406 protein-coding genes, 4 tRNA genes, 3 rRNA genes and 5 pseudogenes (2 of these 418 cut by a window edge) are annotated in these 456140 nt (G+C 72.3%); 190 read left to right on the forward strand and 228 right to left on the reverse strand.

Annotated elements, in window-relative coordinates; translation table 11 throughout:
- The 3 genes from FHU36_RS06145 to FHU36_RS06155 form a co-directional block, all read right to left on the reverse strand.
- Positions 1–514, reverse strand: partial view of a hypothetical protein gene (locus FHU36_RS06145; protein ID WP_185082814.1) — the 5' portion only. The gene continues 416 nt to the left of window position 1, outside the view; only the first 514 of its 930 coding nucleotides appear in the window; its start codon is at positions 512–514; the stop codon falls past the left edge of the window.
- On the reverse strand, positions 511–1035 hold the full coding sequence (locus FHU36_RS06150; protein ID WP_185082815.1) for an RNA polymerase sigma factor: 525 nt from the start codon (positions 1033–1035) through the stop codon (positions 511–513). The genes FHU36_RS06145 and FHU36_RS06150 overlap by 4 nt, the downstream gene beginning before the upstream one ends.
- A gap of 86 nt (positions 1036–1121) precedes the next feature.
- Positions 1122–2192 carry a thiolase C-terminal domain-containing protein gene (locus FHU36_RS06155; protein WP_185082816.1) on the reverse strand — a complete coding sequence of 357 codons (1071 nt, stop codon included), beginning with the start codon at positions 2190–2192 and terminating at the stop codon, positions 1122–1124.
- 186 nt (positions 2193–2378) lie between these two features.
- On the opposite strand from FHU36_RS06155, the gene FHU36_RS06160 reads away from it, so the two are divergent.
- Together FHU36_RS06160 and FHU36_RS06165 are read left to right on the forward strand one after the other, a co-directional pair.
- Positions 2379–3020, forward strand: coding sequence for a MerR family transcriptional regulator (locus tag FHU36_RS06160; protein WP_185082817.1), 642 nt, complete (start codon positions 2379–2381; stop codon positions 3018–3020).
- Between the two features lie 10 nt (positions 3021–3030).
- Complete coding sequence (locus FHU36_RS06165) at positions 3031–3891, forward strand: alpha/beta fold hydrolase (RefSeq protein ID WP_185082818.1); 861 nt, start codon at positions 3031–3033, stop codon at positions 3889–3891.
- Positions 3892–4010: 119 nt separating this feature from the next.
- Here FHU36_RS06165 and FHU36_RS06170 read toward each other — a convergent pair whose 3' ends face one another.
- Positions 4011–4685, reverse strand: a complete 675-nt coding sequence (locus FHU36_RS06170) for a ThuA domain-containing protein (RefSeq protein WP_185082819.1) — start codon at positions 4683–4685, stop codon at positions 4011–4013.
- 157 nt (positions 4686–4842) lie between these two features.
- On the opposite strand from FHU36_RS06170, the gene FHU36_RS06175 reads away from it, so the two are divergent.
- From FHU36_RS06175 to FHU36_RS06210, 8 genes are all read left to right on the forward strand, one after another.
- Positions 4843–5739: an NAD-dependent epimerase/dehydratase family protein gene (locus FHU36_RS06175; protein WP_185082820.1), complete on the forward strand. Its 897-nt coding sequence runs from the start codon at positions 4843–4845 to the stop codon at positions 5737–5739.
- Positions 5740–5755: 16 nt separating this feature from the next.
- Positions 5756–6613, forward strand: a complete 858-nt coding sequence (locus tag FHU36_RS06180) for an RNA polymerase sigma-70 factor (RefSeq protein WP_185084635.1) — start codon at positions 5756–5758, stop codon at positions 6611–6613.
- Between the two features lie 7 nt (positions 6614–6620).
- Positions 6621–7382 (forward strand): SDR family NAD(P)-dependent oxidoreductase, encoded by a 762-nt coding sequence (locus tag FHU36_RS06185; RefSeq protein ID WP_185082821.1) that lies wholly within the window; start codon positions 6621–6623, stop codon positions 7380–7382.
- Positions 7383–7472: 90 nt separating this feature from the next.
- A complete protein-coding gene (locus FHU36_RS06190) occupies positions 7473–9122 on the forward strand; it encodes an NAD(P)/FAD-dependent oxidoreductase (RefSeq protein WP_185082822.1) in 1650 nt (549 codons plus the stop codon).
- Positions 9119–10582: an ATP-binding protein gene (locus FHU36_RS06195; RefSeq protein ID WP_185082823.1), complete on the forward strand. Its 1464-nt coding sequence runs from the start codon at positions 9119–9121 to the stop codon at positions 10580–10582. Before FHU36_RS06190 ends, FHU36_RS06195 begins: the two co-directional genes overlap by 4 nt.
- Positions 10583–10860: 278 nt before the next feature.
- On the forward strand, positions 10861–11982 hold the full coding sequence (locus FHU36_RS06200) for a M20 family metallopeptidase (RefSeq protein WP_185084636.1): 1122 nt from the start codon (positions 10861–10863) through the stop codon (positions 11980–11982).
- 91 nt (positions 11983–12073) lie between these two features.
- Positions 12074–13129, forward strand: a complete 1056-nt coding sequence (locus tag FHU36_RS06205; RefSeq protein ID WP_185082824.1) for an LLM class flavin-dependent oxidoreductase — start codon at positions 12074–12076, stop codon at positions 13127–13129.
- A gap of 67 nt (positions 13130–13196) precedes the next feature.
- Complete coding sequence (locus tag FHU36_RS06210) at positions 13197–14696, forward strand: AMP-binding protein (protein WP_185082825.1); 1500 nt, start codon at positions 13197–13199, stop codon at positions 14694–14696.
- 15 nt (positions 14697–14711) lie between these two features.
- Here the strand turns inward: FHU36_RS06210 and FHU36_RS06215 are convergent, their stop codons facing one another.
- Positions 14712–15623, reverse strand: coding sequence for a cyclase family protein (locus FHU36_RS06215; RefSeq protein ID WP_185082826.1), 912 nt, complete (start codon positions 15621–15623; stop codon positions 14712–14714).
- Positions 15624–15667: 44 nt separating this feature from the next.
- Between FHU36_RS06215 and FHU36_RS06220 the strand changes: the two genes are divergently transcribed.
- A complete protein-coding gene (locus FHU36_RS06220) occupies positions 15668–16906 on the forward strand; it encodes a serine hydrolase domain-containing protein (RefSeq protein ID WP_185082827.1) in 1239 nt (412 codons plus the stop codon).
- 31 nt (positions 16907–16937) lie between these two features.
- Here FHU36_RS06220 and FHU36_RS06225 read toward each other — a convergent pair whose 3' ends face one another.
- Positions 16938–17684 carry an SDR family NAD(P)-dependent oxidoreductase gene (locus FHU36_RS06225; protein ID WP_185084637.1) on the reverse strand — a complete coding sequence of 249 codons (747 nt, stop codon included), beginning with the start codon at positions 17682–17684 and terminating at the stop codon, positions 16938–16940.
- Complete coding sequence (locus tag FHU36_RS06230) at positions 17684–18289, reverse strand: cysteine hydrolase family protein (protein WP_312891453.1); 606 nt, start codon at positions 18287–18289, stop codon at positions 17684–17686. The genes FHU36_RS06225 and FHU36_RS06230 overlap by 1 nt, the downstream gene beginning before the upstream one ends.
- A 266-nt stretch (positions 18290–18555) precedes the next feature.
- Here FHU36_RS06230 and FHU36_RS06235 point away from each other — a divergent pair, with 266 nt between their 5' ends.
- The 6 genes from FHU36_RS06235 (at position 18556) to FHU36_RS06260 (ending at position 25445) form a co-directional block, all read left to right on the forward strand.
- On the forward strand, positions 18556–20298 hold the full coding sequence (locus FHU36_RS06235) for a serine/threonine-protein kinase (RefSeq protein ID WP_185082828.1): 1743 nt from the start codon (positions 18556–18558) through the stop codon (positions 20296–20298).
- Positions 20299–20365: 67 nt separating this feature from the next.
- Positions 20366–20728, forward strand: a complete 363-nt coding sequence (locus FHU36_RS06240) for a Zn-ribbon domain-containing OB-fold protein (protein WP_185082829.1) — start codon at positions 20366–20368, stop codon at positions 20726–20728.
- Positions 20725–21060: a VOC family protein gene (locus FHU36_RS06245; RefSeq protein WP_312891454.1), complete on the forward strand. Its 336-nt coding sequence runs from the start codon at positions 20725–20727 to the stop codon at positions 21058–21060. The genes FHU36_RS06240 and FHU36_RS06245 overlap by 4 nt, the downstream gene beginning before the upstream one ends.
- A gap of 13 nt (positions 21061–21073) precedes the next feature.
- Complete coding sequence (locus FHU36_RS06250) at positions 21074–22633, forward strand: class I adenylate-forming enzyme family protein (RefSeq protein WP_185082831.1); 1560 nt, start codon at positions 21074–21076, stop codon at positions 22631–22633.
- A gap of 3 nt (positions 22634–22636) precedes the next feature.
- Positions 22637–24709, forward strand: a complete 2073-nt coding sequence (locus FHU36_RS06255) for an acetate--CoA ligase family protein (protein ID WP_185082832.1) — start codon at positions 22637–22639, stop codon at positions 24707–24709.
- The gene (locus FHU36_RS06260; RefSeq protein WP_185082833.1) at positions 24696–25445 is read left to right on the forward strand and encodes a glucose 1-dehydrogenase; all 750 of its coding nucleotides are present in this window, start codon (positions 24696–24698) and stop codon (positions 25443–25445) included. The genes FHU36_RS06255 and FHU36_RS06260 overlap by 14 nt, the downstream gene beginning before the upstream one ends.
- On the opposite strand, the gene FHU36_RS06265 is transcribed toward FHU36_RS06260, so the two are convergent.
- Positions 25439–25699 (reverse strand): PaaI family thioesterase, encoded by a 261-nt coding sequence (locus tag FHU36_RS06265; protein ID WP_185082834.1) that lies wholly within the window; start codon positions 25697–25699, stop codon positions 25439–25441. The genes FHU36_RS06260 and FHU36_RS06265 overlap by 7 nt on opposite strands.
- 15 nt (positions 25700–25714) lie before the next feature.
- On the opposite strand from FHU36_RS06265, the gene FHU36_RS06270 reads away from it, so the two are divergent.
- A complete protein-coding gene (locus FHU36_RS06270; protein ID WP_185082835.1) occupies positions 25715–25921 on the forward strand; it encodes a hypothetical protein in 207 nt (68 codons plus the stop codon).
- A 452-nt stretch (positions 25922–26373) separates the two neighbouring features.
- Positions 26374–28575, forward strand: a complete 2202-nt coding sequence (locus FHU36_RS43415) for a CHAP domain-containing protein (RefSeq protein ID WP_221495787.1) — start codon at positions 26374–26376, stop codon at positions 28573–28575.
- 82 nt (positions 28576–28657) lie between these two features.
- On the opposite strand, the gene FHU36_RS06280 is transcribed toward FHU36_RS43415, so the two are convergent.
- The 5 genes from FHU36_RS06280 to FHU36_RS06300 form a co-directional block, all read right to left on the reverse strand.
- On the reverse strand, positions 28658–29491 hold the full coding sequence (locus FHU36_RS06280) for a TIGR03619 family F420-dependent LLM class oxidoreductase (RefSeq protein ID WP_185082836.1): 834 nt from the start codon (positions 29489–29491) through the stop codon (positions 28658–28660).
- On the reverse strand, positions 29488–30492 hold the full coding sequence (locus tag FHU36_RS06285) for an acyl-CoA dehydrogenase family protein (RefSeq protein WP_185082837.1): 1005 nt from the start codon (positions 30490–30492) through the stop codon (positions 29488–29490). The genes FHU36_RS06280 and FHU36_RS06285 overlap by 4 nt, the downstream gene beginning before the upstream one ends.
- 28 nt (positions 30493–30520) lie before the next feature.
- On the reverse strand, positions 30521–31633 hold the full coding sequence (locus FHU36_RS06290) for an acyl-CoA dehydrogenase family protein (protein WP_185082838.1): 1113 nt from the start codon (positions 31631–31633) through the stop codon (positions 30521–30523).
- A 43-nt stretch (positions 31634–31676) separates the two neighbouring features.
- Positions 31677–32642 carry an alpha/beta hydrolase gene (locus FHU36_RS06295; protein WP_185082839.1) on the reverse strand — a complete coding sequence of 322 codons (966 nt, stop codon included), beginning with the start codon at positions 32640–32642 and terminating at the stop codon, positions 31677–31679.
- A gap of 112 nt (positions 32643–32754) precedes the next feature.
- Positions 32755–33411, reverse strand: a complete 657-nt coding sequence (locus tag FHU36_RS06300) for a type 1 glutamine amidotransferase domain-containing protein (protein ID WP_185082840.1) — start codon at positions 33409–33411, stop codon at positions 32755–32757.
- 72 nt (positions 33412–33483) lie between these two features.
- Between FHU36_RS06300 and FHU36_RS06305 the strand changes: the two genes are divergently transcribed.
- Positions 33484–34347 carry a LysR family transcriptional regulator gene (locus FHU36_RS06305; RefSeq protein WP_185082841.1) on the forward strand — a complete coding sequence of 288 codons (864 nt, stop codon included), beginning with the start codon at positions 33484–33486 and terminating at the stop codon, positions 34345–34347.
- A gap of 30 nt (positions 34348–34377) precedes the next feature.
- Here FHU36_RS06305 and FHU36_RS06310 read toward each other — a convergent pair whose 3' ends face one another.
- From FHU36_RS06310 to FHU36_RS06320, 3 genes are read right to left on the reverse strand one after another with little or no spacing between them, the layout of a single operon-like run.
- A complete protein-coding gene (locus FHU36_RS06310) occupies positions 34378–35118 on the reverse strand; it encodes an ABC transporter ATP-binding protein (RefSeq protein ID WP_312891455.1) in 741 nt (246 codons plus the stop codon).
- Positions 35118–37799 (reverse strand): ABC transporter permease subunit, encoded by a 2682-nt coding sequence (locus FHU36_RS06315; RefSeq protein ID WP_185082842.1) that lies wholly within the window; start codon positions 37797–37799, stop codon positions 35118–35120. The genes FHU36_RS06310 and FHU36_RS06315 overlap by 1 nt, the downstream gene beginning before the upstream one ends.
- A complete protein-coding gene (locus FHU36_RS06320) occupies positions 37796–39070 on the reverse strand; it encodes an ABC transporter substrate-binding protein (RefSeq protein WP_185082843.1) in 1275 nt (424 codons plus the stop codon). Before FHU36_RS06320 ends, FHU36_RS06315 begins: the two co-directional genes overlap by 4 nt.
- Positions 39071–39238: 168 nt before the next feature.
- On the opposite strand from FHU36_RS06320, the gene FHU36_RS06325 reads away from it, so the two are divergent.
- The 3 genes from FHU36_RS06325 to FHU36_RS06335 are packed head-to-tail and all read left to right on the forward strand — an operon-like array spanning position 39239 to position 41576.
- On the forward strand, positions 39239–40327 hold the full coding sequence (locus FHU36_RS06325; RefSeq protein ID WP_185082844.1) for an alcohol dehydrogenase catalytic domain-containing protein: 1089 nt from the start codon (positions 39239–39241) through the stop codon (positions 40325–40327).
- Between the two features lie 53 nt (positions 40328–40380).
- A complete protein-coding gene (locus tag FHU36_RS06330) occupies positions 40381–40899 on the forward strand; it encodes a cupin domain-containing protein (RefSeq protein ID WP_185082845.1) in 519 nt (172 codons plus the stop codon).
- The gene (locus tag FHU36_RS06335) at positions 40896–41576 is read left to right on the forward strand and encodes an ArsR/SmtB family transcription factor (RefSeq protein WP_185082846.1); all 681 of its coding nucleotides are present in this window, start codon (positions 40896–40898) and stop codon (positions 41574–41576) included. The genes FHU36_RS06330 and FHU36_RS06335 overlap by 4 nt, the downstream gene beginning before the upstream one ends.
- 1 nt (position 41577) lies before the next feature.
- On the opposite strand, the gene FHU36_RS06340 is transcribed toward FHU36_RS06335, so the two are convergent.
- Positions 41578–43791 carry an MMPL family transporter gene (locus FHU36_RS06340; RefSeq protein WP_185082847.1) on the reverse strand — a complete coding sequence of 738 codons (2214 nt, stop codon included), beginning with the start codon at positions 43789–43791 and terminating at the stop codon, positions 41578–41580.
- A 99-nt stretch (positions 43792–43890) separates the two neighbouring features.
- On the opposite strand from FHU36_RS06340, the gene FHU36_RS06345 reads away from it, so the two are divergent.
- Positions 43891–44412, forward strand: a complete 522-nt coding sequence (locus tag FHU36_RS06345) for a TetR family transcriptional regulator (protein WP_185082848.1) — start codon at positions 43891–43893, stop codon at positions 44410–44412.
- 311 nt (positions 44413–44723) lie between these two features.
- Here FHU36_RS06345 and FHU36_RS46220 read toward each other — a convergent pair.
- The 6 genes and pseudogenes from FHU36_RS46220 to FHU36_RS06370 form a co-directional block, all read right to left on the reverse strand.
- Positions 44724–44837 (reverse strand): annotated as a pseudogene (locus FHU36_RS46220) (hypothetical protein); the annotation flags it as partial.
- A 2-nt stretch (positions 44838–44839) separates the two neighbouring features.
- Positions 44840–45427 carry an RNA-guided endonuclease InsQ/TnpB family protein gene (locus FHU36_RS44160; RefSeq protein WP_312891456.1) on the reverse strand — a complete coding sequence of 196 codons (588 nt, stop codon included), beginning with the start codon at positions 45425–45427 and terminating at the stop codon, positions 44840–44842.
- A 628-nt stretch (positions 45428–46055) separates the two neighbouring features.
- A pseudogene (locus tag FHU36_RS44165) lies at positions 46056–46130 on the reverse strand (hypothetical protein); the annotation flags it as partial.
- Positions 46131–46136: 6 nt separating this feature from the next.
- Positions 46137–46515, reverse strand: a pseudogene (gene tnpA / locus FHU36_RS06360) (IS200/IS605 family transposase).
- A gap of 222 nt (positions 46516–46737) precedes the next feature.
- The gene (locus FHU36_RS06365; RefSeq protein WP_246502218.1) at positions 46738–49032 is read right to left on the reverse strand and encodes a serine/threonine-protein kinase; all 2295 of its coding nucleotides are present in this window, start codon (positions 49030–49032) and stop codon (positions 46738–46740) included.
- A gap of 244 nt (positions 49033–49276) precedes the next feature.
- The gene (locus FHU36_RS06370) at positions 49277–50098 is read right to left on the reverse strand and encodes an LLM class F420-dependent oxidoreductase (protein ID WP_185082850.1); all 822 of its coding nucleotides are present in this window, start codon (positions 50096–50098) and stop codon (positions 49277–49279) included.
- Positions 50099–50193: 95 nt separating this feature from the next.
- Here FHU36_RS06370 and FHU36_RS06375 point away from each other — a divergent pair, with 95 nt between their 5' ends.
- From FHU36_RS06375 to FHU36_RS06405, 7 genes are all read left to right on the forward strand, one after another.
- Entirely contained in the window at positions 50194–51441 is a 1248-nt protein-coding gene (locus FHU36_RS06375) for an LLM class flavin-dependent oxidoreductase (protein WP_185082851.1), read from the forward strand.
- A complete protein-coding gene (locus FHU36_RS06380) occupies positions 51438–52310 on the forward strand; it encodes a TIGR03619 family F420-dependent LLM class oxidoreductase (protein WP_185082852.1) in 873 nt (290 codons plus the stop codon). Before FHU36_RS06375 ends, FHU36_RS06380 begins: the two co-directional genes overlap by 4 nt.
- A 48-nt stretch (positions 52311–52358) precedes the next feature.
- On the forward strand, positions 52359–53174 hold the full coding sequence (locus tag FHU36_RS06385; RefSeq protein WP_185082853.1) for a HipA family kinase: 816 nt from the start codon (positions 52359–52361) through the stop codon (positions 53172–53174).
- The gene (locus FHU36_RS06390; RefSeq protein WP_312891457.1) at positions 53171–53548 is read left to right on the forward strand and encodes a DUF3037 domain-containing protein; all 378 of its coding nucleotides are present in this window, start codon (positions 53171–53173) and stop codon (positions 53546–53548) included. Before FHU36_RS06385 ends, FHU36_RS06390 begins: the two co-directional genes overlap by 4 nt.
- 62 nt (positions 53549–53610) lie before the next feature.
- Positions 53611–54021, forward strand: a complete 411-nt coding sequence (locus FHU36_RS06395; protein ID WP_185082854.1) for a YbaB/EbfC family nucleoid-associated protein — start codon at positions 53611–53613, stop codon at positions 54019–54021.
- The gene (locus tag FHU36_RS06400; protein WP_185082855.1) at positions 54018–54323 is read left to right on the forward strand and encodes a type VII secretion target; all 306 of its coding nucleotides are present in this window, start codon (positions 54018–54020) and stop codon (positions 54321–54323) included. The genes FHU36_RS06395 and FHU36_RS06400 overlap by 4 nt, the downstream gene beginning before the upstream one ends.
- 38 nt (positions 54324–54361) lie before the next feature.
- Positions 54362–55387, forward strand: coding sequence for a hypothetical protein (locus FHU36_RS06405; protein WP_185082856.1), 1026 nt, complete (start codon positions 54362–54364; stop codon positions 55385–55387).
- A gap of 222 nt (positions 55388–55609) precedes the next feature.
- On the opposite strand, the gene FHU36_RS06410 is transcribed toward FHU36_RS06405, so the two are convergent.
- The 4 genes from FHU36_RS06410 to dxr form a co-directional block, all read right to left on the reverse strand.
- Positions 55610–56452 (reverse strand): GNAT family N-acetyltransferase, encoded by an 843-nt coding sequence (locus tag FHU36_RS06410; RefSeq protein WP_185084641.1) that lies wholly within the window; start codon positions 56450–56452, stop codon positions 55610–55612.
- Between the two features lie 36 nt (positions 56453–56488).
- The gene (locus FHU36_RS06415; protein ID WP_185082857.1) at positions 56489–58102 is read right to left on the reverse strand and encodes an alpha/beta hydrolase; all 1614 of its coding nucleotides are present in this window, start codon (positions 58100–58102) and stop codon (positions 56489–56491) included.
- Between the two features lie 101 nt (positions 58103–58203).
- Positions 58204–59370, reverse strand: coding sequence for a flavodoxin-dependent (E)-4-hydroxy-3-methylbut-2-enyl-diphosphate synthase (gene ispG / locus FHU36_RS06420; RefSeq protein WP_185082858.1), 1167 nt, complete (start codon positions 59368–59370; stop codon positions 58204–58206).
- Positions 59371–59411: 41 nt separating this feature from the next.
- A complete protein-coding gene (gene dxr, locus FHU36_RS06425; RefSeq protein ID WP_312891458.1) occupies positions 59412–60602 on the reverse strand; it encodes a 1-deoxy-D-xylulose-5-phosphate reductoisomerase in 1191 nt (396 codons plus the stop codon).
- A gap of 196 nt (positions 60603–60798) precedes the next feature.
- Here dxr and FHU36_RS06430 point away from each other — a divergent pair, with 196 nt between their 5' ends.
- On the forward strand, positions 60799–61911 hold the full coding sequence (locus tag FHU36_RS06430; RefSeq protein ID WP_185082860.1) for a trypsin-like serine peptidase: 1113 nt from the start codon (positions 60799–60801) through the stop codon (positions 61909–61911).
- A 56-nt stretch (positions 61912–61967) separates the two neighbouring features.
- A complete protein-coding gene (locus tag FHU36_RS06435) occupies positions 61968–63101 on the forward strand; it encodes a trypsin-like serine peptidase (RefSeq protein ID WP_185082861.1) in 1134 nt (377 codons plus the stop codon).
- A gap of 84 nt (positions 63102–63185) precedes the next feature.
- Here FHU36_RS06435 and FHU36_RS06440 read toward each other — a convergent pair whose 3' ends face one another.
- The gene (locus FHU36_RS06440; RefSeq protein WP_185082862.1) at positions 63186–63788 is read right to left on the reverse strand and encodes a response regulator transcription factor; all 603 of its coding nucleotides are present in this window, start codon (positions 63786–63788) and stop codon (positions 63186–63188) included.
- Positions 63785–65083 carry a sensor histidine kinase gene (locus tag FHU36_RS46225; RefSeq protein ID WP_185082863.1) on the reverse strand — a complete coding sequence of 433 codons (1299 nt, stop codon included), beginning with the start codon at positions 65081–65083 and terminating at the stop codon, positions 63785–63787. The genes FHU36_RS06440 and FHU36_RS46225 overlap by 4 nt, the downstream gene beginning before the upstream one ends.
- Positions 65084–65263: 180 nt before the next feature.
- Between FHU36_RS46225 and FHU36_RS06450 the strand changes: the two genes are divergently transcribed.
- Entirely contained in the window at positions 65264–65686 is a 423-nt protein-coding gene (locus tag FHU36_RS06450; protein WP_185082864.1) for a hypothetical protein, read from the forward strand.
- Complete coding sequence (locus FHU36_RS06455) at positions 65679–66245, forward strand: hypothetical protein (protein ID WP_185082865.1); 567 nt, start codon at positions 65679–65681, stop codon at positions 66243–66245. The genes FHU36_RS06450 and FHU36_RS06455 overlap by 8 nt, the downstream gene beginning before the upstream one ends.
- A 49-nt stretch (positions 66246–66294) precedes the next feature.
- On the opposite strand, the gene FHU36_RS06460 is transcribed toward FHU36_RS06455, so the two are convergent.
- A complete protein-coding gene (locus FHU36_RS06460; RefSeq protein ID WP_185082866.1) occupies positions 66295–67722 on the reverse strand; it encodes an aldehyde dehydrogenase family protein in 1428 nt (475 codons plus the stop codon).
- Positions 67723–67965: 243 nt separating this feature from the next.
- Between FHU36_RS06460 and FHU36_RS06465 the strand changes: the two genes are divergently transcribed.
- The gene (locus FHU36_RS06465; RefSeq protein WP_185082867.1) at positions 67966–68589 is read left to right on the forward strand and encodes a TetR/AcrR family transcriptional regulator; all 624 of its coding nucleotides are present in this window, start codon (positions 67966–67968) and stop codon (positions 68587–68589) included.
- 43 nt (positions 68590–68632) lie between these two features.
- Here FHU36_RS06465 and FHU36_RS06470 read toward each other — a convergent pair whose 3' ends face one another.
- Entirely contained in the window at positions 68633–70306 is a 1674-nt protein-coding gene (locus FHU36_RS06470) for a PucR family transcriptional regulator (RefSeq protein WP_312891459.1), read from the reverse strand.
- Between the two features lie 76 nt (positions 70307–70382).
- Between FHU36_RS06470 and gabT the strand changes: the two genes are divergently transcribed.
- Both gabT and FHU36_RS06480 read left to right on the forward strand, forming a co-directional pair.
- A complete protein-coding gene (gene gabT / locus FHU36_RS06475; protein ID WP_185082868.1) occupies positions 70383–71711 on the forward strand; it encodes a 4-aminobutyrate--2-oxoglutarate transaminase in 1329 nt (442 codons plus the stop codon).
- A 175-nt stretch (positions 71712–71886) separates the two neighbouring features.
- Positions 71887–72120 (forward strand): hypothetical protein, encoded by a 234-nt coding sequence (locus FHU36_RS06480; RefSeq protein ID WP_246501971.1) that lies wholly within the window; start codon positions 71887–71889, stop codon positions 72118–72120.
- A gap of 12 nt (positions 72121–72132) precedes the next feature.
- On the opposite strand, the gene FHU36_RS06485 is transcribed toward FHU36_RS06480, so the two are convergent.
- The 4 genes from FHU36_RS06485 to FHU36_RS06500 all read right to left on the reverse strand — a co-directional run bounded on the left by FHU36_RS06485 (position 72133) and on the right by FHU36_RS06500 (position 77404).
- Entirely contained in the window at positions 72133–73350 is a 1218-nt protein-coding gene (locus FHU36_RS06485; RefSeq protein WP_185082869.1) for a saccharopine dehydrogenase family protein, read from the reverse strand.
- 82 nt (positions 73351–73432) lie between these two features.
- The gene (locus tag FHU36_RS06490; protein WP_185082870.1) at positions 73433–74554 is read right to left on the reverse strand and encodes an extracellular solute-binding protein; all 1122 of its coding nucleotides are present in this window, start codon (positions 74552–74554) and stop codon (positions 73433–73435) included.
- A 67-nt stretch (positions 74555–74621) separates the two neighbouring features.
- On the reverse strand, positions 74622–76130 hold the full coding sequence (locus tag FHU36_RS06495; protein WP_185082871.1) for a CoA-acylating methylmalonate-semialdehyde dehydrogenase: 1509 nt from the start codon (positions 76128–76130) through the stop codon (positions 74622–74624).
- Positions 76127–77404 (reverse strand): aspartate aminotransferase family protein, encoded by a 1278-nt coding sequence (locus FHU36_RS06500; protein WP_185082872.1) that lies wholly within the window; start codon positions 77402–77404, stop codon positions 76127–76129. Before FHU36_RS06500 ends, FHU36_RS06495 begins: the two co-directional genes overlap by 4 nt.
- A gap of 250 nt (positions 77405–77654) precedes the next feature.
- Between FHU36_RS06500 and FHU36_RS06505 the strand changes: the two genes are divergently transcribed.
- Positions 77655–78353 carry an alternative oxidase gene (locus FHU36_RS06505; RefSeq protein ID WP_185082873.1) on the forward strand — a complete coding sequence of 233 codons (699 nt, stop codon included), beginning with the start codon at positions 77655–77657 and terminating at the stop codon, positions 78351–78353.
- A 13-nt stretch (positions 78354–78366) separates the two neighbouring features.
- On the opposite strand, the gene FHU36_RS06510 is transcribed toward FHU36_RS06505, so the two are convergent.
- Positions 78367–79836, reverse strand: coding sequence for an MFS transporter (locus tag FHU36_RS06510; protein WP_185082874.1), 1470 nt, complete (start codon positions 79834–79836; stop codon positions 78367–78369).
- A 55-nt stretch (positions 79837–79891) separates the two neighbouring features.
- Here FHU36_RS06510 and FHU36_RS06515 point away from each other — a divergent pair, with 55 nt between their 5' ends.
- On the forward strand, positions 79892–80605 hold the full coding sequence (locus FHU36_RS06515; protein ID WP_185082875.1) for a TetR/AcrR family transcriptional regulator: 714 nt from the start codon (positions 79892–79894) through the stop codon (positions 80603–80605).
- Positions 80606–80667: 62 nt separating this feature from the next.
- Positions 80668–82284 (forward strand): PucR family transcriptional regulator, encoded by a 1617-nt coding sequence (locus FHU36_RS06520; RefSeq protein WP_185082876.1) that lies wholly within the window; start codon positions 80668–80670, stop codon positions 82282–82284.
- Positions 82285–82354: 70 nt separating this feature from the next.
- On the opposite strand, the gene trpS is transcribed toward FHU36_RS06520, so the two are convergent.
- Positions 82355–83317, reverse strand: coding sequence for a tryptophan--tRNA ligase (gene trpS, locus FHU36_RS06525; RefSeq protein ID WP_185082877.1), 963 nt, complete (start codon positions 83315–83317; stop codon positions 82355–82357).
- Between the two features lie 278 nt (positions 83318–83595).
- Here trpS and FHU36_RS06530 point away from each other — a divergent pair, with 278 nt between their 5' ends.
- Positions 83596–85071, forward strand: a complete 1476-nt coding sequence (locus FHU36_RS06530) for a phosphodiester glycosidase family protein (RefSeq protein ID WP_185082878.1) — start codon at positions 83596–83598, stop codon at positions 85069–85071.
- A gap of 462 nt (positions 85072–85533) precedes the next feature.
- Here the strand turns inward: FHU36_RS06530 and FHU36_RS06535 are convergent.
- From FHU36_RS06535 to FHU36_RS06550, 4 genes and pseudogenes are all read right to left on the reverse strand, one after another.
- Positions 85534–85983: pseudogene (locus tag FHU36_RS06535) on the reverse strand (DUF6461 domain-containing protein); the annotation flags it as partial.
- A gap of 546 nt (positions 85984–86529) precedes the next feature.
- A 5S ribosomal RNA gene (gene rrf / locus FHU36_RS06540) occupies positions 86530–86646 on the reverse strand.
- Between the two features lie 145 nt (positions 86647–86791).
- A 23S ribosomal RNA gene (locus tag FHU36_RS06545) occupies positions 86792–89897 on the reverse strand.
- A 367-nt stretch (positions 89898–90264) separates the two neighbouring features.
- Positions 90265–91786, reverse strand: a 16S ribosomal RNA gene (locus tag FHU36_RS06550).
- Together the 16S, 23S and 5S rRNA genes form the textbook arrangement of a ribosomal RNA operon.
- Before the next feature lie 556 nt (positions 91787–92342).
- Between FHU36_RS06550 and FHU36_RS06555 the strand changes: the two genes are divergently transcribed.
- Together FHU36_RS06555 and FHU36_RS06560 are read left to right on the forward strand one after the other, a co-directional pair.
- Positions 92343–92744 (forward strand): hypothetical protein, encoded by a 402-nt coding sequence (locus FHU36_RS06555; RefSeq protein ID WP_185082880.1) that lies wholly within the window; start codon positions 92343–92345, stop codon positions 92742–92744.
- 126 nt (positions 92745–92870) lie between these two features.
- Positions 92871–93020: a hypothetical protein gene (locus tag FHU36_RS06560; RefSeq protein WP_246501972.1), complete on the forward strand. Its 150-nt coding sequence runs from the start codon at positions 92871–92873 to the stop codon at positions 93018–93020.
- Positions 93021–93141: 121 nt separating this feature from the next.
- On the opposite strand, the gene FHU36_RS06565 is transcribed toward FHU36_RS06560, so the two are convergent.
- Positions 93142–93378, reverse strand: coding sequence for a hypothetical protein (locus FHU36_RS06565; protein WP_185082882.1), 237 nt, complete (start codon positions 93376–93378; stop codon positions 93142–93144).
- A 186-nt stretch (positions 93379–93564) separates the two neighbouring features.
- On the opposite strand from FHU36_RS06565, the gene FHU36_RS06570 reads away from it, so the two are divergent.
- Genes FHU36_RS06570 through FHU36_RS06580 form a run of 3 tightly spaced genes read left to right on the forward strand, consistent with a single transcriptional unit; the run spans position 93565 to position 96233 of the window.
- Positions 93565–94173 (forward strand): DUF1989 domain-containing protein, encoded by a 609-nt coding sequence (locus tag FHU36_RS06570; protein ID WP_221495789.1) that lies wholly within the window; start codon positions 93565–93567, stop codon positions 94171–94173.
- Between the two features lie 30 nt (positions 94174–94203).
- The gene (locus FHU36_RS06575) at positions 94204–95331 is read left to right on the forward strand and encodes an oxidoreductase (protein WP_185082884.1); all 1128 of its coding nucleotides are present in this window, start codon (positions 94204–94206) and stop codon (positions 95329–95331) included.
- A 20-nt stretch (positions 95332–95351) separates the two neighbouring features.
- Complete coding sequence (locus tag FHU36_RS06580) at positions 95352–96233, forward strand: polysaccharide deacetylase family protein (RefSeq protein ID WP_312891460.1); 882 nt, start codon at positions 95352–95354, stop codon at positions 96231–96233.
- A gap of 14 nt (positions 96234–96247) precedes the next feature.
- Here the strand turns inward: FHU36_RS06580 and FHU36_RS06585 are convergent, their stop codons facing one another.
- Positions 96248–97798, reverse strand: a complete 1551-nt coding sequence (locus FHU36_RS06585) for a PucR family transcriptional regulator (protein ID WP_185082885.1) — start codon at positions 97796–97798, stop codon at positions 96248–96250.
- A 106-nt stretch (positions 97799–97904) separates the two neighbouring features.
- Here FHU36_RS06585 and FHU36_RS06590 point away from each other — a divergent pair, with 106 nt between their 5' ends.
- Entirely contained in the window at positions 97905–99383 is a 1479-nt protein-coding gene (locus tag FHU36_RS06590) for a purine-cytosine permease family protein (protein WP_185082886.1), read from the forward strand.
- 477 nt (positions 99384–99860) lie between these two features.
- Here the strand turns inward: FHU36_RS06590 and FHU36_RS06595 are convergent, their stop codons facing one another.
- Both FHU36_RS06595 and FHU36_RS06600 read right to left on the reverse strand, forming a co-directional pair.
- Entirely contained in the window at positions 99861–101195 is a 1335-nt protein-coding gene (locus tag FHU36_RS06595; protein ID WP_185082887.1) for an ABC1 kinase family protein, read from the reverse strand.
- Positions 101196–101294: 99 nt separating this feature from the next.
- Entirely contained in the window at positions 101295–102695 is a 1401-nt protein-coding gene (locus tag FHU36_RS06600; protein ID WP_185082888.1) for a thiamine biosynthesis protein ThiF, read from the reverse strand.
- A gap of 397 nt (positions 102696–103092) precedes the next feature.
- On the opposite strand from FHU36_RS06600, the gene FHU36_RS06605 reads away from it, so the two are divergent.
- A complete protein-coding gene (locus tag FHU36_RS06605) occupies positions 103093–103608 on the forward strand; it encodes a M48 metallopeptidase family protein (RefSeq protein WP_185082889.1) in 516 nt (171 codons plus the stop codon).
- Complete coding sequence (locus tag FHU36_RS06610; protein WP_185082890.1) at positions 103605–104183, forward strand: glycosyltransferase family protein; 579 nt, start codon at positions 103605–103607, stop codon at positions 104181–104183. Before FHU36_RS06605 ends, FHU36_RS06610 begins: the two co-directional genes overlap by 4 nt.
- A 33-nt stretch (positions 104184–104216) precedes the next feature.
- Here the strand turns inward: FHU36_RS06610 and FHU36_RS06615 are convergent, their stop codons facing one another.
- Genes FHU36_RS06615 through FHU36_RS06625 form a run of 3 tightly spaced genes read right to left on the reverse strand, consistent with a single transcriptional unit; the run spans position 104217 to position 107087 of the window.
- Positions 104217–105221: an endonuclease/exonuclease/phosphatase family protein gene (locus FHU36_RS06615; protein WP_312891461.1), complete on the reverse strand. Its 1005-nt coding sequence runs from the start codon at positions 105219–105221 to the stop codon at positions 104217–104219.
- A gap of 28 nt (positions 105222–105249) precedes the next feature.
- Positions 105250–105810 carry an NUDIX hydrolase gene (locus FHU36_RS06620; protein ID WP_185082891.1) on the reverse strand — a complete coding sequence of 187 codons (561 nt, stop codon included), beginning with the start codon at positions 105808–105810 and terminating at the stop codon, positions 105250–105252.
- Positions 105807–107087 (reverse strand): zinc-dependent metalloprotease, encoded by a 1281-nt coding sequence (locus FHU36_RS06625; protein WP_185082892.1) that lies wholly within the window; start codon positions 107085–107087, stop codon positions 105807–105809. Before FHU36_RS06625 ends, FHU36_RS06620 begins: the two co-directional genes overlap by 4 nt.
- A 79-nt stretch (positions 107088–107166) precedes the next feature.
- Between FHU36_RS06625 and FHU36_RS06630 the strand changes: the two genes are divergently transcribed.
- The 7 genes from FHU36_RS06630 to FHU36_RS06660 all read left to right on the forward strand — a co-directional run bounded on the left by FHU36_RS06630 (position 107167) and on the right by FHU36_RS06660 (position 113936).
- Positions 107167–108240, forward strand: a complete 1074-nt coding sequence (locus FHU36_RS06630; protein WP_185084646.1) for an NAD-dependent epimerase/dehydratase family protein — start codon at positions 107167–107169, stop codon at positions 108238–108240.
- 23 nt (positions 108241–108263) lie between these two features.
- The gene (locus tag FHU36_RS06635; RefSeq protein ID WP_185082893.1) at positions 108264–108689 is read left to right on the forward strand and encodes a molybdenum cofactor biosynthesis protein MoaE; all 426 of its coding nucleotides are present in this window, start codon (positions 108264–108266) and stop codon (positions 108687–108689) included.
- A gap of 10 nt (positions 108690–108699) precedes the next feature.
- Positions 108700–109743: a YlbL family protein gene (locus tag FHU36_RS06640; RefSeq protein WP_185082894.1), complete on the forward strand. Its 1044-nt coding sequence runs from the start codon at positions 108700–108702 to the stop codon at positions 109741–109743.
- 192 nt (positions 109744–109935) lie between these two features.
- A complete protein-coding gene (locus FHU36_RS06645; protein ID WP_446685840.1) occupies positions 109936–112824 on the forward strand; it encodes a UPF0182 family membrane protein in 2889 nt (962 codons plus the stop codon).
- Positions 112825–112878: 54 nt separating this feature from the next.
- A tRNA-Met gene (locus FHU36_RS06650) sits at positions 112879–112955 on the forward strand.
- Between the two features lie 124 nt (positions 112956–113079).
- Positions 113080–113153 (forward strand) — tRNA-Met (locus tag FHU36_RS06655).
- Between the two features lie 138 nt (positions 113154–113291).
- A complete protein-coding gene (locus FHU36_RS06660; protein WP_312891462.1) occupies positions 113292–113936 on the forward strand; it encodes a TetR/AcrR family transcriptional regulator in 645 nt (214 codons plus the stop codon).
- Between the two features lie 25 nt (positions 113937–113961).
- Here FHU36_RS06660 and FHU36_RS44175 read toward each other — a convergent pair whose 3' ends face one another.
- Positions 113962–114108 (reverse strand): zinc ribbon domain-containing protein, encoded by a 147-nt coding sequence (locus FHU36_RS44175; RefSeq protein ID WP_312891463.1) that lies wholly within the window; start codon positions 114106–114108, stop codon positions 113962–113964.
- 345 nt (positions 114109–114453) lie between these two features.
- Between FHU36_RS44175 and FHU36_RS06670 the strand changes: the two genes are divergently transcribed.
- Complete coding sequence (locus FHU36_RS06670; protein ID WP_246502229.1) at positions 114454–115704, forward strand: serine hydrolase domain-containing protein; 1251 nt, start codon at positions 114454–114456, stop codon at positions 115702–115704.
- A gap of 51 nt (positions 115705–115755) precedes the next feature.
- Here the strand turns inward: FHU36_RS06670 and FHU36_RS06675 are convergent, their stop codons facing one another.
- From FHU36_RS06675 to FHU36_RS06705, 7 genes are all read right to left on the reverse strand, one after another.
- Entirely contained in the window at positions 115756–116256 is a 501-nt protein-coding gene (locus FHU36_RS06675) for a GNAT family N-acetyltransferase (RefSeq protein WP_185082896.1), read from the reverse strand.
- Positions 116257–116302: 46 nt separating this feature from the next.
- Positions 116303–116938: a DUF6461 domain-containing protein gene (locus FHU36_RS06680; protein ID WP_185082897.1), complete on the reverse strand. Its 636-nt coding sequence runs from the start codon at positions 116936–116938 to the stop codon at positions 116303–116305.
- 128 nt (positions 116939–117066) lie between these two features.
- Positions 117067–117261, reverse strand: a complete 195-nt coding sequence (locus tag FHU36_RS06685) for a hypothetical protein (RefSeq protein WP_185084868.1) — start codon at positions 117259–117261, stop codon at positions 117067–117069.
- 44 nt (positions 117262–117305) lie between these two features.
- The gene (locus FHU36_RS06690) at positions 117306–117575 is read right to left on the reverse strand and encodes a WhiB family transcriptional regulator (RefSeq protein WP_185082898.1); all 270 of its coding nucleotides are present in this window, start codon (positions 117573–117575) and stop codon (positions 117306–117308) included.
- 128 nt (positions 117576–117703) lie between these two features.
- Positions 117704–117964, reverse strand: a complete 261-nt coding sequence (locus FHU36_RS06695; protein ID WP_185082899.1) for a hypothetical protein — start codon at positions 117962–117964, stop codon at positions 117704–117706.
- A 108-nt stretch (positions 117965–118072) separates the two neighbouring features.
- On the reverse strand, positions 118073–118945 hold the full coding sequence (gene tesB, locus FHU36_RS06700) for an acyl-CoA thioesterase II (protein WP_185082900.1): 873 nt from the start codon (positions 118943–118945) through the stop codon (positions 118073–118075).
- 182 nt (positions 118946–119127) lie between these two features.
- Positions 119128–121170, reverse strand: a complete 2043-nt coding sequence (locus FHU36_RS06705) for an ATP-dependent DNA helicase UvrD2 (RefSeq protein ID WP_312891628.1) — start codon at positions 121168–121170, stop codon at positions 119128–119130.
- A gap of 154 nt (positions 121171–121324) precedes the next feature.
- Between FHU36_RS06705 and FHU36_RS06710 the strand changes: the two genes are divergently transcribed.
- Both FHU36_RS06710 and FHU36_RS06715 read left to right on the forward strand, forming a co-directional pair.
- Entirely contained in the window at positions 121325–122230 is a 906-nt protein-coding gene (locus FHU36_RS06710; protein ID WP_312891464.1) for an alpha/beta hydrolase, read from the forward strand.
- Positions 122231–122291: 61 nt separating this feature from the next.
- Positions 122292–122537, forward strand: coding sequence for a mycoredoxin (locus FHU36_RS06715; protein ID WP_185082902.1), 246 nt, complete (start codon positions 122292–122294; stop codon positions 122535–122537).
- An 82-nt stretch (positions 122538–122619) separates the two neighbouring features.
- Here the strand turns inward: FHU36_RS06715 and FHU36_RS06720 are convergent, their stop codons facing one another.
- Together FHU36_RS06720 and nudC are read right to left on the reverse strand one after the other, a co-directional pair.
- Positions 122620–122964: a hypothetical protein gene (locus tag FHU36_RS06720; protein ID WP_185082903.1), complete on the reverse strand. Its 345-nt coding sequence runs from the start codon at positions 122962–122964 to the stop codon at positions 122620–122622.
- A gap of 62 nt (positions 122965–123026) precedes the next feature.
- Positions 123027–124073 (reverse strand): NAD(+) diphosphatase, encoded by a 1047-nt coding sequence (gene nudC, locus FHU36_RS06725; protein ID WP_312891465.1) that lies wholly within the window; start codon positions 124071–124073, stop codon positions 123027–123029.
- 161 nt (positions 124074–124234) lie between these two features.
- On the opposite strand from nudC, the gene FHU36_RS06730 reads away from it, so the two are divergent.
- The 4 genes from FHU36_RS06730 to FHU36_RS06745 are packed head-to-tail and all read left to right on the forward strand — an operon-like array spanning position 124235 to position 129551.
- Positions 124235–125371: an ATP-grasp domain-containing protein gene (locus FHU36_RS06730; protein ID WP_185082905.1), complete on the forward strand. Its 1137-nt coding sequence runs from the start codon at positions 124235–124237 to the stop codon at positions 125369–125371.
- Positions 125368–126855, forward strand: coding sequence for an IucA/IucC family protein (locus FHU36_RS06735; protein WP_185082906.1), 1488 nt, complete (start codon positions 125368–125370; stop codon positions 126853–126855). The genes FHU36_RS06730 and FHU36_RS06735 overlap by 4 nt, the downstream gene beginning before the upstream one ends.
- On the forward strand, positions 126856–128400 hold the full coding sequence (locus FHU36_RS06740; RefSeq protein WP_185082907.1) for an IucA/IucC family protein: 1545 nt from the start codon (positions 126856–126858) through the stop codon (positions 128398–128400).
- Entirely contained in the window at positions 128397–129551 is a 1155-nt protein-coding gene (locus FHU36_RS06745) for a type III PLP-dependent enzyme domain-containing protein (protein ID WP_185082908.1), read from the forward strand. The genes FHU36_RS06740 and FHU36_RS06745 overlap by 4 nt, the downstream gene beginning before the upstream one ends.
- Here FHU36_RS06745 and FHU36_RS06750 read toward each other — a convergent pair.
- The 5 genes from FHU36_RS06750 to FHU36_RS06765 all read right to left on the reverse strand — a co-directional run bounded on the left by FHU36_RS06750 (position 129511) and on the right by FHU36_RS06765 (position 141600).
- Positions 129511–132843 (reverse strand): ATP-dependent helicase, encoded by a 3333-nt coding sequence (locus tag FHU36_RS06750; RefSeq protein WP_185082909.1) that lies wholly within the window; start codon positions 132841–132843, stop codon positions 129511–129513. The genes FHU36_RS06745 and FHU36_RS06750 overlap by 41 nt on opposite strands.
- On the reverse strand, positions 132837–136127 hold the full coding sequence (locus FHU36_RS06755) for an ATP-dependent helicase (RefSeq protein WP_185084650.1): 3291 nt from the start codon (positions 136125–136127) through the stop codon (positions 132837–132839). Before FHU36_RS06755 ends, FHU36_RS06750 begins: the two co-directional genes overlap by 7 nt.
- 400 nt (positions 136128–136527) lie before the next feature.
- Positions 136528–137142: a cation transporting ATPase C-terminal domain-containing protein gene (locus tag FHU36_RS44180; protein WP_312891467.1), complete on the reverse strand. Its 615-nt coding sequence runs from the start codon at positions 137140–137142 to the stop codon at positions 136528–136530.
- The gene (locus FHU36_RS06760) at positions 137058–141044 is read right to left on the reverse strand and encodes a cation-translocating P-type ATPase (RefSeq protein ID WP_246501974.1); all 3987 of its coding nucleotides are present in this window, start codon (positions 141042–141044) and stop codon (positions 137058–137060) included. Before FHU36_RS06760 ends, FHU36_RS44180 begins: the two co-directional genes overlap by 85 nt.
- A 70-nt stretch (positions 141045–141114) precedes the next feature.
- Positions 141115–141600, reverse strand: coding sequence for a hypothetical protein (locus FHU36_RS06765; RefSeq protein WP_185082910.1), 486 nt, complete (start codon positions 141598–141600; stop codon positions 141115–141117).
- A 136-nt stretch (positions 141601–141736) separates the two neighbouring features.
- Here FHU36_RS06765 and FHU36_RS06770 point away from each other — a divergent pair, with 136 nt between their 5' ends.
- On the forward strand, positions 141737–142288 hold the full coding sequence (locus FHU36_RS06770) for a Uma2 family endonuclease (RefSeq protein WP_185082911.1): 552 nt from the start codon (positions 141737–141739) through the stop codon (positions 142286–142288).
- A gap of 112 nt (positions 142289–142400) precedes the next feature.
- Here FHU36_RS06770 and FHU36_RS06775 read toward each other — a convergent pair whose 3' ends face one another.
- From FHU36_RS06775 to FHU36_RS06815, 9 genes are all read right to left on the reverse strand, one after another.
- Positions 142401–145253, reverse strand: a complete 2853-nt coding sequence (locus FHU36_RS06775; RefSeq protein ID WP_246501975.1) for a CDP-glycerol glycerophosphotransferase family protein — start codon at positions 145251–145253, stop codon at positions 142401–142403.
- A 91-nt stretch (positions 145254–145344) separates the two neighbouring features.
- Complete coding sequence (locus tag FHU36_RS06780) at positions 145345–145692, reverse strand: MGMT family protein (RefSeq protein WP_185082912.1); 348 nt, start codon at positions 145690–145692, stop codon at positions 145345–145347.
- Positions 145680–146039 (reverse strand): hypothetical protein, encoded by a 360-nt coding sequence (locus FHU36_RS06785; RefSeq protein WP_185082913.1) that lies wholly within the window; start codon positions 146037–146039, stop codon positions 145680–145682. Before FHU36_RS06785 ends, FHU36_RS06780 begins: the two co-directional genes overlap by 13 nt.
- A 23-nt stretch (positions 146040–146062) precedes the next feature.
- Positions 146063–147229, reverse strand: a complete 1167-nt coding sequence (locus FHU36_RS06790; protein WP_185082914.1) for a S8 family serine peptidase — start codon at positions 147227–147229, stop codon at positions 146063–146065.
- On the reverse strand, positions 147223–148122 hold the full coding sequence (locus FHU36_RS06795; RefSeq protein ID WP_312891468.1) for a hypothetical protein: 900 nt from the start codon (positions 148120–148122) through the stop codon (positions 147223–147225). The genes FHU36_RS06790 and FHU36_RS06795 overlap by 7 nt, the downstream gene beginning before the upstream one ends.
- Before the next feature lie 57 nt (positions 148123–148179).
- Positions 148180–149418 (reverse strand): S8 family serine peptidase, encoded by a 1239-nt coding sequence (locus FHU36_RS06800; RefSeq protein ID WP_312891469.1) that lies wholly within the window; start codon positions 149416–149418, stop codon positions 148180–148182.
- The gene (locus tag FHU36_RS06805; RefSeq protein ID WP_246502468.1) at positions 149412–150134 is read right to left on the reverse strand and encodes a hypothetical protein; all 723 of its coding nucleotides are present in this window, start codon (positions 150132–150134) and stop codon (positions 149412–149414) included. Before FHU36_RS06805 ends, FHU36_RS06800 begins: the two co-directional genes overlap by 7 nt.
- A 67-nt stretch (positions 150135–150201) precedes the next feature.
- Complete coding sequence (moeZ, locus tag FHU36_RS06810) at positions 150202–151383, reverse strand: adenylyltransferase/sulfurtransferase MoeZ (protein ID WP_185082915.1); 1182 nt, start codon at positions 151381–151383, stop codon at positions 150202–150204.
- A 43-nt stretch (positions 151384–151426) separates the two neighbouring features.
- Entirely contained in the window at positions 151427–152326 is a 900-nt protein-coding gene (locus tag FHU36_RS06815; RefSeq protein WP_185082916.1) for an alpha/beta fold hydrolase, read from the reverse strand.
- 350 nt (positions 152327–152676) lie between these two features.
- On the opposite strand from FHU36_RS06815, the gene FHU36_RS06820 reads away from it, so the two are divergent.
- The 3 genes from FHU36_RS06820 (at position 152677) to FHU36_RS06830 (ending at position 154206) form a co-directional block, all read left to right on the forward strand.
- Positions 152677–153006 carry a hypothetical protein gene (locus FHU36_RS06820; protein WP_185082917.1) on the forward strand — a complete coding sequence of 110 codons (330 nt, stop codon included), beginning with the start codon at positions 152677–152679 and terminating at the stop codon, positions 153004–153006.
- Positions 153007–153312: 306 nt separating this feature from the next.
- A complete protein-coding gene (locus FHU36_RS06825; protein WP_185082918.1) occupies positions 153313–153636 on the forward strand; it encodes a hypothetical protein in 324 nt (107 codons plus the stop codon).
- A gap of 210 nt (positions 153637–153846) precedes the next feature.
- Positions 153847–154206, forward strand: a complete 360-nt coding sequence (locus FHU36_RS06830) for a hypothetical protein (protein ID WP_185082919.1) — start codon at positions 153847–153849, stop codon at positions 154204–154206.
- A gap of 140 nt (positions 154207–154346) precedes the next feature.
- Here the strand turns inward: FHU36_RS06830 and ku are convergent, their stop codons facing one another.
- Positions 154347–155279 carry a non-homologous end joining protein Ku gene (gene ku / locus FHU36_RS06835; protein ID WP_185082920.1) on the reverse strand — a complete coding sequence of 311 codons (933 nt, stop codon included), beginning with the start codon at positions 155277–155279 and terminating at the stop codon, positions 154347–154349.
- A 355-nt stretch (positions 155280–155634) separates the two neighbouring features.
- On the opposite strand from ku, the gene ligD reads away from it, so the two are divergent.
- From ligD to FHU36_RS06855, 4 genes are all read left to right on the forward strand, one after another.
- Entirely contained in the window at positions 155635–156522 is an 888-nt protein-coding gene (gene ligD, locus FHU36_RS06840) for a non-homologous end-joining DNA ligase (protein ID WP_312891470.1), read from the forward strand.
- 34 nt (positions 156523–156556) lie between these two features.
- Complete coding sequence (locus FHU36_RS06845) at positions 156557–156763, forward strand: hypothetical protein (RefSeq protein ID WP_185082922.1); 207 nt, start codon at positions 156557–156559, stop codon at positions 156761–156763.
- An 81-nt stretch (positions 156764–156844) separates the two neighbouring features.
- A complete protein-coding gene (locus FHU36_RS06850) occupies positions 156845–157465 on the forward strand; it encodes a TetR/AcrR family transcriptional regulator (protein ID WP_185082923.1) in 621 nt (206 codons plus the stop codon).
- A gap of 121 nt (positions 157466–157586) precedes the next feature.
- Positions 157587–157817, forward strand: a complete 231-nt coding sequence (locus tag FHU36_RS06855) for a DUF3107 domain-containing protein (protein WP_185082924.1) — start codon at positions 157587–157589, stop codon at positions 157815–157817.
- A gap of 103 nt (positions 157818–157920) precedes the next feature.
- Here the strand turns inward: FHU36_RS06855 and FHU36_RS06860 are convergent, their stop codons facing one another.
- Positions 157921–158562 carry a ferritin-like fold-containing protein gene (locus tag FHU36_RS06860; RefSeq protein ID WP_185082925.1) on the reverse strand — a complete coding sequence of 214 codons (642 nt, stop codon included), beginning with the start codon at positions 158560–158562 and terminating at the stop codon, positions 157921–157923.
- Between the two features lie 352 nt (positions 158563–158914).
- On the opposite strand from FHU36_RS06860, the gene FHU36_RS06865 reads away from it, so the two are divergent.
- Both FHU36_RS06865 and FHU36_RS06870 read left to right on the forward strand, forming a co-directional pair.
- Positions 158915–160771 carry a DEAD/DEAH box helicase gene (locus tag FHU36_RS06865; RefSeq protein WP_221495791.1) on the forward strand — a complete coding sequence of 619 codons (1857 nt, stop codon included), beginning with the start codon at positions 158915–158917 and terminating at the stop codon, positions 160769–160771.
- 358 nt (positions 160772–161129) lie between these two features.
- The gene (locus FHU36_RS06870) at positions 161130–162020 is read left to right on the forward strand and encodes an alpha/beta fold hydrolase (protein ID WP_185082926.1); all 891 of its coding nucleotides are present in this window, start codon (positions 161130–161132) and stop codon (positions 162018–162020) included.
- A 278-nt stretch (positions 162021–162298) separates the two neighbouring features.
- On the opposite strand, the gene FHU36_RS06875 is transcribed toward FHU36_RS06870, so the two are convergent.
- The 3 genes from FHU36_RS06875 to FHU36_RS06885 form a co-directional block, all read right to left on the reverse strand.
- The gene (locus tag FHU36_RS06875; RefSeq protein WP_185084656.1) at positions 162299–163300 is read right to left on the reverse strand and encodes a RecB family exonuclease; all 1002 of its coding nucleotides are present in this window, start codon (positions 163298–163300) and stop codon (positions 162299–162301) included.
- A 27-nt stretch (positions 163301–163327) separates the two neighbouring features.
- Positions 163328–164050 carry an MBL fold metallo-hydrolase gene (locus FHU36_RS06880; protein WP_185082927.1) on the reverse strand — a complete coding sequence of 241 codons (723 nt, stop codon included), beginning with the start codon at positions 164048–164050 and terminating at the stop codon, positions 163328–163330.
- 94 nt (positions 164051–164144) lie between these two features.
- Complete coding sequence (locus FHU36_RS06885; protein ID WP_185082928.1) at positions 164145–164771, reverse strand: DUF6758 family protein; 627 nt, start codon at positions 164769–164771, stop codon at positions 164145–164147.
- Between the two features lie 74 nt (positions 164772–164845).
- Here FHU36_RS06885 and FHU36_RS06890 point away from each other — a divergent pair, with 74 nt between their 5' ends.
- The gene (locus tag FHU36_RS06890) at positions 164846–165238 is read left to right on the forward strand and encodes an NUDIX hydrolase (protein ID WP_185082929.1); all 393 of its coding nucleotides are present in this window, start codon (positions 164846–164848) and stop codon (positions 165236–165238) included.
- Positions 165239–165242: 4 nt separating this feature from the next.
- On the opposite strand, the gene FHU36_RS06895 is transcribed toward FHU36_RS06890, so the two are convergent.
- Together FHU36_RS06895 and FHU36_RS06900 are read right to left on the reverse strand one after the other, a co-directional pair.
- Complete coding sequence (locus tag FHU36_RS06895) at positions 165243–168068, reverse strand: hypothetical protein (protein WP_185082930.1); 2826 nt, start codon at positions 168066–168068, stop codon at positions 165243–165245.
- Positions 168069–168420: 352 nt separating this feature from the next.
- Complete coding sequence (locus FHU36_RS06900) at positions 168421–169413, reverse strand: CPBP family intramembrane glutamic endopeptidase (RefSeq protein WP_185082931.1); 993 nt, start codon at positions 169411–169413, stop codon at positions 168421–168423.
- Between the two features lie 101 nt (positions 169414–169514).
- Here FHU36_RS06900 and FHU36_RS06905 point away from each other — a divergent pair, with 101 nt between their 5' ends.
- Together FHU36_RS06905 and FHU36_RS06910 are read left to right on the forward strand one after the other, a co-directional pair.
- Positions 169515–170276 (forward strand): hypothetical protein, encoded by a 762-nt coding sequence (locus tag FHU36_RS06905; protein WP_185082932.1) that lies wholly within the window; start codon positions 169515–169517, stop codon positions 170274–170276.
- Positions 170273–170821, forward strand: a complete 549-nt coding sequence (locus tag FHU36_RS06910; protein WP_246501976.1) for a DUF6529 family protein — start codon at positions 170273–170275, stop codon at positions 170819–170821. The genes FHU36_RS06905 and FHU36_RS06910 overlap by 4 nt, the downstream gene beginning before the upstream one ends.
- Here the strand turns inward: FHU36_RS06910 and FHU36_RS06915 are convergent.
- Complete coding sequence (locus FHU36_RS06915; protein WP_185082933.1) at positions 170818–171756, reverse strand: HpcH/HpaI aldolase/citrate lyase family protein; 939 nt, start codon at positions 171754–171756, stop codon at positions 170818–170820. The two genes, FHU36_RS06910 and FHU36_RS06915, sit on opposite strands and share 4 nt — an antisense overlap.
- 85 nt (positions 171757–171841) lie before the next feature.
- On the opposite strand from FHU36_RS06915, the gene FHU36_RS06920 reads away from it, so the two are divergent.
- Positions 171842–173026, forward strand: coding sequence for a cytochrome P450 (locus tag FHU36_RS06920; protein WP_312891471.1), 1185 nt, complete (start codon positions 171842–171844; stop codon positions 173024–173026).
- Between the two features lie 15 nt (positions 173027–173041).
- On the opposite strand, the gene FHU36_RS06925 is transcribed toward FHU36_RS06920, so the two are convergent.
- Positions 173042–173929, reverse strand: a complete 888-nt coding sequence (locus FHU36_RS06925) for an alpha/beta fold hydrolase (protein WP_246501977.1) — start codon at positions 173927–173929, stop codon at positions 173042–173044.
- A 129-nt stretch (positions 173930–174058) separates the two neighbouring features.
- Here FHU36_RS06925 and FHU36_RS06930 point away from each other — a divergent pair, with 129 nt between their 5' ends.
- On the forward strand, positions 174059–174430 hold the full coding sequence (locus FHU36_RS06930; protein ID WP_246501978.1) for a hypothetical protein: 372 nt from the start codon (positions 174059–174061) through the stop codon (positions 174428–174430).
- Between the two features lie 70 nt (positions 174431–174500).
- On the opposite strand, the gene FHU36_RS06935 is transcribed toward FHU36_RS06930, so the two are convergent.
- Positions 174501–175448: an EamA family transporter gene (locus FHU36_RS06935; RefSeq protein ID WP_185082934.1), complete on the reverse strand. Its 948-nt coding sequence runs from the start codon at positions 175446–175448 to the stop codon at positions 174501–174503.
- Positions 175449–175544: 96 nt separating this feature from the next.
- Between FHU36_RS06935 and FHU36_RS06940 the strand changes: the two genes are divergently transcribed.
- On the forward strand, positions 175545–176750 hold the full coding sequence (locus tag FHU36_RS06940; protein ID WP_312891472.1) for a magnesium transporter MgtE N-terminal domain-containing protein: 1206 nt from the start codon (positions 175545–175547) through the stop codon (positions 176748–176750).
- Positions 176747–177214: a DUF1003 domain-containing protein gene (locus tag FHU36_RS06945; protein WP_312891473.1), complete on the forward strand. Its 468-nt coding sequence runs from the start codon at positions 176747–176749 to the stop codon at positions 177212–177214. Before FHU36_RS06940 ends, FHU36_RS06945 begins: the two co-directional genes overlap by 4 nt.
- Here the strand turns inward: FHU36_RS06945 and FHU36_RS06950 are convergent.
- The gene (locus tag FHU36_RS06950; RefSeq protein WP_185082935.1) at positions 177198–177659 is read right to left on the reverse strand and encodes a MarR family winged helix-turn-helix transcriptional regulator; all 462 of its coding nucleotides are present in this window, start codon (positions 177657–177659) and stop codon (positions 177198–177200) included. The two genes, FHU36_RS06945 and FHU36_RS06950, sit on opposite strands and share 17 nt — an antisense overlap.
- Before the next feature lie 157 nt (positions 177660–177816).
- On the opposite strand from FHU36_RS06950, the gene FHU36_RS06955 reads away from it, so the two are divergent.
- On the forward strand, positions 177817–178956 hold the full coding sequence (locus FHU36_RS06955) for an Mrp/NBP35 family ATP-binding protein (RefSeq protein WP_185082936.1): 1140 nt from the start codon (positions 177817–177819) through the stop codon (positions 178954–178956).
- 68 nt (positions 178957–179024) lie between these two features.
- Here FHU36_RS06955 and FHU36_RS06960 read toward each other — a convergent pair whose 3' ends face one another.
- The 4 genes from FHU36_RS06960 to sigE all read right to left on the reverse strand — a co-directional run bounded on the left by FHU36_RS06960 (position 179025) and on the right by sigE (position 182711).
- On the reverse strand, positions 179025–179384 hold the full coding sequence (locus FHU36_RS06960; protein WP_185082937.1) for a sec-independent translocase: 360 nt from the start codon (positions 179382–179384) through the stop codon (positions 179025–179027).
- A gap of 171 nt (positions 179385–179555) precedes the next feature.
- The gene (locus tag FHU36_RS06965; protein ID WP_185082938.1) at positions 179556–181370 is read right to left on the reverse strand and encodes a trypsin-like peptidase domain-containing protein; all 1815 of its coding nucleotides are present in this window, start codon (positions 181368–181370) and stop codon (positions 179556–179558) included.
- 182 nt (positions 181371–181552) lie between these two features.
- Complete coding sequence (locus FHU36_RS06970) at positions 181553–182068, reverse strand: anti-sigma factor family protein (protein ID WP_185082939.1); 516 nt, start codon at positions 182066–182068, stop codon at positions 181553–181555.
- Between the two features lies 1 nt (position 182069).
- Complete coding sequence (gene sigE / locus FHU36_RS06975; RefSeq protein WP_185082940.1) at positions 182070–182711, reverse strand: RNA polymerase sigma factor SigE; 642 nt, start codon at positions 182709–182711, stop codon at positions 182070–182072.
- A 161-nt stretch (positions 182712–182872) separates the two neighbouring features.
- Here sigE and FHU36_RS06980 point away from each other — a divergent pair, with 161 nt between their 5' ends.
- Positions 182873–183511: an O-methyltransferase gene (locus tag FHU36_RS06980; RefSeq protein ID WP_185082941.1), complete on the forward strand. Its 639-nt coding sequence runs from the start codon at positions 182873–182875 to the stop codon at positions 183509–183511.
- 29 nt (positions 183512–183540) lie between these two features.
- Here FHU36_RS06980 and FHU36_RS06985 read toward each other — a convergent pair whose 3' ends face one another.
- Together FHU36_RS06985 and FHU36_RS06990 are read right to left on the reverse strand one after the other, a co-directional pair.
- Positions 183541–184950: a leucyl aminopeptidase gene (locus FHU36_RS06985; protein ID WP_185082942.1), complete on the reverse strand. Its 1410-nt coding sequence runs from the start codon at positions 184948–184950 to the stop codon at positions 183541–183543.
- Between the two features lie 77 nt (positions 184951–185027).
- Positions 185028–185195 (reverse strand): DUF3117 domain-containing protein, encoded by a 168-nt coding sequence (locus FHU36_RS06990; RefSeq protein ID WP_020545024.1) that lies wholly within the window; start codon positions 185193–185195, stop codon positions 185028–185030.
- 713 nt (positions 185196–185908) lie between these two features.
- Here FHU36_RS06990 and FHU36_RS06995 point away from each other — a divergent pair.
- Positions 185909–186685, forward strand: coding sequence for an enoyl-CoA hydratase-related protein (locus FHU36_RS06995; protein ID WP_185082943.1), 777 nt, complete (start codon positions 185909–185911; stop codon positions 186683–186685).
- Positions 186686–186689: 4 nt separating this feature from the next.
- Here FHU36_RS06995 and FHU36_RS07000 read toward each other — a convergent pair whose 3' ends face one another.
- The 6 genes from FHU36_RS07000 to FHU36_RS07025 form a co-directional block, all read right to left on the reverse strand.
- Positions 186690–187214, reverse strand: a complete 525-nt coding sequence (locus tag FHU36_RS07000; RefSeq protein WP_221496119.1) for a DNA-3-methyladenine glycosylase I — start codon at positions 187212–187214, stop codon at positions 186690–186692.
- Positions 187215–187243: 29 nt separating this feature from the next.
- Positions 187244–188098 carry a hypothetical protein gene (locus FHU36_RS07005; protein WP_185082945.1) on the reverse strand — a complete coding sequence of 285 codons (855 nt, stop codon included), beginning with the start codon at positions 188096–188098 and terminating at the stop codon, positions 187244–187246.
- Between the two features lie 105 nt (positions 188099–188203).
- Positions 188204–188788 carry an LOG family protein gene (locus tag FHU36_RS07010; protein WP_185082946.1) on the reverse strand — a complete coding sequence of 195 codons (585 nt, stop codon included), beginning with the start codon at positions 188786–188788 and terminating at the stop codon, positions 188204–188206.
- Between the two features lie 11 nt (positions 188789–188799).
- Entirely contained in the window at positions 188800–189597 is a 798-nt protein-coding gene (locus FHU36_RS07015) for an LOG family protein (protein WP_185082947.1), read from the reverse strand.
- Between the two features lie 271 nt (positions 189598–189868).
- Positions 189869–190924, reverse strand: a complete 1056-nt coding sequence (gene dapE / locus FHU36_RS07020) for a succinyl-diaminopimelate desuccinylase (RefSeq protein ID WP_185082948.1) — start codon at positions 190922–190924, stop codon at positions 189869–189871.
- Positions 190924–191757 carry a 2,3,4,5-tetrahydropyridine-2,6-dicarboxylate N-succinyltransferase gene (locus FHU36_RS07025; RefSeq protein WP_185082949.1) on the reverse strand — a complete coding sequence of 278 codons (834 nt, stop codon included), beginning with the start codon at positions 191755–191757 and terminating at the stop codon, positions 190924–190926. Before FHU36_RS07025 ends, dapE begins: the two co-directional genes overlap by 1 nt.
- A 43-nt stretch (positions 191758–191800) precedes the next feature.
- On the opposite strand from FHU36_RS07025, the gene FHU36_RS07030 reads away from it, so the two are divergent.
- The gene (locus FHU36_RS07030) at positions 191801–192658 is read left to right on the forward strand and encodes a hypothetical protein (protein ID WP_185084663.1); all 858 of its coding nucleotides are present in this window, start codon (positions 191801–191803) and stop codon (positions 192656–192658) included.
- A gap of 58 nt (positions 192659–192716) precedes the next feature.
- Here the strand turns inward: FHU36_RS07030 and FHU36_RS07035 are convergent, their stop codons facing one another.
- The 3 genes from FHU36_RS07035 to fdxA all read right to left on the reverse strand — a co-directional run bounded on the left by FHU36_RS07035 (position 192717) and on the right by fdxA (position 194967).
- Positions 192717–193385 (reverse strand): DUF4178 domain-containing protein, encoded by a 669-nt coding sequence (locus tag FHU36_RS07035; RefSeq protein WP_246501981.1) that lies wholly within the window; start codon positions 193383–193385, stop codon positions 192717–192719.
- A 97-nt stretch (positions 193386–193482) separates the two neighbouring features.
- Positions 193483–194553 carry a succinyldiaminopimelate transaminase gene (gene dapC / locus FHU36_RS07040; protein WP_185082950.1) on the reverse strand — a complete coding sequence of 357 codons (1071 nt, stop codon included), beginning with the start codon at positions 194551–194553 and terminating at the stop codon, positions 193483–193485.
- An 87-nt stretch (positions 194554–194640) separates the two neighbouring features.
- Entirely contained in the window at positions 194641–194967 is a 327-nt protein-coding gene (gene fdxA, locus FHU36_RS07045) for a ferredoxin (RefSeq protein WP_106240826.1), read from the reverse strand.
- 104 nt (positions 194968–195071) lie between these two features.
- On the opposite strand from fdxA, the gene FHU36_RS07050 reads away from it, so the two are divergent.
- The 8 genes from FHU36_RS07050 (at position 195072) to FHU36_RS07085 (ending at position 207554) form a co-directional block, all read left to right on the forward strand.
- On the forward strand, positions 195072–195302 hold the full coding sequence (locus FHU36_RS07050; RefSeq protein WP_185082951.1) for a putative acetyltransferase: 231 nt from the start codon (positions 195072–195074) through the stop codon (positions 195300–195302).
- 17 nt (positions 195303–195319) lie between these two features.
- Positions 195320–196372 (forward strand): ABC transporter substrate-binding protein, encoded by a 1053-nt coding sequence (locus FHU36_RS07055; protein ID WP_185082952.1) that lies wholly within the window; start codon positions 195320–195322, stop codon positions 196370–196372.
- Between the two features lie 77 nt (positions 196373–196449).
- Positions 196450–197253, forward strand: a complete 804-nt coding sequence (locus FHU36_RS07060; RefSeq protein WP_246501982.1) for a class I SAM-dependent methyltransferase — start codon at positions 196450–196452, stop codon at positions 197251–197253.
- A gap of 143 nt (positions 197254–197396) precedes the next feature.
- Positions 197397–199667 carry a hypothetical protein gene (locus FHU36_RS07065; protein WP_185082953.1) on the forward strand — a complete coding sequence of 757 codons (2271 nt, stop codon included), beginning with the start codon at positions 197397–197399 and terminating at the stop codon, positions 199665–199667.
- 3 nt (positions 199668–199670) lie between these two features.
- Positions 199671–201491 (forward strand): UvrD-helicase domain-containing protein, encoded by a 1821-nt coding sequence (locus FHU36_RS07070; protein WP_185082954.1) that lies wholly within the window; start codon positions 199671–199673, stop codon positions 201489–201491.
- 118 nt (positions 201492–201609) lie between these two features.
- Positions 201610–203385, forward strand: a complete 1776-nt coding sequence (locus FHU36_RS07075) for a sigma factor-like helix-turn-helix DNA-binding protein (RefSeq protein WP_312891475.1) — start codon at positions 201610–201612, stop codon at positions 203383–203385.
- Between the two features lie 58 nt (positions 203386–203443).
- A complete protein-coding gene (locus tag FHU36_RS07080; RefSeq protein WP_185082956.1) occupies positions 203444–204505 on the forward strand; it encodes a cysteine--tRNA ligase in 1062 nt (353 codons plus the stop codon).
- Between the two features lie 373 nt (positions 204506–204878).
- Complete coding sequence (locus FHU36_RS07085; protein WP_185084666.1) at positions 204879–207554, forward strand: penicillin acylase family protein; 2676 nt, start codon at positions 204879–204881, stop codon at positions 207552–207554.
- Here the strand turns inward: FHU36_RS07085 and FHU36_RS07090 are convergent.
- A complete protein-coding gene (locus FHU36_RS07090) occupies positions 207446–208564 on the reverse strand; it encodes an MBL fold metallo-hydrolase (RefSeq protein WP_185082957.1) in 1119 nt (372 codons plus the stop codon). The two genes, FHU36_RS07085 and FHU36_RS07090, sit on opposite strands and share 109 nt — an antisense overlap.
- A 47-nt stretch (positions 208565–208611) precedes the next feature.
- The gene (locus FHU36_RS07095) at positions 208612–209025 is read right to left on the reverse strand and encodes a hypothetical protein (RefSeq protein ID WP_185082958.1); all 414 of its coding nucleotides are present in this window, start codon (positions 209023–209025) and stop codon (positions 208612–208614) included.
- A gap of 75 nt (positions 209026–209100) precedes the next feature.
- On the opposite strand from FHU36_RS07095, the gene FHU36_RS07100 reads away from it, so the two are divergent.
- On the forward strand, positions 209101–210189 hold the full coding sequence (locus FHU36_RS07100) for a hypothetical protein (protein WP_185082959.1): 1089 nt from the start codon (positions 209101–209103) through the stop codon (positions 210187–210189).
- A gap of 357 nt (positions 210190–210546) precedes the next feature.
- On the opposite strand, the gene FHU36_RS07105 is transcribed toward FHU36_RS07100, so the two are convergent.
- Genes FHU36_RS07105 through mshB form a run of 3 tightly spaced genes read right to left on the reverse strand, consistent with a single transcriptional unit; the run spans position 210547 to position 212433 of the window.
- Positions 210547–211047 carry a flavin reductase family protein gene (locus FHU36_RS07105; protein WP_312891476.1) on the reverse strand — a complete coding sequence of 167 codons (501 nt, stop codon included), beginning with the start codon at positions 211045–211047 and terminating at the stop codon, positions 210547–210549.
- A gap of 10 nt (positions 211048–211057) precedes the next feature.
- Positions 211058–211516 carry a DUF6113 family protein gene (locus FHU36_RS07110; RefSeq protein WP_185082960.1) on the reverse strand — a complete coding sequence of 153 codons (459 nt, stop codon included), beginning with the start codon at positions 211514–211516 and terminating at the stop codon, positions 211058–211060.
- Between the two features lie 11 nt (positions 211517–211527).
- Positions 211528–212433 carry an N-acetyl-1-D-myo-inositol-2-amino-2-deoxy-alpha-D-glucopyranoside deacetylase gene (gene mshB / locus FHU36_RS07115; RefSeq protein WP_185082961.1) on the reverse strand — a complete coding sequence of 302 codons (906 nt, stop codon included), beginning with the start codon at positions 212431–212433 and terminating at the stop codon, positions 211528–211530.
- A 45-nt stretch (positions 212434–212478) separates the two neighbouring features.
- On the opposite strand from mshB, the gene FHU36_RS07120 reads away from it, so the two are divergent.
- The 3 genes from FHU36_RS07120 to FHU36_RS07130 all read left to right on the forward strand — a co-directional run bounded on the left by FHU36_RS07120 (position 212479) and on the right by FHU36_RS07130 (position 216622).
- Entirely contained in the window at positions 212479–214542 is a 2064-nt protein-coding gene (locus FHU36_RS07120; protein ID WP_185082962.1) for a S9 family peptidase, read from the forward strand.
- Positions 214542–214817 carry a P-loop NTPase family protein gene (locus FHU36_RS07125; protein ID WP_185082963.1) on the forward strand — a complete coding sequence of 92 codons (276 nt, stop codon included), beginning with the start codon at positions 214542–214544 and terminating at the stop codon, positions 214815–214817. Before FHU36_RS07120 ends, FHU36_RS07125 begins: the two co-directional genes overlap by 1 nt.
- A gap of 221 nt (positions 214818–215038) precedes the next feature.
- Positions 215039–216622, forward strand: coding sequence for an alpha/beta fold hydrolase (locus FHU36_RS07130; RefSeq protein WP_185082964.1), 1584 nt, complete (start codon positions 215039–215041; stop codon positions 216620–216622).
- A 101-nt stretch (positions 216623–216723) separates the two neighbouring features.
- Here the strand turns inward: FHU36_RS07130 and FHU36_RS07135 are convergent, their stop codons facing one another.
- Positions 216724–217488 carry an SAM-dependent methyltransferase gene (locus tag FHU36_RS07135; RefSeq protein WP_312891477.1) on the reverse strand — a complete coding sequence of 255 codons (765 nt, stop codon included), beginning with the start codon at positions 217486–217488 and terminating at the stop codon, positions 216724–216726.
- 335 nt (positions 217489–217823) lie between these two features.
- On the opposite strand from FHU36_RS07135, the gene FHU36_RS07140 reads away from it, so the two are divergent.
- Positions 217824–218924, forward strand: coding sequence for an epoxide hydrolase family protein (locus tag FHU36_RS07140; RefSeq protein ID WP_185082965.1), 1101 nt, complete (start codon positions 217824–217826; stop codon positions 218922–218924).
- Positions 218925–219361: 437 nt separating this feature from the next.
- Here FHU36_RS07140 and FHU36_RS07145 read toward each other — a convergent pair whose 3' ends face one another.
- The gene (locus FHU36_RS07145) at positions 219362–220201 is read right to left on the reverse strand and encodes an NmrA family NAD(P)-binding protein (protein WP_185082966.1); all 840 of its coding nucleotides are present in this window, start codon (positions 220199–220201) and stop codon (positions 219362–219364) included.
- Positions 220202–220263: 62 nt separating this feature from the next.
- Here FHU36_RS07145 and FHU36_RS07150 point away from each other — a divergent pair, with 62 nt between their 5' ends.
- Positions 220264–221265, forward strand: coding sequence for a helix-turn-helix transcriptional regulator (locus FHU36_RS07150; RefSeq protein WP_185082967.1), 1002 nt, complete (start codon positions 220264–220266; stop codon positions 221263–221265).
- A gap of 301 nt (positions 221266–221566) precedes the next feature.
- The gene (locus tag FHU36_RS07155; RefSeq protein WP_185082968.1) at positions 221567–222652 is read left to right on the forward strand and encodes a winged helix DNA-binding domain-containing protein; all 1086 of its coding nucleotides are present in this window, start codon (positions 221567–221569) and stop codon (positions 222650–222652) included.
- Positions 222653–222683: 31 nt separating this feature from the next.
- Here FHU36_RS07155 and FHU36_RS07160 read toward each other — a convergent pair whose 3' ends face one another.
- From FHU36_RS07160 to FHU36_RS07180, 5 genes are all read right to left on the reverse strand, one after another.
- The gene (locus tag FHU36_RS07160; protein ID WP_246501986.1) at positions 222684–223748 is read right to left on the reverse strand and encodes a serine hydrolase domain-containing protein; all 1065 of its coding nucleotides are present in this window, start codon (positions 223746–223748) and stop codon (positions 222684–222686) included.
- Positions 223749–223849: 101 nt separating this feature from the next.
- Positions 223850–225142: a cation:proton antiporter gene (locus FHU36_RS07165; RefSeq protein ID WP_185082969.1), complete on the reverse strand. Its 1293-nt coding sequence runs from the start codon at positions 225140–225142 to the stop codon at positions 223850–223852.
- A 236-nt stretch (positions 225143–225378) separates the two neighbouring features.
- Positions 225379–226251, reverse strand: a complete 873-nt coding sequence (locus FHU36_RS07170; protein WP_185082970.1) for an NmrA/HSCARG family protein — start codon at positions 226249–226251, stop codon at positions 225379–225381.
- A 496-nt stretch (positions 226252–226747) separates the two neighbouring features.
- Positions 226748–228517 carry an ABC transporter ATP-binding protein gene (locus FHU36_RS07175; protein ID WP_185082971.1) on the reverse strand — a complete coding sequence of 590 codons (1770 nt, stop codon included), beginning with the start codon at positions 228515–228517 and terminating at the stop codon, positions 226748–226750.
- Positions 228518–228519: 2 nt separating this feature from the next.
- Positions 228520–230208: an ABC transporter ATP-binding protein gene (locus tag FHU36_RS07180; protein WP_185082972.1), complete on the reverse strand. Its 1689-nt coding sequence runs from the start codon at positions 230206–230208 to the stop codon at positions 228520–228522.
- A gap of 137 nt (positions 230209–230345) precedes the next feature.
- On the opposite strand from FHU36_RS07180, the gene FHU36_RS07185 reads away from it, so the two are divergent.
- Positions 230346–230969, forward strand: a complete 624-nt coding sequence (locus tag FHU36_RS07185; protein WP_185082973.1) for a phosphotransferase — start codon at positions 230346–230348, stop codon at positions 230967–230969.
- 111 nt (positions 230970–231080) lie between these two features.
- Here the strand turns inward: FHU36_RS07185 and FHU36_RS07190 are convergent, their stop codons facing one another.
- From FHU36_RS07190 to FHU36_RS07200, 3 genes are read right to left on the reverse strand one after another with little or no spacing between them, the layout of a single operon-like run.
- Positions 231081–231821: a succinate dehydrogenase/fumarate reductase iron-sulfur subunit gene (locus FHU36_RS07190; RefSeq protein WP_185082974.1), complete on the reverse strand. Its 741-nt coding sequence runs from the start codon at positions 231819–231821 to the stop codon at positions 231081–231083.
- Complete coding sequence (locus FHU36_RS07195) at positions 231818–233743, reverse strand: fumarate reductase/succinate dehydrogenase flavoprotein subunit (protein WP_185082975.1); 1926 nt, start codon at positions 233741–233743, stop codon at positions 231818–231820. Before FHU36_RS07195 ends, FHU36_RS07190 begins: the two co-directional genes overlap by 4 nt.
- Positions 233740–234504, reverse strand: coding sequence for a succinate dehydrogenase cytochrome b subunit (locus tag FHU36_RS07200; RefSeq protein ID WP_185082976.1), 765 nt, complete (start codon positions 234502–234504; stop codon positions 233740–233742). Before FHU36_RS07200 ends, FHU36_RS07195 begins: the two co-directional genes overlap by 4 nt.
- 134 nt (positions 234505–234638) lie before the next feature.
- On the opposite strand from FHU36_RS07200, the gene FHU36_RS07205 reads away from it, so the two are divergent.
- The 7 genes from FHU36_RS07205 to FHU36_RS07235 all read left to right on the forward strand — a co-directional run bounded on the left by FHU36_RS07205 (position 234639) and on the right by FHU36_RS07235 (position 242216).
- A complete protein-coding gene (locus FHU36_RS07205) occupies positions 234639–235568 on the forward strand; it encodes a LysR family transcriptional regulator (protein ID WP_185082977.1) in 930 nt (309 codons plus the stop codon).
- 287 nt (positions 235569–235855) lie between these two features.
- Positions 235856–236992, forward strand: coding sequence for a PP2C family protein-serine/threonine phosphatase (locus FHU36_RS07210; RefSeq protein WP_185082978.1), 1137 nt, complete (start codon positions 235856–235858; stop codon positions 236990–236992).
- Complete coding sequence (locus FHU36_RS07215) at positions 236989–238131, forward strand: sensor histidine kinase (protein ID WP_185082979.1); 1143 nt, start codon at positions 236989–236991, stop codon at positions 238129–238131. The genes FHU36_RS07210 and FHU36_RS07215 overlap by 4 nt, the downstream gene beginning before the upstream one ends.
- Positions 238128–238577, forward strand: coding sequence for a response regulator (locus tag FHU36_RS07220; protein WP_185082980.1), 450 nt, complete (start codon positions 238128–238130; stop codon positions 238575–238577). The genes FHU36_RS07215 and FHU36_RS07220 overlap by 4 nt, the downstream gene beginning before the upstream one ends.
- Before the next feature lie 195 nt (positions 238578–238772).
- Positions 238773–239564 carry a succinate dehydrogenase subunit SdhC gene (sdhC, locus tag FHU36_RS07225; RefSeq protein WP_185082981.1) on the forward strand — a complete coding sequence of 264 codons (792 nt, stop codon included), beginning with the start codon at positions 238773–238775 and terminating at the stop codon, positions 239562–239564.
- 10 nt (positions 239565–239574) lie between these two features.
- Positions 239575–241464, forward strand: coding sequence for a fumarate reductase/succinate dehydrogenase flavoprotein subunit (locus FHU36_RS07230; protein WP_185082982.1), 1890 nt, complete (start codon positions 239575–239577; stop codon positions 241462–241464).
- Positions 241461–242216, forward strand: coding sequence for a succinate dehydrogenase/fumarate reductase iron-sulfur subunit (locus FHU36_RS07235; RefSeq protein ID WP_185082983.1), 756 nt, complete (start codon positions 241461–241463; stop codon positions 242214–242216). The genes FHU36_RS07230 and FHU36_RS07235 overlap by 4 nt, the downstream gene beginning before the upstream one ends.
- Before the next feature lie 96 nt (positions 242217–242312).
- On the opposite strand, the gene FHU36_RS07240 is transcribed toward FHU36_RS07235, so the two are convergent.
- From FHU36_RS07240 to FHU36_RS07290, 11 genes are all read right to left on the reverse strand, one after another.
- Positions 242313–243698: a hypothetical protein gene (locus FHU36_RS07240; protein WP_185082984.1), complete on the reverse strand. Its 1386-nt coding sequence runs from the start codon at positions 243696–243698 to the stop codon at positions 242313–242315.
- 73 nt (positions 243699–243771) lie between these two features.
- Positions 243772–245343, reverse strand: coding sequence for a hypothetical protein (locus FHU36_RS07245; protein ID WP_185082985.1), 1572 nt, complete (start codon positions 245341–245343; stop codon positions 243772–243774).
- A 64-nt stretch (positions 245344–245407) separates the two neighbouring features.
- Entirely contained in the window at positions 245408–245800 is a 393-nt protein-coding gene (locus FHU36_RS07250; protein WP_185082986.1) for a (deoxy)nucleoside triphosphate pyrophosphohydrolase, read from the reverse strand.
- The gene (locus tag FHU36_RS07255) at positions 245797–246894 is read right to left on the reverse strand and encodes a C40 family peptidase (protein WP_185082987.1); all 1098 of its coding nucleotides are present in this window, start codon (positions 246892–246894) and stop codon (positions 245797–245799) included. Before FHU36_RS07255 ends, FHU36_RS07250 begins: the two co-directional genes overlap by 4 nt.
- A complete protein-coding gene (locus FHU36_RS07260; RefSeq protein WP_185082988.1) occupies positions 246891–247514 on the reverse strand; it encodes a hypothetical protein in 624 nt (207 codons plus the stop codon). Before FHU36_RS07260 ends, FHU36_RS07255 begins: the two co-directional genes overlap by 4 nt.
- Before the next feature lie 2 nt (positions 247515–247516).
- Positions 247517–249907: a type IV secretion system protein gene (locus FHU36_RS07265; protein ID WP_185082989.1), complete on the reverse strand. Its 2391-nt coding sequence runs from the start codon at positions 249905–249907 to the stop codon at positions 247517–247519.
- Complete coding sequence (locus FHU36_RS07270; RefSeq protein WP_185082990.1) at positions 249904–252378, reverse strand: ATP-binding protein; 2475 nt, start codon at positions 252376–252378, stop codon at positions 249904–249906. The genes FHU36_RS07265 and FHU36_RS07270 overlap by 4 nt, the downstream gene beginning before the upstream one ends.
- Positions 252379–252422: 44 nt before the next feature.
- Positions 252423–255674, reverse strand: a complete 3252-nt coding sequence (locus tag FHU36_RS07275) for a TcpE family conjugal transfer membrane protein (protein WP_185082991.1) — start codon at positions 255672–255674, stop codon at positions 252423–252425.
- A 54-nt stretch (positions 255675–255728) separates the two neighbouring features.
- On the reverse strand, positions 255729–255974 hold the full coding sequence (locus tag FHU36_RS07280) for a hypothetical protein (RefSeq protein ID WP_221496131.1): 246 nt from the start codon (positions 255972–255974) through the stop codon (positions 255729–255731).
- Positions 255975–256055: 81 nt separating this feature from the next.
- A complete protein-coding gene (locus tag FHU36_RS07285) occupies positions 256056–256775 on the reverse strand; it encodes a conjugal transfer protein (protein WP_246501988.1) in 720 nt (239 codons plus the stop codon).
- A 647-nt stretch (positions 256776–257422) separates the two neighbouring features.
- Positions 257423–257737, reverse strand: a complete 315-nt coding sequence (locus FHU36_RS07290; RefSeq protein ID WP_185082994.1) for a hypothetical protein — start codon at positions 257735–257737, stop codon at positions 257423–257425.
- A gap of 240 nt (positions 257738–257977) precedes the next feature.
- Between FHU36_RS07290 and FHU36_RS07295 the strand changes: the two genes are divergently transcribed.
- On the forward strand, positions 257978–258157 hold the full coding sequence (locus FHU36_RS07295; RefSeq protein ID WP_185082995.1) for a hypothetical protein: 180 nt from the start codon (positions 257978–257980) through the stop codon (positions 258155–258157).
- On the opposite strand, the gene ychF is transcribed toward FHU36_RS07295, so the two are convergent.
- On the reverse strand, positions 258109–259185 hold the full coding sequence (gene ychF, locus FHU36_RS07300; protein WP_185082996.1) for a redox-regulated ATPase YchF: 1077 nt from the start codon (positions 259183–259185) through the stop codon (positions 258109–258111). The two genes, FHU36_RS07295 and ychF, sit on opposite strands and share 49 nt — an antisense overlap.
- A 196-nt stretch (positions 259186–259381) precedes the next feature.
- Here ychF and FHU36_RS07305 point away from each other — a divergent pair, with 196 nt between their 5' ends.
- Together FHU36_RS07305 and FHU36_RS07310 are read left to right on the forward strand one after the other, a co-directional pair.
- Positions 259382–260638 (forward strand): DNA recombination protein RmuC, encoded by a 1257-nt coding sequence (locus FHU36_RS07305; RefSeq protein WP_185082997.1) that lies wholly within the window; start codon positions 259382–259384, stop codon positions 260636–260638.
- A 14-nt stretch (positions 260639–260652) separates the two neighbouring features.
- Positions 260653–261162, forward strand: a complete 510-nt coding sequence (locus tag FHU36_RS07310) for a DUF6542 domain-containing protein (RefSeq protein ID WP_185082998.1) — start codon at positions 260653–260655, stop codon at positions 261160–261162.
- Positions 261163–261216: 54 nt separating this feature from the next.
- Here the strand turns inward: FHU36_RS07310 and FHU36_RS07315 are convergent, their stop codons facing one another.
- Positions 261217–262185, reverse strand: a complete 969-nt coding sequence (locus FHU36_RS07315; RefSeq protein WP_185082999.1) for a 4-hydroxy-3-methylbut-2-enyl diphosphate reductase — start codon at positions 262183–262185, stop codon at positions 261217–261219.
- Positions 262186–262285: 100 nt separating this feature from the next.
- Here FHU36_RS07315 and FHU36_RS07320 point away from each other — a divergent pair, with 100 nt between their 5' ends.
- The 3 genes from FHU36_RS07320 (at position 262286) to FHU36_RS07330 (ending at position 265140) form a co-directional block, all read left to right on the forward strand.
- On the forward strand, positions 262286–263311 hold the full coding sequence (locus tag FHU36_RS07320; protein WP_185083000.1) for a DUF8129 domain-containing protein: 1026 nt from the start codon (positions 262286–262288) through the stop codon (positions 263309–263311).
- 26 nt (positions 263312–263337) lie between these two features.
- Entirely contained in the window at positions 263338–264567 is a 1230-nt protein-coding gene (gene xseA, locus FHU36_RS07325) for an exodeoxyribonuclease VII large subunit (protein ID WP_185083001.1), read from the forward strand.
- Positions 264568–264726: 159 nt separating this feature from the next.
- A complete protein-coding gene (locus FHU36_RS07330) occupies positions 264727–265140 on the forward strand; it encodes a nitroreductase family deazaflavin-dependent oxidoreductase (RefSeq protein ID WP_185083002.1) in 414 nt (137 codons plus the stop codon).
- A 70-nt stretch (positions 265141–265210) separates the two neighbouring features.
- On the opposite strand, the gene FHU36_RS07335 is transcribed toward FHU36_RS07330, so the two are convergent.
- The 7 genes from FHU36_RS07335 to FHU36_RS07365 all read right to left on the reverse strand — a co-directional run bounded on the left by FHU36_RS07335 (position 265211) and on the right by FHU36_RS07365 (position 269982).
- Positions 265211–265477, reverse strand: coding sequence for an exodeoxyribonuclease VII small subunit (locus FHU36_RS07335; protein ID WP_376774119.1), 267 nt, complete (start codon positions 265475–265477; stop codon positions 265211–265213).
- 55 nt (positions 265478–265532) lie between these two features.
- Positions 265533–266063, reverse strand: coding sequence for a DUF4245 domain-containing protein (locus FHU36_RS07340; protein WP_185083003.1), 531 nt, complete (start codon positions 266061–266063; stop codon positions 265533–265535).
- Positions 266064–266074: 11 nt separating this feature from the next.
- A complete protein-coding gene (locus FHU36_RS07345; protein WP_185083004.1) occupies positions 266075–266683 on the reverse strand; it encodes a TetR/AcrR family transcriptional regulator in 609 nt (202 codons plus the stop codon).
- A gap of 107 nt (positions 266684–266790) precedes the next feature.
- Entirely contained in the window at positions 266791–267636 is an 846-nt protein-coding gene (locus tag FHU36_RS07350; RefSeq protein WP_185083005.1) for a hypothetical protein, read from the reverse strand.
- Positions 267633–267851 carry a hypothetical protein gene (locus FHU36_RS07355; RefSeq protein WP_185083006.1) on the reverse strand — a complete coding sequence of 73 codons (219 nt, stop codon included), beginning with the start codon at positions 267849–267851 and terminating at the stop codon, positions 267633–267635. The genes FHU36_RS07350 and FHU36_RS07355 overlap by 4 nt, the downstream gene beginning before the upstream one ends.
- Positions 267852–268371: 520 nt before the next feature.
- Entirely contained in the window at positions 268372–268680 is a 309-nt protein-coding gene (locus tag FHU36_RS07360; protein ID WP_185083007.1) for a hypothetical protein, read from the reverse strand.
- A 129-nt stretch (positions 268681–268809) separates the two neighbouring features.
- Entirely contained in the window at positions 268810–269982 is a 1173-nt protein-coding gene (locus tag FHU36_RS07365; protein WP_185083008.1) for a helix-turn-helix domain-containing protein, read from the reverse strand.
- A gap of 365 nt (positions 269983–270347) precedes the next feature.
- On the opposite strand from FHU36_RS07365, the gene glpX reads away from it, so the two are divergent.
- The gene (glpX, locus tag FHU36_RS07370) at positions 270348–271382 is read left to right on the forward strand and encodes a class II fructose-bisphosphatase (protein ID WP_185083009.1); all 1035 of its coding nucleotides are present in this window, start codon (positions 270348–270350) and stop codon (positions 271380–271382) included.
- A 72-nt stretch (positions 271383–271454) separates the two neighbouring features.
- Here glpX and FHU36_RS07375 read toward each other — a convergent pair whose 3' ends face one another.
- A complete protein-coding gene (locus FHU36_RS07375; RefSeq protein ID WP_185083010.1) occupies positions 271455–272099 on the reverse strand; it encodes a DUF1707 SHOCT-like domain-containing protein in 645 nt (214 codons plus the stop codon).
- Positions 272100–272192: 93 nt separating this feature from the next.
- Here FHU36_RS07375 and FHU36_RS07380 point away from each other — a divergent pair, with 93 nt between their 5' ends.
- Together FHU36_RS07380 and FHU36_RS07385 are read left to right on the forward strand one after the other, a co-directional pair.
- On the forward strand, positions 272193–272867 hold the full coding sequence (locus FHU36_RS07380; RefSeq protein ID WP_185083011.1) for a DUF998 domain-containing protein: 675 nt from the start codon (positions 272193–272195) through the stop codon (positions 272865–272867).
- A 79-nt stretch (positions 272868–272946) separates the two neighbouring features.
- Positions 272947–274122, forward strand: coding sequence for an MFS transporter (locus FHU36_RS07385; protein ID WP_185083012.1), 1176 nt, complete (start codon positions 272947–272949; stop codon positions 274120–274122).
- Here FHU36_RS07385 and FHU36_RS07390 read toward each other — a convergent pair.
- Genes FHU36_RS07390 through pdxR form a run of 3 tightly spaced genes read right to left on the reverse strand, consistent with a single transcriptional unit; the run spans position 274101 to position 277276 of the window.
- Positions 274101–274901: a TIM barrel protein gene (locus FHU36_RS07390; RefSeq protein ID WP_185083013.1), complete on the reverse strand. Its 801-nt coding sequence runs from the start codon at positions 274899–274901 to the stop codon at positions 274101–274103. The two genes, FHU36_RS07385 and FHU36_RS07390, sit on opposite strands and share 22 nt — an antisense overlap.
- Positions 274898–275836, reverse strand: coding sequence for a Gfo/Idh/MocA family protein (locus FHU36_RS07395; RefSeq protein WP_185083014.1), 939 nt, complete (start codon positions 275834–275836; stop codon positions 274898–274900). Before FHU36_RS07395 ends, FHU36_RS07390 begins: the two co-directional genes overlap by 4 nt.
- Positions 275837–275884: 48 nt before the next feature.
- Positions 275885–277276 carry a MocR-like pyridoxine biosynthesis transcription factor PdxR gene (pdxR, locus tag FHU36_RS07400; RefSeq protein WP_185083015.1) on the reverse strand — a complete coding sequence of 464 codons (1392 nt, stop codon included), beginning with the start codon at positions 277274–277276 and terminating at the stop codon, positions 275885–275887.
- 69 nt (positions 277277–277345) lie between these two features.
- Here pdxR and FHU36_RS07405 point away from each other — a divergent pair, with 69 nt between their 5' ends.
- Together FHU36_RS07405 and FHU36_RS07410 are read left to right on the forward strand one after the other, a co-directional pair.
- Positions 277346–278224: a DMT family transporter gene (locus tag FHU36_RS07405; protein ID WP_246501991.1), complete on the forward strand. Its 879-nt coding sequence runs from the start codon at positions 277346–277348 to the stop codon at positions 278222–278224.
- Positions 278225–278294: 70 nt separating this feature from the next.
- Complete coding sequence (locus tag FHU36_RS07410; protein ID WP_185083016.1) at positions 278295–279947, forward strand: fumarate hydratase; 1653 nt, start codon at positions 278295–278297, stop codon at positions 279945–279947.
- A 136-nt stretch (positions 279948–280083) separates the two neighbouring features.
- Here the strand turns inward: FHU36_RS07410 and FHU36_RS07415 are convergent, their stop codons facing one another.
- Positions 280084–280272 (reverse strand): DUF5999 family protein, encoded by a 189-nt coding sequence (locus FHU36_RS07415; RefSeq protein ID WP_185083017.1) that lies wholly within the window; start codon positions 280270–280272, stop codon positions 280084–280086.
- 589 nt (positions 280273–280861) lie between these two features.
- Between FHU36_RS07415 and FHU36_RS07420 the strand changes: the two genes are divergently transcribed.
- The 4 genes from FHU36_RS07420 (at position 280862) to FHU36_RS07435 (ending at position 286022) form a co-directional block, all read left to right on the forward strand.
- On the forward strand, positions 280862–281470 hold the full coding sequence (locus tag FHU36_RS07420) for a superoxide dismutase (protein ID WP_185083018.1): 609 nt from the start codon (positions 280862–280864) through the stop codon (positions 281468–281470).
- A 70-nt stretch (positions 281471–281540) separates the two neighbouring features.
- Positions 281541–282698 (forward strand): serine/threonine-protein kinase, encoded by a 1158-nt coding sequence (locus FHU36_RS07425; RefSeq protein ID WP_185083019.1) that lies wholly within the window; start codon positions 281541–281543, stop codon positions 282696–282698.
- A gap of 35 nt (positions 282699–282733) precedes the next feature.
- Positions 282734–284602, forward strand: coding sequence for a serine/threonine-protein kinase (locus tag FHU36_RS07430; protein WP_185083020.1), 1869 nt, complete (start codon positions 282734–282736; stop codon positions 284600–284602).
- A gap of 28 nt (positions 284603–284630) precedes the next feature.
- Positions 284631–286022: a class II fumarate hydratase gene (locus FHU36_RS07435; protein WP_185083021.1), complete on the forward strand. Its 1392-nt coding sequence runs from the start codon at positions 284631–284633 to the stop codon at positions 286020–286022.
- Positions 286023–286039: 17 nt separating this feature from the next.
- Here the strand turns inward: FHU36_RS07435 and FHU36_RS46230 are convergent, their stop codons facing one another.
- Positions 286040–287602, reverse strand: a complete 1563-nt coding sequence (locus FHU36_RS46230; RefSeq protein WP_185083022.1) for an IclR family transcriptional regulator domain-containing protein — start codon at positions 287600–287602, stop codon at positions 286040–286042.
- A gap of 152 nt (positions 287603–287754) precedes the next feature.
- Here FHU36_RS46230 and FHU36_RS07445 point away from each other — a divergent pair, with 152 nt between their 5' ends.
- Genes FHU36_RS07445 through FHU36_RS07455 form a run of 3 tightly spaced genes read left to right on the forward strand, consistent with a single transcriptional unit; the run spans position 287755 to position 290317 of the window.
- Entirely contained in the window at positions 287755–288549 is a 795-nt protein-coding gene (locus FHU36_RS07445) for a CoA transferase subunit A (protein ID WP_185083023.1), read from the forward strand.
- Positions 288546–289175: a CoA transferase subunit B gene (locus FHU36_RS07450; RefSeq protein WP_185083024.1), complete on the forward strand. Its 630-nt coding sequence runs from the start codon at positions 288546–288548 to the stop codon at positions 289173–289175. The genes FHU36_RS07445 and FHU36_RS07450 overlap by 4 nt, the downstream gene beginning before the upstream one ends.
- Complete coding sequence (locus FHU36_RS07455) at positions 289172–290317, forward strand: thiolase family protein (RefSeq protein ID WP_185083025.1); 1146 nt, start codon at positions 289172–289174, stop codon at positions 290315–290317. Before FHU36_RS07450 ends, FHU36_RS07455 begins: the two co-directional genes overlap by 4 nt.
- A 22-nt stretch (positions 290318–290339) precedes the next feature.
- On the opposite strand, the gene trpD is transcribed toward FHU36_RS07455, so the two are convergent.
- Entirely contained in the window at positions 290340–291380 is a 1041-nt protein-coding gene (gene trpD / locus FHU36_RS07460; RefSeq protein WP_185083026.1) for an anthranilate phosphoribosyltransferase, read from the reverse strand.
- A gap of 240 nt (positions 291381–291620) precedes the next feature.
- Between trpD and FHU36_RS07465 the strand changes: the two genes are divergently transcribed.
- The 5 genes from FHU36_RS07465 to FHU36_RS07485 are packed head-to-tail and all read left to right on the forward strand — an operon-like array spanning position 291621 to position 297829.
- Positions 291621–292370 carry a 3-hydroxybutyrate dehydrogenase gene (locus tag FHU36_RS07465; protein ID WP_185083027.1) on the forward strand — a complete coding sequence of 250 codons (750 nt, stop codon included), beginning with the start codon at positions 291621–291623 and terminating at the stop codon, positions 292368–292370.
- A 52-nt stretch (positions 292371–292422) separates the two neighbouring features.
- A complete protein-coding gene (locus FHU36_RS07470) occupies positions 292423–294282 on the forward strand; it encodes a helix-turn-helix domain-containing protein (protein ID WP_185083028.1) in 1860 nt (619 codons plus the stop codon).
- Positions 294283–294336: 54 nt separating this feature from the next.
- Positions 294337–295635 carry an MFS transporter gene (locus tag FHU36_RS07475; protein WP_185083029.1) on the forward strand — a complete coding sequence of 433 codons (1299 nt, stop codon included), beginning with the start codon at positions 294337–294339 and terminating at the stop codon, positions 295633–295635.
- Positions 295632–296630: an alpha/beta fold hydrolase gene (locus FHU36_RS07480; protein WP_185083030.1), complete on the forward strand. Its 999-nt coding sequence runs from the start codon at positions 295632–295634 to the stop codon at positions 296628–296630. The genes FHU36_RS07475 and FHU36_RS07480 overlap by 4 nt, the downstream gene beginning before the upstream one ends.
- A complete protein-coding gene (locus tag FHU36_RS07485; protein WP_185083031.1) occupies positions 296630–297829 on the forward strand; it encodes an alpha/beta hydrolase family protein in 1200 nt (399 codons plus the stop codon). The genes FHU36_RS07480 and FHU36_RS07485 overlap by 1 nt, the downstream gene beginning before the upstream one ends.
- Here FHU36_RS07485 and FHU36_RS07490 read toward each other — a convergent pair.
- Both FHU36_RS07490 and FHU36_RS07495 read right to left on the reverse strand, forming a co-directional pair.
- The gene (locus FHU36_RS07490; protein WP_185083032.1) at positions 297798–299852 is read right to left on the reverse strand and encodes a glycosyltransferase family 2 protein; all 2055 of its coding nucleotides are present in this window, start codon (positions 299850–299852) and stop codon (positions 297798–297800) included. The two genes, FHU36_RS07485 and FHU36_RS07490, sit on opposite strands and share 32 nt — an antisense overlap.
- A 91-nt stretch (positions 299853–299943) precedes the next feature.
- A complete protein-coding gene (locus FHU36_RS07495; RefSeq protein WP_312891479.1) occupies positions 299944–300588 on the reverse strand; it encodes an aggregation-promoting factor C-terminal-like domain-containing protein in 645 nt (214 codons plus the stop codon).
- Between the two features lie 384 nt (positions 300589–300972).
- Between FHU36_RS07495 and FHU36_RS07500 the strand changes: the two genes are divergently transcribed.
- The 3 genes from FHU36_RS07500 (at position 300973) to FHU36_RS07510 (ending at position 303649) form a co-directional block, all read left to right on the forward strand.
- Positions 300973–301647 carry a response regulator gene (locus FHU36_RS07500; protein ID WP_185083034.1) on the forward strand — a complete coding sequence of 225 codons (675 nt, stop codon included), beginning with the start codon at positions 300973–300975 and terminating at the stop codon, positions 301645–301647.
- Complete coding sequence (locus tag FHU36_RS07505; protein ID WP_185083035.1) at positions 301644–303056, forward strand: ATP-binding protein; 1413 nt, start codon at positions 301644–301646, stop codon at positions 303054–303056. Before FHU36_RS07500 ends, FHU36_RS07505 begins: the two co-directional genes overlap by 4 nt.
- 101 nt (positions 303057–303157) lie before the next feature.
- Positions 303158–303649 carry a hypothetical protein gene (locus tag FHU36_RS07510; RefSeq protein ID WP_221495794.1) on the forward strand — a complete coding sequence of 164 codons (492 nt, stop codon included), beginning with the start codon at positions 303158–303160 and terminating at the stop codon, positions 303647–303649.
- A 1-nt stretch (position 303650) separates the two neighbouring features.
- Here FHU36_RS07510 and phoH2 read toward each other — a convergent pair whose 3' ends face one another.
- The 8 genes from phoH2 to FHU36_RS07550 form a co-directional block, all read right to left on the reverse strand.
- The gene (phoH2, locus tag FHU36_RS07515; RefSeq protein ID WP_312891630.1) at positions 303651–304979 is read right to left on the reverse strand and encodes an RNA 5'-3' helicase PhoH2; all 1329 of its coding nucleotides are present in this window, start codon (positions 304977–304979) and stop codon (positions 303651–303653) included.
- A gap of 213 nt (positions 304980–305192) precedes the next feature.
- Positions 305193–305954 carry an isoprenyl transferase gene (locus FHU36_RS07520; protein WP_185083037.1) on the reverse strand — a complete coding sequence of 254 codons (762 nt, stop codon included), beginning with the start codon at positions 305952–305954 and terminating at the stop codon, positions 305193–305195.
- Between the two features lie 55 nt (positions 305955–306009).
- The gene (locus FHU36_RS07525; protein WP_185083038.1) at positions 306010–306591 is read right to left on the reverse strand and encodes a hypothetical protein; all 582 of its coding nucleotides are present in this window, start codon (positions 306589–306591) and stop codon (positions 306010–306012) included.
- 190 nt (positions 306592–306781) lie between these two features.
- Positions 306782–308575, reverse strand: a complete 1794-nt coding sequence (locus FHU36_RS07530) for a phosphoenolpyruvate carboxykinase (GTP) (protein ID WP_185083039.1) — start codon at positions 308573–308575, stop codon at positions 306782–306784.
- Positions 308576–308830: 255 nt separating this feature from the next.
- Positions 308831–309334: an ATP-binding transcription factor AbmR gene (gene abmR, locus FHU36_RS07535; protein WP_185083040.1), complete on the reverse strand. Its 504-nt coding sequence runs from the start codon at positions 309332–309334 to the stop codon at positions 308831–308833.
- Positions 309335–309398: 64 nt separating this feature from the next.
- Positions 309399–310649, reverse strand: coding sequence for a C40 family peptidase (locus FHU36_RS07540; RefSeq protein ID WP_185083041.1), 1251 nt, complete (start codon positions 310647–310649; stop codon positions 309399–309401).
- A 74-nt stretch (positions 310650–310723) separates the two neighbouring features.
- Positions 310724–311224, reverse strand: coding sequence for a transcription elongation factor GreA (greA, locus tag FHU36_RS07545; protein ID WP_185083042.1), 501 nt, complete (start codon positions 311222–311224; stop codon positions 310724–310726).
- A 107-nt stretch (positions 311225–311331) separates the two neighbouring features.
- A complete protein-coding gene (locus FHU36_RS07550) occupies positions 311332–311748 on the reverse strand; it encodes a DUF4307 domain-containing protein (protein WP_185083043.1) in 417 nt (138 codons plus the stop codon).
- Between the two features lie 133 nt (positions 311749–311881).
- Here FHU36_RS07550 and mca point away from each other — a divergent pair, with 133 nt between their 5' ends.
- The 3 genes from mca to FHU36_RS07565 are packed head-to-tail and all read left to right on the forward strand — an operon-like array spanning position 311882 to position 313262.
- Complete coding sequence (gene mca, locus FHU36_RS07555; RefSeq protein WP_185083044.1) at positions 311882–312766, forward strand: mycothiol conjugate amidase Mca; 885 nt, start codon at positions 311882–311884, stop codon at positions 312764–312766.
- A 34-nt stretch (positions 312767–312800) separates the two neighbouring features.
- A complete protein-coding gene (locus FHU36_RS07560) occupies positions 312801–312968 on the forward strand; it encodes a hypothetical protein (protein WP_185083045.1) in 168 nt (55 codons plus the stop codon).
- Positions 312969–313262 (forward strand): GNAT family N-acetyltransferase, encoded by a 294-nt coding sequence (locus FHU36_RS07565; protein WP_185083046.1) that lies wholly within the window; start codon positions 312969–312971, stop codon positions 313260–313262. It abuts the gene before it with no gap.
- 12 nt (positions 313263–313274) lie between these two features.
- On the opposite strand, the gene FHU36_RS07570 is transcribed toward FHU36_RS07565, so the two are convergent.
- A complete protein-coding gene (locus FHU36_RS07570; protein ID WP_185083047.1) occupies positions 313275–314471 on the reverse strand; it encodes a hypothetical protein in 1197 nt (398 codons plus the stop codon).
- A gap of 235 nt (positions 314472–314706) precedes the next feature.
- On the opposite strand from FHU36_RS07570, the gene FHU36_RS07575 reads away from it, so the two are divergent.
- From FHU36_RS07575 to FHU36_RS07585, 3 genes are read left to right on the forward strand one after another with little or no spacing between them, the layout of a single operon-like run.
- The gene (locus FHU36_RS07575) at positions 314707–315000 is read left to right on the forward strand and encodes a hypothetical protein (RefSeq protein ID WP_185083048.1); all 294 of its coding nucleotides are present in this window, start codon (positions 314707–314709) and stop codon (positions 314998–315000) included.
- Positions 314997–315266: a hypothetical protein gene (locus FHU36_RS07580; RefSeq protein WP_185083049.1), complete on the forward strand. Its 270-nt coding sequence runs from the start codon at positions 314997–314999 to the stop codon at positions 315264–315266. Before FHU36_RS07575 ends, FHU36_RS07580 begins: the two co-directional genes overlap by 4 nt.
- Before the next feature lie 32 nt (positions 315267–315298).
- The gene (locus FHU36_RS07585; protein WP_185083050.1) at positions 315299–317332 is read left to right on the forward strand and encodes a thioredoxin domain-containing protein; all 2034 of its coding nucleotides are present in this window, start codon (positions 315299–315301) and stop codon (positions 317330–317332) included.
- Here the strand turns inward: FHU36_RS07585 and FHU36_RS07590 are convergent.
- Both FHU36_RS07590 and FHU36_RS07595 read right to left on the reverse strand, forming a co-directional pair.
- Positions 317318–319432, reverse strand: a complete 2115-nt coding sequence (locus FHU36_RS07590) for a transglycosylase domain-containing protein (RefSeq protein WP_221495795.1) — start codon at positions 319430–319432, stop codon at positions 317318–317320. The genes FHU36_RS07585 and FHU36_RS07590 overlap by 15 nt on opposite strands.
- Positions 319433–319536: 104 nt before the next feature.
- Complete coding sequence (locus FHU36_RS07595; protein WP_185083051.1) at positions 319537–320016, reverse strand: Lrp/AsnC family transcriptional regulator; 480 nt, start codon at positions 320014–320016, stop codon at positions 319537–319539.
- Between the two features lie 103 nt (positions 320017–320119).
- Here FHU36_RS07595 and hppD point away from each other — a divergent pair, with 103 nt between their 5' ends.
- Together hppD and FHU36_RS07605 are read left to right on the forward strand one after the other, a co-directional pair.
- A complete protein-coding gene (gene hppD, locus FHU36_RS07600; protein WP_185083052.1) occupies positions 320120–321229 on the forward strand; it encodes a 4-hydroxyphenylpyruvate dioxygenase in 1110 nt (369 codons plus the stop codon).
- 118 nt (positions 321230–321347) lie between these two features.
- Positions 321348–322754, forward strand: a complete 1407-nt coding sequence (locus FHU36_RS07605) for a M1 family metallopeptidase (protein WP_185083053.1) — start codon at positions 321348–321350, stop codon at positions 322752–322754.
- 45 nt (positions 322755–322799) lie between these two features.
- Here FHU36_RS07605 and FHU36_RS07610 read toward each other — a convergent pair whose 3' ends face one another.
- From FHU36_RS07610 to FHU36_RS07620, 3 genes are all read right to left on the reverse strand, one after another.
- Positions 322800–323417: a hypothetical protein gene (locus FHU36_RS07610; protein ID WP_185083054.1), complete on the reverse strand. Its 618-nt coding sequence runs from the start codon at positions 323415–323417 to the stop codon at positions 322800–322802.
- A complete protein-coding gene (locus FHU36_RS07615; protein WP_185083055.1) occupies positions 323414–323965 on the reverse strand; it encodes an RNA polymerase sigma factor in 552 nt (183 codons plus the stop codon). Before FHU36_RS07615 ends, FHU36_RS07610 begins: the two co-directional genes overlap by 4 nt.
- Positions 323966–324192: 227 nt before the next feature.
- The gene (locus FHU36_RS07620) at positions 324193–325371 is read right to left on the reverse strand and encodes an FIST signal transduction protein (protein WP_185084674.1); all 1179 of its coding nucleotides are present in this window, start codon (positions 325369–325371) and stop codon (positions 324193–324195) included.
- Positions 325372–325542: 171 nt separating this feature from the next.
- Here FHU36_RS07620 and FHU36_RS07625 point away from each other — a divergent pair, with 171 nt between their 5' ends.
- A complete protein-coding gene (locus FHU36_RS07625) occupies positions 325543–326934 on the forward strand; it encodes a sigma 54-interacting transcriptional regulator (RefSeq protein WP_185083056.1) in 1392 nt (463 codons plus the stop codon).
- A gap of 51 nt (positions 326935–326985) precedes the next feature.
- Positions 326986–328995, forward strand: a complete 2010-nt coding sequence (locus FHU36_RS07630) for a vWA domain-containing protein (RefSeq protein WP_185083057.1) — start codon at positions 326986–326988, stop codon at positions 328993–328995.
- 52 nt (positions 328996–329047) lie between these two features.
- On the opposite strand, the gene FHU36_RS07635 is transcribed toward FHU36_RS07630, so the two are convergent.
- Positions 329048–329470 carry a DUF6292 family protein gene (locus tag FHU36_RS07635; RefSeq protein ID WP_312891480.1) on the reverse strand — a complete coding sequence of 141 codons (423 nt, stop codon included), beginning with the start codon at positions 329468–329470 and terminating at the stop codon, positions 329048–329050.
- Positions 329471–329745: 275 nt separating this feature from the next.
- Here FHU36_RS07635 and FHU36_RS07640 point away from each other — a divergent pair, with 275 nt between their 5' ends.
- The gene (locus FHU36_RS07640; RefSeq protein WP_185083059.1) at positions 329746–330174 is read left to right on the forward strand and encodes a DUF2269 family protein; all 429 of its coding nucleotides are present in this window, start codon (positions 329746–329748) and stop codon (positions 330172–330174) included.
- Positions 330175–330183: 9 nt separating this feature from the next.
- On the opposite strand, the gene FHU36_RS07645 is transcribed toward FHU36_RS07640, so the two are convergent.
- Both FHU36_RS07645 and FHU36_RS07650 read right to left on the reverse strand, forming a co-directional pair.
- A complete protein-coding gene (locus tag FHU36_RS07645; RefSeq protein WP_185083060.1) occupies positions 330184–331323 on the reverse strand; it encodes a cystathionine gamma-synthase in 1140 nt (379 codons plus the stop codon).
- Positions 331324–331483: 160 nt separating this feature from the next.
- Complete coding sequence (locus tag FHU36_RS07650; protein ID WP_185083061.1) at positions 331484–331801, reverse strand: hypothetical protein; 318 nt, start codon at positions 331799–331801, stop codon at positions 331484–331486.
- Positions 331802–332389: 588 nt separating this feature from the next.
- Here FHU36_RS07650 and FHU36_RS46770 point away from each other — a divergent pair.
- Positions 332390–333031: pseudogene (locus FHU36_RS46770) on the forward strand (sensor histidine kinase); the annotation flags it as partial.
- Here the strand turns inward: FHU36_RS46770 and FHU36_RS46240 are convergent.
- The gene (locus tag FHU36_RS46240; protein ID WP_312891481.1) at positions 332939–336055 is read right to left on the reverse strand and encodes an AfsR/SARP family transcriptional regulator; all 3117 of its coding nucleotides are present in this window, start codon (positions 336053–336055) and stop codon (positions 332939–332941) included. The pseudogene FHU36_RS46770 and the gene FHU36_RS46240 sit on opposite strands and share 93 nt — an antisense overlap.
- Before the next feature lie 65 nt (positions 336056–336120).
- Between FHU36_RS46240 and FHU36_RS07665 the strand changes: the two genes are divergently transcribed.
- Positions 336121–336981: an NAD(P)-dependent oxidoreductase gene (locus FHU36_RS07665; RefSeq protein WP_185083063.1), complete on the forward strand. Its 861-nt coding sequence runs from the start codon at positions 336121–336123 to the stop codon at positions 336979–336981.
- A 6-nt stretch (positions 336982–336987) separates the two neighbouring features.
- Here FHU36_RS07665 and speB read toward each other — a convergent pair whose 3' ends face one another.
- Together speB and FHU36_RS07675 are read right to left on the reverse strand one after the other, a co-directional pair.
- A complete protein-coding gene (gene speB, locus FHU36_RS07670; RefSeq protein ID WP_185083064.1) occupies positions 336988–337989 on the reverse strand; it encodes an agmatinase in 1002 nt (333 codons plus the stop codon).
- An 18-nt stretch (positions 337990–338007) separates the two neighbouring features.
- On the reverse strand, positions 338008–339378 hold the full coding sequence (locus FHU36_RS07675; RefSeq protein WP_185083065.1) for a cystathionine beta-synthase: 1371 nt from the start codon (positions 339376–339378) through the stop codon (positions 338008–338010).
- Positions 339379–339507: 129 nt separating this feature from the next.
- Between FHU36_RS07675 and FHU36_RS07680 the strand changes: the two genes are divergently transcribed.
- The 3 genes from FHU36_RS07680 to FHU36_RS07690 all read left to right on the forward strand — a co-directional run bounded on the left by FHU36_RS07680 (position 339508) and on the right by FHU36_RS07690 (position 343249).
- Entirely contained in the window at positions 339508–340491 is a 984-nt protein-coding gene (locus FHU36_RS07680) for an SGNH/GDSL hydrolase family protein (protein WP_185083066.1), read from the forward strand.
- Between the two features lie 59 nt (positions 340492–340550).
- Positions 340551–341921, forward strand: coding sequence for an outer membrane protein assembly factor BamB family protein (locus tag FHU36_RS07685; protein ID WP_185083067.1), 1371 nt, complete (start codon positions 340551–340553; stop codon positions 341919–341921).
- Positions 341922–342031: 110 nt separating this feature from the next.
- Positions 342032–343249 carry an acetyl-CoA C-acetyltransferase gene (locus FHU36_RS07690; RefSeq protein ID WP_185083068.1) on the forward strand — a complete coding sequence of 406 codons (1218 nt, stop codon included), beginning with the start codon at positions 342032–342034 and terminating at the stop codon, positions 343247–343249.
- Positions 343250–343563: 314 nt separating this feature from the next.
- Here the strand turns inward: FHU36_RS07690 and FHU36_RS07695 are convergent, their stop codons facing one another.
- The 18 genes from FHU36_RS07695 to FHU36_RS07780 all read right to left on the reverse strand — a co-directional run bounded on the left by FHU36_RS07695 (position 343564) and on the right by FHU36_RS07780 (position 360607).
- Complete coding sequence (locus tag FHU36_RS07695) at positions 343564–343974, reverse strand: PPOX class F420-dependent oxidoreductase (protein ID WP_185083069.1); 411 nt, start codon at positions 343972–343974, stop codon at positions 343564–343566.
- A 54-nt stretch (positions 343975–344028) separates the two neighbouring features.
- Complete coding sequence (locus FHU36_RS07700; protein WP_101788372.1) at positions 344029–344262, reverse strand: DUF4287 domain-containing protein; 234 nt, start codon at positions 344260–344262, stop codon at positions 344029–344031.
- A 164-nt stretch (positions 344263–344426) separates the two neighbouring features.
- Positions 344427–345221, reverse strand: a complete 795-nt coding sequence (locus tag FHU36_RS07705) for a Bax inhibitor-1/YccA family protein (protein ID WP_185083070.1) — start codon at positions 345219–345221, stop codon at positions 344427–344429.
- Between the two features lie 169 nt (positions 345222–345390).
- Positions 345391–345463 (reverse strand) — tRNA-Leu (locus tag FHU36_RS07710).
- Positions 345464–345743: 280 nt separating this feature from the next.
- On the reverse strand, positions 345744–346268 hold the full coding sequence (locus FHU36_RS07715) for a glycine cleavage system transcriptional repressor (RefSeq protein ID WP_185083071.1): 525 nt from the start codon (positions 346266–346268) through the stop codon (positions 345744–345746).
- A gap of 81 nt (positions 346269–346349) precedes the next feature.
- A complete protein-coding gene (locus tag FHU36_RS07720) occupies positions 346350–347666 on the reverse strand; it encodes an NAD(P)/FAD-dependent oxidoreductase (RefSeq protein ID WP_185083072.1) in 1317 nt (438 codons plus the stop codon).
- 85 nt (positions 347667–347751) lie between these two features.
- Positions 347752–348546 (reverse strand): uracil-DNA glycosylase, encoded by a 795-nt coding sequence (locus tag FHU36_RS07725; protein ID WP_185083073.1) that lies wholly within the window; start codon positions 348544–348546, stop codon positions 347752–347754.
- A gap of 46 nt (positions 348547–348592) precedes the next feature.
- Positions 348593–349579: a hypothetical protein gene (locus FHU36_RS07730; protein WP_185083074.1), complete on the reverse strand. Its 987-nt coding sequence runs from the start codon at positions 349577–349579 to the stop codon at positions 348593–348595.
- Positions 349557–349901, reverse strand: coding sequence for a PadR family transcriptional regulator (locus FHU36_RS07735; RefSeq protein WP_101788155.1), 345 nt, complete (start codon positions 349899–349901; stop codon positions 349557–349559). Before FHU36_RS07735 ends, FHU36_RS07730 begins: the two co-directional genes overlap by 23 nt.
- Before the next feature lie 89 nt (positions 349902–349990).
- Positions 349991–351412 carry a hypothetical protein gene (locus tag FHU36_RS07740; protein WP_185083075.1) on the reverse strand — a complete coding sequence of 474 codons (1422 nt, stop codon included), beginning with the start codon at positions 351410–351412 and terminating at the stop codon, positions 349991–349993.
- A gap of 175 nt (positions 351413–351587) precedes the next feature.
- The gene (locus FHU36_RS07745) at positions 351588–352532 is read right to left on the reverse strand and encodes a Ppx/GppA phosphatase family protein (RefSeq protein ID WP_185083076.1); all 945 of its coding nucleotides are present in this window, start codon (positions 352530–352532) and stop codon (positions 351588–351590) included.
- On the reverse strand, positions 352523–353026 hold the full coding sequence (locus tag FHU36_RS07750; RefSeq protein ID WP_312891631.1) for a DUF501 domain-containing protein: 504 nt from the start codon (positions 353024–353026) through the stop codon (positions 352523–352525). Before FHU36_RS07750 ends, FHU36_RS07745 begins: the two co-directional genes overlap by 10 nt.
- A gap of 94 nt (positions 353027–353120) precedes the next feature.
- The gene (locus tag FHU36_RS07755; RefSeq protein WP_185083077.1) at positions 353121–353543 is read right to left on the reverse strand and encodes an FtsB family cell division protein; all 423 of its coding nucleotides are present in this window, start codon (positions 353541–353543) and stop codon (positions 353121–353123) included.
- A gap of 90 nt (positions 353544–353633) precedes the next feature.
- Positions 353634–354911 carry a phosphopyruvate hydratase gene (gene eno, locus FHU36_RS07760; RefSeq protein ID WP_185083078.1) on the reverse strand — a complete coding sequence of 426 codons (1278 nt, stop codon included), beginning with the start codon at positions 354909–354911 and terminating at the stop codon, positions 353634–353636.
- Between the two features lie 108 nt (positions 354912–355019).
- Positions 355020–355964: a nucleoside triphosphate pyrophosphohydrolase gene (locus FHU36_RS07765; protein ID WP_185083079.1), complete on the reverse strand. Its 945-nt coding sequence runs from the start codon at positions 355962–355964 to the stop codon at positions 355020–355022.
- Between the two features lie 4 nt (positions 355965–355968).
- Positions 355969–356568, reverse strand: a complete 600-nt coding sequence (locus FHU36_RS07770) for a SurA N-terminal domain-containing protein (RefSeq protein WP_185083080.1) — start codon at positions 356566–356568, stop codon at positions 355969–355971.
- Positions 356569–356596: 28 nt separating this feature from the next.
- Positions 356597–360085, reverse strand: coding sequence for a transcription-repair coupling factor (gene mfd, locus FHU36_RS07775; RefSeq protein ID WP_185083081.1), 3489 nt, complete (start codon positions 360083–360085; stop codon positions 356597–356599).
- Between the two features lie 66 nt (positions 360086–360151).
- A complete protein-coding gene (locus FHU36_RS07780; RefSeq protein ID WP_312891482.1) occupies positions 360152–360607 on the reverse strand; it encodes a cupin domain-containing protein in 456 nt (151 codons plus the stop codon).
- Positions 360608–360669: 62 nt separating this feature from the next.
- Here FHU36_RS07780 and FHU36_RS07785 point away from each other — a divergent pair, with 62 nt between their 5' ends.
- The 3 genes from FHU36_RS07785 to FHU36_RS07795 all read left to right on the forward strand — a co-directional run bounded on the left by FHU36_RS07785 (position 360670) and on the right by FHU36_RS07795 (position 363549).
- The gene (locus tag FHU36_RS07785; RefSeq protein WP_185083082.1) at positions 360670–361386 is read left to right on the forward strand and encodes a class I SAM-dependent methyltransferase; all 717 of its coding nucleotides are present in this window, start codon (positions 360670–360672) and stop codon (positions 361384–361386) included.
- A gap of 70 nt (positions 361387–361456) precedes the next feature.
- Positions 361457–362671 carry an adenylyl-sulfate kinase gene (cysC, locus tag FHU36_RS07790; protein WP_185083083.1) on the forward strand — a complete coding sequence of 405 codons (1215 nt, stop codon included), beginning with the start codon at positions 361457–361459 and terminating at the stop codon, positions 362669–362671.
- Entirely contained in the window at positions 362668–363549 is an 882-nt protein-coding gene (locus FHU36_RS07795) for a sulfite exporter TauE/SafE family protein (protein ID WP_246501993.1), read from the forward strand. Before cysC ends, FHU36_RS07795 begins: the two co-directional genes overlap by 4 nt.
- On the opposite strand, the gene FHU36_RS07800 is transcribed toward FHU36_RS07795, so the two are convergent.
- Complete coding sequence (locus tag FHU36_RS07800; protein WP_246501994.1) at positions 363494–364573, reverse strand: glycoside hydrolase family 26 protein; 1080 nt, start codon at positions 364571–364573, stop codon at positions 363494–363496. The genes FHU36_RS07795 and FHU36_RS07800 overlap by 56 nt on opposite strands.
- A 329-nt stretch (positions 364574–364902) precedes the next feature.
- On the opposite strand from FHU36_RS07800, the gene FHU36_RS07805 reads away from it, so the two are divergent.
- From FHU36_RS07805 to FHU36_RS07830, 6 genes are read left to right on the forward strand one after another with little or no spacing between them, the layout of a single operon-like run.
- The gene (locus FHU36_RS07805) at positions 364903–366213 is read left to right on the forward strand and encodes a Wzz/FepE/Etk N-terminal domain-containing protein (RefSeq protein ID WP_185083085.1); all 1311 of its coding nucleotides are present in this window, start codon (positions 364903–364905) and stop codon (positions 366211–366213) included.
- Positions 366210–367556, forward strand: a complete 1347-nt coding sequence (locus FHU36_RS07810) for a hypothetical protein (RefSeq protein WP_312891483.1) — start codon at positions 366210–366212, stop codon at positions 367554–367556. Before FHU36_RS07805 ends, FHU36_RS07810 begins: the two co-directional genes overlap by 4 nt.
- A 16-nt stretch (positions 367557–367572) precedes the next feature.
- A complete protein-coding gene (locus tag FHU36_RS07815) occupies positions 367573–368487 on the forward strand; it encodes a hypothetical protein (protein WP_185083087.1) in 915 nt (304 codons plus the stop codon).
- 26 nt (positions 368488–368513) lie between these two features.
- A complete protein-coding gene (locus FHU36_RS07820; protein ID WP_185084677.1) occupies positions 368514–369338 on the forward strand; it encodes a sulfotransferase domain-containing protein in 825 nt (274 codons plus the stop codon).
- Entirely contained in the window at positions 369326–370708 is a 1383-nt protein-coding gene (locus FHU36_RS07825) for a lipopolysaccharide biosynthesis protein (RefSeq protein ID WP_246501995.1), read from the forward strand. Before FHU36_RS07820 ends, FHU36_RS07825 begins: the two co-directional genes overlap by 13 nt.
- Positions 370705–371679 (forward strand): sulfotransferase, encoded by a 975-nt coding sequence (locus FHU36_RS07830; RefSeq protein ID WP_185083088.1) that lies wholly within the window; start codon positions 370705–370707, stop codon positions 371677–371679. The genes FHU36_RS07825 and FHU36_RS07830 overlap by 4 nt, the downstream gene beginning before the upstream one ends.
- On the opposite strand, the gene FHU36_RS07835 is transcribed toward FHU36_RS07830, so the two are convergent.
- On the reverse strand, positions 371642–372364 hold the full coding sequence (locus FHU36_RS07835; RefSeq protein ID WP_312891485.1) for a WecB/TagA/CpsF family glycosyltransferase: 723 nt from the start codon (positions 372362–372364) through the stop codon (positions 371642–371644). The genes FHU36_RS07830 and FHU36_RS07835 overlap by 38 nt on opposite strands.
- 508 nt (positions 372365–372872) lie before the next feature.
- Between FHU36_RS07835 and FHU36_RS07840 the strand changes: the two genes are divergently transcribed.
- On the forward strand, positions 372873–373073 hold the full coding sequence (locus tag FHU36_RS07840) for a hypothetical protein (protein ID WP_185083089.1): 201 nt from the start codon (positions 372873–372875) through the stop codon (positions 373071–373073).
- A gap of 367 nt (positions 373074–373440) precedes the next feature.
- Here FHU36_RS07840 and FHU36_RS07845 read toward each other — a convergent pair whose 3' ends face one another.
- The 11 genes from FHU36_RS07845 to FHU36_RS07895 form a co-directional block, all read right to left on the reverse strand.
- On the reverse strand, positions 373441–374331 hold the full coding sequence (locus tag FHU36_RS07845) for a glycosyltransferase family 2 protein (protein WP_185083090.1): 891 nt from the start codon (positions 374329–374331) through the stop codon (positions 373441–373443).
- Positions 374332–374348: 17 nt separating this feature from the next.
- Entirely contained in the window at positions 374349–375248 is a 900-nt protein-coding gene (locus FHU36_RS07850) for a sulfotransferase (protein ID WP_185083091.1), read from the reverse strand.
- A gap of 148 nt (positions 375249–375396) precedes the next feature.
- On the reverse strand, positions 375397–376659 hold the full coding sequence (gene cysN / locus FHU36_RS07855) for a sulfate adenylyltransferase subunit CysN (RefSeq protein WP_185083092.1): 1263 nt from the start codon (positions 376657–376659) through the stop codon (positions 375397–375399).
- A 4-nt stretch (positions 376660–376663) separates the two neighbouring features.
- Positions 376664–377578 (reverse strand): sulfate adenylyltransferase subunit CysD, encoded by a 915-nt coding sequence (gene cysD / locus FHU36_RS07860; RefSeq protein ID WP_185083093.1) that lies wholly within the window; start codon positions 377576–377578, stop codon positions 376664–376666.
- A gap of 48 nt (positions 377579–377626) precedes the next feature.
- Positions 377627–378391 carry an inositol monophosphatase family protein gene (locus tag FHU36_RS07865; protein ID WP_185083094.1) on the reverse strand — a complete coding sequence of 255 codons (765 nt, stop codon included), beginning with the start codon at positions 378389–378391 and terminating at the stop codon, positions 377627–377629.
- Positions 378391–379830, reverse strand: a complete 1440-nt coding sequence (locus FHU36_RS07870; protein ID WP_185084680.1) for a sugar transferase — start codon at positions 379828–379830, stop codon at positions 378391–378393. Before FHU36_RS07870 ends, FHU36_RS07865 begins: the two co-directional genes overlap by 1 nt.
- Positions 379831–379943: 113 nt before the next feature.
- On the reverse strand, positions 379944–380528 hold the full coding sequence (gene pth / locus FHU36_RS07875) for an aminoacyl-tRNA hydrolase (RefSeq protein WP_185083095.1): 585 nt from the start codon (positions 380526–380528) through the stop codon (positions 379944–379946).
- Positions 380529–380588: 60 nt separating this feature from the next.
- The gene (locus tag FHU36_RS07880) at positions 380589–381212 is read right to left on the reverse strand and encodes a 50S ribosomal protein L25/general stress protein Ctc (protein WP_185083096.1); all 624 of its coding nucleotides are present in this window, start codon (positions 381210–381212) and stop codon (positions 380589–380591) included.
- Positions 381213–381346: 134 nt separating this feature from the next.
- The gene (locus FHU36_RS07885) at positions 381347–382324 is read right to left on the reverse strand and encodes a ribose-phosphate diphosphokinase (RefSeq protein WP_185083097.1); all 978 of its coding nucleotides are present in this window, start codon (positions 382322–382324) and stop codon (positions 381347–381349) included.
- A 3-nt stretch (positions 382325–382327) separates the two neighbouring features.
- Positions 382328–383791: a bifunctional UDP-N-acetylglucosamine diphosphorylase/glucosamine-1-phosphate N-acetyltransferase GlmU gene (gene glmU / locus FHU36_RS07890; protein ID WP_185083098.1), complete on the reverse strand. Its 1464-nt coding sequence runs from the start codon at positions 383789–383791 to the stop codon at positions 382328–382330.
- Between the two features lie 166 nt (positions 383792–383957).
- Positions 383958–384029 (reverse strand) — tRNA-Gln (locus tag FHU36_RS07895).
- Positions 384030–384334: 305 nt separating this feature from the next.
- Between FHU36_RS07895 and FHU36_RS07900 the strand changes: the two genes are divergently transcribed.
- The 4 genes from FHU36_RS07900 to FHU36_RS07915 all read left to right on the forward strand — a co-directional run bounded on the left by FHU36_RS07900 (position 384335) and on the right by FHU36_RS07915 (position 389194).
- On the forward strand, positions 384335–385273 hold the full coding sequence (locus FHU36_RS07900) for an acyl-CoA desaturase (RefSeq protein WP_185083099.1): 939 nt from the start codon (positions 384335–384337) through the stop codon (positions 385271–385273).
- Between the two features lie 79 nt (positions 385274–385352).
- A complete protein-coding gene (locus FHU36_RS07905) occupies positions 385353–386255 on the forward strand; it encodes a TetR/AcrR family transcriptional regulator (RefSeq protein ID WP_246501996.1) in 903 nt (300 codons plus the stop codon).
- A gap of 52 nt (positions 386256–386307) precedes the next feature.
- Positions 386308–388368: an RNA degradosome polyphosphate kinase gene (locus FHU36_RS07910; protein WP_185083100.1), complete on the forward strand. Its 2061-nt coding sequence runs from the start codon at positions 386308–386310 to the stop codon at positions 388366–388368.
- A complete protein-coding gene (locus FHU36_RS07915) occupies positions 388358–389194 on the forward strand; it encodes an NUDIX hydrolase (RefSeq protein ID WP_185083101.1) in 837 nt (278 codons plus the stop codon). The genes FHU36_RS07910 and FHU36_RS07915 overlap by 11 nt, the downstream gene beginning before the upstream one ends.
- Here the strand turns inward: FHU36_RS07915 and FHU36_RS46245 are convergent.
- The 3 genes from FHU36_RS46245 to FHU36_RS07930 are packed head-to-tail and all read right to left on the reverse strand — an operon-like array spanning position 389191 to position 391875.
- Positions 389191–390666, reverse strand: coding sequence for a CYTH and CHAD domain-containing protein (locus tag FHU36_RS46245; RefSeq protein ID WP_185083102.1), 1476 nt, complete (start codon positions 390664–390666; stop codon positions 389191–389193). The genes FHU36_RS07915 and FHU36_RS46245 overlap by 4 nt on opposite strands.
- Before the next feature lie 49 nt (positions 390667–390715).
- On the reverse strand, positions 390716–391063 hold the full coding sequence (locus FHU36_RS07925; RefSeq protein WP_185083103.1) for a VOC family protein: 348 nt from the start codon (positions 391061–391063) through the stop codon (positions 390716–390718).
- A complete protein-coding gene (locus FHU36_RS07930) occupies positions 391060–391875 on the reverse strand; it encodes a trans-aconitate 2-methyltransferase (RefSeq protein ID WP_221495800.1) in 816 nt (271 codons plus the stop codon). The genes FHU36_RS07925 and FHU36_RS07930 overlap by 4 nt, the downstream gene beginning before the upstream one ends.
- 55 nt (positions 391876–391930) lie before the next feature.
- Here FHU36_RS07930 and FHU36_RS07935 point away from each other — a divergent pair, with 55 nt between their 5' ends.
- Positions 391931–392431: a MarR family winged helix-turn-helix transcriptional regulator gene (locus FHU36_RS07935; protein WP_185083104.1), complete on the forward strand. Its 501-nt coding sequence runs from the start codon at positions 391931–391933 to the stop codon at positions 392429–392431.
- Positions 392432–392912: 481 nt separating this feature from the next.
- Here FHU36_RS07935 and FHU36_RS07940 read toward each other — a convergent pair whose 3' ends face one another.
- From FHU36_RS07940 to rsmA, 4 genes are all read right to left on the reverse strand, one after another.
- Entirely contained in the window at positions 392913–394745 is a 1833-nt protein-coding gene (locus FHU36_RS07940) for an ABC-F family ATP-binding cassette domain-containing protein (RefSeq protein ID WP_185083105.1), read from the reverse strand.
- A 242-nt stretch (positions 394746–394987) separates the two neighbouring features.
- Positions 394988–395908 carry a 4-(cytidine 5'-diphospho)-2-C-methyl-D-erythritol kinase gene (locus FHU36_RS07945; RefSeq protein WP_185083106.1) on the reverse strand — a complete coding sequence of 307 codons (921 nt, stop codon included), beginning with the start codon at positions 395906–395908 and terminating at the stop codon, positions 394988–394990.
- Positions 395909–396399: 491 nt separating this feature from the next.
- Positions 396400–396792 (reverse strand): NlpC/P60 family protein, encoded by a 393-nt coding sequence (locus tag FHU36_RS46250; protein ID WP_312891486.1) that lies wholly within the window; start codon positions 396790–396792, stop codon positions 396400–396402.
- A gap of 1416 nt (positions 396793–398208) precedes the next feature.
- Positions 398209–399069 (reverse strand): 16S rRNA (adenine(1518)-N(6)/adenine(1519)-N(6))-dimethyltransferase RsmA, encoded by an 861-nt coding sequence (gene rsmA / locus FHU36_RS07955; RefSeq protein WP_185083107.1) that lies wholly within the window; start codon positions 399067–399069, stop codon positions 398209–398211.
- Positions 399070–399139: 70 nt separating this feature from the next.
- On the opposite strand from rsmA, the gene FHU36_RS44200 reads away from it, so the two are divergent.
- Genes FHU36_RS44200 through FHU36_RS07970 form a run of 3 tightly spaced genes read left to right on the forward strand, consistent with a single transcriptional unit; the run spans position 399140 to position 402933 of the window.
- Positions 399140–401530 carry a serine/threonine-protein kinase gene (locus FHU36_RS44200; protein ID WP_246501997.1) on the forward strand — a complete coding sequence of 797 codons (2391 nt, stop codon included), beginning with the start codon at positions 399140–399142 and terminating at the stop codon, positions 401528–401530.
- Positions 401527–402732, forward strand: a complete 1206-nt coding sequence (locus FHU36_RS07965; RefSeq protein ID WP_185083108.1) for an FG-GAP repeat protein — start codon at positions 401527–401529, stop codon at positions 402730–402732. The genes FHU36_RS44200 and FHU36_RS07965 overlap by 4 nt, the downstream gene beginning before the upstream one ends.
- Before the next feature lie 48 nt (positions 402733–402780).
- Complete coding sequence (locus FHU36_RS07970) at positions 402781–402933, forward strand: hypothetical protein (RefSeq protein ID WP_185083109.1); 153 nt, start codon at positions 402781–402783, stop codon at positions 402931–402933.
- A 66-nt stretch (positions 402934–402999) separates the two neighbouring features.
- Here the strand turns inward: FHU36_RS07970 and FHU36_RS07975 are convergent, their stop codons facing one another.
- The 3 genes from FHU36_RS07975 to FHU36_RS07985 are packed head-to-tail and all read right to left on the reverse strand — an operon-like array spanning position 403000 to position 406928.
- The gene (locus FHU36_RS07975) at positions 403000–403860 is read right to left on the reverse strand and encodes a TatD family hydrolase (protein ID WP_185083110.1); all 861 of its coding nucleotides are present in this window, start codon (positions 403858–403860) and stop codon (positions 403000–403002) included.
- Positions 403853–405634, reverse strand: a complete 1782-nt coding sequence (gene metG / locus FHU36_RS07980; RefSeq protein WP_185083111.1) for a methionine--tRNA ligase — start codon at positions 405632–405634, stop codon at positions 403853–403855. Before metG ends, FHU36_RS07975 begins: the two co-directional genes overlap by 8 nt.
- Before the next feature lie 46 nt (positions 405635–405680).
- Positions 405681–406928, reverse strand: a complete 1248-nt coding sequence (locus FHU36_RS07985; RefSeq protein ID WP_185083112.1) for a glycosyltransferase — start codon at positions 406926–406928, stop codon at positions 405681–405683.
- Positions 406929–407027: 99 nt separating this feature from the next.
- Here FHU36_RS07985 and FHU36_RS07990 point away from each other — a divergent pair, with 99 nt between their 5' ends.
- The gene (locus FHU36_RS07990; RefSeq protein ID WP_185083113.1) at positions 407028–408608 is read left to right on the forward strand and encodes a phospholipid carrier-dependent glycosyltransferase; all 1581 of its coding nucleotides are present in this window, start codon (positions 407028–407030) and stop codon (positions 408606–408608) included.
- On the opposite strand, the gene FHU36_RS07995 is transcribed toward FHU36_RS07990, so the two are convergent.
- A complete protein-coding gene (locus FHU36_RS07995; protein ID WP_312891487.1) occupies positions 408502–410112 on the reverse strand; it encodes a dolichyl-phosphate-mannose--protein mannosyltransferase in 1611 nt (536 codons plus the stop codon). The two genes, FHU36_RS07990 and FHU36_RS07995, sit on opposite strands and share 107 nt — an antisense overlap.
- Positions 410113–410122: 10 nt before the next feature.
- On the reverse strand, positions 410123–410971 hold the full coding sequence (rsmI, locus tag FHU36_RS08000; protein WP_376774121.1) for a 16S rRNA (cytidine(1402)-2'-O)-methyltransferase: 849 nt from the start codon (positions 410969–410971) through the stop codon (positions 410123–410125).
- 77 nt (positions 410972–411048) lie between these two features.
- On the opposite strand from rsmI, the gene FHU36_RS08005 reads away from it, so the two are divergent.
- Complete coding sequence (locus tag FHU36_RS08005) at positions 411049–412668, forward strand: dolichyl-phosphate-mannose--protein mannosyltransferase (RefSeq protein ID WP_185083116.1); 1620 nt, start codon at positions 411049–411051, stop codon at positions 412666–412668.
- A gap of 115 nt (positions 412669–412783) precedes the next feature.
- Positions 412784–413965 (forward strand): hypothetical protein, encoded by a 1182-nt coding sequence (locus FHU36_RS08010; RefSeq protein WP_185083117.1) that lies wholly within the window; start codon positions 412784–412786, stop codon positions 413963–413965.
- Between the two features lie 3 nt (positions 413966–413968).
- Here FHU36_RS08010 and FHU36_RS08015 read toward each other — a convergent pair whose 3' ends face one another.
- Positions 413969–414370: a MerR family transcriptional regulator gene (locus FHU36_RS08015; RefSeq protein ID WP_185083118.1), complete on the reverse strand. Its 402-nt coding sequence runs from the start codon at positions 414368–414370 to the stop codon at positions 413969–413971.
- 47 nt (positions 414371–414417) lie between these two features.
- On the opposite strand from FHU36_RS08015, the gene FHU36_RS08020 reads away from it, so the two are divergent.
- Positions 414418–415203 (forward strand): MBL fold metallo-hydrolase, encoded by a 786-nt coding sequence (locus FHU36_RS08020; protein ID WP_185083119.1) that lies wholly within the window; start codon positions 414418–414420, stop codon positions 415201–415203.
- On the opposite strand, the gene FHU36_RS08025 is transcribed toward FHU36_RS08020, so the two are convergent.
- Together FHU36_RS08025 and FHU36_RS08030 are read right to left on the reverse strand one after the other, a co-directional pair.
- Entirely contained in the window at positions 415197–417971 is a 2775-nt protein-coding gene (locus FHU36_RS08025) for a DUF7824 domain-containing protein (RefSeq protein WP_185083120.1), read from the reverse strand. The two genes, FHU36_RS08020 and FHU36_RS08025, sit on opposite strands and share 7 nt — an antisense overlap.
- 43 nt (positions 417972–418014) lie before the next feature.
- The gene (locus FHU36_RS08030; protein ID WP_185083121.1) at positions 418015–418263 is read right to left on the reverse strand and encodes a hypothetical protein; all 249 of its coding nucleotides are present in this window, start codon (positions 418261–418263) and stop codon (positions 418015–418017) included.
- A 184-nt stretch (positions 418264–418447) separates the two neighbouring features.
- Between FHU36_RS08030 and FHU36_RS08035 the strand changes: the two genes are divergently transcribed.
- Positions 418448–418960: an isochorismatase family protein gene (locus FHU36_RS08035; protein ID WP_221495801.1), complete on the forward strand. Its 513-nt coding sequence runs from the start codon at positions 418448–418450 to the stop codon at positions 418958–418960.
- A gap of 123 nt (positions 418961–419083) precedes the next feature.
- On the opposite strand, the gene FHU36_RS08040 is transcribed toward FHU36_RS08035, so the two are convergent.
- Positions 419084–419890, reverse strand: a complete 807-nt coding sequence (locus tag FHU36_RS08040) for an SAM-dependent methyltransferase (protein WP_185084684.1) — start codon at positions 419888–419890, stop codon at positions 419084–419086.
- A 91-nt stretch (positions 419891–419981) separates the two neighbouring features.
- Positions 419982–420821: an SAM-dependent methyltransferase gene (locus tag FHU36_RS08045; RefSeq protein WP_312891488.1), complete on the reverse strand. Its 840-nt coding sequence runs from the start codon at positions 420819–420821 to the stop codon at positions 419982–419984.
- Positions 420822–420932: 111 nt separating this feature from the next.
- Here FHU36_RS08045 and FHU36_RS08050 point away from each other — a divergent pair, with 111 nt between their 5' ends.
- Both FHU36_RS08050 and FHU36_RS08055 read left to right on the forward strand, forming a co-directional pair.
- The gene (locus FHU36_RS08050) at positions 420933–421748 is read left to right on the forward strand and encodes an AraC family transcriptional regulator (RefSeq protein ID WP_185083124.1); all 816 of its coding nucleotides are present in this window, start codon (positions 420933–420935) and stop codon (positions 421746–421748) included.
- 8 nt (positions 421749–421756) lie between these two features.
- Positions 421757–422434, forward strand: coding sequence for a LysE family transporter (locus FHU36_RS08055; RefSeq protein WP_221495802.1), 678 nt, complete (start codon positions 421757–421759; stop codon positions 422432–422434).
- A 71-nt stretch (positions 422435–422505) separates the two neighbouring features.
- Here the strand turns inward: FHU36_RS08055 and FHU36_RS08060 are convergent, their stop codons facing one another.
- Positions 422506–424566, reverse strand: a complete 2061-nt coding sequence (locus tag FHU36_RS08060; protein WP_185083125.1) for a sensor histidine kinase — start codon at positions 424564–424566, stop codon at positions 422506–422508.
- 252 nt (positions 424567–424818) lie between these two features.
- Here FHU36_RS08060 and FHU36_RS08065 point away from each other — a divergent pair, with 252 nt between their 5' ends.
- The 3 genes from FHU36_RS08065 to FHU36_RS08075 all read left to right on the forward strand — a co-directional run bounded on the left by FHU36_RS08065 (position 424819) and on the right by FHU36_RS08075 (position 427894).
- Complete coding sequence (locus tag FHU36_RS08065) at positions 424819–425007, forward strand: DUF5999 family protein (protein WP_185083126.1); 189 nt, start codon at positions 424819–424821, stop codon at positions 425005–425007.
- A 29-nt stretch (positions 425008–425036) separates the two neighbouring features.
- Positions 425037–425489 (forward strand): ATP-binding protein, encoded by a 453-nt coding sequence (locus FHU36_RS08070; protein ID WP_185083127.1) that lies wholly within the window; start codon positions 425037–425039, stop codon positions 425487–425489.
- A gap of 170 nt (positions 425490–425659) precedes the next feature.
- A complete protein-coding gene (locus FHU36_RS08075; RefSeq protein ID WP_185083128.1) occupies positions 425660–427894 on the forward strand; it encodes a polysaccharide lyase 8 family protein in 2235 nt (744 codons plus the stop codon).
- A 133-nt stretch (positions 427895–428027) separates the two neighbouring features.
- Here FHU36_RS08075 and FHU36_RS08080 read toward each other — a convergent pair whose 3' ends face one another.
- Positions 428028–428414, reverse strand: a complete 387-nt coding sequence (locus FHU36_RS08080) for a MerR family transcriptional regulator (protein WP_185083129.1) — start codon at positions 428412–428414, stop codon at positions 428028–428030.
- A 140-nt stretch (positions 428415–428554) separates the two neighbouring features.
- Between FHU36_RS08080 and FHU36_RS08085 the strand changes: the two genes are divergently transcribed.
- Both FHU36_RS08085 and FHU36_RS08090 read left to right on the forward strand, forming a co-directional pair.
- Positions 428555–429016: a MarR family winged helix-turn-helix transcriptional regulator gene (locus FHU36_RS08085; protein ID WP_185083130.1), complete on the forward strand. Its 462-nt coding sequence runs from the start codon at positions 428555–428557 to the stop codon at positions 429014–429016.
- 48 nt (positions 429017–429064) lie between these two features.
- Positions 429065–429595 (forward strand): hypothetical protein, encoded by a 531-nt coding sequence (locus FHU36_RS08090; RefSeq protein WP_185083131.1) that lies wholly within the window; start codon positions 429065–429067, stop codon positions 429593–429595.
- 7 nt (positions 429596–429602) lie between these two features.
- Here FHU36_RS08090 and FHU36_RS08095 read toward each other — a convergent pair whose 3' ends face one another.
- From FHU36_RS08095 to FHU36_RS08105, 3 genes are all read right to left on the reverse strand, one after another.
- Positions 429603–430550 (reverse strand): YobF C-terminal domain-containing protein, encoded by a 948-nt coding sequence (locus FHU36_RS08095; protein ID WP_312891489.1) that lies wholly within the window; start codon positions 430548–430550, stop codon positions 429603–429605.
- Between the two features lie 67 nt (positions 430551–430617).
- Entirely contained in the window at positions 430618–431625 is a 1008-nt protein-coding gene (locus FHU36_RS08100) for a 1-aminocyclopropane-1-carboxylate deaminase (protein ID WP_185083132.1), read from the reverse strand.
- Between the two features lie 23 nt (positions 431626–431648).
- The gene (locus FHU36_RS08105; protein ID WP_185083133.1) at positions 431649–432347 is read right to left on the reverse strand and encodes a GntR family transcriptional regulator; all 699 of its coding nucleotides are present in this window, start codon (positions 432345–432347) and stop codon (positions 431649–431651) included.
- 89 nt (positions 432348–432436) lie between these two features.
- Between FHU36_RS08105 and FHU36_RS08110 the strand changes: the two genes are divergently transcribed.
- Entirely contained in the window at positions 432437–433573 is a 1137-nt protein-coding gene (locus FHU36_RS08110; protein ID WP_185083134.1) for an ATP-binding protein, read from the forward strand.
- 94 nt (positions 433574–433667) lie between these two features.
- Here the strand turns inward: FHU36_RS08110 and FHU36_RS08115 are convergent, their stop codons facing one another.
- Together FHU36_RS08115 and FHU36_RS08120 are read right to left on the reverse strand one after the other, a co-directional pair.
- Positions 433668–434825 (reverse strand): WD40 repeat domain-containing protein, encoded by a 1158-nt coding sequence (locus FHU36_RS08115; protein WP_185083135.1) that lies wholly within the window; start codon positions 434823–434825, stop codon positions 433668–433670.
- 264 nt (positions 434826–435089) lie between these two features.
- The gene (locus FHU36_RS08120) at positions 435090–435692 is read right to left on the reverse strand and encodes a TetR/AcrR family transcriptional regulator (protein ID WP_185083136.1); all 603 of its coding nucleotides are present in this window, start codon (positions 435690–435692) and stop codon (positions 435090–435092) included.
- A 60-nt stretch (positions 435693–435752) separates the two neighbouring features.
- Here FHU36_RS08120 and FHU36_RS08125 point away from each other — a divergent pair, with 60 nt between their 5' ends.
- Positions 435753–436577: a class I SAM-dependent methyltransferase gene (locus FHU36_RS08125; protein ID WP_376774122.1), complete on the forward strand. Its 825-nt coding sequence runs from the start codon at positions 435753–435755 to the stop codon at positions 436575–436577.
- A gap of 90 nt (positions 436578–436667) precedes the next feature.
- Here the strand turns inward: FHU36_RS08125 and FHU36_RS08130 are convergent, their stop codons facing one another.
- The 3 genes from FHU36_RS08130 to FHU36_RS08140 form a co-directional block, all read right to left on the reverse strand.
- Positions 436668–437459, reverse strand: coding sequence for an aminoglycoside 3'-phosphotransferase (locus tag FHU36_RS08130; protein WP_185083137.1), 792 nt, complete (start codon positions 437457–437459; stop codon positions 436668–436670).
- Between the two features lie 77 nt (positions 437460–437536).
- Entirely contained in the window at positions 437537–439768 is a 2232-nt protein-coding gene (gene katG / locus FHU36_RS08135) for a catalase/peroxidase HPI (protein ID WP_185083138.1), read from the reverse strand.
- A gap of 36 nt (positions 439769–439804) precedes the next feature.
- Complete coding sequence (locus FHU36_RS08140; RefSeq protein WP_185083139.1) at positions 439805–440242, reverse strand: Fur family transcriptional regulator; 438 nt, start codon at positions 440240–440242, stop codon at positions 439805–439807.
- Between the two features lie 151 nt (positions 440243–440393).
- Here FHU36_RS08140 and FHU36_RS08145 point away from each other — a divergent pair, with 151 nt between their 5' ends.
- Both FHU36_RS08145 and FHU36_RS08150 read left to right on the forward strand, forming a co-directional pair.
- Entirely contained in the window at positions 440394–441125 is a 732-nt protein-coding gene (locus tag FHU36_RS08145) for a class I SAM-dependent methyltransferase (RefSeq protein ID WP_185083140.1), read from the forward strand.
- Positions 441126–441284: 159 nt separating this feature from the next.
- Positions 441285–442277 (forward strand): hypothetical protein, encoded by a 993-nt coding sequence (locus FHU36_RS08150; protein WP_185083141.1) that lies wholly within the window; start codon positions 441285–441287, stop codon positions 442275–442277.
- Between the two features lie 39 nt (positions 442278–442316).
- Here the strand turns inward: FHU36_RS08150 and FHU36_RS08155 are convergent, their stop codons facing one another.
- On the reverse strand, positions 442317–442853 hold the full coding sequence (locus tag FHU36_RS08155; RefSeq protein WP_185083142.1) for a hypothetical protein: 537 nt from the start codon (positions 442851–442853) through the stop codon (positions 442317–442319).
- Positions 442854–443113: 260 nt separating this feature from the next.
- The gene (locus FHU36_RS08160) at positions 443114–443686 is read right to left on the reverse strand and encodes a TetR/AcrR family transcriptional regulator (protein ID WP_185083143.1); all 573 of its coding nucleotides are present in this window, start codon (positions 443684–443686) and stop codon (positions 443114–443116) included.
- Between the two features lie 72 nt (positions 443687–443758).
- Here FHU36_RS08160 and FHU36_RS08165 point away from each other — a divergent pair, with 72 nt between their 5' ends.
- On the forward strand, positions 443759–444331 hold the full coding sequence (locus FHU36_RS08165; protein ID WP_185083144.1) for a dihydrofolate reductase family protein: 573 nt from the start codon (positions 443759–443761) through the stop codon (positions 444329–444331).
- A 29-nt stretch (positions 444332–444360) separates the two neighbouring features.
- Positions 444361–444519 carry a hypothetical protein gene (locus tag FHU36_RS08170; protein WP_185083145.1) on the forward strand — a complete coding sequence of 53 codons (159 nt, stop codon included), beginning with the start codon at positions 444361–444363 and terminating at the stop codon, positions 444517–444519.
- A gap of 44 nt (positions 444520–444563) precedes the next feature.
- On the opposite strand, the gene FHU36_RS08175 is transcribed toward FHU36_RS08170, so the two are convergent.
- Genes FHU36_RS08175 through FHU36_RS08195 form a run of 5 tightly spaced genes read right to left on the reverse strand, consistent with a single transcriptional unit; the run spans position 444564 to position 451058 of the window.
- Positions 444564–445520 (reverse strand): dihydrodipicolinate synthase family protein, encoded by a 957-nt coding sequence (locus FHU36_RS08175; RefSeq protein ID WP_185084688.1) that lies wholly within the window; start codon positions 445518–445520, stop codon positions 444564–444566.
- A 2-nt stretch (positions 445521–445522) separates the two neighbouring features.
- On the reverse strand, positions 445523–446524 hold the full coding sequence (locus FHU36_RS08180) for an oligopeptide/dipeptide ABC transporter ATP-binding protein (RefSeq protein ID WP_185083146.1): 1002 nt from the start codon (positions 446522–446524) through the stop codon (positions 445523–445525).
- Entirely contained in the window at positions 446521–448488 is a 1968-nt protein-coding gene (locus FHU36_RS08185) for a dipeptide/oligopeptide/nickel ABC transporter permease/ATP-binding protein (protein WP_185083147.1), read from the reverse strand. Before FHU36_RS08185 ends, FHU36_RS08180 begins: the two co-directional genes overlap by 4 nt.
- The gene (locus tag FHU36_RS08190) at positions 448485–449444 is read right to left on the reverse strand and encodes an ABC transporter permease (protein WP_185083148.1); all 960 of its coding nucleotides are present in this window, start codon (positions 449442–449444) and stop codon (positions 448485–448487) included. The genes FHU36_RS08185 and FHU36_RS08190 overlap by 4 nt, the downstream gene beginning before the upstream one ends.
- 6 nt (positions 449445–449450) lie before the next feature.
- A complete protein-coding gene (locus tag FHU36_RS08195; RefSeq protein ID WP_221495803.1) occupies positions 449451–451058 on the reverse strand; it encodes an ABC transporter substrate-binding protein in 1608 nt (535 codons plus the stop codon).
- A 139-nt stretch (positions 451059–451197) separates the two neighbouring features.
- Between FHU36_RS08195 and FHU36_RS08200 the strand changes: the two genes are divergently transcribed.
- From FHU36_RS08200 to FHU36_RS08215, 4 genes are all read left to right on the forward strand, one after another.
- A complete protein-coding gene (locus FHU36_RS08200; RefSeq protein WP_185083150.1) occupies positions 451198–451914 on the forward strand; it encodes a FadR/GntR family transcriptional regulator in 717 nt (238 codons plus the stop codon).
- A 132-nt stretch (positions 451915–452046) separates the two neighbouring features.
- Complete coding sequence (locus FHU36_RS08205; RefSeq protein WP_221495804.1) at positions 452047–453966, forward strand: sialidase family protein; 1920 nt, start codon at positions 452047–452049, stop codon at positions 453964–453966.
- Between the two features lie 286 nt (positions 453967–454252).
- The gene (locus FHU36_RS08210; RefSeq protein WP_185083151.1) at positions 454253–454942 is read left to right on the forward strand and encodes a FadR/GntR family transcriptional regulator; all 690 of its coding nucleotides are present in this window, start codon (positions 454253–454255) and stop codon (positions 454940–454942) included.
- Between the two features lie 8 nt (positions 454943–454950).
- Positions 454951–455289, forward strand: a complete 339-nt coding sequence (locus tag FHU36_RS08215; protein ID WP_185083152.1) for an FG-GAP repeat domain-containing protein — start codon at positions 454951–454953, stop codon at positions 455287–455289.
- A gap of 645 nt (positions 455290–455934) precedes the next feature.
- Here the strand turns inward: FHU36_RS08215 and FHU36_RS08220 are convergent.
- Positions 455935–456140: the end of a response regulator gene (locus FHU36_RS08220; RefSeq protein WP_185083153.1), read on the reverse strand. Its footprint extends 466 nt past the window's final position; 206 of the gene's 672 nt are visible here — the last part of the coding sequence; its start codon lies off the right edge, out of view; it ends in the stop codon at positions 455935–455937.

Consider the following 456140-nt stretch of genomic DNA (forward strand, 5'->3'; position numbering starts at 1 on the left):
CGAACGTACAGCCCGCCGGCTCCCGGTCGCCGCCGATGCCCTTGCTCGGGCCGGTGGCGCCGCTGAAGCCCATCCGCACGATCTCGCCCACCCGGCTGGGCGAGACCGGCAGCAGTTGCAGGTCGATGTCCAACCCCACCGCCCGGAACGCCTCCGCGTACTCGTGATGGTCGGCGAAAGGGTCGCGAACCCTGGCGACCCAGTAGTCGCCCTGCAGCTCGATCTCCATCGCCGCGTTGGCGTACGAGGTGGCCGTCCCCGCGCGATCGCCCAGCAGGCCGGGGCCGGCCGCGACCGCGGTGACGACCGCTGCGGTGACGACGGCGCCCAGCAGCAGGCGCCTGGCGCGCCGCCGCCGCGCCGCGCCGCGCTCATCGCCGACACCGGGGACGTCGGGGGCGGTGTGGACGTCGGTGGCGGTGACGGTGGCCAGCAGCGTCCGGGCCCCCGCGCCGGAGGCCCGGCCTGCCAGTTCCTCGTCGCGAACCCTGGCGAGCCGCCTCAGCTCGTTCATGTCGACTCCACAGGAATGTGAACGGTGACGCCCGCGCCGGCGAGCGTCCTGGAGAAGCGCCTGCGCGCCCGGTAGAGGCGGATGCGCACGGCGTTGCGCGAGCAGCCGAGGACCTCGGCGATCTGGCCCGCGTCCAGCCCCTCCCAGGCGACCAGCGACAGCAGCTCGCGGTCGGCCTCGGGCAGCCGCCTGAGCGCCTGGACGATGGCGCCCAGTTCGACGCCTTCCTCGGGGGTGCGTCCGTACAGGTCGGCCACGTCGGCGTCGAGTTCGGTCAACCGTCTCCTGGCCACGCCGCGGCGGTGGTTGGCCAGCACGTTGCGGGCCACGCCGTACAGCCAGAGCCGGGCCTGCTCGCCGGGCGGCAACACGTCCACGCGCCGCCAGGCGATGGCGAACGTCTCGGCCACCACGTCGGCGGCGTCCTCCGGCGAGTCACAGCGGCGCACCGCGTAGCCGAGGATCTGCTCATAGGTCTGTGCGTAAACGGCCTCGAACCGGATCTTCCGGTCGTCATCCACGGGCGGTCCCCATGGCCGGCCTCCTTCGTCAAGGGAATCGGAACATCCCCTTCATGTCCGACGACCCGCCAGCATTTCAGGATTTATCAGGACGCCAGGAGTGCGGCGCTGCCGTAGCTGCCGCCGAAGCCGGTCACCAGCGCGACCTCCCGGCCGGCGCGCAGCTCCCGTACGGCCTGGGCCACGTTGTTGAGGCCGTGCACGTACCCCTCCGACAGCAGCCCGCCGTGCGGATTCACCCAGGCGTGCCGCCGCTCCAGCAGGTAGGGCCCCAGCTCGGCCCGCGCGACGAAACCGAAGTCCTCCAGTTGCCTCGGCACCAGCCACGAGTAGGCGTCGTACGGCAGCGCCACGTCCACGTCCGCCGGCCGCATGCCGGAGACCTCCCACAGCCGGGGCGCCACGTACGCGGAGAAGACCGCCGTGACGTCGGGCGCCCGGTCCATCGCCGAGCAGCCCGGTCCTCCCCCGCGCACCACCGCGCGCACGCGCGGCCCGTCCAGCACGCCGCTGACCAGCAGCGCGCACGCCCCGTCGCTCTCCTGGCAGCAGTCGGCGGTGCGCAGCGGCGTGCACACGTACGGCTTGGCCAGGTAGTCGGCCAGGTCCAGCGGCTCGGCGCGCAGGGCGCGCGGGTTGCCGCGGGCGTTGTCGCGCGACTGGGCGACCACGGCGTGCAGGTGCTCGCCGGTGAGCCCGGTGTCGTGCAGGTAGCGGGTGGCGGCCAGGGCGAACAGCGGGATCGGTCCGGCCATCCCGTAGGTGAATCTCTCCTGCTCGCCGGTGGAGACGGTGTTCATCCGCCGGCCGGAGCGGCCGTTCAGGGCCCGGTAGACGAGGACGTGGCGGGCCAGCCCGGCGTGGATCAGCATGGCCGCGTCACCCAGGACGGACGCGGCCTGGGTGCCGCCGCCTGCGATGTCGTTGTGCCAGCCGAGCCGTTCGACCCCCAGCGCGCGCGCCACCCGGGTGACGGGCACGGAGTCGTTCAGGTGGTAGCTGAGCAGCGCGTCCACCTCTCCGGGCGCCAGGCCCGCGTCGGCGCAGGCCGCCCGGCACGCCTCGACGGCGAGTTGCAGCACGGTGCGTCCGGAGGCGCGGCTGAGCGCGGTCATCCCCACGCCGGCCACGGCCGCCCGTCCGGCGAACGTCTGCATGGCGACCTCCCGACCGGCTGCGCTCCTGCCCCGCTGTGCGGTCGCCCGCCGGGACGGGGCGCGATCCATTCCGGCGGACGACGTCTGCGGTGCTCGCCCGCCACGCTAACGCCCGCCGACCTCACAGACAAGCGCTTGCTCGGTGAGGGTGTCCGCGACCCCACTGGATAGCGCTATTATCCGCTGATGCGCATCTCGGAGCTGAGCGACCGTTCGGGCGTCGCCCTCGCGACGGTCAAGTACTACCTGCGCGAGGGCCTGCTCCACCAGGGCGAGCAGGTCGCCGCGACCCGTGCCGTCTACGACGACTCCCACCTGCGCAGACTCCGCCTCATCAGGGCCCTGCTGGAGGTCGGCAGGCTGCCGGTGGCCGCCATCAAGCAGGTCATCGACGCGGTCGAGGACGAGTCGCTCCCCGTTCACCAGATGCTCGGCACCGCCCAGTACGCGCTCGGCCCGGCCGTCGAGCCCGAGCCGTCGGACGACTGGCAGGCCGCCCGCGCCGAGACCGACCGCCTCATCGACGAGCAGGGCTGGACGATCGCCCCCGACGCCCCGACCAGGAACGAGCTGGCCCAGACACTCCTCACCCTGCGCCGGCTCGGCATGTCCACCGACCTGAGCCGCTACGCCGAGACGGCCGGCGGGCTCGCCGCGGCCGAGCTCGACGCCCTCCCGCTCGACGGCTCCCGCGAGAGCGCCGTCGAGGCCGTGGTGCTCGGCACGGTCCTGTACGGCCGCGCCTTCGACGCGCTGCGCCGCCTCGCCCACGAGTCGGAGTCGGCCCGCCGGCTGGCCGGAAAGGATCAAACGCCGCCCGCCGGGTAGGGGCGGGCGGATGTTCGAAGACTTCGCGGAAGACAGGATCGACGTCGGCGAGGCGGAGCTGTACGTCCGGCACGGCGGCACGGGCACACCGGTGCTGCTCCTGCACGGCCACCCGAGGACGCACGCGACCTGGCACCGGGTCGCCGCGCTGCTCGCACCGCACCACACCGTGGTCTGCCCCGACCTGCGGGGCTACGGCCGCTCCAGCAAGCCGCCCACCACCCCCGACCACGCCCCCTACTCCAAGCGGGCCATGGCCCGGGACATGGTCGCCCTCATGCGCGCCCTGGGCCACGACCGCTTCACCGTCGTCGGCCACGACCGCGGCGCCTACGTCGCCCACCGGCTGACGGCCGACCATCCCGGCGCGGTGACCCGCCTGGTGATCGTCGACGCGGTGCCGATCGGTGCGGCGCTGGCCCGCTGCGACGCGGGCTTCGCCGCCGCGTGGTGGCACTGGTTCTTCCTCGGCCAGACCGCCAAGCCCGCCGAACGGGTCATCAACGCCGACCCCGCCGCCTGGTATCAGGTGGACTCCTCCGTCATGGGCGAGGAGGCGTACGCGGACCTGCGCCGGGCCCTGCACGACCCGGAGACCGTGCACGCGATGTGCGAGGACTACCGGGCCGGGCTGGGCGTGGACCGTGCCGCCGACGACGCCGACCGCGCGGCCGGGCGGCGGCTGAGCCGCCCGCTGCTCCTCCTGTGGGGCTCCGAGGACGACATGGAGGACCTGTACGGCGATCCCCGGGAGATCTGGGCCGGCTGGGCGGACGACGTGCGCGGCCACGCGATCGACAGCGGCCACCACATGGCGGAGGAGGCCCCGGCGGAGCTGGCCGCGGCGATCAGGGACTTCACGAGCTCCTGAACCGGACGCGCCGTCCCCGGCGGGCCGGCCCGCTCCGCTCATCCCGGTGATCATGCCGTCACGCTGGACGCATCCTGGCCGGCTCCGCCGTGACCCCTGCCACGGGTGGGCGCCGCGGCTCAGTCCCTGACCGCGACCGGCCGTTTCAGCAGCCAGAGCGCCGCGCGCTGGAGCAGCGTCCGGTGGATCTCGTTGTCGTAGGAGCGCGTGTCGTGGCCGAGCGCGTCGTAGAGGACGCGGCCACGCCGTACCGGACGGGCCCAGACGAGCGGCTGGCCGCCCGAGGAGGCGAGCGGCCGGACGTCGGGCAGCACGTCCAGGTCGCTGTAGACCTCGTCCACCACGTCGAAGTCGCGCAGCCCCTCGACGACCGGGTGGCCGCCGTGCACCCGCACGCCGGTCCAGCCGAGCGGCGGGTGGTGCGACTTCGGCCAGGTCCAGCAGCCGCCCAGCACGCGGGACCAGCCCTGCCAGTCGTCGAAGCAGATGGAGGCGGCGTGCATGGCCAGCAGCCCGCCGCCCCGGTCGAGGTGGTCGAGCAGCGTGGTGCGGGCCTCGGCGGGCAGCTCGAAACGCCACCGCTCACGCAGGTCGGCGAACCGGTCGGACTCCATCCGCCAGCGCAGCGCGTTGACGGTGATGAGCTGCGTCTCCGACGGCTCGCTCAGCGCTCCGGCGATGTCCTCGGTGATCTCCGACTCGATCCCCACCTCCGCGAGCACCTCGGCCAGGGCCGCCGAGGTGGCGTCGAAGTCGTGGAACGGGCCTCCTGACAGGATCAGATTTCTCGCCATCCGCCAAGACCATCACGCCTGCCCCCGGGGCGCCACCCTGTCACAGCACGAACCGTCACATCGGCGACTGTCACATCGGCGACCTACGCAGCGGCACTGTCACATCCGGTGCTGGTGTCCCGTCCATGGTACGGAACGTCCGAACCAAGGAGTGATCATGCGCGTGCTCGTCGCCGGAGCCACCGGAGTCATCGGCCGGCAGCTCGTCCCACTGCTCGCGGCCGTGGGCCACGAGGTGATCGGCCTGTCCCGGGCGCCGGGCACGGCCGTGCCCGGCGCCACGCGGACCGTCGTGGCCGACGCGCTCGACCGTGACGCGACCGTCCGCGCGGTACGGCAGGCCGCCCCCGACGCGGTCGTGCACCTGCTCACCGCCATCCCGAAGGCCATCGACCCGAAACGGATCGACAGGCAGTTCGCGCTCACGAACCGGCTGCGCATCGAGGGCACCCGTACCCTGCTGGAGGCCGCCCCGGGGGCCCGGTTCGTCGCCCAGGGGCTCGCGTACGCCTACCGGCCCGGCGAAGGGCTCGCGGACGAGGACGCGCCGCTGTGGTCGGACCCGCCCCGGCCGTACGGGCCGGTCGTCGCCGCGCTGGCCGAGCTGGAGCGGCAGACCGTCCGGGCCGGCGGGCTGGTGCTGCGCTTCGGCCACCTCACCGGGCCCGGCTCGTTCTACGCGGACGACGGCTCCACGGCCGAGGCCGTCCGCCGGGGCCGGATGCCGGTGGTCGGCGACGGCGGCTCGGTGCTGTCGTTCACCCACGCCCACGACGCCGCCACCGCGATCATCGCCGCCCTCGACAAGGACGTCACCGGCGCGCTCAACGTGGTCGACGACACGCCCGTGCTCATGCGCGACTGGCTGCCCGCCTACGCGCGGCGGCTCGGCGCCCCGGCTCCGCGGCGGGTGCCGGCCCTGCTGGCGCGGCTGGCCGTCGGCCCGTTCGGTGTGGCGTACATGACCAGGCTGCGCGGCGCCGACAACAGCCGGGCGCGGATGCGACTCGACTGGCGGCCCCGCCACGCCGCCATGCTCGACCGGGAGGGATGATCCCAGCGTGGACAGCATGGACAGCGTGGACTTCGAACAGCACCGGCCGACCCTGCTCGGGCTCGCCTACCGGCTGCTGGGCAGCATGTGGGACGCCGAGGACGTCGTCCAGGAGGCCTGGCTGCGCTGGCAGGCCATCGACCACGACGAGATCAGGGACCCGCGGGCGTTCCTCGTGACGGTCGTGTCGCGGCTCGCGCTCGACCAGCTCCGCTCGGCCCGGGTCAGACGCGAGTCCTACACCGGGTCGTGGCTGCCCGAACCCGTCCCCACCGCCGAGGCGGGGCCGCTCGACACGGCCGAGCTGCGCGACACGGTGTCGTACGCGACCCTGCACCTGATGGAACGGCTGTCGCCGCCGGAGCGCGCGGTGTTCGTGCTGCGGGAGGCGTTCGAGTTCCCGTACGACGAGATCGCCCGCGTCGTCGGGGTGTCCGTCGCCAACGCCCGCCAGCTCCACCGGCGCGCCTCGTTGCGGCTGGCCGACGGCCGCGACAGGTTCCAGCCGACGGAGGAGGAGCACACCAGGCTGCTGATGCGGTTCATCGAGGCGGCGGCGGGCGGCGACCTCGGCGCGCTGGCCGAGATCCTGCACGAGGACGTCGTCATCTGGAGCGACGGCGGTGGCAAGGTGCGGGCCGCGCTGCGGCCGATCCTGGGCCGGCGCAAGGCGGTGTCGTTCATCGACGCGGTGGTCTCCCAGCACGGCTCCGAGGGCGTCGTCACGGAGGTCAACGGCCTGCCGGCGGTGTGGAGCGTCAGCGGCGGCCACCCGCAGCTCACCGCCTTCGCGGTCCGCGACGGCCGCATCAGCGAGATCTTCATCGTGCGCAATCCGGACAAGCTGCGGCGGGTGGCGCCGGCGGACCTATAGTCGCCTCATGGATCTCGGCATCACGGGCAAGGTTGCACTCGTCACCGGCGGCAGCGCGGGCATCGGCCTCGCCGCCGCCAAGAGCCTGGCACGGGAGGGGTGCGACGTGTGCGTGAGCGCCCGCGACCCCGAACGGCTGGCCGACGCGGTGGTGGAGCTGCAGGAGTTCGGCGGCGTGGTGCACGCGGTGCTGGCCGACGTGGAGGACCCGGAGGCGGCGGCGCGCGTGGCCGCCGAGACCCGCGAGATCCTGGGGCCCGTCGACATCCTGGTGGCCAACGCGGGCGGGCCGCCCGCCGGCCGTTTCGTCGACATGGGCGCGGCCGAGTGGGACGTGGCCGTCCAGCGCAACCTGCTGGGCACGGTCCGGCTGATCCACGCCGTGCTGCCGGAGATGCGCTCGCGCGGCTGGGGCCGCATCGTCACGATCACCAGCAAGTCGGCCCGCGAGGCGATCGACGGGCTGGCCCTGTCCAACGCGACCCGCCCCGCCGTCGCCGGGATCGTGCGGACGCTGGCCCGCGAGGTGGGCGGCGACGGGGTGCTGGTCACCAACGTGATGCCGGGGCCGATCGACACCGGCCGGCTGCGCGCGCTGTCGGGCGGGGCGGAGGGCCTGGCGGCGCGCGGCGACCGGGTGCCCGTCGGCCGGGTCGGGCGGCCGGAGGAGGTCGGCGACGTGGTCGCGTTCCTGGCCAGCGAGCGGGCCTCGTTCGTCAACGGGGTGTCGCTGCTGGTCGACGGCGGGGAGGCGCACGTCATCGCCTGAGCGGCGGGCCGGAGCCCGCCGCCGGCGGACCGGCAGGGCCCGGACGCATGACATGCTTCCCTTGAGGGACCTCGTGGGGAAGGCAGTGCCATGGAAAAGCCGGTCATCGTGACGGTGGACGACGACCCGGGCGTGTCGCGGGCGGTGGCCCGCGATCTGAGACGTCGTTACGGCCAGCACTACAGGATCGTCCGTGCCGAGGCCGCGGACCAGGGGATCGACGCCGTCAAGGAGATGCGGCTGCGCGGCGACGAGGTGGCCGCGATCCTCGCCGACTACCGCATGCCGCAGATGAACGGCGTGCAGTTCCTCGAAGCCGCGATGGACATGTACCCCTACGCGCGCCGCGTGCTGCTGACCGCCTACGCCGACACCGACGCCGCCATCCAGGCGATCAACGTGGTCGACCTCGACCACTACCTGCTCAAGCCGTGGGACCCGCCGGAGGAGAAGTTCTACCCGGTGATCGACGACCAGCTCGACGCCTGGCAGCGCACCGAGCGGATCGAGGTGGCGGAGCTGCGGGTGGTGGGCGACCGCTGGTCGGCGCCCTCCTACCGGGTGCGCGACTTCCTGGCCCGCAACCACGTGCCCTACCAGTGGATGCTGGCCGAGGACCCGGAGGGCGCCCAGCTCGTCGCTGCCGTGGGAGAGCAGTGCCACCTGCCGCTGGTGATCACCTCCGAAGGGGTGTCGCTGCAGGCGCCCGACCAGTCCACGCTCGCCTCGGCCGTGGGGCTGTCGACCACGCCGGCCACCGACTTCTACGACCTCATCGTGGTCGGCGGGGGGCCGGCCGGGCTGGGCGCGGCGGTCTACGGAGCCTCCGAGGGGCTCAACACGGTGCTGGTCGAGGCGCAGGCCTCCGGCGGGCAGGCGGGCCAGAGCTCCCGGATCGAGAACTACCTGGGCTTCCCCGACGGCGTCTCCGGCCAGCAGCTCGCCGACCGGGCGCGCAGGCAGGCGCTGAAGTTCGGTGCCGAGCTGCTGAGCGCGCGAAAGGTGACCCACCTGGAGCCGCGCGGACAGGCTCGGGTGGTGGGCTTCAAGGACGGGGGCGAGATCGCGGCGCACGCGGTGATCCTGGCGACCGGGGTGACCTACCGCCGTCTGGACGCGCCCGGCCTGGACGACTTCGTCGGCCGGGGCGTCTACTACGGAGCCGCGCTGACCGAGGCGCCGGCCTGTCGCGACGCCGAGGTGTACGTCGTCGGGGCGGCCAACTCGGCGGGCCAGGCGGCGGTTTACCTGGCGGGATTCGCGAGCAAGGTCCATTTGTTGGTCAGAGGTGACGGTTTGGAGAGATCCATGTCGCACTACCTCATCGAGCAGATCCAGGCGATCCCCACCATCGAGGTGCACGTCCAGACGCACGTCTCGGGCGGGGCGGGCGACGGTCACCTGGAGCGGCTCACGCTCAGCACCAAGGGCGAGGAGCGCACGGTCGACGCGCAGTGGCTGTTCGTGTTCATCGGCGCCGAGCCCTACACCTCGTGGCTCGACGAGACGGTCGAGCGCGACGCCAAGGGCTTCGTGCTCACCGGCCCCGACCTGCTGCAGGGCGGCCGGCGGCCGCGCAACTGGCCGCTGCGGCGCGAGCCCTACTACCTGGAGACCAACGTGCCGGGCGTGCTGGCGGCGGGCGACGTGCGGGCGGAGTCGATCAAACGGGTCGCCTCGGCCGTCGGCGAGGGCGCGATGGCCGTCGCGCTCGTGCACCGCTACCTGGAGAAGCAATGAGCGTTCCGACCGACCTGCCCATCGACATCGACGAGCTGCGCAAGCTGTTCCTGTTCGAGCGGCTGACCGACGAGCAGCTCACCAAGCTGGCCGGCAGCGGTGCCGTGCGCTCCTTCGAGCGGGACCAGGACATCCTGCGGCAGGGTGAGCCGGCCGAGTGCTTCGCGGTGCTGATCGAGGGCGAGGTGCAGATGGTCCAGGAGACCGTCAGCGCCGGCACCGTCGCGATGCCGCGCGTCTCCCAGCCCGGCGTGTACGGCGGCGCCACCGCCGCCTACCTCGGCGACCGCGCCCCCGACACCTACCAGCACACGTTGCGGGCCACCGCGCCCTCGCGCGTTTTCATGCTGCCGGCCAAGAAGTTCGCGCACATCGTGACCGAGTGGTTCCCGATGGCGATGCACCTGCTCGACGGCATCTGGTCGGGCGGGCGGATGCAGCGCGAGGTCATCGACCGGCGCCAGCGGCTCACCGCGCTCGGGACGATCACCGCCGGGCTCACCCACGAGCTGAACAACCCGGCCGCCGCGGCGGTCCGGGCGGTCGGGGAGCTGCGCTCGCTGATCCGGACGTCCCGCGTGGAGCTGGCCCGGCTCGCCGAGGACGGCATCCCGCCCGAGCGGCTGCGCGCGCTCATCGAGATGCAGGAGAACTGCACCGAGGCGGTGGGCAAGCTGCCGTCGCGCAGCCCGCTGGAGATCTCCGACGCCGAGGACGAGCTGGCAGAGGCGCTGGAGGCGATGGGCGTGGACGACGCCTGGGACCTGGCGCCGGCGCTGGTGCAGGCCGGGTTCGGCTGCGGGCACCTGGCCAAGGTGTGCGCCAAGGTCGGCGAGGAGCACGCGCCGGCGGCGCTGCGCTGGCTGTCGGAGGCGGTCGAGATCTCACAGATGCTCGGCGAGGTGACCGAGGCGACCGAGCGCATCACGTCGCTGATCCGCTCGGCCAAGCAGTACTCCCAGATGGACCGCGCGCCGTTCCAGATCTGCGACGTGCACGAGCTGCTCGACAGCACGATCGCCATCTTCCGCGGCAAGATCCCGCCGGGCGTCACCGTCGTCACCGACTACGACCGGACGCTGCCGTCGATCCCCGCCTACGGCGGCGAGCTCAACCAGGTGTGGACCAACCTCATCCACAACGCGATCGACGCGATGGGCGAGGAGGGCACGCTGACCGTCCGCACCGCGCACGACGAGGACGAGGCGATCATCGAGATCGGCGACACCGGGCCGGGCGTGCCCGACGCGATCAAGGACCGGATCTTCGAGCCGTTCTTCACCACCAAGACGGTCGGCCAGGGCACGGGTCTCGGGCTCGACATCTCCTACCGCATCGTGGCCGGGCGGCACGGCGGCGAGATCAAGGTCCGCTCGGTGCCCGGCGAGACGTGGTTCGAGGTGCGCCTGCCGCTGCGTGAGCCGGCCGCCGCCGGCCCGGCCCCCGTCCCCACGCCCTGACCCCAGCCGCCCAGATCCCAGCCGCCCTGACTCCAGCCGATCCGACCCCGCCCGACCTGACCCGATCCGACCCTGCCCGACCTGAACCGGCCCTGCCCGACCTGAACCGGCCCGATCCGATCCGGACGGCCTGGCCCACCTGACCCAACCTCTCACACACGCACGCACGTCCCGCGCGCCCCCTTCTCCCCGTACGCACGCCTCCCCCGCGAACGCCGTCCGCCAGAGAGGACTCCCCCGTGCCGATCGCCGACTGGACCCGTCAGGCCCTGCCCGCCATGCTCGACGACATCAGGACCCTGGTCGAGCTGGAGACCCACAGCTACGACAAGACCATGCTCGCCACCGGCCTCGACGGGCTGCGTGCCCTGGTGACCGGGCGGCTCGGCCGGCCCGCCACGGAGGTGGTGCGCGACGGCGGCGGGCACGGCGACACCTGGGAGGCGACCTACCCTGGCACCGCCCCCGGCACCGTGCTCCTGCTGTGCCACTACGACACCGTCTGGCCCACCGGCACGCTGGCCGAGTGGCCGTTCGTCCTCGACGGGGACCGGGCGTCGGGGCCGGGGGTGTTCGACATGAAGACGGGGCTCGTGCAGGCGGTCTGGGCGGTTCGCGGGCTGCGCGAGCTGGGGCTGCCGCATCCTTCGGTGCGGATGCTGTTCAACGGCGACGAGGAGCTCGGCAGCCCGTTCTCGCGCCCGTACATCGAGGCGGCGAGCGACGGCGCGCTGGCGACACTGGTCTTCGAGGCGTCGGCCGACGGCGGCAGGCTCAAGACGGCGCGCAAGGGCGTCGGCGTGTTCGACGTGACCGTCACCGGCGTCGAGGCGCACGCGGGGCTCGACCCGGACGCGGGGGCGAGCGCGATCCACGCGATGGCCGAGGTGATCACGCGGATCGCCGCCTCCGGCGCCCCCGAGCGCGGCACCACGGTCAACGTCGGGCTGGTCAACGGCGGCACCGGGCGCAACGTGGCCGCCGGGCGGGCCCGGGCCTGCATCGACGTGCGCGTGGGCGAGCCGGCGGAGATGGCGCGCATCGACGCGGTGTTCGCGGCGTTGCGGGCCGCCGATCCGCGGGTCACGGTCTCGGTCTCCGGCGGGTGGAACCGGCCGCCCATGGCGCCCACACCGGGGTCGCGGCGGCTGTTCGAGGCGGCGACGGAGGTGGCGGCCCGCCTCGGCCTGCGTCTGGAGGAGGTCGCGGTCGGCGGCGCCAGCGACGGCAACTTCGTCTCGGCGCTGGACCGTCCGGTGCTCGACGGGCTGGGCGCGGTGGGCGGCGGCGCGCACGCGCGGCACGAGCACGTGCTGGTCGAGCACATCCCGGTACGCACCGCACTGACGGCGGGGCTGGTGACGGGGCTGGTCACCGGGCCGGCGACAGGGCTCGGGTAGGAATCCTCGGCCCGGCAGGGGTCTCAACCGCGGGCGGACCTGATACGCTCCCAAGCGAGCGCTTGGTTTACACCCTGCGAGAGGCCGCCGCATGAAGTTCTCAACCTTCCACCTCTTCCACCGGTTCGACGGGCAGAGCTTCAAGGACGTCTACGACTACCATCTGGAGCTCATCGAGCTGGCCGAGGAGCTGGGTTTCGACGGGGTACGGCTGGCCGAGCACCACTTCCGCGACTACGGCGTGGCACCCAACCTCTTCACCGTGCTCGCGCACGTCGCCGCCCGGACCTCGCGGATCCGCCTGGGCACCGGCATCGTGGTGCTGCCCCTGCACAACCCCGTCCACGTGGCCGAGGAGGCCGCCCAGGTCGACGTGCTGTCCGACGGGCGGCTGGACCTGGGGATCGGGCGGGGCTACCAGAGCTTCGAGTTCGAGGGGTTCGGCATCGACCTGGCCGAGGCGCGCGACCGGTTCAACGAGGCGCTGGAGGTGATCCTCGGGCTGTGGACGCGGGAGACGTTCGGGCACGAGGGCAAGTTCTACCGGACCGGGACCGAGGTGGCGCTCGCCCCGCGCCCGCTCCAGACGCCGCACCCCCCGCTGCACGTGGCCGCCGTGTCGCCGGAGACCGTCACCATGTACGCCGAGCGCGGGCTGCCGATCCTCGCCGACCCGGCGGCGCCGTTCCGCAAGGTCGTCAAGGCGGCCGAGACCTGGCGCGAGACCGCGGCCCGGGCCGGGCACCCGGCCGAGGCCGAGCTGGTGGTCGCGCGCAGCGTGTACGTGGCGCCGACGGCCGAACAGGCCCGGCGGGACCAGGAGAGGTTCGAGGCGGCCTTCGACCGCTCGCGCATCTTCAACGAGCGCAGCGCGCCCATCGATCCGAGGACCGGCCGGGCCGCGCAGGGCTTCGAGTACTACCAGGACCGCTACCTGAAGGGCGGCAGCGTCTCGGCCGACTTCCGGTGGGAGCAACTGGAGGTGATCGGTGATCCGGAGCGGGTGGTCGAGCAGATCACGCTGCTGCGCGACGCCGGTTTCGCCAACCTGCTGTGCGACTTCGGCAGCACCCGGCCGATGCCGCTGGAGGAGATGAAGAAGGTCATGCGCTTCTTCGCCGCCGAGGTCATGCCCGCTTTCTCGTGATCCGTACGCCCGGCCGGGCCATGACTCCGTGCCGGGCCCCGGCCGCTCACCCCCCGCAGGAGGCGCGATGATCCACAGCCTGACCCTCTCGGACGTCCTCGCCGAGCACGCCCGCAGCCGCCCGCTGGGGACGGCGGTCGTGGACGGGGACGTCCGCCTCACCTATCCGGAGCTCGACGCCCGCGTCAGCCGCCTGGCGGACGCCCTGTCGGCGCGCGGGGTCGCGCCCGGCGAGCGGGTGCTGTGGCTGGGCCAGAACTCCCACGCCGTCCTGGAGCTGCTGCTGGCCTGCTCGCGGCTGGGCGCCGTCTTCTGCCCGGCCAACTGGCGGCAGTCGGCGGACGAGCTGAGGTTCGTGGTGGACGACCTGACGCCGCGGGTGGTGGTCTGGGAGCCGTCGGAGGCGACCACGGCCACGCGCGAGGCGGGCGCCGCGACGGGCGCGTGGGTGCGGGCGGGCGACGGGTACGAGGAGCTGGTGGCGGGCGGGTCGGTGCGGGACTTCCCGCAGGTGTCCGACACCGAGCCGGTGCTGGCGCTCTACACCGCCGCCTTCGACGGGCGGCCCGGCGCCGCGCTGCTGAGCAGCGCCGCCCTGGTGGCCCACAGCACGTCCCTGCTGGTGGTGCGCCAGATGGAGCCGGACTTCACCTTCCTCAACAGCGGGCCGCTGTTCCACGTGGGGACGATGATGTTCTGCCTGGCCACCCTCCAGATCGGCGGCGTGAACGTCTTCACGCCCGCCTTCGACGCCGAGGAGGTCTGCCGTCTGATCGACGCCGAGCGGGTGACGCAGGCGTTCCTGTTCGGACCGATGATCGACGCCGTGGTGGCGGTGCGGCCGCAGGGCAAGTACGACCTGTCGTCGCTCAGGTTCGTCTCGCACTCGGCGGAGTGGGACGAGCTGATCACCGTGGACGACTCACCGTGGTGCCGGTCGAAGATGGGCGGCTACGGACAGACCGAGGTGAGCGGGATGCTCACGTTCCTGGGGCTGGCTCCGGGGGCGGCGGGCTTCGCCGGGCGGCCGTCGCCGCTGGTACAGGTGCGCATCCTCGGGCCGGAGGGGGACGAGCTTCCGGTGGGCGAGGTGGGCGAGATCTGCGCACGCGGCAAGTCCCTCTTTTCCGGATATTTCGCCCGGCCCGACTTAAATGCTGCGAAGTTCGCGTACGGCTGGCAGCACACCGGCGACCTCGGCCGCCGCGAGCCGGACGGCAGCATCACCTTCATCGGGCCCAAGCTGCGCGTGATCAAGTCCGGTGCCGAGAACGTCTACCCGGCCGAGGTCGAGCGCGCGCTGCGCGGTCATCCGGCCGTCGCCGACGCCGCCGTGATCGGCGTGCCCGACGAGCGCTGGCACCAGGCGGTGAAGGCCGTGGTCGTCCTCGAAGGCGGCGCCTCGGTCCCGGCCGAGGAACTGATCGGCCACGTCAAGGGGTTGCTGGCCGCGTACAAGAAGCCCCGGGAGGTGGTGTTCGTGGACGCGATACCCAAGCGCGGCTTCACCCCCGACTACGACGCCCTCGACCGCGCCCACGGCGGCGGCAACTACCCCGGCGCCTGACCGGCGGCACCGCCATTACAGGATCGCGAGCGGGTTGATCGGGCTGCCCGTGCCGCCCTCGATCCTCAGCGGCGCCGCGACGAGCACGAACTCCGTGCGTCCCGTCTCGCTCAGTTCCTCCAGCCACAGCATCTCCATCAGGTGGATGCCGTGCCGGTGGAGCAGGACGAGGTGCAGGTCGTCGGCCAGGCCCTCCGCGGCGGACTGGCGGGAGTCCAGCCCGCCGATGGCGGCGTTGTCGCAGGCCACGGCGGACACGTCACGGGCGGCCAGCCACCGCCCCGCCTCGGGCGACAGTCCCGGCTGGCCGGACCAGTACTCCTCGGGCGAGCGCCGCCAGACGGCGGGCCAGCCGGTGCGGACCACCGCGACGTCGCCGGCGCGCAACCCCGGGTCCAGGTCCTCCAGTTCGGCGGGGGTGACGCGGTGGCCGGCGGGCAGGTGGTCGAGGCCGAGGCCGCGTGGCACGTCGAACAGCACGCCCCTGGCGACCACGCCGCCCACCCGCTCGATGCCGCACCTGGTGGCGCCGTAGGAGCGCACCCGGGCGGCGGGGTGGCCGTTGTACAACTCGTCGCCGGACCACATGTGGCACAGCGCGTCCATGTGCGTGGTGGTGCCGTGCGGGGAGACGACCAGCGCGTCGTCGGCGACCCGCAGGCCCGCGCCGATCGGGCGCGCCCCCGCCGCGTAGTCGCCGCCGTCGACCGACATGAAGTGCTGCGGCAGCGGCCTGCCCTTCAGGTGCGGCACGGTCGCGGGCGCGGCAGAGGACGTGGCGCCCCTGATCGGCAGGGCCAGGCTGAGCACCCGGCCCGTGGCGGCCGCGCCGAGGGCCTGGAGCACCACCTCCGGGGTGAGCAGGTTGAGGGTGCCGCGTTGGTCGTCTGGGCCGAATCGGCCCCAGTTGTTAGGCTCGGCAACCAAGTAAGCGCTTCCTTTCCGAACGGTCCGGCAGTCAGGGAGGTCCGATGCACTGCGATCCCCGGTTCTCGCGCGTGCGCGAGGTGTTCGAGCAGCACTTCGCCGACGGGGAGGAGCTGGGCGCCGCGTTCGCGGTGTACCTGGACGGCGAGCTGGTGGTGGACCTGTGGGGCGGTGTGGCCGACCGGCACACCGGACGGCCGTGGCGGCAGGACACGCCCGCCTTCGCCTACTCCTGCACCAAGGCGATCACCGCGACGGTGCTGCTGCAGCTCGCCGAGCGGGGGCTGGTGGACGTGGGCGCGCCGGTGGCCGAGGTGTGGCCGGAGTTCGCCGCCGAGGGCAAGGCGGCGATCACCGTCGCGCAGTTGCTCACGCACGAGGCGGGGCTGCCGGTGGTGGAGGAGCCGGTGCCGGTGGAGGAGTTCGGCGACCATCCGGCCATCGCGGCGCGGCTGGCGGGGCAGCGGCCGCTGTGGGAGCCGGGGTCGGCCCACGGGTACCACGCGCTGACGTACGGGTTCCTGGTGGGCGAGGTGGTGCGGCGGGTGACCGGCAAGTCGGTGGGCGAGCTGGTCGCGGCGGAGATCGCCGGGCCGCTCGGCCTGGACCTGTGGATCGGCGCGCCCGACCCGGTGATCGCCCGCGCCGCCCGCATCACGGCCGGCGACCGCCGCGCCCCCGCGGAGGCGGGCGCCGGCCCCGCCCCCGCGACCGCCGAGGACAGCGCCGTGACAGCCAAGGCACGAGCGGACGGAGCGGGAGCGGACGAGAAGCGGGCGGACGGGGCCGGGAAGGAGGACGCGTTCGCGCGGATGGCGCGGGACGCCCGGGATCCCGGCAGTCTGATGAACCGGGCCCTCGGCAACCCCGGCATGCAGCGGCTCAAGGGGGGCGCCAACCACCCCGTGATCCTGCGCGCCGGCTGGCCGGGGGCCGGGGTCGTCACCACGGCCGGCGCCCTGGCCGGCTTCTACCGGTCGCTGATCGCGGGCGAGATCCTGCGCCCCGAGACGCTGGCCGACGCCGTCCGCGCCCGGGTGTCGGGCCCCGACCGGGTGCTGCACGTGGACAGCTCGTTCGGGCTCGGCTACATGCGCCCGTCGATGACCTTCTTCGTCCCGTCGCGGACCGCGTTCGGCCACACGGGGCTGGGCGGTTTCCTGGGCCTGGCCGATCCCGGGCACGGCCTGGCCGTCGGCTACGTGATGAACAGGATGGCCGACACCGTCTCGGGCAGCCTGCGCGCCTACCGCCTGACCGAGGCGGTCTACCGGTCGCTCTGAGCGCGGGATACGCATGGGTCGGCCGTCGCGGTCAGTGCATGGTCACCCCGCCGCTGACGGACAGGGTCTGCCCTGTCACGTAGGCGGCGCGGTCCGTGCACAGGTAGGCGACGAGGCCGGCCACGTCGGCGGGCGTGCCGAGGCGGCGCAGCGGGATGGTCCTGGCGATGCGGTCGACCAGGCCGGGCTCGGCGGCCGACACCCGGCGCAGCATCGGGGTGTCGGTGGGGCCGGGGCAGACGACGTTGGAGGTGACGTTCGCCCGGGCGGCCTCCCTGGCGAGCGTCTTGGCCAGCCCGAACAGCCCGGCCTTGGTCGCCGCGTACGCGCCCTCGCCGCCCGACCCGGCCCGGGCCCCGTCGGAGGAGACGAACACCAGCCGTCCCCATCCCCTGCGCAGCATGCCGGGCAGGAGCAGCTTGGTCATCAGCATCGGGCCCCGCAGGTTCACCTGCCACATCAGGTCCCAGCCGGCGGGGTCGCTCTCGGTGAACGGCTCGACGATCGAGACGCCCGCGTTGTGCACCAGCACGTCCACGTCGCGTCCGGCGACGACCTCCCGGCAGAAGCGTTCGACCGACTCCGGCGAGGCGAGGTCGAGGGCCAGCGGGACGCCGCCGGCCAGACCGGCGGCGACCCGCTCCGCACCGCGCAGGTCCACGTCGGCGACCACCACGCGGGCGCCCAGGGCCGTCAGGTCGGCGGCGACGGCCGCGCCGATGGCGCCCGCGCCGCCGGTGACCACGGCCACCCGCCCGTCCAGCCGCATCCCGTCCATCACCGGTCCGCTCCCTCCGTCCACCGTTCCACGAGGCGGGCCGCCGTGGTGCGGGTGGCGAGCAGGCTGATCGTGTGTCTCAGCACGGCGCGCGCGTACTCCTCCGGCACTCCGGCCACGGCGTCGGTGACGACGGTGACGCGGTAGCCGAGGTTCACGGCCTCCAGGGCGAGCCCGGGGATGCCGAGGTTGAGCGAGACCCCCACGGCGACGACGGACGAGACCCCCAGCGAGCGCAGGGTCATGTCGAGGGAGGTGCCGGTGAACGGCGAGAAGCCGTGCAGCCGCCTGCTCTCCAGGTCGCCGGGGTGGCGCAGCTCGGGCAGCACCTCCACGGCCGGCGTGCCGTCGAGCATGTGGGCGGGGTCGTCGAGCAGCGAGACGATGAACGGGCAGTTGCCGGTGTGCGATCCGGCCCGGTCGGCGCGGAAGGCGGCGGTGCAGTGGACGACCGGGACGCCCGCCGCGCGGGCCGCCTCCAGGACGGCGGCGGTGTTGGGCACCACGTCGCGCGACCGGCAGGCGGTGACCAGGTCCGGGAACTTGGTGAGGTCGCCGACGACCCCTCTCTGCATCTCCATGACGAGCACGGCCGTCCGGTCCACCGGCGCACCCTCTCCTAGCCGAGCGCTTGCTTGGTCACATCGCAGCGTACACGGCGACCCGCCCGCTGACGACCGCCGGCAGGCCGAGACGTACGTCGCCAGAGCAGCGCGCCGGCGGTCATGGCCAGCTGATCACACGGGCCCGGACGGAAGGGCCACCAGGCGTGGCACGGCCGGGACGTACGGTGATATTTCGGCAGACGTGACAACCGGCACCCCGGGTGAGACCGTCGAATCCACGAGGAACGGCGTGATGGGGGTGGGACGTGGTCCCGGGGTACCACGAAGTTCGCCAGCTCGGCGCGGGCCGCACCGGCCGGGTGTTCCTCGCCACCTATGAGGCGACCGGCGCGTACGTCGCCATCAAGTACCTGAACGCCACGCTGCGCCGGGACGCCGCGTTCATGGAGCGCTTCCGGTCCGACGTCCGCGCGCTCGTCGAGCTCGACGACCCGGCCGTGGTCAGGACGTACGAGTACGTGGAGACGCCGGAGCGGGCGGCCGTGGTGATGGAGTGCGTCGACGGGGTGTCGCTGCGCACGCTGCTCGCCGAGCACGGGCGGACCAGCCCGGAGGCGGCCCTCGCCCTGCTCAAGAGCACGCTGCTGGCCCTGGCCGCCGCGCACGGCGCGGGAGTGCCGCACCGGGACGTCACGCCGGGCAACGTGCTGGTCCAGGCCGACGGCACGGTCAGGCTGGGCGACTTCGGAGTGGTGGTGCACGCCGAGGAGCCGGGGGTGCCGGCGGGCAGCCCGCCGTACATGTCGCCGGAGCTGTGGACCGGAGAGCCGGCGGGCCCGGCCGCCGACCTGTACGCGGCGGCGTGCCTGCTGTTCGAGGCCGTCATGGGGCGGCCGCCGTACCTGGCGGCGGACGTGGTGTCGCTGCGCGAGAAGCACCTGTCGGAGGCGGTGCCGCTGGAGGTGGTCCCCGACACGCTGCGCGACCTGCTCCGGCGCGGAATGGCGAAGAACACCGACTTCAGGTACGCCTCGGCCCCGCAGTTCGCGGCCGAGTTGGAGGAGGACGCGGTCGCGGGGTACGGCCCCGAGTGGGAACAGCGCGGCCGCCGCCACCTCGCCGAGCGGGCCACGGCGCTCGCGCTCGGCTTCCCGCTGGCCCGGAGCGAGCAGGGGTCCGCCAAGGGGACGCGCGGCAGGCCGCGTGGGGTGCCGAAGCCGCCGCCGCACCTGTGGATCACGGGGGCGGCGGTCGCCGCGGTCATGATCGGCATCCTGCTGGCCGGCGGGGGGTCGTCCGGGCCGGGCACGGTGCTGATGCCGCCACCCACCACGCCCGGTGGGGAGGAGGCGGCACCGGGCGACGCGACGGCGCCCGCCCGCCGCACCCCGACCGGCTCGCGCCCCTCCGCCACCCCGGCCCGCACCCCGCCCGACGCGGCGCCGGGCACCCCGCGAGGCACCCCGCCAGGCACCCCGCCGGGCACCGCTCCCGGCACCGTGACCCGCACCGCACCGCCCGTGCCCACGGGCACGCGCCGGCCCTCGCGGCCCACCTCCTCCCCCGGCACGGCCGTGCCCACCCCGACGCGGAGCGCGGTCGCGCGGCCGTCGGTGCGCTCGGCGGACATCGTGCGGTGGAGCGGTTCGGCGGGCGCGGTGCGGGTGGCCGCCGACGGCACCGGGCCGGTCCGATTACGGATCACCTACACCCGGCGCGAGGGCGACGGCCCGGCCCGTACGGTCGCCGAGGAGACGCGCACGCTCACCGGCCACGACGTCTACACCAGCACCGTGCTGCGCGACCTGGGGGACGTGCCGTGCGGCACCCGCGTGCACTTCGGGCTGGTCGTGCTGACGGAGCCCGTCGCGGGCAACGGCCCGCAGGTGAGCGAGGCGGCCGTGGACGGCGCCCCGTGCCCCTCCCCCTCCGCCTCCATCTCTCCCTCCGACCTGCCCGGCCCGAGCCCCGGCCGGGACGGCGCCCTGCCGTCCCCGGAGACCTGGTCGCCGCCCGGCGGCCCGGCGGGCCCCGGCGAAGGCGGGTGATGCGGGTGCTCCCGCCGTCCGCACCGGCTCTTGTCCGCCAACCAAGCGTGCGCTAGCTTGGCAAGCGATGTCCGGTGACACCTCCGCCTACTGGGCGGCCTGCAGGCGCGGCGAGCTGGTCGTCCAGCTCTGTACGGCCTGTGCCCGGCGCGTCCACCTGCCCGAGACGGACTGCCCCTGGTGCGCAGGCGGCCCGCTCGTCTTCGAGCCGGTGTCGGGCGAGGGCGTGGTGCACACCTTCACCGTGGTGCACCGGTCGTTCGCGCCCGGCTACCAGGGGCGCGAACCGTACGTGCTGGCCTGGGTGGATCTGCCCGAGGGGGCCCGCGCCTTCGGGCAGGTCGTGGGATGCGCGCCGGACGAGGTACGCATCGGCATGCCGGTGCGGGTGACGTTCGTGGACGATCTACCGCATTGGAGGCCCCGGTGAGCGTGCTCGGCAAGGTGGGCAACGTCCTGATCCCCGTCGCCGACCTGGACCAGGCGATCGCCTTCTACGGGCTGCCGGTCAAGTTCCGCGACGGCGACAGGTTCGCCGCGCTGGACGGGGGCGGCGTCACCGTGGCGCTGGCCGGGCCGGCCGAACACGTCACCGACGCGACCGCGCCCTCGTACCGGGTGGCCGACGTGGCGCTGGCCGTACGGGAGCTGTCGGCGCGGGGCGGCGAGGTCGTGCGCCCGCCCGAGGACGGACCGCACGAGACGCGGGCCGTGCTGCGCGACCCCTCGGGAAACGTGTTCGTGCTCTATTCGCCCCGCTGACCGGGAGGCCACCATGGCGCGATCCCCCTACGGCAACTACGGCCACGCGATCCTGACCGCCGGCGCGCTGCGCGCCCCCGAGCAGGTGGCGCTCACCTACTGCGGCGAGCGACGTTTCACCTACGACGAGCTCAACCGGATCGTCAACCGGCGCGCCCACGCCCTGCTGTCCGCCGGGATCACCCCCGGACAGCGGGTCGCGGCGCTGCTCAACGAGACGCTGCACGTGGCCGAGATCTACCTGGCGCAGGCCAAGCTGGGCGCGGTCACCGCCGCCCTGAACCCCTACTGGCCGCTCGACACGCTGCGGGCCGTCGTGGCCCACTCGCGGTGCACGGCCTTCGTGTACGACGCGACGGTCGAGCAGGCGGTCGCCGAGATCAGGCCGTCGCTGCCGGAGGTCACCACCTGGATCAAGGTCGGCGGCCCCGGCCCGGGCGCCGTGGACCTGGACGCGCGGGCCGCGTCCGCCCCCGAGGAGGAGCCGCCGATCGGGGGCGGCCACGACGACCCGCTGGCCCTCTACTACACCTCGGGCACGACCGGGTTGCCGAAGGCCGTGGTGCACACGCACGCCTCGTCGCTGGCGACCGCCCAGATCTGGCTGGACGTGCCACGCGGGCCGGACGCGGTGTTCGGCACCGGCGCGATCATCTGGGGCATCGGCTTCCCGGCCATCGTCGGGCCCGCCCTGTACGCCGGGATGCGCCTGGTGCTGGAGCAGGACTGGGGCCCGGCGAACTTCCTGCGCGTGGTCCCGCGCGAGCGCGTCACCCACGTCTCGCAAGTCCCGTCGTTCTACGCGGCGCTGCTCGGCTCCGCCGGCCACGCCGAGGTGGACCTGTCGTCCCTGCGCGTGATCATGCTGGGCGGCGAGCCGCTGACCGCCACCATGCTCGAACGCGTCAAGCAGCGCCTGCCCGGCGCCGCCGTCTACTCCTACTACGGCCAGACCGAGGCGCCCTACACCTGCATGGGCCGGGTGGACGACGGCTCGACGCCGCTCGGCTCGTCGGGCCGGGCCCGCACCGGCAACGCGGTGCGCGTGACCGGCCCGTCGGGCGAGCGGGTCGTGGGCGAGACGGGCGAGATCAACCTGGCCGGGCCGCACGTCATGGCCGGCTACGACGGCCTGCCCGAGCGGACGGCCGAGATCCTGCGCGACGGCTGGTACGTGGGCGGCGACCTCGGCACCGTCTCGGCCGACGGGGTGCTGCGGGTGCTCGGCCGGCGCGAGGACGCCATACTCAAGGGCGGCGTCTGGAGCCAGCCGGTCGCCGTCGAGGAGGCGGCCACGGCGCTGGAGGGCGTCGCGGAGGCCGGCGCGACCGGCGTCCCGGCGCACACCGAGGGCCGGGAGGCGGCCGGGCAGCGCATCCTGCTGGCCGTGGTGCCGCGCGCCGGGCACACCCTCGACCCCGCCAAGCTGGCGCTCGCGCTGGCCGACGTGCTGCCCCCGCACCAGCGGCCCGACCACATCGTGGTGGCCGACGCCCTGCCGCACTCCGAGGACGCCTCCGGCGGGCCCGGCAAGCTGCTGCGCCGCGAGCTGCACCGGCTGCTGGAGAGCTGAGGCGTGGTGTTCGAGCACCAGGCGAAGGAGCTGCTGCGCCAGGCCGGGGTACGGGTGCCGCGCGGGGTCGTGGTCACCGGGGACCCGGCCCGGTCCGATCTCACCGGGCTGGACGAGCCGCTGGTGCTCAAGGCGTTCGGGGCCGGCCTGGTGCACAAGTCGGACGCCGGGGCGGTGGAGCTGGGCCTGCGGCGCTCGGAGGTGGCGGCGGCGGCCGCCCGGATGCGGGCCGCCCTGGCCGGGCGCGGCGTCACGCCCGCGGGCTTCCTCGTCGAGGAGCAGGCGGCGGCCGGGGTCGAACTGATCGCCGGCGTGGTCCGCGATCCGGCGTTCGGGCCGGTCCTGCTGGCCGGGCTCGGCGGGGTGTGGGCCGAGGCGCTGAACGACACCTCGGTGCGCCTGTGCCCGGTGTCGGAGGCGGACGCGCGCGGCATGCTGGCGTCCCTGCGCGGCGCGGCCCTGCTGCGGGGGTACCGGGGGCGGCCCGGCGCGGACGTGGACGCGGTGGTCAAGCTGCTCATGACGGTCGGCGGGCCGGGAGGGCTGTGGGAACGGCTGGAGCTGGGCGAGTTCGAGATCAACCCGGTCATCGCGGCGGAGTCCGGGGTGGTGGCGGCGGACGCCCGCTACCTCCCGGCCGCGAGCGAGGCCGCCGCGCCGTCGGAGGGGTCCGCCACGACGCTCGCCGGCCATGGCGATGCCGAGTTCACGGCGCTGTTCGAGCCGCGGGCCGTGGCCGTCGTGGGCGCCTCCACCACCCGGCCGAACTTCGGCAACATGTTCCTCGACTTCTACCGGGCCGCCGGGATGCCGGTCGTGGCCGTGCACCCCGAGGCCCGCGAGGTCGGCGGGGTGCCCGCCGTGCCGTCCCTGGCCGCGGCCGCCGGGGTGGACTACGCGCTCGTCGCGGTGCCCGCCGAACGGTGCGCCGACGTCGTGCGGCAGGCGGGCGGGATCCCGTACGTGCAGGTCATGAGCGGCGGGTTCGGCGAGGCGGGACGGCCCGAGCTGGAGGCGGAGCTGCTGGCGGCGGCGCGGGCGGCCGGGACCAGGCTGCTCGGCCCCAACTGCATGGGCGTGTACTGCCCGCGCGGCCGGCAGACCTTCACCGGCGGCGGGCTCGGACCGCCCGGCACGATCGCGCTGGTCTCGCAGAGCGGCGGGCTGGCCGGGGAGGTCGTCAAGGTCGGCGAGCGGCGCGGGCTGGCCTTCAGCCGGGTCGCCACGGTCGGCAACGCCGCCGACGTCACTCCCGCCGAGCTGCTGCGCTGGCTGTCGCGTGACGGCGAGACCCGCGCCGTCGGCCTCTACCTGGAGGACCCGCGCGACGGGCGGGCGCTGTACGAGGCGCTGGCGGCCACCACGCTGCCCGTCGTGCTGCTGGTCGGCGGGCGCAGCACGCAGGGGCGGCGGGCCGCCGCCTCCCACACCGGCGGCCTGGTGAGCGACGGGCGGATCTGGCGGGCGCTGGCCGAGCAGACCGGCGCGACGCTGGTGACGAGCCAGGACGACCTGATCGGCGTGCTCGCCTTCTTCCAGGCGCACGGCTCCCGGCCGGTGACCGGCGAGGGCGTGCTGGTCGTCGGGCCGAGCGGCGGGGCGAGCGTGCTGGCCGCCGACGCCTTCGACCGGGCGGGGGTGCGGCTCGACCCGCTGCCCGCCGAGGTGCTCGGCGAGCTGGGCGAGCTGGGTCTGGGCGCCGGCAGCACCCTGGCCAACCCCCTGGAGGTGCCCGTCGGCCCGCGCGGACGGCCGGACCTGGTCCCACGGGTCCTCGCGGCGATCGCGCGGCGCCGGCCGTACCGGGACGTGGTCGCGCACGTGAACGTGCAGAGCTTCTTCACCTACGGCACGGCGGCCGAGCCGCTGCTCGACCACACCCGCGCGCTCGCCGGAGCGCAGGACGGACTGCCCGGCGCCAGGATCACCCTGGTCACCCGGAACGCCGAGTGCGCCCCGGCGGGCGTCGAGGACGAGATCAGGGCGATCGCGGCGGCGGCCGGGGTGCCCGTCTACCGATCCATGGAGGCGGCGGCGGTGGCCGTCGCGGCAGGAGGCCGGCATGGGACTGCTTGACGGCAAGGTGGCGCTGGTCACCGGTGGTGCGCGCGGCATGGGCGAGGCGCACGTGCGGCTGTTCCTCCGCGAGGGGGCGGCCGTGGTGTTCGGCGACGTTCTGGACGAGGAGGGCAAGGCGCTGGCCGAGGAGACGGGGGCCACGTACGTCCGTCACGACGTGACGAGCGCGGCGCAGTGGCGGCAGGCCGTCGAGACGACCGTCGCGGCCCACGGCAGGCTGGACGTCCTGGTCAACAACGCCGGGATCCTGAAATTTCGGCGGATCGCCGACATGGAGCCCGAGGACTTCGACCGGGTGATCGACGTGAACCTGAAGGGCACCTGGCTCGGCGTCAAGAGCGTGATCGAGCCGATGAAGGCCGCGGGACGGGGCTCGATCGTCAACATCTCCTCGATCGAGGGCTTCGTCGGCGCCGAGGGGCTGTCGGCGTACGCGGCCTCGAAGTTCGGGGTGCGCGGCCTCACCAAGTCGGCGGCCAGGGAGCTCGCCCGGTTCGGCATCCGGGTCAACTCGGTGCACCCGGGCGCGATCGACACCCCCATGGTCATGAACCCCGACCTGGTGGGCGAGGTCGACGGCGAGGCGTTCGTCAAGTCCATGGTCATCAAGCGGTTCGCCGAGCCGGTGGAGGTGTCGCACGTGGTGGCGTTCCTGGCCTCGGACCGGTCCAGTTACTGCACCGGCAGCGAGTTCACCGTGGACGGCGGGCTGCTCACCGGCGCCGGCTACTGACGGCCGGGGCCGCCTCCCAGCCAGGCGGCCGGGGTGACGAACAGGCCCGTCGCCTCGGCCAGCACCGTGCCGTCCGGCAGGGCGATGCGGCCCTCGGCCCACGACTTGCGTCCCTCGGAACGGGTGTGCTCGGCCGTGGCGAGCAGCGGCGTGCCGTACGGGACGGGCGCCCGGTAGCGGACGGACAGCGTGCCGGTCATCCCGGCCAGGCCGGCGGCGGCGACCGCCTGACCGAGCAGGTGGTCGAGGATCATCGCGCTGATCCCGCCGTGGACGGAGCCGGGCGGCCCCTCGTGCAGCGGGCGGAACGACAGGTGGGCGCGGACGCCGCCGCCGGGAGCCCGCTCGACGACGAGCGGCAGGGCGTGCGGGTTGGCGGCGCCGGTGACGGCGTTGCCGAGGTGGCGCAGCGTCCCGTCGGGCGCGACCTCGAAGGGCTGCGGCGTGGAGCGCGCGGCGGCGCAGCCGGGCGGTGAGGGCCGACAGCTCGGCGGTGACCGCGGACAGCTCGTCCTCGCCCACGTCGGTCAGCGCGACCGCGTCCATCAGGTCGCGGGTGCCCTGGGCCAGCGCGCACAGGGCGTCGAGGCGGGGTTCGCCGGTCGTGACCTCGATCGTCATGACAGGCATCCTAGAACACGTTCTACCGAAACGGCTTTGTCACCCAGACGCCACACCATAGATCTTTTTGCTATAAGCACAACTTTCTGGGGACATTTCTGGCAGGCTCTTGACCTGCAGCTTCCCCCTCCTTTGGAGCGCGACACTCCCTTGGTGAGTGCTTGACCTGCCTTTTTGTCACGGTAGCCTCCCAGATCACGGAAGACTACAGGCCTCCGGTTTTGTCACACGGGTCCCGGGATACCCCTCCCTACCCAGGGCTGTGCGGACAAACCCGGTCTTGCCCGGAAGGTTCCACAGCACTTCGATGACGCCAGAGACACAGAAGTTCATCGACCTTCTCGAGAGCCAGCTGGGCTACGCCGAGAAGGCCGGCGACTACACCAAGTTCGGCGCCTGGTACGGCAAGAACGTCGAGTTCGACGCCGACTACAGCGGCGCTCCCTGGTGTGACATGCTCCTCGCCTGGGCGGCCAACAAGCTCGGGTACGAGGAGTGGATGGGCGAGTTCGCCTGGACCGTGAGCCATGCCAAGTGGTTCAGGAAGAACGACGCGTGGGGCAAGCAGCCCGAGGTGGGCGCGTTCGTGTTCTTCGACTGGAGCGGCTCCGGCGACCTCGACCGCATCGACCACGTCGGCGTCGTCACCAAGGTCGTGGGCCGCAAGATCCACACCATCGAGGGCAACATCGACGGCGGCGTCGCCAAGCGCAAGGTCCGCGACACCGACAAGGTGGTCGGTTACGGCTACCCCCAGCGGATCAAGGAACGTCTCGACGAGCAGCTCGCCAAGCAGCAGGCCATCGAGAACGCCCACCGCGAGCAGGCGGCCCAGCCGCCCGGCCAGGAGGTCAACCAGCTCCAGAACGGCCCGCTCAGCTCGCTGATCCCCTCCACCGAGGTGTACGTGGAGGTGCAGCCCCCGATCGCCGCCCGCAAGGAGCCGGCCCCCGAAACGGGCAACCAGCAGGCCCAGCAGGAGGGCGTCCCGTCGTCCGCCCCGGCCGAGGCCGAGGCCCGCACCGAGGCGCTGGCCAAGCCGCAGGCCGACACGCCGCGGACGAGCGCCACCGGGCGGGCCGAGAAGAAGGGCAAGCACGCCAAGCCCGCCACCGCCGACACCACCGCGGTGACCGCCGAACCCCTGCCGCCCGTCGTGGAGGCGGCCCGGCCCATCACCTCGCCCGTGCTCGACTCGCCCGCTCTGGTCGGCTCGGCGCTGGTGGCCGCCCTCGCCCTGCTCGCGATCAGCAAGACCCGGCAGTTGCGCACCCGGCCCGCACTGGCCGCCGCCGCCGCGGTCACGGTCGCCCCCCCGGCGGCCCGCCGCCACCGCCACCGCCGCAAGGCCCGCGCCAGAGCGTTCTTCGCCCCCGCCGGCACGGCGACCCTCACCACCGCCACCACGAGCCCGGCCCCGTCGAGGCCGGCGGAGCTGCCCAGGCCCGAGGCGCCCGAGACGGTCCCGGTGCCCACCGGGTTCCCCGAAGAACTGCCCATCGCCGCGCGGCTCGCCGCCGGGGCGGGCGCGGAGGGCCCGGGGGAGCCCTTCGAGCCGATCGTCATCCCGCGTACCCCGGCGTCCACGCCCTCCGGCCCGCGCTTCCGCCCGTTCGAGCCGGTCACGCTGCCGCTGCCGCTGCCCACGCCGGCGGCCGGCGCCTCGCACCGCTCGGCCGCCGACCCGCTGGGCGCCCGGCTCGCCGCCCCGTCCGAGCCTGTGGCCATGCGGCTCACCACGCCGGCCGAGCCGGTCGGCGGGCGGCGGGCACTGCCGTTCGAGCCCGTCGCCATCCCCGAGGCGACGAGCGCGTTCGACGCCTTCGCGCCGCCCGCCGGACGTGCCGCGGCGACATCCTGGGACGCGTTCGAGCGCCCGGCCCGTCTGTCGCGCCGCCACGAGGCGGGGTACGCCGCCCAGGCGCGCACCACCCGTCTGGAGGGCTCCGGCGGGGGCTACCGGGGCAGGCGGCGCAGCAGCGGGCACCCGGTCGAGGAGCCCGCGGCCTTCACCGCCGACGCCCCGCTGCGCGGCCGCCGCCACCGCGTCACCGCCCCCCACTGCCCCGACCAGCAGCGCCAGGACCCGCACGGCCCCGACTCCGCCCGGCCGAGCCAGCGCCGCCTGGACGCCCCCTGGGCCGAGTACCGGCTCGACGGGTCCAGGGCCGCGGCCCAGCGAGGCGGCGACGGCGGCCGGGCCGTCCAGGACGGGGCCTCGTTCGCCGCGTGGGACCGACCGGCCCATGGGCGCCGCCATGCCCGGGGCGCGGACGGGCCCGTGGACGGCCGGTTCTTCCAGGACACCCCGTCGCGCGGCCGCCGCCACCGCGCCGCCCGCGCCCAGGAGACCTCCCCGGCCCCGGCCTTCGCCCCCGTACCCTTGCCTGCCCCGGCCTTCACCCCCGCGCCCTCCCCGGCCCCGGCGTTCGCGGCCCCGACGCCCACGACCATCACGACCAGCGGGGAGCGCCGCACCGCCTCACGCCGAGGCCGCCACCGCGCCTGACCGACCACCGCGCCCGACCACCGCGCCCGACTGGCACGCCCGCCCGCCCTCTCCTCCTCCCGGCGGTCCGGCGGGGCCGCGATCAGAGCGCCCGCGGCGAGACGCCGTAGGCGGCGGCGAAGGTCTCCAGCGCGGACACCGCGTCCCGGCCGCGCCGCCAGGGCCGGACGATGAGCCGGTCCACCCCCAGCGCCGCCCAGGACGCCGCCTCCTGCGGGGAGTCCAGTTCGTAGGCGTGGGCCGTCACCGAGCCGGTCCCGCCCAGCGCCGCCAGCCGGTCGAGCTGCGGCCGGATGGACTCCAGGGTGTGCGGCATGCTGATCCACCCGTCGCACAGCCGTGCCGCCCGCCGCAGCGCGGCCATCGACTCGCCGCCGCAGAGGATCGGCAGCCGGGGCTGCACGGGTTTGGGCTCGAAGGCCACCTCGGGGAAGGTGTAGCAGCGGCCGGAGTGCGCCACGACGGGTTCGCTCCACAGCCGGCGGGCCACCTCGATGGCCTCGTCGAGCCGGGCGCCCCGGTCGGCGAACGGAATTCCCGCGGCGTCCCATTCGCCCTGGTACCAGCCGGCCCCCACCCCGCACACGGCCCTGCCGGACGAGACGACGTCCAGTGTGGCGAAGGCGCGGGCGGAGACGAAGGGGTGGCGCAGCGCGAACAGGTGCACGGCCGTGCCGAGCCGGACGCGCGAGGTGTGGGCGGCCAGCCAGCACAGGTACGCGGGGGCGTCGAACAGCGGCGTGGACGGCTTGATGCCCGGATCGGACGTTCCGGGGTAGACGGCCGTGGACAGGTCGGTGGCGAAGACGAGGTGCTCGGGCAACCACACCGACTCGAAGCCCAGCTCGTCGGCCGCGACCGCGACGTCCTTCCACACGGCCGGGTGGAGCAGCCCGAGCGGCACGCCGAACTTCACGGATACCTCCGCGTGTCCCCGGAGAGCACGGCGGCGCGGACCGCGGCGCGGTGTTCGGCGGCCCCGCCGTAGGCGGCCGACAGGGACCAGGCGCGGGCCAGCCAGAACCGCAGGTCCAGTTCCTCGGTGTAGCCGATGGCGCCGTGCGTCTGCAGGGCGACCCGCGCGGCCAGCGCCGCGGCCTCTCCCGCGGCCGCCTTGGCCGCGGCGGCGTCCCGCCCGGCGGTGCCCCCACCACCCGACCCCCCGCCGCCCCGCCCCGCCTCACCCGTCCCCCCTGCGTCCACGGAGACGGCGGCACGGTGGACGAGCGGCGCGGCGAAGGACACGGCGATGGCCACGTCGGCGAGCTGGTGCTTGACCGCCTGGAAGGACCCGATGGGCGCGCCGAACTGCCGCCGGGCGCGCGCGTACTCCACCGACAGCTCCAGCAACCGCCGCGCCACCCCGACGAGCTGCGCGGCGGTCGCCACGGTGGCCCGCAGCAGCGCCGACTCCAGCGGACGCTCCAGCGGCACGGACCCGGTGAACGACACGTCGAACAGCGGCCGGCACGGGTCCACACCGGGCCGGGGCGTGAGTCGTGCCGACGCCTTGGACACCAGGCGGGGCCCGTCGGGCCGCGCGACCACGATGAGGTCGGCGACGTCGGCGTCCGGCGCGAACGCGGCGCCCGGCGGCACCACGGTCACGCGGACCGCGCCGGAGGCGAGCTTGGGGACGCCCGGCAGCAGGTACGGCGCGGCGACGGCGGTCTCCACGACCGGCCCCGGAAGGCAGGCCCGGCCGGTCTCCTCCAGCGCGGCGAGCGCGTCGGTCAGCCCGAGGCCGAGCCCGTCGGCCTCGGGCGGGACGAGCAGCCCGAAGAACCCGACCTCGGCGAGCCGGTCCCAGGCGGGCAGGCGTTCGGCGCGCAGCTCCCGCGGCCGGCAGTGCGCGGCCAGCACGTCGCGGACGGTCGCGGCCAGGGCGAGCTGGTCGGGAGTGAAGGCGAAGTTCATCGGGCGGCCCCTTCGCTGGGGGACGGGGTCAACGGGGCAGGCCGAGGATGCGCTCGGCGATGATCGTGCGCTGGATCTCGTTGGTGCCGGCGTAGATCGGCCCGGCCAGCGAGAAGAGGAACCCGTCGAGCCAGGCCGTCTCCCCGGCGCGGTCGCCGAGGAGTTCCATGGCCAGGGCGTGCATGCGCAGGTCCAGCTCCGACCAGAAGACCTTGCCCATGCTGGTGGCGGGCCCGGCCTCCTCCCCCGCCATGAGCCGGCGCGCGGTCTGGAAGGTGTGCAGCCGGTAGGCCTCCGCGTCGGTCCAGCAGCGGACGGCCCGGTCGGCGAGCACCGGGTCGTCCGCCGCCGGCCCGCCGCGGGCCAGGGCGACGAGCCTGTCGGCGGTGGCCAGGAACCGGCCGGGGCTGCGCAGGGTGAGGCCGCGTTCGGAGGAGGTGGCGGCCATCGCGATCCGCCAGCCCTCGCCCACCTCGCCGATGACCATGGACTCGGGGACGAAGACCCCGTCGAAGAACAGCTCGGCGAAGCCCGGCAGCCCGTCGAGCTGCGCGATCGGCCGGACGGTGACCTCGTCCATCGGGAACATGACGTAGGTGAGCCCCCGGTGCCGCGCTCCGGAGGTGCGGAACAGCCCGAACCCGTGGGAGGCGTGGGCGGCCCGTGAGCTCCACGTCTTGTGGCCGTACAGACGCCATCCGCCAGGGGCTCGCACGGCGCGGGAGGTGAGCGCGGCCAGGTCGCTGCCCGCCTCCGGCTCGGACCAGGCCTGCGCCCACACGTCGTCGGCGCGTGCCATCCTCGGCAGCCACGCGCGTCGCTGCTCCTCGGTGCCGAAGGCCATGAGGGTGGGGGCGAGCAGGAAGATGCCGTTCTGGCCGACGCGGGCGGGCGCGCCCGCCGCCCAGTACTCCTCCTCGAAGATCAGCCACTCGACGAGGGAGGCGTCCCTCCCTCCGTACGCGGCGGGCCAGGAGACGACCGACAGCCGGGACGCGGCGAGCTCCGCCTCCCACGCGCGGTGCGCGGCGAAGCCCTCGGGGGTGTCCAGGGAGGGCAGCGGACCGGGGACGTGGGCGGCCAGCCAGTCGCGGACCTCGGCGCGGAAGTCCTGCTCGGCCCGGGAGAAGTCGAGATCCACAGACACCAACCTAGCGCACGCTTGGTTAGCTGGCCATGGTTGTTCAGCCGCCGAACGCCCGCCGGAGCGCGGCGATCCGCGCCTCCCGGGCCCTGACGCTCAGCATGGCGTCGGGCACCATCATGTCGAAGCCGTGGAAGCCGCCCGGGTACACGTGGAGCTCCGTCGACACCCCGGCCGCCAGCAGCCGCCGGGCGTAGTCCATGTCCTCGTCCCTGAAGACCTCCACCTCCCCCACGTCCACGAACGCCGGAGGCAGGCCCGACAGGTCCTCGGCCCTGGCCGGGGCGGCGTACGGCGAGACGTCGTCGCCACCGGCCCGCTCGCCGAGCAGGGCCCGCCAGCCGAAGAGGTTGGCGGCCCGGTTCCACAGGACGGCGTCGGCGAACTCCTGGCTGGACGGGGTGACATTGCGGTCGTCGAGCATCGGGCAGACGAGGAGCTGGAAGGCGACGGCGGGGCCGCCCCGGTCGCGGGCCAGCAGCACCGTGCCGGCGGCCAGCCCGCCGCCCGCGCTCGCGCCGCCCACGGCCAGCCGCGCGGGGTCGATGCCCAGCTCGGCGGCGTTCTTGGCGGTCCAGACGAGCCCGGCGTAGCAGTCCTCGACGGGCGCGGGGTCCGGGTGCTCGGGCGCGAGCCGGTAGTCCACCGCGACGACGACGCAGCCGAGCCACTCGACGTACTCGGCGAGGAAGGCGTCGTCCATCTCCGGCTTGCCGATCATCATCCCGCCGCCGTGGATCCAGTAGAGGCAGGGCCGGACCTCCTCCGGCCCCGCCGGGCGGTGGACGCGCAGCCGGACGTCGGGGTCGCCCTCCGGCCCCGGCACGTGGCGGTCCTCGATCGTCATGCCGCCGTCCGGCGGGGACGCGGCCGCCACCACCGCGTGGACCTGGGCGCGGACCCCCGCGACGTCCTCCATGGTCATGGTCGAGACGTCGAACGCGGGCGGCTGCAGCTGCTCCAGCGCCGCCCGGAGCTCCGGATCCAGATTGGGGTGATAGGCCATGCCACGTACCCTTCCACGAAGGCCTATGCCGTACCCCTCGATCGTCGGAGGCGCCGCGCCGGGGGACAACCGCCATCCGGCGGCCGTTCGCCCCCGGCGGCCCGCCACCTGGTCAGGAGAGCAGCTCGACGACCCGTCGCGCCAGCGGGGCGGCGCTGGCCGGGTTCTGGCCGGTGGCCAGGCGGCCGTCCACGACCACGTGCGGCTCCCAGTCGCCGGCGCCCTCGTGCCGGGCGCCGCGCTCCTTCAGCGCGTCCGCCAGCAGGAACGGCACGACGTCGGCGGCGCCGGCGGCCTTCTCCTCGCTGTTGGTGAAGCCGGCGACCCGCTTGCCGGCCACGAGGTGGCTGCCGTCGGACAGCGTCAGGTTCACCAGGGCGGCCGGGCCGTGGCAGACGGCCGCCACGACGCCGCCGTTCTCGTACGCCTCCCGGCCGACGCGGGCCACGTCCGGGTCCTGCGGGAAGTCCCACATGGTGCCGTGCCCGCCGGCGTAGAAGACGACGTCGTAGGCGGCGCCGTCGACCTCCGCCAGCCGGGGCGTGCCGTCCGCCGCCCCGGAGGTGAGGAAGGCGACCTGGTCGGGGTCGCCGGCGTCGTAGCCGTCCTGGGGCGGCTCGCCGCCGCGCACGCTGGCCACGTCCACCTCGAAGCCGGCGTCGCGGAAGACCTTCCACGGGTGGGCCGCCTCGGGCACGTAGTAGCCGGTGCTCCGCAACCCGCCCAGGTCGTCATGGCTGGTCAGTGCTATCAGTACGCGTCTGGTCATGGCTCCAGCATGACCCCGTCGACCCATCAGCCGCCAATAGCGATGGACGGGTTCAGCCATCACAATGCTGATATGCCTGTCTCGCTCGACCTGCTCAGATCGTTCCTCGCGGTGTACCGGACCGGCTCCATCACTGCCGCCGCGCACACCCTCGGCCTGTCGCAGCCGGCGGTCACCGCCCAGGTGAAGGCGCTGGAGGCGGCGCTGGACCGGCCGCTGTTCGACCGGTTGCCCCGCGGGGTCGCCCCGACGGCCGCCGCCGACGAGCTGGCCCGGCGGGTGGCCGGGCCGCTCGACGCCCTCGACGCGGTCGCCGGGCCGGGGCTGCCCACGGAGCAGGCGGTCCACCTGGGCGGTCCGGCGGAGTTCCTGTCGGAGCACGTGGTGCCCATGCTGGCGCCGCTGGTGGCGAGCGGGCTGCGGCTGCGCACCACGCTCGGCCTGGCCGACGACCTGCTCGCCGACCTCGCCGCCGGGCGGCTCGACCTGGTGATCTCCACGATCCGGCCGCGACACCGCGGCGTCCAGGCCGAGCCCCTGTACGACGAGGAGTTCGTGCTGGTGGCCACCCCCGCCGTGGCGGCCCTGGGGGTGGCGGGGGCGCCGCTGGTGGCGTACGGCGAGGAGCTGCCGATCGTGCGCCGCTACTGGCGGACCGTCTTCGGCAGGCGACCGGTGATGACCGCGCAGGTGGTGATCCCCGACCTGCGGGGCGTGCTGAACGCCGTGCTGGCCGGGATGGGCTGGTCCGTCCTGCCGGCCTACCTGTGCCGCACCCACCTGGCGGCCGGCACGCTGGTGCCGCTGGCCGAGCCGGAGCTGCCGCCGATCAACACCGGCTACCTCGCGGTCCGCCGCGGCGGACCGGCCGGGCCGGCGGTCGCCCGCGTGTACACCCACCTGCTGGAGGCGTTCCGCGCCGCCCCGGCGTTCTGAAGCCGGGGCGGCGCGGCCCGCCGGCGAGGGTCAGCCGAGGTAGGCGGCCCGGACCACCGGGTCGCCGCGCACCTCGTCCGGGGTCCCCGAGGCGATGACCCGGCCCAGGTCGAGCACGACGAGCCGGTCGCAGGCCCGCATGACGAAGCCCATGTCGTGCTCGACCAGCAGCACCGTGGTGTCCAGCGCCGCGACGACCTCGCGCAGCCGTGCCGTCTGCTCGGCGTCCAGGCCCGAGGTCGGCTCGTCGAGCAGCAGGAGCCTCGGCCGGTCGGCGAGCGCGCGGGCCAGCTCGACCAGCCGCCGCCGGCCGACGGGCAGCGCGGCGGCGTGGACGTCGCGCAGCCCGCTCAGCCCGCACAGCTCCAGCACCTCGGCGACGCGCTCGCCGCGCTCGCGCTCCAGCCGCCGCCGGGCGGGCCAGCCGACCAGGTCGGCGGCCAGGCCACCGCCGCCGCCGTGCCAGTCGAGGGCCGCCAGCACGTTCTCCGCCACGGTCAGCCGGCCGAACACCTGCGTCCGCTGGAAGGTGCGGCGCACGCCGAGCCGCGCCCGCCTGACCGCCGACGTCCCGGTCAGGTCCGCACCGGCCACGCTGATCCGCCCGGCGCCAGGCCGCCGCAGCCCCGACACCACGTCGAACAGGGTGGTCTTGCCGGCCCCGTTCGGCCCGATGACGCCGCACACCTGCCCCTCAGGCACCTCGAACGACACTCCGTCGAGCGCCCGGACCCCGCCGAACGCCACGGACACGTCCATCACCCTGAGCACTACGACACCCCCAGGTAGGCGGCGGTCAGCCGCTCGGCGTCCACCTCGGACCGCGGCCCGCTCCACACGATCCGGCCGAGCCGCACGAACGCCACCCGGTCGGCGACGGCCAGCGCCTCGGTGGCCTTCTCCTCCACCAGCAGCAGCGCCACCCCGCGCTCGCGCAGCTCGGCGAACACCTCGAACACCTGGCGCACGACGAGCGGCGCCAGCCCGAGCGACGGCTCGTCGGCGATCAGCACCCGGGGTGGCCGCACGAGCGCGGGCGCCAGCGTGAGGAGCTGCTGCTCGCCGCCCGACAGCGCGCCCGCGAGCACGGTACGGCGGGCGGCGAGCTGTGGCATCCGCTCGTAGGCGGGGCCGGGGTCGGCGAGCCAGGTGCGCAGGTTCTCCTCCACGGTCAGGCCGGGGAAGACACCCCTGCCCTCGGGAGCGAGCACCACCCCGGCGCGGGCCCTGCGGTGCGCGGGCCAGGCGGTGACGTCGGCGCCGTCGAGCAGCACCCGGCCCGAGGTCACCGGCACGTCACCGGCGGCGACGGCGCACGTGGTGGACTTGCCCGCCCCGTTGGCGCCGAGCAGCGCCACGACCTCGCCGGGCCGCACGGCCAGCTCGACGCCCCGCAGCACGGTCACGTCGCCGTACCCGGCCACGACCCCGTCCAGCCGGAACACGCCCTCCGCCGTGGCCGGGGCCCCGCCGCCGCTCGGCTCCGGTTCGCGCACCTCCGCCACCCGCCCTCGTCCCGGCTCCCCGACCACGCCGGCCGGCCGGTCTCGGGACCCGGCGCGAGACTCCGCACGGCGCCGGCGGCGGTGCCGCTGCTCGGCGAGCTGCGCCAGCACCCCGTCCGGATGCCTGGCCAGGATCACCCCGCCCGCCCCGAACAGGATGGCCCCCACGTGCGCCGAGACGTCCCAGGTGGCGAGCAGTTCGGGGAAGACTGCGGCGATCATCCCGCCGAGGACGGCCCCGCCGATGCGGCGCACCCCCTGGAGCACCACCACGGCCAGCCAGACGAACCCGGTGAAGGCCGGCAGGTCGGTCGCCGTGATCGACCCCTTGGAGATCGCGAACAGCACCCCGCCCAGCCCCGCGATCCCCGAGGCCAGCACGAACAGCATGATCTTGGCGCGCGGCGCCGACAGCCCCGAGGTGACCGTGGCTGCCGGGGCCGACCGGACGGCGAGGATCGCCCGGCCCGAGGCCGACCGCTCCAGATTGCGGACGAGCAGCGCGACCAGCCCGATCAGCGCCAGCAGCAGCACCACCCGCACCCGCGGGTCGGAGGTGTCGGCGAACCCGAATCCCAGGGCGGGCAGCGGCCAGCCGATCGTGCCGTTGCTGAACGCGTCCACCTGGAACAGCACCTGGTCGGCCAGCAACGCCAGGGCGAGCGTCGCCAGCGTCAGCACCCGCCCGCCGAGCCGGAGCGCGGGCAGCGCCACCAGCGTGCCCACGGCGCACGCGGCCAGCACGCCGAGCACGATCGCCACGACGAACGGCAGCCCGGAGGCGAACGCCCACCCGCAGGTCAGCGCGGCCATCGCGGCGAAGGCGGCCTGGGCCAGGTTGACCATGCCGCCGATCCCCGTCACCACCACGAACGAGCAGCAGATCAGCGCCAGCACCAGCCCGTGCGCCGCCACGCCCACGTAGTACTCCGGCGCCACGGCCGTGAACGCCAGCAGCGCCAGCGGTGACAGGACCCACGGCAGCCGCCGCCGCCAGGCGGGCACCCCGGCCAGGTGGTCGGGCGGCGGCGCGTCGTCCGCCGCGCTGCCGGCGACCCGCTCCCTCGACCGGTTGAGCAGCACCAGCCCGGCGAACAGCAGGAGGACCGGCACGGCCGTCCGCAGCCCGGTGATCTCCTCCAGGAAGTCGGTGTAGCCGGCGACCAGGTTCTGCACCACGCCCAGCGCCAGCCCGGCGGCGAACGTCCACGGGATCGACCGCAGCCGCCCGAACACCGCCGCCGTGGCCGAGGCGAACAACAGCACCGTGTACGCGGTGGCGTCCAGCCCGAGCACCGGCACGGCCAGCACCCCGGCGAGACCGGCGAGGCCGGAGCCGAGCATCCAGGCCACGGCCGAGGTGGCGTCCGCGTCGATGCCGCGCAGGGTGGCCAGCCGCCGCCGGTCCACGCAGGCGCGCATGCGCAGCCCGTACGGGGTGTGCCGCATGAACGCCCACAGGCCCGCGGCGGTCACGATCGACGCGCCGAACGTGATGAGCTGGTCGGTGTCGAGGCGTACGCCGAGCACGTCGAACGGCACGGCCGGATGCGGGCCGATGCCGCGCGGCAGCGAGGTCGCGTCGGCGGGCGGCAGCCCGAAGACGTCCACGACCAGCAGCCCGAGCGCCGGCAGCGCGATCGTCAGCCCGATCGTGCCGACGATCTGCGCGGTCTCACCCGCCCGGGCGAGCCCGCCGAACATGGCCCGGTGCAGCAGGTAGCCGAGCGCGGGCGCGAACACCCCCGCCGCGAGCAGGGCCGACAGCCAGGAGGGCAGCCCGGCGGCCACGTTGCACTGGTAGAACAGCAGCGCGGAGACGAACCCGATGGCGCCGTGGGCGAAGTTGAACACCCCGGTCGCCGCGTACGACAGGGTCAGGCCCGAGCCCATGATGGCGAAGATCGCCCCGGTGACGAGGCCGCTGACGACGTAGCCGAGTATCATCGCAGCGGCACGTTCTCGAAGCACTTCATGCTCTTGGCCACCGTGAAGGCGCCGCCCTCCAGCTTGACCAGGGCGCCGCAGCCGTTCGGCTCGCTGTGGTCCCTGGGGTAGCGGATCCGGCCGAAGCCGGCGTTCTCGTAGGAGTAGGAGCCGTTGCCGGTGGCCAGGAACCTCTCCCTGGTGAGGTCCTTGCCGGTCTTGGTCAGCATGTCCAGGAAGATGTCGGCGGCCCAGTACCCGATCGCGAGGTGCTGGGTGAGCCGGGTACCCGGCGCGGCCTTCTCCACGTCGGCCTTGAGCTGGGCGATCTCGGGGGCGGTCGACTCGAACGGCTCGAACATCGGCGCCGCGATGACGCCCTCCAGCGCCTCGGCGCTGGCCGGGTCGGCGAGGATGGCGGCGTCGTAGCTGGTGGCGTCGGTCAGCACGCCCTTGTACCCGGCCCGTTTGAGCGCCGCGTAGAGGCCGACGTTGAACTTCGTGCCGGCGATAACGGAGACCACGACGTCCGGCGGCCCGCCGCCGTCCGACGTCATGATTTTGTTGACGTACGGCAGCCAGTCGGGCGGCGGGGCGGCGGCGGGCAGTCCGGAGTTCACGCCGGCCAGCTCGAACCCGGCGGCGGTGAACGACTGGGAGATCGTGGTGCCGCCGTACTTGCTGCCGCTGGAGTCGCTGGTCTGCACGTAGACGCTCTTGCCGGCGGCCCCGCCGAGCAGCTCGGCCATCTGCCTGCCCCACCAGGTCTGCGACCCGGCCCCCTTCTTGGGCGCCAGGCACCCGTTGTAGCCGAACCCCGTCCTGGTGCCGCACCACTGCGGGCCGGTGGCCCAGCCGAACCACGGCACGCCCTGCTGCTCCAGGAACGCCGCGCCGCCGAAGTTGGGGGCGTGCACGGGCACCAGGGCGAACACCTCGTCCTTCTGCACGAGCTTCTTCGCCGCCGCGTCGCCCTTGGCCGCGTCCTGGCCGTCGTCCTCGGCTCCGACGAACTCGATGCGGCGCCCGTGCACGCCGCCCGCGGCGTTGGCCCGCTCGAACCTGGCCCGGGCGCCGATCTCGGCGTCCTTGGTGGAGTAGCCGCTGGCGCTGGTCCTGGTCAGCACGCCGCCGACCTTGACGGTCGTGTCCGTGACGCCGGGCGCCGCTCCCCCGGCCGGGCCGGAGGCCCGCTGCTGGGCGGCGCACCCCGCCAGCAGCGCCAGCACCAGGCCGGCCGCCGCCCCGCGCCGCACCCCGATCCGCCGCACCCTGTCGTGTCGTCGTCGCACCCACGCCTCCCACCTCGTGTACGGCAGGCGCCCCGACCTGACTCGGCCTAGCGCTCGCTTGGTTTTGGGCTGAGCGTAAATTCGCCCGAAAGGGGTGTCAACGGACGCGATACGGGCTACCGAGCAATCGCTTGCTCATAGTACGCGGGCCGGGCTAGCGTGGGGGCCATGCTGATGCGCGCCGCCGTCCTCACGGCCTTCCACGAGCCGATGGAGATCCGCGAGGTGGAGATCGCCGACCCCGGCCCCGGCGAGGTGCGGGTGCGGATCAAGGCGTCGGGCGTGTGCGGCTCCGACCTGAAGGCGATCGACGGCAAGAGCCCGGTCGTCACGCGCCTGCCGTACATCCTGGGCCACGAGAGCGCGGGCGTCGTGGAGAGCACCGGACCCGGCGTCACCGGCGTCCGGCCGGGCGACCACGTGATCATCGCGATGAACGGGCCGTGCGGCGGCTGCCGCAACTGCGGGGCCGGCCGCTTCCACCTGTGCTCCGGCCCGGCCCGGATGACCGCCATCATGGGCGGCGAGCCACGCGTCACGCTGGACGGCGAGCAGGCGCGCCGCTTCATCGGCATCGGCTCGTTCGCCGAGTACGCGGTGGTGAGCGAGGCGATGTGCGTGCGGATCGCCCGCGACGCGCCCTTCGCCGCGATGTCGCTGCTGGCCTGCGGCGTCGTCACCGGCGTCGGCGCGGTGCTGAACGTGGCGAGGGTGACCCCCGGCTCCAGCGTCCTCGTGGCAGGCTGCGGCGGCGTCGGACTGAACGTCGTCCAGGGCGCCGTCCTGGCGGGCGCCACCACGATCATCGCCGCCGACGTGGCCGAGGCGAAGCTCAAACTCGCCGAGCGCTTCGGCGCCACGCACACCCTGGTCCCGGACGACCTGCCCCGCCAGGTGGGCGAGATCGTCAGCGGTGGCGTGGACCACGCCTTCGACGTCACAGGTGTCCCCGGCGTCCTGGCCGCCGCGTTCGCCGCCACCGCTCCGGGCGGCACCACCGTCATGGTCGGCAGCCCTCCGGCCGGCCATCCGGTCGAGATCGACCCGGCGCTGCTGTTCTCCTCGCGCCGCCTCATGGGCACCCAGGGCGGCGACGCCGCGCCGCGGCGCGACCTGCCGATGCTCGCCGCCCAGTATCTCCGCGGCCGCCTCGACCTCGACGGCCTCATCACCGAACGCCTGCCTCTGGAACAGGTCAACGAGGCCGTCGCCCACGTCCGGGAGGGGGCCGTGGCCCGCGCGGTGATCGTGTTCTGAGGGACGGCACATCGTGCTACTCTTCTAAAGAACTTTAGAAGAGAGGGATACCAATGTCCTACCCCGACGCTCGGTACTTCGGCGACAAGGGCGAGGTCAGCGGCCGGTTCCGGCCCGCCGACGCCCCCCACGACCTGCGCCTGGGCCCCGCCACCGACGACCCGGCCCAGCGACGCACCCACGTCCACTACCTGGCCACCGGCGACACCACGGGCGGCGCCTTCGGCCTGTACCGCTGGGAGATGGGCCCGCGGCCGGGCGGGGCCGACCCACACTTCCACCGCACGATGACCGAGTCGTTCTACGTCCTGGACGGCACCGTCCGGCTCTACGACGGCGACCGGTGGCGCGACGGGAAGCAGGGCGACTTCCTGTTCGTGCCGGAGGGCGGCATCCACGCATTCCGGAACGAGTCGGGCGAGCCCGCCACCATGCTCATCCTCTTCACCCCGGGGGCCCCGCGCGAGAGCTACTTCGAGGAGCTCGCCGAGATCGCCACGTCGGGCCGGCAGCTCTCCGAGGAGGAGTGGGCCGAGCTTTTCCTCCGCCACGACCAGTACGTGGTCGGATGACCGCCTTCCCCGAAGAGCCGATCTACGAGCAGCTCGCCCGCATCGGCAAGGTTCTGTCCAGCCCGGTGCGGCTGCGCCTGCTGGACGTCCTCGACCAGCGCGAGCGCACGGTCGAGGAGCTGGCGGAGGAGGCCGGCATCGCGCTGAAGAACACCTCCGCCCAGCTCCAGCGGCTCCGCGACGCGCACCTGGTGACCAGCCGCAAGGAGGGCACCCGCGTCTACTACCGGCTGGCCGACGAGGACGTCTCGCGTTTCCTCGGCGGGCTGCAGGACTTCGCCCAGGGGCGGCTGGCCGACCTGCGCGAGGCCGTGACGCTGCACCTGGGCCTGGCGGAGGGGGTGACGGCCGGCGAACTGGCCGGCCGCCTGGGCGACCCCGGCACGATCGTCGTGGACGTGCGCTCGGCGGGGGCCTACGCCGAGGCGCACCTGCCGGGCGCCCTGTCGCTGCCGCTCGCCGAGTTGCAGGACCGCCTGGCCGAGCTGGACGCCCGGCTGGCCGGGCTGCCGCGCGACGCCGAGATCGTCGCCTACTGCGGCGGGCCGTACTGCGTCGTCTCGCCCAAGGCGGTGCGGCTGCTGCGCGAGCGCGGCTACACCGCCCGCCCGCTGGACGGCGGCCTCACCGGCTGGCGCCGCTCGGGCCGTCCCGTCCAGGCGGGCCGAACCTCGTGAGCTACGTGCGGACGAGGGGACGGGCGGGCGGCGCCGGCGCGGCGGTCTCGTCCTCCTCGTGCCCCTCCACCGACAGGTTCGGCAGCAGGCGGTCCAGCCAGCGCGGGCACCACCAGTTCGCCCGGCCCAGCAGCACCATGGTCGCGGGCACCAGGAAGCCCCGGATGATCGTGGCGTCCACGGCGATGGCCGCCGCGAGTCCCACCCCGAACGTCTTGACCATCGGGTCCGGGTAGGCGATGAACGCCACGAACACCGAGACCATGATGAGCGCGGCCGAGGTGATGACCCGCCCGGTGGAGCCCAGGCCCTCCGCCACGGCGCGGGTGTTGTCGCCGTGCCGCAGGTACGACTGCCGGACGGCCGTCAGCAGGAACACCTCGTAGTCCATCGACAGCCCGAACAGCACCGCGAACAGCATCAGCGGCACGTAGTTCTCGATCGGCACGGTGAAGAAGAACTCCCGCACGTACGACCCGTCCAGCGGCGGGTCCATGCCGACGAGCCGGCTGCCCAGCCCGTACGAGAAGACCAGCGCCAGCGCCCCGAACGCGGCGCCCAGCGACACCAGGTTCATCAGCGCGGCCTTGACCGCGACGAGCGGGGCGCGGAAGGCCAGCAGCAGGAGCAGCGCGCTGAGCAGCACGACCACGCCGATGACCAGCGGCGTCCGCTCGGCCATCCGGTCGGCCGCGTCGGTCATGCCCGCCACCTCGCCGCCGACGTGCACCTCCACACCCTGCACCGACAGGGCGCGGACGTCGTGCACCACCTCGGCGGTGCGGGTGTCGCTCGGCGCGTACTCCGGGACGGCCTGGATGAGGACGGACCGCCCGGACTCGTTGAGCTTGGGGGCGGACACGTAGGCCACGCCCTCGACGTCCCCGATCTCGCGCTCCAGCCGGCGCACGACCGGCGCCTCGGCGTCGGCCGCCTTCTCCGCCAGCTCGGCGACGATGATCATCGGTCCGTTGCTGCCGGGGCCGAAGCCCGCCGCCATCAGCTCGTACGCCCGCCGGGACGGCGCGTCCTGCGCCGCGTACCCCTCGTCCAGCGGCCCCAGCTTGATGGCCAGGGCGGGGGCGGCGAGCGCCGCCAGCACGATCACGCTGCCGATGAGCACCCGCCACGGGCGGCGCGCCACCCAGGCCCCGAGCCCGCCCCAGCCGGACGACTCGGGACGGCGGCCGAGGAACGGCACCTTCAGCGCGTTGATCCGGTGGCCCAGCAGGCCGAGCAGCGCGGGCACCAGCGTCACGGAGGTGAGCACGGCCATCACCACGGAGATGCCGGTGACCCACCCGAGCGTGCTCAGCAGGGGGAACCCGCCCAGCATGAGCGCGCTCAGCGCGACGATCACCGTGCCGCCCGCGAACACCACCGCCCCGCCCGAACTGGCCACGGTCCGGCGGATCGACTCGTGCACGGCGACGCCGTCGGCCAGCAGCCTGCGGTGCCGCGACAGCAGGAACAGCGCGTAGTCGATGCCCACGCCCAGCCCGATCATCGTGGCCATGATCCCGGCCTGCTTCGGCACGTCCACGACATGCCCGAGCAGCCCGATCAGGCCCAGGCCCGCGGCCACGCTGACGAGCGCGGCGAAGATCGGCACCATCGCCGCCGTCAGCGTCCCGAACGCGAACACCAGCACCAGCAGCGCGCACACCACCCCGATGATCTCGCTGGGGCCGGTCTTGATCTCCTTGTCCGCCGGCGAGCCGCCGTCCACGGCGACGACCTCCAGACCGGCCGCCCGGGCCGGGTCGGCGGCCTTCGAGACCGCCTGCGTGGTCTCGGTGAGCTTGGCCGGGTCATGCCCCTCCATCCGCACGGTGATCAGGCCCACCTGCAGGTTGGAGGAGAGCCCGCCCGTGCGGGACGGCGCGTCGACCTGCGCGACGTGCGGCAGCGCGCGGATCCGGTCGGCGGCCTGGTCCACCGCCCGCTTGCGGCTCTCCTCCAGGAGGAACCCCTCGGGAGAGTGGACCACGAGCTGCACCGTGCCGCCCTGCGCGTAGCCGGGGCCGAACCCGGACCGCATCAGGTCATGGGCGCGCTGCGCGTCGGTGCCGGGGATCGACACGTCGTTGCTCACAGGGCTGCCCAGCACGAGGCTGCCGCCCATCAGCCCGGCGGCCGCGACCACCCATAACGCCAGCACCACCAGCCCGTGCCGGGCACACCAGCCGCCCAGCCGTCCCAGCAAGCGCGCCATCGCCCCGCCCCTCCTCGACGACCGTCCTGTACGGTCGTACAGTACCTACGATAAGTCGGGACAGATCGTGAAGGCTGTAGAGATGCCGGAAATGAGACGATGACCACAGCCGACGACACGCGCAGCCGCATCCTGGCCGCCGCCCGCGAGCTGTTCGCCGAACGCGGCTACGCGGGCACCTCGCTGGCCGACATCGCGGCGGCCGTGGGGCTGACCAAGACGGCGGTGGCCTATCACTTCCACCCCAAGGACAAGCTGGCCGCCGAACTGATCGCCCCCGCCGCCGAGGACATGCTCGCCCTGCTCGGGTCCGACCCGGCCGGCCGGCCGGCGTTCGTCGAGGCGCTGGTCGGCTTCACCGTGCGGCACCGGGCGGTGATGCGGCTGCTCATGGAGGACATCAGCGGCGCCGACCACGCCCCGCCGGGCTCGACCGGCGAGGCCATCAGGACGTTCAGGAACGAGCTGTTCGCCAAACTCGCGGGCCCGGACCCCGACGCCGAGACCCGGCTGCGCAGCTGGGCCGTGCTCGGCGCACTCCAGGGCGCCATCGTGCAGACCATGGACCTGCCGGAGAAGCAGGTCCACGACACCCTCCTCCGAGCCGCCCTGGCGATCTGAGGAGGCCACCGCCTCAGCCGCCTGCCGAGCATGCGACTCGTACACCCCCTGCCCGCCGCCGTCCCTCGCCTGCTGCCTGGTCAGCGCCCTGGACCTACGGTCACAGTCCGATGTTGGACTTGGCGCCCATGTAGGAGCCCGCCCCGGGGAACCCCGCCTGGGCCAGCTCGGCGAAGCGGGCGCTGAACCCCAGCGACGGCAGATCGGCGATGGGCACGAACCGCACACCTCGGATCGGGCTGGTATCCGCGCTCGCGGGCCAGCGCGTCGCCTAGAGGCTCGCCCTGCTCGACCTTTCCGCCGGGCAGCGACCAGGAGCGGCCGGTGTCGGTGTCCTGGTCCAGCAGCAGAATACGGTCACCCTCGATGGGCACGCCGGTGACGCGTACCTTCAGCACCCCGGCAACGTTTGAAGCGCTCCCCACGACTAAAGTCGGGGGATTCCAGCCAGCTCAGGTTCCGTCTGCGCGGTGGCCTGGGCTGCTGTTGCTTGGCGGTTCGCCTTCCGGCCCACGCGGTTGCGTGGTTTGCGCGCCCCAACCCGCACAGCCGGTCCGGCTTGTGCGTGCTCCGCCCTCCCGGCGGTGAGGATGTTCTTGGCAGCGTTCACGTCGGCGTGCTCGATGTGTCCGCACGAGGTACACCGGAAGACCGCTTGGCTCTCGCGGGACTTCCGATCCACCACCGTGCACACGTTGCACCGTTGACTGGTGTACGCCGGATTCACAGTGATCACATGGGTACCCGTATGCCGGGCCCTGCTGCGGGTGGCCAGCTCGATCCGATGCCAGCCCTTGTCCAGAATGGCGCGGTTCAGGCCGGACTTGCTCACCGCCCCATTGACAAGGAACACGCCCGGCCGTCCGGGATCCGGCCTGGGCTCGACTCCAGCGGTCATGTTCCTGACCGCCAGGGCCTCGAACACGATCAACTCGAAGTCCACCGCCAGGACATGAGCGGTCCTGGCGGCGAAGTCCTGTCGGCGGTTGCGGATCTTCCGCGCCAGGTCGGCCACCCGCGCGACGGCTCTCCTCCGCCGGGCCGACCCCCCTCATCGTCCTGGCCACGTCCCGCTGGAGCTTCCTGGCATGCTCGACCTCCCGCTCCCGAGCGAACACCTGGTGATGGAAACGCCCGTCCGAGCGGGTCACGACCTTGACCACGCCCCGGTCGACGCCGACCGCGCTGCCCGGATCGGCATGCCGCTCAGGCGTGACCACGCCGTCGTCGACGAGGAAGCTGACATACCAGTGCCTGCCGTCCCGGCTCACGGTGGCGTTCTTGACCTTCCCACCGAGCGGGCGGGTGAGGCGGAAGCGGACCCAGCCGAGCTTGGGGAGCTTCGCGCGCGCCCAGCGGCGGTTGAGCCGCTCGACCGTGATCTTCCCGCCCTCGGGGAACCGGAAACTCGGCGGATTCCTGGCCTTGGACTTCCAGCGGACCTTCCACGTTCCGTGCCGGGCACACGCCTGGTCCAGGTCGATGAGCGTCTGCTGCAGGCAGTGGCCGGGCGCCTCGGCCAGCCAACCGAAGTCCTGCTTGGCTTCGACGAGTTGGCGGGCCTGCTCGTGATAGCCGATGAACCTCCCTCGGCTCCGGTAGGTGCGGCGCTGCTCCAGGGCGGTGTTCCACACACTGCGGCAGGCCCCGCCGATCCGCTCGGCGAACCCGCTCTGCTCCTCGGTGAGGTCCAGCCGGTACCTACGCCCGCTCAGCACGACGCCTCACCGGTTCTTCCGGCTCTCGACGACATCGGCGGGTGTCCCACCCACGGTGGCCACGAAGAAGGAGTTGGTCCACAACGTCGACAGCTTCGACCTCAAGCCCGCAAACTTCTGGCGCAGGACACGCGAGGAACGGCCCTTGATGGCGTTGACCAGCTTGTGGGTGCCGCACTGTGGGTCCACCTCGACCAGCAGGTGAACGTGGTCGGGCATGACCTCCACCTCCACCGGCCACGCCCCCTGTCTCCTCGATCACCTCGCGGAGCAGCGCTTTCAGCCGCGCTTCGATCCGTCCGTCCGGCACCCCCCGCGGCACGTGGGGCACCACACCCGAAAAGGCGCACTGGAAGGTGACGTTGCCGTTCGTGCGCAAGGTCACGCCACCCGGATCAATTTACGGCGTTGATCTATCCACCGCTCAAAGATTCGACAGAAGGGCTTACCCCTATGGCTGAAGCCAGGGGTCCGCGCCCTAGACCTTCGATCGCAGCCCGCCCGGGCGGAAGCGCCCAATCGGCCGAAGCGGGTCGTGATCGCCGCCGACGGGCTGCGTCCGTCCTGCCGAAGTCCGCCGACGCCGGCCGAGGGGCCGGCCCACCCGTCACGGCTCGGTCGGGGTGGGCTGGGGAGTCTCCGTGACGGGGGGTTCGGAGGGTTCCGTGGGGTCAGGCTCGCTCTGGCCGGCTACGCCGACCGTGATCACCACGCCGCCGCCCGGCGCGGCGCAGGCGCCGGCCGCGACGCTCTGGGCCAGTACGGTGCCGACCTGCGCGTCCTCGGCCACGACCCGCCTCTGCATGGTCACGGTGAATCCGGCGGCGCGGAGCGCGGCGCGGGCCGCCGGCCCGAGGCGGCCCACGACCGCGGGCACGATGGCGCCGTGGCGCGACACGACGAGCGCCACCTTCGCGCCGCCGGAGACCCTGGTGCCCGCCCCGGGCTTGCTCGACAGGACCTGACCGTCCGGCTTGGCGGAGCAGGTGGTGCCGACCCCGCCCACGGCGAGCCCGGCGGCGCGCAGGGCGCTCTCGGCGGCCGCGCGCTGGAGGCCGGCGACGGCGGGGACGGCCAGCCCGGCCGAGACGCGCAGGGTGACCGCGCTGCCCCTGGCCACCGAGGCGCCGGCGGCGGGCCGGCTGTCCAGCACCCGGCCGACGCGCTGGCGGGAGCCGACCTGGGTGACGGCGCCGGCCACCAGCCCGGCCCGCTTGAGCGCGGCCGTGGCCGCGGCCCGGTCCAGCCCTTCCAGCGCCGGGACCCGGACGCCGACGGACGTGCGCGCGGGCGGGTCGGAGGAGCGTTCGGCCTCCGGCGCCTCCCGGTTCTCCTGGGTGGCGATGCCGTCCGACCGTTCGGGCTCGGGCTCGGCATCGGCCGGTCCGACGGTGACCACGGTCGGCACGGCGGCGGCCTGCGAGGGCTCGTCCTTGCGCAGGCCCGGCACCACCACGCTGACCAGCACGGCCGCACTCACCAGCAGCGCGGCGGACGCGGCCAGCCCGGCCCGGTTGGCCGCCCGGCCCGTGCGGCGGGTCTGCTCCGGGTCGTCGGGAACGTTCCCCATGATCCGCAACGCCACCGCGCCACGCCGCTCCTCCGGCCCGGCGCCCTGCGCGAACGCGACCCGCGAGCCCGTCTCTCCGCCGGGGACGGGTGTGACATCCGAGCCCGCCCCTCCTCCCGAGCCCGACCCGCTGCCCGGGACGGACGTGACACCGGAGCCCGACCCTCCGCCCGGGACGGACGTGACACCGGAGCCCGCCCCTCCGCCGGGCACGGACGTGACACCCCGGCTCGCTCCCGGGCCCGCCGCTCTCCAGGCGTCCGGCCCGTCCGACGACACGGGACCGGCCCCGGAGGCCGCGGCCGGCAGGTGGTAGCCGCCGGGCGTGCCGGTCGCCTCCGGCTCCGCGACGGGCACGGCGGAGGCTCCCCCCGAACCGGCCCCGGCACAGGCCACGAATCCGACCGCGGAACCGACCGCGGAACCAGACACAGAACCAGGCACAGAACCGGCCACAGGACCGGCCGCGGGGACCGCCGCCGGCGGCTCCACGCGCAGGATGTGGGGCGGAGGTGAACGCAGCACCTCCGCCGGCACCCCGTCGCCCCCGCCCAGCAACTCCAGCAGCAGTTCCCTGCTGCTCGGCCGGTTGCGGGCGTCCTTGTCCAGGCACCCCGCGACGATCTCCCGTAACCGCCCCTCCAGGCGCCCCAGATCGGGCGGCGCGGTGAGGATGCGGTGCAGCACCGGCGCCACCGAGTCCTGCCCGAACGGCGCGGAGGCGTTGGCCGCGAAGCACAGGGTGGCACCCCACGAGAACACGTCGGCCGCCCCGGTGACCGCCGAGGCGGTGATCTGCTCGGGCGCCATGTACGCGGGCGTGCCCACTCCCCTGCCGCTGACGGTCGCCGCCGCGTCGAGCGCCCGGGCCAGCCCGAAGTCGATGACGCGCGGCCCGTCGGCGCCGAGCAGCACGTTCTGCGGTTTGAAGTCGCGGTGCACGATGCCCGCCCGGTGGATCGCGGCGAGCGCCGTCGCGGTGCCGACGGCGAGCCGTTCCAGCGCGGCTCCCGTCCGCGGCCCGGTCTGCGCGACGTCGCGCGCCAGCGACGGCCCGTCGACGTACTCGCTCACGATGTAGGCCCGGCCGTCGTCGAACCCGGCCTCCACCACCTGCGCGGTGCAGAACCTGGCCACCTGCTTGGCCAGCTCCACCTCGCGCAGGAACGCCGCCCGCTCGTCCCCCACGGGACCGTGCAGCAGCTTGACCGCGTAGGTGTCCTCGTCCCTGGTCCCGAGGTACACCACGCCCTGACCGCCCTCGCCCAGGCGCCCTGACAGCTCGTACGCCCCGAGTCGCCGCGGGTCCCCCGTTCTGAGCGGGTGCGCCATTGGCACGGGGCGCCTCCCCTCGCCGCCACCCCACTTCCCTCTCCACTGAAGGCAACCGGCGCCCGCCCGTCAACGGTCCGGCCCGCAATCGCGGCCGGACCGTGACACAGCAGTTCAGAACATGTGCGACGACCTTGCCCATCGGGTGACATCCCTGGCACCCCGGGGTGCCACCTTGCTGTCGCGGCCGCCTCAGCCCGCCTCGGACCCGCCGTCTCAGACCTGTCGCCTCGGATCAGCCGCCTCAGATCAGCCGGGCGTACGCGTCGAGCACGGGCAGCACCACGTCGGCCGGGGCGCTCGGCAGGCTGGCGACGGTCTCGTCGATCCCGAGTCCGGCGTAGTAGTCGAGCTTCTCCCTCGTCGGCAGCGTCCCGAACGGGATCACGCGGGCCATCGGCCGCCCGGCCTTCTCGCACGCCTCCCGCAGGGCGGGCAGCGCGGCCTTGACGCCCCGGCCGCCGATCGGCATCCAGCCGTCGGCGTACTCGGCGACGTGCGCGAACAGTTTCGGCCCGGCCGCCCCGCCGATGTGGACGGGCGGCCCGGACACCGGCTTGGGCCACGCCCACGACGGCTCGAAGCGCGTGTGGGCGCCGTCGAAGGCGGCCACCTCGTCGCGCCACAGGGCGCGCATCGCCAGCACGTGCTCGCGCGCCACCTCGCGCCGCTCCCGGTAGGGCACGCCGTGATCGGCCATCTCGTCGGCGTTCCACCCGAAGCCGACGCCGAGCACCACGCGCCCGCCGGAGAGGTGGTCGAGGGTGGCGACGGCCTTGGCGGTGACGATGGGGTCGCGCTGGGCGGCGAGCAGGATGCCGGTGCCGACCCGCAGCCGCGAGGTGACGGCGGCGGCGTAGGAGAGCGCGACCAGCGGGTCGAACGTGCGCTTGTACTCCTCGGGAAGTTCCTCCTGCCCCGCCGGCGGCGGCGTGCGCCGGGAGATCGGGATGTGGGTGTGCTCGGGCACGTAGAGCGAGGCGAACCCGCGCTCCTCGGCGGCCCGGGCGAGCTCGTGAACCGGCATGGCCCGGTCGGTGGTGAACATCGTGACCCCGAGCCGCATGCGCCCCTCCTCACGTCAACCAAGCGATTGCTCGGCTAAGATTTCTAGAGTAGCTTGCCGCACAGAGATGCGCCCCCGTGGAAAGAGGTCTCCCGGTGAAGTTTTCCATCTTCCTGAATCCGCAGATCCCAGGCTCCGGATACGCGGCTGAGGAGAACGCCAAGGCCAAGCGCCCCATCGGGCGTGACACGGAGTCGTACCAGCGGCTGCTGCACGAGGTGCGTGAGATCGCCGTCCACGCCGACCAGCTCGGCTTCGACGCGCTGATGATGACCGAGCACCACTTCCACTCGGAGGGGATGGAGTTCTCGGTCAACCCGCTGATGTTCCTCACCGACCTGGCCGCCCGCACCGAGCGCATCCTGCTCGCGCCGCTCGGCCTGGTGCTGCCCGCCTGGGACCCCATCCGGGCGGCGGAGGACGTGGCGCTGCTCGACCAGTTCTGCAAGGGGCGGCTGCGGCTGGGAGTCGCCCGCGGCTACCAGAACCGCTGGATGAACGTGCTCGGCCAGCGCTGGCACGCGGCGGCGGCCCGCTCCGACGGCTCGGCCTCCGACACCCGCAACTTCGACGTCTTCGGCGAGGTGCTGAAGATCATGAAGCTGGCGTGGACCCAGGAGACCCTCCGCTACCGCTCCGACGTCCTCGACTACCAGGTGCCCTACCCGTACGAGGGCATCGAGGGCTGGCCCGCCCAGGACTGGACCCGCACCTTCGGCGCGCCCGGCGAGCTGGACGACCAGGGCCGGGTCCAGGCCGTCTCGGTCTGCCCCCGGCCGTACCAGAACCCCTACCCGGAGCTGTGGCAGCCGTTCACCATCTCCGACCGCTCGGTGATCAGGGCCGCGCAGGAGGACATCCTGCCGTGGCTGTTCACCCCCAACCCCGACGACCACGCCGCCAAGGCCAGGCTCTACCAGGAGGAGTCGGCCAAGCACGGCCGCGACTACAAGCTCGGCGAGCACACCGGCATCCTCAAGGTCGTCGGCATCGCCGACACCACCGAGGAGGCGATCGACACCTTCGGCCGCAGCATCCCCAAGGACTTCGCCGCCTTCTTCGGGCCGTTCGGCTACCTGGAGGTGCTGCGCAAGCAGGAGGACGAAAAGCACCAGCCCATCTCCCCGGAGAAGGGCGACGCCAAGCGAATGAACGAGGTGGAGATGGCGCTGTTCGGCAGCCCGGACGACGTCAAGCGTGGCATCCAGCGCATGCTCGACCGGATGCCCGACCTGGAGTGGTTCGGCCTGTACATGCAGGGCCAGCAGGGCGTGCTCCCGCTCGACACGGTCAAGCGCAACCTCGAACTGTTCGCCACCAAGGTCGCCCCGGAGTTCCGGTGAGATTCTGGCTGGGGGCCTCGTTCTCCGACACGGGGCACTTCGTGGAGCTGGCCAGGGTGGCCGAGCGGTGCGGGTTCGACACCCTGACGCTGTCGGACCACCTGTTCTACGCCGACTTCGCCTCCCCGTACCCCTACTCGAAGTCGGGGCGGCCGCGCTGGGACGCGCGCACGCACTGGCCGGACGTGTGGGTGACGATCGGGGCGATGGCCGCCGTGACGAGCACGCTGCGCTTCTCCCCCAACGTCTACATCGCGCCGGCCCGCGACCTGCTCACCGTGGCCAAGCAGGTCTCCACGGCCGCGGTGCTGTCCGGCGACCGGGTCACGTTCGGCGTGGGCGTCGGCTGGTGCAAGGAGGAGTTCACCGCCACGGGCCAGGACTTCCACACCCGCGGCCGCCGGCTCGACACGATGCTCCCGGTGCTGCGCGAGCTGTGGTCGGGGCGCCCGGTCACGCTGGACGACCTGCCCGAGCTGTCCATCTCGCCCGTCCCGGCCCGGCCGGTGCCCGTGCTGGTGGGCGGCGACAGCCCCGCCGCGCTGCGGCGGGCCGCCCGGCTGGGCGACGGCTGGATCGGCAACCGCGTCTACACCGAGGAGCAGTTCGACACGGTGCTGGAGGCGCTGCGCGAACAACTCGCCGAGCACGGCCGCCCGGCCGGCGACTTCGAGATCATCGCCCCGCTGGCCGTCATGCCCGACGCCGAGACCTACCACCGCTTCGCCGCCAAGGGCGTCACCGGGACCATGGCCGCCCCCTGGCGGCTCGCCACGCCGCAGGAGAAGGAGAAGTACGGCGAGGGCAGCCTGGCGCTCAAGGTGGCCACCATGGAGCGCTTCGCCGACGAGGTGATCGCCAAGATGTAGGGCGCTCCCGTGATCTCCGCCGGACGTGCGGGGCGATAGCCTCGTGGCGTGCTGGAATCCATCGCGGCCACGCGCTACGTGACGCCGCTGCGGGAGGGCGGGTCGCTGCCCGGGGTCGTCGAGGCCGACGACCTCGGCACCTACGTGGTGAAGTTCCGCGAGGCCGGGCAGGGCCGGCGGGTCCTCGTCGCCGAGATCATCTGCGCCGAGCTGGCCCGGCGGCTGGGCCTGCGCACGCCCGAGCTCAAGCTGATCGACCTCGACCCGCAGCTCGGCGTCCGCGAGCCCGACGAGGAGGTGCAGGATCTGCTCAAGGCCAGCACCGGCCTCAACCTGGCGATCGACTTCCTGCCCGGCGCGCTCGGCTTCGAGCCGCTGGCCTGGCCGCCCGATCCGGTGTTCGCCTCCCAGGTGGTCTGGTTCGACGCCCTCGTCCACAACGTCGACCGGAGCTGGCGCAACCCCAACCTGCTGGTCTGGCACCGCGAGACCTGGCTGATCGACCACGGCGCCGCGCTGTGGTTCCACCACAACTGGAGGACAGCCGACCCGCAGCGGCCGTTCGACGCCGGCGACCACGTGCTGGCGCCGTTCGCCACCGGGCTCGACGCCGCCGCGGCCGAGCTGTCGGCGAAGATCACCCCCGAGCTGCTGGAGACGGTGACGGCCCTGGTGCCCGACGCGTGGATCGACGGGGAGCCGGGGTTCGGCTCGGCGCAGGCGGTCCGCGACGCCTACGCCGACCACCTGCTGCGGCGCGCGCACGGCCCGCGTCAGTGGCTCACCCTGGCGGGCGCGGAGTCACGGCAGGAGCGCCCGGGCCCGGGATCGGTCGGCGAGTTCTGGCGAGGAGGCGGCCGGTGACCAGGGACGTCTACGAGTACGCGGTGATCCGCGTCGTGCCCCGCGTGGAGCGCGGCGAGCTGATCAACGCCGGCGTGCTGCTCTACTGCCAGTCGCGCGGCTACCTCTGCGCGCGGGTCGAGCTGGACGCCGCTCGCCTGCGCGCCCTCGACCCCGAGGCCGACGCCGACGCGGTCCGGCAGGCCCTCGGCGCCTACGAACTGGCCTGCGGCGAGAAGGCGGGGCCGCTGGCCGGCGAGTCGCTGGGCGGCAGGTTCCGCTGGCTGACCGCGCCGCGCAGCACGATCGTGCAGGCCGGCCCGGTGCACGCGGGCCTCACCCGCGACCCGCACACCGAGCTGGCCCGGCTCTTCGACAAGCTGGTGCGCCTCTAACACTCGGGTGGAGCCGCGCCGACGACGAGCCCGGGCGACCGCCAACGCGGAGTGAAATGTGCGTGAACGTAGACGATCTTGGCTGGAAGATCCCGGTCACCCCCCTAGCCTGGGAAACCATGGATTTTCTGAATGAGTTCCTGGCGTTGCGGGAATCCGCCACGGCCGCGAACGGGCTCGTCAGCGTAGAAGTGGACGGCACCTCCGACCTCACCGGACTGAAGCTCGACCCGCGGGCCATGCGGCTACCCGCGACCGAGCTGGCCGAGGCGATCAAGGAGGCATTCGGCCGGGCCCGGGAGGCGGCCCAGCAACGGGCCACACAGGCCATCCCCGAGGTGCTGAAGCAGGACCCGCTGGAGCTGAACGACTTGATGGAAAAGGTCAGGGCCGACACCCAAGCGGATATGAACGAGCTTCTGTCCACCGTCAACGGGCTCACCTCGCGCCTGGATCGGCTGATGCAGCAATGAGCGAGAAGTTCGACGGAATCCAGGTGGCCTTCGGCTCCCGGGGCCGCACTGCCCAGGACCTGGCCGAGGTCGCCGACCGCCTTGAGCGGGCAGTCGCCCTCGCGCTGCCGGGTGTGGCTCGTTGTGTCGGCACACGTGACGAGCTGAGCGAGGAGTTCGACACCGAGTGCACCGGCCTCACCGAGCAAATGGGGCAGCACTTCGAGAGCATCGCCACCCACCTGCGCGGCATGGCGGCCAAGCACGTGGCCTCGGAACACACCTACGTCCGGACCGAACACGCCAACGGGGCGGCATCGTGAGCGGAGGACTACCCGAGAGCCTACGCTGGGCCCACAGCTTGATCGCCGATGTGGCGCCGTTGGGGAGCCATGACGACGACCTCGACCGCCTCCAGGGGTCTTCGGCCTCTCTGGACATCGCCACCGAGGCCAAGAACGGCCGGACCGGCACGAACGAGGCGGCCGCCCATGTCCGCACGGCGGGCAACCTGAGCGACGACATGACGGCCTTCGAGGACCTCCTGCCAGTCGCCCAGGCCGAGACCGACAAGGGCGGCGTGGCCGCCGCGGTGTCCGGCACGGCCACGATGCTCCTGGTCACCGTGAAGCTGGTCTGGAGACTGTACGTCATCGCCGCCCTGATCGCCCTGGTGATCGCGCTCGTCCGCTACTTCGCCCTCGGCCCTGCGATAGGCACGGTGGGAAGCAGGCTGTACATCGCGGCCCTGAGAAAGCGGATGCAGATGGCGCTCGCCGGCATCCAGGACAACATCCGGCGCAACCCGATCGCCGCGTTGAGGTACGCGAAGTCCTTGCTCGGGGCCGGCGCGAAAATGGGAAGCCTGGGGACGGTCACCTATGTCACGGGATTGGCCACCATCCCCGCCCTCGTCACGGCCGGGTTCGCCGGCCCCTGGGACAACAATGAGGAGGCCCGCGACCTCACCGAGCGAACGCTGCTCGAAACGGAGGAAGGCCGCGCGGCACTCGCCTACGCCAGAGACCACAACATCACCACGATCTACCGCAACGGGCTCCACTCGGTCTTCGAAAGGTCCAGGTTCTATCCCAACACCAACGTCCTCGTCCTCGGCGCGCAGGACTTCGGCAGCTGGGAGGACTCCAACGATCTCGCCGAGGACTTCATCCGCCACATCGAGGTGGCCAAGGGAAATCACGGCCGGTTCGGCGACAACCCTGGCGATGCCGACACGAGGACCGAAGACGAGCGAGCGCGGGACGCGGCATGGTATCGCCTTCACTACGCACGGCCGGACTCTGACGGCTACGCCGACGGGAAGGTCAATCCGGACAAGTTAACCTGGCCATACGCCCAGATCAACCACCTGTTCGACCTCAGCTGACCGAACACCACCCCGTTCCGCGGACGCTCACATCCGCGACGTTCGCCTCTGATCGCTGACGAGGCGCGCGGGCCGGTCGGCATCCCAGGGCGGCAGGACGAATACTCCGCTCTGTGCTGCAGACCGGCCCCTTGGTCGGGTGACGCCGAGGTCACGGGCCGTGTCCCTGATCCGATCCGGGAACTCCAGAGGGTGAACTCGCCGCCGGGCCGGGTGTCTCGTCTAGAACAGGACCGACATGAACGTGTCGATCTCGTGGAAGCCCACCTTGCGGTAGACCGCCCGAGCCGCGTGGTTGTAGTCGTTGACGTACAGCGTGACGACCGGCGCGAAGTACGCCAGCGCGGCCTTGACGACCGCGGCCATCCCGGCCACCGCGTGGCCCTGCCCTCGTAGTCCCGGGTCCACCCACACGCCCTGCACCTGGCAGGCGAACGGGGTGACCGCGCCGACCTCGGCCTTGAACACCACCCGCCCGTCGTCGATGCGGGCGTACGACCGGCCGATGCGGATCAGCTCGGCCACGCGCGTGCGGTAGAGGGCGCCGCCGTCGCCCAGGTTGGGCGAGATCCCGACCTCCTCGGTGAACATCGCGACGCAGGCCGGCAGCAGGAGGTCGAACTCGTCGGGCGTGACCCGCCGCACCAGCGGGTCGGCGGGCACGGCCGGCGGATGGGAGATGGCCATGACGGGCTGCTCCCACCGGATGGCCCGGGCCCGCCCCCAGTGCGGCTCCAGCCGCTCCCACAGCGGCGAGACCGCGTCGGCGGGCCCCACGATCGACGAGCAGCGGCGTCCCTGCTTGCGGGCGCGGTCGGCGAAGGCGTGCACGGCTTCGGGGCCGGCGTTGACCGGCACCAGGTTGGCGCCGGCGTAGCAGAGCGAGACGAGTCCGCCGCGCGGCCCGTAGCCCCACATCTGCCCGCCCAGCCGCGCCGGGTTGAGGCCGACCGTGCGCACCCGGGAGGAGACGAAGACGTTGGCGACCGGATCACGGTCGAGCAGGGCCAGAGCCTCGTCCCGGTCGCTGTCATCGAGCACACGCGACGCCGATGTACGCAGCATCACATGGTCAGACTACGCGACACCCTGCCAATTAGCTCATCCCCGACGCGGCTCGGTGAGCCGATCGTGACCCTTCGCCCCGACGCCGGCCATCCGGGCCGCCGGCCTGGGGGCCGGGACGGCCGCGCACGTGGCGCCGCGCGCGGGGACCGTGCCGTCGGCGAGGTAGGCGGCCAGGTGCCGGTCGACGCAGGTGTTGCCGGCCATCGACACGCCGTGGTTGCCGCCCTGGTCCACCACCATCCGGGCGGTCGGGAAGCGCTCGCGCATCTCCAGCGCCCCCGCGTACGGCGTGGCGGCGTCGCCGCGCGACTGGAGCATGAGGATCGGCGGCAGCGCGGGTGAGCCCTTGATCGCGACGGGCGTGCCGGCCTGGGCCGGCCAGAAGGCGCACGGTGCGTTGTACCAGGCGTTCGGCCAGGTCATGAACGGGGCGCGGCGGTGCTGGCGGGCCATGTCGGCCCGCCAGGCGTTCCAGTCGCGCGGCCAGGCCGCGTCGGTGCACTGGACGCTCAGGTAGACGGCGTAGCCGTTCTCGTCCTCGGCGTCCTGCCTGCCGTGCCGCTCGTAGGCGGCGAGCAGGCCCCGCGCGTCGCCGCGGCGGACGTAGGAGGACCAGGCGCCGGCCAGTTCGGGCCAGACCCGGTCGGTGTAGCCGCCGACGGTGAACATGTCGTCGAGCTCGCTCGGGCCGACCACTCCGCCGGCCGGCCGCTCGCGCAGCCGGGCGCGCATGGCGTACCAGGCGAACGTGGTCTGGCGGGCGTCGGAGCCGAGCCGGTAGACCCGGTTGTTCCGGGCCGTCCAGGCGAGGAAGTCGCGGTGCCTGCGGTCGAAGGCGAGGTTCTGCGCCAGGTTGGTCTGGTACCAGACGCCGCCCGGGTCGACGGAGCTGTCCAGGACGAGGCGGTTGACCCGGTCCGGGAAGAGCGTGGCGTAGACGGCGCCGATGTAGGTGCCGTAGGAGTAGCCGAGGTAGCTGATGCGCTCCTCGCCGAGGGCGGCGCGGAGCACGTCGAGGTCACGGGCGACGGCCTCGGTCGTCATGTGGGGCAGCAGCCAGGCCCACAGGCTGCCGCACCGCTCGGCGTACTCGGCGGCCCGGCCGAGCAGCACCTGCTCGTCGTCCGCGCCGCGCGGCACCGCGTCGGGGCGGGGCGGGGCGTAGTAGACCTCCGGGTCGACGCAGCGCATGGCCGGCCGGCTCAGGCCCACCCCACGGGGGTCGAACCCGACCACGTCGTAGCGCTCGGTGATCCTCGGGGGCAGCGTCCTGGCGACGTGCTCGGCCAGCGAGCGGCCGGACGCGCCGGGGCCGCCGGGATTGACGAGCAGCGTGCCCAGGTGGTGGCCGTCGCGCGGCTTCGTCGCCTTGATCCGGTTGACGGCCAGCGTGATCGCGCGGCCCGCCGGGTCGCGATGGTCGAGCGGCACGCGCAGCGTCGCGCACTCCGTGCCCGGGGTGCGGACCTGCCGCGCGGCGGCCACGTCCCTGCCGTCGGCGGGGCACGCCTCCCACGCCAGGGCCTGCACCGGCCTGGCCCGCGCCGCCACGGCCGGCGTGGCGGCGCCTCCCTGCGCGCTCACCACTCCGCCGGCCAGGACCGCCACGGCGGCGACCACCCGTACGCACCGCTTCACCCGTCTCATGACTAGTGATGCTGCCCGCGTGGCGGACCGGTCACGATCGGTATGGGGGAACGCTTGCCATTCTGTAATGACTCGATGGCTCAGCGTGACGAGGTGGCGGCTCAGCCCACGGTGACCTGGGGGCCGGGAGCGTCGTCGTCGAGGTCGACCTCGACGCCCATCTCCTCGGCGATCCGCAGCGCCTCCTCGATGAGGGTCTCGACGATCTGCGACTCGGGCACCGTCTTGACGACCTCGCCCTTGACGAAGATCTGGCCCTTGCCGTTGCCCGAGGCGACGCCCAGGTCGGCCTCACGCGCCTCGCCGGGACCGTTGACCACGCAGCCCATGACCGCCACCCGCAGCGGCACCTTCAGGCCCTCCAGGCCGGCCTGCACCTGCTCGGCGAGGGTGTAGACGTCGACCTGCGCCCGGCCGCACGACGGGCACGAGACGATCTCCAGCCCGCGCTCGCGCAGCCCCAGCGACTCGAGGATCTGCGCGCCGACCTTGACCTCCTCCACCGGAGGAGCCGACAGCGACACCCGGATCGTGTCGCCGATGCCCTCGGCCAGCAGCGCGCCGAACGCCACGGCCGACTTGATCGTGCCCTGGAAGGCCGGCCCCGCCTCGGTCACGCCCAGGTGGAGCGGGTAGTCGCACTGGGCGGCGAGCAGCCGGTAGGCGTTGATCATCACGACCGGGTCGTTGTGCTTGACCGAGATCTTGATGTCGCGGAAGCCGTGCTCCTCGAACAGCGAGCACTCCCACAGCGCCGACTCGACCAGCGCCTCGGGGGTGGCCTTGCCGTACTTCTGCAGCAGCCGGGGGTCGAGCGAGCCGGCGTTGACGCCGATGCGGATGGGCACACCGTGGTCGGCCGCGGCCTTGGCGATCTCACCCACCTTGTCGTCGAACTTCTTGATGTTGCCCGGATTGACGCGCACCGCCGCGCAGCCCGCCTCGATCGCGGCGAAGACGTACTTCGGCTGGAAGTGGATGTCGGCGATCACCGGGATCTGCGACTTCCTGGCGATGATCGGCAGCGCGTCGGCGTCGTCCTGGGACGGCACGGCCACGCGGACGATCTGGCAGCCGGACGCCGTCAGCTCGGCGATCTGCTGCAGGGTGGAGTTGACGTCGGCGGTGACCGTGGTGGTCATCGACTGCACGGAGACGGGCGCGTCGCCACCCACGAGCACGTTGCCCACCCTGATCTGCCGCGAGTGCCGTCGTTCGGCCAGCGGCTTGGGGCGGACCGTCGGGATGCCGAGTGCTACAGAAGACATTGCTCCTCTTAGGTGTCGAAGACGGTGTCCAGTCTAGGAAGTCAGCGGGACTGCCGCGCCGCCAGCTCCACCGCGCGGGCGCGAGCCCAGCCGTCGGCGGCCAGCACCTCCTCGACCGAGCCGGCGGGAGTGACGTCGTGCTCCTCCACCACGCGGGCGACGGTGTCGACGATCGCGAGGAACGGCAGCTCGCCGCGGAGGAACGCCTCCAGGCACGCCTCGTTGGCCGCGTTGTAGACGGCCGGCGCGGTGCCACCCGCCGCGCCGACATGTCGGGCCAGGGCGACGGCGGGGAACGCGGCGTCGTCGAGGGGCTCGAAGGTCCACGTGTGGGCCCTGGTCCAGTCGACGGCCGGGGCCGCGCCGGCCAGCCGCCCGGGGTGGCCGAGGGCCAGCGCGATCGGCAGCCGCATGTCGGGCGGGCTGGCCTGGGCGATGGTGGAGCCGTCGACGAACTCCACCATGGAGTGGATGATCGACTGCGGGTGGACCACCACCTCGATGCGGTCGAAGCCCAGGTCGAACAGCAGGTGCGCCTCGATCACCTCCAACCCCTTGTTGACCAGGGTCGCGGAGTTGACGGTGATCATGGGGCCCATCGACCAGGTGGGGTGGGCCAGCGCCATCTCGGGTGTCACCCCGGCCATCTCGGCGCGGCTCCTGCCCCGGAACGGGCCGCCGCTGGCCGTGATGACGAGCCGCCGGACGGCGTCGGGGTCGTGACCGTCGGGCCCGGCGGCCCACAGGCACTGCTGGACCGCGGAGTGCTCGGAGTCGACGGGGAGGATCCGGCCCGGCTTGGCCAGCCGCTTGACCAGGGGCCCGCCGATGATCAGGGACTCCTTGTTGGCCAGCGCCAGGGTGCGGCCGGCCTCCAGCGCGACGAGCGTGGAGGTCAGGCCGAGCGCGCCGGTGATGCCGTTGAGCACGGTGTCGCACTGCCACGCGGCCACCTCGGCGACCCCGTCGGCGCCGGCGAGCACCAGGGGCGCGGCGCCGTGCGCGGCGAGCGCGTCCTTCAGGGCCGGCACCGCCGCCTCGTCGGCGACGGCCACGACCTCGGCCCCGACCTCGGCGGCCTGCCTGGCCAGCAACTCGACCTTGCCGCCGCCGGCCGCGAGCCCCGCGACCCGGAACCTGCCGGGATTGGTCGTGAGGACGTCGAGGGCCTGGGTGCCGACCGAGCCGGTGGAGCCCAGCACGACGACGGAGCGGAGGGACTGTGCATGCACCCGTCCATTCTCCCCGCTCGCGGACGCGCCCGGGCACGCGGCCGTGACGTTCCCGAAATCGGCCCGGTATGTGACGGGCGGTATCACCACCGGTTCGTACCGTGATGCCGCCATATCCGAATGCGCATAGCTTGAGAAAAAGGCATATCGCCGTACGTACCTTCCAACGGCAGATTCCGGTTTCGGGAGGTACGTAATGCACCGCAGAGTCGCCCTGCTCTCCGCCGTCGCGCTCGCCGTGGCGGGCGCGCTGATCCCCGCGTCCGCGGGAGCCGCCCAGGCAGGCACCTCGGCGACCGGCCTGGACCCCAGGCCCGTCCGCTGGTCCGCGACGGACTCCTGGCCGGAACGCCGGACCGTCCTGCAGTACTGGACGTCGCAGCGCATGCTGGCGGCGGAGCCCCTGTCGTCGCCCGCGCCGCGCCGCGCCTCGTCGGACTCGCCCACCCAGGGCAGCCCGTGGGCCACCCGCGGCGCCTCGACCGGCACCGCCACCGGCGGGCGCGTCCCGTACACGATCCGCGGCTCCTCCGCGGGAGCCGGCCAGGCCGCGCCGTGGTCGGTCGGCGGCACCGCGCCCGTCGGCGTCCGCCAGGTCGCCCAGCAGGCCCAGGTGCCGAACAGCCCCGGCCTGCGATGGACCGACGGCGGCGCCGTCGTGCGCACCGTGGGCCGGGTCTTCTTCACCACCGCCGAGGGCCGCAACTCCTCCTGCTCGGGCACGGCCGTCACCAGCGCCAACGAGAGCGTCGTGATGACCGCCGGGCACTGCGTGAAGCTGAACGGCGCCGCCCACCGCAACTGGGTGTTCGTCCCGGGTTTCGACAACGGCCGGCGCCCGTTCGGCACCTGGGTCGCCACCAGGCTGCTGACCACCCAGCAGTGGAACGCCCGCGAGGACATCAACTTCGACATCGCCGCCGCCGTGGTCGCGCCGCTCGACGGCCGGACGCTGACCGACGTGGTCGGCGGGCAGGGGGTGGCCTTCAACCAGGCCAGGCGGCAGCAGATGTACTCCTTCGGCTACCCGGCGGCGGCGCCGTTCAACGGCTCACGGCTCATCTACTGCAGCGGGCAGGCGTTCGACGACACCGTCATGACCCGGGACCTGGGCCTGCGCTGCGCCATGACGGGCGGCTCCAGCGGCGGCCCGTGGTTCCGCAACTTCGACGAGTCGACCGGGCTCGGCTGGCTCAACTCCGTCAACAGCTTCAAGTACAACTTCGCGCCGGACTTCATGTTCGGCCCGTTCTTCGGCAACGAGGCCCAGGCCGTCTACCAGGCCGCGCAGCGCACCAACGCACTCTGAGGCGTTTTACCGAATGTAGCCACAAGGGCACACGTTGTAGTGCACACTCGGGTGCCATGACCCTGAGCACCCCTCTGCTGGCGGCCGTTCCGCTCGTCGCGGGGCTGATGGGCCCCGCCCTCGTCGGCGCGACTCCCCCACAGCGACCCGTCCATCCGCCCGCCCACGCCGACCACGACCCGCCCCGGGCACGCGACGCCGGGCCCGACGCGGCGCGGGCGACGCGGGCGGGACAGGCCTCCCGGCCGGACGTCGTCGAGCACGTCGCCGCCCGCGGCCCGTCCGACCAGCAGCGGGTGCTCGGCTACTGGACGGCCCGGCGGATGGCCGCGGCGCTGCCGATCGACCTGGTCGGCTCCCTGCCGGGGGGCGGCCTGCTCGGCGGGCTCACCGGCCGGGCCGGCGGCCCGGGTGTGCCAGGGCTGTCGGGCACGACGGCCCGCCAGGCCTCCCCCGACCGCCGTCCGGCCGTCTCCCGGCACCACTCCGCCCGGCCGCAGCAGACGACGTACGGCGCGCGCTGGTCGACCGGCGGCGCGGTGACCAGGACCACCGGCCGCGTCTTCATGACGATGAACGGGGTCGACTTCGTCTGCTCGGCGAGCACGGTCAAGAGCGCCAACCGCGACGTGGTGGTCACGGCGGGCCACTGCGTCAAGGACGGCGCCGGCCAGTGGGCCGACAACTGGACGTTCGTGCCGGGCTACCGTGACGGCGGCGGCCACCCGTACGGGAGGTACCCGGCGCGCCGCATGTTCGTCGCGGGCCCGTGGTCCCGCTCGGCCGACGACAGCTACGACGTGGGCATGGTAGTCCTGGGCACCTCGTCCGGCAGGCACGTCGCCGACGTGGTGGGCGCTCAGGAGATCGCCTTCAACCAGCCGCGGGGCGGGCAGGCCTTCGGCTTCGGCTATCCCGCCGACCCGCCGTACAACGGCGAACACCTGGTCTACTGCGCCGGACGGCTGCGCGCCGACCCCCACGGCGAGACCCGCGACCAGGGCCTCGGCTGCGACATGACGGCCGGCTCCAGCGGCGGCCCCTGGCTGTCCGGCTTCGACCACGACACCGGCAAGGGCACCCTGACGTCGCTGAGCAGCTTCAAGTACAGCGACGACCAGCGCACCATGTACGGCCCCTACTTCGGCGAGGCCGTCAAAACCCTCTTCACCACCGCCGAACGCGCCTGACCGGCCCCACCCTGGCCCTCCCGCCACCTGTCCTCCCCTTCCACCGCGACCCGTTCGGGCGCGCGGCCGGGCGGATGGGCGGCGTCAGATCCAGCCCTCCTCCCAGGCACGGTGTGCCGCGGCGTGGCGCGAACTGACCCCGAGCTTGGCCATGGCCGCCGACAGGTAGTTGCGCACCGTGCCGGGAGCGAGGTGGATCTGCGCCGCGATGTCGTTGATCGAGGCGCCCGTCCGCGACGCGCGCAGCACCTCCAGCTCCCGTCCGGTCAGGGGGCAGTCGTCCTCGGCGAGGGCGGAGGCGGCGATGTCGGGGTCGACGTAGCGGCGGCCGGCGGCGACGTCGCGGATGATCTCGGCCAGCCGGGTGGCGGGCGTGGTCTTGGGCACGAATCCGCTCACCCCGGCGGCGAGCGCACGGCGCAGCACGCCGGGCCGGGCATGCCGGGTGACGAGGACGATCCGTGTGGACAGCGCGGCGCGGATCTCCTGCGCGGCGTGCAACCCGTCGGCGGGCGGCATCTCCAGGTCGAGCACGGCGATGTCCGGCCGCCGCTCGTGTGCCAGCCGCACCGCGTCCGTGGTGGTGGCCGCCTCGGCGACCACGTCCAGGTCCGCCTCCAGCCCGAGCAGCGCGGCCAGGGCTCCCCTGATGAGGTCCTCGTCGTCGGCGATCAGCAACCGGATCACCGCGTACTCACCCCGGCGGGGTAGGCGGGCGCGCCGGCCGGCAGCGAGGCCACCACCTCGAACCGGTCGCCGTCGCGCCGCCAGTCCAGCGTGCCGCCGGCCTGCTCCAGCCGCCCGGCCAGGGTGCGCAGCCCGGTGCCCGCGTCCGGCCGGGGCGGGTCCGCGGCGCCGTCGTTGCCGATCAGCAGCCGGGCATGGCCGTCCTCGACGCGGTAGGCGATGCGCGCGTGGCCGGCCCGGCTGTGGCGCAGCACGTTGGTGGTCGCCTCGCGCATCACCAGCCCCAGCAGGTGGCGGGCGGGCTCCGGCAGGGTGGGCGCGCCGGTGGCCTGATCACGGTCGACGGCCGTGTCGATGCCGGCGGCGGTCAGCACCTTGGCCGCGTTGGCGATCTCGTCCTCCAGAGTCGTACGCCGGTATCCCTGCACCACGGCACGGGTGTCGCGGAGCGCGTCGGCGGCCAGCCGCCGCACCTCCCGCATCTCCGCGGCGGCCCGCGCCGGGTCGCCCTCGACGAGCCGCTCGGCAAGCTCGCTCTTGAGCGCGATCACCTGCAGGTGGTGGCCCTGGATGTCGTGCAGGTCGGCGGCGAAGCGCAGCCGCTCGTCCTTGACCGCCAGTTCGGCGGCCAGCCGCCGCGCCTGGTCCAGCCGGTCGGCGACGTCCCAGGCCCACAGCATGCCCAGCGCCATCCAGGCGACGGAGGCGACCATGCCGGCCGGGAAGGCGGCAGCGAGGAGCCACCCCTCGTCTCCCGAGGCGAGCGCCACGCCCCCGCCGAGCGCCGCCGCGGCGACCACCGCGCCGGCGATGAGCGTGCGCCGGTGCGCCGGCCGGAGGAACGTCGCCGTGATCGACACCATCACCGCCGGAGCGACCGGCCACAGCCCGTCGTCGCGCAACGCCAGCGGGACGGCCCCGAGCACGGCCGCGGCCAGACCCCCCACCACCAGCCACCCGGCCGGAAACCCGCCAGGCCCCGCCGTCGACCGGCCGGCCGGAGCCCGGCCACCCGGATGACGACCGTCCGTCCGATGACCGCCCACCTGGTGACCGGGCCCGGGGTCGCCTGGGACGCGGTCCAGCCGGCGGCCGACGAGCACGACGGCGGCCACGACCAGCACCGCCAGCGCCAGGCCGCTGACGCCCCTGACCCAGGGGACCACGCCCTCGTCCATGGCCCACGCCCTGACGAAGAGCACCAGGGACACCGTGATGCTCCCGGTGAGGCTCCACCACGTGTAGCGGCGGAACCCGCTCAGCCCCGTCCCGCGCTCGCTCGGCCCGTCACGCACGCCGCCATTGTCCCCTGGTGCGGCAGGTGGTGGGGGGTATGCCGGGCCCCGATGACAAATGTCACGAGATTTCGTGACAGGCCCCCGCCGGCACGTGCGGCTTCCGCACTACTGGCGGCTCCCGTCCTCCCGCAGTCTGGGTTCCGGATACCCCAACCCCGTACACGAGAGGAGCCGGAGATGAGAGCAAGAGCCGCCCACAGCCACCACGGGCGCGGCTGGTGGCCGTTCTTCCGTCACTACCTGGAGATGGTCGCGGCGATGTTCGTCGGCATGGCGGTCCTCGGCGCCGCCGTGCGCGGCGGCCTGGCGCTCGCGGGCCTGGAGTTCCCCGCGCGGCCGGAGCCGGCCGTCCTGGAGATGGCCGTCGACATGTCCGTCGGGATGATCGTCTGGATGCGCTACCGGGGCCACGGCTGGGCCGGGACCCTGGAGATGGCCGGCTCCATGTTCGTCCCGGCACTGGTCCTGTTCCCGCTGCTGTGGACAGGCGTGATCCCGGCCGGCTCGCTGCTCCTCCTGGAGCACGTCGTGATGCTCCCGCTCATGCTCCTGGTGATGCTCCGCCGGCGCGACGAGTACGGGGGCCCGGCCCGTGTCTGACGTCATACCGCACCGTTCCGGCTGGGCAGCCGTGCTGCGGCGCTGGCCGACCGCCCTGGCCGTGGGAACGGCGGCGGCGAGGCTGGCCGGAGGCTCCTCGGACGGGGAGATCACCGCGCTCGCCGAGGTCGCCATGCTGCTGCCCCTGGTCTACCTCGTCGTGGCGGGGATCCGGCGCCGGGGGGCGTCGTGGCCGACGCTGGGCGCCCTCGTGGTCCTCTACGTGGGCCTGCGGACGCTGGACGTGGTCCCCACGCCGGCCGTGCTCGCCGGGGTGTCGCTGGCCGTCCTGGTGCGGGGCGCCGTCTCCGGTGACCTGCGCAGCTCGGGGGCGTTCCGGCTCCAGGCCCTGGGGGTGCTCGGGTTCGGCGCGCTGGCGCTGGCCGCGCTGGTGGCGGAGCCGGACCTCGGCCGCTACCTGGTGGCTGCGGGCTGGCTCCTGCACGGCGTCTGGGACTTCGTCCATCTCAGGAGGAACGCGGTCGTGTCGCGTTCGTACGCGGAGTGGTGCGGCGTCTTCGACGTCCTCATCGCCGCACAACTGGTGTTCCTGGCATGAGCGGCGCGCACGGGTCCGGCCCGTGCGCGCCGTGCTCGACCGCGTACGGCTAGAGCGTCAGCCCCGTCATCACCATGACCTTCTCGTAGGTGAGGTCGCGCATGGCGGAGCCGAGGCCCTCCCTGCCGATGCCGGAGTCCTTGACGCCGCCGTAGGGCATCTGGTCGGCCCGGTACGAGGGCACGTCGCCGATGATCACCCCGCCGACCTCCAGCTCCCGGTTGGCCCGGAAGGCCGCGTCCAGCGAGCGCGTGAACACCCCGGCCTGCAGTCCGTACGCCGAGTCGTTGACCATCGCGTACGCCTCCTCCATCGACGCGGCCGGCTGGAGGATCATGACGGGCCCGAAGACCTCCTCGCGGACGACCTTGGCGTCCGCGGGGACGTCGGCCAGGACCGTGGGGGCGAGCGTGGCCCCCTCGCGGGTGCCGCCCGCGAGCACCCGGGCGCCGCCGCGTACGGCCTCGTCGATCCACTGCTCGACCCGCTCGGCCGCCGCCTCCGACACCAGCGGCCCGACCTGCGTCTTCTCGTCGGCCGGGTCGCCGGTGACGAGCGCGCTCACGGCCGGGAGCAGCCGCTCGACGAACGCGTCGTACACCGGCCGCTCGACGATCACCCGCTGGACGGCGATGCAGCTCTGGCCCGCCTGGTAGTTGGAGTAGAGGGCGACGCGGCTCGCCGCCCAGTCGAGGTCGGCGTCGGCCAGCACGACCGCCGCGGCGTTGCCGCCGAGCTCCAGCGTCACGTGCTTGCGCGGCACCTGGTCGGCGATGGCGTAGCCGACCGGGGCCGAGCCGGTGAACGAGACCACGGGCAGCCGCGGGTCGTGCACCAGGCCGCCGGCGCGCTCGTTCTCGACCGGCAGCACCGAGAACATCCCGGCGGGCAGGTCGGTCTCGGCCAGGATCTCGCCCAGCAGCAGCGCGGTCAGCGGCGTGGCGGGCGCGGGCTTGACGACGACGGGCGCGCCGACCGCGATGGCCGGGGCCACCTTGTGGGCGACCAGGTTGAGCGGAAAGTTGAACGGCGTGATCGCCAGGACCGGCCCGTACGGCACGCGCGAGACGTAGGCCAGCCGGCCGGCGGCGGCGGGCTCGGTGTCGAGCCGCTGCACCTCGCCCGACCAGCGGCGGGTCTCCTCGGCCGCGAAACGGAACGTCGCCACGGCCCGCCCCACCTCGCCCCGCGCCCACAGGATGGGCTTGCCGTTCTCGGCGGTGATGAGCTGGGCGAACTCCTCGCTCCGCTCGGCCAGCCGGCGCGAGACGTGGGCCAGCGCCTCCGCGCGCACGTGCACCGGAAGCGCGGCGGCCTGCCGGGCGACCGCGTCGGCGGCGGCCACGGCCTCCTCGACCTGCGCGTCGGTCGGCACCGCGTGCCGGCCGACCTCGCGACCGTCGTGGGGATTGGTCACGGTGAGCTCGGCGTCCCCGGTGGCGGGGCGCCCTGCGAGCCAGAAGGTACGCACGTCCATACCCCGACGTTATGCCACCTCGAGATCGGCGCCGTGTGCCATGTTGCACAACCCCGCAGGCCCCGCTGGCCGTCACGTACAAGTCATCGCCACGCGGACCTCATCTTTACCCACCATGTAACAGAAGTAGACCTAATTCGGGATGTTTACCATGCGGAGCGGTTTGAACGAGCTCCCCCGTGGCTAAGTCATCGTGTGCGGGTCTCCAGCGCGGCGGGCCCCCTAGCAGAAAGGCGTGGGCCCATGACCTCCTCGGCGCCGCTTGGGCTTCAGGGCGCCTACCTTCTGGGCGAGCGGGCCAGCCACGACGAGCTGCGTTCCCGGTTGCTCGACGTCGCGGTCAACCTGCTCGTGACCGACGGGCCCGAAAGCCTCACCACCCGCCGGATCGCCTCCGAGGCCGGCTGCACCACCACCGTCATCTACACGATGTTCGGCAACCGAGAAGGGCTGGCCGAGGCCCTCTACCTGGAGGGTTTCGAGCGGTTCAGGCGTTTCCTGGAGGCGGTGCCGCAGCGCCGCGACCCCTTCGAGTACCTGACCGCGCTCGGCCCCGCCTACCGGCAGGCGTGCCTGTCGGAGCCGGGCTACTACAGCCTCATGTTCGAGCGGGCGATCCCCGGCTTCGAGCCCAGTGAGCGCGCCAGGACCCTCGCCCGCGCGGCGCTCAACATCCTCGACCGGGCGATCGCCGACTGCATCTCCGCCGGCTACCTGGTGCCCACCCAGCCGCGCAAGATCGCCGACGCGCTGTGGGCGGCGGCGCAGGGCGCGATCAGCCTGGAGCGCGCCGGCCACCTGCGCGACGGCCGCACCTACGAGGCCGTCACGACGGCCACGATCTGCTGCTTCCTGGCCCAGAAGTAGCCGCCTGCGGCCCGTCGGGGGCGGGCGGCCGCCGTTGCGGGGGTCACGCCCCGGTGGGCGGGGAGGGCGGCTCGGCGCCCCGGGGCGGCGCTCCCTCGTGGCCCGGCGCGGAGGCGGCGGCCAGCGCGATCCACAGCTCGGCCCGCACCCCCGGGTCGTCGAGATCGCGGCCGAGCAGCTCGGCCACGCGCCTCATCCGGTAGCGCAGGGTGTGGCGGTGCACGCCGAGCCGCTGGGCGGCCGCGTCCCAGTGTCCGTTGCTGCCCAGGTAGGCGCGCAACGACTCCAGCAGGTCGGCGCGCGCCCCGTGCCTGACGAGGGGGGCGAGCAGCGCCGCCGAGAACGCCTGCGCCGCTGCCGGGTCGAGCAGCCGCAGCAGCCCCTGACCGGCCAGGTCGGCATAGCGCACCACCCCGCCGCTTCCCGTGTGCAGCGCCCGCCGCGCCTGCTCCACCCCGCTGCTCAGCTCCCCGTACGTGCACGGCGCGCTCATCCCGACGGCCCCGTCGGCCAGCGATGCCACCTCCTCGGCGGCTTCCCCGGCGACGAGCGCCACCACGTCCCCGCCGCCGGACGGCCGGGCCGCCGCCTCTCCCCTGGCGGGGCCCGGCGCTCCGGGCCTCGCCGCGTCGTCCTGCCGCGCGGGCGGGAAGCGGGCGGTGAACGTGTGGGGCTCCAGGCTGTCCAACGCCTCCCCGTGAGCCGCGAGCACCACCAGCGGCTCCCCGGGCAGCCGGCCGCCGAGCGGGGCCAGCACCGCCCGCGCCCGATCCGGCGCGCCGGCGATCAGCAGCTCGAGCACGGCGGTCCTGACCCGGCGTTCGGCCTCCTGCCGGGCGCCGCCCTGCTCCAGTGCCAGCGTCAGGAGGGACGCGGCGGCGTTGATCACCGTCTGGGTGACGGGTGAGAAGGGCCGCACCGCCCCGACGGCGAAGAACCCGCGCGGGCGCGGCCCGCCGCCCAGGGGCTGCACCACGACGTGCCGGCCGGGCCCGGAGATCGCCAGGCTCGACGGCAACCGCTCGGCCCCGCCTCCACCGGGACGGGTCGCGTGCCCGGCCACGGCGGCCGGAGCCTGGCCTTCGGGTCCGGCGCACTCGGCGGGCGGGTGCGGGGCGGGGCGGGCGGCGCGCAGGCGGGCCAGCTCGGCGGCGACCGACTCGGCCTCGGCTCCCGGCGTCGCGTGCCGCACCTCGCCCGTCTCGTCCAGCAGCGCGGCCCAGCCGCCGACCTCCCTGGCCAGCCGGTCGATCACCGCGTGCACGCCCTCGGGACGCAGCGCCGCCCGGGTCAGCCGCCCCTGCGCGGCGAAGGCCCGGGTGATCTCCTCGTACTGCTCGGCCGCCAGCAGTTCGCTGACCGCCTTGCTGATCGAGATGAACGGCGTCTCGCGCGGCACCTCCAGCAGCGGCAGCCCGGCCGCCGTGGCGGCGCTGACCAGCTCGGGAGGCACGTCCTCGTGGGTGAGGCCGACGGCGAAGCCGAGCCCGGCCACCCCTCGCGCCACCAGTCGGGCGACATATCCGGAGAAGTCGCCTTCCAGCCGCATCCCCGTGGTCAGCAGCAGCTCGTCACCCTCAAGGTACGGCGTGGGGTCCTCCAGCTCGCTGACCGCCACCCAGCGCACCACCGCGTCGAGCGACCCGGTGATGGGCCGTAGCCCGGTGCGTCGCACCACGACCCGCAGCGAAGGCGCCATGACCTCGAAGTTGTCCATTCCGGCGAAGCAAGCATCCTCAGTGTGCCATATCGACAGATAAGCGCAGTTCAAGGGGGGCCGTACCGTCGAAGGTATGAGCATTCCGCAGGAGCGTCGCCTCGCCACCGCCATCCCCGGACCCAAGTCGCAGGAGTTGCTGGCCCGCAAGCAGGCCGCCGTGCCGACCGGCATCGGCACCACGCTGCCGGTGTTCGTGACCCGTGCCGGCGGCGGCGTGATCGAGGACGCCGACGGCAACACGCTGATCGACTTCGGCTCCGGCATCGCCGTGACGAACGTCGGCAACGCCGCCCCGCGCGTGGTCGAGCGGGTCCAGCGGCAGGTCGCCGACTTCACCCACACCTGCTTCATGGTCACCCCGTACGAGTCGTACGTGCGGGTCTGCGAGAAGCTCAACGAACTGACGCCCGGCGACCACGACAAGCGCACCTTCCTGGTGAACAGCGGCGCCGAGGCGGTGGAGAACGCGGTCAAGATCGCGAGGTACGCCACCGGGCGGCAGGCCGTCGTGGTGTTCGACCACGGCTACCACGGCCGCACGCTGCTGACCATGACCCTGACGGCCAAGAACATGCCGTACAAGCAGGGCTTCGGCCCGTTCGCGCCCGAGGTCTACCGGGCGCCGCTGGCCTACCCCTTCCGCTGGCCGACGGGGCCGGAGAACTGCGCGGCCGAGGCCGCCGCCCAGGCCATCGACATGATCGACAAGCAGATCGGCGCGGGCAACGTGGCCGCCGTGGTGATCGAGCCGATCGCGGGCGAGGGCGGGTTCGTCGAGCCGGCCAAGGGGTTCCTGCCGCGCATCGCCGAGTTCTGCCGCGAGAACGGCATCGTGTTCGTGGCCGACGAGGTGCAGACCGGTTTCGCGCGCACGGGTGACCTGTTCGCCTGCGAGGACGAGGGCCTGGTGCCGGACATCATCTGCACCGCCAAGGGCATCGCGGGCGGGTTGCCGCTGGCCGCGGTGACCGGCCGGGCGGAGATCATGGACAAGGTGCACGCGGGCGGCCTCGGCGGCACGTACGGCGGCAACCCGCTGGCCTGCGAGGCCGCGCTCGGCGTGCTGGAGACCATCGCCGAGGAGGACCTGGTCGCCCGCGCCCGCCGGATCGGCGAGATCATGCTTCCCCGGCTGGAGGCGCTGCGCGAGCGCTTCGACGTGATCGGCGACGTGCGCGGGCGCGGCGCGATGATCGCGATCGAGCTGGTACGGCCCGGCACCAAGGAGCCGAACCCGGCCGCCGTCGCCGAGGTCGTCAGGCGCTGCCACGCGGAGGGCCTGCTGGTGCTCACCGCCGGCACGTACGGCAACGTGCTGCGCTTCCTGCCGCCCCTGGTGATCCCCGAGCAGCTCCTGGAGGAGGGCCTCGGCATCCTGGAGAAGGCGTTCACGGCACTGTAGAAACCCTTACGAAACGGGCGTCCAGCTTGTAGCTGGATGCCCGTTTTTGTTGGCGTACGCCGCCCTGGCCGGGTAGAGAATTCACCCTGACTTGACGCTCAGCTAGACGATCACGGGGATGGTCGGAGTTATAACGGATCCGATATACGGGTGCGCGATCACCGCGAGGAGCGTGATGAACTGGGGCCCGACAGGAACGGCGCAGGACATGTTGACGTTCGACCCTGATGACCTCAGCTGGGCACAGCGAGAGGGCGACGCCTGCGTCGTCTGCCACAAGAGGTGGCCCAGGCCGCGCGTCCGCGTGGGCCGCCTCCCCGACGACTCGGCCGTGATGGCCTGCGGCGACTGCGCCGAGGCCCTCGTGCCGGCCTCCCTGGCGACCGTGGTCGCCTTCCCCGGCCGCTAGGCTCGGCCCCCGTCAGGCGGCCTGGCGGGGCGTCTCGCGGATGTCCCAGGGCGAGCCGTACTCCTGGAGCAGGTCGAGGAACGGCACCGCGTCGAACGCCTCCGGCCCGAGCACGCCCTCGCCCTTCCACACCCCGCTCGCCACCAGTTCCAGCGCGACGACCGGGTGGATGGCGGTCTGCCAGACGACGGCCTGGGCGCCGTACTCGCGCATCGACCAGGCGTTGTCCACCACGTGGTAGAGGTACACCTCGCGCGGGCGGCCGTCCTTGCCGGTGCCCTTCACCCAGGTGCCCGCGCAGGTCTTGCCGTGCATGCGGTCGCCGAGCGTCGCCGGGTCGGGCAGGCTGGCCGCCACGAGGTCGCGCGGCGCCACCTCCGCCCCGCCCACCCTGATCTTCTCGGCGCTGTCGAGGCCCAGTTTGTGCAGCGTCTTGAGCACGCCGATGAACTCCTGGCCGAGCCCGTACTTGAACGTCACCCTGCGCGCCGGGATCCACCTCGGCACGAGCAGCACCTCCTCGTGCTCGACGTTCACGCACTCCACCGGCCCGATGCCGGCCGGGAAGTCGAACACCTCCGGCTCGCTGAACGGCTCGGTGGTGCGCCACTCGCCGTCCTCCCACACGACGGGCGGGTTGAGGCACTCCTCGATCGTGGTCCAGATGGAGAACGTCGGCGCGAAGTCGTAGCCCTCCACCACCAGGTTGGACCCGTCACGGACACCCACCTCGTCGATGCGGGAGAACAGGTGGTCGGCGGCGTAGCGGGCGAACACGTCGGCCAGCCCCGGTTCGACGCCCATCCCGACGAGGGCGAGCCGGCCCTTCGCCCGCCACTCGCCGTCGAGCGCGAACTGCTCGTCGCCGAGCTTGACCCCGGGCCGCCGGTACGGCTCGCGGGGATGCGGCCTGGACAGGGACATGGCCATGTCGAGGTAGTGCGCCCCGACCGCGAGCGCCGCCTCGAACAGCGGCATGGTGAAGCGCGGATCGACCGCGTTGAAAAGCACGTCACAGCGGTGCTCGCGCAGCGCGGCCTCGACCTGGGCACGGTCGGAGGCGTCGAGGGCGATGGCGCTGAAGCGCGGGTCGTCCGCGGCGGCGACGGCACGGGCCGCCCGGCCCTGTTGGGAGTCGGCCACGACCATGTGTTCGAAGAAATGTCGGCGGGCGGCGATGGACACGACGGCGGAGCCGACGCCGCCGGCTCCCACGAGGAGGATTCTCATGTACCGACCATACTCACTGACTGGTCATTCAGTCGAATTTTGGGACGCGCATCACCCTGGAGTGGATCGGGGCCCGCGCGGCCTACTTGACCAGCTCGCGCCAGCGGTCGGTCCAGGCCGGATATCCGGCGCACTTGCCGGCCGCGCACCCGCCCGGCGGGCGCACGGCGAAGGCGATGCGTTCGAGCCTGCTGTCCTTGCCGACGCCGTAGGCGTCGCACACGCGCTTGGCCCCCCGCACGCAGGCCTTGGGGTTGGCCGGGGCGAGCCCGACCCAGGCGGCGGCCCTGCGCTGCACCGTGGCGGAGGTGGTGTAGCCGAGCCAGCGGTAGGCGCACTCGGTGTCGGGCACCCCGGCGCCGAGCATCCAGGAGTCGACCCAGCCGGTGGTCCGCCGCAGGGTGACCGCCTTGACCGGCTTGCCGGCGCGCTCCAGCAGCAGCCGGTAGTAGGGGGTCGCCTGGGCGTAGTCGAGCTTGCCGGTGGCGAAGCCCTTGACCAGGTCGAGGGGGTTGCTCCAGTAGGAGCGCTCCCCGTGCTCGTCCAGCAGCTCCACGGCCCGGTCGAGCTGCTCCTCGGTCAGCTCGTACGGGTCGTCCACGTCCTTGTCGGCCAGCGCGGCGTCGGCGATGGTCAGCGGGCTGTCCTGGAGCGCCACGTCGTCGGAGTCGAACACCCGCCGCAGGTCGTCGCCGTCCTTGACCCGCGAGGAGTCGTAGAGGAACTCGTGGGAGCCCCACAGGTAGGGCACGCCGTACACCTTGCCGGAGCGGACGGACATGTCGCGGAACCGCTTGCTCAGGTCGGTGTAGCCGGTGACCTCGGCCGTGTCGATCGGCCGCACCTGGCCGCTCTCGACGAGCGCGGCGGCGAGCGCGGGCCCGGCGGAGATGACGTCGTAGGGCCGCTCGGCGGCCCTGTCCTTCATCTCGTCGGCGGTCTGCACGGTGTCGAAGCGGGCGATCCGGCAACCGGTGATCTTCTCGAACTCGGCCGTGGTGCCGGCGTAGTCGGCGTAGCCGCGGTAGGTGAGGATCTGCAGGGTGCCGTCACTGCGGGCGGGGCTCGCCGTGGGTGTGGGCGTGGGCCCGAGGGCAGGCGAGGCCGTCGCCTTGGCCGGCGAGGACGCGGCGGGTGCGGCCGCGCCCACGCCGGCGACGAGCGCCGTCACGGCGAGCGCCATGACGCGAGTGCGGCGAACCACGATGTCTCCCCCCTAGTCCCGTGCCCTGGAGCTTACCGGGGACGACCGGGGGGAGAGCCGCGTGAGACTACTTGTTGGTCGGGAAGCCGAGGTTCACCCCGCCGTGCGACGGGTCGAGCCAGCGCGAGGTCACGACCTTGCCGCGGGTGTAGAAGTGGACCCCCTCGCTGCCGTGCACGTGCGTGTCGCCGAACAGCGAGGCCTTCCAGCCACCGAAGCTGTAGAACGCCATCGGCACCGGGATCGGCACGTTGACGCCGATCATGCCCACCTCGACCTCGTTCTGGAAACGCCGGGCGGCGCCGCCGTCGTTGGTGAAGATCGCGGTGCCGTTGCCGTACTCGCCGCCGTTGATGACCTGCACGCCCTCCTCGTACGAGGCGACGCGGACGACCGACAGGACGGGCCCGAAGATCTCCTCGGTGTGCACCCGCGAACCCGCCGGCACGTGGTCGAGCACGGTCGGCCCGAGCCAGAAGCCCGGCGCCTCGGCGGCCGTCCCGCCGCCCAGCACGGTGGCCTCGCGGCCGTCCACGACCAGCTTGGCGCCCTCCTCGACGCCGAGATCGAGGTAGGAGGCGACCTTGTCGCGGTGCTCGCGGGTGACGAGCGGCCCCATCTCGGCCTTCGGGTCGTCGCCGGGGCCGACCACGAGCCTGTCGACGCGCTCGGCGATCTTCTTGACGAGTTCGTCGCCGACCGGGTCGACGGCCAGTACCACCGAGATCGCCATACAGCGCTCGCCGGCCGAGCCGAAGCCGGCCGACACCGCGGAGTCGGCCACCAGGTCGAGGTCGGCGTCGGGCAGCACGAGCATGTGGTTCTTGGCCCCGCCGAGCGCCTGGACGCGCTTGCCGTGGGAGGTGCCGGTCTCGTAGACGTAGCGTGCGATGGGCGTGGAGCCGACGAACGAGACGGCCCGCACGTCAGGGTGCTCCAGCAGCCGGTCGACGGCCACCTTGTCGCCCTGGACGACGTTGAAGACGCCGTCGGGCAGCCCCGCCTCCTGCCACAGCCTGGCCATGAGCAGCGACGCCGACGGGTCCTTCTCCGACGGCTTGAGCACGAACGCGTTGCCGCAGGCGATCGCGATCGGGTACATCCACATCGGCACCATGGCCGGGAAGTTGAACGGCGTGATGCCGGCCACGACACCGAGCGGCTGGCGGATCGAGTAGGAGTCGACCCGGGTCGAGACGCCCTCGGAGAAGCCGCCCTTGAGCAGGTGCGGGATGCCGCAGGCGAACTCCACGACCTCCAGGCCGCGGCTCACCTCGCCGAACGCGTCGGAGTGCACCTTGCCGTGCTCGGCCGAGATCAGCGCGGCCAGTTCGTCGCGGTGCGCGTACATGAGCTCCCGGAAGCGGAACAGCACCTGCGTCCGCTTGACCAGCGACGCCTCACGCCAGGCCGGGAAGGCCGCCGCGGCGGCGGCCACGGCCGCGTCGACGTCCGCGGCGGACGCCATAGCGACGTGGCCGGCCACCTCGCCGGTGGCCGGGTTGAAGATCTCCCCCCTGCGCGAGGTGTCGCCCTCGGCGAGGGCTCCGTCGATCCAGTGGCTGACTGACTTCACTGCGCTGCCTCTGCGTTGATGGTCTCGAGTGCGTTGACGATGATGGCCAGCCCCTCGGTGGCCTCCTCGACCGTCAGGGTGAGCGGCGGGGCCATGCGGATGGCGGTGCCGTACAGGCCGCCCTTGCCCGCGAGCAGGCCGGCCTTCTTGGTCTCCTCCATGAACCGGGCCGCCTGGGCCGGGCTCTCCAGCTCGACGGCGAACATCAGGCCCTTGCCGCGCACGTCCTTGATGATCGGCAGGCGGGCGGCGGCCTCGCGCAGGCCGCCGATGATGACGGCGCCGGTGCGGGCCGCGTTGGCCTGCAGGTCGTGGTCGAGCACGTAGTCGAGGGTGGCGTTGGCGGCCGCCATGGAGATGGGGTTGCCGCCGAACGTGGCCAGGCCGACGGCGGGCAGGGCGTCCATGAGGTCGCCGCGGGCGACGACGCCGCCGACCGCGAACCCGTTGCCGAGGCCCTTGGCGAAGGTCATCATGTCGGGCGTCACGCCGTGGTTCTGGATGCCGAAGAACGCGCTGCCGGTGCGCCCCCAGCCGGTCTGCACCTCGTCGGAGATGAACAGGATGCCCTGCTCGTCGAGCACCTTTCGGTAGGCGGCGAACAGCCCGTCGGGTGCCATGGTGAAGCCGCCCACGCCCTGGATCGGCTCGGCGATGAGGGCCGCGACGTTCCCGGCGACGGACGTGGCGAGCACGTGACGCAGGTCCTCGACGCACGCCTCGATGTAGTCGGCGTCGGACATGCCCCTGAACTGGGCCAGGTGCCGGTCGGCGCCGTGCAGGAAGTGCGCGTTGAGCGGGGAGAGCGAGTTGTTCTTCCACGACCGGTTGGAGGTGACGCTGATCGCGCCGAAGCTGCGGCCGTGGTAGCTCTGCCGCATGGCCAGCACCTGGTCGCTGCCGCGGGCGTAGGTGGCGAGCAGCAGGGCCGTCTCGTTGGCCTCGGTGCCGGAGTTGGTGAAGAAGACCTTGGCGTTCGGGATGCCGGAGAGCCGGGCGATCTTCTCGGCCAGCTCGACCTGGCCGCGCAGCAGATAGACCGTGCTGGTGTGGACGACCCCGGTGGCGAGCTGCCGTTCGACGGCCTCGCGCACCTCCGGCACGTCGTAACCGATCATGTTGGTCAGGATGCCGGCGAAGAAGTCGAGGTAGCTCTTGCCCTCGGAGTCGACGACGCGGTTGCCCTTGCCGCTGACGATCTCGATGGGCTCGTTGTAGTTGAGGGCCAGCCAGTTCGGCATGACGGCCCGATGGCGCGCGAGAAGCTCCGACATGCTTCGAGTATCCCGTCTTGCGCGGCTGTTCCCCCACCTTCACCCTGTCGGCCTGCCGCAAAGATGCCTTACAAAGTGTCACGCCCCCTAGGGGATCTCCCGTGCGCTCGCGGGTGTACGCCGCGCCCGGCCGGTACGCCATAGGACGCACCGCGAATGACCACCGCCGGGCGACGACCGGCAGGGGGCTCATCACCGACGATCAGGACATCACGCAGGACAGCGCACGCGACGTTGCGAGGAGACGGACATGACCCTCACCATCGACCACCGCCCCGAGGCCCCCTCCGGCCCGCCGAAGCTGGGCCCGGCCGAGCTGCGCCGCGCCCAGCAGGAGACGCTGGACACCCCGCGCATGAACTACAGCCTGCTCGCCACGATGATGTTCAAGCCGGTCGACCTGCTGTACGGCCGCCAGGGCTCCTTCACCAAGTTCGCCATGCTGGAGATCATCGCCCGCGTGCCGTACCAGGCGTGGGAGCGGATGGGCTACTGGGCGGTGCACCGGCACGCGGGACGCTCCGCGCTCGCCACCCGGATCTTCGAGCGGATCGTGGAGGCCCGCGCCGACCAGGACAACGAGCAGTGGCACCTGCTGATCATGCAGGACCTCGTGCAGCGCCACGGCCACCGGCAGACGTGGCTGCTGCACAAGGCGGCGCCCTGGCTGATCGCGTTCTTCTACTACCACGTGTCGTGGGTGCTGTTCCTGGTCAGGCCCGACTGGAGCTACCGGCTGAACGCCGAGTTCGAGGACCACGCCGAGCACGAGTACATGACCTTCGTGGCGGACAACCCCCACCTGGAGCTCACGCCCGACCCGGGCACCTACGCCGAGCAGTACGGTCGCCACGGCTCGGTGGCCGACCTGCTGCGGCAGATCGGCCACGACGAGCGGACGCACAAGCTCGACAGCCTGGAGAGCATGCGCGAGCCCCGCGTCCGCTGACCGGGGCCGGCCGTCAGACCCGCGCCGGCTCGGGGGCGGCGACGGGGGCGGGCGGCCGCAGCACCGCCAGGGCCAGCATCGCGGCGGCCACGCAGAACCCGGCGCCCACCCACGCGCCCAGGTGCATCGCGTCGGTGAAGGCCGCCTTGGCCGGCTCCACGACGCCGAGCCTGAAGGCGTCGCCGATCGACGCGCGGGCCGCCTCGGGCACGTCCGCGGGCATGGACGCGGTGAACACGCCAGCCAGCACGCTGCCCAGGATGGCGATGCTCATGGCCATGCCGACCTGCTGGACCGTGTCGTTCAGGGCGGAGCCGACACCGGCGTGCTCCATGGGGATCGCTCCCATCAGCGAGGCGTAGGCCGCGGGGCCCGCGAGCCCACCGCCGACGCCCATGACGAGCAACCCGGTGAGCAGCAGCGGGTAGCCGGTGGTGGTCGCCATCACGGCGAAGCCCGCCGCCATGACCAGCAGCCCCGCGGCGACGAGGATCCGGTTGCTCACCTTCTGGCCGAGGGCCGCGCCCACCCCGTTGAACAGGGCCGCCGCCACCGCGTACGGCAGCAGGGCGAGCCCCGCCCGCATCGGCCCGTACCCCAGTACGAACTGCAGGTACTGCGTGAGCATCAGCATCACGGCCCCGGCGCCGAAGGACATCAGCAGGATCGAGAACGACGCCCCGCTGAAGTTGCGGTTCCTGAACAGCTCCAGCGGCAGCATCGCGTGCGGCGAGCGCCGCTCCCACACCACGAACGCGCCGAGCGCGACGACGGCGACCGCGATGCCGGCCACGTTCCACTCGCGCTCGATGATGACGTAGACGGCCGAGGTCAGGCCGATGATCGAGAGGACCACGCCGACCGGGTCGATCTTCCGTCCCGCGCTGCGGGTCTCGGGCATCAGCGTCACCGCTGCCAGCACCGCGACGGCCGCGATCGGGATGTTCAGCAGGAAGACCGAGCCCCACCAGTAGTTGTCGAGCAGGAAGCCGCCCAGCGTGGGCCCGGCGATCACGCCGACCATGGCGACCGCGCTCCAGGCGGCCATCGCCTTGCGCCGCTCCCCCTCGTCGAAGACCGTCATCAGGATCGACAGCGTGGAGGGCATGAGGATCGCCCCGCCCACGCCCATCAGCGCCCGCGCGCCGATGAGCTCCCACGGCTCGGAGGCGAGCACGGCCAGCAGCGACGCGCCGCCGAAGAACACCAGCCCGATGATGAGGAAGCGGCGGCGCCCGTACCTGTCGGACAGGCTGCCCGCGGTCAGCAACAAGCCGGCGAAGGCCAGCACGTAGGCGTCCAGGATCCACTGGATCTCACCCGGGCTCGCCCCCAGGTCGCTGATCAGCTTCGGGATCGCGAGGTTGAGGACGGTGTTGTCCACGACCAGCACCAGCAGTGACAGGCACAGCACGACGAGAATCCACCAGCGCCGCGGATCCCGTACAGCGTTCGAGTCATCTCGTACATCGTTCGATTTCACTCGCACACTGTACGACGAATCTCGCACACTGTGCGAGTGGATTTATCCTGGACGTATGAGCGGCCAGAAGATCTCCTCCGTTTGGCTCCGCGAGCCACGCCAGAGCGGCCGGACGCCCGGTCGCAGCCGCGAGGAGATCGTCCGCGCGACACTCGAACTGCTCGACGCCGAAGGGCTCGACGGCCTGAGCATGCGCAAGCTCGGCGCCAAGCTGAGCGCCGGCGCGACCAGCGTCTACTGGTACGTGGAGAACAAGGACGAGCTCCTGGAGCTCGCCTACGACGAGATCTGGGGCAAGATCACCATTCCGGTGCCCGAGGAGGCCGGCTGGCGCGAGACCGCCTCCACCTTCGCCCACAGCATGCGGGCCGTCATCCTGGCTCACCCCTGGGTGGCCGCGCTCCTCGGCCGCCTGCCCGCCCTCGGCCCCAACGCGCTGGCGATGGCCGACCTGCTGCGCCGGGCCTTCCGGCTGGCGGGCTTCAAGGGCCTGGACATCGACTACGCCAACACCACCCTCACCGCGTACGTGTTCGGCATGGTCATCCCCGAGATCGTCTGGCGGCAGACGATGGGCGGCGAGGAGCTCGACCCGGAGAGCATGCGGCAGACGTTCGAGCACGTCGCCAGAGACTTCCCCGACCTCCTCGCCCGCCTCACCGAGGTCAACGACCTCCCGGCCCAGGCGATCCGCGAGATCAGCTTCGACTTCGGGCTGGTGTCGGTCCTCGACGGGCTGGCGGCCCGGCTGCGTCCCGCGGGAAGCTGACCCTTTCAACCTGTAAATGGCGAGATAAGTGATCTTACAGGTTGATCAGATAGGCTCTTTATGTGCTGCCCACCATCGCCGACGTCCTCGCGTTGGAGACCGTCCGCCGGGGCAACCCGCGCGTGGTCGCGGGCGCCGACCGGCTCGACAGCAAGGTGCGGTGGGTGCATGTCGGGGAGATCGCCGACATCGCCCAGCTCCTGCGCGGCGGCGAGCTGGTGCTCACGACCGGGGTGGCCCTGCCCCAGGACCCCGGCAAGCTGGCCGACTACATCGCCGAGCTGTCGTCCGTGGGCGTATCCGGGCTGATCGTCGAGCTGGGCCGCAGGTTCGTCGGCGAGCTGCCGCCCTCCGTGGTCGAGGCCGCCGAGCAGCACGGCCTGCCGCTCGTCGTGCTGACCCGCGAGACGCCGTTCGTGCAGATCACCGAGTCGGTGCACGCCCGCATCATCGACATCCAGCTCGAGGAGCTGCGCGCCTCCGAGCAACTGCACGAGGTCTTCACCGAGCTGTCGGTCGAGGGCGCCTCACCGGCCGAGGTGCTCGCCCAGGTCGCCCGGCTGTCCGGCCGCCCCGTGCTGCTGGAGAACCTCGCCCACCAGGTGCTGGCCTGCGAGTCGGCCGGCCGCGACACGGGCACGCTGCTGGCCGGCTGGGAGACCAGGTCACGGGCGGTCGCCCCGGCCGAGCGCACCGCCTACGACCCGGCGTCCGGCTGGATCGTCACCACGGTCGGCGCACGCGGGCAGGACTGGGGGCGGCTCATCCTGCTGTGCGAGGCGCCGCCGTCCCCCCGCGACCTCGTCCTCGCCGAACGGGCCGCCACCACGCTCGCCCTCGGCCGCCTGCTCGAACGCCACCAGGAGTCGCTCGAACGGCAGGCGCACGGCACCATCATCACCGGCATCCTCACCCACGCCTACTCCGATCCCGACGAGGCGGCCGCCCGCGCCCGCGCGGTGGGCGTGCCGCTCACCGGCCGCAAGCTGGTCAGCGTCGTCATCCGCCCCACCGACCCGATGGACCAGGCCCTCGACGGGCAGGCGCAGCTCGGCGAGCTGGCCGAGGCCACCGCCGCCGCCTGCCGCGACGCCAAACTGCCCGCCCTCGTGGGCGCGCTCGACCAGGACCGCATCGGTGTCCTGCTGCCGCTGCCGCCGCGCACCCAGGCCGAGCCCGCGCTGACCGCCCTGGCCGAGCGGCTGCGCACGCTGTCCAAGATCGGCGGCGCGTTCGTGCTGGCCGCCGGCTCGGTCGTCGATTCCCTGCGCGACGTCCGGCGCAGCTTTCTCGAAGCCGAGCAGGTGGCCGACGTCGCGGTCCGCCAGCCTGACGGCCGCCCCTTCTACCGGCTGCCCGACCTGCGGCTGCGTGGGCTGCTGCACCTGCTGCGCGACGACGCGCGGCTGCAGACGTTCGCCGAGCGGGAGCTCGGGCCGCTGCTGGCCCACGACGCCCAGCGGGGCGGCGACCTCACCCGGATCCTGCGCATCTACCTCGACGCCGGGCGCAACAAGGCGGTCGCCGCGCAGAAGGCGCACCTGTCCAGGCCCGCCTTCTACGACCGGCTGCGCCGCCTCGAACGCATCCTCGACACCGACCTCGACGACGTCGAGTCGTGCCTGTCACTGCACGTGGCGCTGCTGGCCCTGGAGTCGTTCCGCCGCGACAGCCGATAGCGCCCTCACCCAGCCCTCACCCAGCCCTCACCCAACCCACGCCCAGCTCCGCGACAGCCGGCAACGCCCGTCAGAAGCCCATCGCGTCGCGCACCTCCTCCAGGGTGACGACCGCCCGCTCCCGGGCCCGCTCGTTGCCCGCCCGCAGCACCGCCCGGACGTCGGCCTCGGTCAGCTCGGCGCGCCTGGCCCTGATCGGCCGCAGGAACTCGTTGACCGCCTCGGTCACCACCTTCTTCAGCGTCACCGCCCCGCCGTCCCCGATCTCGGCGGCGACGTCCTGCGGCGTGCGGCCGAGGCACAGACCCGCGAGCGTGAGCAGGGTGGCCACCTCCGGCCGGGCGGCCTCGTCGAACGTGATCAGCCGGTCGGAGTCCGTGCGCGCCTTGCGGATGAGGGCGGCCGTCTCGTCCTCGGTGGCCGACAGGGAGATCGCGTTGCCCCGGCTCTTGCTCATCTTGCCGCCGTCGAGGCCGCGCAGCAGCGGGCTGTCTCCGAGCATCGCCTCCGGCAGCGGGAAGACGGGCCCGTACCTTTCGTTGAAGCGCCGCGCCACCATCCGCGTCACCTCCAGGTGCGGAAGCTGGTCCTTGCCCACCGGCACCAGCGTGCCCTTGCAGAACAGCACGTCGGCCGCCTGGTGCACGGGATAGGTGAACATCAGGCCGCTGACGGCCCGCTGGCTGCTGTGCGCGATCTCGTCCTTCACCGTGGGGTTGCGGCGCAGCTCCGCCACCGACACCAGGCTGAGGAACGGCAGCAGCAACTGGTTCAGCTCCGGAACGGCGCTGTGCTGGAAGATCGTCACCTTTGCCGGGTCGAGCCCGACGGCCAGGTAGTCGAGCAGCAGGCCGGTGATGTTCGCCTGGATCGCGCCGGGCAGGTCCCTGTCGGTGATCACCTGATAGTCGGCGACCAGCACGTACATCGGGTGGGCGTGCTGCAGGGCGACGCGGTTGGCCAGCGAGCCGAAGTAGTGGCCGAGATGGAGCGGCCCGGTCGGGCGGTCTCCGGTGAGCACGATGTGATCCATGATCTCTCCTTGGGGTCATGCCGTCCCCGAGAGACCCCACGTGCCGGGGCCGTCCTGAGGACGGCCCGAGCATGCGAACTCAGCGGCCGTCTGGCGGCCGCCACCACATGCTGACGCGTGTCATGTCCCCATCATAGGCCGGGCTTGACAAACGGCGTTCCACAGCCCGGGGGTGTCAATCTCGTAACCTCTCCAACCCGTTTGGCGTGTTTCCATCACTCCAGGACCATGATCACGCCAGGATGGTGCGGTCCGTCTGTCCGCCCTCTGGAGTTCTCATGTCTCGACGCACCCTCACCGCAGGCCTCGCCCTGGCCGCAACCCTCACGGTCACCACCGTGCCCGTCGCCGCCGCCGAGCAGCCTTCGGTGAAGTTCCCGTCGGCCAAGTTCCCGCTGGGCGTGCCCTCCGTACCGACCAGGACGATGACGAGTGTCGCCCAGGGCATCGACCTGTACGACGTGAAGGCCGGCCGCGCCACCGACGGCTACACCGTGACCGTGCTGATGCCGAGCGGCCGCGACTACGGCATGCGGCACACCGCCGAAGCCAAGCTCGCCGAGGTGGAGGCCACCGGCGAGGTCGCCGCCCTGCAGAAGGTCGTGCGTCCCCAGGTCGCCGACGCTCCCGCCCAGGAGGTCTACATGGTGCGGGTGGGGCTGTGGAAGCTGGAGGAGAAGGCCAAGGCCGACGACATGGCCAAGAAGCTCAAGGACGCCGGCCTGAAGGTCAAGGTCGACTACCTGGGCGACGACGGCCTGCGGACGACCGGCCCATGGAACGTCAAGGTCATGATGATCAACCCGAGGGCGTTCCGCGGCTCGTACGCCGCCTCCCTCGGCGGCAGCGTCGCCAAGCGGGAGACCGTGACGGCGATGGCCAAGGCCGGCAAGGCGCTCGCCGCCGTCAACGGCGGCTTCTTCAACATCCACACGGCCAACGAACTGCGCGGCGAGCCGGTCGGCGCGTCCGTGGTCGCGGGCAGGCTGCTCAGCGAGGCCGTCCCCGGCCGTTCCGCCGTCGTCCTGAAAGGCCGCACCGCCCGCGTGACCGAGCTGAAGACGACCGTCACCGCCATCGCCGCGTCCGGCGAGAAGCTGCCCGTGAACGGCGTCAACCGGGCCGCCGTGGCCGAGGAACTCGTCCTCTACACCGAGGAGTGGGGCGCCAAGACGCCGGCCGACGGCGGCACCGACGTGGTGCTCGACGCCACCGGCAAGGTCGTCGGCGTGCGCGCCTCCGGCGCCGCAGTCCAGCGCGGCACACAGGTGCTGCACGGCTCGGGCACCGCCTCCGACTGGCTCGCCGCCTACGCCCCGGAGGGCGCCGCCGTACGGATCGACACCAAGGTCGTCGACCTGCGCAAGGGCAGGGCCATCAAGCTCACCCCGGACCTGCACGTGATCGCCGGCGGCGTCGGCCTCGTCCGCAACGGCAAGACCCGCATCACCGCCAAGCGCGACGGGCACGACTCCATGAACATGATCCTCCGCCGCCACCCGCGCACCCTCCTCGGCACCACCCGCAACGGCGCCCTCATCCTGGCCACCGTCGACGGCCGCCAGCCGGGCGTGACGGTGGGTGCCAGCTTCGTCGAGGCGGCGCAGTTCATGCGCTGGCTGGGCGCCCGGGACGCGATCAACCTGGACGGGGGCGGCTCGACGGCGATGGTGGTGAAGGACAAGGTCGTCAACCGCCCGTCCGACGGCGCGGAGCGCCCCGTCGGCGACGCCCTCCTCGTCCTGCCCAGGTAATCCGCCCGCCCTCGGCCCCCTCGGGCGGGCCGAGGGCCACTCCCCTGTCTCACAGTAGGGAGTACGCACCACAGAACCACCCGGTTCAACACCACCAGGTGGCGTATCAGCGGATCTTCGCGTGAACCCTGTTCGCGCTGGATGAGCGGCACCTGAGCGGGGCGCCGACGGCGGGCCTCGGCCTCTGCGTCGCCTGCTCGCCCCACCCCTCACCACGGCAAGCCGCAACGGCCTCTTCGGCCCACCCGATACGGGCAGTCGGCGGAGAACAGCTCCTCGGTCGGCGACGGCGCGGCGCCTGGGTGTGGACAGGAGTTCGCCATCCCGCCGTCTCCGAGGCGAACATCCGCTGGGCTGCCGGCGCCGGCATCGCCCGACGTCTCGCCCGAGGCGGACCCGCCCGACGACGCCGAGCTTCGTCTGCGATCGACACCGAGCCCAAACGATCTCGTCCAGCGTGTACTAAAGCCAAAGGTCGCCACCAGGCCGCGCATCACGTGAGTGCGGCCCCTGAACGAATCGCGTGTGCTCACGGCTCAGCCACTGCCTGGTCAGGCGCACCCCGGTGATCCGCTCCACCAGGATGAGGGCGTGCACCTTCCACTCGTCGAACGAAGGCAGCCCCGACTCCAGTGCCTCCCACGATGGCAGCCCCGATGTCAGTGACAGCCCGGAGAGAAGTCCGGCGAGCGGGGACGAGTCGCCGTCGGGCTCGGCGCCCCATCGGAAGCGGCACAGCTCTTGTCCGTCTCGGGCGTAGTGCACGTCGTAGTGTCGCATCGTGTCCCCTAGCCACAAGGACAGCGCCTCCCCGCCGGCCGACAACCGGGGCAGGGCCTCAGAGCCGTTCCAGTCGTCGGGTTCCACGACGACGAACCACGAACCCAGTTCTCCGATGATCAGCGTCTTCCCATGGCCAGACCGCTGAACGTGATGCCCCGCCTCTCCGCTGCCCTCCCGAGGGAGCGCCGCGCGGCACTGGAAGGCTCTCCTCCGAGCGCAGCGGCCACGTCATCGGCGCTCACGGCGTGACACCAGGTGATGCTTCCGTCCGGAAGGGACTCGGCGAGGTCCTCGACGACGCGGTGGTAGTGGACTTCGAGATCCGGCAAAGGGTGACGCTGAGGGGGCATTCGGCCACCCTGACGACCCAGCACCTCACCGTCACGCCACCACGCCGAACATGAACAATCTTCTCAAACACGTTCTCACTCAACGAGCGCAGAAGTACCGGGGCAGCCCCAGGTGCCGCCAGTACATCTGGCCGGAGTTGGAGCGCCATGCCCGTTCAACCGGGCCGGCACGGGACGATGCTCAAAGATCCGCATGCTCGCCATTGGCCCCACTGGGTGACGGAGTGCGGTCATGTCCACCACCACTCCGCAAAGACCCGGGACCGACCCCACAAACAGAAAAAGGGGCCCCACCCGAAGGTGAGACCCCCCTAATCAAAAAATTGTCCGGCGGTGACCTACTCTCCCACACCCTCCCGAGTGCAGTACCATCGGCGCTGAGAAGCTTAACTTCCGGGTTCGGAATGTAACCGGGTGTTTCCTTCCCGCCATAACCGCCGTAACCCCACGAGACCACACAAACACAACTGTTTGCTGTCTCAGAATTGCGTAGTGGACGCGAGCAAGAACGGTCTGCCTGCAGCGCTGCTCCGGACCCGGCGAAGAGTAACAGAGCGCAGCACACACACAGACACGAACAATACTTTGTGGTCAAGTCCTCGGCCTATTAGTACCGGTCAGCTCCACACGTTACCGTGCTTCCACCTCCGGCCTATCAACCCGGTCGTCTACCGGGAGCCTTACCCACTCACGTGGTGGGAGACCTCATCTCAAGGCGAGCTTCCCGCTTAGATGCTTTCAGCGGTTATCCCTTCCGAACGTAGCCAACCAGCCGTGCACCTGGCGGTACAACTGGCACACCAGAGGTTCGTCCGTCCCGGTCCTCTCGTACTAGGGACAGCCCCTTTCAAGTCTCCTGCGCGCGCAGCGGATAGGGACCGAACTGTCTCGCGACGTTCTAAACCCAGCTCGCGTACCGCTTTAATGGGCGAACAGCCCAACCCTTGGGACCTACTCCAGCCCCAGGATGCGACGAGCCGACATCGAGGTGCCAAACCATCCCGTCGATATGGACTCTTGGGGAAGATCAGCCTGTTATCCCCGGGGTACCTTTTAGCCGTTGAGCGACACCGCTTCCACACGCCGATGCCGGATCACTAGTCCCAGCTTTCGCTCCTGCTCGACCCGTCAGTCTCACAGTCAAGCTCCCTTGTGCACTTACACTCAACACCTGATTACCAACCAGGCTGAGGGAACCTTTGGGCGCCTCCGTTACCCTTTAGGAGGCAACCGCCCCAGTTAAACTACCCACCAGACACTGTCCCCGATCCGGATCACGGACCAGAGTTAGACGTTCAAAACGACCAGAGTGGTATTTCACCAATGACTCCACCCGAACTAGCGTCCGAGCTTCCCAGTCTCCCACCTATCCTACACAAGACGCTCCAAACGCCAATGTCAAGCTGTAGTGAAGGTCCCGGGGTCTTTCCGTCCTGCTGCGCGTAACGAGCATCTTTACTCGTAATGCAATTTCGCCGGGTCTGCGGTTGAGACAGCGGGGAAGTCGTTACGCCATTCGTGCAGGTCGGAACTTACCCGACAAGGAATTTCGCTACCTTAGGATGGTTATAGTTACCACCGCCGTTTACCGGCGCTTAAGTTCTCACCTTCGCCAACCGAAGTCAGCTAAGCGGTCCCCTTAACGTTCCGGCACCGGGCAGGCGTCAGTCCGTATACATCGTCTTACGACTTCGCACGGACCTGTGTTTTTAGTAAACAGTCGCTTCCCCCTGGCCACTGCGACCCCCACCAGCTCCAAGCGCAAGGCCTATCACCAGCAGAGGTCCCCCTTCTCCCGAAGTTACGGGGGCAATTTGCCGAGTTCCTTAACCACAGTTCACCCGATCGCCTTAGTATTCTCTACCTGACCACCTGAGTCGGTTTAGGGTACGGGCCGCCACAACACTCGCTAGAGGCTTTTCTCGGCAGCATAGGATCATCCACTTCGCCACAATCGGCTCGGCATCACATCTCACCCACAAGTGTTGCGGATTTGCCTACAACACGGGCTACATGCTTACCCCAGGACAACCATCGCCTGGGCTGGACTACCTTCCTGCGTCACCCCATCGCTTACCTACTACCCGATCGGATCGAGCGTTCAGCCTCACCCACACTCCGAAGAGCGTTAGGGACTTAAGGACTCTTAGCATCACGAGGTTCAATATGGGCGCGTTGAAGCGGGTACGGGAATATCAACCCGTTGTCCATCGACTACGCCTGTCGGCCTCGCCTTAGGTCCCGACTTACCCTGGGCGGATTAGCCTGCCCCAGGAACCCTTGGTCATCCGGCGCGAGGGTTTCTCACCCTCGATTCGCTACTCATGCCTGCATTCTCACTCGCACACCCTCCACCACTCGATCACTCGGCGGCTTCACCGGATGCACGACGCTCCCCTACCCACCCACCACACAAGGTGATGAGTGCCACGACTTCGGCGGTGTACTTGAGCCCCGCTACATTGTCGGCGCGGAATCACTTGACCAGTGAGCTATTACGCACTCTTTCAAGGGTGGCTGCTTCTAAGCCAACCTCCTGGTTGTCTCTGCGACTCCACATCCTTTCCCACTTAGCACACGCTTAGGGGCCTTAGTCGGTGATCTGGGCTGTTTCCCTCTCGACTACGAAGCTTATCCCCCGCAGTCTCACTGCCACGCTCTCACTTACCGGCATTCGGAGTTTGGCTGACGTCAGTAACCTTGTCGGGCCCATCGGCCATCCAGTGCTCTACCTCCGGCAAGAAACACGCAACGCTGCACCTAAATGCATTTCGGGGAGAACCAGCTATCACGGAGTTTGATTGGCCTTTCACCCCTACACACAGGTCATCCCCCAGGTTTTCAACCCTGGTGGGTTCGGTCCTCCACCCAGTCTTACCTGAGCTTCAACCTGCCCATGCGTAGATCACTCCGCTTCGGGTCTACAGCATGCGACTCAAACGCCCTATTCAGACTCGCTTTCGCTACGGCTCCCCCACACGGGTTAACCTCGCCACACACCATAACTCGCAGGCTCATTCTTCAAAAGGCACGCAGTCACATCACAGCCGCTCCGAAGAACGACTACGCTCCTACGGCTTGTAGGCACACGGTTTCAGGTACTATTTCACGACCCCTCACCGGGGCACTTTTCACCTTTCCCTCACGGTACTCGTGCACTATCGGTCATCAGGGAGTATTTAGGCTTACCAGGTGGTCCTGGCAGATTCACACAGGATTCCTCGAGCCCCGTGCTACTCGGGACACCCTCCAACAGTCGATAAGGTTTCGCCTACCCGGCTCTCACGGTCTACGGCAGCCCTTCCCAGAGCTTTCAACTACCCCATCGATTTCTCACTGCTTGCAGTTTCGGCAGAAACCACCAGAGGATCCCACAACCCCGAACATGCAACGCCTGCCGGCTATCACACACGCCCGGTTTAGCCTCATCCGCTTTCGCTCACCACTACTCACGGAATCACTGTTGTTTTCTCTTCCTACGGGTACTGAGATGTTTCACTTCCCCGCGTTACCACCAACCGCCCTATACATTCAGGCGGAGGCAACACCACATGACTGGTGCTAGGTTTCCCCATTCGGACATCCCCGGATCAACGTCTGGTTGGCGACTCCCCGAGGCTTAACGCAGCCTCCCACGTCCTTCATCGGCTCCTGATGCCAAGGCATCCACCGTGTGCCCTAAAAAACTTGGCCACAAAGATGCTCGCGTCCACTATGCAAATCTCAAACAACAACCAGCGACCAACCCACCCCACCACCAGCTGCACACCCCAACAGGATGCACACGGTATGACAGGAGGCCGGCCCTGACTGAGGACCCACAAACCACGAGCCCGCCGAAGCAGGCCCGTCGCATGTCCGTTCCCTCAGGACCCAACAGTGTGTTCAGACCCAGACCCAACCCCCGAAACCCCGTTCCCACTCCCCCGAAGGGGCGGTACTAGCGGCCCGGCAACCCGGTCCAGCTGACTAGCCAGTGCTCCACTAATGAGCTGCCGAGCGTGAGACGTTCGCTCACGACCTCGACGTGGACTCTCCGAAGAGAGTCTGTGCTCCTTAGAAAGGAGGTGATCCAGCCGCACCTTCCGGTACGGCTACCTTGTTACGACTTCGTCCCAATCGCCAGCCCCACCTTCGACCGCTCCCCCCAGCAAGCTGGTTGGGCCACGGGCTTCGGGTGTTGCCGACTTTCGTGACGTGACGGGCGGTGTGTACAAGGCCCGGGAACGTATTCACCGCAGCGTTGCTGATCTGCGATTACTAGCGACTCCGACTTCATGGGGTCGAGTTGCAGACCCCAATCCGAACTGAGACCGGCTTTTAGGGATTCGCTCCGCCTCACGGCTTAGCAGCCCTCTGTACCGGCCATTGTAGCATGTTTGCAGCCCAAGACATAAGGGGCATGATGACTTGACGTCATCCCCACCTTCCTCCGAGTTGACCCCGGCAGTCTCCCATGAGTCCCCGGCCGCCCGAAGGCGCCGCTGGCAACATGGAACAAGGGTTGCGCTCGTTGCGGGACTTAACCCAACATCTCACGACACGAGCTGACGACAGCCATGCACCACCTGTCACCCAGTCCGAAGAGGGCTCCATCTCTGAAGCTTTCCGGGTGATGTCAAACCTTGGTAAGGTTCTTCGCGTTGCGTCGAATTAAGCAACATGCTCCGCCGCTTGTGCGGGCCCCCGTCAATTCCTTTGAGTTTTAGCCTTGCGGCCGTACTCCCCAGGCGGGGCGCTTAATGCGTTAGCTCCGGCACGGAGATCGTGGAAGATCCCCACACCTAGCGCCCAACGTTTACAGCGTGGACTACCAGGGTATCTAATCCTGTTCGCTCCCCACGCTTTCGCTCCTCAGCGTCAGGTAAGGCCCAGCAAGCCGCCTTCGCCACCGGTGTTCCTCCTGATATCTGCGCATTTCACCGCTACACCAGGAATTCCACTTGCCCCTACCTACCTCTAGCCGGCCCGTATCCACCGCAGACCCGCAGTTAAGCTGCGGGCTTTCACGGCAGACGCGACCAGCCACCTACGAGCTCTTTACGCCCAATAATTCCGGACAACGCTTGCGCCCTACGTATTACCGCGGCTGCTGGCACGTAGTTAGCCGGCGCTTCTTCTGCAGGTACACGTCAACTTCGTCCCTGCTGAAAGAGGTTTACAACCCGAAGGCCGTCATCCCCCACGCGGCGTCGCTGCGTCAGGCTTTCGCCCATTGCGCAATATTCCCCACTGCTGCCTCCCGTAGGAGTCTGGGCCGTGTCTCAGTCCCAGTGTGGCCGGTCGCCCTCTCAGGCCGGCTACCCGTCGTCGCCTTGGTAGGCCACTACCCCACCAACAAGCTGATAGGCCGCGAGTCCATCCCCAACCGAAAAGACTTTCCACCAGCATCTCATGCGAGAGCCGGTCGTATCCGGTATTAGACCCAGTTTCCCGGGCTTATCCCAGAGTCAGGGGCAGGTTACTCACGTGTTACTCACCCGTTCGCCGCTCGAGTACCCCGAAGGGCCTTTCCGCTCGACTTGCATGTGTTAAGCACGCCGCCAGCGTTCGTCCTGAGCCAGGATCAAACTCTCCAAAAAAGGTCTGATCTAGCTATAAAAGGAATCCGTCACCGAAATGACGGGGTTGTGCATCATGCACTGGCTTTTAACACACTGTTGAGTTCTCAAGAAACGGACGCGTACTTCCTTACTCGAACCCTTCCAGGTCCTCGCTCGGAGGCGTTCATTTCGTTTTCCGTGCCCTTATCTTTTCAGCCCCCCAAGTTCGTGTCAAATTGACTCGAACCCGACCGACTTCCAAGAATCGAACATCGCCCCGTCTCCGGGGCAACCCTTCTAACTTACCAATCCCTCCAAGCGAATGCGAATCGCTCGGCCAGACTCGGAAGAGAGAGGGGTTTGCCGGACTTCTCCGAGCCCCTGTGGGCCCCTGCCGTCCTGCAGCAGCAACTCTAGCAGTCCTGCGAGGCTGCTTTGCGCCACACGGGTAATCATGAGGTTCTTCCCTCCCCACGTGTTCCTCAAACCTGGCACTCCTACCTGGGCTGACGGCAAGCCGACAGCAAGCCATCCGCAATCGCTCTCCGGTACGACGTAAGTACGCAGCACTCTGCGTACCTCGGAGGTGTCCGCAATGTCCCGCTCGGAGTTCGACGACATCCGTGCTTTCCTCAGCGACGAGACGACCCACGCTGCCGACCTGCTGCGCGTCGCCCGCACTCTGATCGACGACCTGGAGCACGCGCGCATGCGCGAGGCCATGCTGAGCACCTACTACCTGCGCCTGCTCACCGCCGCACGCGCGTCGGTGGCGGCGCAGGCCGATGGCGCTGCGGATCCGCTGGCGTTCGTCAAGCACGAGCTCGGCGAACACGGCCAGCTCCCCGCCGACGGCGAGAGCGTCAGCCGCATCCTCGCCGACGCGCGCACGGCCGCCGCGCTGCTCGCCTGCCTGGAGCAGGGCTCGCCCGCAGGTCGGGCCGGGGGTCTGCGGCTGCGCCGATGCGTCGGGACGGGTCGCAGGCTCTCCCACTGACGCGTCCCGTTCCGGCATTACGGGCGGTGACCGGATGACGACTCCGCTCATACCCGGCCTTGGCGTACCGGCTGCGAGACTGCGCGTATGTGGCAGCGGGGGTTGAATTGGGCGGCAGTCGTCCTTGTGGGCGTATTCGGCCTGATGTGGCTGGGCGTCGTGATGTACGCGGACGGAGCCACTCCCCTCTGGCTGCGGGTCGGGGAGGCGGTGTTCGGCGTCTTCCTGACCGGCTGGGCCGTACGGAAGACGGCCGTGATGTTCGGCAAGGCGTGAGTTCCGGGTCCGGCGCAGGTCCACGGGATCAGTCTTAGTCGGTCGTCCAGTGGCACCCGGGGCCGAAGACGCGGGCGAACGCGGAGACCGGTGTCGCCGTGCGGCAGGAACGCGTACCCCCTCAGAGGAAGATCCCGCCACCGTCCGCCAGGGTGAAGCGGTCGCCGTTCGCCGGCCGCTTCGGGTCACGAACGCGGAAGGGGCCGCTGCGCCGTTCGCCGCCGGAGACCGTCCCCCGTCGCGGCCCCACGGCGACGAGAGTGCCCAGCCAGACCATCACGATGACCAGCCATCCGGAACCTGGAGCCACTGCCCGGTGCCGCGTGAGCGACGTCCAGACCACGGTGAGGAGGAACACGCCCCACCTCGCGAGAGCGAAGGGCTCGTCTCTGGCGGCCCGTTGCGACCCCATGGCGCGAACCCAGGAAAAGATCGCCTCGAACTCGCGCGTTCATAGAGATATATCCAGCGAACTCGCTTCCAACTAGATGATCATCCATAGGCATGGCAGTATCCGCGATGGTTGTCTGGCGCCATGACATCCATGACCATCGAGAGGCGCACGGTCGTCCCCGCCCGCGAAGGCCGTGCCGTGCGGGTGGCCGCCGGACAGCGGGTGCGCGTTGTCGATCTGGAGGGCGGCCAGGTCGGTGACGTCTTCGCCTTCGTCCCCGGCGCACCCGGCACCCCGGCCGAGCACCTGAGCGCCGCCCACACCCGGGCCACCACGGACCGGCTCTTCCCCACGCTGGGGCAGCGGTTCGTCACCGACCACCGGCGGCCGATCCTCACCCTGGTATCCGACACGTCGCCAGGCTGGCACGACATGCTGATCCCAGCCTGCGACCCGGCGCGGTACGCCGCGCTGGGCGTCGAGGGCTTCCACGCCTCGTGCGCGGACAACCTCCACCGGGCACTCGCCGGGATGAAGCTGTCCGTCCCGTTCACGCCGCAGCCGGTCAACGTGTTCATGCGCATTCCCGTGGAGGAGGACGGGCTGCTCCGCTGGCTGCCCGCAGCAAGCCGGCCCGGGGACGCGATCACCTTCCGGGCGGAGACGGACTGCGTGGTCGTGGTGTCCGCCTGCCCGCAGGACCTCGTGGACATCAACGGCGGCGAACCGACACCGCTCGCGCTCGACGTCCTGGCCTGACCTTCATCACGCTTCCGAGGAGCGAACTCCATGACCCACGACATCACCACGCACCCCGCCTTGCGGCCCGAGCGCATCGGACGCCTCACGCTGGCCAACCGGTTCGCCGTCGCCCCCATGACCCGCGTCTCGGCGGCCCCCGACGGCACGCCCTCCCCCGAGATGACCGACTACTACGCCGCGTACGCCCGCGGCGGCTTCGGCCTGCTGATCACCGAGGGCACGTACACCGACACCGTCTACAGCCAGGGCTACCTCAACCAGCCGGGCATCGTGTCCGGCGAGCACGTGGCGGCCTGGCGGCAGATCACCGAGCAGGCGCACGCCGCCGGGTCGCGGATCGTCCTGCAGTTGATGCACGCCGGCGCCCTCTCCCAGGGCAGCCACTACCGCGACGACACGGCCGGCCCGTCGGCCGTTCCTCCGCGCGGCGAGAAGATGCCCGAGTACGGCGGCAGCGGAAGGTGGGCGACGCCCAGAGCCATGACCCTGGCCGACATCGAGACGGCCGTGGACGGCTTCGCGCGGTCGGCGGCGCGGGCCCGGGAGGCGGGCTTCGACGGTGTCGAGGTGCACGGGGCCAACGGCTACCTGCTGGACCAGTTCCTCACCGACTACACCAACCTGCGCGACGACTCCTACGGAGGCCCGGTGGCGAGCCGGGTCCGCCTGGCCGCCGAGGTGGTGGCCGCCATCAGGGCCGAGCTGGGCGCGGAGTTCTGCGTCGGCATCCGGCTCTCGCAGACCAAGGTCAACGACTTCGTGCACCGGTGGCCGGGCGGCGCCCACGACGCGAAGGTCATCTTCGCGGCGCTGGCCGAGGCGGGCGCGAGCTACCTGCACATCGCCAGCGAGGGACGCGACTGGATCGAGACCGCGCGGCTCGACGACGGCGTCACGATCACCGGCCTGGCCCGCCAGGTGACCGGCCTTCCCGTCATCGCGAACGGCGGCATGCACGACCTCACCCAGGCGGCACAGGTGCTGTCGGACGGCCACGCCGACCTGGTGTCCTTGGGACGGGGCGCGCTGGCCAACCCCGACCTCCCCAGCCGCGTGGGCCGGGGACTGCCGCTGGAGACGTTCGACCATATGATGCTGCAGCCCATGGCCACCCTGGACAACGCCCGCCGGTGGCGGCAGTCGGCGCGGGTCTGAACCGGAAGGCAGGTGGCGGTGTGACCGAGAACGAGCACCACGACAACTGGCGCCACGGTGCCGCGGCCGTCGTGACGCTGACGTTCGACGTGGACGCGGAGACGCCGATCCTCGCCCAGGGACGCCACTACGCCCGGCACGCGAGCACCATGTCGCACCAGGCGTACGGACCGGAGGTGGGCCTGCCCCGCATCCTCGCGCTGCTGGACGACCTCCGCGTCCCCGCCACGTTCTTCGTACCCGGGTGGGTGGCCGAGCAGCGGCCCGGCCTGGCCGGGTCGATCGTCGAGCGCGGGCACGAGGTGGCCCACCACTCCTACAGTCACCGGCCGCCCACGTCGATGACCCCGGAGGAGGAACGCGCTGACTTCGAGCGCGCACTGGCGGTCTTCGCCGACCAGGGCATCGAGATCGCCGGGCACCGGGCGGCGCTGTGGGAGGCGTCATGGCAGACGGCCGACCTGGTCGCCGAGCACGGCCTGCGTTACGACTCCTCGCTGATGGGCGACGACCGCCCCTACCGGGTGGCGACGCGGTCGGGCGACATCGTCGAGCTGCCCGTCCACTGGTCGCTCGACGACTGGGAGCAGTACGCCTTCCTGCCGGAGCCGCACATCGGCTCGGTCATCGAGTCGCCGGCGAAGGCTCTGGAGCTGTGGCGGGCCGAGTTGGACGGGATGCGCCGCTACGGGTGCCTGTTCAACCTCTGCGCGCATCCCTTCCTGTCGGGCCGTCCCGGGCGGGCCGAGGCGTTGCGGCAGCTCATCGAGTACGCGCTCGCGTGCGGGGACGTCCGGTTCGCCCGGTGCCGCGACGTGGCCGAGGACGCGGCGGCCGATCCCGGCCTGCCGACCCGCACGCCGCGGCCGCCCGACGCCGACCCGGAGGTCTACCCCGTCTGACGGCCGGTGGCCGGTCACGTCATGGCGTCGATGGCCAGCGCGAGGAACAGGTCCACCCGGTCCTCGGTGCGGTTGACGTCCCGGCCGGTCAGCTCGGCCGCCTTGGCGAGCCGGTTGCGCAGGGTGTTGACGTGGATGTGCAGGGCGGCGGCCGTCGTCGCCCACTGCCCGTCGTGATCGAGGAAGGCGCGCAGCGTCGGTTCGAGGTCGCCGCCGCGCCGGGCGTCGTGCTCGCGCAGGGACGCCAGCAGATCATGGGAGAACGAGCGCAGCGTGCCCGGGTCGACGAGCCCGAGCAGCAGCCGGTGCGTGCCCAGCTCGGCGAACCCGCGTACGGCCGGCCCGGTGCGGCTGCGGCGCAGGACCCTGCACGCCTCCCGCGACTGCATGAGCGGGCGGCGCAGCTCGGCCGCGTGCGGCGCCAGGCCGCCGAGCCCGGCGACGGGCCGCCCTCCTGGGAACCGCTTGTCCACGGCCTTGACCAGCCGTTCCGCCAGCATGGACAGGTCCGGCTGAGGCCGGCGCCAGGTGAGCACGGTGACGACGTCCTGGGTGCCGCCCGCGACGACGGCGGGCACTCCCTCGGCGGCGAGGAAGTCGCCGATCACCTGGGCGAGCCCGTGGGGCGTGGCCGCCTCCTCCGCGAGGGCGACCGCGCACACCGCCAGCGGCCCCGCCGGGTCCACACCGAACGTCCGCAACCGCCCGGCCACCTCCGCCGCGCGCCCGCCGGACAGCACCATCTCCAGCAGCTCGCCCGCGAAGCGCATCTCGATGGCCTGAACGGCCTGCTGCTTGGCCACCTCCAGGCTGAGGAACCTGGCGGCCTGTTCCAGTGCCTCGTGCTCGGCCGGGGCGAGGCCGGACAGCGGGCGCAGGCAGATGAGCGCCGCGTCGATGTCGCCCACCGCGCCCACGGGGTACAGCGCCGCCAGGCTGGTGCCCAGGTCGAGCTCCAACGCGGGTGGGCGCCGGGCGAGCCCGGCCGCCACGGTCCGCAGTTGCTCCTCGTCGAGCCGCGCGCCCGTCGTCGCGAGCAGCCGGCCCATCCGGTCGACCACCGCGAGGGGCAGGTCGTGGTCCTTCGTCAGCACGCGCAGCACGCCCGAGGCGCCGGCCCCGCGGGAGATCGCCGTGGCGAGCGCGTCGCCGCGGCGCACCATGCCGATGAGGTCCTGCTGGCGCTGCTCGGTGTAGAGCGCGGAGACCGAGTGGGAGATCGCGGTGAACGGCACCGCCTGCGCGATCTCCAGCAGGGGCAGCTCGGCCTCGGCGCAGGCCCGGACGAGGTCCTCCGGCGTGTGCGGCGTCTCCACCCGCAGGCCGAACACGATCCCCGCGGCCCTGGCGCGTTTCACGTTCGCCACGAACTCGGCGGCCGTCACCTGGGCGGACCACAGGCCGTTGGTCAGGACCAGCTCCTTATTCTGAACGTACGCCGAGGGGTCGGGCAGCTCCGTGTTGTGCACCCAGGCCACCGGCTCGTCCAGCGCGCCCGGCCCGCCGGGCACGAGGACGCGGAGTTCGAGCGAGGTGTCCGCCACCAGGGCGCTGAGCGTGAACATGCTGTGAATCTAGACATACTGCAGCGGAATCGCTAGATGTATCTCCACTCTCCCTCGGGGTCGTGCCGGTGTTTTCGTGGTGTTCATCACCACACGAGGAGGCGACATGTCACCCACCCACGCCACCGCGCCGGCCGGCGACCCGGAGGCCGTCCGGTTCGACGACCACGGCATCGAACCCATCCCGGCGGCGGCCCGCGACTCGACCCCGTGGCAGCAGTTCTGGATCTGGGCGGGCGCCAACATCGCGCCGATCAACTGGGTGCTCGGCGCCCTCGGCGTCACGCTCGGCCTCAGCGTCCTGGAGACCATCACCGTGGTGGCCGTCGGCAACCTCTTCGGATGCGCGGTGTTCGGCCTGTTCAACCTGATGGGGCACCGTACCGGCGTCAACCAGATGGTCCTCGGCCGCGCCGCCTTCGGCCGCAGGGGCGCGATCGTCCCCGGTGTCGTCCAGGGGCTGCTGACGATGGGCTGGGTCGGGGTCAACACCTGGGTCGTGCTGGACCTGGTGCTGGCGATCCTCGCGCAGATGGGCGTGCACGGCGGGCTCGGGCTGAAGTACCTGGTGGCCGGGCTCATCATGGCCGTGCAACTGTTCCTGGCCCTGTACGGCTTCTACGCCATCCGCACCTTCGAGAAGTACACCGTCCCGGCCACCGTGCTGCTCATGGCCGTGATGACGGTGCTCGCGGTGTCGCAGACCGACACCGACTGGACGACCGCCGCCGCGGTGACGCCCGGCTCCAAGTTCAGCGCCGTCACCCAACTGCTGACCGCGATCGGCATCGGCTGGGGGATCAGCTGGCTGCCGTACTCGGCCGACTACAGCCGCTTCATCCGCGTCGGCACGCCCGGCAGGTCGGTGTTCTGGTCCACCGCGCTCGGCATGTACGTGCCGACCGTGTGGCTCGCCGCGCTGGGCGCCTACCTGGCCGGCGCCGGTGGCCCGGACGATCCGTCGAGCCTGGTGACCGGCCTCTTCGGGGTGATGGCCATCCCCGTCCTGCTGCTGATCATGCACGGGCCGGTCGCCACGAACATCCTGAACCTCTACTCCTGCTCGCTCGCCGCCCTGTCCGTCGGCATCCGGATCGCCCGATGGAAGCTGACCCTGATCGCGGGGGTGGTGGCGTCGGCGGTGCTGGCCGTGTTCGTCCAGGCGGACAGCTTCGCCCAGGCCTTCGACCACTGGATGGTGTCGATCCTGGTGTGGATCAGCCCGTGGGCGAGCATCGTGCTGGTCGACTTCTTCGTGCTCCGCCGGGGGCGGGTGGACCTGCCGTCCCTGTACGGCGACGGCGCCTCGCCGTACGGGCCGGTGAACCGCAGCGCGATGGTCGCGCTGGGAGCGGGGCTGGTGGCGGCGTGGAGTTGGCAGTACGGCATGGTGCCCGCGACGCAGGGACCCATCGCCCTGGCCCTGAACGGCACCGACTTCTCGTGGCTGTCGGGGAGCCTGGTGGCGGGCGGGCTGTACTACCTGCTCGCCCGTCGAGCGGGTCGCCGTGTCACGGACGGCCGGACCCGTGCGGGTGCCGAAGAGGTGCGCTCCGGGGCCGGCAGCGGCGAATCCGCCCTGTGAACCCGCACCCAGCACCACCCACCGCCCAGCCCCACCACCCACTGCAGGAGTGGCCACCCGCCGCGTGATTGGCCACCGCCACACGCCTGACCACCACCCACGCAATCAGTCACCACCACACGACCACCCACCCACGTGCTCGGTCACCACCACACACCTGACCACCACCCACGCAATCGGTCACCACCACACGACCACCCACCCGCATGACCCACCACGTCCGTGGGATCGGCCACTCATCCCACGGCTGACCACCACCGCACGACTTCCCACCGACCTCGCGACCGACGAGCCGGCCCGAGCACTGGACGTGGGCCGGGTCGGGGCAAGGGCGGGGTGGAAGGCAGTCGGCCGATGGGCGTGGGCGGAGTCTGGACCGATGGGCGTGGCCGGGCCGGGGCCGAGGGACGTGGCCGGGTCGAGGCGGAGGGACGTGGCCGGGTCGAGGCCGAGGGGCGGGCGAGGTGGAAGGGGTGGTCAGGCGATGGGGAGGGGCTGGTCGTCGGGGTCGTCGGCGAAGCCCGGGACCCAGCGGATCGCCTCGTCGCGGAAGCGGGCCGTGGCGTTGAGCTGGCAGAGGACGCCGACGCCGGCGGCGTGCACGCGGTGGATCAGCACGTAGGAGGTGGGGAGGTTGAGCTGGCGCACCACGTTGGTGGGGCGCAGGTCGGTGACACTGGACGCCTGCGCCTGGAGCCACTCCCGGCTGAAGGTGAACTCCTCCACGGCCGTCGGCTCGACGTAGGGGGCCAGGAAGGCGCGCAGGGCGTCGGGATCGATCTCGATGCCGGCGCGGATGAAGCCCTCCTGGCGCAGGCCGGCTACCACCATCTCCATGTCGCCCTGGTTGAAGATGCGGGTGAGCTGGCCGAACGCCTTGGGGTAGCCGTCGGGGAGCCGGTTGACGGCGCCGAAGTCGAGGATGCCCAGCTTGCCGTTGTCGAGCATGCGGAAGTTGCCCGGATGCGGGTCGGCGTGCAGCATGCCGACCCGCGACGGGGAGCAGAAGAGAAAGCGGACGAACAGCAGGCCCATCCGGTCGCGGTGGTCCTTGGTGCCGTCGGCGATGACCCGGGACAGCGGGATGCCGTCCATCCACTCGGTGACCAGCACCATCTCGTTGGCGGCGATCACGTCAGGCACATGGAAGTCGGGGTCGTCCATGAACTCGAGGGCGAAGGCGTGCTGGGCCTCCGCCTCACGGAAGTAGTCGAGCTCCTCGGCGACGCGCTCACGCAACTCGGCGAGGACGGCTTTGATGTCGAGGCCGGGCAGGAGCACGCCGAACAGCTTGCCCAGCCGGGCGAGCTGAGCGAAGTCACCGAGGAGCGCCTTGCCCGCCCCCGGATACTGGATCTTGACGGCGACGTCCCTGCCGTCGTGCCACACGGCCCGGTGAACCTGCCCGATGGAGGCCGCGGCGGTGGGACGGTCGTCGAAGGAGACGAAATTGTCCCGCCAGTCGTCGCCCAGTTGCTCGGCCAGCACCCGGTGGACAGTGGCGGCCGGCATGGGGGGTGCCGCGTCCTGCAGCTTCGTCAGCGTCGCCCGGTAGGGGCCGACGATCTCCGGCGGCAGCGCGGCCTCGAAGATCGACAAGGCCTGGCCGAGCTTCATGGCGCCGCCCTTGAGCTCTCCGAGCACCTTGAAGATCTGCTCGGCGGTGCGCTGCTGGATCTCCAGGGCGACCGTCTCCGCGGGCTTGCCCCCGATCCGCTTGCCCAGCCCCAGGGCGGCGCGGCCGGCGAACCCTAGCGGAAGGGTGGCCAGCTTGGCCGAGCGCGTCACGGCGCGACGTGGAAGATCGCTCACACTGATGCGCGGCCCCTCGCCGAGAAGCCGCTCCCCCTTTCGTGGTCGTCACCGGATCAGGTTTGATCGCCGGCGGGCGACACGACCCATTCTTAGCGATTAACGATTGTTTCGCATACAACGACATTCGGGATGTGGATGCCAAGCGCTCCTTCTCCAGCGCCAGTCAGGCATAACGTCGGATGTGCCGTTGGTCACAGCGGGCTCGTGACCGTCGAGGTAGGCCAGAGTGTGCCCCGCAGCCGTGGCTGCCACCAACGTCGCGAGAGTCGTGTCGCAGGCGATCTCGCCCGGCGGGTAGCCACCGAGCAGGGCTGTGACGACAGGCCAGGCCGGGTCGCCGTCGCGTCGCGTCAGGTCGATGCAGTGCAGGCATGCGGTGCGGCCGGGGAGGACGAGCGGGCCCACGGATCCGTGCCCTTCGAAGGCCGAGGCGAGCAGATGGGGGATGCCGAGCTCCATCAGCTCGTTGACGAGCACGCGGTCGAGAGGGCCGGCCGGGGCGAGGATGACGAGGTCGGGTCGGTGAGTGCCGTCGCCGAGGTAGGGCGCTCCGGCGATCACCCTCACGGACGGGGTGCCCGGGGGCGCGGGTGGCACCACGGTCGGCCCCGCCCGCCTCGCCTCGCCTGGCCTTCGCGGGGACGCGCTTGGTCCGGTCTCCACGCCTGCCCGGGCAACACCACTTGCCGAAGGGCCGCCTCGCTGCGGGGGCCGGCTCGGATGGGCGGGTGCCGCGAGATCGCTGGGTGCCGAGGGGACGCCTGCTGGTGTCGAGGGGGTGCCTGCTGAGGACGTGGATGCCGAGCGGGCGCGTCGGGAACCGGTGGGCCCCGAAGAAGTGGGTCCGGTGGAGGTGGACCCTACGGAGGTGGGCGCGGTGGAGGTGGGTGGGATGAAGGGTGGGGGGTCACCGGAGGTCAGCCGGCGGGCGACCGTTGCCGCGGCCTCCTCTCTGGTCAGGCCGATCTCCTGCCAGGTCAGGCCGCCGGGGGTGAGGTCTCGGGGACGGACCGGGACGGGGTCGATCACCCGGATCTCCCCCACGCCGCACGACGCCAGGAGCGTGACGATCTGCGCTCCCACCCGGGCCGCGCCGTAGACGCGCACCTTGGCGTGCATCCGCTGACGCAGGGCCGCCAGACCGCCGGCGGGGCCGGTGGAGGCGAGGTCGAGGGCGTCGATGTCGGGCTCAAGCCGATCGCGCTCGGCGAGGGAGAGCCCGGGCAGGGTGGCCGGGGTGACGGCGAGGTCATGGACAGCTCCCCTGACGGTGAGCCCGTCGAGCAGCGCCGTGGCCCGGGACTCCGCCAGCCCCGCGGCCGAGGCCGCGCGGAGCACCTGGCGCAGGTCTCGGCTGCCGTCGAGCCCGCTGATCCACTGCCGGACGGAACCGGTGAGCCCGGTCAGCAGGACCGCCCTGGCGGGATGGACGCCGAGTTGCAGAGTGCGCTCGTCGCGGAGGATCCGTCGCAGCGCGGGGGTGACGCGTGGCCTCATGCGCGCAAGGCTCGCACGGGGGGATGCGGGGCGGCGCGACTTCGGGCGCCGCTGTGGATAACCGGCTGCGCCGTCGGCAGATCTGTGGACAGGGCAACGCACTGCCCGTAAAAGGTTGGTCAATAATTCGTGAGCGATATCCGACCTATTGCCGCAGCGGCGACCCCGCTCGGATATCGCCCGAGAACGCCGCCGAAGCCGTCCTCGCGACACGAACCCGCGTCGGCCTCGGAGCTCCGCTCGCGCCCGCCGCCGGCGCATCCCCCCACATGATCAACGGTCCGGCCGCTGATCGGGAAAGGCGCGTTCCCAAATTCACCGCCTCTTAATCATCTGACCAGCAGAAACAAGCCCCTTCCCTCTGTGGAAATCCGCGAGTGTCGGCTAACGTGCATATGTGCCCCCCGAGACAGTCGAGGTCCGTCGCAGTTCTCGTCGCCGGCGTACGGTCTCCGCCTACCGCGACGGCGACAAGACGATCGTGCTGCTGCCCGCATGGCTCAGCGGCGAGGACGCCGACGAATGGGTGAGCCGGATGCTCGATCGGCTGGCCGCCAAGGAGAGCCGGCGGCGGCCGACGGACGACGGCCTGCTCGAACGCGCGAGAGAGCTGTCAGCGAAGTTCCTCAACGACAGGGCCCGCCCGGCGAGCGTCCGCTGGGTCGACAACCAGCAGCATCGATGGGGTTCGTGCACGCCCGACAACGGCACGATCCGGATCTCGACCCGCCTCAAGGGCCTGCCCGAATGGGTCATCAACTACGTCATCATCCACGAGCTGGCGCACCTGCTGGTGCCGAGTCACGGACCGGAGTTCTGGGCGCTCGTGGAGCAGTATCCGAAGGCCGAGCGGGCCCGCGGTTTCCTCGAGGGGTTCTCGGCTGCCGCCCACACCGCGCCGGAGGAGTGTTGACGCGCGTCGCCGCGGTCCTCGTACGGCAGAGCATGGCGGCGGGCGCGCCCGACGGCGTGGACCCGCGCAGGTGGCTGGAGGCGGTGGCCGAGGACACCTACGAGGTCGTGGCCGGGCTTGAGCTCGTCACGCCCGTCCTGGTGACCAGCGTCGCCGGTCTCGACGAGATCGTCTGGCCGGGCACCGAGGTCGTCGTCATCGACGAGGACGAGCCGCTGAAGAACGTCGTCCAGCGGCTCAAGGGCGATCAGGCCGTGGTGGTGAGCGGTGACGCCCCCGACCTGCCGCCGCTGCTGGTCGGAAAGCTGTTCCGCGAGCTGGGCCGGGCCGAGATCAGCGTGTGCCCGGACGAGCGGGGCGGTGCCGTGGCGCTGGCCTGCGGCCTGCCGATGCCCGCCTGGGCCGATCCCGACCTCGACGCGTCCGACCTCGTGGCGGAGCTGCGCGCGCAGGCGCCGGGCAGGCGGATGGTGGCGGCGGTGCCCGGCTGGCACCGCGTGCGCGACCGGGAGGACCTGAGCCGGCTCGATCCCGGCCTGGAGGGATGGGACAACACCCGCGCCCTGCTCGGCTGACGAGGCGGACGGCGAGGACACGGTCAGGGCACGTCAGGGCACGTCAGGGCACGTCAGCTCGGCGAACACCGCTCGGTGGTCGGTGCCGGGCACGGTGTGCACGGTCACGTTACGCACGCCCACCCGCTGGTCCACCAGGATGTGGTCGATCGTGATGATCGGCGGCACCCGCCGGTTGGCGGGCCAGGTCGGAATGAGCCCCGCGCCCACCTGGTCGGCCGCGTCCTTGTAGCCGCGTGACAGCGCCCGGCGCAGCGGCGAGTGGTCGAGCGTGGCGTTGAAGTCGCCGGCCAGGATGCGCACCGTGTCCCTCGACGCCGGCGGCAGGGCGTCCAGTGCCTGCTGCCATTTGGCGACGCCCGGCCCCATCGGCGGGTACGGGTGCACGTCCACGATCTCGACCGGCGTGCCGCCGGGCAGCGACACCCGGGCGGCCGGCATGTTGTGGCCCACCCGCGCGACGACCTCGGTCAGCGGCTGGAGCGGGTGCTTGGAGTACAGGCCGCTGCCGGAGGCGTTCGACTCGGGCTCCAGGACCCGGTGCGGCATCAGGGACTTCAGCCCCAGGGCGTCGAGCTCGTCGACCGTGCCGAAGGTCAGCTCCTGGGCGCTCAGCACGTCGGGGTCGAGGCGGCGCACCAGTGCCATGACCTGGTGCGCGTCGGCCTTGCCGAACAGCAGGTTGATCGTGAGCACCCGGAGCGGCCTGCCGTCGGCGGCGTCGGCCGTGCCGAACGCCCGGGGCAGCACGCTGAAGCCGAGCGCCGCGGTGGTGAGCAGCGCCACCGCCGCCGCGGCCCGCCTGCGGCCGACCGCGGCGATCAGCAGGGGGATCAGGGAGCCCGCCGCCGCGTACGGTGTGGCGGCCATGAGCTGGGTGGGGATCGAGCCCCGTTCGAGCCCTGCCACCCTGGCCACGGCCCAGGCCGCGAACGGGGTGACGGCGATCCAGGTCAGCGCCGCACCGGCGCGCTTGGTGCGGCTTCGGACGGGGGTCACGATCGTGCCGCCGACGGGGCTCTCGGCCGAGACGTTCACGTGCCTCCCTGTGGAACGGGACGGAACTCTAGCCAGCGGCGCGTGACCCAGACATAAGTGCTCTCCGGCCCCGCGCCGCCAGGCGCCGGGTGGCCTCGTCGGACAGCTCGGGGATCTCGTCCACGGGGAACCAGCGCAGGTCGAGCGACTCGTCGCTGATCACCGCCTCGGCGGCGGCGGGCGCCACGGCGGCGTACTCGACGTCGAGGTGCCAGCTGTGCGGCGGATGGCACCAGACCTGGTGGCGGTCGAGCGCCAGCGGCCCGGGCAGCAACTCCAGGCCGGGTATCCCGGACTCCTCGGTGGCCTCGCGCAGCGCGACGGCGGCGAGCGTGGCGTCGGAGGGCTCGCAGTGCCCGCCCATCGGCAGCCACATGCCCGCCTTGGGGTGCAGCGTGAGCAGCACCCGCTCGCCGTCGTGCGACAGCACGGCCGTGGTCGCCGTCAGGTGGCCGGGCACGCACTCGCGCAGCATCGCGTCGTCGTGGGCGCGCAGGTGGTCGAGGAACCCGGCGCGCAGCAGCTCCTCCTCCGCGGTGGGCGCAGTCCAGCCGGACAGTACGGCCACCGCGTCGCGGTGCAGGCTCAACTCTTGTCGCCTTCGTCGTCCTGCGAGGGGGCGTCGTCCGTGTCCGGCTTGGCGTCGAGCTGTGAGATGTCCCACGTCGTGTCACCGCGGACGAAAGCGTCGGGGTCGTCGAGGTCGCCGGCCGTCGGCATGAGGTCGGGATGCGCCCACAGCGCGTCGCGCCCGTCGACGCCGCGCGCGTCCTTGACGCTCTGCCAGAGCTTCGCCGCCTCGCGCAGCCTGCGGGGCCGCAGCTCCAGGCCGACCAGCGTGCCGAAGGTCAGCTCGGCGGGACCGCCCGTCGCCCGGCGGCGGCGTACGGTCTCGGCCAGGGCGCCCGCGGAGGGCAGCTTGCCCTCGGCCGCCTGATCGACCACGGTGGCCACCCAGCCCTCGACCAGGGCGAGCATCGTCTCCAGGCGGGCCAGAGCGGCCTTCTGCCGCTCGGTCTCCTCGGGCTTGAGCAGGGCTCCGCCGCTGAGCGCCTCCTGGATGGCCTGGGGATTGTTGATGTCGAGCCCGCGGATCTGCTCCTCCAGGGCGGAGGTGTCGACCGTGATGCCGCGGGCGTACTCCTCGACGGCGCCGAGCAGGTGGGAGCGCAGCCACGGCACGTGCTGGAACAGCCGGTGGTGGGCGGCCTCGCGCAGCGCCAGGTAGAGGCGGATCTCGTCGGCGGGCAGCTCCAGCCCCTGGCTGAACGAGGCGATGCCGCCGGGCAGCAGCGCGGCCGTGTCGGACAGCGGCAGGCCGATGTCGGTGGTGCCGATCACCTCGCGGGCGAGCGAGCTGAGCGCCTGGCCGATCTGCTGGCCGACCATCATGCCGCCCATCTGCTTGAGCATGCCCATGAGCGGCCCGGCCATCTGCTGCGCCTCGGGAGGCAGGCCCGCTCCGCCGAGCGCGCCGCCCATGGTGTCGACCATGCGCTCGGCGATCGGCTCGCACAGCTTGCGCCACACGGGGACCGTGTTCTCGATCCATTCGGACCGGCTCCAGGCCTGCGGCGTCGTGATGCCGCTGGGCAGCGCGGTGGCCTCGTTGAGCCACAGGTCGGCGAGGCGCAGCGCCTCGACGATCTGGCGGCGCTCACCCTCCATGACGCTGGGGTCACCCTCGGCGACGACGGCGTGCCGGGCGATGTTCTTGGCCATGTCCCAGTTGACAGGGCCCGAACCCTGCGGCGCCGACAGCATGTCGGCGAACTGGCGCATCGCCTGAGCCATCTGCTCGGGGTTGCCGAACATGGCGAACGGGTTTTCGTTGGGGTCGTTTTCGCGACCTGGCAGGTCAGTCACCGCGCTACCTCGTGCAGGATGGAGGAGTCCACATCCGCCACGTTAGCCGTCTCACGGCGGATCAGTGCAAAGTGAGGACCTGGTGCCTACCTCGAAACGCCCGCGCCAACCTGTTGTCGCCGTCACGGGCGCGGCCTCGGGCCTGGGCCGCGAGTTGCTCGCAAGGCTCGTATCCTCCGCGGATTTCCGCAGGGTGGTGGCCATTGACGAGGAGCGCGGCGACGTCCAGGAAGCCACGTGGAGGGTGATCGACGTCCGCGATCCGCTCTTGGCGAACCGGATCTCCGACATCGACGTCCTGGTCCATCTGGCGGGTGACTACGCGGTCGACTCCGACCCGCGCGAGCGCCGGGCGTACAACCTGAGAGCCGCGCAGACCGTCCTGACCGCCAGCGCCGCCGCGCGGGTGCGGCGGGTGGTGCTGGTCACGAGCGCGATGGTGTACGGCGCCGCGCCGGAGAACGAGGTGCCGCTGGCCGAGGGCGCCCCGGTGGCGGCCGAGCCGGACACCGGCGTGGTGGGCGACCACCTGGAGATCGAGGCGCTGGCGCGCCGGTCGCTGCGCAGCCATCCCGGGCTGGAGGTGACCGTGCTGCGCCCGGCGGCGGTCGTGGGGCCGGGCGTCGACACGGTGATCACCCGCCATTTCGAGTCGCCGAGGCTGCTGACGGTCAAGGGGTGTTCGCCGCGCTGGCAGTTCTGCCACGTGGACGACCTGCTGTCGGCGCTGGAGCTGGCCGCGCGGGGGGTGGTCGACGGCGTGGTCGCGGTGGGCTCCGACGGCTGGCTGGAGCAGGAGCAGGTCGAGGAGATGTCCGGTCTGCGACGCTTCGAGCTGCCCGCCGGGCTGACGTTCGGCACGGCGCAGCGCCTGCATCGGCTGGGCATCACGCCGGCTCCGGCGACCGACCTGCACTACGTCGTCTACCCGTGGGTGGTCGACTGCACGAGCCTGCGCGAGGCGGGGTGGAAGCCGTCCTGGACCAACGAGGCGGCGTTCGAGCAGCTCCTGGAGCTCCGGGAGAAGGCGACGACCGTGGTCGGCAGGCGCCTGCCGGTCAAGGAGGCCACGCTGACGGCCGCGGGCGCGACCGTCGCCGTCATCGGCACGGCCGCGATCGTGCGCCAGGTACGCCGGAAGCGCCGCCAGTGACCGCGAATCGGTAGGCTCTTGTCGTGGACGTCATCCGGTTGCTCGGCATACGTGACACCCCGCTGTCCGTGGACGAGGTGCTCTCCGCCGTCGGCGATCACGCCGCGGGCGGTACGACGATCTTCGTCGGCACCGTGCGCGAGCAGGATCACGGCAAGCCCGTGACCAGGCTCTCCTACTCCGCCCACCCCTCGGCGACCGGCGAGCTGCGCCGGGTGGCCGAGAAGGTCGCGGCCGACTTCCCGGTGACCGCGCTGGCGGCCGTGCACCGGGTCGGCGACCTGGAGCTGGGCGACATCGCGGTGATCGTCGCGGTGGCCTGTCCGCACCGCGACGAGGCGTTCCGGGCGTCCCGCACGCTGATCGACGATCTCAAGGCCGAGGTGCCCATCTGGAAGCACCAGGTGTTCGCGGACGGCTCGTCCGAGTGGGTCGGCGCCTGCGCTTAAGCTCGTTTCCATGTCACGACGCGCCCTGACCCTGCTGGTTGCGAGTTTTCTCGTGCTCTCGCTCGGCATCGTCGGCGCGCTCATGAAGGTGCCCTACGTCGTGCTCAGTCCCGGCCCGACGGAGAACACGCTGGGCCTGGTCGAGAAGAAACCCGTGATCACCATCACCGGCCGGCAGACCTATCCGACGAACGGCGCGCTGAGCCTGGTGACGGTCGCCTACCAGGGCGGGCCGAGCAGCCGGATCGACCTGCTGACCGCGCTGCGCGGCTGGGTCGACCCCGACGTGGCGGTGGTGCCCGAGGAGACGATCTTCCCCGACACCCGGTCGCAGAAGGAGGTCGAGGAGGAGAACACGGTCGAGATGACCAACTCCCAGGACTTCGCGACCGCCGCCGCGCTGACCGAGCTCAAGATCCCCTATCGGACGGCGGTGTCGGTGGTGTCCACCGACGCGGGCAGGCCCGCCCACGGCAAGCTGCTGAAGGGCGACGAGGTCACCGCGGTCGACGGCAGGCCGGCCGACGACGTCGAGAGCATCGCGGCGGCCGTCAAGGCGGTCAGGCCGGGCACGAGCCTCACCTTCACCGTGACGCGGGGCAAGGAACAGTTGAAGGTGGCCGTCCCGACGGTGGCGGGGGCGGACGGCAAGTCGGTCGTGGGCATGGCCATGCAGGCGTCCTACAAGTTCCCCTTCGAGGTCGACATCAACGTCGGCGACGTGGGCGGGCCGAGCGCGGGGTTGATCTTCTCGCTCGGCATCCTCGACAAGCTCACCCCCGGCGAGCTGACCGGCGGCAAGAAGATCGCCGGCACCGGCACCATCGACCCGTCCGGCGCGGTCGGCCCGATCGGCGGCATCGCCCAGAAGATGGTCGGCGCGCGCCAGGCCGGGGCCACCGTGTTCCTGACGCCGGCCGACAACTGCGCCGAGGCGGTCAAATCGGCGCCGAAGGGGTTGCGGCTGGTCAAGGCCGAGACCCTGCACGACACGGTGGTCGCGCTCGACGCGCTGCGCACCGGCAAGGGCGGCGTGCCGTCCTGTTCGGGCTGAGCAGGCGACCGGAACCCCCACCGGCCGTCGTACGTTAGTCCTAGGGCTGGCACAGCGGTGTAGGTTGCCAGACACGGACCGTTTGTTCATCACGACGAGGGGTTGGCCTTGAGCTTCCGGACCCCAGGAGCCGGCAGGGCGATGCGGATGCCTCGCCGGCCGAGATTGCTTCTGCCTGTCGCGATCGCGGTTGTGGCGATCGTGGCGTTGTTCTTCCTTTTCTCCGGCATCTACACCGACTATCTGTGGTTCGACTCGGTCGACTACACCTCGGTCTTCTCCACGATGCTGATGACCCAGATCGTGCTGTTCCTCGTCGGAGCGGCGTTGATGGCCGGCATCGCGGGCGGCAACATGCTGCTGGCCTTCCGCATGCGGCCGATGTTCGGGCCCGCCATGTTCGGCGGGGGCAGCGGCGCCGACCGCTACCGGATGGCGCTGGACCCGCACCGCAAGCTGATCTTCATTGTCGGCATGGGCATGCTCGCGCTGTTCGCGGGCTCGTCGTTCGCCGGGCAGTGGAAGACCTGGCTGCAGTTCGTCAACGGCCAGCCGTTCGGCAAGACGGACGCCGAGTTCGGCATGGACATCTCGTTCTTCATGTTCGACTATCCGTTCATCCGGATGGTGCTGAACTTCCTGTTCACCGCTGTGATCATCTCGATCGTGCTGGCGGCGATCACGCACTACCTGTACGGCGGGTTCCGGTTGCAGTCGCCCGGCGTGCACGCCTCGCGGGCCGCGCGGGCGCACCTGTCGGTGCTGCTCGGGGTGTTCGTGCTGCTGAAGGCCGTCGCCTACTACGTCGACCGCTTCGGACTGGTCTTCTCCGACCGCGGCTTCGTCAACGGGGCGTCCTACACCGACGTCAACGCCGTGCTGCCGGCCAAGAGCATCCTGGCGATCATCGCGCTGATCTGCGCCGTGCTGTTCTTCGCCGGCGTCGTGCGGCCGGGCGGCATGTTGCCCGGCGTGTCGTTCGGCCTGCTGGTGCTGTCGGCCGTGCTGATCGGCGGCGTCTATCCGGCGCTGGTCGAGCAGTTCCAGGTCAAGCCCAACCAGCAGCTCAAGGAAGCGGCCTACATCGACCGCAACATCAAGGCCACGCGCGAGGCGTACGGCGTCGACGGCGCCGAGATCGTCGAGTACAAGGCCGAGGCCGATCCGACCAAGGTCAAGACCGACGGCGACGCCTCCGTGACCGGCGTCCGGCTGCTCGACCCGGCGCTGGTGTCGTCGACGTTCGAGCAGACGCAGCGCATCCGGGGCTTCTACGGCTTCTCCGAGCAGCTCGACGTCGACCGCTACGACGACGGCGGCGGCAAGCTGGTCGACCACGTGGTGGGCGTCCGCGAGCTGACCGGGCCGCCGCAGGGCCAGGACAACTGGATCAACCGGGCGCTGGTCTACACCCACGGCTACGGCTTCGTGGCCGCGCCCGGCAACAAGGTCGACTCGGGCGGCCTGCCCGACTACGACGCCAAGGACATGCCGGTCACCGGCTCGCTGGCCACCTCGACCAAGCTCACGGAGTCGCGCGTCTACTTCGGTGAGAGCCCGGCGGGCAACGAGTACGTCATCGCCGGCGGCAACCCGAAGAACCCGCAGGAGCTCGACTACCCCGAGACGGGCGGCACGGGGCAGAAGAACACCACCTACACCGGCAAGGGCGGCGTGCCGGTCGGCTCGTTCGTCAACCGGCTGGTCTACGCGGCCAAGTACGGCGAGAAGAACATCCTGCTGTCCGGCGACATCAACGACAACTCCAAGATCCTTTACGAGCGCAACCCGCGTGCCCGGATCGAGAAGGTCGCCCCGTTCCTCACCCTCGACGGCAACCCGTACCCGGCGATCATCAACGGGCGCATCACCTGGATCGTCGACGGCTACACCACCTCCAACGAGTACCCGTACGCGCAGAGCGAGAGCCTGGGCGACATGACCCGCGACCTCGCCACCGACCGCCGCGTGGTCGCCCAGCAGCCCCGCGACAAGATCAACTACATCCGCAACTCGGTGAAGGCCACGGTCGACGCCTACGACGGCACGGTGACGCTCTACGCCTGGGACGACACCGACCCGGTGCTCAAGACGTGGAGCCGGGCCCTGCCGGGCACGATCCGGCCGGCCTCGGAGATGGGCCCCGAGCTGCAGGCCCACGTGCGCTACCCCGAGGACCTGTTCAAGGTGCAGCGTCACACGCTGTCGCGCTACCACATCACCAACGCGGCGGCCTTCTACAGCGGCCAGGACTTCTGGAACGTCCCCAGCGACCCGTCGCAGGGCAACCAGCAGGTCAAGCAGCCGCCGTACTACCTGACCGCCACGATGCCGGTGGGCAACGCCAAGTCGTCGTTCTCGCTGACGACGACGTTCGTGCCGAGGGAGGGGCCCAACCTGGCGGCGTTCATGTCGGCCGGCTCGACGGTGGGTGACGACTACGGCAAGCTGCGCATCCTGCGCATGCCGTCCAACACCGCCATCCCGGGCCCCGGCCAGGCGCAGAACAACTTCCAGAACAAGTTCTCCGGCGAGCTCGGCCCGCTGGGCCTCGGCCAGGCCAACGTCCGCTACGGAAACCTGCTGACCCTGCCCTACGCGGGCGGCCTCATCTACATCGAGCCCGTCTACGTCCAGACCAGGGCCGGCACCGGCCAGGAGCCCTATCCGATCCTCAGGCGGGTCCTGGTGGCGTTCGGCAACAAGGTGGGCTCGGGCGACAAGCTCGAGGACGCCCTGGCGCAGGTCTTCGAGAACCAGCAGCAGACCACCCAGACCCAGCCCAACCAGCAGGCGCAGCCCAACCAGCAGACCACCGCGCTGAGCCAGGCCATCGGCAACGCCCAGAAGGCCTACGAGGACGCCCAGAACGCCCTCAAGGCCAACCCGCCCAACTGGGAGGAGTACGGCAAGGCCCAGAAGCGCCTGGACGACGCCCTGAGGGCACTGCAGGGTCTCGGCGCACAGCCGGCGCCCACGACCACCACCAGCCCGTCACCGTCACCCTCGCCCACGACGACGGCCCCGTCCAGCGGGTCGCCGTCACCGTCGCCCACATCGACATCCGGCGGGGGTACGTAGCCGCGTCAATTTGCCACCGCCTCGCCTCGCCGATACTGTTAAGACACACACCGACGCGGGGTGGAGCAGTTCGGTAGCTCGCTGGGCTCATAACCCAGAGGTCGCAGGTTCAAATCCTGCCCCCGCTACCAGATCAAAGGCCCGGAGGATATCCTCCGGGCCTTTGTTTCATGTCACGCCCCAAACGGCCGGCTCTTTCGCATCGAGATGTGCTTCGCACCTCGGATTCACTGATAGTCTTCAGACACACACCGACGCGGGGTGGAGCAGTTCGGTAGCTCGCTGGGCTCATAACCCAGAGGTCGTAGGTTCAAATCCTGCCCCCGCTACAAAAGGAAACGCCCTCCAGGATCCTCCTGGAGGGCGTTTCGCATGTCTGGCCTTCGTGCCCGATCGTCGAGCGAATCGCCTCTCCGGCCACGCGCGACGGCGCCGTCAGATCATCACCTCACCGAGACTGACCGACCGTGCTATCTTTGGCCATGCGGCCAAAAAATAAGGCGGACGGCCAGGAACGCTCGTTCATCGAGACGGCGCGCCGGGCCCAGATCGTCCAGTGCGCGATCGACGTGATCGCCGAAGCGGGCTACGCCCAGGCGTCCCTGGCCCGGATCGCCAAGCGCGCCGGGATCAGCAAGGGCATCATCTCCTACCACTTCGACAGCAAGGACGAGCTCGTCCAGCAGATCGTCCAGGATGCCTTCGCCCTGGGAGACGCCTTCGTTCGCCCTCGGATCGAGGCGCAGACCACGGCCGCGGGAATGTTGCGCGCCTACATCGAGGCGAGCGTGGAGTTCTACCGCACCCACCGGCAGCACATGCTCGCCCTGCTGGACATCTGGACGAACTTCCGCACCGAGGACGGCCGTCAGCGGCTGGGCATGCGGGACAACGAGGCCGAGATGAGCGATGTCGAGCAGATCCTGCGGCTCGGCCAGGCCACCGGAGAGTTCGGCGAGTTCTCCACCCGGGTGCTGGCCGTGGCCGTCAAGCAGGCGGTCGACGGCGTGCTCATCCTGATGGCGTCCTATGACGACGTCGACTTCGACACCTATGCGCGCGAGTTGGCCGCCCTGTTCGACCGTGCCACGTGCAGGGAGAGCCGCCCGTGAAGGGAGCGGCTTCTCACTGAACCGCTCACGCGGCGTCGCGAAGGGCAAGCCCTGCCCTCAAGATGTTGACCGCCGCGTTGACGTCGGAGTGTCCATATGGGCCGCATGCCGTACATCGGAACTCGGCCTGGCCGGCGCGGTTCTCCTTCGCACAATGCCCGCATTCGGGCACGTGCGGGAGGTGTTGGCGGGGTTCACTACGATCAGCTCTCAACCGGCGCTTTCAGCCCTTGTACGACAGGGCCGCGCCTTGGCGTGCAGCGCCGCGACAGGGGCGACGGCCTTACGGCGGCGGTGGGACCCGCGCCTGGTCCGGGCGAGGTTCCGCTGAGCCGTCGCCAGACGGCCGGCGCAGGTGTGCAGGTGGCGCGGATCGGCCGGATGCCCGCCGTCGCTGGAGCGTGACGGACGGCGTCGATCCTGACACATCCTTCCCTGACCAGCGATCACACGCGTACCTGGTGTGGTAGTAAAGACCACTGCAGATACGTTTGTGACTATTGGGGGAAATGTGACCATGATGCTGAGCAGGCGACGGCTTCTCCAGGCGGGTGCGGCCGCCGTGCCGGCACTGGCGCTCGGTGCCCGGCCCGCGCAGGCCGGATCCACCGCGCTGCTGACGACGGGTGTGGTGCCCAGCGCGATGGCCGGGTTCGACCAGGCGATGAAGACGTTCATCACCGAACGCGACATCTCCAGCGCCCAGCTCGCGGTCGCCAAGAACGGCAAGATCCTGCTGGCCCGCGGCTACGGGGTCTACTCCCGCTCCGGCCTCGTCACACGGGTGCAACCGACGTCGCTGTTCCGGATCGCGAGCCTCAGCAAGAACGTCACCGGAGCCGCGATCGCCCGGCTCGCCCAGGACGGCAAGCTGAGCCTCGGCGCCAAGGTGACCACCTTGCTGGGGCTGTCGGCGGCGGCGGACCCGCGGCTGGCGAACGTCACCGTGTGGCGGCTGCTCCAGCACACCGCGGGCTGGGACCGGAACGTCTCGAAGGACCCGCTCTGGAACGACCACACGATCGCGGCGTCGCTCGGCGTGCCGCTGCCGATCGACCACGCCGACATCATGAAGTACGTCACCGCCAGGAAGCTCGACTTCGACCCCGGCTCGAAGTACGTCTACAGCAACTACGGCTACATGCTGCTCGGCCGGATCATCGAGAAGGTCTCGGGCATGAGCTACGAGTCGTACGTCAGGCAGAAGCTCCTCGCCCCCGTCGGCATCACCCGGATGCGGCTCGGCCGCAGCCTGCGCACCGAGGCGTTCTCCACCGAGGTGTCGTACACCTCGAAGTACACCAACAAGAGCGTCGTGGACGACTCGGGCACGGTCGTGCCGTACCCCTACGGCGGGTTCAACATGCCCAACCAGGACGCGAACGGCGGCTGGCTCGCCTCGGCCGTCGACATGGTCAAGTGGGGGTTCGTCTTCGACAAGGCCGGTACGGTGCTCAACGCCACGTCCATCGGCCGGGTGTTCGCCAAGCCGGAGACGGGCGTGAACGCCAACGGCTCCTGGTACGGCCTCGGCTGGAACGTGCGCAACAACAACGCCGGCGGGCTGAACACCTGGCACAACGGCTCGATGCCGGGCACGTTCAGCTTCCTCGCGCGGGTGCAGAACGGCGTGAGCTACTGCGCGATCTTCAACCGGCGGGAGGAGGAGGGGACGCCCGACTACGACGCGATCGACCCCATCCTCGGCCGGGCGATCGGCACCGTGACGACGTGGCCGACGACCGACCTCGCCCCGAGGTACTTCTGACCGGCGGCCGGCGACCGGTCAGGTCACAGGCTGCGGGCCGGAGGCCGACGGTCAGAGGCTGATGGAGTAGATCCGCTGCTGGATGCCGTTGTACTCGGCCATGCGCTCCAGCGTGAGGCCGAGCTTCTCCGCGACCCGCTGGGACGGTGTGTTGTCCGGGTTGATGATCGCGATCAGGTGCTCGACACCGAGCACCTCCTTGGCGTGGTCGCGGCAGGCCAGGGCCGCCTCGGTCGCGTATCCGCGGCCCTGCAGATCCGCCCGGACGAGGTAGCCGATCTCGGTGAAGACCTCGCCTTCCACGGTCTGCCTGGTCAGCCCGCAGTTGCCGACGAACTCCCCCGTGTCGCGGCTGACGATCAGCCAGAGCCCGTAGCCGTGCTCGCGGTAGGAGCTCCGGCTGCGCTCGATCCAGCGCAGTGCCTCGTCGCGGGTCATCGTGCGGGGGTAGTGGCGCATGACCACGGGGTCGCCCAGCAGGGCGGCCATGTCGTCGAGGTCGTCGACGGTCATCTCGCGGAAGGCCAGGCGTTGGGTGGGGTACGGCGTCACGGGCGCCCTTTCGACGGGAACGGAGTGTCCACAGCTTAGAGGGGGGTCAGACCAGGTCGTTGATGGCACCCACGTACAGGGGGCCGGCCAGGTGCTCCGGCTCCAGGACGACACCCGTGATCTTCGCGGCGAGGGCGAACGCCCGGGTGACGCCGCCCGCCATGAGATCCGGCCACGTGTCGTCGTCGGCCTCGTAGTCGGGGTCGAGGCCCACCTCGCGCATGAGGTCGTTGAGCGCGTCGGGGGCGCAGCCGTGCCGGCGGTCGGGCGAGTGCGGGATGAACTCGATCAGCACCGCGCCGTCGCGCGCGTGCAGGAAGGTGTGCTCGGCGTAGTCGTGACGCGAGACCACCACGAGCTCGGCACCGTCGCGGGACAGCCGGGTCGCCACCTCCCGCAGCGCGGCGCTCCAGCCGTGCGGCTCGATCGCGACGCTCGATCCGCCGGCCTCGATGACGCCGACGTGACCTGAGCCCTCCCCGCCGTCGGTCGCCTGGACGAAGTCGTACACGAGATCGTCGAACACCTCGAACTCCTCGCGGCGACCCGGCGACGTGCCACCGAAACGGCGGACGACCTCGGCCGGACCGACCCCGCGGAGGAAGGACACGCACACGATCGGGCTCCAGCAGCAGTCGTCGTGAACGAGCCGGCGGAACGGCTTGAGGGGGTCGTGGATCACGCCGCCATGCTGGCAGCCCGTACCGACAGAAGCGGCCGAGGGCCGGGCGCGATGGTCGCGCCCGGCCCTCGGCCGTCGATCAACGGGGTTCGGGGGGAGATCCTGCGCCGGCGGCAGGACCTCCCCCGTCAGAACGCCTCGCGGAGGATCCGGCTGAGGCGGTCGTTCGCCTGCTGTGCCTTGCGCCGTGCCCGCTGCACACGTCGGATGCGGGATACCAGGCGTTGCTCCTCGGCCTCGCGGTGGAGCGTTTGTATTCGGTCATTGACCAGGTCATGGTACAGATACGGCATTTCAAGGCTCCTGGTGGAGATGGTGCTCATCTGGCTGTCTGCTTTCTGGTGTCGGTGCGTTGGTGCGGTTCGGTTCAGGCGGCGACCGGGTGCTTGCGGGGACGGCCGCGGGGCCTCTTGCGGGGGACGATGGTGCCCCGCAGGATCAGCTCCCCGCCCCAGACGCCCCACGGCTCCTCGCGCTCCAGCGCGCGGGCCAGGCAGGCCTTCTGGATCGGGCAGTCACCGCACAGTGCCTTGGCGAACTCGACGTCGTCCGGGGACTCGGCGAACCACAGGTCAGGGTCGGTACGACAGGGGATCTTGGCTTCGTCGATCAGGTCCATGATCGTCTTGGCCCCCATCTGTTTCTCCTTTTGATCGATCTTTGATCTTGGTCGTGCACCTCGGAGGTGGTCGGGGATCACGGACAAACAAAAAGGCCGCGGATCCTGTGTGCGGATCCGCGGCCTGGGGGCTGCTCTTGTGCCGGTCAGGTTATGACCGGAGCATCCCTCCAGGGTTGCGGACCGCGCATTCCACCCTTGGTGATCTGCTGGGTCGGCGCTGCTGCGCCCGTGCTCGGAGCCGGCACGCCCACGACGCCGGCACCGAAGTGGGCGTAGTCGGGGGTGGCGGCCTGGATACGGGCAGACTTCTCCTGCCGCAGCTTGGCGAGCGCATCAACGAGCCTCACCGCGTCACGGCATGCGGAGGTGGGCCACTGCGTGGCCGACATCTCGATGTTGATCACTGGGGCTCACCTCCACTTGGGGATCGTCGAACAGGACCGTCCGACTCGCTTGACCATGACCCTAAACCGGGAACGCAGAAACCGGCAACCTATTTTCTACCTGCGATTTCACGGCTTCGTGACACGAATCATGGCCTCCTGCACGACGGAGACGACAAGGTCACCCGACGCAGTGAACATCTCACCGCGGGCGAGCCCCCGTGCACCCCCCGCCCAGGGAGATTCCTGTGCGTACAGGAGCCAGTCATCTGTCCTGAACGGCCGGTGGAACCACATGGCGTGATCGAGCGAGGCCCCGACGATGTTGGAGGCGCCCCAGGCCATGCCGTGTGCGAGCAGGACCGTGTCGACCAGCGTGAAGTCGGAGGCGTAGGCGGCCAGCACCACGTGCAGCAACGGGTCGTCGGGCAGCTCGGCGTGGTAGCGGAACCACACGTTGGTTCGGGCGCTGCGCAGCTCCGGGTCGCGGTGCGCCTCCCAGGTCAGCGGCGAGGCGTACCTGGCGTCCACCGGCCGTGGCTTCGCCAGCCAGTCGCGGAACTCCGGCGCGTCACCCACCAGCCCGTGCATGCGCTCCTGGAACGTCGGCAGCGTCTCGGGGTCCGGCACGTCCGGCATCACGGACGCCTGGTGCTCCACCCCCTCCTCGGAGATGTGGAACGACGCCGACATCGTGAAGATCGCCTTGCCGTGCTGGATGGCGACCACCCGGCGCGTGGTGAACGACCGGCCGTCGCGCACCCGCTCCACGTTGTAGACGATGGGGATGGCCGGGTCGCCGGGCCTGATGAAGTAGGCGTGCAGCGAGTGCACACTCCTGTCGTCCGGCACCGTACGACCGGCCGCGACGAGCGCCTGGGCGGCCACCTGGCCCCCGAAGACGCGTTGGATGCGCTCCTCCGGGCTGCGTCCCCGGAAGATGTCGAGCTCGATCTGCTCGAGGTCGAGCAGATCGAGCAACTCCTTCAGCGACTCGTTCACGGGGTCCCCTCCTGCGATGGCCTGGCGTCGTACGGCAAGTCTCGACTTGCCGCCTATCTCCTACCAAATGGGATTCTGGTGGACGCCGTCGGGGCTGGTGTCACGGGGCTGGTGCCAGAGGGCGGATGTCACGGGGCTGGTGCCAGAGGGCGGATGTCACGGGCTGCTGTCACGGGCTGATGTCAAGGGGCGGCCGAGCGGCACAGGGACAGGACGGCCTCCCCGTAGCGGTCGACCTTGACGCGGCCGATCCCGGCGATCGACAGCAGCTCCTGCTCGCTCCTCGGCACGCGTTCGGCGATGGCCTGCAGCGTCACGTCCGTGAAGACCACGTACGGCGGGATCTTGGCCTCCTTGGCGGTGGCCGTGCGCCACGCCTTCAGGCTCTCCAGCAGGGCCTCGTCGTAGTCGGCCGGACAGGTGGCGCACCTGCCGAGCTTCTGCTCGGCCGCCATCACCAGCGTCTTGGCGCACACCCGGCAGCTCACCGGCGCGGCCACCTGGCGGCGCTCGCGCGACGCCGAGACCGTGCGGGCCGCCGCCGGGACACGGCCGGTGAGACCGTCGAGGAAACGGGACGGGCGGCGGCTGCGGCGACCGCCGGGAGCGCGGGACAGGGCCCACGACAGCGCCAGGTGGTGGCGGGCCCGGGTGATGCCGACGTAGAGGAGGCGGCGTTCCTCCTCGATCTGCTCGGCGGTCTCGGCGAAGATGATCGGGATCATGCCGTCGGTCAGGCCGACGAGGAAGACGGCGTCCCACTCCAGGCCCTTGGCGGCGTGCAGCGAGGCCAGCGTGACGCCCTCGACGGGCGGGGCGTGCTGCTCCGCGGCCCGGCGTTCGAGCTCCGTCACGAACACCGGCAGGTCGGCGCCCTCGGCCGCCATGTCCTCGGCCAGGTCGGCCAGGGCCTTCAGCGACTCCCACTTCTCGCGCGCCTTGCCGCCGCCGGGCGGCGTGGGCGTCAGGCCGATCCCGGCGAGGATGTGGTGCACCTCCGAGGCCAGCGGCTCGCCGGCGGCGGAGCGGGCCGCTCCGCGCAGCAGGACGACCGCGTGGCGCACCTCCGGCCGGTCGAAGAAGCGCTCGGCGCCGCGCAGCACGTAGGGGATCTCGGCCTTGGACAGGGCCTCTTCGTACGCCTCGGACTGGGCGTTGGTGCGGAACAGCACGGCGATCTCGCGGGAGGGCACCTGCTGGTCGAGCAGCTTCCTGATGGCGCGGGCGACCCCGGCGGCCTCGGCCGGCTCGTCGTCGTACTCGTGGAAGACCGGCCGAGGGCCGTCGGGGCGCTGCGCCACCAGCTCCAGGCGGTGCGGCGAGCGGCCCTTGGCGATGACGAGGTTGGCCAGGTCGACCACCTGGGGGGTGGAGCGGTAGTCGCGCACCAGCTTGATCACCCTGGCGTCGGGGTGCTCGACGGCGAACCCCGTCAGGTAGCGGGGCGTGGCGCCGGTGAAGGAGTAGATCGTCTGGTTGGGGTCGCCGACCACGCACACGTCGTCGCGCCCGCCGAGCCAGGTGTCGAGCAGCAGCTTCTGCAGCGGGTTGACGTCTTGGTACTCGTCGACGACGAAGTAGCGGTACTGCTGGCGGATCTGCGCGGCGACCTCCCGGTGCTCGGTCATCACCGCGGCGGTCAGCTCCAGGATGGTCTCGAAGTCGACGAGGTGCCGCTCGCGCCTGATCCGCTCGTACGCCTCGTAGAGCCGGGCCACCTCCTCGGCGGGCACCGGAGAGGTGCGGTTGTGCTTGGCCGCGGCGGCGGCGTAGTCCTCGGGTCCGACCTGCGTGACCTTGGCCCACTCGACCTCGGCCGCGAGGTCGCGCAGCTCCGACCTGTCGGAGCTCCTGCGGAGCTGCCTGCAGGCCTCGGCGAGGACCGGCAGCTTCGACTCGATCACCGACGGCGCCTCGCCGCCGATCACGCGCGGCCAGAAGTAGGTGAGCTGGCGCAGCGCCGCCGCGTGGAACGTGCGCGCCTGCACCCCCGGCGCGCCCAGCGCGCGCAGCCGCTGCCTGAGCTCCCCCGCCGCCCGTGTGGTGAATGTCACGGCGAGCACGCTGGAGGCGTCGACGACCCCGCTGCGCACCGCGTACGCGATGCGGTGCGTGATGGCCCGCGTCTTGCCGGTGCCCGCACCAGCGAGAACGCACACCGGACCGCGCACGGCCTCGGCCACCTCGCGCTGCTCCGGATCCAGGCCGGCCAGAACGTCGTCCACGCTGCTCACCTGTCAATCCTCCCAGCCGGTGGCGGTAGAGGCCTCCATTCTGGCAACATGCCGCCCGTCGTCCGTTCATCGTCATCGAGATGCAAAGAACTGGTCTCTTCCCTCACAATGGGGCCCGACCATGTGCATGGGGGAAAGGGAGGCCGTGCGAACTGCGGTTTTCGTTGGCGCGCTCGCGCTCGCTGCCATCACGCTCACACCATCGACCGCGCACGCGGTCAAGGACCCCACTCCGCCTCCGGTCGTCACGGACACCACCGACCCCTACGGCACGGGTTTGTCGTTCGAGACGATCCCGTACGGCTCCCACCGGCGCCAGCAGATGGACGTCTCCTGGACGCCCGACGGCACCGACCGCCCCGGTGTGTTCCTCGTCCACGGCGGCTGGTGGTCCAGCGGCGACAAGCGCTACATGGCGTCGGTCGCCCGCGGCTACGCCGAGCAGGGCTACACCGTCTTCAACCTCAACTACCGCCTGTCCGGTCACGCGGCCTGGCCCGCGCAGCGCACCGACGTGCTGGCCGCGATCGCGTCGGCCAAGAAGCACGCGGCGCGCTGGGCGTTCGACCCGAAGAACTTCGTGGTGGTGGGCTTCTCCGCGGGCGGCCACATCGCCGCCTCGGTCGGCACGTACGGCAACGGCATCGCCGGGCTGCGGGGCGTCGTCGGGCTCTCGCCGATCATCTCCCCGCTGCGCGCCTACTCCGACGGGCTGGCCACCAGGGACGCCTACAAGCGCAAGCTGCGCGCGTCGGCGGTCAAGCTGGCGGGGGGTTGCACGCCCAAGGGCAAGTGCTCGCGCGTGTGGGCGAGCATGGAGGTCGCCTGGCACGCCAGTCCCAAGGACGCGCCGATGCTGACCGTGCACTCGCAGGACGAGTTCGTGCCGCCGGTGCAGAGCCAGCCGCTCAAGCAGATGCTCGGCCAGGTGGGTGTCCCGGTGACGGTTCTCACCGTGGCGGGCACCGCGCACAGCGCCCCGCTCTACCGGGAGCCGGCCGTGCTGGAGGCCGTGCAGCAGTGGATCGCCGAACGCATTGCCCAGGAATGACCTGACCCTGGTCCGGTGTTGAACGGAGCGCCCGTCGGTTGATCTGGAAGGATGTCTGACCATGGCGCTCACGGTCTACAGCACCACGTGGTGCGGTCCCTGCAAGCGGTTGAAGTCTCAGCTCGCCCGCGAGGGCATCAGCTTCCGGGACATCGACATCGAGCGCGACCCGGCCGCGGCGGAGTTCGTGATGAGCGTCAACAACGGCAACCAGGTGGTGCCGACCGTGGTGGTCGAGACCGCCGGTGGGCGCGTGGTCCGTACGAACCCGTCGGCCCGGGAGGTCAAGGCGCTGCTCGTCTCCTGAGGGGTTCGCCGCCCGGGGGACTTCACCGGGTGGTCGCGGGGGATGTCGCGAGGGGCCGGGTGCTGCCGCACACCCGGCCTCGTCAGTGGGCGTGACAGTCGAGCTTGCGCTCCAGGCTCGCGATGTCGGTCTTCAGCTCCGTGCGGACGTCCGCGATGTCACCCTTGAGCTCGTCGCGGACCGAGGCGATGTCGCTCTTGAGCTCGTCGCGGACTGAGGCGATGTCGTGCTTGAGCTCGGCGCGGAGATCTCTCAACTCGCTCTTGAGCTCCAGCACCGCGTTGGTGATGGCGCCGGTCACCGCGGTGACGATCCGCTTCTCCGAGGACCTGATCTTGTCGTCCATGACCACCTCGGTGGCGGCGTGCTGGATGGCGAGCTTCTGGCGTTGGAGGTCGAGGATCTCAGCCATGTGAGTCTCATTCATGGCCATGACTTTAGCCTCCCGTTACCGAAGGTGTCTTCGAATCTACGCTAAGTCACCATCGTTTACCAGTCGCCCGAGAGAGGGCCGCCGTACCAGGTCTCGATGAGGCGACGGGCGATGGAGACCGAGGGCGGCAGGCGCAGGTCGCCGGACTCGAGGGCGGCCACGAGCTCGTCGCGGGAGTACCAGCGGGCCTCGGCGATCTCGTCGGCGTCGGGCGTGATGGCGGTGGTGACGGCGTCGGCGAAGAAGCCGAGCATGAGGCTTCGTGGGAAGGGCCAGGGCTGGCTGCCGAGGTAGCGCGGGCCGGCGACGGCGATGCCGACCTCCTCGGCCACCTCCCTGATCACCGCGTGCTCCAGCGACTCGCCGGGCTCGACGAAGCCGGCCAGGATCGACATGCGCCCCTGCGGCCACTGGGGGCCGCGGGCGAGCAGGCAGCGGTCGTCCTCGTCGCGGACGAGCATGATGACGGCCGGGTCGACGCGCGGGAAGTGCTGGCTGGAGTCGATCGGGCAGACGCGGATGTGGCCGCCGGCCCGGACCTCGGTGCGGGCGCCGCAGCGGGGGCAGAACTCGTGGGTGGCGTGCCAGGCCTCCAGCGCCACCGCGTAGACCAGCAGGCCGGCGTCGCGGTCGCCGAGCAGGCCGCCGACCTGGCGCAGCCCCGCGGTGACCGTGGCGCCGTCAGGCGCGTCGTGCAGGCCCATCGGGACCGTGACGCGCCCGTTGACGTCGCCCACGGCGGGCGGCGTGGCCTGCGGGACGGGCGGCGTGGCCGGGATCGGCGGCGTGGCCTGTGGGACGGGCGGCGCGGCGGGCTCGGGCAGCGGGGCGGCCACGGCGAAGTAGGCGACGTCGCCCTCCACGCCGAGCAGGTAGCGCTCGCCGGGCGGCGCCTCGGCGGGGGTGAACAGCTCGGCGCGCACCTCGTCGCCGAGCCGCCTGACGAGTGTCCGGCCGTCGTGGATGACGAGGACCCGGGTGCTGGGCGCGGCCCAGGCCCGCTCCAGCCAGGCGGTGTCGGGGCGCAGCGCCGCCGACCGGTCGATCGTGCCGCGCGCCAGGAGCAGCGGTCCGATGAGTTGCTCTTCCGCCCTCGTGTGCACGGGCCCCACCCTTCCCGAATCCCATGTCATCCTATGGGCCCCGGAGTTCGCGCGGAGCCCTGGGCGGATTGCGGGGTCCGGGCGGCGGGATGATCGCCAACGGGCTAGGATCACATGGTTAGGTTAGCCTTACCTGATCGTTGTTCCGGGGGTGCCACGCGTTGCGGCTGTACCTGACCGCGCTCAAACCGACCGATTCGGTGACCGACGGGTTCCTTCCGGCCGCCCGCGCCCTGGGCTGCGAGGTGACAATCCTCACCGACCAGCCGGAGCGGCATCCCGGCGCGGTCGGCTGCGACGTGCGCGACCCTCGGGCGCTGATCGACGCGATCGCCTGCCTCGGCCGGCCCGACGCCGTCTTCTCCAACTCAGACCATCTGCAGGTGGAGACCGCGCTGGCGGCCGGCTACTTCGGGCTGCCGGGCAAGGACTGGCAAGCCTGCCTGTCGGCCAAGAACAAGTTCCTGACGCGCCGCGCCCTGGCCGAGGCGGGGGTCGAGCGGGTCTGGTCGGTACGGCTGGCGCCGGGTGACCCGGTGCCGGGCGGCGTTCCGTACCCGGTGGTCGTCAAGCCGCGCGAAGGGGTGGCCAGCGAGGACGTCGTGCTCGTCGAGGACGACCTGTCCCGGGCGGTGGCGCGGATCCGGCGGCGCCGGCCCGGCGAGGCGCTGGTCGTGGAGGAGTACCTGGAGGGGCCGCTGCGCACGCTGGAGACGCTGGGCGACGGGTCGGTGACGCGGGTGCTGGGCGGTTTCGCGACGACGCTGGGGCCGTTGCCGCACTTCGTGGAGGAGCGGCTCGACTGGTCGCCCGGCGGGCCGCACGACCACGTGCTGGCCGCGCTGGAGGCGCTGGGCGTGGGGTTCGGGGCGTGCCACACCGAGTACGTGGTGACGCCGGATGGGCCGCGCATCGTCGAGGTCAACTACCGGGTGATCGGCGACCACTGCGACTTCCTGCTGGCCGACCTGCTGGGGGTGCCGCTGTTCGAGTGGATCCTGCGGGCGCACCTCGGTGAGCCGGTGCCCGAGGTGCCCGCCACGTCGCGGCACGGCAGCGCGGTGAGCCTGGTGGCCGGCCGGTCCGGCACGATCACCGCGGCCCCGGCGGCGGAGGCGGTGACGCGGGACGGCGTGCGGCTGTGGCACCGGCCGCTGCGCGCGGTCGGCGAGGTGGTGGAGCGTACCCACACCAACCGCGACTACCTGGGGGTGATCCGCGCGGTGGGGCCGAACCGCGACCGGGTGGAGGCGGCCGTCGCGGGCTACCGGGCGGCCAGGCCCTGGGTGATCGGATGAGCCCGAGGGAGGCGTACCTGGCGGCGCGGGTGCTGGACGCGCTGCTGCGCGAGGACTACGGGCGGCTGTCGGACCGGGTGAGCCGCAGCCGCGACGGTGTCGGGCTGGTGCTGGCCGGCGGCCGGGTGGTGCGGCTGGCGCCGGGCGGGTTGTTCCAGGACTTCGTGGTCGCCGCGGGCGAGCGGCTGGCGCTGCGCGAGGTGCTCGCCACGCTGGCGGAGGTGGCCGATCCGGCCGACGGCGAGGGGGTGGCGGCGTTCGGCGAGGAGTGCGCGCAGGCGTTGCGCGCCTGGGAGCTGCACGACGACCGGGCGGCCGCAGTGCTGGCCGCGGGGCCGTCGTACGAGACGCTGGCCGCGTTCGCCGACCATCCGGTGTACCCGACGGCCCGCGCCCGGCTGGGCCTGACGGAGGGCGAACTGCTGGCGTACGCGCCGGAGTTCGCGCCGTCGTTCGAGCTGCGGTGGGCCGCGGTGCCGCGCCCGATGCTGCGGGCGGGCTCGGCGGAGCTGCCCGCCGACGTGGCGCCCCCGGGGATGACGGTCGGCGCGGACGAGGCGCTGTTCCCGGTGCACCCCCTCGCCGCCGAGGAGGTGGCGAAGATCGACGGGGTACGGCTGCTGGACGGGGCGCGCGTGACCGTGCGGCCCACGCTGTCGATGCGGACCGTGGAGGTGACCTCCCGGACGCACCTGAAGCTGCCGCTGCCGACCAGCACGCTGGGCGCGCGCAACCGCCGGTCGATCAGGCCGGGCACGCTGGAGGACGGCGCCCGCGCCGAGTCGCTGCTGCGGCGGCTGGCCGATCCCGAGGTGGTGGTGGCCGGCGAGCAGACCTACGCGCACGCCGGGCACGACTACCTCGCGTGGATGGTGCGGCGGCTGCCCGAGGGCGTGATCGTGCCGGTGGCCGCGTTGACCGTGCCCGGCGTGCTGTCCGGGCTGGGCGACGTGCTGCCCCGCTACCTGCGCGTGCTGATGCGCTGGAACGTGCGGCTGTTCGTCCGGTACGGCGTGGCGCTGGAGGCCCACCAGCAGAACCTGGCGCTGGTCTTCCACGACGGCGGCATGCGGCTGCTGGTCAAGGACAACGACGGCCTGCTCGCCTCCCCCGCGAGGCTGGCGGCGGCCGGGATCGAGGTGCCGGCCTTCGCCGACGAGCGGATGCTGACCGACGACCCGCACGCGCTGGCCGACGTGTTCGTGACCATCACGCTGCACCTGGCCGCCGCCGCGGTGGCCTTCGGCGCGCTGCCGCACCGGGAGGCCGCCGCGCTGGTGCGCGACGCGCTGGACGAGGCGCTCGACGCGTACGGCGACGACCCGATGGCCAGGCTGCTGCGGGCCAGGACGCTGGAGGCGGCCCGGCTCACCGGCAAGTCGATGATCACCGCAGGGACGCTCGTGGCCAAGGAGCGGACGGGCGCGCGGGACGTCAACAAGTTCTACGGCACCAGCGGGCCCAACTACCTGAGGAGAGCTTGAATGCACGGTCTGGTCCTCGACGCGCCCGGGTCGCCGGCCGAGGAGGCGACGCTGGCGGCCCTGCTCCGCTGCTGCGTGCGGGAGGTGGCCGGGCCGCGCGGGCTGGTGTGGCCGGCGCCGCCGTACGTGCTGTTGCGGGTGGGCGGCGTGCTGCTGCGGGCGCGCACGCGCGGCGGCGCTGCGCTGCGCTTCGACGGGCCGCCGGAGCGGCTGGCGGCCGGCGCGTGGTCGCCGCTGACGTCGGACGAGCTGGTCCGGCTGGTGGAGCGGGAGCTGTCGGCGGTGGGCCGCAACGAGGAGTTCGCCGGGCAGGTGGCCGCCAGCAGGGAGGCGGTGGCGGCGATCCTCCGGGCGCGGGCCGGGGCCGAGCCGCCGGCCGATCCGTGGCTGGCCTCGGAGCAGGCCCTGGTGTTCGGGCATCCGTTCCATCCCAGTCCGAAGGCGCGGGGTGGTGACCGCTGGCTGCGGTACGCACCGGAGGCACACGTCGAGTTCCCCGTGCGGCTGCTGGGGGTGCGTGCCGGCGTGCTGGCCGAGGAGGGCGACGCCTCGGCGCTGGACCTGCTGGGCGAGGCGCCGCCGGGCTACCGGCTGCTGCCCGCGCATCCGTGGCAGCTCGACCTGCTGCGCCCGGCCCTGGGCGAGGAGCTGATCGATCTGGGCGACGGGCCGCCTGTCGTGCCGACCTCGTCGGTGCGGACGGTGTACGCGCCGACGGCGGGGGCGTGCCTGAAGTTCAGCCTGGACGTGCGGATCACCAACTGCGTGCGCAAGAACGCCTGGTACGAGCTGACGGGGGCGGTGGAGCTGAGCTCGCGGCTCGGGCCGGTGTTCAAGGAGGTGGCGGGCAGGTTCCCCGGGACGCGCTGGCTGGCCGAGCCGGGCTACCGCTCGGCGCGCCTGGGGACGCGGCTGCTGGAGGGGCTGGGGGTGATCGTCCGGGAGAGCCCGTGGTCGGTGTGCTCTCCCGGCGTCGTGCCGGTCCTGGCGGGCGCGCTGGCCGCCGAGGGGAGCGCCGCGCGCGACCCGCTCGGCTGGTGGACCGCGTACGTGTCGGTGGTGGCGCCGCCCGTGCTGGAGCTGTTCTTCGCGCACGGCGTGATCCTGGAGCCCCACCTGCAGAACGTCCTCGTCGGCCTGGACGCCGACGGCATGCCGCGCGAGGCGGTGTTCCGCGACCTGGAGGGCACCAAGCTGGTGGCCGGCCGGCACGACCTCGGCGGGCTGCCGGAGCCGGTGTCGCGGGCGATGACGTACGACGCCGAACGCGGCTGGGCGCGGGTGGTCTACTGCCTGCTGGTGAACCACCTCACGGAGATCGCCGCCACGGTCGCGGCGCCCGGCGGCGACGAGCTGCTGCGCGAGCTGTGGCGGGCCGCCCGCGACATCCTAGCCGGGCACGCCGGCGACCTCGGCCGGCCGGAGCCGCTGTCCGACCTGCTGGCCGGGGCGCCGCTGCCCGCCAAGGCCAACCTGGGGGTCCGCTGGGCCCGCGCCGCCGACCGGGCGGCCGGCTACGTGCCGATCGCGAACCCCCTCGCATGAACGCGCCCGCCGAGTTCGTCCCCGCGGTGTTCGTCCCCGCCGTGCTCGCCCCCGCCGTGCGTGAGGCGGCCCTGCGGCTCGGCGACGTGCCCGCCTACCTCTACGACCTGGCCGCGCTGGACGCCCACGCCGCGTCGGTGCGGCGGGCGCTGCCCGGGGTCGAGCTGTACTACGCGGTCAAGGCCAATCCGGATCCGGAGCTGCTGCGGGTGCTGGAGCCGCACGTGGACGGGTTCGAGGTGTCGTCGGCCGGGGAGCACGCCCACGTGGCGGCCCTGTTCCCGGGCAAGCCGCTGGCGCTGGCGGGGCCCGGCAAGACCGACGCGGAGCTGCGGCTGCCGCACCACCGCATCCACGTCGAGTCGCCCAACGAACTGCGGCGCCTGCTCGCCACCGGGCTGGCGGCCGACGTGCTGCTGCGGATCAACCCCGGCCTGCCGGTCGAGGGGGCCGCGCTGACGATGAGCGGCCCGTTCGGCATGGACGAGGAGGGGGTGGCGGAGTGCCTGCCGCTCTTCTCCGGGCGGGTGCGGCTGCGCGGCCTGCACGCCCATCTGGCCAGCGGCCTGGACGCCCCGCAACTGCTCCGGCTGGCCGAGCGGCTGCTGGACACCCCCCATGACGAGGTCAACCTGGGCGGGGGCATGGCGGTGTCCTACTCCGCGTCCTCCCCCGCGTCCTCGTCCGCGTCCTCCTCTGGGCTGGGCCCGGTATTCGACTGGGCCGGGTACGGCCGGGGGCTGGCCGGGCTGCGCCGCGCCGGGCAGCGGGTGCGGATCGAGCCGGGCCGGGCGCTGACGGCGTACTGCGGCTCGTACGTGACCCGGGTCGTCGACGTCAAGCGGGTGCGCGGCGAGGTGTTCGCGATCGTGCGGGGCGGCACGCACCACCTGCGCACACCGGCCGCCAAGGGGCACGACCAGCCGTTCGCCGTGCTGCCTACGGGTGACGGGCCTGGAGCGGAAGGGGAGCCGGTCACGTTCGTGGGGCAGCTCTGCACCCCTAAAGACGTCTTTGCCCGAAAAATCGTGACTTCGGTACGGGTGGGGGACACGGTGGTGTTCGCGATGGCCGGGGCCTACGCCTGGAACATCTCCCACCACGACTTCCTCATGCACCCGCACCCGGGCTTCCACTACTTGCGGGGTTGACCGGTGCGGGGTTGACCGGCGCCTGGTTGACCGGCGCCTGGTTGACCGGGACCGACTCGACGAGCGCCACCAGGCCGTCCGCGTCGAGCAGGTCCACCGGGCGGACGGTCCGGTTGGCGCGTACGTAGTGGAAGGCCGCGCTGACGCGGTCGAGCGGCACGCCCGCCAGGTGTGCCCAGGCCAGGCGGTAGGCGGCGAGCTGCACCGAGGCGGCCCGCGCCGCCTTGCCCGTGGGCGGCTCGCCGGTCTTCCAGTCGACCACCTCGTAGCGGCCGCCGGGCAGCTCGAAGACCGCGTCCATCCGGCCGCGCACCAGCCGGTCGGCGATCATGGTCTCGAACGGCACCTCCAGGTCGAGCGGCCGGCGTTCGGCCCACTCGCTCTCCTCGAAGCGCTCCTGCAGCTCCGCCAGCCGCACGTCGGCCTCCTCGATCTCGTCGATGAGGTCGAGGTCGAAGTCGTCGAGCAGCCGCTGCTGGTCCCAGCGCGTCTCCAGCCACTTGTGGAACGACGTGCCGCGGCGCGCCAGCGGGGCCGGCTTGACCGGGACCGGGCGGCGGATCCGGCGGGCCAGCTCGCGGGCGTCGGCCGCCAGCGTGACCAGCGACGACACGGTCAGCTTGGACGGCAGCTCGACGATCGTGGCGGTGCGCCGCCGGTGCTGCTCCCGCTCGCGCAGCAGCAGGTCGGTGTCGCGTTCCCAGGCGCGGACGCGCTCCTCCTCGAACGCGCGCACCGGCTCGTCGTCGGCGGGGGCCGGCGTGCCGGCCAGCGCCTCCTCGACCAGGCGGGCGCCGTCGAGGACCGACTCGTAGCGCAGGCCCTCGGGCGTGACCGGCCAGACGGCCTCGGCGGGCTCGGCCAGCAGCGGGTTGGTCTCGCCGTCGCGAAGCCCGGGCGCCCAGAACGCCACCTTGTCGGCGGTGTCGCGGATCTCCAGCAGGAAGTCGGACGGCTCCAGCGGCCTGGAGGCGGTGCCCCAGCGGTAGCCGGAGGCGATGAGGTGGTAGTGGGCCCGCGTGACGGCCACGTAGGCCAGCCGGCGTTCCTCCATCAGGTCGCGCTCGCGGCAGCTCTCGTCGAACGCGGCCAGCTCGTCCTTGGTCAGCCCGGTCAGCCGGGGCAGGTCGGCGACGTCGCCGCGCAGCGGGTAGGGCAGCTTGCGCGGGTTGTCGGTCCAGCGGCTGTTGGTGACCGGGGTGGCGGGGAACATGCTGCCGGTGGCGATCGTGCCCTTGGAGCTGATGAGCTGCGACAGGCCCGGCACGACCACGACGGGCCACTCCAGTCCCTTGGAGGCGTGCACGGTCATCAGCTTGACGCTGTTGCTCTCGCCGACCCTGCCGGCCTCCAGCCCGAACTCCTCGCTCTCGGCCGCCTGCAGGTAGGCGAGGAACGCCCCGAGCGTCGGGTCCTCCGAGTCGCCCGCGAAGCGCGAGGCCGCGTCGAGGAACGCGTCGAGGTCGGCGCGGGCGGCGAACGCGCTGACCGTGCCGCCGCGGGCCGCCACCTCGATGTCGAGGCCGAGCCGCCGCTCCACCTCGGTGATCAGGTCCGGGAGCGGCTGGGCGGTGTGCGCGCGGAGCTGGCGCAGCTCGTAGGCCAGGGTGACCAGCCGGGTGCGCGCCAGCGGCGAGAACGCCTCCAGCCACTCCTGCCGGTCGGGCAGCTCGTCGAGCGCGTCGACGAGGCTGCCGCGTTCCTCGGCCAGGTCGGCCACCACCTGGTCGAGCGGGTCGCGCTCGCGGCGGCTCTCGCGGGCCTCGCGGGTCAGCTCCCTGGCGTACTCGCCCAGCACCCTCAGGTCGGCGGGGCCGATCCGCCAGCGCGGCCCGGCCAGCAGCCGGGCCAGGGCGTCGCCTGCCGTCGGGTCGTAGAGCACGCGCAGGGTGGCCACGATGTCGCTCACCTCGGGCACGGTGAGCAGGCCGCCCAGGCCCACCACCTCGACCGGGATGTCACGCTCTTCGAGCGCCCTGCGCAGCGCCGGGAACTGCGACCGTTTGCGCGCCAGGATCGCCACGTCCTGGGGTTGCAGAGCGGGCGTCTTCTTGCGTTCGCCCTCGCCCCAGGGCAGGCCGTCGGGCGCCACCTCCTGGCCGAGGATCCTGGCCAGGCCGTCGGCGATCCAGCGCGCCTCGTCCTCGGCCGTCTCGTGGAAGGCGCAGGTGACGCGGCCCCGGTCCACCCGGTTGGGGCCGGGGACGAGCACGGGCACCTCGCGCGCCTCCATGCGCAGCGGGAGCTGGACCCGGGCCGCCACGTCGAGGACCCGGTCGCCGTTGCGGAAACTCACGCTGAGCTGGCGCACCTGCGCCGGGTCGCCCGCCCGGGTCCGGAAGTCGGCGGGGAAGCGGCGCAGGTTGCCGGCCGAGGCGCCGCGCCAGCCGTAGATCGACTGGCAGGGGTCGCCCACGGCCGTGACCGGGTGGCCGCCGCCGTACAGGCTCTTGAGCAGGACGAGCTGGGCGTGGCTGGTGTCCTGGTACTCGTCCAGCAGCACGACGGAGAAGCGGGACCGCTCGATCTCGCCGACCTCCTTGTGGTTGGCGGCGATCCGCGCGGCCAGCGCCATCTGGTCGCCGTAGTCGATGACCTCGCGGGCGCGCTTGAGCCGTTCGTACGCCTCCACCAGCGGGAGGAGCTGCTCCCTGGCCCCCTGGACGCTGATGGGGCGGCGTTGGGCGAGTGTGGTGCGGCCGGAGAGCCGGCCGTGCAGGTCGTCCAGCCACTCCCCCACCCGGCGCACGTCGGCGGCGGCGCGCAGGTGCTCCGACAGCTCGCCGGCGAGCTCCAGCACGGCGGCGGTGACCGACGGCGGGCCCAGCTCGATCCGGTCCATCGGGCCGTCGTACATCGCCACCACCCTGGAGGCGAGCTGCCACGACACGGCGGGCGTGACCAGGCGCATGGTCGGCTCCATCGCCTCGCGCAGCGCGTGGTCAGTGACCAGGCGGGCGGCGTAGGCGTGGTAGGTGGAGACGGTCGGCTCGTTGTCGAGCAGCTCCGGCTCGACCAAGCCGGCCTCGGCCAGGCCGTTGAGCCGCTCGCGGACGCGGGTGGCGAGCTCGGCGGCGGCCTTGCGGGTGAACGTCAGGCCGAGCACGTTCTCGGGCCTGACCAGGCCGCGCGCCACCAGCCAGACGACCCGGCCGGCCATCGTCTCGCTCTTGCCGGAGCCGGCGCCGGCCATGACGACCATGGGTTCGAGGGGGGCCTGGACGACGTCGGCCTGTTCGGGGGTGGGCGGCAGGATGCCGAGCTTGCCGGCCAGTTCGGCGGGGGTCAGCACACCTGGCCCCCGCTGTCGTTGACCGGGCAGCTCGCCTTGGCCGCGCAGGTGCGGCAGCCGTCGTTGGCCTTGGCCTGGAAGAAGGGCCCGGACATGCCGATCGCGACGGTGTCGACGAGGTCTCCGGCCCAGCCGGGGTCCGGGTCGTCGGCGAGGGCGCCCTGCTGCTGCTCCAGCGCGTCGTTGCGGCCGGCCGCCTTGCCGAGCTGGACGAGGGCGGCGCCGCCCGGCTCGGTCATGCCGTGCCGGGCGAACGCGCCGAGCAGCGCGGCGAGCTGGTAGACGCCGAGCTGGGGGTGGCGGTCCAGCTCGCCCGCCTTGGGCTTGGAGCCGCCGGTCTTGAGGTCGATGATCACGGCCCGGCCCTCGGAGTCGCGTTCGACCCGGTCGACACGGCCCTTGATCTGCACCCCGTCGCCGACCATGGCCGTGAAGCCCTCCTCCAGGGCGACCAGCTCGCGGGGGTTCTCCTTGTGCCAGCGCAGGAACTTGGTGATCATCTGCTCGGCGACCTGGCGCTGCTTGCGGTTGAACCAGACGCCGCCGAAGTCGAGCTCGGTCCAGATCTCGTCCAGGCGCCTGCCGAGCAGGTCCTCGCTCGGCAGATCGGTGGCGGCGAGCACGGCGAGCGCGTGGATGATCGTGCCGAGCCCCTGGGCCGAGCTGGTGCCGCCCGCGCCGACGGCCGTCTCCAACAGCCAGCGCAGGCCGCACTTGGTGAAGCTCTCCACGGCCGACGGCGAGATGCTGACCGTGTCGTCGGGCCAGCTCAGCGGCCGGTCGTCGGTCATCGTGGTCAGGGCGTACCACTCGTTGGGGTGGGCGCCCTGGACGCCGGCGGCGGCGAGCCGGGCGAGCTGCTGGGCCGCCTTGCGTCGCATGCCGGCCGGCCTGGTGGGGTCGGTGACGGCGCTTCTGAGGTCGGCGACCAGTGCCGACATGGTGAGCCAGCGCGCCCGGTCGTCGACCGTGGCCGTCTCGACCGCGCCCGGCATCAGCTCCGTCAGGAACCTCGACGGCCGCTCGTCGGTGTCCTCGCCGCCGACGGCCGTGACGACCAGGCGGCGCCGGGCCCGCGTGGCGGCCACGTAGAACAGCCTGCGCTCCTCGGCGAGCAGCTTGGACGTCAGCGACGCCGCGTTGGGACTGGCCCCCTCGACCAGCTCCACCAGGTCCTCGACGCCCAGCATCGAGCCGCGCAGCCGCAGGTCGGGCCAGACGCCCTCCTGGACGCCCGCCACCACGACCACGTCCCACTCCAGGCCCTTGGACCGGTGGGCGGTCAGCACCCGCACCGCGTCGCCGTCGGGGGCCCGCTCGGCCAGCGTGTCGCCCGGGATCTCCTGGGACGCCAGGTCGTCGAGGAAGACCTCGGGGCCCGCCTTGGGCATCCGGTCCACGAACCTGGCCGCCTGGTCGAACAGCGCCACCACGGCGTCGAGGTCGCGGTCGGCCTGCGCGCCCCTGGCGCCGCCGGACAGGCTCATCTCGGTCCACCGCTCGGCCAGGCCGCTCGCCTGCCAGACGGCCCACAGGATGTCCTCCGCGCTGCCCTGGGCCCGTACGGCCTCGCCCGCGGTGGCGAGCAGCTTGGCGGCCCGTTCGGCGGGCAGCGCGATGTGCGGCTCGATCCGGGTCAGCTCGCGCGCGTCGCGCAGCGCGGCGACCAGCAGCTCGCCGGACGTGCGCCGGGTCTCGTGGTCGTCCGGCGCGGCCTCGTTCTCGGCGATCTTGAGTGCGCGGCGGAGTCGGCGCACGCCGATCATGTCGGTGCCGCCGAGCGGGCCGGTGAGCAGTTCCTCGGCCACGCCCTCGTCGAGCGCCCCCGGGTCGAGGGCGACCCGGAGCATCGTCAGCAGGGGGCGTACGCCGGGCTCCTGGGCGATCGGCACCTCGTCGCCGGCCACCATGGTCGGCACGCCGGCGCTGACCAGGGCCCGCCGCAGCAGCGGCACCTGCCTGGACGCGGAGCGCACGAGCACCGCCATCCGGTGCCACGGCACGCCGTCGATGAGGTGGGCGCGGCGCAGCGCGTCGGCCACGACAGCCGCCTCCTGGCTGGTGCTGTCGGCGAGCAGCACCCGCACCTCGCCGGGGTCGGCCTCGGGCAGGGTCAGCAGGTCGCGGTGGCCGTGCATGCGCCGCACCGGCGCGGCGGGAGCGGACTGCGGCTCGGGCCGGGGCTCGGCGGCGAGGCCGGGCAGATCGGGCAGGTCAGGCAGGCCGGGCGGGCCGGGCGGGCCGGGCGGGTGGCCGTCCGTACGGTCCGGCGCGGGATCGGGGAGGGGGTCGGCAGGGAGGGGCGCGGGAGGGAGGGGCACGGCGGGGAGAGGCGCGGCGGGGAGGCGGGCGGCGACGCGGCGGGAGGCCTCCAGGAGGTCGGCGCCGCTCCGGCGGCAGACGCGCAGCGCCAGGACCGGGGCGTCGCGGCCGTCGAGCGTGCGGAACCGTTCGGGGAACTTCAGGATCCCGCGCACGTCGGCCCCGCGGAAGCCGTAGATCGACTGGTCCGGGTCGCCCACCGCGACGAGGTCGCGCCCGTCGCCCGCGAGCTGCTGCAGCAGGAACTCCTGAGCCGGGTCGGTGTCTTGGTACTCGTCCACGAACACCACGTCGTGCGCGGCCCGCTCCCGGCGGCGCACGTCGGGGTCGGCCAGCAGCCCCGCCGCGGCCCTGATCAGCTCGGCGTAGTCGAGCGCCGGCTCGGGGTCGAGGTCGAAGCGCCGCTGATAACGCGTGGAGAAGCGGCCCGCGGCCACCCAGTCGGCCCTGCCGTACCGCCTGCCGAGCTCTTCGAGCCGCTCCCCGTCGAGGCCCCGCTCGGCGGCACGGGACAGGAAGTCGCGCAGCTCCTCGGCGAACCCGCGCGTCTTGAGCGCCTCGCGCAGCGACTCGGGCCACTCGCGGGCCCCGTCCTCCAGCTCGCCGTGCAGCAGCCGCCGGATCTCCAGAAGCTGCTCGGGGCCGGTGAGCAGCCGCGGCGGCGCCTCACCGGCGAGCACCGCCTCGCGGCGCAGCAGCGCGTACGCGTAGCTGTGGAAGGTGAGCGCCAGCGGTGTCCTGGTGGTGCGGCGCAGCCGGGCGGTCACCCGTTCGCGCAGCTCACCGGCGGCCTTGCGGCTGTAGGTGAGGATGAGCACCCGCTCGGGATCGGTGCCGCGGCGCTCGATCCGTTGGACGACCGACTCGACGATGGTCGTGGTCTTGCCGGTGCCCGGCCCGGCGAGCACGAGCATCGGGCCGCCGCGATGGGCGACCACGGCACGCTGATGCTCATCGAGCACAGGGGCCTCGGCGCGTCCCGTGCCCCCGCGCCGCACCAGCCGCCAGGTCTGACCACTCACAGCACTAGATTCCACCAGACCACAGGGGTAGATCGTGCCGGGTTGACCGGTCTTCTCGCGAGATCCGCCCACCGTAGCGGCGCGGGGAGCCGATTTCCCGCCGACACGCCGCAGGCCGGAGCAGGTCCGACCGTACCGGAGCGGACCGGGACAGGTCAGGCGGGGCGTCGGAGGACGGCCGCGAAAAGGGCGTGGAGCAGGCGCATCACCAGCGCCTCCAGGAGCATGAACGCCACCTTCGCGAGCACCGAAGCCATGAATCCGGACACTGAGCACCTCTAGGGGGAGAGTAGGTATTTAGTGGCAGATTTCACCATAAACGCGGCGAGATAGATACGGCCTACAGGGCCGGCCGGTGAACATCCGATGACCGGCCCGAAGCCGCCCGCTCCACCAGGCCCGCCACCAGCACCGCGGCCAGGGCGCAGCCGAGCCCGATCACCCAGCCCGCCGGACCGATCGGACGGCAGCCGAACAGGCCGCTCAGCCCCGGCACGGACACGATGACGGCGAGCACGGCCAGCGACGACAGCGAGGCCAGCAGCACCAGCCGGTCCCGGCCGCCCACCACGAGGGTCTGCAGAAGCTGTGCCCCCACCAGGCCGACCAGCCCCACCGTGTCGGCCCGGGCGCGGGTGCCCGTCACCCGGGCCAGCAGCCACGCCGCGCCGGCCGCCGCCGCGCTGGTGACCGCCCGCAGGTGGATGTCGCGGGTCAGGGCCGCGCCCAGCGACGCCTCGGGGCCCTCGGCGAGCAGCTTCTCCGGGCTGACCGCGCCCGGCGCGCGCACGGCCACCGCCATCGCGGGCAGCATGTCGGTGAGCAGGTTGACGAGCAGGAGCTGGCGGGCGTTCAGCGCGCTGTGCCCGGTCAGCAGGCTGGAACCGAGCGTGAACGCGATCTCCCCGATGTTGCGCCGAGCAGCATGCCGAGCGAGTCGCGAACCGATCCCCACATGGCCCGCCCCTCCACGATCGCGTCGATGATCGTCTCGATGCGGTCGTCGGTCACCACGATGTCGGCGGCGGCCCGCGCGGCCGGGGTGGCCTGCGGCCCGAGCGCCACGCCCACGTCGGCGAGCCGGATGGCCGGGACGTCGTTGGCGCCGTCGCCCGTGACGGCCACCACCCTGCCCACCCGGCGCAGGCCGGCGACGATCCTCGCCTTGTGCTCGGGGGTGACGCGCGCGAAGACCGCCACCTCGGACAGCGCCTCGGCCAGCGCGTCGTCGTCCAGCCGGTCCAGCTCGGGCCCCGTCATCACGCGCAGGCCGTTCAGGGCGTTGATCTCCGCGGCGATGGCCTCGGCCGTGCTCGGATGGTCCCCGGTGATCATGACGACCCGGACGCCCGCCCCCATCAGCCCCTCGACGCTGCGCCTGGCGGTCGGGCGGACCGGGTCGGCCAGGCCGAGGAAGCCGAGGAAGCGCAGCCGGTCGATCCGCGACTCGTCCAGGTCGGCGCGGCTGGAGGCGTCCCGTTCGGCGACCGCGAGCACCCGGTAGCCCTGCAGGGCCAGCCGCTCCACCTCATCCTCCAGCTCGCGCCTGGCGTCGGCGTCCAGCGGGACCGTCTCCGTCCCGCGTGCCAGGCCGGCGCAGCGGGTGAGCACCACCTCCGGCGCGCCCTTCACGCTCAGCAGGTGCCGCTCCCCGGTCAGGCCGAGGACGGCGTGGTAACCGCGCGCCGGCTCGAAGGGCAGCTCGTCGATCCGCCGCCAGCCCCCCTGGGTGACGCCCAGGCCCCGCGCGCCCTCCACGACGGCGCGGTCGGTGGGATGGGGGATGGCGCGCCCGTCCTCGTGGCGGGGGCAGGCGCGCAGCGCGGCGGCTACGACCTCCTCCAGCTCGGGCGTGAGCTCCTCCACCGCCTTCTCCACCCACCCGTCGGACACCCGCCCGAGGGTGATCCGGGCCTCGGTGAGGGTGCCGGTCTTGTCGAAGCAGAGCACGTCCACCCGGCCGAGCGCCTCGATCGTGGACGGGTTGCGCACCAGCGCGTCGCGGGCCGACAGCCGCTTGGCGGACGCCAGCTCGGCCACGGTCGCCACGAACGGCAGCCCCTCCGGGACCGCCGCGACCGCCAGACTGACCGCGGGCGCGACGGCCGCCGCGACCGGCGTACCGCGCAGCAGCTCGATCGCCATCAGCAGCAGGCCCGCGCCGACGGAAGCGGGCAGGATCCGGCGGCTCAGCGACCGCAGCCGCAGCTCCACCCCGCTCGGCGGCGCACCGGCCGCCGCCAGGCGCGCGGTCCGGCCGGACTCCGTCGCCTCCCCGGCGGCCACGACCACGGCCAGGCCGTGCCCGGCCGCGACCGTCGTCCCCTGGTAGACCATCGAGCCGCGTTCGGCGACGGCCGCCGCCGCCGTGGGCGCCGCCGTCTTGGCGACGAGCTGCGACTCGCCGGTGAGCGTCGACTCGTCCACTTCCAGGCCCGCCGCCTCGATCAGCCTGCAGTCCGCCGGCACGGCGTCGCCCGCCCGCAGCTCCACCACGTCGCCGGGTACCAGGTCGTCGGCCATCGCGGTCACCTCGCCGTCTGGCCTGCGCAGCCGTACCGGCACGGCCGTGACGCGCGTCAGCCGGTGCAGGGCCCGGTCGGCGCCCCACCGCTGAGCCCCGCCGAGCAGGGCGCCCGAGGCCATCACGCCGGTGATCAACGCCGCGTCCAGCACCGAGCCGACGGCCGCCGACACGCCCGCGCCCGCGGCGAGGACAGGGGTGAGCGGGTTGGCCAGCTCGCTCACGCAGGCACGGGCCAGCGAGCCGGGTCCCTGCCCGGCCCTCTCCCCCACCGCCGCGCGGCGGGGCGGGGCGGCCCGGCGGCCCGGCGAGCGCACCGTCGTGTCACCGGAGGGGTCGGCCGGGCTGCCCGCGAGGCCCGTCGTTCCGCGGCGACGGGCCTCCGCCTCGGTCAGGCCGTGTGGCGAGGAGCGCAGCGCGGCCAGGACGTCGCCGACCGGCATGGCGTGCCAGGGCGTGTGGTCGGCCGGGATCGGCGGCGCCTGCCGGCCGGCCCGGCGGCCCGTCCACTCCCCCGCCACCAGCGCCGCCGCCGACGTGCAGTCGGCTGCCAGCTGTGCCCGCCGCAGCGCGCCCCGCGCCGTCCCGACGGCGGCCAGCCCCGCCCCCACGACCGCCCCCGCCGCGGCCACCCGGACGCCGCGCCTGCCGGCCCGGCGGGCGTGCGGCAGGCAGCTCAGCAGCAGGTGCGCCCCGTCGAGCCCGCCGATCACGTCGGCGTCCCACGGCACCCGCCCGGTCCCGTCCAGCACGCCGATGCCCAGGTCGGCCTGGACCAGGCCGCGCCGCGAACGCCGCGACACCACCGCCACGCCGTGCCCCTCGGCCTGCAGCGCCCGTACCGAGGCCGCCAGCCGCGCGCCCCCCGGCACGGTCCTGGTCACGCCGAGCCGCCCCGCCAGGCCGGCGTCCCCCCCGGCCAGCACCACCGCGCAGGCCCCCCTGGGCGCGGCGGCGATCGCCTCAGCGAGGGGCACGGGCTCGGGCGCGAGGCCGACCAGCGCCACCGGCGTGCCGTTCCTGGCCACCACGACCGGCCGCACCCCCTGCCGCCGCCACGCGCTCACCTCGGCCCGCTCGTCCGGGGCGGCGGGCCCCGCCGTCCAGCCGTCGCGCTCGCGGTGCGCCCCGGGGTCGGCGAGGTCGAGGAGGGAGTACAGGCGGGCGTGCAGCTCGTCCGGGTCCGCGCCCGGTTCCAGGGGAACGACACCGTGGACCGTCCACCGGCCCGTCGTCAGCACGCCGGCGTCCAGGACGACCGTGTCGAGCCGGTCCATCCGGTGCAGCGCGTGGCGGTCCAGCACGATCGTGTCGCGTTCGGCCAACGCGCGGACGACGGCACTGGTGAACGCCTCCCTGCCCAGCCGCGCCGCCCGGGGCGTGGCCGCCACCAGCACCGGCAGCGCCCGCCGGCGGTCGCCGCTGACGGCCGCCGTGAGACCCTGCGCGGCGAGCGCGGCGGGACTCGCCAGGTCCGCGTACCGCTCGACGGGGCCACGCGGCAACCTGACCGGTCGCGGGCCCGCCGCCATCCGGGTGTGCCGGTAGGCCCCCCTCGTGGCGGCCAGCTCCTCCTCCCGCAGCTCCCAGGCACGGCGGCCGGCCCGGGCGTCCAGGTACCGGCCCGCCGCGGCGGCCGAGTCGATGAGCAGCGAGACGGGGCGCCGGGCCAGGGCATGGGTGAGGAGTCGCGCCGAGGCCAGCACCGCCTCGGCCGTCTGCCGGCCGAGGCGTTCCTCGATCTCCCGCCGCACCCGCGGGGTGTGCTCGACCAGACCGGTGACGGCCGGCACGATGGGCGGCAGCTTCGGTACGCGGGCGACCTGACCGGCCAGCGCCACCCCGGCGCCGACGAGGTGCAGGCCCAGGCTCACGGCGGCACGGGCCTGCTGCTCCACCCCGTCGAACAGCCTCCCCCCGTCGCTCCCCTCCGCGGCGGAGGACCCGTCTCCCGCGCCGGCGGGCGTGGTGTCCGGGTCGTGGGGCCCGTCCGCTGCGCCGGGGTGGTCGAGCTCTTCCACGACCGCCACGAACGCGGCCACGGACGCCGCGTCGAGCCCGTCCGCGCCCGCGTCCACGCGGCTGACGAAGCCGACGAAGACGCAGCCGAGTGCGCCGTTGACCTCCGCCCGGTCCGCCCCGGCGGCCCGCAGCCGCTCCTCCAGGGCGCGGGCGGCCCGCTCGGTACCCGGGCCGCCGAGGTCGCGCAACTCGATGCGGACGCCTCCGGCGCACTCCCGCACCAGGCGCGGGCGGGGAAGCAGGTCGCGTACCGGGTCGGGGAGCATGGCCAGCAGCGTGCCGGTGGCGAAGCGGATGCCGGGCAACCGCATGTGCACTCCCCTCGGACGGCGGTGGCGACGGGTCGGGGGGAGTTCTTCGGGTGGACCGGGCGCGGCCGGGCTACGTCCTGGCCTTGGCGGCCTTCTTGCCGCGGGTAGCCTTCGCCCCTGCAGCGCGCTTGGCGGCCGGAGCCCGCACGGCGTTCCCCGCGTCACCGGGATCGGCCCCGGACGCCGGCTCCTTCGACCGGGCTCGCTGCGCGATCACCGTTCCCGCCCCGATGGCCGCGGCGACCGGCCACTCGATCACGCCGACCACCGCGAGCGCGCCCAGCGCCCCGTAGTACGCCACCCGCTCGGGCGGCGGCAGCAGCGACCTGGCCACGTCCACGGCGTGCCCGACCTCCTGCCTGTTGACGTGCGGCATCGTGACGTGGGACAGACGGGGAACCGGGAGGCGGGGCATGTCGGGCAGAGGCACGCGGGGCAGCCGGAGCTCCGGAGGGCGGATCCGGATGGTGACCATCGGCAGCTCCAGCGTCAGCTCGCGGGCGGTGTCGGCCGCCGTCCCGGCGGTGGCGGACGGGCGCGGCTGGGCGGTGGTCATGTTCTCTCCTCCGGGCCGAGCGGCTCTCCGTCTCCCTATCCCCGCATCGGAGCGCATTTCATGCCCGATACCAACCTTTTGACGCTTTCACTACCGTCTCAGCAGCACATTCCGTCACGAAGTCCGACGCTGTGAGATGGTGCACCGTACGGAGATCGCGAAAGCCATCGAGATCGTTGACGGCTACGTGGCCTACTGCCCATCCCCCGCACCCGACCATCAGACGGCGAACCGGCGGCTCGCCAATCTCTTGGAGCGCTACGCGGGCGCGGCCATGCGCGAGGGACACGAGTGCCTCACGGTCAACACGGACGTGGATCTGCGTCTGCGGGATCTCCCTCTGCTCAACCGGCGACCTGACGTGGCGCTGTATCGGTGCCTGGATCGCACCCGAGGCGAACGGCTCCGGGCGGAACACACCCTGCTCGTCGCCGAGATCGTCTCACCCGGATCCGAGACCCAGCACACCACCGACAAGCTCGGCGAGTACGCGAAGGCAGGCATCCCGCACTACTGGATCGTCCGGCTCGATCGCACCGGTGTGTCCGTCATCGAGCGCTACCGGCTGGACAGAGCGACGATGCTGTACAAGCACACCGGGACCTTCATGAAGGACGAGATCGGCGAGACGCCACTGGTCAGCAACCCCATTCCCATCGTGGTCGACTGGTCGGAGCTGGAGTTCTGACCACCGCCGTCACCCGAGTGTGACGAAACCCGGGCGGCCTCCGTGAGCGACCCGAGGCGGTGCGCCGATCGTGACGTCCTCGGCCCAGCCCCTTCCGGTGAGGGGCGGGCCGCTAGGTCCAGATGTGGTCGACGACCCGGGCCGTGGCCTTGCCGTCGTCGCGGGGGGCGTAGGTGGCGCGGAAGGCGTCGTAGCGGTCGGCGTGGGCCTGGGCGACCTCGTCGATCGAGCGCAGGGCGTCGATGACCTCGGCCGACGTCGACAGCACCGGCCCGGGGGCGATCTCCGGCAGGTCCACGTACAGGCCGCGCTTGGTGGAGTACTTGGGCAGGTCGTAGGCGTAGAAGACGATGGGCCGCCCGGTGGCCGCGAAGTCGAACATGACGGACGAGTAGTCGGTGACCAGCACGTCGGCCACCAGCAGCAAGTCGGCCATGTCGGGATAAGTCGTGACGTCGTGGGCGAGGTCAGGGACGGCGGGCACGGCCTGCATGGGGTGACCCCGTACGAGCAGTTCGTGGTCCGCCCCGAGCTCCACCCGCGCCTTGGCCAGGTCGAGCTTGACCATGGCGTTCTTACGGTCGTAGTCGCGCCACGTCGGCGCGTACAGCACGACCCGCTTGCCCTCGGTCAGCCCCAGCCGCTCGCGCACCGCCGCCGCCAGCCGATCGCGGTCGGGCGAGGTGAGCACGTCGTTGCGCGGCAGCCCGCTCTCCAGCACCTCGCCCTGATAGCCGAACGCCTTGCGCAGCACGGGCGTGGCCCACGGCGACTGCGACAGCAGCACGTCCCAGCCGCGCACCTCGGTGGCCTGCCGGTGCCAGATCGGCGGCCGGGGGTCGCGCTGCATGTGGGCCTGGTCGTTGCCGATGTGCTTGGCCGGGGTGCCGTTCCACGTCTGGAGCACCACCTGGTCCTCGCGGGAGCGGAACCAGACGGGCAGGAAGGAGTTGGTGACGATGTAGCGGGACCTGGCCAGGGCCGCGTGGTGCTCGCGGCTGCCCGCCCGCACCACGGTCGCGCCGTGCGGTGGGACGAACGCGCCGTCCTTGACGATCCAGATGTGCTCGCGGTCGTCGCCGCGCCGCAGCCGCTCCTCGTAGATGGCGCGGACGCTGTCGGCGTAGAGGCGGCCGTCGTTGACGACGTAGACGGTGGCGTCGGTCAGCGGCTCGGTGCGCTGGGCCGGGTAGAAGACCCGCCGCAGCACGTGGGTGCCGGCCACGCCCTTCTCGTCGGCGGGCCGCTCCTCCTCGACGGTGACCACGGGCACGTCGAAGCGGGTGGACACGATGCGGAAGGCGCGTCCGCCGAACGAGCGCGGGTCCTCGTCGAGGCCCGGCAACGCGGCGTGATCCATGCGCAACGGGACGATCTCGCCGGAAGGGTGGCGCAGGGACAGGTTCCAGGTGCCCGAGGCGAGCGGCACGCTCTCGCCGAAACGGTCCATCGCCGACGGCGTGAGCCGGACGGTGAACGCCTCGCCGTCACGCTCCATCGGGATGGTGTAGGTCAGGCCCGAACGGTGACGCAGGGAGACCACGCGCGGGCCGGCGGCGTCGGGATAGCTGCCGCGCAGGACCAGATCCGAGCCCTCCCAGACGGCCGAGGTGATCGCCGGGCGGGTGCGGTGGGCGGAGACGATGACCCGGTCGCGGCGGTCGCCGAGCACCGTGATCTCGCGGTCTCCGGAGACGGCCCTGGTCTCGCCGGAGTCGCCCAGCAGGACGGACGCGGCCGGGTCGCCCTTGGGCTCCACCCAGAGCCGCCGCCCGTCCTTCTCCTGCAGCAGCGCGGGCACGGCGAGGCCGACGACGATCTCGGTGCCGCCGGCGACGGGCGTGAACTCGGCCGCCATGCGGTGGCCGCCGAGCCGGGCGTGCCCCTTGGTGACGGTACGGCCGGACAGGAAGATCCGCAGTCCGAGGCGCTCGTCGTCGACCGTGACGGACCTCAGCTCGGCCCGGTTGGGCTGGAGCACCACCTGCAGGGCCCGGTCGGACGTCCACACCGGGCGGACCCACCAGCCGGGCCGCAGCTTGAGCCCGGCGGGCCGCTCGGGCCGGCCGATGGACGAGCCGCGCAGCAGGCCGGTGGCCCGGGCGCCGCGGCTCCAGAAGACGATTTCGGTACGCCACGTCGTCGTGTCGTGCACGGCGGGGCGGTGACGCATCCGCCGCCGGACGGCCGAGACGACCCCGCGCGCCGCGCCGCGCCAGCGCAGCGCCCACGGGCTGAGGTCGGCGGTGAAGCCGGACCAGTCGTAGTTGCAGCCCGGCTCGCGGGCGCCGTGGGTGGCCTCGGGCGCGAGGACGCGCCGGGTGCGCAGCCGTACGGGCGGCAGCCAGCGCGGCCCGCGCAGCACCACGGTCGCCCGGTTGAACCGGCGGCTGCGCACCGACAGCCCGGCGAGATAGGCGAAGCCGGTGATGCGCAGCTTGCCGTCGATCCACTGGATGTCGTCGATGTGGGTGACGGGCACCATGTCGGCGCGGCGCAGCCGGAACAGGGCCGGCGGCAACTCGTCCTGGAACGGCAGGTCGGCGTACCAGCGCAGGCCCTTGCGGATGCGCTTGGACGGCTCGGCCGCCGCGGCGACGACCTTGGCCAGCGTGTCGCCGTCGGTCAGCTCGTCGTCGGGCCGGGTCTCGATGAGGTGGCAGATGACGCGCCGAGCGACCGGCAGCTCGCGTTTGACGGCCGGGTCGACGGCCGCGAGGTAGGGGCGGATGAGCGTGAGGAGCTCGCGCCTGCGTGCGGGCCCGCGCTTGACGGCCAGGTCCATCCGCGAGCCGAGCGGCCCGCTGAGCACCTCGGCGTCGAACGCCGGATCGCGGCCGCCTGGACCGACCGCGCGCATGACCGCCTCGAGCGGCTCGCCGCGGTCACACAGATCCTGGACCGTCTTCAGACGGTCGGCGGCGGGTTCGCCGCCCGGGCTCTGGGCTGTGACGCCGGTGGCCATCGGGGGGCACCGCCTTTCCGCCGTCATTCTCTTGTGCCCATGCTAAGGGGAGTCGAGTGGTACGGATCCCCCCGAAGGGGGAATCGGCACGTCAATCGCGTTTCTGTGAATCCGCTGAACGTCCGTCCACCCGGCTGTCACCCTGGCCGTCCCAGCGCGCCCGCCGCATGTCGGCCCGGTCGCCCCGCACGGGGGTGCCCTCCTCGCGCCAGCGGGCCAGGCACTCCTCGCGATGGTCGGAGCTCGCGCCGGAGCCGTCCGCGTGCACGACCCGCCACCACGCCACGCCGCCGCCCCAGAGGGACATCACCCGTCCGACCTGCCGCGGGCCGCCCTCGCCCAGATACTCGGCGATGTCGCCGTAGGCCATCACCCGGCCCGGCGGGATGCGCTCCACCACGTCGAGCACGCGCTCGGCGAAGGGGTTCAGGCCGTCCACGCGGCGGGACCCGCCTCGATGATCTCGTCGAACTTGCCGATCTCCATCGCGCTGTCGCCGGTCCACACCTCGACCACGCCGTCACGCACGGCGTAGCTCTCGCCGTCCTCGCCGACCAGCCTGGCGCCGAGCACCGCGGCCAGCCGGACGAGCTGCGCCACCTGCCAGTCGGAGCCGGGCTCCCCCACCACCTGCTCGCGCCACCGTCCCACGGTGTGCGCCGCGCCACCGTGCCTGGCGACGATCTCGTACGACTCGTCCAGCTCGAACCCGGCCGGCACGATCGCCTTCGCGAGGTCGGCGAAGGCGATCGGCGCCTGCCTGACCACGCGCAGCTCGTATCCCATGACGCGGGACGATAGCGGATCTTTCATCCTCTGCGCTGATTGAGCACGATGACGGCGCCACCGAAGGTCACCAGCGCCGCGAGCACGCCGCCGCCGTACAGCAGCAACCGCCACGGCTCGGTGCCCGGCTGCGACGGCACCGGCGAGTCCTCGCCCGCCCCGAAGTGCGTGTCGCCGGGCACCCCGGCGGCCGGTTCGGCGGCCGCCAATTTCTCGGCCGCGTCGAGCGCGGCGCCCGCGTCGACCACCCCGAACCCGGTCTTGTCGTCGTATCCCGCCGCCGGTCGGCCCCTGGCTCCGGCGGCCAGCGCCTGGGCGACCTGTTCGGGGCGCAGGCGGGGCTGACGCGACTTGACCAGGGCGGCCACCCCGGCGACGAGCGCGCCGGCCGAGCTGGTGCCCCGGGACAGCTCGTAGCCGCCATCACGCCTGACGACGGGCACGTCCACGCCGGGCGCGGCGACGAGAACGGACAGGTTGTCGCTGCTGAACGAGGCCTGCCTGCCCTGCTTGTCCACCGCGGCCACGCCGATGACGCCCGGATAGCCGGCGGGGAAGCTCCAGTAGGAGGTGCCGTTCATCTCGGTGTAGCCCGTCTGCCCGTCGTTGCCGACGGCGGCGACCAGCACGACGCCCTTGCCCAGCGCGTACGAGACGGCCTCCCGCTCCGACCGGTGCGGCCCGTAGCTGCCGATCGACATGCTGACGACCTTGGCACCGTGGTTGACGGCGTAGCGCAGGGCCCGCGCCAGCGGGCTCTCCCGCCCGGCCGGCTGCCGGGGCTCGGGGTCGATCGTGCCGAGGTCGGGGTCCTCGGTCACGGCCAGCGGGATCGACAGCACCCGCGCCTCGGGGGCGACGCCGACCAGCCCCTGGCCGGCACCCGACCCGGCGATGAGCGCCGCCATCGCGGTGCCGTGGCGGCCCGGCCGGGCCTCGCGCTGCACGGTGGGCGCGCTCATGTCGGGCGCAGTGGTCACCCGGCCGCGAAGCTCCTTGACGCGCACGTCCACCAGGCTGTCGATCACGGCCACGGTGACACCCTTGCCCTTGGTGACGGCCCACGCCTGCTCGACGTTGAGCGCGTCCAGCACCCACTGCTGCTGCTCGCGGACGGGCGGGGGCGCCGCGGCGGCGGGTGCCTGGAACGCGAGCGCGGCGGCGGTCAGCCCGCGGACGAGGGTCAGCACACGTTCCCCTGGGTGCAGGGCGGCACCTTGGGCGGGTCCGCGAGGAAGTAGGCGATCTGGTTGCCGATCGACCGGGCGGCCGGCCACAGCTCGCTGTGCAGCGTCTCCTCCGGCGGGATCGCCACCCGGGTCCGGCCGTCGGCGTAGCCGCCTGTGGAGAAGACGATGTACGGCCCGGCGCCCACCCAGCCGGTGCGCTGGCGCTGCTCGGTGCCGAACCGCTCGGTGGCCGTGCCGGGGAAGGCGACGGGCAGCACGCCGACCCGGTCGTCCTGGGTGAGCGCCTCGGACGCGGCCACCCGCGACTCCTCGTCCTCCAGCACGGCGACGCCGACGGTGAAGACGAACGCGGCCGTCTGGTCGACGTAGGTGGCGCGCAGCAGGGTGACGCAGCCGTGCTCGTCGAGGGCGCCCGCCACGGAGGCGTCCACGGCGTCGCGGCAGTCGGCCGCGGGGGCGATGCCGACGCGCCGGGCGTACTGCTGGGCCCGGTCGAGCCCGAGATACTTCACCTCTTCGGGGAACACCCCGGACGCCGGCCATGCCTGCCAGCGCCGCGCGACCTCCTCCTGCTGGTAGCGATGCTGCTCGCCGGGGGTGAGCGGGCGGGCCCGGGTCTCGGCGAACAGCCCGATGGTGCCGAGCAGGACGACGACGACCGACATGGCCAGCACGCCGCCGACGAGCACCACGAACCAGCGGCGGTAGCGGACGCCCTGCCGCAGCTCCGCCCCCTCGGCCAGCCGCCTGGCCTCGGTGGCGCGGCGGGGCGAGGCCCCCGGCCAGGCGGGCACGCGCGTACGACGGCCGGCCGGGGTGCCGAGCGGGTTGGTCCGTCCCGGCGTGGTTCCCCCGGCGCGTGGCAGCCCTGAGGTCGTCCTACGTGCCTTCACCACCGCCTCGTTCCCCGGCTCGGTTTCGTGTCTATTTCGTCCCCCTCGGTGAGCGGATCATGCCTCTTGGGAGCTCTGTGCCCGCCGTACCCGTCTGACCAGGACGTACATCGACGCCAGCGAGGTCAGCGCGCCGGCGGTGGCCGCCGCGGCGATCGTGCCGTAGACCGTGACCGCGGTGTGGTCGCGGGCGACGACGGCGATCGGCCCTCGGGAGCCCGCCCCGATCGGCGCGGCCGGGTCGTGGGCCCGTGGGCCGGTCGCGGTCTCGGTGTGCCGGGCCAGGCGGCGGGCCTCGGCGAGGGCTCGGGCGGCGTTCACCACGCCGAAGCCGGTGCCCGTGTCGTAGCCGCCCGGTGGCCGGTCGGTCGCGCTCGCGGCGAGGGCCTGCACCACCAACGGCGGCGACATATCCGGATATCTCGCCTTTATCAGTGCGGCTACGCCGGACACCAGCGCGGTCGCCTGCGAGGTGCCCTGGCCCACCCAGTAGGCGTCGCCGGGCCCCGCCCCCATGATGTCGACGCCGGGGGCGGCCAGCAGGACCGAGGCGTTCCAGTTGGAGAACGTCGCGCGCCGCAGCCTCCGGTCGGTCGCCCCCACCGACACCACGCCGGGGAAGGCCGCCGGATAGGAGTAGGGGGCGAACCCGGCGCGGCCGGCCTTGGCCGCCCCTTCGTTGCCCGCCGCGGCGACCAGCACGACGCCCTTGGAGATGGCGTAGCGGACCGCGGCCCGCTCCTCCTTGGTGGCCAGCTCCTTGGAGATCGACATGTTGATCACGTGGGCGCCCCGGTCGACGGCGTAGCGGATGCCCCTGGCCACCACGTTCTCGAAGCGCCGGGCCGTGTTGAACCGGACGAAGCCCGGCTCCTCGTCCTCCAGGATCACCCGCACCGACAGGACCCGGGCCGCGGGCGCCACGCCGATGACGCCCTGCCCGCCGCCGGGCCCGTGCCCGTGCCCGGCGATCAGCGAGGCCATGTACGTGCCGTGCAGCCGGCGCGGGGGCACGCCGGGCGGGTTGGCTCCGGCGGTGAAGTCGCGGCCCACGGTGACCGAACCGGCCAGGTCGCGGTGGCCCGGATCGACACCCGAGTCGAGCACGGCCACTGTGACACCGGCCCCCTTGCTGGTCCGCCACGCCCTGGACAGGTCGAGCGTGTCGATCACCGGCTGCTGCACGCCGCGCACGTCGTCGGCCAGGGCGGGCGACGCCCCGGCCACCGGCACGGCCACGGCTCCGGCCACCGCGCAGGTCAGTCCGGCCACGACCAGCGCGGCCCGGCTCAGCACCGCCACTCCTTCGAGGCGCAGTCGGGCATGCGCGGCGTGGTCAGGGACACCAGGACCCGCTCGGAGATCTCGGCCGCGAAGGCGAAGATGGCCGGGCGCTGCTCGGCGACGGCCCGCGCGGGCCGCCCGTCCACCTGCCCGGCCGTGGTCAGCACCACGTACGGCCCGGCCTGGCGGACGGAGGCGGCCTGCCGTACGGACGGGGTGAACCGGTGGGACACCGTGCCGGGGAAGGCCAGCGGGCGCAGGCCGGGCGCCGGGGCGCCCCCGGCGGGGAAGGCCGCCTTGGCCCGCGCGGCGGCGAACTCGTCGGGCAGCGCCACGACGCCGACCGTGACGAGAACACCTCGCAGTTCGTCGATGTAGGTGGCGCGCAGCACGGCGAGGCAGCCGGCCTCGCGCAGCGCCCCGGCCGCCCCGGCGTCGACGGAGGCGGCGCAGTCGGTGCGCGGCGAGATGCCGATCCGGGTGGCGCGTTCCCTGCCGCCCTGCTCGGCGGCGTAGGGCAGCGCGGCGGGGAAGACGCTCCCGGCCGGCCAGGCGCGCCAGCGCTCGGCCACCTCGCGCTTGGCGGCGGTGTGCAGCTCGGCTCGGGTGGGCCCCCTGGTCAGCTCGGCGCCCGCCGCGCCGGCCGACACCCAGGCGGCCACCGCGCAGACGAGCGTCAGCACGGAGGCCACCACCAGGGCGGGCCAGCAGGGGCGGGCGAGGTCCACGGCACCGACTTTAATGCGGGCGTCCCGGTGTCATCCGCGAAAACCGGGACCCCCGACGAAACCGGAATCAGTAGGACGGCAGGCTGGGGTCGACGGCCTTGACCCAGCTCAGCACGCCTCCGCCGACGTGGACGGCGTCGGAGAAGCCGGCGTTCTTGACAATGGCCAGCGCCTCGGCCGAACGCGCGCCCGACTTGCAGTGGAGCACGATGCGCTTGTCCTGCGGCAGCTTCTCCAGGGCGGAGCCGTTGAGGAACTCACCCTTGGGGATCAGCGTGGCGCCCGGGATCGACACGATCTCGTACTCGTTCGGCTCGCGGACGTCGACGAGGAAGATGTTCTCGCCGTTGTCCTGCATGGCCTTGAGCTCCAGCGCGGTGATCGTGGAGCCCGACGCGGCCTCGGCGGCCTCGTCGGAGATGGCCCCGCAGAACGCCTCGTAGTCGTCGAGCAGCGCGGTGACCGTGGGGTTCTTGCCGCACAGGACGCACTCGGGGTCCTTGCGGACCTTGACGTCGCGGTACTTCATCTCCAGGGCGTCGTAGATCATCAGCCGCCCGACCAGCGGGTCGCCGATGCCGGTGAGGAGCTTGATGGCCTCGTTGACCTGGATGGAGCCGACAGAGGCGCACAGCACGCCGAGCACGCCGCCCTCGGCGCACGAGGGCACCATGCCGGGAGGCGGGGGCTCGGGGTAGAGGCAGCGGTAGCAGGGGCCGTGCTCGGCCCAGAACACGCTCGCCTGGCCGTCGAACCGGTAGATCGAGCCCCACACGTACGGCTTGCCGAGCAGCACGGCCGCGTCGTTGACCATGTAGCGGGTGGCGAAGTTGTCGGTGCCGTCGACGATGAGGTCGTAGCCGGAGAAGATCTCCATCACGTTGTCGTTGGTCAGCGCCGTGTTGTGGACGACGACGTCGATCAGCGGGTTGATCTCGCGGACGGACGCCGCGGCGCTCTCGGCCTTGGGCCGGCCGACGTCGGACTGGCCGTGGATGACCTGGCGCTGCAGGTTGGACTCGTCGACGACGTCGAAGTCGATGATGCCGAGCGTCCCGACGCCGGCCGCCGCGAGGTACAGCAGCGCGGGCGAGCCCAGGCCGCCGGCGCCCACGCAGAGCACCTTGGCGTTCTTCAGCCGCTTCTGCCCGGCCATCCCCACGTCGGGGATGATCAGGTGGCGCGAGTAGCGGCGCACTTCGTCAACGGTCAGCTCGGCGGCCGGCTCGACCAGCGGTGGCAAGGACACTGTCTACGCTCCCATTGCAGGGGGACCTATCTCCTGTTGAAACCTAGCTGCCGAGTGGGGCATTCCCCAATCGTGTCTCACCTATGAGACGGCGGGCCTCCGCGGCCACGACGCCGGGCATCTCCATCATCGCCACGTGCCCCGCCCGTGGCAGCAGCACCAACCGCACCTGCGGGAACGTACGGCCTGCCTTGGCGGCCATGGCGGGGCGCACCAGCCGGTCGTGCCGGCCGTGGATGATCAGGGTCGGCGCCCGGACCCGGGCGGCCTGGCTCCACAGGTTGTCCTCGCCGCGCCGGAAGTACTCCGCGACGATGCCCCGGGCGGAACCGATCATGGCCGCGGCCGCGTGGGGCAGGTCGTCGCGCCGGCGCAACTCCTCGACGGCATCGTGCAGCCGTACAGGGTGGACCAAGCCCATGTCGGCCCAGACCATCGCGAAGGAGGCGCTGATCCGCTGCTCGGCCGGGACGAACCGGAGCCGGTCGGCCACCCACTCCCCGAGGCGGGGCGTCGCGGCGGCGGCCACACGCACGGGCCCGTACCTGGGCAGCAGGTCCGGCAGGGCGGGTGAGACGAGCGTGAGCGAGCGCACCAGGTCGGGCCGCTGCGCGGCGACCCGGACGGACACCGCGCCGCCGAGCGAGTTGCCGAACAGGTGGGCCGGTCCGGTCTCCTCCATCAGCCCGATCACGGCGCGGGCGTGCGCGGCGATGGTGTAGTCGCCGTTGGCCGGCGCGGGCGAGAAGCCCGCTCCCGGCAGGTCGACGGCGTGGCCGGTGACGTCGTCCTTGAGCTCGTCCATCAGGTCGGTCCAGTTGGTGGCGGCCCCGGCCAGCCCGTGCACGAAGACCGCCCGCTCGGGCGCCCCCTCGGGGGTGGATCTGACGTGCACCGAGCCCACCATGCGTCCTGGCCAGTGCGGGATCGGCTCTGCGGTCATACGCCTTCCTCCTCGCTCACTCCACGATAACCACCCGGCCAGACCTTACCATTCACGGACATATACGACTTAACGCCCTTTATTGGGACTCGATGCGACTTATCCGGGCTGTCCGGACCCCCCGACATAGGGGCAAAACGGACATATCCCGCCAAGTCATTTCATAAATGCTTAATGAGAGCAATGAGAGCGTTACCCTATAGCAAAACGCCACGATTCTCGTTTGCGCCGCCCCCTCGCCGGAAATGAAAAGCCACGGATGACGCATTTGATCGCCATCCACGACATTCTCCATTCGTAGCGGAAAATGTCGAAGAACCAGGGCAACCGATCCTTTAGGGGGGAACTCAATGCCCACGTTCAAGAGCGCAATCGCAGGCCTCTCCCTGGCCACCGCCATGACCGGCGGGGTCGTCGCCCTCGGCGCGGCCACCACCGCGACCGCCGCGGGCGCCGCCACCGTCACCACCACCGCGAGCGACTTCAGCATGGGCTGCTGGAGCGGCTGGCGTTGCTGGGGCGGCTGGCGTCACCGCGGCCGTTCCGGCCGCCAGAAGGTGAAGGTGCACGTCCACATCCACAACAACAACCACAACGACAACGACAACGACGCCGACGCCGACGCGTTCGCCCTGTCGGGTGGCCGCGGCGTCCTCGGTGCGAACGGCCTCGGCCGCTAAGCCGGACGCGCTCCTGGGAGCGCATGGTCGGCCGGGCCGCCAGCCGGCCGGTCGAGGTGAGCCACGGGCTCACGCCTGAATGCCTGTGTTCGCCGGGGTCGTCGTTTCCGAGACGAGCGACGACCCCCCGCACGGAACTCCGGCATTTCGCTGGACGATGACAGGACCGGCCCTGGACCGGAGAATTTTCCAGGAATATTCGGCGCCTCCGACGCCCTGTCGCCGGAGCGCTTTCCATAGCGCCATTCCGCGACGGAGAAAAACGCACGGATGGCGTATCGGGCACCATTCATTGGGGGATATCCCATGGGTCTGTTCAAGCACGCGATCGCCGGCCTCGTGGCCGCCACGGCCATGACCGGTGGAGCCGTCGCCCTCGGCGCGGCCACCACCGTGTCCACCGCCGCTGCCGCGACGACCACCACGGCCTCGGCCGACCACACCCTGGGCGGCTGCGGTGGCGGCTGGGGCCGTCGCTGCGGCGGCTGGGGCTGGCGCAGCCGTGGCCACCACGGCCAGGGCCGCCAGCGGGTCAAGCTGCGCATCCACATCCACAACAACAACGTCAACGACAACGACAACGACGCGGACGCCGACGCCTTCGCGTTCTCCCGGGGCGAGGACGACTGAACCGTGAGGCGCTCCGAGGGGGCGCCCGCCGGCCGGTCGTGAACGCGCCGGAGTGAGCCGCGAGCTCACCACCAAGTGCCTGTGTCCGCAGGGTAGGCGCCGCTCGCCGAATCGAGCGGCGCCTACGCGGCCACAGGCACTCGCATGACCCGGAAGACCCGGTCCCGGACCGGGCAGCGCAATCACTCACCACTTCGTTCGGAGATCCGCATGACCAGGTACAAGCACGCGATCGCGGGCCTCGCGGTCGCCACCACCCTGACCGGTGGTGTGGTCGCCGCCTTCGGCGCGGCCACCTCGGCCACCGCCGCCACCACCAACGCCACGACCGCCGTGGGAGACCACTCCATGGGCGGCTGCGGCGGTGGCTGGGGCGGCCGCTGCGGCGGCTGGGGCTGGCGCAGCCGTGGCCACCACGGCCAGGGCCGCCAGAAGGTCAAGCTCCGCATCCGCATCCACAACAACAACGTGAACGACAACGACAACGACGCCGACGCCGACGCGTTCGCCGTGTCGCTCCCGCGGCCCACCGAAACGGTCACCACCATCGGACCGCCACCGGCTCAGTAGCCGGTAGCCGATCCGCGCGAGCGCCGCCCGGCCGAAACGGCCGGGCGGCGCTCCACATCACCATCCATCCGGAGAAGTCCCATGACCCCGCGGATCCTCAACCGCACACTCGCGCGCGCCGGCCCGGCCCGGATCAGCGCTCAGGCCGACTTGCGGGCCTTGCGCTTGGGCGCGGCCTTCTCCTCGCCTTTCTCCTCACCCTGCTTCTCGGCCTGCTTCTCGGCCTGCTTCTGCGCGGCGCCCTTGGCGGCCGTCGACGTCCGAGCCTGCTTCCCGCCCTTGGCCGGCCGGCCCTCCCGCTCCCGCTTGGCGGCCTCCACGCTGGCTCGAAGCGCCGCCATGAGGTCCACGGCCGGGCCGCCCTCCTCCTCGGTCTCCGGCGGCGCGACGACCTCCTTGCCCGCCACCTTGGCCTCGATCACCTGCTGCAGGGCCTCGCGGTAGGCGTCGTGGTACTGCTTCGGGTCGAAGTCGGCCTCCATGGTGGTGATGAGCGACTCGGCCATCTTGAGCTCCTGCGGCCGTACCTCGATGTCCTCCTCCAGGAACTCGAAGTCGGCCGTGCGGATCTCGTCCGGCCAGAGCATGGTCTCCAGCACGAACACCCCGTCGCGCACCCGCAGCGTCGCCAGCGACTCGCGCTGGCGCAGCGCCACCTTGACGACCGCGACCTGTCCCGAGCTCTCCAGCGCGTTGCGCAGCAGCACGTACGGCTTGGCGCCCTGCCCGTCGGGTTCGAGGTAGTAGGACTTGGCGAAGTAGATCGGGTCGATCTGCTCGGCCGGGGCGAACTGCAGGACGTCGATCCGGCGCGAGGTGGTCAGCGGCAGGTCCTCGAAGTCCTCGTCGGTGAGCACGACGATCTCGCCGGTGGCCAGCTCGTAGCCCTTGGCGATGTCGGAGTAGGGCACCTCCTCGCCGTCGACGGTGCACACGCGCTTGTAGCGGATCCGGCCACCGTCCGCGCGGTGGACCTGGTGGAAGGTGACGTCCTTCTGCTCGGTCGCCGAGAAGAGCTTGACCGGGATCGTGACCAGCCCGAAGGAGATCGCACCCTTCCAGATGCTGCGCATGTGCACTCCTCGTCTGCGGTAGCGGGCGGCTCACCCATGGGCACATACCCGTCATGGGGCAAGGAATGCCACGCCCAAGGCCATACCCGATCGAGCCGATGCCGGCCGTACCTGGAGCGAAAGGCCTATGGAGGTCGAGGGGGACGGCATCCGCGTCCTCGTGCGCCTCGACGGGGGGTTGCGGATCACGGGACGGCACGGGGCCCGGGTGACGGACCCGGTCATCGGCCGTGGCGAAACCGCAGGGTTAGACCCGATCTCGTCGGGGAGGTGCCCTACACGGGGTGGACGGACGAACTGCGGCCGCGCCACCCCGTGTGGCGGGGCCCGGCAGGATCCCCTCGGAGGTCACCCGGTGAAGCAGGCGAGCAAGAAGGTCCCGGTCCGGGTCGAGAGCCGCGACCTCGTCCTGACCAACCTCACCAAGGCGCTCTACCCGGAGACGGGGTTCACCAAGGCCGAGGTGATCGACTACTACAGCCGGATCGCGCCGGTCCTGCTGCCGCACCTGCGGGGCCGGCCGCTGACCGTCAAGCGCTACCCCGACGGCGCCGACGGGATGTTCTTCTTCGAGAAGAACGCCCCGCCGCACACCCCCGACTGGGTCAGGACGGTCAGGCTGCCCGCCCCCGGCAGCACCAAGGACCGCGAGACCATCGACTTCGCCGTCGTCGACGACCTGCCGACGCTGGTGTACTACGCCAACCTGGCCGCCCTGGAGCTCCACGTCCCGCAGTGGCGGGTCTCCGCGGACGGCGAGGCGCTGCCCCCCGACACGCTGGTCTTCGACCTGGACCCGGGGCCGCCCGCGACCATCGTCGAGTGCTGCCGGGTGGCGCTCATGCTGCGCGAGGTGCTCGACGCCGAGGGACTCACCGCGCTGCCCAAGACGAGCGGCAACAAGGGCATGCAGCTGTACGCCGGGTGGGACTGCCGCGAGGAGCCGTCGGCGTACGCCAAGCGGCTCGCCCAGCTCCTGGAGCGCCGGCACCCCGACCAGGTCGTCAGCGTGATGGCCAAGAAGGCCAGGCCCGGCAAGGTGTTCATCGACTGGAGCCAGAACAACCCCGCCAAGACCACCGTCGCGCCCTACTCCCTGCGGGCCGCCCGGCTCCCCACGGTCTCGACACCGCTGCTGTGGGCGGAGGTCGAGGACTGCGGGCGGCCGGAGGACCTGGTCTTCACCGCCACGGACGTCCTCGCCCGGGTCGGGGAACACGGGGATCTTTTCCGCCGGGCGTAGTCTGGTCCCGTCCGCGTCTACAAGGAGAGCGCATATGTCGGAGATTGACCCTCGTGGGGACGATGCGTACGAGGACGTAGAGCTGCCGATCGAGGCGCCCGAGGCCGACGCCGCCGAGCAGCAGCGCCAGGCCCTCGAGGAGGAGCAGCGTCCGCGGACGTCCCTCCCCCTTGAGGCCGATCCCGCCGACGCGGCCGACCAGGACCGGGTGGTCGACCTGGATGACGACGACTACCGGTGAGGGGCGCTGACCTGCCCGTAAGATGTGCGCACCGAGCGCACCCAGAGACCCGAGCGCACTGAGAGACCCATGGGAGACCGCGTGACCGCAACCCCGGACGCCAAGCCCCGGGGCACCCGGCTGCCCCGACTCGCCCGCCGCAGGCAGCTGCTGAGCGCGGCGCAGGAAGTGTTCGTCGAGAACGGCTACCACGCGGCGGCCATGGACGAGATCGCCGACCGGGCGGGCGTCAGCAAGCCGGTGCTCTACCAGCACTTCCCCGGCAAGCTGGAGCTCTACCTCGCGCTGCTCGACCTGCACGTCGACGACATGGTCAACCGTTGCCGCGAGGCCCTGGCCTCCACCAACGAGAACAAGCTGCGGGTGCAGGCGACGTTCAGCGCGTTCTTCGACTTCGTCTCCACCCAGGGCGAGGCGTTCCGTCTCGTCTTCGAGTCCGACCTGCGCAACGTCGCGCCGGTGCGGCAGCGGGTGGAGCGGTCCCTGCGCGAGTGCGCGGAGATGGTCAGCGCGGTGATCCAGGAGGACACCGGCTGCACCAGCGACGAGGCCCACCTGCTCGGGGTCGGCCTGGTCGGCATGGCCGAGGTGAGCGCCCGCTACTGGGTCACCACCCACGGCTCGATCCCCAAGGACGCCGCCGAGCAGCTCATGGCCCGCCTCGCCTGGCGCGGCATCAGCGGTTTTCCGCGTACGGCGTAACACGTTCGCTGGTCGCGATCAGCTCCCCTTTCCCGGCTGCGGGTGGGCGACGATGGACAGAGCCAGCCCCCGTCGAGCGACGGCTCGCAGTGGCCGCGTCACAGGCACGAAAGGGAGCACGATGGAAGTCAAGATCGGTGTCCGGTCCGTTCACCGCGAGCTCGTCGTCGAGACCGAGATGTCGTCCGAGCAGGTGGAAGAGGAGATCCGCAACGCCCTGGCCGCCGATCGGGGCGTGTTCTCCATCACCGACATGAAGGGCAGGCGCGTGCTCGTGCCGGTCGCCTCGCTCGGGTTCGTGGAGATCGGCGAGGACGAGCCGAGGCCGGTGGGCTTCGGCGGCACCCTCTGACGTTCGCGCCGGCGTTCACGCCGACGCGCACGCTGACGTTCGCGGTGTGAAGGGCGTGAGGGCGCGGCCATCGCCGCCCCTCACCGCCCCGGCCGGCGGCCGGTCAGAGGCCGAGGGCCGCCATCCGCTTGCCGTGCTCCTCTGTCAGCCGGGCGAACATCCGCGAGATCTCCGCCTGGTCGTCCGCTCCCTCCACGAGCATCCGGGCCAGCTCCGGCCGGGCCGCGGCGACCCGCTGCCCCTGGCTGAGCGCTTCCCCGACGAGCCGCCGCGCCCACAGCGCCAGCCGTCCCGAAGCCGCCGGGTCCGCCTTCAGCGCGGCCCGCACCCGTTCCACCGCGAACTGCGAGCGGCCCTCGTCGGCCGACACCACGTCGACCAGCTTCGCGATCGACGGGTCGAGGCGCTTGGCCGCCTCCCGGTAGAAGTCGAACGCGATGCCCTCCCCGACGTACGCCTTGACCAGCGCCTGCAGCCAGTCGGACGGCGCGGTCTGGGCGTGCCAGGCGTCCAGCGGCTCCACGAACGGCGCCATGGCCCGCTCCGGGTCGGCGCCCAGCTCGGCGAGCTGGTCGCGCAGCAGACGGAAGTGCTCGTACTCGGCCACCGCCAGCTCGCTGAGCGCGGCCCGGTCGGCCAGCGAGGGCGCCAGCGCCGCGGCGTCGTCCGTCATCCGCGCGAAGGCGCTGAGCTCGGCGTAGGCGAGGACGCCGAGCAGGTCGAACACACCAGGAGAGTCCTTCATGGAAGGCAGCGTACTTCGCGAAAATCTACGGGAACATCCAGAAGCTCGGCCTGCGTTGTGGTATCGAGTACACTGCTCTGTGAAAGTGCGACCGCCCTGTGTTATTTCGGGGGATTTCCCCGATAACCCCCCGCTTCCCCGGGTCTGCGGTCGCTGATGACACGCGAGGGCTGGCTCTACCGCGAGGACCCTGACACGGGGATGGTTTCCCACCCGTCGGTCCCGGCAGGCCCGCCTTCATTTGAGACTGAGGCAGGCCACGCTGACGACTTTCCGAGACCTCGGAGTCATACCAGAGATCGCCGATGCCCTCGAGACCGAGGGCATCACCACACCGTTCCCGATCCAGGAGATGGCGCTACCGCTCGCACTGAGCGGCCAGGACCTGATCGGGCAGGCCCGCACGGGCACCGGTAAGACCCTCGCGTTCGGCATCGCGATGCTCCAGAGCATCGGCAAGCCGCGCAAGAACCGCAAGAAGCCACGCGGCCTCGTCGTCGTGCCCACCCGCGAGCTGGCCGTCCAGGTCAGCGAGGACCTGGTGACCGCAGCCGGCAAGCTCGGCTCCCGGGTCCTGACCGTCTACGGCGGGCGGGCGTACGAGCCGCAGGTCGAGGCGCTCAAGGCCGGCGTCGACGTGATCGTCGGCACCCCCGGCCGGCTGCTCGACCTGGTCAAGCAGAAGCACCTCGACCTCAGCCAGGTCACCGCGCTCGTGCTCGACGAAGCCGACCGGATGCTCGACCTGGGCTTCCTGCCCGACATCGAGCGGATCTTCAAGCTGATCCCCGAGCAGCGGCAGACCATGCTCTTCTCGGCCACCATGCCGGGCGAGATCGTCGGGCTGTCGCGCAAGTACCTCAACCGTCCCACGCACGTGCGGGCCGAGCACGACAGCGGCGAGGGGGAGACCACCCCGCAGGTCCGCCAGATCGTCTGGCGGGCCCACCGCATGGACAAGATCGAGATCGTGGCCCGGCTGCTCCAGGCCGAGGGGCGCGGGCTCACCATGGTCTTCTGCGAGACCAAGCGCGCCTGCGACATGGTCGCCGAGCAGCTCGACACCCGCGGCTTCGCAGTCGCGGCCGTCCACGGCGACCTGGGTCAGGGCCAGCGCGAGCAGGCGCTGCGCGCCTTCCGCAACGGCAAGATCGACGTGCTGGTCGCCACCGACGTGGCGGCGCGCGGCATCGACATCGATGACGTCACCCACGTGGTCAACTACGACTGCCCCACCGACGACAAGACCTACGTGCACCGCATCGGCCGCACCGGCCGGGCCGGGCGCACGGGCATCTCGGTCACGTTCGTCGAGTGGGAGGAGCTGACCCGCTGGAAGATGATCAACCAGATGCTGGGCCTCGACTTCGCCGAGCCGGAGGAGACCTACTCCACCTCGGCGCACGTCTACACCGAGCTGAACATCCCCGAAGGCACCAAGGGCGTCCTGCCGCACGCCGCCCGTTCGCGGGCCGGTCTGTCGGCCGAGCGCATCGAGGACCTGGGCGAGACCGGCAGGTCGCGCACGCGGGGCCGCCGGCGTGACGAGCGGGAGGAGCGTCCCCCCGCCGCGCGCACGCCGCGCCAGCGCCGCCGCACCCGTGGCGGCAAGCTCACGCAGGAGGGCGCCGCGCCCGTGGAGACGCTGGAGGTCGAGCCCGTGGACAGCCATTCGCGCCCGAACGAGGAGACACCCGCGATCATCACGACAGACGAGGTGGCCAGGGCCACCGCTGAGCCGCGCCGCCGCACCCGCCGGTCCGTCGTCCAGGACGAGCCCGTCGCCCAGGACACGCCCGTGGCCGCCGCGCCGCCGCAGGACACAGCGGTGGCCGAGGCCCCGGTCCAGGAGGCGCCCGCCACCCGGGCCACGAGCCGGACCACGGGCCGCGCCACGAGCCGGTCCGCGACCCGGACGGCTCCCGTGGAGACACGGGAGGCCGAGCTGGTCACCCCGCCGGTCGCCCAGCCCGTCGCTGAGCGTCCGGTCGCGGCCGCCGTTCCGGAGCCGAGCTTCCTGTCCACCCCCCCGCCGCCGGCCGGCAAGGAGCCGGAGCGGATCATCCCGCCGAGCCCGTTCGCGGTGATCTTCCAGTCACCCGACCTGGCGACGGACGACGACGACATCGCGCCGTCCGCCGCCACCGAGCGCAAGCAGCAGCGCCGCCAGGCGCGCGGCAACGGCGGCAACCGCCGTCGCGCCGGCTGAGACCCAGCCACGCCCGCAAGGCGCGCGCCCCTGGGGGTGCGCGCCTTGCGGCGTTCATGGGCACCTCTCGGGCACGACGCCCAGGCGCCAAGCACCGGGTACCGCCCACCGGGCACAGGCGCGGGAGCACGGGCGCGGCGAGCGACCCCCCAGGGCCCGGAAGGCGGCCGCCGCTTCCTCCGGCCGCGGCTCAGGCGGACTCGTTCGACCGGGCAGGTGGGTGACAGGTGGTCGGGTCCGCTTGCGAGGTGGGGGGCCGAATCCACGGTTCGCGCATACGTCGCAACTCCCCTGAATCGCACCAGCGTACCGCGTTCGCCGGTGTCGGGCCGCTGACCTCGGGGTATTGTTGCCCCACGTGAGCACGCCGCGATTCCTGACCCTGCCACCTGGCGTCGCACCTCAGAAGATCGAGACGCCCCAGGGCAGCTTCGCGGCCCTTGAGGCGCTTCCGGTGAGCGGCGTGGTGGAGCGCTGGCCCGCACTGCTGGTGCCGGGCCTGACCGGCAGCAAAGAAGACTTCATCGCGATCCTGCAGACGCTGGCCCAGTCCGGCCGGCGAGTGCTCGCGGTCGATCTGCGCGGCCAGTACGAGACGCCGGGCCCCGACGACCCCAGCGCCTACACCTGCGCGGCGCTCGGGGCCGACATCGACCTGCTGGCCCAGGCGACGGGCGGCGGCGAGCCCATCCATTTGGTCGGCCACTCCTTCGGCGGGCTGGTGACCCGAGAGGCCGTCGTGGACGGGCGGACGAAGTTCGCGTCGTTCACGCTGATGGGGTCGGGCCCCGCCGCGATCGTCGGCAGGCGCGCGCACCACAGCCGCACCCTCATGAAGGAGGTGCCCGAGCAGGGCCTGGAGGAGGTCTGGCACTCCAGGTTCGAGCCGGAGGCGCTCAACGCCGGGGTGCCCGACGACATCCTGGCGTTCCTGCGCAAGCGGCTGCTCGCCAACTCCCCCACGGCGCTGGCCTGCATGGCCGAGCAGGTCGTCACCATGCACGATCGCACCGAAGAGCTGCGGCAGGTGGAGGTGCCGACACTCGTCCTGTACGGCGAGCACGACGACGGCTGGCCGCCCGAGACGCAGTCGGAGATGGCCGCGGCCCTGGGCGCCGAGAGCGTGGTCGTGCCGGGCGCCGCCCACTCGCCTGCTGTGGAGGCGCCGGAGACGACCGCTGCGGCGCTGGTGAGGTTCTGGAACGCGGCCGAGAGCCGGCTCTTGGACAGCCGGTCCGGCGGCATGTGACCATCTCCTTGCCAGGGGGCGTTGACGGCCTCCTTGCCATGGGGGCATCCGACGACGTCGTGGTGCAGCCGCCGCGCAGGGCGTGCTGTGAGCTATATCACTCTTCTGGATTCGGCTGTGGTGACGGGTCTCCGGTCGGCGGCTGGACGCAAGCCGCCTCCGCGGGACAGCTCGCGCATCGACGATGCCGGTGATCTTCCGATCTCGACTGCGCAGGCGTGACGATGGTGCTCGCCACTCACGTGCACCATCACCGGCGAGCCGGTGGGGGTGGCGGGCTACTCGGCCAGGCCGTCCCAGGGGCGGCGTTCGGGGGCGGCGGTGCGGCCCTCGGGGCAGTGGCGGCGGAAGTCGCACCACGAGCAGAGGGGACCCGGGTTGGGGGCGAAGATCTCGTCGAGCTCCGGTGGCAAGGCGGTGGGCGGGGTGGCCGACGCGTACGGGGTGCCGGGCGAGGATCGGGGCGTGGACGAAACCGTGGAGGCGGGCGGGGGCCCGGAGACCGGCGAGCCCGTGGCGGCAGGCTCGGACGGCGGCTGCGCGGGCGCTGCGGGTGACGGGCGGGCGGCGGGCCGGGTGCGCGGGGCCGGGCGGGCGCCCATGAGGTCGCGGTAGCGCTCGTCGGCCGTGGCCGCCTCGACCGCCATCTCCTCCGCCCGCCGCAGGTGGCGCCCCAGGGACTCGTCCGTGTGCCGCCACTCGACGATCTCGCCGGTCGGCAGGTGGTGCAGCTCCACCGCGTGGCACGGGGTGCGCATCATCCGGGACGCGGCGACGGCGTAGACGGCCAGCGCGAGCGACGAGCGCGCGTCGTCCTGGGTGAGCGGCCGGCGGCCGGTCTTGTAGTCGACCACCACCAGCTCGTCGCCCCGCCGGTCGAGCCGGTCGATGCGGCCGGACACGGCGATGACCTTGGTGCGGGTGGCCACCGTGCGCTCGACGCCCACCGGGTCGTCGGACGGGTCGAGCGTGCCGGTGTAGCCGGTCACGTAGTCGCGGGCGCGGCCGAGCCACTGCGCCGACTGCTCGGCGTCCCGGAACCCCTCCGCGATCCAGCCGTTGGTGAGCAGGATGGCCGCCGTGAGCGGGGTCCGGCGGTCGTACGGCTCGCGCCACCACGCGGCCAGCGCGTTGTGCACGCTCGCGCCCACGCTGTTGTGCGCCCAGGCCGGCCCCTTGGCGGGCTGGGGCCGGTCGAGGTAGGTGAACCGGTAGCGGCGGCGGCAGTCGAGCCAGGAGTTCAACCGCGACGGCGTGCACGAGTAGAGCCGCCGCGGCATCCCGTCCAGCGGGAGCTGGTCGTACACCTACTCGTCGCCCGGCGTGATCCTGATCCCCGCCACGCGGGTGCCGTCACTGAGCGGACCCTCGGCCGAGGCGTCGCCCTCGCCCGGCTTGCGGGTCAACGAGCCGGAGACCCAGTCGTCGAAGTGGGGCTCCAGGTCGCCGATCGTGACCTCCTCACCGTGGGCGGGCAGCACCCGGGTGTCGCCGGGCAGCGTGAACAGCCGCCCGCCGATGGAGGTGAGCTGGTCGGGCAGGGCGGGGTATTCGCCGCCGAGCTTGCCCGGCCCGTCGGCCTGCAGGGACTTGCCGGTGAACACCGCCCCGAGCGCCTCGCAGTAGAGCGAGACGCCGCCGGGCGAGATGCCGGGCGTCTCCAGGACGTCGAGCTGGACGTCGGCGACGCCGAAGATGCCGTCATCCTCCATCTCGATGTCGGGCCAGGTCTCCGCCCAGGTCTCGCGCCACAGGGTCTTGTCCTTGGGGTGCAGGGCGATCACCGCCTCGTCCCGTGCGGCCACCTCGATGGCCGCGCCGACGTGGTCGGGCAGGCCGTGCGTGCAGATGACGGCGAGCACCTCACGCTCGCCGACCTGCTCGAGAATCGTGTCGGCGGCACGCGCCGGGTCGATGACGATCACTTCGTCGTCGTCGCCCACGATCCAGGTGTTGTTGTCGACCTTCTGCTCGGTGCCGTCGATGTCGACGACGCCCTCGGTCACCACTCGCTCGATACGCGCTGTCACGCCTCCGAACTCTAGTCCGTTCGGCTCGCAGTGCGAATTCCGTCACGTCCGAGTCGCGCGACGATCATGGGTCAGCCGTGTCCCGCCGGGAACGCTAGCCGCCGAGCCGCGGGGAGAAGGCGCCGAACGGCAGGTCCAGCTCGTGGTCGCGCAGGTCCAGCAGGGCCAGCTCGCTGAGCGCGATGAGGCAGCCCGCCTCGGCCGGCCAGAAGATCGCCCACAGCCAGTTGCCGAGCGCCTCACCGGCGTAGACGGCCCGGTCGTCAGACCCGGCGACGCACCACAGCGGCGTGGGGTGGCCCAGCACCTCGATCTTGGCGTTCGGCGGGCCCGCGTCGAACCCTTCGCCGGGATCCGGCCCGCCCAGCCCGGCCAGCGCCGCCCCGAGCCCCACCCCGGGCTCCTCGGCGACGATGAGCACATCGGCTGGCCCGTGGGTGATCGACGGCCCGCAGAGCGCGACGACGCTGGCCCGGTCTCCGGTGCGCTCGTCGCCCACCTCGCCGAACCCCGTCACCAGCCAGCCCGCGGGCAGCGGCCAGGGCAGCCAGACGGGCACCACCGAGTTCTTGCGGAGCGCCTCGACGGCGGCGAGGGACGGCGGCCGGGGCGGCTGGAACGGCAGGACGTCGCCGTGCGCGTCGCACCGCCACGCGCTCGACCACGCGTTGGGCCCGTGGAGGGAGCCGAAGCATCGAGGGCAGGTTGGAGGCGCCTTCACAGCTACCCACGGTGCGTCTTCCGGCGGCGTGCCGTCAAGGCCGCATTCCGTTTGCTCCTCGTTATGTTGGTCAGGTGCGCGTAAATTGTGTGGGCGCGGTGATCATCGACGGGGCCGGCCGGATCCTGCTCGTCCGGCGTGGTCACGCGCCGGGCGCGGGCCTGTGGTCGGTGCCCGGCGGCCGGGTGGAGCCCGGCGAGACGGACGCCGCCGCGGTGGAGCGCGAGGTGCTGGAGGAGACGGGGCTGCGCGTCGCGGCGGGCGCCCTGGCGGGCACGGTCGAGCGTCCGGGGCCGGGCGGGGTGACGTACGTGATCCGCGACTATCTCGCCTCCGTGACGGGGGGCGAGACGGTCGCGGGGGACGACGCGGCCGCCGTGCGCTGGTGCTCCCGCCGGGACCTGGCGCGGCTTCCGCTCGTGGCCGGCCTGGCCGAGGTCCTGGAGGAGTGGAAGGTGTGGCCGTGAGCGGTCACCGGCCGGCGCTCAGGGTCGAGGTCCACAGGATGAGGTGGTCGGCGCTGTAGGTGGTGCTGCGGCCGAGGGCGACCACCTCCGAGCCGGCCACCGTGACCGCCGCCAGCCACTGCATGCCCGGCCCGGCCAGCCGGTCCTCCGTCAGGTCGGTGCGGTCCCAGGTCGTGCCGTCGCGCGAGAGCCAGGCGGCGCTGTCGCCGTCGCCGGACGTGCCGTGCCAGCCGACCGCCACCAGGCCCTGGCCGGCCGCCGCCAGGTCGTACACGGCCGCCGCCCGGTCGGCGGGGAGCCAGGACGTCCGCCAGGTGGCGCCCCCGTCTTCGGACACCGCCGAGAACACCCGCCGCGAGCCCTGCGACCGGGCCGCCCCGATGGCGACGATCCTGTCCTGGTGGGCCACGACCTGCCGGAGCACCGCCCCGGACGAGTCGGACGGAGTGACGCGCTCGCGCGCCTTCCAGTTGAGGCCGTCCTCCGACGTCCAGACCACGCCGCCCTCCTCGTCGCCGGCGCTCGTCCCGCCCACGGCGACGTATCCGCCGGGAGTGGCGGCCACGTCGTGGACGCGGACGCCGGAGCCGCCCTGCGGCAGTTTCCTGGAGCGGGTGAACCGGCGCAGGTCGGAGGTGAACCACAGGGCCGCGCGGGCCACGCCTGCCTGGTCGCGTTCCTCCCCCGCCAGCACGTACCCCTTCGGTCCGGCCGCGACGAGGCGGGCGTCGAGGTAGGGGTGGTCCTGGCGGCGGGACAGGTCGCCGGACGCGGCGACGGGTTTCCAGGCGCGGCCGTCCGCGGAGGAGACCAGGAGCGGCTCGGTGACGCCGACGGCCGTCTGGGTGCCGCCCACCGCCAGCCAGCCGCGCCTGCCGTGGGCGACGTCGTCGAGGATCTGCTGGTGGGGGCCGCCGAGGCTCATCGACGTCCAGTTCTGCCAGTTGAGGCTGGTCCAGATGCCGGCGTCGCCGGAGGCGGTGCCGACGGCCACGTACCTGCCGTCGTGGGCGGCCAGCCGGGTCGTCTGCCTGGCGATCCGCGACAGGCCCTCGACGTCGGCCAGCCGCACCTGGGAGGGGTCGCCACCCCGGGGCGCGGACATGAGGACGAGCTGGTTGTCGACGTCCGCCGCCGCCCGGTCGCCGCCCGCGAACAGGGTGCCGGCCTCGGTGACGGTGAACCCGCGCAGCGTGGCGCCCGACAGGTCGCCGAGGTCGGCCCGCTTCGTCCAGGTGCGGCCGTCGGCGCTGCTGAGGACGGTGTAGGTGCCGAGGTTGGCCTGGCTGATGGCGACGATGCCGCCGGCGTGGGTGACCACCGAATCGACGCCCGGGCTCTCGCCGGGCAGGCCGCGGATCGAGCCGCAGTGCGACCATTCGGCGCCGGTCGGCGAGCAGTAGACGCGTACGTCGCCCTCGGGCGTGCGCTTGCGGAAGGGCACCAGCACGAACCGCTCGCCCGCCGCGGCCAGCGACCCGGTGCGCGGCGTCGCCTCCAGGAGCTGGAACCCGGTGGCCTGCCAGGTGCGCCCGCCGTCGGCCGACCGGACGGCGCGCGAGCCCTCGCCCTGCGCCGGCTGGGCGACGGCGACGACCGTGTCGCCCCGCGCCGCGACGGCCTTGAGCTCGCGTGCACCCAGCTCGCGCGTGTCGACGCGCTGCCAGGAACGGCCGTCGGCCGACTGCCAGGCGGCCGGGCCGGCGCTGCCGTCCTGGAGCGTCGTACGGCCCACGGCCACGAACCCCGACCGCGTCCTGGCGATGTCGGCGATCACGTCGCCGTTCCGGAACGCCGTCAGCCCGCCCTGGCGTACCGCGGACCAGCTGAAGCCGTCGCCGCTGGTCCACAGGCCGAGCTCGCCGCCCAGTCCGTCGCCGCCGCTGGCCAGCCAGAGCCCGTCGCCGCCGACGACGCGCTGCACGGTGGACGTGGTGGCGCCGGTGACCTGGCCGAGCTGCCAGGTCCTGCCGCTGTCGGGCGAGAACAGGAAGAGCGGGCGCGGCGTCGGGATCGTCGTGTCGCTGCCCACGGCCACCACGACGCGGCCGGCCGAGGCCATGTCGTTCAGCTTCTGGTTGGAGCCGTCACCGGCCGACGGGACGGTGAACAGGTCGTCGCCCGAGCGGCCGGTGCCCGCGGCCAGGCGCAGGCCCGGGTTGCCCGGATCGGTCCATCGCCAGACGAGCACGCCGCCGGCGATGACCAGGGCGAGTGCGAGCACGATGGCGACGGGCGCGGCCGGGCTGCGCCGCCCCCGCGTGGGGCTCGCGCGGCGCAGGGCGGCCGGCGCGGGGCCCCTGTGGTGCCTGCCGCCCGCTCCGGCGGGCCGGGGCGGGCCGGAGGCGACGAGCAGGTCCGGCCGCGTGGGCCGGCCGGCGGGCGGCCGGCCCACGCGCCGCACGCCCGGCTCGGCACCGCCCGGCTCGGCCCCTGCCCCGTCGCCGCTCGTACCGGCGCCGGGCTCCTCGCCGGTCGTACCGGTGCCGGACTGGCCGGCGCTCGTACCGGTGCCGGACTGGTCGGCGACCGGTGTGGCGTCGGCGGGGCGCTCGGGTGCCTCGGCCGCAGGGGCCACGGGCACCGGCACGGGCAGGGGCATGCGGTACGGGGTCGTGGGCCTGTCGCGCTCAGGCGGGCCGTCCGCCCCGCCGGACGGCCGGGGCCGGGGCGGTCCGCTCGCCACCAGCTTGTCGGGCCTGTTCGCCAGCCGCCGGGGCCTGCGCGGCGGCTCGGCCGGCGGCGGATCGTCGGGTGAGCTGTACGGCCTGCGCCCCTTGGGCGGCTCCGGCGGCTCGTCCTCGGGGACGGGCGCGGAGAACGGCGGCATCCCCCAGGGGGAGGCCAGCGGCAGGCCCCTGGCCCGGTCGTCGCTGGGCCCCGGAGGGGAGTGCCTGATCCGCGGCTCGTCAGCCGAGCCTGGTGGATCCGGATTGTCCTGTGTTGAGGCGTACGCGTCGTCTCGACGCGGATCTTCATCACCCGGCGGTCGCCGTGGTAGGTCGCTGGGGCCGGAGGCCACGCGGCGCACCTCCTAGTACGAGCTTGCGAGCCTGTCGAGCCTGTCGAGTGAGTAGATCACCTCCACGAGTCCCTCGCCTCCCCCACAGCAACCAGACCAGCATGCCGGAGCCGGAATGGCGAGACCTCTCTAGCGAGATTTCCGGAACCCTCCGCCAGATTCATGGGGAGACGGTGCTGATTGACCGTTTCCTGGCGAGATACAGCACGCCCGCCGTGAAGACCGAGAGCTGCACCACTGTGCCCGCGAGCGACTGCCACGGCACCGCTCCCTGCTCCAGCGCCTCCTCCAGATTGCCGGCCGCCGCGCTGAGCCCGAACGCCACCATGTTGTTGACCACGTGCAACGCGATCGGCGCCTCCAGCCCGCCGGTGCGGATGGCCAGCCAGCCCATGAGCGCCCCGAAGGCGAACACGTCGATCAGCCCCACCCACTCGTAACCGTGCAGCGAGGCGAACACCGCCGCCCCGATCAGGATGCCCCACACCGGGTTGCGCAGGTGCGCGCCGAACGCCTGCAGCACCCACCCCCGGAAGATGTACTCCTCGGCGGCCGCCTGGAACGGCACCAGGAGCACGACCACGGCGAGGGCGGGCAGCAGTTGCCCCCACCCGGCCCAGCCGACCGCCTCGGAGACGTCTCCGCCGGTCACCGCCAGCATCGTGAGCTGCGCGCCCTGCCCGAGCACCAGCGCGAGCACCGCCACCCCGGCGCACCGCAGCATCCACGACCAGCGCAGCCGCCCGGCGACGGACGAGAGGGTCCCCGGTCTACGCCGCTGGACGAGCGCCGCCGTGCCGAACACCAGGGGCAGCACCAGCGCGAGCGACAGCAGCAGCACCACCAGCGCGAACACCGGGTCGCCGAAGATCTGGGAAGTGCCGGGCAGCATCGGGACGCCGGTGAGCCCCGCGACGACCATGCCCGCCACCGCCACGGTGATGCTCACCGCCACGAACGCCACGGCCACGACCAGCGTGCCGACGAGCTGACGCCACAGGCGCGCCTGGGAGGTCCTGGCGAGCTGGTCGTAGCGGGCGCCGGACGGTGTGGGCAGGAACCAGGACGGCGGCTGCGGAGGCAGGTAGGGGTACGGGTACGCCGCCGGTCCGTGCTGGTGCGGGCCGAAATGCGGTCCTGGGTTCTCCTGCATCTCTCCATTCTCACCGTCCCGATGCGCAATAGTTCACAGACGGGCCGGCGATTGAGGCGGATGCTCAGGGGGTCAGCACGTCGACCCTGGGAGCAGAACCGATGTCAAGGCTGGGACCAATCGTCACCCTGGCGGCCGGGGCCGTGCTCGCCGCCGGGCTGGGTGTCGCCAGCGTCACCGCGACACCGGCGGCCGACCCGACCGCCGCCGCCACCGACACCACCGACCCGAACGACACCACCGAGACCACCGAGACCACCGCCCCGGACGGCTCCGGAGCCGAGACCGCCCCTGCCACCGGACCGTCCCCGAAGCCTGAGCCCACCGGGTCGGCCGCCCCCGGCACCGAGGCCCCCGACAGCGAGGCCGACACCAAGCTCGACTACGCCGGCCGCGTACCCGGCAACGGCGGCCTCATCGCGATCTCCGTGCGCGGCGGCAAGGCCATCGGCTACTTCTGCGACGGCAGGACGGAGGCGTGGTTCAAGGGCGACGCCGCCGGGGGCAAGGTCGGGCTGGAGGGCTTCGGCACCGCCGCCGCCGGCGCGACGCTGGGCGGCGGCAAGGCCACCGGCTGGCTCAAGATCGGCGGCAGGAAGTGGAACTTCACCGCGGCCACCGTCAAGAAGCCGTCGGGCCTGTACCGGGCCACCGCGCAGGTCAGGGGCGCCCGGCTGCGCGCCGGCTGGATCGTGCTGAGGCGGCCCGAGGGCGGCTTCACCCAGGTGGGCGCCGCGGTCCTGGACGAGACGCAGGTACGCGTCCCCGAACTGGACGGCGAACGGCCCACCGCCCCCGTGACCATGGACGGGGCGACCATCTACCCCAAGGACGTCGACGGCTTCATCCAGGAGATGCGATGAGCGCCACCATGCACGAACCCTCCCCCACCCGATTCACCTCGCTGCTCGTCCCCCTGCTCGCCGGTGGCCTGGTGATGGTCGCGCTCGGCGTGTACGGGCGGGCGCACACGCCCACGGGGTTCGCGGTGGGCCCGGCGGGCTTCTCCGCCGCCCTGCCGATGAAGTCATGGCTGACGACGGGCGCGTTCGTGCTCGCGTTCGTCCAGGTGGTGTCCGCCCTGTCGATGTGGGGCCGGCTCGGCGTCGCCATCCCGCCCGGGGTGCACCGCTGGTCGGGCCGGCTCGCCTTCGTGCTGACCATCCCCGTGGCGTTCCACTGCCTGTACGCCCTGGGTTTGCAGTACGACGTGCCGCGGGTGCTCGCCCACTCGCTGCTCGGCTGCTTCTTCTACGGGGTGTTCACGGCGAAGATGCTGGCCCTGCCCAAGCGGGACACGCCGGGATGGACGCTGCCCGTGCTGGGCGGTCTGGCGTTCACCGCGCTGGTCGGGCTCTGGCTGACCTCGTCGTTCTGGTTCTTCACCACGATCGGGGTGAAGCTCTAACCCTCCGGGCTGAACGACGAGGTGCGCCGCAGCCCGGCGGCCCGGCCCTTGGCGGCCACGACCAGGGCCATCTTGCGGGAGGCCTCGTCGATCATCTCGTCGCCCAGCATGACCGCGCCGCGCCTCTCCACCGTCGTGTAGTGCTCGTAGGCGTCCAGGATGAGCTCGGCGTGGTCGTAGTCGTCCTGGCTGGGCGAGAACACCTCGTTGGCCGCGTCCACCTGCGCCGGGTGCAGCACCCACTTGCCGTCGAAGCCGAGCGCGGCGGCGCGCCTGGCCACCCGGGTGAACCCTTCGACGTTCTTGATCTGGAGGTACGGCCCGTCGATCACCTGCAGGTCGTGCATCCTGGCGGCCATGAGCAGCCGCATGAGGATGTAGTGGTAGGCGTCGCCCTCGGTGTAGCCGGGCGGCTGCTCCCCCACGACCATCGTGCGCATGTTGACGGAGGCCATGAAGTCGGCCGGCCCGAACACCAGCGTCTCCAGCCTGGGCGAGGAGCCGGCGATGGTGTCGACGTTGACCAGGCCGCGGGCGTTCTCGATCTGCGCCTCGATGCCGATGCGGCCGACCTCGAAGCCCATGGTCTTCTCGATCTGGGTGAGCAGCGTGTCGAGCCAGACGACCTCGGTGCTGTTCTGCACCTTGGGCAGCATCACGCAGTCGAGCCGGTCGCCCGCCTGCTCCACGACCTCGATCACGTCGCGGTAGGTCCACTGCGTCGTCAGGTCGTTGACCCGGACCACGCGCGTCTTGCCCGTCCAGTCGCCCTCGCGCAGCGCGGCCACCACGTTGGCGCGGGCCTCCTGCTTGGCCAGCGGCGCGACGGAGTCCTCGAGGTCGAGGAAGACCGCGTCAACCGGCAGGGTCTGGGCCTTCTCCAGGAAACGGGGGTTGCTGCCGGGCACCGCGAGGACCGAGCGACGTGAACGCATGCGCACACGCTAGACCATGCCGCCCGGGCAGAGGATCCGTCACTTCAGATGATGGCGACATCCCGATTGTCGTACCATCTGAGTCGTGATTCCTCTGGAGCTGGACCTCACCGACATGGACGTGATCCGCGACCCGTTCACCGCCTACGGGCGCGCCCGCGAGCGCTCGCCGCTGGCGCGGGTCGTCGCGCCCGGTCTCAGCCCGATGTGGGCGCTGACCAGGCAGGAGGGGGCGCGGGCGGTGCTCGCCGATCCCCGGTTCGAGATCACCTCCGGCAGCTTCCTGCGCCCCGACGTGCCCGACGACTGCCTGCCGTACCTGCGCACCATGTCCGAGATGGACGGCCCCGAGCACCTGCGGCTGCGCAGACTGGTGGCGCCCGCGTTCAGCGCGCGCCGCGCCGCCGCGTTCCGGCCGCGGATCGAGCGGATCGTCGAGCGGCTCCTCGACGATCTCCCCGGCCATGCCGAGGACGGCTCGGTCGACCTGCTGAGCCACTTCGCCCGGCCGCTGCCGATGGAGGTCATCTGCGAGCTGGTCGGCGTGCCGGAGCCCGACCGGCCGCGCTGGCGCGACTACGGCGCCATGATCGTGGCGGGCGCGGGACAGGCGTTCGGCGCGGCCATCCCGGGCATCATCGCCGGCGCCAAGGAGGCTGTCGCGCGCCGCCGCCACGAGCCCGCCGACGACCTGCTGTCCGACCTCATCCGGGTCCAGGACGAGCACGGCGACCGGCTCGGCGACACCGAGTTGGTCACGCTGGTCTGGCACCTCGTGCTCGCGGGCCAGACGCCCACCAACCTCGTCGCCAACGCCGTGGACGTCCTGCTCGCCCATCCGGCCGAGCTGGCCGAGCTGCGCGCGGACCCGGCGCTCATGCCCCGGGCGGTGGAGGAGCTGATCCGCTGGTGCGGCCCCAACCTGCTGACAATCCCCCGCTACGCGCGCGAGGACGCCGACCTGTACGGGCACCGGGTGCGCAAGGGCGAGACGGTGACCGTGGCGCTGGCCGCCGTCAACCGTGACCCCCGGGTGTACGCCGACCCCGACCGGTTCGACGTCATGCGGGAGCCCGGGGCGGCGGGGCATCTGGGGTTCGCCCACGGCCCGCACTTCTGCCTGGGCGCGTCCCTGGCCCGCGCCCAGACGGACGTCGCGCTCACGGCCCTGCTGCGCCGCTCGCCCGGCCTCGCGCTCGCCGTCGCGGACGCGCCGCGCGCGCCGGACCCGGGCACCTGGCGGCTGCTCGCGCTGCCCGTCACCCTCTGACGCCCGGCGCGCCCCTCAGAGGGCGAGCAGGGCGGCCAGGACGTCCTCCGCGCGCGTCCACAACAGCGAGCCGCCCTCCTCGGGCAGCAGGTGCCGTCGCGCCGCCGGGATGCGGCGGCCCAAGGTGGCCCCGTGGTCGGGCGAGTGGACGGTGCCCGGGTCGTGCCCGCCGTACCAGAGCTCGACCGGCACCCGGATGTCCTCCACGCGGAACGGCCACGGCCGATAGGCCAGCACCAGGTCGCGCGCGTACCCGGCGGCGCCCTGGGCGAAGCCCTCCGCCAGCGACCGGCGGTAGGCGGGCGCGAAGGCGGGGCCCGTGTAGACGGCGAGGTCGTGCTCGCCGCTCATCCCCGTGACGAGTCCCCACATCATCTCGGCGCCCGCGTCGCGGGCGAACGTCTCCTCGAACGTCTCCGGATCTTCGGCGGCCGCTCGCAGCAGCCCGGCCACCGCCGGGTCGACCGGCAGCCCGGGATGGGTGAGCTCGTCCAGCCCGGACACCACGGACGCGGCCGTCACGACCCCGGCGGCGGCGCAGGCCAGCGCGAACGGCGCCCCGTGCGAGAACCCGACGACCCGCACGCCGCCCTCCAGGCCGAGCCCGGAGACGAGGTCGCGGACGTCGTCGGGCCAGCTCAGCAGCGTGCGTCCCGGAGCGGGATCGGAGACGCCCAGCCCGGGCCGCTCCACCGCGATCAGCCGCACGCCGAGGCGGCCGAGGACGCCGGCGCCGAAGCCGAGGCTCCGGCCCATCGCCGCTCCGCTGAAGAACAGCACCGGTGCCCCGTCCGCAGGTCCCCAGCCCGCCCAGCCGAGCGCGCGCCCGTCGCGCAGCCGTACCGTCCCGAGTTCCTCGGGCTCCGCGATCCCGTACGTCACGACCATCCCCTCCTGTGTCATCGGCAGGTGACTGTAGGCGGTCCCCAGGCGTCCGGCCACCGGCTATCAGTGCCGGTCATCAGGGCCGGTCATCAGGGCCGGTTCACCGGGCCGATTCATCGGCCCGGTACGGCCGGTTACAGTCGAACCGTGAGCGACATACGCGCGGCCGTCGAGGAGGGCGCCAAGAAGTCCGGCGTCCTCTGGGTCACCCTCGACCGCCCCCGCCTGGCCTGGCACGTCTGGCACGACGGCGCCGTCTACCTGGTGACCGGCGGCGAGGAGCAGGACCTGCCGGGCCTCGACGCGCTCGACACGGCGCGCGTCACCCTGCGCAGCAAGGACAACGGGGCCCGGCTGGTGGAGTTCGACGCGCGAGTCGGTGTCGTGGACCAGGCCGCCGAGACCGAGGTGGTCGCGGTGCTGGTCAAGGAGCGGCTCAACGCCCGCGACAGCGAGCATCTGGCGGAACGCTGGGCCCGCGAGTCAACCGTGCTCCGCCTGACGCCGTTGACGCCCTGACGGCGCGCGCTCACGGGCAGGCGCGCGTACTCACGCGCACGCACGCTCACGCGCACGCACGGCACGACCGTCAGCGGGCCACGGCCACCGGCTCCGGCTCGGCCTGCGCGACGGCCCCGGGCCGGGCCGAGGCGGTCTGCGCGAGCAGCGCGCCCGACAGCACCAGCAGGCCGCCGAGGATCTGGAACACGCCGAGCGTCTCCCCCAGCAACGCCCAGGCCACCACCGCACCGCCGATGACCTCCAGCGACGCCACCGTCGCGCCGACCGCCGCCGACAGGCGCCGCACCGCGTTGACGCCCAGGATGTACGCCGTCACGGTCGCGATCAGCACCATCCACAGGTAGGCGCCGGCGACCGGCAGCGTGACCCCGCCCGACGGCGTGGCCGAGACGGTGAACGCCTCCCACGGGATGTTCCACGGCCTGGCGAACGGGAGGAGCACCACGGCGGCCCCGAGCATGCCCCAGGCGATGAGACCCAGCGGGTCGACGTCGTCCCCGAAACTATCGCTCATCAGGAAATATCCGGCGCAGCACGCCCCGGCGGCCAGCCCGAGCAGCAACCCGATCGCGTCCAGCCGCAGCCCCTGCCAGGCCTCCACGACGATGCCGAGCCCCGCGACCGCCACCACGGCGCCGACGAAGGCCGCCCGCGCCAGCCGTACCTTGCGCACGAACCGCACCCAGACGACCACCATCACCGGCGCCATGAACTCCAGCAGCAGCGCGATGCCCACCGGCAGCCGCGTGATCGCCACGAAGTAGAGGGCCTGCACTCCGGCCACGGCGACGACCGCGTACATGGCGAAGAACGGCAGCCGCGAGCGCGAGATGCGCAGCGCCTTCGGCCTCGCCACGACGAGGACCGCCAGGAGCAGCAGCCCCGCCCCCGCCATACGCGCCCACACCGCCTCGACCGGCGCCAGCCCGGCGACGATGAGGTACTTGGCCATGGGGCCGGAGAACGCGAAACACCACGCGGACACGAAGGCGATCGCAAGGCCCGCATATCTCATGGAACACACCATCCGCCGTAATTACCGTTTGCTCCGTTCGATACTGACACGAGGGGCGTACCAGGCGCAATGCCACATGGCTGTTAGCCTGCAGAGGTGAAGATCTTCGTGGCCCGCCTGGCCGGGACCTCGGTCTTCGACCCCGCGGGCGACCAGATCGGCCGCATCCGCGACGTCGTCGCCGGCCTGCGCGGCACCCGGCCGCCCAGCGTGCACGGCATGGTCGTCGAGGTCCAGCCGCGCCGCCGGGTGTTCCTGCCCATGACCCGCGTACGGGGCATCGAGGCCGGCGCGGTCGTCTTCACCGGGAAGCTCAACGTGCGCCGGTTCGAGAAGCGCGCCAGCGAGACACTCGTCATCGGCGAGATGCTGGACCTCACGGTGATGATCGACGGCGAGCCGATGACCGTCTACGACGTGGCGATGGAGGAGCGCAAGCCGTCGAGCTGGGAGATCACCAAGGTGGCCGCCTACCGGGGCAGGCGGCGGCGCGACCCCCGCATCGCCTCCTGGGAGGAGGTGTCGGGGTTCGACGTGCTGCAGAAGGACCAGGGCGCGGCGGGGCTGATCGCGGCGTTCGAGTCCATGCGGCCCGCCGACATGGCCAGCGCCCTGCACGAGCTGCCCGGCAAGCGGCGCGTCGAGATCGCCCGCGCCCTCGACGACGACCGGCTCGCCGACGTGCTGGAGGAACTGCCGCCGAGAGACCAGATCGGCATCCTCGGCACCCTCGAACCCGAGCGGGCCGCCGACGTGCTGGAGGAGATGGGCCCGGACGACGCCGCCGACCTGCTGCACGACCTGCCCGAGGATCAGGCCGCCCGGCTGCTGTCCCTGATGGAGCCGCAGGAGGCCGCGCCCGTGCGCCGGCTGCTCACCTACCCGCACGACACGGCCGGCGGGATGATGACCACCGAGCCCGTGATCCTCCCGCCGAGCGCCACGGTGGCCGAGGCGCTCGCCCACATCAGGCACCAGGACCTCACGCCCGCGGTCGCCGCCCAGGTGTACGTGACCCGGCCGCCCAACGAGACGCCGACCGGGCCCTACCTCGGCGTGACCCACTTCCAGCGGCTGCTGCGCGACCCGCCCTCGACCCTGCTCGGCGCGGTGCTCGACCCGTCCATCGACCCGATCAAGCCGGACTTCACCCTGCCCGACGTCGCCTTCTACCTAGCTAGCTACAACCTGGTGTCGGCCCCGGTCATCGACGAGCTGGGCCGGCTCGTCGGCGCGGTCACCGTGGACGACGTGCTCGACCACATGCTGCCGCAGGACTGGCGCGAAAGGCCCCACCTGTGACCACCGAACGCCTCGACCAGCCGCGCGACCTGCGCCGCACGATGCGCCCGCACTACGACCGCGAGGCGTTCGGCCGCCTGTCGGAGCGGATCGCGCGGTTCCTCGGCACCGCCCGGTTCATCGTCTACATGACGGTGTTCGTCGCCGTCTGGGTGATCTGGAACGTCGCGGCCCCCGGCTACCTGGCGTTCGACCCGTACCCGTTCATCTTCCTCACCCTCATGCTGTCGCTGCAGGCGTCGTACGCGGCGCCGCTCATCCTGCTCGCGCAGAACAGGCAGGCCGACCGCGACCGCGTCCAGTACGAGCAGGACCGCGAGCGGGCCGAGCGCGACCAGGCGGAGATCGAGTATCTGACGCGCGAGATCGCCGGGCTGCGGATGGCGCTGAGCGAGGTGGCCACCCGCGACTACCTGCGCGCCGAGCTGCAACGGCTGCTGGAGGAGCTCAGGGCGCGGCCCTGACGTCGAGCCCGGCCAGCACGTCGCCGATCCGGCCCAGCTCGCCCGGGCCCAGCAGGTCGAGGAAGCCGGTCCTGATGCCCTTCAGGTAGGTCGGGCCCGCCTCCGCCAGCCGCTCCGCCCCGGCGTCGGTGAGCACCGCGTACAGGCCGCGGGCGTCGCTCGCGCACGCCTCGCGCGCCACCAGCTCCTCGCGCTGCAACCGGTCGATCAGCCGGGTCAGCCCGCTGCGCGACAGCAGCACCCGCGCGGCCAGGTCGTTCATCCGCAGCCGCCGCCCCGGCGCCTCGGCGAGCCGCGCGAGCACGTCGTACGACGCTAGCGGCAGGTCGTGGGCCACGAGCAGCTCCGCCTCCAGGTGACGGGTGACCCGCACCTGGACCCGCTGGAGCGTCCGCCAGACCGTGAGCTCCTCGACGGTGAGGCCCTCGTCGCGCAGAAGAGACACGGAGTAACCTTAGAACGTTGTGCGAACACCTAAAAGCACGGATTAACCCCGTCGCTTCCCTGGTTCATACCATGGAGGGGCATCCTCGCCGACGTGTCGCGCCGGTCACCCACAGACGACTAAGGAGGGACGGCACTCCCTTCGTGCCGAGACTTCGATGGCACCAACCCAGCAGCAGGTGACGGCCGCCCTCGCCACCGTCATCGACCCCGAGATCCGCCGTCCGATCACCGATCTCGGCATGGTCAAGAGCATCGACATCGCGCCGGACGGCGTGGTGCGCGTAGGCGTCTACCTGACGGTGGCCGGCTGTCCGATGAAGGACACCATCCGCCGCGACGTGGTCGCCGCGGTCTCCAAGCTCGATGGTGTCCCGAGCGTCGAGCTGGAGCTCGACGTCATGAGCACCGAGCAGCGCAAGGAGTTGCAGACCAAGCTCCGCGGCGACCGGGGCCCGGAGAAGGAGATCCCGTTCAACCAGCCCGGCTCGCTGACCCGCGTCTTCGCGGTCGCCAGCGGCAAGGGCGGCGTGGGCAAGTCGTCGGTCACGGTCAACCTGGCCGCCGCCATGGCCGCGAGCGGCCTGAAGGTGGGCGTCGTCGACGCCGACATCTACGGGCACAGCGTGCCGCGCATGCTCGGCGCCGCCGAGCGGCCCACCAAGGTCGAAGACATGATCATGCCGCCGGTGGCGCATGACATCAAGGTCATCTCGGTCGGCATGTTCAAGCCGGAGGGCAACACGCCGGTGGTGTGGCGCGGGCCCATGCTCGACCGCGCGCTGCACCAGTTCCTCGCCGACGTCTACTGGGGCGACCTCGACGTCCTGCTGCTCGACCTGCCGCCCGGCACCGGCGACATCGCCATCTCCGTGGCGCAGCGCCTGCCGTCGGCCGAGATCCTCGTCGTCACCACACCACAGATGGCCGCTGCCGAGGTCGCCGAACGGGCCGGCTCGATCGCCGCGCAGACCCACCAGCAGATCGCCGGCGTCATCGAGAACATGGCCTGGCTCCCCTGCCCGCACTGCGACGAGCGCATCCCGGTGTTCGGCGAGGGCGGTGGCCAGACGGTGGCCGACGCGCTCACCCGCACGCTCGGCGCCCGCGTGCCGCTGCTCGGCCAGGTGCCACTCGACATGCGGCTGCGCGAGGGCAGCGACGAGGGCAAGCCGCTCGTCCTGACCGACCCCGACTCCCCGGCGGCGGCGGAGCTGCGCTCGATCGCGGCCGCGCTCGGCAAGCGCTCGTCCAGCCTGAAGGGCATGCAACTCGGGCTGGCCCCCAACCGCCGATAGTGCTCACCCGAGCGCCGTAGCCATGGCACCCGTCGCGGCTACGGCGCTTCGTCGTCCGAGCGCACCGGTCAGGTGGCGTCGGGGTCGTACGGCGGCAGCTCGCCGTAGCCCAGCTCGTCCACCGGCTCGTGGACGGGGGGCGCGGTCGCCGGTTCGAGCTGGCGCGGCTTGCCGTTCCAGTCGTCCTCGAGGTCGTCCAGGAGATGCTTGCGGACGAAATTGCGCGGATTGAGGTCTGCGGGGTCGAAGTTGGACATCTCCGGGGGCAGCCCGGCGCGCAGGTCGTCACGCGCGTTGTTGGCCATCCGGCGCAGGTTGCGCAGCGTCTTGCCTGCCTGCGCCGCCGCCTCGGGCAGCTTCTCCGGCCCGAAGACGAGCAGCGCGATGACGATCAGCGCCCCGATCTCCAGCCAGCCCAGTCCGAACACCGTGAGCTCCTAGCGCAGTCCAATGCTCCGAGGACGACCCCGGCACATCCCAGACTAAAGGCTCCAGGTGGCTGGTCGGTCGTCCACGCCGGACAACAACGTACCAACCACCCAGCTCCCCGCCCGGGGCGCGTCCGGCACGGCACCGCCCGCCGGAAGGGGCGGGCGAGGTCAGGACGGCGTCGGGGCCGGGGTCTCGTCGGCCATCACGGTGAGGGTGGCCGTGCGCTCCTGGCCGGCCCGCTCGAACCGGATGTTGATCTTGGCTCCGGGCGACTTGCTGCGGATCAGCGCGATGAGCTCGTTGCCGTCCTGCAGCCGCAGCCCGTCGATCTCCAGGATGACGTCACCCGGCTTCAGGCCGGCCTTGGCCGCCGGGCCGTCGGCGTCGATCGGCTGGCGGCCTTCGGCGGGCTCGGAGGCGATGCGGACGCCCTGGCCCTTGTAGTTGCGGTCGAGCACGATGCCGATCTTGGGTCGCTTGGCCTTGCCGTCGGTGACGAGCTCCTGCGCGACGCGACGCGCCTGGTTGACCGGGATGGCGAAGCCGAGGCCGATGCTGCCGCTCTGGCTGTTGAGCGAACGGCTCAGCGTGGCGATGGCGGAGTTGACCCCGACGACCTCGCCCTTGCCGTTGACCAGCGGGCCGCCGGAGTTGCCCGGGTTGATGGCGGCATCGGTCTGGATGGCGCTGATGTAGGCGGGCTCCTCGGAGGTGCCGCTCTCGTCGCCCGCGATGACCGGGCGGTTGAGCGAGCTGACGATGCCCGTGGTGACCGTGCCGGACAGGCCCAGCGGCGAGCCGACCGCGATGACCGGGTCACCGACGACGACCTGGTCGGAGTTGCCGAGGGTGATCTCGGGAGTGCCGAAGGTCTCCTCCGGCTTGACGACGGCCAGGTCGGAGCCGGGGTCGCGGCCGACGATCCGCCCCCTGGTGGTCTTGCGGTTGTGGAACTGGATCTGGATCTCGCCGCCCCTGGCCGCCATGGCGACCACGTGGTTGTTGGTGACCACGTAACCGTCCTTGATCAGGAATCCGGAGCCGGTCGCGCCGTCGCCGCCGGAGCCGTTGCCGACCTCCAGGGAGACCACGCTCGGCAGCACGCGGGCGGCGACGCCCGCCACCGAGTCGGGCGCCCGGTTGGTGGCGCCGTTGGGCGGCGGGCCGAGGCTGTAGGACGGGTCGGTGCCGTCGGACGACCTGGTGAGCAGATAGGTGCCGACGCTGCCGAACAGGGAGGCGGCGAGCGCGATGACCACGGCCAGCACGATCAGCAGGCCGGTGCTCGGGCCGCGCCGGATCGGGACCGCCTGGCCGGAGTGCGGGCCGGGCGGCGGCGCCCAGCCGGGGCCCATCCCGAACGCCTGCTGCGGCGGCGGAGGCGCGTCGCCCCCGTAGGGCGGCGCGCCCGGCGAACTGCCGAAGAACGGGCTCTCGTAGGCGCGGGTGTCGCCGCCGGGCGGCATGTCACCGCTCGACGGCACCCCGTACGGCGTGCTGTCGGGGCTGGCGAAACCGGGGACCGCGGAGTATTCGGCACTCCCGTGACCGGGCTGCTCGGGACGGCCATGGCCGGGCCGGTCGGGTGCGCCCCCACCGTCGCCCGGTTGGTCGGGTGCGCCCCCGCCGTGGCCAAGTTGGTCGGGCGCGCCCCCGCCGTGGCCGGGCTGGTCCGGGGGGCCGCCGTGACCGAACTGGCCGGGGACGCCCGCGCCGTAGCCGGGCCGGTCCGGAGCGCCGCCGGCGTAGCCCGGCCGGTCGTCTCGGGGACCGTACGGAGCGGGGCCGGCATGGTCGCCGTGGACCGACGTGTCACCGGGACGTCCCGACGGGTCACCCCAGCCGCCGGACGCCGCGGACTCGCCCCCGGCCGGGCCGGACCGTTCGGCCCGCTCCTCGGCGGGCCGGAAGTCCGGGCGCCCCTGCGCGTCGGGGAAGTCCGACGGCCTGCGTCCGTCGTCGGGGCGCGTCTCGTCGGTCATCTAGGTCTCACCACTCCTTGCTCGACACCGCAATCCTGGCGCGATAGGCATACGAGAGTCGTAAAGCATGTGTCAGGAATCGCCGTCATGAGCGCGGACTCCCGACAAAATACCGATCCCAGATCGTATGCCCCTGACGCTGTCGACTACGCCAACCGAGTATTCCAGGACCTGACTCGCGGTCAGGGCGTGGCGGTGGGAGGAGTGCTCACGGGGGGGTTCTGCTTGATCATCTCGACCGGAGGGGGCGAGGTGCTCTGGCCCGGCCCGGAGACGGCGAAGAAGGTGCCGAGGGCGACGGCCGCGGACACCACGCCGACCGCCACGTAGGAACCACGCCGCCTAGCGCCGCGGCCAGGTCCCGAGGCGCCACCAGTCGCGTTGCGCGGCCGATTGTCCGGAGGAGCGATGCTGTAGGGGCCGGGAAGGGGCACCCCTCCGAACGTCCGGGTAGGGAAAGGCCGCTCCCGAGGGGGCAGCGGCCCGCCCGGCTCCGCCATGCGCAGCAACGACATGGTCAGGTCGGCCGGCATGGTCAGGTCGTCGAGCGAGCGCAGGCGCGACTTCAGCGCCCGCATCGACTCGACCTCGCGCCGGCAGTCGGCGCAGAAAGCCAGGTGGGCGAGAGCACGATCACGCTCGGCGTGATTGAGCTCACCGTCCACCAGGGCGGATACACGTTCTCCAAGATGCGACATATCAGACTTCCTCCCCACGGGTCCCGGACGGGAATGCTGGCGGGGGGAGTTGTGAGTTGCGGGGAGCCCGGTGATCGAGCGCCTCGCGCAACTGCGCCCGGCCACGGTGAATTCGGCTGCGGACCGTGCCCAGCTTGACGCCGAGCGTGGCCGCGATCTCCTCGTAGGACAGGCCCTCGATGTCGCACAGCACGATGGCCGCGCGGAACTCCGGAGCGAGCGCGTCGAGCGCCGCCTGGATGTCGGGCTCGAGGTGGGCGTCGTCGAACGCCTGCGCCGGCGACGGCTCACGGCCGCGCAGGCGTTCGGCGGCGTCGTCGGCCAGCCCCTCGAAGCGGATGCGCTGCTTGCGCCGCGCCATGTCGAGGAACAGGTTCGTCGTGATCCGGTGCAGCCAGCCCTCGAACGTCCCGGGAGTGTAGCTGGACAGCGACCTGAAGACCCGTACGAAGACCTCCTGAGTGAGGTCCTCGGCGTCGTGGATGTTGCCGGTCAGGCGATACGCCAGCCGATAAACGCGGGCGGAGTGTGTCCGCACCACTTCCTCCCAGGTGGGAGGCGTCCAGTCGGACACGGGAGCATCGGCCTGGTGGTCGCTTTCGTCCACCAGAACTCCTCTCTCTGGGACCACCGCTACCGCCATAGTGCCTGGTTTCGTCCCTTCATGCGCACTGCCTGCCTTCCGGACCGGCAAAGCCCGTTTAAACCTGCAACGCCGCGAGGTGCTCCAGAGTTCCCGTCCTGGCGTGTCTCCCCTAGGCTGCGATCGGTGACCAATCGCACGAAAGTGGGGGGAGGAGGCCGATGACCAGTCCGGTAGAGGCCACTCTGGCCTATGCGGAGCAGTTCCATCACGAGGATGAGATCCTGCACGCGGCGCGCCGGCGCGGCCTGGAGATGGGTGCCCCGCCCATCCTTCCCGGAGGCGGGGCCGCGCTCTGCTTCCTCGCCTCGGCGCTGAACGCCAAGTCGGTCGTGGAGATCGGCACCGGGTGCGGCGTCTCCGGGCTCTGGCTGCTGCGCGGCATGCGCCAGGACGGCACGCTCACCAGCGTCGACGTGGAGCCCGAGCACCAGCGGCTGGCCAGGCAGGCGTTCGCCGAGGCCGGCTTCGCCGGCGGGCGGGTGCGGCTCATCACCGGCCGGGCGCTCGACGTGCTGCCCAGGCTCTCCGACGGCGGCTACGACATGGTCTTCGCCGACGGGGCCAAGCAGGAGTACGCCGACTACCTGGCCGAGGCGGTCCGGCTGCTGCGGGTGGGCGGCATCGTCGCCTTCGACAACGCGCTCTGGCACCACCGGGTCGCCGACCCGGCGCAGCGCGACCCCGACACGGTCGCCCTGCGCGAGCTGGGCAAGCTCGTGCAGGGCGACGACCGGCTCCGCCCGCTGCTGATCCCCCTGGGCGACGGCCTGCTCGCCGCCGTCAAGATCACCACCTAGCCGGCGCCCAGATCACCGTCCGGCGGCGGTCACGCTCTGGTCAGCCACTCCAGCAGCACGCGCACGCCGAAGCCCGTCGCGCCCTTGGTGAGCACGCCCTCATCGACCGTGCTGCGCCCGACGCCCGCGATGTCGAGGTGCGCCCACGGCCGCTTGCCCGCGAACTCCCGCAGGAACAGCGCCGCCGTGATCGACCCCGCGCCGTAGGTGGAGCCCTGCTCGACGTTGGCCAGGTCGGCGATGGACGACTCCAGCGCCGGGGCGTAGTCGTCGATCAGCGGCATCCGCCACAGCCGGTCGTCACTGGCCTGCCCGGCCGCCACGAGCTGCTCGGCCAGCGACTCGTCGTTGGCGTAGACGGCCCCGATCGTGCGGCCGAGCCCGACGCTGATGGCCCCGGTCAGCGTGGCGACGTCGACCACCGCGTCGGGGTCGAGCTCGGCGTCGGCGTAGGCCAGCGCGTCGGCCAGCACCAGCCGGCCCTCGGCGTCGGTGTTGAGCACCTCGACCGTGCGGCCCCCGTAGTGGGTGATGACGTCGCTGGGTCGCTGGGCCGTGCCCGAGGGCATGTTCTCGGCGGCGGCGACCAGACCGGTGACCCGCACGGGCGCGCCCAGCGCCGCGAGCGCGCCGATCACGGCGATCACGACCGCGCCGCCCGCCATGTCGGTCTTCTGCACCTTCATGTTCTCGGTCGGCTTGAGCGACAGGCCGCCCGAGTCGAACGTGATGCCCTTGCCCACCAGCACGACGTGCCGGGTGGCGGGCCCGTCGGGGGTGTAGGAGAGCTGGATGAGCCGGGGCGGGCTGACCGAGCCCCGGCCGACCGCGACGATGCCGCCGAACCCGTCGGCCTGCAACTGCTCCTCGTCCCAGACGCGTACCGGGACGCCCTGCTCGGCGGCCCGCTCGGCGAGCCAGGCGGGGTTCTTGACCGAAGCGGGCGTGTTGGCCAGGTCGCGGGCCAGCGCCACGGCCTGGGCGACGCGCTCGCCCCGCCTCACGGCCTGCTCGTCGGCGCCCGCGAAACGCAGCGCGCGCACGGGCGCCTTGCCCGAGCTGCCGATCTTGAAGGAGTAGGCGGCCAGCAGCGCGGCCTCCGCGAACGCGGCGGCGTCACCTTCGGGCGTCACCACCGTGAGCTCGGCCCGGCCCTTGGCGCGGCGGGTGAGCAGCGCCGCAGCCTTGCGCAGCGAACCCGGCGAGCCGTCGCCGACGCCGTAGAGCAGGACGCGGCCGACGCCGCCCTCCCGTGCCACGGGCACCTCGACGATCTCCCCCGCCTCCCCCTTGGCCTCGTGGTGGGCCAGCAGGTCGGGCACCGGCACCGGCAGGTCGAACGGGAGCACCGGCGCCAGGTCGGAGGTGTAGGGGACGGCCAGCAGCTCGGCGCCTGCGGGGACGTCGGCGACCACCGATGCAGTGGTCTCTATGGGCACGGAATCTCTCCTTCGACAAACAGCGACCCTGGCGCGGAAGGACGCCAGGGCCGTGGATCAGATCGGATCGGGAGCTCTCAGCCGACGACGTTCTTCAACGCCTCGCCGAGCGCCTTCGCCTCGTCGGCGGAAATCTCCACGACAAGCCGGCCGCCACCTTCCAGGGGGACCCGCATGACAATGCCGCGCCCTTCCTTGGTGACCTCGAGCGGACCATCGCCGGTCCGCGGCTTCATCGCCGCCATGCGTGCATCCCTTCCTGCCTTGGGCTCCCGCGGCCCGCGATTTTTTCAGACCGCCCATTAGGGAGGGCGGCGCATTCACGTCATCTGTGATGTCCTATTCTCCCGCATCGAGAGCGCTCATGGGTAACGATCTCCTCCCAGAATGCGTTGTCCGGGGTGCCGAAGACCACCAAACTGGACTGCGTGCACGCACGCGCCACCGTGTTCGACCTCGCCGGCGACCACCCGTGTCGCCCTCGTGGGCAGGCGCCGGTCGCCGTTCCCACACGGCTCACGAGCCCCCTGGAGATCGCCGTTCCGCCCGTGCGGACCGCGATTTCGCACGGGGTTCGCCCGGCCGTGAGACCGCCTCGGAGCGCCGCCCACGGGCCCGTTCCGGAGCGCGTGCACAGGCCGGTCGAGGCCGCACGGAGAATTTACCGAGGTGGCGCACCGAGCCTGACCGGCCGTCGGCATGTCGCCGTCGTGGATCCGCCCGGAGCGGCGCCCGGCCCCTTCGGCCGCGCTTGTCCGCCGGAGTCCGTCCGGCCGTCGGCGAGGCGTACGCGCCCCCGCCCGCCACGGCTGTCACCCTGGTCGGGGCGCTCGCCAGCCGCGGAGGCGGCGGCCGCCACCGTGACCCCGTGCTCTCGCCGCCGGGCCCCCAGGTTCTCCTCCGGGCTGGAGGCGACCCGCCTCCTGCCCGCCGCCGCGTTCGTCGACAGGGAGTTGCCGTGATCCGTTATGACGTGACCGACGCCGTTGCCGCCATCACGCTCGATCGGCCCGACGCGATGAACTCGCTGACGGCCGAGCTGAAGTCGGCGCTGCTCGACGCGCTGCGCCGGGCGGCCGGCGAGCCGCAGGTCCGGGCGGTGCTGCTGACCGGTTCGGGCCGCGCGTTCTGCGCCGGCCAGGACCTGCGCGAGCACGCCGCCAACCTGGAGGCGGGCCGCGGGCTCGCCGACACCGTCCGGCGGCACTACAACCCGATCGTGGAGCTGATCACCACCATGCCCAAGCCGGTGGTGGCGGCCGTCAACGGGGTCGCGGCGGGCGCGGGCGCCTCGCTGGCCTTCGCCTGCGACCTGCGGATCGCCTCGGAGCGGGCCAAGTTCGCGCTGGCCTTCACCGGCATCGGGCTGGCGCCCGACTCGGGCGCCTCGTGGACCCTGCAGCGCCTCGTCGGGCCGGGGCGGGCGGCCGAACTGCTGCTGCTCGGCGAGCCGCTCGACGCCGCCCGCGCGCTGGAGCTGGGGGTGGTCACCCGCGTGGTGCCCGCCGACGACGTGCTGAAGACCGCCCGGGAGCTCGCGGTACGGCTCGCGCAGGGCCCCACCCTGGCCTACGCGGCCACCAAGCGGGCGCTGGCGTACGCCGCCACGCACGCGCTGCCCGACGCCCTCGCGCTGGAGGCCGACCTGCAGGACGAGTGCGCGGCCACCCGGGACCACCTGGAGGCGACCCGTGCCTTCCTGGCCAAGGAGCGCCCGGTGTTCGGCGGCCGGTGAGCCGTCAGAGCGGCCCGACGCGGGCCACGCAGCCCTCGATGTGGTCGTTGACCAGGCCGATGGCCTGCATGAGCGCGTAGGCGGTGGTCGGGCCGACGAACCTGAACCCGTGCCGCTTCAGCTCCTTGGCCAGCGCCACGGAGCCCGGCGTGGTGGCGGGCACGTCGGCCATGGTCCGCGGCACCGGAGCTTCGGGGTCGGCGTGCCGCCACACCAGCTCGGACAGGCCCATGGGCAGGTCCTGCGCCGCCCTGGCGTTGCCGATGGCGGCCTCCACCTTGGCCCGGTTGCGCACGATGCCGGGGTCGGCGAGCAGCCGCTCCACGTCGTGGTCGGTGTAGGCCGCCACCTTCACGATGGAGAAGCCGTCGAACGCGGCACGGAAGTTCTCGCGCTTGCGCAGGATCGTCAGCCATGACAGGCCGGACTGGAACGCCTCCAGGGTGACGCGTTCGAAGACCCTGTCGTCGCCACGGACCGGGCGGCCCCACTCGTCGTCGTGGTAGCGGATGTAGAGCGGGTCCGTCATGCCCGTCCAGGAGCAGCGGATGAGGTCGGTCACCGGCGCTCGTCCCCGTCCTTGCCGGCCGCCGCCCGCACGGGCTCCCCGGCCTCCCGCTCCTCCTTCGCGTCGCCACCCCGGTCCACGCCCGCGTCGGCATCCGCGTCGGAACCCTCGTCGTCGGGGTCAGGCGTGGCGGTCTCAGACGTGGCGGCCGCGGGCATGGCGGACTCGGGCATGGCGGACTCAGGCGTGACAGTCGCGGGCATGGCGGACTCGGGCATGGCGGACTCAGGCGTGACAGTCGCGGGCATGGCGGACTCGGGCATGGCGGACTCAGGCGTGACAGTCGCGGGCATGGCGGACTCGGGCATGGCGGACTCAGGCGTGACAGTCGCGGGCATGGCGGACTCGGGCATGGCGGACTCAGGCGTGACAGTCGCGGACGCGTCGGACTCGGACGCGTCGGACTCGGCGGCGGGCGGCTCCGGGGCGGCTGCCGGGAGGGGGTCGCCGGCCTCGGGGAGCTCCAGCGGCACCGCCGGCGCCTCCGGCTCGTGGTCGGTGCGGGGACCGGCGCCGGGCGTGGCGTAGGCCTCCTGGCGCGCGTACAGCCTGCTCGCCAGCAGCTCGGAGACCCGCTGCTCCAGGACGGCGATCCTGGTGTCGCGGGCACTGATGGCTCCGGCGGCCCGGCGCAGGGTCTCGTCGACGGTCTGCGTGTGGTAGCCGACGAGGTTGACCGGCAACCGCAGCGCCATGAAGTCGACGGCCGTGAGCTGCTGCGCCTCGGGCAGGTCGAGCGGGGGCACGTCCGGCGGGAACTCGGTCAGCTCACCGCCCCTGCCCAGGGAGACCACGACGACGCAGGCCAGGATGGCGAGGGCGGCGATGGCGAGTATGACCAGCACATTGGCATCGTACTCATACCTTCGAGGCATGAGTCCCGCACTTGGCGCGGTCGGTGCGCCTTCGGGGCATGCCCGACCCCCCGGGCAGCCGCGCCGGCCGGCCGGTCAGCCGACGGCCTCGCCGAGCTCGTCCACGCTGGGCTTCAGGGGCGGGACGCGTCCCTCCAGGTGGTCGAGCGCCTCCTCCACCGACGTCGTCCACGAGATGGCGTCGAAGACGTTGGCCCGGGTGAAACCCTGGTCGTACATGGACTCCACCAGGGCGCGCAGCGGGGCGTACAGACCCCACGGGTCGAGGATGACCAGGGGCTTGGCGTGGATGCCGAGAACCCGGGCCGTCCAGATCTCGAACAGCTCCTCCAGCGTGCCGATGCCGCCGGGCAGCACGAGGAAGGCGTCGGAGCGGGCGTCCATGACCCCCTTGCGCTCGCGCATGTCGGCGGTGACGACCAGCTCGTCGGAGCCCCGGTCGGCGATCTCGACGTCCACCAGGACCTGCGGGATCACGCCGATCGTGCGGCCCCCCGCCGCACGGGCCGCCGAGGTGACGGCGCCCATGCAGGAGACGGTGGCGCCGCCGCTGACCAGCGTGTGACCACGCTCGGCCAGCTCGGCGCCCACGCGCGTCGCCAGGTCGAGATACTTGGGGTCGATCTTCTGGCTGGATGAGCAAAAGACACAGACGTTCACGACAGGTCAGCCTATTGGGGTTCGGCCTCGTAGCCTCTGGCCGCTTCCAGCTCCTCCTGGCGCTGCCGCGAGCGGGCCCGGTCGGACTCGACGATGACGCGAACGGCCTCGTCCACGTCGTCGGTGACGGTGATCAGGTCGAGGTCACGCTCGGCGATCTTGCCGGTGCCGAGGAGCGCCCTCTTGACCCAGTCGATCAGGCCGCCCCAGAACTCCGTGCCCATCAGCACGACGGGGAACGAGGTCACCTTCCGGGTCTGCACCAGGGTCAGCGCCTCGAACAGCTCGTCCAGCGTGCCGAAGCCGCCGGGCAGGGCGATGAAGCCGCACGAGTACTTGACGAACATGGTCTTGCGCACGAAGAAGTAGCGGAACTCGATGCCGAGGTCCACGTAGTCGTTCATCCGCTGCTCGAAGGGCAGCTCGATGCCGAGGCCCACCGACCACGCGCCGTCGACCTCGCGGGCGCCCCTGTTGGCCGCCTCCATCACGCCCGGCCCGCCACCGGTGACGACGGCGTAGCCGGCCTCGGCGATGGCCCGGCCGAGGGCCACGCCCATGGCGTACTCGGGGGAGCCGTCCGGCGTGCGGGCCGAGCCGAAGACGGTGACAGCCCGGGGCAGCTCGGCGAGCTGGCCGAAGCCCTCCACGAACTCTGCCTGGATGCGCATCACCCGCCACGGATCCATGTGCAGCCAGTCGGCGGGCCCCTGCCGGTCGAGCAGCCGCTGGTCGTGCGTGGACTCCGGCACGAGTCTGCCGCGCACCACGGCCTGTCCCTGACGGCGTTCGCGACGTGTCCTATCCATGCGGATCACGCTAGTCCCCTTCGCGGGTCTCCGGCTCCCCCTCGGCAGGCGAGGTCACCTGCCGCGCCGGGAGGCGTCCGGGCCTCCTCGGGGAGGATTCGAGCCAATACGGAGGGGCGTAATGCCTGGTGGACGGCCCATGAAGGGCTCGCAAAAAATCTTGGAAAAAGCAGGGAACCGGATTTCGACTTCCCTGCGTCTAACTGCCGAGGGTGCTGCTCGGGACTGAAAGTGGCTTTCCCCGCCAAATGGCCGGCGAGGAAAGCCACTTTCACTTTGTCAGCCAGTCCACCATGGCCCGCTCGCTTTCCACGATCTTGGTCAGCGACACGTACTCCCCCTGCTGGTGCGCCAGGTTGGGGTCGCCCGGCCCGTAGTTGACCGCCGGCACCCCCAGCGCCGCGAACCTGGCCACGTCGGTCCATCCCAGCTTGGCCCGGGGTTCGCCGCCCACGGCCGCGGCGAAGGCCGCCGCCACCGGGTGGGTCAGACCCGGGCGGGCCGCCGGCGCCCCGTCCGTGAAGGTCACCTCGAAGCCGTCGAACACCTCGCGCACGTGCTCCTGCGCCTCCTCCAGGCCGAGGTCGGGCGCGAAGCGGTAGTTGACCGTCACCACGCAGGAGTCGGGGATCACGTTCCCGGCGACGCCGCCGCGGACGCCGACGGCGTTCAGCCCCTCGTGGTAGCGCAGCCCGTCGACGACCGGCTGCCGCGCCTGGTAGGCGTTGAGCCTGGCCAGCACCGGCTCGATGCCGTGGATGGCGTTGACGCCGAACCACGACCTGGCGCTGTGGGAGCGCTTGCCGGTCACCAGCACCTCGGCGCGCAGCGTGCCCTGGCAGCCGCCCTCGATGACCCCGTCGGTCGGCTCCATGAGCACCGCGAAGTCGGCGGCCAGCCAGTCCGCGTGGTCGCGGGCCACCCGGGTCAGGCCGTTGCGCTCGGCCTCGATCTCCTCGCAGTCGTAGAAGACGTAGGTGACGTCGCGGTTGGGGGCGGGCACCGTGGCCGCCAGCTTCAGCGCGACCGCGACGCCCGCCTTCATGTCGGAGGTGCCGCAGCCGTGGAGCAGGTCGCCCTCGACGCGGCTCGGCAGGTTGCCGTGCACCGGCACGGTGTCGAGGTGGCCGGCGATGAGGACGCGTTCGCCGCGGCCGAGCGAGGTGCGGGCGACGATCGTCTCGCCCGACCGGTCGAGCGTGAGGTGGGGCAGCGCGCCGAGGGCCCGCTCCACCTCGCCGGCCAGCACCTGCTCGGCGCCGCTCACCGACTCGATGTCCACGATGGCGGCGGTCAGCGCCCGCACGTCCTGCGTCAGGTCCAGCATCAGGTGTTCACTCCGTGTTCGCGCAGCACCTCGTTGAGCGCCGCCTTGTCGTGCCGCCGGCCGGGCTCCAGCCGCTTGATCACCAGAACGCACGGCATGCCGAACGTGCCGCCGGGGAACTCCTTGGGCCTGGTGCCGCCCACGGCCACGCACCAGTCGGGGATCCGGCCGCGGCCCAGCTCCTCGCCGGTCTGCACGTCCACGACGGGCATCGACGCCGACAGGATGGTGCCCGCGCCCACGACGGCGCCGCGTCCCACCCGGGCCCCCTCGACGATCATCGCCCGGCTGCCGATCAGCGCCTCGTCCTCGATCACCACCGGCACGGCGCCCGGCGGCTCCAGCACGCCGCCGATGCCCACGCCGCCCGACAGGTGCACCTCCCGGCCGATCTGCGCGCAGGAGCCGACCGTGGCCCACGTGTCGACCATCGTGCCGGAGTCGACGTACGCGCCGATGTTGACGAAGGACGGCATCAGCACCACCCCGGGGGCGGCGTACGAGCCCCAGCGCGCGATGGCGCCCGGCACCACCCGCACGCCGTCGAAGGTGGTCTTGAGCGGGTGGCGGTCGTGGTGCTGGAAGTCGCCCACCTGGGAGCGGATCATGCCGAGCACCCTGAAGGACAGCAGGATCGCCCGCTTGGCCCGCTCGTCCACCACGACCTGGTCGCCCACCACCTCGGCGACGCGCGCCTTGCCCGTGTCGAGCAGGTCGACCGCGGTCACCACCACGGCGCGCGCCTCCGCGTCGTCCGGCGACAGCTCCGCGCGGCGCTCCCACAGGCGGTCGACCGCCGGGGGTAGCGGCGAGGTCGTGCTCTGCTGACTCATGGCCCGTGAGCTTATCCGGCCGGGTAGGTTCTTCAGCGTGCGGCTGCGTTTCTCCCGCGGTGTCATCACCATCGCGGCCATCGTCGTGGTGCTCGCGGTGGGGATCTCCGTGGGCCTCTACCACCTGCTCAAGAAGGCGACGCCGCTGGCCGTTCCGGAGGCCTACTGCAGCGTGCGCACGCCCGCGGGCACCGACGAGCTCGACATCGAGCAGGCGCAGATCTCCGCCACCATCGCGGCCGTCGCCGCGCGGCGCAAGCTGCCCGAGCGGGCCGTGGTGATCGCCTACGCGACGGCGTTGCAGGAGTCGAAGCTCGCCAACCTCGCCTACGGCGACCGTGACTCGGTCGGGGTGTTCCAGCAGCGCCCGTCACAGGGCTGGGGCTCGGTCAAGCAGCTCATGGACCCGGTCTACGCGACGAACAAGTTCTTCGCCGCGCTGGTCAAGGTGAAGAACTACCGCAAGGTCCCGCTGGCCGAGGCCGCGCAGGCGGTGCAGCGGTCGGCGGGCGGCTACGCCTACGCCCCGCACGAGGAACGGGCCAAGATCCTCGCGGCGGCGTTCACCGGCCGCGTCCCCCGGGCCGTGCACTGCTGGTACCCGCCCGCCACGGCCGGGGGTGCCAAGGGTTCCGAGGGGGCCAAGGGTTCCGATGGGCGCAGCGCCCAGCCGCGGGCGAAGACCGCCGAGGCGCGCCGGCAGCTCGCGCGGGCGATGGGCAGCACCGCCGTCACCGGCGAGAGGCGCGGGTGGCTGATCGCCGCGTGGTCCGTGGCGCACGCGCAGAAGTACGGCCTGAGCCGCGTCGGCTACGGCGGGGCCACCTGGGTCAACGACATGAAGTCCGACGGCTGGCGGGGTGACGGCTCCTCGGGCGCGGCCCGCGTGGACATGTCCTAGACCGGTCCCGCCGGTCCCCACGGGGGCTTGACCACGGGGCCAGGACCATGGGCCAGGACTATGGGGCGCGGCTGACGAAGTCGATCGAGCCGGGCGGCAGCGGTCTGGCGTAGCTGGCCGTCCAGCCGCGGCCCTGGATGCGTTCGAAGGACAACAGCCGCCCGTCGGAGGCGCGGTAGTCGGCGAAGTCGAGCAGCCCGCGCTCGGGGACGCCGGTGTCGCCCTCGCACCTGAACGCCGCGGTGCCGCGTTCGATGGGGAAGAACTCGACGCCCTCCATGATGAGCATGCTCTTGGCGGGGACCATGCCCTGGGTGGGCACCTCGGTCCACAGGAGCACCTCCAGGTGGGGCGGCTCGCCCTCGGCCAGGCCCTGGCGCACCTCGACCGACAGCCACTGGAAGCGGCGGACGGCGTCGCGCAGGAGGTATTCGGTCCACTCCTGCCCCTGCCACGAGACGTACATCGCGCCGAGCACGCTCGCGGGCCGGCCGTGGACCTCGATCCGGTCGCCGACCTTGATCGTGCGGGGGTCGGCGTAGTCGTGGCCCGCATAGCCGACCGCGCCCACCGGCGCCGGCAGCGGGGGCTCGACGGGAGCGGCCTCAACCGGCGTCGCGGTCGCGCGACCCTTCCTGTCCTGTCGCAGGGTGGCGAGGAAGGCACCCAGCAACAGCAGGACGGTGGCGATGCTCAGCCCGAGTACGACCATGGCGGTCATGCTCATCGATCAGCTCGCTCCACTCGCGGTCTGCCTCGGCAAACGCCCTTATCCACTTATGCTCGTACAGCCCGCCCGGCCGGGCCGGTCGGACCGGGGGTCCCTACTGGAGGCGCCCCACCGCCGCATCGACGCGTTCGTCCGTGGCCGTCACGGCGATGCGGATGTGCCTGTCGCCCGCTGATCCGTAGAAATCACCCGGCGCGACCAAAATACCGATTTCCGCGAGCTTGCCCACCTGATCCCAGGACTTTTCTCCGTTCGTTGCCCAGAAGTAGAGACCGGCTGTCGAATGGTCGATCCGCCAACCGGCCTTCTCCAGAGCGGGACGCAGCCTGGCGCGCCGGCCCGAGTAGCGCTCGCGCTGCTCCTCGGCGTGCGCGTCGTCGCCGAGCGCGGCCGCCATCGCGGCCTGCACCGGGGCCGGCATCATCATGCCGGCGTGCTTGCGCGTCTCCAGCAGTCGCTTGACGAGCGCCGGGTCGCCGGTGACGAACCCGGCCCGGTAGCCGGCCAGGTTGGACCGCTTGGACAGCGAGTGGACGGCGAGCAGCCCCTCGTGGGAGCCGCCGCAGACGTCGGGGTGCAGGATGGAGACGGGTCGCTCCTCCCAGCCCAGCTCGATGTAGCACTCGTCGGAGGCGACGATCGCGCCCCGCTCGCGGGCCCAGGCGACCACCTTGCGCAGGTGCTCGGCCGGCAGCACCCTGCCCGTGGGGTTGCCCGGGGAGTTGACCCAGACGAGGTCGGCCCGGTCGGGCCCGAGCGCCAGCAGGCCGTCGGAGGCCAGGGCCGAGGCTCCGGCCAGCCGTGCCCCCACGTCGTAGGTCGGGTAGGCCAGCTCGGGGAAGACGACCCGCCCGGCTCCCAGGTAGGTCGGCAGCCAGGCGACGAGCTCTTTGGTGCCGATGACCGGCAGCACGTCGCGCTGGTCGACGCCGACTCCGTGCCTGCGGCTCAGCCAGCCCGCCGCGGCCTCGCGGAGCCGCTGGGTGCCGTGGGTCGCAGGGTAGCCGGGACTGTCGGCCGCCGCGGCCAGGGCGTCCTGGACGATCCGTGGCACCGGGTCGACCGGGGTGCCGACCGACAGGTCGACGATGCCGTCGGGGTGCGCGCGGGCGCGCTCCTTGAACGGCTCCAGCCGGTCCCAGGGGAAGTCGGGCAGGGTGTTCACGGGTCTCCAGGTCTCGTGCGTACGGACAGCGCGAGCAGCCCCGGTCGGCCCGTCTCGGACCGCCGCGACCCCCGCCCGACCCGGCGGTTAGTGGTCCTCGCCCTGCGGGGGCAGCGCCGCCACCACCGGGTGATCCTTCTCGATCTTGCCGACCTTGGAGGCTCCTCCGGGCGACCCCAGGTCCTCGAAGAAGTCCACGTTCGCCTTGTAGAAGTCCTTCCACTGCTCGGGAAGGTCGTCCTCGTAGAAAATCGCCTCGACGGGGCACACAGGCTCACACGCGCCGCAGTCCACGCACTCGTCGGGGTGAATGTAAAGCATGCGCTCGCCCTCGTAGATGCAGTCGACGGGGCATTCCTCGATGCACGCCTTGTCCAGGACGTCCACGCAAGGCTGCGCGATGACGTAGGTCACCTCGAGCTCCTTCTCTTCGCCACCATGGCATGACTCTGACCGCGGTTTGCTAGTCCCTAGTATTGCCGTGCTTGCCATCAGGCCGAAACGGAGGTGGCCAACTCGTGGCCGCTCGCCTCACCGTCGCCGTCACCAAGGCCGATGTCGGCGCCCGGATCACCACGCGCAGACGGGTTCCCGGCGGGTTCCGTGACGCCGTCGGAATCCTCGAGTCGTGGGAGACCGGCGTGTTGCGCGTCCGTAAAAGGGACGGCACCGTCGTGGAGATCGTTGAAGAGGAGCTGGTAGCCGCCAAGGTCGTTCCGGCCGCGCCTCCTCGACCTCAGCGGATGTGACGGTAAGTATTCTCCGTGTGACCGTACGTATTTGTGCCGCTGCGGCAGCCATCCTCGTCAGCGCCGGATGCGGCGCGTCCACCACGGAGGCCAAGCCGCTTCCGCCCGTCAACGTCAAGGCGATGTCCATGAAGGAGGGTTTCGGCGACCTCGAACGGCTCGCCGAGGCCGCCAGGAGCGAAGGGGCGCTCAACGTCATCGCGCTCCCCCGCGACTGGGTCAACTACGGCGAGGTCATCGACGCCTTCGCCGAGAAGTACGACATCAAGGTCGAGGAGCTGGAGCCCGGCGCCAGCAGCAAGCGTCAGATCGACGCCGCCGGTCAGCTCAGGCCGGACGTGTTCGACCTCACGCTGGACGTGGCCGTGGCCAACGCCGCCAGGTTCGCCCCGTACAAGGTGCAGGGGTGGCCGGACCTGCCCGACAACGTCAAGGATCCGTCCGGCGCCTGGTACGCCGCCTACGGCGGCTACATGTCGATCGGCTACGACCCGCGCGCCGTCCCGGCGCCGGCCTCGTTCGCCGACCTGCTCAAGCCCGGCTACACCGTCGCGCTCGACGGCGACCCGCTGCGCTCGGCCGCGGCCTTCGACGGCGTGATGGCCGCCTCCCTGCACCACGGCGCGCCCGACCCGCGGCGCGGGGTGCAGCTCTTCGCCAAGCTGCGCCGGGCCGGCCGGCTCACCGAGCCCGCAAAGGCCAACGTGATCGTGGGCTGGGACCACCTCAACGCCGCGCGCGCCGCGCAGCAGTCCGGCTCCTGGAAGGTCACGATCCCGAAGGACGCCCCGCTCGGCGAGTACCGCTTCCAGGCGATCAACAAGAACGCACCGCATCCGGCGGCGGCGCGGCTGTGGCAGGAGTTCCTCTTCTCCGACGAGGGCCAGAACCTCCTGCAGAAGGGGTACGCCCGGCCGGTCCGCGCCGAGGCGATGCTCATGCGCGGCACCTTGGACACCGAGCAGACCGCGAAGCTGCCCGCCGCGCCCGGCCCGCCCGTCCTGCTGACGATCCCGCAGATGGATGCGGGAAAGTCCTACGTGAAGAAGGAATGGGCGAAGAGCGGCTGATGAGCCGAATGTGACTTTGTATGTCGTAGGGACGCTCAGCCTCTAAAGTGAACGGACAGCACGGCCACGGGGGCCCGATGTCTGACGAATGTGAGCTGATCGTCTTGCGCTATGACACACCGAGCGTGGAGCGGTGGAGCAGTCGCGCCTACGACGGCAGTTTCGGCTACGTGACCCCCCAGGGCGCTCCCCTCGTCGACCTGCTCGACCCACGGCCGGGCGAGCGGGTGCTCGACCTCGGCTGCGGCACCGGGGTCCTGACGGCCCAGATCGCCGCACGGGGAGCCGAGGTGCTCGGCATCGACGGCTCCCCCGCCATGATCGAGAAGGCGCTGGCCCAGCATCCCGGCATCGACTTCATCGTCGGCGACGGCCACGACTTCACCGTGGCCCACGCCTACGACGCCGTGTTCTCCAACGCGGCGCTCCACTGGATGAGCCGCGACCCGGTCGCCGTCATCGCCAGCGTGCGCGAGGCCCTGCGGCCCGGCGGGCGGTTCGTCGCCGAGATGGGCGGCGCGGGCAACTGCGCCGAGCTCACGGCCGCCATGCTCACGGCCTGGCGCGAGTACGGCCTGCGCGAACCCGAGCTGCCGTGGTACTTCCCCACCCCCGCCGAGTACGCCCACCGGCTCGAACGCGAGGGTTTCGTCGTCCGGCTGCTCGAATACTCCGACCGGCCCACCCCGCTCGACGAGTGCCCGGGAGGCGCTGCCGACTGGGTGCGGATGTTCGCCTCCTCCGTGCTCGCCGGCCTGCCGCCGGAGATCGTCATACCGCTGCTCCAGCGGGTCAACGAGCTGGCCGCGCCCGCGCTGCGCAGGGAGACCGGCTGGATGGCCGATTACGTGCGCCTTCGCTTCGCCGCTGTCCGGCGTTGATACGTAGTCCATGATGCGTAGGGCAGTTTTGCCAGACTATGGTCTGTTCCATGGGCGGCGAGACCTTGGCTGCACCGCTGTACGCACGTTGAGTGAAGCCTTACGACGACACGGGGGCGTGAGGGGCTGGTGAACGGAACGGGATGAACTTCTGCCTGAGCGACCTCGTACCACCGTTGCGGTGGAGCGACGCGTCCACGATCACGCTGCTCACCGGGCAACCCGACCTGCCGGACGCCTGGTGGCGCAGTCTGCCCCTGCCGCGCGTGCTGGCGGTCATCGGCCCGGAGGCGCTGGGCGACCTGCTCACGGAGATCGCGCTGGAGCAGTGGCCCGCCGCCGCCGTGGGCGACGTCCTGCCCGCGCTGCACGTGCTGGACCCCGACGAGGCGGACGAGCCGCACGTCGCCATCGCGCTCGACCGCGCCGGCTCGTGGGCCGGGCTGCTGGCGCTGACCAGCCGGGAGCTGGTCGACCAGCCGTTCATCCAGGCGCGCGCGGTGCTCGCGACGCTGTTCTCCGCCGTGCTGGTACGCCTGGCGCCCGGGGTGGGCGCCGTGGCGCAGGTGGAGGCGGTGGAGCCGACGCCGGCCGTGCCGAATGCGCGGGCCGAAGAGGCGGCTGAGGAGCCTCGGGCCGGCGAGAAGCCGGAGGCCGTGGCCGCCGCGGGCCTGGAGGCCGCCCACCGGGCAGACCGGGAACGGGAGCCGGAGCGCGAGGTCGTGCCGGCCGCCGAGGCGGAGCCCGCGCCCGCCGCCGCGCCGGAGGCGGTGCCCGAAGCCGTCACGCCGGACGCCCAGGCCGGAGCCACCCCACACGAGGCGCAGTCCGAGGACGCCGCGCGGGAGTCCGAGTCCGCGTCGCAGGAGGTCGAGTCCGCGGACGCACAGCAGGAGGCGGAGCCCGAGGCCGCACCGCAGGAGGCGGCGCCCGAGGCTGCCGCCGGGCGAGAGTCCGAGAGCGCGGCCGCCGCCGAGCGAGAAACCGGGAGCGCGGCTGAGCGAGAGTCCGCTAGCGCGGTCGAACCCGAGCTCGCCCAGGCCGGAGAGTCGGCCGATACGCAGGACGACGAGCGGGAGGTCGTGTCCGCCGCGGAGCCGGCGCCCACGCCCGACGCCGAGCCCACCCCGGCCGCGGACGTCGAGCCCGAGCCCGTCGGCCAGCCGGAGCCCGACCCTGAGCCCGACCCTGAGCCCGAGTCCGTTGCCGAGCCCGAGCTTGAGCCCGAGCCCGCTCAGGTCGCGCACGCCGATCCTGACGCGGAGCCGGAGCCGGCGGCCGGGCGGGAGGCCGGGGACGGGTCGCCGGATCTGCCCGCGCTCATCGAGGCCGCCTTCGCCGGGCTCGACGACAGGAGCTGGGCCGTGGCCCAGAACCGCGTCTTCACCGACCAGCCGTCCGCCGTTGACCAGCTCGCCAAGCTGTTCGCCGTGCCACCCGCCGAGATCAGCGAGACCGAGGCCCGGCTGCGCGAGCGGCTGGACCGGTGGCTGGCGAGCGACGAGGCCGCCCCGTACCGGGCGCACCTGGACGAGCTGCGCCGCGCGATCGGCCCGGCGGCGCCCAAGGAGCGGCTGATCAAGGCGGCCGACTGGCACCGCAAGGAGATCAAGGCGCTGGAGGTCCCGGCCTGGCAGTTCGTGCTGGCCACGCTGCCCGAACGGCCGGGCGGAGGCGCCCCGCCCTCGGCCTTCTCCGCCTTCCCGCCCCCGCCGCCCATCCCGTCGCCGGTCCCACCAGCCGTGCCCCCGCCCGTGCCTCCGCCCGTGCCCCCTCCGTTCCCCGCAGGGCCGCAGGCCGACGGGCCGGCGGCCGGGTCCCGCTTCCATCCGTTCGCGCCGGCGAGCGCCGGGGGCGAGTCGAACGGGGCGTCGGAGGAGGGCCACGGCAAGCCGTACCAGCCGCTCAAGGACGTCTCGCAGACGCGGCGCTGCTTCCGGCAGCCCGACGGGCGATGGTGGCTGCGGGTGGACGTCACGGCCGAGCAGTTGGCGGGCGGCGAGTGCCCGCTGCCGACCGGTTTCGCCGCTTACCTGGGGCTGTCGCCGGGCGAGACGCGGACGGTGCGCAGCGCCGCCGGGGAGCTGACGATGGTCTGGCACGGCAGGCCCGTGCTGGAGTCCGTCGAGCGGCTGCTCGTGGACGTCGGCGCGAAGGAGGGCGGCCACCTGTTCCTCACGCTGTCGGACGAGGGCGTGCTGCGGGCCAGGCACCTGCCGGTCGCCGCGCAGGGCGCCGAGAAGATCACCAAGGCGTTGCGGCTGGTCGGCTACACCGCCCCGGGCGGCACACGGGAGCAGGCCGCGCGGGTGATCGCCACCCGGATCGGCATGGCGGGCCCGATCGGCCTGCCCGATCTGCTGACCAGGCTCCGCGAGCGCGGGGACCGCGACCTGCTCGACCTGTTGGACTGAGCCGTGCCGCGGCTCGCGATCGGCCCTGAGTTTCCGGGGGAGCTCAGCGCACTGGACCCGCCGGTGCGCAGGGACGCCGTGGTCGCGCTGCGCCGCTTCCTGCTGCACGTGGCGGGCGCCCCCCATCCCGAGCGGGTACGGGGGGCCAGGGACGCGCGGGTCGCGACCTTACGACTGACCGGTGGCCATCGCGGCGTCGTGGTGCGCCAGCGCGACGTCTACTGGCTGCGCACGGTGCTGCCCGATCCGCAGGCCTGGGCGCACGCCCGCCGGCACAGGTTCGGGATCAACCCCGTGATCGGCGTGGTCGAGGAGTGGGACGCCGAGGCCCTCGAACGCGTCGAGCCCGCGCTGCGCCGGTCCGCGGGCGCCTCGCGGCTGTTCGACCCGATCTGCGACGGCGACCTGCTGGCCCTGGGCATCGACGTGCGGGCGCTGCGGCTCGTCCGGCTCATCACCACCGAGGCCGACCTGGAGGCCCTCGAACCCCTGCTGCCGGCCACCCAGCACGCCCCGCTGGCGGTGCTGGCCCGCGGCGGCTCCCTGCACGAGGCCTGGCGCGAGCTGGAGGCCTGCCGGGCCTCCGACGAGGATCCGGGCCCGATCGACACCGACGACCTGTACACGGCGCTGTTGCGCAGCCCGGACCGGGCGGTGTTCGTCGCCGACAAGGTCGAGCTGGACGGGGTGCTGGGGAAACCCCGGTGGTGCACGTTCCTCTCCCCCACGCAGCACCGGCTGGCCAGGGCCGCCCGCTACGAGCACCCGGTGCTGGTCGTCGGCGGCGCGGGCACCGGCAAGACGCTCGTCGCCCTGCACCGGGCCGCCCACCTGGCCGCGCACGGCAGGGGGCCGGTGCTGCTGGTGACGTTCTCGCAGAGCCTGGGCGACGACCTCTCGGCCCGGCTCGACACGCTCATCCCCGACGAAGCCACCCGCAAGCGGGTCGAGGTGGACAATCCCGAACGGCTCGCGCTGCGGATCGTGGCCCACGAGGAGGGCCGCCGCCCCGCCCTGGTCGGGCCCGGGGCCCGGACGCTGGCCGAGCTGACCGACGAGGCGCTGCGGCTGCTGTCGCGGGCGACGGGCGACCTGCTCGACGACGTGGACCCGGGACGCAAGCCGTACCGGCACATCGTGGTCGACGAGGCGCAGGACGTCAGCCCGGCGCAGTGGCGGCTGCTGCGGGCGGCGGCGCCGCACGCGCACGACGACCTGTTCGTGGTGGGCGACCCGCACCAGCGCGTCACCGACACGCGGGTGGCGCTCGGCGCGCTCGGCATCCCCGTCGCGCAGCACACGCTGCGCCTGTCGCACCGGCTGCCGATCGAGGTGCTGTCCTTCGCCGTGCGGCTGCGGGGCGGCGGCCCGGTGGACGGGCTGGTCCGCGGCGCCTCCGAGCTGCACGGGCTGCGATCGGCGCGGCACGGCGAGCGGCCGGTGGTGCGGGGGTACGACTCGCCGGAGTCCGAGCTGGCCGGCCTGGCAAGCACGGTCCGGGCCTGGCTGGACGAGGGGGTGCCCGCCGCCGAGATCGCCGTGGGCGCCCGCACGCCGCGGCTGGTGCGGGCCGCACGCCAGGCGCTGGGCGAGGCGGAGGTGCGGGTGTCGACGTTCGCGAACCTCAAGGGGCTCGAGTTCGAGCGGGTGGCGCTCATCGGGGTGTCGGAGGGCGTCGTGCCCGAGCCGACGCCGGGCGATCCCGGCGCCCGGGCGCGGGCCCTGCAACGCGAACGCGGCATGCTGTACGTGGCCTGCACCCGGGCCCGCTCCCTGCTCTACCTATCCCATTCAGGAAGAGGAAGCCCCTTTCTTTCGTTCTGATCACATAGTCTGAACTGCGGATATCTATCCCATTGCCGGTTGGACTCCAATGAACCTCAGCCTGAGCGACCTAGCGCCACCGATGCGCTGGACCCCACCGGGTCAGGTCGCGCCCCTCGTGGAAGAGCCCCAGCTGCCGGATGCCTGGTGGCAGGCGATCCCGCTCGACCGCGCGTGTGCCATCGTCGGCACGCAGACCGTGGCGGGACACCTCGCCGACCTCGCGGTGGCCTGCTGGGGTCACCTGCTGCTCGGCGACATCCTGCCGCTGCTGCGTTTCTCCGACCCCGCCGAGTCCGAGCGGACGCCGGAGATGCTGGGCAAGGACGTGGTGCAGAAACTGTTCAGCGGAGTGTTCGAGCGGCTGCTGGAGCCCACGCCCGACGTGCCCGCCACGCCGGCACGTCCGGACAGGCCGCTGCCCGAGCTGATCGACGCCGTGTTCGCGGCGCTGGACGACCGGCAGCGGGCCATCGCCCGCGATCGCCTCTACGCGGGGCGGCGCGCGACGCTGGACGAGCTGGCGCAGCGGTTCTCGGTGACCCGGGAGCGGATCCGGCAGATCGAGCGCGACCTGCGCGACTACGTGGACAACTGGCTGGCCGGCCCCGAGGCGGTCTCGCTCGTCGCGCACGTCGCCTGGCTGCGCGGCCGGCTCGGCTCGGCCGCGCCGGCGGACGACCTGGCGGCGGCCGTGCCCTGGCACCGGACGGAGGTGCGGTCGCTCGGCATCCCGGTGTGGAGGTTCGTGCGCACGCTGCTGACCGGCTACGAGCAGGCCGACGGCTGGCTGATCGCCGGCGGGGCCGAGGAACTCCGGGAGAAGACGCGCCAGCTCTTCACCGACGGCCCCCGGCCGCTCCCCGAGGCCGTCGCCATGGTCAGTCAGCTCGGCGTCCGCGAGGACGTGGCCGAGCGGTGGATCACCTCGGTCCCGCAGCTCCACGTGCTCGACCAGCACGTGGTGCCGTGGCCGCGCAGCATCAACGAGAAGGCCGAGGCGGTGCTCCTGGTGTCCGGGCAGCCGCTGGCACCCGAGGAGATCCAGGAACGCATCGGCGAGGACTACAGCCTCGTCGGCATCCGCAACCAGCTCACGGCCGACGACCGGTTCCGCCGGGTGGACCGCAACAAGTACGGGCTGACCCGGTGGGGCGGCGACGAGTACCTGGGCATCAGGGAGATGATCGCCAGGGAGATCGAGCGGGCCGGCGGCGAGGCGTCCGTCAGCACGATCGTGACCAACCTCACCTCCCGCTACGACGTCAGCGAGAGCTCGGTGCGCGCCTACGCGGGCGGGCCGGGGTTCGAGCGGACCCAGCGGGGGTGGATCCGGGTGGCGGGCACCTCCCCCGGCGGGGAGGCCGAGCCGTACCAGCCGCGCAGGGACGTCTCGGAGACGCGGCGCAGCTTCCGCAGCCGCGACGGCCGGTGGTGGCACCGGGTCGACGTCAACGCCGAGCACCTGCGCGGGTCGGGGTCGCCGCTGCCGACCGGGTTCGCCGCCTACCTCGGGATGGCGCCGGGCGGGCAGCTCACGGCGTCCACCCCGTCGGGCGACGTGGTGATCAGCTGGCACAACCAGCCCACCATGGGATCGATCCGGAACGTGCTGGCCGACTTCAAGGCGAACGAGGGCGACCACGTGTTCCTCACGGTGTCCGACGGCGGGGAGCTGCTGACGCGCTACCTGCCGGCTGCGCCCGTCTCCCTGCCGCCGCTCAACCGGGCCCTCTACCTGATCGGCTACACCGCTCCGGTGAACTCCGAGCTGGAGGGGCTGCGGCTGATCGGGGCCCGCATCGGGCTGCCCGACACGGTCACGCGCGACGAGGTGCTGGCCAGGCTGCGCGACCGCGGCGACCGCGACATCCTGGGCTTCCTCGGCGGTTGAGCCGCCCGCGGCCGGCGCCCGGACGGTTGGGCGGCGGGTGGCTGGTTAGGCTCGGAGGATGTTGCGGATCCACGACGCGCTGACCGGCCGGTCCGGCGAGCTCGCGCCCGGCAGGGCCGTGCGGATGCACACCTGCGGCCCCGTCGCCGGCCCTCGGCCGGCGCACCTCGGCGACCTGCGCCCCCACGTGCTGTCCGACGTGGTCCGCAGGCTTCTGGAGAGCCGGCGGGTACGGGTGCTGGCCTGCCGGGGTCCGCTCCTCGACGGCGATCCGGCGGCCTTGGGGGCCTTCCGGCGTGCCGCGGGCGCGCTGAACCTGCGGCCCCCGGAGCACGAGCCCCTGGCGGGCGAGGCGGTCGAGGCGGCGGTCGAGCTGATCGCCGGGCTGGTCGAGCGGGGCGAGGCGCACGTGACGGCGGGCGGCTCGGTCCTCCTCGGCACCGGCTCCGCGCCTGCCGACGGTGGCGCGGGCCCTTCGGCGTCTCCCGGTGGCGGGGCGGACGGCGGGGACGCCGGCCGGGTGTTGTGGGCGGCCACCAGTGGCGGGCCGGCGTGGGACTCGCCCTGGGGACGCGGCGTGCCCGCGCCCGACGTGCGGTGTCAGGCCGTGGCACGGCGGCTGCTCGGCGCGCGGGTGGACATCCTGGTGGCGGACGGGGACGCGTGTTCGCACCACGACGGGCCCCTGCTCGGGGCGGGGCATCGGCTGACGAGCGGGCCGGTCCTGTTCGACGGGCCGGAGCTGCTGCCGGAGCAGGTGAGGGAGGCTGGGCTGGATCCGCTCGCCGTGCGCCTGGCGTACCTGGAGCACCACTACCGGGAGCCGGTGCGTCTCACGTGGGACCTGCTGCGGGAGGCCGACGGCACGGTGCGGCGCTGGCGGGCGCGGGTGGCCGGGTGGGCCGAGTCACCCAGCGCGCCGCTGGCGTCCGGCCACGTGCGGCGCGTCGAGGAGGCCCTGGACGACGACCTGGACACGCCGGCGGCCCTCGGTGCGCTGCGCGATCTCGAAGGGGACGACTCGGTGGCGGCGGGGGCGAAGTTCGAGTCGTTCCTGCACCTGGACCAGGTGCTCGCCCTCGACCTGGCCATGGAGATCGGCCGGACCCCGGCCCCCTGAGCGTCCCACCCCCCGCCTTCCCCCTCCCGCCCCGGCGCGGCACCGTCCTGCCCTGACCCGCCTCCAGGGCCGCCGCTTCACCGCTCGGACGGCCGGCGGCGCGGCGTGACGGCGGCCGGCCCCGCGCCGGTCAGCGGGCGTCTTCCTGGAGGTCCCCGGCCCCGTGCGGCGGGTGGCGGCCTACTTGGCCGTGCCGTGACAGGGAGGCCGTCCGGCACGCCCGTACGGCGGGCGCACGCGCCGGCGACGATCCCTGTGTGACCGGCCGGGAGCGCCCCGTGGACAGGGCCGGAGCAGTGATCGCGGGCTGTCAGACTTATGGTCCGGCGCAGGAGACGGGAGGGTGTTCGTGAGGTTGAGGCCGTACGCGTGGATGCCGTCGCCGTTGCGCTGGCCGGCACGGGTGCTGACCGTTCTCCTCGCGCTCGCGCTGGTCCTCGGCGGGGTCGTCGCCTATACGGTGCGCAAGTCGTTCCCGCAGGTGGACGGGGCCATCCGGCTGCCCGGCTTAACCGGGAGTGTGGAGATTTATCGGGATAAGTCGGGGATCCCACACATCTACGCGGACACGGCCGAGGACCTGTTCATGGCCCAGGGGTTCGCGCACGCCCAGGACCGGTTCTGGGAGATGGACTTCCGGCGCCACGTCACCGCCGGACGGCTGTCCGAGCTGTTCGGCAAGGCGACGCTCGACAACGACAAGGCCATCAGGACCATGGGCTGGCGCCGGGTGGCCGAGCAGGAGCTGCCCGAGCTGTCCGAGCGCACCCGCCGCTACCTCGACTCCTACGCCAAAGGTGTGAACGCCTGGCTGCAGGCCAACCCCGACGCCTCCGACCGCAGCCTCGAATACTCCGTGCTCAAGGTCCAGAACGGCGGCTACACGCCCGAGCCGTGGACCGCGCTCGACTCCGTCGCCTGGCTCAAGGCCATGGCGTGGGACCTTCGCTCCAACGTGGAGGACGAGATCGACCGCGCGCTCATCGCCGCCAAGCTGCCCCGCGAGCGGGTCGATCAGCTCTACCCCGAATATCCCTACGACCGGCACCCCCCGATCGTCACCCAGGGGACGATCGCGCGGGACCGGTTCGACCAGCGGGCCGTGCCCAAGCAGCAGGGGGTGCGGCCCGAGCAGGACCGGGGCCGGCCGGACACGGGACGACTGTCCCGGCAGGACACCCCGGCCGCCCGGCAGGGCGCCACGGGGCCGCGGCGGCAGGACGTCCGGCAGCCGAACCCGCCGGCCGGCGGGCTGACCGGCGCCGCCGTACGGACGGACCACCGGGCGCGGCGGCTGGAGCCGGGCGGCGCCGTGGCGCTGGCCCAGGCGGCCAGGACTCTCGACGCCCTGCCCGGCACCATGAGCACCGCCGACCGCGCCGGCGTCGGGTCCAACTCGTGGGTCGTCTCCGGCGAGCACACCAAGAGCGGCAAGCCGCTGCTGGCCAACGACCCCCACCTGTCGGCCTCGATGCCTGCCGTCTGGTACCAGGCGGGGCTGCACTGCCGCAAGATGAGCGACCGGTGCTCGTACGACGTGACGGGGTTCACCTTCGCCGGCGTCCCCGGCGTCGTCATCGGGCACACCGACAAGATCGCCTGGGGCTTCACCAACCTCGGACCCGACGTGGCCGACCTCTTCATGGAGCAGGTCTCGGGCGAGACGTACCTGTACAAGGGCGAGCAGGTCAAGCTGGAGACCCGGGAGGAGAAGATCAAGGTGGCGGGCGGCGGCACCGTCACGCTCAAGGTCAGGAGCACCCGGCACGGCCCGCTGATCAACGAGGTGCTGGGCGGCGTCCGGCCCGGTGACGGCGCCGACGCCGTGGCCCTGCAGTGGACAGCGCTGATGCCGGGCAGGACCGCCGACGCGATCTTCGCGATGAACGGGGCCACGGACTGGCACGAGTTCAGGGCCGCCGCCGCGCTGTTCGAGGTGCCCGCGCAGAACCTCGTCTACGCCGACACCGAGGGCAACATCGGCTACCAGGCGCCCGGCCGCGTCCCCATCCGCGAGAAGGGCGACGGCGCCTGGCCGGTGCCCGGCTGGACGGGCGAGTACGAGTGGAACACCGCCCCCATCCCCTACGACCAGCTCCCCTCCGTGGCGAACCCCGCCGACGGCTTCATCGTCACGGCCAACAACGCCGTGATCGATCCCAGGCGCTATCCGCCGCTGCTGACGAAGGACTGGTCGTACGGCTACCGGTCGCAGCGCATCGTCGAGCGGCTGCGGCAGGAGATCGACAAGGACAAGGTCGACGCGGCGGTGATGGGCGGCGTCCAGCAGGACACGCACAACGGCCTGGCGGAGACGTTGGTGCCCGCGCTCATGAAGGTCACGCTGGCGGGCCCGAGCGTTCGGGCCAGGGACCTGCTGAAGGGCTGGGACGGCACGCAGGACGCCGATTCGGCCCCGGCGGCCTACTTCAACGCGGTCTGGCGCCACCTGCTCAAGCGGGCCTTCGACGACGACCTGCCGACGGAGGCCCGGGCGACCGGCGGCGACCGGTGGTACGAGGTGGTCAGGCGGTTGCTCGACCAGCCTGCCGACCCGTTCTGGGACGACGTCACCACCAGGAACCGCACCGAGACGCGTGACGACATCCTGCGCCAGGCGATGGCCGACGCCTACCAGGAACTGTCCGAACTGCTCGGCGACGAGCCCGGCGGCTGGCGCTGGGGCGACCTGCACCGGCTCACGCTCACCCACGCCACGCTCGGCACCTCGGGCATCGGGCCGATCGAGGCGCTGTTCAACCGCGGGCCGCTGGCCGTGCCCGGCGGGAAGGACGCGGTCAACGCGACCGGCTGGAACGTGCAGAAGGGGTACGAGGTCACGGCGGTGCCGTCGATGCGGATGGTCGTGGACCTGGGCGATCTGGACAAGTCCGGCTGGATCAACCTGACGGGGGCCTCCGGCCACGCGTTCCACGCCAACTACTGGGACCAGGCGGCGCTGTGGGCCGACGGCGAGCTGCTGCCCATGCGCTCCAAGCCGGAGTCGGTCAAGGACGCCGCCGTCCACACCCTGCGCCTGCGCCCCTGAGCCGGCGGCTCAGCCCGGGGTCGCGGACGTACGACCACGGGCGGCCGTCCGGCCGTGGCGTGCTCCCCGCCGGGCACGAACGACCTCGACTCGCCGACCGCCAGGTCCCACAGGTCCTCCCGGGGCAGTCCCCTGGCCGCCCACTCCTCGCGGGCCTGCCGTACGGGGGTGAGCAGCGGCTCGCCCGACAGCACGAAGGTCCCCCAGTGCATGGTGGCCATCCGCCGGGCCCCCACGTCCAGGTGGCCGCGGACGGCCTCGGCGGGGTTGACGTGCGCCGCCTTGGTGAACCAGTGCGGCTCGTAGCCGCCGACCGGCATGAGCGACAGATCCAGTCCGGGGAAACGTTCGCCGATCTCGGCCAGCCGCGCGCCGTAGCCGGTGTCGCCCGCGAAGTAGACCGAGCGGCCGATCACCCAGCCACCCCAGAGGGTCTTGCAGGTGTCCCAGGGGGTTCGCTTGCTCCAGTGGTGCGCCGGCACGAAGTCGAAGGTGACGCCGCCGACCGAGGCCGACTCCCACCAGTCGAGTTCGATGACCTCGGTGAAGCCGCGCCGGGCGAACCACGGCTTCAGCCGCGCGGGCACGAGCACGGGGGTGTCCCGGGGCAGCCTGCGGATCGTGGGGGCGTCCAGGTGGTCGTAGTGGTTGTGGCTGATCACGACGGCGTCGATCCGCGGCAGATCGCTCCAGGCCACGCCGGGCGGTGTCAGGCGGGGCCGCACGCCGGGGATGCGCCGCGACCAGACGGGGTCCGTCAGGATCGTCAAGCCGTCCACCTGCAGCACGAACGTGGAGTGGCCGACCCAGGTCGCCATCGTCTCGCCGGCGGGCGGGCGCGGCAGCCCGCCGCTGCGCCGCACCGGGATCTGGTCGGCGTCCCCGATGCCGGAGCGCAGACCCCCATACCAGGTGACGTTGAACAGTTCGCGAAACTCGGGGAGGGGAGCGGTGAGCCGGTCCTTGAAGTCACGGGGCCATTGGGGCTCGGGGAGAGTCTTGTGCGTCATGACCGCTCCTCTGCCCTGTGTGACGGATCAGTCACGCACAGGCCCGGCTACCTGCGCCTTCGCCACCGCAGGGGCGCGCGCGGGTAGCCGCCGTCGTCGAGCCCCGCCAGGCGTTCGAAGACGTTGTAGGAGGCCTGGTGCCCGCAGAGCAGCACCGACACCAGCATGGACAGCAGGTAGAGCGGCAGCATGGGCAGACCGGCGCACCAGGCCCACTGGGTGGCGTGCCTCGACTCGTGCCGGATGAGTCGCTCGTCGAGGGTGTCGGCCCTGGTGAGCACCACGTTCCCGACGGTGAAGGCCCCCGCGACGGGGAAGCGGTAACGGTAGCCGTAGGCGAGCACGAGACCGTCGGGCCCCGGCCGCCTGGTGGCGCCGCCGGCCATGGAGATCAGCAGGCCCAGAGGCGTGGCGAGGTTGAGGTAGTTCGCCGCCTTCCGGAACCGGTACCGGCTGTTCATGCGTCTCAGCCTTGACCAATCTTGACAAGTCGGAATAATGATCGTCGTCCTGAAATCTCCAAAAAGAGCAGGATTATGAGACTCACCACTCTGGGCGCGCTCATCGGCGCCATGGCCCTGGCCGGCGCCGGCGGAGTCGCGATCACCCAGACGTCGACGGCAGATCCCTTAGGCATGACCGACCCCCCTCTCCGGGTGGTGGTGGTGAAGACCGGCACTCCCACCCCGAGTCCGACACCGACCCCCAAGCTCGGGAAGTACACCGCCAAGGCGAGGGTCGTCAAGAAGAACGGCGTCTCGCACCTCAACGTCTCCATCGCCTACGACGGCGCGGCGCGCTTCACCGTCAGGCAACGGGTGTGCAAGGGCACGTCCTGCAAGACGGCCACCGCCCAGATCCCCGTCACCACGGGCGCGGGCCAGACCACCAAGAAGCTCGGCAAGGGCACCTACAAGGCGCGCGGCAAGCCCAAGGTCACCGCCAAGGTCCTGCCGTGGCCGACCCGCACGGTGACGGCCACCCCCAAGACCAGCCCCACGGCCACCGCCCCGACGGTCACCGTCACCGCGACCCCGGCTCCGGCCGCCGCGGCCACCGTCACCGCGACGGTGACGCACGAGGCCACGGTCACCGTGACCCCACCGGCCGCCCCCGCCGAGACGGTCACGGCGACCGCCACGGTGACCTTCACCTGCCAACCGACGACACCGCCCGCCCCCGACCCCTCAGACGCCGCGGCCGCCATCCCGTCCGCCCCCACGCCGGCCACCTCGACGACCCCGCCGCTCACGACCGCCGACCAGCCTCCGGGCCAGGCGCCCCTGGGCCATGCACCCCCGAGCCAGACGCCCCCGAGCACCACGCCCGCGGGCACGACCCCCATGGGCACCACCCCGACGGACACGACGCCGCCGGCTGTCACTCCGACCGGCACGACTCCCTCGGGCACCACTCCGACCGGCACCACTCCGACCGGCACCGCTCCCACCGGCACCGCTCCCCCGGACGCGACGCCGACGGACTCCACGACGCCGACCCCCTCAGAGGTACCGGCCTGCCCGCCGCCCTCGGAGGACGTCCCGCCCACGGACTCGCCGGCGCCCCCGGCCCCGACCGACACCACCGAGCCCGGCCCGACCCCGCAGCCGCCGGCCCAGCAGTGACGCGTGTCCGGGCCCGGCGACGGGACCCCGCCGGGCCCGGACACGACCACCATTCCCCGCCCGAACACGACAACCACCAGCCGGGACACGTCATCGCTGGAGGACATGTCCCTGCGGGGCGGCCGGTGCCCGCCTGTGAGGGCCTCGTGGCGCCCTTGGTGGGGGGCGGGGGTGCGCGGGTGCCTTCTGGAGGCTCTGTGGTGCCCTGGGGACCCCGGCGACGGCCCAGAGGGCGCACGTCACGGCGGCCGGCCCCGTGCGGGTCAGCGGCCGTTCTCCTGGAGGCCCTCGGCCACGTGCGGCGGGTGGCGGCCCACCCGGCTGTGCCGTAACAGGCAGGCCGTAACAGGCAGATGGTCAGAAAGACCCGTACGAGCTGTCGTAGTACAGGAGGGGAGGCCCGTCGGACGGGGTGCCGAGGGCGGTGACGGCGCCGACGACGATCGAGTGGTCGCCGCCGTCGTGGACCGCCGACGTGGTCGCCTCCAGCGTCGCGAGGGCCCCGTCGAACAGCGCCACCCCCGCCGGTGACCGGTGGTGCGGCCAGGACGTGAGCTGCCCCTCCAGGGGCCTGCCCCGGTGGGCGAAGAACCGCGAAGTGTCCTCCATCGACGCCGGCAGCACCGACACGCCCCACACGCCCGTCTCCAGCACGGCGGCGTGGAACCGCGCCAGCTTCTCCGCACAGAACAGCACCAGCAGCGGATCGAGCGACACCGAGGTGAAGGAGTTGACCGTCATGGCGTGGTCGACGCCGTCGAGCCTGGTCGTGACGATGACCACTCCGGTGGCGAACTTTCCGACGACTTTGCGGTAAGCCCGCCCGTCCACGTGCCGCTTTACGGAACCATGGTGCACGGAAAGTACTCTACGTCGGGTTCCGCGGCAGTTGCCCGTGAAGGAGCCATGATCCGCTGGACGGAGCCGACGGCGCCATGAGGAAGGCCGCGACCAGCGCGACCATCCCGCCGTAGAGGTAGACGTAGCCGGCGGTGCCGCTCGCGATCACCAGGTCGCCCTGGGAGAGCTCCAGCGAGAACGGCATCGACACCAGCAGCCAGCCGGCGGCCGCCGCCACCGCCCCGGACTTCGCCCTCATCATCCTGCCCGCCCCCAGGCACACGCCGAACAGCGCGAGCACCCAGGCGACCGCCGAGGCGGGAACGGGCCCGAGTTGCCACGCCGCCTGCGTGAACCCGCCCACGATCCCCATGACCACCCCCAGCATGAAGAGCATGCCGTAGGCGGCCCCACCCAGCGCCGACGCGCCCCGGCCGCGCCGCTCGACGCCCGAAGGCGAGACGCCCGAAAGCGAGGGGTCTTCCATGGCGAACGAGATTAGTGGATGCCGGCGAACAGATCGCTCTCGCGCTTGTGCGGCTCCCCCAGGCCGCCCGCCTCGACGGGCGCCCCCGGCGCGACCGGGCCGGGAACCCCGCTGGCCAGGATGTAGTGCTCCACGCCGAGCGCCTCCTGGCCGATGTCGTTGGACAGCGCGAACCACGGCTCGCGCACGGTGATCTGCGTGGCGTGGGCGCGCATGGCGTCGAGCTTGGCCCGCACCCAGGGCCGGGCGTCGATCTCGGTGGTGATGTCCTCGTCGGGGCTGCCGAACGGCACGTCGTCGACGCTCTCCACGACGAACCCGGTGCCGGCCGACCGCAGCGCCTCCTCGCTGCGCCGCAGCACCGACCTCGGCACGGCCGTGTGGTAGAGCTTGGCGATCTGCCACGGCTCGCCCTCGCCGAACGCCGGGTCGGCGGCCAGCCGGAACGCCCGCCCCGACACCCGGTGCGCCTTGATGTGGTCGGGGTGGCCGTAGAAGCCGTTGGCGTCGTACGTGACGAGCACCTGGGGCCGCACCTCGCGGATGACCTTGATTAGCTCTCCCGCCGCCTCGTCCAGATCCGCCTGCCAGAAGGCGTCCGGGCGGTGGTTGGTGGCGGCGCCCATCATGCCCGAGTCGCGCCAGCGGCCCTGCCCGCCGAGGAACCGGTGGTCCTCCACGCCCAGCGCCCGGCAGGCGGCGGCCAGCTCGGCGACGCGGTGCGGGCCGAGGACGTCGTGGCGGTCGGCGGCCAGGTGGGCCAGCCGCTCGGGGATGACCTCCCCCTCCTCGCCGAGCGTGCAGGTCACGAGCGTGACGTGGGCGCCCTCGGCGGCGTACTTGGCCATGGTCGCGCCGGTGCCGATCGACTCGTCGTCGGGATGGGCGTGCACGAGCAACAGCCGTCGATCGGTCATGACTCAGAGCGTAGCCCGCCGCTGGATCCTGGCAGGATTGGGCCCATGAGTGAGAGCTTCCCGCGCCTGTCGGCCCGGACCCGCCGGTTCACCCTCGGGGTTCCCCGGGGGTTCACGATCTCTCCTGACGGCGGCAGGGTGATGTTCCTGCGCACCGGGTCCGGCACCGACCCGGTCACCTGCCTTTGGGAGCTCGACACCGAGACCCACGTCGAGCGTCTCGTGGTCGACCCCCGGGCGCTCGACGCCGACGGCGACGAGCTGCCGCCCGAGGAGCGGGCCAGGCGCGAGCGCAGCCGCGAGCAGGCGGGCGGCGTCGTCGCCTACAGCACCGACGCCGCGGTGACCACGGCCGTGTTCGCCCTGTCGGGCGGCCTCTACGTGACCGACCTGGCGAGCGGGCGGACCCGGCGGCTCGACGTCCCGGGCGCGGTGATCGACCCGCGGCTGTCGCCCGACGGGCGGCATGTCGCGTACGTCTCCGAGGGGGCGCTGCGCGTGCAGGACCTCGCGTCGGGAGAGGACCGCGCGCTGGCGGCGCCCGAATCGCCGACGGTCACCTACGGGCTGGCGGAGTTCATCGCGTCCGAGGAGCTCGACCGGATGCGCGGCCACTGGTGGTCGCCGGCCGGCGACGCGCTGCTGGTCGAACGGGTGGACGAGGCGCCGGTGCAGGTCTGGCACATCGCCGACCCGGCCAACCCCGACCGGCCGGCCGTGGCCCAGCGCTATCCCGCGGCCGGCACGCCCAACGCCCTCACCGAGCTGTTCGTGCTGGGCCTCGACGGGTCGCGGGTGGCGGTGCCGTACGACGACGAGTACCTGACGACGGCCGCCTGGGACTCCCACGCGCTGTCGATCGTGACCATGCCGCGCGACCAGAAGACACTGCGGCTGTTCGCGGTGGACCCTGCGACGGGCGCGGCCACGCCGGTGCGCGAGGAGACCGACCCGGCCTGGGTGGACGTGGTCCCGGGCGTTCCGGCCCACCTGGACGACGGCTCGCTGGTGTGGGTGGCGGGCGCCGAGGGCGGCAGCCGGTTGTTCGTCGGCGACCGCGCGGTCACGCCGCCCACCCTGCAGGTGCGGGCGGTGCTCGACGTCGACCACGACAGTGTCCTGTTCAGCGCCAGCGGCGACCCGACCGAGATCCAGTTGTGGACGTGGGACGGCCACTCGCTGCTGCCCGTCTCGACCCGTTCGGGGGTGTTCTCGGGGCGGATGGCGGGTGGGGTCGGCGTCCTCACCGAGCAGAGCCTCGACGCCGAGGGGGTCTCGACGACCGTGGTGCGCCGCGACGGCATGGCGATCCCGATCCCGTCGCGGGCCGAGCGTCCCGGCCTCGACCTGCGGGTCTCGCTCGGCCGTTCCGGCCGGCGCGAGCTGGCCACCGCCGTGGTGCTGCCCACCTGGTACGAGCCCGGTTCGGGCCGGCTGCCCGTCCTCATGGACCCGTACGGCGGGCCGCACGCGCAGCGGGTGCTCAACCGGCGCGGCGGCTACCTGGAGAGCCAGTGGTTCGCCGAGCAGGGGTTCGCCGTCGTCGTGGCCGACGGCCGCGGCACTCCCGGTCGCGGCCCGGCCTTCGAGCGGGCCGTGCTCAACGACCTCGCGACGCCCGCGCTGGAGGACCAGATCGACGCCCTGCAGGGTGTGGCCGAGCAGTATCCCGACGACCTCGACCTGACCCGGGTGGCCATCCGCGGCTGGTCGTTCGGCGGGTTCCTGGCGGCGCTGGCGGTGCTGCGCAGGCCGGACGTGTTCCACGCCGCGGTCGCGGGTGCTCCGGTGACCGACTGGCGGCTGTACGACACCGCCTACACCGAGCGTTATCTGGGGCATCCCACCGAACAGCCGGACGTGTACGACAAATCCTCGCTTTTCGGCGACGCCGCCAAGCTCGAGCGCCCACTGCTGCTGATCCACGGGCTGGCCGACGACAACGTCGTCGCCGCCCACACGCTCCGCCTGTCGTCCGCGCTTCTCGCGGCCGGCCGCCAGCACAGCGTCCTCCCCTTGTCCGGTGTCACCCACATGACGCCGCAGGAGGTCGTGGCGGAGAACCTGTTGCTGCTCCAGGTCGACTTCCTCAAGAGGTCGCTGGGCTGATGACGTCCCGTTCACCCTCCCTCTTCGGTGGAAGGGCGAACGGCAGCGTCCGCGTCGTCGGCGCGCGCGTGCGACTCCTCAAGGACGTGCCGCTGGAGATCCCCAGGAACGACATCACCGTGTTCACGGGAGTGTCCGGCTCCGGCAGGTCCTCGATCGTGTTCGACACCGTGGCGGTGGAGGCGCGGCGGCAGTTCCACGGGATGTTCGGCTGGTTCATCCGCGCCTGCTGCCCACGTACGAGCGGCCGCGCGCCGACGCCGTCGACAGCCTGACGACGGCGTCGTCTGCCGGAGGGCGCCGCCCGTGCGCATCGACGGCCGGAACATCACCGGCCACACCCGCGTGCAGGTCACCGACCTGATCGAGGTGCCGGCCGGGCTCGACTCGCGCTGCGCCGAGGGGCGGGATGACATCCCGTGGTCTGATTCGGCTCCCGCAGAACCAGACCACGGTCCGACGCGGCCGGGGCCATGCTTCGGGGATCGTTACCGGCATGCTCACCTCGATCACCGTCGCGCTGGCCCTGCTCGGGGCGGGCTCGCCCGTCTTGAGCCCGGTCACGGGCGCGCCCCTCCCGAGCGCGCGCACCGGCGTGCCCCTCGGCAGCACGTCGGCCACCCCGGCGCAGCGCCTTCCGGCCCGCGCGGCCCTCACCACCACGCCCGCCTCCCGAGCCCGCACCACCACCTTCCCCGCCACACCCGCCGCCCTCACCAGCACGTCCGCTGCCCGCTCCGCCGCTTCCACGCACCGAGCCGCCGCGCTCGACTGGCGCCCGTGCCCCGACGACAAGGTCGGCATGGAGTGCGCCGACCTGCGGGTCCCGGTCGACTGGAAGCAGCCCGGCGGCCGTGAGATCACCCTGAAGCTGGGACGGCTCCGGGCCACCGGCGCCTCCGAGGGCTCCCTCCTGGTCGCCTACGGCGGCCCCGGCGGCCCCGGCCTCGCCCTCACCCGGTCGGCGGCGCACGGCTGGTGGACCGACCTCAGGCGGCGCATGGACATCGTCACGTGGGACACCCGCGGCTACGGCGAGCAGTTCGGCGGCCTCAGCACCGGCCTGCCCTGCACCTGGACCCGCCTCCCGCTGCCCGCCTTCCCCACCGACGACGCCGGCTTCGGCCGGCTGTCCGACACCAACCGCGGCTACGCCGAGGCCTGCCGCGCCAAGGACCCCGAGCTGTTCGCCCACATGAGCTCGGCCGACCACGCCCGCGACATGGAGGCCATCCGCAAGGCGCTCGGCGACGCCAAGCTCAACTACTACGGCGCCTCCTACGCGGGCTTCTACGGCCAGGCCTACGCCCGCCTCTTCCCCGGCCAGGTGCGCACGATGGTGCTCGACGGCACCTGGAGCCACAGTGCCGCCGACTTCTCCGGTGAGCTGGTGGCGATGGCCAGGAGCAACCAGGAGGCCCTCGATCGGTTCTTCGACTGGTGCGCCGGTGACGGCAAGTGCCGCGGTGCCCGTGGCCAGTGGCGCCGCCTGGTCGCCCGAGCCGAGCGCGACCCCGTCCCGGCCAGGCGGGCGGGCATCGCCTACACCGGTCGCGACCTGCAGGCGTTCGCCATCGGCGCCGCCCGGCAGGGCGTCAAGGCGTGGCCGGAGCTCGCCGCCGACATCCGCGAGGCGGCCGCCGGCGACGCCTCAGGCTTCGTCCCCGACCGCGGCCTGCGCTATCCCGACCAGGCGACGGGCGTCACCGAGTGCACCGACTGGCCGCGCCCGGCCGACCGCTCCGAGCTGGAGGCGACGATCGCCCGCCTCCGCAGGGCCGCACCCGACGCCGGCACCGCCAACACCCTGGCGACGGGCACACTCGGCTGCATCGGCTGGCCGGTGCCCGTGACCAACCCACCCGCCCCGCTGCCCAAGGGCCTGCCCCCGCTGCTCGGCGCAGGCGCCTGGGGCGAGTCCGACGCCGTCCAACGGGTGGTCCAGCAGGTGCCAGGCAGCGCCGTCATCCGTCACGAAGGTCCCGGCCACACCCTCTACGGCACCAACACCTGCGCCCGCGCCCACATCAACCGCTACGTCACCGACCGCTCCCTCCCGCCGGCACCGACCAACTGCTGACTCCGCCGTCCATCGCCACAAGCCCAGCGGCCATCGGCACAGGCCCTGCCGTCATCGGCACAGGCTCAACCGGCCGTCAGCGCAGACTGCCGGGCGGCAGGTCAGAGCTTCCTCGCGGTCACGAGGGCGAAGCTGAGAAACTCGCCGTCGTCCTCGGTCAGCATGTCGATCACCGGCTGGTGCGGTCCGGGCCCGTCCGGCGCGACCTCGGCACACGCCCGGGCCCACAGCAGCCAGTCGTGCCAGCCGTCCTCCTGCAGCCGCGCCGAGGTGACCGTCACCAGTTCCGTGATCTCCCACTGGAAACGCCACCACGGCGCGGTGTGCCAGGCGATGGCCTCCCAGCCGACGACTTTCTTGATGTGCGGGGGGATCGCCCCCATGTCCCGCACCTCCCGCGTCATCCCGGGCGTCGCCATCCCGAGCTGCCCACCCGGCCGCAGAAACCTCACCAGATACGGCAGATAGCCGTCAGCCGTACCGAAATACTCGAAGGCGTCAATGCTCACGATCGCATCGAAACTCTCCTCCTCGAACGGCAGCGTGTGCGCCTCCGCCCGCACGGCCTCCACCTGCCCGCCGACCCCTGCCTCGGCGAAGACGGCCGCCGCCTCTCCCGCGTCCACCCACCAGTCCGCCGCGACGACCCGCACCCCGAACTCCCGAGCCAGGAAGACCGACGTGGCACCCTTTCCCGATCCGAGGTCCAGCACCCGCATCCCCGGCCGCAGTTCGAGATCCCCCACCAGGTTCTCCAGCAACCACAGGGGATGAGGCCCCATGTCCAGCCGGAGCAACCAGGCCGGGTCATAGGCGGACGAACGCGGATACCGGGCGGGACGTACGAGGTCATCGAGAGCAGTCACACCGCGACCCAAGCCGCCCACACCACTCTCACGCAAACGCTTTTCCATCCCCTCCGCCGTTTCAGGGCCCACCGGCACTTCACACGAATCGGCTGCTTTTGTCCCGCTATGCGGGAGGGTCGGCTTCACCCCGGGCTGAGGCCCGAAGCACTACCGACGATTTCGGTAGCACCAAGCAGGAGGGCCACGGAGGCCGACTCCGCCCCCGTGCACCGGCTCACCAGCAGTACGCGGACAGGCGCCGGTGGAGGTTTCCGGTGCGGTCCTGGAAAGAAGGGCTCGGCGGAGCGGATCGCGGACGGAGGTTGACCGCGAACCTTCCTAGGGTCGAAGGCATGGCACAGGACAACACCCCCGTTCCCTTCCGCGTCGACGTACCGCAGTCCGAGCTGGACGACCTGCGCGCCCGGCTGAGCGCCACCCGCTGGCCGGCCGAGTTGCCGGGCGTCGGCTGGGACCGCGGCACGCCGCTGGCACATGTCAAGGAGCTGGCCGACTACTGGGGCTCGGGCTTCGACTGGCGGGCGCAGGAGCGGCGGCTCAACGAACTGCCCCAGTTCACCGCCGTCATCGACGGCCAGCGGATCCACTTCGCGCACATCCGCTCCGACGACCCGGACGCCCTGCCACTGATGCTGCTGCATGGCTGGCCCGGCTCGTTCCTGGAGTTCCTGGACGTGATCGAGCCGCTGCGCAAGGACTTCCACCTGGTGATCCCGTCGATCCCGGGCTTCACGTTCTCCGCCCCGCTGGCGGAGTCAGGCTGGACGGCCGCGCGCATCGCCGGCGCGTTCGTCCAGCTGATGGCACTGCTGGGGTACGAGCGGTACGGGGTCCAGGGCGGCGACACCGGGGCGTTCGTCGCGCCGGAGATAGGCCACCTGGACGCCGAACGCGTCGCCGGCGTCCACCTCAGCGCTGTCCTGTCGTTCCCGGCGGGCGACGAGGAGGAAGACGCCCGGCTGTCGGACGTGGAGCGACGGCGGATCGAGGAACTCGACGAGGCGACCGCCGGGTACGTCGCCATCCAGTCGCGCTCGCCGCAGACGCTCGCCTACGGCCTGACCGACTCCCCCGCCGGGCTGCTCGCCTGGATCGCCGAGATCTTCCACCGGTGGGCCGGCGGGCCCGTCGACCGGGACCGGTTCCTGGCGAACGTCACCCTCTACTGGCTGACCCGGACGGCCGGCTCCTCGGCCCAGGTGTACTACGAGCAGTCCAACGACCCGGCGGCGTGGATGCCGAAGCCGCGCGGCACGGTGCCGACGGGCGTGCTACTCGCCGCGTCGCACGAGTACGCCATCCGGCCGTACGCGGAACGGGACCACGCCATCGTGCACTGGTCGCAGCAGGAGACCGGCGGTCACTTCTTCGCCCTGGAGGAGCCGGAGCTGTTCGCCGAGGACGTGCGAGCGTTCTTCCACAGCCTGACCTGAGCGCCCAGGCCACCTGACCCGCCCGCCTGATTACACGCCACCTGCGGACCGGCCTGCCCGAGTCGACCCACCTACGAGCGACACACCGTACACGGGACCAGCCGTACACGGGACCAGCCCCGCACGGAGCCAACCCCACGCGGAACCAACCCCACACGGGACCGCACGGGACCAGCCCCACGGGGGACCGCACGGAACCAGCCCCGCACGGAACCAGCCGTACGCGGAACCACACGGGACCAGCCCCACACGGGACCACGCGGAACCAGCCCCACACGGGACCACGCGGAACCACGCGGAACCAGCCCCACGCGGGACCAGCCGTACGCGGGCTGGCTGTAGGCCGACCTGAGCCCCGGCCGGCGGAGCAGGCTCAGGTCGGGCCACGGGCCGGGGCCGGTGCTCGCCGGTTCTGGTGGGCCGGCGAGCAGGGGCGGTCAGCCGCCGAAGGCCGCCGCGTTCTCGCGTACCCACTGCGCGAACGTGCGGGCGGGCCTGCCGGTGACCTGCTCGACGGTCGGCAGGATGGTGTCGCCGGGGATCGGCGGGTCGGTCCGCATCGCCAGGAAGAACGCGACGTCCTCCTCCGAGTAACCCTCCCGGCGCCACTGCTCGACAACCTCGTCCGTGCCAAGCGGCACGTAACGCACTTCGCGGCCGAGGACCTCGGCGATCGTGCTGACCTTCTCGGCCGGAGTCAGGGCCTCGGGCCCGGTGAGCCAGTACTCCTGGCCCGCGTGGCCGTCGCCGGTGAGCGCCGCCGCGGCGACCGCCGCGATGTCCGCATCGTGGATCATGGCGCTCTTGGCCTCCGGGAACGCCTCCCGCACGACTCCCTCGGTTCGTACGGACTCGGCCCACTCCAGGGCGTTGGACATGAACTCGACCGGTGCGAGGTGGGTCCACCCCAGCCCACCGGCCTCCACCGCCTCCTCCAGCGGGCTCTTGCCCACGTCGCCCTTGAGGATCGTCACCTTGCGTACGCCGGCCTTTCGGGCCAGGGCGACGATCTCCGGCCCGTTCGTGAGGGGCGAGAAGTCCTCCCCGTTGAAGCTGATCAGGTGCGCGGCACCGACACCGGTGAAGGCGGCGGCCAGCGACGAGGTGTCAGACAGGTTGCCGGCGACGGCTTCGGCGCCCGCGGGGAGGTTCGCCTTCGCGGGGTCGCGGGTGAGTGCGCGGACCCGGTGGCCCGCCGTGAGGAGCTGCTCGACGAGGGGGCGACCGACGTTTCCGGTGGCGCCGGCGACAAGGATGATCGGAGATTCGGATGTCATGGCGAGAACGGTAGGAGCCTTCGCGGTCAGGTTCTGTCCGCGAAGGCTGGCAGGCTGGTCTCGTGCTGGAAACCTCGGCCCGGCTGCTGCGGCTGCTGGGCCTGCTGCAGGCGCACCGCTACTGGTCGGGGGCGGAGCTGGCCGAACGGCTGGCCGTCAGCCCGCGCACCGTGCGGCGCGACGTCGACAAGCTGCGGCTGCTGGGCTATCCGATCGAGGCGGCCGGCGGCGTGGGCGGCGGCTACCAGCTAGGCGCGGGCGGCTCGCTGCCTCCGCTGCTGCTGGACGACGAGGAGGCGGTCGCCGTGGCGGTGGGGCTGCGGACGGCCGCCGGTGGCGCGGTCACCGGCATCGCCGAGACGTCGGTGCGGGCGCTGGCCAAGCTGGACCAGATGCTGCCTTCGCGGCTGCGCCACCAGGTGACCGCGCTCAGCTCGGCCGTGGTCACCATGCCGATGATGGGCGCCACGGTGGACGCAACGACGCTGACCTCGCTCGCGGCGGCGGTGCGCGACCGGGAGCGGCTGCGGTTCGGCTACGTGGCGCACGACGGCTCGCCCAGCGAGCGGGACGCGGAGCCGTACCGGCTGGTGAGCATCGGGCGGCGGTGGTACCTCTTCGGCTGGGACACCGCCCGCTCCGACTGGCGCACCTACCGGGTGGACCGGATGACGCCGCGGGTGCCCAACGGCCCGCGGTTCACACCGCGCCCGCTGCCGGCCGAGGACCTGGCCCACTACCTGACCGTCGCCACCACCACCAGTCCGCACCGCTACCAGGCGGTGCTGACCATGCACGGCTCGGCCAGGGAGGTGGCCGACGAGGTGCCGCCCACGCTGGGCGCGATCGAGGCCATCGACGAACGGACGTGCCTCCTGCGCATCGGCTCCGACAGCCTCGACCACCTCGCGGTATGGGTGGCGGCCTTCGGCTTCGACTTCGACGTGCACGAGCCGCCGGAGCTGGTCGAGCACCTGCGCACGCTCACCACCCGCCTCCAGCGGGCGGCGTGGCCGCCGCACCCGCCCGCGACCCGGCCGCCGACGCCACCGCGCCCTACCTGACAGGCCGCACGAAACCCCGTCGCGGACCGACTCGCCGAGCCACGCCCCTGACGGCTCGCAACCCCCGACCCGACACCCTCCTGACCGACCTGGCCGCGCGACCCCCTCCTGACCGACCCGCCACGCCACACCCCAGACGCCCGCACAACACCCGACCCCACGTTTCATCCCGACCGACCCGCGTCGCGCGACCCCTCCCGACCGACCCGCCACGCCACACCCCAGACGCCCGCACAACACCCGACCCCACGTCATCCCGACCGACCCGCGTCGCGACGCGCCCAGTTACCCGAGGATCCCCATGGACACTCTCTCCCTCCGGAGCCTGAACAGGGCGACCCTGGAGCGCCAGCTTCTGCTGAGCCGCGTGGACCTGCCCCCGCTCGACGTGGTCGAGCGGCTCGCCGGGCTGCAGGCGCAGGACCCCGACCCGCCGTACGTCGGGCTGTGGAGCCGCATCACCGGTTTCCGGCACGACGGCCTCACCCGGCTCCTGCACGAGCGGAGCGTGGTGCGGGCGACCCTGTTCCGGGGCACCCAGCACCTGGTCTCGGCCGCCGACTACCTGTGGCTGCGGCCCCTGCTGCAGCCGATGCTGGACCGCTGGCAGAAGGGGGCGTTCGGCCGGGCGACGGCCGGGCTCGACCTCACCGAGCTGGCCGAGACGGCCGCGGCCCTCATCGGCACCGGCTCGCCGAGCCGGCCCGAGCTGGGCCGGGCGCTGGCCGAACGCTGGCCGGGGCGCGACCCGGTGGCGCTGGCCCGGTCGGTGCAGGGCCTGCTGCCGGTGGTGCACCCGCCGCCCGACGGCACGTGGGGCAGGCGGGGCACGACGCCCTTCGCGCTGGCGCGTCACTGGCTCGGCGAGCCGCCGGCGGCCGAGCCGTCGCCCCGTGACCTGGTTCTGCGCTACCTCGCCGCGTTCGGACCTGCCTCGGTCAAGGACGTGCAGGCATGGAGCGGGATGACCCGGCTGCGCGAGGTGGTCGAGGGGCTGCGGCCGGTGCTGCGGCCGTTCCGCGGCGAGGACGGCGGCGAGCTGTGGGACCTGCCGGACGCGCCCCGCCCGGAGGCGGACGCTCCGGCGCCCGTCAGGTTCCTCGCCGCGCTCGACAACGTGGTGCTCGGCCACGCCGACCGCACCCGCCTGATGACGGCCGAGCAGCGCCCGCACGTCATCGTCGACGCCGCCCTGACCGTGGACGGCTTCGTGCGCGGGCTGTGGGCCGTCAGGCGGGCCGGGGACACGGCGACGCTGGCGGTCAGGCTGTTCGCGCCGCTGTCGGGTGCCGAGGAGGCGGAGGTGGCCGAGGAGGGCGGCCGGTTGCTGCGCTTCGCGGCCGGGGATGCCCCGTCCCACGACATCCACTTCACGACTGTCGCCTGACACCCGCCCCGCCGAGCCCACCCCCCGGTTCTCAGCCTGCGGACCCGCAGAACGCCTTGACGGCGATGCCCATGACCTCCTCCGTCGACGGGTTGCGCGTCGACGGGTTGATCGACATGACCAGCGACTTGCCCGAGTCCGAGCGGAACGCGAACGTGAGGTACCCGATCAGCTCACCGCTGTGCCCCCACACCTTGCCGCACGGCAGCGTGTACGACTGCAGGCCGAGCCCGTAGCCGAATCCGGCCCCCGTCTCGACGGTCGTGCGCATGGCGCGCAGCGACGCGGCGCTGGTCAGCTTGCCGCTCAGCAAGGCGGACAGGAACCGCTCCAGGTCCGCCGTGGTCGAGATCATCTCTCCCGCCGCCCAGTCCAGCGAGGGGTTCATCCGGGTCGCGTCCACCAGGTGGGGCATCGGCTCGTACCCCTTGGCGTGCGGGGACGGCACGCCCGTCCGGTCGCCCGGCACCACGGTGTGACGCAGGCCCAGCGGTCGCAGGATGCGGCGCTTGACCTCCTCGCCGTAGGCCCTGCCCGTCAGCTTCTCCACCAGCAGGCCGAGCACCACGTAGTTGGTGTTGGAGTAATGCCACGCGCGGTCGTCGGGGAGCTTCTTGGCGAAGGCCACGTCGAGCAGTTCGCGCGGCTGGTAGGAGCGGAACCGCGCCTCGCCGCGCCACCGGTTGGTGGAGTATCCCGGCTCGCTCATGTAGTCGTACAGGTGGCTGGTGTGGTCGAGGAGCTCGCGGACCGTGATGCGTTCCCCGTCCGGGACCATGCCCGGCAGATGCCGGTCGATGGGGTCGTCGAGCCCCACCTTGCCCTCGTCCACGAGTTGGAGCACCACGGTCGCGACGAACGTCTTGGTGACGCTGCCGATCCGGAAGTACCCGGCGGGCGAGGGCCGCCCGCCGCGCTTGATGTCGCGAACCCCCACGGCGCCGGACCATGTCCGGTCTCCGTCGGAGACCCGTGCCAGAGCGGCCGTCGCCCCGTTGCCCACCACGATCTTCTCCAGCTCGGGGCGGACCCCGGCTCCCTGGCTCCCTGCCGCGACCGCCGCCGCCACCAGCACGTTCATCACCGTCTGCATCATGGGATCAACGCTAGGGACGGCCACGTCGCGCCGGAATGCGGTGCTCCATCCGCTTCTCCTGCGGAAAACCACAGGAGGGGCGGAGGTGTACGGGAGGCGGCTCAGCCCGTAGGGCGGGCCGACCCGTCGGAGGTCACGTTGCTCGGCCAGGACGGTTGCGGCGTGTCACGCAGGCGGTCGAGGCGGGCCATGACCGGCGTGGCGGTGATGCCGTGCAGCACGATCGAGGCCAGCACCGCGAAGGCGACCACGGCCCACAGCTCCTCCTGTGGCACGCCGAAATCAGCGAGGCCGAGGGCGAACGCCAGGTAGTACAGCGAGCCGATGCCGCGAATCCCGAAGAAGGAGATGACGGCCCGCTCCCGGGGGCCTGCGGGGCCGCGCGCCTGGGCCAGCCACCCGGTCACGGGCCGGATCACCAGGAGCAACAGGAGCGCGACGGCGGCGCCGCGCCAGGTCAGCGAGGCAAGGCCGCCGACCGCGACGAATCCGCCGAGAAGCAGGAGCAGCCAGGCGGTGAGCAGTCGTTCGATCTGTTCGATGAAACCGTGGAGGATGCCGTTGTAGCCATCGCTGCGTTCGGCGTTTCGTATCGTGCAGGCGGTGACGAAGACGGCGATGAAGCCATAGCCGTGAACGAGTTCGGTCATGCCGTAGGCCAGGAACGTGCTCGCCAGGGCGACGAACCCGTCGCGGTGCTCGGCCAGCCGCAGGTTCGCCTTCCTGGTGTGGAAGAACAGGCGGCCGAGCAGCTTGCCGACGAGCATCCCGCCCAGCACTCCCACGGAGACCCGGTAGAGCACGTCGATCAGCGCCCAGTCACCCATCCAGGCGGCTCCGCCGGTCGTCGCCAGAGCTATGGCGGCGTAGACGATGGGAAAAGCCAGACCGTCGTTGAGTCCGGCTTCGGACGTGAGGGAGAAGCGGACCTCGTCGTCGGCGTTCTCGGCGTCCACGGGCTCCCCCACCTGCACGTCGGAGGCCAGCACCGGGTCGGTGGGCGCGAGCACCGCACCGAGCAGCACGGCCGCTGCCGGCGGCCAGCCCAGCAGCCAGGTCGTGGCCCCCGCGACGGCCACGATCGTCAGGGGCATGGTCCAGCCGAGCAGCCGCCAGGTCGATGACCAGCGGCGCAGGCCGGCCTTACGGTTGAGGGCCAGGCCGGCGCCCATCAGGGAGATGACCACGCAGATCTCGGTGATGTGCTCAAGCGCGGCACGGTGAGCGACCGGATCAGGTTCCAGCACCGGAAAGGGGAGCAGGAACAGCACCATCCCGCCGAGCAGGCAGGCCAGCGGCAGGGAGAAGGGCAGCCGGTGCAGCACGGCGGGCAGCGACGCGGCCAGCAGCGCACCCGCACCGCCAAGGGCGAAGATGAGGTCGGGATTGCTCACCAGTTCTCACTTGCCGGGCCGATCTCGCCGAAACGAGGTGGCCGGGCGTTCCTGGCAGCGATCGGGTACGTGGCCACGACGGGTGTGCCTGCGGTGGCCGCCGGTCGCAATGGACGATCCGGCGAGGCCGGACCGCGCAGCCGTGCAGAAGAGTGCATCCGGCGGGCCATGTTCCTGCAGGCGGCAAGTGGAGCGCCCCGTGCCGCGCGCCCGGCCTGTGTCCGGCGCGGGCTGATCTAGCCCGCGAGGATTCTGTCCCAGTCCACCGTCCTGGCCCACTCGGCGTAGCTGTGCCAGCGCACGGCGGGGTACCTGGCATGCAGAGCCTCGATGTCAAGGAAATCGGTGTTGTTCTCGAAGCTCTCGAACATCGTGGCCACTTCCTCGCCGGCCCACTGCCGCACCATGTCCAGGGGCAGCTGCTGGTAGGGGATCTCCCGGCCGAGCACCTCGCTCAGGATCCGGGCCGCTTCCTGCCCGGTGACGCGGTCGGACGCGATGTCGATCCGCTCGCCGGCGAGCTCGTCGGGGTTCTCGACGGCGTGTACGGCCATGCCGGCGATGTCCAGGACACTCACCTGGTCGAGCGGCTTGCCGGGAGTCAGCGGGTTGGCGAGAATGCCGTCGCCGAGCCGGCTGAAGCCGAGGTTGAGCACGTTCTCCATGAAGTACACCGGGCCGAGCACCGTCGCGCGCACCGGCCGCTCGCGCACATACGCCTCGATGAGCTGCTTGCTGTCGGCGTGGTCGATGTTGGTGGCCACCAGCCGGTCGCCGCCCCGCACAGAGGAGTACACCAGGTGGACGTCAAGGCGAGCGGCAGTGTCGACGAGCAGGCGTCCCTGCGCGATCTCCTCATCCTTGCCGCCCTCGCCGAACGGCACTGACAGGCCGAAAACCGCGTCGGCGCCTTTGCACGCCCGCTGGAGCGCGTCGGGATCGGCGAGATCGCCGGTGGCGAGCCGCACCCCCTGGGCCAACAGCGCCTTCGCGGCCGGCGATTCCGCCGAGCGCACGTACGCCACCACCTCGTGACCGCGCTGCACAAGCAGGTCGGCGACCGCGCCGCCCTGCTTGCCGGTGGCACCTATGACGACGACTCTGGTCATGACGACATCTCCGTGGTTGGGGATGGATTCGCTCCAGGACAGGCGGGCGCGTTCCGGCCGGCCCATCCGGGCCGCGCCGCCCGCCGTCAGCGATTCTGCAACCTCGACCATGGTTGAGGTCAACCGCCGGACAGCCTGGACGCTGCACGGGTCGAGCAGGAAGAAGAGGAGTTCACCGTGCGGGCAGGCAGGTAACGCCGACGCGATCCACGACCACCTCACCTCGATGGCCCTGGGCTACTCGACCCGTGGCTGCGGGCGATACACCTGGAGATCACCGCCGCGACCGAGTGAGACGAGACGTTCGATCACGTGACGTGGACGCCGGCGGTGCGTCTCGGACCGACCAGGAGGAGGCAGGAGGCCCCTTCCCCCGCAGAACCGCCTCCAGCGGAAACTCCTTGGCGGGAGGCGCGCAGGGCTCCGGACGTGCCGGTGATCTCGTGTGGTGATCGGCTCATGGACAGCGGCGCAGGAGGGGCGGACGCGGGCGGTCTCAGCCGGCCGTGCCGCCCGGCGAGCGGGTGGGGGTGCCGTGCCAGCTGCTCCACAGGGCCGCGTAGGAGCCGCCCGCGGCCACCAGCTCCTCGTGCGAGCCCAGCTCGCTGATCCGGCCGTCCTCCACCACGGCCACCCGGTCGGCGTCGTGCGCCGTGTAGAGGCGGTGCGCGATCGCGATCACCGTACGGCCCTCCAGCACCGCGGCGAGCGACCGCTCCAGGTGGCGGGCGGCGCGCGGGTCGATCAGCGAGGTGGCCTCGTCGAGCACCAGCGTGTGCGGGTCGGCCAGCACGAGGCGGGCCAGCGCGAGCTGCTGCGCCTGGGCCGGTGAGACGGCGAGCCCGCCCGAGCCGACGACGGTGTCGAGGCCGTCGGGCAGGGCGAGCACCCAGTCGAGCACGTCCACGGCGGCCAGCGCGTCGCGCACGGCCGGGTCGTCGGCGCCCGGCCGGGCGATGAGCATGTTGTCGCGGAGTGTCCCCTTGAACACGTGGTGCTCCTGGGTGACCAGCGCGACGTGGCCGCGCAGCTCGTCGAGCGGCAGCTCGACCAGCGGCACGCCGCCGACGGACACCGATCCGGCCCGCGGCCCGTGGATGCCGGCCAGCAACCTGCCCAGCGTCGACTTGCCGGCCCCGGAGGGGCCGACCATGGCCAGCCGCTCCCCCGGCCGCACGGTCAGCGACACGCCGTGCAACACGTCGCGGCCCGCGCGGTAGGCGTAGTGGACGCCGGACGCCTCCAGCAGCTCGCCCGAGGGGCGCGCCGGGGACGGCTCGCGGTCGTCGGGCACGTTGGCCACGCCCAGCAGCCGCGCCATGGCCGCCCCACCCACCTGCAGCTCGTCGATCCACATGAGGAACCGGTCGAGCGGGTCGATGAGTTGCTGCGCGTACAGCGTGGCCGCCGTTACCTGCTGCAGCGAGACCCAGTCGGCGCTGTAGAACAGCCCGCCGACCAGCAGCGTCGCGGCCACCGGGATCACGTAGCCCAGCTCGATCGAGGGGAACCACCTCGTCCGCAGCCCCAGCGTGTAGCGCTCGGCGGCGAACGAGCGGGCGATGTCGCGGTCGGTCCGCTCGCTGCGGCGTCGATGCAGGCCCAGCGCCTCGATGGCGCGGGCGCCCTCGACGGTCTCGGCCAGCCCCTCCGTCATGTCGGCGTAGGCGGCGTTCTCGCGCAGGTAGCCGTCGCGGGCCCGCTTGAGATACCAGCGGGTGGAAAGCCACAGCAGCGGCGCCGCGACCAGCATCGGCAGCATGAGCAGCGGGCTGACGAGCAGCACCGCGCCCAAGGTGATGGTGAAGGTGACGGTCGCGATCAGCGTCTCGGGGACGGCGTGCCGTACGGTCCTGGACAGCGAGTCGACGTCGCGGGACGTCCGGGTGATGAGGTCGCCGGCGCCGGCCCGCTCCACCGTGGACAGTGGCAGCGCCAGCACCCGGTCGACGAACTCCTCACGCAGCTCGGCCAGCACCTTCTCGCCGAGCCTGGACGAGGCCAGCACCGCGAAGCGCACCAGCACGCCCTGGAGCACCAGGAAGGCGCCGATGCCGAACGCCACCAGCGTGACGTTGACCGGAGCGTCGTCCTTGACGTCCTGCACCAGGGTGCCGAGCTGCCACGGGACGACCAGCCCGGCCACCGCCGCGAGCCCGTGCAGGGCCAGGGCGACGGCGAGCCGCCGCGGATACTTCAGCGTCAGCCGGCGGGCGTAGGCGCGTACCTGGCTCGGGTCGGCGACCGGCAGGATCTCGCGGGCCATCGTCAGTCTTCCCCTCGGGTCACGGTCGCGGCGTAGGCGGGCGAGGAGCCGAGCAGCTCCCGGTGCGTGCCCTCGGCGTGCGCTCTGCCGTCCTCCACGTAGATCACATGGTCGGTGCGGTCGAGCACGAGCGGGCTGGTCGTGCAGACCAGCGTGGTGCGGCCGGCCCGCGCCTTGGCGAGCCGGTCGGCGATGCGCGCCTCGCTGTGGGCGTCGACGGCGCTGGTCGGCTCGACCAGGATGAGCACCTCCGGGTCGGCCAGCAGCGCCCGTGCCAGCCGCAGCCGCTGCTGCTGCCCGCCGGAGAACTCCCGGCCGGCCTCGGCCACCTGGGCGTCCAGCCCTTCGGGCAGCGCCTCGACGATGTCCTCGGCGCAGGCGGCGTGCAGCGCCTGCCTGATCTCCCCGTCGGAGGCGCCGCCGCGGACGTCGAGCTCGTCGCGGAGCCTGCCGGTGAACAGCCGGGCGCCGTTGTCGGCGACCAGGATGCGCGAGCGGACCTCCTCGACGGGCAGCGTGGCCAGGTCGGCCGAGCCGAAGGTGACGTCGCCGTCGGTGTAGCGGCCGAGCCGGTCGGCGATGGCGATGGCGTCCTCGGGCGTGCCGGCGGCGACCGCGGTGAGCGTGCCCGGTTGGAGGGTCACGCCGCTGTAGCTGTCGCGCAGCACGCCGCCCTCGCTCGTGCCGTCGCCGCCGGACACCTCGGGCTCGATGGACAGGATGCGCACCACCCGGCGGGCGGCCACGTGGCCCTTGGTCAGCTTGTCGGCGGCCTCGGTGAGGGTGCGCATCGGCCCGATCAGGAACACCGCGTACGTGTAGAACGAGACCAGCTCGCCGGGCGTGATCTGCCCGCCGACCGCGAACGACGCGCCCACTCCCGTGACGGCTGCGACGAGCAGGCCGGGCAGGATGATCTGGGCGCCCTCCAGCAGCGACTCGACCCTGGACACGGCGACGCCGGCGTGCCGGACCCGCTGCGACTCCTCCCGGTAGTGCTCGGCGAACACCTGCTCGCCGCCGATGCCGCGCAGCACCCGCAGCCCGGCCACGATGTCGGCGGAGCGGGTGGACAGCTCGCCGGTGAGGTCGCGCTGCGCCTTCTGGCGCCGGTGCAGCGGCCTCAGCAGCGGCCCGACCGCCACCGCCATGACCGGCACGCCGAAGAGCACCATCAGGCCGAGCGGCAGGGACGTGGAGATGAGGATCACGGTGACCGTGACGATCGCCACGATGGAGCCGGTGCCGCGCAGCAGGATGTCCATCGAGCTGCCGATGTGCGCGATGTCGGAGTTGCCGACGCTGACGACCTCGCCGGTGGACAGGCGTTTGGGCAGCGTGGCGCCGAGCCGGGCGGCCTGCCTGGCGGTCACCTGGACCGTGCGGTAGGCGGCGGCCAGCCAGTTGTAGACGGCCAGCCGGTGCCGCATGATCCCGGTGTAGGCCTGCGCCAGGCCGAGCCCGAGGAGGATCGCCGACCAGGTCAGCAGCTCGCCGCCGTCCTTGGCGGTGAGGGCGTCGATGCCCTTGCCGAGGACCGCCGGCACCAGGGCCTGCACCACCCACCAGGCGGTCGCGAAGGCGATGCCGCCGAGGAGTGAGGGCAGTTGCATGCGCGCGTTCCACAACAGGTAGCGGAACGGGCTGCGGATGTCGGGCAGGCCGGGATCGGCCTCGGGTAGGGAGCGCATAGCCTGTCAAGGTTGACAAACGGCGATCGTGCCCAGCAAACCATTTTCGTATCGCCGGGCCCGTCGTCCTGCGGCGTCGGTGTCAAGGCCGGTCGAGGGGGCGCGGCGGGCGGTCGGGTGGGGAAGAATCGGTGCCTGTGAGGCACGGGTACACCAACAGCACGGTCGGCGACGGCGCACTGGTCGTCAAGTGTTACCAAGGTCCCGAGGCGGCGTTCCGGCTGCGGACCGAGAGCAGGTTCCTGCGCCGGCTGAAGGGACGGCTCCCGGTGCCGCCCGTCCACAAGATCACCAGGACGAGCGTGACCACGGCCTTCGTGCCCGGCGCGCACGGCCAGGATCTCCTGGACGAGGGGCGGGCCACCGAGGTGCTGGCCGCCTGCGGCCGCACCCTGGCGAGCATCCACCGCCTGGGCATCGTGCACGGCGACTACGGCCCGCAGAACATGCTGTTCGACCCGGCGACGTACGAGCCGGTGGCGATCCTCGACTGGGAGTGGGCGCACCCGGGCCCGCCGGTGGAGGACCTGTCGTGGTGCGAGTGGATCGTGCGCACGCACCACCCGGAGCACGTGCCGCTGCTGCCGTCCTTCTTCGACGCCTACGGCGCCGCCGTGCCGTCCTGGGCGGAGCGCCACGCCGCCATGCTGGACCGCTGCCGCGCCTTGATCGACTTCACCGCCCGCTGGCAACCCGGCGGCGACGGCGAGAAGCTCTGGCGCCGCCGCCTGGAGACCACCGCCGCCTGGACCGGCGGCTGACCGGGTCCCGCCAGCAGGTCCTTCAGCTTGTCGAGCCGGTCAAAGATCGCTCACACAGCAGCGCCGTACGAGATCGGCGGATCTCGTACGGCGCGACGGCACGACCGGCACCTACTTGGCGTTGGCCTTCAGGTAGTCGCCGTTCATCTGGGCGATCGCGTCCAGCGGGATGCCCTTGGGGCAGACGGCGGTGCACTCGCCGGTGTTGGTGCAGCCGCCGAAGCCCTCGGCGTCCATCTGGTCCACCATGGCCCTGGCGCGCGTGAGGCGCTCCGGCTGGCCCTGGGGCAGCAGGCTCAGGTGGGTGATCTTGGCGGCGGTGAAGAGGGAGGCCGAGCCGTTCGGGCACGCCGCCACGCAGGCGCCGCAGCCGATGCAGGTGGCCGCGTCGAAGGCGGCGTCGGCGTCCTCCTTGCGCACCGGGACGCTGTGCGCGTCGGGCGCCGAGCCGGCCGGCACCGAGACGAAGCCGCCGGCCTGGATGATGCGGTCGAACGCCGACCGGTCCACGACCAGGTCCTTCACCACCGGGAACGGCGCGGCGCGCCACGGCTCGATGGTGATGACGGCGCCGTCCTCGAAGTGGCGCATGTGGAGCTGGCAGGTCGTGGTGGCCCGCTGCTCGCCGTGCGCGACACCGTTGATGACCATGCCGCACATGCCGCAGATGCCTTCGCGGCAGTCGTGGTCGAAGGCGATCGGGTCGTCGCCCTCGATGATCAGCCGCTCGTTGAGGACGTCCAGCATCTCCAGGAACGACATGTCCGGCGACACATCCTCCACCCGGTACGTCACCATGCGTCCGGAGTCGGTGGGGCCGCTCTGCCGCCAGACCTTCAGGGTCAGGTTCACTTGTAGCTCCGCTGGGTCATCTTGACGTACTCGTACTCGAGCACTTCCTTGTGCAGCACGGGCACGCCCTCGGGCGAGTACTCCCAGGCCGACACGTGCGCGAAGTTCTCGTCGTCGCGCAGCGCCTCGCCGTCGGCGTCCTGCGACTCGGCCCGGAAGTGGCCGCCGCACGACTCGGTGCGCACCAGGGCGTCCAGGCACATCAGCTCGGCCAGGTCGAAGAAGTCGGCGACGCGCCCGGCCTTCTCCAGCACCTGGTTCAGCTCCTCGGCGGTGCCGCTGACCTTGACGTTCTCCCAGAACTCCGTACGCAGCTCGGGGATGCGCTCCAGCGCCTTGCGCAGCGACTCCTCGGTGCGCTCCATGCCGCAGTGGTCCCACATGAGCCGGCCCAGCTCGCGGTGGAAGGAGTCGGGCGTGCGGGTGCCGTTCACCGACAGCAACCGCTCGATCTTGGACCGGACCTTGATCTCGGCCTCGGCCACGGCCTCCTCCTCGACCTCGCCGAACGGCCCGGCCGCCAGGTAGTCGCCGATGGTGGTGGGCAGCACGAAGTAGCCGTCGGCCAGGCCCTGCATCAGCGCGGAGGCGCCGAGGCGGTTGGCGCCGTGGTCGGAGAAGTTGGCCTCGCCGATCACGAACAGGCCGGGGATGGTGGACTGCAGGTCGTAGTCCACCCACAGGCCGCCCATCGTGTAATGGACCGCCGGGTAGATGCGCATCGGCGTCTCGTACGGGTTCTCGCCGGTGATGCGCTCGTACATCTCGAAGAGGTTGCCGTACTTCTTCTCCACGGCGTCCCGGCCCAGCCGGTTGATCGCGTCGCGGAAGTCGAGGTAGACGCCGAGGCCGCCGGGACCGACGCCGCGGCCCTCGTCGCAGACGTTCTTGGCGGCCCGCGAGGCGATGTCGCGCGGCACCAGGTTGCCGAACGCCGGGTAGATGCGCTCCAGGTAGTAGTCGCGCTCGTCCTCGGGGATGTCGCCGGGGACGCGGTCGTCGCCCTTGCGCAGCGGCACCCACACGCGACCGTCGTTGCGCAGCGACTCCGACATGAGCGTCAGCTTCGACTGGTACTCGCCCGACACCGGGATGCAGGTGGGGTGGATCTGCGTGTAGCAGGGGTTGGCGAAGTACGCGCCGCGCTCGTGCGCCCGCCAGATGGCCGTGGTGTTGCAGCCCTTGGCGTTGGTCGACAGGAAGAACACGTTGCCGTAGCCGCCGGTGGCCAGCACGACCGCGTCGGCGACGTGCCGCTCGATCTCGCCGGTCACCATGTCGCGCACGATGACGCCCCGGGCCCGGCCGTCGGCGACGATCAGGTCGAGCATCTCGTGCCGGGTGAACATCTCCACGGTCCCGGCCGCCACCTGGCGCTCCAGCGCCTGGTAGGCGCCGAGCAGGAGCTGCTGGCCCGTCTGGCCGCGGGCGTAGAAGGTGCGCGACACCTGGGCGCCGCCGAACGAGCGGGTGTCGAGCAGGCCGCCGTACTCGCGGGCGAACGGCACGCCCTGGGCCACGGCCTGGTCGATGATGTTCACCGAGACCTGGGCCAGCCGGTAGACGTTCGACTCGCGGGCGCGGAAGTCGCCGCCCTTCACCGTGTCGTAGAACAACCGGTAGATGGAGTCGCCGTCGCCGCGGTAGTTCTTGGCGGCGTTGATGCCGCCCTGCGCGGCGATGGAGTGGGCGCGCCGGGGCGAGTCCTGGTAGCAGAACGACTTGACGTTGTAGCCCAGCTCGCCGAGCGTCGCCGCGGCCGAGCCGCCCGCCAGGCCGGTGCCGACCACGATGACGTTGAGCTTGCGCTTGTTGGCCGGGTTGACCAGCTTGGCGCTGAACTTGCGCTTCTCCCACCGGTCCTCGATGGGCCCGGCGGGGGCCTTGGTGTCGCGGATCTCGTCGCCCGCTGCGTACTTCACTTGAGCACTCCAAAGGTGATGGCGAGCGGCGGGGCGAGGAACCCGACGATGAGAGCCGCGGACAGCAGCGCCGCGGTCGCCTTCAGCGCCTTGTAACGGGTGCGGTTGGCCCAGCCGAGCGTCTGGAAGGCGCTCCAGACGCCGTGCCGCAGGTGCAGGCCGACCATGACGACGGCCACGACGTAGACGAGAGTCACCCACCAGCGCGACGGCTCGAACCCGGCCATCATCCGGTCGGCGGGCGCGGAGTCGAAGCCCTTGGGGTTGACCACGCCGAAGGTCAGGTCGAGCAGGTGCCAGACCAGGTAGAGCAGGATCGTGACGCCGCCGAACCGCATGATGTGCGTGGTGTAGCCGCCCGCCTGCGACTTCTTCGCCACGTACCGGACCGGCCTGGCCTTCCTGGCCCGCCTGGCCAGCGAGACCGCGGCCCAGATGTGCAGCACCACCGAGACCACGAGGATGACTTCCAGGATGGTCAGCACCGTCCGGTACGGGACGAGCGGCGCGCCCAGGGTGCGCAGGGCGTGCGCGTACTCGTTGAACGAGTCGCGGCCCAGGAAGATCTTCAGGTTGCCCAGCATGTGGAGGGCCAGGAAACCGACCATCACGGCGCCGGTGACGGCCATGACCGCCTTCTTGCCGTTCGACGAGGCCAGGAAGCCGCCGGTCCGCTTGGACCCCGGACTCTTCGCGGGCGGATCGGACTTGGGGGTTCTAACAGGCGCGGTGGCGGCGCCGCGCTCTATCGTGGCAGTCACGTCATCTGACGCTAGGTAGCAGGCGACGATCCGTCCAAGTCATGACGGGCCTGGTTTCCATAGCCCTCGGCTATGATGTCTGGTTTGTACGGCTGGCGTGGCGAGACGCCTCCGGCCAGTGCGAGGAAAATCACATGCAGTTGCAGCAGCTCGCCTACTTCGTCGCGGTGGCGGAGACCAGGCACTTCACCCAGGCGGCCGAGCGGATGAGGGTCGCGCAGCCGTCCCTGAGCAAGCAGATCAAGGCGCTCGAGGCCGATCTGGGCGCGCCGCTGTTCTCCCGCGCCCGCGGCAACGTGACGCTGACCGCCGCCGGCGAGGCGCTGCTGCCGCTGGCCCGGCGGATGCTGGCCGACGCCGACACCGCCCGGCAGGAGGTGGCCGAGCTGGCCGGGCTGCGCCGGGGCCGGGTGCGGCTCGGCGCGACGCCGTCGCTGTGCGCCGGGCTGCTGGCCGACGCGCTGGCCCGCTTCCACCGCGACTATCCGGGCATCGAGCTGCTGGTGGAGGAGGGCGGCTCGCGTGACCTGGTCAGGGCGCTGGCCCGCGGCCAGATCGACCTGTCGCTGATCATCATGCCGTTGCAGAGCGACGACCCGTCGCTGGTGACGGAGGAGATCCTGCGGGAGAACCTCGTCGTCGCCGCACCCTCCGACCAGCGGGCGCGCCGGCCGTACCTGCGGATCGAGGAGCTGCGCGGCAGGCCGATGGTGATGTTCAGGCGGGGGTACGACGTGCGGGAGGCGACGCTGAGCGCGTGCCGCCAGGCGGGGTTCGAGCCGACGCTGGCCGTGCAGGGCGGCGAGATGGACGCGGTCCTGCGGTTCGTCGAGGCGGGGCTGGGCGTGGCCGTGGTGCCGTCGATGGTGCTCGACGGGCGGCCGGGGCTGACCGGCACGCCGCTGGCGCCACCGGGGCTGAGCAGGACGATCGCGCTGGCGCACCGCAGGGACGTGGAGCCGGCCAGGGCGGCGCGGGCGTTCCGGGCGACGCTGCTGTCGTTCGTGGCCGAGGCCGGTCAGGACGGCACGCTTCCGCAAGGGGTCGAACTCATCGCGCATTGACCTCCTCCGCTCCCCGAAGGGAGGGCTGACGCTGGTACCCGAGTTCGAAGACCTGTACGGCATGCTCGGCACCTGCTCGTCGGTCGATCGCGATCAGGCAGCGTCCGTACGTGGCCGCATCTCATACGCCGTACGCATATTCGAGTCTTACCGAAGCACGGGAAGATATATGAGCGCCTTCAGGAAGAGGTGGTTATGGGTGCTTCGCGCTGCAGGCTGTCCCAGCTTCACCGGGCCACCGTCTGCGGGTCCTGCTCCACCAGACGTGGTTTCCTCCGGAGGTCTCCGTGACGGCCCCCCTTTCGGAGACGTCGACGCTGCTGCTCATCGAGGACGACGACGGTGACGCCTTCCTCGTGGAGGAGCTGCTCCGACAGGCTGAGGCCCCTCCGAAGATCACCTGGGTGCGCAGCCTGCGCGAGGCGCGGGCCAGGCTGACCGCCGGGATCCAGTGCGTGCTGGTCGACCTGTCGCTGCCCGACGCGAGCGGTCTGGAGGCGCTGCGCGAGGTGCTGAGCCTGGCGCCGCACGCCGCCGTGCTCGTGCTGACCGGGCTGCGCGACATGCACGTGGGCGTGGCCGCGGTGCAGGCGGGTGCGCAGGACTACCTGGTCAAGCAGGACGTCGACGCGCGGCTGCTGGCCCGGGCGATCCGCTACGCGATGGAGCGCAAGCGGGCCGACCTGGCCCATCTCCGGCTGGTCGAGGCCGAGCTGACGGCCAAGGAGAACTCCCGGCTGGAGAGCGGCCTGCTGCCGGTCGCGATGCTGCGCACGGACGCGATCGAGCACACCACCCGCTACCTGCCGGGCAGCCAGGGCTCGTTGCTGGCGGGCGACTTCCTCGACACCGTGCAGACCCCTGACGGGGCCGTGCACGTCGTCGTGGGAGACGTGTGCGGGCACGGCCCCGACGAGGCGGCGCTGGGCGTGGCGCTGCGCATCGCCTGGCGCACCCTGGTGCTCGCCGGGCGGACCGGCGAGCCGATGCTGCGCACGCTCGACACGTTGCTGCGCGCCGAGCGCAAGGCGCCGGAGATCTTCACCACGCTCTGCACGGTCACGATCACGCCCGACCTGCGTCGGGCCACGCTGCTGGTGGTCGGCCACCCGCCGCCGGTGGTGGTGCGCGACGGCGTGGTGGGGGCGGTCGGCGGGGCGCCGTCGGGCCCGCCGCTCGGCATCTTCCACGACGCCGACTGGAAGGCCATCGACGTGCCGCTGGGCGAGGAGTGGGCGATGCTGCTCTATACCGACGGCCTCATCGAGGCCGTCGTCGGCGCGGGTGACGAGCAGCTCGGCGTCGACGGCCTGGTGGACCTCGTACGGGATCACGGCGCGGTCGACCTCGACCGGCTCATCAGCCACGTGGGCACGCTGACCGACGACCTCGCGGCGGTCCTGGTGCGCAGGAGGACCGCATGACCATCAACCCGCTGCCGCCGCCGAGGAGACCCGACGGGCTGGGCAGGCTGCCGATGGCCCGCTGGTTCGTCGTCATCGGCATGACCGCGGCCCTGCTTCTCACGGCCGGGATCGTGCTGATCGCGCTGCTGATCGAGCAGGTGCGCGCGGCCGGTCCTCGGCCCCAGGTGGAGGTGGTGCTCGACCGGCTGTACGTGGCGCTGGTCGTCCTGCTGCTGGGCGCCGTCGTCACCGCCGTCGTGCTCGCGGCCGTCGTCCGCCACGTGGTGCTCAAGCCCATCGCCCAGTTGACCGAGCAGGTGCGCCGGGTCGCCGCGGGCGACTTCGACCACCGTCCCCACGTCGCCCGGCCGGCCGAACTGGCGGAGCTGGCGAGCCACGTCGACTCCATGCGCGAGCGCATCGTGACCGCCTGGCGCACGGCCGAGGACCAGGCCGCCGAACTGCGCAGGTCCAACGGCGAGCTGGAGCAGTTCGCCTACGTGGCCAGCCACGACCTGCAGGAGCCGCTGCGCAAGGTCGCCAGTTTCACGCAGATGCTGGAGCAGCGCTACGCGGACCGGCTGGACGACCGGGCCCGGCAGTACATCCACTACGCGGTGGACGGCGCCAAGCGGATGCAGTCGCTCATCAACGACCTGCTCGACTTCTCGCGGGTGGGCCGGATGGGCAGCGAGCGGACGGTCGTCGACTCGGGCGCGGCGCTGGAGGCGGCGCTGGCCAACCTGGCCGCCTCCGTGGAGGACACCGGTGCCGTCGTCACCTCCGGCCCGCTGCCCCGGGTGGTCGGCAGCCGGCTCCAGCTCACGCAGCTCTTCCAGAACCTCGTCGAGAACGCGATCAAGTTCCGCTCGGCGGAGCCGCCGCGCGTGCGCGTGACGGCCGAGCGGGTGGCCGGCATGTGGGAGTTCAGCTGCTCCGACAACGGGATCGGGGTGGAGGCCAAGTACGCCGACCGCATCTTCCTGATCTTCCAGCGCCTCCACCCGCGTGACGTCTACCCGGGCACCGGCATCGGGCTGGCGCTCTGCCGCAAGATCGTGGAGTATCACGGGGGCCGGCTCTGGCTCGACGGCGACGCCGCGGGGCCGGGGGCGACGTTCCGCTGGACCCTGCCTGCCGCCGGAGACGACGAATGAGCGAGTGGCGTCCCATCGAGGTGCTCCTGGTCGAGGACGACCAGGGCGACATCCTGCTGACGCGCGAGGCGTTCGAGCTGAACAAGCTGCGCAACCGCCTGCACGTCGTCAACGACGGTGAGCAGGCCATGGCGTTCCTGCGCCGCGAGGACGCCTACCACGACGCGCCGCGGCCCGACCTGATCCTGCTCGACCTCAACCTGCCGCGGATGGACGGCATGGAGGTGCTGCGGGAGGTGAAGGACGACCTCGACCTGCGCACCATCCCGGTGGTGATCCTGACCACGTCGGAGGCCGAGGAGGACATCCTGCAGGGCTACCGGCTGCACGCCAACGCATACGTCACCAAACCGGTGGATTTTGCGGCCTTTATCCGGGCGGTCCGCCAGATTGATGATTTTTTCGTCACGGTGGTTAAGTTGCCGAACCCGGGGAACCGGCTCTGACGGGCGGACGTGACAGGAATCACAGCGGGTCCTCGAAAAAGTGAGTGACCCTGCTCACAAATGCCCGCGCGGGCGTCGTAACGTATCCCCCACCAATGCGCGCCTGAGCGGAGATGACGGCCCGCGGCACGCGCACCGAGCGAGATATCCCGGACCCGAGGCGAGCAGGGTCCGCGGGAGGTGGAGAGGTCCCCGATGACCCAGACGACGCCCGACGCACCCGCTAGAAGGCAACGTGCGCAGATCAGGGTGCGCACGCTGCGCACGGACCGATGGTGGCTGTCACCCCTGCTGACCTTCCTGGGGCTCAGTTCCTTCCTGGTCTACGGCGTGTGGGCGATCTTCGATTCCAGCTACTACGTGCCGGGCTCGGAGTACATCGCCCCGTTCTCGTCGCCGTGCCTGGCGACCTCGTGTCCCGAGGGCGCGCGGTTCCTCGGGCTCGCGCCCTTCGGTGACTGGTACGCGCTGCCGCCGGGGCTGCTCATCCTCGGCCTGCCGGGCGGGTTCCGGCTGACCTGCTACTACTACCGCAAGGCGTACTACCGGTCGTTCTGGCTGTCGCCGGCCGCCTGCGCCGTGCAGGAGCCGCACGGGAAGTACACCGGCGAGACCCGCTTCCCGCTGATCGTGCAGAACATCCACCGCTACTTCTTCTACGCCGCCATCCTGATCGGCGCCGTTCTCACCTACGACGCGATCCTCGCGCTCGCCCACACGCCGACCGGCCTCGGCTCCTGGATCCTGCTGGTCAACGCCGCCCTCATCTGGTGCTACACGCTCGGCTGCCACTCCTGCCGGCACATCACCGCCGGGCGGCTCAACCACTTCTCGCGCCACCCGCTGCGCTACAAGGCCTGGACGCTGGTCTCCAAGCTCAACGCCAGGCACCAGCAGTTCGCGTGGGCGTCGCTGTTCTCGGTGATGGGCGCCGACCTCTACGTCCGCCTGGTCGCCAAGGGCATCATCGCCTTCCCGTTCGCGTAAGGAATCTTCAGTGGAAATCGAGCGTCACGAATACGACGTCGTCGTCATCGGAGCGGGCGGCGCCGGGCTGCGGGCCGCGATCGAGGCCCGCCAGCAGGGCAAGCGCACGGCGATCGTCTGCAAGTCGCTGTTCGGCAAGGCCCACACCGTCATGGCCGAGGGTGGCGCCGCCGCCGCGATGGGCAACGTCAACCCCGACGACAACTGGATGGTGCACTTCCGCGACACCATGCGGGGCGGGAAGTTCCTCAACAACTGGCGGATGGCCGAGCTGCACGCCAAGGAGGCCCCCGACCGGGTCTGGGAGCTGGAGGCCTGGGGCGCGCTGTTCGACCGCACCAAGGACGGCAAGATCAGCCAGCGCAACTTCGGCGGCCACGAGTACCCCCGCCTGGCACACGTCGGCGACCGCACCGGCCTGGAGCTGATCCGCACCCTGCAGCAGCGCGTGGTGGCCCTGCAGCAGGAGGATCACGACAAGCACGGCGACTACGAGGCCTACATCAAGGTCTTCGCCGAGTGCACGGTCACCCGCCTGCTCAAGGACGGCGAGCGCATCTCCGGCGCGTTCGGCTACTGGCGCGAGACCGGCAACCTCGTCGTCTTCGACGCCCCGGCCGTCGTGCTGGCCACCGGAGGCATCGGCAAGTCCTACGTGGTGACCTCCAACTCGTGGGAGTACACCGGTGACGGCCACGCCCTGGCGCTGCTCGCCGGGGCCAACCTGATCAACATGGAGTTCATCCAGTTCCACCCCACCGGGATGGTCTGGCCGCCGTCCGTGCGGGGCATCCTCGTCACCGAGTCGGTCCGCGGTGACGGCGGCGTGCTGCGCAACTCCAACGGTGAGCGCTTCATGTTCAACTACATCCCCGAGGTGTTCAAGGACAAGTACGCCACCACCGAGGACGAGGGCGACCGGTGGTACACCGACCAGGCCAACAACCGCCGGCCGCCGGAGCTGCTGCCCCGCGACGAGGTGGCCCGCGCCATCAACGCCGAGGTGAAGGCCGGGCGCGGCTCACCCCAGGGCGGCGTCTTCCTCGACGTCTCCTCCCGGCTGCCGGCCGAGGAGATCAAGAGGCGGCTGCCGTCGATGTACCACCAGTTCAAGGAGCTGGCCGACGTCGACATCACGGCCGAGCCCATGCAGGTGGGCCCGACCTGCCACTACATCATGGGCGGGGTCGAGGTCGACGCCGACACCGGCGCCGCGGCCGTGCCGGGGCTGTTCGCCGCGGGCGAGGTCTCCGGCGGCATGCACGGCTCCAACCGCCTCGGCGGCAACTCGCTGTCCGACCTGCTGGTCTTCGGCCGTCGCGCCGGCGCGGGCGCCGCCGCCTACGTCGACTCCCTGCCCGCCCGGCCCAAGGTGACGCCCCAGCTCGTGGACGAGGCGCGCGCCGAGGCCCTGGCGCCGCTGGAGCGCTCCGGCGAGAACCCGTACGAGGTGCACCACGAGCTGCAGCGCACCATGAACGAGCTCGTCGGCATCATCCGCAAGGCCGAGGAGGTGCGGGAGGCCCTGGAGGTCGTCGAGAAGCTCAAGGAGCGCGTCCGCCTCGTCGGCGCGGCCGGGTCGCGCATCTACAACCCCGGCTGGCACCTGGCACTCGACCTGCGCAACATGATCCTCGTCTCGGAGTGCGTGGCCCGCGCCGCGCTGCTGCGCGAGGAGAGTCGCGGCGGCCACACCCGCGACGACTTCCCCGGCATGAACCCCGACTGGCGCCGCAAGCTGCTCGTCTGCTCCACCGGGGACGGCTCGTCGATCACCGTCGCGGAGCAGGAGCAGCCGCCGATGCGCGGCGACCTGATCACCCTGTTCGAGCGCGACGAGCTGAGCAAGTACCTCACCGACGAAGAGATGGCCACGTTCGACGGGATAGCGAAGTCATGAGCTACAAGGCAAAGTTCAAGGTCTGGCGCGGTGAGGGCGGCGAGGGCAAGCTCGAGGACTTCACCGTCGAGGTGAACGAGGGCGAGGTCGTCCTCGACATCATCCACCGCCTCCAGGCCACCCAGGCGCCCGACCTCGCGGTCCGCTGGAACTGCAAGGCCGGCAAGTGCGGCTCCTGCTCCATGGAGATCAACGGCAAGCCGCGGCTCGGGTGCATGACCCGCATGTCCACCTTCGCCGAGGACGAGACGATCACGGTCACCCCGATGCGGACGTTCCCCGTCATCAAGGACCTGGTCACCGACGTCTCGTTCAACTACCAGAAGGCGCGCGAGATCCCGTCGTTCACGCCGCCCGACGGGGTGCGGCCCGGCGAGTACCGCATGCAGCAGGTCGACGTCGAGCGGTCCCAGGAGTTCCGCAAGTGCATCGAGTGCTTCATGTGCAACAACGTCTGCCACGTGATCCGTGACCACGAGGAGAACAAGCCGGCCTTCGCCGGTCCGCGGTTCCTCATGCGGATCGCCGAGCTCGACATGCACCCGTACGACGTGGCGGACCGCCAGGAGTCGGCCCAGCAGGAGCACGGGCTCGGCTACTGCAACATCACCAAGTGCTGCACCGAGGTCTGCCCCGAGCACATCAAGATCACCGACAACGCGCTGATCCCGATGAAGGAGCGCGTCGTCGACCGCAAGTACGACCCGCTGGTCTGGCTCGGCGACAAGATCTTCCGCCGCGGCAAGTCGTAGCGGTCCGCACCCGACGGCCGGTGAGCGCTCCCGCGCTCACCGGCCGTGGCGTGTCAGGGGGCGAACGCGACCGGCCCCGCGGGGCCGGTCATCGCGTCACCTGGAGCGGCGCCAGAAGCCGCGCTTGCCGTTCTCCTGCTCGGGCAGCGGCTGCTCCACCGTCAGCTGCTCCTCGGCCGGCGGCTGCGGGACCGGAGGCAGGTGCTCGGGCCGGGTCCGGTTGTCGGCGTCGGCATCTGCATCTGCATCTGCATCTGCATCGCTTGCCTGCCACGGCTCGGAGTCGCCCGTCTCGGCGCCCGAGGCGGGGCTCACCGGGACCTCGGGGGAGCCGTCGTACGGGGCGGCACCACCCGCCGGGATGTCGGCCGGAGGCACCAGGGGCTCGAAGAACCCCCGCGGCCCCTCGGGCGCGGCGGGCTCCGGGGCGGGCTCGTGGTTGTAGGTGTCGAACTCGTCCGGGTGCAGGACGACCGCCTCGGCCGGCGGCGCGACCGGCTCCTCGGGCACGAAGCCCGGCGCGACCGGCTCCTGGTAGACGGCGCCGTACTGGACCTCCCCGCCGGGGTAGGTCTGGACCGGCACGAAGCTGATGATCGGCGCGTACGCCGGGCCGCCCGGGTAGCCGGCCGTCGGGTAGCCGACGGTGTAGCCGGGGCCGGCCGGATAGCCCCCGGGATTGCCGGGATAGCCGGGCCCGGCCGGGTAGGCGGGCCCACCGGAAGCACCGGGGTATCCGGGACCGCCCGGATAGCCGGAGGCGGCGGCGAAACCGCCGCCCAGGTCGGGTCCGCCGGCCGGCGGACCCGCCTTGCGCACGGCAGCCGCGTGGGCCATCCGGCGCAGCCGGCCCTCGAAGATGAGCACCGCGAACAGCGTCAGCAGCACCAGGATGAGCGCGGGGATGCTGAGCTGCCGGGTGAGCGTCTGCTGGTCGAACTCCGGCGCCGCGGCGCGCACCTCGAGCTGCACCGACTCACCGGTCGAGGTCTCCACCGGCTCGGTGTTGCTGGGCTGCGTCAGCGGCGTCTCCGTGCCCGCGACCGCGGGCAGCGAGACGCTCTCGTCCGGGCTCGCCTCCGGGCTCGGCTGGGTGGTGGGCACCTCCACGCTCTGCGACGGGAACGGCTCCAGGTTCTGGCTCGTGGTGGCCGGCGGCGGGGTCGGCGCGGCGCTGGTGGTCTTCGCCTTCGTCGGCGTGGGCGAGGCCGTCTTGGTGGGCTTCGCGGACTTGGTCACCGTCCGGGTGACGGTGGTCTCGGGGTCGTCGGGGGTGGGCGTGGGGAGCGTCGTGGTGACCGTGACCGTCACCTCGGTCGGCTCGCAGGCCTCGCCCGCCTCGCACGGGTCGACCTCGGGGTCGTCCGGCGACACCACCGCGGTGGCGCTCGCGCTCTGCACCACGAAAGGCGCTGCGCCGATGCCGGTCAGGCCGAGAGCCAGCACCATCGCGGAGACGGCCGTCGCTCGCGTGCGTGCCACCGGTGCCCTCCGCGTTTCCGAGACCTTGGTCAAGGAAATACTAGTCGCGTCAAAGCCACAGTAAAGACGGAAACTACCGTACCTTTCTCCGAATTCGGGCCTGCTGCGCGCGAGCAACTCCCCACAGGGCTCCGAGCAGCACCGCGATGCCTCCACCGGCCACCGCGACGCCCTGCGGCCCTGCCAGCACATTCACCGGTTCGGACCGTTCCGGGCGCGCGGCGGCCACGGCCACCTGACGCGGCAGCGGCGCCCCGAGCCCACCGTCGACACTTCCGGACACCTGCCCCCCGGCCACGTTGCCCGCGAACCCCCCACCGGCCTGGCTCCCCGGGAACTGCGCACCGGCCGTCGGTACGGCGACCGGCGCCTGCGGCGGCATCATCAGGGGCGCGGGGGTCGCCGCCGGGAAGCTCGGCCCATCCCCCGACTCCTGGACAGGCGCGGCACCGTCGACATGCGGAGCCGCCATGAGCTGCCGGCCCGGCGCGGTGTACGCACCGCTTCCTGGTCCACGCCTCCCGCCCCGTGCTCCCCAAGGACGACCGTCCACCCCGGCCACCGCCCCATCCCCACCGCCCTGCGCCCTGCCGCCCTGCGCCCCGCCGTCCTGCGCCCTGCCGTCCTGCGCCCTGCCGTCCTGGGCCCTGCCGCTCTGGGTCCCGCCGTCCTGGACCCCGCCGTCCTGCCCCCCGGCCCGCGCGCCGCGCCCGCGAGGCAGGCGCGTCGCCTGGCCGCGCAGCGCGAAGGCACCGCGGTGCTTATGCACCCGCCCCTGCCACGCCGACGCCGGCGCACCGCCACCAGGGCCGGCCTCCCCGACACCCACGCCTCCGGCCGCCACGCCCGCATCTCCGGCCGTCGCGTCCGCCTCCCCGGCCGCCACGCCCGCGTCTCCGGCCGTCGCGCCGGTCACCTGCCCGGCGGACCAGTCCTCGCCGGGTGCGGCCTCGGCAGGCGAGTGCGTGACAGGCAGGACGGCCACCCGGCTGACCACCGTCACCCCGCCGCCCTCCCCGTCGCGCATCCGTGCCACGGCAGCGAGCACGACCTCCCGCGCGCCGAGCGGAGCCGCGAGCCGTACGTCCACCTCCCGCCACCCGTGGACGTCCCCCAAGTCGCACGCGGAGGCCCGCCCGGCCGCCACCGGCCGCGGGGACTCCACGGCGGCGAACGCCCGGCGCATCGCGGAGCGGACCCCGGCCGGCACCGGCGCCGCCCCGGCCTCCGACGCGGCCGGGACATCCGTTCCGGCTTCGGCCGCCGCTCCTCCCTCGGCCACCGGCGACGACGGCGGCACTGTCCGCACGGCCTCCGCCGCCCCGCCGCTCGCGAGCGCGTGGAACGACAGCACGGCACTCCCACCCGTGCCCGCGGCGTCCCCCGCGGGCACCGTCACCGGGACGCAGGTCACCGAAGTCAGGGCGGGAGCCGGCCCGGCCGCCAGGGCGAGGCGGGCGGCCCGGCCCGGACCCGCCAGCCTGACCCGGAATCGCAGCTCGTCGCCGGTCCGCGCCCACGACCCCGGCGTGTCCTGATCGTCCACCCGGTCGGGCACCGGTGTCATCGCGGCCGCCGCCACGGGCAGGACGGGCACCCCCGCCGCCACCATCGTCCCCGCCACGACCCAGCCTCGTCCGATCACGCCGCTTCCCCCCGGTGGCGACAAATAACTCCTGGCACTCGTAATGTTACACAGAGTGACAGTTCTAGCCGTGTCGCAGCGCGCTCTCCACGGCCTCCATGACCGGCAGGTCGGCCCCCAGCCACGCCACGTCGTAGTACTCGCCCGGCCCGAGCCAGCGCAGCGCCAGGTGCTCCTTCGCCTCCGGCGTGCCCGACGCCACGGTGGCCAGCCAGACGCGCAGCACGTACCCGTTGGCGAGCGTCCAGTCGCCGCCGATCCGGGCGCCCACGGAGATCTCCACCCCGAGCTCCTCGCGGCACTCCCGGACCAGCGCCTCGTGCTCGCTCTCCCCCGGGTCCACCTTGCCGCCGGGGAACTCCCAGCCACCCGCCAGCGCCGGCGGCTCGGCCCGCTGCGCGGCGAGCACCCGCTCGCCCTGGGCGACGATCGCCGCCGCGACCACGACCACGCTCATAGCGTCGCGCTCTGCAGCTTCTTGAGCTGCGCCTGCACGTCCGGGTGCTGCAGCGGCCGTGTGAAGCCCACGATGTTGCCCCTCGTCTCGTACCCCGTCACCTTGATCGGCCCGCACAGCCGGCATCTCGCCTCGACCATCTTCCCCTTGGACACCACCATTCCGACGTGGCCGGGATTGTCGGCCGACGTACCCGGGCCGGAGTTGAAGAACACCAGGTCGCCCGGTTGCTCGTTGCCCTGCTCGATCTTCACCCCGAACGGCCACTGCACGAACGTGGTGCGCGGGATCGACAGCCCGGCCGCCCGGTAGGCCGCGTAGATGATGCCCGAGCAGTCGAACGCGTCGGGCCCGGTGCCGCCCCACAGGTACGGCTTGCCCCGCTGGGCCAGCGCGTACGCGAGGATCTTGGCGACCACGTCGCTGGGCGCCGCCTCGACCAGCGGATCATCGCACGAGTCGTCGGCCTGCGGCGGCACCTGGACCTCGCCGGACTTGGCGTAACGCTTGGCGATCGTCTCGACCTGGTCGACGTACCACCAGGCCCGGTTGTAGACGAACAGCGCCCGCCGGACGTTCTCCGGGGCCCCGTTGCGCTTGAGCATCCGGGCGGCGCCGAGGATGGCGTCAGCCGGGTTGTAGACGTCGCCGATGCCGTCACCGTCGCCGTCGGAGGCGTAGCCGTTGAACCGCGACGACACCTCGATCCGCGCCTTGCCGCCCCACGTGCTGATCAGGAACTGCATCGGCCCGGCCGCGCCCGCGTGGTTGGTGCCGCTCTTGACGCCCGGCAGGTCGGAACGGCCGTGGTCGGTCTCGCGCTTGCCGACGGCGGCGAGGATGTTCCACTGCACACCGATCTTCTCGCCGTGCTCCTTGTACAGCTCCAGGTAGTCGTCCGGGATGTCGGAGGCGGCCGTGTCGGAGGCCTCCTCGTTCTGCGTGTCGCCGCCCGAGCAGTCGGGCTGCTCGCCGCCGTTGCCGACGAACGACGGGATCCCCGTTAACAGCACCGGCGACACGATGACCAGCGCCAGCAGCAGCGCCCCGGCCGCACCGAGCAGCAGGGCCACGCGCGTGCGGGAAAGGTTCACCCCTCGCTGTCCCCGTCCTGGCCCTCACCGGCGGGCTGCAGGTCGAAGACCCGCCAGTCGGTGCCCATCTGGCTCACCGTGACCGCGTAGTCGGCGGCGAGCTGCTTGGCGCCGCTCTTGGCGGCGATCTGCTGCGTGCCGGTGACGATGAAGACGACGGACGTCTTCTCGACCGACCTGATCGACCTGACCTCGGCCGTGGTCGTGGAGACCACCTCGTCGGCGCGGTCCTGCTCGACGATGGTGAACGTCCTGGCCAGCACGTTGCCGAAGTCGGCCGTGGTGAAGACCTTCACCCGGTCGGCGTAGGCGACGGGGTCCTCGTCGTAGCGGAACGTCCCGTACGCGGCGGTGAACCGCTTGGCCAGGTCGGCGGCGGCGGCGAGCTGCTCCTTCGTCATCGGCAGGTAGGAGTAGATGTCGAACGGCGCGCCGCTCGCGGTCGCCAGGGGCGTGCTGCGCGCCACCGGCGGCGCGGCGCCGGCGGTGGCCGTGGCCGCCGGCGTCTCGGTGCCCCCGTCGCCGGACCCCGGCCACATGGTGAGGTAGATGCCGACGGCCGCGATCACCACCACGATGGCGGCGAAGGCGAGCCCTCGCTTGTCACCCGTCGCGGACATGGTCAGTCTCTGTCCTGACTGCTCGGCTTGAGCCAGAACGGCACCGGCGGCTCGTCACCGCCCGAGCCGTTGCCACGCCGGCTGGGCAGCCACAGGGGCGGCGGCTCGGCGGAGCGGGACGGCGTGTCGCCACGGGAGGAGCCGCCGAAGACGCCGCCGCCGCCCGACCGCGACCCGCCGCCGCCCCAGCCCGAACCACCGGAGCCGTTCGAGCCGGACCCGCCCGACCGCGGCCTGCCGGACCCGGAACCGCCCGACCGGGAACCCCCGCCGAACAGCCCGCCGCCGGACCGCGAACCCCCCGACCCGCCGGAGCCGGAGCCGGAGCCGCCGAAGATGCCGCCACCGGACCGCGTCCCGCCGGAGGACCCGCCCGGCCGCGAGGAGCCGGACCCGCCGGAGCGGATCGTGCCGCCACGTGGCGCCCATCCGCCGCCCGACCGGCCGCCGAACCAGCCCCCGCCCCCCGAGCCGCCCGACCCCGAGCCGCCCGAGCCACCGGAGACGCCACCCGAACCGCCACCGGACGCACCGCCCGAGCCGCCCGAGCCGCCGCCGGGGGAACCGCCCGCGCCGGCCGCGCGGGAGACGCCGCCCGCGAGCCGCGAGCCCCCCGCCGTCGCCGGGCCGCGGTTGCGGGTCGGCGTGCCGCTCAGGTTGAGCGGCGGAGCGGCGCCCGGCCGCGGTACCGGCGTGTGCCGGGTGGCCGCCTTGTTGCCCTGCTGGTCGGTGTTGAGCGGCGCCGGCGTGGCCGGCACCCGGGTGCCGGCCTGCACGCCGGCGGTCGCGCCTTCCTCGGCGCGGGCCCGGCCCTGCGCGACGGCCGCGGACGCGGCCCCGCCCGCAGCGGCGCCGGTCGCGGCGGCCTGGATGAACGGCTCCGCCTTGCGCACGCCCCAGCGTCCGATCCGGGCCGAGGCCACCGGCGGCAGCGTCACCGCCGACCGCTCCAGGACCCGGGAGCTGGCCGCCTCGCCGAGCATCCGGGTGGTCAGCGTGTGGCCGTTCATGGAGGCGAACAGATGCTGGAACGGCCTGCGGTAGAAGAACACCGCGATCGTCAGCAACGCCATGAACAGGATCTGCAACCCCCACGGCATGGCGGTCGAGATGATCAGCGCGTAGCCGTACACGAGCACGCCGAGCACGAGCGCCAGCACCGCCTGCCTGAGCAACGTGCCGACCAGCATCTCCACCCAGCGCATCGCGATGATCCGCCCGCTGCCCGGATGCACGCCGATCAGCAGGAACACCGGGCCGAGGATCAGCAACAGCAGGAAGCCCACCTTGAGCACCAGCAGCGACACCGCCACCAGGAAGATCAGCACACCGGCGACCAGGGCGGCGATGAGCGCGCCGATGGCCACGCCGAGCCGGCTGGTCCAGTCCTTGCCCTGGAAGATGGCGAAGCGCGGGTCGCCCTTCAGCTTCTCGGCGATCTCGGCGTACTTGGCCTGGTGGGCCGCCGGGTCGGCGGCCGCCTGCCCGGCCTGCGGCGTGGGGATCGACTGGATCTCCAGCATGGTCCGGCCGAAGTCGCGGACGACGGGCGCGTTCGGGTCGGCGGTGCCGAACAGGCCGACCAGCCACGGCTTGCAGACCAGCGTGGACCACAGGGCGTCGGCGTTCTGGTCGACGCCGGGCGTGCCGACCTGGCCGTAGCCACCGGCCCTCACCTGGGGATCGGTCTGGCCGGGGCCGGGCAGGCAGGAGGCGCCGCCCGCGCCGGGCAGGCCGGAGAAGGCGGAGTTGACCACCTCGCCGGTCTTGTCGGTCACGACCTTGCCGAGGCCGGTGAAGTCGCCCGGCCGGCTGAAGAACCAGGTGGCGACCGTGACGGCGAGCACCATCCAGATGACGCCCTCGGCCGTGGTGGTGGCCCGCTTGCGGATCAGGCCGTACCAGGCCAGCCAGATCGCGCCGAGGATGACGATGGGACGCAGGAACGGCCAGTACATCGCCTCGGACAGATTCGTCACGATGTCGTCGACCACGTCCTTGATCGACTGGAGCGGCCCTTCGGTGGCGGCGGCCTGGTAGGTGGTGATCGTGACCCGGTCGATCGCCTTGGCCCACAGGAAGACCATGTTGGCCCAGCCGTTGCCCATGACGGCGACGATGTCGGAGCAGCCCAGGTCGTAGGTGTGCCAGAACTGCCCGCTCATGCCGAACTCGGCGTAGTTGGTGGCGGGCGCCGGGGCGCCGCCCTCGCGCGCCGGCGGCTGGATCATGCCGTCGACACCGCTGCCGACGACCTCGGGGGTGAGCTGCGGCGAAAGGTCGCACGGGCCGGCGGCGGCCGGCGACAGGCCGCCCACCACGAGCGGCACCGCGAGCACGCCCACCATGAGAGCCAGGACGAGCGAGAGCCGCCTGGGTAGCCGGATCTTCATGACCGAACCTCCTGCGCTCTGCCCACTCCCCCTTGAAGATCATGCATGCCGTCGCCGGGTTTGTCGTGTGTCGGATTGGTGTCAAGCCAGCGGAGCAGGTCCTCGGAGATGAGGTCCACCGCGATCCGCCCCGCCCGGCCGTCCAGGTCGCGGAAGACGCACTCGCCGTTGCCGAGCGAGCGCAGCACCGCCTTGTGCTCCTCCGACGGCTCGACCCCGAGCAGGGACATGACGTGCTCCACCTCCACCCGTTCGGTGGACCGGAACGCGAACACCGACGACAGACAGTTGGTGACCTGCTCGTTCAGCAGGTCGCCCGCGTTCTGCGAGACCAGCACGAGGGCGGTGTTGCGGGAGCGGCCCATCCGGCTGACCTCGGGCACCAGCTTGGCGCCTTCGGGCGTGGAGGTGATGGCCCACGCCTCGTCCAGGAAGATCGCCTTGGGCGCGCGCCGGTCGAGGCCGTTCATCAGCCGCCGGGCGAACTGCGAGACGAGGTAGAGCAGGGCCACCGACAGCCGCTGCTCGTAGGAGTAGTCGTCGCGGCCGGTCGCCACGTCGGGCAGCGTCAGCCCGCCCAGCGTGAAGACGGTCGTCCAGCCCTCGCTGTCGATCTGCTCGCCGCCCGAGGGGTCGAAGCAGAGCCTGGCCAGGTGCATCTCCGACATCGAACGGAGCACGGCGCCGAGATTCTTGGAGGCCGCGTCGTCCGACTGCTCCAGGTGCTCGACGACCTTGCCCAGCGACGGGTCGGGGCTGTTGGAGACGGCGGCGACCGCCTGGATCATCGCCGACTCGCGCTCCTCCGACATGCGCGGCAGCAGCAGCCGCAGCGTCTCGGTGGCCATGGTCTTCTTGGCCGCGATGTCGTCGCCGAACGAGAACGGGTCGAGCAGGCCGGGCGCGGCCGAGCCGAGCGGGATGGTCCGGGCCTTGCGCCCCCGCTTGAGCAGCAGCTGCACCAGCGACTCGGCGTCGCCCTTGGGGTCGATCACGGCGACGGTGACGCCGCGCAACGCCATCTGGTAGATCATCAGCAGGGCCAGCGTCGTCTTGCCGCCGCCCGGCTCACCGGTGATCGCGATGGCCGTCGGCCGGTTGCGGGTGGCCGCCACCAGCGGGTCGAAGTGCACGATGCTGCGCGCCCGCCCGACGGTCTCCCCGATGTACGGGCCGAGCCAGCCCTCGCTGCCCTCGCCGAGCCGGTCGCCGAGGTCGACGGTGGCCGTGGCCATGCCGCCCGCGATCGTGCGCAGCGGCTGGCGCTGGGCGTAGGCGTTGACCCTGACCTTCTCCCCGGGCAGCGCCTCGCAGAACAGCGAGAACTGGTCGCCCGTCGAGGCGACCACGTCGATGCCCATGTCGCGGTAGTGCTCGACGACCGCCTCGACCCGCTGCACGCAGATGTCCTCGGTCGGGGCCGACACCATGAGCCGGTGCCAGCCGTACACGAAGGGCAGGCGCTCCTTGGTGATGCCGTGTTCGAGCATGCGGGCCGCGTCGATCTGCTCCGCCAGCGCGAGCGGCGCCTCGGCGCCGGCCTCGCGGATGTGGATGTCCATGTCGCGGGCGTGCGCGAGCTTGCGGGCGACGTCCTTGGACGCCTTGACCGGCGGGATGAGCCGCATCCGCGACGAGATCTCCACGGGGAACGGGAGCTGGTCGGCGAAGTGCATCCACGGCTCGCCGTCCGGGAACGGCATGAGGTCGGGGAACCGGGCGAACGACATGTGGGCCACGTAGGAGTCGCCCTGCGGCTGGACGATGCGCAGCAACGACCTGCCGTTGTGGATCTCGCCCTCGACGAGCGACTCGATCTCGCCCTTGCCCCAGCGCCGCTTGGGACTGGCCGACGGCGGCGGGTCGCCGAGCGCCCCGGCCGCCGCGTGCTGGAACAGCCACGCCACCTCGACGGAGGTGGCGTGCCTGGCGTAGAGGGCGCTGGAGGCGAGCGCCCGGCCCAGCCGTTCGGCGTGCTCGGTCCAGCGGCTGATCTCGCCGTCGGGCACGTGGTCGTCGTCGATGCCGAGCGCGTGCTCGGTGCGCTGGTAGAAGCCGAAGAGCTGCGACAGCACGCCGCCGCCGATCTGCCGGCCGCGCGGGCCGAGTCGCACGCCGAGGTAGACCTCCTTGGACCAGAAGTCCTTGGTCCAGACGTGCCGGTACATCTCCTCCAGGTAGTCGCGCCAGCCCGGCCCCTCGTCGGAGGTGCCGTTGAGCGTCATGGCCCACTCGGCCGCCGGGTAGGCGCGGTGGGCGACCCTCAGGTGCACCTCGGCGTCGGGCATCCGGATGGCGGCCAGCGCGATCGTGACGTTGGTGGCCAGCGCCTCCCGCTCCTCGGGGGTGACGAACTCGTAGCTGACCGTCGGCAGGCGGAAGTAGGCCCAGGCGCTGGTGTCCGTGAGCAGGATGCGGTCGTCGAAGTAGCGGACCGCCAGGCGCTGGTGCGCCCGGGACGCCCTGCTCATACCGCCCCCTCAGCGCATGAACTGGCTCCTGCTCGCGTGTTCACCTATCGCTCACCGATTCTCGTGCCCGGGGGGTCACTCGCCATCTCCTCTTCGCTCGGTCGGACGGTCTGCGCCGCGAAACCCGCCACCACGACGCCGGCGAGGGCGAGGTAGGCCCGCCGCCCGGCCGCGCGCAACTGGCCCGGCTCGACGACCTCGGCCCCACCCGGCGCCAGGTCGTCCTCCCAGGGGACCCGCACGATGGCCCGGCACCTGCCGCGGGCCACCGCCTCGGCCTGCTCGACGTCGGCCATCGAACGCCTGCTCACGCCGTTGACCACCATCACCGCCCGCCTGCGCAGGTCGGCGCAGCCGTGCCCGTCGAGCCACTCGTACGTCATCGCCACCGCCTCCGACGCCTCCTCGCTCGCGGGGACCACGAGGACGAGCTGGTCGGCGTACGGCAGGACCCGCGCGGCCAGCGCGGCGGCCGGGTCGACGACGGCCAGCTTGTAGTGCCGGTCGAGCAGGTGCATGACCTGGCCCAGACGGTGGTCGGACAGCAGAGTGCGGTCGGCCAGCCGCCGCTCGGCGTCGGCGTCGGCGTCGGCCCCGATCACCTCCAGCCCCGACGGGGTGCGGGAGGTGTAGCCGCGCATCGACAGGTAGCCGCTGACCCGGTCGAGGCCCGACAGCAGCGAGGTCAGGGTCTCGGGGGTCTCGGGGGTGATCCTGCTGGTCAGCGTCTGGCGGCCGGAGCTGGCGTCGACGGCGATCACCTTGTCGTCGCGGTGCCTGGCCAGCGTGTGGCCGAGCATCAGCGCGGTCGTGCTCTGCCCGGCGCCGCCCGTACAGCCGAGCACGACGATCCGGCGACTGCCGCCGAACACGCCCCTGGCGCGGGCCTCGTCGATCTCGGACCCGTCGGTGCGCACACCGCCACCGCCGACGACCACCTGGGCGATCCGCCGCCACCCGCCGGAGTCGCGCCCCACCACGGACTCGACCCGCCGTACCCGCGCCTCCCGCCCCGGGGCCTCCCGCCGGCCCTCGGACGGCAGCCCACGCACCGGCGCCCCCTGCAGCCGCCCCTCGGCCGCCTGAGGCCGGGGCTCGCTCGTCTGGGACCGGGTCTCGGTCGTCTGCCGGGCCTCGGCCATCTGGTTTCGGGCTTCGGCCGTCTGGGGTCGGCGCTCAGCCGACTCGGCCGGAGCCGCGACCGTCTGGGGCCGGCGCTCAGACGTCTGCGCACGCACCTCGACGGGCCGCGGACGCGCCTCCTGCGGCTGCGGGCGAACCTCCGCCGCCTGCGACGAGTCCGATTCCACCAGCGGGGACGCCTCCACCCGCCGGGATGTCGCGCCCCGCTGCGCGGCTTCCACCGGCTGAGCCGCCGCTACCTCCTGTGAGGCTTCCACGCGCTGAGCCGCCTCCGCCTGCTGAGCCGGCTCCGCTTGCTGGGCCGCTTCGGCGGGCTGCTGGCGCGTGTCCTGACCGTCGGCGCCGCCCTCGGCCGCACGGGGAGCCGAGGCAGCGGTGGCCGCGGCGTCGGCGGCGCGCCGCTCGCCACCGCCCTGGACACCACGCTCGTCCTGGCGGGCGCCACCGGGACGGACACCAGGCTGGACACCGGGCTCATCGGGCCGGGTCGTCGTCGCGGCGGGCGTCGAGGTCTCGTCGTCGGCCCGTTCGCTCGCTGGAGGCGTGAGCCGTACGGGCTTGGAGCCGGGACCGAGGGGCGGCCACACCTGCTCGGTGCCGGGCACCGGCGACGGGCTCTGCCTCGGCGGCTGCCCCTTCCGGTGCTGCATGCGTGCCCACTCGGCGGAGTCGGGCGGCACAGTCGTCGCGTCGGCCTCGCGCCCGTCCCCGGCGACCTCGCAGCCCTCCTGGGACGCCCCTTCCGTCGGCACCGAGGGCCCCGGCGCCGCGACGTCGTCCGCGGGCAGAGAGGCCGCCGACACGGCCGGCAGCGTCATGGGCGGCGGCGGCTCGGGCGCGTGCCGGGTCACAGCCGGCGGCAGCTCGCTCTGACCCGCGGTCGACGCGGGTGCTCGCTCGGCCGCGGCCGCCGGCGACTCGTGCGACGTCGCGGCCGGCTGAGGCCCGCCGGCCCGCTGAGCTCCACGCGACGACGACTCGGACCGAGCGGCAGACGGCTCGGACACGACGGACGACTCGGACACGACCGGCGACTCGGATGCTGTGTGTGGCTCGGACACGACGCCGGACCCGGACGCGACGGGCGAGCCGGGTACGGCGGGCGGCTCGGCCACGGGACCGTGTGGGGCGGCGGGCGGCGGGATCTCGGGGTGCGTCGCGGGCGGCGCGGCCTCGGCGCTGGCCGCGAGTCTGCGCAGCCGGCGCAGCGCCTCGGTGTCGATCGGCTTACCCGCCCCGGTCCGCGCCTCTCCCGGCGTCTCCCGTACGCCCTGGACCTCGTCGGCGCCCGGCACGGCGGCCGCCGTGGCGCCGGCGGGCCCGACGTCACCCGCATGGGTCTCGCCCTCGGTGGCGGCGCCCGCGGAGCGCCGGCCGGCGGGCCCCGGGTCGCCCGCGTCCTCCCGGAGGGGCAGCCCCTCCTGCGGCTGCGCGCCGTGCGCGCTGACGAGCGGCAGCTCGCCCCACCGGAGCGACGGCGTCTCGTCGCGTGCGCCGGAGACGCGCTCCGCCGGCCGTGGCGGGGCCTGGGGGGCGAGATCGGCGGAACCGAGTGCGGGGGCGGTGCCGCGGCGCCGAGCGGCGCCGAGGGCGCGGCCGGTGGCCGGCTCGGTCAGCGGAGCCTGCACGGCGGCGGCAGCGGCGGCCGCCACGGCCGGACGCACCTGGCGCGGCCCGGCGGCCCGGTCGGCCTGCCGCCTGCTCTGCTTCCTGGCCTGCTTCTCGAGCTGCTTCTCCTCCTGCGCGGCGCGGGCCTTGCGGGACTTCTTCACGCGTACGGGGGCGGGGCTGGTGTGCCAGACCCGGCCGGAGAAGGTGATCGTCTCGGGCTCGGAGGACGGCGCGAGGCGGTACCAGGCGCGCGGCTGCCCGAGGTAGCGCAGCTGGGACTCCAGGAGCTCGGTGAGCCGCTTGCCCTCGATGACGGGCCGGGTGGACAGCCAGGTGACGATCCCGGGCGGCACGAGGAACAGGACGTGCCACGGCATCTGCACCGGCACCCCGACCAGCACCAGCAGGAGCGACCACGGCACGAACACGCCGACGAACACGCCGATCCAGACGATGGGCAGCGGCATCGGCAGCCGTAGGTCGTACAGCTTGTAGAGCCGCTTCTCGATGCGCCAGATGTTCGTGTACGTGGGCAGGTCCACGCGGTCCTCCTCTCCACCCGCTCGTTCATGACCGCCGTGAAGCGGTCTCAACCCTTACTTGATGCCTAGCGCACCCGCGATCGCCTTCGCGGTCACCTCGATGATGTTGGGGACGTAGAAGATCACACCGATGGCCACGGCCAGGATGAGGAACTGCACGAAGCGCGTGATCTCGCGGGTGAAGAGGAAGAACAGCGCGACCACGGAGACGACGACGAGGAAGAGCGGGGCGAAGAACGCGCGCAGGAACTCGGCGAGCCCTTCGGTGTTGACGCCCGTCGGTGCGGGTGACGGCGTCATTTCGATCAGGTTCAGCACTATGGTCTTCAAGATCACTTCTTGTCCTCCCGGGGGGTGCCGATCAGCAGCGCGGTCGTGCGTCTATCCAACGGCCCGGCCGGCACCGCGGATGTCGTTGACGTACCACTTGTCGCCCTGCTTCTCGACGGTGAGGCGGTAGGCCTGCTCGATACGGCCGGACGCCGCACTCGGTTCGGTGGTCGCGTTGGTGTCGGCCGGCGGCGAGGCCCCCGGCACGATCCACACCACCACCGCCTCGACCTCTCGGGTGGCACCCCCCACAGGCACCACGAGCTCCTGGAGCCCGCCGAACTGGAACGCGCCGCCGAAGCTCGGCAGGGACTTGCCTGCGGCGAGGTAGCGCTGCAGCCCGGCGGTGTCGCCCCTGGCGTAGTCCTCGAAGAAGCCCTCCAACTGGGGCTTGAGCTCGGCCGTCGCGACGTCGTCGGTCTCGGGCTCGACCGGCTGGGGCACCTCGGCGGGCGCGGGGGCGGGCAGGATCGCGGGCCTGCCCGAGACGGCGAACCGGCCGGCGTCGTCGCCGGAGTAGTAGATCGGGACGGACAGCAGCAGCCTGCGCGAGCCGGACTGGAAGGCCACGGAGGCGACGGCGTTGTTCGCGTCGACGGCGCGGATGTCGTAGGGCTGGATGGCCACGGCCGCGAACTTGCCGTTGCCGTCCCAGCCGACCTGCGGCGACATGCCCTCCGCCAGGAAGGCCGCCAGCTTGCCCGCCCTGCTCGTGGCGTCGGCCGGGCTGAAATTCAGATAGACGCCCGCGAACTGCGCGGCGAAGGCCATGGCGCGCCCGGCCGGGAATCCGTTGCCCTCCTCGGCCGCCTGCTGCGGAGCAGGGGCATTTTCCTGCGTAAACCGCTCAAAAGGTGCACGAACCCCATTAACCACAATAACGACGATAAGCGCCCAGAGAATGATGCGGCCCGTCCAGACGAGCCAGCGCCCGCCACCACCGGACCAGCGACCGCGGCGGCGGGGCGGCGGCATGTCGTAGTCGGCCGGATCGGGGGGTGCCGAAAGCTCGGGGTCGCCAGCGATCCGAGGACCGTGCTGGACGGTTGACCTACGAGCCATCACGCCTCCGCTCGCGCCCATCCCCCCGGAGGGCGCGGTGTCGTCCGTTGCCGATCCCCATGATCCGTGGTGAAGCAGTCACCCTATCCGGTCTCCGCCATTGTTCCAGGAAAGCCACGCCCATGCTGCAGGCATCGCCGTCTGGGGGCAAACCGAGTACGCATGGGACGGCGGAGCGCGAACCGTTGTCCTAATCGCCCGGAATCGGCGCGTGACCAGGTGAGACATCCTGCGCCACATAACCATGGAGCCAGAGGTTCCTGTCCGAATGGCTTTGGGACTGTCGCGACCTGCGCATTTGGTATAAAGGCACCCATCCGTGTGTCGTGGCACACGCGACGGGCCGCACGGGACCGTCAGGCCGGTTCGGGGCCCTTGGCGGGCGGCGAGTGCCGGCGGCTCTGGAGATCCACCACAGGGGCCGGCGGCACGTGGCTCGGCACCGCCCGTTCCAGGAAGTGGCGCAGGTCCGCGAGCAGGGTGGCGGTGTCGCCGTCACGCATCCGGGCCGCGAGCTGCTCGCGCTCGTCCACCTTCCTGCGCAGGTACTCCTCTCGGTTGACGCGCAGGCCGTACATGAGCTCGACCCTCAGCAGGGCCAGTTCCTCCTCGAGGCTGATGCCCGTGAGCGAGGGTGTGGGACGTCTTTTCCGGATGATGCGACGGAACATGAGGGCCCTCCCGAGTCAGCGTCGACGCCGTGACGATTCGACGCGCAGCCCCCCAAAGTGGTTGACGCCGCACATGTCATGTCATCAGATAGCGCCCGCTGTCAGGGGTAGGGGTGGTCCGACATCCTGAGGTGGCGTCGCGTACGGCTGTGCAGGTGGCGTCGCGTACGGCTGTGCGCCACGATCATCGACGCCCCCGCCGACGACCCGGCGTCCGCGCGGATCCGCCGGCCGGACAGCATGACCGACGAGCAGATGCCGGAGCTCCTGCCGCGCGTCGCCGCCATGAGCGCCCAGGCCGACGCCGACCTGCACGTCCGGGTGGAACGGCTGCGCGACAGGGGTCTCACCTGGGCGCTGATCGGCGCGACTCAGACGTTGAAGCGGAACTCCACCACGTCGCCGTCGCGCATGACGTAGTCCTTGCCCTCGATCCGGGCCTTGCCCCCCGAGCGGGCCTTGGCGATCGAGCCCGCCTCCACCAGGTCGTCGAACGAGACGACCTCGGCCTTGATGAAGCCCCGCTGGAAGTCGGTGTGGATCACCCCGGCCGCCTCCGGCGCGGTGGCGCCCTTGCGGATCGTCCAGGCGCGGGTCTCCTTGGGACCGGCCGTCAGGTAGGTCTGCAGGCCCAGCGTCTCGAAGCCCACCCTGGCGAGCTGCGACAGGCCCGACTCCTCCTGGCCGACCGACTGGAGCAGCTCCAGCGCCTCGTCGTCGTCCAGCTCGACCAGCTCGGACTCGATCTTGGCGTCGAGGAACACCGCCTCGGCGGGGGCCACCAGCTCGGCGAGTCGCCCGCGCAGCGCGGTGTCGGTCAGCTCGTCGGCGTCGAGGTTGAAGACGTAGAGGAAGGGCTTGGCCGTCAGCAGGTGGAGCTCGCGCAGCTCCTCGCTGTCGAGGCCGCTCTCGAAGATGGTCCTGCCGGTCTCCAGGACCTTCAGCGCGCCCTCGGCGGCCTCCAGCGCGGTCTTCTTGTCCTTGTTGTTGCGCGCCTCCTTCTGCAGGCGCGGGATGGCCTTCTCGACCGTCTGCAGGTCGGCCATGATCAGCTCGGTGTTGATCGTCTCGATGTCGCGCTTCGGGGAGATCTCACCGTCGACGTGGGTCACGTCGGGGTCGCTGAAGACCCGGATCACCTGGCAGATCGCGTCGGTGTCGCGGATGTTGGCGAGGAACTGGTTGCCCCGCCCCTGCCCCTCCGAGGCGCCCTTGACCAGGCCCGCGATGTCGACGAACTCAACCTTGGCGGGCAGGATGCGGGCCGAACCGAAGATCTCGGCCAGCTTGGGCAGCCGGTCGTCCGGGACGCCCACGATGCCCACGTTGGGCTCGATGGTGGCGAACGGGTAGTTGGCGGCCAGCGCGTTGCCGGTCTTGGTCAGCGCGTTGAAGAGCGTGGACTTGCCCACGTTGGGCAGGCCGACGATGCCGATGGAAAGGCTCACCCGTGCTCCTTAGCCGGCCACACGAGCCTGTGCCCGCTGCTGGTCGTTGCTCCGCTGCGCTCGCTCACGTCCAGCGAGTTTACTTGCTCGAGGGAGGCGGCCAGGTCACCGGACGGGCGCCGGGACAAGCGACGGTCAAGGCTCGCACAGGCGTGTCTCGCGGATCCGGCGGCGATGTCCTGCAATCATCGCTGAGGTGGATGTCGTCTCGCTTCTCATCGGGCTCGCCGTCGGACTGGTCATCGGTTTCCTGGTGGCCCGCACCCGGGCGGCCGTACGGGTGGCGGAGGCCGACTCTCGGGCCAAGGCCGCCGCGGACAAGCTCGTCTACGTCGAGGAACAGCTCGCCGAGCGCTTCCAGGCGCTGTCCACGCGGGCGCTCGACGTCAACAACATCCGCTTCCTGGAGCTGGCGGAGACCAGGCTCGCCGCCAGCCGCGCCGAGGCCGCGGGCGACCTCGACCAGCGCAGGCAGGCCGTCGAGCACCTGGTCGAGCCGCTGAAGGAGGCGCTCACGCGGGTCGAGACGCAACTGCGCGACACCGAGGCCGGCCAGCGCGCCGCCCGCGCCGAGCTGGCCCAGCAGATGGAGTTCGTCCGGCAGAGCAGCCAGGAACTCCGCTCGCAGACCACGGCCCTGGTCCGCGCCCTGCAGCGGCCCGAGGCCCGCGGCCGGTGGGGCGAGCTGCAGCTGCGCCGGGTCGCCGAGATCGCCGGCATGCAGCGTCACTGCGACTTCGACGAACAGGTCAGCGAGGGCTCGATGCGGCCCGACATGGTGGTGCGGCTGACCGGCGGCAAGAACATCGTGGTCGACTCCAAGGTGTCGCTCGCCGCCTACCTGGAGGCCGCCGAGGCGTCCGACGAGTCGCTGGCCTCCGTACGGCTCGACGCGCACGCCCGGCACATCCGCGAGCACATCGACCGGCTGGCCGCCAAGTCCTACTGGCAGGGGTTCAACCCGTCGCCCGAGTTCGTGGTGCTGTTCATCCCGGGCGAGGCGTTCCTGGCGCCCGCGCTGGAGCGCGACCCCACCCTGCTGGAGTACGCGCTGACCCGGCGCGTGCACATCGCCACCCCGACCACGCTGGTCACGATGCTGCGCACCGCCCACTACGCCTGGCAGCAGGCCGCGCTCAGCGAGAACGCGCGGGCGGTGTTCGAGCTGGGCAAGGAGCTGTACGACCGGCTGTCGTCGCTGGGCAGGAATGTCGACACCCTGGGTAAGTCGCTCACCCGGGCCGTCGAGGCGTACAACAAGACCGTGGGATCCCTCGAAAGCCGCGTGCTCGTCAGCGCCCGCAAGCTGCACGACCTCGGCGTCGTGGACGCCGAGCTGGACTCCCCCGCGATGCTCGACGGGCTGCCCCGGCCGCTGGCCTCCCCCGAACTGCTGGAAACCTCGTCTCTGATTTCCCCGGTCAACGGTAAGTTGGCCAACGGGTCGCAGTAAGGGGGGCGGGGCCGGTGAGTGGGAAAGGCAGGCGTTCGGCGGTCAGGCTGACCGCGCGCGGCGCCATCGCGCTCGCCCTGGTCGTCACCTTGGCCGGATATGTCCTGGCCGACGTGCTGGACCTGGCGTTCCTGGTGGGCCCGGCGTTCGTGGCCGCGAGCCTGGTGGGCGTGCTGCTGGTCAACCCGCGCGAGCTGCTGTCGCTGGTGGTCACGCCGCCGCTGGTGTTCTTCGCGGCGACGATGTGCGTCGAGGCCGGCCGCGCGCTGGGCTCGGTGTCGATCGTGCAGTCGCTGGCGCTCGGCCTCTACACGTCGCTGTCCAGCGGCGCGCCGTGGCTGTTCGCGGGGTCGGCCGTGGTGCTGGCCGTCGCGCTGCGCCGCGGCCTGCGCGACAACGTGCGCGACCTGCGGACACAGCTGAAGGCGGGCGCGGAGGTGCCGCGCCCGCGCCAGCCGTACGTGCCCGAGCCGGAGGGCTACTTCGAGCCCAAGGTCTACGGCACCCCGCGCGTCGAGGACTGACCCGCCCCGGCGGGGCCGGCGGCGAGGGCCGGGGCCGGGGTCAGGCGACCGGGGTCAGGCGACCGGGGCGCGCAGGTCCTTGCGGAGCTCGTGGGGCAGCGCGAAGCGCATGCTCTCCTGCACCGACTCGACCTGCTCGACGTCGCCGAACCCGCGCTCGGCCAGGTGTGCCAGCACCTCGTCCACCAGCTCCTCCGGCACCGAGGCGCCGCTGGTCACGCCGACCGTGGTGACGCCCTCCAGCCACGCGTCCTGGATGAAGGAGGCGTTGTCGACCAGGTAGGAGGCGTCGGCGCCGTGGTCGAGGGCCACCTCCACCAGGCGCTTGGAGTTGGAGGAGTTGTCGGAGCCGACCACGATGACCAGCTCGGACTCGGCGGCGATCTCCTTGACCGCGACCTGGCGGTTCTGGGTGGCGTAGCAGATGTCGTCGCTGGGCGGGTCGATGAGGGTGGGGAAGCGCTCCTTGAGCCGGGCGACGGTCTCGTTGGTCTCGTCGACCGACAGCGTGGTCTGCGACAGCCACACCAGCTTGCCCAGGTCCTTCACCCGCACCTTGTCGACCGAGTCGAGGCCGTCGACGAGCTGGATGTGCTCGGGGGCCTCACCGGAGGTGCCCTCCACCTCCTCGTGGCCCTCGTGGCCGATGAGCAGGATGTCGTAGTCCTGCGCGGCGAACCGCTTGGCCTCGTTGTGCACCTTGGTCACCAGGGGGCAGGTGGCGTCGATCGTGCGCAGCCCGCGCTCCTTGGCCTCCCCGTGCACGGCCGGGGAGACGCCGTGGGCCGAGAAGACCACGATCTCGCCCTCGGGCACCTCCTCGGTCTCCTCGACGAAGATGGCCCCCTTGGCCTCCAGCGTCTTGACCACGTGGGTGTTGTGCACGATCTGCTTGCGTACGTAGACCGGCGCGCCGTACTGCTCCAGCGCCTTCTCTACCGCCACGACGGCTCGATCGACTCCGGCACAGTAGCCGCGCGGCTTGGCTACGAGGACTCGGCGGTTGCGGGACTGGGGCTCCATAGTTCTTATGCTACGTGGAGCGGCCATGAGGCCCGTGCGTGCGGCGAAGCCCGCCGTTTGCCACACTGGCCGTCCACTACTGACCTCCCAGGGAGACGTCATGTCCCTCAGCGACGTGATACGCAACATCGCCAAGACCGTCACCGACAAGGAGAAGGCCAAAGAGCTCCCCCTCATGGTCGTCCAGGGCACACTGAGCGCAGCCGGACAGGCGTTGCTGCTGGTGGACCGGATGAAGAACTCCATCAAGGGCCTGGGCGGCAAGGGGGACAAGGCGGACGACGCCGACTCCCGCCCGTCCGCCGCCGACGAGGTGGCCGCCGCCCCGGCCGCCGAGGACAAACCCGCCCGCAGGGAGCCGGTCATCTTCGCGCCGCGCCCGTCGAGCAAGTCCGAGCCCAACGGCGACGCCGCCAAGGAGAAGCCGGAGCCGGTCATCTTCTCCCCCGCGGCGAAGCCCGCCACCGAGCCGGTCGTCCCCGAGCCCGCCGCCACCGAGCCCAAGGCGAGCGAGCCCGCCACCGAGCCCGTCGCCGCAGCCACGCCCACCGCGGCGGAGCCGGTCGCGAAGCCCGCCGCCGAGCCGGTCGTCCCGGAGCCCGCCGCCGTCGTCTCCACGGAGGACGAGCCCGCCGAGACGAAGACGGCTGAGGCGCCCCTCGAAGCAGCCGTCAAGGCGACCCCCGAGGCCGCCGCCGAGGCCGCCGCTGAGGTCACCGCCGAGGAGCCGGCCACCGAGACGAAGCCCGCCGCGAAGCCGAAGACGCCGGCCAAGCCCAGGGCCTCCGCCGCCAAGCCGAAGACCGGGACCAAGGCCGACACCAAGGCCGCGACCAAGGCCAAGGCCCCCGCCAAGCCCGAGGCCGCCGACACCAAGGCCGACACCAAGGGCGAGTCCGAGGGCGAGTCCAAGGCCGCGAGCGAGCCCGCGGCCGAGTCGGTCGGTCTGGTCGAGCCGCTGCCCGGTTACGGCGACCTGACCGTGGCGTCCCTGCGCGCCCGGATGCGCGGCAAGTCCGCCGAGCAGATCTCCGGCCTCCTCGCCTACGAGCAGGCCACGGCCAAGCGTCCCGAGGTGATCCGGATGTTCGAGAACCGCCTCGCCAAGCTCCAGGCCGGGGAATAGTCGCCGCGGCACCGTAGTCTTCCGGCATGACCACGAAGACCACACCCGAGTCTCCGCTACCGATCCGCACGGTCCTGCAGATGGTGGGCGGCTGGATCGGCAAGCTGGGCACGGTCTGGGTCGAGGGCCAGATCACCGATCTGAGCGCGCGCGGCGGCACGGTGTTCCTGACGCTGCGCGACCCGGTGGCCAACGTCTCGGCCCGGGTCACCGCTCCGCGCGGCGTCTACGAGGCGGCCGTCCCGCGCCCGGCTGACGGGGCGCGGGTGGTGGTGCACGTCAAGCCGGACTTCTGGGTCAACAGGGGCTCGTTCGCCTTCACCGCGCTGGAGATCCGCCCGGTGGGCGTGGGCGAGCTGCTGGCCCGCCTGGAGCGCCTGCGGCAGTTGCTGGCGGCCGAGGGCCTATTCAACGCCGACCGCAAGCGGCGGCTGCCGTTCCTGCCCGGCACGGTGGGGCTGATCTGCGGCCGTGACTCCGCGGCGGAGCGCGACGTGCTGGAGAACTCCCGGCGCCGCTGGCCCGCCGTACGGTTCACGGTGGAGGAGGTCGCGGTCCAGGGCCCCTACGCGGTCGGCGAGGTGACCGAGGCGTTGCGCAAGCTCGACGCCGACTCGTCGGTCGACGTGATCGTCATCGCCCGCGGCGGCGGTTCCCTGGAGGACCTGCTGCCGTTCTCCGACGAGACGCTGGTGCGCGCGGTGGCCGGGTGCCGCACCCCCGTGGTGAGCGCGATCGGCCACGAGCAGGACAGCCCGCTGCTCGACCTCGTGGCCGACGTGCGCGCCTCCACCCCGACCGACGCCGCCAAGAAGGTGGTGCCCGACGTGGGCGAGCAGCTCACGCTGGTGCGCCAGCTCCGCGACCGGGGCCGCCGGGTGCTGGGCGGCTGGCTCGACCGCGAGATGTCGTGGCTGACGTCCGCCCGTTCCCGGCCGTCGCTGGCCGATCCCGTACGCGAGCTCGAACGCCGTGCCGAGCAGGTCGACGCCCTGCGCGAGCGGGCCAGGCGCTCGCTGTCGGGCTCCCTCGACCGGGCCGAGGACTCGATGACCCACCTGCGCGCCCGCCTGGTGTCACTGTCGCCTGCCGCGACGCTCGAACGCGGCTACGCCATCGTGCAGGACCTCTCCGGCGACGTGGTGCGGCTGGCCAAGGACGTCCCTCCGGGCGCCCTGCTGACGATCCGCCTGACCGACGACCGCCTGACGGTCCGCGCCGAGCCCCGGGACGCCGAGCCGCCCGAGCGACCTTGATCACAGAGGGATGGTCGTCCGCGGGCGGGCTCGTCCTGAGCCGGACCGCGCGAGGGCCGTCACGGGGAACACAGACGCACCATGCCCGGGTTGTAGCCCCCGAAGACGCCTCCGCCCACGCCGATCGGTGGAGACCTTTCCAGTTCTAGGGAGCCTGGCATGCCGAATGACTTCAACCAGCAGGTGATCGCGGAGTTCCGCGCCAACGAGGGCCGCGTCGGCGGGATGTTCGAGGGCTCGCCGCTGGTGCTGCTCACGACCACGGGTGCCAGGAGCGGCAAGCCCACCACCACGCCCGTCATGTACCTGAAGGACGACGACCGGATCGTCGTCATCGCCTCGAACGGGGGTGCCGACCACCACCCGGCCTGGTATCACAACCTGCGCGCCAACCCGGAGGCGACGGCCGAGGTCGGCACGGAGACGTTCGGGGTGAAGGCGGAGTTCGTCGACGGGGAGGAGCGCGACCGGCTCTACGCCCGGATGGTCGAGCAGGCCGCCGGCTTCGCCGAGTACGAGGCCAAGACCAGTCGCCGCATCCCCGTGGTCGTCCTGGAGCGCCTGCCCGCCTGAGAGCGACGAGCCCGGGAGCGCACGAGTCTCCGAGCTGTCGGAAGGGCCGGGCGCGTGCGGGCCCGGCGCCTCAGAAGGGAGCGTCGTCGTCGCGTCCGGCGCCGGCGTCGGCGCGCCGCGCCATCGCGGCGGCGAGCTTGACCCGGGCCCCCTGCAGCCACTCCTCGCAGATGGCGGCCAGCTTCTCGCCCCGCTCCCACAGCTCGATCGACTGCTCCAGGGTGAGCCCGCCCGTCTCCAGGCGGCGTACCACCTCGGTCAGCTCCTCCCGCGCCTGCTCGTAGGAGGGTGCCTTGTCCGAGGTGATGTCTGCGGTGTCGTCTGCCACGTCACCCACCCTAGAGTCAGAGACCGACGATCGCCGCCCTGGCCCGCCGAACCGGGGCGGGCGGTCAGCCCTTGGGCCGCTGCTGCAGCACGGCGGCGAACTGGCCGAGTTCAGGCCAGTCGGCGGTGCCGGTGACCACCAGGGTGACGTCGGGCAGCGCCAGCACCAGCGAGCGTTGGTTCTTGTCCTCGCGGAAGCGCCGTTCCCACGGCCGGCCGTCGACCTGCTGGGTGCCGGCGGCCTGGTTGGTGTTGGCCATGCGGTTGGCGAACTCGGCCGCCGGCTTCTCGTCGCTCTGCACGAACATCACGTGCTCGCGCTCGGCCGTGGCGTAGCCCAGGTAGAGCACCTGCGCGCCGCCTTCGCCCTTGGCGATCCGGTTGCTGTTGGGGATCCAGCCGGCCGGGTCCTGCCGGGGCGCCCACACCTGGTAGGGCACGCTGTGGCCGAAGTTGGCGACGGTGATCGAGTAGTCGCGCCTGGGGATGTGCTCCTCGTCGCCCTGCGGATTGAGGAGCAGGAAGCAGCCCCCCGCGGCCAGGCAGACGAACAGGGCTACCGCGTAGCCGTAGAACCCCTCGGTGAACCGTCGCACACTTGGCGAGGTTACCCGCTGGCGGGACCGGTCGCCGAAGCGGCCGGACGGATCTGGCCGATGATGGCGAGCACGTCGTCGGCGAGCTTGGGGTCGCCCGTGCGGACCACCTCGTTGACCGCCGCCGCGAGCGCGCCGGTGACCACGACCACGAGCGCGCCCTCGTTCTCGAACAGGGTGGCGTTGAGCTCGGCCCACTTGCGCAACCGGTCGCGCATGACCACCTCGAACCCGGGCGGCCCGTCGCCGCGCAGGAACAGCGCGGCCAGCTCGCGCTCCTCCAGGCAGCCGTCGAGGTAGGCGCGGGCGGCCCGGAGGAAGACCCGCATCGGGTCGCTCTCGCCCTCGGCCCGCGCCTCGCGGACGGCCTGCTTGGTGCGCCGGCCCTGCTTGGCCTGGAACTCCTCGAACAGCGTGAGATAGAGGTCGGCCTTGCCGGAGAAGTGGTGGTAGAGGCTGCCGACGCTGGCGTCGGCCCGGCCCACCACGTCGGTGACGCCCGCCTCGGCGAAGCCCTTGGAGACGAACACCTCCCGGGCCGCCTGGAGGAGCGCGGCACGCGTCGCCGCGCCGCGCTCGGAGATGCGGGCGCTGACCGGCCGTTCGACATCGCTGCTCATGGCAGGCACATTATCCTCCGCCGTCCGGGGATACATGGACAACTGTCGGCGGGGGTCGATCGCGCGGCGGGGCGCCCGCGGTCCGACCGCGGGCACCCTGCCCGCGGTCAGCCGGCCCGGGTCGGTCCCCAGGACGCGAAGCCGGACGTGGTGGACGGCTTCATGGCGACGACCCCTCGGTCCAGCAGGCGCCAGGCGGTGGCCCAGCGCTGCTGCTCCTCCTTGTCACCGCCGCATCCCCGGATCAGCCCGAGCAGGTAGCGCATCGTCAGCGCGGGCTTGCCCGGCCGGTCGTAGACGATCTTCGCGACGGTCGCGTGGGAGAACGCCCCCTTGGAGCGTTCGGCGATCTGCCGGGACGAGGGCTTGTCGGCCCACCGCCAGAAGTCGCGGGCCAGCTCCTCCAGCTCGGGGACGGACCGGGCGCCGAGGGGGTCGGGCTTGAGGTCGTATCCGGGCGCGTCCTGGATCACCGGCTCGGGGGCCTGCTCGGCTCGTCGAGGTGAGCGGCGTTCGGGCTGGAGGTAGACCGTCCCGCCCTTGTTCTGGATGACGTACGTGCCGGCCTGGTCGTCCCCCTGCTGGATCCGGATGGTGTCGGACCAGGGCCGGTAGAGCTTGGCCCGCTCGTAGGCGGTGTGGAAGGCGAGCAGGCTGGATTCGGCGGCTCCGAGCTGGTTCAGCAGGCTGTGGACGAGCCGCCAGGACGGGAGCGGGCCGCCGCCGTTGAGCGCCTGCCTCAGCACCGCGACGTTGGTGCCGGGGGGCCAGGTGTGCTGACGCCAGTCGCGCCCGTTGGTCTGGGCCACGACCAGGGTGTGCAGCAGGTCCTCGAAGCTGACCGTGGCTTCGGAGGCGGCGATGGGCGACAGGCTCGGGGCTGTGCTGGGGGGCATGCTGGGCGGCATGGGCCCGTTGTGCGGCTTGGGCGGGGTGGGGGGAGGCGTCGTCACGGCTGGTCCACCTGGCCGATGACCGCCCTGCGTCCGCTCCAGGCGTTGAGGACGCGGCCGTAGGAGACCCCCATGACGAACACCACGGCGGTCGTGATGGTGGTCTCCTGTTCGGCGAGCTGCGTGCAGCCCACGCCCGCGACGGCTATGGCGGTGTGGACGGCGGGCATCAGCCATCGTGGCCGGCTGACTTCCGCTTTGAATGAGATCTTCATTGATCACCTTTTCATGCAGGCACAGGCGTGCGTTCCCAGACGACGAGGGCCTTGCTGGACTGGAAATCAGCGGAGACGTTCCGGGTATGGGACAGGGCCGGCCTCGCACAGCCGGCCCCGAACGCGGAATGTCTGCTGTCCGCTACGCCAATAGTGGCCTTCCTTCGCTGTGGGCGCAAAGTCGTAACGCTATTTTTCCAGATCTGGGCAGATCGTCGGGGAGGAGGCGTGGAAGCAGGCCCATCATGCCGCCCGTCTTATTCGGTAAAGGGGTGTCGCCGCGCGTCAAAGGCTGCCGACAGCTGTATTCCCGCGTAAAAAGCTACTTTCGGGTAGGCGCCGTTTAACTGATACTCGGACTCGCCGCGGGCATGTGGGCACATGTGCACGGCCGTGCGTACCGATCCCTTGCTGGACTGGAACCCCGACAGGACGACGGACACGCACCGGAGGGGACGCCCGTCTCGCACCGGGCCCCTCGACCAGTGGGCGGAGGCACCGACCTCCGCCCACTGCCGTTTCAGGGGGCGGCCGTCGTCAGCAGGTAGAGCTCGTGCAGGTCCTCCATGGTGCCCAGCACCGTGTCCGGATCCACGCCCGTCGCGGACAGCTCCGCGCGCAGGACGCCCGCGATGCCGGCGACCACCGCCCAGCGCGGCTGTTTCTTGCGCCCCCGCCCGGAGAACACGGCCGCGACCGTGGTCTTGCTGAGGCCGAGGGAGTTCTTCCTCGCGATGTCTCCGAACGAGAGGTCTCCCGCCTCCTTGCGCATGCGCAGCAGTTCGGCGCGCAGCAGGTCGCAGGAAGGCTCTTCCGCACGGCTGGTCATAGGAGCCGGTCACCGCCGATCTCACTCATTCGTCGTCGATGGGGAATGGAAGGAATTCTCTCGTACGCCGCCGGCGGTGAGGCGCTCCGAATCGTTCCGAACCGTTCCGTGTTGTTCGGCCCGCCGCTCTTACCGATTTCCATACCGATTCGCTATGGCGGAAATGTCGGAGGCCTGGCAGATCAGGCAGTCCCACGGCGAGTGCGACCAGGAGCTCGCCACGTCGCCGACGGCCGGGGGGTGCACCACGGACAGCGCCGCGAGCACCTCGGGCGCGACCTCGACAGGGTGGGCACTCCAGTAGGTCTCCATGATCCGGCTCATCTCGGTGCTGGGGAAGAGCGTGAGGATCGGGTTCTCCCGGGCATGACGGCCGCGGGTGGGCACCAGCGCGGCCAGCGGCAGAGCGTCGTACACGGTCTCGGCGTACCCGGCCCACACCCTCGCCATGAAGCTGTCGACACCCTCGTAGGCCGCGGCGACCCGACGGCAGATGTTCTTGACGATCGAGCCGCACACCCGGTCGCCCGCGCGAAGGCCACGGACGTTCAGCGTCAGGTCGGCGTCCCAGCTCCGGGCCAGGCCGAGGAAGTAGGAGCCCTCCTCCACGGCGTCCCGGTTCCTCAGCAGGATCCCCAGCTCGAAGGCGGCCAGGGCGTTGTTCTCCTCGACGGCCAGGAGCAGCCGCACGCCGTACGGCCCGAACCACCGGCGCAGCCGCGCGGCCGTCGCCCCGCTCGCCGGTGCCGCGTCCATGGCCGCGAAGACCGCCTCCATCTCCGGCGGGGCCGTCGTGGCCGGCACGTACTCCGGAAGCTCGTCGATCGCGCCGGGCGACCCGGGGCCGGGAAAGCGGGCGAACAGATCGCCGAACGCGGGCCAGGGCTCGGGAGAGAGCCGGGCGGGCAGATCCTCGATGGGCGGCCACGGGTCCCCGCGCGGCGGCGCGGGTCGATCGGCCGCGGTCACGCCGACGGGACCGCCGGTGGTCCCGTCGGCGGTCGGCTCGCTCGTCACCTCGACGTACAGCCGGTGCAGTTCCTCTCTCGTGCCAAGACTCCTGTCCGGGTCGACCCCGGTCCGCTCCAGTTCTTCTCGCAGCACCTCGAAGACCCTCGCCACGCGCTCCCACCTCGGAGGGTTCTTGCGCCCCTGCCCGGTGAAGATCGCCGCGACGGTGGTCTTGCTCAGCGCGCACTTCCTGGCGATGTCCCCGTAGGAGACACCGCCCGCCTTCCTGCGCAGATGCCGCAGCTCGCTGTAAAGCCGCTCCAGAGGAGGGTCGACCGCACGGCCAGTCATCGTGCCGGCCACCGCCAATCACAGTGCGCCTCAGTCAAGGGAAAGCAAAATTGTCCCGCATCCGCCTGTCATTTCGGGACATGCTCGCCACGCGGAGCGACGGCCGGAACGACACAGAACGATCCAGAACGCCACGAGACTGCCACCGGAACGGCGCCTCCGTGCCCGAACCCGGACACGGAACGTTCCGGATCGTTCCGGAACGTTCCGCCGCCGGGCCGGAACGACACGGCACGCCCGGCGGCGGGCGCGTACGTCACGTGCGACCAGCGGCTTCCCGATCGGCTCGCCCACGGTACCTATGACTCCTGTGACCTGGGGTACCCGACTACCATCGAGGCAGTTGTCCACGAGGAGGCCTGTCCATGTCCGATCAGACGTCCGTTCCGCCGACGCTGGCCACCGGCGAGCGCGCGCCCGACCGCAACCTGGCGCTCGAGCTCGTCCGGGTCACCGAGGCGGCCGCGATGGCCGCCGCCCGCTGGGTGGGGAGGGGCGACAAGAACGGCGCCGACGGCGCGGCGGTCAACGCGATGCGCCAGCTCATCAACACGGTGTCCATGAACGGCGTGGTGGTCATCGGCGAGGGCGAGAAGGATGACGCGCCGATGCTGTTCAACGGCGAGCGGGTCGGCGACGGCACCGGCGCCGAGTGCGACGTGGCGGTTGACCCCATCGACGGCACGCGACTGACCGCGCTGGGCATGCCCGACGCGATCTCGGTGATCGCGGTGAGCGAGCGCGGCTCGATGTACGACCCGTCGGCGGTGTTCTACATGGAGAAGCTGGTGACCGGCCCGGAGGCGGCCGACGTGGTCGACATCGAGGCGCCCGTGGCGGTCAACATCAACGCGGTCGCCCGGGCCAAGGCCTGCTCGGCGTCCGACGTCACCGTGGTCATCCTCGACCGGCCCCGGCACGAGCAGCTCGTCAAGGAGATCAGGGAGACCGGGGCGCGGATCAAGTTCATCACCGACGGCGACGTGGCGGGCGCCATCATGGCGGCCCGGCAGGGCACCGGCATCGACCTCATGCTGGGCATCGGCGGCACGCCCGAGGGCATCGTGGCCGCGTGCGCGCTCAAGTGCCTCGGCGGGGTGATCCAGGGCAAGCTGTGGCCGCGCGACGACGCCGAGCGCGCCAAGGCGATCGAGGCGGGCCACGACCTGAGCCAGGTGCTCACCACGAACGACCTGGTCCGTTCGGACGACGTGTTCTTCGCGGCGAGCGGCATCACCCAGGGCGAGCTCATGCAGGGCGTGCGGTTCAGCCGCGGCGTGGCGATGACGAGTTCGCTGGTCATGCGGGGGCGTTCGGGCACGATCCGGCGGGTCGACAGCGAGCACCAGTTGTGGAAGCTGCGCGCCTACAGCGCGATCAACTTCGACACCGCGGTCTGAGGTCCCGCGGTCCGAGGTCCCGTGAGGGCCTGAGGTCCCGTGAGGGCCTGAGTTCCCACGGGCCGCCCCGGGTCAGCGGCGGCGCTTGCGCCGGGGCGGTTCCTTGACCTTGACCTCGCCCACGAAGTTGCTGGTGCGGACCTCGACGACCGGCGCGCCCGGCTCCGTCGGCTGCTTGTTGAGCCGCACGGTCTTGTCCTTGGTGACGCGCACCACTTCGAGGTCCTCGGGGACGTGGATCTCCAGCCCGCCGAAGACGAGCGTGGCGTTGATGACGACGCGGTGGTTCTGCAGGATGGCGTCGCGCAGGTCAAGCCTGGTCGTGCCGAACATCGCGGTCACGTCCAGCTCGGCCGGCACCACCCAGCGGCCCTCGCGCTGCTCCTTCCTGAAGAACGCCGACACCGGCCGGCCGTCGAGCTTCAGCGGCTGCTCCTCGGCCGGGAGCAGGTCGGCGGTCACGCCGGCCAGCTCGCCGAGCGTGCGGGCGGCGTAGACGGTGCCGAGCCGTTCCTCGAACTCCTCCATCGTGAGCCGGCCGTCGGCGTGGGCGGCCTGGAGCACCTGCGCGATGCGCTCGCGGTCGTCGTCGGAGGCGCGCAGCTCGCGTGGCGCCGGAGCATCGGACCGCGGGCGGCGCGCGGTGATCCACTCCTCGGCGAGCCGCTCTCCGACCTCTTGCAGGCGGGGCAGCCAAGAACCCTGGCGCTCGTTCACACTTCTGACGATAACCGGCCTTCGCTGCAATCAGCGGAATCGGCCGGGTCTTCGCACCGTTCATCCCCCAAAGAGCTTCGATCTCGTGGGAGGGTGCTCGTGCATCAGGCGGCCCGATGGGGACTCGGCGCGGTGGGCACCGGCGTGGCGGTGATCGCCGCTCTCGACCTGGCCGGCCTGGACCGGACGAACCCGCTGCGCCGGACCATCAGCGAGCACGGCCTGGGTGACCAGGGTTGGGTGTTCGGCGTGGCCGTGGCGCTGCTCGCCGCGGGGTCGGTGGCGATCGGCGTCTCGCTGGTGCGCACGCGGCTGGCCGGGGTGTTCGGCACGGTCGCGCTGATGGCCTGGAGCGTCGGGCTGTTCGCGGTGGCGTACTTCCCCAAGCACGACTGGTCGGTGGGGCCCAGCGTGAGCGGCAGCATCCATCGGGCGGGCAGTCTGGTCGCCTTCCTCAGCCTGCCCCTGGCAGCGGTGATCATCGCCCGTCCGTGGCGGCACGCCGAGCGGCGCCGGCACGCGCTCGTCGCCTTCGCGCTCGGCCTCGGTTCGGTGCTGTGGGTGGTCGGCATCGGCGCGATGGTGCTGGTGGGAGCGCGGAACGGGCTGCCGTGGTATCGCGTCATGCCTCTCGGGCTGGTGGAGCGGGGGCTCGCGGTGACCGAGGTGGCCGCGCTGGTGGCGCTGGGGGTGTTCGCGGCCCGCAGGCATCCGGTGGCGGGACGGCAGCAGGTGCTCGCCCCCGTCGCCGCCGAATCCGAACGGTAGGAGCCTGGCGGGGGAACCGGTCCACCCAATAACCTGACCGCGCCTCACCTTTTGCCTGACCCCCCACCTGGAGGCCTCCGTGTCGTCCCCCCGCGACCGCCAGGCACGCATCGCCACGTTCGTCGCCTACGCCGTGCAGGGCCTGTCGTTCGCGACGCTGCTCGTCCAGACCGCGACCCTGCAGGACAAGCATCGGCTGGACGAGGGCTCGCTCACGCTGCTGCTGCTCGTCGTGCCGGTCTTCGCCGGGGTGGGCAGCCTGGCGGCGGGCTCGTTCGCCCACCGCAGGGGCAGCAAGCTCATGCTGCGCGTCGCCCAGCCCGCCGTCGCGGCGGCCGTCGTGCTCGCCGGGATCGCCCCGGACGTGCCGGTGCTGCTCGTCGCGCTGCTGCTGTTCGGCCTGGCGGTGGGCGCGGTGGACGCGGGCATCAACATGCAGGGCGTGGCGGTCGAGCGCAGGTACGGCCGGGCCGTGCTCAACGGCTTCCACAGCATGTGGAGCGTGTTCAGCCTGGCCGGAGCGCTGTGGGCGTCGGCGGCGGCCGAGCTCGACCTGGCCGTGATCATGGGCGTGCCGATGGCGCTGGCCGTGGCAGCCTGCCTGTACGCCGGGCCGCGGCTGTGCACCCTCCAGGAGGAGAAGGTGGAGGCGTCCACGGCGACCGTCACCGGCCGGCAGCCGTGGCGGCCGATCATCCCGCTCTGTCTGGCGATGGGCTTCCTGTACGTCGGCGACGCCGCGGTGTCCAACTTCAGCACCGTCTTCATGCAGGACGTCATGGCGGCGAGCCGCGAGGTGGTCCCGCTCGCCTACGCCGCCTACCAGGGCGCGACGCTGGCCGTCCGGCTCGGCGGCGACTTCGCGGTCCGCAGGTACGGCCCGGCGGCGATCGTCAGGATCGGCGGCGCCATCGCGACCCTGGGGTTCCTCGGCGTGGTGCTGGCCCCGAACCAGCCGCTGACCATCGTGGCGTTCGGGCTGACCGGGGTGGGGCTGTCGGTGGTCGCCCCGCAGTCGTTCTCGGCGGCGGGACGGCTGGACCCGGCGGGCACGGGCGTGGCCATCGCGCGGGTCAACTTGTTCAACTACGTCGGCTTCATCGTCGGCGCGGCCCTGGTCGGCGGCATTGCGGACGCCGCCGACATGCGGGTGGCGTTCGCGGCGCCGCTCGTGCTGGCGGCCGTGATCGTGGTGCTGGCCAGGGGCTTCGAGCCCGCGGTCACGGGACGCGGTCAGGCCAGCGAGCGCAGGTAGGCGAGGCTGGTCCGGACGTCGTCGACGGGACGGTCATCGGGGCCGGCGAGGATGACGTCCTGCTCCATGACGTACCAGCCCTGGTAGCCGCTCGCGTCGAGTCCGGCCACGATGCCGGCGATGTCCACGTCGCCCTGCCCGAGCGGGCGGTACACGCCCGCGCGCACCGCCTGGGTGTAGGTCAGCTCCCCGCCGGAGACGCGGGCGGCCAGCCGCGCGTCGACGTCCTTCAGGTGGACGTGCGACACCCGGCCGGCGGCCTGCCGCACCAGCTCGGCCGGGTCGGTGCCGCCGATCAGCAGGTGCCCGGTGTCCAGGCAGAGCGGAACCGCGCTGCCGTCGAGCACCCGGCTCACCTCGTCGCGGGTCTCGACCATGGTGCCGACGTGCGGGTGCAGGGCCACGCCGGGGCCGCGTTCGGCGGTGATCCGGTCGAGGTTGGCCAGCATGGCGGCCCAGCCGGTCTCGTCGAGGACCGGGCGCGCGTCGTAGCCGTCACGGCCGGTGGCCGCGGCCAGCACCAGCATGCCGTCGACCTCCGGGATGCCGGGCAGCGGGTCGTGGCCGGGGTCGTGCAGGACTGCGGGCACGAAGGCGCCCACGGCGCCCAGCCCGTACGACGCGATGAGCGAGGGCGTCAGGAACCCCTCGGGACCCAGCTCGGTCGCGGTGAGACCCAGCTCGCGCATCTCGCCGAGCACCCGCTCGGGGTCGAGCTGGTGGCCCCAGCCGGGAACCTCGCACACGCCCCACGAGATGGGCGCTCCGGCCAGTCTCATGCCCGCACCTCCGCCACCTGGACGGGGCGGCCCTCGCGGCGCGACAGCTCGGCGGCCTCGGCGACGTGGAGCGCGGCCAGCGCCTCCTCGACCGAGCACAGGCGCGGGTCGCCGCGCAGGAAGCCGTCGATCTCGTCCACGTACGCCTGCCGGAAGCGGGTCACGAAGTCGGGCCACGGCTCGCCCGGCGGTTGCAGGCCCTCGGTGGAGCGCATGGGGGCGCGGGGGCCGAGGCCGACGACCTGCGTGCCCCTGGTGCCGGCCAGCTCCATGCGCACGTCGTAGCCGGCGCCGTTGTAGCGGGAACCCTGGAGCGTGACGAGGGTGCCGTCGTCGAGGCCGAGCAGGGCGGCGCTGTTGTCCACGTCACCCGCCTCGCGGAAGAAGGCGGCGCCCCGGTTGGCGCCCGCCGCGTACACCCAGTCGACCTCGCGGCCGGTCACCCAGCGCAGGATGTCGAAGTCATGGATGTGGCAGTCGCGGTAGATGCCGCCGGACAGCGGGATGTAGGCGGCGGGCGGCGGCGCGGGGTCCGCGGTGATCACGTGGACGCGGTGCAGCTCCCCCAGCTCGCCGGCGCGCAGCGCGGCGGCCGCGCTCACGTATCCGGCGTCGAACCTGCGCTGGAAGCCGATCCGCACCCGGCCGTCGCGGTCGGCGGCCAGCACCTCCAGGGTCTCCTTGACGCCGACCGCCGCGGGCTTCTCGCAGAACGCGGGCACGCCCCTTCGGCAGGCCTCGATGAGCAGCTCGGCGTGGGTGCTGGTCGGGGTGGCGATGACCACGGCGTCGGCGTCGAACGGGTCGCCCGGCCGGCCGTGCGGCGACGTGCGCACGGGGTCGGCGACGATCAGCTCGTCGACCAGGGGGTGGGCGGCCAGGGTGGCCGCGTGGAACGCTCCGATCCGGCCCAGGCCCAGCAGTCCGACACGCATGGCGCCTCCAAGGGGTGATGGCTTTCTTTCTAAGCGAGACGCGCTCGCTCAGTCAATATTTTGTCCTGACATTCTTACCTTTAGCCCGATAACGGACTCCTCGGCCCGGTGCGCGGGCAGCCGGGCGAAGCCGACGACCACCGCCGGACCGCCCGGCGTGAAGCGCATCGGCCCGACCGGCTCGGCGACCAGGCCGAGGTCCCGCGCCGCCTCGGCCGTCCGGCCCTCGTCCCAGCCGGCGGGCAGGTCGAGGTAGGCGTGCAGGCCCGCCTCGATGCCCCGCACCCGGACCTGCGGCAGGTGCTCGGCCAGGGCTCCGACCAGGGCGTCCCTGCGACGGCGGTACTCCCGGCGCATCTGGCGCAGGTGCTTGTCGTAGCCGCCGGTGCGCAGGAAGTGGGCCAGCGCGTACTGCTCGACCACCGGGGAGCCGAGGTCCAGCTCGCCCCGGGCCCGTCGCACCGCCTCGGCCAGCTCGGCGGGGGCCGCCACCCAGCCCAGCCTGAGCCCGGGAGCCAGGGCCTTGCTGACGCTGCCCGACAGGACCACGTGGCCGGGGGCCAGGCCCTGCAGGCAGCCGACCGGGTCGCGGTCGAAGCGGAACTCGGCGTCGTAGTCGTCCTCCAGGACGGTCGCGCCGGTGTCCTGCGCCCACTCCACGAGCGCGGCCCGCCGCCCCGGCGAGAGCACGACGCCCGTCGGGTACTGGTGGGCGGGGGTGACCAGCGCCGCCCTCGCCGGCCGGTCCCGCAGGGCGGCCACGTCGACGCCCTCGTCGTCGACCGGGACGGGCAGCAGGCGGGCGCCCGCCCGGCGCAGCAGGGGCACCTGCCGGTGGCTGGCCGGGTCCTCCACAGCCAGGGGCAGCCCGCCCGCCCGCTGGGTGAGAACGTGGAGCACCAGGCTGAGCCCCTGAGCCACGCCGCCCACGATCACCAGGTTGGCCGGGTCCACGTCGGCGGCCCGCACCCGCCTGAGGTAGCCGGCCAGCTCCTCGCGCAGCTCGGGGACACCGCCCGGGTCGCCGTAGTCGAAGGCGTCGGAGGGGATGGCCGTCACGGCGTGCCTGAGCGAGGCGAGCCAGCGCTCCCTCGGGAAGTGGCCGAGGTCGGGCGAGGTGGCGCGATGCCCGTAGAAGGTCCGGTCCGCGCCGGTGGGCGCGGTCGTGGCCGGGGAGGGGGCGGGCGTGCGGGCGGCGGCGGGCGCCACGTGGGTGCCCGACCCGACGCGCGAGACGAGGAACCCCTCCGCCACGAGCTGCTCGTACGCCTCCACGACCACCCCGCGCGACACGCCCAGGTCGGCGGCGAGGTCGCGGCTGGCGGGCAGCCGGCGGCCCGGCTCCAGGCGGCCGTGGCGGACCGCGTCGCGCAGCGCGACGGCGATCTGCCCGGCGATGCCGCCCCGCGCGTGGTCTATCGGCACGTACAGATCGGCCATATTGGTCCTCTCATCCGCTACGGGATTGGCCTGTTTGACTGAACCATTCTCTCCCTAGCATCCCGTTCCATGAGAAGTTCCATGCGAAGCGGTGTGGCGGGCGCGGCGAGCGCGATGTTCCTCGTGGGCACGCTGGCAGGCGTGTCGGGGCTGGTCAAGGACTACCCCGTGTACGGCGGGCAGGCGGTTCGCTACCTGGTGGCGGCCGTCGTCCTGCTCGCCGTGACGCGGGCGCTGGGACTGCGGTTCGTCCGGTTGACCGGGAAGGAGTGGGCGTTGCTGGGCGCCCTGTCGCTGCTCGGCCTGGTCATCTTCAACGTGTGCGTCGTCGAGTCGGCGCGCGCCTCGGGGCCCGCGCTGGTCGGCACCGTGCTCGGCACCGTGCCGCTGGCCCTGGCGCTGGCCGGCGGGCGGCCCGCGCCCCGGCTGCTGACGGGGGCGGGCGTGGTCGTGGCCGGGGCCACGCTGGCGACCGGGCTCGGCAGCGGCACCCCGGCCGGGCTGCTGTGGGCGCTCGGCGCGCTCGCCGGGGAGATCGGCTTCTCTCTGCTGGCGATCCCGTTGCTGCCCAAGCTCGGGGCGATGCGGGTCAGCGCCTACTCGACCGTGCTGGCCGTGCCGTCGCTGGCCGCGATCGGGCTGGTCCAGGACGGGACCGGTGCGCTCCGGATGCCCACGTTCGCCGAGGCGGCCGGGTTCGGCTACCTGGCGATCGTGGTGACCGTGGTGGCGTTCTGCCTCTGGTACACCTCGCTGCCGAAGCTGGGACCCGGCCGGGCCGGGCTGTTCGCGGGGCTCATCCCGCTCGGCGCCATCGTCACGGGGCTCGTGCTGGGCGTCGCGACGCCCTCCGGCTACGACCTGCTCGGCGCCGGCCTGGTGATCGCCGGCATCGCGGTGGGCCTCACGGCGCCGCCGCCCGGACGGGTCTCCCTGGCCGCCACCTGAGGCCGGTTCCCCGGCGGGTACGGGCCCGCGGGCGGGTGGGCGTACTCTTTGGGAGACCGAAAGGATGGGCATGGCCGAGTTCGACTACAGCGACCTTCTCCCACTGGGTGCCGACGAGACCGCATATCGGCTGATCACCTCGGAGGGGGTGCGGAAGGTCGAGGCGGCGGGCCGCACGTTCCTGGAGGTCGAGCCCGAGGCGCTGCGCCTGCTCACCGAGACGGCCGTGCACGACATCTCCCACTACCTGCGGTCGTCGCACCTCGCCCAGCTCCGCAGGATCATCGAGGACCCGGAGTCGAGCGGCAACGACCGGTTCGTCGCGCTCGACCTGCTCAAGAACGCCTCCATCTCGGCCGGTGGCGTGCTGCCCATGTGCCAGGACACCGGCACCGCCATCGTCATGGGCAAGCGGGGCCGCCACGTGCTGACCGACGGGCGCGACGCCGAGCACATCTCGCGCGGCGTCTACGACGCCTACACCCGCCTCAACCTCCGCTACTCCCAGATGGCGCCGCTGACCATGTGGGAGGAGAAGAACACCGGCACCAACCTGCCTGCCCAGATCGAGCTGTACGCCGAGGACCCGGGCGGCCACGCCGACGCCTACAAGCTGCTGTTCATGGCCAAGGGCGGCGGTTCGGCCAACAAGTCGTTCCTCTACCAGGAGACCAAGGCGGTGCTCAACGAGAAGCGCATGCTGGCCTTCCTGGAGGAGAAGATCCGCTCCCTCGGCACCGCGGCCTGCCCGCCGTACCACCTGGCGGTCGTCGTGGGCGGCACGTCCGCCGAGTACGCCCTGAAGACGGCCAAGTACGCCAGCGCCCGCTACCTCGACTCCATCCCCACCGAGGGCTCGCCCTCCGGGCACGGCTTCCGCGACCTGGAGATGGAGGCCAAGGTCTTCGAGCTGACCCAGAAGCTCGGCATCGGCGCCCAGTTCGGCGGCAAGTACTTCTGCCACGACGTCCGCGTCATCCGGCTCCCCCGCCACGGCGCCTCCTGCCCGGTGGCCATCGCCGTCTCCTGCTCGGCCGACCGGCAGGCCCTGGCGAAGATCACGGCCGAGGGGGTGTTCCTGGAGCAGTTGGAGACCGACCCGGCCCGGTTCCTGCCCGAGACCACCTCCGAGCAGCTCTCCGACGACGTCGTCCGGGTGGATCTCAACCGCCCGATGCCCGAGATCCTCGCCCAGCTCACGCGCTGTCCCGTCAAGACGCGCCTGTCCCTCACCGGTCCGCTCGTCGTGGCCCGCGACATCGCGCACGCCAAGATCGCCGAGCTGCTCGACCAGGGCGGCGAGATGCCGCAGTACCTCAAGGACCACGCCGTCTACTACGCCGGACCGGCCAAGACGCCCGAGGGCTACGCCTCCGGCTCGTTCGGCCCGACCACCGCGGGCCGCATGGACTCCTACGTCGAGCGCTTCCAGGCCGCCGGCGGCTCGATGGTCATGCTGGCCAAGGGCAACCGGTCGCAGCAGGTGACGGACGCCTGCCAGAAGTACGGGGGCTTCTACCTCGGCTCCATCGGCGGGCCCGCGGCGCGGCTGGCGCAGGACTGCATCAGGAAGGTGGAGGTCCTGGAGTATCCGGAGCTGGGGATGGAGGCGGTGTGGCGGATCGAGGTCGAGGACTTCCCCGCGTTCGTCGTGGTGGACGACAAGGGTGACGACTTCTTCACCGACCGCACGGGCCCGGTGCTGAGCATCGGCCGCCGCTGACCGGCGTTCGTCCGGCCGCCTGGGCGTCACCGGCCGTACGGTCGCGTCCAGGCGGGTGTCCGCTCGCGCGGGGATGCCGGAGGCAGGGCCGCCTTCGCGTGGGGCCGCCTTCGTGCCGGGCGGCTGAAGGGTGAGGTCAGGCGGCGACCGGGGCTCGGTGAGGCGCCACGATGGTGCCGTCGGGGAGCAGCAGGCCGGTGTCGTCGAACAGCACGACACCGTTGCACAACAGGCTCCAGCCCTGGTCGGGGTGGGCCGCGATCACGTGGGACGCCTCACGGTCGGGCGAGGCGGCGGTGGGACAGGTGGGAACGTGACTGCACATCGTGCACCTCTCAGCTGACGCTCCTGTAGTGCGGGTCTCAAAAGGGCAGCGGACGCCCTGACGGCGTGCGCAGGTCCAGCGACGCACCGCTCGGCTTGCGGGGCGGCCGGGGACTGATCCGGGTCTGGCGCATCCTCATCACGTCCTTCGGCTGAAGCCGTCATGGTCGCTGGCGCATCCCCCTATCGTGCCGACCGGCACCGACACTTTCCCGCCGGCCGCAGGGGGTTGCCTTTTCGTACCCTCACACTGCGCTCGCCCCCTTACGTGACCCTTACAACTCGCTGGCGAAGCCCAGAGTTCCTGTCAGTAACGTCTGTCGCCAGCATGCCACCCGTTTAACCTCCTCGTCCGCGCATTGAGACGCAGTACGCGATGAAACCGGACACTAAATCCGACGAACTACGCAAAGCGCACGATTAATGAAATAACGGGCATCGGCGCGAGCGGCGGCGGGCCGCCCGCGCCGACGGGACCCAACTGACCCTCGCCATCCTGTCCAACCAGGGTCCTAGGTCGCAAGACTGATGCAGGTGCGAATCAGTTGCAATAGTGTCGGCAGGTGTAGCGAGATCCACAAGGAGGCCCCATGGGGGACTACACCCTTCCCGACATGCCCTATGACTACGCGGCTCTGGAGCCCGCCATCACCGGCGAGATCCTGGAGCTGCACCACGCCAAGCACCACGCCGCGTACGTCAAGGGCGCCAACGACACGCTGGAACGGCTCGCCGAGGCCCGCGACAAGGGCGAGTTCGGCAACCTCGTCGGCCTGGAGAAGACGTTCGCCTTCAACCTGTCCGGCCACGTGCTGCACTCGATCTTCTGGCGCAACCTCTCCCCCGACGGGGGCGACCGGCCCGACGGGGCGCTCGCGGACGCCATCGACGAGCACTTCGGCACGTTCGAGGCGTTCCAGAAGCAGCTCACCACCGCGACGGCGTCCGTGCAGGGCTCCGGCTGGGGCGTGCTGGCCTGGGAGCCGCTCGGCCGCCGGCTCGTGGTCGAGCAGGTCTACGACCACCACGGCAACGTCGGCATGAACACCACTCCGCTGCTCGTCTTCGACGCCTGGGAACACGCCTACTACCTGCAGTACCGCAACGTGCGACCCGACTATGTGCACAAACTCTGGGACCTGGTCGACTGGACGGATGTGGCAGCCCGCTTTACTGACGTGACGAGTCAGGCGGGTTGACTCAGATTCGCAACATTTTATCGGCCCGGCCTCTACTGGTCGGTTTACACGAATAGGTAAGCTGCCAGGCATGCGTGCGCCCTCCGGTTACCTCCTCGCCGCGCGCTACCGGCTTCTCGAACCGGTCGGTCGCGGCGGCATGGGCACCGTCTGGCGGGCGCATGACGAGCTGCTCGACCGCCACGTCGCGGTCAAGGAGGTCCGGCTGCCGGCCGTGCTCGACGAGGAGCTGCGCGCCGAGCTGTGCGCCCGCACCGAGCGCGAGGGCCGGGCGACCGCGATGGTCGCCCATCCTTCGGTCATCACCGTCTTCGACGTCGTCACCGAGGACGACCGGCCGTGGATCGTGATGGAGCTGCTCCAGGCCAGGTCCCTGGAGCAGCTCATCCAGCAGGACGGACCGCTCCAGCCGCGCCGGGCCGCGGAGATCGGCCGGCAGATCCTCGGCGCGCTGCGCGCAGTGCACGCCAAGGGCATCCTGCACCGCGACGTCAAGCCCAGCAACGTGCTGGTGACCGAGGATCGGGCCGTGCTCACCGACTTCGGGCTGGCGGCGCTGGAGGGCGACGTCTCCATCACCCAGGCCGGCATCGTGCTCGGCTCGGCCGGCTACATCGCTCCAGAGCGCGTGCTCGGCTCCAAGGCGAGCCCGGCCGGCGACCTGTGGTCGCTCGGCGCGACCCTCTACACCGCCGTCGAGGGCAGGGGCCTGCACGGCCGCCGCACGGCCGCGGCCGCGCTGGCGGCGCTCACCAGCGGCGAGCCGATCCCGATGACCAAGGCCGGGCCGCTCGCCCCGGTGCTCGACGCGCTGCTCCGCATCGACCCGCAGACCAGGCTCGACTCGGTCCGGGCCTCGCTCATGCTGGCCCGCGTGGCTGCCGGCGGCTCGGCGGAGGAGCCGCTCACGCCCCGCAGGTCCGCGCGTCCGGGATCGGTGATCTCGGCCCCCTCCTTCACGCGCAGGCCCGCGCACCGCGGCCTGCACAGGGCGGAGGCGACGGCGGCGGCCCTGTCCAACGGCTCGACCCCGGCACGCGCCCCCCTCGCCCCGCGGCCCCAGCCCGTGCCGCCGCCGCGGCAGGAGCGCAGGCCCGGTGAGGGCGTGCACCGCCGGCGCGTCGAACCTCACCCCGCGCTGTCCGTTTACGCCCGCGTGAAGGCGGCGCTGATAAAGATGTTCCTTCCTAGGCGGTTCTGGCCTCGAGAACTTCGCAAGCGCGGGTAAAGCACTTCCCAAGCGAGAATCGATATCTTCTTCTCATGCCGGAACACCAGACTCGCCTGCTCGCAGAGCGCTACGAGCTCATCTCACCGCTCGGGCGGGGGACGATGGGCACCGTGTGGCGTGCTCACGATCGCGCTCTGGGGCGCGAGGTGGCGGTCAAGCAGATCCGCCAGGACCCGGGCCTCACCGAGGAGCAGCGGACCGAGCTGCGCGAGCGCATGGTGCGCGAGGGCCGCCTGGCCGCCCGCATCAGCCATCCGGCCGTGGCGGCCATCCACGACGTGCTCATCCACGAGGGCAGCCCGTGGATCATCATGGAGCTGGTCGAGGCGCGCTCGCTGGAGCAGGTGATCGACGAGGAGGGTCCGCTGCCGCCCCGGCTGGTGGCCGAGATCGGCGTCGACCTGCTCGGCGCGCTGCGCGCCGCGCACGCGCAGGGCATCACGCACCGCGACGTCAAGCCCGCCAACGTGCTGATCACCGAGACCGGCCGCGTGGTGCTGACCGACTTCGGCATCGCGCGGGCCGAGGGCGACTCCCGGCTCACCAGGACCGGCATGGTGATCGGCTCGCCCGGCTACACCGCGCCCGAACGGGCGCGCGGCGACTACACGGGCCCCGAGTCCGACATCTGGTCGCTCGGCGCGACGCTCTACTTCGCCGTCGAGGGGCGTCCGGCGTTCGAGCGGTCCTCGATCGCGGAGACCCTGGCCGCGCTGCTGAGCGAGAACGCCGACCCGCCCACGCAGGCCGGGCAGCTCCGGCCGGTGCTGAACGGGCTGCTGAACAAGGACCACAAGCAGCGCCTGAGCGCGGCCCAGGCGGAGACGATGCTGCGCATGGTCGCCGACACGCCGACCAGCGAGATGCCTGTCATCACGGGCGAGGCCCTGCCGGAACAGGAGATGTCCGTGGCCGATGCCAGGCACACACCCCCCGCCGTCCCGGGCGCCGCCCGCCCGGCCGGCGCTCCCCCCGCCGTCGGGGGCCCGCCTCCCCCCGCGGGACAACCCGCCGGGCCCGGTTCGCCGTACGGCGTGCCCGCCGCCCCGCCGTACGCGGGCCCGAACCCGGCGGCGGCGCCGGGCGGTCACCAGCAGGGTGAGCCGGGCGGCCGGTACGGCGGCCCCCCGCGGCCCGGCCCCGCCGGCCCGCACGGACCCGAGCCGGTCCCGCACGGCCCTGGCGCCCTCCCGCCCGGACAGGCACCGCACGGCCCCGGCGGTCTCCCGCCCGGACAGGCACCCCGAGGTCCGGGCGCCTTCCCACCCGGCCAGGAGCCGGCGTCGCGTGGTCCTGGCAGTGGTCCTGGCAGTGGTCCTGGCACTGTTCCGCACGCCCGGCCCGACGCCGCGCGGCTCCCCCGCCCGGCCGACGCCCCCGGCGGCCGGCCGCCGGGCGACGGGCCCGGGCAACAGGGCGGCGAGGAGTGGGACCCGGAGCGGACCGTCAGCGTGATGCGTCCCAAGTCCCCGATGCCGCCCCCCGCAGCGCCGCAGCGGCCTCCCGCCTCGCCGCCCCAGCCGCCCCACGACGAGGGGGCCATGACCACGCGGCGGGTGCAGGTGCACCGCAATCCCATCGGCTCGCCCGGCCAGCAGGTCTACCCGCTGCCCGCGCCGCCGGCCGGCCACCCGGGCGCCCGGTCCGGGCCCACCGCTCCGCACCAGGCGCCGCCCGGCGCGCGCCCGCCCGGCCCGCAGCTCCCGTACGGCGCCCGCCCCCCGCACGAGCCGCGGCCCGAGCGCCCCGACTCCCACGGCCTCGGCACCGACCTGTTCGCGATCGCCGGTCCCGAGCAGCGTCCCGCCGACAACCGCAAGGGCCTGCTCATCCTCGCCATCGCCGCCGCGGTGGCCGTGGTGATGGCCATCGTGATCGTGGCGGTGGCGTCGTCCGGTTGACCGGGCCGCCGTGGGACAGACTGGGGGCATGAGCGAGTTCCGCATCGAACAAGACTCGATGGGTGAGGTGCGCGTGCCGGCCGGTGCCCGGTGGCGCGCGCAGACCCAGCGGGCCGTGGAGAACTTCCCGATCTCAGGACGGCCGCTGGAGCCGTCACACATCGCCGCGCTGGGCCTGATCAAGGCGGTGGCCGCCGAGGTGAACGGCGAGCTGGGCGTCATCGACAAGGACATGGCCGAGGCGATCGCGCAGGCCGCGGCCGACGTCGCCGAGAACGAGCACGACGACCACTTCCCGATCGACGTCTTCCAGACGGGCTCCGGCACCTCCTCCAACATGAACGCCAACGAGGTGGTCGCCCACCTCGCCCAGGAGCGGCTCGGCCGTCCGGTCCATCCGAACGACCACGTCAACGCCTCGCAGTCGTCCAACGACGTCTTCCCGACCTCGATCCACGTGGCGGCGGCGACCGAGGTGACCTACCACCTGCTGCCCTCTCTCGAACACCTGGCGGCGGCGCTGCAGGCCAAGGCCATCCAGTTCGACCAGGTGGTGAAGTCGGGCCGGACGCACCTGATGGACGCCACGCCGGTGACGCTGGGGCAGGAGTTCGGCGGCTACGCCTCGCAGATCGAGCACGGGGTGGTGCGGGTGCGGTCGGCGCTCGGCCACGTGCTGGAGCTGCCGCTGGGCGGCACCGCCGTCGGCACCGGCATCAACACCCCGCCGGGCTTCGCCGAGAAGGCCATCGCCAAGCTGCGCGAGGCGACCGGCATCCCCTTCGTCGAGGCGCTGGACCACTTCGAGGCCCAGAGCGCCCAGGACTCCATCGTCGAGCTGTCCGGCCAGCTCAAGGTGGTCGCCGTCTCCCTCAACAAGATCGCCAACGACCTGCGCTGGATGGGCTCGGGACCCCGGACCGGCCTGGCCGAGATCAACCTCCCCGACCTGCAGCCCGGCTCGTCCATCATGCCCGGCAAGGTCAACCCGGTCGTCCCGGAGGCCACGGCGATGGTCGCGGCGCAGGTCATCGGCAACGACGCCGCCATCACGTTCGCGGGCGCCTCGGGCACGTTCGAGCTCAACGTGCAGCTTCCGGTGATCGCGCGCAACGTCCTGGAGTCCGTGCGGCTGCTGGCGAGCGTGTCGCGGCTGCTCGCCGACCGCTGCGTGGCGGGGATCACGGCCAACGAGGAGCGGCTGCGCGAGTACGCGGAGTCCTCGCCGTCGATCGTCACCCCGCTCAACCGGTACGTGGGGTATGAGGAGGCCGCCCGGATCGCCAAGCAGGCCCTGGCCGAGCGCAAGACCATCCGCGAGGTGGTCGTCGAGCGCGGCCACGTCGCCGACGGCACCATCACCGAGGCCCAGCTCGACGCGGTTCTCGACGTCCTCGCCATGACCCGCCCCGCCGGTTAGGCGCCCGGGCGGCGCGGCTACGGCAGGGGGCGGCGGATGTGGGCGAGATCCGCCGTCATCCTGGCGGCGGTCTCGGTGAGGACGGGCAGCACGTCGCGCACCAGCTCGTCGGCGGTGACGCGGCCTGCGTGGGCGGCCACGTTGACCGCGGCGACCACCCGCCCGCCCCGGTCCCGGACGGGAGCGGCGATGGACCGGACGCCCTCCTCCAGCTCCTGGTCGACCAGCGCGTAGCCGTCGGCGCGGGCCCGCCGGACGGCCGCCGCCAGCTCGCCGGGTGTGGTGAGCGTGTGCGCGGTCAGCGGTTTCGGGCCGATCGCTGCCGGCCGCTCGTCGGGCAGGCCGGCCAGCAGGACGCGGCCCATCGAGGTGGCGTAGGCGGGGAAGCGGGTGCCGACGGTGATGTCCACGCTCATGATGCTCCGGGTGGGCACCCGGGCCACGTAGACGACGTCGTCGCCGGAGAGGGTCGCGACCGACGCCGACTCCTGGACGCGCGCCACCAGGTCGGCCAGGTGCGGGTGGACGATCTCCCCGAGGCTCCGCGCGGACAGGTGGGCGTAGCCCAGTTCCAGCACCCTGGGCAGCAGCACGAACCTGGTGCCCTCGGCGGCCGCGTATCCCAGCCGCTCCAGGCTGATGACCGCCCGCCGGACGGTGGCCCGGGGCAGGCCGGTCACCCGGGCGGCGCCCGCGAGGGTCAGCCCGCCGCGCGCCGAGCCGAGGGCCACGAGCACGGCCAGGCCGCGGGCCAGGGACTGCAGGTAGGCGGCCCCCAGCTCCTCCTTCGTGGCGCGGAAGGAGTCGGCCACGGAGGCGGCCTCGGAGGCGGCCACGGTGTCCGCCGTGGAGGCGAGCGGGGCGGCCGGAGCGGAGGCGGCCGGGGTGGCCGGGGTGGCCGGGGTGGCCGGGGTGGTGGTCAGCGTGGTCGGCGCGGTCAGCCCGGTCAGCGTGGTCTCCATCGCGGCGACCGTGTCTCGGAGCCGGGGCAGGGCGTGGGCGCGCAGCCCGGCGAGGGTGTGCCTGCTGGTGTGGCTGACGACGCTGATCGCGCAGACCGCCTTGCCGTCGCCGTCGCGCACCGGCATCGCCACCGCGATCAGCCCCGGCTCCATCTGCTGGTCGTCCTCGGCCCACGGCGCGGGCGCGTCGAACAGGGCCGGCCCCGCCGCGCCCCGGTCGGCGGCGAGCAGGTCGCCGACCCGGAACGCGATGGACATCGTGCGCCGCCGCGCGAACAGCCCGACGAGCCGCACCCCGTCGCCGTCCGGGACGGCCAGCGAGACCGTCTCGTCCAGCGCCTCGGCCAGGGCGTCCGCGTGCGGCCCGAAGGTCTCGACCAGGCCGCCGCAGGAGAGGTAGGCCTCGCCCAGCGCCATCAGCGGCCCGGCGAGGAGCACGTCGCGGTCCTCCACCCGCAGGTGACCGAGGGTGGCCAGGGTCGCCACGACGCGGTCCACCGTGGACCTGGCCAGGCCGGTCGCGCGCACCAGGTCGGTCGCCCGCATCCGCCGCCCGGGGTCGGCCGCCAGGACGCGCAGCACGGCCAGGCCGCGTTCGAAGGTGCCGGCCGGCTCCATCCGTCCTCCTCGTCCTCGCCCCGTACTCGCCTCGTACTCGCCTCGTACTCGCCTCGTACTAGATGGACAGCACTTTGACAGGGATCGCCGGTGCCGCGCATACTCGGCGAGAGTAGTGAACTTAAGTTCACTATACGAACACCTGGAGCGTCGTGCGGACCAGCAAAGTGATCGCCACCGCCGAGGAGGCGCTGGCCGACGTGTGGGACGGGGCCTCGTTCGCGGTCGGCGGCTTCGGCCTCGGCGGCATCCCCAACGTGCTCATCCGGGCCCTGTACGACACAGGGGTCACCGGCATCAGCGTGGTGTCGAACAACTGCGGCGTCGACGGGGGCGGCCTCGGCGTCCTGCTGGCCGCCCGGCGCATCGCCCGGGTGACCGCCTCCTACATCGGCGACAACAAGGAGTTCGCCCGGCAGTACCTCGGGGGCGAGCTGGAGGTGGAGCTGACCCCGCAGGGCAGCCTCGCCGAGCGGTTGCGCGCGGGCGGGTGCGGCATCCCCGCCTTCTACACCCCCGCAGGCGTCGGCACACCGGTCGCCGACGGCGGCCTGCCGCTGCGCCACGCCCCCGACGGCTCGATCGCCGTCGCCGCGCCGCCCAAGGAGGTGCGCGAGTTCGACGGCGTGGAGTACGTCCTGGAGCGCGGCATCACCACCGACTTCGCCCTGGTGCGCGCGGCGCGCGGTGACCGGCACGGCAACCTGGTGTTCGGCAAGTCGAGCCGCAACTTCAACCCCGTTGCGGCGATGGCCGGTCGGATCACGATCGCCGAGGTCGAGGAGCTGACCGAGCTGGACCCCGACGAGGTGCACCTGCCCGGCGTGTTCGTGCAGCGGGTGGTGGCGCTCACCCCCGAGCAGGCCGCCGACAAGGGCATCGAACGGCGTACGGTCTCCGCGCCTCCGGCACGGGCGACGGCACGGGCGACGGTGCGGGCCTCATGAGCTGGTCACGGGACGAGATGGTCGCCAGGGCCGCGGCCGAGCTGCGTGACGGCGACTACGTCAACCTCGGCATCGGGCTCCCCACCCGCATCCCGTCGTTCCTGCCGCCGGAGGTGGACCTGGTGCTCCACTCCGAGAACGGCATCCTCGGCGTCGGCCCCTACCCGGCCGAGGACGAGGTCGATCCCGACCTGATCAACGCGGGCAAGGAGACCGTCACGGTCCTGCCCGGGGCGTCCTTCTTCGACTCCGCGCTGTCGTTCGGCATGATCCGCGGCGGCCACATCGACGTGGCGGTGCTCGGCGCCATGCAGGTGTCCGCCCGCGGCGACCTGGCCAACTGGATGGTCCCCGGCAGGCTGGTCAAGGGAATGGGCGGGGCGATGGACCTGGTCCACGGCGCCCGCCGGGTGATCGTCGTCATGGACCACGTGGCCAAGGACGGCACACCCAAGATCGTCGAAGAGTGCTCGCTGCCGCTCACCGGCAAGGCGTGCGTCCACCGCGTGATCACCGACCTCGGCGTCCTCGACGTGACCGCCGGCGGGCTGGTGCTCGTGGAGACCGCGCCCGGCGTGGACGTGGCCGGGCTGCGCGACCGTACAGCAGCGAAGGTGATCGCATGAAGGACGTCTACATCGTCGACTCGGTCAGGACCCCGATCGGCAGGTACGGCGGCGCGCTGTCCGGCGTGCGCCCCGACGACCTGGCCGCCCACGTCGTCCGGGCGCTGGCCGAGCGCACCGGCCTCGACCACGCCGACGAGGTGATCCTCGGCAACGCCAACGGCGCGGGTGAGGAGAACCGCAACGTCGCCCGTATGGCCGCGCTGCTCGCCGGGCTGCCGGTGACCACGCCCGGCGCGACGGTCAACAGGCTGTGCGGCTCCGGCATGGAGGCCGTCGTCCAGGCCTACCGGGCGATCGCCATGGGCGACGCCTCGACGGTGGTCGCCGGCGGCGTGGAGTCGATGACCCGCGCCCCGTGGGTCCTGCCCAAGCCTGACCGGGCCTTCCCTGCGGGCGGCCAGGAGTTGGTCTCCACCACGCTCGGCTGGCGCCTGGTCAACCCGCGGATGCCGGAGGAGCACACCGTGCCGCTCGGCGAGGGGGCCGAGTTGATCGCCGACAGGCACGGCATCACCCGCGCGGAGCAGGACACCTTCGCCCTGGCCAGCCACCAGAAGGCGGCCAAGGCCTCGTTCGAGCGGGAGATCACGCCGGTCGGCGAGGTGTCCCGGGACGAGGGCATCCGCGAGGACACCTCCGTGGAGGCGCTGGCCCGGCTCAGGCCGGTCTTCCGCCGGGACGGCACGGTGACCGCGGGCAACTCCTCCCCGCTCAGCGACGGCGCGGCGGCACTGTTGCTCACCGACGAGGCGGGGCTCGGCGGGCGGGAGCCGCTGGCCAGGATCGCCGCCAGTGGCGTCAGCGCGCTCGAACCCCGCTACTTCGGCCTCGGCCCGGTCGAGGCGAGCAGGAAGGCGCTGGCGAAGGCCGGCCGCGGCTTCGGCGACCTGGCCGTCGCCGAGCTGAACGAGGCGTTCGCCGCCCAGGTGCTCGGCTGCCTGGCCGAGCTGCCCGACCTCGACCCGTCGATCGTCAACCCGCGCGGTGGCGCCATCGCACTCGGCCACCCCCTGGGCGCCTCCGGTGCGCGCATCACCGGCGCCGTCGCCCACCAGCTCGCCGAGGCGGGCTCCGGCACCGGCCTGGCCGCCCTGTGCATCGGCGTCGGCCAGGGGCTGGCCATCGTGCTCGAACGCTGAGGGCCCCACCGGCGGGCGGGCGTCACCGCCGGCAGGTGGTCGCCGTGGCCCAGCGATCGAGGAGAGCCGCCGCGGCGCCCGAGTCGATCGCGTCCGTCGCGCGCTTGACCGCCGCGGCCAGGGCCTCGGTGAGCGCGGCGGCCGCTGGGGTGCCGTCGGCCGCGACCAGGGCGGCCGCCGCGTTCAGCAGCACGATGTCGCGCACCGGCCCCGGCTCCCCCGCCAGCACCGCCCGGGCCACCGCCGCGTTGCGGGCGGCGTCCCCGCCTCGCAGGTCCTCCTGCCGGGCACGCGGCAGGCCGAGGTCGGCCGGGTCGAAGCCGGTGCTGGTGACCGTGCCGCGCCGCACCACCCAGACCGTGGACGGGCCCGTGGTGGTGAGCTCGTCCAGGCCGTCGTCGCCGCGGAAGACGAGGGCCGAGCTGCCGCGTTCGGCGAGCACGCCGGCCACGACGGGCGCCATCCGCGCGTCGGAGACGCCCACGGCCTGCGCCGAGGGCAGGGCCGGATTGGTGAGCGGGCCGAGGAAGTTGAAGAACGTGGGGACGCCGAGCTCCCGGCGCGGCCCCGAGGCCCGTCTGAAGCCGGGGTGGAAGGCCGCCGCGAAGCAGAACGTGATACCCACCTCCTCCGCGACCCGGGCGACCGCGCCGGGCGGCAGATCGATGCGCACGCCGAGCCGTTCGAGCACGTCGGCCGCGCCGGTCGAGGACGTGGCCGCCCGGCCCCCGTGTTTGACGACGCGGGCGCCGGCGGCGGCGGCCACGACGGCGGCCATCGTGGAGATGTTCACGGTGCCGGCGCGGTCGCCGCCGGTGCCGACCAGGTCCACCGTGTCTCCGGGGATCCTGATGGCCGAGCAGTGGGCCAGCATGCCGTCGGCGAGCCCCGCCACCTCGGCCACGGTCTCGCCCTTGGCGCGCAGGGCCACGGCGAACGCCGCGATCTGGGCGTCCGTCGCCGCGTCCGTGAGGATCTGCTCCATCGCCCAGGCGGCCTGCCGGGAGGTGAGCGAACCGCCGTCGAGGAGGGTGGAAAGCAGCGAAGGCCAGGTGGTGGTCACGAGTACGCCCTTTCGTGTGTCGAGGTCTCGACGGGGGGCGCCCGGACATGCCGACGGCCGCCTCGTCGAGGCGGCCGGGATGCGTATGCGCTGCGGGTCCGCCTAGGAGGCGGGCCACCACAGGAGCGGATACGCGGTCATGCCGTCAGCGTACCAGCCACGGTCGCCCACATAGCGGAGGATCGATCTATGTCGTCCGCCGCCATGCTGCCCGTGTCGCCGAAAGCTTAGGGTCGGGGCATGGCGAAGGAGCTGATGGGGCGGACCGCGCTGGTGACGGGAGGCGGCAGCGGGATCGGCGCCGCGTGCGCGCGGCGGCTGGCCGCCGGCGGCGCGACCGTGGTCGTCGTCGACCGGAGCGCGGAGGCGGCCGGCAAGGTGGCGGCCGAGATCGGGGGCAGCGCGGTCGTGGCCGACCTGGGCGATCCGGACTTCGCCGGCGACCTGCCGCCGGACGCCGACATCGTGGTCAACAACGCCGGGTTCCAGCACGTCGCGCCCATCGAGGACTTCCCGCCCGAGGTGTTCGCGGGCATGCTGAGAGTCATGGTGGAGGCGCCGTTCCTGATCGCCCGGCGGGTGCTGCCCGGCATGTACGCCAGGGGCTGGGGCCGGTTCGTGAACATCTCGTCGGTGCACGGGCTGCGCGCCTCGCCGTACAAGTCGGCCTACACCACGGCCAAGCACGCGCTCGAAGGCTTCTCCAAGGTGGTGGCCCTGGAAGGGGCGCCCCACGGCGTCACCTCGACCTGCGTGTGCCCCGGTTACGTGCGCACCCCGCTCGTCGAGGGGCAGATCGCCGGCCAGGCCAGGGTGCACGGCATCGCCCCGGAGGAGGTCGTGGAGGACATCATGCTCCAGCCCGCGGCGGTCAAGCGGCTGATCGAGCCGGAGGAGGTGGCCGAGCTGGTGGCCTACCTGTGCGGGCCGCACGGCTCGTTCATCACCGGCGTCTCCCTGCCGGTGGACGGCGGCTGGACGGCCCGGTAGTGGCCCGGCGAGCGCTCCCCGGCAGGCGCGCCGCCTCCACGGAGTGGAGGCCATGAGCAGGCGTTTCCTCGAACTGCTGGCCAGGGAGGCGTCCGCCGTCGAGTTCGAGGGGCCGATCGTCGAGGCCAGGGCGGCGGGCGCCGATCCGGCCACGATCGAGGAACTCGAACGCGCCAAGGTCGAGGCGCTCCGGGTGCGGGCGCTGCTCAGGCGCCGGGCCAGGCGCGAGGCGGAGCTGTCGGCGCTGTACGACACGGCCGGCGACCTGGCGGCGCTGCGCGACCTGGACGCGGTGCTGGAGGCGATCGTGCACCGGGCCAGGCAGCTCCTCGCCACCGACACGGCCTACCTCACCCTGCACGACCCGGAGCGGGGCGACACCTATATGCGGGTCACCGACGGGTCGATCTCGGCGAAGTTCCGGGCCCTGCGGCTGGCCATGGGCGCCGGGCTGGGCGGTCTGGTGGCGCAGACGGCGGTGCCGTACTCGACGGCCGACTACTTCGCCGACGCCCGCTTCCACCACAAGGACGACATCGACGAGGCCGTCCTGGAGGAGGGCCTCGTCGCCATCCTGGGCGTGCCGTTGCGGCTGGGCCAGCGGGTGATCGGGGTGCTGTTCGCCGCCAACCGCAGCGCCCGGCCGTTCCACCAGGAGGAGGTGTCGCTGCTGGCCAGCCTGGCGGCGCACGCGGCGGTCGCCATCGACAACGCCCGGCTGCTGCAGGAGACCCGCAACGCGCTGGAGGAGCTGTCCAGCGCCCACCGCACCGCCAGGGAGCACGCCGAGGCGGTCGAACGAGCCGCTCTGGCACACGACCGGATGACCTCGCTGGTGCTGCGGGGCGGCGGCATCGAGGACGTGGCGGCCGTGGTGACCGACGTGCTCGGCGGGTCGCTGGTGGTGCTCGACGACCTCGGCAGGCCGATCGCCGGCCCGCGCGACGGTGGTGTGGGCGAGCTGGACGTGGGCGTGTTCGAGGCGGCACAGGCGTCGCGGGCGCTGGGCCGTACCGTGCGCCGGGCCGACCTGCTCATCGCGTCGGTGGACGTCGGCGGCGAGCCCCTGTGCACGCTGGTCCTGCGCAGCGACGACGCCGACGAGCGCATCCTGGAACGGGCGGCGCTGGTCTGCGCGCTGCTGCTGCTGTTCCGCAGGAGCGTCGCGGAGGCCGAGGGGCGGGTCCGCGGCGAGCTGCTCGACGACCTGATCTCCCGGCCCGGCACGCCCGGGCTGGCCGACCGGGCGCGCCGGCTGGGCGTGGACCTGGGCGCCCCGCACGTCGTGGTGGCGGTCAGGCACGACGGGCAGCGCGAGCGGGCCGTGTTCTGGGCCTCGTCGCAGGCGGCGGTCCGTCACGGGCTGGCCGCGGGCCGGGCCGACGAGGTCGTGCTGCTGCTGCCGGGCGACCACGCCGGCGACCTGGCGCGCCGCGTGGCGGCCGAGCTGAGCGCCTCGCTCGGCGCGCCCGCGACCGCGGGCGCGTCACCGGCGGGCGGCGGGTCACGAGACGTGGCGACCGCCTACCGGGAGGCGCGGCGCTGTGCGGAGGCGCTCATCGCCCTCGGCCGCGCCGGAGACGGCGCCGGCGCCGCCGAGCTGGGCTTCGTCGGCCTGCTGATCGGCGAGGAGCGCGACGTGCCGGGCTTCGTGCGCTCGGTGCTCGGCCCGGTCGTCGACTACGACGCCCGGCGGGGCACCGCGCTGGCCGACACGCTCGCCGCCTACTTCGGCACCGGAGCCTCCCCCTCCCGTACGGCCGAGGCCATGCACATCCACGTCAACACCGTCACCCAGCGGCTCGACCGCATCGCCAGGCTGCTCGGCGAGGGCTGGTCGGAGCCGGAGCGCGCCCTGGAGATCCAGCTCGCGCTGCGCCTGCACCGGCTCGGCCACACATCAACTCCGTAGAGTGTGGGTGCCGCCCCCATATGAGTGATGCCTGTCACTCCCTAGCGTGACGGCATGGACGCTCCCCAGAACAAGGCCGGCGGTGCCACCTCCATCAAGAAGATCGTCGGTGCGAGCCTGATCGGCACCACGATCGAGTGGTACGACTTCTTCCTGTACGGCTCGGCAGCCGCGCTGGTGTTCAACAAGCTGTTCTTCCCCGAGGCCGATCCTCTGACCGGCACCCTCCTGGCGTTCCTCACCTACGCGGTCGGGTTCGTCGCCCGCCCGCTCGGTGGCCTGGTCTTCGGCCACTTCGGTGACCGGTTCGGCCGCAAGACGCTGCTGGTCGTCAGCCTGCTGATGATGGGCGCCGCCACGTTCCTCATCGGCTGCCTGCCGACGCACGCGGCGATCGGCGCGGCGGCCCCGCTGCTGCTCACGGTGCTCCGGCTGGTGCAGGGGTTCGCGCTGGGCGGCGAGTGGGGCGGCGCGGTGCTGATCGTGTCGGAGCACGGCGACGCGCGCAGGCGCGGCTTCTGGGCCTCCTGGCCGCAGGCCGGCGCCCCGGGCGGCAACCTGCTGGCCACCGGCGTGCTGGCCGCGCTGGCGGCCTGGCAGTCGGACGAGGCGTTCCTGAGCTGGGGCTGGCGGGTGCCGTTCCTGCTGTCGGGCGTGCTCGTGCTGATCGGCCTGTGGATCAGGCTGACCATCACCGAGTCGCCGGTCTTCCAGCAGGCCGAGCCGGAGGAGGCGCCGCCGATCATCGGCGTGCTGCGCCACCACTGGCGCGACGTGCTCGTCGCGATCGGTGCGCGGCTCGCGGAGAACATCTCCTTCTACCTGCTCACGGTGTTCGTCATCACCTACGCCAAGGCGAGCGGCATCGACAACTCCACCGTGCTCAACGCCGTCCTCATCGCCTCGGTCATCCACTTCGCGACGATCCCGATGTGGGGGGCGCTGTCGGATCGCCTCGGCCGCCGCCCGATCTACCTGGCCGGCGCCGCCGGCGTGGGTCTGTGGATCTTCGCGTTCTTCCCGCTCATCGACACGGGCAACTTCCTGGCGATCACGCTGGCCGTCACCGTGGGACTGGTCTTCCACGGCATGATGTACGGCCCCCAGGCGGCCTTCTTCTCCGAGCTGTTCGGCACCAGGATGCGCTACACCGGGGTGTCGATCGGCGCGCAGCTCTCGGCGATCGTGGCCGGCGCGCTCGCCCCGATCATCGCGGTGGCCCTGCTCCAGGCGTTCGGCAGCTCCCTGCCGATCTCCGTCTACCTCGGCGGGGCGGCCGTGCTCACCCTGATCGCGGTCTACGCCGCCCGGGAGACCCAGGGCCGCGACCTGACCGAGAGGATCCGCGCGTGAAGGTCACCACGCCCAGGCTCACCCAGCACGTCGAGACCGTCGAGGGCAGGACGGACGGAGAGCCGGTGCTGTTCGTGCACGGCAACGTCTCCTCCTCCGCCTTCTGGCTCGACATCATGGCCGCGCTGCCCGCCGGCCTGCGCCCGCTCGCCGTGGACCTGCGCGGCTTCGGCGGGACGGACCCGGCGCCCGTGGACGCCTCGCGGGGGCTGCGCGACTTCTCCGACGACCTGCTCGAGCTCGTGGACGCGCTCGGCCTGTCCGGGGTCCACCTGGTCGGATGGAGCCTCGGCGGCGGCGTCGTGCTGCAGGCGCTGCGCGAGCGTCCCGCGGCGTTCAGGTCGGTCACGCTGGTCGCGCCGATCTCGCCGTACGGGTTCGGCGGCACCGAGGGCCCGGACGGCAGGCTGACCCACGCCGACGGCACCGGGGCCGGGGCGGGCGCGGCCAACCCCGACTTCGTCGACCGCCTCCGGCGCGGCGACCTGTCGGACGAGGCGCCGACGTCGCCCCGCTCGGTCTTCCGCGCCTCGTACGTGGCCGCCCCGGTCGCGGACGAGGACCGCTACGTCCGCTCCATGCTCACCACCCACGTCGGCGAGGCGAACTATCCCGGCGACGCGGCCACCTCGGCCGCCTGGCCCGGCGTGGCGCCCGGCAAGCAGGGCGTGCTCAACGCCATCGCACCGACCCGCGTCCGGCTGGACGACCTGCACGCGATCGACCCCAAGCCGCCGATCCTGTGGATCAGGGGGGCCGCCGACGTGATCGTCTCCGACACCTCGCTGTTCGACCTGGCCCACCTGGGGGCGCTCGGCGTGCTGCCCGGCTCCCCCGGCACGCCCGCCCAGCCCATGGTGGCCCAGACGCGGGCCGTGCTCGACCGCTACGGCCGCTACCGGGAGGTCGTCCTCGACTCCTGCGGCCACAGCCCGCACCTCGAACGTCCCGCCGACTTCGTCCGCCTGCTCGCCGAACACGTCCGGGAGGCCTGATGCTGCTCCCTCTCGTCCTGGTCGCCGGCCTGCTCACGCCCGCGCAGGCACCCGAGCTGAGGGTGCCCGGCGCCGAGCACGCCGTCGTGGCGCGGCTCGACGACCTGACCACGGCGGGCACCGCCCGCACCGGGCACACCGACCCGGCCGACTGGGCAGGCCTGCACTCCGCCGCCACCGTGAACCCGACCGGCGTGCCCGGCATCCAGATCGACGGCTACTTCCCCGACACCTCCACCACCAACACCACCCACGGCTGGAACCACGACTCCCAGTTCGTCATCCGGCTGCCCGAGCGGTGGAACGGCGGCCTGGTCATCACCGGCACCCCCGGCAACCGGGAGCAGTACGCCAACGACTTCACCATCGCCGACTGGGTCCTGGCCCGGGGCTACGCCTTCGCCGCCACCGACAAGGGCAACACCGGCGTGGACTTCCACACCGACGGCCGCCGCCCCGGCGACGCCATCGCCGAGTGGAACCACCGCGTCACCCAGCTCACGCTCGCCGCCAGGTCCGTCGTCCGGCAGAGGTACGGCAAGCAGCCGCGGCGCACGTTCATGGCCGGCATCTCCAACGGCGGCTACCTGGTCAGGTGGCAGCTCGAGAACCGCGGCGGTCTCTACGACGGCGGCGTCGACTGGGAGGGCACCCTCTGGCGGGCCCAGGGCGACAACCTGCTCGACTTCCTGCCCAAGGCGCTGAGGGCCTACCCGGAGCCGGACGGGGTGCGGGCGGCCGGCTTCGCCGCCGGTTCGGAGTTCCTGTGGCCGTTCCACCGGCAGTACTACTGGGAGCTGACCACGCAGCTCTACCAGAAGGAGCTGGACCCGTCCTACCAGGGCGCCGCGGCCGACTACGACTACGCCGAGCGCAGCCGTGCGGCGAACTGCGTGCACCAGCCCGCCGCACCCGGCGGGAACTGCGTGTCCGCGGCCGTGTCGAGGATCGCGCTGACCGGCCGGATCACCAAGCCGCTGATCACCCTGCACGGCACCCTCGACACGCTGCTGCCCATCTCGCGCTCCTCGGACGTGTACGCGCGGATGGTGGGCCCGCACCGGCCGTTCCGCTACCACCGGGTGGAGGGCGGCAACCACCTCGACAGCCTGGTGGACGCCCACCCGGACCGGCTGGAGCCGATGCTGCCCGCCTTCCGCGACGCGTTCACCGAACTGGCGGAGTGGGTGGGCTCTTGATCTCGGCCGGGCGCCGCACGTCGCTGACGTCCTTCAGGTAGCGGTGCCTGCCGGCGCGGGCCAGCCGGACGATGTGCCGCGCGCCGGGCAGGCGCCGCCCGAGCCGGTGCAGGGCCGTGTCCCGGCCGAGCGGCGAGCGGCGAGCGGGGGTGACGGCGGCGGCGGGCCGGACCGTGGCACTCCCCCGGCGGAACTCCAGCGAGAACCGCAGCCCCGCCTCCTCCTCGGCGGTGCGCAGCGACACCGTCCACGTGCCCGGCCCGAGCTCGTCCGCGCCCGGCATCATCCGCTTGACGGGCACCTTGGCCACGAGCTGCCCGGCGATCTCGCCGGGCACGCCCGGCTCGACCAGCGCCGGGGCGCACACCTCGCGGCCGCCCCGCGCGGTGCCGCGCAGCACCAGCTCCAGCGGCGGTCCGCCGCTCGGCGGCACGTACGGCACCGGCAGCACGACGTACAGGTGCGCGCCCTGCCGCCGGACCGTCACCCCCGGCGACACCAGCGCGATCGACTCGGGAAACGAGCGCGGCTCCACGGCCAGGCCCAGCTCGCCCGCGTCGGTCCAGCACGGCAGCACCAACCGGGCCCTCGGCCGCTGCGACAGCACGCCGAGGCAGTTGAGCGGCCCCTCCGGCCGCCGTACCCGGCTTCTGGCCTGGTGCGCGCCGCCGTACATGCGCACGTGCACCTCCCACTGGCCCGGCCCCAGCGGCTCGCCCATCGCGGCGGCGGTCACGTCCACGCGGGCCTCGCCGATGATCTGCACGCGAGTGTGGCGGCGCCCGTCCTGGATGCGCTCCACCCGGTACGCCACGGGCAGGAAGTGGACGACGCCCGTGTCCGGATGCCGGACGTAGACCTCCAGGCGGGCCCGCTCGACGTCGGAGGTGACGTCGGTGACGGTGTCCGCCAGCAGCGCGGCGTCGACGGAGCGCGGCGGGATCCAGAAGAGGCGGTCGCCGTCGGTGCGGAACCTGGTGGGCTGGCCGTCGCCGCCCAGCACCTCGACGGTCAGCCCGAGTACGAGCACGTGGGCGTCCCAGCGCACCTCGGTCAGGTCCGCGCGCAGCCCGGCCCGCCGCGTGGAGTTGGCCAGGACGGCGAGCTGGTCGAGCCGCCCGGCGCGCAGCAGCGTGGCCACGGCGCGGAGCTGGACGGGCAGGTAGCGGTCCAGCCGCTCCGGGAAGCGGTCGAGCACCAGGCCGCGCAGCAACCGGAAGTACAGCCCCCTGTCGAGCGACGAGGCGGCGAACCTGCTGCTCAGGAACGGCCTGAGCACGGTGGAGCGGAACCAGTAGCCGTACATGCGGTCGCGGTGGCGGCCCTCGCCGATGTAGGCGTCGATGTCGTCCAGCAGGTCCCGCAACTCGGCGACGACCGTGCGGGGGTCGTCGTCGGGCTCGGAGCGCTGGCCGAGGTGGCAGCAAACGTGCTCGGCGAGAATCGCGATGACCTTGGCCTGCAGGTAGGCGCGCACCACGAACGCCTGCTCGGCGACGTGGCCGCCGGGCACGGCGAAGCTCAGCTGGTGCTCCACCAGGAACGCCCGGCGGTAGAGCTTGTGCGGGGTGAGCAGGGCGAACAGCCGGTCGCGCAGGATGTCGGCGCGCCCGCGGCTGCGGTGGAAGGCGCTGACGGGCGGCCCGGCGTCGCGCACCAGGCGGCCGACCAGCACGTCGGCGTCGGTCTCCACCGCCCGCTCGTGCATCCGCTGGAGGGCGTCGCGTTCCAGCCGGTCGCCCTGGTCCATGAGGTAGACGTAGTCGCCCTGGGCGGCGGCGATGCCCACGTTGCGGCCGCTCAGCGGCGAGCCGGAGTGCGGCAGGTGCAGGACGCGGACGTTGCGGCGGACGGCGGCGACGGTGTCGAGACGTTCGGCGATCCCGTCGGTGGACCCGTCGTCCACGAAGAGCACTTCGTACTCGTGCGCGGGCAACGTCTGCTCCAGGACGGAGCGCAGGCACGCGTCGGCCGTATCACCGGGGTTGTGGACATCGACGATCACACTGACCTTCACACCCATGCGGCCAGCGTGCGCGCACCCCCGTCAGCGGGTGCGGCGGCTTGCCGATTGCAGAAGGAAAGATGACCCTCTTGTACCGGCCCCCAGACCGTCAGTACCAGCCGACCCGCTGCGAGTGCCCCCAGGCGCCGCAGGGCGAGCCGTAGCGGCCCTTGATGTAGCCGAGGCCCCACTTGATCTGGGTGGCGGCGTTGGTCTGCCAGTCGGCGCCGGCGGAGGCCATCTTGCTGCCGGGCAGCGACTGGGGGATGCCGTAGGCGCCGGAGGAGCGGTTCATCGCCCGCTCGTTCCAGCCGCTCTCCTTGTGCCAGAGGCTCTCCAGGCAGCCCCACTGGTCGGCGCCGAAGCCGAAGGAGCCCATCATCGCCTTGGCGACGGCCTTGTTGCTGCCCGGCGAGGGATCGCTGCCCGGCGGGAAGTTGGCGGGCGGGAAGCCGTCGCCGCCCGGCGCCCGCTCCTTGACCTCGACCCAGGTGTAGTCGTCGTCGTCCCCGCCCGCGCGGCCGTCCTTGAGCTTCTTGGCCTTGTACGCCTGGACCGCCGCTGCCTTCAGAGCGTCGGCCTCGGGGTCGGGGGTGTAGAGGTCGCCGCTGGCGATCGCGGCCATGTCGTCCAGCTCGAACACCGGTTTGACCGGGGTGTTGGCGTTCTGGATGGCGGTGTAGGCGGTGAAGCCGCCACCGCCGAAGAGGATCACCGCGGACAGGCCCACGACCAGCACGCGCTTCGGCGTCACCCGCGAGGGTTTGCGGGCCGGCCGGCGGGCCGAACGGGGGGATTCGGGTGCTCGGCGCTCACTCACCTTCGGACCTGGGCTCACGAGCAATGAGCTTGCCCTGTCCGGGGGGGTGGTCCGCAACCGATACGAGACATTCGGTTGGCCTTCCCATGGTGATCGGCAGCTTGGCGTGCCGTTTCCCGGGGCGTGTGAATTTGCTCACACTCCCCATGCGCCCCAGCGGCGTCGGCCGGGGGTGCGTGGACCCGCCCTTCGGGCGCCCGTACCGAAGGGAAGGACCGCTTTCAGGGTGACCGGGGTTCTTTGTAGTCGTGTGAGTGAGCTGTCACAGTTTCATGACACTAGGCAGAAGCATGGCTGACCCGGGCGAATAATGTTCGTGTGGCCGGCATCCTCCTCGTCGAAGACGATCCCTCAGTCCGCACCGCTCTGGAGCTGGCCCTGACCAGGCAGGGCCATTCGCTGACCTCCTACGCGACCGGCGAGGAGGCGTTGGAGCACATCCGCTCGCGCCGGCCCGAGATCGCCATCCTCGACGTGATGCTCCCGGGCATCGACGGGGTCGAGGTGTGCCGCCGCATCCGCCGGCTCGACCAGCTCCCCGTCATCCTGCTCACCGCCCGCGGCGACGACCTCGACGTGGTGGTCGGGCTGGAGGCGGGCGCCGACGACTACGTGGTCAAGCCCGTCGAGCCGAGGGTGCTGGACGCCCGCATCCGGGCCATCCTGCGCCGGGCCGAGTCGGCCGCCTCCGACCGCATCACCTTCGGCGACCTGGTGATCGACCGGGGCGCGCTCAAGGTGACGCTGGCCGGCAAGGAGATCCACCTGACGCCCACCGAGCTGCGGCTGCTGCTGGAGCTGGTCCGCCACCCCGGCCAGGTCCTCAACCGCCGCTACCTGCTGCGCGAGGTGTGGGACCACACCCACGTGGCCGACTCCCGCCTGGTCGACGCCTGCGTCCAGCGGGTCCGCGCGAAGATCGAGCCGCTGCCGGCCGAGCCCGTGTTCATCCACACCGTCCGCGGGTTCGGCTACCGGTTCAGCCCTCCGTGATCCGGTTGCCCACCGGGCTGCGCGCGCGCCTGGTCATCACCTTCACCCTGGTCGGGGTCCTGGCCTCGGTGCTCGTCGCGACGATCGGCTTCGAGCTGGCCAAGACGGCGCTGGTGCAGCGGGCCGAGGACAACGCCATCAGCGTGATCACCAGGGAGCTCGGCCGGATCACCTTCCCCATCGGGCGGCTCAGGCCCGGCGAGGCGGCGCCCAGCAGCGGCGACCTCGCGGCGCTGGCCCAGGCGCTCGACGGGCCCGGTCGCAGCGTCATGGTGGAGTACCGCGACCTGACCTACTCCGACGGCCCGCTGACCATGGGCGACGTGCCGAACGAGCTGTACGGCAGGGCCAAGCGGCACCTCGTCACCCAGCGCAGGGTGATCGGCAACGAGCTGTGGCTCATCGTCGGCTCCGAGGTCTACCGCCAGAGCGGCCGGGAGGCCGAGGCCACGGGGCTGCGGGCGTTCGTCTTCTTCCCGCTGCGCGCCGAGGAGAGCCAGCTGTCCATGCTGAGGACGCGGCTCACCCAGGGCGGCACGGCTGTCGTGCTGATCGCCCTGGTCGTCGCCCTGCTGTCGGCCCGGCGGGTGCTGCTGCCGGTCAGGCGGCTGAGCGCGGCCGCCCAGGCGCTCGGCGAAGGCAGGCTCGACACCCGCCTGCCGGTGCACGGCCAGGACGAGCTGGCCGAGCTGACCGCCAGGTTCAACGACGCGGCGGCGGCCCTGGAGCTCAGCGTGGCGGAGCTGCGCGCGCTGGAGGCCATGTCGCGCAGGTTCGTGGCGGACGTCTCCCACGAGTTGCGCACGCCGGTGACGGCCATGACGGCCGTGGCCGACATGCTGCGCGAGGAGGCCGACCGGCTGCCCCCCGACACGGGCGAGGCGGTGCGACTGGTGCTCAACGAGATCGAGCGGCTGCGGGAGCTGATCGAGCACCTCATCGAGATCAGCCGCTTCGACGCGGGCACGGCCACGCTCAACCTGGAGGCGGTGGACGTGGCCGACGCCGTGCACGACTGCCTGGAGGTACGCGGCTGGGCCGACGAGGTGCGGGTCAGCGCGCCCAAGGGCCTGGCGGCCAACCTCGACCCGAGGAGGTTCGACGTGATCGTGGCCAACCTCGTCGGCAACGCGCTCAAGCATGGCGGGCCACCGGTGCAGATCAGCGCCCGGGGCACGGAGAACGGCCTGGAGGTGAAGGTGCGCGACCACGGCAAGGGCATCCCGCCGGAGGCGCTGCCGCACGTCTTCGACCGCTTCTACAAGGCCGGCGCCGGACGGGCCCGTAGCCAGGGCAGCGGACTCGGCCTGGCCATCGCCCGGGCCAACGTCCACCTGCACGGCGGCACCGTCTCGGTGCGCGCCCAGGACCCCGGCACCCTCTTCACGGTCTGGCTCCCCCGCGCATGACCGGCGGCCGTGTCCTTCCGGGCACCCGACGGGCGACGGGGGTCGGGCGCACGACGCGCGCCCGACGCACGACGGGCCCGCTCGCCGCGCTCCTCGCCGCCGTGACGCTGGCCGTGACAGTGGCCGGGTCGGCGGCCGGGTGCGGGATCGCGCCCACCGACGTGCAGGAGCGGGCCAAGCCCCCGACCGTCGAGGTGCCTCCGCCGTCCAAGACCATCTACCTGCTGAAGAACGACCAGCTCGCGCTGGAGCCCGCCGACGTCGAGTCGGACACGGTGGAGAGCCTGCTCACGGCCCTGTTCGCGGCCTCGTCCCAGCCGCTCGGCGACCGTGACACCGCCCTGCGCGGCTTCACGTTCGAGGGCATCGAGGACTCGCTCAACCCCGTCCAGCGCGACGAGGTGCAACTGCCGCGGACCTCCACGCTGACCGTCTTCGTCAAGGGCGACGGCCGGCTGTCCAAGCTCGGCAAGGCCCAGATCGTCTGCACGGCCCAGCAGGACGCCGCCTTCGAGCAGGTCAAGATCGTGCACAAGTACGCGAACCGCCCCTCCAGGACGGAAGGGCGGTTCATCTGCGGAGATCTCAAGTGAGCTAGAGGTTGATGTCCTCCAGCATCTCGGTGACCAGCGCCGCGATCGGCGACCGCTCCGACCTGGTCAGCGTGACGTGCGCGAACAGCGGGTGGCCCTTGAGCTTCTCGACCACCGCGACCACGCCGTCGTGCCGGCCGACCCGCAGGTTGTCGCGCTGGGCGATGTCGTGGGTGAGCACGACCCGGGAGTTGGCGCCGATCCGGCTGAGCACGGTCAGCAGCACCCCGCGCTCCAGCGACTGCGCCTCGTCCACGATCACGAACGCGTCGTGCAGCGAGCGCCCGCGGATGTGGGTGAGCGGCAGCACCTCCAGCATGCCCCGGTCGAGGACCTCCTCGATCACCTCGGGCGTGGTCACCGCGCCGAGCGTGTCGTAGACGGCCTGGCCCCACGGGCCCATCTTCTCGCCCTCGGTGCCGGGCAGGTAGCCGAGCTCCTGCCCGCCCACGGCGTAGATCGGGCGGAAGACGATGACCTTGCGGTGCTGGCGGCGCTCCAGCACGGCCTCCAGGCCCGCGCAGAGCGCCAGCGCCGACTTGCCGGTGCCCGCCCGTCCGCCGAGCGAGACGATGCCGATCTCCGGGTCCATCAGCAGATCGAGCGCGATGCGCTGCTCGGCGGAGCGGCCGTGCAGCCCGAACACCTCGCGGTCGCCCCGCACCAGCCGCACCGACTTGTCGGGCAGCACCCGGCCGAGCGCCGAGCCCTTGCTCGACAGCAGCCGCAGACCGGTGTGCGTGGGCAGGTCCCTGGCCTCCTCCAGGTCGGCGGTGCCCTTCTCGAAGAGCGTCTCCACGTCCTCGGTGGTGACCTGCAGCTCGGCCATGCCGGTCCAGCCCGATTCGACGACCAGCTCGGCGCGGTACTCCTCCGCCGCCAGGCCGATCGAGGCCGCCTTGACCCGCATGGGCAGATCCTTGGACACCAGCACCACGTCACAGCCCTCCGCGGCCAGTGCGCGGGCCACGGTCAGGATGCGGGTGTCGTTGTCACCCAGGCGGAAGCCGACGGGCAGGATCGACGGGTCGCTGTGGTTGAGCTCAACCCTGATGGTGCCGTCCCCCGTGGGCATCGGCTCGTCCAGCCTGCCGTACTGCACGCGCAGGTCGTCGAGGTAGCGCAGGGCCTTGCGCGCGAAGTAGCCGAGTTCGGGATGGTGTCGCTTTCCCTCCAGCTCGGTGATGACCACGATCGGGAGGACGACCTCGTGCTCCGCGAAGCGGGTCATCGCCGCCGGGTCGGCTAGCAGGACCGAGGTGTCCAGCACGTACGTGCGCTTGCCCGGCTCGCGCTCGGTGGGCTGGGTCGAAGGGTTGCTCGAGGACACTGCCACACGTTCTCCCCCGGGCACCCGTGGGAACGGGCACCCTGCAGACGAGGTGGGAATCGGACCGGACCCGTGTCCTCGGCCGCTACGAGCCGTCGGCGCCGGGTTCCGGCCCCCCTCGGCAGTTCGTGGCGCAAGGATGGGCCCTCTCCGGAGTGTCCGGCCTGTGGCCGGACACTTCCAACGTTACGTACTGGATACCCAGATGTCCCATCAGGAACCGTAACGCCGGTGTCTCGCGGCATAGTCGCGCAGCGCCCGCAGGAAGTCGACCCTGCGGAAGTCAGGCCAGTAGGCCTCGTGGAAGTAGAACTCGGAGTGAGCGCTCTGCCAGAGCATGAAGCCGGACAGCCGCTGCTCGCCCGAGGTCCGGATGAGAAGGTCCGGGTCGGGCTGGCCGCGAGTGTAGAGATGCTCCGCGATGTGCTCGACATCGAGAACCTCGACGAGGTCCTCGATACTCGCCCCCTTGCTGGCGTGCTCCTGGAGGAGTGAGCGCACCGCATCGGCAATCTCACGTCTTCCTCCATACCCAACTGCAACGTTCACAATCAGGCCTGGACGGTGTGATGTTGCCTCTTTCGCATTTTTCAGGACATTGGCCGTCCTGTCGGGCAGCAGGTCGAGTGCTCCCACGGGACTGATCCGCCAGCCCTGGTCCACCAGCTCCTGCGTCACGTCCTCGATGATGCGCAGCAGCGGCTCCAGCTCCTCGCGGGGCCGGTTGAGGTTGTCGTTGGAGAGCATCCACACCGTGACCACCTCGACGCCGCTTTCGCGGCACCAGGTGAGCAGCTCGGAGATCTTGTCGGCGCCCTTGCGGTGGCCGCTGGAGACGTCGCGCATGCCCATGGCGCGTGCCCAGCGCCGGTTGCCGTCGATGATGACCCCGACGTGCCGGGGCATGCTGTCCTTCGACAGCTTGGTCTCCAGCCGACGCTCGTACAGCCGGTAGACCAGGTCGCGCAGGCCCACGGAGTCCCTCCCCAGTGGTGCGGTGCTTATGGCCGAATGACCTAACAGGCAATTATCACCGCGTTTCGCCCGTGCCCGCCCCATCAATGGGATTCCTGGGGAGATCTTCAACGGGATTTCGCGCCAGCCCCCGGCCGCCGAGGCAGCCTTCGGCCTCGTCCACCAGCTCGCGCACGAACTCCGCCAGCTCTCCCGACGTGAGCACCGCCCGCATGCCCACGCCGCCCGCGCCCCACGCCTCGACGAAGGCCCGGCGCGTCAGCCGCCACTCGCCCGGCCGCCCCGGCCGCGGCACCCAGATGGGGATCGTCCGGAGCTGGCAGCGCAGCTCGCCGCCGCCCACCACGCTCGACCTCGTACGATAGCGGAACGCGAACAGCTCGCTGTCCGGCTCCTCGTCCGGAAACCTGTCGTCGGGATCAGGCCAGCACGCCGCCGGCCCGCGCCCCGCCCGTGCCTCGTCCACGCCGCGGGCCAGCCGAACCAGCATCCAGCCGCACCTCTCCCCCACGGTCCCGTACGGCGTGCCGTCGCGCCGGAGCTCCAGCGTCACCTCGTACGGCACGCCCACGCTGTCCGTGCACGCGACCGGCGTGACGGTCAGGAAAGATCCATCGACGCAACGTAGTCCTCCCACGTCGGATGGGATATCCGCCGCCAAACTCCGCTAAACCCGTAAAAACACCCAGTAGTTGCGCCACGCCCCTCACGTGACACGGCCGGCCCCGCGGAACGCGGGACCGGCCGCGGCCGACTAAGGGCCGGCTCAGGGCCGGCTCATGTCAGGCAGGCCAGGTCAGACCTGGTCAGGCTGGGTCGGTGTCACGTCAGGACAGGCGATCCCGCATCGCGTTGTACTCGTCCCACAGCTCCTTGGGCAGGTGGGAGCCGAAGGTGTCGAAGTGCGACCGGATCAGCTCGGCCTCCTGCCGCCAGACCTCGGGATCGACGCTGAGCAGCGTGCGCAGGTCCTCCTCCGACAGGTTCAGCCCCTCGGTGTCGAGCGAGTCGGGCACCAGACCGATCGGGGTGGGCACGGCCTTCGCCTCGCCGTTGAGTCGCTCCACGATCCACTTGAGCACGCGGCTGTTCTCGCCGAACCCCGGCCAGATGAACCGCCCGTCCGCGTCCTTGCGGAACCAGTTGACGTAGTAGACGCGCGGCGGCTTCGCCCCCTCGCGCCGGCCCATCTCCAGCCAGTGGCCGAAGTAGTCGCCCATGTTGTAGCCGCAGAACGGCAGCATGGCGAACGGGTCGTAGCGCAGCTCGCCGACCTTGCCCTCGGCGGCGGCGGTCTTCTCGGAGGCGACGTTGGCTCCGAGGAAGACGCCGTGCTCCCAGCTCAGCGACTCCGTCACGAGCGGCACCGCGCTGGCGCGCCGGCCGCCGAACAGGATCGCCGAGATGGGCACGCCCTTGGGGTCCTGCCACTCGGGTGCGATGGTCGGGCACTGGGCGGCGGGAGTGGTGAAGCGGGCGTTCGGATGGGCCGCGGGCTCACCGCCATCGGGAGTCCAGGAGCGCCCCTTCCAGTCGGTGAGGTGGGCCGGGGGCTCGTCGGTGAGCCCCTCCCACCACACGTCGCCGTCGTCGGTGAGGGCGACGTTGGTGAAGATGCTGTTGCCCCAGAGCGTCTTGATCGCGTTGGCGTTGGTGACCTCGCCGGTGCCGGGCGCGACGCCGAAGAAGCCGGCCTCGGGGTTGATGGCGTAGAGCCTGCCGTCCTCGCCGTAGCGCATCCAGGCGATGTCGTCGCCCACCGTCTCGACCTTCCAGCCGGGGATCGTCGGCTGGAGCATGGCGAGGTTGGTCTTGCCGCAGGCGCTCGGGAACGCGGCGGCGATGTAGCGGGCCTCGCCATCCGGCGGCGTGAGCTTCAGGATGAGCATGTGCTCGGCCATCCAGCCCTCGTCGCGGGCCATGGTGCTGGCGATGCGCAGGGCGTAGCACTTCTTGCCGAGCAGCGCGTTGCCGCCGTAGCCGGAGCCGTACGACCAGATCTCGCGCGTCTCGGGGAAGTGGCTGATGTACTTGGTGGAGCTGCACGGCCAGGGCACGTCCTGCTGCCCGGGCTCCAGCGGCGCGCCGACGCTGTGTACGCAGCGGACGAATCCGCCCTGCTCCTCGATGAGGCGCAGCGCCCGCTCCCCCATCCGGGTCATGATGCGCATCGAGACGGCCACGTACGGCGAGTCGGTGATCTCCACGCCGAGTTGGGAGATCTCGCCGCCGAGCGGCCCCATGCAGAACGGGACGACGTACATCGTCCGGCCGCGCATGCAGCCCTTGAACAGCTTGCCGAAGGTGGCGCGCATCTCGGCGGGGGCGATCCAGTTGTTGGTCGGGCCCGCCTCCTCCTCGCGCTCGGAGCAGATGAAGGTGCGGTCCTCGACCCTCGCCACGTCGCTCGGGTCGGACTTGGCGTAGAAGCTGTTGGGCCGCTTGGCCAGCCGCGTGAACGTGCCCTGATCGCAGAGGAGGTTGGTCAGGCGCGTCCACTCCTCCTCCGAGCCGTCGCACCACTCGATCCGATCGGGCTGGGTAAGGGACGCTATCTCGTTCACCCACGCGACCAATTCGCCATTGGTCGTCGGGGCCGGGACTTCTACGGAAAGGGACACGGCTACGGCTCCTCCACTCTTCAGGGCCCAGTCATCATTAACGACGAAGTGGCGCCGAAGCCAATTGGCATAGACCTTTCGGCGGCGCCCGTCGTCGCAGGCAGCGGCCTTGACGATTGGGGGAGCCTACCCACGCCGCGCGGTTTTAAAATTGCTGTTTCCGGGCCCTGGTATAAACCAATCGCCATGGTCTAAACCAATGCGGCGACTGGTATAAACCATTCTCCGGCCGGTTTCCCCTGCGCCGTCCGCGAATCAGAGGTCGGGGCCCTCGGCGCGGACGCGGTCCACGTGTCGCAGCGCGTCCCGCAATTCGGCCAGCCAGGTGTCGGTGTTGCGGCCCACCAGGCGCACGCACCAGGCCAGCGCGTCGCTGCGGCTGCGCGCGACTCCGGCGGCCACCAGCGTGTCGAGGACCTGGCGCTCGGACTGGCGAAGCCGCGTCATCACCGGCACGGACAGTGTGGTGAACATCACCGTCTGCCCGCCGCAGACCACGCCCCACGACACCTTCTGCCGGAACCTCCGCTCCGCCTCCCGGGCGATCTCGATCCGCCGCTCACGGGTCTCCTCCCGGAAGCGCAGCACCAGCCCCTCGACGAGGGCGGCCCGCTCCTCCTCCGGCACGTCGTCGGCCGGCTCGGGCAGCGCGCCCAGCACGGCGATCTCCTCGCGGTCCTGGACGATCTCCGGCGCGCCGGTGAACCAGCCCTCCGGAAGCCGCCCGGCGAACCACGCGCGTACCTGTGCTGTTTCCATGTAATTAGAATTACACGACTGCGGGCCGAATGCACGCCCCCGACGGCGTACGAAAAGGGAAGACCTACCTGACCCTGGCCGCCACGGGCGGGCTCACGCGGACCACGCCGGCGAGGTTGCGGGTGTTGACCGGGACGATCTTGACGACGTCACCGGTGCGGGGGGCGTGCAGCATCTTGCCGCCACCCCAGTAGATGGCCACGTGGGAGATGTAGCCGGGATTGGTCGGGTCGCTGCGCCAGAAGAGCAGGTCGCCCGGCTGGGCCTGGGAGAGCGGCACCTGCGGGCCGGTGACCCACTGCTGGTGCGTCACGCGCGGCATCCGCACGCCGGCCCGGGCGAAGGCCCACTGCACCAGTCCGGAACAGTCGAAGGTGTCGGGCCCCTCGGCGCCCCACACGTACGGCCGGCCGAGCTTGGAGACGGCCGCGCGCAGCGCCACGGTGAGCTGGTCGCCGGACATGAACGCGCCGGCGGCGTGGGTGCGCGCCTTGGTCTGCGCCGGCCGCAGGACCGGGTTGACCGTGGCCACCTGGGTGCCCTTCGGGAGCACCTTGCGTAACGCGGCGCCCAGTTTGGCCGAGTCGGCCTTGGGGGCGCTGACGATCAGCGCGTTGTCGCGCGGCAGGCCGAGGGAGCGGGCCGTCTGCTTGGAGACGACGGCGTCGACCGCGCCGAAGCCGGTGGTGGCGTAGGCGCCGATGCGTAACGGCCCGCCCGGCCCGGAGACCCGGCTGTGCAACTGCAGCCCGCCGTCGGTGCCCAGCACGAACGACACGGCCACGTCACCGGCGGCGACGTTGGCCCACAGCGGGTCGGAGGCGGCGGTGACCTTGGGGGTGTAGGCGCGGAACGTCGAGGGGTCGACGCCCAGCGTCTGCACGCGCTTGCCGTCGAGCATGATGGCGGCGGCGTCGGCCAGTTCGAGCGCCGTCACGCCGCGCTGCCTGGCCACCTTCTCCAGCAGGTCGCGGGTGAAGGGCTTGCGCGTCACCACGAACAGATGGGGCTTGTGCAGCTTGTCCAGCGGCCTGACCGGCTGGACGGTCTTGGCCTCGGCCACGAGGGTCTGCTGCGGCGACGGGTGCGCCTGCGCCGGGCGGGGCTGCGTGGTCGCCGTCCGCTGGCCGGCGGCCGGCCGCGGCCCGCCCGCGCCGGGCCCGCCCGGCTCCCCGCTCTGGGCGAGCAGCAGGACGTCGGTGGTCAGCACCGCCACCAGCGTCACCACGATGAACGGCACCAGCCACCCGTGGTCGCGCCGCCTGCGCGAGCGCACGAGGAAGCCGAGGTCCTGACGGATTGCCGAAGGTCGCATGAGCTCCGAACCTGCCGGGGCACGCACGAGCTCCGCCGGGCCCGAGGGGGCCCGGCGGTGCGTGTCGTCGGGGGTCAGTTGCCGATGTACGGCACGGCCTCGAGGATCTCGACCGTGTTCTGACGGCCGTTGGGCATGCTGTAGGTCGCCTTCTCGCCGATCTTCTTGCCGTTGATCGCCGCCCCGAGCGGGGACTTGGGCGAGTAGACGTCGATCGGGGCTCCGCTCTCCTCGCGGGAGGCGAGCAGGAAGGTCACCTCGTCGTCGTCACCGACGAACCGGATCGTCACGGTCATGCCGGGACCGACGACGCCCTCCGTCTTGGGGGCCTCGCCCACCTTCGCGCTGTCGATGATCTGGCGCAGATGGAAGATCCGAGCCTCCATCTTGCCCTGCTCGTCCTTGGCCGCGTGGTAGCCGCCGTTCTCCTTGAGGTCCCCCTCCTCACGGGCGGCCTCGATCTTCTTGGCGATGTCGACGCGCCCTGGGCCCGAGAGGTACTCGTACTCCGCCCTCAGACGGTCGTACGCCTCCTGCGTCAGCCATGTGACGTTCTCATCGCGAGAGTCGGCCACGGGTTCTCCTTGCTTGCCTAGGGGCCCTTGGAACACTTGAGGTGCGTGTCGGTCGAATTGCGAAAGGCTAACAACTCAGCCGATGGTACGCTTCCCCAAACGTCTCATTATACGAGATTGCAGTACTGGATGTGGACAGAAGCCGCCTCGGCGCTGGTGGCCAGGCGTTCCTTGAACCTCTTACTACCCTCGCCGGCCGCGATTCTTACGTCCCTGGTGCCGACTTCTCCCTGTGACACGTCCAGGGCCCTGACCCGGCAGACGGCGGCGCGGTCGTCGGGCTTCTCGACCACGAAGACGACCTCCGCGTGGTCCGGCGCGACGGTGAACGACACCACCTGGGCCGTGACTCCCGTGCCGGAGCCGGTCATCGACCACATGACGTAGCCCCAGCCTCCCGCGATGATGGCCACCAGCAGGCCGATCACGACATGGACGACGAGACGGCCGCCTCTCGTGGGACGGTCCGGGTAGTCGTCGGGTGTGCCGAGAACGGGCCCGTTCTCGACATCTCTGGTGGCCATGACGGAATCTCCCTGCACTCCCTCAGCGTTATCCGAGACAATTGTCTCGCGCGCGGGTCACGCCCTCGCGACCGCCCAGCAGAAACTAACCTCTGTTGGGCAGTGAACCGTCCGACCTAGGAGCATCGAGTCCGTGAGTGCACCGCTGAGGCTGATGGCAGTCCACGCACACCCCGACGACGAGTCGAGCAAGGGCGCCGCCACCATGGCGCGCTACGTTCGCGAAGGGGTGGAGGTGCTGGTTTGTACGCTCACGGGTGGTGAGCGGGGCTCCGTACTCAACCCCAAGATGGACCGGCCCGAGATCGTCGCCAACATCGCCGAGGTGCGCCGGGCCGAGATGGACCGGGCGCGCGAGATCCTCGGGATCCAGCAGCGGTTCATGGGCTTCGTCGACTCCGGCCTGCCCGAGAGCGAGGAGGAGGAGCTGCCCGAGGGCTGCTTCGCCCTGCAGAAGCTGGAGGTGGCCACGGCTCCGCTGGTGGCCGCCGTGCGCGAGTTCAGGCCGCACGTGATCATCACCTACGACGACGACGGCGGCTACCCGCACCCCGACCACATCATGACCAACAGGGTCTCGGTGGAGGCGTTCGAGGCGGCCGGCGACCCCGACCGCTACCCCGGCACCGGCGACCCGTGGCAGCCGCTGAAGCTCTACTACCAGATGGGCTTCACCAAGGAGCGCTTCGAGGCCCTGCACGAGGCGATGACCGCGCGCGGCATGGGCTCCCCCTACTCCGACTGGATCGCCCGCTGGGAGGACCGCCCCGCCAAGTGGCCGGTGACCACGCGGGTGCCGTGCGGCGACTACTTCGAGCTGCGCGACCAGGCCCTGCTGGCCCACGCCACCCAGGTCGACCCCGACGGCTTCTGGTTCGTGTGCCCGCGCGAGCTGCAGCAGGAGATCTGGCCGACGGAGGACTACCACCTGGCCCGCTCGCTCGTCGACACCGAGCTTCCGGAGGACGACCTGTTCACCGGCATCCACGCCGACGAGGTCTCCCCCGCCTGCCACTGACGGGAGCATCACCCCCCGGTGGCAGACTGGAGGAGTGACAGTTCTCGCCGCCGGTGACGTCAGCCCGGGCCTGCTCGGCTTCGTCGTCATCGCTCTCATCGGATTGGCGACGTACTTCCTCATCAAGTCGATGAACAAGCAGATGGGGAAGATCAGCGTGCCGCGCGAAACCGACGTCCCCCACGACAAGAAGGCCGACTAGATGGCGATCGAGGTGGTCGACAACCCCGAGCGGAGCCGCTTCGAGGTGCACGTGGACGGCGAGCTCGTCGGGTTGGCCGACTACCGGCTCCGGGGCGCGACGATCGTCTTCACCCACACCGAGGTGTCGGCCGGCTTCGAGGGGCAGGGGCTGGCCGGCAAGCTGGTCGGGCACGCCCTCGACGCCAGCCGCGACACCGGGCTGCGGGTCGTCCCGCTCTGCTCGTACGTCGCCTCCTACATCGAGCGCCACCCCGAATACCAGGACCTGCTCGAAGCCGCGCCCGCCGAGTAGGCGGGCCGGGGCTCAGTCACGCGGCGACCAGGCCAGCTCCAGCGCCCTCGGCAGCCCCCACCAGCCGAGCGGGGTCAGCACGTCGTCCTCGTCGACGATGCCGAGGTGGCCCCACAGGGTGACGACCGGCACGAAGAGCCGCTCGGTCGCCTCCACCTCGTCCACGCCCATGCCGGCGGCCAGGTCGAGGTCGATGCCGGCGCCCATGGAGGAGTCGAGGTCGACGTCGACGTCCTCCGACTCGGCGATGAGCCGGGCGACGCGTTCGGGGGAGGCCAGCACGCCCGGCCCGAGCCGGGCCAGCGCCGCCACGGCGGCGAGCCAGTCGGCGTGCTGGATGGCGCACAGCTTGGCCAGCACGTCGTCCTCGTGGCTCAGCTCACCGTCGAGGTCGGCGAACTCCTCCAGGGTGTCGCCGATCTCCGACAGGTCGGAGATCGGCCCGGCGATGCCGGCGGCCACCGCCAGCCACAGCTCGCCGTCGTCGTCGGGCATCGGCCGTTCCTCGAACCCGGCGCAGGCCCGCAGCACGTTGGCCGGGTAGCCGGGCTGGCCGAGCAGCACCCGCAGCCGCGCCGCGGCCCGGTCGAGCTCGTCGGCGGGCAGCTCCGGCTGCTTGGGCAGCTCGGCGAGGATGCGCCGCAGCTCCGACAGCGCGAACGCCTCCTCCTCGTCCCAGACGGCGAACAGCTCCTCGTCCTGCTCGTCGTTGACCGCGAAGGCGGGCACGCGGCCGTCGGGCAGCGGCGCGCTCAGCCACCGCTCCTGCAGCTCCTCGTAGGCGCCGCGGGCCCCCTCGTCGCCGCGGACCAGCGCGTCGGGGTCGATCTCGCCCGCCTGGACGCGCTCCTCCAGGTGGCGGACGAGCCGGGAGTACATCTCCGCGGCCACCGGCCCGCGCTCGTCCTCCTCCGGCCACACGAAGTAGCCGGGCGTCATGATGACCGGCTCGGTGCCGGTGGACTCGACCCAGCGCTGGACGTCGCCGACCGTGGCCAGGCCGGACTCGATGGAGCTCAGCGTGGTCCGCGCCGAGTCCCAGAACGGCGCCGACAGGGGGTTGCCCGCGGCCAGCAGGGCGCGCCGCAGGTCGGGGACGGCCACCAGCGCCACCCCGGACGGCACGGCCAGCAGCGCCCGCGCCACGTCCCTGCGGGTCAGGGCCGCGGCCGGGCGGCCGGCGTGCGTGCAGACGAAGTCCAGATCCACTCTCCGTAACCTACGCCCCCTCAGCCCCGCCGCACACGCGGCCCCGGAAGAGGACCGGGCCGGGGCCCGTCCAGGCCGGGAGAGGGCCACGGCGGCCCTGTGGGGTGAGCAAGGCACGCCGCCAGGGACGTGCCGCTGCTGATCAGCGTGGGCCACTCGGCCTGCCATCGGTGCCACCGGATTCCTGCAAGGAGTTGAGATCAGGACGTAGGCTGACGGCATGAAAGGTGGTGTCATGAGTGCTCAGCCTGTCCACGGTGGCACAGCCGACCGCCCGAGGGTGCCGCGGACCATCGGCGGCATCTCCGGCGCGTTGCGAGGCAGCCGCCGTGCTCAGTTCTTCGCCGAACTTCTCGAAGCTCAGCAAGGCCCTGAGTTGGATGGTGTGCTCAACGCCTGGTGGGGGCGTGCGACGCTCGACACCGACCCCGACCGTGACCGCATCCGAGCGGCGGCCGAAGCCGGGACTCTGCCCACCACCACCATGGACGAGGTCCTACGCCGACGGCAGGAGCGCGGCGTCCGGTGACCGAAGACGACGACCTATGGCCTGTGGTCCCTTCGGAGGTCGCGGCTGACACGCTCGCCGATCCATCAGTCTCGGCAGCAGTGTTCTCGACTGTGGCTGCACTCACCGTTGCCATCTGCGAGGACCCTTGGCTCGCGGGCAGTGACCAGGTCGGCGCCGATCCCGACTGGCGAGAGATCCTCATCCCCAAGGGATATGGCATCGCTGAGTACCGGATCGACCGAAAGAATCAACAGGTGCTCCTCACCCGTATCGTCCTGTTCTGACAGTGTGTCTGACAGTGTGAGAGCCTGGCCTTATGAACAGGCTCGGTAGTGAGACTTCTCCCTACCTCCTCCAACACGCCGACAACCCGGTCGATTGGTGGCCCTGGGGAGAGGAGGCGATGCGGGAAGCGAGACGGCGGGACGTGCCGCTGCTGATCAGCGTGGGCTACTCAGCCTGCCACTGGTGCCATGTCATGGCACACGAGAGCTTCGAGGACCACGAGACCGCGAAGCTGATGAACGAGCACTTCGTCAACGTCAAGGTGGACCGCGAGGAGCGGCCCGACGTGGACGCCGTCTACATGAGCGCCACCCAGGCCATGACGCATCAGGGCGGCTGGCCGATGACGGTGTTCGCCACGCCGGAGGGTCACCCGTTCTACTGCGGCACCTACTTCCCGCGGCCGAGCTTCCAGCGGCTGCTGGGGGCCGTGCACCAGGCGTGGACCGGTGACCGCGAGGCGGTGCTCAAGCAGGGCGCCAAGCTGGTCGAGGCGCTCAACACGCAGACCGCGCTGCCGAGCGGCCCGCTGCCCACCGCCGAGACGCTCGACCAGGCCATGCGCAACCTGCGCGAGACGTTCGACCCGGTGCACGGCGGCTTCGGCGGCGCGCCGAAGTTCCCGCCGTCGATGGTGCTGGAGTTCCTGCTGCGCTCGGGCGAGCGGGAGATGGGCGGCAAGACGCTCGACGCGATGGCCCGCGGCGGGATCTACGACCAGCTCGGCGGCGGGTTCGCCCGCTACAGCGTCGACGCGGCCTGGGTCGTGCCGCACTTCGAGAAGATGCTCTACGACAACGCGCTGCTGCTGCGGGTCTACACGCACTGGTGGAAGGCCGGCGGCGGCCCCCTGGCCCGCCGGGTGGCGCTGGAGACGGCTGACTGGCTGCTGCGCGAGATGCGCACCCCGGAGGGCGGCTTCGCCTCGGCGCTCGACGCCGACAGCGAGGGCGAGGAGGGCAGGTTCTACATCTGGACGCCCGACGAGCTGCGCGAGGTGCTGGGCGAGCAGGACGGCGACTGGGCGAGCGTCGTGTTCGACGTGACGGGCACGTTCGAGCACGGCACGTCGGTGCTGCGACTGCTGGAGGACCCGCCCGCCATGGAGCGGCTGACGTCCGTACGGGCCCGGCTGCTCGCCGCGCGGGAGCGGCGCGTCCGGCCGGGACGTGACGACAAGGTGGTGGCCTCGTGGAACGGCCTGGCCATCGCGGCGCTGGCCGAGGCCGGGGTGGTGTTCGAGCGGCCCGACCTGGTCGACGCGGCCACGGCGTGCGCCGTGCTGCTCGACGACGTGCACGTGCGGGGCGGCAGGCTGGCGCGCACCTCGCGCGACGGGCGGCCGGGCCCGAGCGCCGGGGTGCTGGAGGACTACGCCAACGTGGCCGAGGGCATGATCGCGCTCTACGGCGTGACCGGCGACCCGCGCTGGTTCCGGCTGGCCGGGTCGCTGCTGGACTCGGTGCTCGACCGGTTCGCCGACGGGGTGGGCGGGTTCTACGACACGGCCGACGACGCCGAGCCGCTGTTCCAGCGGCCGCAGGACCCCACGGACAACGCCACGCCGTCCGGTCAGTACGCCGCCGCCGGCGCGCTGCTGGCCTACGCCGCGTTGACCGGCTCGGCGCGGCACCTGGAGGCGGCGCACGCGGCGCTGGGCCCGGTGTCGGTGCTGGCGCCGGGGCACGCGCGCTTCGCCGGGTGGGGGCTGGCCGTCGTGCGGGTGGCGCTCGACGGGCCGGTGGAGGTGGCTGTGGTGGGTCCGCCGGACGACCCGCGCACCCGCGCGCTGCACCGTGAGGCGCTGCTCGCCGACGTGCCCGGCCTCGTCGTGGCCCTCGGCCGGGGCGAGTCCGGCGCGGGCGCGGCGGGCCGGCCCGGCGGGCTCATGCCGGGGCCCGACGGGACACTCGACTGGCAGGGCGCCGCCCTGGACGAGCCGGCGCTGCTGGAGGGCCGGGGGCTGGTGGGCGGCGCACCCGCCGCGTACGTGTGCCGGGGCTTCACCTGCCGGATGCCGGTCACGACACCCGAGGAGCTGAGGGCCGAGCTAGCCCATCGGTGACGGTTGGGTTTCCTGCTGGCCGGGCGGGTCGGAGCGGTCGGGGCCGTCGCTCGGCACGGCCGGGTCCTGCGTGGGCGGCGCGACCGTCTCGTCGGGCACACCGCCCTGGTCGTCGGGCTCCCGCGTCGGCGGCGCCTCGGTGAACGACGGGCCCGGCTCGTCCGGGACGTCGGTCTGCCAGTCGTCCGGCCGGCGCGTGGGCTCCCACTCGGGGACGTCGTCGTCGAACGGGTCGGGCGAGGAGTAGTCGCCCCAGCCGCGGTCGGACGGCTCCGGGAACTTCTCGACGGGCTTGCCCTGCATGGCCTCGGTCATGAACGCCCGCCAGATCTGGGCCGGGAGCTGACCGCCGAACTGCACGCCGTACCCGGGGACGGTGACCGTCTTGTTGTCGTCGCGGAACATGTTCACGGCGACGGCGAGCTGCGGGGTGAAGCCGTTGAACCACACCGACTCGGAGTCGTCCGTGGTGCCCGTCTTCCCGGCGACCGGGCGGTCGTAGAGCCGGGCGGCGGTGCCGGTGCCGTGCTGGACGACCTGCTCCATCGCGTAGACGGCGTCGGCGGCGGCCTGCTTGCCGACCACCTCGGTGGCGGCGGGCTTGATCACGTCCTTGTCGCCGCTCGCGTCGGTGACCGACTTGACGACGTGCGCCTCCATGTGGACGCCGCCGTTGGCGAGGGTGGAGAAGCCGGAGGCGTTCTGCACGGCGCTCACCGACGCCACGCCGAGCGGGAAGGTGGCGAACGACTGGTGCTGCCGGAGTTGCTCCCTGGGGATGCCGGCCTTCTCGGCGGTGGCCGCGACCTTGTCGAGGCCGACCTTCTGGCCGAGGTCCACGAAGGCCGTGTTGACGGAGTTGGTGGTGGCCTGCACCAGGTTGACCGGGCCGTACGAGCGGCCGTTGTCGTTCGGGATGGGGTGCTTGGGGTCGGAGGCCACGCGCATCGGTGAGTTGCCGTTGACGCGGGTGGACAGCGTGTAGCCGTCGTTCAGCGCGGCGGCCAGCGTGTACGGCTTGAACGTCGAGCCGGCCGGCACCTTGGCGGAGAAGGCGTTGTCGTAGTCGGAGCGCTCCGGGTCGCCCCCGTAGAAGGCGACGACCTCGCCCGTGGCGGGATCGACGGCGGCCAGGCCGGTGCGCACCTTCTTCGGCGTCGCCTTGGGCAGCACGCTCTTGACCGCGTTCCCGGCGGCCTTCATGAGCTTCTTGTCGAAGGTGGTGACGACGCGCAGGCCGCCGCTGCTGATGTCCTCGTCGCTGTAGCCGCGCCGGTTGAGCTCGGCGGTGACCTGGTCGAGCATGTACTGGGCCTGGCCCTTGAGCACGAACGGCTTCTTGGCCTTGGCGAGCTTCGGGAACTTCTGTGCGGCCACCTGCTCGGCGTTCAGCGCCCCGGTCTGGCCCATCGCCTCGACGACGGCCCGCCAGCGGGCCTGGGCGGCGGTCAGGTCGGCGCCCTTGGGGTCGGCGAAGCGGCTCGGCTGCTGGATCACGGCCGCGAGGTAGGCGCCCTGGGCGACGGTCAGGTCCTCGACGTTCGCGCCGAAGTAGGCCTGGGCGGCCGCCTGGACGCCGTTGGCGCCGCGACCGAAGTAGATCGTGTTCAGGTACTGCTCCAGCACCCAGTCCTTGGTCCTGGACTGGTCGACCTTGATCGCGATCATGATCTCTTTGAACTTGCGGGTGAGGGTGCGCTCCTGGCTCAGGCCGCTGTAGTAGTTGCGGACGAGCTGCTGGGTGATGGTGGAGCCGCCCTGGAGCTGCTGGCCGGTGATCGTGGACCACAGGGCGCGGCCGGTGCCTGTGACGGAGACGCCGGCGTCCTCGTAGAAGGAGCGGTTCTCCGCCGCGATCACGGCGTCGCGCACGTGCCGGGGAACCTTGGCCAGCGCGACGTTGCGGCGGTCGACGCCCTGGCGGGCGAGCACGCTCTTGCCGTCGCGGTAGTAGATGACCGAGCCCTGCGCGGTCGCCTGCTTCTGGGTGCTGTCGGGGATGGGGGTCATCGCCCAGGCGATGCCGAACAGGGCGGCGCCCAGGATGACGCCCACGCCCACCGCGATCCCCAGCCGCCGAAGCAGCCTCCGTTTCCGCATGCCCTTTCCACCACCGCTCCGCACCTGGCCATACCCCCGTAAGCTGCGCGAATAGCAAGGGTAAACGACTGATAACGGTGCTCGTCCCCCTTGCGATGGTACGTCTAGCGCGGGGCACGTCGCGGGACATCAGCGACCAAGGGCAGCACACGGTAGGGAACGGGGGTGTCGAGGGCGATGAGGGACGACGTCCTGAGCACGCCCCGGACGTCCACGATCTGGTCGATCACCCGTTGCAGGTCCGCGTTGCTGCGCGCCACCACCCGGCAGAGCAGGTCGCTGCCGCCGGTGATCGTGTGCGCCTCCAGCACCTCGGGGATGCGCGCCAGCCCGTCGGACACGGGGTCGTGGCCCGCCACCTGCCTGATCTCCAGCGTGACGAACGCGGTCACGCCGTAGCCGAGCGCCTCGGGCGAGACGTCGGGGCCGAACCCGGTGATCACCCCTCGGGCGACCAGGCGGTCGAGCCGCGCCTGCGCGGTGCCGCGGGCGACGCCCAGACGGCGCGAGCACTCCAGGACGCCCAGCCGGGGTTCGGCCGCCAGCAGCGCGATGAGACGGGCGTCCAGGTCGTCGATCGTCATGGTGTACAGGAACTCCCGGGTTTCGCTCGGACCATTGGTCAGATTGTCCACTCTCTAAGGTAACCCTTGCACAGGTCGTCCAGGAAAGACCAGATTTGGTGGCATGAGTGATGTCTTTCCGGTTAACGGCATGGACGCCGTGGTGTTCGCCGTGGGCAACGCCAAGCAGGCTGCGCACTACTATTCGACGGCCTTCGGCATGCGGCTGGTGGCCTACCGCGGGCCGGAGAACGGCAGCCGCGACGAGGTCGCCTACGTCCTCACCTCCGGCGGCGCCCGGTTCGAGTTCCGGGCCTCGATCAGGCCGGGCACCCCGCTGGCCCGGCACGTGGCCGAACACGGCGACGGGGTCATCGACCTCGCCCTCGACGTGCCCGACGTGGAGGCCGCCTACGAGCATGCCGTGGCGCAGGGCGCGCGGGGGCTGGCGGCGCCGTACACGCTGGAGGACGAGCACGGCAAGGTGGTGCTCGCGGCGATCGCCACCTACGGCGAGACGCGGCACACCCTCGTCGACAGGTCCAACTACGGCGGCGGCTACCTGCCCGGCTACGCGCCGGCCGAGCCGCTGGTGCCGGCGCCGGCGGTCAGGAACGGGCGGCTCTTCCAGGCCGTGGACCACTGCGTGGGCAACGTCGAACTGGGCAAGATGGACGAGTGGGTGGAGTTCTACCGCAAGGTGATGGGCTTCACGAACATGGCGGAGTTCATCGGCGACGACATCGCCACCGAGTACTCGGCGCTGATGTCGAAGGTCGTGGCCGACGGCACGCGCAAGGTCAAGTTCCCGCTGAACGAGCCGGCGGTCAGCCGCAGGAAGTCGCAGATCGACGAGTACCTCGAGTTCTACGGCGGCCCCGGCGTGCAGCACATCGCGCTGGCCACCAACGACATCCTGACCACGGTGGACCACATGCGCGCGGCCGGGGTCGAGTTCCTGGACACGCCGGACTCCTACTACGACGACCCGGAGCTGCGGTCGCGCATCGGCCAGGTGCGGGCGCCGATCGAGGAGCTGAAGAAGCGCAAGATCCTGGTGGACCGGGACGAGGACGGCTACCTGTTGCAGATCTTCACCAAGCCCGTGCAGGACCGGCCCACGGTGTTCTTCGAGCTGATCGAGCGGCACGGGTCGCTCGGGTTCGGCAAGGGCAACTTCAAGGCGCTGTTCGAGGCCATCGAGCGCGAGCAGGAGCGCCGGGGCAACCTGTAGTGCCCGGCCGCGGCCCGGAGCGGGAGCGCCGGCGGGCAGCGCGGCGGGACGCGGGGACGCACGCTCCTCTTACTCAGCGTAAGCTCATGCTCACGCCAAGGAAGGGGAGCGTTGTTCCATGAGGTCCATCCGTCACGCGGTCGCACCGGTGGTCGCGATCCTCACCCTGCTGGGGTGCTCGCCCACCGACGGGGCCGTCGCGCCCACCTCGCCGGCCCCGGCCGGCTCCGTGGGGGCCCCGGGCATCGGTGACCGCGACTTCCCGCTCGACGGCAACGGCGGTTACGACGTCACCCACTACGGCCTCGCGCTCGGCTACACCCCGGCCACCAAACGGCTCGACGGCGTCACCACCATCCGGGCCAGGGCCCTGCAGCGGCTGTCGCGCTTCAACCTCGACCTGTCGGGGCTCCAGGTCAGCGAGGTGTCGGTCGACGGCACACGGGCGACCTACTCCCGCCAGGGCGACGAGCTGACCGTGGTCCCCGCCGCCGTGCTCGCCTCCGGCGCCCGGTTCACCGTCAGGGTGGCCTACGGCGGAGAGCCGCGGCCGATCACCGACTCGGGCAACCTGGGCACCTACGGCTTCATCCCGACGCCCGACGGCGCCTTCGTGACCGCCGAGCCCAACGGCGCCAAGACCTGGTTCCCCGCCAACGACCACCCGGCCGACAAGGCCGCGTTCGACTTCGAGATCACCGTGCCGCGCGGGCTGACCGCGCTGGCCAACGGCGAGCTGACCGGCGAGCCGACGACCGCCGACGGCAGGACGACGTTCCGGTGGCGTGAGAGCCACCCTATGGCGACCTATCTCGCCACCGCCACGCTCGGCAAGTTCACCCTGCGCCGGGGCGAGACCGCCGGCGGAGTGCCCAACGTCGCGGCGGTCGACCCGGCCTATCACGGCTCCCTGACCAAGCTCTACACGGTGTCCGGCGAGGTCACCGACCACTGGAGCAAGGTCTTCGGCCGCTACCCGTTCTCCTCCACCGGCGGCGTGGTCGACGACTTCTCGGCCGGCTACGCCCTGGAGACCCAGACCAAGCCGATGTACGGCGGCTTCGCGCCCGACGAGAGCATCATCGCCCACGAGCTCGCCCACCAGTGGTTCGGCAACAGCGTCAGCATCCGGCGCTGGCAGGACCTGTGGCTCAACGAGGGCTTCGCCACCTACGCCGAGTGGCTGTGGTCGGAGCATCGGGGGCGCACCACGGCCGACGCCCACTTCGCCGCCCTGCGCGCCCGCCCGGCGTCCGACGCCTTCTGGACCTACCCGCCGGGGCGGGCGCGGCCGGACGACCTGTTCAACGACGCCGTCTACAAGCGGGGGGCCATGACCCTGCACGCCCTGCGCGAGGAGATCGGCGACCAGACGTTCTTCGCGCTGCTGCGCGAGTGGGTGGAGCGGCACAAGTACGGCAACGCCACCACCGAGCAGTTCGTCACCCTGGCCGAGCAGCGCTCGGGCAGGCAGCTCGACGCCCTCTTCGACGCCTGGCTCTTCCAGCCCGAGCGCCCGGCCTGACCGGGGCCCGCCAGGGGCGTGCAGCCCCGCCCCTGGCGGGGAGGATCAGCTGCCCGCCGGCGGCTGCCCCTCAGGGCCGCCCACGTCGTTCCACGTCGGATCGTCGACGAGAACACACGGCGCGACCGGCCCGTCGATCACCCTGCCGACGAACTGCCACAGCACGCGCGGCTTGTCGGAGACCTGGTCGTCGTTCTTGGCGAACTCCATGACCACGGTCTGGTCCTGGGCCACGTGCGCAGGGTCGATGTAGACCCCGCCCTTGCCCAGGCGGACGGCTTTCGCGGAGACGGACCGCTCCCACTCCTCGGGCGTGGCGGTCTCGCCTCCGGCCGTCCGTCCTCTGGCCGAGCCGCACCGCTTGCCCGGCGGGACATAGGTGACGTCGGCGCTGATCCCCATGCCCTTCAGGTCACGCTCCAGCTTGTCGGCGTCCCCGAACTCGTTGATCTGCACCAGGATGGTGCCGTCGGCGTTCTTGCTCACCGCGTACGCGGGCCGCTCCGCCCCGGTCAGGAGCGGCACCGCCACGGCTGCCGCGGCGGCCAGTCCGGCCACCGCCACCCCGGCGAACAGGCGGCGGACCGTGGTCCTGCGGCGTCGCTCGCCACGGGCGGCGACTTCGGTCTTCAGTTCCATCAGCAGGCGCTCCTCGAAACTCATCGTGTCGTTCCTCCCATGACGAAGGGCACGGCCCGCAGCGCGCGGCGGGCGCGGTGGAGCCTGACCCTGGCGGTCCCCTGCCGGATGCCGAGGGCCTGCGCGGCCTCCGCGACCGTCAGCTGGTCGAGGGCGACCAGCTCGATCACGGCCCGCTCTCCCTCCGGCAACTCGGCCATGGCCTCGAAGGCCCGCCTGGCGTGGCTCTCCGCGTCGATCCGCTCCTCCAGCCGGACGAGGTCGTCGGAGTCGAGCAGCCGCCGGCCGTTCAGCCGGTCGGCCAGCCGCGACTCCCTGAACGCCCGCCGCCGCTCGGCCGACAGCGTGTTCCGTGCCACGCCGTACAGCCACGCGATCTCGCTGCCCAGCCCGGCCCGGTAGGTGTGGGCCGAGTCGAGCACCGCGACGAACACCTCCGCCACCAGGTCGGCGACCATGTGCGGATCGTCGACCCGGCGGGCCAGGAAGCGGGTGATCTCGTCGACGTGCCGCCGGTAGAAGGCCTCGAACGCCACGGGATCGGTGGCGATCTCCGCCTGTTTACGACGCACCGGCCGTGCTCCCTTCGTCGATCTTCACCCCTGCTTGGACCGACCCCGCCAAAGCGTTACAAACCCAGCCCGGCACCCGGGGATGGGCAGCACGGGAACGACGTCGCCACCGGACGCGCGCGAACCGGGCCGCCAGAGCGGACACGCGTGGGGTTCCGGGACGGACGCGGGCGGGTGCCCGCACGCGCCCGTCGGATCGCCCGCGCACGCGGGAGCGGGCCGGGGGATCAGTCGCCGGGCGGTGTGGCGGCGGAGAAGATGAGGGCCGAGGCCGTGAAGCCGTGCACGTGGTTGTGGCCGCCCACCGGTCCGACCTCGCCCGCGGCGAAGAAGCCGGCCATGCCGACGGGCCCGAGGGTGTCGCGCAGCGCGACGGGGTCGTGGTCCGCGGTGCCGAACATGGCCGACCCCCGGCCGTTGCAGGAGAACAGCAGTGCCCCGTCCACCTGGCCGAACTCCTCGCGGTGGGCGTCCAGCAGGTCGTACAGGTCCTCGTCGGCGGTGGCCGCGTCGCGCACCTGGAAGCGGACGGTACGGCCCACCTCGACGATGTCGCCGATGGCCACCGCCTCGCGTTCGGGATCGATGCCGATCACGCCACGGATCAGGAAGTCGCCGCGTTCGTGGCGTTCGGCGTACTCGTTGATCGCCACACCGATCTGCAGCCCGGAGGCGACCAGCTCGCGGTCGTCCTCGTCGAGGTCGCTGACGATGTCCTCCAGGCGCGCCAGGGCCGGCTGGCCGGCGAGCTCCAGGAGGAGGTTCTCCTCGGCGCGGGTGACCACCATGGACGGGCCGATCGGGCGGCAGCCCTGGCTGACGACGGTGCTGACCCGCACGGGACCGCTGATCAGCACGCCGATCGCGCCCTCGGTGTAGACCTCGCCGTCGGCGAAGAGCCGGACGGAGCCGCGACCGTGCATGCCGTTGGCCAGCCCGCCGATGAGCGGCAGCTCGCCGAGGACCTCCTTGGACCGCTCGACGAACGCGTCCGTCGGGAACGAGTAGGGGTCGCTCAGCAGGATGGCCACGTGGTCGTCGGGACCGCGCTCGGGCAGGCCGACGACCACGAACTTGTCCTCGGCGTTCAGCGTCTCCAGCGCGAACGTCGTCAGCCTGGCCTCGCCCAGCCGGGCCGCCCACGCGCTCACGGCGGGGGTCAGCTCGATCCCCTGCCCGTCGCCGATCACTCCCGTGGCGCTGCACCCGATGACGCTGGCCTCGGGCGCCAGCCGCATCGCACGCTGACCCGCCCGGGCGACGTCGTCGGGGTCGTCGCCGCAGATGAAGAAGCAGATGAGGTCGGCCTCGCCGCCGAGCCGGGACAGTGCCTGGCGGACGGCCCGTTCGGCCACCTCGACCAGGTCGGAACCCACGGCGAGGCCGTCTGCGAATCGGCTGGTCATCAGGGCCACGCGTCCCGCCTCCCTCGGTTGCTGAGTTCCCTCAGGCTCGGATTCTCCCCACTAAAGGAACAAGCACGCGCACGAACCGTCACACAATGGGTCAGGATCCGAAATCTCGCTGGATGCGCAACTCCTCTGCCGCATCCGGCCCGGGGGACGTAGTCTCGATCCGTGCATCAGCCTCTAATTCTCCGGGAGCTGCGAGAGAGCGGCCACGTTCATCGCACCGTGAAAGCAGAGGTCCGCGAAAACCTGCTGGCCAAGCTCCGCGCAGGTGAGCCCCGTTTTCCAGGCATCGTGGGCTTCGACGACAGCGTCCTGCCCCATCTGGAGCGGGCCTTGCTCGCCGGTCACGACCTGGTCCTGCTCGGTGAGCGCGGCCAGGGCAAGACCCGGCTCATCCGTACGATCACCGGCCTGCTCGACGAGTGGACCCCGGTGGTCGAGGGATGCGAGATCAACGACCATCCGTACGAGCCGGTCTGCGCGCGCTGCCGCGCGCTGGCGCGGGAGCTCGGCGACGAGCTGCCCGTCGCGTGGAAGCACCGCGACGAGCGCTACGGCGAGAAGCTCGCCACTCCCGACACCTCCGTCGGCGACCTGATCGGCGACGTCGACCCGATCAAGATCGCGGAGGGGCGGACGCTCGGCGACCCGGAGACGGTCCATTTCGGGCTCGTGCCGCGCACCAACCGCGGCGTGTTCTCCGTCAACGAGCTGCCCGACCTCGCCGAGCGCATCCAGGTGTCGCTGCTGAACGTGCTGGAGGAGCGCGACATCCAGGTGCGCGGCTACAACCTGCGCCTGCCGCTCGACATCCTGCTCATCGCCAGCGCCAACCCCGAGGACTACACCAACCGGGGCCGGATCATCACCCCGCTGAAGGACCGTTTCGGCGCCGAGATCCGCACCCACTACCCGCTGACGATCGAGGACGAGCTGGCCCTGATCCGCCAGGAGTCGATGCCGGACATCGGGGCCGCCGTGCCCGAGCACCTGGTCGAGACCATCGCGCGGTTCACCCGGCTGGTCCGCGAGTCCACCTCGGTGGACGCCCGTTCGGGGGTGTCGGCGCGCTTCTCGATCGCCGCTGCCGAGACGGCCGCGGCCTCGGCCGTGCGCAGGGCGGCGATCAGCGGCGAGGAGCAGCCCGTCACCCGGGTCTGCGACCTGGCGAACGTGGTCCACAGCCTGCGCGGCAAGGTGGAGTTCGAGGTCAGCGAGGAGGGCCGGGAGACCGAGATCCTGGCTCATCTGCTGCGCCGGGCCACCGCGGAGACGTTCCGGAGCCGGTTGGGCGGGGTGGAGCTGGCGCCGCTGACCGACAAGTTCGCCCAGGGCAACCAGGTGGAGTCGGGCGAGCTGGTGCCGGCCGGCGAGCTGCTGCACCGCATCGGGCCCGTCGACGGCCTGTCCAAGATCATGTCGCGGCTGGGCATGGGTGAGGGCGAGGAGTCGCCGGGGCACGCGGCCGCGGCGCTGGAGTTCGCGCTGGAGGGCCTCTACCTCATGCGCCGGCTGTCCAAGGACGACCTGGACGGGGTGACCGTCTATCGCACCTGAGGTCGGGGGGACCCCCAAGGTGGGGCATTCCGGGTTAGCGTGGGTGGCGTGATGGCCTACCGCTATGGCGCGTACCACGACGGCCCCGATCCCCTCGCCCCGCCGTACGACGTGCGGGCGGCGCTGGACGAGATGGGCGACGCCATCCTGTCCGGCTCCACCCCCGTGCACGCCCTGCGCGACCTGCTCAAGCGCGGCCTGCCGGGCGCGCAGGAGCGCAACGGCCTCGACGAGATGCTGCGCGAGGTGCGGCGCAGGCGCCGCGAGCTGCGCGAGCGCGGCCGGCTCGACGGCACTCTGGAGCAGGCCAGGGCGCTGCTCGACAAGGCGATCGGGCAGGAGCGGGCCGAGCTGTTCCCCGATCCGTCCGACGAGGCGCGGCTGCGCGAGAGCGAGCTGGACGCGCTGCCGGACGACACCGCGAGCGCCATCCAGGAGCTGAGCGGCTACGAGTGGCGTTCGGCCGCCGCCCGGCGCACCTTCGAGGAGCTGCGCGACCTGCTGCGGCGCGAGGTGCTCGACAGCCAGTTCAAGGGACTGCGCGACGCGCTCGCCCACCCCGACCCGGAGGCCATGGAACGGGTCCGGCGGATGATGGCCGAGCTGAACGACATGCTCGACAGGGACTCCCGCGGCGAGCACACCCAGGCCGACTTCGACGCGTTCATGGGCGAGTACGGCGACCTGTTCCCCGAGCGGCCGCGCGACCTGGAGGAGCTCGTCGACATCCTGGCCCGCCGGGCGGCGGCCACCCAGCGGATGCTGGCCTCGATGACCCCGCGCCAGCGCGAGGAGCTCAACAACCTGATCAACCAGACCCTCGACCAGGCCGGCCTGTCGGACCAGATGCGCCGCCTCGGCGACGCGCTCGTCGCCCGCCGCCCCGACCTGGCGTGGAACGCCCCGGAGCGGCTCACCGGCGAGGAGCCGCTCGGCATGGGCGACGCCGTCACCGCGCTGGAGGAGCTGGCCGACCTGACGCGGCTGGAGTCGACCCTGCGGCAGGACTACCCCGGCGCCCGGCTCGACGACATCGACGAGGCCGCGGTGCGCCGGGCGCTCGGCCGGTCGGCCGTGGACGACCTGGAGGCGCTGCGACGGATCGAGCGGGAGCTGGAGGAGCAGGGCTACCTGCTGCGCCGCCGCGGCAAGCTGGAGCTCACCCCCAAGGCCGTGCGGCGGCTGGGCGAGACCGCGCTGCGCCGGGTGTTCTCCTCGCTCGACGCGGGGCGGCGCGGCGACCACGACCAGCGCGACGCGGGCTCGGCCGGCGAGCTGACCGGGTCGTCACGGCCGTGGCGCTTCGGCGACGAGCAGCCCATCGACGTGGTGCGCACCCTGGTCAACGGCGTGCGCGGCGGCGGCCTGCGCCGCGCGGAGCCGGCCGGGGAAGCTGCCGGCGAGGGTGCCGGCCGTCGCGCCCGGGCCGGGTCGGTGGCGGTGCGGCTGTCGGTGGACGACTTCGAGGTGGCCGAGACCGAGCGGCGCAGCGCGGCGGCCGTGTGCCTGCTGGTCGACCTGTCGTACTCGATGGCCCTGCGCGGCACCTGGGCGGCGGCCAAGCAGACGGCGCTGGCCCTGCAGGCGCTGGTCGCCTCGAAGTTCCCGCAGGACGCCGTGCAGATCATCGGCTTCTCCAACTACGCGCGGGTGTTGCAGCCGGACGAGCTGGCGGGCCTCGACTGGGACATGGTCCAGGGCACCAACCTGCACCACGCCCTGCTGATCGCGGGCCGACACCTCGACCGCCACCCCGACTTCGAGCCGGTCGTGCTGGTCGTCACCGACGGCGAGCCGACGGCTCACCTGCTGCGCAACGGCACGTCGGCGTTCGAGTGGCCGCCGTCACGCGAGACGCTGGAGCTCACGCTCGCGGAGGTCGACAAGATGACGCGGCGGCGGGCGACCCTCAACGTCTTCATGCTGGCGGCCGACGAGCGGCTGAAGGACTTCGTGGACGAGGTGGCGCGCCGCAACGGCGGCCGGGTCTTCTCCCCCAGCGCCGACCGGCTGGGCGAGTACGTCGTCAGCGACTTCCTGCGGGTGCGGCGCGCCCGCTGAACCCGCTCGCGCGCGGCCGGGGGCCGGGCCGGGCCGGGCCGGTGGGTGAAGGTCAGGCCTCCACGAAGCGCACGTAGAAGTCGAGGGCGACGTCGAAACCGTCGCGGCAGTTGCGGTGGGAGCGGTAGCAGGGCCGGAACGCCGTGCTGGCGCCCACTCCGGCGCGGGCGTCGCCGAGTGCCTGCGGCACCCGCTCCGGCCGGGGCAGCAGCCCGCCGCCCAGGTAGCGGACGCCCGACAGCTCGGTGTGCCGGCCGCGCCCCCCGGCGACGAAGTGGCCGAACCGCCACCCGCTCTCCTCGTCCCAGACCAGCGCGCTGCCGTCGGCCAGCAGGACAGTCGCGTCACGCGGATCGCAGGGGCCCTCCCACCAGTCGGCGGCCTCGGGTCCGAGCACGTCCACGACGCGCCGCACATAGCAGACCGGCTGCTGCAGCCACTCGTCGGAATACGGCTCGACATGCCTGATGGCCACGGACGGCACCCCCTTGTGCCCAATGGGTAAGTAAAACGGAACGATTGCCAACCATACCCGCGCCGAACTTATTCCGAGACCAGAGCGTCTAGTCATTAGGGACGATATTTCCGCCCGGCACGGGGAAGCAGGCACTGTCATGATTGCCATGATTCTTCTGATCACGCTGATGATCGTGGCCGTCGCGGCCACGGAGCTCGTGCTGCACTGTGCCGCCAGGGGGAAGGAGAGTGTCGAGTCACCGGCCGAGATCGTCGCCGACTAGTCTCAGCGACATGTCCCTGCTTCTCTGGCTGCACATCGGATTCGCGATCTTCACGATCGGACCGCTCACCGCCGCGACCATGGCCGCGCCACGCGCCATACGCGCCAAGGACGTCGCCGTCCTGCGCAACATCCAGCGCACGACGCGCATCTACAGCATCGGCTCGCTGGGTGTGCTGGTGTTCGGCATCGCGCTGGGCGTGACCCTCGGCGACGGCCTGCTGGGCAGGTGGCACATGACGGCGTCGATGACGCTGTTCATCGTCGCGATCGTGATGCTGTTCATCATCGACCGCGACCTGCGCGCCGCCGTCCGTGCCCTCTCGAACGAGGAGACGGACGACGACGCCAAGGTGCAGAACGGCAGGATCGCCGCCATCAGCGGCCTCCTGGCCGTCATCTGGCTGGTGATCCTGGCATTGATGATCTTCCCGAGCTGACCGACGGGATCAGCCCAGCGCCCGGGTGAGGTCGGCGAGCAGGTCGTCGACCGTCTCGATGCCGACCGAGAGCCGCACCAGGTCGGCCGGCACCTCCAGCGGCGAGCCCGCCGCCGAGGCGTGCGTCATCCTGCCGGGGTGCTCGATCAGCGACTCGACGCCGCCGAGCGACTCCCCCAGCGTGAAGAGCTCGGCCCGGTTGCACACCGCGACCGCCTCGGCCTCGCCGCCCGCCACGCGGAACGACACCATGCCCCCGAACCTCTTCATCTGCTTGGCCGCCGCCTCGTGCCCCGGGTGCCCGGCGAGCCCCGGATAGAGCACGTGGGTCACGCGCGGGTGCGCCAGCAGCAGGTCGACCACGCGTTCGGCGTTGTCGCAGTGGCGGTCCATGCGCACGCCGAGGGTCTTCAGCCCGCGCAGCGTCAGCCAGGCGTCGAACGGCCCGGCCACGGCGCCCATGGAGTTCTGGTGGTAGGCCAGCTCCTCGCCGAGCCCCTGGTCGGCCGCCACGAGCGCGCCGCCGACCACGTCGGAGTGGCCGCCGATGTACTTGGTCGTCGAGTGCACGACCACGTCGGCGCCGAGCGCGAGCGGCTGCTGCAGGTAGGGCGAGGCGAAGGTGTTGTCGACGACCAGCAGCGCCCCGTTGTCGTGGGCGAGCTGCGCCAGGGCGGCGATGTCGGCGATGCCGAGCAGCGGGTTGGTGGGCGTCTCCACCCATACGATCTTCGTCTTCTGCGTCATCGCCGCGGCCACGGCGTTGAGGTCGCCGAGCGGCACCGGGTCGTAGTGCAGGCCCCAGCGCGAGTGCACCTTGGCGAACAGCCTGTAGGTGCCGCCGTAGGCGTCGTTCGGGATGATGACGTGGTCCTGCGGCTTGCACACGGTGCGCAGCAGGGTGTCCTCGGCCGCCAGGCCGGAGGCGAAGGCCAGACCCCGCGCGCCGCCCTCCACGGCGGCGAGCGCCTCTTCGAGCGCGGTGCGGGTGGGGTTGGCCGAGCGGCTGTACTCGTATCCGGAACGCAGGCCGCCCACGCCGTCCTGCTTGTAGGTGGATGTGGCGTAGATCGGTGGCACGACGGCGCCGGTCAGCGGGTCAGGCTCCTGACCTGCGTGGATCGCCAGGGTTTCAAAACCGTTGGTCATACGGCCACGGTAACGGAAGCGGCCCGCGACCCGTTCCCCAACGGGTCGCGGGCCGAGCCGGGCGCGGGTCTCCCCACCGCGCCCGCCGGGTCGTGCCCCCTGTCAGCGGCACGGGCCCGGAGCCTGGGCGAGCCTTGACGAGCCCAAACGCCCCCGCGGCTCAGGCGGCGCGGGGCGCGGGCCGGTCGTCGCGGGCGCGGTCCGCCAGGCGCACCACGGTGGCCTGCCCCGTGGCCTGCCCCGTGGCCTGCCCCGTGGCGGGCACAGCGGCGGGCACAGCGGCGGGCGCCGTGACAGACACCGTGGCCTGCCCGGCGGCTTCCTGCGTCGCCCGCACGCGCGGCGCCTCGATGTGGCGCCCGCTGCCGCCCTGCGCCGGCTCCCCGTTGATGCGCGACAGCAGCACGGGGTCCGCCAGCGCGAGCAGCAGCCCGACGACCAGCCCGACACCCAGCAGCACGAATCCGATGACCACCATGGCCGTTCCCCTTCCGACGCCTCCAGCATCGTCGAGACTCCCGCCCCGGCGCCTCCGCTGAAGGGTGGGTCGGCGCCGGATTCCCTCGGCCGATCGGTCGATCCGGGCAGTCCGACTTCCGGCCTAGGCTGAGGCAGCGTGGGGGAGTCCAAGCGCATCGTCTACTGGATCCGCCGGCTGAGCGAGATCGCCATGCTCGGCTGGCTGAGCATGATGCTGCTGGCAGATCTGGCCGTCGCGATCAACCAGGGCGGCCCGCAGTGGCTGGTGCCCGGCGCGGGGGCGGCGGGCATGGTGGCCGTGGTGCTGCGGCGCCGCCACCGGGTGCGGGGGTTCCTGCTCATGCTCGCGCTGTCCCTCGCCGTCTCGCTGATCATCGCGCTGACCGGCGCGCACGGGGTGCCCGGCTCGGCGGAGACGGGCGCGCTGCTCGTGCTCACCATCGGCGCGCTGCGCCACGTCCAGCCGGTACGGCGCGCCACGCTGTTCGCCGTCGCGTCGCTGGTGGTCCTCATGGCCGAGGGCGTCGCCCGCGACTACTACAACTCCGGTCTGGTCTTCTCGTTCATGCTGTTCGCCGGCTGGTCGATGGCCGCGGGCGTCGGCGGCTACCTGCGTTTCCAGCAGGAGCGCCGCGACGAGGCCGTCCACTCCGTACGCCGGGCCGAGCGCCTGGAGCTGGCCCGCGAGCTGCACGACCTGGTGGCCCACCACATCACCGGCATCGTCGTGCAGGCCCAGGCGGCCCGCACGGTGGCTGAGCTGAAGCCCGAGGCCGTGGTGCCCGCCCTCGACGCCATCGCGACCGCCGGCGGCGACGCGCTCACCTCGATGCGGCGCCTGGTGACCGTGCTGCGGGCCGAGGAGCGGGCCGACCGCACCCCGGGCACGTCGCTGGCCGACCTGCGCCACCTCACCGAACGGTTCGCGGCGAACGGGCCGCGGGTGGCGTTCGAGATCGCGCAGGGCATCGACGACACCACCCTGCCGCCCGAGGTGATGACGACGCTGCACCGGGTGCTGCAGGAGGCGCTGACCAACGTGCGCAAGCACGCGCCCGCCACGGCGTGGGTGGAGGCGGCGCTGCGGCGCTTCGACGGGTGCGTGGTGCTGCGGGTGCGCAACTACGGTGCGGCCTCAGACAGCCGGGGGGCCGACCCCCGGGTGTCGCGGCTGGGTGGCGGGTTCGGGCTGGTCGGGATGGCCGAGCGGGTGGAGGCGCTCGGCGGCCGGCTGTACGCGGGCCCGTCCCCCGAAGGCGCCTGGGAAGTGGTCGCCGAGTTCCCGCTCGCCTGAGAGGCGGGCCCGCTCCCACGCGGCCTCGTCGATCGCGCCGCGGACACGGGCGGTGATCCGCTCGACGTCGAAGCTCTCCCCGGCGGCCAGCGGCGTGCCCACCGCCCGCCTGACCGCCGCCGCCGCGCCGAGCAGCCGGGCCGCCTCCGCGTGGTCGCCCGCCAGCGACACCGCGCCGGCCAGCCCCTCCAGCGCCAGGGCGATCCCCCGCGGGTCGCCGCTGGCCAGCGCCGCCTCGTGGCCCGCCCGCTGCCTGGTCAACGCGGTCTCGGCGTCGCCCCGCTGCTCGGCGGCGAAGCCCAGCTCGGCCATGAGGAACGCGATCCCGGACGTCCCGCGCACCTCTCGCAGCCAGTCCAGCCAGGGCGTCAGCAGCGCCTCCGCGCGCTCGTGGTCGCCCTGCCGCCGGGCGCTCAGGGCCAGGCCGAGCACGGCGTGCTCCTCGGCCGACTTGTACGACTGCGCCACGGCCAGCCGCCGGGCCCGCTCGTGGTAGTCGTCGGCCGCGGCGTAGTCGCCCGCCAGCAGCGCGGTGCGGCCCAGGGCCGACAGCTTGAACGAGGTCTCGACGCCGAGCCGCTGCGCCAGGCGCAGCTCCTCCTGGCGCAGCCGCGCCGCCTCGGCGTAGTCGCCGCTCATCTCGGCCAGCCGGTCGAGGCTGTCCATGGCCTCCATCCGCCCCCACGCGTCGCCGAGCTCGGTGAACAGGGCGAGGCTGCGCTCGGCGTCGCGCCGCATGGCCGTCAGGTCGCCGTGGAAGAGCCGGAGCCTGGCGCGCTGGGCGAGCGCCGCGGCGGTCCCCCACCGGTCGCCCAGCCGCTCGAACGCGGCCAGTGCCCGGCCCACCGCCGCCTCGTGCGCCTCGTGGTCGCCGTACGCCCACCGGACGTGCGTCAGGAACCAGCCGGCCAGCGCGCGGCCGGGCTCGTCGAGGTCGGCATGATGGACGGGCGGTGGCCGCTCGCCGGTGAGCAGGGTCATCCCCGCGAGCCAGACCGACGCCGTGGCCGCCTCGTCCGGCGGCCCGCCCCTGGCCAGCGCGGCGGCCAGCGCCCTGCGGGCCTCCCCCAGCCTGCCGCGCAGGAACCAGTACCAGGACAGCGCGTTGGCCAGGCGGAGCGGCTCGGGACCGGCCAGGGCGAGGCGCAGGTTGGCGCCTTCGGCGTCGAGCCGGTCCAGCCATTCGAGCTGGCGGGGGCCGCGCAGGTCGGCCCGTTCCGCCAGCTCGGTGTAGTGGCGCGCGTGCCGTTCGCCGATCGTCTCCAGCTCTCCGGCCTCGGCGAGCCGTTCGGCGCAGTAGGCCGCCACCGACTCCAGCAGCCGGTACCTCGGCCCGTGCCCGGTCCCGGCCGCCACCACGACCAGCGACCGGTCCACCAGCCGGGCCATCGTGTCGAGGACGTCCACGCCCGGCTCGGCGCACACCTCCTCGGCCGCCTCCAGCGTGCAGCCGTCGGCGTGCGCGGCCAGCCGCCGCAGCACGACCCGTTCCGGCTCGGTCAGCAGCCCCCAGCTCCAGTCGATCGTCGCCCGGAGCGTGCGCTGCCGGGGCGGGGCGTCGCGCACACCCGCGCTGAGCAGCCTGAACCGGTCGTCGAGCCGGTCGGCCACCCCGCGCACGCCGAGGGCGCGCACCCGCGTGGCGGCCAGCTCCAGGGCGAGCGGGATGCCGTCCAGGCGGCGGCAGACGGTCACGACGTCCTCGTCCGCCCCGATCCCGGCGCGCGCGGTGAACAGCCGGACCGCGTCGGGCTCCGGCAGCGGCCCCACGGGCAGCACGCGCTCCCCGGTGAGGCCCAGCGGCTCCTGGCTGGTGGCCAGCACCCGCAGACCCGGCGCGCCCCGCAGCAGCGCGAGCACCAGAGCGGCCACCTCCTCCACCATGTGCTCGCAGTTGTCGAGGACGAGCAGCATGCGCTTGGCGGCCAGGGCGGCGGCCAGCCGCGGCGGCAACGGGGCCGCCCCGTCGTCGCGGACCCCCAGCACGGCCGCCACGGCCTGCGCCGCCTCGCCGGCGCCCGCCAGCTCGACCAGCCACACCCCGTCCGGGAACCCGGCCCCCGGCGCCCCGTCGAGGACCGCGCGGGCGGCCTCCAGGGCGAGGCTGGTCTTGCCGACGCCGCCGGCGCCCGTGAGCGTGACCAGGCGGGCCGAGGCGAGCAGGTCGCCGATCGTGGCCAGTTCGGCCGCCCGCCCCACCAGGCCGGTGAGGGGCGCGGGCAGGTTGGCGGGCACGGGGGGAGGCCCGGTGAGGGCGGGGTCCTGGCGCAGGACAGCCTCGTGCAGCGCGGCCAGCTCCGGCGACGGGTCCACTCCCAGTTCCTCGGCCAGCCGCTCGCGCAGCGAGGCGTACACCGCCAGCGCCTCCCCCTGGCGGCCGCCCCGGTAGAGGGCTTTCATGTGCAGCCCGTGCAGCCGTTCGCGCAGCGGATGCCGGGCCACGAGGGTGGCCAGGTCGGCGTCCCGGCCGAGCGCGAGCCGCAGCTCCGCCTGCTCCTCCAGGGCGCTCAGCCGCGCCTCCTCCAGGCGCGCCCGCTCGGCGCGGGCGAAGGGCGCGTCGGCGAAGTCGGCGTAGGCGGGACCGCGCCACAGCGCCAGCGCCTCGTCGAGCCGGGCCGCCCGCTCGCGCGGGTCGGCGGAGCGCAGGGCGAGCAGCTCGTCGAAGCGGGCGGCGTCCGACCAGTGGTCCGCCAGCCGGTAGCCGGCCGGGCCGTGCACGACCAGGCCGGGGTCGCCGAGGGCGCGGCGGAGCTGGGAGACGCGCGCCTGCAGGGTGCCCATGGGGTTGCGCGACGGCCGCTCGCCCCACACGTCGTCGATCAGCCGCTCGGCCCGTACCGGCCCGCCCCCGTGTGCGAGCAGGTCGGCCAGCAGGGCGCGCACCTTGGGCTCGCCCACCGGGACGGGCCTGCCGTCGTTCGCCCACACCTCCAGGGGGCCGAGCACTCCGAAACGCACCACGCCATCATCAACCCGTAGCGGACCCGAAGGATTTCCGTGGCGGCCCGCCGGATGGTGGAGCCATGACGGATGTGACAGTGATCGGCCTCGGGCCGATGGGTGCGACGATGGCCGAGACGTTTCTCAAGGCCGGACACGACGTGGCCGTGTGGAACCGCACGGCGAGCAGGGCCGAGCCGCTCGTGGCGAAGGGCGCGCGGCTCGCCGCCACGCCCGTCGGCCCGAGCGAGCTGCTGGTGGTCAGCCAGATCGGCTACCAGGCGATGTACGACAGCTTCGGCGACCTGCGCCTCGACGGCAAGGTGGTGGTCAACCTCAGCTCCGGCACCCCCGAGGAGCTGCGCGCGGCGGCCCGCTGGGTGGCCGGGCGGGGCGGCGTGCTCATCACCGGCGGCATCATGGTGCCGCCGCCGGGCATCGGGCAACCGGGCGCCTACACCTTCTACAGCGGCCCGAAGGAGGCCCTGGACCGGCACGCCGAGACGCTGAAGGCGCTGTCGGAGGTCCACCACATGGGCGCCGACGAGGGCCTGGCGATGCTGTTCTACCAGGCCCAGTTGCTGATCTTCTGGTCCAGCCTGACCAGCTACATGCACGCCGTGGCGCTGCTCGGCACCGCGGGGGTCAAGCCGTCGGAGTTCGTGCCGTACGCGCAGGAGACGTTCACCGGCCTCGGCGGCGACGGCCCGATGGGCTTCGCCAAGATCCTGGCCGAGGAGATCGAGGCCGGGGTGTACCCGGGCGAGCTCAACAGCCTGCACATGCAGGCCGTCGGCCTGGGACACGCCGTGCACGCGCTCCAGGACGCCGGGTTGGAGAGCACGGTGCCGGGCGCGCTCAGGGCGCTGTTCGAGCGGGCCGACGCCGAGGGGCGCGGCCAGGAGGGGCTCGGCACCGTGATCGAGTCGATCAGGAAGCCCTGACCGCCGTCACCGGCCCTCCAGCAGCGGCCCCGCCGGGTCGTGGGTGATGCCCCTGCGGCGGGCGGCGATGCCCGAGAGCGCCTCCAGGGCCACCCGGTTGGCCAGGTAGGCGGTGATGTCGGCGTGGTCGTAGGGCGGGGCGACCTCCACGATGTCGATGCCGACCACCGGGAGCTCCAGGCAGATCCGGCGGACCGAGTCGAGAAGCTGGCGCGCGGACAGCCCGCCCGGCTCCGGGGTGCCGGTGCCAGGGGCGTGCCCGGGGTCGCAGACGTCCACGTCAACCGACAGGAACACGCCCTCGCACCCGTCGGTGGCGATGGCGAACGCCTCGTCCAGGCAGTCGTCGAGCCCGCGCCTGCCGATCTCGGTCATCTCGAACGAGCGCATGTTCTGGCCGGCCATCCACGACAGGGTCTCCGGGCCCGGCCAGTAGCCGCGCAGGCCGAGCTGCAGGAACCGGTCACCGCGCAGCGCGCCGGACTCGATGAGCCGGCGCATCGGCTGGCCGTGCCCGTACAGCGAGCCGAACTCGATGTGGCCGGTGTCGGCGTGCGCGTCGAAGTGCAGCATCGAGACGTTGCCGTAGCCGAGATGCCGCGCCACGCCTGTGGCGTCGGGCAGCGCGATGGTGTGGTCGCCGCCCAGGACCAGCGGGACGGCACCCGACGACGCCACCGCGAAGACGGCCTCCTCCAGCGCGCCGATGGAGCGTTCGACGTCGCCGGAGTACATCTCCACGTCGCCGGCGTCGACCACGCGGATGTCGCGCAGCGCGTCGACCCGCAGCGCCAGGTGGGGGCGGGAGCCGTCCTGCGGCAGGTAGCAGCTCTGGCGGATCGCCATCGGCCCGAACCGCGCGCCGGGCCGGTGCGAGGTGCCGCCGTCGAACGGCGCACCGACGACGACCACGTCGGCGCCGGCGTACGACCCCGGGTCGTCGAGGTCGCACCGGTCCACCCCGAGGAAGGTGATGTCGGGGCCGTACTGCGTTCCGTACCGCGTCATGAACCCTCCCGCCCGTGCCTAGTGGTTGGCCAGGAAGGCGAGCAGGTCCTGCCGGGTGATCATCCCGGCGGGCTTGCCGTCCTCCAGCACCACCGCGGCGTCGGCCTTCTCCAGGGCCTCGACCGCGCGGGACACGGGCTCGCCGCTGCCGATCGTCGGCAGGGGCGGCGACATGTGGTCGGCGATCGGGTCGTCGGACGACAGCTTGCCGTGGTAGAGCGCCTCCAGCAGGTCGCGCTCGACGATCGAGCCGACCACTTCGGCGGCCATGACCGGCGGCTCCTCCTTCATCACGGGGAGCTGCGACACCGAGTACTCGCGCATGATCGAGATGGCCGTGCCGACCGACTCGTGCGGGTGGGCGTGCACGAACTCCGGCAGCCCTGCCCCCTTGCGCGCCAGCACGTCGCCCACCAGCCCCTCGTCGGAGGTCTCGGTGAGGAACCCGTAGTCGGCCATCCAGTCGTCGTTGAAGATCTTCGACAGGTAGCCGCGGCCGCCGTCGGGCAGCAGCACGACCACCACGTCGTCGGGCCCGGCCTCGGCCGCCACCTGCAGCGCGGCCACCACGGCCATGCCGCACGAGCCGCCCACGAGCAGCCCCTCCTCGCGGGCGAGGCGGCGGGTCATGGTGAAGGAGTCCTTGTCGGACACCGCGATGATCTCGTCGCAGATCGTCGTGTCGTACGTGCCCGGCCAGATGTCCTCGCCGACGCCCTCCACCAGGTAGGGCCTGCCGGTGCCGCCCGAGTACACCGAACCCTCGGGGTCGGCGCCGATGATCTTCACTCGGCCGCCGGAGACCTCCTTGAGGTAGCGGCCGGTGCCGCTGATCGTGCCTCCGGTGCCGATGCCGGCGACGAAGTGGGTGATGCGACCCTCGGTCTGCTCCCACAGCTCGGGGCCCGTCGAGTGGTAGTGGGAGTCGGGGTTGTTGACGTTGGAGTACTGGTCGGGCTTCCAGGCGTTGGGAATCTCCCTGGCCAGCCGGTCGGACACCGAGTAGTAGGACTCGGGGTGGTCGGGCGCGACCGCGGTCGGGCAGACCACCACGTCGGCGCCGTACGCGCGCAGCACGGAGATCTTGTCCTGGGCGACCTTGTCGGGCACCACGAACACGCAGCGGTAGCCCTTCTGCTGGGCCACGATGGCCAGGCCCACGCCGGTGTTGCCGGACGTCGGCTCCACGATGACGCCACCCGGGCGCAGGTCGCCGGACGCCTCCGCCGCCTCGATCATGCGGACGGCGATGCGGTCCTTGACCGAGCCGCCGGGGTTGAAGTACTCGACCTTGGCGAGCACCTGGGCGGGTGCCCCCGCCGAGACCTTGTGCAGCCTGACGAGCGGAGTGTTGCCCATGAGCTCGACCAGGGAATCATGTACGCGCACCGAGGTGTTCACCTTCTTTGCCAAAGCTTGATCAGCTTGCTCGTCGCCGGGAGCCGATGAGGGTGGACGGCGCTCGGCTAGTTTCTTCAAGCAAACGCTACCGCCGCGTTCGGACGAGGGAGGCATCGCATGGTCTGGGCGCCGGGTGTGGCGCGTGCCGCTCGCAAGATCGCCATCGCCGCCGCGATGGGCGGCGGCGGGCTGACGGCCCTCGGAGCCACGGCGTACGGGCTGCTCATCGTCGAGAGCCTGGTCGCCCGCAAGATGATCGGGCAGCCCCACGGGCTCGACGGCCCGCCCTCCGACGGCGTGTACGGCGACTTCCCCGGCGAGCCGCTGACCCTGGCCATGCTCGGCGACTCCACCTCCGTCGGGCTGGGCGCGAGCTCCCCGGAGCGGACCCCCGCCGCGCTGATCGCCAACGGGCTGGCGGCCCTCGCCGAGCGCCCCGTGCGGCTGTGCGTCCTCGGCCGGTCCGGAGCGGCCTCGGCCGAGCTGGGTGAGCAGGTGGACCAGGCGCTGCCGATGCGACCCGACGTGGCCGTCATCTTCGTCGGGGCGAACGACGTGGTCACCCAGACCCCGCCGGCGACGGCCGTGCGCCATCTGGTCAAGGCGGTGCGGCGGCTGCGCGAGGCGGGCGCGGAGGTGGTCGTCGGCACGTGTCCGGATCTGGGCACGGTCCGGCCCATCGCGCAGCCGCTGCGCTGGGTGACCCGGCGCTGGAGCCGCCAGCTCGCCGCGGCCCAGACGGTCGCGGTGGTCGACGCGGGCGGCCGGACGGTGGCGTTCGCCGACCTCCTGGGCCCTGAATTCGACACAAACCCCTCAGAAATGTTCGGACCGGATCGTTTCCATCCATCTGACCGAGGTTACGCACAGGCCGCTTACGCGGTGCTACCTTCTGTATGCACTGCGTTGGGGTTGTGGCCCGAGCCGCGTCCCGGGCGTGGCGAAGGACTGCAACCGATTTACCTTGCGGCGGCTACGGCCGCGGAGGAGTCCGGCACCGAGGTCTCCGCGACCCGGGTCGCGGGGCAGGCGACGGGCCCCCACGGCAGGTGGGTGACGTTGTTCCGCCGCCGGCCCGGGGCGATGCTCAACGACGCCTGACGCCGGTCACCCTCCGCGCCTAGACCGCCACTCCTCGTCCTGTTTGGAGTGGATTGACCGTGCTCCGGCCCCTCACGAAACCCGCCCCCGCTCTCGCCTCGGCGCTGGCGCTCGCCACCGCGCTGACCACCACGCTGACCGGCTGCTCGGGCAGCGACGCGGCCACGGCCGCCTTCCCCGCCTGGCAGAACTCCGAGGTCGACGTCGTCAGCCGGATGGTCACCGGGGGCGGGGTCGTCACGGCCACGTCCATGAAGCCCGGCGGCACACTCGAGACCGTCGCGCTCGACCTGGCCACCGGTCGCCGGCTCTGGGCCCACCCGGCCACGATGGCCGGCCGGTTGCCCGGCATGGGCGTCTCCGCCCCCGCGCTGACCGAACTGCCCGGCAAGGGCCGGGCCGTCGTCGTCGCGCTCGACCCGGCCAAGAAGGACCACTGGAACGCCACGGTCGTCGCCCGCGACGCCCGCACCGGCCGCCAGTTGTGGACCCGGCCGGTGCACTCCACCTTCGGCCCGCAGGGCTGCGGCCCCTACGTCTGCCTGTCGGAGCACACCGCGCTGTCGTCGGCGCGCGTGGTGGTGCTCGACCCGGCCACCGGCAAGCCGGTGTGGAAGCTGCCCGGACTGGCGGAGGTCGAGTGGTCCGACGGCGAACGCGTGCTCATGCTGCGCCTGGCCGCCGCGCCCACGATCGAGTCGTACGAGCTCAAGACCGGCAAGCTGCAGTGGCAGCAGCCCATCGAGCAGGCGCTCGGCCCCGGCATCGACCTGTCGGGCGGGTGGGCCTTCGGCGCCGCGGGCTCCGACCTGGTCGGCTACCTCGCCCCGTACACCGATCCCCGCACGAAGAAGCTGTCCACCTTCGGCCTGTTCTCCGTCAAGATCGCCGACGGCACGGTCAACTGGATGCGTCCCTCGGTGGTCCGCGTCTACCCGAGCGGCAACCCCGGCTTCGCCCCCGTCGTGCGGCCTGTCGACCAGCAGGGCGTCTACGGCGGCTTCGCCCGGCTCGACTCCGGCACCGGCCGGGTGATCGGCCAGATCCCGGCCGCGTCGGTGCCCGGCTCCGGCTGGTGGCTCGCCTTCCCCGACCGCATGGACAAGCTGGGCTTCCTCCGGCACGGCGGCAAGGGGTCGGCCTTCGACCTCGCCACCGGCCAGGCCGTGCCGGTCGAGGAGCAGCGCGGCTGGTCCTTCTGCGTGACCGACCCCAAACCGCTCCCCCTGAAGGGCCAGGCCCCGGGCTTCTACTCGGTGGCCGCCGTGTGCGAGTACGACCTCGCGACGGGCGCGCGCGTGACGGGCTCGCCGACGCCGCCCTCGTGGTTCACCGGCAGCCGCGACGGCTGGCGGCTGTGGCGCGACGAGAAGGGGGCCGTCCACGCGGTCAACGACAGCACGGCCACCGCACCGGGCATGTACGGCTGACCGAAGATGACAAGCCGTACAAAAGCGCGGAAATAACCGGGCGACGGGTGACGAGACCACCGGGCAGCACTGAAATATAGTTCTGGTAAGTGCTGACAGAGGAGGGGCAGATGCCCGAGGCAGTCATCGTCGCCACCGCCCGATCGCCGATCGGGCGCGCCTTCAAGGGGTCGCTCAGGGAGCTACGCGCGGACGACCTGACCGTACGGATGATCAGGGCAGCGCTGGACAAGGTGCCCCAGCTCGACCCCACGACCATCGACGACATCATGCTGGGCTGCGGGCTGCCCGGCGGCGAGCAGGGCTTCAACATGGCCCGCGTGGTGTCGGTGATGCTCGGCCTGGACGACGTTCCCGGCACCACGATCACCCGCTACTGCTCCTCGTCGCTGCAGACCACCCGGATGGCCTTCCACGCCATCAAGGCGGGCGAGGGCGACGTGTTCGTCTCGGCGGGCGTCGAGATGGTCTCGCGGTTCGCCAAGGGCAGCTCCGACTCGCTGCCCGAGACCCAGAACTCCGCCTTCGACGAGGCGACGGCCCGCACCAAGCAGTTCGCCGAGGGCGGCCGCACCTGGCACGACCCGCGCGAGGACGGCACGCTGCCCGACGTCTACATCGCCATGGGCCAGACCGCCGAGAACGTCGCCCAGCTCAAGGGCGTCAGCCGCCAGGACCAGGACGAGTTCGGCGTGCGCTCGCAGAACCTCGCCGAGAAGGCCATCGCCGACGGGTTCTGGCAGAAGGACATCACCCCGGTGACGCTGCCCGACGGCACCGTGGTGAGCCAGGACGACGGGCCCCGGGCCGGCACGACGTACGAGGCGGTCTCCGCGCTCAAGCCCGTCTTCCGGCCCGACGGCACGGTCACGGCCGGCAACTGCTGCCCGCTCAACGACGGGGCCGCCGCCGTCATCGTGATGAGCGACGTCAAGGCCGCCGAACTGGGCATCACGCCGCTCGCCCGGATCGTCGCCACCGGGGTCACCGGCCTGTCGCCCGAGATCATGGGCCTGGGCCCGGTCGAGGCGTCCAGGCAGGCGCTCTCGCGGGCGGGGATGGCCATCGAGGACGTCGACCTGGTCGAGATCAACGAGGCGTTCGCCGCGCAGGTCATCCCGTCCTACCGCGAGCTGGGCATCGACCTCGACCGGCTGAACGTCAACGGCGGGGCGATCGCCGTGGGACACCCGTTCGGCATGACCGGTGCCCGCATCACGTCCACGCTGATCAACAGCCTCCAGCACCACGACAAGTCCATCGGGCTGGAGACCATGTGCGTGGGCGGCGGCCAGGGCATGGCCCTGATCCTCGAACGCCTGAGCTAGCAACCACCCCTGCCGGGCGTGGGGCCGGCGGGCGACCGGGCGCTCCTGGCGCCCGGTCGCTCCGACGACGCACCCCGCGTCGGGCCCCTTGGCCGGTCCTTGACTCCTTGGTGAGCCCTTGGTGGGTCCTTGGCGGGTCGGGCGGTGAGTCCTCGGGTCTGCGGTGAATCCCCGGGCGGGAGGTCCGGCGGTCCGGCGTCGGGCACTCTCGGCCGCCGGGCGGGCGGTGGAGCCGCCGGGCGTGGCAGGCCGTCGGGCGTGGCAGGCCGTCGGGCGTGGCAGGCCGAGCGGGCGCGGGGACGCCGCGCCCCGGGTCAGCCGTGGACGTCGGGGCCGGCCCGGTGGGGGGTGATGCGGATGATGACCCTGCGGTCGCGGACCATGGCGGCCCGGTAGTCGTCCCAGTCGGGATGCTCGCCCGAGATGTCGCGATAGTAGGAGACCAGGTGGTCCATGGCCTCGGGCAACGAGATGATCTCCGCGGTGCCGTCCACCTGCACCCAGTCGCCGAAGAAGGCGTCCGTGAAGGCGCAGACGGACACCTGCGGGTCGCGGCGGGCGTTCCGTGTCTTGACCGCCGTCTCCCTGCTGCTGACCACCAGACACCCCTCGGCGTCCACGCCCACCGTCACCGGCGACATCTGCGGCCGCCCGTCGACGTGCCGGGTCAGCAGGACCGCGTGGTGGCTGCCGCGGAGGAACTCTCGTGCTACGTCCAGATCCATCCCCCCATGATGACGCGCCCGTGCCGGAGCACGGGCGCGCGGCGGGGACGGGCTCTAGATGAAGCCCATGCGGTTGCGGCGGTGCCGCTCGTGCTCGTGGACGATCGCGGCGGCGTAGCCGTGGGTCAGCCCGTGCTCGTCGGCGAGCCAGTTGGCCCGCTCGTCACATCGCAGGAAGCTCGGGCCGTTGTCGATGGCTTGGAACCACTCGGGGAGTTCGCGTCCCGTTATCGCCGGGACCCTTGCGATCAGTTTGGTCTGCGTCTCCGGTGAGTGGTTCAAGGACATGGGCACCTCCACGGAATAAGGTCCTTTGCTTGACACTGCAACACCGCATCCGGAATCGCAACCCCCAACTCGCCACCAATTCGTTACGAACTGTTGATCTCCCGGCAAGGCGAAGGGCCCCGCCGGGTCGGCGGGGCCCTTCGCAGCAGCGGTGGTCGGACCGGTCAGTCGCTGCTGGTGAAGTAGCTGATGAAGCGCAGCACCTCGATGTAGATCCACACGAGGGTGAGCGTGAGCCCGAAGACGCACTGCCAGGCGAACTTCTCCGGAGCGCCCTGCTTGACGCCCTGCTCGATCGCGTCGAAGTCGAGGAGCAGGAAGAAGCAGCCGATCAGGATCATCGCGATGCTGAAGACCCAGCCGATCGGGGAGTCGGTCCGCAGGCCGAGCCCGCCGGGGACGAAGAAGCCGAGGATCAGGTTGACCAGGACGAGGCCGAGCGCCGCGATGGCGGCACCCATCACGTACTTGACCATCTTGGACGTGACACGGACGATCCGCAGCGAGTAGACGGTCAGCATCGCGCCGAAGGCGAACGCCGTGCCCAGCACCGCCTGGAGCACGATGTTGTTGCCGAAGATCGACTCGAACAGGGAGCTGAGCGCCCCCAGGAACACGCCCTCGAAGACCGCGTAGGCGAGGATGAGCGCCGGGTTGGTGCTCTGCTTGAACGACGCGACCAGGCCGAGGACCAGCGCGACGATGGCCGAGACCACGGCCACGCCCATCGGCACCGCGAAGTACCAGGCCGCGGCGGCCGCCGCGACGAGCGCGCCGAGGGTGATGAACCCTCGGACCACGACGTCGTCGAGCGTCATCGTCCGGTAGGCCGGCGGGGCCGGGGGTGCGTATGACGGGCTGTCGTACATGTGCTGCAACTGGTCAGGCGTGGGGGCGGGCGCCCCCCACCCACCCGACTGCTGCCGCGACCTGCTGAAAACGGGGTTCTTGCTCTCCATCGCTGCCTCCTGTGGCCGAGCCTATTGGACCGGTCACCGCCTAGGTCAACTCGCGCCCAGATCTATGTAGGTTCGAGACGTCAACGCGAGCACAACGAACGTGACAACCGGGAAGTTCCCGGCGTCGGTCGCGTCGAAAACAGGGTCCATTTCCGAGAGTGGACGTGCGTGCCCCCGGCGGGATTCGAACCCGCACGTCAACCCTTTTAAGGGGTTTGCCTCTGCCATTGGGCTACGGGGGCGCCGCAATCATACGAAACGGACCATGCTCCCGAGGAGCACAACTTCGCATCATGCGTCACAACTGCGAAGCCTGCGAGGAAGTGTTAGGGCTCCTGGTGCTCTGTCCAGGGACAACGCCCTTGGTCCCGATGGTGCTGAAAGGACCGGGGTTCGGAGGCATCGGCTTCGATGGTGACGGGATCTTGCGTTTCTGGCAACCGCTTATGCGTAGTACGCCGCGTTTTCGCTGCTCGGACAACCGCGGGTAACGGACCGTACTCGCACGGTTTTCACCGGCCTTCACAGGACGTGAGATTCCACACGACGCAAAGTGATTTCGCTGTCAAGACCGGAGCCCACCGCGGCGAGCCGGCCCGCCAGGTCCGCCACGTCGACCTCCTCCGGCAGCTCCACGTCGGCGATCAGCACGTACAGTCGGCCGGTCAGCCGGGTGCTCATGCCGGTGATGTGGCCGCCGACCGCGGCGAGCTCGGCGCTGATGGCGGAGATGATGCCCGGCCGGTCGGGGCCGTGGACGGTCAGCACGTGGCCGCGCCCGTTCGGCAGGCCGGTGGACCGGGCGCCGAAGTGCCGCCGGGCCTCCACGGCCGAGGCGGTCACCACCAGGTCGGAGGCGCTGACCCGCCTTCGCAGATCCTCCGGGCTCAGGTCGCCCGACACGAGTAACATCATCGCGACGTGCCCGCCGAGCAGGGTCATCGTCGAGTCCTGGATGTTCGCCCCGCACCCGGCGAGCGAACCGGTGACCGCGGCGATGACGCCGGGCCTGTCGACGCCGAGCACGGTCACCGCTGAGAGCCCCACCCGTGGATCCCCTCTCGTCCCGAAGATCGCGGGCACCCGAACGCCCCGGCGCGAGGGCACCGGGGCGCTGCCGTGACCGGGCTAGCGACGCATCGTCGCCACGGCCGCCCTGAACCCGTCACGCGGGTGTTCGACCTCGCCGAGCGAGATCGTCTCCCGCTTGAAGAACAACGCCAGGGTCCAGTCGACGACGACACGGACCTTCCGGTTGAGCGTCGGCACCCGCGACAGATGGTAGGTCCGGTGCATGAACCACGCAGGGAATCCGCGAAGCTTGACCCCGTAGACGTTCGCCACGCCCTGGTGCAGGCCGAGTCCGGCGACCGATCCGACATACTTGTGGCGGTAGTCGACCAGTTGCTCACCGCGCAGATGGCGGACGATGTTGTCGGCGAGCACCTTGGCCTGGCGCACCGCGTGCTGCGCGTTGGGCGCGCAGTACTGGCCCGGGTTGGTCACGTCGGGCACACCCGCGATGTCGCCGGCGGCGAAGGCGCCCTTGACGCCCGCGACGGTCAGCGCCGTCGTGGTCTTGATCCGGCCGCGCTCGTCGAGCGGCAGGTCGCCGGAGTTGACGATCGTGCTGGGCTTGACGCCGGCCGTCCAGACGAGGGTGTCGGCGTCGAACGCCGAGCCGTCGGAGAGCACGACGTGGCCGCCCTCGCACGACTCCAGGCGCGTCTCCAGCTTGACGTCGATGCCGCGCTCGCGGAGCTGCTCCAGCGTCCACTTGCCCATCTCGGGGCCCACCTCGGGCAGCACCCGGTCGGTGGCCTCGACGAGCACCCAGCGCAGGTCGGAGGGCTTGATGTTGCGGTAGTAGCGCGTGGAGTCCTTGGCCATGTCCTCCAGCTCGGCCAGCGCCTCGACGCCGGCGAAGCCCGCGCCCACGACCACGAAGGTCAGCGCCCGACGGCGCACCTCGGGGTCCTCGGTCGACTCGGCCACGTCGAGCAGGTGCAGGACGCGGTTGCGCAGCGCGATGGCCTCGCCCACGGTCTTGAAGCCGATGCCGATGTCGGTGAGGCCGGGGATCGGCAGCGTCCGCGAGATCGAGCCCGCGGCCATCACGATCACGTCGTAGGCGAGCTCTCTCGCCTGGCCCACGGCGGGCTGGAAGGTGACGGTCCGCTCGCTGTGGTGGACCTTGGTGACGGTGCCGTTGAGGATCTCCACCTTGGGCAGCACCCGGCGCAGCGGCGCGACCAGGTGCCGAGGTGACAGGTTGCCGGCGGCCGCCTCGGGGAGGAACGGCTGGTAGGTCATGTAGGACTGGGGGTCGATGATCGTGATGCTGACGGAGCCGTCGCGCAGCTCACGGCGGAGCGTTCGCTGCAGGCGGAGTGCGGTGTAGAGGCCGACGTAGCCGCCGCCCACGATCACAATGCGCTTGTTCATCCTGAGGCCCATCCTCGTTTGTGAAAGCATTCACAAGCTTACGTGGCGCGGGGACGGAACTCCACTGAGTGAACAATGCGATTCATCACACCATGAGGTGGCATGCCCTGCTGAAGACGTCGTCGAGCATCCGGGCGGTCACCCGGCCGGTGAAGGTGTTCTGCTGGCTGGGGTGGTAGCAGCCGAGCAGGGTCACGGGCGTCCCGCCGTACGAGATGCCGGCCTCGACGCCGTGGCCGAACGGCGGCCTGGCGCGCGGCAGGGTGTATCCGGCCTCCTTCAGCGCCGGCCACAGGGCCTGCCAGGCGTAGCCACCGAGCGCGACGATCACCCGCACGGACGGGGCGACCAGCTCCACCTCGCGGGCCAGCCACGGGAAGCAGGCGGCCTTCTCCTCGGGGGCGGGCTTGTTGGCGGGCGGCGCGCAGCGCACCGAGGCCAGCATCCGGGCGCCGATGAGCCGTTGCCCGTCACCGGCGTGCGTGCTGGCCACCTGGGTGGCCAGGCCGCAGCGGTGCAGCGAGGCGAACAGCCAGTCGCCGCTGCGGTCGCCGGTGAAGATGCGGCCGGTCCGGTTGCCCCCGTGGGCGGCCGGGGCGAGCCCCGCGATGAGGAGGCGCGGGCGCTCGTCGCCCCAACCGGCGACCGGGCGGCCCCAGTAGGTCTCGTCCGCGAACGCGCGCCGCCTCACCTGGGCGACTTCCTCGCGCCAGGCCACCAGGCGGGGACAGGCGCGGCAGACCGACTGCCGGGCCGTGAGCTCCGCGAGGGTGCGGCTGGTGGCGGCGAGGCGGCGCACGTCCGCGGGGTCCTGGGCGACCGGCGTCTCAGCGGTCGCCGGGTCGTCGGGCCAGCCGGTGCCGGGAGGGACGAAGCTCATGCCTTCGATGGTGCCCGATCCGCGGCACGGCTCCGGCCTCGGCAGGTCAGCCGGACGGCTTCGGAGCCGGCGTGGCCGACACGGTGGCCGACGCGGTGGCCGACGCGGTGGCGGTGGGCGCAGGGGCCTCGGAGGCGGTGACCGTCGCGTCCGGAGCGGCCGTCGGGCACGGCTTGGCCTCGGCCACGCCGGACTCCGCCGTGCCGTCGTTCTCGACCAGGGGCAGGGGGTAGCGGTTGAGTATGGGCTCGCCGCACGAGCGGTCCACCGCGTAGCCGTACGCCTCCGGGTCGGTGGTGAGCGGCCGGCCGTTCTGGTCGTAGAGGTAGACGTCGGTCAGCGGGGTGCCGTCCTTGGCGTACGGCTTGATGTTGTAGACGTCGCCGGACAGGCCGGAGACGGTCTCCATCATGACCGGGCCGTCAGCAGCGTAGCGCTCGTCGAGACCGGTCAGCCTGTCGGCGATCGCCACCCCGGCCAGCAGCGCCATCCCGGCCACCGCGTTGACCAGCAGCGTGAGCGGCAGCACCACCCTGCCCCGGACGCGCCGGCCCCACCACACCGACGCCGCCACGAGCGCGGCGACGAGCAGCCATCCAAGCGGATCGTCCGGCAGGAGGCGGTCGTCGGCGAAGCCCAGCACGACCATGGCCAGCAGGTAGCCGCGCAGCACCCACCAGCCCGGCCGCAGCTCCCGCAGAAATCCCAGGAAACCCCGGTAAGGGCCCTTACCCATGAGGGTGGTGTGGAGGTCGAGCAACCGCTCACGGGGCCGCAGGCGGCGCTTCTGGCGGCTCGCAGGCCGGCCCCCGTAGGCGGCCACGAGCTCGTCCGCGTACGCGGCCGGCGGCCCCAGCCGCTCCTCCAACGGGACGTCGGACTCCGCCGCGATCTCCGCCAGGTGGTCGTCGAGGTCGTCGAGGAGCTCCTCGGCGTCCGGATGACCGGCCAGGGCGTCGCGTACGGCCTGCGCGTAGCGCGCCGGGGTGTCCATGGGGCCGTCGCCGGCCTCAGGACCGAGGTGCTGGGTCACTGTGCCCCTCCTTGAGCAGGGATGCCATGGTGGCCGCGAACGAGGTCCAGGTCCGGGCGGAGGAGGCGTACATGCTCCTGCCGACCTCGTTCAGCCCGTAGTACTTGCGATGGGGCCCCTCGTCGGAGGCCACCACGTACGAGGTGAGCGCGCCGGCCTTGAACAGCCTGCGCAGCGTCCCGTACACCGAGGCGTCGCCCACGTCGTGCAGGCCCGCCTCTCTCAGCCTGCGCACGACGTCGTAGCCGTAGCCGTCACGCTCGTCGAGCACCGCCAGGACGGCCAGGTCGAGCACGCCCTTGAGGAGCTGGCTGCTATCCACGGTATGCACACTACTGTGCTTAGCGCAGTAGCGGCAACAAGAAAGCCGGATGGCGCCACGAGGACGCCATCCGGCCTAGTTCACACCGATCAGGCGGACTCGTCAGCCTTCGGCGGGCAGGTCGCCGTGAAGGCGGTGCTGCCGGAGGAGGCCGCGTTCGGGCTCACGACGACGAGCTCGACCGAGCCCGTGGTCTCGGAGGCACCGTGGGTGCCGCCGATGCCCCAGGTCACGTTCAGGCTGCCGTTCACCTGACGCTCGAGCGTCTCGTGCTCGCGCTTGCCGTTGATGACCCAGTAGTACTTCACCGTGGCCGGGCCGGTGCTGGTGAGCGTGGCCTGGAAGTCCACACCCGGGCCCCGCTTGTCGGCGCACATCTCGTTACGCTGGCCCGCCACCGAGACGCCGGACACCGAGACCTTGGGCTCGGGCGCCTGGCACGCGGCGTAGGACTGCGTGATCGAGTCGGTGTTGCGCGGGCCGGAAACCGTCAGCGTGATCCTGCCGCCCTTGGTGGCGTAGCCGCGCAACTCCTGCTCGCCGAGCTGGACGTTGCGGGTGCCGCCGTGGCTGAACCAGACGTCATCGGTCTTGACGGTGCGGCCGTTCAGCTTCCACGCGTACTCGACTCGGCCGCGGGCGGTCGAGCTGACGTTCGCGTGCGCGCTGACCGCGCAGGTGTCATGGTTGGTCGCCGTCACCAGACCGGAGACGGACACGCGGGGAGCCGGAGCCTCGTCCTTGCAGATGACCTTGTAGTAGGCCCGGTTGGAGGAGGCGTGGCCCGGACGCAGGACCTCGAGCTGCGCGTAGCCGCGCTGGCTGTGGCGCGGGGAGATCCCGAAGCCCACCCGCTTGCTGCTGTAGACCTTGGTGTAGCCGTAGTCGACGACCCGGCCGTTGAGGATCCAGCGGTACTTGACCCGGGACGGCTCGCTGACCCTGATCACGCCACCGAAGTCGACCTTGTCACCGGGGGTGCAGGACCCGACGTAGGTGCTCGGGCTCGCCCAGGCGCGGGCGGAGACCCTGACACTCTTGGTGAGCTGGTCCTTCTCGATGACCTTGGGGTCGGAGCAGGTGACCGAGAAGTGGCTCTTCTTGGAGGTCACCTTGCGCGGGCTGAGGACCTGCAGGGCCTCCCAGCCCTCGACGTCCTCGCCGAACGTGTTGGCCTGCGACACCCTGACGTACTTGGTGCCCTTGCCGTTGAGCTTGATCGTCTTGACCTTGCTCGCGGACCCGTCACCGTGCAGCCAGCGGTAGGCCAGCGTGGTCTTGCCCGTGAGCTTGATCTTGATCTTGGCCGAGAAGTCGATCTTGGCCGGACATGCGCCCTCGTAGGTGCGGTCCGCGGTCGTCGGCGTGGAGACCGAGACCTTGGGCTTGGCCTTGGAGGTGGCCGTGGTGGCCGCCTGGGCGGGGCTGGCGACCAGCCCGACCATGCCGGCCAGCATCGCCGCGGAGGCGCCGAACGCCGCCGCCCGACGTGCTAACGGTGATGACTTCATGTTGAGAGTGCTCCATTCCGTGAGGGAAAAGATGCGCTCGGGAACGGTCGCCACGCCGACACCATACGTGTCCGGCAATATGGCAAAGCCCCCGTAATGCCCCTTTACCTAAGCACAATACTGATTGCACGCTCAACACGGTGGCGAAAGCGAAATGTCCGAATTTAGCGGCCTTTCAGGCTATAGACCACGCAATTCCATCGAGGATGTCGTGCTCACTGACCACGACCTGCGAGAACGCGAAGCGGCGCATGATGCGGTCGAGTATCAGAGCCCCCGCTCCGATGACGTCGACCCGCCCCGGATGCATCACCGGCAATCGGGCCCGCTCACCATGGGTCATCGCGAGCAGCCGCCGCGTGACCTCGTGGACCTCTTCGGCGGTGATGTGCGCGTGGTGGATCCGGTCGCGGTCGTAGGCCGGCAGGCCGAGCGCGAGGCCGGCGACCGTCGTCACCGAGCCCGCCAGCCCGACCAGCGTGTGCGCCCGCTCCACGGGCACCGCCTCGGTCACCTTGTCGAGCGCGTCGTCGATGTCGGCGACCACGGCCTCCAGCGCCCGGGCCGAGGGCGGGTCGCCCGCGTCGCGCAGGTGCCGCTCGGTCAGCCGGACGCAGCCGATGTCCACCGAGAGGGCGGCCTCGGCGTGGCGCGCGCCGACCACGAACTCGGTGGAGCCGCCGCCGATGTCCACCACGAGATAGGGCCCCATCGGCCCCTCGGGATGCTCCGTCTCCGGCGACAGGTGGAGCAGGCCGCGGGTCGCGCCCGTGAACGACAGCTCGGCCTCCTCAGCACCGCTGACGACCTCCGGCTCGACGCCGAAGATCTCGCGCACCCCGTCGACGAACTCCTGCCGGTTGGCCGCGTCGCGGGTCGCGCTCGTCGCCACCACCCGGGTGCGTTTGGCGCCGTGGTGGTCGATGAGCTCACGGTAGCCGCGCATCGCGGCGAAGGTGCGCTCCAGGGCTTCGGCCGACAGCCGGCCGGTCTTGTCGACGCCCTGCCCCAGCCGGACGATCTCCATCCGCCGCTCGACCTCGGTGAGCGTGTCGTGTGGGATGTCGGCGACGAGCAGGCGTACGGAGTTGGTGCCACAGTCGACGGCGGCTACACGCATGGTCCGTCACTCCACCAGTCGGGGAGGGCATCGAGCGCCTCCCTGCCGAACGGGTTGGTCCCGGGGGCCGCCAGCTCGTGCGCGACGAGCGCGTGCAGGCACTTGACCCGCGACGGCATGCCCCCGGTGCTCTGCATATCCCGTGGAAGCGGCTCCATGCCCGCGTCCTCGGCGGCCTTGTCGCGCCGGGCGACGTAGTCGTCGTGGGCGGCCTGGTAGCTCGCGGCCAGCTCGGGATCGTCCGCCAGCCTGGCCTGCATCTCGCGCATCAGGCCGGAGCCCTCCAGCGTGCCGATGGCGGAGGCCGCCCGGGGACAGGTCAGGTAGTAGAGGGTGGGGAACGGCGAGCCGTCGGGCAGCCGCGGCGCGGTCTCCACCACGTCGGGGTTGCCGCACGGGCAGCGGTGCGCGACCCCGCGCAGTCCTCGGGGCGGGCGGCCGAGCTGCCGCCGCACGGCCTCCACGTCACCCTCCGGCACGTCAGTCTCCGGCACGCCGCTGTCCGGCACGTCACTGGGCGGCGCGTCGCTCTCCGGCACGCCGCTGTCCGGCACGTCACTGGGCGGCGCGCCCTCCGCGGGCTTCGGCTCAGGGCTGTCCAACGGTCTCCTTCTCCCCCGCGCCCGCCTTGCGGCCGGTGCCCGCGTCGGCGGCCTCGACGGACTTCCACAACGTCTGGTACCACGGCGGCGCGGGCGCGGCCTGCTTGACGGCCGTCTGCGACTTGCCGGGCTCGGCCTCCATCACCACGTAGCACTTCTCGCCGGGGCCGCAGTAGTGGAGGCGCTCCTTGGCGGTGCGCTTGATCCAGTTGGGGTCGCGGATCTGCCTGGCCTGCGCCTCCAGCGCCCGGCGGTCGGCCTCGACCCGCGACTTCTCCGCCTGCAGCTCCGCGATGGCGCGGCGCTGTGCGATGTACTCGCGCACCGGGTAGGCCAGACTCATCGCGATCGCGCACACCACGATCGCCAGGATGGCGGCCCTCCCGGTCAGCTGCGGCCTCTTGGCCATGCTCCGCGTCCCCCCTCGTCGTGCGGCCGGCCCACCCGTCCGGCTCCGGTCGCACGGGCCCGCGACCGGTCGCGGGCCCGTACCCGGAAACTACCGCCGAAAGCGCGGGAAGGCCGCGCGACCGGCGTAACGGGCCGCGTCGTCGAGGATCTCCTCGATGCGCAGCAGCTGGTTGTACTTGGCGACCCGGTCGGAACGGGCCGGTGCGCCGGTCTTGATCTGGCCGCAGTTGACCGCGACGGCCAGGTCGGCGATGGTCGTGTCCTCGGTCTCGCCGGAGCGGTGGCTCATCATGCAGCGGTAGCCGTTGCGGTGGGCCAGGTCCACGGCGTCGAGCGTCTCGGTCAGGGTGCCGATCTGGTTGACCTTGACCAGCAGGGCGTTGGCGGTGCCGCTCGCGATGCCGCGCGCCAGCCGCTCGGGGTTGGTCACGAACAGGTCGTCGCCGACGAGCTGCACCTTGTCGCCCAGCGCCTCGGTGATGGCCTTCCAGCCCTCCCAGTCCTCCTCGTCGAGCGGGTCCTCGATGGAGACCAGCGGGTAGTTGTCGACGAGGTCGGCGTAGAAGGCGATGAGCTCCTGGGCCGACAGGCCCTTGCCGTCGATCGTGTAGACGCCGTCCCGGTGGAACTCGGTGGCGGCCACGTCGAGGGCGAGCGCGATGTCCTCGCCGGGCGTGTAGCCGGCCCGCTCGATGGCGACCAGGATGAGGTCGAGCGCGTCGCGGTTGGACGGCAGGTTGGGCGCGAAGCCGCCCTCGTCGCCGAGGCCGGTGGCGTAGCCCTTCTCCTTCAGCACCTTCTTCAGCGCGTGGTAGACCTCGGTGCCCATGCGCACGGCCTCGCGGAACGTCTCCGCCCCGATCGGCGCGATCATGAACTCCTGGATGTCGACGTTGGTGTCGGCGTGCGCGCCGCCGTTGAGGATGTTCATCATCGGCACGGGCAGCACGTGGGCGTTGGGGCCGCCGAGGTAGCGGAAGAGCGGCAGCTCGGCGCTGTCGGCGGCGGCCTTGGCGACGGCCAGCGAGACGCCGAGGATCGCGTTGGCGCCCAGCTTGGACTTGTTGGGCGTCGCGTCCAGGTCGATCATGATCTGGTCGACGATGCGCTGGTCCTCCGCCTCGACCCCGTGGATCTCGTCGAAGATCTCGTCGGTGACGGCCAGGACGGCCTTCTCCACGCCCTTGCCGCCGTAACGCTCGTCGCCGTCACGCAGCTCCACGGCCTCGAACTGCCCGGTCGAGGCGCCGCTGGGCACCGCCGCGCGGCCGCTGCTGGCGTCGTCGAGCACCACCTCGACCTCGACCGTGGGGTTGCCCCGGGAGTCGAGGATCTCACGAGCGTAAACGACCTCGATGGTAGCCACGGGATGCGCTCCTAAATCCGAAAAGGCAATATGCCTTCAGAGCCTATCGGTACCGCCGCCGGTGACCGCAGGGTCCACACGCGGGCGCCGCCACCAGCCGCTCGCCGGCTACGCCTCGTGGATCTCCCAGGCGTGCACGCGCTCCCGGTAGGAGCGGGCGGCGGCGCGCAGCTCGGCCTCGGGGTCGATGCCGGCCCGCTGGGCCCGGCTCACCAGGTCGAACAGCTCGCGCCCGACCCCCTGGCCGACCGCCGACGCGAGGCTCTCCGGCGCGCCCGCCCGCTCGGCGCGCCGGAGGAGCTGGGCCGCCAGCGACAGGGCCGGCTGGCCCAGCGGCACGCCGTCCAGCGCGGAGGGCCGTTCGCCCTTGGCGGCCCGCTCGGCGGCCTTGATGGCCTCCCAGTTGTCGTTGACCTCGGCGGCGCTGTCCACCCGCACCGAGCCGAACACGTGGGGGTGGCGCCGGACGAGCTTGTCCACGATGCCGGCGGCCACGTCGTCCATGTCGAAGCCCTCGGCCACCTTGGCGTGGAAGACCACCTGCAGCAGCAGGTCGCCGAGCTCCTCGCGCAGCGCCGGGTAGTCGCCCTGCTCGATGGTCTCCAGCACCTCGTAGGCCTCTTCGAGCAGGTACGGGACGAGCGTCTCGTGGGTCTGCCCGCGGTCCCAGGGACACTCGGCGCGCAACCGGTCCATGACGGCGACCAGGTCGAGCACGCGGGCGCCCGGCAGGTCGTACGAGCCGGGCACGACCTCGATCACCGGCGGCTCGTCCAGGGCGATCGCGGCGTGCCCGACCGCGCGCATGAACTCCTCGTCCGACCCGCCGCCGTCGGCCAGCCACACCACCGTGCCCCCGGCCGCCTCGCGGACCAGCCGCCCGGCGTCGGGAGCCACGACCGTCACCTCGACCCCGGCCTCGGCCAGGTAGGGCAGCTGGGGATGGTCTTCGGAGCCGGTCAGCACCGGGCCCGACCCGAACGCCCGCCACGCCTGGTGGCTGAGCAGGCCGGGGGCGACCCGCGGCGAGGTGGTGACGACGATCAGCGGCACGGGCTCAGCCCTGGGCCGGCTGCTGGGCCTGCTGGGCCTGCTTGCCGAACCGGCCCGTGTCGACGAAGCCCTGCTCGTTGGTGAACTGGCCGTAGCGGGGGCTGTAGACCATCTTGATCGAGCCGAACTCCTGCTGCAGCTTGGCCTGCGCGTTCTGGTCCTCAGGGCCGCCGAGCTGCCGCTGCAGCTTGACCACGCCCAGCTCGGCCCGCAGGTAGTCGCGCGCGTCGGCCGGCGAGACGCCCTTGGCCAGCAGGTTGATCTCGGGCGACTGGTACTGGCCGGGGTCCTTGAGCCCGGCGTCGACCTCGGCCTCGCTCACCTTGATGTTGTGCTTGGCGGCGAGCTGCGCGAACGCGCTCTGGTTGGCCATCCGCGTCAGCACGAACTGGGTGACGGGCGCGGGAAGCTGGTCGGGCTGGATGCCGGCCCGCTTCAGCGCCGCTTCGTACTCCTGGACGTTGCTGTTCAGGTCACTGGCCGAGATGCGCTCGCTGCCCACGACGGCCGCCGCGCCGGCCTCCATGGGGGAGGAGCAGGCGGTCAGCGCGACGAGGCTCACGCCCACGGCGGCAGCGGCCGCAGCCGCTCGAATCGACTTCACGTGCGTCCCTTTCCGACAAAAACCCCGGTTAGCTTACCCGTGCGGGCTCGAGGAACATCGCCTCGACCAGGTCGCCGCACCATTTGAGCAGATCGAGGTCGCGCAGCGGCTGGCCGCCCAGCGGCTTGGTCTTGGGCACGGGCACCAGCAGCGTCTCCGCGGCCTGCTTGTAGACGGCCTTCTTGTACAGCCGGTCGAGCCTGACCTGCTGCGACTCCCTGAGCCTGACCGGGCCGAACTTGATGTTCTGGCCCTGCAGGGTGACGTCGGTGAGCCCGGCCTGGCGCGCCCTGATGCGGAAGCGGGCCACCTCCAGCAGGTTGTCCACCTCGACCGGCGGCTTGCCGTAACGGTCGGTGAGCTCGTCGCGCACCTCGCCGAGATGGGTCTCGGTGACGATGGCGGCCATCCGCTTGTACGCCTCCAGCCGCAGCCGCTCGGAGGTGACGTAGTCGTGCGGGATGTGCGCGTTGATGGGCAGCTCGACCTTGACGTCGTGCTGCTCCTCCTGCGTCTCGACGCCGGACAGCTTGTCCTTCTGCTCCTTGACCGCCTCGGCCATCAGCCGCACGTACAGGTCGAAGCCGACGCCCGCGATGAAGCCCGACTGCTCGGCGCCCAGCACGTTGCCCGCGCCGCGGATCTCCAGGTCCTTCATCGCGACGTACATGCCGGCTCCCATCTCCGTGTGCTGGGAGATGGTCGCCAGCCGCTCGTGGGCCGTCTCGGTCAGCGGCTTCTCCGGCGGGTAGAGGAAGTAGGCGTAGCCCCGCTCCCGGCCCCGGCCGACCCGGCCGCGGATCTGGTGGAGCTGGGACAGGCCGTAGTTGTCGGCCCGGTCCACGATCAGCGTGTTGGCGTTGGGCACGTCGAGGCCCGACTCCACGATCGTGGTGGACACCAGCAGGTCGTACTCGCGCTCCCAGAAGCCCACCATGATCTTTTCGAGCTGGGTCTCGTTCATCTGCCCGTGCGCGACCGCGACGCGGGCCTCGGGGACCAGCTCGCGCAGGCGGGCGGCCACCCGGTTGATCGAGGCCACCCGGTTGTGCACGAAGAAGATCTGGCCGTCGCGCATCAGCTCGCGCCTGATGGCGGCGGCGATCTGCTTCTCGTCGTACGGACCGACGAACGTCAGGATCGGGTGGCGCTCCTCCGGCGGGGTGAGGATGGTGGACATCTCGCGGATGCCGGTCAGGCCCATCTCCAGCGTGCGCGGGATCGGCGTGGCCGACATGGCCAGCACGTCGACCTGGGTGCGGAGGTGCTTCATGGCCTCCTTGTGCTCGACGCCGAACCGCTGCTCCTCGTCGATGATGATCAGGCCCAGGTCCTTGAACCGCACCTCGGGGCTGAGCAGCCGGTGGGTGCCGATGACCACGTCCACGGCGCCGGTGCGCAGCCCGTCGAGGGTGCCCTTGATCTCGGCGTCGGTCTGGAAGCGGGAGACCGGCTTCACCGCGATCGGGAAGCTGGAGAAGCGCTCGGTGAACGTCGACATGTGCTGCTGCACCAGCAGCGTGGTGGGCACCAGCACGGCGACCTGCTTGCCGTCCTGCACGGCCTTGAAGGCGGCGCGCACGGCGATCTCGGTCTTGCCGTAGCCGACGTCGCCGCAGATCAGCCGGTCCATCGGGACGGGCCGCTCCATGTCGCGCTTGACCTCGTCGATGGCCTCGAGCTGGTCGCCGGTCTCGGCGTAGGGGAAGGCGTCCTCCATCTCGCGCTGCCACGGCGAGTCGGGCGAGAACGGGTGACCGGGCGAGGCCATGCGGGCGGAGTAGAGGCGGATGAGCTCCCCGGCGATCTCCTTGACCGCCTTCTTGGCCCGCGACTTGGCCTTGGCCCAGTCGGCGCCGCCCATCCGGTTGAGCGTCGGGGCCTCGCCGCCGACGTAGCGGGTGACCTCGTCGAGCTGGTCGGTCGGCACGTACAGGCGGTCGCCCTTGGCGTACTCGATGACGAGGTACTCGCGGGTGGCGCCCTGGACCGTGCGCTGGACCATCTCGACGTAGCGGCCGACGCCGTGCTGCTCGTGCACGACGTTGTCGCCGACCTTGAGCTGCAGCGGGTCGACCATGTTGCGGCGGCGCGAGGGCAGGCGGCGCATGTCCTTGGTGGACGCCTTCTGGCCGACCAGGTCGAGGTGGGTGAGCACGGCCAGGCCGGGCGTGACGAAGCCGTGCTCCAGCAGGCCGGTGGCGACGTGCACGACCTTGGGCTCGGGCGCCGTGTCGAGGTGGCTCTCCAGCCGGGCCGGGACGTCGACGCCCTTGAGCACCTCGACCATGCGCTCGGCGGGGCCGTGGCCCTCGCTCAGCAGCACGACCGCCTTGTCCTCGGCGAGCCAGCCCTTGACGTCGGCGAGCGCCCGCGCGGTGTCGCCCCGGTAGGCCTCCGAGTCCTGCGCGTCGAGCTCGATCCCGGTGCCGAACGGCGCCATCGACCACCACGGCAGCCCGAGGGCGCCGGCGTGGTCGCGGATCTCGTCGAGCGTGCGGAAGGCCGCCGCGCCGAGGTCGATGGGCGCCTCTCCGCCGGCCGCCGCGTTGATCCAGGACGCCTCCAGGAACTCCTGGGACGTGCGGACCAGCTCCTCGGCCCGGCCCCTGATCCGCTCGGGGTCGCAGACGAACACCGCCGACCTGATGGGCAGGTGGTCGACCAGCAGGTCCATCTCACCGGCCAGCACCGGCGCGAACGCCTCCATGCCCTCCACCGGCGTGCCCTCGGCGAGCTGGTCGAGCACCTCGGCCAGGGCCGGATGCAGCTCGGCCAGCTCCCGCGCCCGGGCCCGCACCTCGCCGCTCAGCAGCAGCTCGCGGCAGGGCGGCGCGAACAGGCCGCCGTCGGCCGCCTCCAGCGAGCGCTGGTCGGCCACCTTGAACCAGCGGATCTCCTCGACCGTGTCGCCCCAGAACTCCAGCCGCAGCGGGTGCTCCTCGGTCGGCGGGAAGACGTCGAGCAGCCCGCCGCGCACCGCGACCTCGCCGCGCTTCTCCACCATGTCGACCCGGTGGTAGCCGTTGTCGACCAGGCGCTTCACGACCTCTTCGAGGTCGGCGTCATCGCCGGCGCGCAGCCGGATCGGCTCCAGGTCGCCGAGGCCCCGCACGATCGGCTGGAGCAGGGCGCGCACCGGCGCGACGACCACGCCGAGCGGGCCGGCGGCCGGGTCGCCCTTGACGGGGTGCGCCAGCCGCCGCAGCACGGCCAGCCGCTGGCCGACGGTGTCGCTGCGCGGCGAGAGCCGCTCGTGCGGCAGCGTTTCCCAGGCGGGGAAGACCGCCACCGAGGACGGCTCGACCAGGCTGGTGAGCGCGGCGGCCAGGTCCTCGGCCTCGCGGCCGGTGGCGGTGACGGCCAGCACCGTGCACTGGTCGTGCCCGGCGAGCGCGGCGACGCCGAACGGCCGCAGCGCGGCGGGCGCCACCAGCGAGACGTCGCCGCCCTCTTCGAGAGCGGCGGTCAGCTTCGGGTCGGCGGCAACAAGGTCCAGCAGTCCGGAAAGACTCATCAGATACGCCCACAGCCCCACGACGGCAACACGACTACCCCCGGCCGAGGTCAGGTCGCGGGGGTCTCAGCCATCAAGGGTACTTCCCGGCCGCGCCTCCCGGAGCCCCCGGGCGACCTCGCGGCCGGGCACGGAGTTGCCGGGCACGGAGTAGCCAGGCACGGAGCCAGGCACGGAGTAGCCGGGCACGGACGGCCAGCGGACGGTGAGCACCACCGAGTCCTCCTCGGCGACCCAGGAGTGGTCGACCCCGCGCCCCCACACCACGTAGTCGCCACGCCGCTCCAGCAGCACGCTGCGGCCGGGCAGCTCGACCCGGAACCGGCCGCTGATCAGCACGAGCAGCGCCGTTCGCCGCTCGCCCCTGACCCAGGCGGCCCGCACGTCGCCGGCCGCGTGCACACCCCACTTGATCTCGACGTCCGTGCTGTGACGGGGGTCGCCGGCGGATTTGAAGTGCCCGAGCAGCCAGCCGTCGTCACCGGCCCCATCGATTTCGGCGTTTCCCACGTAGACGGTCACGGCCGAGGACGCTAGCAGGGAAATCACGTACGTATCGCCATGGGACGATTACTCTAAGTGACATGTCTGAAGTGCGGTCGGTCGCCCACCGAGGCGACCTGTTCGATCAGCGGGTCCGCGAGCAGTGGGCCGGGCAGCTCGGCCGGCGGCTCGACGTGCTGGTGGCCGGGTGCGCGCACGACGAGCCACTGGCCCTCGACCGGATCGACACCAGGATGACGGGCGTCGACGAGGACCTGCCGGCGATCAGGCGCGTGGTGGAGGAGCGGGCCGATCTGGAGCGCTGCATCCTCGGCGACCTGCGGTCGGCGCCGGTGCCGCCCCGGTCCGTCGACGTGGTCCAGGTGTCGTTCCTGCTGGAGCGGATCCACCACGCGGAGCTGGTCCTCGACCGGCTGCTGCAGGCGCTGCGCCCGGGCGGGCTGATGCTGCTGCGCATGCGCGACCGGGGATCGGCGTACGGCCTGTGCGAGCGGCTGACGCCGTCATGGCTGCGCCGGCTGCTGTGGCGGCACCTGGTGCCCGAGGGCAGGCCGGGCCCGCTGCCCGCCGTGTACGAGCCGCTCACCTCCTACGACGGCATCCACGCCTTCTGCCTCAGCCGCGGCCTGATGATCACCGACGACCGGACGGCCACCAGCGGGCCGGCGCTCGGCCGGGTGGGCCAGGCGGCCGTCCGGATGGCCGACAGGCTGACCAGGGGGCGCTACCCTTCGACACACGACGAGATCACCATGGTCATCAGGAAGCCGCAGAACCACTTCGCCCGGCTCATCTAGCGACCTGTGCGCACCAGCCGCTAGACTTCTTCCCTACCAATTCAATCGGAATAGTTGGGATGGCGGAAACGTGGAGTGGACCCCCGGCGCACGGGAGCTGGCCGACCTCGAGCTGCTGCTGTCCGGAGCCTTCCACCCGCTGACGGGCTTCCTCGGCCACGACGACCTGCACGCCGTCCACGAGCGCGGCACGCTCGCCGACGGCACGCCCTGGCCGGCACCGGCGACGCTGCGCCTGCCCGACGAGGCCGCCCCCGGTGACGAGGTCACGCTGCTCGACCCCGAGGGCGTGCCGCTGGCCGTGCTGACCGTGACCGAGCGCGGCCACGACGGGCTGGCCGCCGGCCCGGTCAGGCCGCTCGGCGCGCCGGAGCACGGCCCGTTCGCCCGGCTGCACCGCACTCCCGCGCAGGTGCGCGAGGAGCTCGGCGGGCGCGCGGCGCTGGCGGTCACGATGCGGGGCCCGCTCGACGACCTCACCGAGATCACCGCCACGGCCAAGGAGCTCGACGCGGTGGTCCTGCTGCTCCCCCTCTCCTACGGCGAGCCGGGTCCGGCGGTGGTGCGGGCCGCGCTGCGGGCCAAGGAACGGCTGCCGGCGGACACCCTGGTCGTGCCCGTCCCCCTCGCCCCGCGCGAGGAGCCCGAGATCGACCTGGAGCTGCGCGAGCACGTCGCCACCGCCTACGGCGCGGCCGAGCACCTGGCCGGGCCCGAGCCGGTCAGCATCCCCGGCCCGCCCCACCGCAGGGGGCTCGTGGTGTTCTTCACCGGTCTGTCCGGATCGGGCAAGTCGACGATCGCCCGCGGCCTGCGCGACGCGCTGCTGGAGCTCGGCACCCGCACCGTCACCCACCTCGACGGCGACGTGGTGCGCGCGCTGCTGTCGAAGGGCCTGACGTTCTCCAAGGCCGATCGCGACCTCAACATCCGGCGCATCGGCTTCGTCGCCGCCGAGGCCGCCCGCCACGGCGGCCTGGCCATCTGCGCCCCCATCGCCCCCTACGCGGCCACGCGCGACGAGGTGCGCGAGATGGTCGAGTCGGTCGGGGCCGACTTCCTCCTGGTGCACGTCGCCACACCGCTGGAGGAGTGCGAGCGCCGTGACCGCAAGGGCCTGTACGCCAAGGCCCGCGCCGGGCTCATCCCCGAGTTCACCGGCGTCTCCGACCCCTACGAGGAGCCGGACGACGCCGACCTCGTCATCGACACCACGCACCTTTCGATCGAGGCGGCCGTCACCCGGGTTCTGGGCGCGCTGCGGAGCGGAGGATGGGTTCGTTGATCGATCTTCCCCTGATCCTCGGGTCCTTCCTCGTCGCCGTCGTCGTCGGCCTGACCGGCATGGGCGGTGGCGCGCTGATGACGCCGATGATGATGCTGTTCTTCAACGTCCCGCCACTCGCCGCGGTCTCCAGCGACCTGGTGGCCTCGGCCGTGATGAAGCCGGTCGGCAGCGTCGTCCACCTGCGCCGGGGCACGGTCAACCTGCGACTGGTGGCCTGGCTGTGCGCGGGGTCGGTGCCGGCGGCGTTCTGCGGGGTGTTCGTGGCCCGCGCTTTCGCGGTGGGCGACGGCGTGAAGTACGCACTCGGCGTGGCGCTGCTGCTGGCCGTGGCCGGCCTGGTCGCCAAGACCCTGATCGGCGGCAGGGGCGGCACGGCGGAGGCGAGCGACGTCGTCGTGCGCCCCATCCCTACCCTACTGGTCGGTACGGTAGGCGGCCTGATCGTCGGCGTCTCCTCGGTCGGGTCCGGTTCACTCATCATCGTGGCGCTCATCGCGCTCTATCCCATGCTCAAGGCCAACCAGCTCGTCGGCACCGACCTCGTGCAGGCCGTGCCCCTGGTGACCTCGGCGGCGCTGGGCCACCTGCTCTTCGGCGACTTCCAGCTCGACCTCACGCTGTCGCTGCTGCTCGGCGCGATCCCGGGCGTCTACCTCGGCGCCCGTGTCTCCTCCCGGGCCCCGGGCGGCCTCATCCGGGCGCTGCTCGCGATCGTGCTGCTCGCCTCGGCGCTCAAGCTGCTCGACGTGGACAACATGGTCACGCTGTGGATCCTGCTGGCCGCCGCGGCCGTCACCGTCGCCGGCTGGCGATGGCGGGTCAGGGCCGCGGCACGCGCGTCGAGCGAAACAGCGGATCTCGCGCGAGCTCGCTGAACGCCCGCTGGGCCTCCGGCTCGGTGTCGAACCTGGTGTCGCCGCGCGGCGCGTGTGGCGAGTCGAAGTAGACCAGCGCCTTGATCTGCGGGTAAGCGCTCATCCGGGCACGTACGGACGCGAAGAAGCGCCGCTTGAACGACCGGTCGCCGGACCGTTCGAACACCCCCCACTCCGCCACCATGACCGGCTTGCCGGGAAAGTGGAGCTGCGTCCACCGGTAGAAACCCGGCCAGCGGGCGTACTCGGCGCGGGTCTTGTTGACCAGGCCGTCGAAGTCGCGGACCCGGCCGTCGGCGTAGGGGTCCATCGCCACCCAGTCGACCACGTCGTCGCCCGGGTACAGCTCGCCGAACCACGGCTTGGCCGCCCAGTTGGGCGCCCCCATGTACGTCATGACCGTGACGGCGTTGCGCACCCCCTTCTCGCGCAGCCGGAGCACCACGTGGCGGTACATCGCGGCGTAGTCGGCCGCCTGCATGCCGGAGCCCGGCCCGGGATCCACGTCGTTCTCCGGCTCGTGGTGGATGGTCAGGAAGAACCGCTCGGGGAACGCACGGCGCACATGCGCGGCCAGGCGGTCGATCCGGCGGTCCACGGCGCCGTCGGAGATCTCCGCCCAGGTGTGCTCCATCGACGGCTTCCAGTTGACGAGCAGCAGCCTCGGCCCGTCCTTGTCGCGGGCCAGCCCGATCTCCCGCTCCGTGGGGAACAGCTCCTTGCCCCGGTGGTAGACGTGCACGATGTCGGCCCGCGACCCCATCCTGGCCTCCGCGCCGCGCAGCGCCCGGTCCACCGGCGCGCCGGTGAAGATCTCCGGAGCCAGCCCCCACCAGGCCCCGCAGGACGGGATGAGCTTGTCGGTGACCGTGCAGGCCGGCGCGCCACGCGGCGCCGCCTGCACGGGACGGGCCTCGGGCGGCCCCTGGGTCGCGGCCGTCGCCGGCGGCGGGCCCGCCCGTTCGGCGGCGGGCGGACGCGGGCGGCCCGCGTCGGAGCACGCGGCGAGTGCCGCGAGCGTCAACGCGGCCAGGACCGCGATTCTCTTTCGTGAAATGTCCGGTAGCAGCAAACCGTCCTGCCTCCTTTTTCGGTGACCCCCGTTTGTCAAACCTGAACCATGCCATGCCGCTCCCCCGCCGCGGGGGCGTTCTCGCTGGTAGGCGCTCTGACCAAGCCCCCCAACATGTCCCGAAATATCGCTATACAGCGGGGCGGAATCGCAGGCCGTGCGGCAGAAAATCTTCTGTATTCGGCCATCGCGATATCGGCCCCGCCTATAGTGAGCGAACATCTCGGCCGTGACGCTGTGTCGCCATGTCGCGACGCCACGCACACACTCCAGGGAGCGACATGAGCCTGCCGCCGGACTCTCCTCCCCGCCGGTCCGGCACGGATCTCGGGGAGCACCTGTCACTGCTGCGTCGGCGCCGGCTCCTCTTCGCCGGGTTCCTCCTGGCCGGCGGCGCGGCCGGGCTGGGGCTGCAGTGGCTGCTGCCACCCGCCTACACCGCGACCACGCAGGTGCTGGTGGCACCGGTCGGCGCGCAGGAGCAGAGCAACCAGGTCACCGCCCGCCAGCGCGAACCGCTCAACCTCGACACCGAGGCCCAGGTGGCGCAGTCGGCCGTCGTCGCGGCGCGGGCCGCCAAGCTGCTCAACGCCACCGAACTGGAGCCCGTCGAGGTGACCGTGCCGCCCAACTCGGCCGTGCTGACGATCTCCGTCACCGCGGCGACGGCCACCGGGGCGGCCGCCCAGTCGCGCGCGTACGCCGAGGCCTACCTCGCCAACCGGACCGCCGGCGCGCAGGCGGCCCTGGCGCTCCAGCAGCGGGTCATGCTCGCCAAGCTCCGGCAGGTCAACACCGGCCTCGACACCGTCACCGAGGAGCTCTCGGCGCTGGCGCGCGGCAGCGCCGAGCACACCCGCGCCCTGCACCGCCAGAGCGTGCTCATCCGGCAGGCCGCCAGCCTCACGCTGAAGTACGACGCGCTGAAGACCACGACGGTGACACCGGGCTCGGTCATCAGCGAGGCCGTCCCGCCGGAGGAGCCCAGCTCCCCCAGCCTGCCGCTCCACCTGGGCACGGGTCTCATGCTCGGGCTGCTCGCCGGGGCGGCCGCGGCCCAGGTGCGCGACCGGCTCGACACCCTGCTGCGCACGCCGGCCGACGTGGAACGCCTCACCGGCCTGCCCGTCGTCGCCGCGCTGCCCGGCGACGGTGACGCGCGGACGCTGCACGACCTGGCGTCCGCCGTGATCGCCGCCTGCCCGGGCAGGCGGCTGCTGGTCACGGGCGTGCCCGCCGGCCACGGCGTCTCCCGGGTGGCGGGCGCGCTGGCGGCGCGGACCCCGCTGTCCGTCCTCGACGGCTCCGACGTGGGCGACCTGACCAGGGCCGACGCCGCCGTGCTGACGGCCGGGCTCGGCGTGGCCACCGCCGAGCAGGTCGCGGAGGCCGCCCGCCGCCTGCGCAGGCACCACGTCCCCGTCATCGGCGTGGTGACCACGGCGGGCGAGCCCCCGGCGGCCCCCGACCCGGCGCCGGGCCGCCCGCACCCCTCGCTGGGCAAGCTCGTCGCGGGCCCCGAGCGGGGCACCGACCCCGGCATGGCGTCGCTGGCCGGGCGATCCCGCCGGTCACCGGGCACCCGGTCGTGACAGGAGCCGCCTGGCCGAGCGCCGGGCCGGCCGTCGTGACGGGGACCACCCGGCCGCAGCCGCGACACTCCGTCGTGACCGGGCCCGCGTGGCCGATCGCCGCGCTGCTCGTCGGCTACCCCGTGTGGTGGGCGCTCGGCTTCGGCGGGCTGTCGGTGATCCTGCTGGCCGTCCCGATGGCGGTCATCCTGTGGCGGCGCAGGCCGATCCGGGTGCCGCGCGGGTTCGGGCTGTGGCTGCTGCTGCTCGCCGGTTACGCGCTGAGCGCCCTCATGCTGTCGGAGATGCCGCCCGACACCTACGGCGACTTCGGGGCCGGCCGGCTCATCGGGTACGGCATGCGGCTGGCGCTGTACGTGTCGGTGCTCGTCGTGGTGCTCTACCTGGGCAACCTGACCGAACGGGAGCTGCCGCAGCTCCGGCTGGTCCGGATGCTCGGCGCGCTGTTCGTGACGACCGTGGCGGGCGGGCTGCTGGGCGTGCTGGCGCCGGACTTCTCGTTCACCTCGCCGGTGGAGAGGCTGCTGCCCGACTGGATCGGCGGCAACCCGTTCGTCCAGAACCTCATCCACCCCACCGCCGCGCAGACGCAGAAGGTGCTGGGCTACGCCTCGCCGCGCCCCGAGGCGCCGTTCGAGTGGGCGAACGCCTGGGGCAGCAACATGTCGGTGCTGCTGATCTGGTTCGTGGTCGGCTGGTGGGTGTACGGCGGGCGGCTGCGCAGGGCCCTGGCGGTGGTGCTGCTCGGCCTGGCCGCCGTCCCGATCGTCTACTCGCTGAACCGGGGCCTGTGGATCGGCCTCGGCCTCGCCGCCCTCTACCTCGTCGTCCGGGTCGGCGGCCGGACGCGGACGGCGGTGTGCGCGGCGGCGGCGACCGGCGCGCTGGTCTTCGCGCTGAGCCCGCTGTCGGCACTGGTGGCGCAGCGGCTGGACAACCCCCACTCCAACGACATCCGGGCCTTCACCGTGTCCGCGACGATCCGGGCGGCGACCCACTCGCCGGTCATCGGGTTCGGCAACACCCGCAACGCCATGGGCAACCACCGCACGATCACCACCGGCAAGACCCCCTGGTGCACGGGCTGCGGTCACCCGCCGCTGGGCAGCGACGGGCAGCTCTGGCTGCTGATCATCACGCAGGGGTTCACGGGGGCCGTGCTGTACGTGGCGTTCTTCGCCGGCGCGATCCGCCGCCACTGGGCCGACCGCAGCCCGATCGGCCTGGCCGGCGTGCTGGTGATGGGCCTCGTGCTGCTCTACATGTTCGTCTACGACGGCCTGGTCACGCCGCTCATCCTCTACCTCGTCTCCTTCGCCCTGCTGTGGAGGAACTCCCCGTGAACCGGAGGCGCTCCAGGTGAACGACGCGACGCGGCGGCTGCGCTATCTCGACCAGACCCTGCGGCTGCTCTATCCCGGCTCCGGCCCGGGCCTGCCCTACAGCGTCCTGCCGCACCCGCTGCTGCCGCGCCGGCTGGCGCCGCGCCGGTGGTGGCACGCGGGCCCCCGGGTGACGCTGCCGGTCGACGGCTCCATCGCGGCCCACCTCGGCGAGGTGTTCGGGGTCGCGGTGCGGACCGTCGTGCACGTACGTCCCGCGCGGCGGGCCAACCGCAAGCCGGTCCTGGAGGCGTACTCGGGGGGCGGGCTCCTGGCGTACGTGAAGATCGGCGACACCGAGCGGACCCGCGAGCTGGTCGCCAATGAGGCGCGGGCGCTGGAGGGGCTGGCGGGGCAGCCGCTGAAGACCGTCGTCGCACCCACCGTCCTGCACCACGGACAGTGGCGCGACCTGGCCGTGCTGGCGGTCTCACCACTGCCCCGGCCCCGCCTGCTCGCCGGGCGGCGGCGGGTGCCGGCCGGGCTGCTCGTCGAGGCCGTACGGGAGATCGCGGCCACCGGGGGAGCGGAGGGCGCCGCCTGGCACGGCGACCTGTCCCCGTGGAACATCGCACCCGGCGCCGACGGGCGGCTGCTGGTGTGGGACTGGGAACGCTACGCGGCCGGCGTGCCGTACGGGTTCGACGCGGTGCACCACTTCTTCCAGCGGGCGCTGCGCCGCATGGACCCGCCGACCGCCGCGCGGGCCTGCCTGGCACAGGCCGTACGGCTGCTCGCGCCGCTCGGCGTGTCGGCCGCGCAGGCGCGCCGCACCGCGCTGCTCTACCTGATCGCGCTGGCCGACCGGCACGCCGCCGACGGGCACAGCCCGCTCGGCCCGCCGGCCACCTGGCTCAACCCGATCATCGACCATCAGGAGCTGATCACGTGAACGTCGCCAAGCAGGCCGTGCTGTCGATGTCGCGCGGCGCCGGGCGGGCGACCGCGCTCGCGCGGGTGCTGCCGTCGTTCCTCATCGTCGGAGGGCAGCGGTGCGGCACCACCTCGCTCTACCGGGCGCTGGCGGCGCATCCGCTGCTGCTCAAGCCGGTGCTGCACAAGGGCGTCCACTACTTCGACGTCGCCTACGGTCGGGGCCTGCCCTGGTACCAGGCGCACTTCCCGCTGCGGGTGGCGGCCGCGCGACTCGCCAGGAGGCACGGGACGGCGCCGCGGGCGTTCGAGTCGTCTCCCTACTACCTGTTCCATCCGCTGGCCGGGGAGCGCATCGCCGCCGACCTGCCCGGGGTGAAGCTGGTCGTGCTGGTCCGCGATCCGGTCGAGCGGGCCTGCTCTGCGCACGCGCACGAGCTGGCCAGGGGGTTCGAGTCGCAGCGGTGCTTCGAGCGGGCCCTGGAGCTGGAGGCCGGGCGGCTGGACGGGGCCGAGGAGAGCCTGCGGGCGGGGGCGGACGCGGTGCACCACTCGCACCGCCACCACGCCTACCTGGCGCGCGGCCGCTACGCCGACCAGCTCGACCGGCTGGAGCCGCTGTTCGGCCGCGAGCGCATGCTGGTGCTCGACAGCCATGTCTTCTTCGCCGAGCCGGAGCGGGTGTACGACCGCGTGCTGGAGTTCCTGGGGGTGCCGCACCTGGGATACCCGGTGTTCGAGCGGCACAACGGGCGGGGGCGGCCGGCGCCGCTGCCGTGCACCGTGCGGCGGCGGCTGCGCGACGGGTTCGAGGCGGACGACCGGCGGCTGGCGCGCTGGCTGGGCGGTGACCCGTCATGGCGGCGCTGACCCGTGCCGCGCGTGCCCGCGCGGCGCTGACCCGGGTGCCGATGACCCGGGCGGTGCGGGCTCGTGCGGGCCGCCTCCCCGTGGCGGGTGGGACGGTGGTGGGGCGGGTCGCGCGGGGCGGGCTGGCCGGGGTGGGCGCGGCCGTGGTGACCGCTCTGGCGCAGTTCGCGCTGGTGATGGTGGTGACCCGGACGTTCAGCGTGGAGGTGGCGGGGGCGTTCCTGACCGCCACGGCGCTGGCGCTCATGGCGGCGGGGGTGGCGAAGCTGGACGCGGGCAACGGGCTGGTGTTCTTCATCGTCCGGGCCAGGACGGCCGGTTACCGCGGCATTTCCGGATATATCCGGGCGGGGCTGGTGCCGGGTCTGGTGGCCGCCACGGTCGCCGGGCTGGCCCTGCACCCCCACCTCGGCTTCCTCGCGCCGGCGCTCCCGGTGATGGTCGCCGCCGACGTGCTGCTCGCCGCCACCCGCGGGTTCGGCGCCATGCGGCCCACCGTGGTCCTCGACGGGGTGCTGCTGCCCACCGCCCAGCTCCTGCTCGTGACCGCCGCCGCCTGGCTCCTCACCGCCACGCCGCGGGGCCTCTCGCCGCAGACCTGGCTGGGGCTGGCGTGGGCGGCGCCGTACGCGGCGGTGCTCGTCCTGGCCGCGGCGGCGCTGCGGGGCCACCTGCCGCGCACGCCGTACCTGCCGGGGACCTGCCGCGACCTGTGGCGGCACACCGCGCCCCGGTCGGTGGCGGCAGCGATCCAGGCGGTGTTCCAGCGGCTGGACATCGTGGTCGTGGCCGTGCTGGGCGGCCCGGCGCAGGCCGCCGTCTACGCCGCCGCCACCCGCTTCAAGGTCGTGGGCCAGCTCGCCAACCAGGGACTCGCCCAGGCCGCCCAGCCACGCCTGGTCCGCGCGCTCGCGGACGGCGAGCTCGAACGGGCCCGCGAGCTGTACCAGGCGACGACGGCGTGGCTGGTGGTGCTCACCTGGCCGGTCTGGCTCGGGTACGCCCTGCTCGCGCCGTGGGTGCTGCGTCTGTTCGGGGCGGAGTACGGCTCCGGGGTGCCGGTGGCGCTGGTGCTGGCGGCCACGATGATGGTCGCGACGGCCTGCGGCATGGTCGACGTCGTGCTGACCGCCGCCGGGCACACCACGGCCAGCCTCGGCAACCTCGTCACCGCCGTCGCCGCCACCGTCGCCCTCGACCTCGCGCTGATCCCGGCGCACGGGGCGCTCGGAGCCGCGCTCGGCTGGTCGGGCGGCATGCTGCTGAAGAACGCCCTGCCGCTCTGGCAGCTCCACCGCCGCTACGGCCTGCGCCCCTTCGGCCGCCACAGCCTGGCCGCGCTCCGGGTCCGCACCTGGGCGGCGGCATGACCGCCCCGGCTCCGGCGCGGCGGCCGATCCTGGTGACGGGGCTGCCGAGGAGCGGCACGAGCTGGACCGGCAAGATGCTCGCCGCCGGCGGCGAGGCCGTCTACGTCAACGAGCCGCTCAACCCGCAGCACCCGCCCGGCCGGTGCCCCGGTGTCCTGCGTGCCACCGTCACCCACCGCTTCCAGTACATCTGCGACGACAACGCCGCCGACTGGCTGCCCGCCTTCCGCGACACGGTCGCGCTGCGCTACCGGTTCCTGCCGGAGCTGCGCGCCAACCGCTCGCCGTACGACCTCGCCCGCCTGCTCAGGTACGGCACGTCGTTCACGCTGGGGCGGCTGACCCGGCGGCGGGCGCTGCTCGACGACCCCTTCGCGGTGCTGTCGGCGGGCTGGTTCGCCGCCCGCCTGGGCTGCACGGTGATCGCCCTCGAACGCGACCCGGTGTCGTTCGTGGCGAGCTGGCAGCGGCTGGGATGGACCGTCTACTTCCACGAACTGCTCGAACAGCCCCTCCTCGTCCGCGACCACCCCGAACTGCTCGGCCTGCGCGCCCTCGTCGGCTCCCAGGACCGCGTGCTCAAGGCGGCCACGCTGTGGCGGGTCACGCACGGCATCCTCGCCCGCACCCCCGGCATCCACCTCGTCCGCTACGAGGACCTGGCGGCCGACCCGGTGCGCGGCTTCCAGCGCCTGTACGGCCTCGCGGGCCTGTCGTGGTCGGCCGCCGCCGAACGTCGCGTCAGGCGGGCCTGCACGGGCCCGGCGGACCGGGGATCCGCGTGGCCGGGGCTCTCGTGGACGGGGTTCACGGCTCGGGGTTTCGCGTGGTCGGGGCTGTCGCGGACGGCGTTCCGGCCGATGGACTCGCGGCTGGCCGTGGAACGGGCCGCCCGAGGGCTGACGCCCGCCGAGGTGTCGCGGATCCGCGAGCTCACCGCCGCCGGCAGCGTTCGGCCAGGCAGCCGGTGAGCAGCCGGACCGCGAACGGCAGGTCGTCCACCAGGTAGCGGCGCGCCAACCGGCCCGGCTCGCTGCCCAGCCGGAACGCCCACTCAAGCCCCGCCTCCCGCATCCAGCCGGGCGCCCGGGGCACCGTGCCGGAGGCGAACGCGATGGCCGCCCCGCAGCCGACGAACCACGCGTGGGGCAGGCCGCGGCACAGCGAGGCGATGAGCTGGTCCTGCCGCGGGAACCCGAGCCCCACGAACACCACCTTCGGCCGCGCCGCCGTCACCCGGCGCAGCACCCGCTCCCGGCCCGCGAGGGTGCGGTCGAAGGCGGGCGGCGGCGACTCCACCCCGGCGACCTTCAGCAGCGGGAAGACGCTCGTCAGCTCGCGAGCGGCGGCCACGGCCACCCCCGGGGGCCCGCCCAGCAGGTAGACCGGCCAGCCGCGGCGGGCGGCTCGCTTGCTCAGCGACCAGATCAGGTCGGCGCCGGTGACCCGTTCGGGCAACGGGCGGCCGAGCAGCCGCGACGCCCACACGAGCGGCATGCCGTCGGCGACGACGAGCTCGGCGGTGTTGACCAGCTCGCGCAGGGCCGGGTCCCTGGAGGCGGCGCGGCAGATGTCGACGTTGGGGGTGACGATCCGGCCCCCGCGCCCCGCGTCCAGCTCGGCGGCGACGCGCTCGACCACTTCGGCCTCGGTCACCGGATCCACCCCGATCCCCGCCATCACCACCCGCCCCACGGGCACGACACCGGGAGCCACGACGTCGGAGGGCGCTCCCGAAGGGGGTCCGGCCGGGCGAGACCCGGCCCTGGGCGGCGTGCCCGTAAGGGGAACAGCCGTCGGGGGCACAGCCGTGCGAGGGACAGCCGTGGACGGAACAGCCGTGCCGGGAACAACCGTGGACGGGACAGCCGTGCCGGGAACAACCGTGGACGGGACAGCCGTGGGGGGTACAGCCGTGGGCGGGACAGCCGTGCGGGGAGCAACGGGCGGCGGAGCGGGGTGATCTGGCGCGCCCGATCGGGCTCCCTCCGGGTCGTCCGCGTCGATCGGGCGCGACGGTGTCCGTTCGGGGACCGGCGGAGCCCCACGAGGTACGCCCTCCCCTGGGCTCGCCGCAGCCGGCGCGGTCCGAAGGGGCACGGCCTCCCTTGGGACCGCCGTCTCCCGCGCGCCCGTGTCGGGGACGGGCCCATCCGGGGTCGCCGTGTCCGGTGGGGCGCCGCAGGACGCCGAGCTGGGGACGGGAGCGCCGGGCGTGGCCCCGGCGGGCGGGATCTCGTCGGGCGCGGGCGTCTCCCCGGCATGGATGCCGGTGGCGGAGCTGGGGCGGATGACGCTGGAAACGTGCTGGATGGCGCCCAGCGCGTGGCGGGAGGCGGTCAAGCGGGCACGGAAGGTCGACTGACTCCCCGGGCTCTCCCCGACATGTGCGGCGCGCGCCGGGGAAGTCGCCGGCCCTCCCCCGGAACTGCGCGCCCTCTCGGGAGGCGACTCCCCCTCCGAAGGTGGTTCGCCCTCGGCACGCCGCTCACCCTGGCCGGATCGTTCGCCCTCGGCACGCCGCTCACCCTGGCCGGATCGTTCGCCCTCGGCGGGTGACGGCTCCGCCCGGCTGGGGGCCGGCCGCCCGTCCCCCTCGGGCCGGGGCCGGTGGGCGGGGTGCTCCGCCTCACCGTGACGGGTGTCGCCCGCGGGGCCCGTGCTTGTGCGGTCCGCGGGGTCGTGCGCCGCCGGGTGGGGAGACGGCGGGCGTGGTGTGTGGGGTGGGGTGGTCAAATGCCGTGCCCCCTGCCGTGGAGGAGAGCGAGGACCGCGGGCGCGGGCACGAGCCCCGCCGCGACCGCGAGCGCGATGGGAACGCGGGGTTCGGCGGCCCGCGCGGACAGGGCGCGCATCGCCCACCGCAGCGCCGCGCGCCGGTGTCCCAGCGCGGCGTGGTGGAAGGCGAGCTGGCCGTAGACGCGGGCGGCGCCGCGCGGGCAGGCGGCCAGGCGGGGGTGCCGGGCGAGCATCCATTCGAGCCCGGCGATGCGGTCGCCCCAGCGGGTGACGTAGTGGGAGGCGCCCCAGCGGACCCGGACGAGGGGCCGGTCGACGTTCGCCAGCGGCCGGCGCCGGGCGGCGCGCAGGGCCAGGTCCCAGTCCTCGTTCTGGCCGCCGGGCGCGCTCTCGTCGGCCAGCAGCGTGCCGTGCCTGAACAGGAACGTGGACGAGTGCACCATGACCATGCGAGACCGGAGGAGGTCGTCCTCCGTCACCGTGGCGGTGCCGGCCAGGCGGGGCACCCGGCGCCCGCCGTAGTCGACCTCGATGCCGCAGCTCACGAACTCGGCGCCGGTGTCGAGCGCGGCGAGCTGGGCGGCGAGCTTGCCCGGCAGCCACTCGTCGTCGTCGTCGCAGCAGGCGATCAGGTCGGTGTCGCACGCGGCGATGCCGGTGTTGCGCGCCCCGGGCAGGCCGGGGGTCCGGTGGTTGGGCAGCACGCGTACGGGCCGCAGGCCGGCCAGTTGCCCGGCTACGGCCGCCGGGTCGGCCCCGTCGGCGACGACGACGAGATGCGTGCGGCCCGGGTGGTCCTGGGCCAGCGCCGCGGCGACGGCGGCGCGCAGGTGGTGGGGCCGGTCGCCCCGCGTGGGGATCACCACGCCGACGGACTGCTGCATGAGACTCCTCCCCGGGGTCACGCCGTCACCCCGCGGTAGCCGTACCTGCGCCGGAGCGGCCAGGTGAGGGCGGCGACCAGCCCGCGGTGGGGGCCGGACCGCCACGACTCGTCGAGCGCCAGCCCGACCGGGCCGACGGTGAAGCGCATCGGGTTGCCGGAGGCGGTGTGGGCCGTGGTGAGGCGGGCGGTCGAGCCGGTGACGAAGGGCAGCGCGGCGGGCAGGCCCAGCCGCTGGGCGAGGGCCGTCAGGGTGGCGTGCGGGTCGGTGACCAGGTCCTCGTAGCGCAGCCGGGTCACCTGGGCGCCGCGGCGGGCGAGGAGGTCGAGGGCGAGGTTCTGGGCACTCCAGTGGAGGGCGGTGCGGGCCGGGCCCCAGCGGGTCATCGGGCGGCCGTCCTCGGGACGGGCCACGGTCCGGCGCCAGGAATGGGCGACGGCCCGCGGATCACGGACGACGTGCACCACGTGGACGGGGACCCCGCCCGCCGCCAGGCAGTGGGCGAGGGAGGCGTGCTTGCTGGAGTCGACGACGACACGGGCGCCGGCCGTCTCGGCCGCCGCGTCGTAGACGCGCCGGTAGGCCCGCACGTACGCGGCGAGGTCGGGATGGCGGACACGCAGCACCCTGCGGGTGCGATCGACGCGCTGCCGCAGGTCGAGCAGGCCCGTGGCCAGCGACTCGGTCCAGCCGCCGAACGCCCGCTCCCCCACCTCGCGCCAGAACGGGCAGTCGGGGAACGGCTCGCCGCAGCCGCACGGCTCCGCGCCGAGCACGCCGCGCGCCCACAGGTGAACCACCTCGCCGAGCGGCGCCACGCCGGGCAGCTCTCCCAGGAGCCTTTCGAGCAGCGTGGTGCCGCTTCGGCCGAGGCCGCCCAGGAAGACCACCCGGGCGGCTGTCGAGGGGTGAGTCACGGGGGAATGGGCTTTCACATCGTGGATACGTAACGTGACAACCCTAGCGCGCTGGGTAACCGAATGGTCACCCGAACGCCAAAGGATCTACCCGCGAACGCCGACGGCCCCCGCCGGGAAGGGCGGGGGCCGTCGGGCAGGAAACGCGTCAGTGAGCGTCGATGATCATGCCGGCGCCGATCGTGCCGTTGGTGGCCTCGTCCACGAGGATGAAGCCGCCGGTGAGCCGGTTGCGGGCGTAGTCGTCGACGAACAGCGGCTGGGTGACGCGGAGCGACACGCGGCCGATCTCGTTGAGGCCCAGCGACGTGGCCTCCTCGTCACGGTGCAGCGTGTTGACGTCGAGCCGGTAGTGCAGGTCGCGCACCAGGGCGCGGGCCGTGCGGGTGGTGTGCTTGATGGCCAGCTTGGAACGCGGCGCGAGCTTGGCGGAGTCGCTCATCCAGCAGACCATGGCCTCCAGGTCCTGGGCCACGTGCGGCTGGTTGTTGGGCCGGGCGATCATGTCGCCGCGGGAGATGTCGATGTCGTCCTCGAACCGGAGCGTGACCGACATCGGGGGGAACGCCTCCTCCACCGGCCCGTCGAAGGTGTCGATGGAGGCGATCCGGGTGGCCAGGCCCGAGGGCAGGTGGACCACCTCGTCACCGGGCTTGAGCACGCCGCCCGCGACCTGGCCGGCGTAACCGCGGTAGTCGTGGAAGGCGTGGTCGGTGGCCCTCTGCGGGCGGATGACGTACTGGACCGGGAAGCGCACGTCGACCAGGTTGCGGTCGGAGGCGATGTGCACGTTCTCCAGGTGGTGCAGCAGCGAGGAGCCGTTGTACCAGGGCATGTTCTCCGAGCGGGACACCACGTTGTCGCCGTTGAGCGCGGAGATCGGGATGAACGTCAGGTCGGCCACGTTGAGCTTGGAGGCGAACGCGGTGAACTCCTCGCGGATCTCCTCGAACCGCTCCTCGGAGTAGTCGACGAGGTCCATCTTGTTGACCGCGAGCACGAGGTGCGGCACCCGCAGCAGCGAGGTGAGGAACGCGTGGCGCCGCGACTGCTCCAGCACGCCCTTGCGCGCGTCGATCAGGATGATCGCCAGGTCGGCGGTGGAGGCACCGGTGACCATGTTGCGGGTGTACTGGATGTGGCCCGGCGTGTCGGCGATGATGAACTTGCGCCGCGGCGTCGCGAAGTAGCGGTAGGCCACGTCGATGGTGATGCCCTGCTCCCGCTCGGCCCGTAGGCCGTCGGTCAGCAGCGACAGGTCGGTGTATTCGGTGCCGCGGTCGCGCGAGGTGCGCTCGACCGCCTCCAGCTGGTCCTCGAAGATCGCCTTGGAGTCGTAGAGCAGGCGCCCGATGAGAGTGGACTTGCCGTCGTCGACGCTTCCGGCCGTGGCGAAACGCAGAATGTCCATCGGTCTAGAAGTAGCCTTCCCGCTTGCGGTCCTCCATGGCGGCCTCCGAAGAGCGGTCGTCGGCCCGGGTGGCCCCTCGCTCCGTGATCCGGGTGACCGCGATCTCTTCGATGATCTCTCCGACCGTGGCGGCCGTGGACTGCACGGCCCCGGTGCAGGTCATGTCACCCACCGTGCGGTAGCGGACCACGGCCTCGAAGAGCGGCTCGTCGTCGCCACGCTGCACGACCTCGGCGTCGGGCAGCAGCATCCCGTCGCGCTCGAACACCTTGCGGGTGTGGGAGAAGTAGATGGACGGGATCTCGATGCCCTCGCGCCGGATGTAGTCCCACACGTCCAGCTCGGTCCAGTTGGACAGCGGGAAGACCCGGATGTGCTCGCCCTTGCGGATGCGGGCGTTGTAGAGGTTCCACAGCTCGGGGCGCTGGTTCTTCGGGTCCCACTGGCCGAAGTCGTCGCGGAAGGAGAAGACCCGCTCCTTGGCCCTGGCCTTCTCCTCGTCGCGGCGGGCGCCGCCGAAGACGGCGTCGAACTCGTGCTCCTCGATCGCGTCGAGCAGCGTGGTGGTCTGCAGCCGGTTGCGGGAGGCGCGCCGGCCGGTCTCCTCGACGACGCGGCCCGCGTCGATGGAGTCCTGGACGCTGGCGACGATCAGGCGCGCGCCGAGCTCGGCGGAGCGCCGGTCGCGGAACTCGATGACCTCGTCGAAGTTGTGGCCGGTGTCGACGTGCATCAGCGGGAACGGGATCGCCGCCGGCCAGAACGCCTTCTCGGCGATGCGCAGCATGACGATGGAGTCCTTGCCGCCGGAGAAGAGCAGACACGGGCGCTCGAACTCGGCCGCCACTTCGCGCATGATGTGGATGGCTTCGGCCTCGAGCACGTCGAGCTGCGACGTCGTGTAGTCGCGCTGGAGCATGGGAGCTTCCTCCGGCGATAGGGCGGTGCGGGTGGGTCGGCGGTCGGGTCAGCGGTGCAGGTCGCGAATCCCGGCCAGCAGGGTAGGCGCCAAGTCGGGTAGGGAAACCAGGATATCCGGTAGTGAGGGGTCCGGCTGGTTGTAGGTCAGCGCCGCGCCGTCAATCCGGCTGGCGTGGGCCCCCGCGGCCTGCGCGACGGCCACCGGGGCTGCCGAGTCCCACTCGTACTGGCCGCCCGCGTGGACGTAGGCCTCGACCTCGCCGGTGAGCACCGCGGAGATCTTCGCCCCGGCCGACCCGATGGGCACCAGGTCGGCGCCCACGAGGTGGGCCAGGTTGCGCACGAACTCCGGCGGCCGGGTGCGGCTCACCGCGATGCGGAACCTGCCGCCCTGGTGCGCGGGCAGCTTGGGCGGCTCGCCGGTGCCGAGGGTGCGGCCCTGCGCGGGCAGCGCGACCGCTCCCGCGGCCAGCTCGCCGCGCTCCCACAGGGCCACGTGCACCGCCCAGTCGGACCGGCCCTCCTCGGCGAACTCGCGGGTGCCGTCGAGCGGGTCGACGATCCACACCCGCTCGGCTTCGAGCCGGCTCGGGTCGAGGCGTTCCTCCCGGGTGGCCTCCTCCGACAGCACGTGGTCGCTCGGGCGGAGCCGGGCCAGCGCCTCCATGAGGAAGACGTGGGACTCGCGGTCGCCGGCGGCGCGCAGGGCGGCCGCGTCGGCGAAGCCCTCCCGCGCACGTACGGCCAGCAGCCGCTCGCCGGCCTCGGTCGCCAGGTCGGCGGCGAGGGAGTGGTCGTCGCGAATCGTCATCAGTAAGCTCCTTGCCCGCGGGCGACAGCCGACCAAGTCTTCCACAGGATCTGGAGGTCGAGCGTGAGGGACCAGTTCTCCACGTAACGCAGGTCCAGCCGCACGGATTCCTCCCACGACAGGTCCGACCTGCCGCTGACCTGCCACAAGCCGGTCAGTCCCGGCCTGACGAGCAGTCTCCTGCGTACGTCGTCGCCGTAACGGGCGACCTCCTCGGGCAGCGGCGGGCGGGGGCCCACCAGTGACATGTGGCCGAGGACCACGTTGATGAGCTGGGGCAGCTCGTCGAGCGAGTGGCGCCGCATGAACGCCCCCAGCGGGGTGACCCGCGGATCGTTGCGGATCTTGAACAGCACGCCGTCACCGTCGCTGACCAGGGTGATCTTCGCCTCCTCGGAGCCGCGCCGCATGGTGCGGAACTTCACGATCGTGAACAGCGCACCGTCCTTGCCGACCCGCGTCTGCCGGAACAGCGCGGGCCCGGGGCTGGTGGCGCGCACCGCGACGGCCAGGGCCACGAGCAGCGGCGACAGCAGCACGAGCAGCGTGGCGGCCACCACCCGGTCGAAGACGTTCTTGACGAGCTGCCGGGCGCCGGTCAGCTCGGGATGCTCGACGTGCAGCAGCGGCAGCCCGGCGGCGGGTCTGATGGTGGTGCGCGGCCCGGCCACCTCCATCAGGGCCGGGGCGACGACCAGCTCGGTGTGGGTGCGCTCCAGCCGCCAGGCCAGCCTGCGCAGCGCCACACCGTCCATCTCGGGACAGGCCAGCACGGCCACGGTGTCGGCGCCGTGCTGGCCAACCACGATGGGCACGTCGCAGAAGTCGCCGGCGACCGGCACCCCGGCGATCGTCTCGCCGGGCGCGTCGCCGGGCAGGCAGGCCGCGACGATCTCCATGCCGTGGTGGCGTTCCTTGCGGAACAGGTGCACCAGCTCGGCGATCGAGGCGGCGTGGCCCACGGCCACCACCCGGCGCATGCAGGCCCCACCGGCGCGCCGCCGGTGCAGGGAGCGGCGCAGGCCGTACCTGAGGACGAGGGTGAGCAGGGTGACCAGCGGCAGGGCGAGCACCACGTAGCCGCGGGCGACGTCGGTCTTGCTCACATACGAGCCGATGGCGGTGATGGCGGTCAGCGCCACACCGCACTGCAGCACGCGGCGGAACTCCTCGGACCCGATGCCGATCATGCGCGGCTCGTAGGCGCGGTTGAGCGCCACCGCGCAGACCCACGCCCACGGCAGCGCCACGCTGACCAGCAGGTACGGCGCCGCGTACGCGGTGAGGTCACCGAATCTCAGCAGGAAGGCGGCGCCGGCCCCCGCGCCGGCCCCCAGCAGGTCGGACAACACGGCCCGCGCGCGGTAGGCCCGCACCCAGCCCGGCAGGCGCGGGCCGACCCGCCAGGCGGGGTGCGGCCCGGAGCCGACGACGGTCATCAGCACTTCGCCGTCGTTCAACGCACGCCTCCACGTGACCGGATATCAACAGACAGTCACCAGATCGTAGCGTTGCGCAGTGGCGAGAAGGCTCGAACGGACCTATGCGGGGATCAGCGAGGAGGGCCGGAAATCTTAAGGTCTGCCCGGTGGTATTCGTTCTGGGTGGCTTCGAGGCCGTGGTGGATCAGCGACTCGACCACGTCGGCGGCCCGGTCCACGAGGAAGGGCAGGTCCTTGCGCTCGGCGGTCGCGAAGTCGCGCAGCACGAAGGCGGCCGGGTCCATGCGGCCGGGCGGGCGTCCGATGCCGAAGCGGACGCGCAGGTAGTCGCGGGTGCCGAGGGACTTGGTGATCGACTTGAGGCCGTTGTGACCGTTGTCGCCGCCGCCCAGCTTGGCGCGCAGCGCGCCGTAGGGGACGTCGAGCTCGTCGTGGACGACAATCAGCCGGTCGGGTCCGATCTTGTAGAAGTCGGACAGCGCCTTGACCGGGCCGCCCGACAGGTTCATGAAGGTGAGCGGCTTGGCCAGCACCGCCGCGCGGGTCTCCAGCACCTCGGCCCGGCTCTTGTGCGCCTTGAACCGCCCGCCGGCCCGCGCGGCCAGTTCGTCGAGCGTCATGAAGCCGGCGTTGTGCCGGTTGCCCGCGTATTCGGAGCCCGGGTTGCCCAACCCGACGATGAGCCAGCGGTCCATGAGTTCCCCTCAAGCGGAAACGGGGCAGCCGACATCGCCGGCTGCCCCGTCGGTGACGCGTTACTCGGCAGCGGCCTCGGCGGTCTCGCCCTCGGCGGCCTCGGCGGCCTCACCCTCGGCGGCCTCGCCCTCGGCGGCGACGGACTCGGTCTGCTTGTTGATGACGTGCAGGACCACGGCGTCGGCGTCGGCGGTCAGCGTGGTGCCCTCCGGCAGCTTGAGGTCGCCGGCGGTGACCGCGGTGCCGATCTCCATGCCCTCGACGTCGACCTCGACGCCGGTCGGGATGTTGGTGGCCTCGGCCTCGACGGCGATGGAGACGAGCTGCTGGTCGAGCATGCCGTCGGACTGGACGTCACCGACCGTGGTGACCGGGATCTCGACGGTGACCTTCTCGCCGCGCTTGACCAGGAGCAGGTCGACGTGCTCGACGAAGCCCTTGATCGGGTCGCGCTGGACGCCCTTGGGCAGGGCCAGCTCGTCGACGCCCTCGCCCTTGAGGCGGATCAGCACGTTGGGCGTGCGGAGGGCGAGGAGGACCTCGTGGCCGGGCAGGGTCAGGTGCTTGGGCTCGATGCCGTGTCCGTAGAGGACGGCCGGGACCTTGTCGGCGCGCCGGATCTTGCGAGCGGCGCCCTTGCCGAACGAGGTGCGCTTCTCGGCGGCGATACGTACTTCGGACATGACATCTCCTAGGGATGCGTGGAGGATTCGGGTGTGCGGCGCTCTCCCTGACCCGCCCTAGCGGGAGGCGTTACGAGCGCAACCGTGCCAGTCTACTGCGTCATCGGCCGAGCTCCGCTCAGCTTCCGCTCAGCTCAGGTGTCGCCCTCGAACATGCTCGTGACCGAGCCGTCGGTGAAGACCTCGGTGATCGCGCGGGCGATCAGCGGCGCGATGGACAGGACCGTCAGCTTGTCGAAGCGGCTGGCCTCCGCCAGGGGCAGCGTGTTGGTGACGATGACCTCGCTGATGCGGGAGTTCTTCAGGCGGTCGACGGCCGGGTCGGAGAAGACGGCGTGGGTGGCGGCGACGATCACGTTGGTGGCGCCCTGCTCGTAGAGGGCGTCGGCGGCCTTGCAGATGGTGCCCGCGGTGTCGATCATGTCGTCGATCAGCACACACGTGCGCCCGCGGACCTTGCCGACGACCTCGCTGACCTTGACGGAGTTGGCCACGTCGAGGTCGCGCCGCTTGTGGATGAAGGCCATGGGGGTGCCGAGCGTGTCGGCCCACCGCTCGGACAGCCGCACGCGCCCGGTGTCGGGCGAGACGACGGTGGTGGTGGCCAGGTCGAGTTTGTTCTTCAGGTAGCTCTCGAGGACCGGCATGGCGAACAGGTGGTCGACGGGACCGTCGAAGAAGCCCTGGATCTGCGAGGTGTGCAGGTCGATGGACATGAGCCGGTCGGCGCCCGCGGTCTTGAACATGTCGGCCATGAGCCGGGCCGTGATCGGCTCGCGCCCGCGCCCCTTCTTGTCCTGCCGGGCGTAGCCGAAGAACGGCATGACCACGGTGATGCGCTTGGCGGAGGCCCGCTTGAGCGCGTCGACCATGATGAGCTGTTCCATGATCCACTGGTTGATGGGGCGGGTGTGGCTCTGGATCACGAAGGCGTCGCACCCGCGGACGGACTCCAGGTAGCGCGCGTAGATCTCGCCGTTGGCGAAGTCGACGAGTTTGGTGGGGGTGAGGGAGACGCCGACGTGCTGGGCGACCTCCTGTGCCAGCTCGGGGTAGGCCCGGCCGGAGAAGAGCATGAGGTTCTTCTCGCCCGGCTGCTTGATGCTGGTCATGAACTATTTCTCCCGCTGCTGGTGTTGCTCCGCCGCGTGTCGCTCGGCCAGCGCCCGCTCGGCCGCCGCCGCCGACTTGGTGCCCGCGCGCCTGCGCAGCACCCACGTCTCGATGTTGCGCTGCCGGGCGCGGGCCACGCCGATCGCGCCCGGAGGCACGTCGGAGTCGATGACCGAGCCGGCCGCCGTGTAGGCGCCGTCGCCGACCGTCACGGGCGCGACGAGCATGGTGTCGCACCCGACGAACGCGCCGTCGCCCACGGTGCTGCGGTGCTTGTCGACGCCGTCGTAGTTGACGAAGACCACGGCCGCGCCGATGTTGGCGTCGGCGCCGATCGTGGCGTCACCCGCGTACGACAGGTGCGGCACCTTGGACCGCTCGCCGACCTGGGTGTTCTTCATCTCCACGAACGTACCCGCCTTGGCGTCGCGGCCGAGCACCGTCCCCGGCCGCAGGTAGGCGTACGGCCCGACGCCGGCGCCGGGGCCCACGACGGCGCGGTCGCAGACCGCGTTGCGCACCACGGCGCCGGGTCCGACGCGGGTGTCGGTGAGCGTGGTGGCGGGGCCGACCTCGGCGCCGGTCTCGATGACGGTGGCGCCGTGGAGCTGGGTGGCGGGGTGGACGACCGTGTCGGGCTCGATCCGCACGTCCACGTCGATCCAGGTGGAGGCCGGGTCGATGATGGTGACGCCGGCGCGCATGTGCCGCTCCAGCAGGCGCTGGTTGAGCACCTTGCGCGCCAGGGCGAGCTGCACCCGGTCGTTGACGCCCTCGACCTCGGCGAAGTCGGCGGCGATGTGGGCGCCGACCCGGTGGCCGTCCTCGCGCAGGATGGCGAGCACGTCGGTGAGGTACTCCTCGCCCTGGGCGTTGTCGGTGGAGACCCGCTTGACGGCGTCGGCGAGGAGCAGGCCGTCGAAGGCGTAGATGCCGGAGTTCATCTCCGTGACGGCGCGCTGTTCGGGGGTGGCGTCCTTCTCCTCGACGATCTTCAGTACGGCGCCGGAGGAGTCGCGGATGATGCGCCCGTACCCGGTGGGGTCGGGCACCTCGGCGGTCAGCACGGTGACGGCGTTGCCGTCGGCGGCGTGCCGGCCCAGCAGCTCGGCGAGGGTCTCGGTGCGCAGCAGCGGCACGTCGCCGTAGGTGACGAGGACGGTGCCGGCGACGGTGCCGACCTCCTCCAGCACGGTGCGGACGGCGTGGCCGGTGCCGCGCTGCTCGCGCTGGACGACGGCGCGGGCGTCGGGGCTGGTCTCGGCCAGGTGGGCGCCGACGCGCTCGCGCGCGTGGCCGATGACGACGATGAGCTGCTCGGGACCGAGGTCGCGGGCGGCCTGCAACATGTGGTCGACCAGCGCGCGACCGGCTACCTCGTGCAGGACTTTCGGGGTCTGGCTCTTCATCCGGGTGCCCTCGCCGGCGGCGAGGACGATCACGGCGGCCGGGCGCGGCACACTCACGGACTGAGGCTCCCTGTGACTGGACGGTTTTGGGGTGCGGCTACCGCACCGCTACGGTGGGCCGCGTTCAGCGGTCCGCCGCAGCCGGCACATCGTGCGGCAACCCTCCCGACACCGCGAGGATACCTGCCGTCGTCCGGGCGGGCCGCGCGGGCCGCGCCAGAAGCTCCCGGAAGAGGACTCGAACCCCTACAAAGTGGACCAAAACCACTTGTCCTGCCGATTAGACGATCCGGGACTAATCGGACACCAGGGGCGTCCGACCACCCCTACGATACCGAGCCCGCCCGTGTCGCGCGCCCGCAATACCGCCTCATCCGATCACCGTCACGTCACGGCCGGAGGATTACCCCCGGAAGCCCCGGGTAGGGCCACCGGATAGCAGATGGGCCGAAAGGGCGCAAGCCACGGAACCCACTCATGTAGGCCGACCGGCCGTCACCTATCACCTATTCGCGCCTTAGGGCTTACTTACTTACGATGGCGTAGGTTACGGTGGCGTAGCCCGGACATTCGTCCCCATACACGCCAGGAAGGCAACACATGACCGTTATCGCCGAACGTCCGACACCAGGACCGAAGCCAGATCTCGAACCCGAACCCCGCACCAAGGCCGAGCTCGTCACGTTCGCGCTCGTGGTGGGCCTGCCCCTCGTCGCGTTCGCGGCCGCCGTGCCGTTCGCCTGGGGATGGGGCCTCGGCTGGACGGACGTCGCGATCACGGTCGTCTTCTACCTGATCTCCGGTCTCGGCGTGACCGTCGGGCTGCACCGCTACTTCACGCACGGCTCGTTCAAGGCCAAGCGCCCGCTGAAGATCGCGCTCGGCATCGCGGGGAGCCTGTCCCTGGAGATGTCCGTACTCGACTGGGTGGCCACCCACCGCAAGCACCACAAGTTCTCCGACAAGGAGGGCGACCCCCACTCCCCGTGGCGCTTCGGGCCGGGCTTCAAGTCCATGTCCAAGGGCCTGCTCTACGCGCACATGGGCTGGATGTTCGACGCCGAGCGCACGAACCGCGAGAAGTACGCCCCCGACCTGTGCAAGGACGAGGACGTCGTCAAGCTGCACAAGTGGTTCCCGGCGCTGGCCATCACCTCGATCCTGCTGCCCGGCATCCTCGGCGGGCTCATCACCTGGTCCTGGCAGGGCGCCCTGACCGCGTTCTTCTGGGGCTCGCTGGTGCGCATCGGCCTGCTGCACCACGTGACCTGGTCGATCAACTCCATCTGCCACGTGTTCGGCGAGGAGGACTTCCAGGTGCGCGACAAGTCGCGCAACGTCTGGTGGCTCGCCATCCCGTCCTTCGGCGAGTCGTGGCACAACCTGCACCACTCCGACCCCACCTGCGCGCGGCACGGCGTGCTCAAGGGACAGATCGACCTCAGCGCCGGCCTCATTCGGATCTTCGAGCGGCTCGGGTGGGTCTCCGATGTGCGCTGGCCGACGCCCGAACGCCTGGCGGCGAAGCGGGTTGCCTGAGGCCGCCCCTTCGGTGACCGGTCCTTCATCCGGCACCGTCATGATGGAGACCGTGACCGAGCCCCGATCCCGTAGACGCATGTCCGGAAGAGAGCGAAGAGAGCAGCTGATCCAGATCAGCCGCACGCTGTTCGCCGAGAAGGGGTTCGACGGGACCTCCATCGAGGAGATAGCGGCGACGGCCCAGGTGTCGAAGCCCGTGGTCTACGAGCACTTCGGTGGCAAGGAAGGCGTCTACGCGGTCGTCGTCGACCGCGAGATGCAGAAGCTGCTCGCCATGATCACCGAGGCCCTGGCCGCCGCCCACTCGCTGGTCAAGCTCGAACGGGCGGCGCTGGCGCTGTTGCGCTACATCGAGGAGAGCAGTGAGGGCTTCCGCATCCTCGTGCGCGACTCCCACGCCGCCTCGGGCACGGGCACGTTCGCGAGCCTGATCAGCGAGATCGCCAGCCAGGTCGAGGACGTGCTCGCCGACGAGTTCGCCGCCCGCGGCTACGACCCCAAGCTGGCGCCCATGTACGCGCAGATGCTGGTGGGCATGGTGGCCCTGACCGGGCAGTGGTGGCTCGACGTGCGCAAGCCGGCCCGCGAGGAGGTCGCCGCCCACCTCGTCAACCTCGCCTGGAACGGCCTGACGGGCCTCAACCCGCACCCGGCCATCACCGTCACGACCCGCGCCCACCAGCCGGTGCCGGCCAGACCCCGGACCGGCGAGAAGGAGCTGCGCGAGTTCGAGAAGGCCCGCGAGAAGGAGCTCAGGGAGGCCGAGAAGGCCCGCCAGCGCGAGCTGCGGGAGGCCGAGAAGGCGCGGGTCCGCGAGCTGAAGGAGCGCGAGCGCCTGCTCAAGGAGGCGGAGAAGGAACGCGAACGCCTGCTCAAGGAGGCCGAGAAGGCCCGTGAGCGGGAGGAGAAGATCCGCCAGCGGGAGGCTCGCCTCGCGGAGCTGGCCGCCCGGCTGGGCCAGGTCGACCAGCAGGATTAGTCGTTGCGGCTTAGTTCACGTTCCGTTCAACCAAATGGGGCATATTTCTCATATGTCCGCCGAAGCGCTGCAAGTCGGAAGCGACCTTCCCCTGCCTCAGGAGAGGTTCCTCAACCGCGAGGAGAGCTGGCTCCATTTCAACCAGCGCGTCCTCGAACTGGCCGAGGACCCCTCGCTGCCCCTCCTGGAACGCGTGCGCTTCCTGGCGATCTTCGCCAGCAACCTGGACGAGTTCTTCCGGGTACGCGTGGCGGGCCTCAAGCGGCGCATGGCCACCGGCCTGCTGCTGCGCACCAAGAGCGGGCTCAAGCCGCGCGAGGAGCTGGCCCGGATCGCCACCATCGCGGACGACCTGGCCCGCCGGCACGCGGCGGTCTTCCACGAGCAGGTCCTGCCCCTGCTCGCCGGCGAGGGCATCGAGATCGTCCGCTGGGACGACCTGGGGCGCGAGGAGCGCACCGAGCTGCGCAAGCTCTTCAGGGAACGGATCCGGCCGGTCCTGACGCCGCTGGCCGTCGATCCCGCCCACCCGTTCCCGTACATCTCGGGGCTCAGCCTCAACCTGGCCGTCGTGGTGCGCAACCCGGCCACCGACCACACGGTGTTCGCCCGGGTCAAGGTGCCCTCGCAGCTTCCCCGGTTCGTGGAGGCGTCCAAGGAGCGGTTCGTGCCGCTCGAGGACGTCATCGCCGCCCATCTCGGGCAGCTCTTCAAGGGCATGGAGATCGTCCAGCACCACGTCTTCCGCGTGACCCGGAACGAGGACCTCGACGTCGACGAGGACATCACCGAGAACCTCATGCAGGCCCTGGAGAAGGAGCTGCTCAGGCGGCGCTTCGGCCCGCCCGTCCGGCTGGAGGTGGAGGACACCATCTCCGCCGAGGTGCTGGACCTGCTCGTGGACGAGCTCGGCGTGGCGCCGCACGAGATCTACCGGATCGCCGGGCCGCTCGACCTGACCGGCCTGCACGCCATCGCCGACCTCGACCGCGGCGAGCTGAGCTACCGCCCCTTCGTGCCCGCCGAGGCGGTCAACGCCGAGGACGACATCTTCGGGCTGCTGCGCGAGCGCGACGTGCTGCTGCACCACCCGTACGACTCGTTCGCGACCAGCGTGCAGCACTTCATCGAGGTGGCCGCGGCCGACCCCCGGGTGCTGGCGATCAAGCAGACCCTCTACCGGACCAGCGGCGACTCCCCCATCGTGGACGCCCTGATCGACGCGGCCGAGGCGGGCAAGCAGGTCGTCGTCGTGGTGGAGATCAAGGCCCGCTTCGACGAGCACGCCAACATCTCCTGGGCCCGCAAGCTGGAGCGGGCCGGCTGCCACGTGGTCTACGGCGTCGTCGGGCTGAAGACGCACTGCAAGCTGGCCCTCGTCGTCCGGCAGGAGCCGTCCGGCGAGCTGCGCCGCTACTGCCACATCGGCACCGGCAACTACAACCCCAAGACCGCCCGGCAGTACGAGGACTTCGGGCTGCTCACCGCCGACCCGCTGGTCGGCGAGGACGTCACCGACCTGTTCATCCACCTGACCGGGTACTCCAACCACTCGGCCTACCGGCGGCTGCTGGTCGCGCCGCACTCGCTGCGCGGCGGGCTGCTGGCCCGGATCGAGCGGGAGATCGCCCACCAGCAGGCCGGACGCCCGGCGCGCATCCGCATCAAGACGAACTCCCTGGTCGACGAGCCGATCATCGACGCGCTCTACCGGGCGTCGCGGGCCGGGGTTCCGGTGGACCTGTGGGTGCGCGGCGTGTGCACGCTGCGGCCCGGCATCCCCGACCTGTCGGAGAACATCAGGGTGCGGTCTGTGCTGGGGCGCTTCCTGGAGCACTCGCGGGTCTACGAGTTCGGGCTGGGGCGGCGGCCGGAGGTGTGGATCGGCAGCGCCGACCTCATGCGCCGCAATCTGGACCGCCGGGTGGAGGCCTTGGTCAAGGTAACCTCACAGCAGCACAAGGCGTATCTCATCCAGCTGATGGACCTGGTCATGGCCGAGACGACGAACGCCTGGTGGCTCAGCTCCGACGGCTCCTGGGTCCGCCATCCCGGCACCGACCTGCAGAGCCACCTGATCGGCACCCGCCGCTGGAGGACTGTTGACGACTGACCCGCTGCGGGCCGCCGGAGCCGTCGTGTGGCGGGGCGATCCGTCCGCGCCCGAGGTGGCCGTCGTCCACCGGCCGCGCTACGCGGACTGGACCTTCCCCAAGGGCAAACTGGACCTCGGCGAGCACCCGATCGCGGCGGCCCTGCGCGAGGTGCGCGAGGAGACGGGCCTGACCGTGGTGCTGGGCCGCGCGCTGCCGTCCGTCCACTACCCGAGCCACGGCGGCACCAAGCGGGTCGACTACTGGGCCGCCCGGGTGGTGGCCGAGGACGCGTTCGTGCCCGGCGAGGAGGTGGACGAGCTGCGCTGGCTGCCGCTGGACGAGGCGCGCTCGCTGCTCAGCTACACGTGGGACACCGTGCTGCCGGACGCCGTGCTCGCCGGGCCCCTCGACACCGTTCCCCTCGTCCTCGTCCGGCACGGCACAGCCGGCTCCCGGCACGAATGGCAGGGCGACGACGCGCTGCGGCCGCTCGACCCCGGCGGCGTGGCCCAGGCGGCCACCGTGGCCGCGGTGCTGCCCGCCTACCGGCCGCGGGTGCTGCTCAGCTCGCCGAGCCGCCGCTGCGTCCAGACGCTGGAGCCGTACGGGGTCGACGGCGTCCGGCTCGAACCGCTGCTCAGCGAGGAGCACCAGGATCCCGTCAGGACACCGGAGCTGGTGGCCCGACTGCGCGAGCCCGCGGTCGTGTGCAGCCACGGCAAGGTGCTGCCGGACGTGATCCGGGCGCTGAGCGGCGAGGAGGTGCACCTGGCCAAGGGCGAGTTCGCCGTGCTGCACCGGGCCGGTGACCGGGTGGCCGCCGTGGAGACGTACCCGACCTAGAGGATCTTCTCCACGCCCCGCACGGTCCTGGCCCAGACCTCCGGGAAGCGGGCGTGCGCCTGCTCCGCCTCGGCGCGTTCCAGGCCGATCAGCAGGCCGTAGGTGAAGGTGTCCTCGCCCGCCAGGCGGGCCGTCGCGGCCTCGCCGGCCAGCGTCTCCTGCGCCACCACACCGTCCAGGTGCGCACCGAGCACCTCCTGCACGGCCTCGGCCAGCTTGGCCAGCTTCTTCATGTCCGAGCCGAGAGCGGGCCGCAGCGCCTCGGCGGTGTAGCGGGCGCGTTTGGCCGCCTTGCGGACGTCGTGCATGGCGATCTCGCGGCGTTCCGGGTCGTCGACGGCCTGGGCGGTGTCGTACGCCTTGGTGACCCTGCGCCAGTTGGCGGCCGCCGCGTCGACGAGTTCCTTGCCCGCCGGTCGGGCGGCGGCCCTGGTCAGCTCCGGCTCCCTCACCAGCACGTCAAGGGCGTCGAGCAGCGCGTAGTAGCGCTCGCCGCTCAGCGCCTCGCGGATGCGCTCGTACGCCTGCTGCTGGCGTCCGCCCAGGTCGCCGCCGAGCCGGTCGCGGACCCGGCCGACGACCAGCTCGGGCGCCAGCCCGGACAGCCGGCCGGTGAACCTCGCCCTGATCACCTCCAGGTCGCGCGCCTCGCCGAGCACGGTGCCCAGCCAGCGCAGCTCGTCCTGGACGCCGGCGGTGCCGGTCACGATCGTCCTGAACGCCTTGAGCGCGCTGCGCAGCCTGCGGGCGGCGACGCGCATCCGGTGCACGGCGTCCTCCTCGGTGCGCCGTACCCGGGGGTCCTGTGACAGGAGAGCGGCCACCTGGCCGGCCAGGTAGCCGACGACCACCTCGCCCGCGCTGCCCGGATCGGTGCGCGCCGTCAGCGGGGGTGCCGGGGCGAGCAGCCTGGCGAGCTTGCTGGCCGCCTCCGACGGGGTCGCGCCCGCCTTGCGGAGACGCTTGCCGACCTTCGCCAGCAGCGCCCGGTCCCCGTCGAGCAGCTCCGCCTCCACCTCGCGCCAGCGGACCACCGTCGGCGTCCCGCCGAACGCGGTGCCCTTGACCCGGTCGTCGGCGATCTCGACCAGCCTGGTGTCGCCGCCGTACACGACGGTGACGCTCCGGCGGGTGTCGAGCTCCGCCACGGGCTGGAGCTCGGCGCCGCGGGTGAAGGCCCGGACCAGCTCGGCCAGTTCGGGGGGCACCTGCTTCGTGCCGCGGGTGAGCGGAGCGGTGATCTCCTGCCGGACGCCTTTGGCCGTGGGCAGCTTGAGGTGCCATCCGGGGTCGTCACCGCCGCGCCGGCGCCTGAGCGTGATGCCCCGGGCGGCGAGGCGCAGGTCGGTCGTGTCGTAGTAGAGGGCGACGAGCTGGTGGCTCTTGGGCCCCACCACCCGGCCCAGCCGGCTCAGGTCCGGAACGGCGTAGTCAGGAGGAACGTCGAACTTGTCCTCGATCTCGATGCCCACTGCACCTCACAAGCGTCCTATACCGGACATACTGCCATTCGCCAGGGCGTCAGATGGCTTGGAGCAGCTCGATTCTGTTGCCGACGGGGTCCGTCACGTACACCCGCCGGTAGCCGGGGAACAGGTCGTCGGGCACCGCGGCGGGCAGCTTCGCGACCAGCGCGTCGAGGTCGTCGACCAGGAACCCCGGGTGCGCCTTCCTCGCCGGCCTGAAGTCCTCCTCGATGCCGAGGTGGACCTCCACCCCGTCGCCCCGGAACCAGGCGCCGCCGCGCTTGGCCAGCTCCGGCGGCTTGGACACCTCACGCAGGCCCAGCACGCCCTCGTAGAACGCCCTCAGCTCCGGCTCGCTGCCGGGCGGCGCGGCGAGTTGGACGTGGTGCAGTGCGGTGATCATACGAGGTCTTCCTTTCTCGCCACGACGAAGATCCGCCGGAACGGGAACGGCGTGCCGTACTCCTTGGCCGGGTACGCCCGGTCGAGCGATTCGGCGAGGTCGGCGACGAAACGTCCGCGCTCGTCGTCGGTCAGCCGGTCGAAGATCGGGCGCAGGGCGGTACCGGAGATCCAGTTGAGCACCGCGTTCTCGCCCTGCAGGACATGGATGTAGGTGGTCTCCCAGGCGTCCGCCCGGCAGCCACCGGCGGCGAGCTGATCCAGGTAGTCGCCCGGCTCCGCCACGATGCCGCCCCGGTCGAAGTCGCCGAGGCGCTCCGACCACGCCGGCGAGCGGCACAGCTCGCGGATGGCCAGGTGGCTGGGCGCGTTGAAGTTGCCGGGCACCTGGAAGGCGAGCCAGCCGCCGGGGTTCAGCGCGTCGACCCAGTGCTCCAGGACGTCACGATGGGACGGGACCCACTGGAGGACGGCGTTGGAGACGAGCACGTCGACCCGCCGGTCGGGCCGCCACGTGGTCACATCGGCCACCGTGAACCTGGGCAACCCCCCGGGCGCCCCGACCGCCACGCTCGGCGTGAGACTCAGCTCTCTCGCTTTGGCGATCATGGCCGGTGACGAGTCGAAGCCTTCCACCGTCGCGCCCGGCCAGCGACGGGCCAGCTCAAGGGTGAGCTCCCCTGTGCCGCAGCCGGCGTCCACGACATAATCAGGTTTGTCGGCCCCCACTCTGGCGATCAGGTCGTAGAACGGCCGCGACCGCTCGTCGGCGAACCTGGCGTAGGTCGCTGGATCCCAGATATCTCTCGACATATAGATTATTGATATCGAGACATTTATCTCGATGTCAAGACAGTACACTCGTGTCATGACCCAGGATGCCCGAGACGAGGTGGACCGGCTCGTCGCCGCCTGGCGGGCGGAGCGGCCGGACCTCGACGTCGAGCCGCTCCAGGTGCTCTCCCGGGTGTCGCGCCTGGCCAAGCACCTCGACCGCGCCCGGCGCGCCGCCTTCGCCGAGCACGATCTGGAGCCGTGGGAGTTCGACGTGCTCACCGCGTTGCGGCGGGCCGGCAAGCCGTACGAGCTCAGCCCCGGCGCCCTGCTCCGCGCCACGCTGGTCACCTCCGGCACCATGACCAACCGCATCGACCGCCTCGCCCAGGCCGGCCTCGTGGTCCGCCGTCCCGACCCGGAGGACCGGCGTGGCGTCCTCGTGACCCTCACCGAGACGGGGCTGGCCCGTGTCGACTCGGCCTTCGCCGACCTGCTGCGCAGGGAGCGCGACCTGCTTTCCGGCCTCGGCCCCGCCGAGCAGCGAACCCTCGCCGGCCTCCTCCGCACCCTCCTCACCCCGTTCGACGCGTAGCCCCGCCACACCTCCGAGAGACCGGCCGAGTGGACTGGAAACAGCGAGCCCGACCAGGCCGGAGGCCCGGAGGCCCGGAGGCCCGGAAGGCCGGAAAGCCGGAAGCCCGGAAGCCCGACCAGGCCGGAAGGCCGGAAGGCGAGCTGGGCCGGGCCGAATCGAAAGGCGGCCGACCGGACGGATGGCCCAAGCCGGATCGAACGGGAGCGACCGGCCGAACGAGCCAAGCAGAAAGGCCGGCCGAGCGTACCGTGCCGAGGGGCCGACCAGGCGAGCTGGATGGCCAGGAGGCCGGCCCAACCGAAAGCCCGAGCGGCCACCCGGACGCATCCGGAAGCCGGAAGGCCAGCGGAACCGACCGAAGGAAGGGTGGAGGACCCGGCGAGCCGGAAGGCCGGTCGAAGCCGGAAGGCCGGTCGGGTGACGTGTGCCCCGGGCCACCGCCCCGGGTCACCGTCCCGGACAGGGCCAGGGCGCGGCGTCAGTCGCCCAGGCTGTCCGCGACCTCCAGCCACTCGGCCTCGACGGCGTCCTTCTGGCCGAGAACCTCGCGCAGCTCCGCGTCGAGGGAGCCGAGCCTGGCGTAGTCGCTCGCCGCCTCCGCCATCGCGGCGTGCAGGCGGGACTCCTGCTCGCCGAGCTTGTCAAGCTGGCGTTCCAGGCGGTTGAGCTCCTTGCGCAGCTCCCGCTCCTCCTTGGCCGACAGCCCGGGAGCCGACTCCGGCTGGGCCGGCGCGGACGCCTGCGGACCACCGGATGTCCCGGACGCGCCCAACGAGCCGGGGGTTCCTGAGCCGATCCGGGCCGTGAGCGCGGCGCCCGACGCCCGGCGCTGGAGGTACTCGTCCACGCCGCCCGGCAGGAAGGACAGTTTGCCGTCACCCAGCAGCGCCACCGAACGGTCGGTCACACGCTCCAGGAAGTAGCGGTCGTGGCTCACCAGGATCAGCGTGCCGGGCCAGCCGTCGAGCAGGTCTTCGAGCTCGTTCAGCGTCTCGATGTCGAGGTCGTTGGTCGGCTCGTCGAGCAGCAGCACGTTGGGGTCGTCCATGAGCAGCCTGAGCAGCTGCAACCGCCGCCGCTCGCCGCCCGACAGGTCGCCGACCACCTTCCACTGGGCGTCGCCCTTGAACCCCAGGCGTTCGAGCAGCTGGGAGGCGGACCACTCCTTCTTGCCGACCTGGATGTACTTGCGGATCTCCTCGACCGTCTCCAGCACGCGCCGGCCGGGGTCGAGCTCGGCCAGCTCCTGCGACAGATGCGCCAGGCGTACGGTCCTGCCCCGCACGACACGCCCCGAGTCGGGCTCGATCGTGCCGGCGAGCAGACGGAGCAGGGACGACTTGCCCGACCCGTTGACGCCGATCAGCCCGATGCGGTCGCCGGGGCCGAACTGCCAGGTGGTGTGGTCGAGCACCAGCGGCCCGTTGCCGGGGCCGCCGGCGTGGAGGGTGACGTCCTCCAGGTCGTAGACGGTCTTGCCCAGCCGGGCCGTGGCGAACTTCACCAGCTCGACGCTCTCGCGGGGCGGCGGCTCGTTCGCGATCAGGGCCTGGGCGGCGTCGATCCGGAACTTCGGCTTGGACGTACGGGCGGGCGGGCCGCGCCGAAGCCAGGCGATCTCCTTGCGCATGAGGTTCTGGCGGCGTTCCTCGGCGGCCTGGGCGATGCGGGCCCGCTCCGCCTTGGCCAGGACATAAGCGGCATATCCGCCTTCGTAGCGTTCGACCCGGCCGTCCACGACCTCCCACGTCCGCGTGGACACCGCATCGAGGAACCACCGGTCGTGCGTCACGACCACGAGCGCGCTCTTCCTGGTGGACAGATGTCCCGCCAGCCAGGCGATGGCCTCGATGTCGAGGTGGTTGGTGGGCTCGTCGAGCATGATCAGGTCGTGCACGTCGATGAGCAGCCGGGCCAGCGCGGTCCGCCGGCGTTCGCCACCGGACAGGTCGCCCGCCTTGGCGTCGAGGTCGAGGTCGCCGATCAGGTTGCCGAGGATCTCACGGATGGCCTGGTCACCGGCCCATTCGTGCTCCGCCCGGCCCCCGAGCACCAAATCCCGCACGGGGGACCCGGGGTCGAGGTCGTCCTGCTGCGACAGGAACCCGACGCGCATACCCCGGGTGTGGGTCACCCGGCCGCTGTCCGGCTTCAACTGCCCAGCGATCATCGACATCAGCGTGGTCTTGCCACCGCCGTTGCGCCCGACGACCCCGATCCGCTCCCCGGCCTCCACGCCGAGGGAGACATCGTTGAGCAGGGGCTTGGGCCCGTAGGCGTGGGAGACGGATTCGAGATTGACCAGATTCATGGCGCTACCAGGGTATCGGCCCATCCGGACCACGAAACAACATCGACAGCCGGAGGGCCGCCTCGGCACCCGTTCCCGAGGATGCCTTCGGACAGCCGGTTGGGCGTGCCCGGACGTGGGAACCGGACCATGTCGGGCCCGTAGCTGGGCTGTACTCAGGTACGGGGACTACGCCCAGCCCAGTGGCCGGGAGTGCTCAGGTTCAGTTGTCGGACGATGCCCGGGCTGCAGGCGGGCGATGATCAGGTTCGGGAGCTGGACCAGGAGGGGCGGGGGCCGGGGACCGGGCCGTGGGCGGCAAGGGCGGCGCGGCAGGTGGGGAGCTTGGCCAGGGTGTCGGCCAGGTGCTGGGCGTGGTCGGCGTCCGTGGCGAGGAACGCGCACGTGGGGCCCGACCCGGAGACGATGGCGCCGAGCGCGCCCTCGGCCCGGCCGGCCTCCAGGGTGCGGGCGAGCTCCGGCCGCAGCGTGAGGGCGGCGGCCTGCAGGTCGTTGGTGAGCCGGGCGCCGAGAGTGTCGGCGTCACCGGTGCTGAGCGCCTCCAGCAGACTGTCGTCCACTTGCGGCCACGGCACCTCCACACCGGCGGACTCACGACGGCGGTCGCACTGGGCGTAGACCTCGGCGGTGGAAAGACCGCCAGGCGCCACGGCGAACGCCCAGTGGAAGCTCCCGGTGGTCGGCAGTTCGCTCAGCTGCTCACCGCGCCCCGTGCCCACGGCGGTGCCGCCCAGCAGTGAGAACGGCACGTCGCTGCCCAGGTCTCCGGCGATCTCCATGAGGTCCTCGAACGGCAGCCCGAGCCCCCACAACTCGTTGCAGGCCACCAGAGCGCCCGCCGCGTCGGCGCTGCCCCCGGCCATGCCGCCCGCCACCGGGATCGACTTGTGGATGACGAGGTGCGCCCCGTACGTGCGGCCGGCGTGCTTGGCCAGGGCGCGGGCCGCCTGGATGGCGAGGTTTCCGTCGTCGACCGGCACCTGGTCGGCCCACTCACCGACGACCGAGACGGTGATCGAGTCGGACTCCTTCGCGACCACCTCATCGAAGACCGAGACGGCGTGGAAGACATTGACCAGGTCGTGGTAGCCGTCCTCGCGGAGCGGTCCTACGGACAGCTGCACGTTGACCTTCGCTGGCACCCGTACGGTCACCGAACTCATCGATCTTCTGTCACTTTCATCGCCTGCCGGGGAGGACACCCGATGCTATACGGGCACGCTTCCCCACCACGCAATTCTCGGAGAAGTGGGGGGCGGAGGTGACACGGTGTGTCCTGAGTGCCGTCGTTCGAGCAGGGATGGGCGTGTCGCACCTGATCAGCACCCATGGCGCGGATCTTCGCCTCCGTTCCCGACCGGGGAGGAGGTCGCCGCGCCTCCGCCTGGTGGCGGTTGTGGGGGGTGATGGCGTGGCCATGTGAAGTGGCCGATGTGAGGTGGCGATACGGGGGGTGGCCGTGCGGGGTCGCCGTGCGGGGCCCATGCGGGGTTGGCCGTGCGAGGCCATGCGGGGTCGTGCGGGGTCGCCGTGCGAGGCCATGCGGGGTTGGCCGTGCAAGGCCATGCGGGGTCGACCTGTGGGGTAGCCATACGGGTGGCCCGTGGGGTGGGGTTCGGGCTCGGGGTGGGGTGTGTCGGCGCTGGGGCGGGGGTCAGCCGGGGCGTACGGCGCCGCGGTAGATGGGGCGGTAGTAGGTGGAGTGGAGGAAACTGGTCCTGCGGACCACGTCGCCCGTCTTGGGGGCGTGGACCATGACTCCGCCGCCCAGGTAGAGGCCCACGTGAGTGGGGTGGCCGGTGCCACCGCCGAAGAAGACCAGGTCGCCTTTTCGCAGCTCGCTCAGGGGGACGCGGCGGCCTTGCCCGAACTGGGTGCCTGTGTAGTGGGCCAGCTTCACGCCGGCTTTGGACCAGGCGTAGAGGGTGAGGCCGCTGCAGTCGAACCCCGTGGTGGACGCTCCTCTGCCGATGCCGCGGGTGGGGCCCGAAGGGGAGCCGCCGCCCCAGGAGAACGGTGTGCCGAGCCTGGCGAGGGCCGCGGCCACCGCCAGATCGCCCTTGGAGGCGGGTGAGGTCTTGCCGGGGGTCTTGGCCTTGGGTGTCGTCGGCGTTTTCGTGCTGGGCGTACGCGGGGGCTTGAGGCTGGGGATGCCGGGCGTTCGAGGTGGCCTGAGGTTGCCGATGCGGGGTGTTCGGGGCGGCCTGGGATTGTCGATGCGGGGCCTCTGGGGCCGTCTGGGGCTGCCGGTGCTGGGCCTTTGGGTACGTCTGGGGCTGCCGGTGCTGGGCTTTCGGGGCGGTCTGGTGCTGGGGGTGTGCGGGTGGTTGGTCTTCGGGCTCGCGGTGCGGGGTCGGCCGGGTGGGTGGGGGTCTTGGGTCGCGCGACTGGTGGTCTCCGAGGCGGTCGGGGTGGGCGCGGTGTCGAGGAGAACTCGGGGCGATGCGTCGAGGTGTGACAGGTCCAAGGGCGGCGGGGAGAAGTCGGCGGCTGAGTGATCGGCGTCGGGGTGGCCGAAAGCGGGGTGGCCGAAAGCGGGGTGGGAGCGAGCGGGATGGTCGGCTTGGCCGAAAGCGGAGTGGGGACGAGCAGGGTGGTCGGGGGTGGATTGGCCATGGGTGCGGCCGTCGGGGGTGGCGAGGGTTTGTATGCCTGCTTGGGTGAGGGTGGCCGCGAGTGGGTGGAGGGTGGCGCAGGCTTCTGCGGGGAGGGTCAGCACGATCTGGACGGGCGGGGCCGGGCGTCCCTTCATGACGGGGCGGGCCGTGAAGAGCATGGCCTCTGCCACCTGCGCCACCGCCATCCGGTCGGCGGGGGCGAAATCGCTCGGGGGACGCCAGGTGTCAAGGAGCCTGGCGTATGCGGCGGGGAGGGTGAGGGTGCCGTAGCAGGGGCTCGGAGCGGTGTGGGGCGGTTTGCGGGCGTCTGCGGCTGAGGCCGTGCCCGAGAGGGTCGTCAATCCGGCAAGCAGGCCGCCGCCGATCGTGAGGGACGCGCGGCATAGTCGGGAGACGGAGTGGGTGCTCATGAGGGCCTCCAAGTGCCGAGGAACGGGATGAGGCCCAGGATCGTCCGGTGGGGCGACTCGGTGGGGAGCCGAACGAGGTTCTGCGGATAAGGGGCGCGCGGGAAGCGGGTGGCTGTGGACAAGCTCGGTGGCGGGGGGTGGCCCGAGTGACCGAGGTAGCCCGAGTGACGGAGGTAGCCCGAGTGGCGGAGGTGGCCCGAAGCGGTCCGGGTGGGGCGGGGAGTGGGATGGCACGGCGGCCGGGGTGTGCCCGGCGCCGTGCCGCGGAGGTGGTCACCAGGCGAGGAGCGACAGGAAGCGCGGTGGCGGGACATTGAGCAGACGTTGTGGTCCTGCTCTTCGAGGTCGGCGAGCATCGCCTGATGGGCGGTGCCGCTGCGACCGCCTCGCCCACTGCCCTTTGGGACGCCCTTCGCGGTCGCGAAGACCCGGCGGCTACGGGCGGTGTTCGGCGATGCGGGCGAACGCCGTCACGTCGAGTTGCTCGCCGCGGGCCGAGGGGTCGACGCCGGCCGCCCGGAGTGCCGTCTCCGCCTGGGCCGGGCTGCCCGCCCAGGACGCGAGCGCGGCGCGGAGCGTCTTGCGGCGCTGGGCGAACGCCGCGTCGATCACCGCGAACACCTCCTGCCGCGTGGCGGTGGTCACCGGCGGGTCGCGGCGCACGAGCGAGACGAGCCCCGAGTCGACGTTGGGGACGGGCCAGAAGACGGTACGGCCGACGGGTCCGGCCCGTCGCACGTCGGCGTACCAGGCCGCCTTCACCGACGGCACCCCGTACACCTTGGAGCCCGGTCCGGCAGCCAGCCGGTCGGCCACCTCGGACTGCACCATGACCAGCCCCCTGCGCAGCGCGGGCAGCGCCTCCAGCAGGTGCAGCACCACCGGGACCGCCACGTTGTAGGGCAAGTTGGCCACCAGTGCCGTGGGCTCATGGTCGCCGAGGTCGCCGGAAGAGATCTTCATCGCGTCGGCGCCCACCACGGTGAGCCGGTCGCCCAGGCCGCGTTCGGCCACCGTCACGGGCAACTGTGCCGCCAGCACCGGGTCGATCTCCACGGCTACCACGTGGCGGGCCGAGGACAGCAGCGCGAGCGTGAGCGAACCCAGGCCGGGCCCCACTTCGATCACGACGTCTTCCGGGGACAGCTCGGCGACCCGTACGATTCGGCGGACGGTCCCCGCGTCGATGACGAAGTTCTGTCCTAGCTTTTTCGTGGGACGAAGATCTAGCTTGTCCGCCAAAATACGTATTTCCGCTGGGCCCAACAGCCTCATCATCCAACCAGTCTCCCGCATCGAGGAACCTGCGATGGCGTACGGGGGGACCACAGGGGAGGATGGCGTGGAACAGGAAGGGACGTCCCTGATGGAGCCAACGGGGGCCGCGCCGCTCCGCCCGACGGACCTGCGGGAGATCGGTCCGTACCGGTTACTCGGCCGTCTCGGCGAGGGCGGCATGGGCACGGTGTTCCTGGCCAAGGCGCCCACGGGACGGTTCGTGGCGGTCAAGGTGATCAAGGCCGAGTTCGCCAACCAGGAGGGGTTCGCGGCGCGGTTCCACGCCGAGGTGGACAACGCCCGCCGGGTGGCGTCCTTCTGCACGGCCCAGGTGCTCGACAACGGCAACACCGGCGACGGCCGCCCGTACATGGTGACCGAGTACATCGCGGGCATCCCCCTGTCGGGACAGATCACCCAGTACGGCGCGCTCGACCCGGGGCCGCTGCACGGTGTCGCGCTGGGGGTCGCCGCCGCGCTGGCCGCGATCCACGTGGCCGAGCTCGTCCACCGCGATCTGAAGCCGGCCAACGTCATCCTCTCCCTGTCGGGGCCGCGGGTGATCGACTTCGGCATCGCGCGGGCGCTCGACCGGGAGACCGGGTTCACGCTGTCGGGCGAGCTGATCGGCAGTCCGGGCTGGTGGGCGCCCGAGCAGGTGCGCGGCGAGATGGTCACCCCGGCCGCCGACATCTTCGCCTGGGGGTGCCTGGTGGCGTACGCGGGCAACGGCCGCCACCCCTTCGGGCGCGGTGACGTGATCACGCTGGCCTCTCGGGTGCTGCACACGCAGCCCGACCTGGGCGAGTTGCCCGCGCCGCTCGACGAGCTGGTACGGCTGGCGACCTCGATGGACCCCGCCGAGCGGCCCACGGCCCAGGATCTCGTGATCGCGCTGGTCGGCGGTGCGGCCCCGGCGCGTACGGCCGAGGCGGACCCGCCCACGCTGGTGGCGCCCGACCTGATGGGCGAATGGGAGCCGCCGCCGAACGTGGTGGACGAGCCGGACATCACGGCCACCTTCGCCACGCCGCCCCCTGGCGACACGATGGCGGACGGCTCCGCTCCCGGCCGCGCCGCCGCCCGGCAGGAGGCCGCCGAGCCGTCCTCGCCCGGTGGCGGGCCCGCCGCGGGGCCCACCGGCCCTGGGCGGCCGGCCACCCGAGGCGGGCGGATCGATGGAGGGAATCGGGCCGGCGGAGGGGACCGGACCGATGGAGGGGATCGGACCGGCGGAGGGGATCGGACCGGCGGAGGGGATCGGACCGGCGGAGGGGACGGAGCGGGCCGGGGCGGGCAGGTGGCGGGGAGTGGACGCACGAGCGGGCGCGCCGGTGCAGGCGGGCGGGGTGCGGAGAGCGCCACCCGGGGCGGGCCCGGGTCAACGGACGACGACGCGACGGACCCGGGTGTGCCGGCCACGCTCGGCATGGGTCCCGCCACCAGGATGGACCCCGCGAACAGGACGGCCGCTGCTTCCCCGAAAGAGCCGCCGCGCCAGGCGGACCCCGCCGTCAGGGACGAGGCGAACCCCGCCACCAGGGTGGAGCCGACGCGCGGATCGAGCCCGGCCGCTCGCGAGGATCCGACGCGCCGCCGAGAACCCTCCGCTCGTGGAGAACCGGCCCGCGGGGAGGAGCCCGCCGATCGCAAAGAGCCGGCGCGCAGAGCGGAACCGGCCGATCGCGAGGAACTGGCCCGCAGGGAGGAGCCGGCCGATCGCGAGGAGCTGGCGCGCAGGGAGGAACTGGCCGCGCGGGAGGAACTGGCGCGGTGGGATGCCGAAGCGCAGGCGTTCCTCCACGCGCAGGCCCAGGTCCAGGCCCGGACGCCGACACCGGAACGGCGCCATGGCGGCCAGGGCCCCGCGCACCGGCAACCCCACGCCGACGGGGCTCGGGGCCCGGGAATCCGGCGGCCCGGTGAGGCGCTGCCCACGATCCCGCCACAGCAGCAGCCCCAGCGCCCGCGCAGCACCCGGTGGCTGATCGCCGCCGCCGCCGCGGTGGTCGCCGTCGCCGTCACCGCCGGCACCCTGATCATCACCTCCAGCCGCGGCGTGACTCCCCGGCCCGGCACCCAGACCGTCTCCCCCGCCGCGCAGCAGCCGAACGACCTCGGACGCAGGTACGCGCTCGGCGCCTCCTTCGACGACCCGCAGCTCATCATCGCCTCGGCGCCCCGGTGCGGGCTGAAGGAGTACCAGGGCAGGCAGCAGTCGCAGGGGCAGCTCTGCACGGTCCGCTGGTCCGTGGTGAACCCCGGAGGGGCACGCCGGAACCTCGGCGACCCCGCCGTGACGCTCCAGGACGACCGGGGCGCCCGGCACGAACCCGCCCCGGTGACCGTGCCCGCCGCCCTCGCCCCGGGAGCCCGCGTCGACGGCGTCTTCGTCTTCGACCTGCCGCTGTACCGCAGGCCGGTGCGGCTCACCGTGGGAGTCCGGGGTGGCGAGGAGATTCAGGTGAGGCTCGGATGATCCGCTCGGCCCTGGTGGCGCTCCTGATGGCGGCCGCGACGATCCCCACCGCCGCGCAGGTGGCGGCGGCCGTGGACAAGGTCGCGTGCGCCGGCCCGAGTGACTTCGACGGCGACGGGCTGGAGGACGTGGCCGTCGGCGACCCGTTCGGCGAAGACGACAAGGGGGCCGTGCACGTGCTGTCCGGCACCAAGGTCATCCCCGTCACGGTGCCCGGCCTGGCATCCGGCGACGGCTTCGGCTGGTCGGTACGGCTGGCGAAGGTCGACGGCGACGCCTGCGCCGACCTCGTCGTGGGGGCGCCCTTCACGGACGTGCGGGGTGTCCGGGACGCCGGCGCCGCCTACGTCGTGTACGGCGGCGACACCGCTCCCCCCACGCAGCTCTTCGCCATCGCGCCGCAGCGCGACGCCCACTTCGGCTGGTCCCTGGCCGCCAAGGGCGACCTGGTGACCATCGGCGCCCCGTACGAGGACGAGTCCGGCCGGGCCGACACCGGCGCCGTGTACGTCCGCAAGGGCGAGGGGCCGCTGCGCCGGATCAGCCAGGAGTCGGAGCAGGTCCCCGGCAACGGCGAGGTGGGCGACCAGTTCGGCTGGTCGCTGGCCATGGGCGCGGGCAACGAGCTGATCGTCGGCGTGCCGTACGAGAACGACGACGGCACGGGCCTCCAGGTCGGCACCGGCAAGATCGACTCCGGCTCCGTCGTGTCGATCAAGGACGTGCTCCAGGCGCGGCTGTCGGGCACGAAGCTCGACTCCCCGACGGGCGCGTCTGGCGACAGGTACGGCTACGCGCTCGCCTACGCCGAGGGCGCGGGGCTCGCGGTGGGCGCGCCCGGCCCCGGGTACGTGCAGCTCCTCGGCACCGACCTCACCCCGGTCAGGACCGTACGGCAGGGCGCCGGGCAGGCGTTCGGCTTCTCTCTGGCCGCCTCCTCCGACGGCCGGCTGGCCATCGGCGCGCCATACGGCGGAGGGGTGCGCCTGGTGTCGTTCCGCGACGCCGCCGCCGACCGGACGGCCGTGCCGCCCGGCGACCTGTCCGGCTACGCGGTGGCGTTCAGCGGCAACAAGCTGTACGTCGGGCAGCCGGACGCCGCGCCGTACGGGAAGGTGGCGGTCCTCGGGCGCAACGCCGACGACCTGCAGGCGCGCCAACCCGGCCAGGGCGCCGACTTCGGCATGTCGATCAGCGGCTGAACCCGTTCGCGGCCGGTGAAGGCGCGCGTCGTGGGTAGGGGGGAAGGCATGGCACTCATGGACAAACTGCGCGCTTACCTCCACAGTTCGCAAGGCAAGCAGGCGGTGGAGAAGGCCAAGCGGATGGCCGAGGACCCGAGCAACCAGCGCAAGGCCCGGCAGTTCTTCGACAAGTTGCGCTCGCGCCGGCCTCACCACTGACGGCCCGCGCTCCCGCCCGCACCGGCAGCCGGCCGACGCGGGGCGGGTTCGTGCGGCCCGGGACCGTCACCACTCGCCGAAGACGGTCACTCCGTTGGCGTTGATCGCCTCGCACAGCTCCTCCGGGCGGACGCCCTTGACCTCGGCGAGGCAGCGCAGCGTGAGCGGGATGAGGTAGGGCGCGTTGGGCTTGCCCCGGTGGGGCACCGGCGGCAGGTAGGGCGCGTCGGTCTCGACCAGCATGAGCTCCACCGGCGCGGCCCGCGCCGCCTCGCGCAGGTAGCCGGCGTTCTTGTACGTCACCGGCCCCGAGAACGACATGAAGTAGCCGGCGTCGGCGCACTTCTTGGCCATGTCGGCGTCGCCCGAGAAGCTGTGGAACACCACCACCGGCGGCGCCCCTTGCTCGGCCAGCACCTTCAGCACGTCGTCGTGGGCGTCGCGGTCGTGGATGACCAGCGCCTTGCCGGTGCGCCGGGCGATCTCGATGTGCGCCCGGAAGCTGGCGTGCTGGTCGTCCCTGCTCGCCCAGTCGCGGAAGTAGTCGAGCCCCGTCTCGCCCACGGCCCGCACCTCTGGCCGCCCGGCCAGCGCCTCGATCTCGGCCAGCGTCTCGGGCGTGGCGGCGTGCGCCTCGTTGGGGTGCACGGCCACCCCCGCGTGGACGTCGTCGTGCTCGGCCGCCACCTCGGCGCCCCACCGGGACGACGGCAGGTCGTAGCCGATGGTGACGAGCCTGGTCACGCCCACGGCGCGGGCCTCGTCGAGGATGCCGCGCACGGAGGCCGACGCGGCCTGCGCGGCCAGCGCCACCGGGTCACCCGATGACGCCGGCCGGTCGCCCACCATGATGTCGAGGTGGCAGTGGCTGTCGAACACCGGAGCCGCGAGCGGCTCGGGAGGAGCGGGAAGGGACACCTCACTCACCCAGTCGGGCCAGTTCCTCGTCCACGACCTTGGGGTCGAGTTTCTTGAACAGCGGCACCGGTGGCGCGAGCGGGGTGCCCGGCTTGATCGGCCGGTGCTCCCAGCGGGCGGCCCCGTCGTACGCGCCGGTGATCACCGGGTAGGACTCGCCGCCGTCCTCGTCGACCTCGTGGATCTCCGGCATGCCGGACCAGACGTCGTCGCCGCCGAGCATCGCGTAGACCTTGTTGGACGAGCCGGGCAGGAACGGCGTGAGCATCGTCTTGCAGTCGTCGACCACCTGGAGCGCCACGTGCAGGATCGACTTCTGGCGCTCGGGGTCGTCCTTGAGCTTCCAGGGCTCCTGCTCGGCGAGGTAGCGGTTGGCGTCGCGGACCACGTCGAACGCCTCGGTGATGGCGTTCTTGAAACGGGAGCGGGTCAGCTCGGCGCCCACCGGGCCGAACGTGTTGCGCGAGCGCTCCAGCAGCGCCCGGTCGGCGTCGGTCAGCTGGCCGGGCTCGGGGATCTGGCCGAAGTTCTTGGCCGCCATCGAGATGGACCGGTTGACCAGGTTGCCCCACGCCGCGACCAGCTCGCCGTTGTTGCGGTTGACGAACTCCTGCCAGGTGAAGTCGGTGTCCTGGTTTTCGGGGCCGGCCACGGCGATGTAGTAGCGCAGCGCGTCGGCGTCGTAGCGGGCCAGGAAGTCGCGCACGTAGATGACGACCTGGCGCGAGGAGGAGAACTTGCGCCCCTCCATGGTCAGGAACTCGCTGGAGACCACCTCGGACGGCACGTCGAGCGCCCCGAGCGGGCCCGGCCGCCCGTCACGCGCGCCCTGGCCGTTGTAGCCGAACAGCATCGCCGGCCAGATCTCGGCGTGGAAGACGATGTTGTCCTTGCCCATGAAGTAGTAGCCGCGGGCGTCGGGATTCTGCCACCACTGCCGCCAGGCGTCGGGGTCGCCGGAGCGCCTGGCCCACTCGATGGAGGCCGACAGGTAGCCGATGACCGCGTCGAACCAGACGTAGAGCCGCTTGTTGGGCTGGTCGCGCCAGCCGTCGAGCGGGATGGGCACGCCCCAGTCGAGGTCGCGGCTGATCGCCCGCGGCTGCAGGTCGCCGAGCAGGTTGAGGGCGAACTTGAGCACGTTGGGCCGCCACTCGCCCTGCTTGGCCTGAAGGTAGGAGCCGAGCACCTCGGCGAAGGCGGGCAGGTCGAGCATGAAGTGCTCGGTCTCGGTGAAGACCGGGGTCTCGCCGTTGATGCGGCTCTTGGGGTTGATCAGCTGGATCGGGTCGAGCTGGTTGCCGCAGTTGTCGCACTGGTCGCCGCGGGCGCCGTCGTAGCCGCAGATGGGGCAGGTGCCCTCGATGTAGCGGTCGGGCAGGGTGCGGCCGGTGGACGGCGAGATCGCCCCCATCGTGGTCTTGGGGAAGATGTAGCCGTTGTCGTAGAGGCCCTTGAAGATGTCCTGCGTGACCGCGTAGTGGTTGCGGGTGGACGTGCGGGTGAACAGGTCGTAGGACAGGCCCAGCCCGGTCAGGTCCTCGGCGATGACCCGGTTGTAGCGGTCGGCCAGCTCCTTGGCGGTGACGCCTTCCTTGTCGGCCTGCACCTGGATGGGCGTGCCGTGCTCGTCGGTGCCGGAGACCATCAGCACCTTGTTGCCCGCCATCCGCTGGTAGCGGCTGAAGACGTCGGACGGCACGCCGAACCCTGAGACGTGCCCGATGTGGCGGGGGCCGTTGGCGTAGGGCCACGCCACGGCGGTCAAGATGTGCTGGGACATAGCCCCAAGCCTACGGCGCTCGACCGCCCGTCTCGAACCGATTAGATCAGCGCGTCCGCGACTCTTCGCGCGAGACGGCGTCCGACTTCTCGCGCGAGACCGCCTCGGCGGCCTCCTCCGCCGCCTTGGCGGCGACGTCGATAGGCGTCTCGCGGGTGCGGCGGATGCCCAGGATGCTGACGAACAGCGAGGCGAAGATGGTCTGGAAGCTGATGATGAGCGCAGTCGCGGAGGGCACGACGAGGCGCAGCGACTCGCGCGGGTCGAGCTCGCCGAAGCTGCGGATCTGCCAGTGCACCAGCGACATGACCAGGCCGACCAGACCGGCCAGCGCCAGCAGGCCGCCGACCACGAGGCCCTTCTCCAGGGACACGATGTCGATCAGCTTGCGGATGCGGGGCGACTCCGGCAGGAACCCCTCCTCAGCCGCGTAGACCTTGGTGAACACCGCGAACAGCACGGCCTGGAAACCGATCACCACCGCGGCCGAGGCGCCGACCAGGGTGTCGACGTCGAAGGCGAGCTCGCCGATCTCCACCGGGCCGAAGGTCAGCGCGGTGCCGGCGACCAGGCCGAGGGCCATCATCACCAGGCCGGGATAGAAAAACAGCCACTTGGGGCTGTAGAGGAGCAGGAAGCGCAGGTGGCGCCAGCCGTCGCGCCAGGAGCGCAGGTGCGGCGGGCGGGAGCGCCCGTCGGGCGACAGGGTGGTGGCCACCTCGCGCACGTCGAGGCCCGACAAGGTGGAGCGGACCACCATCTCCGAGGCGAACTCCATGCCGCCGGTCTGAAGCTGGAGCCGCAGGATGGAGTCGCGCCGGAAGCCGCGCAGACCGCAGTGGAAGTCGCCGATGGCCGAGGGGAAGAAGAGCCGCCCGACGAACGAAAGGACGGGGTTGCCGAGGTAGCGGTGCAGCGGCGGCATGGCCCCCGGGGCGATGCCGCCCCTGAACCGGTTGCCCATCACCAGGTCGGCCCCGTCGCGCAGCTGCTCCACGAACGGCAGGAGCGCCGTGAAGTCGTAGGAGTCGTCGGCGTCGCCCATGATGACGTACTTGCCGCGCGCCGCGCGGATGCCGCCCATGAGGGCGTTGCCGTAGCCCTTCTCGTCCACGTGGACCACGCGGGCGCCGGCGTCGCGCGCGAGCTGCTGAGAGCCGTCCGTGCTGCCGTTGTCGGCGATCAGGACCTCGCCCTCGATGCCGTGCTCCTCCATGCACGCCAGAGCCTTGCGCACACAGACTTCCACGGTTTCGGCCTCGTTGAGGCAGGGCATGACCACCGTCAGTTCCACGTCTCAACCCTTCTATCGCGACTCTTCCAGCACACCATCATGCCCTGTGCCCGGAGTCGGTCGGGTCAAGTCCTACAAACGGCTGGCATTCTTTACAGCATGGTGAGCGTCGCGGAGATCGCCCGTGGGGACCACTCCGCTCCCGGCCCCATGGCGCGCGTGCTCGGCTTCCTGCGCCGTCATCGGGTGTTCGCCGTGGCTTTCGCGCTGGGCGCGGTGCTGCGGCTCGTCACCATGCTCGGCTACGGCCCGGCGATGTGGTTCAACGACTCCTACGAGTACGTCTCCGTCGCGCTGCACCCGAGGCCGCACCCGATCCGGCCGGACGGCTACGGGTTCTGGCTGCTGGTACTCAAGCCGTTCCACAGCTTCACGCTGGTGGTGTTCACCCAGCACCTGATGGGGCTGGCCACGGCCGCGCTGATGTACGCGCTGCTGCGGCGCAAGTTCGGGCTGCCGAAGTGGGGGGCGACGCTGGCGGCGGCGCCGGTGCTGTTCGACGCCTACCAGATCCAGCTCGAGCAGCTCATCATGTCCGACTCGATGTTCACGCTGCTGGTCGTGGGCGTCGTCACGCTCGTGCTGTGGCACCGGCGCATGTCCTGGCAGGTCGGCGTGGTGGTCGGCCTGCTGCTGGCGCTGACGTCGCTGACCCGGTCGATCGGCCTGCCGATCCTCGTGCTCGTGGTGGTCTACCTCGTGGTCAAGCGCACGGGGTGGAAGGTGGTCGTGGCCGTGGTGGTCGCCTGCGCGGTGCCGACGGTGACGTACATGAGCTGGTTCAAGGCGAGCGTCGGCAAGTTCGCGATGACCAACAGCGACGGGCTCATCCTCTACATGCGCACCGCGATCTTCGCCGACTGCGCCAAGATGAACATCGACAAGTACAAGGAGCTCGAACTTCTCCTGCTGTGCATCAACGACCCCGTCGACCAGCGCAAGGAGTACGCGCAGTGGTACCTGTGGGGTCAGGGCGGCGGCGGCACCGGCACCGGCGAGGTGCTGCACCGCTGGGGCTCGGGCAAGAAGTTCACCGAGATCACCAATGAGGCGGCGAGCACCTTCGCCTCGCGCGCGATCCTGTCGCAGCCCGGCGACTATCTGCAGGTCGTGGCGCGTGACTTCCTGCGCGCCTTCAAGTGGGGCCGGCCGCGCTTCCCCGACGAGGCGACCTACAACATGTACCAGTTCAGGCCCTACTACGACCTCGACGCCTACGGCCGGCCCAAGCGGCTGCCCAACTGGCCCTCCTTCCAGGGCCGCACCGACACCGACGCCTTCTCCTACGAGCAGGGCCCGCCCGAGACGCGGATCGTGTCGCCGTGGGCGGAGATCATGAGCAACTACCAGAAGGTCGTCTACCTGCAGGGCCCGCTGCTCGGCGGCATCCTGCTGGTCGGCCTGTACGGCGTCGCGGTGCGCTGGCGCACGCTGGGCGGCCCGGTGGCGCTGCCGTGGCTGGCGGCGTTCGGGCTGCTGCTGGCGCCGGCGGCGACGGCCGAGTTCGACTACCGCTACGTCCTGCCGGCGGTGCCGCTGGCCTGCATGGCGGCCGCCATCACGCTGCGCCGCGTCACTTGGGCGCGGCTTCGACCCAGGAGCGCAGCAGCATCCGGGCCCACCAGTCGGCGTGCGCGAGCTGCTCGGCCGTCAGCACCGGATACAGCCACCAGAAGTTGACCAGCACGACGAGGGCCAGCGCGCCCACGACCGCGGCCCCGGTCGCCCTGCGCGGCGCCGGCGCGTCGGCCCGTCCCAGTGCCAGCCCGGCGACGAGGACGACCGCCAGCACCATGAACGGCACCACGGGGATCATGTAGAAGAGGTACATGGTCCGCTGGTCGGACACCGCGTAGTAGAACCACGGCAGCCATCCGGCGGCGTAGCCGAGCAGCACCGCTCCGGCCCGCCAGTCGCGGGTCCTGGCGTACCAGGCGACCAGTCCGAGCAGGGCCAGAGCCGCAGCGAACCACAGGGCGGGGGTGCCGACGCCGATCACCGTCTCGGAGCACTTCGCCGCCCCGCAGGCGCCCGGCCCGCTCTCGTAGTGGAAGGTGACCGGCCTGAACAGCACCGGCCACGACCACGGATCCGACATGTACGGGTGGTAGCTGGTCAGCCCGGTGTGGTAGCCGAGCACCTCGATCTGGTACTTCAGCCACGACCGCGCCGAGTCGGCGAGGAAGAACAGCGGCCCGTGGGCGGTGGCCTGCTCCCAGTTGCGGCCCCAGCCGTCGTCGTTGACGAACCAGCTCGTCCACGACCCGACGAACACCAGGGCCGGGGCGAGCCCCAGCGCGGCCGCCGCCTGCGGCAGGTCGAGGGCGAGGGCCCCGCGGTACGGCCGGCGGGCTCCCGCGGCCCGCCGCGCGCCCAGGTCCCACACGAGGCTGAGCACCGCGAACGCGATCAGGAAGAAGATCCCCGACCACTTCACCGCGCACGCCGCCCCCAGGCAGACCCCGGCGGCCAGCCGCCACGGCCGCACCCCGAGCCGGGGCCCGTACTCGGGGCCGGGCGAGGAGCCGGGTGAGGAGCCGAGCGAGAAGCCGGGCGACCAGCGGTCGGCCAGCCGCTGCCGGGCCCAGTCGCGGTCGGCCACCACGCACGCGAACGCGGCCAGCACCCAGAACATCAGGAAGATGTCGAGCAGCGCCGTCCGCGACAGGACCAGGTGCAGGCCGTCGAGGGCGAGCAGCAGCCCCGCCAGGCAACCCAGCAGCGTCGAGCGGGTCATCCGGCGGGCCACCCGCGCCAGGACGAGGATCGACAGCGTGCCCACCACGGCGGCGGCGAAGCGCCAGCCGAACGGGGTCATGCCGAACAGCCACTCGCCCGCGCCGATCATCCACTTGCCCAGCGGCGGGTGCGAGACGAACGAGGCGCAGTCGGCGGACTCGGCGCACTGCTTCCAGATGTCGGTGTTCTCGGTGATGAGGCGCTTGTCGGCGATGGGGTTCTTGGCGGTGCCCAGGGTGTGGCGCTCGACGCCGAACAGCAGCAGGGCGTAGGCGTCCTTGGCGTAGTAGGTCTCGTCGAAGACGACCGCGTGCGGCTCCCCCAGCCGGACGAACCGGAAGATGCCCCCGAACGCCGCCACCAGCAGCGGCCCCAGCCACCCCCACAGCACGCTCCCGGGGAACGGCGGAACCAGCCGGTGTGGCGAAACCCCCCAGTTCTTCACGAAGCGCACCCTACGGGGTGGAAGATCCTCTGTGAACCGCCTCGTAGAGCTCCCGCCGCGGCATCCCCGCGGCCTTGGCGACGTCGGCCACGGCCGTCTTCCGCAGCTCGCCGGCCGCCACCCGCCGCTCCACCTCGGCCACCAGCCCCTCCATGTCGGCCGGCTCGTCGGCAGGCACGTGGCCCGCGACGACGACGGTGATCTCGCCCTTGACCCCGGCCGCCGCCCACGCGGCCAGCTCGCCGAGACCGCCGCGGCGCACCTCCTCGTAGGTCTTGGTCAGCTCGCGGCAGACGGCGGCCGGGCGGTCGGCGCCGAACGCCTCGGCCATCGCCGCCAGCGAGTCGGCCAGCCGGTGGGGCGCCTCGAAGAAGACCATCGTGCGCTCCTCGCCCGCCAGCGCCGCCAGGCGGCGGGCCCGCTCGCCGGTCTTGCGCGGCGGGAAGCCCTCGAAGCAGAAGCGGTCGCTGGGCAGGCCGGAGACGGCCAGCGCGGTGGTGACGGCGCTCGGGCCGGGCAGCGCCGTCACCGTGACGCCCTCCTCGACGGCGAGCCGGGTCAGGCGGTAGCCGGGGTCCGACACGCCCGGCATCCCGGCGTCGGTGATGACGACGACCGTGCGGCCCTCCTTGAGGGTCTCGACCAGCTCGCGGGCCCGGCCGGCCTCGTTGGCGTCGTAGTAGCTGACGATCCGGCCGCCGATCTCGACGCCCAGCTCGGTGGCCAGCCGGCGCAGCCGTCTGGTGTCCTCGGCCGCCACCACGTCGGCGCTGCGCAGCGCGTCGCGCAGCCGCGGCGACACGTCGCCCGCCTGACCTATGGGGGCTCCTGCCAGCACCAACCTGCCGTCTGCTCTCACCCGACCATTGTGGCAGGGCATCCCGATTGGGCAGTGTTTCCGCGTAACGTTCGGCTTCAGGCCCGTACGATGGCCGAATGGCGGTGACCGACTTCGCGTACCAGGCCTTCGAGGACCCGAAGGCCGACGAGAGCAGTCCCCGTGCGCGTTCGGTGCGCGACCGGATGGTCCCGCCCATGCGCGGCAGCGAGCTGTGGGGGTGGCTCGGGCCGATCCTCGTGATGATCTTCGGTGGGGTGCTCCGGTTCGTCAACCTCGGCCATCCCAAGGCGGTCGTCTTCGACGAGACGTACTACGCCAAGGACGCCTTCTCCCTGGTCACGTGGCTGGTGGAGCGGGTCACGATCAAGGACGCCGACAAGGCGCTGCTGGCCGGCAACACCGACATCTGGGAGAAGTGCACGGGCCAGACGCTCGACAAGTGCGCCTCCTACGTGGTCCACCCGCCGCTGGGCAAGTGGATGATCGGCGCGGGCGAGTGGCTGTTCGGGATGAACCCCTACGGCTGGCGCTTCGCCGCCGCCGTGGTGGGCACGCTGTCGATCCTCGTCCTGGCGCGGGTGGCCCGCCGGATGACCCGCTCGACGCTGCTCGGCTGCTTCGCCGGGCTGCTGCTCGCCCTCGACGGCCTGCACTTCGTGCTGTCGCGGACGGCGCTGCTCGACATCTTCCTGATGTTCTGGGTGCTGGCCGCGTTCGCCTGCCTCGTGGTCGACCGCGACAAGACGCGGCAGCGGCTGGTCGAGTGGTACGAGAGCGCCCCCCTCTCGCCCCAGGGGCCGAGCCTCGGGCTGCGGCCGTGGCGCATCGCCGCGGGCGTCTGCCTCGGCGCGGCGATGGGGGTCAAGTGGTCCGGGCTGGCGTTCGCCGTGGCGTTCGCCGTCATGTCGCTGCTGTGGGACCTCGGCGCGCGGCGGGCGGTCGGCGTGCGGCACCCGTACGCGGGGGTCTTCTCCAAGGACCTGCCGAACGGGCTGCTGGCGTTCGCCGCCGCCCCGTTCGTCACCTACATGGCGACCTGGACCGGCTGGTTCGCCACCGCCACCGGCTACGGCCGCAACTGGGACCAGGCCACCTCGTCGGGGCCCTTCTACTTCGTCCTCGACTCGGCGCGGTCGTGGGTGAAGTACCAGTGGCAGGTCTTCACCTTCCACAACGGGCTGGAGACCTCCCATCCCTACATGTCCGACCCGTGGCAGTGGCCGCTGCTGCTGCGTCCCGTGGCGTTCTACTACCAGGGCGTGCAGAACACCTGCGGCGTCAAGGACTGCTCGGAGGCGGTGCTCGGCGTCGGCACGCCGGTGATCTGGTTCGGGGCGCTGCTCGCGCTGGTCGGCCTGATCGCGTGGTACGTCGCCACGCGCGACTGGCGGGCCGGGGCGGTGCTGCTGGCGTACGCGATGGGGTGGCTGCCGTGGTTCTACTTCGCGATCGCCTCCAACCGGACGATGTTCCTGTTCTACGCGATCCCCATGGTGCCGTTCATGGTGCTGGCCATCACGCTGTGCGCGGGGCTGATCATCGGGCCGGCCGGTGCGACGGCCGGCATGCGGCGTACGGTCGGGGCCGCGGCCGTGGGGGCGTTCGCACTGCTCGCGCTGATCAACTTCTGGTGGCTGCACCCGGTCCTGTCCGGCGAGCTGCTCCCCTACACCGAGTGGAAGGCCAGGATGCTGTTCGACAAACGCTGGATCTAGTCGTGACCACATCCCGCTGAACAGATGCTTTCCTAGGGCAATCACTGTGCAAGACCCAATACGCGCCGGTTTCGGGCATCGTCAGGCCCGGGCCCGATACGGCAAACTTCGAGGCATGAGTGCACCGGACGTCACCGCGCTCCTCGCCGAACTGGAACGCTCTGAGCCGGACCTCGCCGAGGAGGCCAGGACCGCCGTCGAGTGGCTGACCGGCGGCGACCCGCTGGAGACGGTCACCCAGCTCGACGTCTGCGAGTTCCTCTGGTACACCCTGCCGTTGAAGGTCGGCGGCGACCACGAGCGGCTGGCCCGTTCGCTGGGCCGCCTGCTCCAGCTCGGCGGGCTGGAGCGCTACGCCGAGCTGTGCGTCTCGGCGACGACGCTGCGGATCCTGCGCACGTACGCGACCGAGGGCGAGGACGCGGGCACCCTCGCCTACCAGGCGGCGCTGGAGGCCACCGGCGTGCTGCCGCCCGACGTGCCCGAGCTGCAGTGGAGCACGATCATGGGGCCCGAGGAGCTGGGCGCCCACGTGGCCTGCTCGGCGGCGCTGGAGCTGGCCATCCTGGCCGGAGACGACGGCGACCGGGTCGCGCTGACGCGGCGCTGGCTCACCGAGCCGCGGGCCGAGCTGGGCGGCGACAACTGGCTGCACCGCGTCCACGGCGAGCGGCTCAACCGCTGGGTGCTGGGCCGCGGTCCGGCCAGGCGGGAGCTGGCGCAGCCGTACGAGGTGCGGCTGCACGCGCCGGTGCCTGCCCAGCCGGTGCCCGCGCTCCACGGGCTGCTGTCGCTGGCGGCCTCCGAGAGCCTGCCGCTGCGCTTAGCGCCGTCCCCCGAGGCGTTGCGGCTGCGCGAGCTGGCCGAGCGGGAGCTGGGTGCGCTGCGCCGCGACGGCGCCAGGCTGACGATCACCTCCGAGGGCAGGCGGCTGCTGCTGTCGCCGGGGACGATGTGGGAGGCGGTGACCGGGCTGCTGCTGGCTCCGGGTGAGCACGAGTTCGAGGTGTCGGCCCGTGAGGCGGCGCTGCTGCTGCTCGCCGACGGCACCCTCATGTCGCCCGTGGAGCTGCGCCGGCGGGTGGCCGAGGTGGTCGGGGGCGAGGGCTGGCATCCGGCCACGGGCCTCGACGACGTCGCCACCCCGGTGGACCACCTGGTCGGCCAGCTCACCGCGCTGGGGCTCGCGTTCGGCGACGAGCTGGCCGTACGGATGTCGACGACCGGGCATCTGGCGGCCCTGACCGCGTTGCGCGCCCACGCCCTGCGCCCCCGGCAGTACGTCAACTCCGGCTGAGCGTCACTCCGGCACGCTCACCCGCCGCACGGCCCGCTTGAACTCGGAGCACTCGACGAACGGGTCGTGGTCACACACCAGGGCGTGCCGGAGGCTGTCGCGCAGCCGGGTGAGCCGCGACACCAGCTCGTCCACCTCGCGTTCCTTGACCGCCATCCGGGCGCGCAGCTCCGTGTCGCCCGGCCCGGCGGCCAGGAACCGGCCGATCTCGGCCAGCGCGAACCCGGCGTCGCGCGCACAGGTGATCAGTGCCAGCCGGTCGAGCGTGTCAGGCAGGTAGGCGCGGCGCAGGCCGTTGCGCGCGACCGGCGCGATGAGGCCCTTGCGCTCGTAGAACCGCAGCGCCGAGGGCGCCAGGCCGGACCTGCGCGCCACCTCGCCGATGTCGAGCGGCGTCTCCTCCACGGGCGTCTCCTTGACTTGAACCGCGCTTCAAGTCGCAGTCTAGGCGCATGAAGATTCATCACCTCAACGTCGGGTCGATGCGCGAGATCGACTCCACCACCGGCCTGCCCTCCGCCCGGGCGGTCTGCCATGCCCTGCTCATCGAGACGCCCTCCTCCGGACTCGTCCTGGTGGAGGCCGGTCTCGGCCTGGACGACGTGACCCGGCCGGCCGACCTGCTCGAAGCCGAATGGGTGGACCTGGTGGACCCGGCGCTGCGACCGGCCGAGACGGCCGTGCGGCAGCTCGCCGCACTCGGCCACGACCCCGCGGACGTGCGCCACGTCGTGCTCACGCACCTGGACGTCGACCACAGCGGCGGCCTGCCCGACTTCCCCGGCGCGCGGGTGCACGTCATGGCGGCCGAGCTGGAGGCGGCCCTGGCCGAGGCGCCGAGCCGCCGCTACCGGCCGGGCCACTGGGCGCACGGCCCGCACTGGGTCACCTACGGCGAGGGCCCCGGCGAGACCTGGTTCGGCATGGAGGGCGCACAGCCGCTGCACGGCCTGCCGGACCTGCTCCTGGTGCCGCTCGGCGGGCACACCGCGGGGCACGCCGGTGTGGCGGTCAGAGAGGGAGACCGCTGGCTGCTGCACGCCGGCGACGCGTACTTCTACCACCGCGAGCTGGATCTGGACCCGGTCTCGCACCCGCTCATGGACATCGTCCAGGTGGACTCGCAGGTGGACGCGGAGCTGCGGATCGCCAACCAGGCCAGGCTGCGGACCCTGGCCCACACGCACGGGGTGTCGGTGTTCTCCGCGCACGACCCCTGGGAGCTGGAGCGCTACTGAGCCAGCCGGGTGTGCAGGCGGCGGGCCTGGCGTACCAGGCCGCTCTCGCGGCTCCGGGCGGCCAGCTCGGCGATCCGGGGCAGCTCGCCGCGCGCGTCGGCCCAGGTGGCGACGTCGGCGGCGAACGTCGTCAGCCGGGTGTGCGTGACGGTGGCCCGCTCCCCCGGCCCCGGCAGGTAGCCGGTCAGCAGGCCGGCCATGATCTGCCACACCTCGCGGTGCGCGCCGTGCCGGGCGGCCTCCTCCAGCACCCCGAGCACCTCCGCCACGGAGTAGAGCCGGTACTCCCGCTCGTTCGCCTCGTCGCGCCGGAACAGTGTGGCGAGCTCCGCCCCGACCTCCGCACCGGGCAGCCCGCCCGAGGCGGCCAGCCACAGCAGCGGGCGCAGCGTCTCCTCCGGCTCCGCGCACAGGCAGTGGGCGACCAGCAGCGCCATGGCGGGACCGCCGGGACCGTCGGCGGCGGCCAGGAGGGCCAGGTGCGCGGCGGCGGGTCTGCGGTGGATCGCGTCGGCGAGCGCCGGGTGGACGGCGTGCGCGGCGACGAGCTCGCGGTCGGAGGGCAGGACGGAGAGGTGCGCCTCGAACGCCTCCTCGCCCCGGAGGTCGGCGAGTGCCTCGTCGAGCGTCGCCGACCCGGTCGGGTCGGCGACGAAGACGCCGTCGCCGCTCTCCTGCCGGCGCAGCGTGACGCGCGGGCCGGCGGGCCGGTCGGTCATCCACCGGGCGGCGGCCCGTCCCGCCGTGCCGGTCAGCCCGGCGGCACGCTCGACGACGTCGGCGGGCACCGTGCGCGGCAGCCGCAGCAGCGCCTGCTCCAGGTCCACGGGCAGCGCCTCGGCACCCGCCCGCTCGTAGCCCTCCAGCCGGTCCACCAGCTCGGCCGCGTCCAGGCGGCCGTTGACGTGGGTGGGCGTGGCCAGCAGGTACGGCGGCAGCGTCCCGGTCACGAGGGCCTCGTAGACCTCGGCGAAGCGGCGCAGCGGCATCCGCCGCCCTGTCCCGGCGATCTCCGGCAGCCGTTCCCGGGTCGTGGGCGGGGTCCGGTCCGGGTGTCCGGCGGTCGCCTTCGCCTCGGCGCCCGGCTCGGTCAGCTCCTTGGCCATCGCCGCCGCCCAGATCTTCAGGTGACGCCACGGCGCCGACCGGTACATCTCCGCGGGGAAGAGTCCGGCGACGGGGGCGAGGGTCTCGGTCAGCGCGGCCCGGTCGGTCGCCGCGAGCCGGACGAACACGTCGAGCCACCGCTCGGCGACCAGCCACCGGTGCTCCGACAGCCGGGACGTCGGCAGCCCGGCGGGGCCGAGGACCGGCGGCGTCATGCGGGCGGGCTCGGGCGCGGACGGCAAGGGCGGGGGCGCGAAGGGCCGGGCCTCGGGCTCCGGCTCGGCGGGCACCGCCTCCCCGCCGAAGACCTCGGCCAGGGCGACGCCCTCGCCCGCGGGCATCAGCGGCAGCGCCTCGCGGATCCGTTCGGCGCCCGCGGGGGTGAATCGCGCGGCGTGCTTGACGGCCAGCCGGGCCGCCCGGGCGCGGGCCTCACCCGACTCGCCCACCAGCGCCGCGCCCAGCGCGGCGGCGTAGCCGTCGAGGTCGCCCTGGTGGTCGCCGGCGAGCCGGTCGAGCCAGACCAGCCCGGCGCGCACCAGCTTGCCCTCGGCCCGGAAGACCAGCCCCTCGACGGCCTCGGCGGCCTCGTCCGGGTCGAGCGGGCCGAGCCGGCGCAACCGCTTGAGCGCCAGGTCGGCGACGTTGGGCGGGGCGGCGGGCAGCAGCCGCAGGTAGTCACGGCCGCGGGCCGCCACCTCTTCCGGCGCCGGGTCGAGCGCGTCGTGGAGCCGGACGAAGAAGCGCAGGTCGGCGGCCGTTCCGCCGCGCAGGAAGCGGCTGAGGCAGCCGTCGAGCAGGCTCTCGCGGGGCACGCGTTCCTGCCGGGCGAGGCCGGCCAGCCAGGCGGGACGCTCGTGGTCCTCGCGCAGTTGCCTGCCCACCCCTTCGGCGTCGAACAGGCGCGGCAGCAACGTGTCGAACAGCGGGTCGGCGGCCGGGTCGGCGGTCCGGTCGGCCGCCGGATCGGTGAAAGGGTCGGTGGCAGGATCGGTGGGTGGGTCGGTGGCCGGGTGCTGGGGCGGGCTCCAGGTGGTGAGCCAGGCGAGGGTCAACGGGTCGTGGGCGGGCGGCTCGGCCCCGGTACGGCGCAGCAGCTCCAGCGTCAGCCGCGCCGAGCGGCCGGCGTCGCCCCGGGCGTCCCGGCTCGGGCCGCGCAGCCGCATCGCCAGCCGGACGGCCAGGTCGGCCTGCCAGGCGGTGGGCCGGGCGGCGACCGCCTGGAGGATCAGCGGCACGTCGTCCCGGTCGGTCCAGCGCTGGAAGTCGCGCCGGTGCAGCCACGACACCACGGCCGCCGCTCCGCCGAGCGTGCCCGCCCCGGCGACTCGCATGGGCTCGATCCACCGGCTGCCCACGTAGGTCCGGTGGTGGACCCACAGGTCCCAGTAGTAGTCGGTGGTCGAGTGCCGGTCGCCGGTCTTCCGCCGGTAGGCGGCCACCCGGGCGTCCCACTCGCGCTGGAGCTCCGCACGCCGTTCGGCGTCCCGTGCCTCGCCGCGCCGTCGCGCCTCGGAGAGGTGGCCGGGCAGCTCGCGGGCCACCTCGCGGCGCTCCCCCTCACCGAACCCGGCGACCAGCGCCGCCACCGCAGCCGGGTCCTCGGCGTCGATCGCCGCGCGCACCGCGTCCCAAGCCGTTCCACTCCGCTGATCACTCATGGGCGCAGACCCTAGAGACGATCTCCGACAAATCCGGGAATCGTCACTCGGAGACACGCTCCATGAGCTCCAGCCAGAACTCCCTGGCCTCCCGGCCGCTGTAGTGGCGGTGGCGGATGCGCTGGTTGCCCCGGTACACGGCGATCTCGGTGGTGACCGAGACCTGCTGCCCGACGAGGGAGGTGTAGAGGCTCACCCACTCGTCCGGACGGGGGCTCCAGTCCGGGAAGGCCATGTGGGCCGCCTGCATGCGAAAGGCCTGGAACCAGCGCTCCTCCCCCGAGGTCTCCACGAGTCCACAGTGGCAGGGCGGGCGCCAAGGACACGCAAAACGACCATCTCCCACCATCAGGAAGTGCTTCATAGGGAGTTGAGCTCTCGGCCGCCGGCGTTCAGTTGAGTACCGCTTCCCGCTTGACCACCGGGCGATCGCGCTCCAGGTCCACAGGTCGATGTGGCTCGCTACCATGCCGATCATGGACAAACTGGATCCCCGCCGCACCGCATTGCTCCTTATCGACCTGATGACCCGCATCGTCGAGCAGCCCACGGCACCACATTCCGGGCCTGCCGTGGTCACCCGCTCCCTCGCTCTGGCCGACGCAGTGCGGAAGGCGGGCGGTCTCGTCGTCTCCGTGCGGGTCGAGCGGCCAGGCGTTGCGGAGCAGCCACCGGGCAGCGAGCTGGTCGAAGGGGCAGTCGGCGACCTGGAGATCGTGAAGCGCACCTGGGGTGCATTCCACAACACCGGGCTGGAGGAGGCGTTGCGCAAGCGCGCCATCGACACCCTGGTCATCACCGGGATCGCCACGAACTTCGGCGTCGAGCAGACCGCGCGTTTCGCCGACGAGTTCGGCTTCAAGGTGATCTTGCCCGAGGACGCGATCACCGCACTCGACGCGCGCGCCCATGAGTTCGCCTTCGACTACATCTTCCCGCGTATCGCCACTGTCTGCACGACCGCCGAAGTCGTGGCAGCGCTGGACTGAGAGGGCACACGGAAGCTGTCCGAACGTCTGCCGCTTGAGCATTTCCTCAGAGGCGCACCATCGGGGATGCCCCGACATGCCAGGGCGTCGTCACGCTTCGCGGCGCGGCCAGGAACCCGCGGGTCAGCGTTTCACTGCGACGCCGCAGACGGCGCTCACCGGGTCGGACGCGTCCCGGTCGCCGGGGGCGGGACGCCACCGCGGCGTGGGCACCACGCCCGGCTCCACCAGCTCCAGCCCCTCGAAGAAGGAGGCGATCGCCTCCGGGCTGCGCAGGTGGTAGGGGTAGGCCGCGCGGGAGTTGTAGCTGTCCACGGCCGCGACGAGCGCGGGGTTGGTGTCGGTGCCGTCGCTGAGCGCGAGGTAGCTGCCGGCCGGCAGGGGGGCGAGCAGTCGCTGGACGAGGCCCTTCGGGTCCTCGGCGTCGGGGACCTGACCGGCGATGCTCAGCATGGTCAGGGCCACCGGCCGGGTGAGGTCGAGGGTCGCGGCCGCGCCCTCCAGGATGCGGTCCGGGTCGCGCACGTCGGCGTCGATGTAGTCGGTGGCGCCTTCGGGGGTGCTGGTGAGCAGCGCCCGGGCGTGGACGAGCACCAGCGGGTCGTTGTCGACGTAGACGATGCGCGACTCGGGGGCCACGGACTGGGCGACCTCGTGGGTGTTGTTCGCCGTGGGCAGGCCGGTGCCGATGTCGAGGAACTGGCGGATGCCCACCTCTCCGGCCAGGAAGCGCACCGCGCGGATGAGGAACTGCCGCTGCAGCCGGGCCACCTGGGCGAAGGCCGGGAACACCCGCAGGATCGTGTCACCGGCCTCCTTGTCCACGGCGTAGTTGTTCTTGCCGCCGAGCAGGTAGTCCCACACGCGAGCCGAGTGCGGCTTGGTGGTGTCGACTCGATCCCAGGCGGAGCGGGCGCTCTCGTCTTCCATCAGGCTCCGTTCGGAGATCACGACCGCTGCTGCGGTCACCCTAAACACGATCATCTGGGACGCGCGCCGGTCGGACGCGCGCCGCGTTCCGTCAGGGCGCGGGCTGTCCCGGGACCCGGCCGACTCCGGCGAGGATGCCGGGCCTGGCCAGGTCGACGGGGGCGCCGGCGGGCGTCCCGGGGCTCCAGTCGTCCACGGGGACGAGGCCCGGCGGGAGCAGGTCCAGGCCCGCGAAGTAGCCGGCGATCTCGTCGTGACCGCGCCGGGCGATGCCGCCGGCGGCCGTGGCCGAGTAGACCTGCCGGCCCGCCTCGGCCGCGTCGTCGGCGGCTCCGCCCTCGTAGATGTGGGACAGCACCAGCGCGGAGCCGGGCGTGAGCCGCTCACGGATGCGCCCGACGGCGCGGGCGGCCTCGGCGTCGTCGACCACGAAGTGCAGCACGGCGACGAGCAGGACCGCGTACGGCCGGCTGAGGTCGAGGTGCGCGCGGACCTCGGGAGCGTCGAGGATCGCGTCGGGGTCCCGCACGTCGCCCGGCAGGGCGATGACGTCGGGGGCGCCGGCGAGCAGCGCCCGTGCGTGGACCAGCACGACGGGGTCGTTGTCCACGTAGACGACGCGGCTGCCGGGGGCGTGGCGCCCGGCGACCTGGTGGACGTTGTCCTGGGTGGGCAGCCCGGCGCCGATGTCGATGAACTGGCGCACGCCGGACTCGGCGAGCAGGCGGACGGCCCGGCCGAGGAAACCGCGGTTGGCCTGGGCGATCTGCCGCGCGTCGTTGCCCATCTGCCGGCCGATCTCGATCATCATCTCGGCGGCCTCGCGGTCGGCGGGGAAGTTGTCCTTGCCGCCGAGGTAGTAGTCGTACATGCGCGCGACGCTCGGCACACGGGTGTCGATGCCCGGTAACGAGCGATCCAGGTCGCTCACCCGGTCTCCCCTCGCTGTCAACATGGTCATGCTGATTCTAAGGAGATTCGGAGATCTCGCCACAAGATCGGCAAATGCTGCCGAGCGTGATTCGGCCCTTACGCTGGTCGCATGCAGGTCAGCGAGTGGAACGGCACGCAGCTCGCGGTGGTCAGGCCCGCCGCGGGCGGCTTTCCCCGGCACAGCCACGACGAGTACGTGATCAGCGTCAACCTCCTCGGCCACGAGCGGGTGCGGCTGGACCGTTCCTCCTTCGAGGTGGGCGCCGAGGACGTAACCGTCTACAACCCCGGCCAGGTCCAGTCGTGCACCACGCGGACGCCGCCGGGGACGGTGTGGGGGTGCGTGAGCTGGTACGTCCCGCCCGCCTTCGTGCGGTCGCTGACCGGGGACGCGCCGGTGGACTTCGAGCGGCCGGTGCTCCGGTCGGCGCCGCTGCGCGCCGAGCTGCCGGCCGCCGCCCGCGCCCTGCGCGCGTCCGGGGACGACGCCGATCTCGCCGGCGAACGGCTGACGCTCCTGCTCCTTCGCCTGCTCGACCTGGCGGGAGACCCGCGGGCCGCCCGCCGCGACCGCGCGACCGGCGCCCGGCGAGTCGCGATGGACGCGCGGGTCTCGGCCGTCCTCGACCGGCTGCGCGACGACCTGTCCACCGCCCCGCGCCTGGCCGACCTGGCCGACGAGGCGGGGATGTCGCGCGAGCACCTGATCCGGTCCTTCACCAGGGCCACCGGCAGCCCGCCGTACGCCTGGCACCTGCAGGCCCGGCTCGCCGAGGGGCGCCGGCGGCTGCGCCGGGGCGAGCCGGTGGCCGCCGTGGCCCACGGTCTCGGGTTCGCCGACCAGGCGCACTTCCACCGCCACTTCGCCGCCGCCTACGCCATCACCCCCGGCCGCTACCGCCGGCTGAGCGCCGTCAACATCTGACAAGAACCGTGGGGGTCGCGGACGCCAGAGTGGGCGCCATGGTCGAGGTGTTCGTGGTGGCCTTCTGGGTGGGGCTGGCGTTCAACGCGGCCCCGGGAGCGGTCTTCGGCGAGTCGCTGCGCCGGGGCATGCGGGGCGGGTTCCGGCCCGCGTTCGCCGTGCAGGTGGGGTCGCTGGCGGGTGACGCCGTGTGGGCGGTGCTGGGGCTGACCGGTGTGGGGGCGCTGTTCACCGTGCCGGCGTTGCGGGTGCCGCTGACCGTGGGGGGCTGCCTGCTGCTCTGCTGGCTGGGCGTGGTGGGGCTGCGGGACGCGTTCTCCGCCCCGCGCGGGGCCGCGCCGGGAGCCGGGCAGGTGGCCGCCGCTGAGACCCGGCCCCTGGTGTCCGCCGTGGCCGTGGGCGCCGGGATGTCGCTGGGCAACCCGTGGAACGTCGTCTACTGGTCGGGAGCGGCCGGCGCCGTCGGGGCCGTCCTGGGCCGGCACGCCGACGTGGCGGGGCTGGCGACGTTCTTCACCGGGTTCATGGCGTCGTCGCTGGTGTGGTGCTTCGTCTCGGCCGGGTTCGTCGCGCTGCTGCGCCGGGCGGTGCCGCCGCCGGCCGTACGAGTGCTGGAGGGGGTGTGCGGCCTCGCGTTGATCGCCCTGGCGGTCGTGCTGGCGGCGCGGCTCGTCACCGGCCCCTGAGCCGGGGGCGCGGGGCCGCCGGTCAAGGGTCGCCGGTCAGGGGCCGCCGGCAGTCCGATCCGGGTAATCGGTCAGCGGCGGTCGAGCCGGTCCAGCTCGGCCACCCGCCCTTCGTCCCCTCCGGTGGGCAGCGGGAGCCTGACCTCGACCCGGGTGCCCCCCTCGGCGACGGGGCCGATCACGCACACGCCGCCCAGCTCGGCGGCCCGTTCCCGCATCGAGGCGAGGCCCACGCCCGCGCGGTGCCCGTCCGGCAGGCCGCGGCCGTCGTCCTCGACCACCACGCGCAGTTCCTCCGGCCGCCGCTGGAGGAGGACGCGGGCGTGGGTGGCGTCGGCGTGCCGGCGGATGTTGGTCAGCGCCTCCTGGGCGATGCGGTAGACGGCCACCTCGACGGCCGCGGGCAGTCCGGTCAGGTCGCCCTCCGCCTCGACCTCGGTCCCGGTGCCGGGCGGCGACTGCCCGGCCAGCTCCCGCACGGCACGTTCCAGGCCCAGGTCGTCGAGGGCGGGTGGGCGCAGGCCGTATACCAGTTCGCGGATGTCGGCCGCGACCGCGTCCATGCCCGAGCGCAGGCTCTGGAGCAGGGCGTCGGCCGAGTCGGGCGACTTCTTCAGCCGGCTGCGGGCGATGTTGATGGTCATGGCCATGGCCGACAGCGTCTGGCCGAGCCCGTCGTGCAGGTCGCGCCGCAGGCGGCGGCGCTCCTCCTCGCGGGTGGTGAGGATGCGTTCCCTGGAACGTTGCAGGTCGGCCGCCATGCGCACGGCGTGCGCGACGTCGGCCGCGTGCGGCGTGAGCGTGGCCAGCACCCGCTCGTCGTGGGCCGCGGGGAAGCGGCGCGGGCCCGGCTGCCCGACGAGCAGCCGGCCGACCCGCTCGCCGTGCCAGACCAGCGGCACCTCGCGCGGCGCGGCGCCGACCCGCCCGCTCTCCACGTACCTCGGCTCGCCGTCGGCCACCTCCACCGCCACGCCCTCGACGGCGAGACCGTCGCGCAGCACGCCCACGACCGAGGTGAGCGCCTCGGCGGGGTCGGCGCGGCGCACGGCCTGGGTGAGCCGCTCGGCGAGCAGGCGGGGGTCGCCGACGCTGCCGTACAGCATGCGGTCCACGGTCCGCTGCAGCGCGCGCCGCAGCGGCTGGAAGAACGCCCCCGCGAACAGGGCGGAGGCGAGGCCGGCGATCTGGTCGTAGCCGGAGACCAGCAGGCTCGACAGCGCGCCGGCCCCGAAGTAGACCGCGCTCACCACGGCCAGCAGCCCGGCGGCCACGAACGTCCGGCTGACCACCGTGTCGATCCCGTACAGCCGGTAGCGCATCACCGAGAACGCCACCGCGACCGGGATGAGCGCCGCCCACACGAAGGAGGCCCACAGCAGAGCGGGCACCCCCACGGACGCGACGAGGAAGACGATGTAGCCGACGAACGCGTACAGCGGCCAGGCGATCTGCCGCCGGCCGGCCGGATCGGCGTACCGCATCCGCACGGCCAGGGACAGCGCCGCCAGCGCCATCGCCGAGTAGATGCCGGCCCACGCGACCGTGAACAGCAGCTCGTTGAACGGCGCCAGGGCCGGAACCTGCAGCGGGTTGGGGATGACCGCCGGGTACGGATAGCTCTCGGCGGGCGGGTCCACGCGAAGGAGCCCCCGCAGGAGCTGCGCCGTGATGGCCGTCGCGCCCAGGGCCACGACCAGCCGCCAGCGCGGCGACGGCAGGCGCCCGTCGGGCGAGTAGAGCGGGAGCAGCATGGTCAGCAACAGGCCGCACCCGGCCCAGCCGAGCTGCGAGACGTGGCGCAGGTAGCCGGCGGTGAGCAGGTCGCCGTCGGCGGCCATCCGGAACATCAGCGCCTGGCTGAAGTCGCTCACGCCGGCCGCGAGGCCGCCCCAGCACATCAGCCAGGCCATGTTCAGCCGCGGCCGATGAAAGATCAGGAACGCGCCCACCGCGGGGAACATCAGCGCGGCGGCCGACTGGGGGCTGATCGTCCGCGTCGGGTACCACGCCGCGGGCAGCCCTTCGGCGATCACGACCGCGGCCACCGCGAGCACCGGGGACGCCACCGCCGTGCCCACGGCGACCGCCCGCGCGACCGTGACCCCGGATTTCCCGGCGAACCCGGTCATCTTCCCCCGCCTTCCGCCTTGGGCGCCCCCCGCCGCTCGGACAGGAGTATGCCGGTTTTGTCGCAATATTGCGCCCCCCGTGGCCGGGCCGTTACCGCGCCGGGCGTACGTAGGCGAGGGAGGACTACGTACATACATGAAATAGGTACCTATATAGGGATTTCTCACGTCCCCCCGAAGGGGTCCAGAAGGCACGCTTGTGACCTGGAGCACCACCGACTTCCCGGAAGCGATCATCGAGGGTTCAGCACCATGTGTCAGCACCAGCCGCCATGTCCGTCCGTGGACGCACCCGACCGTGAGGCCGCGCGCCTCGTGGCCTACCACCCCGAGCAGGGGTGGGGACTTCTCTGCAACGGAGTGGTGTGCTTCGACGACTGCGGTGAGCTGCTGCCCGACGGCCGGAGCATCCCCGCGTACGCCGGGGGCGCAGCGGCATGAACGCCTTCTGGGACAGGATTGTCAGCTCCATGACCGTCGACCCGGGCCACACGGCCACGTGGCAGTTCGCGCGCACGCCCGCGGGCCTGCGCGGGGCCCGGCGCGTGACTCGGCACAAGCTGGCCTGCTGGGGCCTCGCCGACCAGAGCGACGTGGTGGAACTGCTCGTCAGCGAGCTGGTGGGCAACGCGATGGAGCACACGCGCGGGACGATCCACCTGACGCTGTCGATGGAGGACGGCCTGCTGCGCTGCGAGGTCGAGGACGACGACCCCGAGCTGCCCCGGATGCGTCACGCCGGCCCGGAGGACGAGACCGGGCGGGGACTGCGGCTCGTCGACGCGCTCTCCTGCTGCTGGGGCGGCGACCACACCGCGCACGGGAAGGTGGTCTGGTTCGAGGTGCCCGCCTCGGCCCCGGCCGAGGAGCCCGTCGCCGCCATGATGCCCGCCATCGCCGCGGTGAGCGCGGAGCTGTCCTGAACCCCTGAGCTCCCCCGAGAACCCCCGACGGGACGCCGGGGCCGGGCTTCGGCCCGCACACCGCCCGGCCCCGGCGTCCCACCTCTTCCCTCTCCGGGATCCCAGCTCTCGGAGAGGGAAACCCTCCCCTTACGGCCGAAGCGCCAGCGAGATGGCCGGATAATTCCGGTGTGGGCGCACACTCCAGGCGGCTGTTCCTCCTGCTCGGCGGAGCGGCCGTGGCCGGGGCGCTGCTGCCGGCGCAGGCCGCGCACACGCCGGACACCTTCTTCGCCCTCGTGCGCGCCCGCTGGCGGGAGGTCACCCTGGGGCCGCCGACCGCCACGTCCGCCCGCGCGACCGCGCTGGGCGCGACCGCGGCCCGCCACCTCGACGGCATGCGCCCCACGGGCACGTCGCTCTGGCCCGGCCTGGACTTCCCCTCCTTCGAGGACACGCCGCAGCGATTACGGACCATGGCCCGCGCCTACGCGCTGCCGGGCACCGGCCTGACCGGCGACGCCCGGCTCGCCGCGGCCGTGGCCGCGGGCCTCGACCACTACCGGCGCCACGTGTACACCGCGGGCGCCGACCCGGCCGGCAACTGGTGGCACTGGCAGATCGGCGTCCCCCGAGCCCTCCTCGACGCGGCCGTGCTGGTCGGCCCGCACCTGCCCCCGCGGCACCGCACGACGCTGGCGCGGGCCGTCGACCACTTCGTCCCCGAGGACCGCCTCGACGCCTACGACGGCACCAGCACGGGAGCCAACCGGGTGGACCTGTGCACGGTGACGCTGCTGCGCGCCGCCCTCGACGACGACCACGGCAAGGCCGCGCTGGCCGCCTCGGCGCTGTCCCCCGTCTTCCCGTACGTGCGCGAGGGCGACGGGTTCTACCGCGACGGGTCGTTCATCCAGCACACCTCAGTGCCGTACCAGGGGGGCTACGGCCTGGTGCTGCTGTCGGGGGTGGCGACGCTGCTCGCGGTGCTGCGGGGCACGCCGTGGGAGGTCACCGACCCGGCCAGGCAGGTCGTCTTCGACATGGTGGAGCGGTCCTTCGCGCCGTTCGTGCGCGACGGGTTCTGCATGGACCTGGTCAGCGGGCGGGGGATCGTCCGCGGGCCGTACGTGGACCACCGCCGGGGCCGCGCCATCGCCGCGGCGATCCTGCTGCTGGGTGAGTCGGCCCCGGCCGCCGAGCGGGCCCGCTGGCAGGCGATGGTCAAGGGGTGGGCGGTGCGCAACACGTACCGGCCGCTGCTGGAGGGCGGCGATCCGGCCTCCCACGCCCGGCTGTCCGCGGTGCTCGCCGACGACGCCGTACCGGCCTCGCCCGAACCTGTCGGTCACACGCTGATGCCGATGAGCGCCCGCGCCGTGCACCGGCGGCCCGGCTGGTGCGCGGCGCTCAGCATGGCCTCCGACCGGATCGGCCACTACGAGCACGGCAACGGCGAGAACCTGCGCGGCTGGCACACCGGCTCCGGGATGCTCTACTGGTGGGCCGAAGGGCACGGCGACCACTACTCCGACACGTTCTGGCCCACCGTCGACCCCTACCGCCTGGCCGGCACCACCGTCTCCACCAAACGCCTGCCCGACGGCGCCGGCGCCGGGTGGGGCGACACCCGCACGCCGTGGCGCTGGGTTGGCGGCGCCACCGACGGCACCTACGCGGCCGTCGGCCAGCACCTGGCGGGTCTGGAGAGCACGCTGGAGGCGTTCAAGTCGTGGTTCTTCCTCGATGACGCCGTGGTGTGCCTCGGGGCCGGGATCACCTGCTCGGACGGCGTGCCGGTGGAGACCGTGGTGGACAACCGCCGCACCCGCGCGGCCCTGACCGTGGACGCCGCGGCCGGCTGGGCGCACCTGGAGGGACACGGCGGCTACGTCGTGCCGGACGGGCAGCGGCTGCGCACCCTGCGCGAGGACCGGACCGCCGGGCGGGAGACCCGCGGCTACGCGACGCTCTGGCTCGACCACGGGGTGGACCCCCGCTCGGCCGGGTACGCCTACGTCCTCCTGCCCGGCGCGAGCCGCGACGCCACCCGGGCCCGCGCCGCCGATCCCGGCCGGGTCCTGGTCCTCGCCAACACCGCGCGGCAGCAGGCCGTCCACGCGCCCCTGCCGGGGATCACCGCCGTCACCTTCTGGAACGCCGGTGCCGCCGGCCCCCTGACCGCCTCCGGGCCCTGCGCGGTCCTGGTCAGGGAACGCGGCGACGGCACGGCCACGCTCAGCATCGCGGACCCGCGCCGCGACCTCGACGAGCTGACCCTGACCTGGGACCGTCCGGTGGCGGCGCTGGTGGACCGCCCCCCACGGCTCGCCGCGGCCGCCACCGGCGCCCGGCTCACGCTCCGCCTCACCGGCCTGGCCGACGAGGAGGGCGGCTCCACCACGGTCACCGTACGGCTCGCCTGACGCTGGTGGGTCGCTCGGGATGACGGCCACGAGGGCCAGGGCGACCGGGAAGATCGTCCGCAAGTCCGTCGCCGGCGTTCCCGCCGCGTGCACGCATGCTGCGACGGGACCCGTCCGGCGTCCCCACCGCGCCTCAGGTAGTGCCCTCCCGGCTGCCGGCCGCGCCGCCCAGCGCGGTGGCGAGCATGGAGTCGAGCGCCCGCTGGGACGTCTGGAGCCGGGCGATGGTCTCGGTGATGCGGCCGCGCTCCCGGCGCAGGTTGTCGATCAGGCTCGGGCACGCCGCCGCCACCATCCGCTCGCCCTCGTCATGGACGCAGTGCAGGAGCCGGGCGATGACCACGGTCGGCAGGCCGGCGGCGAGGAGGGCGCGGATGTGCCGCACCGCCGCGACGTCCGACCCGGAGTACTCGCGGTAGCCGTTGGCCAGCCGCACCGGCCTGAGCAGCCCCTGTTCCTCGTAGTAGCGAAGCAGCCGCTTGCTCACGCCCGTCTCGCGGGAGAGGTCCCCGATCCGCATCCGTGCCTCCGCTTGCCCCTGGCACCCCATGTGCCGCCCTGCCGTCCCAGTGTCGCCGATGCCGTGGACCGGCTTTCCCCAGGGCACCCGGTGCGGTCACCGCTCGGTGAAGGACGCGAGCGTCGCGGGACACTGAGGTGGTGACGACCGAGAACGCCCGGCCAGAGCCGCCCGCCACCAGCCCGTCCATCGTGCTGCTCACGCTCGCCCGCCGGATCGAGTCGGAGCTCGGCGCCGCCCTGGCGCCGCTCGGGCTCACGGTCGGCCGGCTCGGCCTGCTCGGGCACATCGCGGGCGTGCCCGGCGCGTCGTTCAGCGACCTGGCGCGGATGTCCGGGATCACCGTGCAGAGCGTGCACACGGCGGTGAAGGCGCTGTCCGGCGCCGGGCTCGTCCGCGACAGCACGGCCCGCGCCGGCTCCGCGTCCCGTCTGGAGATCACGCCGGAGGGCGCGCGGCTCATGGACGAGGCCATGCGGGCCGTCGCGGAGGTGGACGAGCGGCTGTTCGGCGCGGCGGCGGACCCGATCCAGCGGCAGGTGGGCGACGCCGTACGGGCCGCGTTCGCGGGACTCACCCCACCCAACCTTCAGGCTGACTGAAGCTCCTGGTAGGCTTCAGCCAACCTGAAGCCTGCAGAGGGAGACGTCGTGGAAGGTGTGCTGCTGTCCGTGCACGTGCTCGCCGGCATCGTGTTCGTCGGAGGTTCGGCGATCGCGGCGAGCCTGTTCCCCCGCTACGCGCCGGTCTCAGCACCGGCCACAGCGCCGGTCACAGCGCCGGTCACAGCGCCGGTCACAGCGCCGGTGCCGGCGGCCACGGGGCCCGCCGCGGACCCGGAGCCGGCGTCCGAGGGCGGACGCAGTCGCGCGGTGGCCGTCGCGCTGCACCGCATCACCCGCGGCTACGGCCTCTTCGGCGTCGTCGTGCCGGTCGTGGGCATCGCCCTGGCCGTCACCCAGGGCCGGATGGGCGAGATCTGGATCACCATCTCCATGGTCCTCACCGCCGCCGCCGGCGCGATCCTCGCCCTGTTCATCTGCCCACGCCAGCGCGAGGCCCTCGACACGCCCGACGACGGCACGCGGCTGCGCACGCTGAGCATGCTCGCCGGTGTCTACAACGTGCTGTGGGCCGTGGTCGTCGTCATGATGATCGTCCGTCCGGGCGATCACTCCTGAAGGGCGATCACTCCTGAAGGGCGGCGCGCAGCCGCTCGTACGTCGGAGCCAGCCGGCGCAGCCCGGCGGCGAGCGCCGCGTCGTCACCGGTCACCACGGGTCCCTGCAGACCGCCCACGATGCGGGCCTGCTCCACGGCGACGGCGGCGCCCTCGGGCCGGCCGACGGCACGCAGGCAGGCCGCCAGGTCGGCGAGGCGGCGGGCGCCCACCCGCACAGCGAACGCCTGCCACACCGTTCTGACCTGCGGGTCGAGCCCTTCCTCCACCATCTCGGCGGCCCGCTCGGCGGCCTCGGCCTGGCCCAGCGTGCCAGGGGCGACGGCCATGTCCGTCCGCCCCGCCAGCCAGGCCAGCCCTCCGGGCAGCGAGCGGCGCAGCGCCTCGTCCGGAGCCACCCGCGCCGGCCGGACGAACCCCGACCGCATCGCGTACGGCCGCTCCAGGTAGCCGATCAGCTCGCCACGCCACGCCTCGGCGAAGGCGCCGACCGGCAGCCTCGCGTACGGGTAGCCCTGCGGGTCATGCAGGAGCACGCCGTCCGCGCCCACCTCCAGCACCACCACGTAGTGGTCGGCCCCGACCGCCTCCCCCGCGCCCGGCTGGTACGACAGCAGCCCCAGTTCCAGCGGCCCCGCCAGTACCGGGCCGTCCTGGCAGGCGCGGCGCAGCCGTTCGACCGCCTCGGCGGCGGAGCCACCGTCGCGGCGCTCACAGGTCCAGCCGAGCAGGCCGATCGCGGCGTCGAGCCCCACCTCGGGGTTCCAGCCGTACGGGTCGAACAGCGGCAGCCGCCCCCCGATCAGCTGCATCCCGTACGGGGAGCCCGTCAGGACCTCGATCACGGCGGGGGGCGGAGCGTGCTCGCCGAGGATCATGGCGAGCGAGTTGGCGTAGCAGTACGGCCCGGAGCCGACATAGGGCAGCGACATGCCGGCCAGCCTGCCGCCTGACACGGTGTCAGGCTCAAGCCGTCGCGTTCGCCGGGCCCGGGTCAGGCGATGGCCGAGCCGGACCGGCAGGTCACCGGAAGACGCCGCTGTAGGCGTTCAGCGCGGGCTGGCCGCCGAGGTGGGCGTACAGGACGTTGGAGTCCTTCGGGATGTCACCGTCGCGGACGAGGTCGATGAGCCCGGCCATGGACTTGCCCTCGTACACGGGGTCGATGATCATCCCTTCCAGGCGGCCGGTGAGCCGGATGGCGTCCAGGGTCGACCCGACGGGGATGCCGTAGAGGTCGCCGGCCCAGCCCTCCAGCACGGTGATCTCGTCGTCGCGCAGGTCGCGACCGAGGCCGATCAGCTCGGCGGTGTTGCGGGCGATCTTCTCCACCTGGGCGCGGGTCTCGTCGATCTTCGCGGAGGCGTCGATGCCGATGACGCGGCGCGGCCGGTCCTGGCCGGCGAACCCGGCGATCATGCCCGCGTGGGTGCTGCCGGTGACGCTGCACACGATGATCGTGTCGAAGAACACGCCCAGCTCGGCCTCCTGCCGCTGGACCTCGTACGCCCAGCCGGCGAAGCCGAGCCCGCCCAGCCGGTGGTCGGACGCCCCGGCGGGGATGGCGTAGGGGGTGCCGCCGGCGGCCCGGACGTCCTCCAGCGCCTGCTGCCAGCTCTCCTTGAACCCGATGCCGAACCCCGCCTGGACCAGCCGCACGTCGGCGCCCATGATCCTGGACAGCAGGATGTTGCCGACCTTGTCGTTGACGGCGTCGGGCCAGTCCACCCAGCTCTCCTGCACCAGGACGGCCTTGAGACCGGCCTTGGCCGCGACCGCGGCGACCTGCCGGGTGTGGTTGGACTGCACCCCGCCGATGGTGACGAGGGTGTCCGCGCCCTGGGCGAGCGCGTCCGGCACCAGGTACTCCAGCTTCCGGGTCTTGTTGCCGCCGAACGCGAGCCCGCTGTTGCAGTCCTCCCGCTTGGCCCAGACGCGCGCGCCGCCGAGGTGTTCGCTCAGCCGGTCGAGAGGGTGGACGGGGCTGGGACCGAACAGCAGCGGGTAACGCTCGAAGTCGTCGAGGGACATGCGTGGCTCCTTGGGTGTCCGGGTCAGGTGGCCGAGGTCTGCGACGGGGTGTCGCCGCCGTCGGGGAACGCGGCTTCGAGCAGCGGCACGAGCGTCTGCCAGTTGGCGCGGGTGGCCGCCGCCGCCCCGTCGGCGTCGCCGGCCTCGCACCGGGCGATGATCCGCTCGTGCTGGGCGACCGACCCCCGCCCGCTCAGCGAGGAGAACCGCGTCCGTTCCAGCCGCCGCAGCAGCGGCGTGAACTGCTCCAGCACGACGCGGATGGCGTGGTTGGCACTGGCGGTGACCGGGATGCCGTGGAAGTCGTCGTCGGCGGCGATGGCCGCGTCGACGTCGTCGCGGCGCAGCGCGTCGGCGAAGCGGGCGTTGGCCTCGCGCATGGCGTCCAGCTCGGCCGCGGACAGGTTGGGCAGTGCCTCCCGGACCGCCAGCTCGTGCATGGCGGCCGTCACGGACTGGGCGTCGCGGGCGGCGCGGACGTCGAGCGGGCTGACGATCGTGTAGCGGCCCGGCTTGGTCCGGACGAGCCCGGCCTGCTCCAGACGGGCCAGCGCCTCGCGGACCGGGGTGCGGCTGACGCCGAGCCAGGTCACGAGGTCGCCGTCGTTGAGCCGCTCGCCGGGCGCCAGCGTGCCGTCGACGATGGCGTCGCGGATCGCCCGGTAGGCGTTCTCGCGGAGGAGCGAGCGGCTGACGAGTCCTCGACTCTGCGGTACCGGCATGCAATATATTGCATGCTACATCGTGCGTATTGTCAACCGAGGCATAAATCACTCGCCGTTCCGGCGCCCGCGCGGCTACCGTCGCGCGGATGAGCGACAGCCGCCCCCGTCTCCTCTGGCTCTGCGGCCCGTCCGGCGTCGGCAAGTCCGCGACCGGCTTCGAGATCTTCTCCCTGCTGGCCCGGGCCGGCGTCCGGGCCGCCTACCTCGACTCCGACCAGGTCAGCCTGTTCCACCTCGCGCCGGCGGGCGGCCCGCACGTGCTCAGGGCGCGCGGCCTCGGCGCGCTCTGGCCGAACGTCGTCGCGGCCGGGGCCCGGTGCCTCGTCTTCTCCGGCTACGTGAACTCCCCCGACGAGGTGCGGCTCTACACGGACGCCGTGCCCGGCGCCGACGTCACGGTGGTCCGGCTGCGCGCCGACCCGGAGGTGCTCCGGCGCCGCTACCTCGGCCGCGGCTGGCTCCCCGACCTGGCGGAGGCGGCCCTCGCCGACGCCCTCGCGCTCGACCGTACGGAGTTCGCCGACACATGCCTGGACACCAGCGGGCTCACCGTGTCCGAGGCGGCCCGCCGTGTCCTCGACCGGGCGGGCGCCCTGCCCGGCGCGCGGCCGGGCGGCCCGCTCATGCCCACGCCCACGCCCGCCACGCCTCCCGAGCCGGCACCCGTCCTGTGGGTCGGCGGCCCCACCGGGGTCGGCAAGTCCACGGTCGCCTACGCGGTCCACCGGCAGTACGCCCGTGCGGGCGTCCCGGTCGCGTACGTGGACCTCCAGCAGATCAGCTTCCTGCGTCCCGCCGCAGACGGCGACGCCATCGCGATCGCCAACCTCGCCGCGCTGTGGCGGGTGCACCGCGACGCCGGGGCCCGCGGCCTGATCGTCTCCGGCGACCTCGTCCCCGGTCACGCCGACGTGTTCGCCACGACGTCGCTGACCGGGTGCCGGCTGCACGCCTCCCCGGACACGCTGGCCGAGCGCCTCCTGCTGCGCGGGCGGGGACTCGGCCCCCCGATCCCGGGCGACGAGCTGTGCGGGCTGCCGCCCGCCACCCTGCGCCGGATCGCGGCCCGCGCGGCCCGCGAGGAGCCGCCCCGCGACGGCGTGCCGCGCGTGCACACGGACGGCCTGTCGGTCGAGGAGACGGCCCGGCAGGTCCGCCTGCTGGCAGGCGACTGGCCGGCGACTCCCCGCGACCGTGACCCGGGCAGCCCGGGGCCGGATTGACCACGATCTTGCGCAGCGATGGGGTGTCCACGCGGCGAGAAGACCGCCGAACGCGGTGAATCACTCACAGGTCCTCCTGCCGCACCGCCGGCTTTCACCAGGCGATACGCGGCGGCTCTCCCGCGCCCGAGCGGCCGAGGGGCACCCTCGCGGTCGAGCCGTCGGTGAGGTCCACGCGGAACGCCTCGGCCCCGCCCACGAAGATCAGGTACCGACCGGTCCCGTCGAGGCTGAACCGCAGGCTGAGCGACGACCCGGCAGGCACCTCCGGCCGGACCAGCACCTCCGGTTCGCCTCCGCCGGCGACCGGCACCCGCTCGACGGTGTGACCGGCGGCGTAGACCAGGGATTTGCCGTCGGGGGTGTAGGCCACCGACTCCATCGGGCGCACTCCCTCGTTCCCGAGGGGGACCAGGGTGGTGGCGGCCATCAGGTCCGTACCCTGCCGGGTGAGGTCGAGGACGCCGATGGCCTGCCCGCCGGGCACCCAGGCGAGCCCCCGCCCGTCCGGCGCCCAGGCCAGGCCGGTCACCAGCGAGTACGCGTTCGTCCACCATTCACGGCGCCGGCCGGTGGCGAGGTCGACGACGCCGATCCGCCCCCCGCCGCCCCGGAGCATGGTCGTGAAGGCGAGCCTGGTGCCGTCCGCGCTCAGGGCGACGGCTCCGATCGGGTTCCCCCCGTCGATCTCGGTGCCCGGGAGCAGGACCGGCTCCCCCGGTCGCCCGTCGCCGTCGAGGGTGACCCGGAAGAACCGGATGGGTGTCTCCCGCCCGGTCCATCCGGCCACCACGAACGTCCGGTTGTCCGGCGTGGCGGCCACGTGGTGCCAGGAGGAGCGCACGCCCGGCGGGAGTGGCACGTCCGCCACGACGGCGCCGGTCCCGGCATCGTGCACGACCGCCCGCGCCGGGCTGTGGACGGCCGTCTTCGACCCTTCCGGGAAGTGCGCCGACGGGGGCGGCGCGGCGACGAAGAACCGCGGCGGCCCCGTCGCGGTCCGCGGCGTCCCGGTGGCCATCGGCGTGGCGAGCAAGGTCGCCGGCGGCGCGGTCTCCATCGACCCGGGCGGCACACCGTCCCTCGGCCGGGCCGACACGCCGTCCGTCGGTACGGTCGGCATGGGTCCCGACGGGGTGGACGGCACGCTCGCCGGTAGCAGCCGGTCCCGGGCGGCGACCTGGTCGCCGCAGCCGCCGGCCAGCACCACCAGAGCCAGCCCCGTCACGGCGACGCGTAGACGTGAAGCCATGCGGCGATCTTCTTACACGACGCGGGGCGGCGCCAGCCCCCGCGGCTCAGGACGCCCGCGGACCTTCAGGCCCCCTGGTCACCGGCCGGGTACGGCGTCCGCTGGCCACCGCCAACCTGCTGGGGCCCGTGCTGCTCCGGCCGGGCGTCCCCGCCGAGCCTTCAGGAACCTGCCGCCACTGCGCCATGTGATGGGGCGTTTCATCGGCATGGGCGTCCGGCCCGAGCACGTCGCGCTCGCCGGCCCGGTCTGACGTCGTCGACGTCACGTGATCGTCGGGCCGGACGTCCCGGGCGGGACGATCGTGGTCACCACCTTGCGGACGGCTCCGGCCTCAGGCGGCGTGCCCTCCCGGCCGGCGAACAGCAGGTGCGCGGCACCGATCAGCGTGAGCGCGAGCGTGTCGACGTCGGCGTCCGCCGCGACGCGGCCGAGCTCGCGCTCGGCGGTGAGGTAGGAGGCGATCATGGCCGCGGCTTCCGCCAGCAGGGGGACGCCGACCGGCCTGTCCTGGCGCAGCCGGGCGCGCAGGTCGTCCCGGGCGATGATGAGGCCGACGATCGCCACGGCGACCGACCCGAACAGGTCGGTCAGCGCGCCGGCGAGGTTGCCGGCGACGGTGCCGGTCCCCGCGGACTCGCGCAGCGCGGCGGCCTGGTGGTCGATCCGGGCGATGCGGTCGAGCACGAGCTCGGCGAGGAAGGCGTCGAAATCGGCGAAGTGCCGGTGCAGGACACCCTTGGCGCAGCCTGCCTCGGTGGTCACCGCCCGGCTGGTCAGCGCGTTCGGCCCGTCCCGGAGCAGGACGCGTTCGGCCGCGTCGAACAGCTGCGCGCGCGCGTCGCGGAGGGCCACCCCTGTCGGCACCGTGCATCCCTCTTTCCTCACCCGGTTGATGAGTGGGCACGTGCCCACTATGGTGGGCACGTGCCCACTATACCGCCGACGGGAGCACCCCTTCCCGAACACGAGCCACACCGGCACCGGCAGATGGCCGAGTCCTTCGGCTCGGACACCGGACGCTACGACCGGACCCGCCCCCACTACCCCGACGCCCTGGTGAAGCGAATCGTCGCCGGCAGCCCCGGGCCCGACGTCCTCGCCGTCGGCTGCGGGACCGGCATAGACGCCCGGCAGTTCCAGGCGGCCGGCTGCACGGTGCTCGGGGTCGAGCCCGACGCGCGGATGGCCGGCTTCGCGCGGCACAGCGGGGTCGAGGTCGAGGTGGCGACGTTCGAAGCCTGGGATCCCGCCGGCCGGCACTTCGACGCGGTCGTCGCCGGGCAGGCCTGGCACTGGGTGGACGCGATCGCGGGCGCGGCCAAGGCGGCGCGGGTGCTGCGTCCCGGCGGCCGGCTGGCGGCGTTCTGGAACGTGTCCGAGCTCCCCGCCGACGTGGCGGAAGCCTTCGCCACGGCCTACCACCGGGTGATGCCCGACTCGCCGTTCGACCTCCGGGCGACGCCCGGCCCGGACGGCTACCAGGCACTGTCCGCCAAGGCCGCCGACGGGATCAGACAGGCGGGCGCGTTCGGCGAACCGGAGCACTGGCGATTCGACTGGGAGCAGCCCTACACCCGGGACGAGTGGCTCGACCAGATGCCCACCCACGGCACCCTCACCCGGTTCCCACCGGACAAGCTGGCGGAGGTGCTGGCGCCCGTCGGGGCCGCCATCGACGCGATGGGCGGCGGCTTCACGATGCGCTACGCCACGGTCGCGATCACCGCGACCCGGACCCGCCCGGCGTAGGCCCCGGATACCGGAACCTGCGGGCGACGATCAGACGGCGGCCCGGTCTCGCCGACCGCCGCCAGATCCTCGGCCGTCATGACGGCGGCGTCAGCTCAGGTCCCAGAGCAGCCGGTAGTAGGCGATGCGCTCGCGATCCGGGACGACGCCGTACGACTCGTACACCAGGTCGGCGTAACCGGGACCGTGGTTCCACTCGGTGCTCCAGGCCGCCACCGCGAGGTCGGCCCACCTGTCGGCGATCCCGAGGGAGCCGAGGTCCACATGGGCGGCGAAGCCTCCGTCGTCGGCGACGAGGGTGTTGGGAGCGCAGGCGTCGCCATGGCAGACGACGAGACGGTCGATCGGCGGCGGCTCCCCGATGCGTGCCCTGGCCTGCTCCGGGTCGAGATGACGGTGCTCGGCGAACCACTCCGCGGGGCCGGAGCCGCGGGCGATGCGCTCGTCCGCCTGCGCGAGCCGCCGCTCGACGCTCCAGTCGAAGGGGCACTCCGCCACCGGCAGCGCGTCGTGGAACAGCCGCAGCCCCCGCCCGATCGCCACGACCGCGGTCGCCGGCTCGGCCAGCCACCGGGGATCGACCGCCGAACGGCCCGGGATCGGCGCCGTCACCAACCACTCGCCCTCGGCGTCGGCGCCGATCTCCAGCACCCGTGGCACGCGCGCCCACCGCCCCGCCCAGGCCAGCCGCTCAGCCTCGGCCCGCAGACCGACCCCGGGCGGCGACCACTTGGCGTACCGGCCGTCCGCCAACCGGAACGTCAGCCCACCCAGCCCGTTGCGCCACACGGGAGTGACGGCCTCCCCTCCGGCGAGGGCCAGGACGGCTTCGGGAACGGTCACCGGTTCGGTGGGCACGGAGGCGAGCATGGGGGCACTCATGGTGAACGATCCTCGCAGACCGACCACGGACCGAGGATGTCCAGGCCGGCCGGCGCGGGCCGACCTGGACATCGTGATCAGGCCAGGTCGAACCGGTCGAGGTTCATCACCTTGTCCCACGCCTTGACGAAGTCGTTCACGAACTTCTCCTTCGCGTCGTCGCTCGCGTAGACCTCCGCGAGCGCCCGCAGCTCGGAGTTCGACCCGAAGACGAGGTCGGCGCGGCTGCCGGTCCACTTGACCTCGCCCGTGGCGGCGTCGCGACCCTCGAACGTGTTCGCGTCCTCGGACGTCGCCTTCCACGTCGTGCCCAGGTCGAGCAGGTTGACGAAGAAGTCGTTGGTCAGCGTCCCGGGAGTCGTGGTGAGGACACCGAGCGGCGACGCCTGGTGGTTCGCGCCCAGGGCGCGGAGTCCGCCGACGAGGACCGTCATCTCCGGGGCGCTCAGGGTGAGCAGGTTCGCCCGGTCGAGCAGCAGGTACTCGGCCGGCAGCCGGTTGCCCTTCCCGAGGTAGTTGCGGAACCCGTCGGCGCTCAGCTCCATCGCGGCGAACGACTCCACGTCGGTCTGCTCCTGCGACGCGTCCACGCGGCCCGGCGTGAAGGGGACCTCGATCTCGAAGCCGGCGTCCTTCGCGGCCTTCTCGACGGCCGCGCACCCGCCGAGCACGATCACGTCGGCGAGCGAGACCTGCTTGCCGCCGGTCTGGGCGGCGTTGAAGGCGTCCTGGACGCTCTCCAGGGTCCGCAGGACCGTCGCGAGCCGGTCGGGGTCGTTGACCTCCCAGCCGCTCTGCGGCTGCAGGCGGATACGGGCGCCGTTGGCGCCGCCGCGCTTGTCGCTGCCGCGGAAGGACGAGGCCGACGCCCACGCGGTGGACACGAGCTGCGACACCGACAGGCCCGAGTCGAGGATCCGCGCCTTGAGCGTGGCGACGTCCTCGGCGTCGATGAGGTCGTACGTCCGCACGGGGAGCGGGTCCTGCCAGAGCAGGACCTCGGACGGGACCTCGGGGCCGAGGTAGCGGGCGACCGGGCCCATGTCGCGGTGGGTCAGCTTGAACCACGCACGGGCGAAGGCGTCCGCGAACTCGTCGGGGTGCTCGTAGAAGCGCCGCGAGATCCGCTCGTAGATCGGGTCGAACCGGAGCGCGAGGTCGGTGGTCAACATCGTCGGCGCATGACGCTTCGACGGGTCGTGCGCGTCGGGCACGGTGCCCTCACCGGCGCCGTGCTTCGGCTTCCACTGGTGCGCGCCGGCCGGGCTCGTGGTCAGCTCCCACTCGTAGCCGAACAGGTTCCAGAAGAAGTTGCTGGACCACCTCGTCGGGGTCGTGGTCCAGGTGACCTCCAGGCCACTGGTGATCGTGTCGGCGCCCTTGCCGGTGCCGTAGGTGCTCTTCCAGCCGAGGCCCTGGTCCTCGATCGGGGCGGCCTCGGGGTCGGGGCCGACGTGGTCGGCCGGGCCCGCGCCGTGGGTCTTGCCGAAGGTGTGGCCGCCCGCGATCAGGGCGACCGTCTCCTCGTCGTTCATCGCCATCCGGCGGAACGTCTCACGGATGTCGCGAGCCGCGGCGAGCGGGTCGGGGTTGCCGTTCGGGCCCTCCGGGTTGACGTAGATGAGGCCCATCTGGACCGCGGCGAGGGGGTTCTCGAGCTCCCGCTCGCCCGTGTAGCGCTCGTCGCCGAGCCAGGTGGACTCGGGACCCCAGTAGACGTCCTCGTCGGGCTCCCAGACGTCCGCACGACCGCCGGCGTAGCCGAAGGTCCTGAAGCCCATCGACTCCAGGGCGACGTTGCCGGCGAGGATCAGCAGGTCGGCCCACGAGAGCTTCCGGCCGTACTTCTTCTTGACCGGCCACAGCAGGCGACGGGCCTTGTCGAGGTTCGCGTTGTCCGGCCAGCTGTTGAGGGGGGCGAAGCGCTGCTGGCCGGCCCCGGCGCCGCCGCGGCCGTCGCTGATCCGGTACGTGCCCGCGCTGTGCCACGCCATCCGGACCATGAACGGGCCGTAGTGGCCGAAGTCGGCCGGCCACCAGTCCTGCGAGGTCGTCAGCACCTGCTCGATGTCCTGCTTCACGGCCGCGAGGTCGAGGCTCTTGAACGCCTCGGCGTAGTCGAACTCCGCACCGAGAGGGTTGGCCACCGCGGGGTTCTTGGCGAGGATCTTCAGGTTCAGCCGCTCCGGCCACCACTGGCGGTTTCCGCCGCTCTGCGTCGGGTGCGGGGCGCGCTCGTGCGCGACCGGGCAGCCACCTTCGCCCTCCGTCTTCGGGTCGGTGACGATTGCGTCATGGTTCTCGGACATGGAATCCTTCCGAACTGGCTAGAGGTATCACGGTGCTCAGGCACTACGGGCGGTGGAACAGGCGGGGCACAGGCCCCAGTAGATGACCTCGGCCTCGTCGACGGTGAAGCCGTGGTCGTCGTCCGCGGTCAGGCAGGGCGCGTGGCCGACCGCGCAGTCGACGTCGGCGACGGCGCCGCACGACCGGCACACGATGTGGTGGTGGTTGTCGCCGACGCGTCCCTCGAACCGGGCCGGGCTGCCGGCCGGTTCGATGCGCCGTAGGAGTCCCGCCGCCGTGAGCGCGTGGAGGGCCTCGTACACGGCTTGAAGGGAGACGTGACCCACGCGGTCGCGCACCCCGGCGGCGATCGTCTCGACGTCCAGGTGGTCACCGTCCCGGACGGTCTCGAGCAGCGCGACGCGGGCGGCCGTCACCCGCAGGCCGGCACCGCGCAGCTCCTCGGCGGCGGTCGGGGTCTGGGATGCGGTCATGGAGCCCAACCTAGCTCCATAAACATGAACAGTTCAAGAGAACGAATCGTACAAGTTGCACGCGCCTACGGAGGCACCGGCCGCGCCTCACTCATGCCCGCGGCTCGGATACCCGGTTGGCAGCGACCGACGGTGTGGCGATACTGCGGGGATGTTCACCGATGCCGATGCTGCCGCCCTGTATGACCTGCTCAACCCGTGGGACGGGGCCCGCCACCCCGGCGACGCGTTCTACGACGGCCTGGTGATGACCGCGCATGCCGTGCTGGACGTGGGTTGCGGTACCGGCAGCATGTTGCGCCAAGCTCGTGAGCGTGGCCATCGTGGGAGGCTCGTCGGGCTGGACCCGGACCCGGCCGCGCTCGATCGGGCCCGGCGACGCACGGACATCGAGTGGGTCGCCGGTGTTGCGGCAGACGCGTCCTGGGACCGCGAGTTCGACCTGGCGACCATGGCCGGCAACGCCTTCCAGTACTTCGTGGGCGACGAGGAGTTGTCCACGTCGCTGGTCGCGATCCGGAGGGCGCTACGTGACGGCGGCCGGTTCGCGTTCGACACGCGCAACTTCCAGGTACGTGCATGGGAGGAGTGGAAGCCGTCGAACGCCAGCGAGGTGGTGGATGGAAACGGTCGTACGCTTCGCGTGTCACACCACGTCGAGTCGGTGGTCGACGATGTGGTGACGTTCGCCGAAACGACCAGCGCTCATGATGGCACCGTCCTGCGCATCGATCGGACGAGTCTGCGATTCCTGGAGGTGTCGAAGCTTGGCGCGTTCCTGAGCGAGGCGGGCTTCGAGATCGAGGCGCAGTACGGCGGCTGGCAGCATGAGCCTGTCTCCGATGCCAGCCGATCGATCGTCACGATCGCGCGCCGAACCTAGCGCCGACCGGGTGCGGATGCCGGCGGCGAGCCCACCGAGCGCCATGTCCTGAGAAGGGTTGGGCGTGGGAGAGAGCCTCCGCGCTCAGGGGGTCGCCAGTGATCGTTCCCCGAGAAACGATCTGATGACAAGATCGTCGGGATGTCGGACACTGGCCGGATGGATGACGCAGCGGGTGAGATGTCAGACCCCGAGGACCTTGCCCTGTGGGCGCTGCACTGCTACTGCCCGGATGCGAAGCGAACCCCCCATCAGGTGGTGGCCGACGGCGACAACGGACGGGTCCTGTACGCGGCACGTCATGGTGCCCCAAGGGACCGTTTGGACGTCTCCGACGCGCAACTCGCGCAGCTGTTGGAGTTCCGGCTCCTGGAACGCGACGGTGACAGGCTTCGGACCGCCTTCCCGGTACTGGGTGTACGCGAGATGGCTCCCCTGCGGGCGGCTCTACGGCGGCTGGCGACTCCTTTGGTGGACGCCGTCGAGAAGCCGACGCAAGCCATCGCCGCCGAACTGCAGCGCCGCGGGATCGGTCACAGCTTGTACGCCATGGTGTTCGGCTACGCGCTGGACCTGCTGTTGTGGCAACAGTTGCGCGCCGAGGACGCTGTGCCCGACACGGCGCTGACTGCCGAGCGTCCATGGTGGAACGGGGCGTTCTGGGCCATCCACCCACCACGCGCCGGCAGTTCCGGCACGAACTTCTACCGCTTGGGCGAAGATCTCACCCTGGTGGCCGTCTGGTCGAACGCCACCCTGCGCCGCCTGCACGACTTTGCGACCACGCCTCGGATCGCGGAGTCGCTGCGAGATCGCCACGTGACCGCGGTCACCGACTCGGAAGGCCATCGCCTGCGTGTGCGGCTCGACGACGGCCGCTCTGCGATCCCGCTCGTCGGGGTGGGCGACGTCCTCGACGAGCTCGCCTTCGCGGTCGCCGCTCCCGTCTCCGCCTTCCTGCTGAGCCGCGCCTGCCAGGAGGCGCACAGGTACGTCTCCACCGATGATCGGACCGTGGCCACCGTGATCATCTCCCATGAGCTGATCTGGGAGATCACCGAACAGCTCATCGCACGCGGAACCTGCACTCGTGCGCCCCAAGGCGAGGATCTGACCGGTCTGCTGTTCCTCCTGGCGGACCGGAGCTCCTGATCGAGCGGCACGGCGAGATCGGGAGGTCATGCACCGGGATCAGGGCCCGTCGGTCCAGATGTACCAAGGGCCCTTGAAGTGTTCATACACGCCGTCCAACGGGTCCGGTGCCCGATCCGGGATGTAGGCGAAGCCGTAGCTCTTCCAGTCCATCGTGAGCGAGGTGACCATGAACCTCGCTCCCCCGGAGATCTTCTCCACCTCGTCCACCCAATACAGCCCCCACCACCGACCGCTGCCATGGTCGTCGCGCACCGACCGGGCGTGGCGCTCCAGGCTCGGCTCCGACAGGGCGAAGCGCGCGTGAAGGGGCGCGTCGAGTTCGACCAGCAGCACGGTGCCCAGCACCAGCGCGACCGGGACGAACATCCAGGGCCTCCACGGCCACCGGCGCTCACCAGGGCCCGGCACCCGCAGGAACCAGGCCATGGCGATGACGAGCACCAGCCAGTACAGCCCCAGTGCCAACGCCCAGTAGGACAGGCCCGGAGTGCTCACCTCGATGAGCGTCAGAACCGAGGCGAGCCCCATGGCCCCGGTGAAGAGCAGGGCGAGGGGGTCACGAGTCAGGCGCATGAGATGATCTTGCCCGTCACCTGACCACCCGTCTCGTCATCTTCCGGCCGTCCAGCGGTACGGCCAGGCAGTACACGGTCCTGTAACGGGGCCAGTCGTCCGGTGCCGGCGCGAGGCCCCACAGGCCGATCACATCCCGTTTCGACTCCTTGATGCGCATTCTGGGAAAGCACCCGTTCTCCATGAGCCGCGTCATGTCCGTTCCCGGATACGGCCCCTCCGACGTCGCGAACCGGCGGGGTGTCCGGTGGCCTTGCACGTCAGGCATTCAGCGACCTTCGCACGGCGGCGTCCACCAGTTCGTGGATCTCCTGCTCGGTGAAGATGTCGGGCAGTGTCAGCCGCTCCACGATGAGCCAGTTCAGAGCGAGGTAGAGGAGCACCACCGAGGTCGAGTCGCCGGGCAGACCCGAGGCGGCGTGGTGGCCGATGTTGGCGTCGATGTCCTCGCGGATGCGCTTGGTCAGCACGGCGCGCAGCTCGGGGCGCCGAGTGGACTCCAGCCGGAGCTCGAGCAGGGCGAGGTAGCCGGAGTTGAAGGCGGAGACCCGATCCACCAGCTCGTGCATGAGCTCGGCATAGCGGGTCTGGTCCTGCACGCCCTCCCGGCTGCGGGCCATCGTGTCCTCGTCGGGCAGCAACCGCTCGTAGATGCGCCCGCCGACCTGGGTGAACAGGTCGTCGCGGTTGGCGAAGTAGTTGGAGGCCGTGCCCGGGGGCACAGCCGCCTCCGCATCGACGGCCCGGAAGGTCAGCCCCCGCGCTCCTTCCCTGGCCAGCACCTCGATGGCCGCGTCGATCAGCGTCTGCCGCCGCTCGGGATTTCTCCGCACTTGACACCACTCCGTCTGTAGTACTACGTTTTGACCACTCCAAGCAGAGTACTACATCGGGAGTTGATCGCTATGCGAAAGCTTGTCTACTACATCGCCGTCTCGCTCGACGGCTACATCGCGGGCCCCAACGCCGAGTTCGACTTCTACCCCGTGTCGGACCAGATGGCCGCCTGGATCAACGCCCGCTACCCCGAGACGCTCCCCACCCACGTCCGCAAGCTCGTCGGCCTGGAGGGCGTGCCCAACAAGGTCTTCGACACGCTGGTGATGGGCCGCGGCACCTACGAGCCGGCCCTGGACGTCCCCACCACCAGCCCGTACTCCCACCTGCGCCAGTACGTCGTCTCCAGCACGCTGACGATCGACGACCCCACGGTGCGGGTGGAGGCCGGCGACCCGGTCGAGCTCGTCCGGCGGCTGAAGGCCGAGGACACCGGCATGGACATCTACCTCTGCGGCGGCGGCAGGCTCGCCGCCTCCCTGCTCCCGGAGATCGACGAGATCATCCTCAAGAGCTACCCCGTCGTGGCGGGCGCGGGCATCCCCATGTTCTCCGGACAGTTCAGCCCCACCCTGTTCACCCCCACCCGGCGCGAGTCCTTCGACAACGGCACCCAGGTCACCTGGCTCACCAGGGCCTAGCACCACGCCTAGCACCACAAGGAGAAAGCATGCATATCAAACTCCCCGCCACGATCACCCAGGCCAAGACCGAGCACCAGGCCCGATCGCCGCACCGGCACGACCAGCCGGCGCGCGACCTCAAGCCCATGGGCCGGACCAATCTCTCCCGCCGCCCGACCGCCGCCCCTCGCCGCGGAGGGTACTGAGCGAACCGCCACGTATGTCACCGAGATCTCGGCCACGTACATCCTCAGAGGAGCCCGGCTGCGGCCAGGTGCTTGCCGACGCTGCCGATCTCGTCGTCGGTCAACGGAATCTGGGGCGGGGCCGTGACCGGGTGGGCGATGACGCCGCGCAGGTACAACGCCGCCTTGAAGGCTCCGAGCCCCGACGAGCTGCCGCCCATCCGCGCGCCTCCCACCCGGACGATCTCGAAGAGCCGTACCAGGCGTTCCTGTTCCTGGCGGGCCGCCTCCCACTCGCCGCGGCCCGCGCAGGCGGCCAGCCGGACGTAGCCGTGGGGGTCGACGTTTCCGAGGCCCGGCACCACGCCGTCGGCGCCCATCCACAGGGCCGAGTCGACCGTCACCTCCGAGCCCGTCAGCACGCTGAAGCCCGGCGTGCGGCCCAGGATGACCTCCCGGAGGCCGCCGTCGTCGCCGCTGGAGTCCTTGACCCCGGCCAGCACCCCCTCGGCGGCCAGGTCCAGCAGCAGGCCGGCCGGGAGCTTGGTGTGGACCGACACCGGCAGGTCGTAGGCGTACAGCGGCAGCCCGGTCCGGGCCGCGATGAGCCGGAAGTGGGTGCGGATCTCCTCCGGGTGCGTACGCGTGTAGAAGGGCGCGGTGGCGACCAGGCCGGACACGCCCGCCTCGACGGCGGACCGGGCGTGGTCGAGGACGCGGGGCGTCGTCATGTCGATCACCCCGGCGAGCACGGGGACCTGCCCGGCCACGTGGCCCACGACGGTGTCCAGCACCACGCGACGGTGGGCGTCCGGGAGGTAGGCCACCTCGGAGGACGAGCCGAGCACGAACAGCGCGTCGACGCCGCCCGCAAGCAGGTGGTCGACGAGCCGGGTGAGCGACCCGGCGTCCACCTCGTGGTCGGGGGTCATCGGGGTGCACACCGGGGGGATCACCCCCCTCAGGGCCCTCGGCGCGCCGGCTTCGGGGGTCGACGGCGCGGATCCGGCGGGGTCTGGCATCGTCACGAGCGCTCCTGGATCAGGTCGAGGTCGGTCGCTCCCGCCGCCACCGGGTGGTGGCAGTGGAAGAGGTGGTCGTCGCCGTCGGCAGTCGCGGCGGGCCAGGCCGCCGCGCACGCGTCGTCGGCGCGCCAGCAGCGGGTGCGGAACGGGCAGCCGCTGGGCGGCCGGGTGGCCGAGGGCACGGCGCCGGTGAGCGGGATCGGGGTGATCGGCGAGATCAGGCCGGGCGTCGCCGAGAACAGGGCCCGGGTGTACGGGTGCCGGGCTCGCAGGGGCACGACCCGGGCCGGCGCCTGCTCCACGATCCGCCCCAGGTACATGCTGACCACCCGGTCGCTCATCCGCCTGACCGTCTGGATGTCGTGGGAGACGAACACCATGGCCAGGCCGAGCCGTTCCTTGAGGCCGAGCAGGAGGTTGAGGATCTGCGCGCGCACCGATACGTCGAGAGCGCTGGTCGGCTCGTCGGCGACGAGCAGGGCGGGCTCCAGCGCGAGAGCGCGGGCGACGGCGACGCGCTGGCGCTGGCCTCCGGACAGTTGGCCGGGCAGCGCGTCGGCGACGGAGGCGGGCAGCCCGACGAGGCCGAGCAGCTCGCGGACGCGGGCGTCGCGCTCGGCGGGCGTGCCGCGCCGGTGCACGTCGAGGGGGTCGCGCAGGACCTGCCGGACGGGCAGCCGGCGGTTGAGCGCCGTGGACGGGTCCTGGAACACCATGCCGACGCCGGCGCCGACGAGGTCTCGGCGTTCGGCGTCCTTCATGGCCCACAGGTCGCGGCCGTGCAGGCTCACGCTGCCCGACGTGGGCCGTTGCAGCCCGACGAGGACCCGGGCCAGGGTGGACTTGCCGCAGCCGGACTCCCCCACGACGCCGACGGTCTCGCCGGGGGCGACGGTCAGGTCCGCGCCGGTCAGGGCGTGGACGCGGTCGCGGGAGAACAGCCCGCCCGTGCGCGCCCTGTGGACGACGTGGGCGTCCTTGAGCTCAAGCACGATGTTCACTTCCCATGCTCACTCCCATACTGGCCGCTCCCCGCGGTCTCCAGGCCGACCGGCTGGACGGGCGCCGGGTGGTGGCAGGCGTACGCGTGCCGGTGCGCGTCGCCCTCCAGCGCGGGCGCGTCGGTCCAGCACTCGGCGGTCGCCATCGGGCACCGGTCGGCGAACCGGCATCCGGCGGGGAACCCCGAGGGCGGCGGAACGACACCGCGGATCTGGGTGAGCCGCTCGGCGCCCGACTCCAGCGACAGCACGGAGCCGAGCAGCCCGCGGGCGTAGTGGTGGGCGGGCGCGCCGACGAGCGTCGCCGTGGCGCCCGTCTCGACGATCTGCCCGCCGTACATGACGACGACCCGGTCGGTGACGTCGGCCACGAGCGCGAGGTCGTGGGAGACGAGGATCAGCGCGAACCCGAGCTCCTCCCGCAGCCGCAGCAACAGCTCGATGACCTGCGCCTGCACGGTCACGTCGAGCGCGGTGGTGGGCTCGTCGGCGACGATCAGCCGGGGCTCGCGCGACAGTGCCATCGCGATGAGCACCCGCTGCCGCTGCCCGCCGGACAGCTCGTGCGGGTACGCCGACAGGGTGCGGCCGGCGTCGAGGCCGACGAGCTCCAGCAGCTCGGCCGGCGAGCGGCGGCCGCCCCGGCGGGTGACCTGCTTGAGCTGGGCCCTGACGGTCATCGCGGGGTTCAGGGACGACAGCGCGTCCTGGTAGATCATGGCCATGTCGTGGCCCAGCAGCCTGCGGCGGTCCTTGCGCGGCAGGGTGAGCAGCTCCCGCTGGTCGAAGCGGACGTGGCCGCTGACGCGGGCCTGCCGGGGTTGCAGGCCCATGATGGTCAGCGCGGTCAGCGACTTGCCGCACCCCGACTCGCCGACCAGGCCGAGGACCTCGCCGGGCCGTACGTCGAAGGAGACGCCGTCCACGATGTCCACGCCCTCGGCGAAGCCGATGCGCAGCCGCTCCACGGACAGGATCGGCGGGCCGGAGGGCAGCGGCCGGGCGCGCTCGGCGAGCCGGCGGGCCGCCTCGGCGAGCCCGGGCAGCTCGACGACCTCGCCGGAGCCGGGCTCGGCGCGCTCCACGGGATCGTCCTCGACGGGCACGGCCCTCCTGGCCGCGGGTGCGGCCCAGGCGTCGGAGACCCCCTCGGACAGGATGTTCAGGGCGAGCACGGTGACGAGGATGAGCAGGCCGGGGAAGACCGTGGCCCACCAGCCGCCGAGCAGGACGAGGTTCTTGCCGTCGGCGATGACGCTGCCCCAGGACGGGTCGGGCGGGCGGACGCCGGCGCCGATGAACGACAGCGACGCCTCCAGCACGATCGCGTCGGCCACCATCACCGTGCAGAACACGAGCACCGGCGCCGCGCAGTTGACGGCCACGTGCCGGAGCAGGATGTGCGGGGTGCGGGCGCCGATGACGCGCTCGGCCGCGACGTAGTCCTCGCCGTACTGGGCGAGCACGTTGGCCCGCACGACCCGCGCCACGGACGGCATGTAGAGGAAGGCGATGGCCATGACGAGCACGGGGATGCTGCCGCCGAACACGGCCACCAGCACCGCGGCCAGCGCGATCCCCGGGAAGGCCATGATGACGTCGAGCACCCGCATGAGCGTCTCGTCCACGGCGCGGCGGGAGGTAGCCGCGACGGCGCCGACGAGCGCCCCGGCCACCAGGGCGAGGGCGGTCGCGCCGAGGCCGATGAGCAGCGACCAGCGCGCGCCGTACAGGAGCCTGGACAGGATGTCGCGGTTGGCGCTGTCGAGCCCCATCCAGTGCGCGGCGGACGGGCCGCCGCCGGCGGCCTCCTGGACGTACGGCGAGTGCGGCGCGATCCAGGGCGCGAGCAGGGCGGCGAGCACGACGAACGCGATGACGGCGACGGCGGCCCACGACAGCGGGCGCAGCCGGCGGAAGCCGATGCCGGGCCTGGACAGGCGCTCCCCCAGGGCACGTCTCATGCGGCGCTCCTCAGGCGGGGGTTGACGAGCAGGTAGAGGATGTCGACGGCGAGGTTGACGACCATGAAGCCGACCGCGATCGTCAGCACCACGCCCTGCACCACGGCCGGGTCACCGTCGCGCACCGCGTTGATCATGAGCTGGCCCATGCCGGGCAGGCCGTAGATCTGCTCGATGACGACGGTGCCGCCGATGAGGTAGCCGATGCGCAGGCCGAGCACGGTCAGCGGGTTGATGAGCGCGTTGCGCAGCACGTTGCGGCCGACCACGACGACGGGCGGCAGGCCGCTGCCGATGGCCGTGCGGACGTAGTCGCGGTCCAGCTCCTCGACCATGGACGTGCGGATGACGCGGGTGAGCTGGGCGGCGACCGGCAGCGACAGCGACAGGGCGGGCAGCGTCATCGAGCGCAGCCAGCCGGTGAAGGAGTCGGCCGGGTTGATGTAGCCGCCGGTCGGGAACAGGCCCTCGCCGACGGCCAGCCACTGGATCATCAGCAGCGCCAGCCAGAACGCGGGCGCCGCGACCCCGACCAGCGAGACGACGCGGATGACCTGGTCGGGCCAGCGGTCGCGGAACAGCGCGGCGGTGACGCCGAGGACGAGCGCCAGCCCCACGGCCACGGCCAGACCGAGGAACGTGAGCTGGAGCGTCAGCGGCAGCGCCGTCGTCACCGACTCGACGACCGGCTTGCGGGTGAGCACGCTGGTGCCCATGTCACCCTGGACCAGGTCGGCGACGAAGCGCAGGTAGCGCAGCGGCAGCGGGTCGAGCAGGCCGTTCTCCAGCTGGAACTGGCGGATCTGCTCGGGGGTCGGGTTCGCGCCCTGGAAGTAGGCGTACTCCGGCTTGTTGCCGGAGAAGCGCATCACGACGAACACGAACGCGACGACCCCGAGCAGCAGCGGCACCAGGATGAGGACGCGCCGGACGAGCAGGCGGGCGATGAGGACCATGGCGGCTCAGACGCGCTTGGTCTGCAGCAGGTTGATGCCCGGGTACGGCTGGGCACGCACCCCGGTCAGCTTCTTCGGGTCCCAGGCGGACATCAGCTCGGTGTGCACCACCGGGTAGAGGACGGCCTGCTCGGCGATCACGTCGAGGTACTTGTGCACCAGCCCGGCCTTCTTCGCCTTGTCGGGCTCCTTGGTCGCCTCGTCCATCATGGCGAACAGCGCCTTGGCGTCCTTGCTGCCCTCGTAGTGGCTGTACTTCATCCACAGGCCGCCGGAGACGTAGTTGTAACGCATGATCAGGTCGGCGTCCATGCCGAACTGGTTGGGGTTCGAGGCGGCGGCGACCACCTGGTAGTCCTGGAACTGGTCCATCTTGGTGAACAGCGCGGCCGTGTCCTGCGGCTCCAGCGTGGTCTTGACGCCGATGGCCTCCCAGGAGGAGGCGATGGTGGGCAGGCAGTCGACGAGCCAGCTCACGTTCACCGACATGAGGTTGACCGTCAGGCCGCTGACGCCGGCCTCCTTGAGCAGCGCCTTGGCCTTGTCGGGGTCGTAGTCGTAGACGACCGCGGCCCGCTTGTGGTCGGGGTGCCCCTCGTTGAGGAACGAGCTGGAGGCGGTGCCGTGGCCCTTGAGCGCCACGTCGATGAGCTTCCTCTTGTCGATCGCGTAGTGCAGCGCCTGGCGGACGCGGACGTCGTCGAACGGCTTCGCGCCGGTGTTGAACATCAGGAACAGGTGGTTCATGCCGGCGCCGCCCTCGACCGTGAGGCCCTGCTGCTTGAGCCGGTCCACGTTGGCGTACGGGATGTTGTCGGCGATCTGCGCCTCGGCGGAGCCGCCGGAGATCTTGGCGACGCGGGCGGCGGCGTCGACGATGCTGAGCCAGTTCATCTTCTTGGCGGCGGCCGGGCGGGGCCCGTTGTAGCCGTCGAACGCCTCGAAGGTGGTGTTGGACTTGGGGTTGTGCTGGACCAGCTTGTACGGGCCGGAGCCGACGGCCTTGCCGCCCTTGGCCGCGTCCCAGGCGCCCGGCTGGCCGAAGACGTGCTTGGGCATGATCTTGGCGATGGTGAGCCGGGGGGCGGCGTCCGGGAAGGGGAAGGTGAAGACCAGCTCGACGGTCTTGTCATCGACCTTCTTGACCTCCTGGAGCCAGGAGCGGAAGAAGTTGCCGACGAGGACGTTGGCCTCCGGGTCGAGGACCCGCTGGTAGGTGAAGACGACGTCGTCGGCGGTGACGGGCCGCCCGTCGTGCCACGTGGCGCCGTCGCGGAGGGTGAACCTCCAGGTGGTCGCGTTCAGGTCCGACGGGAGCGCGGTCGCCAGGGCCGGGTACGGCTCGCGGGTGATCGGGTCGGTGTCGAGCAGGCCCTCGTAGACGTGGGCGATGCCGGCCATGGCGAAGGCCGAGGCCGTCTGGGTGGGGTCCCAGCTCTGGTCGTTGCCGTACCCGATGACGGCGGTGATGAGATCCTTGTCCGAGCCCGCCCCGACCGAGCCGGTGGAGGCCGGGCCTCCCGAGCAGGCGGAGAGGGTGGCCGCGATGAACGCCGCCGCACCCGTTGCCCCGCTGTGACGCAGGAAGTCGCGGCGGCTGAGGTCAGAGCTCACGGATGCCTCCTGGGGGTAGAACGTGGGACATCCCATGTCCTATCTTGTGCGTAACGTGGACGCTAGATGCGAGAGCCGCTTGAGGTCAACAGGAGATTTCCGGAATGTTACCTAAGCGCCTACCAGAGAGGGATTTTTCATGACCACTGTCCCGCGCCCCCGGCTCAGCCGGGCCGTGGAGGCCCAGGAGGGCGTCAAGGACCTGATTCTCAGGCGCGGGCTGGTCGCCGGCGACCCGCTGCCGACCGAGTCGGAGCTGATGGAGGAGCTCACCATCAGCCGCAACTCCGTGCGGGAGGCGCTGAAAGCCCTCCAGGCGGTCGGGATCGTGGAGATCCGCCACGGGTTCGGCATGTTCGTCGGGCGCATGTCGCTGGCGGGGCTGGTCGACGAGTTGGCCTTCCACAGCCGCATCACGCTGCAGGACGGCCGCAACCATCTCGGCCACCTCACCGAGATCCGGGAGGTGCTGGAGAGCGGGCTGGTCCTGCGCCTGATCGACCTCGGCGACGAGGCCGACCTCGGGCCGGTGGCCGAGGTGATGGCCCGCATGGAGGCGGAGGCCCAGGTCGGCGCGGTCTCCCCCGAGACGGACCGGCTCTTCCACGACCTGCTCTACCGCCCGCTCGGCAACCCGTTGGTCAGCCAGCTTCTCGGGGCGTTCTGGGACGTCTACCACCAGCTCCGCGACGAGATCGGCACGCCGGACGAGACACCGGAGGACGTGGCGAGGCGGCACCGCGACATCCTGGCGGCGGTCACGACCGGCGACCGCGCCGCGGCGGCGACCGCGGTCCAGGCCCACTTCGAGGGCGTCCGCAACCGGCTGGCCCGCCTGTCGCCGCCGCCCCGGTGACCAGGAGCGCCCGAATCCCTCTCCCCCCATGAGATGGGACCAGCAGCCCTCTGCCCGACCAGCACTGTGCAACATCCTACGTTGGACGTAGGATGTCCGCTCATCATTTCCTCCTGTCAGGAAGGGCGAGACATGCACGCTGGTCACCCCCCAGAGCGCCGTACCTGGCGCTCCCGCCACCGCCGTGCCGGCGCCGTGATGGTGCTCGCCGGCTTACTCGTCAGCGCGCTCGGCGCGCCGGCGACCGCAGCGCCGGCGCAGACCTCGCAAGCCGGCGCCACGGCCGACACCGCACCGTTCGTGGACGAGCAGGTGCTCTACAAGCAGGGCGACTTCGGATACGGCTGCTTCCGGATCCCCGCCGTGGTGCGGGCCACGAACGGCATGCTCCTGGCGTTCGCCGAGGGGCGGGTGAAGGACTGCGGCGACGACGAGGACATCGACCTCGTGGTGCGCCGTTCCGCCGACGGCGGGCGGACCTGGGGACCACTGCAGGTGGTCTCGGAGGGAAACGGCACGACCCACGGCAACCCGGTGCCGATCGTCGACGAGCGCACCGGGCGGGTCGTGCTGGTGAGCACCCACAACGGTGCGGAGCCGTGCCCGAACGGCTGTGACCGCGACCCCTGGGTGCAGTTCAGTGACGACCACGGGGCGACCTGGTCGGCCGCCAGGGAGATGACCGAGGGCAAGCGTCCGGAGTGGAACTTCTGGTACGCCACCGGCCCGATGCACGGCATCCAGCTCAAGCGCGGCCCGCACGCCGGCCGGCTGGTCGTCGGGGCGAACTTCGAAAGCTGGGACCGGGTCGGCAAGCACGTCTACGGCACGCACCTGCTCTACAGCGACGACAGCGGGGTGACCTGGAACATCGGCGCCGAGACGTTCCGCGACGACGGCACGGTCATCGCCCAGGAGGTCACCGTCGTCGAGCTCACCGACGGGCGGATCTACGCCTCGGCCCGCGAGCGCGGCACCGACGAGGGCAGCCGGGCGTACGCGACCAGCAGCGACGGCGGCCGGACGTGGGACGCCCCGTTCCGCACCATGCCGTCGTTGGCCACGACCGACGTCCAGGCGTCGCTGCTCCGGTTCGGCGACGAGCGCATCCTCTTCTCCTCGCCGATGCACCCGGGCGCCCGGGAAGCGATGGGGATCCGGTCGTCCTACGACGAGGGGGGCCGCTTCGAGACCTGGGACGAGGGCAAGGTCTTCCACTGGGGGCCGTCGGCGTACTCGGACATGGTGCGCCTGGACGGTGACGAGGCGGCCCTGATGTACGAGGCCGGCACCATCACACCGTACGAGCAGATCCGGTTCGCGCGGTTCAACGAGGCGTACCTGGAGACGCCGAACGGCACCCCGCCCGGCATCCCCGGACCCCCGGCGCCCGGCCCGACGACGCCGGACCAGTCGCCGTACCGCAACAAGGCCTATGTCCGCGGTGGCGCGCAGACCACCGACGGGCGGTTCGGCAACGGGCTGGCCCTGGACCGGGTGGACGACCGGGCGGAGGTCGCGTTCGACGACTCCATCGACCTCGGCGCGAAGGACTTCACGCTGACCTCGTGGATCCGGTACTCGGAGCAGACCGGCGCGCACTCGATCCTCTGGTTCCACCGGGTGAACCGGGGCACCAACCCGCCGGCGCTGTGGCTGCGGGCCGAGCCGGCCAGCAAGCGCATCCGGGCGGTCCTCACCGTCGACCGGTTCAACGTGACCGTACAGTCGCCGAGCGCGTACAACGACGGGCAGTGGCACTTCGTGGCGCTCCAGCGGGTGGGCGGCGAGCTCCGGCTCCTGGTGGACGGCGTACAGGTCTCGTCGGCGGCGGCGCCGGCCGGTTCGGTGACCCTCGGCAAGGAGTTCGGTCTCGAGGGAATCCACATCGGACAGCGTCTCGACGGTGCGGACCGCTTCCGCGGGACGCTGGACGAGGTACGCGTCTACCGGCGCGCACTCACCGGCTCCGAGCTGGACCTGATCCGGCGGTGGAACCTCCCGATCGGCGGTCAGCTCGGGCTGCGGCTGCCGTTCGACCAGGTCGGCTAAGGCGACACGAACCGTTTGGCGATGGCGCTCGCGGGGCCCGGCGGGCGCCATCGCCGCGCCTCGTTCGGCTCGTCCCGGATGGGCAGCAGGACCGTACCCCAGGTGCCGCCGAGCGCCCCAGCGAATACACGTCGGACATCCTATGTCTTGAACGAACGGCGACCACGCCACGTCTGTCAGGTGGCCCATCCATGTCGCCGGCGTAAAATTTCCCGCCCCTCCTGGCCTTCCGGGACCGAGAGGTGGGATGTTTTGACACAAGGTCTTCGACGAGCCTGGAGGCAGCATGCGTACGCGTGACGGCGCGTCGCTTCAGGAGCGCATCGTCGCCCTGATCTACGAGCGCGGGCTGGCCCCCGGGGCACCGATGCCGACCGAGGTGCAACTGATGGATCTGCTCGGGGCGAGCCGCAACAGCGTCCGCGAGGCCGTGCGGGCCCTGCGGGCGTTGGGCATCGTCGACATCCGGCACGGTCATGGGACGTTCGTCGGGCACGCGTCGCTGGACGTGCTGACCCCCTCGCTCGCCTTCCGGGTGCGTTCGGGGCCGGGCGGCGGGATCCGCGCGCTGCACGATCTGGTCGAGGTTCGCGAACTGCTCGAGACCGAGCTGATCGGCCAGGTGGCCCAGAGCACCAGCGCCCCCCGGCTCGCCGCGTTGGACGCCCTGGTCAATGGCATGGATCGGGACCGGGAAGCCGATCGGGCGTTCCACGCGCTGCTGTACGAGTCGTGCGGCAACGAGCTGGTGCTGCAGCTGATCGGCCTGTTCTGGGACGTCTACCACGAGGTCGAGCCGACGCTCGGCCCGCCGGAGGAGCGGACCGCCGAGATCGTCGTCAACCACCGCCGGATCGTGGCGGCGCTTCGCGCTCGGGACGCCGAGGCCGCCCGGGAGGCGATGCGGCTGCACTTCCGCGACGTCAAGGCGCGCATCGCGCGAGCGGAGGCCCGGCCGGTACCCGCGCCGACCTGACCCGGCGGTTGGCTCGGCCCACCCTGGACCTCGGCAAGCACTTCGAGGTCGGCTTCAACGCACTGCACCACCGTCTCGGATACGACGACATGCCCTACGCCAAGCAGTGGGTCGAGAAGAGCCGCCCCGTCGGCGTCTCACACTTCCTGGGATGGGAGACCCTCACCCACGCGCAGAACCCGGAGTACGCCGGAATGGGTGGGTCGGCCACGCCGGACTTCGACGCCGACGGCATTGGCGACCTCTTCTCGGCCGCCACCGGAACGCTGACCGTCTGGAACGGCGAAGGCGGCAACCAGTTCGGCCCCGCCGAGGCGATCATTTCAGGCTGGGCACCGTACTTCTGAGAGATTCCGGCCCGGATGAGAAGCCATTGGTTCGTCACTGGACGGTCCCCCGTACGGGCCAGGGCGGCCAGGGAGGTCGAGCGCCAAGAGGGCGGCCTCCGCACGGTCTCCCGGCCAGTCGGTGAGAGCGGACACGACAGTCGCCGTGTGGGTGGGGGTTTCCAGGAGGCCGAGCAAGAAGAACGCCTGGGCGGCGTCGTGACCTGCGATCGGGGCAAGCCGCCAGCCGTGCCGCCGCGATGCGGAGGGCGAGGGGAAGGCAGCGTGATGATCACCGGTCGCCAGGCGGAGGTCGCCAGGAGCGTGAACAGACGGGCGTCGATGCGCTCGCACGCGAGATTCAGCTGGTAGCCGCAGGACAGCCGGCCCGCCCCGTGCCGACGGATCTCCTGCCCGGTGACTCGACGCAGCGCGCGAACGCCTCAAAGCGCCACGATCCCCGCCCCCTGAAGGACGACCCAGGCTGAAACGGCGTCATCGCCCGGCGGCGGCGCGGTCTCTCACCAGCGCCGCCGCCGACCCCCGTCGAGGTGCCGGTGCACGTCTCCGCGTTCGACATCGACCAGAAGGAGTATCCGCGCGGCTACGCCGCGACTGATCGCCACTCTACGAAGGCACAGGGCGCGCCGGTGTCCGGTGAACGCCCTACATCACCGTTTGGTTGAGCTCGGCGAGCGTGATGAGTCCGTCATCGAGGGCGCGGCCGACGAGCTCGCTCTTGGTACGGGCGGCCCGTCCCACGTTGGCGTACTTCACCCGCACCCGCGCGATATAGGTGTCAACGGTCTTGACAGTGATGTTGAGCTTCGCGGCGACGAGTTCCTTGGACGAGGACACGAACCACGCCCGCA

The sequence above is a fragment of the Nonomuraea muscovyensis genome, assembly GCF_014207745.1.
Lineage (GTDB): Bacteria > Actinomycetota > Actinomycetes > Streptosporangiales > Streptosporangiaceae > Nonomuraea > Nonomuraea muscovyensis.

Excerpts from the sequence above, each read along its gene's own strand:
- FHU36_RS06155 (WP_185082816.1), bottom strand. The coding sequence starts at position 2,192 with ATGCAGACGTTCGCCGGACGGGCGGCCGTGGCCGGCGTGGGGATGACC.
- FHU36_RS06160 (WP_185082817.1), top strand. The coding sequence starts at position 2,379 with ATGCGCATCTCGGAGCTGAGCGACCGTTCGGGCGTCGCCCTCGCGACG.
- FHU36_RS06165 (WP_185082818.1), top strand. The coding sequence starts at position 3,031 with ATGTTCGAAGACTTCGCGGAAGACAGGATCGACGTCGGCGAGGCGGAG.
- FHU36_RS06170 (WP_185082819.1), bottom strand. The coding sequence starts at position 4,685 with ATGGCGAGAAATCTGATCCTGTCAGGAGGCCCGTTCCACGACTTCGAC.
- FHU36_RS06175 (WP_185082820.1), top strand. The coding sequence starts at position 4,843 with ATGCGCGTGCTCGTCGCCGGAGCCACCGGAGTCATCGGCCGGCAGCTC.
- FHU36_RS06180 (WP_185084635.1), top strand. The coding sequence starts at position 5,756 with ATGGACAGCGTGGACTTCGAACAGCACCGGCCGACCCTGCTCGGGCTC.
- FHU36_RS06185 (WP_185082821.1), top strand. The coding sequence starts at position 6,621 with ATGGATCTCGGCATCACGGGCAAGGTTGCACTCGTCACCGGCGGCAGC.
- FHU36_RS06190 (WP_185082822.1), top strand. The coding sequence starts at position 7,473 with ATGGAAAAGCCGGTCATCGTGACGGTGGACGACGACCCGGGCGTGTCG.
- FHU36_RS06195 (WP_185082823.1), top strand. The coding sequence starts at position 9,119 with ATGAGCGTTCCGACCGACCTGCCCATCGACATCGACGAGCTGCGCAAG.
- FHU36_RS06200 (WP_185084636.1), top strand. The coding sequence starts at position 10,861 with ATGCTCGACGACATCAGGACCCTGGTCGAGCTGGAGACCCACAGCTAC.
- FHU36_RS06205 (WP_185082824.1), top strand. The coding sequence starts at position 12,074 with ATGAAGTTCTCAACCTTCCACCTCTTCCACCGGTTCGACGGGCAGAGC.
- FHU36_RS06210 (WP_185082825.1), top strand. The coding sequence starts at position 13,197 with ATGATCCACAGCCTGACCCTCTCGGACGTCCTCGCCGAGCACGCCCGC.
- FHU36_RS06220 (WP_185082827.1), top strand. The coding sequence starts at position 15,668 with ATGCACTGCGATCCCCGGTTCTCGCGCGTGCGCGAGGTGTTCGAGCAG.
- FHU36_RS06225 (WP_185084637.1), bottom strand. The coding sequence starts at position 17,684 with ATGGACGGGATGCGGCTGGACGGGCGGGTGGCCGTGGTCACCGGCGGC.
- FHU36_RS06240 (WP_185082829.1), top strand. The coding sequence starts at position 20,366 with ATGTCCGGTGACACCTCCGCCTACTGGGCGGCCTGCAGGCGCGGCGAG.
- FHU36_RS06250 (WP_185082831.1), top strand. The coding sequence starts at position 21,074 with ATGGCGCGATCCCCCTACGGCAACTACGGCCACGCGATCCTGACCGCC.
- FHU36_RS06260 (WP_185082833.1), top strand. The coding sequence starts at position 24,696 with ATGGGACTGCTTGACGGCAAGGTGGCGCTGGTCACCGGTGGTGCGCGC.
- FHU36_RS06265 (WP_185082834.1), bottom strand. The coding sequence starts at position 25,699 with ATGATCCTCGACCACCTGCTCGGTCAGGCGGTCGCCGCCGCCGGCCTG.
- FHU36_RS43415 (WP_221495787.1), top strand. The coding sequence starts at position 26,374 with ATGACGCCAGAGACACAGAAGTTCATCGACCTTCTCGAGAGCCAGCTG.
- FHU36_RS06285 (WP_185082837.1), bottom strand. The coding sequence starts at position 30,492 with ATGAACTTCGCCTTCACTCCCGACCAGCTCGCCCTGGCCGCGACCGTC.
- FHU36_RS06295 (WP_185082839.1), bottom strand. The coding sequence starts at position 32,642 with ATGGCCTATCACCCCAATCTGGATCCGGAGCTCCGGGCGGCGCTGGAG.
- FHU36_RS06300 (WP_185082840.1), bottom strand. The coding sequence starts at position 33,411 with ATGACCAGACGCGTACTGATAGCACTGACCAGCCATGACGACCTGGGC.
- FHU36_RS06305 (WP_185082841.1), top strand. The coding sequence starts at position 33,484 with ATGCCTGTCTCGCTCGACCTGCTCAGATCGTTCCTCGCGGTGTACCGG.
- FHU36_RS06315 (WP_185082842.1), bottom strand. The coding sequence starts at position 37,799 with ATGATACTCGGCTACGTCGTCAGCGGCCTCGTCACCGGGGCGATCTTC.
- FHU36_RS06325 (WP_185082844.1), top strand. The coding sequence starts at position 39,239 with ATGCTGATGCGCGCCGCCGTCCTCACGGCCTTCCACGAGCCGATGGAG.
- FHU36_RS06330 (WP_185082845.1), top strand. The coding sequence starts at position 40,381 with ATGTCCTACCCCGACGCTCGGTACTTCGGCGACAAGGGCGAGGTCAGC.
- FHU36_RS06335 (WP_185082846.1), top strand. The coding sequence starts at position 40,896 with ATGACCGCCTTCCCCGAAGAGCCGATCTACGAGCAGCTCGCCCGCATC.
- FHU36_RS06340 (WP_185082847.1), bottom strand. The coding sequence starts at position 43,791 with ATGGCGCGCTTGCTGGGACGGCTGGGCGGCTGGTGTGCCCGGCACGGG.
- FHU36_RS06345 (WP_185082848.1), top strand. The coding sequence starts at position 43,891 with ATGACCACAGCCGACGACACGCGCAGCCGCATCCTGGCCGCCGCCCGC.
- FHU36_RS06365 (WP_246502218.1), bottom strand. The coding sequence starts at position 49,032 with ATGGCGCACCCGCTCAGAACGGGGGACCCGCGGCGACTCGGGGCGTAC.
- FHU36_RS06370 (WP_185082850.1), bottom strand. The coding sequence starts at position 50,098 with ATGCGGCTCGGGGTCACGATGTTCACCACCGACCGGGCCATGCCGGTT.
- FHU36_RS06400 (WP_185082855.1), top strand. The coding sequence starts at position 54,018 with ATGAGCGAGAAGTTCGACGGAATCCAGGTGGCCTTCGGCTCCCGGGGC.
- FHU36_RS06410 (WP_185084641.1), bottom strand. The coding sequence starts at position 56,452 with ATGCTGCGTACATCGGCGTCGCGTGTGCTCGATGACAGCGACCGGGAC.
- FHU36_RS06415 (WP_185082857.1), bottom strand. The coding sequence starts at position 58,102 with ATGAGACGGGTGAAGCGGTGCGTACGGGTGGTCGCCGCCGTGGCGGTC.
- ispG (WP_185082858.1), bottom strand. The coding sequence starts at position 59,370 with ATGTCTTCTGTAGCACTCGGCATCCCGACGGTCCGCCCCAAGCCGCTG.
- FHU36_RS06430 (WP_185082860.1), top strand. The coding sequence starts at position 60,799 with ATGCACCGCAGAGTCGCCCTGCTCTCCGCCGTCGCGCTCGCCGTGGCG.
- FHU36_RS06435 (WP_185082861.1), top strand. The coding sequence starts at position 61,968 with ATGACCCTGAGCACCCCTCTGCTGGCGGCCGTTCCGCTCGTCGCGGGG.
- FHU36_RS06450 (WP_185082864.1), top strand. The coding sequence starts at position 65,264 with ATGAGAGCAAGAGCCGCCCACAGCCACCACGGGCGCGGCTGGTGGCCG.
- FHU36_RS06460 (WP_185082866.1), bottom strand. The coding sequence starts at position 67,722 with ATGGACGTGCGTACCTTCTGGCTCGCAGGGCGCCCCGCCACCGGGGAC.
- FHU36_RS06465 (WP_185082867.1), top strand. The coding sequence starts at position 67,966 with ATGACCTCCTCGGCGCCGCTTGGGCTTCAGGGCGCCTACCTTCTGGGC.
- FHU36_RS06470 (WP_312891459.1), bottom strand. The coding sequence starts at position 70,306 with ATGGACAACTTCGAGGTCATGGCGCCTTCGCTGCGGGTCGTGGTGCGA.
- gabT (WP_185082868.1), top strand. The coding sequence starts at position 70,383 with ATGAGCATTCCGCAGGAGCGTCGCCTCGCCACCGCCATCCCCGGACCC.
- FHU36_RS06480 (WP_246501971.1), top strand. The coding sequence starts at position 71,887 with ATGAACTGGGGCCCGACAGGAACGGCGCAGGACATGTTGACGTTCGAC.
- FHU36_RS06485 (WP_185082869.1), bottom strand. The coding sequence starts at position 73,350 with ATGAGAATCCTCCTCGTGGGAGCCGGCGGCGTCGGCTCCGCCGTCGTG.
- FHU36_RS06500 (WP_185082872.1), bottom strand. The coding sequence starts at position 77,404 with ATGTCGGAGCTTCTCGCGCGCCATCGGGCCGTCATGCCGAACTGGCTG.
- FHU36_RS06505 (WP_185082873.1), top strand. The coding sequence starts at position 77,655 with ATGACCCTCACCATCGACCACCGCCCCGAGGCCCCCTCCGGCCCGCCG.
- FHU36_RS06515 (WP_185082875.1), top strand. The coding sequence starts at position 79,892 with ATGAGCGGCCAGAAGATCTCCTCCGTTTGGCTCCGCGAGCCACGCCAG.
- trpS (WP_185082877.1), bottom strand. The coding sequence starts at position 83,317 with ATGGATCACATCGTGCTCACCGGAGACCGCCCGACCGGGCCGCTCCAT.
- FHU36_RS06530 (WP_185082878.1), top strand. The coding sequence starts at position 83,596 with ATGTCTCGACGCACCCTCACCGCAGGCCTCGCCCTGGCCGCAACCCTC.
- FHU36_RS06555 (WP_185082880.1), top strand. The coding sequence starts at position 92,343 with ATGTCCCGCTCGGAGTTCGACGACATCCGTGCTTTCCTCAGCGACGAG.
- FHU36_RS06570 (WP_221495789.1), top strand. The coding sequence starts at position 93,565 with ATGACCATCGAGAGGCGCACGGTCGTCCCCGCCCGCGAAGGCCGTGCC.
- FHU36_RS06575 (WP_185082884.1), top strand. The coding sequence starts at position 94,204 with ATGACCCACGACATCACCACGCACCCCGCCTTGCGGCCCGAGCGCATC.
- FHU36_RS06585 (WP_185082885.1), bottom strand. The coding sequence starts at position 97,798 with ATGTTCACGCTCAGCGCCCTGGTGGCGGACACCTCGCTCGAACTCCGC.
- FHU36_RS06590 (WP_185082886.1), top strand. The coding sequence starts at position 97,905 with ATGTCACCCACCCACGCCACCGCGCCGGCCGGCGACCCGGAGGCCGTC.
- FHU36_RS06600 (WP_185082888.1), bottom strand. The coding sequence starts at position 102,695 with ATGAGGCCACGCGTCACCCCCGCGCTGCGACGGATCCTCCGCGACGAG.
- FHU36_RS06640 (WP_185082894.1), top strand. The coding sequence starts at position 108,700 with ATGTCACGACGCGCCCTGACCCTGCTGGTTGCGAGTTTTCTCGTGCTC.
- FHU36_RS06670 (WP_246502229.1), top strand. The coding sequence starts at position 114,454 with ATGATGCTGAGCAGGCGACGGCTTCTCCAGGCGGGTGCGGCCGCCGTG.
- FHU36_RS06685 (WP_185084868.1), bottom strand. The coding sequence starts at position 117,261 with ATGAGCACCATCTCCACCAGGAGCCTTGAAATGCCGTATCTGTACCAT.
- FHU36_RS06690 (WP_185082898.1), bottom strand. The coding sequence starts at position 117,575 with ATGGGGGCCAAGACGATCATGGACCTGATCGACGAAGCCAAGATCCCC.
- FHU36_RS06715 (WP_185082902.1), top strand. The coding sequence starts at position 122,292 with ATGGCGCTCACGGTCTACAGCACCACGTGGTGCGGTCCCTGCAAGCGG.
- FHU36_RS06720 (WP_185082903.1), bottom strand. The coding sequence starts at position 122,964 with ATGAATGAGACTCACATGGCTGAGATCCTCGACCTCCAACGCCAGAAG.
- FHU36_RS06735 (WP_185082906.1), top strand. The coding sequence starts at position 125,368 with ATGAGCCCGAGGGAGGCGTACCTGGCGGCGCGGGTGCTGGACGCGCTG.
- FHU36_RS06740 (WP_185082907.1), top strand. The coding sequence starts at position 126,856 with ATGCACGGTCTGGTCCTCGACGCGCCCGGGTCGCCGGCCGAGGAGGCG.
- FHU36_RS06745 (WP_185082908.1), top strand. The coding sequence starts at position 128,397 with ATGAACGCGCCCGCCGAGTTCGTCCCCGCGGTGTTCGTCCCCGCCGTG.
- FHU36_RS06760 (WP_246501974.1), bottom strand. The coding sequence starts at position 141,044 with ATGCGGTTGCCCGGCATCCGCTTCGCCACCGGCACGCTGCTGGCCATG.
- FHU36_RS06765 (WP_185082910.1), bottom strand. The coding sequence starts at position 141,600 with ATGACCACCGCCCAGCCGCGCCCGTCCGCCACCGCCGGGACGGCGGCC.
- FHU36_RS06770 (WP_185082911.1), top strand. The coding sequence starts at position 141,737 with ATGGTGCACCGTACGGAGATCGCGAAAGCCATCGAGATCGTTGACGGC.
- FHU36_RS06775 (WP_246501975.1), bottom strand. The coding sequence starts at position 145,253 with ATGGCCACCGGCGTCACAGCCCAGAGCCCGGGCGGCGAACCCGCCGCC.
- FHU36_RS06785 (WP_185082913.1), bottom strand. The coding sequence starts at position 146,039 with ATGGGATACGAGCTGCGCGTGGTCAGGCAGGCGCCGATCGCCTTCGCC.
- FHU36_RS06815 (WP_185082916.1), bottom strand. The coding sequence starts at position 152,326 with ATGACCGCAGAGCCGATCCCGCACTGGCCAGGACGCATGGTGGGCTCG.
- FHU36_RS06820 (WP_185082917.1), top strand. The coding sequence starts at position 152,677 with ATGCCCACGTTCAAGAGCGCAATCGCAGGCCTCTCCCTGGCCACCGCC.
- FHU36_RS06825 (WP_185082918.1), top strand. The coding sequence starts at position 153,313 with ATGGGTCTGTTCAAGCACGCGATCGCCGGCCTCGTGGCCGCCACGGCC.
- FHU36_RS06830 (WP_185082919.1), top strand. The coding sequence starts at position 153,847 with ATGACCAGGTACAAGCACGCGATCGCGGGCCTCGCGGTCGCCACCACC.
- ku (WP_185082920.1), bottom strand. The coding sequence starts at position 155,279 with ATGCGCAGCATCTGGAAGGGTGCGATCTCCTTCGGGCTGGTCACGATC.
- FHU36_RS06845 (WP_185082922.1), top strand. The coding sequence starts at position 156,557 with ATGTCGGAGATTGACCCTCGTGGGGACGATGCGTACGAGGACGTAGAG.
- FHU36_RS06855 (WP_185082924.1), top strand. The coding sequence starts at position 157,587 with ATGGAAGTCAAGATCGGTGTCCGGTCCGTTCACCGCGAGCTCGTCGTC.
- FHU36_RS06860 (WP_185082925.1), bottom strand. The coding sequence starts at position 158,562 with ATGAAGGACTCTCCTGGTGTGTTCGACCTGCTCGGCGTCCTCGCCTAC.
- FHU36_RS06865 (WP_221495791.1), top strand. The coding sequence starts at position 158,915 with ATGGCGCTACCGCTCGCACTGAGCGGCCAGGACCTGATCGGGCAGGCC.
- FHU36_RS06875 (WP_185084656.1), bottom strand. The coding sequence starts at position 163,300 with ATGCCGCGGCGGCTCTACTCGTGCACGCCGTCGCGGTTGAACTCCTGG.
- FHU36_RS06895 (WP_185082930.1), bottom strand. The coding sequence starts at position 168,068 with ATGCCGCCGTTCTCCGCGCCCGTCCCCGAGGACGAGCCGCCGGAGCCG.
- FHU36_RS06900 (WP_185082931.1), bottom strand. The coding sequence starts at position 169,413 with ATGCAGGAGAACCCAGGACCGCATTTCGGCCCGCACCAGCACGGACCG.
- FHU36_RS06905 (WP_185082932.1), top strand. The coding sequence starts at position 169,515 with ATGTCAAGGCTGGGACCAATCGTCACCCTGGCGGCCGGGGCCGTGCTC.
- FHU36_RS06910 (WP_246501976.1), top strand. The coding sequence starts at position 170,273 with ATGAGCGCCACCATGCACGAACCCTCCCCCACCCGATTCACCTCGCTG.
- FHU36_RS06915 (WP_185082933.1), bottom strand. The coding sequence starts at position 171,756 with ATGCGTTCACGTCGCTCGGTCCTCGCGGTGCCCGGCAGCAACCCCCGT.
- FHU36_RS06925 (WP_246501977.1), bottom strand. The coding sequence starts at position 173,929 with ATGACACAGGAGGGGATGGTCGTGACGTACGGGATCGCGGAGCCCGAG.
- FHU36_RS06935 (WP_185082934.1), bottom strand. The coding sequence starts at position 175,448 with ATGAGATATGCGGGCCTTGCGATCGCCTTCGTGTCCGCGTGGTGTTTC.
- FHU36_RS06955 (WP_185082936.1), top strand. The coding sequence starts at position 177,817 with ATGGCACCAACCCAGCAGCAGGTGACGGCCGCCCTCGCCACCGTCATC.
- FHU36_RS06965 (WP_185082938.1), bottom strand. The coding sequence starts at position 181,370 with ATGACCGACGAGACGCGCCCCGACGACGGACGCAGGCCGTCGGACTTC.
- FHU36_RS06970 (WP_185082939.1), bottom strand. The coding sequence starts at position 182,068 with ATGTCGCATCTTGGAGAACGTGTATCCGCCCTGGTGGACGGTGAGCTC.
- sigE (WP_185082940.1), bottom strand. The coding sequence starts at position 182,711 with ATGGCGGTAGCGGTGGTCCCAGAGAGAGGAGTTCTGGTGGACGAAAGC.
- FHU36_RS06980 (WP_185082941.1), top strand. The coding sequence starts at position 182,873 with ATGACCAGTCCGGTAGAGGCCACTCTGGCCTATGCGGAGCAGTTCCAT.
- FHU36_RS06990 (WP_020545024.1), bottom strand. The coding sequence starts at position 185,195 with ATGGCGGCGATGAAGCCGCGGACCGGCGATGGTCCGCTCGAGGTCACC.
- FHU36_RS07000 (WP_221496119.1), bottom strand. The coding sequence starts at position 187,214 with ATGACGGACCCGCTCTACATCCGCTACCACGACGACGAGTGGGGCCGC.
- FHU36_RS07015 (WP_185082947.1), bottom strand. The coding sequence starts at position 189,597 with ATGGATAGGACACGTCGCGAACGCCGTCAGGGACAGGCCGTGGTGCGC.
- dapE (WP_185082948.1), bottom strand. The coding sequence starts at position 190,924 with ATGCTGGACCTGACGCAGGACGTGCGGGCGCTGACCGCCGCCATCGTG.
- FHU36_RS07025 (WP_185082949.1), bottom strand. The coding sequence starts at position 191,757 with ATGAGTCAGCAGAGCACGACCTCGCCGCTACCCCCGGCGGTCGACCGC.
- FHU36_RS07035 (WP_246501981.1), bottom strand. The coding sequence starts at position 193,385 with ATGAGCATGACCGCCATGGTCGTACTCGGGCTGAGCATCGCCACCGTC.
- FHU36_RS07060 (WP_246501982.1), top strand. The coding sequence starts at position 196,450 with ATGTCTGACGAATGTGAGCTGATCGTCTTGCGCTATGACACACCGAGC.
- FHU36_RS07065 (WP_185082953.1), top strand. The coding sequence starts at position 197,397 with ATGAACTTCTGCCTGAGCGACCTCGTACCACCGTTGCGGTGGAGCGAC.
- FHU36_RS07080 (WP_185082956.1), top strand. The coding sequence starts at position 203,444 with ATGTTGCGGATCCACGACGCGCTGACCGGCCGGTCCGGCGAGCTCGCG.
- FHU36_RS07085 (WP_185084666.1), top strand. The coding sequence starts at position 204,879 with ATGCCGTCGCCGTTGCGCTGGCCGGCACGGGTGCTGACCGTTCTCCTC.
- FHU36_RS07090 (WP_185082957.1), bottom strand. The coding sequence starts at position 208,564 with ATGACGCACAAGACTCTCCCCGAGCCCCAATGGCCCCGTGACTTCAAG.
- FHU36_RS07095 (WP_185082958.1), bottom strand. The coding sequence starts at position 209,025 with ATGAACAGCCGGTACCGGTTCCGGAAGGCGGCGAACTACCTCAACCTC.
- FHU36_RS07100 (WP_185082959.1), top strand. The coding sequence starts at position 209,101 with ATGAGACTCACCACTCTGGGCGCGCTCATCGGCGCCATGGCCCTGGCC.
- FHU36_RS07110 (WP_185082960.1), bottom strand. The coding sequence starts at position 211,516 with ATGGAAGACCCCTCGCTTTCGGGCGTCTCGCCTTCGGGCGTCGAGCGG.
- mshB (WP_185082961.1), bottom strand. The coding sequence starts at position 212,433 with ATGACCGATCGACGGCTGTTGCTCGTGCACGCCCATCCCGACGACGAG.
- FHU36_RS07120 (WP_185082962.1), top strand. The coding sequence starts at position 212,479 with ATGAGTGAGAGCTTCCCGCGCCTGTCGGCCCGGACCCGCCGGTTCACC.
- FHU36_RS07125 (WP_185082963.1), top strand. The coding sequence starts at position 214,542 with ATGACGTCCCGTTCACCCTCCCTCTTCGGTGGAAGGGCGAACGGCAGC.
- FHU36_RS07130 (WP_185082964.1), top strand. The coding sequence starts at position 215,039 with ATGCTCACCTCGATCACCGTCGCGCTGGCCCTGCTCGGGGCGGGCTCG.
- FHU36_RS07140 (WP_185082965.1), top strand. The coding sequence starts at position 217,824 with ATGGCACAGGACAACACCCCCGTTCCCTTCCGCGTCGACGTACCGCAG.
- FHU36_RS07145 (WP_185082966.1), bottom strand. The coding sequence starts at position 220,201 with ATGACATCCGAATCTCCGATCATCCTTGTCGCCGGCGCCACCGGAAAC.
- FHU36_RS07155 (WP_185082968.1), top strand. The coding sequence starts at position 221,567 with ATGGACACTCTCTCCCTCCGGAGCCTGAACAGGGCGACCCTGGAGCGC.
- FHU36_RS07160 (WP_246501986.1), bottom strand. The coding sequence starts at position 223,748 with ATGATGCAGACGGTGATGAACGTGCTGGTGGCGGCGGCGGTCGCGGCA.
- FHU36_RS07170 (WP_185082970.1), bottom strand. The coding sequence starts at position 226,251 with ATGACCAGAGTCGTCGTCATAGGTGCCACCGGCAAGCAGGGCGGCGCG.
- FHU36_RS07175 (WP_185082971.1), bottom strand. The coding sequence starts at position 228,517 with ATGGCCCGCGAGATCCTGCCGGTCGCCGACCCGAGCCAGGTACGCGCC.
- FHU36_RS07180 (WP_185082972.1), bottom strand. The coding sequence starts at position 230,208 with ATGCGCTCCCTACCCGAGGCCGATCCCGGCCTGCCCGACATCCGCAGC.
- FHU36_RS07205 (WP_185082977.1), top strand. The coding sequence starts at position 234,639 with ATGCAGTTGCAGCAGCTCGCCTACTTCGTCGCGGTGGCGGAGACCAGG.
- FHU36_RS07215 (WP_185082979.1), top strand. The coding sequence starts at position 236,989 with ATGACCATCAACCCGCTGCCGCCGCCGAGGAGACCCGACGGGCTGGGC.
- FHU36_RS07220 (WP_185082980.1), top strand. The coding sequence starts at position 238,128 with ATGAGCGAGTGGCGTCCCATCGAGGTGCTCCTGGTCGAGGACGACCAG.
- sdhC (WP_185082981.1), top strand. The coding sequence starts at position 238,773 with ATGACCCAGACGACGCCCGACGCACCCGCTAGAAGGCAACGTGCGCAG.
- FHU36_RS07235 (WP_185082983.1), top strand. The coding sequence starts at position 241,461 with ATGAGCTACAAGGCAAAGTTCAAGGTCTGGCGCGGTGAGGGCGGCGAG.
- FHU36_RS07250 (WP_185082986.1), bottom strand. The coding sequence starts at position 245,800 with ATGAGCGTGGTCGTGGTCGCGGCGGCGATCGTCGCCCAGGGCGAGCGG.
- FHU36_RS07260 (WP_185082988.1), bottom strand. The coding sequence starts at position 247,514 with ATGTCCGCGACGGGTGACAAGCGAGGGCTCGCCTTCGCCGCCATCGTG.
- FHU36_RS07265 (WP_185082989.1), bottom strand. The coding sequence starts at position 249,907 with ATGAAGATCCGGCTACCCAGGCGGCTCTCGCTCGTCCTGGCTCTCATG.
- FHU36_RS07270 (WP_185082990.1), bottom strand. The coding sequence starts at position 252,378 with ATGAGCAGGGCGTCCCGGGCGCACCAGCGCCTGGCGGTCCGCTACTTC.
- FHU36_RS07280 (WP_221496131.1), bottom strand. The coding sequence starts at position 255,974 with ATGACGCCGTCACCCGCACCGACGGGCGTCAACACCGAAGGGCTCGCC.
- FHU36_RS07285 (WP_246501988.1), bottom strand. The coding sequence starts at position 256,775 with ATGGCCTTCGCCGCGCAGTTCGCGGGCGTCTATCTGAATTTCAGCCCG.
- FHU36_RS07290 (WP_185082994.1), bottom strand. The coding sequence starts at position 257,737 with ATGTTCCGTCGCATCATCCGGAAAAGACGTCCCACACCCTCGCTCACG.
- FHU36_RS07295 (WP_185082995.1), top strand. The coding sequence starts at position 257,978 with ATGACCGACGAGCAGATGCCGGAGCTCCTGCCGCGCGTCGCCGCCATG.
- FHU36_RS07315 (WP_185082999.1), bottom strand. The coding sequence starts at position 262,185 with ATGGAGCCCCAGTCCCGCAACCGCCGAGTCCTCGTAGCCAAGCCGCGC.
- FHU36_RS07320 (WP_185083000.1), top strand. The coding sequence starts at position 262,286 with ATGTCCCTCAGCGACGTGATACGCAACATCGCCAAGACCGTCACCGAC.
- xseA (WP_185083001.1), top strand. The coding sequence starts at position 263,338 with ATGACCACGAAGACCACACCCGAGTCTCCGCTACCGATCCGCACGGTC.
- FHU36_RS07330 (WP_185083002.1), top strand. The coding sequence starts at position 264,727 with ATGCCGAATGACTTCAACCAGCAGGTGATCGCGGAGTTCCGCGCCAAC.
- FHU36_RS07345 (WP_185083004.1), bottom strand. The coding sequence starts at position 266,683 with ATGAGCAGCGATGTCGAACGGCCGGTCAGCGCCCGCATCTCCGAGCGC.
- FHU36_RS07355 (WP_185083006.1), bottom strand. The coding sequence starts at position 267,851 with ATGAAGATCTCATTCAAAGCGGAAGTCAGCCGGCCACGATGGCTGATG.
- FHU36_RS07360 (WP_185083007.1), bottom strand. The coding sequence starts at position 268,680 with ATGACCAGCCGTGCGGAAGAGCCTTCCTGCGACCTGCTGCGCGCCGAA.
- FHU36_RS07365 (WP_185083008.1), bottom strand. The coding sequence starts at position 269,982 with ATGACTGGCCGTGCGGTCGACCCTCCTCTGGAGCGGCTTTACAGCGAG.
- glpX (WP_185083009.1), top strand. The coding sequence starts at position 270,348 with ATGTCCGATCAGACGTCCGTTCCGCCGACGCTGGCCACCGGCGAGCGC.
- FHU36_RS07390 (WP_185083013.1), bottom strand. The coding sequence starts at position 274,901 with ATGAGACTGGCCGGAGCGCCCATCTCGTGGGGCGTGTGCGAGGTTCCC.
- FHU36_RS07395 (WP_185083014.1), bottom strand. The coding sequence starts at position 275,836 with ATGCGTGTCGGACTGCTGGGCCTGGGCCGGATCGGAGCGTTCCACGCG.
- pdxR (WP_185083015.1), bottom strand. The coding sequence starts at position 277,276 with ATGGCCGATCTGTACGTGCCGATAGACCACGCGCGGGGCGGCATCGCC.
- FHU36_RS07405 (WP_246501991.1), top strand. The coding sequence starts at position 277,346 with ATGAGAAGTTCCATGCGAAGCGGTGTGGCGGGCGCGGCGAGCGCGATG.
- FHU36_RS07410 (WP_185083016.1), top strand. The coding sequence starts at position 278,295 with ATGGCCGAGTTCGACTACAGCGACCTTCTCCCACTGGGTGCCGACGAG.
- FHU36_RS07415 (WP_185083017.1), bottom strand. The coding sequence starts at position 280,272 with ATGTGCAGTCACGTTCCCACCTGTCCCACCGCCGCCTCGCCCGACCGT.
- FHU36_RS07420 (WP_185083018.1), top strand. The coding sequence starts at position 280,862 with ATGGGGGACTACACCCTTCCCGACATGCCCTATGACTACGCGGCTCTG.
- FHU36_RS07425 (WP_185083019.1), top strand. The coding sequence starts at position 281,541 with ATGCGTGCGCCCTCCGGTTACCTCCTCGCCGCGCGCTACCGGCTTCTC.
- FHU36_RS07430 (WP_185083020.1), top strand. The coding sequence starts at position 282,734 with ATGCCGGAACACCAGACTCGCCTGCTCGCAGAGCGCTACGAGCTCATC.
- FHU36_RS07435 (WP_185083021.1), top strand. The coding sequence starts at position 284,631 with ATGAGCGAGTTCCGCATCGAACAAGACTCGATGGGTGAGGTGCGCGTG.
- FHU36_RS46230 (WP_185083022.1), bottom strand. The coding sequence starts at position 287,602 with ATGGAGCCGGCCGGCACCTTCGAACGCGGCCTGGCCGTGCTGCGCGTC.
- FHU36_RS07450 (WP_185083024.1), top strand. The coding sequence starts at position 288,546 with ATGAGCTGGTCACGGGACGAGATGGTCGCCAGGGCCGCGGCCGAGCTG.
- FHU36_RS07455 (WP_185083025.1), top strand. The coding sequence starts at position 289,172 with ATGAAGGACGTCTACATCGTCGACTCGGTCAGGACCCCGATCGGCAGG.
- FHU36_RS07465 (WP_185083027.1), top strand. The coding sequence starts at position 291,621 with ATGGCGAAGGAGCTGATGGGGCGGACCGCGCTGGTGACGGGAGGCGGC.
- FHU36_RS07470 (WP_185083028.1), top strand. The coding sequence starts at position 292,423 with ATGAGCAGGCGTTTCCTCGAACTGCTGGCCAGGGAGGCGTCCGCCGTC.
- FHU36_RS07475 (WP_185083029.1), top strand. The coding sequence starts at position 294,337 with ATGGACGCTCCCCAGAACAAGGCCGGCGGTGCCACCTCCATCAAGAAG.
- FHU36_RS07485 (WP_185083031.1), top strand. The coding sequence starts at position 296,630 with ATGCTGCTCCCTCTCGTCCTGGTCGCCGGCCTGCTCACGCCCGCGCAG.
- FHU36_RS07490 (WP_185083032.1), bottom strand. The coding sequence starts at position 299,852 with ATGGGTGTGAAGGTCAGTGTGATCGTCGATGTCCACAACCCCGGTGAT.
- abmR (WP_185083040.1), bottom strand. The coding sequence starts at position 309,334 with ATGGAAACAGCACAGGTACGCGCGTGGTTCGCCGGGCGGCTTCCGGAG.
- FHU36_RS07540 (WP_185083041.1), bottom strand. The coding sequence starts at position 310,649 with ATGCGACCTTCGGCAATCCGTCAGGACCTCGGCTTCCTCGTGCGCTCG.
- FHU36_RS07550 (WP_185083043.1), bottom strand. The coding sequence starts at position 311,748 with ATGGCCACCAGAGATGTCGAGAACGGGCCCGTTCTCGGCACACCCGAC.
- FHU36_RS07565 (WP_185083046.1), top strand. The coding sequence starts at position 312,969 with ATGGCGATCGAGGTGGTCGACAACCCCGAGCGGAGCCGCTTCGAGGTG.
- FHU36_RS07575 (WP_185083048.1), top strand. The coding sequence starts at position 314,707 with ATGAGTGCTCAGCCTGTCCACGGTGGCACAGCCGACCGCCCGAGGGTG.
- FHU36_RS07585 (WP_185083050.1), top strand. The coding sequence starts at position 315,299 with ATGAACAGGCTCGGTAGTGAGACTTCTCCCTACCTCCTCCAACACGCC.
- FHU36_RS07590 (WP_221495795.1), bottom strand. The coding sequence starts at position 319,432 with ATGCGGAAACGGAGGCTGCTTCGGCGGCTGGGGATCGCGGTGGGCGTG.
- FHU36_RS07595 (WP_185083051.1), bottom strand. The coding sequence starts at position 320,016 with ATGACGATCGACGACCTGGACGCCCGTCTCATCGCGCTGCTGGCGGCC.
- hppD (WP_185083052.1), top strand. The coding sequence starts at position 320,120 with ATGAGTGATGTCTTTCCGGTTAACGGCATGGACGCCGTGGTGTTCGCC.
- FHU36_RS07605 (WP_185083053.1), top strand. The coding sequence starts at position 321,348 with ATGAGGTCCATCCGTCACGCGGTCGCACCGGTGGTCGCGATCCTCACC.
- FHU36_RS07610 (WP_185083054.1), bottom strand. The coding sequence starts at position 323,417 with ATGAGTTTCGAGGAGCGCCTGCTGATGGAACTGAAGACCGAAGTCGCC.
- FHU36_RS07620 (WP_185084674.1), bottom strand. The coding sequence starts at position 325,371 with ATGACCAGCCGATTCGCAGACGGCCTCGCCGTGGGTTCCGACCTGGTC.
- FHU36_RS07630 (WP_185083057.1), top strand. The coding sequence starts at position 326,986 with ATGGCCTACCGCTATGGCGCGTACCACGACGGCCCCGATCCCCTCGCC.
- FHU36_RS07640 (WP_185083059.1), top strand. The coding sequence starts at position 329,746 with ATGTCCCTGCTTCTCTGGCTGCACATCGGATTCGCGATCTTCACGATC.
- FHU36_RS07645 (WP_185083060.1), bottom strand. The coding sequence starts at position 331,323 with ATGACCAACGGTTTTGAAACCCTGGCGATCCACGCAGGTCAGGAGCCT.
- FHU36_RS07650 (WP_185083061.1), bottom strand. The coding sequence starts at position 331,801 with ATGGTGGTCATCGGATTCGTGCTGCTGGGTGTCGGGCTGGTCGTCGGG.
- FHU36_RS07665 (WP_185083063.1), top strand. The coding sequence starts at position 336,121 with ATGACGGATGTGACAGTGATCGGCCTCGGGCCGATGGGTGCGACGATG.
- speB (WP_185083064.1), bottom strand. The coding sequence starts at position 337,989 with ATGACGCGGTACGGAACGCAGTACGGCCCCGACATCACCTTCCTCGGG.
- FHU36_RS07680 (WP_185083066.1), top strand. The coding sequence starts at position 339,508 with ATGGTCTGGGCGCCGGGTGTGGCGCGTGCCGCTCGCAAGATCGCCATC.
- FHU36_RS07690 (WP_185083068.1), top strand. The coding sequence starts at position 342,032 with ATGCCCGAGGCAGTCATCGTCGCCACCGCCCGATCGCCGATCGGGCGC.
- FHU36_RS07695 (WP_185083069.1), bottom strand. The coding sequence starts at position 343,974 with ATGGATCTGGACGTAGCACGAGAGTTCCTCCGCGGCAGCCACCACGCG.
- FHU36_RS07700 (WP_101788372.1), bottom strand. The coding sequence starts at position 344,262 with ATGTCCTTGAACCACTCACCGGAGACGCAGACCAAACTGATCGCAAGG.
- FHU36_RS07705 (WP_185083070.1), bottom strand. The coding sequence starts at position 345,221 with ATGGAGAGCAAGAACCCCGTTTTCAGCAGGTCGCGGCAGCAGTCGGGT.
- FHU36_RS07720 (WP_185083072.1), bottom strand. The coding sequence starts at position 347,666 with ATGAACAAGCGCATTGTGATCGTGGGCGGCGGCTACGTCGGCCTCTAC.
- FHU36_RS07725 (WP_185083073.1), bottom strand. The coding sequence starts at position 348,546 with ATGAGCTTCGTCCCTCCCGGCACCGGCTGGCCCGACGACCCGGCGACC.
- FHU36_RS07740 (WP_185083075.1), bottom strand. The coding sequence starts at position 351,412 with ATGAAGTCATCACCGTTAGCACGTCGGGCGGCGGCGTTCGGCGCCTCC.
- FHU36_RS07745 (WP_185083076.1), bottom strand. The coding sequence starts at position 352,532 with ATGCGTGTAGCCGCCGTCGACTGTGGCACCAACTCCGTACGCCTGCTC.
- FHU36_RS07755 (WP_185083077.1), bottom strand. The coding sequence starts at position 353,543 with ATGGCCAAGAGGCCGCAGCTGACCGGGAGGGCCGCCATCCTGGCGATC.
- mfd (WP_185083081.1), bottom strand. The coding sequence starts at position 360,085 with ATGAGTCTTTCCGGACTGCTGGACCTTGTTGCCGCCGACCCGAAGCTG.
- FHU36_RS07785 (WP_185083082.1), top strand. The coding sequence starts at position 360,670 with ATGTCTGAAGTGCGGTCGGTCGCCCACCGAGGCGACCTGTTCGATCAG.
- FHU36_RS07805 (WP_185083085.1), top strand. The coding sequence starts at position 364,903 with ATGAGCCTGCCGCCGGACTCTCCTCCCCGCCGGTCCGGCACGGATCTC.
- FHU36_RS07820 (WP_185084677.1), top strand. The coding sequence starts at position 368,514 with ATGTCGCGCGGCGCCGGGCGGGCGACCGCGCTCGCGCGGGTGCTGCCG.
- FHU36_RS07825 (WP_246501995.1), top strand. The coding sequence starts at position 369,326 with ATGGCGGCGCTGACCCGTGCCGCGCGTGCCCGCGCGGCGCTGACCCGG.
- FHU36_RS07830 (WP_185083088.1), top strand. The coding sequence starts at position 370,705 with ATGACCGCCCCGGCTCCGGCGCGGCGGCCGATCCTGGTGACGGGGCTG.
- FHU36_RS07845 (WP_185083090.1), bottom strand. The coding sequence starts at position 374,331 with ATGCAGCAGTCCGTCGGCGTGGTGATCCCCACGCGGGGCGACCGGCCC.
- cysN (WP_185083092.1), bottom strand. The coding sequence starts at position 376,659 with ATGGACATTCTGCGTTTCGCCACGGCCGGAAGCGTCGACGACGGCAAG.
- cysD (WP_185083093.1), bottom strand. The coding sequence starts at position 377,578 with ATGCTCCAGCGCGACTACACGACGTCGCAGCTCGACGTGCTCGAGGCC.
- FHU36_RS07865 (WP_185083094.1), bottom strand. The coding sequence starts at position 378,391 with ATGACGATTCGCGACGACCACTCCCTCGCCGCCGACCTGGCGACCGAG.
- FHU36_RS07870 (WP_185084680.1), bottom strand. The coding sequence starts at position 379,830 with ATGACCGTCGTCGGCTCCGGGCCGCACCCCGCCTGGCGGGTCGGCCCG.
- pth (WP_185083095.1), bottom strand. The coding sequence starts at position 380,528 with ATGGACCGCTGGCTCATCGTCGGGTTGGGCAACCCGGGCTCCGAATAC.
- FHU36_RS07880 (WP_185083096.1), bottom strand. The coding sequence starts at position 381,212 with ATGTCCGAAGTACGTATCGCCGCCGAGAAGCGCACCTCGTTCGGCAAG.
- FHU36_RS07885 (WP_185083097.1), bottom strand. The coding sequence starts at position 382,324 with ATGACCAGCATCAAGCAGCCGGGCGAGAAGAACCTCATGCTCTTCTCC.
- FHU36_RS07900 (WP_185083099.1), top strand. The coding sequence starts at position 384,335 with ATGACCGTTATCGCCGAACGTCCGACACCAGGACCGAAGCCAGATCTC.
- FHU36_RS07905 (WP_246501996.1), top strand. The coding sequence starts at position 385,353 with ATGTCCGGAAGAGAGCGAAGAGAGCAGCTGATCCAGATCAGCCGCACG.
- FHU36_RS07910 (WP_185083100.1), top strand. The coding sequence starts at position 386,308 with ATGTCCGCCGAAGCGCTGCAAGTCGGAAGCGACCTTCCCCTGCCTCAG.
- FHU36_RS07925 (WP_185083103.1), bottom strand. The coding sequence starts at position 391,063 with ATGATCACCGCACTGCACCACGTCCAACTCGCCGCGCCGCCCGGCAGC.
- FHU36_RS07930 (WP_221495800.1), bottom strand. The coding sequence starts at position 391,875 with ATGTCGAGAGATATCTGGGATCCAGCGACCTACGCCAGGTTCGCCGAC.
- FHU36_RS07935 (WP_185083104.1), top strand. The coding sequence starts at position 391,931 with ATGACCCAGGATGCCCGAGACGAGGTGGACCGGCTCGTCGCCGCCTGG.
- FHU36_RS07940 (WP_185083105.1), bottom strand. The coding sequence starts at position 394,745 with ATGAATCTGGTCAATCTCGAATCCGTCTCCCACGCCTACGGGCCCAAG.
- FHU36_RS07945 (WP_185083106.1), bottom strand. The coding sequence starts at position 395,908 with ATGAGTTCGGTGACCGTACGGGTGCCAGCGAAGGTCAACGTGCAGCTG.
- rsmA (WP_185083107.1), bottom strand. The coding sequence starts at position 399,069 with ATGCGGGAGACTGGTTGGATGATGAGGCTGTTGGGCCCAGCGGAAATA.
- FHU36_RS44200 (WP_246501997.1), top strand. The coding sequence starts at position 399,140 with ATGGAGCCAACGGGGGCCGCGCCGCTCCGCCCGACGGACCTGCGGGAG.
- FHU36_RS07965 (WP_185083108.1), top strand. The coding sequence starts at position 401,527 with ATGATCCGCTCGGCCCTGGTGGCGCTCCTGATGGCGGCCGCGACGATC.
- FHU36_RS07970 (WP_185083109.1), top strand. The coding sequence starts at position 402,781 with ATGGCACTCATGGACAAACTGCGCGCTTACCTCCACAGTTCGCAAGGC.
- metG (WP_185083111.1), bottom strand. The coding sequence starts at position 405,634 with ATGTCCCAGCACATCTTGACCGCCGTGGCGTGGCCCTACGCCAACGGC.
- FHU36_RS07990 (WP_185083113.1), top strand. The coding sequence starts at position 407,028 with ATGGTGAGCGTCGCGGAGATCGCCCGTGGGGACCACTCCGCTCCCGGC.
- FHU36_RS08005 (WP_185083116.1), top strand. The coding sequence starts at position 411,049 with ATGGCGGTGACCGACTTCGCGTACCAGGCCTTCGAGGACCCGAAGGCC.
- FHU36_RS08010 (WP_185083117.1), top strand. The coding sequence starts at position 412,784 with ATGAGTGCACCGGACGTCACCGCGCTCCTCGCCGAACTGGAACGCTCT.
- FHU36_RS08020 (WP_185083119.1), top strand. The coding sequence starts at position 414,418 with ATGAAGATTCATCACCTCAACGTCGGGTCGATGCGCGAGATCGACTCC.
- FHU36_RS08025 (WP_185083120.1), bottom strand. The coding sequence starts at position 417,971 with ATGAGTGATCAGCGGAGTGGAACGGCTTGGGACGCGGTGCGCGCGGCG.
- FHU36_RS08035 (WP_221495801.1), top strand. The coding sequence starts at position 418,448 with ATGGACAAACTGGATCCCCGCCGCACCGCATTGCTCCTTATCGACCTG.
- FHU36_RS08040 (WP_185084684.1), bottom strand. The coding sequence starts at position 419,890 with ATGGAAGACGAGAGCGCCCGCTCCGCCTGGGATCGAGTCGACACCACC.
- FHU36_RS08050 (WP_185083124.1), top strand. The coding sequence starts at position 420,933 with ATGCAGGTCAGCGAGTGGAACGGCACGCAGCTCGCGGTGGTCAGGCCC.
- FHU36_RS08060 (WP_185083125.1), bottom strand. The coding sequence starts at position 424,566 with ATGACCGGGTTCGCCGGGAAATCCGGGGTCACGGTCGCGCGGGCGGTC.
- FHU36_RS08065 (WP_185083126.1), top strand. The coding sequence starts at position 424,819 with ATGTGTCAGCACCAGCCGCCATGTCCGTCCGTGGACGCACCCGACCGT.
- FHU36_RS08070 (WP_185083127.1), top strand. The coding sequence starts at position 425,037 with ATGACCGTCGACCCGGGCCACACGGCCACGTGGCAGTTCGCGCGCACG.
- FHU36_RS08080 (WP_185083129.1), bottom strand. The coding sequence starts at position 428,414 with ATGCGGATCGGGGACCTCTCCCGCGAGACGGGCGTGAGCAAGCGGCTG.
- FHU36_RS08100 (WP_185083132.1), bottom strand. The coding sequence starts at position 431,625 with ATGTCCCTCGACGACTTCGAGCGTTACCCGCTGCTGTTCGGTCCCAGC.
- FHU36_RS08105 (WP_185083133.1), bottom strand. The coding sequence starts at position 432,347 with ATGCCGGTACCGCAGAGTCGAGGACTCGTCAGCCGCTCGCTCCTCCGC.
- FHU36_RS08110 (WP_185083134.1), top strand. The coding sequence starts at position 432,437 with ATGAGCGACAGCCGCCCCCGTCTCCTCTGGCTCTGCGGCCCGTCCGGC.
- FHU36_RS08115 (WP_185083135.1), bottom strand. The coding sequence starts at position 434,825 with ATGGCTTCACGTCTACGCGTCGCCGTGACGGGGCTGGCTCTGGTGGTG.
- FHU36_RS08130 (WP_185083137.1), bottom strand. The coding sequence starts at position 437,459 with ATGAGTGCCCCCATGCTCGCCTCCGTGCCCACCGAACCGGTGACCGTT.
- katG (WP_185083138.1), bottom strand. The coding sequence starts at position 439,768 with ATGTCCGAGAACCATGACGCAATCGTCACCGACCCGAAGACGGAGGGC.
- FHU36_RS08140 (WP_185083139.1), bottom strand. The coding sequence starts at position 440,242 with ATGACCGCATCCCAGACCCCGACCGCCGCCGAGGAGCTGCGCGGTGCC.
- FHU36_RS08145 (WP_185083140.1), top strand. The coding sequence starts at position 440,394 with ATGTTCACCGATGCCGATGCTGCCGCCCTGTATGACCTGCTCAACCCG.
- FHU36_RS08150 (WP_185083141.1), top strand. The coding sequence starts at position 441,285 with ATGGATGACGCAGCGGGTGAGATGTCAGACCCCGAGGACCTTGCCCTG.
- FHU36_RS08155 (WP_185083142.1), bottom strand. The coding sequence starts at position 442,853 with ATGCGCCTGACTCGTGACCCCCTCGCCCTGCTCTTCACCGGGGCCATG.
- FHU36_RS08165 (WP_185083144.1), top strand. The coding sequence starts at position 443,759 with ATGCGAAAGCTTGTCTACTACATCGCCGTCTCGCTCGACGGCTACATC.
- FHU36_RS08170 (WP_185083145.1), top strand. The coding sequence starts at position 444,361 with ATGCATATCAAACTCCCCGCCACGATCACCCAGGCCAAGACCGAGCAC.
- FHU36_RS08175 (WP_185084688.1), bottom strand. The coding sequence starts at position 445,520 with ATGCCAGACCCCGCCGGATCCGCGCCGTCGACCCCCGAAGCCGGCGCG.
- FHU36_RS08185 (WP_185083147.1), bottom strand. The coding sequence starts at position 448,488 with ATGAGACGTGCCCTGGGGGAGCGCCTGTCCAGGCCCGGCATCGGCTTC.
- FHU36_RS08190 (WP_185083148.1), bottom strand. The coding sequence starts at position 449,444 with ATGGTCCTCATCGCCCGCCTGCTCGTCCGGCGCGTCCTCATCCTGGTG.
- FHU36_RS08200 (WP_185083150.1), top strand. The coding sequence starts at position 451,198 with ATGACCACTGTCCCGCGCCCCCGGCTCAGCCGGGCCGTGGAGGCCCAG.
- FHU36_RS08205 (WP_221495804.1), top strand. The coding sequence starts at position 452,047 with ATGCACGCTGGTCACCCCCCAGAGCGCCGTACCTGGCGCTCCCGCCAC.
- FHU36_RS08210 (WP_185083151.1), top strand. The coding sequence starts at position 454,253 with ATGCGTACGCGTGACGGCGCGTCGCTTCAGGAGCGCATCGTCGCCCTG.